Consider the following 461,373-nt stretch of genomic DNA (forward strand, 5'->3'; position numbering starts at 1 on the left):
ATTACCGGAAGTTGGCGACACAGTAACAGCAGGTGAAGATTGCGCTGTAGCTGAGTCAGTTAAAGCAGCATCAGACATTTACGCGCCTATTTCTGGTGAAGTTGTTGCCGTAAACGAAGCATTAGAAGATTCACCTGAGCTCGTTAACAGCGAAGCATTTGGTGAAGGTTGGTTCTTCCGTGTTAAGGCATCTGACGAAGCTGAATTAGCTAACTTGTTAGACGCTGACGGTTACCAAGAAGTGATCGACGAAGAATAATCGTCGACGCTAACGAGAAGCTCCCTTGGGAGCTTCTTTTTGTTTTGCCTTTTAACTTTTTTAAAGGTTTTAGCGATCCTTCCGCTCACCTTTAAAGTATTGCACAACAACATTTTTCCCTAGACCAGTTTAATGCCCTACAGCTTGATTCTGGCAGATTTGGAACACGACTTCTCATGACAAAGCAAACCCTAACTCAATTAGAGCAACACGAATTATTTTTAAGCCGACACATTGGCCCTAACGAAACTCAACAACAAGAAATGTTGAACTACGTTGGCGCTGAGTCGCTTGAAGACTTAACCGCACAAACTGTGCCTGGGTCAATTCGTTTACCGCAAGAGTTAACCATTGGTGATTCATGTGGCGAAGCGGAAGGCACAGCCTACATCCGCACCATTGCTGATAAAAACAAAGTATTCAAAAGCTACATCGGTATGGGCTACTACGGTACTGAAGTACCAAACGTCATTTTACGTAACGTGTTTGAAAATCCGGGTTGGTACACTGCCTATACCCCTTACCAGCCAGAAATCGCTCAAGGCCGTTTAGAAGCAATTTTAAACTTCCAACAAGTGTCGATGGACCTAACCGGTCTTGACCTTGCATCAGCGTCACTGCTTGATGAAGCGACCGCAGCCGCTGAAGCTATGGCCATGGCCAAGCGTGTCTCTAAAGCCAAAAAAGCGAATATCTTCTTTGTGGCAGATGATGTGTTCCCACAAACATTAGATGTTGTGCAAACCCGTGCCGAATGTTTCGGTTTTGAAGTGATTGTAGGGCCAGCTGAAGAAGCCGCTAACTACGAACTATTTGGCGCATTATTCCAATACACCAACCGCCATGGTGAAATCACCGACAACACAGAACTGTTTGCCAAGCTTGCTGAAAAGAAAGCCATTGTCACCGTTGCTGCTGACATCATGTCGTTAGTACTGCTTAAGTCGCCAGGCTCAATGGGCGCAGACATCGTATTTGGTAGCGCACAGCGTTTTGGTGTACCAATGGGCTACGGCGGGCCACACGCAGCCTTCTTTGTGGCTCGTGACGCCCATAAGCGTTCAATGCCAGGTCGTATTATTGGTGTATCTAAAGACACCCGTGGCAACAAAGCACTGCGCATGGCAATGCAAACGCGTGAGCAGCACATTCGCCGCGAAAAAGCCAACTCAAACATTTGTACCGCACAAATTTTACTGGCAAACATGGCGTCGTTTTACGCTGTATTCCATGGCGCAGTTGGCCTTAAAAATATCGCCAGCCGCATTAATCGTTTAACTGACATTTTAGCCGTGGGTCTTAAAACCAAAGGTGTTGAGCTGGTTAACAACACATGGTTTGACACGGTTTCATTAAAAGGACTTGATGTTGATGCCGTTAATGCACGTGCATTAGCCGCTGAAATGAACCTACGTATCGATGCTGACGGCATTGTGGGTATCAGCTTAGATGAAACCACCACCCGCGAAGATATTGCACAGTTATTTGATGTCATTTTAGGTGAAGGGCACAAGCTTGATGTGACAGTCATCGACACCGACATCATTAATGGCGCTGCATTTGGCGAAGGCAAAGGTTCAATCCCTGCTGAGCTTATCCGTCACGACAAAATCTTATCTCACCCAACATTCAGCAGCTACCAAAGCGAAACTGAAATGATGCGCTACATCAAGCGTCTTGAGAACAAAGATTTAGCCCTTAACCATTCAATGATTTCGTTAGGCTCATGTACGATGAAGCTGAACGCGGCTGTTGAAATGCTACCGGTAAGCTGGCCAGAATTTGCGAACATGCACCCATTCTGCCCACTTGACCAAGCTGAAGGTTACACTCAGCTTATCAACGAATTATCTGACTTCTTAGTCAACATCACAGGTTACGATGCCGTTTGTATCCAGCCTAACTCAGGCGCACAAGGCGAATACGCAGGTCTGCTTGCGATTAAGAAATACCACGAGTCACGTGGCGACGGACACAGAGACATCTGTTTAATCCCACAATCTGCTCACGGTACTAACCCAGCGTCAGCCCAGCTTGCAGGCATGAAAGTGGTTGTGACAGCGTGTGATAAAGACGGCAACGTTGATTTAGAAGACTTACGTTCAAAAGCCGCTGAGCTTGCTGACAGCTTATCGTGCATCATGATCACTTACCCATCGACTCACGGTGTGTATGAAGAATCAATTGCTGAAATCTGTGAAATCGTGCATCAACATGGCGGTCAAGTGTATCTTGACGGCGCCAACATGAACGCACAGGTTGGCTTAACGTCACCAGGCTTTATCGGCGCAGACGTATCGCACCTTAACCTACACAAAACCTTCGCGATTCCACATGGCGGCGGCGGACCAGGTATGGGCCCAATCGGTATCAAAAAGCATTTAGCGCCATTTGTTGCAGGTCATCAAATCGTTAAACCAGGCCGTGAAAGCGACAACAACGGCGCAGTCTCTGCCGCGCCATACGGCAGTGCTAGCATCCTCCCAATCAGCTGGATGTACATTAAGCTGCTTGGTACTAAAGGCGTGAAACAGTCTACGCAAATGGCACTATTAAATGCCAACTACGTGATGAAAAAGCTATCAGGCCATTACCCAGTATTATTCACTGGCCGTAACGACCGTGTTGCTCACGAATGTATTATCGACCTGCGCCCGCTTAAAGAAACATCTGGCGTGACCGAAATGGACATCGCTAAGCGTCTTAATGACTATGGCTTCCATGCACCAACCATGAGCTTCCCAGTAGCGGGCACACTGATGATTGAGCCAACAGAATCAGAGTCAAAAGTTGAACTAGACCGTTTCGTTGAAGCAATGATCTCAATTCGCGGCGAAATCGCTAAAGTTGAAGCAGGCGAGTGGCCAAGCGACAACAACCCACTGCACAATGCACCGCATACCCTAGCTGATATTATGGACAGCGAGTTTGACTCACGCCCATACAGCCGTGAAGAAGCCGTGTTCCCAAGTGCAGCGGTTAAGGCGAATAAGTTCTGGCCGACGGTGAATCGTATTGATGATGTTTATGGAGACCGCAACTTAATGTGTTCTTGCGTCCCTCTATCTGACTACGAATAATAATGGCTACTTAACCTCAGCTATGCTGCGTTAGTTGACACTTTTGGCTACTCATTGACACCAGTCAACTCCGTGGCCAAAAGCAACGGCTTTTTTGTCTTACTTTCGGCAGTGACGCTATTTGGTTGTATATGTTGTTAGAAGAACTGCTTGAGTGCTCATCGACACTAGTCAACTACTCGATGAAAACCTTATGTTTCATTGTCCTTTCATCTCCAGCGACGAAATTATGATGCTGTTGGCCAAATGTCATTCCAGCAGCGTATTTGCGTAGGAATCTTAGTATAGGAACGCCTGGAAGGGAGCTGAGTCAAATCCACCTGCTATGTAGGTGGGTTTTTACATGTGGAATATTAGACAGAAATTAATGCTTCAAAAGATGTGATGAAATAAAAAAGCTAATTTTCATTTACAGCAATAATTGATTTAGTAAGTGTAAACGAATCAGATATGTTCTCTACTTGTGAGTTAAGGTTTGGCATATTTAAGTTACTTGAAGCTATTAATAATTCCCGCCCAACTTTTGCTTTATTCATAACGTAGCTTAACTCTATAACATTAATGCCTGACTTTGCATATAACTCATGAACTAAGGGAGCATCATCATAAGAAATTAGCCAAGGGTTCTTTTGATGTTTAATGGCATTGGCAAACGTAGTATGTTGATGATCATTAAAGCAATATTTTTTGTAGATGTTCTTCCCTTCTTTGACGTAAGGCGGATCAGCATATATGAAGCAGTTGCTTTGTTTTAGCTTAAAAACCAAGGAAGACGCGTCTTCATTTGTTACTATGGTTTTTCTTTTAAATTTTGCAATATTTTCAACCCTTTCAATAAGGTTATCTTTATTAAAGCGGCAATCTATTAGATATTCTCCATTTTGTGCTTGGCCTCCAATAGGACCAGCATGAAGTATTCCAGATCTGTTAGTTCTATTTAGAAAGAAAACACTAAGGGCTTTTTCTATATCAGAAGCATCAACGCTACCTTCAAAAATAGCTTTATATTTGTGCCAAGTTTCGAGGTTAACATTTACTTTTCGAATTTCTTTACTTAATACTTTAGTGTTGTTTATCGCAGCATGCCAAAATTCAGCAATAAACGGGTTTGCATCATTCAAAACCAACTTGCTAATTACGCCAGCCTCAAGTAAAGGCAAGGAGCCACCTGCACCACCACAAAAAGGTTCAACAAATTTAGTTCCTTTTAGATCATTTGATGCTAAAAATACCGCCAAAAATTTAGACAGTTTGCCTTTCCCCCCTGGATAACGAAAAGGAGAAAGGTTTGATTTCAATTTTGGCAGTTCGAAAGATTTTATGACGCGTTGAGACTTCAAGCTGTCTATAGCATCTTTAGTATATCTTGGTTCATTCACAATTATTATTTCTTAACATTCAAGCCGTTTCTAGAAACTAACTCCAATACCTTGCCACCAGGCATTAAGCTGATTGAAGCATGTCTATGTGCTAGAGCAATCGGAACGACGGCATTTTCGTATAATTCGAGTTCAAAGAGCTTAATTATACCGAGTGTTCTTTCCAAAGTATCCTGATATTTAGTTATTTCACTTTTAGTGAATTGAAAAACCTTTCTTTCCCCTTTTCTTTCATGAGGATAGGGTATGCAAAACGTAAACATTCTTCCACTGTCAGTTTTATACAAAAAGTCTTGCCCGTAGTATGTTTCATAGCCTATACACCCATTTGGGTCATACTTCCCTCTTATCCAGCGTCCCTTGTATTTATCAGTTAATAACTTGATTGTGTTTTTCTTTATATGTTTATTTAACGCACTAGCATGCTCTGCAACCTGACCTGTTTTAATTAACCCTAAGATTATTGGAGCTTTATAACCTCGGCTTTTCATATTTTCCGATATATCAAAGTAAAATTTCATTAGCCTTCGGTGAATATCAGCAGGCTCGCCAAATACAGCTAACGGTCCATCTATAAAAAACGCCATTTCACTTAGGCTTTCAGGCTGATAGTGGTGGAGCATCCTAATCAAGTTTGCAATGTTTAAGTGTTCAACTACATTCATAAAGCGAGTAATTGCAGAAGCATTATCACCAAACTCTGTAATTGGTTCATGTAAGCGCAATGAGTCAGTTAGATATACTTCTTCTCCACAGCTATCACACGTATGTATCGTATTAGCGTCACTAAAAATAAAAGGAGTCGGTGGCTTACTCTTACAAGATGGGCATTTATTAAGAATAATAGTGTTTTCTTTTTCTATAGCCAATAATGTGCCAACCACATTGAAATCACCACTTTGAGCCATTTTAGTTCTATCATCTGAAAGCTGCTCCCACACAGCTCGCCTAAAGCCATCAGCAACCGTTGTTGCGCCTTTGTATCTGATGTTACTTCCGGGCAAGGTAAACGAAATAGCATCTGCATTACGGTGCAGTTCGGCAACTTTGAAGGGATCTATATATCGACTATCTGGTGAAGATAACCCCTCATAATTATTAACATTGATTAAAACAATGCTGTTTTTTACGTAACCAATTTGTGTACTCGGAAACATACCATTAATAGGCTCCGAATAAGGACTAGCATCTGAAGCAAAAACCGTAGAGGGTAAAGTATCACTTGGACTAATCTCCACGAAGTCTTTTACAATTTCCTTCGCTTCTTCTTCAGTTGGCTGCTTTATGAAGTCACACTCATTTAAAAACGCAGCAACATCTGGATTTCGGACTAAATCTGAATGACCACCCTTGGACGCTCGTTCTCGACTATATGGCATTCTGCTCTCCAAACTTATAAGTTGCTAATTCGGATTTCAGCTCTTCAGGCGTAAAACGGTTTATTTGAGTAGGTATAACAAAAGGAGAAGACAGCGTCTTTATCCTAGCGAATCCGACATCCTGAGCTGTTTTCAATGATGCGTGGAAATCTGCAAAGTCATAGAATTTTCCTAATGCTCTTAATTCGTCTTCGTTATTCAAATGAGTAACGAACCAATTTTCAGTGTTTGCAAGTATATTTGGGTGTATTGAAGATGGCTCTTGGGTAGCATAAACAAATGCTATTTTAGCCTTTGCTCCTTCTTTTGCGATTCGAGGCCAAGTTGTCGACAAATCTTCCTTTTTACCAATTAAGTTATGAGCTTCTTCAACATACATTACAATATTAGTATTCTTTTCGCCGCGATGAAAAGTTGCCATAGAGTGTTCTAGAATATAATGAGCTATCCTTACAGCCATTGATTTTCGGACTTCCTCCGTACCAACAGATAAATCTAGAATTACAACTTTACCATCGAGCAATAAGTTATAAATCTCAGCTTCCACTTCTCCTTGTCTGTTAGCACTATGATAATTAGCAATAGGCCCCAATAAGCTTTTAACTCTTATCGGCATATCTGATTCAGATTTTCCAACAATCAAGTTACACATTGCTTTTAAATTATCATCAAGCCAATCATCTTTTGATTTACCACTGCGCAAAGACGGCCAAAGGCCTGTAGGAATCTTGGTGCCATCCTTTTTGTATGCTTTCACTGCATCAGCATGATCTTTTCGAATAGCTCTGTCAGCTTCCCTCGCATACTTGAAAAAGTCAGCAAGTTCTCGCAATGAAACACCATTGTTATAATCTGGGAAGTAATTTAGAGCCTTTTGTTCTAAATCTGTTTGACTAGGTTTCTTTCCCAATTCATCTTCAAATTCAGATACAATTTCTGGAAACACATTCTCTAGTATTTGTCGTTTAACTGCTTTAGAAACAGCAAGTTTAACTTTCATTCCTGTTGATGGTGTAAAACCTCGAACAAATAGTAGCGATTTAAAAGCAGCCAAATTTCTTTCATGTCGATATTTCTCGCTATCAGTTGCGTCATCTGGAAGTTCATCTAATGAGAATGAAGATACTAGTATTTTCATATCATTTGCTAGCTGCTCTTCTTTCAATAAACTCTGAATTATTGTCAAACCAACATGAGGTTTTTCATAAAAGTTATTTCGCAAATCCCGGAAGGTAGGATCATTTGTTTTTATGCCCCTATAACACACAACATCATCTGCAAAAACGTCAGCAATAGAGCTTCCATCATCTTGATGATTCGCATTTGCATATTCGCCATTAATGTCAAAAATGATCTGACCAACATTGTTATTATCTTTCACCGCAGCAAGAGCCACAGCAGAAACAGTAGTCTTCAAAGTATTAGATTTACCCGTCCGTGTCATGCCCAGAATCGCAGTTCTTCTAGCTAAAAAATCCGTAGGTTGGATCTGAACAGGAACTTTTGGTTCTGTCTGTCCGCGATGCAGGCGATCAGAAGAAGTGTAACGGATGGTACCTATTTCGATTGGAGTGGGCATTCCACTAAAACCTGATTTTTGTGCTTCCTCTAATGCCTTGGACATCACTTCAGGGTTCATATGATTAACTATCATATTTAGCGATTCATCACGCGGCTTGAAAACTCGTAACTTTGTTGAAGACATGTAGTTTTCTATATCACTACCCAGCCTCAGTTCACCATCTCTAATATAAAAGGTTCCCAAAATTCTGCATTTCAATGCGCCGTATTGAAGTTCAGATTGAGTTATGGCATCCAGTCCATCGTGAACATCCTTGGTAAATATTTCATCTTCAGTTCTTCGCTGATTATGCTCAATTCTTGTGCGTAACAAGTCCACATCTGTTGGCAACCCTGAAGGACCTAACACTCTCAATAACACAACTTCTCTATCTAACTCATGGGCTTCATTTAACCTGTCAGGGTCAAAGCCAGATGCTATAAGAAAACTGTTGTGAGGTATGCCTGACACTTTTTCTTTCCAAGCATCATTGGTCAGTACTAACGCTTCGCTAAAATTCATTGAATACACATAACCCACATGATTTTCTTTTGCTGCATCCACCAGCTTTGCAAGTTTGCTCTCTTTAGCGATCTCATTAAAAATCTTCATAAAATTCCTTATTATACAAAGCTAAAAGGCTCTAAAACCCTTTACGCTTAACTACCTCATCGTAAATTGATTTAAATTTTTCTATATAATTTTCTTTTTCTTTAGGGTGCTCTTTGAAATAGCGCTTATAAAGCTCCGAAGCACCATTTCCCCAAACACCAGTGGCTTTTTGATCGTTGTACCATTTCTTAGCTTTGGTTCTATCAGATTGAATATCTTCAAATGTGTAATCTCTAAAGCAAATTTGCTTGCTGTAAGCAGGATTTTTCACAGTCCAAAAGCTATCAGCATCATTTAGTCCACTTAAAAATGTAGAAAGTACTTTCTCAGGAGAGTCAAGGCCGGGCAGTGTAATGTAATTTTTAAAATTCGCTATTTTATTGGGGGCAACATCACCATCAACTACAACAACTGAGTTGGGATACAAGAATGTTGGAATTTTTTGTTTTGCTAGCTGAATTAGGTTTTCACAACCTAAAGAGCAGTTTACATAATTTAATCCTTTAAATTTTCTACCTAAACAGGCTCTAGAGAAATCGCGGCACTCCTCATCTTCAGCAAATACATCAATTGATAATTTAATAACCTTCCCTAAAGATACATCTAAATGATTCTTTATTTTTTCCGCGTTTAAATCCTTTTCTAAAGTGACTACACCATCGGACTTTTTCAGATAGATAACCTTCGTTGATTTCTCTCTACCTTTCGCTTTACTTGTTTCAATCGCCTTCTCAATCATGGGCATTGAATGTGTTGTTGCTATTATTTGAATGTTAAGCTTTGAAGAAAAGTTCATTAATGCTTCAAGTAATTTTAGTTGCGCTCCCGAATACAATGCCGCATCGATCTCATCAATTGCTAAAATTCCGCCTTTATATTCATCAAGAAAAGAGTCCTTCAACCGTTTAAACGATATGATAGCCAGAAGAATTTTTCCTACATTATCTTGTCCAGCAGAATTAGAACGCCAGTCATAATGATCCGATGTAACTCCAGCAGTCTCCTTATTCTTACTTTTTAGGTAGTCGATTTTCTCTAATTTATCATCAGAAATTAAAATGCTCTGGTACCATTTTTTATAAAAAACGATTTCATCATCACTAAGGGTTGTCGAAGGGTCTTCGTCAAAACCTGACTCTTCTGCATTTGGTAATAACCGTTTAAGACTTAGAAAAATTACTGGTAACTGGATGTAGCCTGAGCCTACTTTACGGTTGCCTTTTCGCCAAAACCTTAAATGGCTTGTGGCATTTGTTCTAGGTATACTTTCAATTGTAAATTTGTCATTTGAACCAGATAATGTGAGCGTCCACTCATGCTCTCTTGGCTCATCAAATTTAGGAGATAACCTAAATTTGTCGCTGAAACTTGAACGAAAACTACCTCCAGACAGTGGGGATTGTCCATGAAATGAGTGTGTTTTACCGATAGAAAATGTTTGAGTTAGCATACCCAACAAAGTGCTTTTTTGTGTTCCATTCTGACCAGCAATTAAAGTTACCTGCTTACCTAAATCAAATTCGATGTTCTGAAAACCTCGAAATTTTTCTACATGCATAGAATCAATTATCACTCTAACTCCTTTTTAATTCTTATATCTGGGCGCCGTTGCTAAGCTGCTATGAATATTAAGTGGCTCAGATCAAACTTTTCACTTGGTGCTCGTGTGGTTCAAATGAACTGACTTTTACAAGCGAATGATTGGCTTCTTCTTCCCTGAAAGGCGTTCTCTTATTGGATTAAGAGCTTGGCCTGCGTTAGTTTTTTGTTGGTTCTACAATACGCCAATTTTTTAACCAATTGCAATGGGTTAGCGCACTGTTTTGTCCGAAAGTTTGAAATTAAATCATATAAAAAGCAGAGTGTTACAATATGTATCGTCAGTTTGTGTTTTGGTGTTACCACTTGCTAAAGGCTACCTTTGATTTCAGGCGTTACGGACTGCTCTATGACTTGTTTTATTTCTTGGACTGAATATCTCGCTTTGGCTGGAAATCGTATGAGTGGCAGTTGGGCGCTTTTACAAGCATAGTTAATGAGTGCATCACGTTTTTGAGCCCGTTTGCTGTTGTGGCTTTTGTCGTCTAGCTCTATGGCTGCAACAAATTCCATGGTGTCGGGTTTACACAATATATAGTCGAAGTGCTTGGTTGAAATTCGATTGAATGCGGTTTGCCAGTTGCTACGGTTTAAGCCTTTTTCAGGGGTAAGCACATCGGCAACACGTACTTTGGCAAATACACGATATTGAGCTGTACAGGCGGTATCAAGTACGCCTAAAAATGAGCGTTCTGCAGGGGAGAATAATTTACTTTTTTGACGATAGCTTAACTGCTGGGGACGGTTAATAAGGGCGATAAATAGCCTAATAAGTACGATAAACACTAAAGCTAAAACGAGGTAGGTGAAATCCATTACTCATCCTTGAATTGACAATAGGTGATCAGTGTAACAAGAGTGAGCAGAGTAAACTTAATTTTTATCTTTAAAAGGGGCGTATTACTGAGCAATCACGCAGTAATGAACAAGCTCACTACTATCAAAAAAGCATCACGACTTTTTATTTTTTGCGCTTAGAGTTCCTAATGTTTGACTGCGAGAGTAAGCAAAGCATTCTGATAACGTAAGTCATTAGCCTGCCGTATAACTACGGGCTCAATTAACTTTCAATTTGTGTTGTTTGATTTTTGTTCAATATGTTGTGTCGTAAAGGTTTTCGTGTAAAATCTGTTTAGAAATTATGGATAGCTCAATTAGAAAGGAATTCTAATGCCTCAAGAATATGATCTGTGTTTTAGCACACAAAGCCGCGCCTCTTTACCTATCGATGCTAATGATCTTGAACAAGTAAAAGCATTTCGAACAAATAACCCGCATATATTAGGTAACTTTCTACCCGCTGGGACTCCGTTTGTATTGCCTACAGATAAGACGCAAGCAGTTCAGCAATCTCGCCCTGATCTCGCCTGTGCTTTGTCAGAAGTGTATAACTGGCCTTCGCAATCCCAACGTAAAGTTGCTCAAATGAATAACTTTTTTGGTGATGAACAACTCCAAGCAATTGCTGCAGTATATGAAAAAGAGATAAAGCCTTACGTTGCGACAGCAAGGGAGATGACTGAAGGGAATGTTGATTCATTAACGGGTTTAGGCGCGGGCGCGACTGCAATCGCTGCTAAAGAAGGGCGCCTAAGTAGTTTTGGTAAAGCGATATTCAAATATCAAACAGCTTTAATCGATATTCATCATGCTTCTAAAAATAAAGCGAACAAAACGACGTTAATTAAATTAGGCCAAATTGCGAAAGCGGCTCATTTAGACCTCAACGAAAAATTTGCTCGAGAAGTTAAACATTTCAGTGGTGTGGTTAAGGCAAATAAACGTGGCAATATCTGGTCAAGTGCTGAACGAGGAAGCAACATCGCTAGAAGTAGTCGTAATATCTCACGATTAAGACTGACCTCTTTATCAGGTATACGCAGTATTCGTGGTTTAGAAATGGCGTCTGACATAGCAGGTAAAGGGATTATCGCATTAGATGCTGGTATTCGAGCTGATAGTGTTTATAACGATTATAAAGCAGGTAAAGATTGGCAGCGCCGAGCTGTTGTTGAGACGACTGGTTTTGGATTTGGGACAGCAGCTGGGCTTTATGTTGGTGCGAAAACTGTAGCTCTAGGTGCTGGAATCGCATTAGCTCTAGGGCCTGTTGGTTGGGTCATTCTAATTGGTGTGGGAATTGGTGCTGGTTATGGTGCAGGTAAACTTGGTGATGCTTTTGGAAAGTTTGCAGCAGGTAGCGCATATGACCTAAGCTCATCAGTACATAAGTGATTTAAGGAATATGGACTCTTTAATTATAGAAATCTTTCAGTATCTTTCCGTAATTGGATGTGTTGTATGGCTATTTAGTACTTTACTATTTACTCGCACGACAATGAAAACAATAGAGCGAAAAATGTTGGCTGAGGGTATTGATATTCCTTGGTGGGATGAAAAAGGGTGGGGATTTAGAATTTCCATTTTCACCTCAATCTTGGCTCGTGGTAAGCCTTCAAAATACCCTGTATTAGCTGATGAAGCAATTCTACGGCATTCTCGCACTTACGATAGAGTACTCGCAATAATCGTAGAAATATCCTTTGTATTTTGTATGCTTTTGGGAGGAATTATTTACTTTTTTTTCGACAATTAAATTGCCTTTCTCAAAAGGGGTATTGCTACAGCGCAAACCAAGCAGTTATAGCGATTATATAGCAGATAAAGGATGACTGGGTACTTCCGTTATGCAGACTGCTGGTTTTTGGTGAAGGTACAACTGCTGGATTTGCTGTCGGTGCAAAGGCTGTAGCACTAGGTTCAGGAATAGCTTTGGGATTTATCCTTAATGATTAGGTAATTCTAATTTGAGTAAGTATTCACTATTGTCCGCACCTTCAAATACTATCTATTGAACCGTTACTTTTATCGTTATGTATTCTTTTTGAACATAAAAAACTCCAAGCCTTTTAAAAGGCTAATTGCCCAATATTGCGTTTGCTCTTGTTTTAACGATTTGTTGTGAGACTTGGCTTTGACGAAGGTAATGATATGTTGTAACATTGCGTTTTTTTAATCAGCCCTCATCGAGAAAAGCACGTGAAAAAGCATTTTCTATACTCAATACTTATCATTTCTAATGGTGCAATTGCACAAGATAATATAACCCCAACGTCAGAAAACCAAGATGACATTGAGCGTATTGAGGTGAACAGATTATGGCAGCCTTACCGAGGTAATGTGCCATTGATTGAAACGCCGCAAGCCGTAGATAGAATTAATGCAGAAACCTTACAAAACGAGGGAATTACTCGTTTTATGGATGCCTTAGATTACTCGCCTAGTGTGGTAAGACAAAATAATTCTGGCGGTATGTTTGATAGTTTTGCTATCCGTGGTTTCTCTGGCGACGAGAATAACCCAACGGGTTATTTAGTGAATGGCTTTAATTCACGTGGCTACAACGGTAATCGAAACACGGCTAACATCGAAACTATTGAAGTGATGAAAGGGCCAGGGTCAGCGTTATATGGTCAAGGTGAGCCAGGTGGTACTGTCAATATTATTACCAAAAAGCCTCAGTTTGTTGAGCAGGGCTATATTCAAGGTACTTTAGGTAATTACAATACCAAGCAAGTTGAGTTCGACCATACGAAAGGGATAAGCGATGATGTTGCTTACCGTATTAATGGTTTCTATGAAGATTCAGAGACATTCCGTGACCATGTTGATGTTGAAAGCTTAAACTTAAGCCCATCTTTATTGTGGAATATTTCTGATGCGACAAGCCTAAGCTACGAAATGGAAATCTTAGATCAAAGCAAACCATTAGATCGCGGCGTGTATGTACTAGATAACGACTTTGATTCTGTTGATACATCGGCTTTTTATGGCGACACGCGTGACGGCGCTCATGAAGTGAAAGCCTTAGGTCATCAGTTATTGTTAAACCATCAATTCAATAACCAGTGGCATTTATTAACGGGCTTAGCGTACAGAGATTCATCTTTTAAAGGCCAATCGTCTGATACAGAGCTATCTGACGGCCGACAGCTGATTTATACCAACCCAGACCTGTTATCAAGACAGCGACGAGAGCGAGATTATCAAGCGCAGGATTTTTCAGCTCGCTTTGAAGTTAGCGGCGACGTTACATTAGGCGGCGTTAAGAATAATCTATTAATCGGGTTAGATTACTATAATTTCCAACTTGATACTGATTACCGAGTGTGGAGAACGGCTTGGGGATCGGGTGATACGACTTATGCCATCGATCCGAATAATCCTGATTACACAATGGATCAACCTGAAACCTCACCAACTACATTGACCTCTGAAGAGCAAAAAGGCTTGGGCTTTTATGCACAAGATTTAATTGAGTTAACTGACAGAGCCAAACTGTTACTTGGCTTTAGGGTAGATAAATTTAACCAACATATTTTGAATAAGATTGATAACGAATCACAAGAACAAGATCAAACGGAAGTGTCTTCTCGTTTTGGCTTTGTCTATGAGTTAGATAACAATATCAACCTATATACAAGCTATGCAGAAGGTTTCAGACCCAATCCAGGTTTAGATTCAGACAGAAACCCATTTGAGCCAGAGCAAACCAAATCGTTTGAAGTGGGCCTTAAGTGGCAAGATGTGGCGGACAGGTTTTCAGGTAGCTTAGCACTGTATGATGCGAGTAAAACCAACATGCTAACAGCTGAGCCAGACACTGGTTTATCTGCAACGCTAGGTGAAGTAGAAAGTCAGGGCGTTGAGTTTCAATTAACCACGGCACTCACCGCCGATACCAGCATTGAACTCGCCTATGCTTATACGGATGCAAGAACTGCCAAAGACTTAATTGATAACGATTGGGGCGTGCCTATTCCTAAAGGTTCTCGCTTAATTAACGTTGCAGAGCATGTCGGTCACGTTGCATTAAGACATTACACAGACATCATGGGTAAAGAAGCTTACTTTGGTGCGACGGTAAACTATGTTGGCGATCGTTTGGGTGAGACCACTGATCCAGACTACATTTTGCCTGCATACACATTAGTGAACTTGTCAGCAGCAGTCGATCTAACGAGCCGATTTAGTCTAATGATCGATGTGAACAACTTATTTAATGAGCAGTATTTTGAAAGCTCGTATTATAAGTTGTGGACTATGCCAGGTGAGCCGATTAACTTTACGGCGAGTGTCAAATACCAGTTCTAACTTATAGGGTAAGTAGCTACTTAACCTCAGTAAGACTGCATCAGCCGCTACTTTTTGCTACTCATTGACACCAGTCAACTCCGTGGCCAAAAGCAGCGGCTTTTTTGTCTTACTATCGGCAGTAACGCTACTCGGGTTAATTGGATAGGCACCAGAGACGCAATTTCAGGTGTTTAGTTAGTCATACTGTATCAGCTGCAGTTTTTCGATACTCATTGACAGCAGTCAATATCGTGTCGAAAAACAGCGGCTTTTTTGTTTTACTTTCGGCATTAGCACTGCTTAGGGTTGGGTTTACCAGCGAAGCAATCAATGTAAAGTTATTAATAAGCGACTGTCGAGTCGCTTTTTCTTGGCTGGAATTTTATAAAGCTTGAGTGAGTTTATTCGGTGATTATGTGGGTGAAATTACTGCTGACATAGTGGAATGCGAATAGTGACGGCTAGGCCGCCGAGGTCACTTTTGGAGGCGAAGATAGTGCCTTCGTGAGCTTCGATGATGTTTTGGCTGATAGACAAGCCAAGGCCTGAGCCGCCTGTGCGTCTATTGCGAGACTTCTCCACTCGGTAGAGTCGTTCAAATATCTTTTCGAGTTCTTCATCTGGTACGCCAGGAGAACTGTCTTTTAATACTAGTATTAAGTTGTTTGAATTAACCGCTAGACTCAATGAAATTTGACCGGGTGCATCCGTGTATTTAATGCTGTTAGTGAGCAAGTTAGATAGCACTTGTTTGATGCGGTCTGTGTCGATATTCACCAGCGCTGTATTGGCGTTAATAGCCAGATGCCACTCAAAACCTTTGGCGCTAGCGTAGTGTTCAAATTCTTCGCCCCAGTTCATTAAGATAGGGACAAAGTCGACTTGGCTTGCTTCAAACGATAAACCATTGACATCAGACAAGGCGAGCTCGTATATATCGCTGATCAGGTGGTTTAAATCATCGATTTTAGTACCGAGTTTTTGATAACTTAAGTCAACATCATCAACCAGTTGATATTTTAGTGCATCTACCTGTAATTTGAGTGCGGTTAACGGGGTACGCAGCTCGTGAGAAACATCCGCTAGAATCTGATTTTTTTGATTTAAGGCATCTTGGTAAAGATTGGCTTTTAATATTGCCAATTTACGGCGTTGATAGAAAAAGTAAATCAGAACCGTAAACAAAAAAAAGCAACACTAAGGCGATAAATATCACGCCTTGAGAGATGGTTTTATGGACCTCAGCTTCCGCTTCAACCGCTTTATTTTCTTCCTGTAATTTAGCGACTTTAATCTGTTCTTCGAGCAGGTCAATATCACGCTTATGTTTCTCGATTTCTCTAATTCTTTGCTCCGAATGAAGCTGGAGTTTTATCTTAAACGCTGACTCTAGATGCTGGTGGGCATCATCGTATTCACCTAGTTCGTGGTGAATATTACTGAGTAATTCATTGTCACTGAGTTGATGATCTAGCAGGCCAAGTTTATTTGAGATAACGAGTGATTTTTCTAGATATTGTTTTGCTCTAGGGTAATCAAAGTTTTCTAAATAATAAGCGCCTAAGTCATGCCAGACCTGCCTTAATTGATGATCTGTTGGCGCCAGTTGGGCTGTATCTACCGCTATGGTTAAATGTTTAAATCGTTGAATATTGTCGTTAAGTTTGTTGTAGATTTTAGCCATTTGCAGGTGAGAGCGAGACAGCAATTGATTGGCAGACTCGCTTGTAAAAATAGCGATGGCTTTATAGGTGTAGTCAATTGCTTTATCAAAGTCATTGGTTTCAAGATAGATGCTGCCGATTCGGTGGTAATCAAATCCCATATCTTGAATGCTATTAAGTTGTTTATCGTAATCCAGCGCTTTGAGGTAAAAGCTCAGTGACTTGGTGTAGTCGTGAGCGCGGTAATATAATTCACCTAGGTTAAAATAGTTGCCAGCGAGTTCTTCAATGTCGTTTGTTCTTTCAAAATAGCGCATGGCTTTAATTTGATATTCTGCGGCTAACACTAAATCACCTTCTGATTCGTACAACACGCCTAGTTGGCTGAATATCTGGGCTTCACTGTTGTAGTCTTCGTTTTGCTGAAAAATCTCTAGTGCAATTAAGTGGTATTCTTTCGCTTCTTTAAGTTTCATTTGCAATCGAAGAAATACGCCAGCGAGTTGATATAAACGCCCTAGTTCTATGGCCTCAGGTAACGCGATAGGCAAGGCCTGATTGACGATGATATCAGCGGCTTTGGCATAGTTATTTTTGCGCCTTTCAAAAAATGCTGCGCTGATCAGTACTTTGATTTTAAGTTCATCGTGATAAGTGGGAAGCGCTGTAACTAACTCATTTAGTAACTGTTCCGATTTGGCTTGTTGGCCGCTTTTACGATAAATAGAGACCAATTTTAATTGAGCGCGCACAAGATCATCGCCTGTCGCGGTTTTGATGATTTCTTTAACTTGCCACTCTGCCTTTTTAGATGATGACGTAATGTCATTTAGTTGAGCTTCGATATCAGAGGTGGAGATAGGCTGACCTTGTGCTTGCACAATACTGATACTGTAAATACAGCCAACAACCAGCAGCACTTTAATGAATAAACTTAAAGTGCTGCTGATGAGTTGGACTGTGCTTGTTTTAGCGAAGACAGAAGCGATAGCCTGCTCCATAAACCGACTCTATAGGGTTTTCAGTAATGCCAGCCTCTTTAAACTTATTGCGAATTTTTTTTACGTGACTGTCGATCGTTCTATCAGTGATATGACGATATTGAGGGTAGGCCAGATCTAATATTTCATCGCGTGAATAGATCCTGTCAGGTTTGTTATACAGCAGTGAAAATAAGCTTGCCTCAAGAGTAGATAGCTCGACCTTTTTGTCTTGATAAACCACTTTGCCTTTTTCTGGGTCGACGGTGAGCTTTGAAAAGCTAACCGTTCCGTGAGTGCGGGCTAACAGTGATTTTGAGCGGAGGATAAGTTCCATCGTGTCAAAAGGTTTGCACAGATAGTCATCAGCACCCGTGCTAAGGCCAATATTTTTATCAGATTGATTGACCTTGGCGGTGAGCATGATGATGGGTACATTGCTAAATTGCCTTATTTCTTCACAGCATTCTATCCCTGTTTTATTGGGTAGCATGATATCTAAGACGATAAGGTCAGGTTGGTATGTTGAAACCGCTTGAATCACATTAGCACCATCATCAATATGAAGCGTTTCTAAGTTATGGTGGTGATAAAATAATGCCAAGCTTTCGGCAATATCAAGATCATCTTCAACAATTAAAATTTTATGTTTTTCTTGTGTTTCGTTCATGTGGTATACCGCAGCTGGTCGTTCCTTGTTCCAGCACTACCCCTTTTAGTTATTACAAAACAGCTAAGTATTGTAAAACGTCCATGGCTATTACAAGTTTAGATTTTATTCTCCCATAGTAAATAACTTATTGCTATCTTGTTGATTTGTTGTGCCGCCATCTTCTTTTGCGGTAATAAAGAAGATGGCGACGTTGTTAAGGCGATCCGCTAGGTTTTATGCAGTACTGTCGGCTTGTCTACGCTTATTTGTACCTTCTGCGACTGAAGCTGATTAGCATCAATAACATGAACCAAATACCAATGGCACCACCACTGCTCGAGTTTGACTCTGGCTCAGGCTCGGGCTGCGTAGGTTCTTCAGTTTCTACCTCAGTTTTATTGGTAACGGTTAAACTGGTTGTTACTGAATAACTGAGTTCGCCATCAGATACCGTGACTTGAACCTCAATCACTTCATCAGTGCTGACTTCTGGTGTTGTCAGAGTCAGTTGATTGGTTGTTTGATTTTCAAGTATCACAGCTGGGCCTGATAACTGCTGCCATTGATAACTCAGTGAGTCATCCTCTGCATCACTACCGACAGCTATCAGGGTAATACTGCTGTTTTCTTCAACTTCACTGTTGTGGCTCTCAAGCACTAGTGATGGCGCAGTATTCACAGGAGGTGTACCTGTTTGCACGGTAACCACACCAGGATCTTCAATTGAGCCATTGGCGAGACCGTCGATATCGTTAGGACCACCGTCTTCAATGAGTAATCGAATACAGTTGTTACCTTCGACTAATCCTTGCGCTGAGGCCTGAGCATAAGTTGCATCATTAACAAGTGGGCAGTTACCGTTTTCATCCGCCAATGCAGAGCTGATGTTGTTATTGGCATCAACAACAAAGCTATACCAGCCTAGTGATGGGTTGTACTTACGGTATATAGCATCAGCTGGTAATGTTTGACCTTCTGCTAATGGAATCACCACTGCAACAGATTCACCTTGCTCACTTAATCCATTAACGATGAAGTTATAAACAGGCGTGATAGTCTCAAAATACGCATCTTGAGGATCGGCATCGCCAGCTTGTAATAACGCGATTAAGTCTTCAATTGAAAAGCTTGCTGAATCTGCGGTAATACCAAGTCGAGACACAAACAATCCAAGCGTCATTGATAAGCCGTCTTCGGTGTGAGCTGGCTCTGCATCGTTCTGCGTCGGTAAGCGGGTGTCGTTAGCATCATTATCTAAATAATCAGCAATACCGTCACCGTCACTATCAGCATATCCTTCATCGCTATCTGGGATACCATCATTATCTGAGTCAACATCACTGCCTAACGCTGGCAAGTCGGCAATCACCAATTGCGCCGTGCGAGAGACAGAGAAGACATCAGAAGTATTGGTTTCAGTAGCAATAGCATTAACTTGATAAACACCAGACTGCAATAAGCTTGGGTCTATTTCGAATGTCATTAGGTTTTCGTCAATGGCTGCATCAACGAGTCCATCAATACTTGACCAGGTGAGGTTGTGAGTATCGTTTTGGTTAATATCACGCACATTAGCAGTGATGGTAACCATGCCATTATTGGCATCGATAACACTAATTACTCGGCCATTTTGACGCATTGTGAGGTTCATTCTAGGCGCAACATTTCGTTCTATCTGGGTTAATTCAGTTATGTTGGCATCACCAATAAATGCATTTACACCATAATCTAACTGAAGCTGTAATTGATCTTCGTTAGTCACGCTTTCAGGAATCGCTATGTCGAGCTGCCCAACTTGACCTGCTTCAATATTTGCAACCAGTTGATTATTAACAAACCCATTAACGAGTAAGCTATATGAAATCTGCACTGGGTAGTTCGCCGCTTCACCATTTAAGTAAGCATTAATAGTGTATTCGCCGCTAGCTTCAACAGGGCGCTGAGAAGGCAAGGTTAGCATTGGCACAATGTCGAGATTAAATGACGATACAGCCATATTACCAAGGGCATCAGTTGCTTCTACTTCAACAATATGACTTCCTGAAGTCAGTAAAGTGTCACCCATAATATTTACACTTATGTCACCGTCGACCAAGTCAGTTGCAGATAGCGACACTAAGTTAGCAATATTAGTTAAACGCCCCTGAGCATTAATTGACATATCGATTAAATCGTCAAAGCTTGGCGCTGTAGTATCGACAATGGTGATAACTTGTTCAGCACTTGAATGGTTGCCTGACATATCAGTCGCAGTCCAAGTGATGACATGCTCACCTAAGCTAAAGGTGAAGTTATCCGTATCCACTGTTAGTTCAGGTGAAGCATCGTTATCATCCATCACAGATGGCTGAGGTACTTGCACTTGAGTTAACTCACCTGTTGCTTCAAATGTCATACTTTCAACATGACTGATCACAGGTGCTTGTGTGTCTGAGTCATTAGGATCGAGCGGGTTAGGGTCATTCGCATCGATGACACCATCACCATCATCGTCATTATCAGCATTGTTACCAATACCGTCGTTATCCGTATCTAACGTTTCAGTTGGATCCGTTGGGAACGCATCCGCGTTATCACCGACGCCGTCGTTATCCGTATCTAATGTTTCAGATGCGTCATTCGGGAAAGCATCCGCGTTATCACCCACGCCGTCGTTATCTGAATCTAATGTTTCAGATGCATCATTCGGGAATGCGTCTGCATTGTCACCGACACCGTCGTTGTCAGTATCTAAGGTTTCAGTTGCGTCATCCGGGAAAGCATCTGCATTATTACCAACACCGTCGTTATCTGAATCTACCGTTTCAGAGGCGTCATTTGGGAAAGCATCCGTGTTATCACCGACACCGTCGTTATCAGTATCTAAGGTTTCAGATGCGTCGTTCGGGAAAGCATCCGCGTTATCACCGACACCGTCGTTATCAGTATCTACCGTTTCAGAGGCGTCATTCGGGAAAGCATCAGTGTTGTCACCGGCACCGTCATTATCAGAATCTAATGTTTCAGTTGGATCCGTTGGGAAAGCATCCGCGTTGTCACCGACACCGTCGTTATCAGTATCTAAGGTTTCAGATGCGTCATTTGGGAAAGCATCCGTGTTATCACCGACACCGTCGTTATCAGTATCTACCGTTTCAGATGCGTCATTCGGGAATGCGTCTGCATTATCACCGACACCGTCGTTATCAGTATCTACCGTTTCAGATGCGTCATTCGGGAATGTGTCTGCATTGTCACCGACACCGTCGTTATCAGTATCTAAGGTTTCAGTTGCGTCATTTGGGAAGGCGTCTGCATTGTCACCAACGCCGTCGTTATCTGAATCTAACGTTTCAGTTGGGTCAAGAGGGAAGGCATCGCTGGTGTCTTCAACGCCATCAGCGTCATCATCGAGATCATTAGCGTTGGTTAAGCCATCGCCGTCTAGGTCAAAGTCATTAAGCATGTTGACTAGGTGAATGCCAAAACCATTCCAGTCAGAACCGGCGATTAACAAGTTACCATCGTCTTGAAGGATTAATTTGATTGGGTCGTAATCTTGTACATCTAAGCGAACATAGCCTACGGTATTGAATTGACTATCTAATTCACCATTTTCAGTAAAGCGAACAACGTGGGCATAATCAGCCGTTACACCACTCAATACGAGTATACGGCCGTCACGTTGAATCTGAATATCTTGAACATTCCAGACGCTAACATCTTCGTCAAAATCGTTGGCCGAATAACCATTGTCTGCAAATGTGCTGTCAAGTTGGCCATCAACAATTTTCAGCACACTGAGTCGTTTAGCAACGTTTGATGTTGTACCCGCAGCGTAAACATTGCCTTCTGCGTCTTTAGCTAATTTAATAGAACGGGCAAACATATCGCTATCAAGTGCGAGCTCGCCATCCGTACCAAAGCTAGTATCAATGTTGCCATCAACGTCAATTTTGGTCAGATAGAAAGTGCGATCTTGTTTCTGCATTGCTAACACTTGGCTATCATCATCAAGCACTAACGCATCTATGAAAAAGACGTAACTACCAAGTTCAGTAGCACCAATAGATAAACTACCCGCATCACCAAAGCTGGTATCAAAAGTGCCGTCACTGCTGAGCTTATGTGCGAAGTTTTGGTAGGTGTACTTACCGTAAATTACCGTGCTGCCATCAGATAAAGTTGAGGCAACATCAACACCACGAGTAATGAAGCCATCTTCATTATCGTAAATACCCGTTTCATTGAAGCTAGTATCTAAAGCACCAGTTGCATCATACTGAGCGATAAATACTTGATTGTCTTTATCACCTGCGACTTTAATACCGCTTTCATTTGTTAGTGCTAGTTTAAAGTGAGTTGCTAGACCTTGATTTAATGCATAAAGAACGCCGCTTTCAGCAAAGTCTGTGTTAATGCCACCTGAATTATCCATATCAATGATTACACCGCTATCATCAGTATGGGCGTCGTAATATGCACTACCGACAAGGTACAGACCATTATCGTGAGCAATGGCGTCAGTAATATAAATTTCTCTATCGCCGTTATGCACATAAGCTGAAGCAATACCGTTTAAGCCATAAGTAGTGACTAAGTCACCGGCATCATCGTTATCAGCATTGTTACCAACACCATCAGCATCGGTATCGTATTGTTCATTACGATCATTAGGGAAGGCGTCTGCGTTATCACCTACGCCATCGTTATCAGTATCTAGCCATTCATTACTGTCATAAGGGAAGGCATCTGATTGGTCACCATAGCCGTCGTTGTCTGAGTCAACACTTTCGTTTGCATCTTCAGGGAAGGCATCTTCACTATCTGGCACACCATCAAAGTCATGATCGTAAGGATTCGCCATGGCTATCGTGGCGACAAGATGGTCAGTCTCATCATCGTCACCTGCAAAAATCACGCTATGGTTGTCTAGCTTGGTTGCAAAATCGATGGAAATATCTTCGCTATAAACGGCTCTTGCATAACCTGCGCTATAAAAGCGTGTATCAAGTTGACCATCATTGGTTACCTGTACAAGTTGTGTACCATAATTATTGCCCCTGTAATTAAATTTACTGGCAATTAATAATGTGCCATTAGCTTGTTCAAATACGTTAAGCGCTTCAAAGCTTGATAACTCTTCAGTGAAGCTAAAGTAGCCATTAAGACCAAAACTGGTATCTATTTCACCTTCTGGCGTATACATAACCAAATGAAGACCAGCTTCATCATTATAATTGCCGTCGAATAGGATGATATAGCGGCCATCGGCTAACTGGATAACGTCGTTATAGCTTACCTCTGGGTTTAATAAACCATCTTCGCCAAAGTCAGTATTCAATTCACCTGATGGGCTAATTTCAATGAAACGTAAATTACTATTTATGGAAAAAGCAATCAGAATATTACCATTGGCTTGTTCGAAAAAATGCCTAACGGATTCAACGTTATAATTGCCAGCATAGTTGAAGGTGAGCTTACCATTGATACCAAAAGTCTCATCTAAGATGGCATCAGCGGTTAATTTTTCGATGTAAAACTTAGTGTTTGAACCGTCGCTCTGGCTACCAATGTAGAATTCATTTTGACTTGTTTGGTATACAATCGGGGCATGTCTTTTGCTGCCGGTTGCATAATAAAACCCAGGGTTAGCTTCAGTAGAGAAAACGCTAGTATCGAGCTGACCGTCAGAGGTGATAGCCGCGATGGTCGCATTGCTTCCGTAGTAGCTTACACCTGCTAAATAACCACCGTTGCTGATCTTAATGATATTTTCTATGTAGGTGCCAATGTCATCTTCACTACCGGAATAAATACCATCATCACTAAAGCTGTTATCTAGCTCACTGGTGGCGTTAATTCGGCCAATTGCGCCATAATCTTCATCTGAGTATTCATCATAATAATAACCTGTCAGTAAAAACTGATTACCGTCTTGAGCAATACCATGTAGTTCAAAGTCATCAGTTGAACCATCATTTAAGTCATAGTAGGACACTTCACCATGATTAAAGTTTTCATCTAAGACGTTAACATAATCGTCTGCATCATTAAGTTCGGTACCTTGTTGTAATTCATCAATATTGATAATACCGTCCCCATCAAGATCAGCGAAAGCGTCGCTGTCATCTAGAGGATCTAATCCATAAAGAAGCTCATCGCTATCAGAAATGCCGTCGCCATCATCATCAAGGTCGCTGTTGTTACCAACACCATCAGCATCGGTATCGTATTGTTCATTACGATCATTAGGGAAGGCGTCTGCGTTATCACCCACGCCATCGTTATCAGTATCTAGGTATTCACTCGCATCGTCATCAAATGCATCTTCAAACGCCCAATAGCCATCTGCATCAGCATCGCGGTATAAATTGCCACTTAATAATAATGCTGGATATTGCTCGGACGTGCCGAAATCCCAGTTGGCTGAAGACCAGTCATTTGTATAAGCGGTACTGTTACAATTAACATCAACAGGTGTTGTAGGGCATTGCAGTTCTTCAGATGTATAACCCGCGCCTGAACTGTTGAATGTGCTCGATATGCCAGTTGCTTCGGTATCCCAAAGGGCATACACAACAGATAATGTATTTGATGAGCTGTAACCTAAAAGGCCACCTGTATCAATATTTTGATCATCATTGGTGTTAATAGCACCATATGCCAAGACACGCTCAAATGTTGAATCTGCATTTAAGTCACCTGCGATACCACCAATAATCGAGTCACCTAACAGGGAAACATCAGCGTATGAGTCAACCACCTCTGTCGCACCATCAATATCACCAATTAAACCACCTAGAATCTTGGGTGCAGTAATGCTGCCTTGGGCAAACACTCGGGTTAACACGCTTGTGCCTTCAATTTTACCGATAAGACCGCCTGCGACTTCAATATCTGTCTCAATGCCGGCTTCATCAATCAGGGTAATATCTACAATCGCGTAACTATCGTTAATAGTGACACTTTCAGCATCACCAATTAAGCCGCCTGCAGACGTCACGGCCTGAATATCGCCTTCAAAACTCACGTTATCTAATGTGTTGGTCCCTGATAATTGACCAAACAAACCACCGGTATCAGAACCTGCATCACCAGTAATAGAAATCGACGTGATATTACCTTGTGCATGAACTTGATCCGCATCTAAGTTATAAAGTCGACCTGCAACTAAACCGCTGTCATCATTACCAAGGATGGTACCTTGCACGTTAATATTGCTCAGCACCGCTGAATCAGCGCTGCTGTTTCGGGCAATTAAGAATGCTGAGTTATTCAAGCCTGTGACGCTAGTTAAATCACCGTCGATATTAATATTCGTGACACTAACCGTGGCTACATAACCAAATAGCGCTTGATAGTCTTCATCTGGGCGATTGATAAATAGGTTATGAATGGTGAAGCCATTACCGTTAAAGTTGGCGGCAAAGCGGTCATCGGAAGTACCAATAGGCTGCCAACCTTCACCTGCGTTGTAGTAGGTTTCATCTGACAGATCGCCGTCAGAATCAGTATCGAAGTCTAAATCTGTGGTTAATTCGTAACCTATGCAACCTGTACCGTCAGTTAAACCGGCACAACCTGCGGTAACACCACTTAAGCTATTACCGGCTAAGTCATCACGCATCGCGTGTAACTGGGCCAATGTTGAGATTTCAATTAAGCCATCATCGTCAATATCAACATCGTGCGCAGCAGTTGATCCTGTCGCATCAAATGGGTATAGATCTGATTCATTGGCAACGCCATCGTTGTCGGCGTCAGGATCTGAATTATCACCAATTAAATCGCCGTCAGTATCTGACCATTCTGTTGGATCATTAGGAAAAGCATCAGCATTGTCACCGACATTATCGTTATCAGTATCTGCCCATTCTGCGGCGTCATCAGGGAAAGCGTCTAATGAATCTGGAACGCCATCATTATCTCTATCGTGAAAAGCAACACCGTTGATAATAGGTGAAGGGTACTGACTAGATGTACCAAAATCCCAATAGGCTTCATCCCAATTGGCATAGATACCAGCGTTAGTAACCGGCGCTTGTAACTCAGTTGTGGTATAGCCAGTACCTGAGCCACTTGACGCGTTGCCACTGGCTTGGGTATCCCAGTATGAATCTGTCACAGTCCCAAGTGCAGAGCCTGTTAGTCCGCCTTTATTAAATGCTTGCTTAGCAGAACCTGTTGAGAAGCTATTTGTGATGGTTGACGATGAAGAAGCAACGCTGCCAATTAAGCCGCCCACTGCATTATTCGCCTCGGCTTTAGCATGAGAGGCGACATTAGTGACGTCTGCACTTGAAAGGTTACCAATAAAACCGCCGCCGACAGTGCCAGAGGTAATGACAGAGCCATTGACTAGACAGTTTTCAACGCTACCATTTACGAGCTCTCCTGCAAATGCACCAGCATCACCTTGTCCTGTTACATCAACAGTGGCTAAACATTGCTTAACCGTTGCTTGGCTCGCTCGAGCAGCAATACCGCCGGCATAAGCCCCAGATTGATTGCTTTGTACTGTTCCGGTAAATGAGATGTTGGTCATGACACTCGGGGTACTACCATAGATGTAACCAACTAGGCCGGCAACGTAATAACCGCTAGCTGTTACCTGACCATTAACATGAAGGTTTTCGATAGTGGTATTTTCAGCATGACCGAATAAGCCAAGACTGTCGTCATCGCCTGTTAAAGACGTATTGTTGATGTACAGGTTTGCAATCGTGAAATGATTACCGTCAAACGTACCAGTAAACGGTGCAGCGAGGGTGCCAATAGGTGTCCAACCTTCACCTGTATTGTAGGTGTCGTTCTTAACATCATCATCATTTTCATCAAAATCTAAGTTAGTGGTTAACTCATAACCAAAACAAGCAATAATGTCGTCGTTATTACCACAACCTGTTGTGCTCTCACTAATACCGTTGTCATAAGCTGTGCCCGCTAAGTTATTACGGATATTGTTGAATTGCTCAAGGCTATTGATTTCGATTAAACCATTGCCATCAATGTCCACATCAACTGCGTCGGCTACACCATCATCGTCAGAGTCGATTCCACTGGCTTTTACTGGTGAGGTTAAACTAATAACACCAAAGAAAGTGGTTAACAGAAGGGATAATTTGAACTGCATATTAGACACCAAGGTTATAATTATTTTGAAAAAATGTTGGGTTATTTTGATTGTATTTAACAAATAAGGAAGAAATAAGGAACAAATATGCAAGTTGGTTGTATTTTAACTTTTTAACACCACATGAATCTGTGTTGTCCATGGGAGCAAGCGCGTTTTTATAGGGAAGAGCAATTGTGACAGGAGTCGATGAACAGGAAAATATGAACGATGTTAAAGGGCAAAATCAGTTAAATAGAGGGGCAATTAAGTCAACGAAAGAAGGGGGATTTAGCTAGGCTTGGGTAAGCTCTAGTTACTTTTTTGTTTAGAAATTGCCAGCTTAAGGCTTGATTAGCTTAGATGTTTGTTTAATTTGGACGTTGACACAAGCGTTAAGCAATCGTTGGGCTCACGAGGTAAAAGCCTCGTTAACCCTTATACAGTTATTATCAATGTAACGAGGTCATCACTGTTTTTTAGTATGACTGGCAGAATGCTACCTTGTGAAGAATTAGCCTTTCTCGCTTGGATTAGCACAGTCATTACAGAGGCACTGTAATTCTATTTGAGAGTTAAGAAGCTGAAAGTCGGCTTGGTTAATACTTTCTTTTAATGCTTCGATTACACTGGTTTGAATGCCTTTTTCTGCAACTTTGCCACAGCTTTTGCAGATTAAAAACTGCGGGACTTGATGCTCATGAGTACAAGTGATGTGTGAGCAAGCAAGGTATTTGTTTTCTGATGATAGTTTATGAACAAATGCCAATTCACTCAATATATCCAGCATTCGGTAAACAGACATTGGCGCTAATGATTCATTATGAGTCGTGCGATATATATCGACAATTTCATAAGCAGATAATGGCTTACTAGAATCAAGTAACACACCTAATACATTTTTTCTTTTCGCTGTAAGTTTAACGCCTTTGTTGTGACATATTTGTTCTGCCTTAGCAAAAATTTCAGCGTTATTAGTAGTAGACATAGTTCAGCTCAAGAGAAATCATAATTGGCGTTATTATTTATTGTCGTGATGACATTGTAAATGATAAAGAATGAAACATTGCTTCTAAAGCACAACCAGAATCGAAATTGTGTGAGCAGATTAACTGATATCGACTTAATCGGCGTAAGATCAATGTTCAAAACAGAGGCTAAAAATACGAAAGGCTTAAGGATATGCAAAGTGAAAAATGGCAAATGAAAAATGACAAGTGCGCTAGCCTGTATGTAACTCTTGTTAGCAAAACAGGCTAGCGTGTTCTTTTTTTAAATCAACTCTAGCAGTTAGGTTAATTTACAAAGCCAATAAACAGATAGGTTGCAAGAATAACAGCAACCCAAAGCACCATGTTGCCAGACGGATAGTCGCTTGAGATAAAGCTACCACCTTCTTTGTATTGGCGGGCTAAAAATGCCTGACATTGACTTAGTTTGCCACGAACTGACTGACGTACATCAGCATCGACTTTCCAAATAACCGCAAACATACGTTGCAATATATTAGGGACTAAACGTCTATACACCCAATCGACATCAAGGTGAGTTGAGCGCAATTCTGGCGGATATTTACCTTTAAGATTTAACCACACAAAGGCCAGCGCCGAGAACAATAACAGCTGTGTTTGTGCGAGTACGTGGGTCGCATCATAAGGGTTATAACCCGTATCATATGGCAATAATGAGTAAAGCGCCGCTGGGTAAATACCAATCCCAATACACAGGCAGGCAGCAATGAACATTGCCAGTAGCATGTTGTTTGGCGGATCGTTTGCTCTAATGCCTGAATCATGGGCGAAGAAGGCAAAGTAAGGAATTTTAATACCAGCATGATGGAACACACCTGCAGAGGCGAACAATAGCATTAACCAAACCCAATCATGGCCTGTTTCCATTGCTGCCGTCATCACCATCGATTTACTGACAAAGCCGCTAAACAGAGGGAATGCTGAAATAGAGGCCGCACCCACAATACACAGTATGGTGGTCTTAGGCATGGTTTTATATAGACCACCAAGATCAGAGCCGTTTATTCGCCCTGTCATATGCAGCACTGCGCCCATGCTCATAAACAGTAAGCCTTTGAATATCACATCATTAAAGGCATGTGATACCGCGCCATTTAGTGCAAGCGAGGTGCCGATACCAATACCGACCACCATAAAGCCCACTTGGTTAATCAAGCTATAAGCCAGTACGCGACGTAGGTCGTTTTCAATGACGGCAAAGAAAATTGGGAAGCAGGTCATCGCAGCGCCAATATATACAAGTAGCTCTGTGCCAGGATAGGCTCGAGCCAGTGCATAAACGGCTACCTTAGTGGTAAACGCACTAAGCAGTACAGTGCCTGTTGGTGTCGCTTCTGGATAAGCATCGGTAAGCCAAGTATGAGCAAAAGGAAAAGCACACTTGATGCCAAAAGCGATAAAGATAAGCCAGCCCGCTATGCTGTCTAAGCCGATAAAGTCAAAGGCGATACTGCCAGTCTCACTGATATAAAACAGTGCGCCAGCCAGTAAAATGACGCCCGAGAGAACTTGCATAATGAGGTAACGCATCCCAGCGCTATAGGCAGCAGGGGTTCTACGGGCCCAAATCAAAAAGACTGAGGTAAAGGCTAATAACTCCCAAAACACAAATAGGGTTAGCAAGTCACCGGCGAACACCGCGCCGATGGCGCTACCCGCATAAAGCATGGCGGCAACTTGCTGCACTGTGTCTTTAACGTGCAATGAGTAAACTATGCCAATAAATGCGGCGATATGGAAAATATAGCCAAACATCAGGCTTAATTTATCCGCTCGATAGGGGATGAGTTCATAGTCTAAAAACGTTAATTGCAGGTGGATGCCTTCTGGCACTGTCCATAAATGCAATCCACTGATGATTGGAATCGCAATCATCAATGCGCCACGAAGCTTTCCTCGCGTCGTTGCAGCGATTAATCCGCCAATCAAAAAGAGTACAAACGGCGGTAACTCAAGCATCCACATTGCGATCACCTTCATTGTTATTGTTAGCTTCTTTGGCATGGCCATCGCTGACATCGATAATTTCTATCTTGCTGTTATCAGGCGCTTCAACGGGGCCATAATAGTCTTCAGGTCGCATCAAAAAGGTACGCATCCAGCTGGCGATTAATACCAAAATGACACAGCCGACAAAGCCATAAATAGGATAGAAAATGGGGAGGTTTTCCCAGCTATGATAAACGTGGCGATGGATCACAAAATCAAGCACCACAAGCACACCGCAGCATGCGTATAGCAGATATAAAATAAGCTGAATGTTTTTGGGTTTATCGAAAAAATACTGCTTCTCATTGTCCATGGCTAACTCCAGATACAGTCAAGATAGCTTTCGCCAATTCATAAAAGGGCTGAGGATGGATAAACATAATCAAGCAGCCTAACGTAGTAATAGTTAATGCGATCAAAGAAGGTAAAGGCGCTTCTTTTATGCCGCGATGTTCAGGTGCCTCACCTTTACCAGGGAAAAATGCGTGATAAGGGATAGGCAGTAAATACGCGATATTGAGTAGAGAACTGAGCATTAAGGTTACCATCACGAACCAGTAACCTGTTTCGATGGTGCCCATTAGCAAGAACCATTTACTCCAGGTCCCTCCAGCTGGTGGCACACCAATAATACTCAAGCTAGCAATGAAAAAAGCGGCCATAGTGACAGGCATGGTAAAACCTAGCCCACGCATTTCACTGACTTTAGATTTATGACTGGCCACCAAAATGGCGCCAGCACAGAAGAACAAGGTGATTTTGCCAAAAGCGTGAGAGGCAATATGCATTGAGCTGCCGATCACTCCCGACTGTGTGGCAAGGAGTGCTCCTATGGTGATATAACCGAGTTGGCTCACCGTAGAGTAAGCTAGTCTGGCTTTTAAGTTGTCCTGCCTCATTGCTACGATTGAGGCTAACAATACTGAAATAGCCGCTAGATAAAGTAAAAATTCAGTGGTTGGCAATGTCGGTAGTAGGTCGAGACCAAAAATAAAGATACAAACTTTAAGTACAGTAAATACCCCTGCTTTTACCACAGCAACCGCATGGAGTAGTGCACTGACTGGGGTCGGAGCAACCATCGCTGCAGGTAACCAGCGATGAAACGGCATCATTGCAGCCTTACCAATTCCGAAAATAAACAACACTAAGATGGCGCCAGCAATTGTGGTATCTACATTGGCATCAAATACGCCGCCAGCAGTAAATTCAAGTGTGCCGCTGATTAACCAAGTTAATACAATAGCGAGCAAGAAGAAGGCGATAGAGGTACTGAGTAAGATCCCTAAATAAACACGACCACCTTGTTTAGCCTTATCTGTGCCAGCATGGGTCACTAACGGATAAGTTGATAGGGTTAACACTTCGTAGAAGATAAATAGAGTAAATAAGTTCGCAGAAAAAGCGAGCCCCATTACTGCGCTAATCGCCAAAGCAAAGCAGATATAAAAGCGGGTTTGGTTATCTTCATTATGACCACGCATATAACCAATGGCATAAATGGTGGTAATTAACCAAAGGAAGCTGGCAATCAGAGCGAATAGCATGCCAAGCGGCTCAATCACAAAGCTGACTTCTAAGCCAGGCATGAGCTCCCACCATGACACCTCAATGTTCGCACCAGCTTTAAGTGCTTGATAGAGGTTAACAACGCAGTAAAGCACCACAAGGCTGATACTGATGGTAACAGCCTCTCGAAGATTAGGTTTACTGCCTGTTGCTGCAATAGCAAGTGTTGCCAGCAGAGGCAATAATATAGTTAGCTGTAACATCAGCGCCAAAGATGGATTCATGGGTTTATTCCAAACAAGCTTTGAGAAGCCGCCTGTGCAACTTGCACACTCAGGCGAGTATCGATACCGAAATAGATATTAGCGATGACAAGAGCCCAAATAGGACCAAGGAAAGTCCAAGGAGCTTCTTTAACCGTTTCACGTCCAGCTAATGGCGGCTTAAAGTAGGCCATTTCTACAATGCGCCAGATATACACAATGGCCAATAACGAACCTAAGAGGATCAGGGCGGCAACTGGCCACATACCTGCTTCAACACTGGCGATGAGCAAATACCACTTACTGACAAAACCGACCGTCAATGGCACACCAATAAGGCTTAATCCACCAATGACAATTGCAGACATGGTTAATGGCATTTGTCGGCCTAGCCCCTGAAATTGGCTTAGTTGAACACTACCAATGCGGTACATGACGGCGCCTAATGCTAAAAATAATGCACTTTTCATCAACGCATGGTTAAACAGGTGCAGTAAGCTTGCCATGACACCCGTGCTGGTATTGATGGAGTAACCGATAATCATATAACCGACTTGAGCAACACTTGAGTAAGCTAAGATGTGTTTGACGTTTTGCTGATAAATCGCAGTGATAGAAGCAACAAAAACACCTACGAGTCCAAGTACCATTAGAATGTCTTGTAAAGGCAAACTGGTAAATGAGAAGCTGATGCCAAATACGGTAAAGGTAAACCGAATTAATAAATACACTGCCACTTTGGTTGAGGTTGCTGCTAAAAAGGCGGTTACAATTGAAGGTGCATAGGCATATGCGTTTGGTAACCAAAGATGAAGCGGAAAAAGCGCCAGTTTTAAGCAGATGCCAACAATCAAGAAGGCAAAGGCGGCAAACACAGTACGGGTATGGCCAACATCAACTAAGCGAACTGCAAGGTCACTCATGTTTAAAGTGCCAGTCATTTGGTACAACATACCAATGCCAATCAAGATAAACGTGGCACCAATCGTCCCCATAATCAGGTATTGAAATGCAGCCCACAGTGCGCGTCTGTCTTTACCTAAAGCAATTAACGCATAGGCAGAGAGTGAAGAAATTTCTAAAAAGACAAAGACATTAAAAGCATCGCCGGTTGCAACAATCCCGAACATACCTGTTAGTGATAATAGGTAGAGGCTATAAAACAGGGTGTGGCGATCTTCGCTCAATTCTTTTTGTATGCTGGTATTAGCGGCAAACAGGACGACAGTGCCAATGGTTGAGATAATGAGCAACAATAAGGCATTCAGCTTATCTATGCGGTATTCAATCCCCCAAGGGGCTTCCCAACCTCCGAGTTCATATATGATGGTCCCTGATTTCATCACTTCTATCAGCAATAGTATGCTGTTGACACAAGTTGCAGCACAGACCAATAAGGCAAATATCCACACCAGTTTTGAACGGTTTAAAAACCAACATAGTGGGGCCGCCATTAGCGGCAGCACGACTTGTAAAATAGGCAGGTGAGCTAGCACTATGATTTTTCCTCGTTTAGCTGATCTTGTTTTTGGATCTCATCTTCTTCAATACAGCCATACGACTCTTTGATTCTGATGACCAGCGCAAGCCCAAGTGCTGTGGTTGCAATACCAACCACAATCGCGGTTAGGATCAGAACATGGGGCAAAGGATTAGAGTAATCACTGATCCCTTCAGCTAGGATGGGGGCACTGCCTCGTTCGACAACGCCGACACTGATATAAAAGATAAACACCGAGGTTTGGAAAATAGTGAGTCCGACTAACTTCTTCACTAAGTTACCGTGGGCGATGACGATATAAAAACCAATCATCATCAACAGGACTACAATCCAGTAGTTATAGAGTCCGAGAAACATCTTGCTCCCCTTTTTGCTTGTTATTGTTTTGCTGGGCTTGTCTGCGGGCATCAAAATTAAAAAAGATACTCAGCATGACCGATGCAACCGTGATACCGACTCCTAGTTCAATCAATAGGATCCCGATATGTTGACCATCGAGTGGATTTTCGGCTAAAACGTTATAATCTAAGAAGTTTGCGCCATTAATCATTGAAACAACTCCAACGGAGGCGTAAAGCAATAGTCCAACAGCGGCAAGAAGTTGAATGAGGGCTGGATTAAATACCTTTTGAGCGGTTTCTAAGCCAAATAACATGGTGTATAGAATAATCGCAGCAGCAAAAATCACCCCTGCTTGGAAACCACCACCAGGGCCGAAATCACCATGGAACTGCACATAGAGTGCAAACAATAAGATGAAAGGAATGAGGGCTTTACTGACAATACGCACGACCATATGACGTTCGTGCATTTGCTCTTCAGTCGCTTCATCTGATTGAGGATTTTTACGACGACGTGGTAATCTGAGTAATGACAGCACACCAATACCAGCGGTAAAAATAACCGCAACTTCGCCTAACGTATCAAAGGCACGGTAACTGCCTAACACTGAGGTCACAATATTAGGAACGCCGACTTCTTCCATAGAGTCATGGATATAGCGAGGGGCGACATGCTGGTGAACTGGAGCATCAACGGCGCCAAAGTAAGGCATATCCATTGTGCCGTATATCAACATGCCACCTGTAACCAGTACGACAAATAATGATAAAAGAGGCTTATGACGCCTTGGCGCTTCTTTTCGGCCTGTCATTGTAATGGCCGCTAACATGAGTAAACCCGATATTCCCGCACCAACAGATGCTTCGGTAAAGGCCACATCTACTGCATCGAGTACAACAAAGAAACAGGCAGATAATAAGCCATAAATACCGCTTAACATGACAACGGCTAATAGGTCAGTCATGCGCACGATTGCAATGGCAATCACCACTAAAAATACTAATAGTATGATATCAACTAAAGCTTCGATGACTTGTTCCCTCCTAGATTTGCACGCTTAGCTTCTTTTGGTATTAAGCCATTATGTAGTGCCGCTTTTGCTAATGCATGACTGGCAGATGGGTTAATGAACAGCGTACAAATTAAAATCAATATCAGTTTAATTAGGACCATACCATTGGGGCTTTGCAGCATAAGGCCAATGAGAATTAAGCCTGCGCCTAATGTGTCGGTAACACTTGCAGCATGCATGCGGGTGTAAAAGTCTGGGAAACGTATAATTCCTATCCCACCCGAAAAGCATAAAAAACTCCCTATTAGCAGGCATATACCGCTGCAGATTTCGAGTAACAAGCTCATTCTTTAGTCTCCTTGGTTGGATGAGATTTATAAGGAGCGACTTTAAATTCGGCAGAATCTGAGTAACGTAATACTCCGATAACACTGATAAAGTTAATGAGGGCGTAGACGAGGGCGATGTCGAGAAACTCTGGGCGACCCATTAAAAAACCTAAAACGGAAATCAACAAAATGGCTTTAGTGCCAAAAAAGTTGAACGCTAATATTCGATCGTAAAGGGTGGGACCAACGATACAGCGAATGATCGCAAGTAACATAACAACTAGAATGGCGATTGTGGCAGCGGCTAACATTAGTTTTCAAGCTCCCTTACCCGGCGATCCATCTCTCCGGTTTTAAGTGTGTCGATATCAGCATTATCTAAAGCATGAACGGTGAGTTGGTCATCAATTAAGTCTATCGCTACGGTTCCTGGGGTTAAGGTGATGGAGTTAGCGTAGATCACTTTATTAATATCCGAGCATTGTTGCGTGTCTATGGTGGTCAGTACGGGGGTAATACTTTTATTACCCATCCAAATATGTTTAACCACACTGATATTCGACAAAATGACCTGTTTAACTAGCCATAGTGCGTAACTGGGCATGTGGGCATTAAGGCGAATAGGATGAGTTTCTTGATCGATTACATCCATTTTTTGCGCAATATAGAGCACCAGCATGATTGAACCAGCCCCTAAAGATAATAATAAAGGGTTGCTGTAATTGGAGTTAATCCACCAAAATAGCGCCAGTGTTAATATCAAGCTAAGCCTATGGCTTGGCACGACGCTGCGTTTAATTTCTTGTGTCATATTAATCAATACTTAGTGTGAGTTATTGCTAGCTAAAACTTAGCCTGCCTGTAAAAGTTATTTTTTAATTTCTGTTGCCGTTAATCTTGCTGCTCGCACGACGATTCGTTGGCGATTGCTTGATAAATCTGACTGTGCAGCCCTTGTAATGAGTCTGTAGTCGGTGACAATTGCTCAATTGTTCTATCGACGATACGCCCAACTAACTGCTCTTTGGTTTCATTTGCAGGTATGCACACCTCAGTTGGAAGTATTTTTGATGTCTGTTTACCGACTCGGGTGCGATAGGCTCTATCGGTGAATCCGCCCGATGTGTTCTTTAGTTCATACTGTTGGCTGGTGTTGAATGAGCCAGCAAGAAAGCCTTGAATATAGTAGGAACATGCTTGAGTCGACATCTCAGATGCGGTTTTATTAACTGATAAACAAGATGAAAGAACGAGCTGCTCTTCATTTTTAGCGTTACTCGAAACTGCTGATAGTGAAAAAGTGAGTGTGAACGTTAATAGCGCTAAGAGTTGGATGATCCTCATATGAACCCCTTTTTTATAATTCTATTGATTGCACATTCATAAATTGAACGGTATCAGCGCAATACGCTTTAGGTACCTTTGGTTTACTTTATATGGTTATTCTTTGCTCGTTTTAAGGCGATATATGCCGACACTATTCAAGCAAACCATAAAAGTTTGTGATTAACATTGATTTAACACAAAGATTTTTTAAATTAACATCGAATTGTTTTTTATTTAACCCTGTTATTCGTTTATAACACAGTTTGTTTTAATTTAAATACTAAGTAAGTGTAAATAGACTGTTTTTTTATAATGTCGAATATTTTTCAAGTTGGTGAGTAAGCTCGATAAGCTGGGGGATTGGCGGTTATTGTTAATATTTGGATCTACAAAAGCAGTTTGGCGGCTTTATTCACAGAGGCTTGTAGGTTCAAGCCTCTGTCTATTTATTGCTCAGTTATGTCATTGGCGCTCAGCTAACTTGAATTTTTGGCGAATGAACCGTTAGTTTAATCCTGAAATGATGGCTGGAATACCTGGTAGTAAGCCAACTAATGCCATCACCCCTGTAAGAATGATAAACATAACGCTAGGGGCTATCCAGCGGTTCATTTTGGTGAGTTTAGCACTGCGATCTTTACAGCCTATTAAACCTAAATTATCCAATAACATTGTCAGTGACCAACCAAAAGCAGGGTTAACTAATACAGACGAAAACACCACAATCGCAGCTGATTGAGTGGTTTTTCCTTCTCGGGTCATTTCCATACCAGCCTCAAGAAGTGGGATAAATACCCCAACGACTAAGGCGACACACAATACGGGTTCCCAAATGGCTAAATCCATTGGATAACCCCAAAGTGCGGCAATAACACAGAACAAGGCTGTCAGTAGCGCACCTGCAGGAATGGGGCGTTTAGCAATTGCCGCAGGGACTATGTATGTGCCCCAAGATGAAGTGAAGTTGGCCCCCCCAAGCATTGAACCAAAGGTTTGACGAATTGAAGCGCTGGTCATCGTGTCATCTATATTCATATGCACTTTTTCAGTGCGCTGCGGGTAGTTAATCTTTTGAAATACTTGATGGCCTAAAAAGTCTGGCGACCACATCGCGACAGCGAGCACTGCGAAGGGCAAAACCACGATAAAGCTTTCAAGAGTCGGTAAGCCAAGCATCCAACCTGAGCTTTCTCCCCACCAGTACATTGGGCTCATATTCGGTAGACCTGGCGCAGTTTGAAACTCAAATGGCGCGCCGAGGGCAAAGGCTAACGTACCACCGAGTAAGCAACTTAATGGCACGGCTAGCCAACGTTTTCGCCAATGCTCTAGTAAGGCATATAAAATAATGGTGCAGAAAATCACGATAAATGCGATGTGTTCCATACCGATACTGTTGGCCCAGGCATACAGCTTTTTTACTTGTGATGCAGTACCAACAAACCCCAGATACAGTAAGAGTCCGCCACAAACCCCTTTACTGGTGAGGTTGGCGAGCATACTCCCGCCTTTACTGATGGCAAGAATTAAGCCTAAGGCACCAATGAGTAGTCCAAATGCCATTGGGTGGCCGCCTGCTGCAACCACAATTGGAATAATGGGAATAAGCGGTCCGTGGGTGCCAGCTAAGTTTGCTGTAGGCAATAAAAAACCTGAGAAAATGACAATGAAGAAAGCGGCAATAATGAGTTCGTAACGGACATTTTCCAGAATAAAGCTTTCTTCAAGGCCAAGTGAGGTTGCAAATGTGGTGGCAATGGCGCCGACCATGACCACTTTACCTATGGTTGCAGCCATTGCTGGAATGGTGTCTTCCAGTTCAAAGCGATAGTCTTTGCCTGGTAGATTAGGGCGCCAGCGCTTTGGATCCATAATCGTTAATTCATGCTCTAAATACTCATCTCGAGAGTTAAAGGCAGAACTGGGTTTATGTTGCTGTTGATATTGTTTGTTGGATGGATTCGTTTGCGATTGACTGGGGGGAGATTCACTTTTCTGTTCATGTATGGATTTTGAATTACTGCTCATATCATTCCTATTGCTCACTCACTAAAAGTGCTACTGCTTTAAATTAGAAGCACCTTATCTGAACCCTATAGCCATAGCGAGTAATAATCGGCGTTTTAACCTCAGACATTAGTCGTAGGTAAATATTTGTTTACATTAGTAAAATAGGTTTCGGTGAAGTCAGTGTCGCTAGCGTTGTGAGGTAAAAAAGCGATATATAGGGGAGTTTGATGCTTTGTTAGCAAGAAGCCTGTTAATAAAGGTGTTAGCTAGATGAAACTTAAAGGAGTCTCTATGGCGCATCAGCACCATAGAGAATGATAGTTTTTGTGTGATCACTTATTCAGCACAAATTGATCAATTTGATTTAGTGCTAAGGCTTGATCCATGGTGCCTTTCAGTAATTTATACATCAAAATAGATGCATCAATTTCAGTCTTGCGATTAGTTAAACTTTCAATGTTTAACCCTAACGGGATATTTAGCTGAATCACCGCATCTAAAATTTGCAGTAGATTACTGTGGTTTATTTTAATCGACTCATATAATGGATCGGCTGCAGATAGAATACGCTCACTGGTTTCTTCTGGTACTGAGACCCCTAACCAGTTGATAAATTCTAGGGTTTTGGCGCTGCCACAAGGTGAGAAAGTTAAGATAACTCGATTGGGTTTAATGTTGTTTAACTCACATTCTTGAGCATAGCTGGTTAGCATATCAATTGTCGCTTGGGCGTTATATACCGCTTAAGTAATGTAGTACTCGCAGCCTTGAGTCGACTTACCTAATAAACGAATGTGTTCATTCTTTTTGCTTAAGTGGCGCTCTGCAATGGCAACACCACCAAGATAGAAGTCCTGAGAGTGCGAAGCTAAGACCTTATAAGCATCATTAAGTGGTAATGAACTTTTTACCTGAGTAGAGGGGGAGCCCACCAAGACGAGATCTCTGACATTGTTTTGATACCAAGCGCGAGATAACCATTCATTAAACCCTCGCTCATCCAGCCCTGCAACACTCTTATAGGCTATAACAGGCTTACCTGACTTTTGGTTGATTAATTGTGCATAGGTGCCAGAGTCATGGGTGGCTTTGAATGGAAAAGGTCTAGGGGTGTCAGTACGACTGGTTTCATCTTGAATGTCATAAATGATCAAACCGTCAAAACTTATCTCATCAAGGCGAGCGAGTAACTTATCGGCAATAATGCTGACCGACTCAAAATCAGTATCGATTTTCGGTGGGGTAGTACCAATAAAGTATATTCCACGGTGATGATCGGACGATCGCTGTTTTAATGATTTTCTCATGTTTAGCCGTCTAGATGGATGTTATCTACATTGTGTCTTAAATCAGGGCGGTTGTTAAGGCTCAATAAGATAATTTTTAGATATAACTAAGGTCATCGTCATTCAGCGGCTAAATGATAAAAGCCTAATCGTTTTGTGTTGCCAAACACTGACTGATATTACTGTCGACTCTGATACTAAATCAGTGTGTTGAATGGCGGCAGTTGGAATACACAGCAACATAATAATAGCGAATAGGATAAGGTTAATGTAACTTTTGGTGCATATAGAGTCCTTATTTGTTTTGGTTGCATAAATACTGTGTTAGCTATTTTATTAATTACTAAATTTTGGTTTTAAATCTTTCAACCATATAGCTGTAGGTGCTTGTATAAATTTTCACTGTAAAAGTATTAGAAAATATAATGATAAAATTAGAAATTATATCTGTATTTTTAGCGGGGATGAGCGCAATATTTGCTTCCTTTTTTATTTGTTAGTGCGTGTTATGTTAGAAGTTAAAGTGATCAGTGCCTTATGGCTAGTTGGTATCCTAGCTGAAGCGATGACAGGCGCGTTGGCCGCAGGTAAAAAACAAATGGATTTGTTTGGTGTCGTTATCATTGGCTGTGTTACTGCCATTGGTGGTGGCACATTACGAGACATGTTACTGGGAAATTATCCCATTATATGGATTGAAAACGTGCACTACTTGTTAGCCATCGCTACCGCATCTTTACTGACGGTGATGATAGCACCGTTAATGCGTTACCTTTCGCGCCTATTCTTGGCAATTGATGCTGTCGGGCTAGCGGTATTTTCTATTGTGGGTGCACAAAAAACCTTGATGCTTGGTTATGGTCCTGAAATTGCGATCGTTATGGGAGTTGTGACGGGTGTTTTTGGTGGCGTCATTCGAGATATTTTATGTAATCAGGTGCCGCTTATCTTTAAAAAAGAGCTCTATGCACTTGTTGCTCTCGCAACTGCTGCCTTGTATGTGGTGATGAAATTCAGCGGTGTTGTTGAATGGATAAGCTTATCAATTGCTGTGATGTTTGGCTTTAGTTTCAGAATGCTGGCGATTCGATATGAGTGGTCAATGCCCAAGTTTGATTACCAGACTCCTTCAGATAGCCTTCATTAGCAAGAGCTGTTATTTACAAGAGCCGTTATTTATAAGAGCCGTTATTAACAAGAGTTGTCATTGACAAGAGCCGTAATTGACAAGAGGTGTCATTAACAAGAGCTGCCATCTATAAGGGCCGTCATTTGCACGAACTGTCATTTACAAGGCCTATTATTTACAAGAGCTGTCATTTATAAGATTTGCCATCAACGAGAACAGTCATTCGTCATCAGTGGGGTGTATTTCACCCCATTCTGGTTTTTCTATTTCTTTTCAAACTACATCTCTGTTTGTGATTAAGCCAACGTTGTCTTGGTTGAGTGCTAACCAAATACGGTTATTTGTAGGGTTCGCTCCTTCATATAAGATTCGCACTAATCCTTATTATCGATGACGATAGCATTAATCACTGGCGTTAGTGCTGAATTGAGCAAAGACAAAACCTACTGAGATATCAAACCTATGCCACATGCTTTTTCAAATCGTCGCCGTATCTTAAATTTAACCGCGGATAAAAAAGCCTTAAGATCTCAGTTTCGCTGGGAAACGATCAATGCTATTGCCTATAAATTAGGTGGCATTTTATTTGTTATTGGCAGTTTCTTCTTTTTTCCTAGCCGAGCTGAATACGCTTATATTGGTGGGTGGATCTTTCTAGCTGCATCGTTAACTTATTTAGTGGTTAATATTCACGATATGGCTGAGATCCGGCGTTATTGGAAAAGTCATACATCCCACCAAGTTGACGAGGTTGTTGAGTATTTTGCTGGGGCGACATACTTGTTTGGCACCTTATGTTTTGTATTTGGTCGGTTAGCGAGTTTTCCTCAAGTGGATTGGCCGTTAATCAGTACCTGGTTGTTTATTATTGGTAGCACGTTATTTGTTGTTGGCGCAGCGGCTAACGTATTTTTGATCGTCAAAGCAGACTCAGTGCAGTTACTTCAGTTGATGAACCTTACTTCGATTTGCTTCATCGTTGGTTCAGTTCTTTATGGCTTGGCTTCCGTGCCATATTTATGGGCTTTTGAGTCACCAAATGATCACTTACTTATTCTTAACTTTCTTGCTTGGCAGTACATGATTGGCAGCTTGTTATTCTTATTGGGTGGTGTATTTAACTACTGGCGAGCATATTTGTTGGTAGAAGGTGAAATAGCGAAAAAGCAGCTATAGTCATCATTGATATTTGGCTGATTTGCTTGTTAATTACTCGCTATTCATGACGGGTTTGATTAGAATTTATACATAATCTGTATAAGGAATAATACGATGAAAGTAAGCGATATCATGACCCCTAATCCTATTTGTATTAGTAATGAGGCCAGCATGAAAGACGCTCACCAATTAATGCAAAGCCGTAATGTGCGTCATCTTCCTGTTATTTCTGAATCCGATGGCAAATTTGTTGGCATGTTGACCCATAAAAAAATGATTGCAACTGTGCTAAGTGTGCTCAATAAGTACGGCCAAGGAGCGTTAGATAGAAAAGAGCGCTATACCCCTATCGCCGATATTATGGATACCCAAGTCGATAAATTAGGATTAGATGAGCCGCTTCCTGTTGTCGTGCAATATTTTATCGACAATAAACTAGGTTGTTTACCTGTTTTAGACAGAGATAACAGAGTGTTAGGGATTGTCACATCATCTGATTTTATTAAACTCTGTCAGCGTTTATTAGTCACTCAGCAGTTATCATGAGCGTTGAAAACCTTTGCTAAACGCTGCTTAATCAACTTATGTGAACACATTAATTTTCAAGGATGGAACAACAATGAAACGTTATCAAATCATAGGGCTGGTTGGCTTGTTCTGCATGATGTCTGCTTGCAGTGACAATAAACAAAGTCAGGTTGAATCAAGCCAGCAAAAACTTGCCAATCCTGCCGCTGTATTTTGTGCAGAGCGGGGTAAGTATGATATTTCTTCTGGGCAATGTATGCTTGAAGACAATACTCAAGTGGATGCTTGGGATTTTTATAGAAAATATCATGCAGATCAATCTGTAGGGCTAGAAAATCCTGCTGCGGCCTATTGCATATCATCCCAAGGAGAATACGATATCAACACTAGCGAATGTAAGTTCGCTGATGGCCGTATTGTTAACGCTTGGGATTACTTTAAGCAGCAAAGCAGTAAATAAATAGCCGATGACAGATTAATCATGGTGAGTATAAAGCCTATTTATATTCGCCAACTTTACTTGCTTATTGACTCGCCATGTTTTACATCATTTTTTGTTGATTTCTAAGCGCTTTATTTTGGCTGGTCATCTCCCTTCCTATATTGCTTTGTTTACCCTCTATAACGTTATTTATTTCAACTTCTTAAGTTAATTTTGACGAGTGTTTGTCGCCTCGTTATTAACACAGCTTTAGCCGCCTACACCTAGCCAGTTGTATTCATACTTTTGATGTATATTCGCCATTACTTATGTTGACATGACTTATAGTCATATGTACTAATAGGTCGTCGAGTAATGAAGCAGGTCTATTTTGTTGTCTTAATTAAGTAAATAAATTCATTGGCGATAATCATCAATTTTTAGGTGGGCAAGGTAATGTAATTTTGCTTTTTAACAGACGAGATTAATACAATCTAGGTTGGCGTCATAGGTAAACCCTGTTTTCTGTTTGTAGAACACGGTGTCGTTATTAAGCATTGATTTATGAGGATAAATAACCTCATGCGGTACTTGAGATAACACCACCTTTTAATATATTTAGATATATAAATGGGGAAACTATGAACTCACATACAAATAGAAATACATATATAAGGGCATTGTTGGTTGCCGCTGCCTTTTGTGTCACCTCTGGGAGTATACAGGCCGCTGAAACGTTTCAAACTTCCGAAGCCAGATTTCCAAATACTGAGCAAGGGTACTTCACCAGCCACTATGAATTGAACAACGATCCAAATACTTATCTTTACACCACTAGCTATACCGCAAGTTATATAAAAATGTCTGGAAACTCGCAAAACGTGGTGTCAGGTCGAGGTTGGCAAACAGGGCATCAATGGCGAAAAGTCAACTTTAGTATTGAAAATTACTATCCTGATAACAGCAGCCAAAAGTCAGTTTTTGCTTTGTATGGTTGGACTAAAAGCAATAACACCAATTACGACGGTATGGCCGAATACTACATTATTGATAAGCACAATGGTTGGTATCCCGAGCATCAAAATGATGATGGCAAAGACAATGGTGCACGTTGGTTAGGAACTAAAAATGTAGATGGTGCTAAGTACGACTACTATGTTTCAACACGCACCGATAAGCCCCATGCCTATGGGCCTGGGCTAACAACATTTAAACAATACTGGGCAATTCGTGACTATTACAATCAGCGTGATAACGGTGAGATTAATGTCGGTCAGCATTTTCAAATGTGGATAAACCCGCAAGAATATAAGCATGAAAAATACCCGTATATTGGTAATTGGGGTTATCAAATTTTTGCGATTGAGCTGATTGGTGGCGGAGGTTCTGTCAATTTAAATGCTTGGTCAAATAACTAGGCCCTTTACATTAACAGGTTTGATAGCACTCGTTAGGTTAATCTGAATCCTTTTTGTGTGGTGAGTGATACTCAGCATAATAAGCAATTGATAGGTAGATAAATCAAGCGTTGTGCAACAAAAAAGCCAAACAATGTGTTCGGCTTTTTTATTTTGCTTACTGTTAAATGGTGGCGAAGTTAGGTTAATTTAAATCGTCCCACAAGTCCGTCTAAATCATTTGCCATTGATTTTAGCTCATTGCTTGAGCTTTCAATGCTGGCTGAAGCTTGGGCGCTGCTTTGGCTGCTGTCACCAATGTTGACCACATGCTGATTAATTTCGTTAATCACCACAGATTGCTCTTCAGTCGCAGTGGCTATTTGGGTATTGAGATCTGAGATATGCTGAACATTACCTGCAATCTCTTCCAGCGCCTGATGCGTTCGCATTGACGCTTTAACGCCTAATTTTGCATGCTCACGGCCTTCGTGGACTGATGCTACGGCAGCTTTGGCGCCGTTTTGTAGCTCAGAAATCATAGCGTGAATTTCATCAGTTGATTCACTGGTGCGCTGGGCTAAGTTCCTCACTTCATCTGCAACAACGGCAAAACCACGGCCTTGTTCACCAGCGCGAGCAGCTTCAATAGCGGCGTTTAATGCTAGCAAGTTGGTTTGTTCTGAAATCCCACGAATCACATCTAACACGCTCGATATTGAGTCACTTTTTTCTGCTAAAGTGACAATATTTTCTGAGACGTTTTCCATATTAGACGCCATGTCTGTGATGGTCGTGTTTGACTCTTCAACCACGGTTTGCGCCCGTTGCGCTTTTATGGTCGCATCATTAGTGGCTTGAGCTGCAATGGAGGCATTGTTTGCTATTTCTGCAATTGTGCTGCCCATTTCGTTAATGGCTACAGAAACTTGATGCGCTCCATCACTTTGGATATCCGCAGATTTTTTAGAATGTTGGGCATCGCTATAGACATGTTGAGAAGCGTCATTCACCTTGTTTGAGGTTGCAGCTAGCTCTTGAACTACAGAGTGCAATTTACTAATAAAGGCATTAAACCCTTGAGCTAAACGGCGCATTTCTTCATTGCCATTTTCGTTAATACGCTGAGTTAAATCACCTTCACCCTCGCCGAGCTCTTTAAAGGTATCAGCTAATTGATTTAGTGGACGCACTAAGCTGTTGCCAAGGTAAATACTGATCGCAATAAAGAGGACGGCAATGATAAAGAACGTAATTAAGATATTATTACGTGAAGTATCTAAGCCAGCGTATAGCTCCTCTTGAGGGACTTCAGCGATGACATACCAGCCTAAACTTGATATATAACTTGAAGCAATGAGTTGCTCATCAGCCATTGCAAAAGCATAGTTGTTTTGGTTTAACAATTGACGACTGTTAATGCTCGGATAAATATCAGCTAATGTTTTACCCGATTTATAATCGATACTGCGGTGAACTTTAATGACACCGTCGCCATCAACGAGGTAAACAAAACCCGTTTGTTCGATTTGAAAACTGTTGAGGTAATCAACCATTTCATCAAAAGATTTAGACACACCGCTTAGGCCTTGGCCATTTTCTTGCTGGTAATTGATGAAAATATCAGTTTGGCCAACACTGTCATGGTAAATACTCGTCGACTCGTTTTTGCCGCTTTCAGTGAAGCGAAAAAACCACTTATCATGGCCGGGATCCAGTACGCGTAAAAAGCCATTTTGATTCCAATATTTATGACTGTTTTTATCGACAAATGAGGCATTACTAAAGCCGTTATCACTGGCTGTTTTTGCTAAGTAATCGATTAAGTACTGCTCACCTTCAACACTTTCACCTTGGTCTATCCAAAGTTGGATCATGCTGTTATTTGCGATTGCCCGAGTGACGACTTTCATCTGGTTAATTTCGCCATCGATAGCATTACGAATACGCTGGACTAGGTTAGGCATATCCGACTGTTCTAATCGCTCTGATAATAAGGTTTTAGCGCTATTTTGGCCTACATAAGCAACGACGCTGGTGGACACAATGACAGCAAATAACATCGCAGTTATTAACTTATTCCGAATGGATAATGTAGATAAAAAGCTCATTAATATAACTCCTACACACCGATTAACTGGGTGTGTTGATACATCTAGGCTGCCTTTGGCTAACCTAATCAAGGGTGCTGACTATAACGGCATTTATACTAAAAACATGAGGAAGTTTCACAATTAAATATAATAATCTAACAACGTGCGGTGTTTTTGTGCGCTGATTGGTTAGACTTTGTTCAGTTGGTGGCCGTGATACGATTTTTTAACGGTTACTTTTTGTTGAATAAAAAGCCGTTTTGTACGTTTCGTGACAATCATTTTATTGGCAAAAATAATAATTTGAATAAGTGTAAGATGATTTAAACAAAGTTCGTTGAGCAGGGGCAGTTGAGCAGAGCCCGTTGAGCAGAGTCAGTTGAACAGAGTCCGTTGAACAGAGTTCGTTGAAAAGAGTCCGTTGAACATAGTCAGTTGAACAGAGTAAAGCAGAAGGCGTTGAGCGGAGAAAGTCATCAAAGCCTTACGATAGTCAGATGTATATGTAAGGCTTTTAAAAAGTATCTACAGTCAAAATGTAAACCGCTAATTAATCGTTAATTAGCGGTATCAGATATGCCTAATGGTGAGCGTGTTCAGTTTTTTCGGCGCTCATTGGCATTAGTTTCATGCCGCATTTAGGGCAGCTATCACCTTCAACACCTGTAATACTGGCATTCATTGGGCAAGCATGAGTATGTTGCTTGGTCTTATGATCTTTGTGTGCATGTTTTGCTGAACAGCATTTGCAGTTAGCTTTATCAGCACACTTTTTACAGTTATCACAGTTGGCTTTACCGTTACAGCCTTTGCAGTTTTCGCATTTCTTGCAGTTTTTGCATTTAGCTTTACCGTCACAGCCTTTGCAGTTTTCACATTGCTTGCAGTTTTCACACTTTTTACAGTTTTCGCATTTGGTTTTACTGTCACAGCCTTTGCAGTTTTCGCACTTTTTACAGTTTTCGCATTTAGCTTTACCGTCACAACCTTTACAGTTTTCACACTTTTTACAGTTTTCGCATTTAGCTTTACCGTCACAGCCTTTACAGTTTTCACACTTTTTACAGTTTTCGCATTTGGCTTTACCGTCACAGCCTTTGCAGTTTTCACACTTTTTACAGTTTTCGCATTTGGCTTTACCGTCACAACCTTTGCAGTGGCCTTTATTAGGGCAGTGATCACCGTCGGTTTTATGGGTCTGCTCTAAGTTCATTCCACATTTAGGACAAGTATCTCCAGCGTTACCTGTGACTTCGGGATGCATAGGGCAAACATGTGATTGATGCTGCTCGCTAACGTGATGTGCGGCTGTGGCGACTTGCACAGTAGAGCTAATTAAAAAGAGGCTCAGTACGATATAGATAATATTTTTCATTGCTTAACTCCATGAAATAGTCGGACGATAACCTGCGTCGTTTCGTCCGTAAATTGTCGTTTGTGTAGATATAAAAGTGTTATTAGTCGTTGTTACTAAAACGGTTTTATAACATTAACTGATAGGCGGCTTAAATGCTTGCGACGCATCGATTGATTGAAAGTAAGGCTGGGGAGTGACAATGACATGCCCCAGATTTTGATTGAAATGCCAAGGCGTTTGAATGGATAAGGTATCTGCTAGGCTGATATATAAGCAATTTTCACAATTTAATTGACAAGTATTATTGCTTTGGCAACTAACTGTTTGTTGGTTTTTTTCATGTTCATGCTGACAGTTTGAACAAGCTTGGCATGATGTGTCGCTTGCCTCTTGATGATGGCTAGACGTTATTACTGAAGTTGAAATTGATGTTTGAGTTGATGGGGTATTGCCCTTAGGTGTCATTGTTGTTGGATTAGCAAATACCAGCTGACTGAAGAGCGTCAGTAAAGTAACAAGGTATATCAACGGATGACGTAAAAGGGTATGCATATCAATTCCATAAAAAAGATGTTTGGAGCTTATCACCATTTTTTTACGTGGAATCTGACCCAATTCACAGTTACAAACACTGTGACAGTGAAGGTATAAACATCGATTCAATTTGTTACCTTGATCACTCTTATCGACGAATTCATCGCAAAAATCGTCACAAAAAAAGCCGTAGCAACACGCTACGGCTATAAATGCCTAATGCCTTTGTATGGGGGTTGGTATCAGGCTGGGCGACGATTATTCTTCGGCTGTAATTAGCTCGAACTCATTACTCGCCTTAGCCCCATGAATCAAAATGGCCACTTTATATTGCTCGACAGCGCCTGCAGCAGCTTTACTATCAAGGTCTAAGTCAGTGGCATTAAAGGTATATTGCCCAGCAATATCTGTTTCGGTTAATACCCCATTACATGCATCTTCAGTACTCGTATCACAGCTATAATTTTGACTCACATGCCAACGCTTCCATGCTTTAGCATTATTAGACCCAGAAATAGGATAACCAAAATACATAATCTGATAACTAGAGGCATCGGTTATTGCTTTGTCTTCATCATTTGTCAAAGTAAAAGTGAGTGTGCCAGAGTCGGTGTCGAATGTTTCTAATGTTAACGTTACCGCTTCTGCTTCATCAATGGCTACAGATTCACTGACGGGTGGATCAACAGGATCAGTTACCGGTGGTTCAACTACAGGCGGATCGACAGGTTCAGTTGTATTGTCATCATCACTACAACCTATGAGTAGCAGTGAGCTCGTTAATAAGGCGCTCAAAAGTTTGCGTTTCATGATGGGCTCCTTAATTGAAATGTCCGGTATGACAAGTTTCACACTCTAAATCGCCTTTAACACTCGCTGCTGAGCCCATAGTGTCACTTGTGCCGTGGCAAGATTGACAACTTGCTGTTGCTTCTGATGCCATAGATTCTGGTAATACGCCAATATCTTCTCCAGCGTATGCACGATTGAGCAAATCGACGATGTAGTAGGCCATGCTCGCTGATAGACGTTTACAACGTTCGCCTTTTTCAACAAAAGGTTTGCCGCCATTGATTGCTGACCAGTTACTGATTGATGAGTGACATAATGGACTGTTGGCGATAGAAGTAAGGCCGACTAACAGGCTTTTTTCCGCAGTTGATCCAATACCAGCAACAAACTCATCAGAAGAAAGTGGAAGATCTTCTCTTTCGTAATATCTAAATGATGCGCTGATGACCGCTGAATTTTGATCGTTAATATCATCAAGGATATTAATCAGCATCCCTGCGGCATTTAAGTTGCCGCAAATGGTGCCTTGACCAACAATACCTGCCCAGCCGTAACCAGCTAATGCTGTAGGGATTGAGGCAAAGTTAGCCGCATCTGCACTTGATGACTCTGCAAGTTTAGTAATAATGGCGTGAAAAACTTGATGCATACAGCCCCCACCTGTTTCGTAGGCGAGTTTTGCTGTGGCCATGGCATCTAATGGTACATACTTTAATTTATCACCGAGTTCTAAACGGAAATTTCCATCGGCATCAGTGGCAGCAAATGCTGAAGTACCCACTAAAGTAGCACCTGCTGCGACACTACTGATTCCAATAATTTGGGTTAAGGCTTGACGTCTAGTTATGCTCATAATAATCACCCTATTTGCTGTTTTCTTATTGATTAAGTTCAAGCTTGTCATGCTTGTTTTGTTGTTAATTGTTCATCTCTTCGAGTCAGTGCCTTACTGGCTTTTATCATCTTGGTAGGCGTTGCTCGATAGAGTTAATGTAAGCAATGTGCAGATAAATTTTGTGATGATTAGCCAATTAATGTGGAGGTAAGAAAAACGGCTTTTGGGAGCGTTAACTCCGTTACTCACTGATGATTTTTTGAGGCAACTTGCTACTTTTCGTGAGGGGGATCACGCTATTAATGAGATTAATCAAGATTAACGGCACTATTAACGGTTAATTGGTTTTATTTACATTATGAATTTAAGTGACTTGCCTCTCACTTTGTTGTGCAAAGGTAAATAAAAGCCCTTTAGCTTGTTACAAAAAGGCCACTAAATTAATCAGGATCACAGAAAAATTTATACTTTCTTTTTACACTGTATTTATAGAAGTGTGGTTGGGAAAAGATGAATGCATTTAGGGCATTGCCGGTTTAATAAAGCTAAGGGTGAGCTAACTAACCAACAGACAGGAGATGTGTGGCATCTTCCTCGAGCTGAACGACAAGTGTTGAGCTTATTGATTGATTATCAAGGGCAAGTTGTGGCTAAACCTTTGCTGAAAAAAGGGGACGAACAAGCGCCACCGTTAAGCGATGCGTCAGTCACTCATGCGATTTTCACGCTTAGAGCATTTTTAGGCCCGCAATATGAAACGCTAATAGAGACAGTCAAAGGGCAAGGGTATCTATTAAAACCTCACCGAAGTCGCAAACATCAATCTCAGCGCTTACCCACTAATGTGATCATCTTGGCGACATGCATTGGCATCTTTGTCATCGTCTCCATAATGACAACGATCATATTATGGGGACAGTTTTCGCAAACAGCGACATCGCCAGCGCAGCCGTTTAGTGAATCTACGGTGACATTGGCCTCAGGCAAAACTGTTGATGTGATTTTGTACTCATCATCGAAAACAAATAATGCCTTACTAAAAGAGCAGGGCGCCCAATTAGAGCAAAGTTTAGCTGAGTGTAAGCGGTCTTCATTGCAAAGTGTTTATTTGTCACTGTCACACGATGAGCAAGTACTTAATATTACGTTACGTGGTGAGCTTATTGGTCAATCTGTTATTCGTAACCTCAAAATAAGCGACCTGAGACAACCCAAAAAGTTTGTCAGCCAACAATGGCTAAAAGGGGTTGAGATTTGTGATTAACGTAATTGCCATGACTGACATTTATCGATTCATGGCTTGGCTTCAAGAGCAGGAGGGACACCAATGAGTTTTTCATGGCGTTGGTTATTAGGCTTGGTGGCAATATTACTCTTCACAACGGGGATCGCTGGCGGGTATCAATTGAATACAACTAGCCCAAGTTTTATGTTGAGTTGCAGTTCTGAGTTATACAATCGCAATAATGAAACACAAGACAGCAATCATTATCTTTTGGTGGATTTATTGTCAAAAGATGGTCAAGTACAAGTGCATTATCGCTATTTTAATATCGATGGCACCACTGCGGGCACTGTCTCTATGCAAGGCCAAGTAAATCATATAGATAATCAAAATCGGATTTATGATATTTCGGTGAATACTAAGCAAGAAAGCCCACTGGCTGAAGATCAGCAACCGCCAGAGCATTATCGTTATCTTTCCTACGTTAGTAACTTAAATTTAAGCCGAGACGGTATGCATAATCTGAGCTTACAAGTTCTTGAACAAGATGATGCCAAAGACTTTGCTGTAGTCTTATTTCAGCCAAGTAATACCGTCTGTGGTTGCCGCTTAGTCAATTAGCCAACAATACAGCACTGTCGTTGCTATTCCCTAGTGGGTTAGTCATTACTTACCTGTAAACGCCGGCTTGGCAATAATTGTGTTGTCGAATAGCAGAATGATACTTGAATATGGCGTTGTTAATGTCTCATTAACCGCAAATTGCGATACACCAAAAGATATATTCATTGAGCAAAGAGTTGGTATTGCCTACAATAGCACTAGATCTTATTACTACAGAGCATGACCATGAACGATACAACTTCACAACCCGCTTTACCTGATCGCTTATCTGTTAATCCACGCAGCCCACATCATGTTGAGGCGATTTTTCAATTTGATATTGGCATTAAGGTTAATGGCAAAGAACGTTTTGATGTTGAAGAATACTGTATCAGCGAAGGTTGGGTTAAAGTACCAGCTGGTAAAGCATTGGACCGTCGTGGCCAACCTTTACTTATGACTGTTAAAGGTACTGTGGAAGCGTTCTACCGTTAAATACCTTGGTATAACTTGCTTAAAAAAGGCTTAGTGATAATCACTAAGCCTTTTTTGGTTTACTAGGGGGTGTCTATGTTGAGTGTCACTTTGTAATGAGCACGTAGTTGGCGTAAACAAACTTTGCCGACCATAGCTCACATTTAAAAACAACATGACTTTTATTCATGTTGGATAGCTGTAAAATCCGCGCCTTGTTTAATTACTTATCTAATCAATCATGATCGACTTGGCTTTACTCCCTGTTTATTTAACCACTGTGGTCGCTTTATTGTTGATCCCTGGGCCTGACATGCTGCTGATTGCCAGCTCAAGTCTGAGTTATGGCCGAAAAGTTGGCGTATATGCAAGCTTTGGTAATGCAACTTCAGGGTTAATTTTAACCTTACTTGCAGCTATGGGTGTATCAGCATTAGTGGCGATGAACCCAATAGCGTTAGAAGTATTAAGAGTTCTGGGCGGCGCTTACTTATTAAAGATGGGGTGGGACTGCATGCGCAGCAGTGCAGCGGATGCACCTGAAATTGAGCAGCAAAATAACTTAGCCAAGTTACTATATCGCCGTGCGGTTTTTAGTAATCTACTTAATCCAAAAGCGCTGATCTTCTTTGTGCTGTTTTTACCTCAGTTTGTGTCTACTCAGCTTACAGCTAGCTCTGGCGAACAAATGCTAGTACTGGGGTTATTGCTTAATGTGATGGGGCTGTTGTTCAACTTACTGCTGGTGGCACTCGTTGGCAGCTTAGGTAAGCCATTACTTAAAAATGAAAAGTTTCGCACTTACCAAAACAAGTTTATGGGGTTAATATTTTTCGCGTTAGCGATTTGGCTGCTGGCTTCACAAGTGCAAAGCCTTAGCTAAACGATTTGGCTTGTCAATTAGTCGCTCCCAAGTTAACTAGAGACCGAGTTAAATAGAGCTCAAGTTAAGTCAGTTGAGTGAATTCAAGTAAAGCGGTTATTGCTGATAAGTCATCATAGAGGTTCAATAATAAAGCGAAATAAGGACTATCTTATTTCGCTTTATTTATGGGAAAGTCAGCAGCCAAGGTGATTTTACGCCGCTACCTTGTTGTTAGAAATGTATTTCATTAGGTAATCAGCATCCTTGTATACACCGCCAAGCGTAGCTGAACCTCGGGTGTAAAGCCAAGGTAGGCCGATGAAATATAAGCCCTCAACATCATTGCTGACGCCGCGATAATTACTGGGGTAATTCATTTCATCAAATGAGATACCATCAATCCAAAAGAAGTTAGGTTTAAAACCTGTAGCCCAGATAATGTTTTTAATCGTGCTGATGCTGCCTTTTTGAAACGTTATTGTCTCTTTTTCTGCTGATAAGGTTCGCCCCATGTGAATGACATTCTCTTTAGCGAGTAGGGACTTAACATCTGTACCAATAACGGGCTGAACCCCTTTACTTAACCATTGGCCAATTTTACTGTAGCGATTGACTGATAAAAATCCGATTTTAGTAAACCACCACCATAAGGTTTTACCCAAAAAAGTTTGCGGTATTGCCTTAATTTGATCGGTACCTGAAAAATATGCCGTTCGGCCGGTATCTGCAATTTCCGATAAAATTTGCACACCAGAATCACCCGCACCAACAACTAAACAATCACCGTCTTGAAGCTGTGAAGGATTTTTATAATTCTCGCTATGCAGTTGAGTTACCCCTTCAGCGATATCGACATGACATGGTGGCGTATAGGGCGTGTGAAAAGGCCCCGTGGCAATAATCACTTGTTTAGCTTTATATTTTGTAGTGGCACTGGTGATTTCAAAAATCCCATTTACTTTAGTGACGGCAGTGATTTTTTGATTAAACTCGATAGGGATAGTGTAGTGTTCTACATAGCTTTTCAAGTAGTCAGCGACTTCATATTTATTGGGGTAATAGCCCTTAGGGAAGGGGAATTTCATGCCGGGCAAATGGTTATATTCAGTAGGGGTAAACAGGGTTAACGAATCCCAACGTTTTAACCAAGGGGCACCAATACAATCATTAGCATCAAGAATCAGATAATCTTTATTTTGTTGGCTTAAATTGTAAGCCATAGATAGCCCAGATTGGCCAGCGCCAATGATGATAAATTCTTTCATGAAATCCAATCTACTGCGTTTTGATATTATTATGGGCGACATTCTAACAGAACCAGCCAGCGGTAATTGATTATTGGCTAAATCAATTGCCTCAGGCTGTGTAAACCTGTGCAGAAAGCCGGTGTTATCGGCATAAAAAAAACACGGTATAAACCGTGTTTTTTTTAATTGATATTGGCGTTATTTAAAAGCTGCAATTTCTTTTTTAACGGCATCAACAACGGCAAGTGGCGTGCTGATATATTTTGAGTGGTCAATGAAAATCGCGTTGTCACCAACTGTCATCACTAACGCAGGAAAGTTTGCAGTGCCTAACATCTGCTGAATTTCTGCAATCGCTTCAAGTACACATTCAGCATCGACACTTAGCTCATCTCTAAATATTTTGTTTGATGGAGACAGCTTATATTCGGCGACAATGTCCATAAAATCATGTTTGGTACCCAGTGGATTACCTTCAATAAAATGGGCTCTTTGCAATGCATTAAGTACAGGTAATTGCTTGTCGGCTTGTTTGCTTTGCAGCCAGCCCATTAAGTTTGCTGTTTTGACAGAATTTTTGGGACTATTCACATAACGAATGTGCTCACGACCAAATTTAAGGCCACTGGCTCTGGCTGCCGCTTCCATTTGCTCTTCGCCTGCACTGTCTTTGCCCATGTAATGTGCTGTGTGCAGCAGGTGTACCTTCATTTTAGGGTAGGCATCTTGTAAGGCATTCACAATCGGATTGGTAGCATAGCTCCAAGGGCAGTGTGAGTCGTAGATAAAATAAAGCTCGGTGGTCATGAGTTACTTCTTAAATGAATGTTGATAGCAAGATCCTAAATAGTTTGAAGTCATTATTCAATCCTTGTCGTGTGTTACTTAGAACTTATCGACGTTAACCCTGCCTTAACCCACACTTCATTATGCTTATCCCAATATTAGTGGGAGAGCATCAATGACGTTTCGACATTCCATCATTGCAATCGTGTTAACAAGCCTAGTCGGCTGCGCTGCCAATGACAGTGCAAACTTTGCGACTCAAGCATCAGACAATCGTACTCAAACTATTGAAAAGTTGATTAAAACAGTCAATGAAAGTACGGGGAGTCATGCGGGTGTGCAACATACAACTAACGCCAATGTGTTATTGACTGATTTAGTCTGTGTACCCGCATTGAATACCTACCTTGAGGCGGCGTTAAACCATAGTCCAAGCTTACAACAAAGCATCATTGCCCTTAAGATTGCTTATGCACAACAAGGGGTGACTTCTGCTAGTCGCTTGCCAAGCGTGAGTGCTGGATTTGATGCCCAAAACGCCGAAGACAGCGATGAATCTTATAGCGCTGATGTCACCGTCAGTTGGGAATTGGATATCTGGCAAAAGTTGGCTGATAGCTCCGCAGCAGCCACAAAAGATATTGCTGCGACTCAAGCCAGTTTAGATGCGGCTAAAAATCTGCTTGCAGCTAATATCATGCGAGGTTGGCTTGAGATCAGTGTTAACCAACAATTATTAGATATTGAACAGCGCCGTTTAGCCATCCTTGCGCAAAATGAAACCTTAGTGCTTGAACGTTACCAAGCTGGCCTAGGCTCATTAGAAGAGTTGGATAATGCTAAAACGAGTACAGCTTCAACTCGCGCTACAGTGGTTCAATACCAAGAGAGTGTCGCCCAAAGCAAGCGAAGCTTGATGTTACTCACTGGTCAGTGGCAGCCAGAAAGTGAGATGCCAGCGCTTGATGTTGTCAGTGAGTTTCCCCATGTCATTAACCCGCTCGATGCTGTGCCTGTGCAAAATATGGCAGGCCGCCCCGATTTACAACAAGCCTTCTTTAATATTGAAGCTGAAGCATTGCGCACTGACGCAGCTTATAAAGCAATGTTGCCTTCATTTAGCTTGTCGGCAAGTTTAACTGATATTGCTCAAACCCCAAGTGAAGCATTACTGACTAACCCACTTTGGAGTGTGTTAGGGCAAATGTCGGCACCGTTATTTCAAGGTGGTGAACTTAAATCACAAGCTGAAATAGCGCAACTGACGACAGAGCAAAGCTTTTGGGCTTATCAAGAAACCCTGTTGACTGCAGTTAACGAAGTTGAGAATACGATTGGCCAAGAAAGCGCTTTAACCTTGCAGCAAAGCCATCTTGACGATGCGTTTTTAAGTGCACAGCGCAGCATCGTCAGTTACCAGCAAAAGTATCGCCAAGGTTTAGTCGACATATTGGATTTATTGACTGTTCAGCAACAGGCATTCGATGTCGAAGCGCAATTAACTAACACCACTTATCAAAGATTATTAAACCGAATTGAATTAGGTCTAGCACTAGGTTTAGGAGTATCAGCATGAAGCAAATCATTACCCGTAAATTAAAAAAGAATGCCTTAACGATTGCGATCACTTTAGCTGCTGCTGGTTCAATATTTGTCGTCGCGGCTTATAACGGCAGTCAAATGGGACCGGGACCTGGTGAGAAAGGGAAGGGGCCAGCGGCATCGACTCAAGCGCACCAACCTGAGCGCCCTGAAGGTAAACCCGCTTCATCGTCGAATACCACCTTGTTATCGCAAGTGGCGGTACAGCTGACGGCTGTGGAGTCTTATCAGGCGCAAGTCACCGGATATGGCGAAACCAAACCACGCTTTGAGCTGACCTATACCAGTGAAATCAGTGGTCGAATTACATGGTTAGCTGACAGCTTTGAGTCTGGTCGAGTTGTCAAAAAAGGCGAACTGTTAGCAAGATTAGATGACACCAGCTTTCAGCAAGCTGTGTCACAGGCTAAAGCCGATGTCGCAACAGCAAGACTTGCACTTCTAGAAGAGCAACGTGAAGGCGAACAGGCAAGAAGTGAGTGGCAACGCTCAGGGTTAAGTGGAGAACCTAGTTCACCGTTAGTGCTTAGAGAGCCGCAACTGGCAAGCGCTGAAGCTGCGTTAGAGAATGCGCAAAAATCGTTAGAAAAAGCTGAGCGTGATCTTCACTATACAGAAATAAAAGCCCCGTTTGATGGGGTGATTGTCAGCCGTAATGTGCAATTAGGCAGCTTTATTAATGTCGGTGGTGAAGTCGCAATGTTGTATAGCGTTGACCGCATAGAGATTGAGATCCCGTTATCCGAAAAGCAATGGGCTAACTTACCGCAAGCTGTAATGAATGCGGGTAATGGCACTGATGCTGCCACTGCTAATACTGATAGTGCGCAGCAATGGCACGCAACAATAAAAGCAACAGGCAGCGACACCACACAAGGGCAACAGTGGTCTGCCTATGTTGAACGTACTCATCAATATGTTGCCAAGGACACACGTCAACGTTCATTAGTGTTAGTGGTCGAAAAACCACTTGAGCAAGGTGCGCCGCTTTATCCTGGCACCTTTGTTGAAGCAACCATTGAAGGGATGACACTAGATTATCTATGGGAGCTGCCTTCATCAGCTCGTTCACAGCAAGGAGAAATTTGGACGGTTGATGCCCAAGGATTATTGCAAAAATCAACAGCACATACCTTGTTCGAGCGCCAGAATAAAATCTATGTCACTCCAACAGAAGAGGCCGAATTAGCCCAAGTGGTTAAGCGTCCACTAAGCAACTTTAAAGCGGGTATGAAAGTTGTACCAACAACTGAGGAGCTATAATGAGTCAGCATGTAAATGCCAAAGCGTCATTGCCATCAGGCATTATTTCTTGGTTCGCTCAAAACTCAGTAGCGGCAAACTTATTAATGATGGGCGTGATCATTGTCGGCCTGTTTTCATTCAATGATATTCGCAAAGAAGCTTTTCCAAGCCTTGAACCAGACTTAGTCACAGTATCGGTGAGTTACGACAGTGGTGACCCTATTCGTGCTGAAGAAAGTATCGCGATGAAGATTGAAGAAGCGCTTGAAACCGTTTCAGGTGTTAAGCGTATTACTTCAACTTCTAATGCATCAGGCAGTAATGTTTCAATCGAAAAAGAAACTAACTATGACCTAGATACGTTGCTAACTGACGTGAAAACCAAAGTTGATGCGATCAATAACTTACCAACCGATGCTGACAATCCGGTTATTGATAAAGCCCGTCGCCAAGAGCATGCCATATGGGTGCAACTATACGGTGATGCTGACCGCAAAACCCTACAAGATTTAGCAGAGCAGCTTAAATCAGATTTGTTAAGTCAAAGTGCTATTCGTGACTTATCGATTAGCGCCAAACTTGATCCAATGATTTCAGTTGAGGTTAATGAGGTCAAACTACAGGCATATGGCCTGACTTTGACCGATGTCTCTAATGCTATTAATGCTGAGTCATCAAGCAGTATCGTGACCAGTTTACGTAATGCCGATAAAACCGTGCGCCTAAAAGTGTCTGAGCAAGCTTATGAAGTTGAAGACTTTAAAAATATCTCAGTATTAACCTATGCCGATGGCAGTCATATTCTACTGTCTGACATTGCCGTGGTTACCGATACGTTTGAAGAAGATACATTCAGTTTATCTCGTTATAACCAACAAAACGCGATGGGTATTCAGGTCGTCATGGATGAATACAGTGATGTGGTTGATATCGTTGCACAAGCAAAACAGGTTATCGAAACATGGCGTAGCAGCAACCTATTACCTGAAAATGTTGAGATTGAAAGTTGGTATGACAAGAGTGATCTGATCACTGAACGGTTATCGCTGTTAGCGAAAAATGCATTAAGTGGTATTGCGTTAGTCTTTATCATTTTGGCGTTATTCTTAAATATCCGTGTCGCATTTTGGGTGGCAGCCAGCTTACCGTTTGTCTTCAGCGGCACGTTATTTTTTATGACGGACACCTTTGCTGGGTTTACCTTAAATGAAATGACTACCTTTGGTTTTATCATGGCCCTTGGGATCGTGGTTGATGATGCGGTAGTGATTGGTGAAAGTATCTATACCACACGTAAGCAACAAGGCGACTCAATCCGAAGCACTATTATCGGTACCCATAAAGTTGCCGCACCGACGATTTTTGGGGTACTCACAACGGTTGTGGCCTTTATGTCGATAGCCGCAATTGAAGGTAAGCTAGGGGAAATTTACGCACAGTTTGGCACGATTGTGACCATCTGTTTGTTGCTGTCTTTGGTGGAATCTAAATTGATTTTGCCTGCCCATTTAGCGCATGTGAATACACAGCGCAGTGATAAAAAAACGTTTTGGAATACGATTCAACAAGGCGCTGATAATAGCCTAGATTGGTTTAACAACCATGTTTATAAAAAGGTCATTAGCCAAGCCCTTAAGTTGCGTTATGCGGTTGTGATGGTATTTATCGCACTGTTTTTGTTAGTGATTGGTATGCCATTTACCGGTGGCGTTCGCGTGGCCTTTTTCCCTGAAATTGCAGGCGATACAGTGCGAGCTGAAATACGCATGGTTAACGACAGTAGCTACGGCCAAACTCAAACCAATTTGATGACACTGGAAGCCAATGCCATTGAGCTTGATAAAACCTTGCGTTTAGCCGCAGGCGAGACGGAGTTTTCAAGTGATTTTGGTGCTGATTCACACTCTGATATTAGCAGCATTCAGGTTACCGCTAGCGCCGATAAGTCAGGTTCGGTGATCATCGAATTAGACAGTGATGCCGCTTATACCGCGCGTGATTTTGCCAATGCATGGTCAGATATGTCATCGCAAATGGAAGGGGTAAGTAAGCTTAAAGTATTGTCGATGAAGGAAATGGTCGATAACTTTAAAGTTGAGCTTAAAGCCAATGATGATGGCTTATTAACTGAAGCGGCCAATAAACTTAAGCAAAAACTGCAAACCATAGACGGCGTGAGTGGCATCGATGATAACCTTGACTTAGGTGAGCCGCAGTACCGTTTTGAGTTAACACCTCAAGGGCGCGCTTTAGGGATGGATACCGCTGACTTAGCCAAGCAAGTATTGCAAGCGTTTGGTGGTGATATTGTCCAGCGTTTTCAACGTGGTAAAGATGAAGTGAAAGTGCGTGTTCGTTACCCTGAGGAAAATCGTCAGACGTTTGCTGATGTCACGACAGCCAATGTCAGAACCGCTGATGGTACTGTTGTGCCGCTAATTTCGGTCGCCAACGTTTACTCTGATTATCAGCAGTCAGAAATCACCCGTATTGATAATCAGCGCGCGGTATACATTACCGCTGTGGTTGATAAAGAAGTGATTGCGTCCAATGAGTTGGTCACGCAATTGCAGCAAAGCATGGTGCCACAATTAAACGCTGACTACCCAACGGTAAAAATTGACTTTACAGGTGAAGCTGAGCAGCAAAAAGAGTCCACAGACTCAATGCAAGCGACCTTTGTATTAGCGCTAATATTAATTTTTGCGCTGTTGGCGATACCGCTTAAATCGTACGTGCAGCCAATGATCATTATGATAGCGATTCCATTTGGTATTGTGGGGGCGATTTTAGGGCACTGGTGGAATGATTTAACTATCAGTATCTTATCGCTAAATGGTATTTTGGCGTTAAGTGGCGTGGTGGTGAATGACAGTCTACTACTAGTATCACGTTTTAATGAGTTAGTACGTGAGAAGTCGATGCCGATTGGCGATGCTATTGAGCAAGCTTGTACAGGACGTTTACGTGCTGTGTTACTGACCTCGATTACCACATTTGCAGGTCTTGCTCCGCTATTAAGTGAAACCTCAATGCAAGCGCAGTTCTTAATTCCTGCAGCAGCGGCATTAGGTTACGGTATCCTATTTGCTACAGTGATAACCTTAGTATTAACACCGTCGTTGCTGATGATTCAAGCCGATGCTGAAAGCGGCATTAAAAGGTTAAAGCAACGTTTGTTTGGCTCAGCTAACACTTTGCAAACGCAATGATAGCAGAATGAAATGTAACGCATCGTTCGATTCAGTTAGACTGAGTATATGATCTTATTGCTCAGTGAATGATGCTCGTTTTGTGCAGCGTAACGGCTATTGAATACACAATTATACGCGGGCGATAAAGCTTCGCACTGATATGGAATCTAAGAGGGAAAACAATGTCTGATCATTTGCAGTTACTTCTGGTTGAAGATGATATTGACCTAGCAACAGCGATTATTGATTACCTTGAACTGGAAGATATTCAGTGCGATCACGCAGCCAATGGCGCTGTCGGCGTTAATTTAATTGAAACCAATCAATATGATGTTGTGGTGTTGGATTTAAACCTGCCGAAAATGAATGGCCTTGAAGTGTGTGAACGTATACGCGCTCAAGGCATTGATGTACCAGTGCTAATGCTTACCGCCCGAGATACCTTAGATGATAAGTTAGTTGGCTTTTCAAAAGGGGCAGATGATTACCTCATTAAACCCTTTGCGATGGAAGAGTTAATTGTACGATCGCAAGTGCTATCACGCAGACGCAGCGGCGAGGTAAGTAAACTTATGGTAGCGGATTTAGCATTAGATCTGCACAGCAAAACGGCTACACGAAAACAGCAGCCGCTTAAATTGTCACCCACAGCGACTAAAATACTTGAGTGTTTATTACGAGAAAGTCCTAAAGTTGTTTCACGAGAAAAGCTCATGCAAAGTGTGTGGGGAGATGAGCAGCCAGACAGTAATAGTCTTAAAGTGCACATGTTTAACTTACGTAAAGCCGTAGATGGAAACTGCGAAGAAGCGCATAAGTTAATTCATACGATAACAGGCCAAGGCTTTGTTCTTAAAGTTGAATCTGAAAAGAGTGTGCCCACATCATGAAGATAAGACCCAGCATAAAAATATACTTTTTACTTGCCATGTTACTCACTGGCACTGTTATCGTTGTCGGCATGTCAGCTGTTGCGGTCAGTTATTTTTTTTCTGGGTTAGATGTTGCGATGACGAACTTTGTTCGCTCTCAAGCGAATGAAATAACATTAGAGGGCGACAAGCCCTTAACGATAGGGGAACTTACCGTCGCGACTCGTTGGGAGTCATTGCCCCAAGTGATCCAAGATAACATTGATGTTAATGACCTAGAGCCTAATCAGTTAACCAAAAAAATCGATGGGTTACCGATAATCGATCAACCCAAAAGAGCCTTGTTTGCAATGAAGGTTATATCTGGCGATACAGTGCGTTATGCCTCTGTCATGCTAGATAAGAAAGACAAACAAAAGCGCAGTAATAAACCACCGCAATTTATCTATATTTTACTTGTCGGACTGATTGCGATTATGTTGTTTTCATTAGTGCTTTTTTTAGTACTGCGCAAAGTCGCCAATCCCGTTGAACAGTTAAAAGAGTGGGCTAAATCGCTTGATAAAGACAAGCTAACTCAGCCTCGTCCTAATTTTCATTACAGTGAACTAAACACGTTAGCTGATATAGTACAGTCAAGTTTAAGCTCTGTGCAGGAAACCTTAGGCAGAGAAAAACGCTTTTTAGGCTATGCAAGCCATGAGCTGCGCACTCCTATTGCCGTTTCTCGTACCAATGCTGAGCTATTACGTAAAATGATAACGAAGCAATTGCCCGCAGAAAAACAGCTGGCTGTGCTTGATAGAATAGAGCGAGCAGGGCTAACAATGACTGATTTAACTGAAACCTTATTGTGGTTAAACCGTCAAGAAGGCAAGTCATTACCGACCAGTGATGTGGCCGTTGGCGCGTTAGTCGAAGCGATTACAGCAGAGTTACATTATCTTTTACAAGGTAAAACGGTAGAAGTCACTTTGAGTACAGACGATACTGAATTAACCATGTCTGAAGGCTTATATCGGATCATTATTACTAACCTTATTCGTAATGCATTTCAGCATACTTTTAACGGCAAGGTGGTGATTGAGCAGTTAAACGATCACTTATCGATTACCAATTATAACCTTGACCCTGATGATCAAAATCAAGCGGATGATTTGGGCTTTGGATTAGGGTTAGAGTTAACTGAAAAATTAGTGAATCAATATGGATGGCATTATCAAGTGACAGAAGTCGAAGGCGGCCGCAAGGTTGAACTTAACTGTAAGTGATTGATAAAAAATGCCTGCCAGAGGGGAGCTGGCAGGCATAAGAAAGATATAGTGCTACAGCAACATAGGCGCTATAACTTGCCCATTACGGACAGGGTCGAGTTATTGAAAACTTAATTCCCAAGCGTTTATTGTTCCAGTATCTCGTCGTGCACTATCAACCGCTTTTAGCGTCCAATTTCCAGATGACTCAACACCTGACATATCAACCGTATAGGTGTTAACAATGTCATTGGCACTGCCGCCACTGTTGTCATGCAATACAGCAACTTGACCAGTAGGGCTATATAGCTCGACTTTTAAATCACCGATGTAAGTATGACTAATATTGACGCTGACGGTGATTTCACCTGAGTCACCCGTGCGTGTTGCAGATAAGGTGCTACTAGCGCCTACACTGCTGTTATCAGGAATGTTATAGCTAGTATTGTTTGAGTAAGTTGCAGCGCCGCCGGTGCCGCCACTGCCACCGCCAGTCGAATCAGTGTAGTTAGCCACTAAACTCACGCCACTAAATGCACTATAACCTCGCACCATGACATGGTATGTACCCGTTTGCGCTGAAGCGATAGGACAAGATTCAGCATTTCCGCCTTTCCAAGGACGACAGTCATAGCTGCTGGTGGTTGGTGCTGCGCCATATTGCACGTATAAATCAGCGTCACCGCTACCGCCGCTCATAGTAAAGCTTAAGTCTGTAGCACCTGCTGGTACATCAATTGTGTAAAATAACTCATCACCTGTCGCGCCACTTAAATTAGATTTAGCCACACCATTGACCAGCTCATTATCACCGACACCTGTGCCAGGATCTGTTGGTCCATTACAAGAAGCATCCAAATAAGCTTTAGCTGCTTGGGCATCAACCAAACCATAACCGGTTCGGTTATCACGACCTGCAACATCTAAGTCTTCAGCTGTTGCATTAAGCGCAGCACGTACTTGGGCCGCACTACATTCTGGGTGATGACTCCAAACTAAAGTAGCGACACCTGATACATGTGGTGTGGCCATAGATGTACCATTGTAGTACTCGTAATCTTCATTATCGGTATTGCTGACAGTTGCAGTCGCGCCGATTTGATTTCGCAGTGCCAGACCTGTAGCGCGATCGACTGAGACAGATACAATAGGGGCTTCATTATTACTGTCGACTAAAAATGGGTTTTGTAGTCCTGGTAAGGCGGTATTACTGTAGACAATTGACGCGCTAGCACCTGCGGCTTCACAAGCTTTAACAGCGTTAATATCAGGGTAACTTGTCCCTTGGTTGCCAATACGTTCAACTAAACAAATTTTATTGTTCATGTTGCCACAGTTAAAACTACTGCCGTTAACGGTACATTCTGCCAACTCACCCGTTGCAGAGCCGATAAAAGGAGTACTGACATGGTTTGAACCAGAAAGTACATAGCGATTATGCGGCACAACGCCATTATCAAAATACGATTGACCGTTAATAGTAATATCGGCTAAACGACCTTCGCCTCGGGTCACCGTTGATAAAATTGCTTCACCAGGACCTGAGATTTCGACTTGCGCAGTGAACTGCGAAAATGCCGCATGGTCTTTATTGCTATCGACCGCCGCTACTGACATGACAGAGTCATAAGATGCTGGGTAGCTCAGAGTTGAATTACCATCATTACCTGCAGCTGCAATCAATAACACACCGTTATTTTCATGGGCAGCGAGCGCATTTCTCTCTGTGTTACTAGAGCCTGAACCACCTAAACTCATGGTGACAACATCAGCGTTGTTATTCACACAAGTATCGACAGCTGCGACTAGATCGGATGAATAACCCCAACCAGAAGCATTAAACACTTTAATCACATGGATGTTCGCGTTTTGATTTGGCATAACACCAACAACACCTTCATTGTTAGCGATAGCTGCAATGGTACCTGCAACGTGAGTACCGTGGGCATTTCCAGCTCCTGGCTCATACCAATTGTTAGTGCCAGAGTTATTGGTGCCAGTGACATTGTTGGCGTTTAAGTCGTTATGACCCAAGTCGTATCCAGAATCAATAATACAGATTGTACGATTGCCCGCTTGGCTATCACTGACAGCTGTTGCGCCGACATAAGTCTGACCCCAAGGAGTGCTTTCACTTAATAATCGACGTGGTACATCTTCTTCAACGTAATCAACATCGGCACGATATCTCAGTGCTTGTAGGTTTTTACTATCGAGCTTAACGCTATAGCTATTACTGCGCCCAATTCGCTTCATTTCTTTCGCTGAAACACTGTTCATGGCGCGAAAATGAGAAAAGACTTCATTGCTTCTAGGTTCGTATTGGGCATCACTTATGGCATCGGAGGATGCAGATGTTGAAAAGCCAGCTGCTGCAGCATTGGCATTTTTAAATTTAACGATATAACGCTTTGGCAGTGGGTTTTGTTGGTCGAGCTGAGGTGAATTACTATTCACATTTGGTGTAAAAACAGGTGCTGCGTTGATGCTGGCAGAGATCGAAAGTGCCAACACAGACAGTCCTAGCACTGTTGTGGCTTTATTTTTTGTCATAACTATCTTCCATGTTATTCAGAGTAAAAAATTGTTTATTATAATTTTTACAGCGAAAAAATCTGTTTTAGCTCGCTGCGACGATCAATGTATCTTTAGTTGTTACAGTTGTAAAATAAATGTAAATAAAGTTGAGTGAAGGAGTCGTGCTCGATGAAATGAATTTTTGATGAATAAATATTCAAATTGAGATGAGGTTTATTGTTCTGTTTTGCGAAGTGTGTGATTTAATATTCAGTGATATGCAGTTTTTATTTGAAAAAGGGGAGCGGGTTTAGATATTGAGTTAAAGTCAATATAACTGTCTAACCATATGATTTATTTAGTTTATATTTTTTGTAAATTATTTTTGTAAATTATTTTTAAATTGGCCGTCGCAATAGCGTTATTTTGCTTAGGTAATCAAGAGGGCATTCAACTTTGGCGTATATCGGTTTTGCTCAACATCCGCTCCGGCAAATACATGGCAGAGCGGCGCTGTTGAGTTAACGTGATGAAGCTAATACGAGTAATAATTTACTCATCCAATGCTTCATTTTGATCGGGAGCGCGCATGCGATCCCACCAGTCATCATCAGCACTGATTTGTCCTAATTCATCTATCGCTGGGTAAGGAATATTCTTTCTTCGACAGGCTTTAGCGTAAACAGGGTGACCTTGCTCAAATAACTTAGTTTGGCAATATTCATGGTCTAATTGCCTGTTATTATACAGTCCAGCCTCTTGGCGTTGACGCTGCGCCTCATACATGATCAAAGCACCAGCAACAGAGACATTCAGTGATTGCACCATGCCTACCATAGGAATAATGATATGCTGATCGGCGGAGTCAATTGCTTCTTGGCTAACACCATCTCGTTCGTTACCCAGTACAATTACCGTCGGTTTAGTGTAATCAATCTCACGAAAATCCACGGCAGTGTCTGAAAATGTCGTCGCTAATACCTGCATTCCCTGTGCTCTAAACTGCTGATACGCATCTTGATAAGTTACATGCTTAATCGTGTTAACCCAGCGGTGACTACCTGAGGATGTATTACCCGACACCCATAATGAATCTTCTGGCATGACAGCATGAATTTGATGAATACCTACGCTATCGGCAGTGCGGACTGTAGCAGCGATATTATTGGTTTTATGAACCTTATCGAGACACACAGTGAGGTCGACTTGGCGGTTATCAAGCATTTCATTGATGCGGGCTAAACGTTCTGGCGTCATGGGGTTATTTCTACTTCTTTGAATAATAGGATGAATCGTTATCACGATTTTTTGCGCAGGGATTATAACGTTAAAACGGCGATAAACTCGACTGAAATGTGCTTTAAGCGAAGGATTGAGGCTCAAGGGGTAACAATAGCAAGTTATGATAAATAGAAAACGAGCAAGGCTATAGGCGCTTGCTCGTTAATGATAATCGCTAATTGACTATTTTTCTTTCTCAATAATGACTTTTCTGTGTGGGAAAGGAATTTCGATTCCCGCTTCATCGAGGGCTTTTTTAACCTGCTCAGGGATCGAGTACAAGATGTCAAAGTAGTGTTCACCATGACAAAATGGCCTTACGAGAAAATCCACTGAACTGTTATTGAGGGTTTCAACTTCAACAAAAGGAGCTGGGTCTTGTAACACATGAGGATGAGCGGCAAGCACTGTATCAATCACTTTTCTTACTTCATCGGTATTCTCTTTGTAAGCCACGCCAAAATGCATATCAACACCACGAATATCATGGAAGGAATGATTAACAATTTGCGCGCCCCAAATTTGGCTGTTAGGAACAATAATATGCTGATTATCGAAGGTTTTAAGAATGGTTGTGAATAAATCAATTTCTTGAACATTACCGAATCGATCGGCTGCACTAATAAAGTCGCCCACTTTATAAGGGCGGAATAATAACAGCATAACGCCGGCAGCTAAGTTAGACAGCGTCCCTTGCAGTGCTAAGCCAACTGCTAAGCCTGCTGCACCTAATAAAGCAACAATGGATGCGGTTTGTACCCCAAAGCGGTTTAATACGGCAATGGCCACAAATGCAAGAATGACATACTTAGCGACACTGCCTAAAAAACGAAATAGGGTGTTGTCGAGTTTATCGTAGCTCTCACCAATTTTATTAATAATTGCGCTTGCTTTGTTAGCGACATATAGGCCAACGATGAGTATAAGCGCAGCGAGTAATACATTGATCCCGCCATCGATGATGATGGGCAAATATTGATTAATATCGATTTGACTCACATAGTCTTGCATTTAATGCCTCCTGCATAAAAGGGATACTTACCTTAGATTCAACAAATATGCGGTATTGGATTGAACATAACTGAGCTGCTAGTTAGGCAAGTTATTTCAAGCTAATGACTTGATATTATTGATATCAAATGAAGCTTAGCACAACCCTGTGCTATATGTGATGACAAGCGCTTTACGCTAATACTTTTGCTTTAGACAATCAGTAGAAATCATTGATTATGACTTTTAGACTTTTTTGAAAAACGAAACACCATGGCAGCAGTAGCTGATAGCATTAAGCTCATACTCACCACTAAAAATGCTTTATTTAAGGTTTCTTGATAGTCACTTAACAGGGGGTTATTCATTACCCATTGACCGATAAATAACAGGGTTGTGGTCCATATCAGTGCACTGGTAACGCTCATTAATACAGTGCGCTTAACGCCAAGCTTTCTGATCCCCATTAGCATTGGAGTGAGTACCCGCACAAAAGGTATAAACCGTGAAAAAAACAGTGCGAGGAAGCCATACTTCTCGAGTAAATCAGATGCCCGCTGTAAGGTATTGTCTGGTAGTCCTTTCTCGATTTTGTTGACCATAGGGTGGTGTGACAGCCATCGTCCTTGCATATAGGCAATAAAGGAGCCTAGACCCGCAGCAACGGTCAGTAATGCGATGGCCAATTGCAGCTCAACAACACCTAAACCGACTAAGCCGCCAACAAATAGCACTAGACCATCACCGGGAAGGGGTAAGAATACAAAGCTTGATTCTAGAAATAAGATTAACGCTAATATCAACATTAAGTGATATATCGAAACAGTTTCCATTAGAGCATCAAAATCTTGATGCCAAATTGAAAGCAGTACATCAAACATTAACTATCCTTAAATTATATTTAAGCCAAGCAAATAAATAGTGAAGATATTGGCATATTAGGGAAAATATTAATTGTCTAGGGTATCACTCAATATCGTTTTTTTTATATTAAATAACGGTCATCTTTATACAGCGTAACCATTAACGAATGTGTCATTTTGTTATTGTTTACTGATACTAAATTAGGCTCTTTTATTATATTTTTTGCTAAATTTGCTGTTAATAATATAAGCTGAAATGATAATTAATTTATATTTAAGGTTAAATTAAGCTTAGTGATATAGTCATTCTATTTTCTGAAAATAATGCAAGTTAGATAGGTTGTTTAACTTGATCTTGATTATATTTAAATGATTTTTGTGAGGTAAAAATGTGCTAACTGTTACCCATTTAAGATTCGAGTGAATTTTAATTACATTATTTTAAATAAATTTAAGTTTCTGTTTTTTAATGTCTTTTCATTTTGTTTTATTTTGTTTTCTGCTTCATCTAAACGTTATTGCTGTTTTTTTACCTTAATAGGTTGAAAGTTAGGCACGGCCATTTTGAATTTATTAGTAAGCCTTACCCCTAAAGGGGTATCTCTTTTAGAGGTAAAAATTTGAACTGAGACAAGTAAATAGCGTTGGTTTGTAGGGGGTCACATTAATATAGCAAAGCCCTGTTTCACCTAGCTCATTATGATAATAATTGTTTTAAATATTTTAGATTTTTAAATTTTTAAATTTTAAAAAATCTCCAAGAGCACTAATTGCTTTAACGAGAGTATTTAAAATGTGTTTGGTAATTGTAGGGGATAACAATGCCAGCATAAATATAATAATCCTAATGAGGAATGATGATGAAATTAAGAAAACTAGCTGTTGCAGTAATGCTTACTACCGCATTTACTGGCTATAGTGTTGCTGGCGAAGTTGATTTATATAAAAGTGAAAACTGGCAAAAAACTTTCCCAGAACAATATAAAACTTGGGCTGAAACAGAAGAAAGCACGCCAGCATCAGGCAAACTTGACGACTTACTTGCCAGTAATCCAAATCTCGTGAGTGCTTGGGCTGGGTATGGTTTCGCTAAAGACTACAACCGTGCACGTGGTCATCACTTTGCACTAACAGATATCATTAAAACCTTACGTGTAGGCCATCCAATGGTCGGCCATGATGGAAAAATGGTCGGTGAAGCAATGGCTGCAAGTTGTTGGTCATGTAAAACCCCTGATGTAGCTCGCATGTATGATGAAGTGGGTGAAGGCAAGTTTTCAGACAATGCATGGTCTACTTGGGGCCACGAAATGTCGAACACCATTGGTTGTGCGGATTGTCATGAGTTAGGTAAAGAAGACTTACGTCTTAGCCGTCCTTATGCTGACCGTGCAATGAAAGCCATTGGTAAAGAGTTTTCTAAGCAAGATGCAACGATGCAAGCAAGCCAAACTTGTGCCCAGTGTCATGTTGAGTACTACTTCGATGGTACTGATGAAAAGAAAGTGAAATACCCAATGGATTACTGGGTGCCAGGTGAGAAAACAGACTACAAACAGTTTGTTGGTTACACAGGTACAGACGGTTTATATGAAGGTTTTGCAGCTGAAGCGCAACTCGCTTACTTTGATAACCGTGGCTTTAAAGATTGGACTAACGCCGTATCTGGTGCCCCAATGCTTAAAGCACAACATCCAGAATATGAGAACATGATGGATCGTACCGAACACGCTATGGATAACCATTTAGAGTTTGGTTGTACGACGTGTCATATGCCAAAAGCAACAAACGACAAAGGGACTAAGTACTCGAACCATAAAGTGACATTTGAAGCAGATACATTACCGAAAAGCTGTATCGGCTGTCATGATGGTGCTGACTTCAAAGAAATCTTTGCTGAGCGTAAAGCTGAAATCAACAAGCTACGTTTTGAAGCTGACGGTACCGACCCTCGTTTGACTGAAGTTCACTTCAAAGCACAAGCTATTTGGGCTGCCAATGGCGTCGAAGGTTTAGAAGCGAATAAAGGTATTGCTGAAGCTAAAGCGAACTATGAAGCTGCGCTAAAAGCGAAAACCCCACTAGCAGGTGAAATGAATAGCTTACTGATTAAAGTCAGAAATGCGCAATGGTTCTGGGATAGCGCAACAGCCTCTCATGGTATCCATGCTCATAACCCTGAAGAAGCAATTCGCCTACTTGAGAAGTCTAATGCCATCCTAGATGCAGCATTAACTGAAGCAAATGCGTTATTGAAGAAGTATGCGCCTGAGTACAAGTACGATGCGACTAAATACGACACTAAAGAGAAGGTTCAACCTCTTGTCGGTTTAGACTTAGAAGCAATGAAAGCGTCAAAAGCATTGTTCTTAGAAAAACGCGTTGAGAAAGAATGGCCAGCTGAACTTAAGTAATTAAGTTTAGACAGTGTGATTTGAATACATAGACACTCCACTATCACCGTTCAAATCAAATACTGTTACAGCCTAATGCCAGTCGATGTAAATTGACTGGCATTTTTTTATCTTCAAAACACGATTCTATTATCTTAAAAAGTTTAGGCATGTCGCTAAATTCACACAAACTGAAAGCATCTCAACCCATTCCCAAGTATTATCTTTGAAAGTGATGAAAGGTAAATAATTGACTGACGAAGGATTAACATGAGCGAGTTTGAAAAAATGACATCGGGTCAGGCATTTAATGGTGGCGATAGAGAATTAAATGCCATGCGTGATGATGCAACCTTGATGTTAGTAGAGCTTAATCAGACCGTTGATGACGCAAGTCGTCTTGGGCTATTTAAGCGCTTATTTGCTCACTTTGGTGAAGGCAGTGTCATTCGTTCACCTTTTTCATGTGAGTTTGGTAAAACGATTTCAATAGGTGATAACAGCTTTATTAATCTTAATGTCACCATGCTTGATGGCAGTTTTATTACGCTGGGGAATAATGTCCTTGTGGGGCCGAATACTCAGTTTTACTCGGCAAGCCATGATTTAGATTATCGTCAGCGCCAGCAATGGCAGACCCATTGTTTACCTATTGTGGTTGAAGATGATGTATGGATTGGTGGTAATGCAATTATCAATCAAGGGGTGACAATTGGCGCTCGCTCAGTGATTGCTGCAAACTCTGTGGTGACAAAAGATGTGCCTGCGGATTGCCTCTACGGTGGCACCCCTGCTAAGTTAATTCGACATTTATCTGAAAATAACACCTAAGAATAAAATCTAAATCCTATGCATAAAGACGCTATCACTATTTCACTGCCTTCGCTTATTCATCGCATCGGCAGAGAGAGTGTTAATCAAGCAAAAGTGATAGCTGTTGAGCATCATTGTGAGCTTAAGCGCGTGCGCCGTTCAAGAAACTGGACTCTAGTAGGAGAGGCGATTAAGGTTCAACCTTTTAATAGTCAACTTAACTCAGTAAGCCAAGAATCCTTTGCCTACCTGAGTAAGAAAATATCAGCGGCGTTAATTGTGCATGCCGATAAACTGGAACCTTTAGAAGCTAAACTGATCCGATTAATCACCGAAAATCCTAGTATTACGCTTGCAGAGCTTATCCAGCAAACGCAATGTACCGAAGTGCAAGCTAGAACTGCCAGATTTGAAGCGGATACTTGGTAACTACGCAAAACGTTTTGACAGCTTTTTTCATTGTTAATTCGACTTGCTTTATGGTTTGCTATAGCAATCTTCTATTAATTTTTATCAAACAGTAACCACCTTCTTGTGATTCCCCTCTACACTTATAAAACTGAAGTTTAACCTAGCTTTGAGCCTTGCTAGTACCTTGCTTTATGTCCAATTAAAAGAGAGTCGTTATGCGGTATTTTTCTGTTGTTATTATTTTGATGCTACTTATGGCGAGCTCAAATATTCAGGCACGCTTTAATCCTTGGGAGCATACTAAAAAACCTTTTGAAGGGCCCGCTGCAGCTATTGGCGAGTATGCAAATGGCTGTTTATCTGGCGCAGAAGCTTTGCCCTTATCAGGCAAAGGGTTTCAAGTGATTAGGCCGCAACGAGATCGATATTATGGTCATCCGAATTTGGTGAACTTTGTGCAGCAATATGCTGTTCAATTGCAAGCTGAAGGGATTGAGCAAATTCTAGTGGGGGATATGTCGATGCCCCGTGGTGGCCAGTTTGATTATGGCCATAACAGTCATCAGATTGGTTTAGATGTTGATATCTGGCTGAGACTAACTGAGAAGCCGCTTAGTAAAGCTGAGCTTAAATCGCCGCGTGCGCTGACTGTGGTAGATAACCAAGAGTTCGCAATCGATACCGCTGCTTGGAACCCACAACATAAACTGATGATAAAAGTTGCTGCTCAAGATCCGCAAGTTGCACGAATATTTGTTAATGGTGCAATCAAACAGCAGCTGTGTAATGAGCGCACACAAGCTGATGATGCTTGGCTTAATAAAGTCCGCCCTTGGTGGGGGCATAGTGCACATATGCATGTTCGCCTTAACTGCCCAAAGATAATCCAGACTGTAAGGCGCAAAAGCCGATAAACCCAGGTCATGGGTGTGAAGATATCGCTTGGTGGAAACAACAATTTTACACCGCTAAATCAGCGCCTAAAAAGGAGCTTGATAAACCTACACCACGCAAACCCAAACCACTACAAGTTAAACCCCAGCAGTGTGAACCATTAACATGGGCTGCGCCGTAATAAAGAGTCTTAGCAATGTATGATGGCGCGTTATGCCTTGTTGGCCATTTGAACAAGTCAACGTCGTAGTGCTTCGCCCCCTCTTGTGTTAAGTGTACGTCGAAGAGTGACCCAGCTTCCCCCTTTTTGTATCAGCCATGTCGCTTCGGATTTTCACTCTTTATTGATAGAACCGCGAAAGTGACAACACTCGAAATAGACAAGAAGAAATAGACAAGACTAAATAGACAAGACGAAATGAACAAGATGGCGAAAGAGTTCCAGTGAGGGTGGGTTTAGCTTTGCTCTTCGTTTGCTGTTCTAATTCTGTTTTTGCCTCAATCAGTTTCTACTTCAATCTGTGAAAGCGTTGCTATTCACTCCTGCGATGATGCTTGGTTTATTGCCGAACAAAAGCAAAGTCGGCTAAAACAAAGTCGGCTAAAGCCAAGTCGACAAAAGCAAAGTCGACACAAGCAAAGTCGACACAAGCAAAGTCGACACAAGCAAAGTCGATAGTACATGGACGGTTATCTATTTTGTCGATAAAATACACTCTCGCGGCTGCACATAAATTTCAGTCAACGATAGAGAAACCATAATGATTGTAGAAAATGTGCTTCCCGAAAATTACGCAGAAATGCTTAATGTTTGGGAAAACTCAGTCCGAGCTACGTATGACTTCATAACAGAAGCAGACATTGAATTTTTTAAACCTATTATCATTGAGCAGGCTTTTCCTGCTGTCACGTTAAGATGTGTTAAAAATGAAACGGGTTCAATACAAGGTTTTGTGGGTATCCACGACTCAAAGATTGAAATGCTTTTCATCTTAAACGAGGCAAGAGGGCAAGGCGTTGGTAAAGTGCTACTGCAATACGCAATAGAGCAGTTAGGCGCAACCAAGGTCGATGTTAATGAACAAAACCCACAGGCAGTAGGCTTCTACGAGCATATAGGGTTTAAAGTCGTTTCTCGTTCGCCACTCGATGATATGGGAAAACCTTTTCCAATTCTGCATATGACACTTTAAAGCTCGGTTTGTTGTAACCAAATTTGTAAGAAGAAACGCCCAAAGCTAATAACTTTGGGCGTTTCCGTATACACGAGCGTTGTTATGATTTGACTGACAATTGCCCTAAGGTTTGTATGCTATTTTGAACAAAAAAATCAACGTCATGGCACTTAGTTAATATCAGTTTTAGACATATGGATTTCACACTGGATTTCCAAACTCCGTTTGGATTAACGTCGTGGTGTTCTCTTTATTTTCAAACTCAGTTTGGAAATAGAAGATGAGTTAGCAAGAGAAACTCATGTGACGGAGAGCGAAAATATCACCTTAAATTTTCTAATCAATTGCACACTATATCTGACTTTAAAATACTAAATAGATATACAGTTATAATTTTACACGAATGATTCTTGAGTAAAGAGAGTAAAAATTGGCTGATTTACGCTCGATAAACTTCTAGTTATTTGATAAGTTGTTGAATCTAAAGTTATTGATAAAAGGTTGTAGAGACCTCTACATCAAAGCGCTCACTTTTGCGGGCTTTATATTAATAAAACAGATCTTAAATTTTCGCTTTATCTATATTAAACAGACGGTTGGCTTGGCATTGTTGCTGCTAAGCTGAATTTTAGCCGGAAGATTATCGAGCAGCTATATAATAAGCTGTTAGTATGCCAGGAGGTAGTATGAGAATTCTCATATTAGTGTTTATTGCATGGTCGAGTATTGCATATGCTGATGACTGCCGTTTTGAGTCGGAGCAAGCTAGATATGATGTAAACAATGCTTCCGAAGATGCTGACTTAGCCTTCGATAAGTCAGGAGTTTCATTTATATCTGTAGCTAATGGCATTGCTCCTGCACGTCCTGCATTTGACGATATTGAGATGACTGTTTGCGTAGTATTGGAAACTAAGTGGGAAACTTTGTGGGTTGGTGCTGATAGTTCAGTTTGTGGGTCCTCAAATGATTTAATAACCAAGGCGTTTTCCTATGCAGAGGCATTCAACAAGAGAATGCTTGAGCTTGCTTCAACTAGTGAGTCATATAAGTGTGCCGATGAGCGGGGCGTTATGCGTAAAGGTATATATGAGTAATTACGTTAAAATTGAAAGAATTCCATATGAAGAGCCATACCATATTCAACTTGTTTGGAATATTTCTAATGGGAATACATCGTCTTGCTTTGAATTTTACGATAACGCAGATTCACTAATTAAAATAGCTGAGCGCTTGGAGTGTTTCCCTAGGCATTCTAGTGATGTATTTTTATATGAAATTGGCTCTGAGAAATCTGAAGATCGATTTGCATATTATTTTAGGTTCCGAGTATTTACTACAGATTCGCGTGGCAGCTCAGCAATTCAAATCAGGTTTTGTAATAATAATGAATTACCTCATCGTGAAATTGTGGAGTTGTGCATCCAAACAGAACCGGCTGCAATTAATAGGTTAGGTAAGCTGTTTCGTGAATTCAGTAAACTAGATACAGAGTATATGGCTTGGTCAGAAATCGAGTCATTCATTGGCAGTAAAAGTGAATACGCATAACAAGAGACTATGGCGTCAATAGCTAATTTCAAGCTTTTGGCGCTTCCCACATCACACCATCTCTTAGCATTGAATTAAGCGTCACGACCATCTTTCTAATACAGGCAATAATAGCTACTTTCTTTGGTTTTCCGGCTGCGACTAAACGTTGGTAAGTTTCTTTAAAAACAGGGTTTGATTGTATAGCTGACATCATTGCCATATACAAAACTGTTCTGACCTGATGCCGCCCACCTTGAATTTTTCGTTGGCCTTTGAAGCGACCACTTTCTCTATTCATTGGTGCAACACCAACTAATGAACACGCTTCTTTATTATTAATATATCCAAGTTCAGGCAGGTTACTGATGATTGAAGCAGCGGCGATTTTACCTATTCCTTTCATGCTTTGTAGAATGATATTTTTGGCTTGGCTGATTTATTACGAGAAGCAGGGTTGGACTCGATGAGTTTAACTATTTTTGCTTCTATCTTTTCTATCTGATTTTTAAATACAGTTAAGATAGGTTTGATGGTCATCGCAAGCTCTTTCGGCAGAATTTGCAGCCTGTTCTTCTCCATCGTTTGCATTGCCATAATTTGATTGCGTCTTGAGACTAAATCGCTCATAGCCTGCATGATGTCAGGCTTTAAAGTAGATAACTTAGGCTTAATCGCATCTCCATAATGAGCGATGAGCTGCGCATCTAGCCTGTCTGTTTTAGCTTTTTGACCAATGGCACCAGCAAATCGTTTTATGTGTATTGGGTTCGCAATAACGAAGGGCAGATTTGCTTCAGCGCAGGCCATGATAAATGGCATTTCTAAGCGACCTGTTGCTTCAATAACGATACATTCAGGATGGTGTTTCTTGATGAGGTTAACAGCTTCTTTAATGCCTTTCTCATCGTTTTTGACGGTGAAAAAGATATTGAGTGGTCGGATATAAATATCGAGCTGAAACTTACCCGTATCGACACCGATGTTAATGTTTTGATAAGTTTTTGAATTCATAATAAGCTAACTATTGCTTGCAAATGCGGGTTCGAGACCCAGTAGACTATTCGAGTGTTTTGCTTGGAGTCCTTTGTCGCGTTCTTTCTTGTTATCGGTCTCTCAATAGAGGAGCCAGCAATCAATCGAACTACGACAAGGAAAGCTTTAGTTGCAGCTAAAGCCTGGGTCTCACATTACCCGAAACAGGGAAGTATTTGTAAATTAGGTGGGTTTATTATCCATACAAGGCATTTAAACGGAACAAAAAAAAACAGTGGGTTACGTTTCGCTTCACTACACATTTTAACCCACTATTTTTGTCCGCTTAATGCGGCGTTAGCAGTACAAGGAGGTCAACCACATGCGTAAGCTCATATTCTTTTTATTAGTCATTTCTCAAAGCTCTTTTGCTGTTAATTCCGATCAAGCAAAACAGGCTGCCAAAAGCATATTTGAAAAATCTTCTTCCGCTTATACAAAGGAATCGCTAACCAAAGTGTTTACTTCTGGCGGTTATACAGAGAAAGAATCGAGTGAATATGCTACCAAATTATTAAAGCTTTTTAATTCAGATGAATTTATAGGTAAGATTCAAGATATATACATTAAGCATTTTACTGCAGACGAATTAGTGCAAATTGCTGAAATATTAGACCACCCAGCTTACGCTAAGTTCTTAAAGTTAAGGCCAGTAATACAGCAAGAAATGTCTGCCGAGATAAATAAAATAACTAGCAATATCAAGTAAGTACAGCTAACAAGTCATTAAAGTAGGACAAAAAACAGTTGGTTTTTGCTCCTTCGTCGCTTATTTTAACCAACTATTTTTAGCCTCTTAATGAGGCGTTATGTTTAAGGGCTAGTTTAGGTGAAATTAATCGGCAGTAAAGCAGAGCGAGAGTTTAGAGAAGAACTAATAAACTCAAACGTTTCCTTAAATACTGATGGTAAGCGTTTAAATTACATACTGAAAAATGCTGGTTACGATGTATCAAATAGTTACGTGTTAAATTACATTCCTGAGCAATGTGAAGATATATATGTTTTACTAATTTCTGGCTCATATGTATTACACGTAGAAGTTGATAAATTTGATTCTCAAGTAGAACCAGCTTTTGAACGTGTTGAGCTTAATGACTATTTGCACAGTTTAAGTAAAATACATCAAATACAAATGGCTGTAGCAATGGACTTGGTAAAAACTTAAACATAACACATATGAGCCTTCCGCCAGTCAATAGGCGAGCCTAACTTATTTGACTGCTTTTGCAGTCAAATTAAAATCAATCAACAAATTCATCTACTTCGTCTGTCATTTAGCTGTCAAATCATCGTTTACAGCAAACACATATAGAGGCTCTCTTAGTGCGATCTTATCGCTGCCTGACGCTTTTCAATCCTTTGAAATATCAGGGGCACTAGACATTTATCGGTTAACCCTAAGATGGCACTATTCAAGTCAGAGGTGCTTTGTGCACAGTTAGTTTCAGGCTCATTTAAGGTGTAAACGACTTTGGTGATTGTACTCATTAATGCGCGCCAATAAGGTGTCTAATCAAGTCGATGTAGCTTAAATCGCATTTGGCATAGTGATGATGGTGAGAAGTCATTGCTTCATTAGTCACATCATTCACAGTCATGCTCGCTTCTCTTTTTCAAGAGTATCTAGTTAGGTGTTCAGCTCACCTTATTGCGCGACTTATCCTTTTAAGAATCGTTGTTCATCAAACACCGTTTTGTTCTTCAACATGAAATAAACACAGCGGCCAAGCTTATGAGCCAGTGCTGATAATGCCTTAGCCTTACTCATTCTCTTTTGTAATCGATTAAGATAATGACGGGCTTTATCATTGCCTCGCAGGTAGAGCACAGCAGCTTCAGAGAATGCCCACTTTAAATGAGCATTACCGATTTTATTGCCATTAGTGCCATAGGTTTTGCCCGCAGACTCAGCTTTGCATTTGACTAAACGAGAGTATGAGGCAAATTTTTGTACCGATTCAAATCGGGCTACATCACCGATTTCATACAAAATTGTTAGCGATAAAATCTTACCAATACCTGGTACGGTTTTAAGCAATTCTAGATACACTGGGTTATGGTTTTTAGCCTGCTTTTCAATGAACCATTCAACTTGAGCGAGTTCCTTGGCATAGCAATCAAGGAGAACCATGTCTAAATCGATATTACGCTGCACGATAGGGTTTTGATATTGCTCGCGTAGCTTTTGTCTAGCAGAGATGTTTTTAAGGTTTAGGTCAGTGGCTGGCAAGTTGTATTGGCTGTTGGTGTTAACCACATGACCTTTGAGCATGGCGCCGTGACGGACAATCTTCATTCGTCGACGCAACAGATCTCGGGCAGCACGCATTTCACTTGGATAATCGTAGGCAATTGGAAAGTTGCCACCACGTAGTAGTGTGGCAATTTTAAAAGAATCGATTTTATCGTTCTTGGTTTTACCACCGTGAATGGCCTTCATATAAAGGGCATGGCCTAGAACAAAGTCGATGCCGAGTTCAGCACACCAATCAGATACCCAGTACCAACAATGCATGCACTCAACCCCGACAATGACATTGCCGATATAGGGTTCGAGTATGAGTAGTAAGTCATCTTTGTTAGCCCCAATCTTTTTGTGAGCGACAACTTCCCCTTTAGAATCAATGATGCAGACATAAAGTAAACGTGCATGTAAATCAATACCACAGTAGTATGGATGTGAGTTATTATAAAATCTCATTGAGCTTTCTCCTGTTGGTTTGGTCACCTTAAGCATACCGCTGATGCGGCTTGCTAGGGAGGAGGCTCAATGATTATCAAACGCGTCAATAAGGACGCTCGCAAGCTCGCGCCTATTACGCGGGCGTTATATTTTTTAGGTACATGATGCGATGACGGATAGAGTCTTGCCAACACCAGATAAGTACGCATCTTGTTCTTACGATGAGAAGATTGTGTCTTTTTATGAGGGGCAGTTTGAGTGCGTATACATTCTTCTGCATCCATTTTTTAAACCAACGGCTATTGATATCGAACGCTTCTGTCCTTCGGCGTGGCCTGACAAGCATGAAATCATTAATGGCTGTGATTCTATTAGCTGGCGAGAAATCATTGAGCTGTCAGGGCTAAACAGCTTATCTGATATTGATGTAGGTTTGAGAACCAGTATTGGTGGTTTAAAAAAGGAGTTTTCAAACGAACAGTTTTCAAACAAACTTGCTGAACTGGAACAGGAAAATATCATTCATCCACAGGAAGGCGATATCCCTCCATTACTTGAAAATCGTCTTCTCAGAACAATCAAAGAACTTGGTCATAATTGGCTTTGGGTGGGTGACGAGTTCGGCACCGAAAGAAAATCGCACAGGATTGATGATTTACTAGAAAAAGATGAGATTCCGTCTCATGGCTGTGTATTTACTCACGATCATAGTTTGCTGGTAACAACACATTGGGATAGTCACTGTTCGTTTCTATGCTCTTCAAAAGAGGTTATTGAAAAAATACTATCACTAGACCCATTTGAAGGGTTTTATTGCACTCCAAACACAGAAGTATACTGGGGGACATATGAAATATAACAAGCGCATTTTGTCGGACTGGTTTTCCGCTACGCTCCAAACCACCCGCAAATTCGGGCGTTATAAGGTTTAAGGGGGTTTGCGCAAATCTGACAAATGGGCATTATCATTAGGTTTTTTATTTCCTGTATTAATAATAAGTTTCCCATTTACATTTTTAGGTGCAGGCTACTTATTATGGCCTTTCCGTTTTTTCCTAATGGTTCTAGGTGGGAAAATTCAAGGGTTCGGTGACTACGTATTTATTGGCGTTCTAATAATGTTAAATATGCTGCTTTATTTTTTATCGTTTAGGCTATTTAACTTTATTTATCATAAAATAAGCCAGTAGTACAAACCTTATAACACATATGAGCCTTCCGCCAGTCAATAGGCGAGCCTAACTTATTTGACTGCTTTTGCAGTCAAATTAAAATCAATCAACAAATTCATCTACTTCGTCTGTCATTTAGCTGTCAAATCATCGTTTACAGCAAACACATATAGAGGCTCTCTTAGTGCGATCTTATCGCTGCCTGACGCTTTTCAATCCTTTGAAATATCAGGGGCACTAGACATTTATCGGTTAACCCTAAGATGGCACTATTCAAGTCAGAGGTGCTTTGTGCACAGTTAGTTTCAGGCTCATTTAAGGTGTAAACGACTTTGGTGATTGTACTCATTAATGCGCGCCAATAAGGTGTCACTCTTTTTAAAATCAAGTGGAGTCGATGTAGCTTAAATCGCATTTGGCATAGTGATGATGGTGAGAAGTCATTGCTTCATTAGTCACATCATTCACAGTCATGCTCGCTTCTCTTTTTCAAGAGTATCTAGTTAGGTGTTCAGCTCACCTTATTGCGCGACTTATCCTTTTAAGAATCGTTGTTCATCAAACACCGTTTTGTTCTTCAACATGAAATAAACACAGCGGCCAAGCTTATGAGCCAGTGCTGATAATGCTTTAGCCTTACTCATTCTCTTTTGTAATCGATTAAGATAATGACGGGCTTTATCATTGCCTCGCAGGTAGAGCACAGCAGCTTCAGAGAATGCCCACTTTAAATGAGCATTACCGATTTTATTGCCATTAGTGCCATAGGTTTTGCCCGCAGACTCAGCTTTGCATTTGACTAAACGAGAGTATGAGGCAAATTTTTGTACCGATTCAAATCGGGCTACATCACCGATTTCATACAAAATTGTTAGCGATAAAATCTTACCAATACCTGGTACGGTTTTAAGCAATTCTAGATACACTGGGTTATGGTTTTTAGCCTGCTTTTCAATGAACCATTCAACTTGAGCTAGTTCCTTGGCATAGCAATCAAGGAGAGCCATGTCTAAATCGATATTACGCTGCACGATAGGGTTTTGATATTGCTCGCGTAGCTTTTGTCTAGCAGAGATATTTTTAAGGTTTAGGTCAGTGGCTGGCAAGTTGTATTGGCTGTTGGTGTTAACCACATGACCTTTGAGCATGGCGCCGTGACGGACAATCTTCATTCGTCGACGCAACAGATCTCGGGCAGCACGCATTTCACGTGGATAATCGTAGGCAATTGGAAAGTTGCCACCACGTAGTAGTGTGGCAATTTTAAAAGAATCGATTTTATCGTTCTTGGTTTTACCACCGTGAATGGCCTTCATATAAAGGGCATGGCCTAGAACAAAGTCGATGCCGAGTTCAGCACACCAATCAGATACCCAGTACCAACAATGCATGCACTCAACCCCGACAATGACATTGCCGATATAGGGTTCGAGTATGAGTAGTAAGTCATCTTTGTTAGCCCCAATCTTTTTGTGAGCGACAACTTCCCCTTTAGAATCAATGATGCAGACATAAAGTAAACGTGCATGTAAATCAATACCACAGTAGTATGGATGTGAGTTATTATAAAATCTCATTGAGCTTTCTCCTGTTGGTTTGGTCACCTTAAGCATACCGCTGATGCGGCTTGCTAGGGAGGAGGCTCAATGATTATCAAGCTGTTTAACAAGGACAAAATACAATTGGCTTTGCTCCTTCGTCGCTAATTTTAGCCAACTAAATTTTGCCCACTAACAGGGCGTTATACGCTTGAAGGGAGATCAGCGTGAAGTCAAAATATGGAGTGACTCTTTTATTGTTAACTGCGATTCTTGCTTTTAGCACTGCACTCGCACATTTTTCCTGTATATTCTTTGGTCCTGAATGTTATTCGATTCAAATGGCTCCTGAATTTATTGTTGAGTCAGCAAAGCAAGGAACAATCGTTGCGCCTATTGGTGCTATTCTCGCTGCAATTCTTTTCATTATTCCTGGCTGCTATGCATTATCAGGAGCACATATAATTCGCAAACTCCCGCTGTTAACCTTAGGTATATATACTATTGCTACTCTTTGCATTATCCGTGGCCTGCTACCGATCCAACTGTGGTTAAGAAAGCCAGACAAAGTAACAGATGTAGTGCTGTATGTTGGTATAGTTTGGCTTATAGCTGGACTATTTTACTTATTTGGCTATAAGTCTGCGAGTAAAGTAAACGTATAACAAGAGACTATGGCGTCAATAGCTAATTTTGAGCTTTTGGTACTTCCCACATTACACCATCTCTTAGCATGGAATTCTGTGTTACTACCCTCTTTCTAATACAGGCAATTATGGCTACTTTCTTTGGCTTTCCAGCAGCGACTAGTCGCTGATAAGTTTCTTTGAAAACAGGGGTAGACTGAATAAGTGGGGCAGAGTAAACATAATTATTTTTCTATTAAATGCTCATTAGCTAAGACTTAATTCCTAACCCATTTCTGTCCAAGAGTGAGTTGATAACTGTTCTGCCTTTATTTTGGTCACCCAATTATCGTGGCCATAAATACACCAACAATATTCTGCATGATAGTGTCTTTCAATTTACATTTTGCTTATGGGACACTAAGCCGATAGCTAACCAAAACTGCGAATATGTCCCTTACTTCCCAGTCCATGCTTCAAGCTCCTATTAACACGTGGCTATCTATAAGTTCTTATTAATAAGTTCTTATCAACAAGTTCTTATTAACAAATACCTATTAACAAATATCTATTAACAATACCTATTAAACTCATCTTTCGGGTATCTAATACACAGTAGAGTCTGTATACTGCCGCGCTGCTTTTAAGCTCACTTTTTCTACTATTTATCCCGAGGGTTACCACTATCATTAGTACAAACAACATCACCATGCAGTTTGGCGCAGAGCCATTGTTTGAAAATATCTCCGCTAAATTTGGCCACGGTAACCGTTATGGTCTAATTGGTGCTAATGGTTGTGGTAAATCAACATTCATGAAAATTCTTAGCGGCGCGTTAGCACCGAGTTCTGGTAATGTTTCGATTACTCCCGGTTTGAAAGTCGGTACATTGAGCCAAGATCAGTTCGCATTCGAGCAATACAGTGTGGTTGATACTGTGATCATGGGTGATGCAAAACTATGGGAAGTGAAGCAAGAGCGTGACCGTATTTACTCGTTACCAGAAATGAGCGAAGAAGACGGCATGAAAGTCGCTGAACTTGAAAGTGAATTTGCTGAAATGGATGGCTACAGCGCAGAATCTCGTGCCGGTGAAATTCTATTAGAAGCAGGTATTGAAGAACATTATCATTTTGGTTTAATGCAACAAGTTGCACCGGGCTGGAAACTACGGGTTTTACTGGCACAGGCGCTATTTTCAAACCCAGATATTTTGTTACTTGATGAACCGACCAACAACTTGGATATTCATACTATTTCTTGGTTGGCAAGTGAACTTAATCAACGTAAGTGCACCATGATTATCATTTCACATGATAGACATTTCTTGAACTCCGTTTGTACTCACATGGCCGATATTGATTACGGTGAGCTGCGAATTTATCCTGGTAACTACGAATACTTCCTTGAAGCTTCTGGGTTAATTCAAGAACAATTATTAGCAGGTAATGCTAAAAAGAGTGCCGAAATGGCAGAGCTGCAAGACTTCGTTAACCGTTTCGGCGCCAATGCCTCGAAAGCAAAACAAGCAAGCTCTCGCGCTAAAAAACTTGAGAAAATCAGTTTAGATGAAGTGAAGTCATCGAGCCGAATGACGCCATCACTTCGATTTGATGAAAGTAAAAAAATGCACCGTCAAGCATTAGTGCTTGAAGAATTAGGTCATGGCTTTGACGGTGAAAGCTTATTTGCAGGTGGCGATTTAATATTAGAAGCGGGCGCAAAGCTTGCGGTTATTGGCGAAAACGGTGTCGGTAAAACCACCTTGCTACGTTGTTTAGTCAAGGAATTAGCGAATAACCATGGCACCATCAAATGGTCTGAAAACGCAGCGATTGGTTACTGCCCACAGGACAGCAGCAAAGACTTTGATAATGACTTGTCTTTGTTTGATTGGATGTCGCAGTGGCGTACTCCTAAACATAACGACTTAATGGTTCGCGGTATGTTAGGGCGTTTGTTATTCACTGAAGACGATGCCAACAAGAAAGCCAAAAACTGTTCAGGTGGTGAGAAAAACCGTCTGTTATACGGCAAGTTAATGATGCAAGACGTTAACGTGTTAGTGATGGATGAACCAACCAACCACATGGATATGGAAGCGATTGAAGCGTTAAACAATGCCCTTAAACTGTTTGAAGGCACGTTGATTTTTGTTAGCCATGACCGCGAGTTCGTATCGTCATTGGCAACTCATATCATTGATGTGAAAGACAAGCAGTTAGTGAGCTTCCACGGTACGTTTGATGAATACTTAGCAAGCCAGGCAGAAGCTGCCAGTAAAGCGGCATAGTGCCTCAAATACAGTTTAACTGAACGAGTAAAAGTAATGCCGCTAACCTCAATGACGTTAGCGGCATTTTTATGGATGATATTTAGGGGTCATTGATATCACTTTGAATCCAAATAGCAGTTAATGACCAATACTGCCTCAATGACGTTAGCGGCATTTTTAAGGATGATATTGTGAATTCAGTGATACCCCTTTGAATCCAAATAGCTGTTAGTGACCAATACTGCCTCAGTGACGTTAGCATCATTTTTAAGGATGATATTGTGGATTCATTGATATCACTTTGAATCTAACAAATAGCTGTTAATGACCAATGCTGCCTCAATGACGTTAGCGTCATATTTATGGATGATATTGTGGATTCAGTGATATCACTTTAAATCCAACAAATAGCAGTTAATGACCAATACTGCCTAAATGTTGTATTAACATCATTCTTATTTCTGTTGGAGTTTCGCCATGCCAAAAACCACCAACATATGCCCAAAGTGGGATCATAAATAGCAATGACAGCAGTAATATTGTTAAGCCTCTGGCAGACATTTTAGTTCCCCAACGAGTGCTAAAATGCAGCGCCTCTTGTTTAGGGCAGGCGGAGATGCACTTCATGCAGGCTTGGCATTCGTCGCTACGAATTGTCGTTTGAGTGTGAATGATAATGTTAGCTGGACAAGCGCGAGTACATTTATCGCACTTCATCCCTTTGCCTTCAATTAAACATTGTTCAGTGGTGCGGCGTATTTTGAACGGACTTAAAAAACTGAGTAGCCCTAAAAATGCACCATAAGGGCAAATATATCGGCAAAACCCTTGTTTCTTCCAAGCGGCAATACCAAGAATAATACTGAAACAGATAAGGCTTATGATGGTAGGTTTTAAGAAAAACAGCGCCATCTTTAAGTCCGCGACTTTGTGATAGTAACCATCAAGATAATGAGGAATACTGGCTAGCGGCATTGTGAAGACTAATAAAATCAGCGCTGCCATTAGCAAGTATTTAAGCATGCGCAATATCCAGTCTAACCAAGCTGGTGGAGCAAACTCTTGTTTGATGAACTTCTTTCTAAGGGCGTAAAGGTAATCGCCAGCTAATCCAAGTGGGCATGCCCAGCCACAAAAGGCGCGCTTACATAATAAGCCTGTGAGTAAAACCACCACTAACATGACGGCTGCAGAAGGGTGATTTTTATCCCATAACCCTAGCCCTAAAATGGCTTTTAGTTCTATTCCGCCTGCAATCGGTAAAAAGGCATCGCCAATATCTGGACGAACCAATATGGGGTCGACTCCTGCTTTAAGCATGGCGGAATTGATGGCAAATTGTACCCCAACAAGCAGCATAGATAACGCCAGTAAGTGCCTTATCATTTCTCGTAATTGGTTGGCTTTGTTATTGCCTCTTGAGCTTTCGCCAGCAGCAGCGCCGCCTTGAGCCAGTGCAGGTTGAAACTTATTTAACATTGTCACCGCAACCAGTGCCACGACTAGGCCGACAAATAACGGCCAATGGAGAGTCATTAACAGCGCAGAGCCAAGTAATACACCGCTAATAGCCGCGCCCCATTTTTGTTTACTCCAGTAAAGTAAACTGATGCTATAGACTAGCGCTAGCATTAAGGTGATTGATTCGATAGTACTCATAAGATGACTTATTTATTGTGTAAGTGCTTATGAGAGCCAAGCTCGCTAATCTAAGTTCGTTATCCTATTTCAGATTGTGAATGAGTTCGTAAATTTAATATAAAAATCACAAATAAAATGCGCAATATCACTAACCTGAAATTAACATTGTTAACGGGGGTAGTATTTTCAAATTGATTTGATAGGAGGGAGAAACTTAGCTAAATAGGCTGACCGTATGATGAAGCACAATGTTCAACACGCTTGGGCTTTAGTGATTAATTTGGTTGAGTTTTATGGTTGCCAAAGCGAGCGAGCGAGTGAGTAAGTAAGTTGTTTCACTCGCTGGTAGATACGGTTTACATTCAGGTTTCGCTTAACAATCTTCATTAGCATCAATAATGCGTTGCAGTCTTTCTTGTTCTTCTTCCCGTGCTGCGTTGATTTCTTCAAGCACAGAGTCAACATCAGCGATGTGTTCGCTTTCTGCAAATTTACCAGTAAGTTCAGTGTCTGGCGTTAGTTCTCCTGCTTCAAATAATGCCCACATTTCTTTGGCATATTGGGTGTTAGCAAGCTCTGGGGCAAACTGGCTGTAGTAGTTTGTCATGTTGTTTACATCACGGGCGAACATCCACACAGCATTATTGTTGGCTGCGGCATCAACCGCTTGTGGCAAGTCGATAATCACCGGGCCTTTGTCATCAACCAGCACGTTAAACTCTGATAAGTCTCCGTGAATAAGCCCAGCACATAACATTAATTTAGTGTATTCAATCATACTGGCGTGATCGCGTATGGCATCTTCTTTTGAAAAGACAACATCATTAAGTCGAGGGGCGACAACGCCCTCACTGTCAGTGACGAGCTCCATTAGTAACACACCAGAAAAACAACCATAAGGCTCAGGCACGCGAACACCCGCAGCGGCTAATTTATATAGCGCATCAACTTCGGCGTTTTGCCAAGCTTCTTCTTGCTGATCTCGGCCGAACTTAGAGCCTTTCTCCATCGCTCGGGCGCGACGACTATTACGAACTTTTCGTCCCTCTTGGTATTGAACGGCTTGTTTAAAGCTGCGCTTATCAACATCTTTATAGACTTTGGCGCAGCGAATATCATCGCCGCAGCGCACAACATAAACACTGGCTTCCTTGCCGCTCATTAATTGGCGCAGGACGTCGTCGACTAAGCCTTCTTCAACCAGAGGTTGGATTCGTTTTGGGATTTTCATTGCGCCGTTATACCGAGTTTATTAGAACAAGGAAAGACCAATTATCGCCATCAGAGTAAAAAGTATCGTAGTGAACAGAAAAAGCTTTTGGGATAAACACCCAGCGAGATAGCTAAGCGTGTAGATTGCTTGCTATTATGAGGTTTATATTTCGCTCATCGGCATTTTTGGGATCTCTTATGGTTGAACTACAACGAAACAATCCACTGCATGGTTTAAAATCAGAAACAATGGTCGCTGAGCTAGTCGATTTTTATGACTGGAAGATTTTATACGCAGCCCTGCGCTTAGAGTGTTTCAATAATAATCCCAGTTTAGAGTCATGCCTTAAGTTTTTAAAGAAAACCGAATGGGCGCGAGAACGCGTTGAAAGCTTTTATCTGTATCGTTTTAAAAGCATGCCAAAAGGCAGTGCTGCCCAGTTTGAGCTAAAACCCCGTGAACGTGGCTTTGCTGGTGGCATCGTGCCACGTAAGCCGCAAGAGCTGACAGTTGAGTTAATTGCAGAAATGCGTGAAAAAGCCACAGCTGATTACGAAGAAATGAAACGTAATAACAGTCGCCCTAACAAGTACGGTAAAGATAAACCCAGAGCGCAAGATAACTATGCTCAAAATAATCATGCTCAAAATAAATCTCGTAATAAAAACCGCCCAGCGCCATCACAAGACCCGAGTAACCCCTGGGGTAAATAGGTTGGTTACTTAAGCACTAAGCGTTTTGCTAGACGATATAAGTTACCGTTTAAAAAACTTAGGCTAAGGATAAATTGCTTAATTTGAATGGGTAGATCAAGCGTCTCATGTTTACCTAGAATAAGGATGTAGAGCACCTAAATAGCGATATACGCTCGATTCGAGATATAACTTGCTCAGATTTATTATCAAGGACGTGAACCATGATAAAAAGCTCAACGTTAATAGTGATACTTAGAGCTTGTATTCGTTGTGGCATTTGTCTGATTTTACTTGGTATTTATCTACATAACTTTAACCACACTGTTGAAGTGATGGGCGTGAAGGGGATTATTCTCAGCGCCATGTGTGTGGCATTTGGGATGGTGTTGTCATTGCCGACGAAAATGTATTTAACCCTAGTGCTGGTTAATCATGAAAACCATCAACGTGAACTTGAGCAGCAACAAAATGCCAGTCGCAAGTCTCGCACCAAAGGGCAGCCAAACGATCCCTAACATCTCCTTTAGCTGTGAATCAAAAGCCATAGCAGAGCGACTTAAACCATAGCTGAGCGACATAAACCATAGCAAAGCTGCATAAACCATAGCAGAGCGACTTAAGTCTTAGCAGAGCGACATAAACCATAGCGGAGCGACTTAAGCCTTAGCAAAGCGCTATAAACCATAGCAAAGCGGCATAAACTTTAGCAAAGCGGTATAGCCTATTTGCTATTGTTCAGTACAGATCTTCCCACCTCTCACTTAGCTGTTCACTTTTCTAGTAAACCTTTCTGGTGTGCGCTTCGTATCAATAGCATGTTTGAATAATCTCTAGGGTGTGTTTTGTCAGACAATCGCTGCTTATTTGTGTTTACTCAAGACCTTCGCTTACACGACAACGTGGCGCTGAATTCGTTATTGCGTCACGCGCAATCGGTGCAGGATGGTGGTCGCTCAAACCAGCAAACGCCAAGTTTGGCTTTTGCCTATGTGTTTGATGAGCAATGGTTTACACCAAGATGTTACCAGCAGCAATCAATGGGACCACACAAACTTAGTTTTTTACTGCAATCCTTGGCAGATCTTCAACAACAGCTCAGTGTATTAGGGCACTCATTGCAGTTATATTTTGGTAATCCTGTTGCAGTGGTTACTCAGTTGGCCGAACAAAACCGCATAAATGCGCTAGGTTACAGTAAATCAGTGGGCTGGGATGAAAGGCAATCTTGGCAGCAAATAGGTAAAAACCTGCCAGATGTCACTCTACTTGCACAGTGGAATAATGGTTTGTTCAATCAACAGCAAATGACGCCTTATATTGATGCAATGAACAGCTTCTCGCAGTTTCGCCGTAAAGTTGAAAAGGCGAAGCTAGCGGTGGAGTTACCTTGCGATACCTTCAATGGTATTTCGCCACAACCAATCACCTTAGTCAGCCAATATGAAACCGACTTCAGTCAGTTTCAAGCGCCATCTTCCGTTATATTTTCTGGCGGTGAAAAGGCGGCTAATAAGCATATTGAGCATTATTTTTCGAGTCATTATGCCAGCGACTATAAACAAACTCGTAATGCACTCGATGGCTTTGAACATTCGACTAAATTCAGTCCATTTCTCGCTTTCGGTAATGTGTCGGCAAGGGCGTTATGGTCACAGCTAAAGCAATATGAGCGCATACATGGCGCGAATGACTCTACATACTGGATAGGCTTTGAACTGCTTTGGCGGGAGTATTTTCATTGGCTTGCTTGGCAACATGGCCCGCAGTTATTTCATTTCAAAGGCCAAGCAACAGTCATGCCTCTGACAAGTTTTTTCCCTGAGCGATTTAAAAAATGGTGCTTAGGTAATACTCCTTATCCTTTGGTCAACGCTTGCATGAAACAGCTTAATACGACGGGTTACATGTCTAACCGTGGGCGACAGATTGTAGCCAGTTGTTTAGTGAATGAATTAGGCCTTGATTGGCGCTATGGCGCTGCCTATTTTGAGCAACAACTGATTGATTATGATGTGGCATCTAACTGGGGAAACTGGCAGTACATTGCTGGCGTTGGTGTCGATCCACGTGGTGGTCGCCATTTCAATATCGAAAAACAAACAGCCATGTACGACCCTCAGCATGTTTTTATTCGCCATTGGTTGGGCGAGCAATGGCAGCAAGAGCTAGCGTTAAACTTAGATAGCCTTGATGCTGCCGATTGGCCACAAGAACATCAGGAGGCTGGCTAATGCCTATAGCGGTTGTGTGGCTTAAACGAGACTTACGCTTGTCTGATCACGCGCCTTTATTGGAGGCAATTAATTCGGGTTTGCCTGTATTACTTTTATATTGTTTTGAGCCCATAGTCGTTAACGACAAACACACTTCCGCTCGCCACTTACAGTTTATTAAGCAATCCTTGCAGGATATCGAGCACCGAGTCCCTCAAGGTGCGTTACGTTGCAGCCTTGATAACGTGACAGAAACCTTAACAGACTTACATCAGCAATTTGGTATATCGGCGTTATATTCACATCAAGAGGTGGGGCTTAATAGTACCTTTGAACGTGACATCGAAGTAGGGCAGTGGTGTGAGATTCAAGGCATTGATTGGCATGAAACACCCTATGCGGCAGTGATACGAGGTTTATCTGATAGGCAAAATTGGGACAAGCACTGGCAAAAGGTCATGCGTGCGCCCTTGGTAAATATTGATTTATCGGTAATTGATTGGCTGATTGATGATGAAGCGAAAGGTTCATTGAGTCGATGTGCTGCCTCGCTGCCCAACGCTATAGGCACATTTCAATATGGTGGCGAACAATCAGCTTGGCAAACGCTAACGTCGTTTTTTGAAGGGCGTGGCCAATCTTATGCGTACTCATTATCGAGCCCACTGTTAAGCCAAACCCACTGTTCACGCCTGTCGGCATATTTGGCGTGGGGCAATATAAGTTTGCGTCAGGTATACCAGCAACTTTTACAACACTGGAACACCAAAGGCTGGCGGCGCAGTCTGGCGGCGTTAAGCTCAAGGCTGCACTGGCATTGCCATTTTATCCAAAAGTTTGAAAGTGAATCAGCAATGGAGTTTAGACCAGTTAATCGTGGCTACATTGATTTACCACGAGCCGAAGGGGTCGCTGCTATGCTCAAGTTAGAGGCATGGAAAACCGGTAAAACAGGTATTCCTATGGTGGATGCGTGTATGCGATGTTTAATTCACACGGGCTACATCAACTTTAGAATGCGTGCCATGTTAGTGAGTTTTCTGACCCATCATTTACAGCTTGATTGGCGTTTAGGTGTGCAGCATCTTGCCCAGCTGTTTTTAGACTTTGAGCCAGGGATCCATTACAGCCAATTCCAAATGCAAGCTGGGGTTACTGGCATCAATACCATTCGGATTTATAACCCTGTAAAGCAAGGTATCGAAAAAGATTCTGATGGCGAGTTTGTCAAAAAATGGTTACCTGAACTGGAAGATATTCCAGCTCCTTTAGTGCATTCACCTTGGATGTTGTCACCAATGGAGCAAATGATGCATCAAGTCCAACTCGGTATTGAATACCCTGAGCCAATCGTCGACCTAAGCCAAAGCTATAAAGCGGCGCAAAGCCTATTGTGGCAGTGGCGCAGCCGACCTCAAGTCAAGCAAGAGGCCCAACGCTTGTTGCTGCGACATGTTAGGCAGGGTTGATGAGAAAATCACAAGGGATAAAAAGCAATTTGCCAGACAAAATATGTCTAGTGTGTCAGCGACCATTTAGCTGGCGTAAAAAATGGCAGCGGGATTGGCCTAATGTGAAGTACTGCTCTAAGCGCTGTGCGGGTGAAAGACGATCAGTCATTGCAAGCTTAGCGAAAACCTTACCCGCAAATACCTTACTCGTGAATACAAAACTGACTAAGGCTGAATTAGCTAATAAGCCATTAGTTAAAAAGGAAACGTCATGAAAACAGCCAATCGATTACGACTGATTTTAGGCGATCAACTTAATGCGTCACACTCTTGGTTTCGCCAGACCTGTCCAGAGACTTTATATGTTATTGCTGAGCTAAAACAAGAAACAAACTACACCCGTCATCATGGGCAAAAGGTGTGTGCTTTTTTTGCGGCAATGGACGCCTTTGCTAAGGCACTGCAGCAAGCTGGGCATCGTGTGTGCTATTTAACGTTAGATGACACTGCGTCATTTACAGATTTACCTGAATTATTTCATAGCCTGATTGAGCAATACCAAGTTACGCAGTTTGAGTATCAGTTGCCTGATGAGTATCGCCTGCGAGAGCAGTTAGCGAATGACATGAATTTCAACACAGGCGTTACGACTCAAGCCTACGAAACTGAACACTTTTATTTGTCTGATTCAGAGCTCAATGAGTACTTCAAAGCGGGTAAGAAACACCGTTTAGAGCACTTTTATCGCAAGATGCGTAAACGCGTTAATTTACTGATGGATGGAGACAATCCAGAAGGTGGGCAATGGAATTATGATGCTGAAAACAGGAAAAAGTTAACCCCTGCCGACTTTGAACATGTACCCGAAGCGTTAGTCTTTAGTCATGATGTTAGCGAAATAATTGCACGGCTAAAACGCCATGACATTCACACCATAGGTAACATGTCACAGACCTTGCTTTGGCCAGTAACACGTCAGGAGGCACAGGATTTATTAGTGTATTTTTGTCGCGTTTGTTTAGTGCGTTTTGGCCAATTTCAAGATGCGATGACAGGCCAACTTGATACCTTGCTTTCTCAGCGACAATGGAGCTTATACCACTCTCGGCTATCCTTTGCCATTAATAGCAAAATGCTCAGTCCACAACATGTGGTCGATACCGCGATTGCATCTTATCGCCAAGCAGAGGGTGCCATCTCAATAGCTCAAATTGAAGGGTTTGTTCGTCAAATTTTAGGTTGGCGTGAATTTGTCCGTGGCGTGTATTGGGCCAATATGCCCGAGTATCAACAGTTAAACCATTTAGATGCAACCCAAGCTTTGCCCAATTGGTTTTGGGATGCTAATACCAAGATGAATTGTCAACATCATGCCATTAAACAATCCCTCGATTATGCCTATGCTCATCATATTCAGCGTTTAATGGTCACGGGTAACTTTTGCCTGATTGCTGGCATTCACCCTGATGAAGTAGACCAGTGGTATTTAGGTATTTATATCGATGCGATTGAGTGGGTTGAAATGCCCAACACCCGAGGGATGAGCCAGTTTGCTGATGGTGGCATTGTAGGTTCAAAAGCCTATGCCGCTAGCGGTAACTATATTAAAAAAATGAGCGACTATTGCACTGACTGCCACTACAAGGTGAATCAAATTGACACAGAGGATGCGTGCCCGCTGAACTCGATGTACTGGCACTTTATGGATAAGCATCAACACCGTTTTAATGCCAACCCTCGCACTAGAATGGTGTACGCCAATTGGCTTAAAAAACCAGAGGCTGACAGGGCTCGTATACTTAAGCATGCCCACGGGTTATTAGCCAATTTAGATAATATCTAATGCTCAGTCTAATGCTCAGTCTCAATCTCAATCTCAATCTCAGTCTCAACGCATTGGCACCGAGAACTTTTACTTTAAATCAGGGCTAAGTCTCGCTTGGGTTTATTTTCAACTTATAGGAAACGTCATCATATTATGGCAATTAAGCATTTCAGTTCAGCAGATATTAATGGCTTTGCAGATCGTCAACGAGCTAGGTTTATCAATAGCTTATCAGGGTTTAAAAGTGCCAATTTAGTGGCAACAATTGACGAGCAAGGCATCACTAATTTGGCGATGATAAGCTCGGTGTTTCACATTGGCGCATCGCCTGCGTTAGTCGGTATGATCATTCGCCCAACCGCTGTGCAGCCTCCAGCAAAAAACACCCTCAAAAAAGCGAACATCAACGACGCTGATAATAAAGCTGTTCCCCGAAATACCTTAGCCAATATCAAACGCACTGGGATTTACACCATTAACCACGTATCGGCAGATATTTATCAGCAGGCACACCAAACTTCGGCTAGGTACGATGATGCTATTTCAGAGTTTGATGCAGTAGGGCTTACAGAAACCTATATTGATGGAGTTGCTGCGCCATTTGTTCAACAAAGCCAGCTAAAGTTTTCGCTGTCAGTGCGGGAGATTACGCCATTAACTATCAACAATACGATATTGGTGATTGGCGAAGTCAGCCATGTATTAGTGGATAACATCGCGGTGAAAGATGATGGTTATATTGATATCGAGTCGATAAATACCGCAGCTGTGTCGGGGCTTGATAGTTATCATACGACGACCAGATTATCACGCTTGAGCTATGCCAAAGTCGATAGGCCAGTACAAGCATTGGATATTTGATTGTAGCTGATGGCGGAAAATAGCGGATAATCAGCCACAATCGAGTTTTATTTTAATTAATCCAAGACTAATGGAGCAAAAACACCGATAATTCACCCCATTCGATAGATAGGCGCGATCGTTAGCGCTGATTTAAACATATTAGCTAAGCAAGTTGTGGGTGTATTCAATGGAAATCAAAGTTAACTTTCTCGATAACTTAAGGCTCGAAGCCAAGTTTGACGATTTTACGGTTACGGCCGATCAGCCTATTCGCTATAAAGGTGATGGTTCAGCGCCAAGTCCGTTTGATTACTTCCTTGCATCATCTGCGTTATGTGCGGCTTACTTCATCAAGGTTTATTGTAAAGCCCGCGATATTCCGACCGATAATATTCGCCTATCGCAAAACAACATTGTTGACCCTGAAGATCGTTACAACCAGATTTTTCAAATTCAAGTTGAACTGCCTGATGATATCTCAGAGAAAGATCGTACCGGCATATTGCGTTCCATTGACCGCTGTACGGTAAAAAAGGTCGTGCAAACAGGCCCTGAATTTAAAATAGAAACGGTTGAAAACCTCGATAGTGATGCGAACGCCATGCTAATGGGACAACCTGATGACGATGAGACTACCTACATTTTAGGTAAAGACTTACCGCTTGAAGAAACCATTAAAAATATGACCGGGATGTTGGCTGATCTTGGGATGAAAATTGAAATCTCATCGTGGCGCAACATCGTCCCTAACGTGTGGTCATTACATATTCGTGATGCTGCATCGCCAATGTGTTTTACCAATGGTAAAGGTGCAACCAAAGAAAGTGCATTATGCTCAGCGTTAGGCGAGTTCATTGAACGTTTAAACAATAACTTCTTCTATAACGATCAGTTTTTTGGCAACGAGATCGCCAACAGCGAGTTTGTTCACTACCCCAATGAAAAGTGGTTTGAACTTGAAGAAGACGATGCTTTACCACAAGGCATTTTAGACGAGTACACCCTTGAAATTTATAACCCAGATGAAGAGTTAAATGGCTCGCATTTGATTGATACTAACTCAGGCAATATTGAGCGCGGTATTTGCACGATTCCTTACACACGTCACAGCGATGGTGAAACGGTCTATTTCCCATCAAACCTGATTGAAAACTTATTTTTAAGTAACGGCATGAGCGCGGGTAACAACCTGCAAGAAGCCCAAGTGCAGTGCTTGTCTGAAATCTTTGAAAGAGCCATTAAACGCCAAATCATTGAGCAAGAAATTGTTCTTCCTGATGTGCCAATGGCCGTATTAGAAAAGTATCCAAGCATTCTTGCAGGGATTAACGGTTTAGAAGAGCAAGGTTTCCCTGTCGTGGTAAAAGATGCCTCACTTGGCGGTGAATTCCCAGTGATGTGCGTGACCTTAATGAACCCTAAAACGGGCGGCGTTTTTGCTTCATTTGGCGCACACCCAAGCTTTGAAGTGGCATTAGAGCGCAGCCTTACTGAGTTACTGCAAGGCCGCAGCTTTGAAGGCTTAAATGACGTGCCAAAGCCGACATTTAACAGCATGGCAGTGAGTGAGCCAGAGAACTTTGTTGAGCACTTTATTGATTCAACGGGTGTGGTTTCATGGCGATTCTTTAGCAGCAATTCAGAATATGAATTCTGTGAATGGGACTTCTCAGGTACATCTGAAGAAGAAGCAAACGGCTTATTCGGCATCTTAGAAGCCTTAGGTAAAGAGGTGTATACCGCTGAGTTTAACCAGTTAGGTGCATCAGCTTGTCGTATGTTGGTCCCTGATTTTTCTGAAGTTTACCCTGTGGAAGACCTGATTTGGGATAACACCAATAAAGCCTTAGATTATCGTGAAGATATTTTAAATCTGCATCGTTTATCTGATGAAGAGCTGGTGGATTTGGTTAACCGTTTAGATGAAAGTCAGCAAGATAACTACACTGACATTCGCACCATGATTGGTATTGTGTTTGATGAAAATACCGTCTGGGGACAGTTAACGATTATTGAGTTAAAAATCTTAATTTACCTTGCATTAGGTGCTCTTGAAGAAGCCCTTGAGTTAGTCGAAGACTTCCTGCAATTTAACGATAATACGGTTGAGCGTGGCTTATTCTATCAAGCTGTTAATGCTGTATTAGAAGTTGAGTTAGATGAAGAGCTGGAACTTGAGCACTTTATCCATAACTTTACCCGTATGTTCGGCGAAGAAGTGATGCAAAATGTGGTTGGTAGCGTAACAGGTGAAGTGAGATTCTATGGCCTAACTGAAACCAGCATCAACCTTGAAGGCATTGAGCCTCATTTACGCTTGATTGAAAGCTATAAGAAACTGCATCAAGCGCGTAAATTGGCTGCTCAATAGATTGCATCAAAAATGAATGGCAATACATTGCTCATTCATAATATGAAACTGGGTGGTCAGTTACTATCAGTAGTGCTGACCATCGGTTTAACGAGGAATTTTAAAAGGATACTAAAGCCGTTAGCCGTTAGCGATTAGCCAGTATCCAGCTAACTCTATACCACACTCTCACACGCCTGTGATTTCGTCGCACCATTATCTATTTGTTATTTCTAATTCTCTTAAATTATCATTATTTACATTGTCAGTTATAGAGTTACCTATAGCGGATGAAATACACTGACTAAATAATGGCTTTTATTTAACCAGTGATTATGGATATAACGTGACGATACTTATCATTGAAGATGACCAAGAATTAAACAATCAACTGGCAGAGCTTCTTTGCCAAAAAGGATATGAAGTTGAGCAATGTTTTGATGGTGAAACAGGATTAATTAAAGCATCGTCAGATCATTATCAGCTTATTTTATTAGATGTCATGCTCCCTAAAAGAGATGGTTTTTCATTACTTAATATTTTACGAAAATCCTCTCAAACTCCAGTGATCATGGTTACGGCAAAGGGGGCTGAGCAAGAGCGGATTCAAGGCTTTAGTCAAGGCGCTGACGATTATGTGGCTAAACCTTTTAGCACCACAGAATTACTCTTTCGCATAGAGGCGTTATTAAGACGCAGCTCACCCGAAGACAGGGTTGTGCTATTGCAGCAAATGACCCTTGAAAACTTATTAGTTGATGCCAAATCGCAACAGGTTGCAGTAGATGGCCTGATCCTCGATTTTACCCCGATTCAATTTAAGCTCTTATGGGAATTGATGCTGAATCAAGGTGAAGTGCTCAGTAAAGCTTACCTGTATCAAAAAGTGCTAAATCGCAGTATTAGCGCTTATGACCGCAGTTTAGACATGCATTTAAGCCGTGTGCGAAAAAAAATTAATCAAGCTCAAGGCCCCGGCCAGCGTATTACCACCTGTCATGGAAAAGGATACTGCTGCATATGAATCGTCGATTATTTTGAAAGCTTTGCTTAGTCATTGCCACGGGCGTTGTTGCGCTATTTTACTTAATTAACCATCTCACTACTCGAACAGAAGAAGGGATGAGTTTACTGGCGCTGCAAGATCGCCAGCAATTAACCCAGTGGGGAGAAAAAGCTGAACAGCTTTATCAAGCGGGTGATTTAGACAAATTAGACGCTTGGTTAAATGAGCTACAAACTCAAGAAAATACTTGGGTTACCATTGCCAGCTATGACATCGAGCATATCGCCGGAGATAAGTTAAAAGAGCGTTTTTATACCGGGTATAACTTAGGGCGCAGCGTGGATTGGAAAATCCATTTATATTTTGAACAAAACCCAGTAATGGAGTTGCCATTTAGCCAAGGTCAAACGAGTTTACTGATCCAACTCCCTAATAGAATGCGACCCGGTACCTATTGGCAATATACAGAGGCTACAATGCAAATCATTGTGCCGACGATTTTATTAGCCTTATTGTCGTATTTTCTTTATCGCTACATCATGCGGCCGTTACAACAAATGCAATTAGCCACTCGTCATTTTAGTGCAGGTGATTATGATGTTAGAGCTGCGACCTTGATGGGAAACCGAAATGACGAGTTTGCTGATTTAGCCCTCGCGTTTGATCAAATGGCCATTCGCATCGGGGAGCAATTAATTAGCCAGCGGCAACTTATTGCTGATTTATCCCATGAATTGCGCACCCCATTAACACGCTTAGATATTGCGCTAGCATCGGCCGAAACCTCAGCACCTTCGGCGCATTTTGATCGCATTAGCCGAGAATCGAAACATATTCGTAAGCTAGTAGAAGACACCTTAACCCTTGCATGGCTTGAGAATGAGCAGCCCAAACTTCAAAGTGAATCACTGGAGTTAACTGACTTACTTGATGTGGTCATTGATGATGCTAAGTTTGAATTCCCGAAAGTGGACATTCAATGTGAACTCCCCGCAAGCGCACTGATTGAGCACTCAAGTCACCGCGCGGCAGGTCAGGCAATCGAGAATATTCTTCGTAATGCACTGCGTTATACACCCAATGGAAAAAGTGTGATGGTGAAGCTTAAAGATGATGGATATCAATATCTAATCACTATTGAAGATCAAGGACCTGGGGTTCCACATCATCTATTGAACACCATTTTTAATCCTTTTTTCAGAGTAGATAAATCACGAGAGCGTGATGGTAGCTCATTCGGGTTAGGTTTAGCCTTGGCTAAAAGGCAGCTATTGGCAATCAGAGGTCAAGTCACAGCAGATAATCGTATCGATGGTGGGCTTTGTATGACAGTTGTCTTACCTAAAGTGTAAAGCTTAAGCGCTAACGCTTTATGCATGCATTGTTAGGAGCTAACGGCTCAGTTGTGGCTCAGTTATAACGAAGTGGATATTGTGCAAATGTAACAATTGTAAAAGTACTATCGTAAATATTAGTAAATGATAATAATTCGCATTAACTTTTGGATGTAGATAAAGGCGAATTATGAAAAACACTAGAGCACCAATGACGCTTAAACCATTGGTAGTAGCCGTTGCGCTAGCCACATTTGGCTCCCAAGCCATTGCGGTTGAATCTGAAGAGGAGCAAAGCTTAGCCTCGATAGAGAAAATGACAGTGGTAGGACAAACCACTAACACCGTCATTACACCGCAAGAACTAGAAAAGTTTCAAGCAAATGATCTTGCAGATATTTTTAGGCTTGTGCCTTCTGTATCTGTCGGTGGCTCAGTTGGGATTGCGCAAAAAATCTATATCCGTGGTCTTGAAGATACCTTACTCAATATTACCGTCGATGGTGCTCCTCAAACGGGAACACTATTTCATCACATAGGCCGTGTGGCTATTTCCCCTGAATTATTAAAAGAAGTCGATGTGCAAGCGGGCGCTGGTGAAGCGACCAGTGGTGCAGGAGCGATAGGTGGTGCCATTCGCTTTAAAACCAAAAATGTTGATGATCTACTTGCAGCTGATGAACGCTTTGGTGGCACAGTTAAAGGGGGTTATTTCACCAATGATGGTTATCAAGCCAGCGGGACTTTATTTGGCAGATTGACGGATAACTGGGGCGCTATGGGCTCTTATGTTTATGTTGATCGAGAAAACATGGAAGACGGTGCTGGTAACGAGTTGTTTGGCACGGCAGCTGAGCAGCAATTAGGTTTTTTCAAACTGAATGGTGAGTTAACTGAAAATCAGCAACTGAGCATCAGTGTTGAGCAGCGTAATGAACAAGGTGACTTTGGCGCACGTCCAAACTGGCCGACATTAGAGGGCGACACTTTATTTCCTATCGAAGGTGATCGAACCACCTTTGTGCTGAACCATCAATTTAACCTTAACCGATATGTGAACCTTGAAACCAGCTTATACCATACCAGTGCTAGCGTTGAGCAAGACAGGTACGATCGCTGGGGGAAATACGGTGGAGACATGACGACCTATGGTTTTGATATTCGCAATGTATCGCTAGTTGGCAGTCATACCTTGACCTATGGATTTGAGCTGCGCCAAGACGAAGTCTCAAGTGAATACTTAGCAGAGGATGCGATCTGGCAAGATTGGGCATGGGATGCCAGTGTCGGTAAATTCGAAGAAGAAGGCCAAGTACTGGGTATTTACATCCAAGACCATTGGCAAATCACCGATGCTTTATTGTTGAGTGTGGGTGTACGTTACGATCAATATGACTTAGAGCAAACCACTTATCAAAATGAAACCGACAGTGACGGTGTTAGCCCAAATATTGGTTTGAATTATCAGTTCAATGATAATTGGTTATTAACTGTAGGTTATGCAGAAGCCATGCGCGGCAAAGAAGTCGGCGATGCCTTTACCTTAGAGCAAGCGCCAGATTGGGTATCAATAGATCCTGATTTAAAAGCGGAAGAAGTGGACAATACTGAAATAGGCTTAACCTACAGCGACAACCATTGGCAGGTCACAGCATCGGTTTATCAAAGTAATATTGATAATGTGATATTAGATCAAATTGGCCGTGGTGTATTTTATGAAAATGTCGGCGAACTTGAAATGCAGGGTTTTGAGCTGAAGGCAAACTATTGGTATGACGGCCTGAATGTTGTTGCTAGTTACAGTAACAATGATTCAGAGCTTAATGGCAATACCGTAGAAGGCTATGAGCATATTGGTCTTGCTAATGCCCGTGGTGATACATGGGGATTAAATGTCAGCTACCTATTATCTGATAGCTGGGAGCTAGGCTGGAACTTCATGTATGTTGATGATCTGAACAATATCGAAGTGTTGCAACGAGGTGTTGAAATTGGCTGGATCGATCAAACACAGTTTATCGATAAACCAAGCTATGACGTCCATGATATTTATGTGCAATGGCTACCACTAGACAGTGATCAACTTAAAGTAAACCTTGCGGTTCAAAACTTATTTGATGAGCACTATCGTGACCATTCTAGTGTCGGCGATTATAACGATATTCCTGGCTGGGAAGGCGTAGCGGGTTTGTATGAAGCTGGTCGTGACATCAGAGTGTCGCTAAGTTATCAATTTTAATTTTGTTTAAATGACTGTCGCGGTTATGGCGTTTGCCATAACCGTTTTTTAGTTTGATAGGTGACAAGAATGAAAGCAAAAACACGATTGTTATGGATGAAGTTACACGGTTATATAGCGTGTTTTTTTCTGCCCATTACCCTGATTTATATCATCACAGGTATGTTGTATTTTTTTGATATTAAAGGTGAAGTCAGCAAAGATATCGAATACTTTGTGCCAACAACTGAAGGCTGGCCTGATAACGAGCAAAGTGCTAAAAAGTTTGTGGTTAACTTCTTAGAAGGGAAGTCACATTTACCGCTGCCAGAAGACTATTATTGGGAAGGCGTGCACGATTGGTATGGGCATCGACAAGAGGTAATTTTAACCAAGACTGATGATCCGAATACTTTAGAAATTCACATCAAAGAACATGACTTTTTGATGCAATTATTAATTATTCATAAAGGGTTTGCAGGGTCTTTTTTCAAAGTATTTTCTATCTTGTTTGGGATAAGTTTAGCATTTAGCATTATTAGTGGGGTAGTGATTACACTGCAGTTACCGCAATTAAAAGTCCCATCACTCATTAGTATTGCAGCAGGAGCATTAGCTCTTTCTGTTGGGTTTATATTGTGACGAATCAACTTAATGAAACTGGCACTGTAGTGAATGTTTAAACGGTTAAGCGGGATCTATTGATCGGTATTAGATTATGGTTAAACAGGATAACGGTTAATACTATCTGCGCGAGAATACTAGCTTTACGAAAATACTATCCTTTCGAGAATACTAGCTTTACTGAATACTATCTTTACGAAAATACTGTCCTTACAAGAATAGAATCCGCGCGAGCATAAGGGGGCTCGCGCGGGTAGCTCAATCCAATAAATTATAAATCAAATCTATCGGCATTCATCACTTTGACCCATGCGGCAACAAAGTCATTCACGAACTTGGCTTTATTATCATCTTGCGCATAATGCTCACAATAAGCACGTAAGATGGAATTAGATCCAAAGACTAAGTCAACACGTGTCGCAGTCCACTTCTGAACCCCACTTTCTCGTTCAACAATATGATAGAGGTTGTTAGCAACAGGCTTCCAAGCGTAGTTCATATCAGTGAGATTAACGAAAAAGTCGTTAGTTAGCTTACCGACATTATCAGTGAACACGCCATGAGTTTCACCGCCATAGTTGGTGCCTAATACTCGCATGCCACCAATTAAGACCGTCATTTCTGCTGCTGTAAGCCCCATGAGTTGACTGCGCTCTAACAATAGCTCTTCAGCAGTCACAACATAGTCAGACTTTAACCAGTTTCTAAAGCCATCATGAATGGGCTCAAGAACATCGAATGACTCAGCGTCTGTCATTTCAGCGGTTGCATCACCTCGACCTTGGCTAAATGGCACTGACACATTAACGCCTGTTTGAGCGGCTGCGTGTTCAACAGCGCAGCTACCGGCTAACACAATTAAATCAGCCATCGAAATGGATGAATTCTTTTGTGCTTTAATCGCTGCTAATGCCGCGAGAACTTTATTAAGCCGTTCAGGTTCATTGCCTTGCCATTGGTTTTGCGGCGCAAGTTGAATACGAGCGCCATTTGCACCACCACGTCTATCAGAACCACGATAGGTTCTGGCGCTATCCCATGCGGTAGTAATGAGTTCAGCCGCCGTTAACTCGCTTTGTAAAATAGCCGCTTTAAGTTCATTGATGTCAGTATCACTGAGAGTGTGAGGGTTATTAGGGATTGGGTCTTGCCAAATTAAATCTTCATTCGGCACATCACTACCTAAATAACGAGCTTTAGGGCCAAGATCTCTGTGGGTGAGTTTAAACCAAGCTCGGGTGAACACTTTGGCAAAGTAGTCTGGGTCGTTATAAAAGCGCTCGGCAATTTTTCGATATTCCGGATCAAATTTTAATGCCATATCGGCATCGGTCATGATCGGGTTATGGCGCTTAGTTGGGTCTTCAACGTCAACTGGCATATCTTCAGGTTTGATATTGACCGGTTCCCATTGCCATGCACCAGCAGGGCTCTTGGTTGTCCACCAATCGTAGTTTAATAACAGGTGAAAGTATCCGTTATCCCACTGGGTAGGATTTGTTGTCCAAGCGCCTTCAATACCACTGGTGACAGTGTCACTGCCGATCCCACGGTTTTGTTTATTGAGCCAACCAAAACCTTGATCTTCGATTTCAGCCGCTTCTGGCTCAGGGCCTAATTGCGCTGCATCGCCATTACCGTGACATTTACCCACAGTATGACCGCCAGCCGCTAAAGCGACGGTTTCTTCATCATTCATGGCCATACGCGCAAAGGTGATGCGAACATCATGGGCGGTTTTAATTGGATCTGGCTTACCGTCGACGCCTTCTGGGTTAACGTAAATCAGCCCCATCATGACCGCTGCTAATGGATTATCTAAATCTCGCTCGCCAGAATAACGGCTATTTTCGTTATCACTGGAGGCGAGCCATTCTTTTTCAGCGCCCCAGAAAATATCTTTCTCTGGACTCCAGATATCTTCCCGTCCGCCAGCAAAACCGTACATCTTAAGGCCCATTGACTCATAAGCCATGTTACCTGCAAGAATCATCAAATCTGCCCAAGATAAACTGTCGCCATACTTCTTTTTAATTGGCCAAAGTAAGCGGCGGGCTTTATCTAAATTGCCGTTATCAGGCCAGCTGTTCAAAGGAGCAAAGCGCTGGTTACCACGGCTTGCACCACCGCGCCCATCGGCAATACGGTATGTCCCAGCTGAGTGCCACGCCATGCGGATCATCAAGCCACCATAATGTCCCCAGTCGGCAGGCCACCAGGATTGTGAGCTGGTCATTAGCTCAATTAAATCTTGCTTAACTGCATCTAAATCTAATGCATTAAACGCATCGGCATAACTAAAACTGTTGGGCATAGGATCGGTTTTAGTATCGTGTTGATGCAAAATATCGAGGTTAAGCGACTTGGGCCACCATAGCTGATCTTGGCTTTGTTGATTGGTGTTGCCCCCATGCATGACAGGGCATTTTCCGGCTGACTTTGAGCTATCCATTACGCTATTTCCTTGCTGAGTGATGTGATAAACATAATCAAGAACTCCCACTAAATTGGGTGACTTCTTGATTGAACGTACTTAAATCGTTGTTACCATTAAAAAAGACAGAGAAATTAAACGGTTATACAGGCTCGGCTAGTTAACAGATGGCTGAGCCTACATGTTAAAGCTGACTTTGAAGCCGTACTTGTGTTTTACCTTTTAGCATGGGGTAAACACAGTAAGAAATATTTCAAAGCGGAATTATTGTATACGGCTGTTTTGGCGTTTTATAAATCTAGATCAATATTTGGCCAATATCCTGTTGTTCTTTGCTGTAATTTACATTGGCAAGTCTTTAATATCTAAAAACAGTCAGTTAACGGTTTGGTGATGTATTTAGAGAACAGCTCAAGTTCCAAGGTAAACGAGATTAATCGCTAGTTTTTTCGTTGCTATGTTTCAGCTGTTGCTTATTAGTCGATATGAAGAGTTTGAGTCGATATGAAGATTTTGTCTTCTAATGCTGACAGTAAAGTTAACGCTTCGAGCCAATTGCAGTAATATTTGTAAAGTAAATTTGAAGGATACTGTTCACCTAGCCTAAATGATTAAGTAAGCTTGGTGGTATTAGTATGACTTTTTATAGGAACTTATAATGTCGACACATCCGTTTGATGCATTAACTTTGGATAACGGTGCTCAGCTGATTTTTACACCTTGCCCTGGTACCAAAGAGGCGTCGTTGACTGACTCTGTTGCCACATTAAAGCAAGCCGGCACAGATATGTTACTGACACTGATGTTCGATAAAGAAATGGCTGTTAATAACGCTGAATCTTTACCGACTGTGTGCAGCGATAATAATATCGTTTGGGCGCAACTTCCGATCCTTGATGATGCAGCACCGAGTGATGATTTTGAAACTGCATGGGCAGCATATCGATCGCAAATTTTGGCGCTGATTGGCAATAAAGGCAAAATCGCTGTGCACTGTAAAGGCGGAACTGGCCGAACAGGTTTAGTCATTGGATTGATTTTATTAGCTCAAGGCTGGCCAGTAGATAAAGTGGTTGCTGAAGTGCAAAATATCAGACCGAAAGCCCTTAGAAATCCTGTCCAATTGGCTTATTTGCATGCTTATGCATAGCTGATTTATTCAAGCTTGCCCTTGGGCGATATGAGCGAATATTTAAGTAAAAAAGCGAACCCAATGGTTCGCTTTTTTTGCGTGTAATATTCAGTGGCCAGTTCAAATAAGTCAATTTACCGAGTGGTTAAAAACCCTACATAAATGTCGAGCTGACAAATAATTAAACGTAATTAGCTCAATAGCGAACAGTAATCCAACAACGCTAGCGCATTAAAAAATCAGGTGACCGACCATCCTAATTAAATGGCTGAAACCTAGCACTGGTAAGGGTTTGTGGCATAGTTTGTTATCTGAGCAATGAAGAGGGCACAGGCGAAATCAAGATAGATTAATGATTAATCTGTTGTAGCAAACCAAGATAAAGAATTACTTAATGCGGCTGACAGTTAGCTGATTGCCTTTGGCGTTCTCATGAAAGATATCCGCTAAATACTTATCCAGTTCAGATTCTGCTAAATCGGCGGGGATAACCACATCATAAATCCTAGATCGCAATCCCGTTCCTGAATCTAAAAATAATTGCCATTCTTCGTTTTTACGCAATACCGCCATGGGTTTGCCAAACACATCAAACGTTAAAAACATAAACCACTCCGATCTAAACCTTAGCTACAGTGTAGTGAAATGATCCCATGGGATCCATTGATATCGCAGGCACAATTTAAGTGATTCTTCCTGCTATTGAATGTCTCGTTTGATAACAAAAAATTATGATTATAAGAATAAATGCTAATTATATTTTTATATTTGATAGGCGTAAAATGATGTTATTCCCATTGAGGCACACTCAAGCAACAAGCTTAATGACTTTTGTTTGAGGCCAACTTTGTAAGGCAAATTATGAAATTTTTACACACAATGTTACGCGTCGCTGATCTTGATGCCTCTATCGAATTTTACACGAATGTGTTGGGTATGAAGGTACTTGAGCGCCACGAGAATAAAGACTATCGCTACACCTTAGTGTTTGTCGGTTATGAGCAAGGTGGCACCACAATCGAGTTAACCCATAATTGGGACACCAATGAGTATGAAATGGGTAATGCTTTTGGTCATTTAGCCTTAGGTGTTGATGATATTTATGCCGCTTGCGACAAGATTAAAACATTGGGCGGAAATGTCACTCGTGAGCCAGGCCCAGTTAAAGGCGGCGAAACTCATATCGCCTTTATTACAGATCCTGACAAATATCAGATTGAATTAATCCAATTAGATTAACGTCATCATATTTGCTTTCAGATTATTTTTGCCGTTTTCGATTTTAAGGAATTCCCATGAAAGACTCACTATTTCAAACGATACAGTTAGGTGAACATGCCCTAAATAATCGTATCGTCATGCCACCAATGACACGTTCACGTGCATCACAGCCAGGCAATGTCGCCAATGACATGATGGCGCAGTACTATGCTCAACGTGCGCAAGCAGGTTTGATCGTCGCCGAAGGCACGCAAATTTCAGCAATGGGCCAAGGTTATGCGTGGACGCCGGGGATTTACTCAGCTGAGCAAATTGCTGGTTGGAAGAAAACCACTGACGCAGTACATGCTAAAGGCGGAGTGATATTCGCTCAGTTATGGCATGTAGGCCGTGTGACGCATCCTGAAAATATTGGTGGTCAGCAACCGATTTCATCGTCAGCGCTGAAAGCTGAAAATGTGAAAGTATTTATTGATGATGGCACTAATGCACCAGGTTTTGTTGATGTGGTTGAGCCGCGTGCAATGACAAAAGCTGATATTGAAGCTGTTATTGCTGAGTACCGTCAAGCGGCGCTGAATGCGATTGAAGCAGGCTTTGATGGTATTGAACTGCATGCGGCGAATGGTTATTTGATTAATCAATTTATCGATTCAGAAGCCAACAACCGCACTGATGAATATGGTGGCTCGATTGAAAACCGCCTGCGCTTTTTAAGTGAAGTGGTTGCTGCCATGGTTGATGCTATCGGGGCTGATAAAGTAGGCGTGCGTTTAGCGCCGTTTACCTCGCTTAATGGCACCGTTGACGCAACACCTGTCGAGACTTACACCGCAGCTGCAGCATTATTAGAGACTCACAAGATTGTATATCTGCATATTGCCGAAGTTGACTGGGATGATGCGCCTGAAACGCCAATCGAATTTAGAATCGCGGTTCGTGAAGCTTATAAAGGGGTATTAATTTATGCGGGTAAGTATGATGCTGAAAAGGGCGGAGACGCCATTGATGATGGCTTAGCTGACATGATTGGCTTTGGTCGTCCGTTTGTCTCAAACCCAGATTTACCGAATAGAATTAAGCATGGCTATCCGTTAGCGGCACACGACCCTGCTACCTTATTTGGCGGCGATGAAAAAGGCCTAACAGATTACCCTGAATACAGCCCATCATGAAAATTACTGGTTAGTTAACCCAGCCGTATTTAGGCTAACATAGACTAATAAATAGCAACCTTGCAGATGCAAGGTTGCTTTTTTATGTTTAATACGCCACACAATTACTGACAAATGAATTAACACAAACTCGATATAATTGTTGATTTCACAGTTTATTGATTCATTGTTCGTCAGCTGAGTCTTTATCGTTTATAACAACCTCAGTTTATTATTCGTCACTAGGGCCTGTTGAACTTTGCTGGTTAAGTTTTGTTCGAATTAAAAGTGTTTTAATTGAGATGGATGCATTGATGCATTGATGCATTGATGCTTAAACGCCTAGTCATCTAAGCACCTTTTATTCACAAAGATGCATCCAAAACTTGCGACAAAACAACCTTGAAAGATCAACCGCCCAGCCAATAAGAGTCTTTTTATGCGCGGAGCATTGTTTTTATTTATCGCCACCTTGTTGGCAGCATTTGGCTGGATTGCCTCGAAAATTGTGGTCGCTGAAATGCCCGGTGAAAGCTTTATTGCGAGTCGTTTTTTGCTGGCAAGTCTAGTGCTGCTGCCGTTTTGTTATAAAAGTCTATGGCGACTTAGAGCCAAGCAAATCTTACTTGCTTGCGGTGTCGGCGTCTTTTTGGGGTTAGCTCTGCTGGTATGGGTACACGCGGTATCTGTGACTGCAAGTTTATCGGAAGGGGCATTTATCATGAGCCTAGCGATGATCATCGCACCGATGACAGCATGGCTATTGTTTAAGATTAAGCCCAACAAAGCCTTTTGGTACGCACTGCCACTCAGCGTAGTGGGGATGATGTTGATGACCTTGACCAATGGTTGGCAGGTGGATGAATCTCAGTGGTACTTTTTATTTGCATCAGTACTTTTATCGGTGCATTTTGTATTAAACAAAAAAATCAGTAGTCGTATAAAACCATTAGATTCCATTTGTTTACAGCTCTTTACCGTTGGTCTCGTGGGCGGTATTTATGTGCTCTTTACACAACCCGCCGCTTTTGAGCTAAACAGCACCTTACTGGCGTGGTTTGTTATATCGACAGTCTTTGCCACATCGATGCGTTATTTGCTGCAAACTCTAGGACAATACTCGGTGAACATGGAAACAGCGGCACTCATCATGATCCTAGAGCCGATATGGACACTCATGCTGAGTGTAATGGTGCTTGGTGAAGCGATAGAAATTCAAAAACTGGCAGGTGGTTTGGTCATCTTTTTATCTTTGTTTATGTATATTAAGTTATCTAAACGACCCAATTGATACCCGCTTAAAGAGTAAGTTTCAAGTTTGTTGGCACACTTTCGCTACTTTGAAATTGCACCCACAGCTCACTCATAAGCGAGTAGTGGGTGAGGTAGAAGGGGGATATTACGAGCATTGCTAACAGACTTTTGGCATAAATGAGCTAGGTAAGTTCTAAATAGTGGCCAGTTTTCATTAGCCATTACAGATAACTAATGATTAATGAAGTTATAGCCCAAGGTTTAAATCAAGGGGCTTTGTTACTATTTCGACTTATTTCTCTTTATCATTTTTAAGTGTTAATAGCATTAGGAATATAATGCCGAGGGGTGGGAATATTCCGCTAAGAGCCCCCAAAATAGCCGTAATCACAGGTGTGGTTGTTTTTCTTTTACCTAGATAGTACGCCAACACGCCAAATAACATCATGAATGGCAGTAAAACTGTAGCAAGTAATTCTACGCTTATCGTCATAATAAATACCTCTTATTTAATGCTAATTAAAGTGGATTTCTGCACACTGTTTCAGTGCTGTTTGAGCAATCAATAATTGTAACTGTTCCTTTAGGGACCGTGGATGTATTTGCTACATTTACGGCTAGGCCATAAGCTTTAAATGCAGTTACAAGCGATTGCCATGAAGTGAGCGACATTCCTGAAACGTCATAAGTTTTATTGAATGGATTATCTTTTGTTAAGTCAATTTCTATTCCATCAACTATAATTTTTGTGAACTTGAAATGTGCAACAAGATCAGAATCAACAAAATCAAAAATTGCATAAGCCTCAGAATCATCAGAGAAAGTAAATTTCAAAGCAGGCGCTTTGATAGTTACGCCCAAAGAAATCGCTTTAGTAAATGCCTCAGCTACAACGAAGTATTTACTAATAATTGAAATGTCAGTGAAATCCAGTGAATTGTAGTGGCTTATAAGGATCTTTCCTTTGTTTGAACCTATAACATCTACTCCGCTAGGTAATACTTCTTTAGGTATTTCGATTGATCTCTGTGAAATTGCTTGGTTGAGATCATTATACCCATCGGCTAAATCTGTAAATAAGTTCAACTCAGTATTTGTTAAATTTACTTTATCTGCCGTCAAAGTTTTCTCAAGCCAACAGTCATAAATAAAACCACCTTCACCATCTGGTTCTCTTCCATTTGGATCGCATACTGTTTTAGAGTTTTTAAAGACTTTATATTTCCTAATTTCATAATTTTCAAAGTTCGTAACGCTCAAATAGATATTTTCTCTAAATATTGCGTTATCTTTTGCTACTTGCGTAAATTGCGCCTCGGTAACACAGGTTTTGCAGTCTTCATGGTATGAGTCAAGTGCTGATGCAGAAAACGGAACTGCGGCCATAAATAACATTGTTGATAGTAACTTCATAATAAAAATCCTTTTTTAGTAAATACTGATTTAACACATCCTAATGTGTAAACTTATTTATACTTCAAAGTCTTACATTTGATATACATCGACGTAATCATCTAATGTGTATCAATATGTACAAGGGGTATTTCGTGCGGGATATTCAGTTGTAGCATGAGTTGTCGGCTTATAAATTATTTTGAATATATTTTAAATTTATTTTTGTAAGCCCTAAGTATTATCAACAAAGGGCTATAATTATTTAATATTTTGGTTGGCCATTGTTGTCAAAATAGGTAGTTTTAAATTTTGGGCAGTCGGTGCAGCCTTACCAAACATTCTTTTTAGCTCTTCTAGTGACAATGGAATACTAATCACTACATTAGAGTCTGTCTAACCCATTTCGGGGCAGAAACGAGTTACGACCACCAATTTGATACTTATCTTATATTGGGTCTTTTTCAGTTGCCCATTAATTTAATATAACTCATTGCCTGCCGCTGGAATGTTCAGGATGAACGGAATGTCGCAATCACATGGTCAATGATGTTCCATACATCATACTGACATTTACCATATCCATATGGTTCAGATGTGAAAGAGCGACCTTCTATGCAGATACATCTAAGACACGCCGTAAACACATGCATGTGGCTCAGCGAAAACAAATAACAACCATGTTAAACGGCCAGTTCGGCATCTATGCCTCTCGCTCAGAGCGTTTCACACTGTGAAACTTCGCCTTGTTTTCGAAGGTCTTCAACGCATCTACACTGGGATTATTGTCTCTTCGATTTAACTTCATCTGTGTATCCAGTAGGCTTGAGAACATCAAGAAAATCGCGTGCCTCAATTCAAATTGAGCATTCAAAGATAATTAAAAAATCGATAGTACTCGAACTACTCATTCTTAACTCGATTTTAGTATTGTGTGCAAGTTATACTTGCAGTTTAAAATAACAAATAAATCAATAGATCAAGCGTACGACAGTGTTTAAACTCTATTCGCTGCTTAAAAAATAGTCAATTAACCATTAAACAATAATAAGTGATACAATTGATATCGTGATCTATCAGTTTTAGTGAATAATTTTAGTAATTTACAAAATTTTTGTTTATCAATGCCATCTATTTGTTCAGGACTTTTCTTGGTATACAATACCCACATTTGATTGGACTCTTCATAAAAATAAAGTCCAGTTACTTTTTCATTACTCATTTATAAATAACTCATTACTAACCTCAAAACAGTATAAAATTAAACTAATCCTTAGCATCTTCACATAGCAGATAAATTATTTCAGAAATAATGCTGCTAACTTTTTATGTTCTAGACCTCTTATACTGATTGGCATTACTAATAGGAAAGAAAATATTTCCTATGTTTGCAAATCTATCGTGACAGAAATTGAGCAAGTAATCGCTTTTAGCAAAAATTACGGTTATAGAGAGCATACATAAGCGGAAAAAGTCACAAAAAATAAAATATTGTGGCTAGGTTGGAAAAATTAAGAAATTAAATTTAGGGCTTGAGGCTTTAAAGTAAAACTTAAAAACTCCCACTTTGATTATTTTAGAGACAAATCTTTAAACACATTTTTCATTTGAGGTAATAGTGATGTGGTCAAGTAAATCACAAACTTTGGGCAGTAATGCGTTAGAACTACAAACGAAGTTCAAAGCTGGATGATTCTCCGTTGGAAATTTTGCTGTTTAAATTTCGCCGGAGCTGCTGGGACTATGGTTTATAAAGAATCAAGAGGGGTGAGCAGTTTCACCCTTCTTGCTCTGGTGTGGGCGAAGCGCCACGACGTTAATCCAAACGAAGTTTGGAAACAGAGATAACCCCAAGAAGTTAATTTACCCTCTATCGCAAACAAGCTTTTAAGCAAAATATGTTTCAAGTTGGCTTAGTGAATATCCCAAATGGCACAGAATGGCCCGTTTTAGTAACTAAACCGCTACAAGGTTCTCCCCTGATAGTGATAAAATCTTAGTATCAGAATTAACGAGACACTCTATGTTTATCCATCATGTTAACGGCATCGACTGGCTGGTGATTACCGCTTTTGAAGAACTGAAAACGATGTTTATTGAAGAAGCAGGCGCTATTCCATCTTGTTTCTCAAGCGCCAGCGAATTGAGCCTGATTGATCAAGCGAAGCGCAGTTATGGATATTTGCCTACATTCAGCGGCGTAATCACTGACACGGGAACCTTTCAAAGTCAGAATAACGAAGAAGATTTGAACCCTCAGCTTGCCTGCATAGTTGAAGGGCGTGGTCGGGTGTTTATCTATCACGGCGGCTTTGTTGCTTTTGTGGATGACGAACACACGCTTATTACCCGAATGGACTAACCATGTGATGCAAATTCAGGGGTAAAGTACTTTTGTTGTAGTTGCTCTACGGTCAGCGGCTTATCGAAGTAATACCCTTGAATGAGGTCACAACGGTATGATTTTAACGTTAAGAACTGCCTTTTTTCTTCAACACCTTCAGCGACAACACTGATGTTGTAAGCTTCACTTATGGCAAAAATTGCTTTTACGAGTGCATTACTTTGCTTACTGCTATTAATATTATTAATAAAGCATCGATCAATTTTGATTTCAGTAATCGGTAACTCGTTTAAATAACTCAATGAAGAGTAGCCAGTGCCAAAGTCATCAAGGGAAATACCAAATTTTAGTGCCTTTAATTCATTTAAAATTATGGCGGTCATTTTTAAATCTTGAAGCACTAAGTTTTCAGTAATTTCTAAGGTAATACGATGAATATCAATACCCACTTCACTGACGATTTGGGTCACTGATTCTACGAAGTTGATATCCACTAATTGCTTAGGTGAGATATTGATTGAGACATTGATTGCACCGTGCCCATTGGGCGATGTTGCTAAGATATCTTCACAGGCTTTACGGAAAATAAATAAGCCAATATCAATAATCAGTCCGGTTCGTTCTGCAAGGTTAATGAATACGTCGGGTGAAATTGAACCAAGCTTTGGGTTATTCCAACGAGCAAGCGCTTCAACGCTTTGTATTTTCACATTGCGGGTATTGATTTGAGGTTGATACAAGACGCTAATTTCATTGTTGTCTAATGCCTCCCTTAGTTGCTCTTCAAGTTGATACTCATAACTGACCTGAGCATCGACTTCTGCATTAAAGAATGTGACTGAGCCGTTTAAATTGGTTTTAGATTTATAAAGTACGATGTCAGCTTTTCGGATTAAGCCTTCAGGATCTTGGCTGTCTGAGGGATACATACTAATACCAATACTGCACTTAATCATATGTTCAGTGTTATTTACCGTATAGGCTTTATTTAAGATCGTTTGTATTAGCGCAATTTTTTGATGCACTTGTTGGTTGTTATCTAAGTTAGGAAAGCAAAATGCAAACTCATCGCCACCAAAGCGTGCCAAGGTATCGATAGGTTCAATTGATTGCGCTAGGGCTTGGCTTAATTTTTTAAGTAATTCATCTCCTGATGATTGGCCATAAATATCATTAACCTTTTTGAAGTTATCAATATCAATCAGCACCAGCGCGAGCTTTTTATGGTGTTTTTTAGCTGATTTAAGATCTTGGTTAATCTGGTCTAATAAACACATTCGATTAGGAAGCCCAGTTAATGCATCATGCATTGCCATATGTTTCATGGTGGCTTTTGAGTTGGCTAACTTAGTAAAATCCTTTTCGATACGGTGTTTAAACTTCTTGAATCGATTCGCAATAAGGTTACTTGCAAATAAACAGCCTCCCACCATAAGAAAAGTGGAGATGATACTTAATGTCAGTACCTTCATTAATTTCTCGTGGTTATTGAGCAGCAAGGCTTCTTGCTTGCTCATAAGGTAAGCTTCAAAATCATGGGAATTGAAGTGAGAGCCAACAATCCAGCCCCATGGTTCAAACAGTTTGGCATAAGTGATTTCTACAGGGGTTAATGCAAACTCTGTTTGGCTCGATAAATCAAACTCCACCAAGTTACCTTCAGTGGTTACTTGGGAAAGTAGCTGTTTCACCATTTGTTGCGTTGTATCTTCATGGCGCTCAATAAAAGCATGCTCGTTATGCGTGATAGGGTTAGCGAGTGAGTGACCTTTTTTGTCAATGACAAACAGGCGTTGATGATTACCGTAGTCGTATTCAGAAATCCAATTCAGTAAGGTTGCCTTCACATCATTTTCAACATCGGCGACATACTCTCCAGTCCCGATAAACCAATTAAATGGGGTAAATTGTTTACCAAAGCCGACTTTTTCGAATTCTTGTGTGGCTGGGTACCCTGGTTTTTGGTACCACCAATGATAAAAGGCTTCACCTTGTTGGCGTTTTATTTTATTGATGTGCTCTTGCAGGATGAAGGTACCGCGTAAATCTTGGGCATCCCATACTGAGGTGCCTTCCAGATGGGGCTTTAATCCATGCAGGATATTATTGCCCTGCATGTCAAAAATGAAAAAATACCCTCTGCCATCATTAAAGCGTATCGGCCTTAACGCATTGATAATCATTTTTATGACGTCTGATTTCGGCTTGTCAGGGTTATTGACGAATATACTTTGCGCGATTGAGTGGGCTTCATCGACCCGTGATTTGGACAGCTGTTTTAGCTGTGATAACACCAGGTTGTTTTTGAATTGAATGACATTGATGATTTGATTTACTTGTTGATTAATCTCTTTTTTCTGACGAGAAATAACGTCTTCTCGAAGGGATAGGATGCTTTCATTTTCTTTTTGTTGGTTGTCATGAATGATGACCGCATTGATCACTATCATAAAAAAGCATACCGTTAGCGCTGGGGCATACTTGATTAAGTTAATCAGTTTTTGGTCATTCCATAGCAGCATAATCTTCCTTGAATATCCTTGTATTTCTGTTTTAGCTTAGACTAATCATAGAACAAAACTCAACGCCCCTTATTAAGATAAATAATATCGATATCAATTACTTTAGATTATGTGAGAATCATCAAGCTATTGATGGTATTTAATGAGGCTTGGTTGCTTTTTCATCAAGGTTAAGTGCTGAGTTAACATGTCCCATGATATTTCGATAAGTGTCGACCCACAGGATGTCTTGATTGTCTGCTAAGTATTGTAATACCTCTTTATGGGCTTGATTGCTGACACCTCGTTACTAACGATTGTTGCGATGAGGAGCACCAAATAAAATATCATTATCCGATATCATTCAACTTAAGCTCTACTATATTTCTTGGTCGCTTTTTCAAGTTGGTTACGTAGCCATTTATGGCTTGGGTCATTGGTTCTTGATGAATGCCAGTACATGGCGACTTCCACTGGATCTTGTAAAAAACTGGCGTCGAGCTGTTTGAGGTTGAATACATCAACGTATTTATCGACTAATCGCTGCGGTAAAATGGAGATGTAATCACATTGCTCAATCACTGGAAGCATTTCAATAATACTGCTAGCTTGCCATGCGATTTGTCGTTTCCCTAAAGTGCTTTCATCTTTTAATCCACGTCCCATCAAATAACCGTCTTGTTGATCTAATTGAGAATGAATCACATGTTTTTCTGCGAGGAAAGATTCAATGGTGATTTTATTATCTTTGAACCTTGGATGCTCCTTACGACACATCACACACAGGTTGTCTTTCATAATGACTTTAGAGCGTAAATCACTGTGTTGATTCGAGTGCGCCTCAATGACTAAGTCGCATTGTTGTGAACGCAGGATATTGGTGAGGTCATGGTTAAATAGTGGTTCGACTTTGACACTGGCTAATGGTGCTTCATGGCTCATTAAGGCTGCAAGCTCAGGGAGCAGGGTATAACCGAATACACTTAATGACGAAATAACAAATTGTTTGTCACATTTTAGCGGATCAAACTTTTTAAATTCGGGCATGGTATAGGCGATATTTTCCACCGCGCTTGCCAATGTTGGATAGATATCAAAAGCAAACTGAGTGGGTTCAACACCATGGCTGCTTCGAATAAAAAGCGGGTCTTTAAAAACGTCTTTAAGCCTTGTCACACCTTGGCTGACAGCCGATTGACTAATGCCTAAACGCTTAGCTGCTTTGGTGTAACTTTTCTCTTCGACTATGGCTACAAAGGTCGGAATAAGACTGTAATCTGAATGCTTCATTTCTTAACTTAAGTGTCATTATTGCTCTTGATATAAGTTAACTTATATCATATATCAGCTAACTTCTGCAGTATTTATATACGATACCTCCATCAAATATTGATAATTATGAAACGAGGTTTATATGAAACGATCTGTCATTACGTTATCTGTTCTTTTAGCTACTTCTTTTTCAAGCACAACACTTGCAGCTTATGCACATCAACATAGGTTTGATGGTGTGAGTGTCGATATTCCAACGCTTTCTCATGATTATTACTTGGGAGAAAACTCAGGTGCCACTCATTTTTGGCACGGTGATACCCAAGATATGACTTTCATTCCGACTGGCGGCAATGACGCCTTTGACGCTGAATCTGACAAGGTTCACCCACAGTTAACTGCTCACTCAAAGAAAATGGACAAAGGCTTATTTGTTTATAAAGACAAATTTTATCAAGTCTATGGTTATGGCTTAACGTCGCCGATGATTGTTGATGGTGACAAGGGGTTATTGATTTTTGACCCTGTTGAGTCAGTGGACAAAATGCAAGCTGTAATGGCTGATTTTCGTAAAGTGACAGGCAACGAAAAGCCTGTTGCAGCTGTGATGTATTCTCACTGGCATCCAGATCACCACGCTGGTGTTCGCGGTATTGAAGGTGTAGAAAACGCTAAAATTATTGCCCACGATACCTTTATGAAAAACGTGGTTAAAGGCTCTATGGGCGGCACCGGCCCAGCACTTGGTTTCCGCGTTGATTATTCATTAGGCACGTTACTTAATGTTGAAGAAGGCGGCCGTATTAATGGCGGCTTAGGCCCTGACTTTGAAATCCGTGAGCACAGCTTAATTAAGCCAAATACCTTAGTTGAAGGAATGTTTGGTAAGTTAGAAATGGAGATTGAAGGGGTAAAAGTAGAATTTAAGCACGTACCTTCAGAAGCTTCTGATGAAATCACCGCTTACTTCCCTGAATTTGACATGCTGTTTGGCTCTGAAGTCATCCAAGGTGAGAGTTTCCCGAACTTACACACTATTCGTGGCACCCAGTATCGCGACCCAAGTGTGTGGTTCCCAGGTGTTGATATGCTACGTGAATATAAAGCGAACACCATGATGTTATCTCACGGCCGCCCAGTTAATGGTGCTGCCCATGTAGATGACACTTTAACGTCTTATCGTGACGCGATTCAATTTACCTATGACCAATCTATCAAAGCCATTAACGATGGTGCGACACAGGAAGATTTAATCCGTCAAATCACCTTACCTGAGCACTTAGTTAACCATCCTTGGTTAGGTGACTTCTACGGATCTATTCGTCACGCAGCAAAACAAATCTTTGTTGGTGAAATGGGCTGGTTTGATGGTGACCCAACAACACTTAACCCAACTTACTCAGTTGAAGCATCTCAGCGTTATGTTGCGATGGTTGGCGGCAAAGACAAGATGATGGATTTTGCGGTTGATGCTTGTGATAACGGTGACTTCCAATGGTGTGCTGAATTAGCAACCCACGCCATTCGAATCGATTTGAACGATATGGAGCCTCGTGAGCTAAAAGCGATGGCGCTAAGAGAGTTAGGTTACAGAGAAACCAACAATAACTGGCGCAACTGGTACTTAACCTCAGCGCAAGAGTTGGATGGCACAATTGATTACTCGAAGAAGATTAACCTTCAAGCACCTGACTTAATGGCAGAGTTTGAGCCATCGCAGCTAGTGAATGCATTACGTTTCAGCTTGAACGCTGAGCGTAGCCAAGACAAACACTTTACGGTTGCATTTGAATTTGGCGATACCAATGAAACCCATGCTCTTGAAGTGCGTCGCAGTGTGGCTCAGTTCCACAAAGACTATCAAGGTGAGCCAAAGGCCACAGTTAAGTTAACTAAAACGGTGTTCTTAGGATTACTGGTCGGTAAGGTCGATTTTGTTAATGCGGTTCAACAAGGATATATCCAAGTGAGCGGCGATGCGACTGCGGTACCTGAGTTCTTCGGTTTATTTGATAAGCCTTTAGAATCACCAAAAATCACCCTTCGTTAGTCCTCGTTAAGGTTCATTAAGCTGAGTATGCCAGCAAACAGGTTGGCATACTCAAGCCCTAACGCTTATCAATGCACACTTAATTTGAGTCACAAGTAAGGAGCTAGATGATGAAAAACAGTTTATTGACCACGTCATTTTTGTTCGTTATCGGTGTATCTGCAATGCCATTGACTGTGAGCGCATGCGGTGGCGATGTTGATATGACTGTCCCGCATATTCATGACGAAAATGGCTTTATGATTGCGATTAAACAGGCTAATAACCAATCGTTAAAGCACATTGATATTAATCAGATTTTTGCTGGTGAGTTAGCCAATCATGATAGCCACGATAGCCATCAGCACCATGATCATAATCTCCACCATGAGCATAATCATCACCATGACGAACAACAGGTTAATCATCTACACGCACCTGAGTAATACCAAAGCAATTAGCTGAGTCATTACATTAGTCAATGAAATCAGAAGGCATTTTTCAATGTCGTCACATGGAAGTTCACTGATCTTCGCGACGTTATTAACACTTTCAGCCAACGAGCGTGAGTTGTTATTGACCTAACTTTTCAACATGTTTGCACCATGGTGAATGTTAAAGAGGAAAGGATATGAACGTTTTAAAAAGTATTTTCCGAGTAATATTTATTATATGTAAAGTATTACTGAAGTTTATGAGCTTTATGGCAGTTATGATTGCCGGCGCTTATCTGCTTGCCCCAATGGGCACAATCAATTCTAAAGATATCGATTTAACCCAATTCAGTAACACCCCTAATGACGCCATGATGATGATTTTTAACTCTGAGTATTTCAGTGGTTATCTGTTTTCGGTCACTATCGCGCTCGCCTTATTTGTTGCTTACTTATTGTGGGATCTTCATGAAGTCGCGGTACATAAAGCCGAAGAAAAGAAGAGTTCGCATATTCAATTAGTGTTTGCCTTGTCTCTTTGTGGCTTATTTGTCCATAAAGCTTGGTGGGTACTTGCCATCATTATCGCTTTTGCCAATTGGGAACAATTAGGCAAGTCACTCAGTAATATTATCCGTAATAGCCGCTTCGAAAAGGAGCGACAAGATGTTGTCGGTAATGCTGACAATGCAGCACCGGCACTTAATCAGTCTGAAACAAAAGTTGAGGTGAAGTCATGAAAGAAGTGATGATCCCGTACATTTTATTAATGTGGATTTTAGTCTCTACCGGTGCAATCAAATGGACATTGAAAAGTGCATTTTGGATAGTCTCTGGCGGGGTATTAATTCTGGTGTTATTAGGTGTGTTATCACGCTTATGGGCACCTGTGGATTTAACCTATTCATCGACCATTAAAGCTCCGCATTCTGTGCTTTCAACCGTACTTCGAGAGCAAATTGATGAGATCCATGTTGAGCATAACCAGTACGTCGAAAAAGGTGATGTGATTTATACCTTAATCGATACTAGCTCAAATGCTGACTTGGAAAACATCAATGCATCCATCGTGACTCAAGAAGAGTCTATCGCGCAGATGCTACGTGATATTAGGCGTGCTGAGATTTCTCCTGAAATCTTTACAGAACGCGATATCGAGAGCTACCGATCGCAATTACGTATTGCTCGCTCAAGTTTAGTATCGCTGCATGCCGATTATAAGCGTGTTGAGTTTGAGCAAAACAGAAAGACGGTTCGTGCGCCTTTTGACGGTCAAGTTGCAGTGGTGAATGTCGCTGATGGCAGTCGCATGGGTAATATGCATTTATATGATACCTCACGTAAATTTTTAGAGATGCGCATACCAGATCAAACCTTTAGATATGTTGAAAAAGGTCAATTTGCTGAGTTTTATGTCGATGCATACCCTGGCGAAGTATTCCGCGCCAAAGTACATAGCTTTACAGCGGGGACTGGTGAGTCATCTATCTCGCCACTTCAAGGCCCTCAAAGCGTCCGTCAACATGTAGGGGCAAACACTAGCTCTCATGGCCGCACTGTCATTTTAGAAATCTTTGAGCCTGAAGGTAAGGTTATTCCAATTGGGGCGACAGGTTCTGCGTGGATTGCAGCGAAAAAGCCACATGCTTTCTTTGGCTTTATTGATGTGATTGGCGCAGCCACGGTCAGGCTGCATTCTTATAAATCTTATCTCAACGCAATGTAATTGTGCTGGCTAGGTCTTCACTGGCATTAACTGAAACCTAGCCTACTCATCCATCAAAGATGACTCATTTGGAATAACCATGAAACAACATACTATTTCGATTATTGCGCTATCAATGTTAGTCGCAACCAACGCCAATGCTGGTGCTTATATGTTCCCAGAATTAGGAATGATGAGTAACAGCACCGCTGGAGCAGGAGCACAAGCAATTGCAGAAGGCGCAGAAACAGCTTTTGCTAACCCCGCAGCTATGTCTGAGTTTGATACGCCAGTGATGGCATTTAATATTCAAGGCATGGTATCGAGTATTGATTATACCGATAGCGGTTCAACGGGGGTTTTTGCTGGTGGCGATGATCAAACTGCCGCTGGTACTAGCATGCCTGTAGGTTCTTTTTATTATATTCAACCTATTAATGACAAATGGACTGCTGGTGTCGCTTTGGCTTCAAGTGGCGGTTCGCTGATTGACTACGGCCCTGATTATGCAGGCGCTTTATTACTACAAGATGCGCAGTTGCTGACTGTGCAACTTAACCCAAGTGTGTCATATAAAGTGAATGAACAGCTGTCATTTGGCGTTGGGTTAGTGTCTGAATTGGGTGTGTTAGAGCAGAATTTGGCTGGCAGCACCGATGGTATTATTCCGAAAATTGAAGTCACTGGTGACAGTCTAGATTTTGGTTATACCTTGAGTAGTTTTTATAAAATCGATGCTAATAACCAAATCGGTTTTACATATCGCTCGGAAATCGATCATGAATTAGATGGCGAAGTCACTGCCTTAGGTGCAAGTAACGACTCATCAATTAATGTGGTTATGCCGGCGATGGCATTATTAAGTGGTCATCATCAATTGACCGCAGACACAGCAATGATGTGGAGTCTAGGCTGGACTGATTTCAGTAAAATTGCTGAAACACCTGTGACACTAACCAATGCAAGCGGCGGCATTGCTCGCGATTGGAAAGATACCGTTTCAGCCAGTGTTGGGGTGCATTACCAGCTTAACAGTAAGTGGCGTTTAGAAAGTGGTGTTTATTATGAGACATCACCTCAAGATGATCCGACTTATCAGTACCCTGATGTACCAACAGGTGAAATTTGGAAGTTGGGTATGGGCGCAAGTTATGAGCTGAACTCACAATGGCGCTTACAGATGTATTATGAGTATTTATATGCAGGTCAATCGAGTATTGAATATACCTTGTTAGAAGGTTCGCCATTGGAGAGTACGCTACAAGGCGATTACGATATCGATTTACACTTTTTTGGCTTGTTGATGAATTATCGTTTCTAGTCATTTATGTTTTATCGCTAATTAGCGCTTAAAACAGAGTAGATACAGCCAGAGTAGAAAACGACTAGCCGCTATTTAAATAGCGGCTTTTTTATTTCTTGTATCGGTTATTTAATGGTTAATTTCGAGCAGATATTAATTGGCAATTACTGTGCCGGGGCAGTGGTACGCTGCTTTACATGCTGCATAATATTTAAATAGGTATCGACCCACAGTAAGTCTCGGTTATCGCTCAAATACTGCAGTAATTCATTGTGAGCTTGATTGCTGACGCTTAAGTAATCTTCTTCAATGCCGTGAAATAATATGTTGGCAATGCCCCCTTGTTGCTGGGCTTGCTTGACAAAATTAATCAAGGTTTCGCCATCTACATTTTCAGGCATTAATAGCAAATCGAACTTTGGAGCCAGTTGTGGGTTGTAACCTTTTATAGCGACAAAGTTTTCACGTATGGCATCAATATAATTACCATCTGCGGCATAAAAATCACCGCATGGCGGCGTAAAAGTACGCTCAGTTTGTTGGTCTATGGCTTGGAGGAAGGTATTGGCGGTTTCGATTTCTTGCTGCATTTGCGCCACGGTTTTAGTATCAATATTATTGTGAGGCTCGACCCACTCACGTCCTTCAATACTTTTACTGCAGGCATGGAATAAGGTGTGGTTGCCCAGTTCGTGGCCATCAGCGGCAATATCACGCCATCGCGCTAGCGCTGTTTGGGTACCAGAATTAGATAGCGTGAGATAAAAAGAGGCTTTAAAACCATGCTTATTTAGCGCTGGAATCGCGTAGTTTAATTGGCTGAGTAGTGCATCATCATAAGATAAACTCACCGCAGCTTGATAGTTGTTTGGCCATTTTAGATCTGCTTGGTTTGTTGTAGCTAGGTTTGTTGCAGCATATGCAGTGCTAGTGACTTGAAAGCTCGATAAGGCCAAAAGGGTGATGGCTGATGCAAGATTTTGGCGCAACATAACTAATCCTTGTACTTGTAATGCTGTATTGAATTGTAATGGTGTATTGAATTGCTTTTTTAGCTTATAGCCATCAAGTTTCAACATCACTGACTGAAGCGGCTCATTAAGAAAAAAGCTGGTTTCGTCTTAGTCGTCAGCGTGAACGTGTTTATAAAGTAACAATGCCAGCCATGAAAGCAATCAAATTTATGGCATGTGGCTATTCATGTAATGAATGGGGCAAAGGGATATAAATAAATAGTGCTTAGAGATATAAATAAATGATGCGCAGTGAACACTGTAAAAAGAGGCGTTAATGCAATCATTAACGCCCCTATACGTTTTGTTGAGAACAATAAAACGCTTAGTTTCTTACCGCTTGACCTGGGTAGATATCTTTTAATACCACAGAGTCATTAACAATGACGGTACCGTTAATCAATACATAGGGAATCCCCGTTGTTGGTAAACCTGCATCGGTTAACGTGGCGTTATCTGTTACGGTTGTAGGGTCAAAAATAGTAATGTCTGCATCTTTGTTCACTTGAATACGGCCTTTATTTTCCATCGCATGCACACCGTTTTCTTGTAAGTATTTAGCAGGCTTGTAGCTCATTTTAGAGATAGCAGTCATGAGTGGCATGATGTTTTGCTCACGCACTAAACGTAATACTTTGCCATGAGTCCCCGCAGCTCTAGGGTGACCTTGTAAGCCTTCATAAGGGGTATCAAACTCAACAGCCATTTGCCCAGTAGCAGGGATTGTTAACGGCATCGCGTCACTACCAACATGAACATTTGGATCCACTAACGCTTCCAGCATACCTTGCTTAGAAATACCTGCAAAAATTACTGATGCACTTGGGTTGTTTGCCACTAACTCATCGTAACGTTCTTTAGTTAACGGCTTCATGGTTGCCACTTCAATGATGTCTTTATACGTTCTACCCATGTTTGGACCATAGTTATCAGGGACGAGGTAATCTGCGCCAGCAATAGTTGCACCTTGATAGTATGGGTAAACCTCTGCTGAAACCTTTAGTCCAGCTTTACGCGCATCAGCAATCATTTTTAATGCTTCAGGTGTTTTCTCTAATGATTGTTGGTGGATATGTTGGATCAGTAAGCCGCCGCCATAAATACCTACATTTGAGATCATTTCTTGGAAGCCTAAAATGCCAGTTGTTGCCGGTTTTTGGCTTGAGAATCGGCCATGTAAATAAGTTGATGAACCATATTTAGCTGCGGTTTCTTGCCATGAAATGGTTTCTTCTGATGTCGTACCAACTGACATATAACCTACAGGAACACCAATACCGATTGCGCCTTGCTTCATTTCTTCATCAACCATTTGGTTGATCTGGCCAATTTGCTCTTTGTTAGGTAAGAAGGTGGCTACTGCCATGCTGGCATGAGAATGCTCATGTTCATGCTGCTCAAATAAGTCAGTAACAATTGATGCTGTATTTGAGTGATATTCTGGGTTAATAATCGATTCACGTATGCCAGCGGGTGATACCGATGTGCCGTAGTTGGTCATCGACTTGCCTTCTAGTCGGTCGTAGAAAGTATTAACAGGGTAAGAGCCAATCTCTAAATCTAATGGGGTCGTTACACCGTCACGTAAGTGCAACTTTTGCCCAAATGGAATGTTTGATACATGAGAGTGAGTGTCAATAAACCCAGGTGCAACCACTAACCCCTTGGCGTTGATTGATTGCTTTCCTTCGATGATGTCTTTGGTAATGCTTAAAATTTTACCATCTTTAATACCAATATTGGCGACTTGATCAAAACCTGTTTCAGGATCCATCACACGTCCTTCGTTGATGACAATATCAAAGTCTTGTGCTTGAACTTGACCACCAATGAGTGCCATTGCGATAACCAATGGAGTGATTTTGCTGACTAATTTCATGATTATTCCTCGAGTTAGAAAGATGAACATTAAATCCATCGTATTCAGGCAGCGTGTTTGCCTGTTGAATGACGAGTAATTTACTGGCTAACTGCAAAAAAGTGATATCTCTTAGGGAGGGTTTAATCATCACCTTTGAGGGGGACTGCCCCTTTTGTGTACCTTTTGTGTACCTTTTGTGTAAAAGAAAGGCTTTTATTCCCAAGAGGCGGGTTTTATTGTGGATTTTTTATCTGCATTGAAGCGTGTGATGATGAAATTGTCATCGCTTGGCGATTATCTGGACTTAAGAAGTGGTTTTACTATCTCGGTTTGCATCAATACCGGAGATAGCACTAATGAAACGATCGACCTTAGCAACACTTTTATTGAGCTCACTAATGTTTACTGGCACTTATTCCTCGGCAATCGTTGCCGAAGAAAAGCCTGAACATGACCCTTCTGATTTAACCAAAGCAACGACATCTGGCTACGCCGCGATGAGCAATAAAGGGGACTTGAAGGTGTCTATTTCAGGTTCGTTTAGTGTCAGTCCCACCCAAGAAGGAATGCTGACGCTTGAAGGGACGATGAACAATGAAGGTGAGTATAGCGACAGTCGTTTACAATACTTTCATGTGTTTGATTTAGAAAGTACAGCCGTACCTAAGGTCGCGATGTCATTGGATATGATTAACAATGATGCTTTTACCACGGCGGCTATTGGCGGAATTGCATCGATTACGTTACCGAGTGACAAGGTTAATTTATTCGTAAGAGCGGGCGTGCTAGGTGGTGAATACAGTGATGATTTTGTCGAGATGATGGGGGAGTCAGACACGGCAACTTATGGGGCAACAGGCGATATATTCTTGATTTTGAAAACGGGCAATGATGGCACCTATTTTATGATTAACCCTGAATATACCTACATGACAGGCAGTATTGAAACATCGGTGCTAAAAACCACATTAGAAGTCGCAACACCATTAAGCCAAGACAAAACTCGTTGGGGTCAGATTAAGATTGAAAATACACTAGCAAGCACGTCATCAACTCATTTTGATTACTCAGCTGATGAGACGGTAGTTTGGGCGCTATACAAGGCTTATTTTTAATCGAGTGCCAATCTTATCTGGCGGTTATTCACGATGTAGTGCGGCTTTTTCCGTGTTGATTGTCGTGTTGATTACCGTGTTAATTGTCATGTAACTGATGTAAAAAAGCGACGTTGAGTCGCTTTTTTATTGCGTGTTTTTTATGACGAGTATGTTTTCAGTAAAGGATTGCTATTGAACCTGCTGGCCTAATGATATGTATCGATCAAACGCCGCTTTTATCGACTTTTTCACTTCAATGATGGGTTTTGTTTTTAAACTCCACAAAGCCAGTGGAACGTAATAGTCATCGCTAATTTGCGGACATTGTATTTGCTGTAGCTCATTGGTGGCGTTGGCATGATCTTGATGTTTTGGGAGTAAGGTCCAGCCTAAATTATCGTTGACTAATTTGATGGCGAGCGACAATTGATCCACAACATCATAATGGGGTGACAAGGTGATTTTTTTTGCCATATTTTCATCTAAAAAAGATTTTAGAATAATTTGTCTTGATGATTGCAGCGCGGTAAACACTTCATTGCTATCGAGTTTGGCGATATCACTATTGCGATTAACGTACGGAGCAAAAGGCATTTGGCCGAGTAAGACATAATCTAAATTACTCATGGCGCTGGCATTCGTGATATTCACAATACCAAAATGAATAGACTCATCTTCAATTCCCGCTCGGATCTCTTGCTGAGTCCGCACTAATAGACGCACCCGCATATTAGGAAAGTCAGAGGTGAGCTGCGCTCTAATCAATGACAAGGCTGTGTGTGGAATAAAGCTGTTATAAGCGATTGTAATTGAATCAAGTTCGCCGTAAGAAAGGCTAAGCGCGACTTTATCGAAAGTTTTGACTTGTTCTAAGGCTTGCTTAGCGTAATGGTACAGTAAACTGCCTTCGTGGGTTGGGGTGACATTTCGAGCGCCTCGTTCAAACAAGGTCACTGCTACTTGGTCTTCTAAATTGCTGATCACTTGTCCAACAGTCGTGCGGTGTTTATTGAGTTTGATTGCGGCTTTACTGATTGATTGTTCCTCATAAACAATCACGAAAGCTTGTAGCTGCTCTAGACTAAAATTCATTCACCGCTCCGAGGTTGGTTGCATCAGGCTCTAAATTATTAACATAACTGAAGACTGGATATTATTAGCATAACTGAACTCAAGTGATGTTGCTGTTTGATTTACGCTATTTTCAATAAAAATGGCTGAAGAGCGTAATGAACTGCGTTAGCTTTAAAACGTCGTTGTATTTGATGGGGCAAATAAAAATAGGGCATAACATGGAAATGTTATGCCCTAAAATCGTGAACGGTAAAGATGCATTGCAGTATCAAGTTATAACTCTGACTCACCATCCATTTTTCTAAACAGCCAGTCGGGTAATTTATGCCAGCTTCCATAATTAGGATTGCTATTGAGTACCTTATCTTGACTTCGCCACTGGATATCCCCGTTTTCTTGTTGGGTTACATGCCAAAAAAGCGTGGCTTTTTGTTGTAAAAGATACTGGTGTAGATGCTCGGCAAACTCGGTGCAGTGAACGAACAAGCCAAACTCTATGTTTAAGAAATCTGAGCGTGGGTCAAAATTTGATGAGCCCACATAAGAGACATGATTATCTAGAATAATGGTCTTGTTATGGTAGTAAGTATCACCATGGTAAAAATGATCGTCATTTTTGGCCGTGTCTTTATATTCATATATATCGACTCCCATATCCAATAAGGTTTGACGGTGCTTTTCATAATATGCCGGGATAAATAGCGAATCATTTGACGCTGACGAGTTGGTCACTAACGTGACTTTAGATGCTTGGGTTGTCAGGTTTGCAATGACCGTAAACTCGTTATCTGTCGGCACAATGTAAGGGGTTGAAATAACGACATCCTTGGCTTGCTTTAACTCTTCACTGACCGTCATTTCAGCTCGTGTTCTGAAGTAAGGTAAACGGTCATGCATTTTTTGCAGAGAATCGAAAACAGGTGACACTGTCACATCAATAAACGCTGGGTTTGTCATATTATTGATTGTTAATTCAATATTTTGTGTTATTTCTGGGTGCTTTTTTTGGGTTTTAGCTAAGGCTTTAGAAAAGTGGCGTGTGTCGCTAATATCCGCATTCACCTTAATTAATTCACTCACAGGGACAACAAAGTCACTTTGCCATTGCTGTTCATAATTGGTTGCAAATGGCGCAATAATATCGCCAGTGAACAGCACATCTAAGTCGAAAAAGTTAGCCTCTTTACTGTAACCAAAATACTCGTCGCCAATGTTTCTACCGCCGAGGATCATTTGCTGATGATCGACGTTAAAGTACTTTTCATGCAAACGATTATCTAGCACTTCTTGATGGATTTGGAAATCAAAAGCACGGCCAACCCAGCCCATTTTGCGCGAGTTAAATGGGTTGAAAATTTTGATTTGGACATTAGGGTGTTTGTCGACATCCGCCAGCCATTTTTCATTAAAAACCAGTAGGTCATCTAAGGTTAGCCTGACCTTCACGCCACGGTCAGCTGCGAGTTTGAGCTCATTAAGTAAGGTGAGGCCTAAGGTATCGCCATTCCACGAAAAATAGGTCATATCGATGCTTGATTGTGCTTTTCTGACCAAATCAATTCGACGGGCAAAGGCTTCATTTGCCGCTGGAATTAAGTAAGCCTGTGCTTGATAGTCACGTTTTACAAACTGGCTTTCAAATCCTTCAGGGACACTTGGGTTAGGTGTGGCGCAGCCTGTCAGTAACAATATGCCGCAAAGCAATGTCAGCAGTGACATATGTTTAATAGGGGTAATTGACTTAATAGGGTTAAACAGCTTCATGAGGTATCCGTTAATCGTCAAAAAACGTCATAAAAAAGGCCAGCGAACTGGCCTATTTTTTGGGGGAGTTGTTAGGTATGACTAACAAAGAGTGAAATCTTGTGCTTTGATCGCGCTAAGTCACTGCTTATAGGTAACCTAAGATCAGGTTTAAATCTTCAAGTCCTTGTAAGCGACCTTGTCTAAGTGCCGGATCCGTACCTGGCTGTTTGCTATCCCAATCTGACTCGAATGTATGAATTCCGTCTTCGTCGATTAACAACACGCTGTCGTTGTTGTATTGGTAGTTTTCAAATAATGCATCGCTAAACCACAGGCGAGACATTTTATCCATTAACGCTTGATCTTTACTGCTAACAGAGACTGGTGAACCATCCAGTTTCAGTGCTTTGTTAAATACAAATGGCAGTTCAGAGCCATTACACGCACCACTTATACAGCTGATCGTTTTAATCACATCGCCGATATCAAGATTGCCATCTTCACCTTCTGTGTTGTATGTCCATACGTTGAAACTTGCATGGTAACCAAACTGATAAAAGGTGGCGTCTACGTTATTTTCTTGGGTTTCTCGTGCTTGTTTACGTGAAGGTCCAGCAAATAACATGTCATTTAGCATCATTTTAAATTGCTTCATGTTGGTTAAAGCGCCCGATAATTCACTTTCATTGTTTGGATAAAAGTCTGCTAAATCGAGTAATGCATTGGTGGTGTCACCGTTACCAAGACCAAAGTAAAACTTAACAATGGCTTCATAGGCACTGCTCGGTAAGATATCACCTAGCTCCACTTGCGCTTTAATATCATCAGTGGTTAGTTGAGCAATTTCTTGTTCAACTAAAGCCATGTTTTTCTCGTCAGCAAGCCAAGTTAGCATGGCTTGATTGATGTCACCTTGTTCGATTAACTCTGGATCGAGATTATTTATTAAGTTAATAATCGTTGGGATCAAGAAGGTTAAGCTTGGCAACATCGCGAAAGTATTGGCTTCTTCCGTATTCGAACCTACAACTGTCGGTACGGTAAAATGATCCAATGAAGGCTGAGTCGTTAAGTGGTAGCCTTTAATGGTTGAACCAAATGTTGGCTTGTAATATTCAACGTATGGTGCAAATGGCATTAGATTAGCCATTGGACTTGCTTCACCTGATATTTTGCTGGTTAAGCATATTCCGCTACCCACAAGGTTATCCAGATCAACACAGCTAAGCCCAGTCCAATCACCGATGCGACCAATTGGCGAGTTCACTTTAGCCTGAAGTGTCATCAGCTGTTCTAAAGGCATCTCCGCTAAACTTAACTCACTGAGTTCTGGCATTTCAGCGCGGGTGTCTTCAATTCTAGTGGCAAAGCTTTTAGCCTGATTGTACGTGCGATAATCAAATCCAGCAGGGTTACTTTGCATAATAGCGCGAGTAAAATACTCACCTGCCATCGGCTCTTCAGTTGCTTCTTGTTGTAAAATGCCTACCGACATTGCGCCAGCGCCTTGACCGATTAGGGTGATGTTTTCAATATCACCGCCAAAGTCAGCAATATGGTTATTGACCCACTCTAAAGCGCGCTTTTGATCGCCAAGCCCATAGTTGCCGCCTTGATTGTCTTTAAGCCAGTGGCTGCCTAACATGCCAAGGCGATAGTTAAGTGTCACGGCAATAAATGGGTTACCTTCAGCTGCGCCTTGCGCAACAACCGTATCGCCATGAATCAATGGCTCAGAGCCTGCGCCGTATTCAAAATCACCACCATGGATAAATACATAAACCGGTAGTACCACATCCGTTGACAGATCCGCTGGACGCCAAATATTCAAATTTAAACAATCTTCAGATTGAGGTTGTGATGTTGTTTTAAGCTGTGGACATGCAAAGCCAAATTCTGTCGCATTGACCGTTTCGTCCATATCAAGTTGCGCACTATGGCTAAAACGCTCTGCTGTTGCGTAAGTAATGCCCTTGAATGTTTCGATACTGGCAAGTGATTTCTCACCTGTCACTGAGGTCACAACATGAGACTCTTTTAGGGCTTCAACCTGACTTTGGCCAATGGTTAACGTCACCTCTTCAGTCGGAAGTGGCGTGACTTCTGGTGGTGGCGGTGGCGTCGGTGTTGTTTCGTTATTATCATCGCTGCCAGAACAAGCTGCTAATGTGAATGCGATTGAAACAGCAAGTATGGTTTTATTGAATATTGTCATTTTCGTGTCCTGTAATGGCCTAATCGTCCAAACGTAACCTGTTATTTGCTAATGAGGCTGATTGATTATTGTTAAGGCCTGATAGCTAGGTTGTCTGTAAATGTGGCTGTATATTAATTGTTCAGTGCCTACATGCGTAATCGGTTATGTAGGATGAAACCCTCATGAAAATTCAGCCCTGAATGTCAGCCTTACCCGTTGAGGTGCGTGCAAGGAGAAATGACTCACTCAACTTGATAGAGTGAGGTCATTGGTTTTCTCAGGTAATGTTTTGGGTTACATCAAGTCAATTTAGAAGTGGTAACCGAAATTCAGTGTGACTGCATTACGGGTTTCGCCTTTGTTATACAGCACGGTTAAGTTGTAGTGCTTACCAAATTGTTTGTTAAAGCCAACAAGGTAAGCCCACTTATCTAGGTCAACTCCCACGTTGTAGAAGAACTCTTCACCGCCAAGTTCGACGCCTTGGATAGACCCTTCCATGTTAGGTTTTAGGCCTTGATATTCAGCACCAACAAAGATTTGTGCGCGGTAATCTGCTAACTGGTACCCCAGCATTGGTTGAACGGTTAAGATGCCGTCGCCCCACTTATCTGTTCCGACCATTCTTGTTCTTGAGTAGCTACCTGTAACAGAAGCAAAGAACTGTTTGTAACCAACCGATAAGGTTGTTCCAACCCCCATTAGGTCGTATTCAAGATGCAGGGGTACGTTTAAGGTGCCAGAGTTACATAGTGCTGATAGCTCATTACAGAATGCATTACCTAAACCAGGTAACTTGTTGTTTAACTTATCTTGTAACTGACGACCAATTTCACCTGTGTATTCAGCATCAACTTTGGCATCAACATTAATTTTTCCGACGTAACCAAATACATTCCAAAAAGGCAAAATATTCACATCACCACGTAAACTTAAGCTTTCCGCATTCACTTGAGCTACCGATTTAAATGGGTCAAAGAACTCATTTAAATTGGCGCCCATAATGTCAAAGTCACTAAAGCCAAAATTCATATCTTGATTACGGTAAGCAACAGACACACCGAACGGTAAAGGCACATCGATACCTTGACGGCGGACTAAATCCCCCATTAATGGGAATACGCGGTCTAGCTTCACGCTTTCTTCTTTGTAGCGAGGATCTGATACTTGGGACAGGCGTTCTTGGTTAACAACGGTTGCTTCCATGTCACCATCGTAAAAGGCCACAGGTTCAACGATGGTTGCGATGCTAACGGCTGTGCCTTTTGAGTTTTCACCATTGGCTTCGATGCGCTTGTTTTTAACGCCAACGTTACCATTGTCATAGGTTTCAAAATTGACCACTTGATGATAGTCATTAATGCGGTAATTTTGATATGCAAAGTCACGGGTATTCTTAATAATCATTTTTACAGGTTGGTTATTCTCAACCGTGATTTTGACTCGCATAAAACGAAAGTAAGCAATATCTTGCGGTAAGCCAAACTTAGAGTAATTGAATGCGATTTCTACTTGGCCATTACCTAGCTCTGTTGCGGTAACAGAGTTCGGATCATAACTTTGCGCATAATTACGTAAGCGATACTCAATTTTAGTATTCGCTTCGATTTCTTTAATAATGTCTTCGTTTTCATCAAGCTTTGCTGGGTCATATTTGATACGAAGGTCAATGTTGCCTTTCTCGTCAGTATTTTGAATTAAAAACACTTCGGATTTACGCTCTTCATCGCCGACTTTGGTTGAGCGTTTGACGTGCTCAACCAAGTGCTCACCTTGTACTAATGAATTCAACCCAAGCTTAGGTAAGTCATCTGCAATGCCGTATTTTTTGAAGATGGCTTTACCTGTCAAAATTTGCTGTTGCTCGCTCTCTTCAACAGATTGAAATTCTTCAGCTAATGCATTCACTGGAAAGTTGAGTGCCATTACGCTGATGCCTATGGATAAAGCTTGCTTCGGGAAAGAGGTTATCCAATTTTTAGTAAAGGTCATGCTGTATTTGCTCCTACTGAACCGCAAACCTATGCGTATTCAATCGTTATTGATGTCAACTAACCGTTCATTTGTTAGTCGTGAATCTCATACAAACCTCGCTAAAAAGGCTGCAGTCTTTTTTGTGCCGCTAGCGCTTTTTGCATTGATGAAACTGTGTTGGCGAGCATTCTAGGGAGAAAGATTAAATTTAGTTAATCGCGTTTGTAGGACGAAACCCTCGGTTTGTTTTTTATACAAACTGATTAATAAATGACGAAACACAAACTGTTGAATGGGTTACTTGAGAGAAGGAATTAATTCCGTTTGCAGTTAGGAGTTAAGTGCTGAGGAAATGGCGTTGAGAATGAAATTAGGGAAGTGATGCATTTTCCATTGAGTCATTGGGGCTGTAACACGAAACGCTAGAGACTTGGTCAATACTGGATGAGGGTTTGATCCTTCATATGTGATTCTGCTTAGGTCATTTCAGTCTCTATAATGCGTCAAATCAACCTGCTAACCTTAGGTGTTTCACTATAAAGTTACTGATTTAAAAGCTTTTTATAATAAGTGGTGTGTAGGTGTGACAAAGTGGATTTACCCCATTAAGCGTTATTTTCTGTGTTGTAGCCACAAACGGCGGACCAACAGAAGAGAAGGCTTGTTGCAATAAACAGAACATATAGAGAGAAGCAATGAATCACGTTAAACAGATAGCAGCCATTTTATTATTGATGCTTATCGCTGGCTGTAGCACCACACATACTTTGGATCTTCGAGTTCCTGAACAGGGTTATGAGCAAGCGACCGTTGGCGGTGAAGCAAAATCACCTAATGCTGAGCCGCTGCGCTTTTGGGCTGGGGAACCATCCACTTTTTTATATTCTGATTTAACAAAATCCACCCCGTTAACTGTTCAGGGCGATGCGTTAAACATTTTAGTGTTATCAGGTGGCGGGGCTAAAGGTGCGTTTGGTGCAGGTGTCGTTAATGGCTTATACGATCATGACCAACTTGAACAATACACAATAGTGACAGGCGTTAGTGCGGGGGCATTAATCGCACCATTTGCATTTTTAGGCGGAGATGAAGTGCCTAGATTAAAGCAGGTGATGCTAGGCATTAATGACAAAGAAATCATGGGCAAACGTAACTTTTTAAATACGCTTTTTAAAGATGCTTTTACCAACGGTGACAATATGCTGGAGTTCATTGCTAGCGTGTACACCCCAGAAATGATAGCTGATATCGCTAAGCAACATAATGCAGGGCGTCGATTATTTATCGGCACAACACAGTTTGATTCTGGCCGTTTATCAATATGGAATATTGGTGCGATTGCTAACAGTAATATCGACAATAAAGCTGGCTTTATTCATCAAATTTTAGCGGCGAGTGCATCGATCCCTGGTGTGTTCCCTCCGCAGTTTATCAAGGTCGATTATCAGGGTGAAGCGTATGAGGAATTGCACGTCGATGGTGGTTTATCTGCACAAATGTTCTTTGAGCCAGTAACAACTGATTATGGAAAACTATCAAAGGCACTTGGGCTAACTCAACAGCCATATATTCATGTTATCCGTAATGGCATGTTAACTATGCCTTATGAAGTGATACCAGATAAGGGCATGGCATTGCTGACTCGAAGTTTAAAAAGTTTAACAGTGCTGCAAAGCAGAGGTGACTTATACAAAATGCTTTATGACAGCCAATTACAACAAATCGATTTGAGCTTCACTTATGTGGATAACGAATTTGATGCACCAGTAGAAACTAAGGCAATGTTTGATTTTGAATACATGCAAGCACTTTACAATTACGGCTATGACAAAGCAGTGAAGGGGCAAGTGTGGTCTAAGCAATTACCTTAATAGCAAAGGGTTTTAAGCCAATTAACAATACTCAGTTTAACCATAAAAATACCAGATAAATCGACTTTTATTACCAACCCTAATCGTTGATTACAGCTTTACCTGTCCATGTGTTGTGGCACAAGGTGTAGCAAATTTGCGTAAAAGCACTTTTGGTAATCAATGCACGGAAGCAGCTTGTTAGCCGGACATCTTGTCCGGCTTTTTTTTAACTAAAACAGGGCTTCGCAAGTAAGGTATCTGCAGCTGTGATTCCCATTTGATATCCTGCCTCTAAAACCGCTTTATCAGTGGTTAATCTACCGACGTTAAAATCATCTGGCGGGGCGATAATATGGATTTTGCAGTCTGCTGGTGGCTGCATGATAAAGTCGATGGCTTGGTTATAATTGGTTGCACGGTTCACCATGGCTTCTGCAAGTTTAGGGTGTCGTTTGAGAGTTTTAGTGATTAGCCAAGGTATTTTGGGCGCCTTTTTGCGATAACCTAATGGTCTAGATAATACTACTGTGATCTCTTTGGCGCCCATTTCGTAGGCTTTAATAACAGGTATTGAATCGGCAATGCCGCCATCTGTCATAGGAGCACCTTGATAAGTAGGAAAGTCTCGATAAGCGATAGGCACTGAACAGGATGCTTTTAAAATCTGTTCGAGATTGTCTTCAGTGCTTTTTATATAAACCGCTTCACCTGTATTGATGTTGGTTGTGACCACAAACAAAGGGATCGGCTGTTGCACAAACGCTGCCATATCGTAATAGCATTCTTTTGCCAAAATATCCCATAACCAGTCAAGCTCAAGCCAATGACCGCCACGAATAAAACGGCCAAAATCAATAAATTCAGGCAGGCATGAATAATGGGTAATGATACGGTAATTGCGCTGCTTTTGATGAGATAACCAAGAGGCTAAATTTGTTGAACCGGCTGACACGCCGATACAAAAGTCGAAAGGACGATATTGTTGTTCAATAAATCTGTCTAACACGCCAGAGGCAAAGATCCCTCTCATTGCGCCGCCTTCTACTACAAGGGCGTGTTGATTTTTCGTTGTGGTATATGCATCCATTGCGGTTTCTTTATCGCTCAATGCGATTATCTGATTCGAGTGTTGTCATTATCTTAATGTTGATAGAGTAAAGACTCAATATTTGTCATGGGATCCGCCAATGATATCGTCAATTATTATGGATTAATAAGTCCATAATGTTTGGTGCTGGTGGCTATGTCGAAATTAGCCATTTTTAACTAGTATTACTGCAACAAGATTTTAAGCGACTTTATTCATGGGAATGGTAATAACATTCTCTTGATTCATTTTTGTCTCTTGATTCATTTTTTGACATTGCTTATTGAGGAAATACTTTATGTCTCATCAAATTATTACAGATCTTAACAGCCGCTATACAGCTAAAAAATATGATGCTTCTAAACGGATTTCTGCAGAAAATATGTCAGTACTTAAAGAGGCGATGCGTTTATCTGCTTCTTCGATTAATTCGCAGCCTTGGAAATTTATTGTGCTTGAAACGGATGCTGCCAAACAACGTTTCCACGATACTTTTGCAAACATGCATCAGTTTAATCAGCCTCATGCGACTGAAGCATCACACATTATTTTATTTGCTCACAACCCTTATTACACCAAAGATGACTACCGTAAAGTGGTTGACGCAGAAGTGGCATCAGGCCATTTACCGGCAGAAATGTACGACAACATGTTAAATGGTGCTTATGCCTTTGCTGATTTAAATACTGATGAAAATGGGTTTAACGGCAACTGGACTAAAGCGCAAACATACATTGCGATTGGTAATACGCTGCACGTTCTAGCGCGTTTAGGTATTGACTCAACGCCAATGGAAGGGGTCGATCCTGACTTAATTGGCGAGATTTTCAAAGAAGAGCTAGCAGGTTATGTGTGTCAATTTGCATTAGCGATTGGTTACCATAAAGGTGGTGAAGATTATAACCACGGTAAACCTAAAGCTCGTTTACCTGAAGCTGATGTGATTACTGTTTTATAATCGCATTGGTTTACTAAAAAAGCTCAAGCAATTGCTTGAGCTTTTTTGTTTTCGTCACTATTTTATGCTGTCACTTATCGGGCTGAAAACAGGGCAGAACCTTTTCATAAAAAAAGTCATAAAAACAGTCATAAAAACTGACAGAGTTACTTGTCAGCATTGGTTGAGCCAATTTTGTGAATGGCTAAATCAGCGCCTATATATTCATCTTCTTGGCTTAAGCGTAAGCTAGCTATTTTATGAACAATACCGTAAACAATCACGCCGCCTACGATGGCAAAAGCAACACCAACAAGTGTGCCAACCAGTTGCGACATAATGCTTACACCACCAAGACCGCCTAAGCTCTGTTGTCCAAAAATACCAGCAGCAACACCGCCCCAAACACCGCATAATCCATGCAAAGGCCAAACACCTAGTACATCATCAATTATGGTGCTGCGTTGAAGTTTTGTGAATACAAAAACAAATAAGCCACCGGCAACACCGCCGACGACAAAAGCGCCAACTGGATGCATTAAATCAGAACCCGCACAAACAGCAACTAACCCAGCTAGTGGACCATTATGGATAAACCCTGGATCATTTTTACCAACAACTAACGCGATAATCGTGCCGCCCACCATGGCCATTAAACTGTTTAGGGCCACAAGGCCACTTATGCCATCTAAGGTTTGTGCTGACATGACATTAAAACCAAACCAGCCGACAATTAATATCCACGACCCTAATGCCAGAAAGGGAATGTTAGATGGAGCAAAGGCAACTCCCGGCTTACGGCCACCACGAACACCTAAAAAGTACACAGCAACTAATGCTAACCAACCGCCCATACCATGTACGACAACAGAGCCTGCAAAGTCATGAAACTCTGCGCCAAAGGTGTTGCCTAACCATGCTTGAAATCCATAGTTACCATTCCAAATCATGCCTTCAAACAGTGGGTATACAAACGCCACAATCAATGCAGAGGCAAACAAGAAGGGGCGAAAGCTACCACGCTCAGCAATACCGCCAGAAACAATGGCGGGAATAGCGGCGGCAAAGGTGAGTAAGAAAAAGAACTTCACTAAGTCATAGCCATTATTAGCAGCTAATGTCTCTGCACTGACAAAAAAGTGGCTGCCGTAAGCGATTTGATAGCCAATGACAAAATAGGCTACAGCTGAAAAAGCAAAGTCGGTTAAAATCTTAACTAATGCATTTACTTGGTTTTTATGTCTGACAGTCCCCACTTCTAAAAATGCAAAGCCTGCGTGCATCGCTAGCACCATAATTGCACCAAGAAGGATAAAAACGGTATCCGCACTTTGTGCAATTACCCCGATCGCGTCACTGATATTGTCCATTTATGCTCCCCAAAGCTATTCTCTTATTTATAATTCAGTCACTTAGTGAAGCAAGAATTATTCCTATGTTGGGATAATGTTAAATTCAGGAGGGGCTAAAATGGTGCGACTAGATAAAAATTCCATCATAACAATAAGTTCTATGATCGATATCGGTGCGATTTTTCTGCAGCTTTAGGTTGAGTGATTAAGTTCTGTTCAGTAAATGCGTGCATTTTGTTTCATAATGGTGCGATGGCTGAGTCACCACAGTGCAGCGCGTTATCAAACAGTGCAGCGTTATCAAATAGTGTGGAGCGGTTTATTAAGGCCATTTAATTTGATGTGTTCTAATGCGCTAATCGCTTTTAAGATGCCATCTGAATTATCAACAGCGTTGAGATCAACATGGGTTTGTTGGCGGACTTGTTCTAGGATTACAGATCGCTTAACTCGATATTTTTCAGATACGCAAACGGCACAAGAGCGTGCACTCGATGCTCGATAAGCAATAGGGCGGCTTGTATCTAATGCACGTTTACGGCTAGAGCTAAATGACATTGTTAACGGTATTTCATCGGCTTAGGTATGCCACTCATGGCTGAAGGCTCATCGCTGAAGGTTCATCGCTAATGGCACTTTACTAAGAGTGCCAAGTTAGCTTGATGATAAATCGTTTATTGCTTTGTTTTACAGCAGTATTAATAACATTTACAAATGGCTTTTAGCCGTTTTTTCATCGAGGTCTAACAATCGTCAGTATATAAAGTGGTTTTAGCGGGATAAGTTGCTCCACGAGCATCAGTCCACTGGTGGCTGTATTGTACGAAGCAGTTGCCAGCCCCATCACCAATGGTAGGGTGGTCAGCAGGATGAATTCTCATGTTTACTTCATTGGTTTTTTCCATTTCCCATGCACTTGGGTCATCAATACCTTCGACAAACATCACTAAGCTTGTTTCATCAGACTGCATGCTGCCATATATGAGCGTTGCACCTGCATATTCATCGCCAATTGCAGCAGCATCTATCGACGCTTCTTTTTCAACACCATTAATCGCAGACTTCGAGTAAACCAAGCTGTTTGCGCTATCAATGGCTCCTGCCATCGCTTCAACGGTAGCAGTATGGGCATCGCCTTTAAGATCGATAAATTTTGGCGCTGCGACCACAGATAAAATACCCAAAATAATAATCACGACCACTAATTCAATTAGCGTAAAACCATTACTGCGCTGCATTATAAAACCTCAAATAGTGAATTTGTGGCTATTATTCCTCAATGAAAACTTAAAAAGTTACCACTTGGTGCCAGATAGAAGATTTATGGCATAACGCAAGGAATCATAGTGAGAGCAACTAAACAAAAAAGGCAAAGGATCTGAAATAACATTGCATTTTAATAGACGATCGGTCTAATATCATTTTATGACAGAATCAATTGTAGAAAACATCACTAAACCACGACGAGGTAGGCCGCCCAAGCAGGCGAGAGACAGTCAAGATACTCGGGCGGAACTAATTCGCAGTGGTCTTGAGCAACTGACTGAGAATGGCTTTGCCTCTTCTGGAATCGATCAAATTCTTAAAAAGGTCGGTGTGCCCAAAGGTTCGTTTTACTATTACTTTGCGAGTAAGGAAGCATTTGGTCAGGCTGTGATTGAAAACTACGCCACGTATTTTGCTTACAAACTTGATAAGTGCTTGCTAAACGAAGCTTACTCAGCGCTTGAACGTATTGGCCTTTTTGTTGAAAGTGCGATGGATGGTATGGAGCGCTATCAATTTAAGCGTGGTTGTTTGGTTGGTAATTTAGGCCAAGAAGTGGATTTATTGCCTGAAAGCTACAGACAGCAATTGATTGATATATTTTTAGATTGGCAGCAAAGATTAACGGCTTGTCTAGAGGCTGCCAAAGTTGAGGGCGAATTATCCCCAACGGCTAATTGTGCATTATTAGCTGAGCATTTTTGGGTTGGCTGGGAAGGGGCGGTAAGCCGCGCAAAGTTAGTTAAAAGCACTCAGCCACTGCAAAATTACCTTGAATGTTTTATCGCAGGATTACCGCGATAAAATTTTTTAACTATTTATAGACGAGCGGTCTATATTGAGGAGTGACCATGTTTAACGGCTTATTAATTGAAAAAGATGACCAAGGATATCGCGCGGCAGTTAAGGAAATTGATGAGAGTGTTTTACCCGATGGCGATGTAAGCGTAAAAGTGATTTATAGCACGATAAACTATAAAGATGCATTGGCAATTACCGGTAAAGGTCCTGTGGTCAGGCAGTTTCCTATGGTGCCTGGTATTGATTTAGTGGGGCTTGTTGAAGCGTCCGACACTGATAAATTCAAAGTTGGCGATTACGTGTTACTCAATGGCTTTGGTGTTGGTGAAGTACATTGCGGTGGTCTTGCTGAGCGGGCGCGTTTAAAAAGTGAATGGTTGATCCCATTGCCTAATGCCTTTACACCAAAGCAAGCTATGGCGATTGGCACAGCAGGTTATACCGCAATGTTGAGTGTGATTGCGCTGGAGAAAAATGGCGTCACTCCTGAAAAAGGTGAAATTCTGGTGACAGGCGCTAATGGCGGTGTCGGCAGCTTTGCTATCGCCATTTTAGCCAAACTTGGCTATCAGGTTGTGGCATCAACAGGGCGAGCAGATCAAGCCGCTTATCTTGAAAAGCTTGGCGCTGCAGAAGTGGTTGACCGTAACACCCTATCGGAGCCAGGTAGACCATTAGCCAGAGAGCGCTGGGCTGGGGCGATTGATTCTGTTGGTAGTCACACCTTAGCCAATATCTGCGCCAGTACAAAATATGGCGGCACAGTAGCGGCTTGTGGCTTGGCCCAAGGGATGGACTTTCCTTCTTCTGTCATGCCATTTATTTTACGTGGTGTGACGCTAGCGGGTATCGACAGTGTTATGCGTCCTCTTGAAGACAGACTTGAGGCATGGCAACGCTTAACTGAGATTATTGAACCACAAATGTTTGATGATATTTCAGCAGATATTGGCTTAGATGAAGTGATAAGCACGGCAGAAGCGTTAATGGCAGGTCAAGTTCGTGGTCGCGTTGTGGTCGATTTAACTAAGTAGCAAAAGTACACTTTCATCGACTCATAAAAAAGCCAGTCAATTGACTGGCTTTTTATTTATCGGGTGATTGACCGATTACCAAATACGAACGCGTTGGTCTTCTGGTAAGTAAAGCTTGTCACCTGGTTTCACGTCAAACGCTTTGTACCATGCATCATGGTTACGTGGCGCAAGTGCGCGGTAACGGCCTGGTGCGTGAGTACCTGCACGCAGCTGACTTAACATGCTTTGCTCGGTGCGTTTTTCTTTCCACACTTGTGCCCATGCTAAGAAGAAACGTTGATCGCCCGTCAGGCCATCAATAATCGGTGCTTCTTTACCATTTAAGCTCAGTTGATATGCATGATAGGCCATGGCTAAACCACCTACATCACCAATATTTTCGCCTAAGCTGTTACGGCCATTTACGAAGTTGTCCGGTAGTGGCTCGTATTGACTGTATTGATCTGCAAGCATATCGGCTTTCGCCTCAAATGCGGCTCGGTCACTGTCAGTCCACCAGTTACGTTGAATACCGTTAGCATCAGATTTAGAGCCTTGGTCATCAAAGCCATGGCCCATTTCATGACCAATCACAGCGCCAATGCCGCCATAGTTCACAGCTGGGTCGGCATTTGGATCGAAAAACGGAGGCTGTAAAATCGCAGCTGGGAACACAATCTCGTTAAATGAGCTGTTGTAGTAGGCATTAACAAATTGAGGCGTCATGCCCCAACGGTTACGGTCAGTCTTTTTCAATTCTTTAGCAACGCTATCGGCATGGAAGTATTGGCGTAAGTTTTGGATATTAGTGATTAAGTCTTTGTTGGTTAATGTTAGGCCATCGAATTCTTGCCATACATCTGGGTAACCAATCTTAGGTTTGAATGCTGCAAGTTTAGCGTGGGCGTTTACCTTAGTTTCATCACCCATCCAATCAAGACCATCAATACGTTGACCTAACGCAGTGCGAAGGTTTTCAACCAATTCAGCCATTTGCTGTTTTGATGACTCAGGGAAGTAACGCGCCACATACACTTTACCAATAGCAAAACCTAACGATTGGGTGCCAGACATTTCGGCTACGGCACGTTTCCAGCGCGGTTTAGGCTCTTCTTGTCCGCTCAGTTCTTTGCCATAAAAAGCAAAGCTTGCGTTGTAGATATCTTCAGATAGTAAGCCTGCATTGTTACTGACAGTGTGGAAGGTCAGGTAGTCTTGCCATACATTTAACGGCTCGTTATTGATTAGCTCAATCATCGCTTTGATCGGCTCAGGCTGAGACACGTTAAGTTGTGGGATTTGGTAACCTGATTGCTCAAAGAATAAGTCCCAGTTGAAGTTAGGGTACTCATTATTTAAGTCTGCACGTTTAACCTGATTTAAGGTTAAGTCACGGTTACGGCGTTTCTCTCGTGGCCATTGACCTTCAGCAATTTTAGTTTCTAATGCAAGAATAGCTTCTGCGCGAGCTTGGCCATCTTTAATGCCAGCAAAAGCTAGCATTTCAGCAATGTGGCTCACATAAGCGGTGCGAATTTTTACAAAACGCTCGCTGTCTTCTAGGTAGTAAGAGCGATCAGGTAAGCCTAAACCGCCAGCGCCAATAGACAGTTCATATTGGTTTGGATCTAAACGGTTGAACCACATGCCGCCATAAATTGGCGATTCAGCATCGGTGAGCCACGCGTTACCAAATACCTTGGTTAAGTCATCAGTGTTTTTAACTGCGGTAATAGTATCTAATGTGCCTTGAATAGGGGTGATACCCAATTTATTGATGGTATCAGTGTCCATGTAAGACTGATAAAAATCTGCAATTAACTGCTCTTCAGCATTTAAATCACTACGACTAGCGATATCATCAATGATTTCTTTAACTTGTTTCTCGCTGCGCTCACCTAATGCAGTGAAAGCGCCATAACGAGTTTTATCCGCAGGCATTTCAAAGTTGTCATACCAAGTGCCACTGGCATACATAAAGAAGTCGTTACCCGGTTTTACCGCTTCATTTCGGGCGGTTAAATCAATCCCGAAATCGCCTAACTCAGCGTGGGTGTTGGTGGCTTTTGTTACTGTAGCTTCTGCCTTATTCGTGTCATTGACTTTGACATCTGAACTGCCGCAAGCACTCAAAAAGGTTGAGGCTAGTGCAATTGCAATTAGCGTTTTTTTCATTGTGGTCTGCTTCCTTACAAAAAATGGGGTTCATTTTTGTTTTTTATTGGTTTTATTTTGATTTTTATTCGGGCGATCTTTTTACAACGACAATTTTTTACTGCAATTATCTATAGGATCCATATCTAATAATCGCCACCATATTCTAAGACTGAGCCAAAAAGTCAATCTTATAATTGTTAGCAAATCTTGTTACGTATATAGCCAGCTTGAGCTTAATACTTAGGTATGAATCTAAACTGAAACAATGAGGTGAGCATTTGGGAGATAAGTGTTAAATATTAATGCGAAACAATAATGTTATTTTGAAAGCGCTTTCTGTGTTTATTTTTTGTTAATTAATTGTTTTGCTTTATGTGTGGTTCTGGTTGTTTTGGCTAAATGTAACAAAATATTTGGTAAGTGCGTTAATTGACGACTACAGGTTAAAAGGCAGCTTAATTGTTTGTATTAATTCTACATTACACAAGGAATGTCTATGACCTCAGATCAAACTGCTTTTCAAAATAGTTCAGATTTTTACTCAAACTCTGTGAATTTTTTCCATTATATTACCTCATCTCGCATAGTGAGCCATGTGAGTATTTTACTCGTTGGTGGGGCTATCACGCTTGCCTTGTTTGTATTCATGGCCCAGTTGATAAAAAGCGATGATGTTTATGTCGAAGAAGTGCAACCGAGCCCAATCATTGATTATTTTGAGAGGCCAGCAGAGCCGTCAAAGCCGATAAAAAAAATTAGATTGGAAAAGAAATCAATACCGCCCTTAGTTAAACGCGATACGGTTGCGACAACCAGCTCGGATACGAATAATACTTTTGATGACATCTCGCCAGAAATGACGACGCCGATTCAAGAAACGTTTACTCCGGGATTTAATGAAGGGGACGCAATGCCTGTAGTACAAGTCTCACCTCAGTATCCTATGGATGCTGCTCGTGACGGGAAAGAAGGTTATGTGATAGTGATGTTTGATATCAGTAGCAGTGGGGCGGTTATCAATGCACAAGTGCTGGAGGCTGAACCTAAAAGAACCTTTAACCATGCAGCTTTGCAGGCGATTAATAATTGGAAGTACAAACCAAAAACGGTCAAAGGTCAGGGCGTGATCCAACATAATCAGCAAGTAAGATTAGACTTTACGCTCGATCATTCTCAGTAATAATACTCAGTAATAGCGCTCAGTAATAGCGCTCAGTTATTGCACTCAGTAATCGCACGTAGCCGTATTGGCGGTTTTATTCGGGTTAACCTAGCTCATTAAGCTGCAGAGTTAGGTTAATCTGCTAAACCACTATTGTCGCTGTGATGGCGGCAGGTGACGACTTATCCAGTCTGACGTAAAGGTAATAAAACTCGCTAATCTTGCTGATTGATGTATCAGTTGTGGATGAACAAGGTAAGTAGAAGAGGCCTGTGTGGGCTCATTGACGAGTAAAGGCATTAAGTTGCCAACTTCAAGTTCTCTATCAACCAAATACTCAGGCACAAAAATGATCCCTTGGGCATCAAGTGCTAACGCTTTTAGCATGTGATTATCATTAATGCTTAAATGACTTTTCACCATCATCGGTTCTTGCCCTATATGCCACAGGCTTTGTTCTTCAGCGGTTAAGCAATGATGTTGTGTCAGCTCTTCAATTGTACTTGGAGCACCGTGTTGTTCAATATAAGCGGGTGCCGCGCAGCATACATACTGGTAAGAAAATAACTTTTTAGCCACCATATTTTGAGGTGGTGTTTTGGTTGCTCTAATGGCTAAATCAAAGTCATTTTGGGTTAAATCGTAGGTGGTGTAACTACTGTCGAGCGTAAACTCAATGAGTGGATTTTGCTTTTGAAAATCACGGCAAATAGTCAATAGGTAACGTTGGGTAAACTGGCTGGGTGCTGTAATACGAATTCGACCCGCAATACTGTCATTGTCATGGCGTATCTGCCTATCTAACTCCAATAACGATTGTTTTACCTGTCCCATCTTCGCCAATATTAATTCACCTTGAGGTGTGAGTTTTACACTGCGCGTACTGCGGATCAGCAAAGGTCTGCCAAACTCCTTTTCTAATTGGCGGATCTGTTCCGAAAGATAGCCTCTGGAAATGCCTAAAGTCGCCGCTGCTTCGGTAAAGCTGAGCTGTTTTGCGACTTCATTAAATAGAAATAGTCGCTCAAATTTCTTGTGCTCTCGGCTCATTAGCTTAGTCCTTCATAAAATACGGATGATAGTTTTTGTTCTTTAAAGTGAATTGTATTTTGTTATTGGTAGTTATATCAAATAATGATTTTGGAGAATACGGTTCCACTGATGGGCTTAATGTTGAGAATATGCATCATCTTAATACTTAACATCAGTGATTAAACCATGAAGTCTGTCGTTAAACCTTTGGCAAATGTTAGCCCTAGTCCTTTACCTCTTAATCAGCACTTACCTCACGCAAGCCCTTTAGTGTATGGCTGTATGGGGTTGGGAGGGGGCTGGAATAATAATGGCATAAATGCAAAAGACTTAGCGCAGGCACATGATGTGGTGAATACCGCTTTAGACCAAGGGATAAACTATTTTGACCATGCGGATATTTATACTTTTGGTAAAGCGGAACAAGTATTTGGTCAAGTTTTATCGTCTCGACCTGAGCTAAGAGAGCATATGTTGATTCAAACTAAATGCGGTATTCGATTTGCTGATGATAAGGGGCCTAAACGCTATGATTTATCAGCACAATGGATAGGCCACAGTGTGAATCAAAGTCTAAAACACCTGCAAACTGACTACCTAGATGTACTGGTATTACACCGACCCGATCCGCTAATGGATGCAGAAGATGTTGCCAAAACCTATCATCGACTTCGTGACGAAGGCAAAGTGAGATTTCTAGGTGTCTCGAATATGCAACACCATCAAATGCGTATGCTGCAACAGCATTTAGATACGCCTTTGGTCGTGAATCAGTTAGAGCTGAGTTTACACAAACAGCATTGGATAGATGAAACCGTTTATGCCGGAAATCAGCTTGGGGCTGATATTAATTTTACCCCTGGCACATTGGAATATTGCCAACAGCAACACATTCAAGTGCAGTCGTGGGGAAGCTTATGCCAAGGACGATACAGCGGCGCAGATCTCAGTGATGAGCCAATGCGGGTTAAACAAACCTACGCATTAGTTTGTCAGCTTGCCGCTGAATACAGTGTCAGTAAAGAGGCCATCATTCTTGCTTGGTTAATGCAGCATCCGGCTCGAGTTCAGCCAGTGGTTGGAACAACCGACTTACAACGTATTGCAGCATGTCAGCAAGCAGTGGGGTTACAGCTAACTCGTGAGCATTGGTATGCCTTATATGTCAGTGCAAAGGGGCATGAACTGCCTTAATTTCAGCACGTTATTGGGCTGATTTGGATTATTCATTAATGGATTAAGAAGGTGTTATGAAACAAATATTTTACACGAGTTTGGCTTTACTGTTATTGGCCTTCCACATACACGCTGCGCCTAAGGTAAACGATGCGAAAGCAACGGACGACAAAGTGATATATCAGGATTATCTTCATCGTGATATTCGAGATGACATTTTTTATTTTGTTTTACCAGATCGTTTTAACAATGGTAATCAAGCCAATGACAATGGAGCCGTATCTGGTGTATCTCATGGCGGGTTTGCTCCCCTTACTGAGCGCGGTTTTCATGGCGGTGATATTAACGGTATTGAACAGAAACTTGCGTATCTTGAATCGCTTGGTATTACAGCAATATGGATGACACCACTGCTAAGAAATAATGCGATTCAAAAAGACGGCATTGCTCACCATGGATACTGGATTGTCGATTTTACTGAAATCGATCCGCACTTTGGTACAAACGATGACCTGAAACAATTGATTGATGCGGCGCACCGACGTGGCATGAAAGTATTTTTTGACATTATCACTAATCACACTGCAGATATCATTCGTTATAAAGAGTGCCATCAACTTGATGGTCGATTTATTGAAGGGCTAACGCGTTGTGAATATAAGCCAGTAAACACAGCAATGAGTGAGCAGTATTCGCCATTTCTATTGGATGATGAAGCCAATATCAAAACACCATCTTGGCTAAATGACCCACAGTATTATCATAATCAAGGCGACAGTAATTTTGAGGGAGAAAGTTCATTAAACGGTGATTTTAATGGTCTAGACGATCTGAATACTTTGCATCCTAAAGTGCTGTCTGGGATGGTTGAGATATACCAAAACCTCATTGCTGAATTTAAACCTGATGGATTCAGAATCGATACCGTGCGTCATGTTGATTTATCATTTTGGCAAACCTTCAGCCCTGCTATTGTTGAGTTTGCCAAGCAGCAGGGGATCCCTCAGTTTCATGTATTCGGTGAAGTCTATGATACCAACCCTGTTAATTTGAGCTTATACACCACAGATGGAAAACTGCCGTCGGTATTGGATTTTGCTTTTCAAGATGTGGCTGCAAAAATCTTTTATCAAGGGCAAAGTCCGCTGCTTGCTAAGCAATTATTTGAGCAAGATGATTTGTATAAAGATGAAGATAGCCAAGCAGATTTACTGATGACTTTTTTAAGTAATCACGACATGGGACGAGCAGGTTACTTTATCAATGAATCTGGCATTGCCAGCACAGAAGCAGAAAAATTACAGCGCAGTATTTTATCCCATGCCTTTATGTTTTTATCTCGAGGGATTCCGGTGGTGTATTACGGTGATGAGCAAGGGTTTACTGGCGATGGTAATGATATTGATGCCCGAGAAGACATGTTTGCCTCACGTGTCGCAAGCTATAACGACAATTCGTTATTGGGCACTTTAGCAACAACGGCTGATGACAACTTCGATAAAGCGCATCCTTTGTATAGGGCAATTGCCGCACTGAGTGAGTTACGCAAGACTGAGCGGCTTTTACGCCGTGGCGAGTATCAAGCTCGATTTTATGCTGATAAAGAGAACGCAAGTCATGCCGCTATGTTTGCTTTTTCAAGAATAGATAACAGCACTGGTGAGGAGTTATTGATGGTATTTAATACTGGTACCAGCTTGGCTTCGGCAACGATTCCTATGCTGGTTACTGAAGTGGATTCACTCCTTAATACGCAGGCTTTAAAAGAAGCGGCAACATCATCAAAGACTGCTATATCAACGAGTCAAGTCAGGGTTAATGAGCATGATATTAAGGTCTCACTCGCAGGTTTAAGTTTTGAGGTGTATCGAGTGACTCATCGCAACGACTATTAGCAATGCAACGACTAATAGCAAGGAGTCAATATAGACTCAGATTGACGATAAAACCTCACTAAGGAGCTTTCCCCTTTTTACTCCTGACCAATGTAGGCATGAGTTTACAGTGGTTTTTTTATTGGATAAACGTGATGCAACGATTGCGCAATGATTAATGAAACTAAGTGGGGATTATTGGATAATTCATTAAGCTCAGAAACCAATGAGCTTAATGAATAACAAAGCGTGGTGGGAGATGAACGCCTGTATTGGAAAATGAAATCGTTAGTTAAGAATGCTAGGGATTACGCAAAAAAATCATCCTCACCCATTGCACGTTTGAGTTGTTGTGCTTCGAGGTAGTCTTCAAGACGTCTTTTTACTTCACGTCTGTGTTGTATATCTTCTTTTGCTTTTGGATTAGATGGTTTTTCAAACCCATCTATTTCTGTGTTACTTGGAACAAATTCAATAATTTCAGCCATAAAATATCCTCATTATCGAGTCGAATTTTCTTGGTGTTTCATGGGCCAAATGGCGCTGATGGTATTCAAGAAAACCTGTCGATATCAAACATAGAGACCAAACTACAAGCATTTAGTATTGGTAAAAATAAACACTACATTAGTGTATGCTTAAGCTGGAATTTATCAGGAGTTTCAAAATAAAAATGCGATCCGGATAACAATTTTATTTTAAAGTTTCAAAAGGAGATATTCGTCATATTTTAAGGGGATAGGCGAATTATTTTGCTAACTATCTAGGGTATGTTGCTCTTTCAAGGTTATTTTTGTTCTAAACAAAACATAACCAGCAAAGATCAACAGGCCCTAGTCACTATATTCATTTATTCAATACAAGATTAAGGTCATTAAGGCACGCATAACTAACAGAGGTGGCAAAGGGTCAAGTGAGTCACTTCATCATTCATCATCTGCGTTTTTTAAGCTCAATACGCAGTAATTCTCATTGTGTGCCACTTATGTCAAAGCTTAAAAGACTGTAAAGCTGCTAGTGATTAGTGCCTTGCTAGGGTTAAATAACCTTATTCAATATTTTTATGAATAGCCTATTATTAACCAACACACTTATTTGATTGACTGAAGGGCCTATGAAAAACGAATTGTTTAAAAACATCCTATTTTCAATTGGCGGTATTGTCATGATAGGAAGTACAGCGATGAGCTGTGCTTCTGATGATATTCAAATGCACCATGATGACTATCTCGGCTCAGGGAGTATTACCCAAGGCGCTGCGACTACCGTCGTCAGTAATTTGTTTACGTGTCAAAATGGTCGCAGTCGCGTTGCTGGTATAGGTGAGATTACTGATGCGCAGGGCACAGTATGGACTGTACCAGGCAGCAATCAATTTAGCAGTGCACCCAAAGCAATGGATTTATATGAACAATGCGCTGGTATTACCCCTAGAAATTTAGCCGAAGTTAATCAAGATGATGTGCCTGTGGTGACAGTTGACCCGCAAGGTGAGGTGATTACTGGGTATATTTTTGCAGATAATTACTTTGAACTTTATATCAATGGCAAATTAATCGCTGTTGATAGCGTGCCATTTACGCCATTTAATTCAAGTATTGTAAAATTCAAGGTCAGTAAACCTTATACCATTGCCGTTAAAGTCATTGATTGGGAAGAAAACCTAGGTTTAGGTTCTGAGAATAATAGAGGTAATGCATACCATGCTGGTGATGGGGGCTTTATTGCCAGCTTTAGTGATGGCACTGTGACAAATCGTGATTGGCAAGCGCAAACTTTTTATACCTCTCCAATTTTAGATTTAAGCTGCTTATCTGAAAAAGACGGCGCGAGATTATCTACTGATTGTGGTGTTACGGATGAGAAAAATGGACAACAAGCGTATGCAGTACATTGGACGATGGCTGATAATTGGATGAATGAAGATTTTGATTCAAGTACTTGGCCGCAAGCAAGCTTATACTCAGATGATGAAATAGGAGTGAATAATAAAAAAGCCTACATGAATTTTATCGAAAAATTCAGTGGGGCGGGAGCCAGCTTTATTTGGTCTACTAATGTGGTGTTAGATAATGAGGTATTGCTACGGTATACCGTGAACTAATGCGTGGTTGATAAGACATTCAGTAAAGTAAAAACAGTGGCTTAAATAATGGCAAAGTGTTGAGGGTGAATCCCAACACTTTGCAAGGTAATAGTTGTTAAATTAGCATGTTAGCCTACCAAGAAAACGTTTGAATGATGTCTTGTTTTGTCACTGGATTGGTTGCTATTTCATGCTCAATTCTATCTTTAAATGGCACTCTAGCTTGAGGTAACATGCCACGCATTGGCGAGATATTATTACCGTGATCGCCCCAGTAATAGCAATCAAAATCCGCTAAATTTTCCAGTAAGTACTTCTCTTCTTCCAGCACTTGTAATGGACTTGGCATAACAAATTCACCACGCACTACTTGCTGTTCGAGTTCAGTCCCTGGCTGAATTGCAATGGCCATTGGCGCAATTTCTTCCGGCTGCATAATGTTTAAAATATCTGTAGTCGCTTTAATGTGCTCTTTTGAGCGATGACGGCCACCTAGTCCAAATATAAATGAAGCCAGCACTTTAATCCCTGCCTCTTTTGCCATCGCCATGCCTTCAATGGCATGTTCAGGTTTCATCGCCTTTTTGATGTTATCGAGGACAATAGGATCGCCTGACTCTAAACCTGCGTATGCCATTGTCAAACCCGCTGCCCGCATTTGTTTAAGTTCTGCCACTGTTTTACGGCGAAAATCATTAAAGCCTGCATATAAAGCAATATTTTGAATTTCAGGGAAAGTCTCAGTAATTTTATTGAGAATTGCCAATAAAAATTCGGTTCTTACAGCCATGACATTGCCATCAATCAAAAAGATAGATTCAACGTGAGCGTGGATTTTTCTGGCCTGTTCAATATCACTAAAAATATCTTCTAGTTCACGAATTTTAAATCGTTTATCGCTGAACATATTGCAGAAAGTACATTGGTTGTTACTGCAACCTAATGTGGTCTGAATGAGGATGCTGTCAGCCTCGGGCCATGGACGATAAACTTTGCCTTCATAACGCATAACGTTTCCTTAAGACTGTCGTCTTATTGAGAATACATCACCTAGAAGTGGAGACACTCTAGGTCAATGCTAGATGAAAAGACACCTAGCAATACAATGAGGGCGATCTTAGCAGTAGATTTTTAGCTTGATAATTAAGCACTATATTGAATCAGTTTATCGATTTTGTTGATAATCGCTTTGTTGCTAAGTCACAGGACTGTTATGCAACTCAGGGTTTTGCCGTGATGAAAAGGCGTTGTGCTTATGCTGAAGATGACAGGTTTTATCAAAAGAATGAGTCATCGCAGGGCGATAAAAAAGCTAAAGGCACGGGCCATTAGCTTTTTAATATTAAGGTTTTTGTAATTGAAGCTGAGCTTAATTATTAGCTTAGCTCTGTAAGAACTCGCTCAAGCACTGCAACCACTTTTGCGGTTTTAGCTACATCAAGTGCATCAGGGTGAGGTGATGCAAATTGGCCTCTGTCATTATCAAAATATTGCCCAGTTGCTTGAGCAAATTCTTCTGATAATGCCGCTCTGGTTAGAATGTCCGCACCAATTGATAAATCTCCGCCAGCCACACCGTATGCTTGTTTAACCATTTTACTGCCTAACATCGAAGCAGGATTGACCGAGACAATCATAGGTCCATGACCTTGAACTGATAAGGCGAGATCTCGTGACCACATGGTCAGAGCCAGTTTACTTTGGGCATAGACAGTACTATCAGATAACTGACTTGGCTGTGCCATGTCGCTTGCTAAAAAAGCGGCTTGTGCAGCTGAAGATAAATTCACAATGCGGCCGCTATTATCCATGATCGGCATTAACAACTTACTAAGCAAATAAGGCGCAAAAGTGTTTACTGCATAGCGTGAATCTAAGCCGTCTGAGGTGATTAACGTCGTAGGGTTATAAACCCCAGCATTGTTAATTAATACATCCAGCTTACTGTGTTTTTCTTTAATGTTTGCTGCTAACTTTTTGACATCACTCATGCTAGATAAATCGGCAACATACGTTTCGATTTGTGCAGCAGAGGAGCTGTTAATAAGCAGCGTTTCCACATCGGCAAGTTTGTTAGGGTTACGTCCATGAAGTAATACTTTATGGCCTTCAGCGAGTAACATTTTTGCAGTTTCTAATCCAATTCCATCTGTTGAACCAGTAACAAGAATGATTTTTTGCATGGTGTATTCCTAATGATATTAATCGCCGCTGGGGCGCTGTCCACTGTTTTGATTAATTAATATTAGCACTTATTGAGTGTTTGATAATGGCACTAAATGCAGAATCACTTTATAGATTCGCTTGATAATAGAGCACTGTAAATAGCAGCAATAGATTGGTTAAAAATTAACTTTATTTTATTTGCACAATCACAAAATTGAGTCCAAGTTCAATTTAGAGTCTTTGCTCTATTGGTTTTGTGGTTGACACGTTTCTCGTTTCAATTAAGTCGTTTCAATTAAGATAAAATAGAGTGATGGTTATAAGGTGGATTAACTCCAACGCTAGGATGGCATTCGAGGTTTAAGATGACTTAAGCCTTCATCAGAGAGACGAAAATGTCTCTATAGCGAGGTATCACTATGAAATTATCAATGGTTACAAAACCGAATTTTTCAATGTCGACAACTAAAGCGCAAGGCGGCTTCACTTTAGTCGAATTAGTGGTTGTCATCATTATTCTTGGCATTTTAGCTGTCGTGGCCGCGCCCAAGTTCATTAATTTGCAGGGCGATGCTCGCGTGAGTTCGCTTGCTGGAATGAAAGCGGCGATTCAAAGTGCTAATACATTGGTGTATTCAAAAGCCAGTCTTGCTGGAGTGGAGAAAGAAGCAGATGTGACGGATTTAGATATCGGTACAGGTAATGATTTGTTCACAGCCTACGGTTATGTGGTTGCTTCTGAACTAGATTTAGATAATTTGCTACAAAATGACTTTAACTCAGCCGTTTCTGAGACCGATCCAACCATGGCTGTTGATAGAGGTGCTGAATGGACAATGTATGAAGGCAATGGGCAAGCGACTATTTGGCAAGTCGGTGCGCCTGCAGAATGTAAGTTAATCTATAAGGAGGCAAAAAGTACAACAGAATTACCAGAGTACATAATAGAAACTGATCCAAACAAGTGTTAAGGAGGCTAAGATTTATAGATTGAAATATAAAGCAGTCTCATGTGTTGAGGTTGCTTTTAGTTTTAGCTAAATCCTATGTTTTTTCGAACTGATTTAGCTTAGTAGCGATTGCTTTTCACTATTAACCGCTTATGCTAATGCCATGTCTATTTTTCGCTAAATTATTATGCCTACAGCTAAAAACGCTAACCTTGTATCTGTCGTCGTTATCATCGGCTTGCTAATTGCTGTTATCACATCAGTTGTGATGATCAATCAGTCTAATCAACATAAAGGCCCTGAAGTTTGGAGCTCATTTGTGTATAAAAATGGTTATGATTCTGCCGCTTATGAAATGGATACAGATTTTGTAGATTACCCTTCTTGTAAAGCTCATGCACAGACAGTATCTGCAGAATATAACAATGCACCATGGCAGTGTGGTTTATACTGTCGATTCGATTCTATGAGACAAGGCTTCGAATGTGAGTCGATGTTAAATGACTAACCCATATCATTGCTTCTCTTTTTTGTTGATATATTTTCTATTTACCTTGCTGACTGCTGGCATCATATGAGACCACAGTGGCGTAAAGTGGTAACTAGGTATCAATAATTCTTCATATCATAGCCACATCAAGCATAACTTTAATGGTTGAGGCGCTAATACACCTTAATAAACCAATGATGAACAATGTTTCACATTAACAATCGGTCATCTTAGACTTTAACACTTAGTAATCGCGTATTATTCCGCCAACAACAAAAGGTGTTAACCAATGTTTCAGCTTGTGCAAAAAGAGCGTGTTTGTCGCAAACCTTAATCTATTAGCCAATGATGTTAATGAGGATAGAAATGAAAAAATTATTAGTATGCAGTGTGTTATTTATGTCATCAGCAGCAATGGCAAATCAGTCTGAAGGTTATTCTGATAATGCTGCCGTAACGACACCAGCGTTAAAGCAAGCTGGTGGATTCAGTGGACCAGTTGCTGGCTCTGCTCATACGGTTGCTTCTGCATTAGAGGCAAAAGACGATGCTCCAGCCATACTAACAGGGTTTATCGTCGAGTCTTTAGGTGATGAAGAGTATCGGTTTAAAGATGACAGTGGCGAAATTATTGTCGAAATTGATGATGATAAATGGAGTGGTATTCTTGCGACTCCAGAAACCAAGCTGACTTTACAAGGTGAAGTGGATAGTGAGTGGACTACTACGTCTTTAGATGTCGATGTTGTTCGTTTAGCTGACTAATACAGGTTAACCGAGTTTAATAACTAAGATTATTAACGAGGTTATTCATTAAGAAAATAAGAGGCGAATCATCCTAGTGATGGTTCGCCTTTTTGTTTTGAAAAATTAGTCTGCAGAGGCATTAAGTAAGGTTTTAGACGACTGATCTTTATCGATAGTAAAGGTCTGTTTTTGCTTATCATGTTGGCGGGTAATCGTCATATCCATTTGTTTCTCAGACAAGTGACGACCAAATAAGCGATTGGTAAACGTTAATTCGCTATTGGTGTTATCTAGGGGATATTTACCCATTACAATTAAGTGTGATGACGGCTTTTTGGGATTGCCATGAGATGCTAATGAAATGATTAACCCTTGCAATGGTAGCTTGGCTTTTGAGTCACTAAGCTGCACATTTTCATGTATTAATTCAGTTGCTTGGTTTTTGTATCGCGTAAGTTCGGCAGAGGATGCTTTGCTATCATTGTCCATATCTAAACCTTCAAAGGCAGATACGGGTAAGGACAGCACCATAAAGGCGCCTTTATCAACAATATTGATGGTGCCGTGCTGCGCAACCATCATATGTGCGAGTGCGTTGGCACACATTAGAATACAGATTATTAATATCGTGATAATTTTTAATAACATCATCTTGGGTATACTCTTAATTGATGTAAGTGTAATCGTGTTATTGGCTTCAACCAGATAAATAGAGACTAAACCTCGCCTTTGACACAACGCTGAAAGTACGGGTAACTGTCGGTGGCGTAATAGTGGTAAATGCCATTAGGGAATTCAGGTGTGACTCCAACTCGTCCATTGCATTCATCTAAGTCACCGAAACCTGCTATATATTCCCAATCTTGAGCAAAGGTCCCGAGTGGATAAATCTCGGTCGAAGGCCTGCTTTCACTCACCGTGGTGACTAGCTGATAACTCCCTTGTATGGCTTTGAGCTCTGAACTGGCGTCATTGGCATCGCTGTAACCATATCGAGCATATATAGGAAACCCATCAGCAGCCCAGCCTATGAGAGTCATTTTGTCATTACCGCCTTGCTGAAGTTCGATAAAGCCTTCTGGCATTCCGTGATAATGGTATTCGCCTCCGGGTTGAACGTGGGCGTTATTATCATCGGTACCAAAGTTAAAGTTGCTTTGGCCTAATGCCTCAATATTCCAATTACCCTCGTTGCCTACTAAGCTGCAGTTATTTCCAGAATCATCACAAGTCCCCGCTGTACTGGCATCAATTTTTACTCCATTGAGTACATAACCTAGGGTGCCTCTTGGGCCGCCTAGAACGGTGGCAGTGTTAGTTTCGACAGGTGTTAAGCTGAAATTAGCTGAGATATCTTGCTCGAAAATCATATTTGGGTTGTTGGCATTGGGGAAAGTGCCGACATCATGGTCAGGGATCCCGTTTGCTTCTAATAAGCGTTCACCTCCCTCGCATGACCATTCGGCGTTACTGGTGTTATAAACTGATTCAGATTCGTTATAGGTGCTATTTACATAGTCGCAAAGCACCCCATCAGTTGAACCTGCACCTTCATCATCAGCACCTGAGTCGTCAGAGTCATCACCAGAGTCACCACCAGTGTTATCATCACCTGAATTGTCATTGGGGGTTGTGACCGTTTCTTGGGTTTCATCTGCAATTTCTGCATCACTATTACTGTCACTACCGCCACAAGCAGTTAATGTGCAGATAAGTAATAAAGATAGCCAGTGCAGTATTAGGTTGGCATTTATATTATTTGAATTAACTGTCAGTTTCATCGCAACGATTTCCTATGTAATGCAAAGGGTAAGTTAGCGTTTGCTCATGTAGTAAGGTCTATCGTAGCGATGAAATGTGCAGCAAATGTGTAGAAACGAAGGAGAAAGTGGATAAATGTTAGTTTTTTGTTGTTAAGTGGTCATCGCCATCAAAGTCATGGCGATGACACTAAGCAACTCATTGGCCGAAGAGCATTAACTTACTGGGTTTAAAATCTTGCATTTAAATCTAGGCCAAATAGCAAGGAGTCTTGGTTATCGTCATTGTCATTAAATAGCTTACTTGCACTGAATTTGGCAGAAAAATGGGGGGATATCTGCCACCAGTAAGCCGTGTTAAGACCGTAATTATTGACACTGTCAGAGACTTCAGTTGTATCCCCCTCAGGGGTGAAGCTGCTGCTATTAAATTGCTTGATATCAATATCTTGCCAATCGTATTGCGCGCCTATTGACCACGACTTATTGATGTAAAAATCAGCGGCTAGAAAAATGTGGTTGAAGGTATTATCAATGTCAGTGGTGAAGTAGCGTTCTGGCAAAAAACCATCTTGCGCGAGTCGATAATAGTAATATTGACTCGCATCGGTGTACTGCCAGCGTGCAAACAAATTCACCCCATTAATTGATTCCATTGGGATATAACTTTGAGTCTCTATACCGAAGGTATCGGATTGGTTATCAAAATTAGCTGCTAATAAGCCGATTTGGAAATTCTGACCACTGCCACTTGTGTGTTGATAACTATCTGATCCACTTTGGTTTTGGTAAAAAAGGGAGATTTGCGAGCTTTCGTTAAAGTAATAACCTAGCTTAAGACCATAAAGTGACTCGTCGTAATTATATGGCCAAGCAAAGGAGTCATCGTCATCATTGATTTGCTGATAATTTGCGCCTATGAACCAGTTTGATTCAAAAACATAAGTGCCATCGACTTGATAACTGCTGGTCTCGGCTAGATCTGATTTAAGGTAGTTTACGCCGAAGTTTGAAGATTGAGCCAAAAAGGTATTTAGGGCCCAAGGACCTAAATCAGTGCTCACGGCATCAAAATAATAACGATAACTGGCAAATAGATAAGCGTTGTCGCTGTTGTCTGTATCAGTGATATATGAAGCACTAGTATCGTGATGAAAACTGTTGTTAGCTGATGCTAGCGTATCATTAGCTTGAGCAGAAAAAGCCACAAAGCTAATAGCAATCGCTGCGGTCAGTTTGAGTGGCTGAGAGTGACATCGTTTCATATCTTACATCCTTGTTTGTTTACTGATTTAAATAACAAGATTGACTATTACTATTTGGTAACACTCGTGTGTAATTGTATCAATTGTTGTTATTTATCAATGTTTTATGTTTCATTTAATTTATATAAAAGTGTGAGCGGCGTAAAGAGTGAAGTGGTGAGGCTTGAATTGTGTGGTTTCGTTTCTTAGCGCATTTAAGCTATTTATTGGGCTTGAATGGCTGTGAGATTACGTAAGTCAATTAGCCGTTATAATCGAGACAAAATGAGCTTATATAGACGTTGATATGCAATTAAAACCGCTTGCGAATGTTGCGAATGTGGGTGACTTCGACTGCATTGTCTAAGAAGGTTTAGGCAAAATTACCCAGTTTGCCATTGATGTGTGCAGTCATCATATTTCCCCTTTTTTTAATTTACTCGATAATAAGTAGCGAGAACTTAAGCTGTGAGGACAAAAGTCCGCATAGGTTGAAAGAGCTGCAAAAACTATCAGTGGATCACAAAATTGGCGTATGATGCGCCTTTTCAACTATTGTGATTCTCGTTACTTGCTTATGCGCCATTTAAAAACCACTCATCATCCAGATACCCCCATTGAATTTGTGAACGATACAAATAACGTCATGCTAACTCGACGAGCGGCTAGAGCGATTGTGCTACAAGGTCAGAAAATACTGATGTTGTATACCGCCCGATATCATGATTACTCATTGCCAGGCGGTGGTGTTGATGATCACGAAGATATTGAGCAAGGCTTAGTCCGTGAGTTGAGTGAGGAAACGGGCGCGCGTGATATTCGAAATATTAACGAGTTTGGTTTATATGAAGAGTACCGACCATGGGCTAGGAATGGGGCAAACCTCATGCATATGCTGTCTTATTGTTATACCTGCGAAATAGATCAAGAGTTAGGTGATACCCAATTTGAGCAGCATGAAATTAATAATGGCATGAAGCCTGTCTGGATGGACATTGATCAAGCCATTCAACATAACCTTGATACGATGGCCAATAGTGACAAGAAAGGCTTATCCATTGAGCGTGAAACCTTTTTGCTGAAGTTAATTAAACAAGAGCTACTGTAATACGCTGGATGTTTGATGGCTTAAAAGTACGACTTGCGTAACAAAAGTGTAATTTTACCAACAATTTAAAACCTTTTTGTTACGTATGTAGTGGCTGAGTGTAAGGACTTCATATATGCTGCGGCTATTATTAATCTTATTGATTTTGATAGGGTTTGGCTTGTTTTAAACCTATTGAAATATCATGTTATTTGAGAAGTATTATGAGAAGCAGTTATTCACAACGTGGCTTTACGTTAATAGAACTTGTGGTCGTCATTATTATTTTAGGTGTGTTAGCCGTTGTGGCTGCACCTAAGTTTTTAAATCTGAAAACAGACGCAGTGACTGCCAACTTACAAAGCTTACAAGCGAGTTTACAATCGGCGAATTCACTGGTTTATTCAAAAGCGGCTATCGACTCGCAAACAAGTCTGGAGTCAGGTGAAGTTGAGGTTAACGGCATAAAAATCGCAACGACAGTTGGCTACATTACTGCATCTAAAGTGAATATTCCTAAAGCTGTAGAAGGGGACTTTGCTGAGTTAGCCAGTCCAGCGGAAGCATTTACTCAAGATTGGGGGATCTATGATGTACCCAACTCTGGTGTGTACATTTTCCCACAAGGATACGATATCAGCAGCAATTGTAACTTACGCTATAGCGTGACAGCGAACGTTGCAGAGCCAGCGTTTTATGATTTAACTGTTACGGGTTGTTAATTTCATCGAAAATGATAAAGCCTGAAATTTTTATTTCAGGCTTTTTTTTGGCTGTTTATATGCGGATTACATATTTTGTTAGCATAAAACTAAAATCGATATTGGTTATTTAGCAAATTATATATGAGGCATTACTGAAAATACCTATTTCGAGGTATGCTAAATTAGTATTAGTTAATGATCTTGCTCACAATTACTGATACGTAATTGTAGTCTTTTTGTAACATTGTTTTAGATCAATATTTATAGTTTATTTCACCTATATAACATCACTCGAGATGATGAAATATAAGGATTACAATAAATGAAATTAACTACCCTCACATTAGCTGTTCTTGCCGGATTAGCGACATCTGCAGCTTACGCTGAATCAGAAAGCGTCGATCCATTAAAAAAAGCGTTTATCGATGACTCTTCAGTGAATGTGCAGTTTAGACTTCGCTATGAAGATGTCGATGTGGCGAATGTTGACCAGCAAAATCAAACCACATTACGTACTCGTTTAACTTATCAAACCGGTGATATTTATAATCTATTTGCTTTAGCAGAAGTTGATGATGTGCGTTCAACCGATAATGAACCTTTAATTGGTGATTACAAATATACTCAAATAAACCAAGGCTTTATTGGTTATAAAGGGCCTGCTGAAACCTTAGCTAAATTAGGCCGTCAACGCATTTTATTAGATAATCAGCGTTTTGTTGGTGGGGTTGGCTTCCGTCAAAATGAACAAACTTACGATGCGGTATCTGTTAAAAATACGGCGATTGAAAACCTCACTGCCTATTATGCGTATGTGGCCAATGTGAATCGTATTTTCCCAGAAGGCTCAGGTAAAGAAGAACACGAGAACGAAACCAGCTTAATCAATATCAATTACAAAGGACTCGAGTTTGTTAATTTAAGTGGTTACGGCTATTTGATTGATAATACAGATGTTGCTGCATTCTCAACTGATACCTTTGGTGTTCGTGCAACGGGTAATATTAAGTTAGATGCACTGAAAGTGAGCTATGAAGCTGAATATGCTCAGCAGTCTGAAGGTGGTGATAACCCAGTCAGTTACAGTGCAGATTATTACAAATTAGGTGCCGGTATTGATTTTGATGCTTTTGGCGCAAAAATTGGCTACGAAGTACTTGGTTCTGACAGCGGCAAAGCTGGCTTTATTACACCATTAGCAACATTACATGCCTTTAACGGTTGGACTGATAAGTTTTTATTTGGCGGTAAAGGTAACTGGGATAATGGTTTAGTTGATACCCATGTGATTGTAACGGGTAAAATTGCTGGCCTTAAACTTTTGGCTAAATACCACCAGTTTGAGTCAGATTATGGTGATATCGATATGGGTACTGAGTGGGGCGTTGCTGCTACATACCCATTTGCGAAGCATTATAGCCTAGGCGTTAAATATGCAAGTTTCAGTGGTGCTGACGAAGGTTATGATTTCTCAAATGATACCGATAAATTATGGCTGACATTCCAAGCTAACTACTAAGTTGTAAACATCTAACCAACGGCAGTTTAGGTGAGCTGTCGTTGTTGACGCTCCCCCACCTAGTTTGCAGGAATCGATTAGATTCCTGCTTTTTTATGCCATTACTTATACCGCTTTAGCGCGAAACTTCTCGCTCGGATTAACTAATTCATTTTGCGCAGCAATGGTTTGCAGTTCCCATTCTTGTCTTTGGTGAGTCTCTTTTAATACGCCGTAACAGGCATTAGTTGCATGCTCAAATGCATCGACTTCGCTCATGCCATTTAATAATCCACCAGTGAATAAAGCGGAGATTAAGTCACCGACACCAACAGGTTGTTTATCAAATTCAAGTTGTGGGCGCTGGGTAATATAACAACCTGATTCAGTGGCGAGCATCATGGTAAAAGTGTCATCAGCAACAGAGTGCAGGTGTTTTACCAACACCATTTTAGGCCCCATCGATAACGCTTTTTGACAAGCCGCTTTGGCTTGCTCAAGGTTGTTGATTTCCATTTTGGTAAACTGAGTTAACTCAAATTGATTCGGCACAATCACATCTGCAATCGGCATCACTTCATTTATCAATTGCTCGGTAATACCATCTGCGAGAATGCAGCCCTTTTCAGGATCGCCCATCACAGGATCGCACACATAAAGTGCAGTAGGATTTTGCTGTTTGACAGTATTGACCGTGTTAATAATAGCTTGGCATTGTTCTGCGCTACCTTGGTAGCCTGATAATGCCGCCTGACAGTCTGCTATTTTGCCTATATTGTCGATACCAGTGACTAGCTGATTGATATCATCTGCTGAAAAAGCGCGGCCTTTCCATCCTTGTGAGTACTGGGTGTGATTCGAAAATTGTACGGTATGAATAGGCCAGACTTCCATTCCCATGCGTTGCAGCGGAAATACTGCAGAGCTATTGCCAGCATGGCCAAATACCACATGAGATTGAATTGAAATAATGCCTTTCATTTATGACCTACTTTTATTGAGTTGTTTGATGCAGTTATCGCTTGAATCGAGCTTAATACAAAGCCTGATGTGCTGACTGAGCTATGAGCTTTTTACGTGTTCTAAGTTTTAGCTTTTAAGATGCTAATTCATGGTTAGCTTATAGTCGCTTAGTATGGATATATCAATATTAGTATGGATATATCAATAATAGAGATAGTAGTCTGTGATCTTGAAGTGTTTAAGCTACACATAAACCACAACTTAAGCGCTGAGCGCATGGCAAAACCTGCATGAATAAACGTAATAAAACGCCAATCTTATGATTGGCGTTTTATCGTCATGCTAATAGATTAACTTATTAAATCAATTAAGCTTGAGCGGCTTGGTATTCAGTGAAGTAGTCATCTAATACTGAGCGAGTTTCACGGCCAATTAACTCATATTCATAGTGAGTTAAATTAGCTAGAGAAACACGTACAGATGGATGAACAACATCAAACCCTTTACCTGGTAATAAAATCACGCCAGTTTTATGGGCTAAACGGAATAGGAAGTCTTTACCTTTACCGTTGTCTTTAAACCATGTAACAAACGCGTCACCATAAAGCTTGCCGCCTAGTGTATCGAGCTCAAGTAGTGTGTAGTAATCAACACGATCTTCGTTGTCTTCAACTTCAACACCCATGTTTTTATAGAGTGTGATGTAACGTTCACGAATAATACGTTTACAAGCCGCTTTGTAGTTATCTTCTAAGTCCATTAAACAGTTTAGAGAGAATAACGCCATTTGCACTTGCTGCGGTAATGCTAAACCCGCAGTGTGGTTTAGTGCTACCGCGCGGCTATCTGCAACGATACGGTCGATAAATTTAATGCTACGTGGATCGGGCGTGATTGTTTTGTAACGGTTATCCAACTCTAGTTGATGTGCTTCAGGTAAGGCGCGCATAGCATCATCAAAGACATTGCTGTGATGAATACCAATGGTGCCTAAGCGCCAGCCGGTTGCACCAAAGTATTTTGAGAATGAGTAAACACATAAAGTGTTGTATGGCAGTTTGGCAAACAAAGACACAAAGTTGTCGGCAAAAGTGCTATATACGTCATCAGTAATGATGAATAAGTCGCTACGTTGGGTGTTTACAAAGTCAGTTAAACGGTTAAGTGTATCGTTTGAAAACTTAACTGATGCTGGGTTAGCTGGGTTAACAACACATAATAGCTTGATGTCAGTATCCGCTAATTTTTCAATTTCTGACTGTGGTAACTGCCAAGTGGTTTCGTCTAGACGGATCTCAACAATTTCGAGGTCGTACTCAGCTAGCTCTGGGATCTCTAAGTAAGGCGTAAAGATAGGCGTGATTAACGCGATTTTATCGCCTTTCTTAAGTAAGCCATTGTTAGCCATTGTCGCAAAAGTATAAGTCATTGATGCTGTGCCACCTTCGGTAGCAAACAGGTCAAAGTTAGTGGTCATTGGCATATCGCCATACATTTCTTCACCGATGTACTGTTTTACGACTTTCTCGATGTTGGTTAGCATGCGTGAAGGGACAGGGTAGTTACAGGCTAAAAATGCGTTTACAAATTCGTGTAAGAAAGACTGCTTTTCAATGCCTAAACGATCTTTTGCGTAGCTGATGGCTTTTTGTAAAAACTCAACGCCTTCTTTGCCTTGATTCGCTTTCGCAAACGTATCGAAACGTTCAACAACGCCTTCGCCATCAGGGATACCACCAAAGCCTTCATTTAAGTAAGAATAGCTGCGCTCTGATTCTTCTAATGCAAAGTCACCTAAGCGTAAAAATGCTTTACGTGGCAGGGTTGCTAGGAAGTTTGGGTTACCACGACCTGCATCTAATAAGGTGCGATCAGGTACTGTTTGTGCCACTTCAATTAACTTATCTTTTAGTTCAAATGGGCTTAAGTTAGCGAATTGGGTGAAGTCGATAGCCATTGCTGTATCAGTGTGTTGGTTATTCATAATGTTTACCTGTTTATATTTAATAAAATTAATCTGTTGGCGAGTAAGTTGAGTTGAACTCACTCGCCGAATTCATGCTATTGAGTAGAAATTAATGAGTAGAAACTATTGAGTTGAAATGATGCCGACAATGATTGGGCCCCAAAGGGTGAGCAATACATTGGCAATGGCATAAGTCACGGTGAAAGCAAAAACCGGTGTTGCGTTACCTGCTTTTTCAAGTAAGGCTGCGAATGCTGGGTTTGCGCTTCTGCCACCAGATACACAAGCTAATGCTTCAATTGGGTTCTTAATTTTCAATACGTAGTAAGAAATAAAGAATGAAATGATTTGCGGAATAATGGTTACCGCCATACCCAAGAACAATAAAGTTAATCCATGTTCTTTAATGGTATTAATGGCTTCTGGCCCCGCTTGTAGGCCGACAATACCGACAAAGACTGCTAAACCAAAATCACGTAAGAAGTTAGACGCACCTAAAGGCAGAGAGCCTATTGCTGGTTTACGACTACGTAACCAACCCACGAATAAACCTGAGATTAAACAACCTGCACCAGAACCGATGGTGACCGGAATGCCAGCAATTTCGAAGCTGATTAGGCCAATTAACAGACCTGCAACCATACCTAGACCAAAGAAAATAAAGTCTGTAGCAAAGGCTGAACCCAAACGTTTACCGATAGATTTTTCAACACGGTTAATGTCTTTTGCGTTACCAGTTAGTTGGATGATGTCGTCTTTCGCTACGACGAAATCAGCACTGATAACTTGTGAATGACCACCACGGATAATATCGGTGATATACACACCACGGTATGTATCGATATTGGCTTGTGCTTTTATTTGCGCAATTGTTTTACCGACCAATTTGGCATCTTTAGCAATCAGTTGACGATTTTCTTCGATTAACACTGTGCCTGTCGGAATAGCGACTTCACTAGTGGCTGCACCCATATGACCCGCAATCGCTTCACGGCGACCCGTAACAATCACTATGTCACCGGCCTTGATTGAAACCGCTTTGTCGAGCTCTATGTCGCTGCCATCTCGAGCAATCATTTCGATAGCAATAGCAAGCATGTCTTTATTGATTTGCTGAATCGTTCTGCCAATAAATGGATTATTCTCATCAACTTTATAAGCACGTGAAACTAAATCAGTGATGGCGTTAAACTCACCAGGTGCCAGTTCAGGTTTACCCCCTGACATTGATTCAGCTAGTTTGATTGCTTCACCACGGATATCCCATTTCATAAAGGTAGGAATTAACCATGACACCATCAAAATTGGACCTAAAGAACCAAAAATGTAGGTAACGGCATAACCTACAGCCACATTGGTCTGCATCATTTGTTTGGCTTCTTCAGTGACATTACCTAACTGAGATATTGCATCACCAGCGGTACCAATGATGGCTGATTGAGTGAGACCACCTGCAGCAAGACCTGCGGCGGTGCCACTATCAAGATCAAACATCATTGCTGCAGCAAGTACACACAATAAGCCTGTTACAGTCATGACAACTGCTGATAGGAGGATATTAATGGTTCTAAAGTTGAGCGCACTGAAAAATTGTGGCCCGCCTTGATAACCGACGGCGTAGATAAATAACGCGAAAAAGATGGTTTTTACACCAGGATCTATTTGAACTCCGAATTGGCCAATTAGTACACCCATGATCAAGGTTCCTGCCACACCACCTAGCACAAAGCGGCCGATAGTGATTTTACCAATGAGGTAACCTAGAGCGAGTGTTATAAATAAAGCGATATAAGGAGATATGGCAAATAGTTGTTCGATAATGCTCATAGTATTTGCTGCCTTAAAAATTAATAGTTCTTTAGTGAATGTTCACTGATTTAGTTGAAACTCAAACCAATTCACCGAAGAACTGAACTTGTAAGTGAGGGGCGTGGTTTCGGCAGCAATGTTAGGGGGATAAATTAAACATGTTTAATCTGATATGAAGGATCAAATCCTCTATAAATTATTGGTAAATTTGATGAACAACTGGAAGTGATTTTTAAGCTAATGATTATAAGAGATAAAGTCTCTAACCTTGGTAAGGTCGCCGAAAATACATATTTAGAGTTTTTACTCAAATATATCCATTAAGAGATATAAAAAAAGCCAGATAAATATTGAAGATGACGAAAATAGAGTGGATTTAGATAAAAAAAGACTGCAGCTTATCCGAAAATAAGCTGGTGCTAGAAATGGTGCTGAAAAGCTTAACCTTGGTAATTGGCGAATACCTTAACGATATTCTTTTTAATCGGTGCCACTTGTTTTGAGGGGGGGGACCACATTGCAATCGGGACGTTCAAATGGTCTTGTATTTCATCGCATTCAAAGGTTACGAGGTTCTCTTTAAAAAGTTGAGAGTTGATGACTGAACTCGGTAACACTGCCCAGCCAATATTCTGCTGCACAAATTTTATTACCAATGCCATTTGATCAATGGCTTCATAATCGGCTGATAAAACCACTTTTTCTTTCATGTCGTCATCAATCATCGACTTGAGCACGAGCTGTCGTGATGATCTCATCACAGATAAGGCTTTATTCTTTGGGGTTGTTGCTAGTGGATGTTCTTTACCAGCATAGAGAAGAAACTGTAAATTTTTTAAAAACGTAAAGTCGATGCTATTAACGATTTTACTGCTATAAACGTTGACTATCGCAACATGGATAGTCCCATTTTCAATGCCTTTCTTAATTTCCGGTTTGGTTCGAACAACAAAGTGGACTTTCATATTTGGAAATTCGATATCAAGACTTTTACGTATTTCAGCTAATATCCCTTGGGGTAAAAAACTGCAATACGCAATAGTGATAGATTCAAGCCCACCATAAGATAAACTTAAGGCGACTTTATCAAAGGTCAGTGCTTGTTGAACTGTGGTTTTAGCGTATTGATAAAGTAACTCACCATCTTCAGTGGCTTCAACACTTCTACCAATTCGATGAAATAATTCTACTGCAACCTGATCTTCAAGATTAGTAATGACTTGTCCAATGGTGGTTCGATGTTTTTCAAGTTTGGCAGCTGCTTTGCTAAAGGAGCGCTGCTCATATACTGCAACGAAAGCGCGTAACTGCTCTAAGCTAAAATTCATTGGTTATTGGCTCCTTTATCAATTAAGTACACAAGTTAATGCTGTGCTATTTTTTACGAGATTAAACACAAAGTTAATTAAGTTTTTACTCATCGTTTTAGTGTAATCAAGCTTGAGACTAAATGATACTGTTTGGCTACCACTATGCCGTGAACGGACTATTCTTTATCGGTTTGTGAACTAGGTGAGTGCGGTGTTAAGCAGCTTGTTTAGAGACTGGTTACATCAGGTTACACATCCCTCACTAAAAAGCTTCAGAAGGTCATCGTTTAGCTTGAAGGGTCAAGTCCTCCCAAAGCGATTACGGCAATGTCCCATACTCCCATAAAATAATGCCATTAATGAGTGAAATGACATTGTGTCCTCTGTTTTTGCTCTTTCGTATATAACCTTATTGGTGACCCAGATGCCTCATGAATTTGCTATTGGAGAAGTGTATTTTCCGCCCCTGCTCATTACTGTGATGTTGGCTTATTTTATAACCGTCGCGTTGGTGTTTATTGCAAACAAACTCGGTTGGCAAAGAGTGATCGTTATGCCTGCTTTAGTCGAGCTTTGTCTGGTGGCGATTATCACCGTGTTATTAAGCAGATTTATTGCATTTACCTAATTCATCAGATTTTTGGAGTTTGTTATGTTTCGTATAATTACTACGCTGGTGATGGTTGCGATTGCTGCCGTTGCAGTGTTAAGCCAATACCAAGATTACAGTGCTAATCCGTGGACTCGAGATGGTCAGGTAAGAGCTCATATTATTCAGATAACCCCGAGAGTGACGGGACCTGTGACTCAGGTATTAGTGGAAGATAATAGCCAAGTAAAGAAAGGGCAATTGCTGTTTGAGATTGATCCTAGCCTTTACCGTGCAGAGTTAAGCAATGCTAAAGCAAAACAGTTGCAGGCTATGGCTTTATTAGATAAAGCTAAAAATGAGAATCACCGGGCTATGGCGCTTGAAAGTCGTAAGCACGGAACAGTTTCAGAACTTGATTTAAATAACTTTCAAAATGCTGTGCAAACTGCACAGGCTAATTTGGCCGCTGCAGATGCTGTTGTAGAGCAGGCTGAACTCAATATGGCCTATACCCATGTCACAGCACCTACCGATGGCTTTATTACTAATCTGAATTTAAGACAGGGGGCCCAGGTTGTGGCAAATAATCCTGTTGTAGCCTTGATTGATCAAAATAGTTTTTGGATTGAAGGCTTCTTTAAAGAAACGGACTTACAAGGCGTCAATATTGGAGACAAGGCTCAAGTCACCTTAATGATGAATCCAAATAGCCCTATTAATGCTCAAGTAGAAAGTATTGGTTACGGTATCGCTAAATCAGATGGCAGCACGGGTAATACATTATTACCAAACGTGAACCCTAACTTTCAGTGGATCCGTCTCGCACAGCGCATTCCTGTCAAAGTGCATCTAGAGCAAGTGCCTGAGAGTGTGCAACTGCGAGTGGGGACAACGGCATCTGTACAAATATATACCGGCGTTTAATTTCAGGTTAACCGAACCGTTTATATCGATGAATTGAGCTGCATGAGTGGGTTGTGATACTCACTGAAATTGGGGATGAAAAAATGTTAAGTCGCGCAATGAAAGAAGCGATTAAGGTTTCGTTAGCCTTTACCAGCGCAATTGTACTGGCAATATTTTTTGGCTGGGACAAACCCTATTGGGCGGCCATCACAGTCGTGACCTTAGCGTCAAATGAATCATTTAGCCACTCCATTAAAGCTGCACATAACCGTATTTTAGGTACGTTTGTTGGCGCCAGTATGGCGATTGGTTTGGTTGCTTTTTTTGCTCAAGATCGATTCCTGTTTATTAGCAGTTTTATACTGCTGGCTGGCATATTTACTGCGATGTCTTATGACCGTAAGAATGGTTATTTTTTCAGAATCGCATTTATTGTCTGTGCACTAATAAGCTTTATGGGCAGCTTTGATGATGCAATATCAGTCAAGATTATTTTTTTAAGGCTACAAGAAACCATACTAGGGGTTGTTGTATTTTCATTGGTATATCAATTTTTATGGCCAATGAATTCAGAGGTAGAGTTTTACGAGCAGCAAAAAAGCACATCAAAGGGCCTACATGATTTGGTGGTGGAGTTGACCGAATGTGTCAGTGGTAAAAAAGCCTACACCCAAGAGACATTAGCTGACTATCAAGCAAGATTATTAGCAATGTCGAATAATATTAAGTCTCACAGCTTAATTTTAGATTTACCTGCTGCAGGTAGCTATCAGCTGTCACAACAGCGTAAGCACTGGAGAAAACTGACTCTTGCTAGCGATGAAGCCATCGTTAAATTACAAGCTTGGTTAGACAAAGCGGCGCCATTAGTGAATAACACAGCACTTCCATCTGACTCTGAACATCAACAGGGGAGCACTCTACTTAGTGAACTTGCAAATGAAGCCGTGATTATTGAATTGAATGAACAGCTAATTGAAATCAGTGACACGGTTAGTTTAATTCAAGAGGCAAGGCGTGAGCTACACAAGTCAGCAGGTCAACTGAATCATTCTTTTGATGCAGTCGAAAAGATTAAAGTTACGAGTCATTGGCAACATGTTATTAAGCAATGGAATAATCCAACACCGTTATCAATACGGCTTAAAGACTCGGCGATTGTGATGGTGTCGCTAATGGCCAGTTTTGCTTTATGGATATATTTGCCGCTGCCAAATGGTTATATGTTCCCCATGTTAGCGGCGGTATTCGCCATAAACCTTGTTGCGATGCCAAAGTTCATTGTTAATCAAGCCTTGGTAGGGATGTGTGTATCAGGCGCGTTAGTGCTACTACAATATACGTTCATCATGCCTGCACTGACTGAAATCTGGCAGCTTGCAGCATTCTATTTTATAAATTTACTGATTATTTGGCGGGTATGTTCAACGCCTGAATTAGCGGTTCAAAAAGTGATTGGAGCGAATTTATTAGTTGTATTAACCATGAGTGCATTGTATCTCACCCCGAGCTTCGATATTACCGCCTCACTTAATATGTTCGTACAGGTATTTTTAGCCTTAGGCGTTATTCGCTTTTTTATTGCTTGGTGCAAAGAAGGTTAAACAATTTGATGAGTCTAGCGACTTAATAATCGCTAGGCTTATTTCGTCATTGGGCTAGAAAATCCCATAAAATCTGACTTTTAAATGTTAATTTCAATTAATTGCTTGCGTCATTAAGCTTACGAGGATGTGATTGTTTATTGAGCTTAACTTTGCAAGGCTTAACAAAAAATCGTTTTACCTACGCTGCTTTTTTACACAGTTTACCCTCGGTTAACATTAAAGGTAATTACACTTTTATTCTCAAATTACTCTTGTAGCATGCCAACTAATTATATTGTTCCTTCGTTTTTTTCGTAAAGATGATGTGTGCTGAGTTGGGAATAACACCATGCTTATTGAGCATCAAACTGTTCGTTTACAAGTTGATAATGTACTAGTGCAGTATCATATTTTTGATACGAATGAACCCGTGATGGTGACTTTCCCACCTAACTGCCAAGCTTTAACACAAGATCAAGTTGATGCCGATAACCAGGCTTGGAGCTTTCAATTTTTTAGCAAGCGGAAAATGAATATTATCGCCTTTAATCATATTGGTGGGGACGATCATTATTTTGATTCTTTTATTTTCGCGCAATTTCTTCAAAAATTGTCACTCGCGCTGCAGCAATTCCCGAAAAGAATAGGCTATGGCGTGAGTAAAGGTGGTTTTGCTACCGCCTTTCATGCCGGCACGCTAAAGTTGGATAAAGCGTTATTGTTAATGCCGGTGAGTACCTATTGGCAGCCTGCAGCGCCTTGGGATCCTAAACTTGAGAAGCATTTTCAACTGCAAAAAGGCAATATGTCCCATCTCAACGCAAGTGAATGCAAAACGCCTTTGACCATCATTTATGATCCTTTATACAAACCTGATGCTAATCATAAAGCCTGCTTTAAAAGCTGTAATGCTAGCTATCGTTTACCTGGTGTAGGACACCGAATAGCAAGAGCATTGGTTGATATAGGCTTATTAAAAGACATTATTCTAGCGTTCAGGGAAGGTGATATTGATTCTGCTCGTTTTTACCAAGCGGCACGCAAGAGAAGGTATTTATCTTATTACTTTCGTTCTCTTGATAAAGTGCATGTCGGAACCGTTTCCAAAAAACGTTTAGCAATAATCTACTTACACAAGTTTTACCGATATAAAGAACAAAGTATTGATCTTGATAAAATCAAAGCTAGATTACAAGAAAGTGTGTGTAAACGCCTAGATTATGTATGTTGCCTTGTACACGGGAAAAAAATACTTGCCATAAGAAATGTTGCAGCGGGGTCGGCATTGGTTTTCTGTTAACGGGTGTAATTATGAAAGGATGAAGTTGAAAACGAACTACGATTCGTTTTTTTATGTCTGTCTTTTCTTGTATTTAAATTTATTTTCTTCCTCTTTCGCTGATTCTGATTCTGTTCCTTTATTGATTATTGAGATAGTTATTGCTCATCTGGCGTAAATTGATAACTATTGCAGTGATAAATAGGTGATTATTTGTTCATCAAATACGTCGCAAAAAGGAAATAAGATGCCTATTACTTACAAAAAGTCGCTGACTACACTTGCTGGAATATTGTCGACTTTTGCGTTTGCCACCGCGATTAACTTATCAACGGTAAATCACAGTATGGCCGCCCAATATGTATTTCCTCAGCAAAACCAAAGCACCGAACAGCAAGCGGCGGATGAATCCAGCTGTGATACATGGGCGACGATTCAAACAGGCTTTGAGCCAAATGCAGCCGCCTCGACGACACAAGCGGCTCAAGCTGTTGAACCAACAGCTGAGCGAGGGTCGGGTATGCGTGGTGCGATAGCTGGGGCAGCAACAGGGGCGATGATTGCTGAACTAGGAGACGATGACCGCAGCAATGCCGCACAAAACGGTGCTGCAATAGGCGCAGTGGCGGCAAGAAGACAAAGCCGCCGCGCATCAATCCAACAAGCCGAACAACAGCAAGCTGCTGAGCAGCAAGCACAAGCAGCTAGTACTGTTGGAGAAGATAACTTTTATCAAGCACGAGCGGCGTGTTTAGAAGGCAAAGGTTACAGTGTCAATTAACGGCATTAACTCGATTACGTATCAATGCCGTTTCGTTGAAGCTCATCTTCAAGTAATTGTTTGCCGTTGGTTTGCACATGATTTAAGAATTGATCCGCGATTAAGGTTTGTCTTTTTGATTTAGACCAAACAAAAAACCATTTTGCATTAATGGGTAAAGCGCTGACAGGAAGACGAACCAAGCCATGTTGTCCGCCGTATGTCAGGGTATGGGCAGACAATATAGAAATACCTAGCTTTGCCATCACACAATGTTTAATTGCTTCATTACTTTCAATGGTCATCTTTACATTGGGAGTCACATCATGCTCCTTAAAGAACCCTTCAATAGCATGACGCGTACCCGAACCTGTTTCTCGAATTAAAAAGGGGGCTTGGCATAATTGCGTTAAGCTAACGTGTGGCTGTTTTGCTAATGGATGATCTTGATGTGCAATGGCGACCAGTGGATTTTGTAATAACTCAATACTGTTAAAGTCTGCATCGATTGGTGGGTGACTGAATACGTAAAAGTCATCAATACCTTGCTTTAAACGCTCAATGGTTTGTTCACGGTTACCCACATTTAATTGAATATCAATTTCAGGAAACTGCTCGCAAAAAGGGCCCAACAAATGCGGAATAAAATATTTGGATGTCGTGACAACGGCAATACGTAGCGTCCCCGTTTTACATTCACGTAAATTACCTAACGACATATCGAGTCTGGCAAAACTGTCTAATACTTCTACCGCTGTTTTGACCATTTCTAGGCCAACATCGGTAAAGACAAGCTTTCTATTTGATAAGCGGTAAATGGGTTCACCGACAGCATCAGCAAGCTTTTTCATTTGAATTGAGACGGTTGGCTGAGTCAGAAATAATGCTTTAGCGGCTTCGTTTATGCCACCTTTATCATGAACAGCTAACAGAATTTCTAATTGCCTGATGGTGCCAATGTGGGCATGTAATCTTGATTGCATGTTAACGACTCTTAGATGTGAACGATTACTTTTCGATTCAATTTGCTTTGTGAGCTTACTTTAAAATCTAATATAGATAATAGTCTATTTAACCTATAGGTAATATCAATTTTTATCTATTTGTGTCTGTTGTCATAATGCCGTCATAAATATCATTGAGCAGAGGTGGACATGATGGATAGGCAATGGGTGTTTTGTATGGTGGTGGCAGTGTTAATGATGTTGCTTGGTGCTTGGGTCGCAAAAACAGACGCTGCTGGTCTAGGGTTAATGGCTGCTGGATTTGGCTTGTTTCTATTGAGTTTTTTTACTGCATATTTAGACCGAGATAAGCTAAAAACACCTGATGTAGCTCAGTCCGTTATAAAGGATAAAAACGAATTATGTTAATTAACATTGGTTTTTTTCTGTTGGGTGTTTTTGCAGTTTTGTCAGGAACCAAAATTGCTTTCCCTAAAAGTTTCTATCAAGCCTTAATGCTGTTTTTAATGATTGCCATTGGGTTAAAAGGGGGCGTGGCATTGGCTGAGCATGCGTCATGGACATTATTTACTCAGTCTTTATACATATTAGCTTTTGGCTTGATACTACCGTTTATTGCCTTTGCTATTTTGTATTATATCGGTTTGTTTGAACGTCATGACGCCGCATCAATCGCTGCACATTATGGCTCGGTGAGTGTTGGCACATATGCTGTTGCCGTGGCGTATTTAGAAAGTCAGCAAATACGCTATGAAGCTTACATCCCGTTATTTGTCGTCCTACTTGAAATGCCTGCAATTGTGGTAGGTATTATGCTGGCCAAACCGAGTTTGTTTAGGCAGAAAAAATCAATAGTCCAAGAGGAAAATGATAAACACGCTAGTAAAGCCTTATTACATGAAATGTTTTTCAATCAAGGGATAGTATTGATGGTGGGCAGTTTAGTGATTGGGTTTGTGGCTGCCGATGAGATTAAATCAATTACACCAGTATTTTTTAGTTTATTTAATGGTGTGTTGGCATTGTTTTTACTGGAAATGGGCATGGTTGCAGCAAGTCGTTTAGAAGATATTAAGCGAGCTGGAAGCTTTATTTTAGCCTATAGCATGGCAATGCCGCTCATTGGTGGTGTGTTAGGTTGTGGTTTAGGTGTGTTGATGGGGCTTTCAAGTGGCGGGGCGATTTTAATTGCAGTCTTGGGGGCAAGCGCGTCATATATTGCCGTACCCGCGGCGATGCGAGTCGCATTGCCACAAGCAAATCATAGTTTATCCATTAGTGCCTCTTTGGGGATTACGTTTCCGTTTAATGTGATGATTGGGATCCCTGTGTATACCGTGATGACACTGTGGTTTGTCAATTAACGTCCCCATTACTGCGATGGCAAGGAAGCTATTTAATGGGATGAAAGGTTATTGCTAGTTGAAGCGATATCTTCACTGCCTTTTACATAGAGTCGGTAAAACTCTGCTTTAGTGAGCGGTTTTGAAAACATAAACCCTTGTAGATAATCACATGACAGCTGTTTTAATAACTGTTGCTGAGCAGGTGTTTCAATGCCCTCGGCGACGACTTTAACACCTATGTTATGTGCCATTGTCGTGATTGCTCTGACTAGGGCTGCACTGCTCTCATTGGTGGTGATGTTGGTGATAAATGAACGATCAATTTTAATGATGTCGATATCGAGTTCTTGTAAATAGGCTAACGACGAATAACCTATGCCAAAATCGTCAATAGCGACTTTGATGCCGTTGTTATTGAGCAGTTTTAATTGCTGCTTTATTGATGAGTCCGGTGTCATTAAGGTATTTTCAGTGACTTCAATGAGAAATGAGCCATGGGGAAGCTTGGACTTGTTACAGTCTAAAATCCATTGGTCAATCCATGTGCCAGAACGATCTATTTCAATAGGGGATGTATTGACACTAATTTGAATGACGTTACCACTGGTTTGATAAAACTCAATTGCATCGGCAATGACTTGCTTACGCACCCAATTGCCTATGTCGACAATTAAGCCGTTCTCTTCAGCTAGAGGAATAAAATCATCGGGTTCTATTATGCCGAGTTCAGGGTGCTGCCAGCGAATTAAGGCTTCGACTTTTTTGACTACAGAGCCATTAATATCAAGAATAGGCTGATACATTAATAGGAATTGCTCTTCTTTTACAGCTTGCCTTAACTCCTCAGTTAATCGTCTTTTACCAAGAGCTTGTTCTTCCATGGCGAATGAGAAAAACTCATAACGATTACGGCCTTTATTTTTTGATAAATACATGGCTTGATCGGCATGTTTGACCACATCTTCTATGGTTTCCCCATCGCTTGGATAGAAGGTCAATCCGATACTGCTGGTAATATAAACCTGCTCATCTTTAATGGTGATTGGCTGCACTAAGCTGTTTTTGATGACTTCTGCAATTTCGCTAGCGCGGCGCTGATCATTGATGCCTTCAACAATTAATGTGAATTCATCGCCACCTAGGCGAGCGACAGTGTCATGGCCTCTTACACAGTTTTTCAAGCGCTTAGCGACTTGCTGTAATAGTAAGTCGCCATAGTCATGACCAAGGGTATCGTTAATCTCTTTAAAGCCATCAAGGTCAATAAAGATTAATGCGAAAATCATATTGTCAGTGTCAATTAAGGACTGAAGTTTCTCATAAAAATAACGGCGATTAGGTAGGTCTGTTAAGCCATCTTGATAAGCATATTGGTGTAACTTTTCATTGGCGCTTTCAAGCTCTTCAGTGCGACTTTTTACTTGGCTTTCTAGGCGTTTGTCCCGTTGTTCAATGGTTTCAAGCATGTCGTTAAAGTGCGAGGTTAATTTTCCGACCTCGTCATCGGATAGCTCCTTCGCGCGTAAGCTATAGTCGTTTGAGTCAGACACTCGCTCTGCAATGGTGGCTAGATGTAAAATAGGGCTTAAAAAGCGTCGACGTAAAATTAACGATATTGAAAAACTGATCCCGAGTGCGAATATCAATAAAATAATAATAAATTGACCGTAAAACTTCACTCGGGTGTTGATGTAGCTGTCATCGGCTAATATTTGAATTTGGCCATATTCTTGTCCATCTAAGGTCAGCGCATTACTAATTTGTGTCACATTTAGCGCAGTGCTGAGTATGCTATTGGAGTCATCGGTTTCTTGGCTGACAAAAGCAATGACGTTGCCTTGGTTATCCGTCACTGTCACTGAAACAATGTCACCACGAAGCAAAATAGGGGTAATTAATTCATTGATGGCATCTTGATCATCAAATAATACCGCCGCAGTAATATTAGGAGACATCATCTTAGCTAATGTACTTAGCCCATCAATTTGTTCTCGTTTTGCGGTTGTTAATTCGTAAGCACTGAACACAAAAGTGACTGTGATAATGGAGGCGAAAGACACCCCCATTAAAATCATGAGTAACTTTTTGCTGATGGTGTTCATTGAGAATAATTTAGTCATCACATCACCTTTCCAGCACGCGACCAAGTCGCAGTACTTTAGAACTCATAGTGATGCCGGATTGCTGTAATTGCTGCGGGGAGACTTCAAACCTGACTTTACCGCTAGCAATGAAAAAGCGAATATGTCCGCCAGCCTCAATTAACCCCTTTGATTCGCCCACAACCATTGTGTTTTCAGCAATATAGTCTTGCTGTTTTTGCCAGCTTAACCAATCAGAAAGCGACGCAGATGAAATGAAAAGTAATTGGCATTGATTCACTTGCTCTAATTCAAATTGAATATGTCGAATAGTAATCGGGCGTTTATCGACTGAGCGTTGGTTTAATACTGACTTGGCGGTTTCTGTAAATGATGCATCAGGGCTACATATGACAAATTTATCAGGACTTAATGCGCTGTCATGCCATTCACCGTAACGGGCAAAATTATATAAAAAGCCCGCTTTAAGTGCGTATTCTTGCTCAGCAGCAGCTGCACTTTGGCTAGTGAATAGCAAAAATGAGAATAGTAATACATGCAGAAGCTGAGTGATTTTATGCATTAATTCATTTAAAAATTAGCTGTGACTTTGAACAGCACGCTTTCATCTATGTAGTTGGGGATTGTGTAGGTTTCTTGTCGGTTTGCATATTCAAGATGACTACCAGCAAATAAATTCTTCCCAGTGACTGATACTCCCCAATGCTGACTTACTGCCCAATTCCAAGTTAAATCTAACAAGGTGTAGTTTTCCGTAAGGTATGCATCGCTATTTTCTACTCTGACAGTGGCAAAGATATTATGGCTGTCAAATAGATGGACATCGGCTTTAGCAAAAATCTGTCGAGTCGTAGAGTCTCTGCCAATGGCCGGAAACGTATTTTCAGGAAGGTCGTACTCAAAGGTGTTATAGCTATAACCAAGTTCAGCGTTAAACATATCTGCAGGTACCCAAGATAAAACGATATCACCACCTTGGGTAGTTAGATCGGCAGTCGACACAATATCAAATTGAATTGTCGTTTGCGTTAAGGCTTGTAATGCTTGCTGTAGCTGGCCCGATTGAAATAGGGCAAGGGCCGGGTAAAACTGTTCAACATTAGGGTTGATATCTATAACGGCAACATCTTCAGTCTCGGTATGATACAGCGAGACATCAAGGTTCCATGATTGCTGTGATAATCGATAACCTAACTCGTAGGATAACGATGTTTCAGCTTCAACGTCATCGTTACCGTTTAAATAGGTTTTAATATGGTATTCATCAATCGCTTCTATGCCTGTAGAAAAAGGTAAAACCTCACTGACTTTTTGACCATTAATCGCGTAATTGTCATTAAATTCAATTAAAGATGGAATACGAACGCTTTGAGATACTGCGCTCCATAACACTTGGTTGTCCTGCGGTTTCCATAATAACCTTGCTAATGGTTGGTATTCCCAATCAGTTAAGTCATTGTGCTCGGCTCTTGTGCCGAGAACAAGGTCAAGCTCCTCTGGAATAAGAGCAAACTGAGCTTGTATAAAGCCACCATATTGCTGCAGGTTATCGAACTCTTTGTCGCTATGCAGGAATAAACTGTCTTCAAAAGAAATGGTACTGTAGCGGTAATTTAAACCCCAATCGAGTTGTAATGCTTGATAAATAAAGTTCATCTGATAGTCGACATCAAATGATTCGAACTCTTCTTGTAGGTAGGTTTGCGAGCCAGATTGATTAAGCCAGGATACTTGTAGCATTTGATTCGCTGAGTCCGACATTCTGTTTTCAAGTCGCGCCATGACCCGTGAGTCTGTTCGCTCTAGTTTGTCGGTAAAAGTGATGTTTCGGTTAGTGTCATCAATCACACCACGATAATTTTGCCCCAATTTTGATTCAGTTATATCGCCTTGCACGAAACCTGACCAATGGTCGCTGGTTGAAAAATCCATCCTCCCACCAAACGAGTACTGCTGAGTGACATCATTAGGCTCTAGTACCAAGCCTTTTTCAGATGCGTCACCATCTTTTACATGACCATAAACCCGATAGCTGCCTATATCACTGATGTCATTGCCATAACGGATATTTGCATCAATATTAACTTGGCTGCCACTGGCGGCATCAGCATATAAGCCTCGTGTATCTAAACTGTTTTTGGTAATGATATTAATCACACCATTGTTGGCGTTACTGCTCCAAAGCTGTCCACCTTGGCCACGAATGACTTCAATGCGTTCAATATCATAAAGCGGTACGTTTAGTGTTTCCCAGTACACCGCGGAAAACTGTGGCGTGTAAAGGCTTTGACCATCAATCATCACTAACATTTTACTGGAGAATCTTGATGCAACTCCGCGCGCTGATATTGCCCACTGATTGTTATCAAGTTGACGTACAACTAGGCCGGGTACCATTTTTAATGCTTCTGGAATAGAGGTTGCGCCAGAGTGGGTAATTCGTTCTTTACTGAGGACATAAATTGAGGTGGCAGTGTCAAATGCGGATTGAGATCGTTTCATTGCCGATGTCACTTGAATGTCCATCGCCATCAGTGACTCTAAATCTAAATCATCGAGGGAGCCTGCGGCATAAGTCATTGGTGACAAAATCACTAGAGGCATTAAAAAAGGTAAATGTGTTCTCAATATTTCATCTCCGACAGTCTATATATGCACGAATTACTTCATGGCGCATTGTGTGCGGCTGTTACATTTTACTTTATCATGTTGAGAAAATGTTAGTAATCTCGCCTGGTGAAATTATTTCCTTTTGCGATGTGGATCGGCTAAAACGTTGACCAAGCTGAACGTTTGAGTATTGTTGATGCTGACACCAATGTTGATGTTATCAATAAGTGTATATCAAACATCGTCTTTTTGCGTTTTCTTGAGGCGTGAATGTAATAAAAGCCAACAAAAGATTTTTGTTGGCTTTTAAGTCAGATACAACGTAGACCGCTGGACTCAATAAAATCAATAGTAAAACAATCAACCTAAGTCAGGCAGAGCAGACCGTTTGAATTGTTTAAATGAGTTTCCTCTTGCTTATATGCTAATGAGTCAGCTTTCAATCTGTTATTGATTAATAGGCATATCCATCATGCTTATTGCTCAAACTATAAAATGTCGCTTGAACATAATCATCTGCGTCACCAGTATTGTTTTGGTTATAAACACCCGCTTTGAAGTACATGTATTGATTGCCAGCATCGTAAGAGCTAGCACTCATATCGACTTCTTCAACAACATCAGCTTTACCTTCGCGCATAATTGTTACGGTTAAGATATTACCCACCACTTTGACTCGGTAACTGAACTTTTCATCAAGGCTGATACCATCAGCTGGGTTTGAAGCTGAGCTGCTACGAGAACCAATCATTTCGTAGTATTGCTCAGATCCAGTAATGGGTTCATGGGCAATGTAAATTGAGCCTTTGCTATTCGATGGCAACTTACGGTAATAAAGGCGAAGAGGTTCGTCATTGTTAGCATGGATCTGCCCAACAATCACACGTCCCACTTGGCTACTATCTCCGGTGGTGGCGACATGGTTGACGGCAAGCGTTGCTTCTAATGTACCGTCGACACCACCTGCTTCGCTTTGATCTGATGAAGGAGCGCTGCTGAACACCCAGTTATTGCCTCCGACACCTTGAGTGCTATAACTGGTATCTCCGCGGCGTAGCATTTCACGTAACTCAGTACGAGCATAACTGGTGTTAGTAGAGGTTTTTGGTGCATCAATAGGGCATCTGAACACCATGCCGCCATCTGCTGCGGTGTAAAAGTATGGGCTTCGAGTATATCCACTGGATAATTCAATTTCTTTAATGGTGTCTGACTTACCATCGTTGTTTTCATCAACAGGCACACCCAATGTCCAATCCACTAACTCGAAGTTACCTGACGGTGGTAAGTCAGGGTCTAAATTTCCTACAGGGTTGCTGGGTTCTGTAGGCTCAGTTGGCGCACTGCCATCAGAACAACCATTGATTTTGGTTTCAACAATGCTGTTCCATGTATTTGAAGAGTTGCCATAGCCTATGATTTGGACATACTGCGCGCTTGTATCAGTAACATCATATTCTTCAAGGCCAGAATTACTTCCGCTAGACTCCCCTGAAGCTAAGACGGAAATCCAGTTATTGCCATCTGATGATGTTTCAATATCAAAGTAAGATGAGCGTTCATTACCTTTAAACCATGCTACAGAGACAGATTTAACTTCTGATTGGACACCTAAATCATAAATAATGGTTTTGCCCTCACCATTGGATGACCAGCGTGATTCGGTGCCAAAATTATTGTCGATGGTATTCGCAGGTCCATGGCCATCGTTGCTACCATTATCGGTTGCTGAGGCAATGGTTAACGCACTGCTACCTGTGCAGGTGACTGGTGTGATTGGCTCTGTGGGTTCTGTAGGCTCTGTGCTGTTTGATGTTTTTTCTAATCCAAATGAGTTAAAGCGACCTTCACTACCAAAATACTCTCCATAAATAGTGATAGTATTTGCTGGGCCACTATTAAATGACACACTGACTTGTTGCCATTCACTTGTGCTTACCGTAGTTGATTCACTGACACCGCTGCCTGAAACCCCTAGCTTTCCGCCACCAGACACGTACGCTGTAAGGGTATAGTTACTATTAGCATCGACAGTGACGTTTTGTTCAACCCTGCCGTTATTTCCAGACATTTTTGCTGATTTACTGCCTTGATAAGCCACACCAGAGACGGATGAAGGATCGATATCGGTCCAGCCATCAAAGCTATTTTCAAAGCTAGGGTTGTTAATGTTGATGGTTTCAGTGTGAACAAAACCGCAGCTGAAAGTGCAAGTAAGTGCTGTCGCCAGGGTAATGGCAAGTTTATGCTTTTTATGATGTTTTATCATTTTTGTACCTTAGGTCGTTTCCCCATTTGAGTTAACAACTTATTCAGTAAAATCTCTTACTTTATCTCAGCATTTAGATCAGATCATTGTATGAAAAGCGAATACAACTGAATAAGTTGTTGCTACCTAATACATAAAATGACCTCAGTAATGTAATACACTATTTGAAGCATTAGGTATTACTGGTTATATGATCTTGTTACCAATTTGTAAAACTTATTTGTATCTAAATAACGCAAATTGGTTATAATTCAAAGTGGATTGAATAGGTTTTATATTGTTGTCATGTGCTAGGTTTCTGATTTTAAAGGGTGTGTATATTTTTATAGCCTTGTTATTTACATAGCTGGTTCTTATATCATTTTAGAATAACTATATAAGCGATTGCTTGTTTTTTACTTTATAAGTCAAATTGGTAAGGTAGGTTTATGCTTTTGAACGATTCTTTAACTGTTAATCAGGAAAGTCTCTGCATATTCACAATCTGGTAAGGTTTAGAGTGACAATGTTGAGCTTGATAGTGTGGAAGAAAGCGTTAAGCGAAAATCACTCAACTTTGATTAAGCGTCAAATCGCTAGTGTATCCAGTCTGCTGGTATCACTGACGAGGTAATCGTTTAGCGGGTGAGTTAGTTCATTTTGCAGTAATACGGCGCTGGATTAATCATTTTTTATTAGAGCTTGATCTAATTTTTGGACATTAGTTGTACGTATTTTCGCCCTAACCGAGTGTGACAGAATTAACTGTTTTGAAAGAAAATTTAATTAACATTTTTGGCACTTGCAATCGTGCAAGACGAGGTGGGTATGGCACTTTTGCTAGTAAAAGCCTTGTGGCTAGTGCATGTGCCTAGCATTGGCTTGTTTGGTAATATATTGAAGGTTTGCTGAATTTACAATTAACTAACATTCCCCTTCGGATAAGGCATATAGCCTGACAACCCCTACTTTAGTATAAGGTCTAGCTACTTGACCAATGGCACGTAGTGCATGACACTCAAAGCTATTCTAATACCCTACACAGTTACGGATGGCTCAATAAAATGCTAATTTTCCTCCTTTGTATTGCGTTATTGATCCTCGCTTACAAGTTTTACAGCCCTTTTGTAGAACGCCAAGCAGGCATTAATCCCAACGCAAAAACCCCACAACAACGTTTTGAAGATGGTGTCGACTATGTTGAAGTTCACCCTGTTAAAGCGTACTTAATTCAATTCTTGAACGTTGCAGGTGTTGGTCCAATCTTTGGTCCCATCTTAGGTGCCTTATATGGCCCAATTGCACTTGTTTGGATTGTACTGGGTAATATCATTGGTGGGGCGGTTCATGACTACTTCTCTGGTGTATTAAGTATCAAAGAAGATGGTAAGAGTTTACCTGAAATTGCTGGACATTATTTTAATGTTTACTTTAAAGGTGTCATGCTGATATTCACGGCAATGTTATTGTTCTTCGTGGGTGTCGTATTTATTATGAGCCCAGCAGGATTATTAAGTAACCTTGACTATTTTGAAGGCACTATTTTAGCCAATAACGTCTTTTGGGTATTAGTGATTTTAGGTTACTACTTCTTAGCGACCTTACTGCCTATCGATAAAATCATTACTAAACTTTACCCGTTATTTGGTTTATTAATGATTGTAATGACGACATCTATTGCGGTGGCGTTATTAATTAGTGCTCCTCAGTTACCTGAAATGGCCGATATTTTCGCTTACTTTGACCATAGCCATTACAACAATGATTTATTAGAGCCAAACCCAGATGGGCTACCTGTATGGCCATTGCTGTTTGTGACCATTACTTGTGGTGCAATTAGTGGTTTCCACTCGACTCAAGCCCCTATCATGGCGCGTTGTTTAACCAACGAAAAATACGTGCGCCCAGTTTACTACGGTGCAATGATGTCAGAAGGCATTGTTGCTTGTGTATGGGCAACTGCTGGTATTGCGGCATTCCCTGGTGGTTATGCAGAGCTTAAGAGTATTCTTGATGCTGGTGGTCCTGGACTTGTTGTTAATCAAGTTGCAACCAGCTACTTAGGTGTTGCGGGTGGTATTATGGCAATTATTGCTGTTGCTATTTTCCCTATCACGTCTGGTGATACAGCATTCCGTTCATTACGATTAACCATTATTGATGCATTTAAAATTCCGCAAAGTATACGTAACCGTTTACTTGTGGCATTGCCAATTTTAGTGATTGCTTACTTCATGACTAAGATTGACTTCTCGCTGATCTGGCGTTATTTCGCCTTCTCAAATATGCTGCTTTCTACCAGTGTTTTATGGTTGGCGACTAAGTACTTATTTGACCGTGGAACTTTCCACTGGATTGTGAGCTTGCCTGCGATTGTCGGTACTTGTGTCACCGTATCTTATATTATGACTGCGGGTATTGGTTTTGGTTTACCACAATCATTAAGTCAACCTGTCGGGATTGCCACTGGTATCGTTTGTTTAATTGGGTTAATCATTGCCCATAATAAACGCAAACCTGTGACTGAATAACCTCGGTAAGAAAAACAAAAAGGACTGCAATTGCAGTCCTTTTTTGTATTTGTTCGCACTAGAAGTCATTTTACGTTTTATTGCTGATGAACGCTTTGAGACGTTCGCTCATATCAGAAAATATGCTAAATAATCTGACGAATCCGTAATAAAGGTATCTAAGCTGAAAGTCTCCCAAATAATACAAAAACACGTCATCAGCTTGTTTTCGAGTAATCGGAATCTCATGCCGGTACTGGCACAAAACGTCATGAACCATCGAAGCGTAATAGGTGATAGGTTTACCTGTATTAACCAGTTTTCGACCATCTGGTACACCCAGTAAGCATAAATCAAAGCAATTCACTTTTGGTGTGCAACCATCCCAAGCATAACCCTTTTCACGGCTTCCCTTTACAGTGATATCGCCAGCGGTATTGATCTCTAAAAACGTATCTTCTTGGCTGAATGCTTGCTTAATTGTGGTTGCGTGGAATACCACATCTTCATGGACCACAAATTTATAAATGCCTTTTCTTTTTTTAGCGGGGCTGGCTGTAAGACTCATGGTTCCTCTCCTCCTTGAAGATGGATTTATGGTGCATCGTTGTTGTGCTAGTGATTAATCTAGCAGACTTGGTCAGTAAAAAAATCAGTAGAGAGGATGTTTTAAAGCGCTAGTGAAGTGTTAAAGCAAGTTACCACAGCCTCAAGTAAGGCTGTGGGACGATAAAGTGAGTTTAGGTTGTTGTGCAGGCATTACTAAATAAATTGGCTTAGGCCGCTTCTGTAGGTGATTTAGGAGTACAAACTCCAGTTCCTGTGAGCGCAATATGATTTAAATTATTGCGAATCACCTTGGAGCCGACATTGTAAGAGGATTCAGGTCGGCTAATTAAAAATCCTTGCACGCAATGAATACCTAGATTTTTAACTAGTTCAAATTGCGATGCGACCTCGACACCTTCTGCAACTATTTTTAAATCTAATTGCTTGCCTAAGTCACTAATGGAATTAAGAATTTTTTCATATTTTGGGTTGATAGTCGCTTGATCGATAAATAGTTTATCAATCTTAATAATATCTACGGGGAGATTACCTAACGCAGATAATGAGCTAAAGCCGGTACCGAAGTCATCAATGGCTATCTGCACGCCTTGTTGGCGAAGGCGCTCTAAATCATCAATGATTTTTTCTGAAGCATGGATCAAGCAAGACTCAGTGATTTCCAATAGAAGAGCGGTTGGAGGTAAGCCTGTTTTCGCTAACGTGTCCGTCACCCACTCGTAAACGGGTAAATGTTTTAATTGAATCCCAGAAATGTTGACAGACATTTTGACTTTATTCATGCCTGCATTATGCCACGCGGACATTTGGCGGCAGGCTTCAAACAAGATCCAATTACCTAACTCAATAATGAGGTTAGAGTCTTCAGCGATAGGAATGAATTCGGCAGGTGAGATCGGGCCTTCAACAGGATGATTCCAACGAGCTAGTGACTCGAAGTAATCAATGCTGAAATCATCCACATTCACAATCGGTTGGAACGACAAAGTAAAACTTTGACTGGCAATAGCAAGGCGCAGCTCTTCAATCAAGTAATGGTAACGTCTAATTTTATTACCCATTTCTGGCGAGTAAACTCTAAAAATACCTCGGCCATCCGTTTTAGCACGGTACATGGCAACATCAGCCATTTGTAATAGGGTGTTAGGGCTAGAAGCACTATCAGGGTATGTGGCAATACCAATACTGGCGCCAATTTTAATCACCTTATTACCGAGTACAAAGTCACGTTCAATCTCATGTAGTACATTTTGGGCAACATCAATGGCACGATTTTCATCTTCAAAGTCTTCGATAAAAATGGAAAACTCATCACCGCCAAGTCGTGATAAATTGAGCTCGAGTTTTACGGTTTCGCTAATTTGACTTAAGCCTTGATTGCGAACAACCGTGGCTAAACGCTGAGCGACCTGAATTAAGATTTCATCACCAAAGCTGTGACCAAAAGAGTCATTAACCTGTTTAAAACCATCAAGATCGATAAATAGTAGGGCTTGTTTCTTCTGCTTTTTTTCTGCCAGTGCTAATTGCTTCTCAAGGTGTTCTAGATAGGCGTGACGGTCTATTAGCCCTGTTAATTTATCTTGGTATATTCCTAATAAATTCTGAGTGGTTTGCTGTTTAACGTGCTTGTTTAATTCATTAAGAGCCACACTGATATGCGAGAGGGTATTTTGTCCGTCATTTTCAGGCGGAGCGATATTATAACTTTTGAGTAATTTATTGGTTTCGTTGTTAATAAAACTCAATGATGCACTGTTTTTACGATCGGAACGTGATTTTATATAAAAGGGAATCAAATAAGCTAAAAAAGCCAATAGCAATAATGGAATATTGCTGAACATCATCATCTCACTCAGTACATCTTTAATTTTGACGACTTCTAGTACATCTGATTTTTTAGATAATACGGCGTAGTAATACTGGCCTGATTGAACCAAATTGTTATCAATAAATAATAATTTTTGCCAATGAGTGGGTAGGTTACTGGCTTCACTCAATGTGATTTGAGTAATTTTATGATGGAAAATATTACTATGAATACCTTGCAATCCATGATTAAAACTTAGCACCAATAATACGTACAGCATGCAAATAAAGCTGACGATGGTAAAGGTAAACTTAGATAATTTAGTCATAAACAAATTTCATATTCTTGATGGATTGCATTGCCATGTAAGTGACATGTTGCGCAAAGTTAATTGCGTTATTATATAGTTTAAGCATTGTGAGTACAATTGTTTGTGACATGTTAAGCGACTAAAAGCCTAATAAAATTAGTTATTTATCTTGTTTTTACTTGTGAGTGGGCTTTAGCAGGGGAGCTAATTGTAAAAACGTGAAGAGCGGTGTTTAGCATGCAATATTTGCAAGTTTGTTTCGAGGTAAAGAAACATTAAGCTTTTATCGACTGCGTAAAAATTACCTTGAGAAAGAATTGATAAAAATCGATTCTGATAATTGGTTTTTAACGCTTAGTATTGGTTTTTATTATAAAAATTGATTAAAAAACATTCTTTGATTTCGGTCAGTTTAATTATTTCTCTTGCCTCTGTATGTTATGTAAATTACATATTTGTTGTTTTTGTGGTGTTAGGTAACGATTTTTTAAATTGATGAGGCATAAAAGTCGACTGAGTAGCGTTTTTATTTTTGGGTTCGTGATTAAATCTTTGGTACTTATCTATGCTATTCAAAGGTATCGAAGTATTCATGTTTGAAAAAACAAGTGGCTTTGAAAGGAACAAAGAGCAACTCGCACTACTTAGACTCATTAATTGGTTATTGAAATTAGGGCTGATTTTTTTCGGCACAGAGTTATTCGATTTAACTTGGCCGCCCAAAGAGTTGAGCTATGTACTTTTAGCCGAGTTCATTTATGTCGTTGCCTGCTTCCGATATCGATTCCAATGTATTAATACACCTTCCATTTTATTTAGTACCTTACTGTTAGATACATTGTTCTGGGCTATCTGGCTGTTTTATACAGGTGGTGCCACGAATGCGTTTGTATCATTATTGCTATTACCCATTGCTATAGGTGCTGTCACTCTTTCTCGCTGGGCCCCGTGGGTACTGACGTTCCTCTCTACTGGGTTATATACCTTGATGATGTTTACTATGCCTGAAAACCGTATCCGTCATCATGGTATGGACATGAGTTCACATTACCTTGGAATGTGGTTTAATTTTGTTATTTCAGCCTTGGTGCTCACAATTACTGTCGGTTTTATCGCTAAGCGAGTCAGGCAAAAAAATGCCCAGCTCAGCTACTTGCGAGAGGCGCAGCTTAGACAAGAAAAGTTGCTTGCACTCGGTACTGCCTCTGCCCAAATAGCACATCAAGTGGCTACGCCTCTGGCTACGTTACGCTTACTTGTTGATGAATTAGCTGAAGAAGGTGTCGCAACTGATATCGAACCTGATATGCAACAAGCCTTACTTCGATGTGAGGCGACATTGGCTGATTTGCGTCATGCAACAGAATCGATAAGAGAGCAAAAACGTGTTGCCACACCTATTCATCATTTTGTTGAAGATTTACGCGATAGAGTGCAATTACTGATGCCAGAAACGCAATTGGTGATTGAGCAAAGTGAATTGCTCCATTCAGCCACAATCAATACTGATGCCAGTGTACTGCCTGCTTTTTTAGCCTTAATCGACAACGCAGCTCGTGCGAGTGTTGAAAATATCAATCTTGCTAAAGTGATGCTGACTGTTGTGAGCTCTTCTCCACAAGAGGTGTGCGTTAATATTCGCGACTTTGGCAAAGGAATGGGGGCACAGCAGTTGGCTGAACTAGGACAGAATGTCGTAAGCGATCCAAAAGGAATGGGAATAGGGGTGTTATTGAGCCATGCCAGTTTTGAGCGTTTGGGCGGTCAGTTTAGTTTGTGTCAGCATCAAGAGGGCGGAACGATTGCATCAGTGACCTTGCCTGTGACCAATAATAATTTATAAGGTGGTGTGCAGTATGAACAAATTACTGATTATTGAAGATGACCAAGCATTATCATCAACTTTGGCAAGGCGATTAACTAAACAGGGATTTGAATGCGTTCAATGTCATGATGCAAGTAATGGGTTACTCATGGCGAGGCAGTTTATGCCGAGCCATATTTTACTTGATATGAAAATTGCTGATCACAATGGCTTAACCCTGATTAAACCGTTACGTCAGTACTTGCCAAAGGTCAAAATGGTACTTCTTACTGGATATGCCAGTATTGCCACAGCGGTTGAGGCAATAAGGTTAGGGGCGGATAATTACTTAGCTAAACCCGTAGATACGCAAACCTTGCTAAATGCGCTTGCAGCAGAAGTCGAACCAGAGGTTCAAGCTGAATTTACAGATCAACCATTAAGTCCGAAGCGATTAGAGTGGGAGCATATTCAGCAAGTGCTGGCGAATAATAATGGTAATGTGTCAGAAACTGCCAGAGTATTGGGGATGCATCGCCGTACATTGCAGCGTAAGTTACTTAAAAAGCCGGTAGCGGATAATCGATGTGCCTAATACGATTCTCCTTGTATTGTTTATTTAGTTAGTGGTTAATTTGGAAGTTATTGTGTAAGATTTGCTGGTTCATATAGTCCTTAATCAGCACCATAGCACGTTCATAAACTGGGCCTAATGGATGGCGGCGACTAGACAAGCAATCGACAGTGTTTATCCAGCCGTTGGGTTCGTAATCAATATCGAGTTTGATAAGCCTTCCTTGTTCAATGGCGCTTTGCACCATCTCCTCAGGCAATATCGACCAACCAATGCCTTGCTGAGTTAATTCATTAATGATGTTGTGATTGCTGGCATACCAATGTTGCGAGCTAATACCATTGCTAAACCAAAGCTCTTGCCCTTGAGTAGCACGAAGGACTACCTGACGATGATGGCGAAGGTCTATATCTTTAATGCCGTGCATGTTTGATAACGGATGCTCAGGCGCCGCCACCGTGATAAAACGTGTATAACCCACCGTAGTAAAGTCAGCTTGATGGTGGATTTTCCCATCCGCGTAAACAATGCCGATATGAGCGCTACCTTCTTCAATGAGTTTGCCGATATCTAGTGTCGATTCAGCAATGATTTCAATATTGGTGATAGGAAACTCATCAGCAAGCAATGCCAGTTGCCCCAGCAGTGCAGGGCTAATTAGACTTTCTTCAATGGCGATGACTAGCTCATGTTCATGTTGCTGCTCAAGCGAGGCAATTTTTTGCTCTAAATGGAGTTGTTGCAGCATCAATGCCTTTACTACAGGTAAAAGGGCTTCACCTTCAGATGTCAGCTCTGGAATATTTCCACTTCGGTCAAATAAGGTTTGATTGATACTAATTTCTAAATTGGCGATCGCTTGGCTAATGCCTGATTGAGCTCGGTTGAGTTTTCTTGCAGCAGCTGAAAATGACCCTGTTTCACATACTGTAATAAATATTCTTAGTTGCTCGAAACTATACATTGTCCGCTCTCAATCTTTATCTCAATCCTGTTAAGGTATCACTATTCGTGATGGCTGTTAACTTTTGTTGATGGATTAAGCTTGCCATAATCTCGCTTGTTTTCAGCTATAGAGTTGAATCTATAGCATCAGCAGAGGTTAATATGTCTACGTTAGAGCGTGTGTTTCATGCGGTGTTGTTTGAGTTTTTGGCCATTATTGGTTCCGTGATTGGATTGATGTTGTTTACTGAACATGAATTGGCTTCCCTTTCAGGAACCATGATAGCTATTGCGACTATCGCCATGGGCTGGAATTTTGTATTTAATCTTGGATTTGACCGTTTCTTTACTGGAGCTCGTGAAAAGAGAACCGTAAAACAGCGAATAATACAAATTGCCTTGTTTGAAAGTGGCTTATTAATACTGACCATTCCTGTGATGGCCTATATTTTAGAAATTAGCCTGATAGAGGCTTTTTGGCTAGATATCAGTGTGACCTTGTTCATCACAGTCTATGCCTATGTTTACAATTATGCTTATGATCATATTCGCGCCAGCATCATCAGTAAACGGCAAACTCATGAGCCCTTAGAGCTATCATGATATTGCCGCTTACTAAGCGCATGTGCATATTGTCGTTAGTCGTATGCGCTAAAGGTGTTACTTTGGCGCATCGGCTTTTTTACTTGCGACCACTTCAGAAGCCAGCTTAACAATAGGAACTAATGCGGCGATTCCTCCTTCACTAAAGGCTTTAATATCTTTGCCAATGCGCTGCATTCGCTCGACCGTAATGGTGACATCTTCAGCAGTGTTCGTGAGTTCTGTTTTGAGGCTGTCAGCAAGTGCATCCCTAATTTCCATAGCAGCGGCATCAGGTTGATGATTTGAATGGGAAAGAAGCAATAATCCAGGAATAAGTGTAAATGTGCCGTTCAAGGCCACTAACCACCATGCTTTTTGTGCATATATGCCTAGGTCAGCAATGCTTAGATAAATAGCGACATTTAGTGCTAATACGGTTAAGGCAAAAAAAGACATGGCAATGGCCAGTAAAAAAGCGGCTTTGCGTTGATGTTTAAGCTCAGTTTTTAATAAGCTTTTTTCAAGGCTATACAGCATTTGAATTTTTTCAAAATCCATCTTCATGTTGAGTCCTTTTGGAAAATTCTGTTGCAAAAACTAAATAAAAATATTTAGTGAATTTAATTTGTTATGGCAATCAACTATAGCTGAGTATGGGGGAAATGTAACTTTGCTCGCTGATATGAGTCATTTAACGATAAAACATTCAACGCATTACCAGTGTTTGTCATCAAGTTGTATTACTGCCTCAATAACCTTATGCCAAGGTGACAAAAGTAAGTTAATTAGGCATAGAACATGGGAACGTTTTCGTTTGAGCATTCTTTTGAAATAGACACTTTGCAGCGGCTGATTGCTAAACACCAAGGGCTATTTCGTCACCAATCATTATTTGATACCCATTATCGAGGAAAGCCGCTTTCAATTACCGCAATTGAGCTTGGACATCAAGAGTCACCTTGCCCGACAGTGTTGTTTGTTGGTGGTATTCATGGGGTAGAGCGCATTGGCGCCCAAGTCGTATTGTCATTTTTAGACAGTTTATTGAATCGATTAGCGTGGGATAAGCACTTACAAATCTTGTTAAAGCAAGTGCGGTTAGCTTTTGTACCAGTGGCTAACCCTGTGGGCTTTTTACAAGGCTCACGCAGTAATGGTAATCATGTTGACTTGATGCGTAATGCTCCCATCGATGCTGAAGAAAAAGTTACCTTCCTAGTCGGCGGACACCGCATCAGTAGCAAGTTGCCTTGGTATCGTGGTCAAAATGGCATGGAGGCAGAAACTCAAGTATTAGTCGATTATGTGCGCGAGTTACAGAGCACCAGTACCAGTGTCATCGCGCTAGATGCGCACTCTGGTTTTGGCTTAGCAGATCATATTTGGTTCCCTTATGCTCATACTCGCAAGCCCTTTGAAGGTATGGGCTATATCTACCATTTAAAGCAATTGTTCGACCGTGGTTATCCGCATCATGGGCATTATAAAATTGCACCGCAAAGTCACTATTATCAAACCCACGGTGACATTTGGGATTATCTAGCCAAGGCCAACCCAAGTGACAGACCGTTCATTCCATTGACGTTAGAAATGGGTTCTTGGGCGTGGGTGAAGAAAAACCCAAAGCAAATTTTTAACTTTTCTGGTTATTTTAATCCGCAGAAACCCCACCGTCACCACAGGATATTGCGCCGTCATGTTGTATTGATGCAATTTTTGATTGAAGCGGCTTTTTCCCAGACCCTCGAAGGAATCAGCGCCGAGCAATATTTAGGTTTACAAACTGATGCACAAAGGCATTGGTCTAAAAAACGTTAAGCGATATATTAGTGTCACTATAGTTTGTCGGTAGGTTAAATTTCACACTGAGGTAGTCGATGGCAACGTGGGTTTTACTGCGAGGGTTAATGCGAGATAGTCGTCATTGGTATGGCTTTGATACGCAATTACGTCAAGCGGGCATTAATTTGCTGACACCTGATGCCACTGGCAATGGGGAACTTGCTGATAGAAATAGTCCGTTAAATATCCGAGATTATTGCGATGATATCTGGCACCAAATAGATAAAGGCTTAGCTAAGAACCCAGAATATAGTCGAGAGTTAGTGGTCGTTGGCGTGTCGATGGGGGGCATGATCGCATTAGAAATGGCAAGACAACGTCACAAACAAGTACGTCATGCTGTATTGATTAATTCAAGTGCAGCTAACTTATCTCCTTGGTTTCAGCGCTTTCAGTTAATGCCATTAGTGAATGCTATTTGGCATCGCCATAAAGCAAAAGAGTTAAGTTTTGTAGAATCCTGCGTGCTTAACTACACCACAGTCACTAAAGCCCATGATGAAAAAGTCATTAAAGATTGGGGAAACATGCGTAGTCAATTACATACCCGTATACTTAATGGCGCAAGGCAGATATATGCAGCTGCTCGTTACCAGTGTTCTTGGTTTGGTCACTGTAAAGTGAGTATTATTGTGGCGAATCAAGATAAGTTAGCTAACCCTAAATGTAGTGAAGCATTAGCCAAATTTTATCACACTGAATTGTTGCGTGTAGATCACTGCGGCCATGACGCAAGCCTAGATCAGCCTGAACAAATACAACAGCTTATTGAAATGGCGTTATCAAGGTCTTGATTTATGCTTTAGCGTTAATTGAGTCAACCTTGCTTGAGGTCACTGCTTTTGCTTATTACTGATTGCTGTGTGCTAGATAACGTTAAATTAATCAAAACACAGTATAATCAAAGCTAGGTTATGTTGATTGGAAGATGATGTGCTGACAAAAATACTAGTCACGTTATTAGTTATAGCGGGGGCTTTTGCCTATATTCGCAGTGGTCGAGGCACTAAAGTGAGCAACAATGATAAGTTGCTGGCAGGTGAAAATTCACCTTTTTTCAGCCGTGTTGTTATTTACGCCATGATTGCGGTATCCATGTTGGCCTCTGCTGGATATTGGGGCTGGACCTGGTATGACGATAACACTATCGTTGAAGTCACGATTTCCTCTCCAGTTGAAGCCATGTCTGCTAGCTATCAAGTTCGCAAAAAAGACATTGAAGCCCAGCGCATCACCACAGTCGATGGTATTCAAATTCGATTATCAAACCAAGAACGGTTAACGGTAAAAGCAACAGAGAGTCAGTAATAGCCGGTAAACTATTGGTCTAAAAACTTATGCTGTAACGCAGCTGTTGGTACCATACACGCCTGTTTTTTACCAAATAGACAGTATCGATTTTTGGCAACTAAACGATAGGCGTAATCCCGAATTCTCTTGGGTAACACGCTAAACCCCCTACATAAATACCAAAATCCAGATATATCTTTTGTTATCTCTAACGCTGCATCACTGCGTAAAAAAAACTTATCACCTTTGATTAGAATAAATGAATCATTACTGACTCCCTCCAACTGATGTTTGGCGATTAGCGATTGTGCTGTTTGGCTTTGCATCGGGGTGAACAAAAACACATCTTTATGGTCACGTTGAATGATAAAGCTAACCGCACCATTGCAAAGATTGCACACGCCATCGAAGATAATAATATGCTTTGGGATAACCTATTCCTTATGGAGTTAGAGATGGTGATTAAGAAAGGAGGAGTTTGTTAATGCTCAAATATTATCATATCCGGGCTTTTAGATTTTATTGGTTTAGATAAATGGAAACTTGTTAGTATTCCCCCAATTAAAGCACCAGCCGACAAAGTGTTGAGGCTTTTAATTTGCGTTGAACTGGGGAGTTGGATTTAAGCTTTTTCAGCTATAACTTCTATTTGAGATAAGCCTTTAACTAAAATATGGGTTTGATAATAATACTTATCGGTTCTTTTCCCTTTAGAGTAAAACTCTATTTTTTGCCTTTTAGCTTGGCCTTTTATCATGATTTATTTCGTTAATTCAATCTCTTAACTTTATTGTTGATTTAATTTAAATCAGATTATTAGCTAATAATCATTCTTTTCCAATCCACAAAAATCTCGTAAATGTCTTCAGCAAAGGGGGTATTTATATTTGTGGATCAATACCTAACACTTTCTTGGTATTTCAATCGGGACGTTTATCTTACTGACACTTTGGCTTTCTAATGTGAATTTAACCGTAATAGTAAATAAGCTGCCAACCCCTAATCCTTCTGAGACTGAGCTAATTCACACCTTTGTCTGTTTAATACTGTTATACCAGTGCGAAATTATGAGGTGATAAGTTGCCATAAAGCAGTCTCGTGAGGCAGAGTCTTGTTCTCGTTCGCTAAATTTTTACGCTGATTTGCATTGCTAAAAGGCGAGACTAGGCATTAAAGTGAGCAACATTGATAAGTTGCTGATAGGTGAAAATTCACCTTTTTTTAGCCGTGTTGTTAGTTAACCTTGTACAGCTCATTTTTTCTGAAATTGTATGAAAATGATGTAAAAATAGCATTCCCCTACTTATAAACCATATAAAGGAAGCGTTTAAAATGATGAAGTACCTTCTTACTATGCTGTTTGCTTTTTCTGTGTCTTTACAGGCATATGCCGCCACTCAAGTTACATATAACAAAGAGCTTGATGGGTTCGAGTATCCATTTCAAGTCAATACTTTTGATTTCAACTCTCAGAATCAAGATTTACAAATGCGCTATATGGATACAGGTAATAAGAGTGCAAAGAAAGTTGCTGTGTTATTACATGGCAAAAACTTTTCTGGTTATTACTGGGAAAAAGTAGCTAAAGATCTATTAGAGAAGGGCTATAGAGTCGTGATACCAGACCAAATTGGATTTGGTAAATCAACTAAACCAGCGTTTTATCAGTATAGTTTTGGTCAGCTTGCCTTAAATACGAAGTTAATATTGGATCATTTAGGGGTTGAAGAAATAACGCTTGTAGGCCATTCCATGGGAGGGATGTTGGCGACAACGTTTGCCGTTAATTACCCTACATTGGTGAAAAAGCTTATCTTGATAAACCCAATTGGTTTAGAGGATTATGGTCAGTATGCGCAATTTAAAGACGTAAACTTTTTTTATAAAAGAGAACTCGCAAAGACGTTAGACAAGGCTAGAAACTACCAGAAAAAAAATTATTATGATGGTAAGTGGTCTAGTGAATACGAACAACTTTTAGTGCCTTTAAAAGGAATGCTAGCTGGGGCAGATTGGGAAGCGGTTGCTTGGAATAACGCATTAACTTACGGGCCGATTTTTTCAGAAAATATTGTGGATAGGCTTTCACAAGTGACCAGTCAAACATTTTTGATTATTGGTACTAGAGATACCACAGGCCCTGGTAGAGGTTGGCTTAAAGATGGGGTAACAAAGACGTTGGGTGATTATAAAACGCTGGGTAAACAGGCTAACAGCCTAGTTAAAGGTTCAGTATTGTTTGAGCTTGAAGGGTTAGGTCATATGCCGCAATATGAAGATTATGATGTTTTTATAAAAGCTTTTAATAAAGCACTTGAGCACTAGTCTTTAATCTAACAAGGTGAAATAGCTTATGGGCAATAAATAACGTCATACCTATTTCATCTTGCATAAGATTAACGGTTTTTACACTAAGGCGTTTTCATTTTAAATGAGTTTGTAGCGTGTATTAAAACATGGATGTAGCTCATACAGCGACAAATTAAGCATAGTAGTCAGTTAAAGGGAGTTTAACGATGGCACTTTTTCTATTTCAATTGGGGCAATAATATTCTTAGTATCATTAATTTGGATGATGTTATATACCCAATTATCTTCGAGTGATAATGCATTATTTGTGGCTATGGTGGGAATGCTACCGATTATATTCGGTTTATTTATTGTGATTCCAAGTACCTTATACCGCACCATTTTTGTATTAATAAATAAACCTAAGCAATCATTGATAGAGAATCATTTTAACGATGGCTTAGCAATGACACTGCTGTTTGGGGCTGCCTTAGTGGATATTATTTTTCGATAACTTACTGAAAATAGCAGTTCTATTCTTGACTTTCTACCGCTATCACCATTCGCCTAAAACCATACTTTTCAGCCTATTTCATAGAGGGGAAAGCCTTATATCAATGACTCTATTTTTGTTGTTACTTGCCCCAATTGACGCAATATTCAATAAAACGTTTGAGTGGCGGGCTCTGATATTTGTCTTTGTGAAGTAATACCCAAAACTCTCTTGGCATTTCAATCGGGACATTCACCTTGCTGACGCGTTGGCTTTTTAATGCATGCTGGGCTGCGATATTCGATAAGCAGCCAAACCCAAGTCCTGCAGCCACGGAATTGATCAGTGCCTCTGTGGTATTAAGTTCAATACTTTGATGCCATTGTTTAATGTGTGGGGCTAAGTTTTGAATAAAACTGTCCCTAGAGCCTGAGCCTTGCTCTCTGAGTACCCACTCACTGTTTTCAAGTTCTGATAATGCAACATGTTCTTTTGCTGCTAATGGGTGCGATGGAGCACAAATAATACACATGGCATCGCCACTAAAAGGCACCGCAATGATATCAGGGTGATGTGGCTTACCTTCGATAAGACCAATATCGAGTTCATATTCAATGAGTTTTTGGCAAATATGTGCAGAGTTTGAGACAAATAAACTTTGGGTTTGCTGGGGGGTTATTTGCTTAAATTCGCTTAATATACTCGGCGATAAATGATTACCTATGGTATCACTACTTCCGACCCGTAAAACGCCTGATAAGCCTTGGTCTTGGTCAAACACATGATTGATGTGTTGTAGGCGGTTAATTAACTCATCGGCCAAGGGGAGTAATTTTTTGCCTTCTTGATTCAAGATTAAGCGATTATTTACTCGGTCAAATAATGGGTGGCCGAGTTGTTTTTCTAGTTCAGCTAACGACAAACTGACAGCCGCTTTTGAGACAAATAATGTTTCAGCAGCAGCGGTGAGCGTTTTGTGCTGAGTAATCGCATTGAAAACATTGAGCTGTTTAAACGAGATATGTGCTGACATAACGTGAGCCTTAGTGGTTTATAAACCTTATTATAAACGGTTACCCTAATTGTTAAGTAAATCTTAACCTAGGTTTTAAAATGTTAGATATAAATAAACGTTTAGCAAGCGTAAGATCAACTTAATTGAAAAAGACAGCTCGTTTGCTCCAATGGTTTTTGAGCAAGTAGCTCAACGACATTGAGGTGATTATGTTACAAACCGCCAAAGTTAAATTGCTTGCAGCACCAACACCTATGGCTGGTCTTGCACTTGGCATTGCGAGTTTAGGTTGGTGCTGGGAAAATTTTGCAGACATTCAAGGATATGGTCAGTTACTTGGTGCCTTGCTAGCCAGTGTGTTGCTGCTGGTGTTGACCGTAAAATATTTAATTCATTCTGACACCCTTAAAGCTGATTTAGCTCATCCTGTGGTCGGCAGCGTTGTGCCAACTTTTGCGATGGCCTTGATGGTCGTATCAAATGCGTTGGGGCATTACTCACTGATTTTAGGTGATAGTTTATGGCTTGTGGGTCTTGGGTTACATGTCGTCTTTTTAGTCACCTTTATCTATCATCGCGCAAAGGATTTTGAGCTCCACCACATGGTACCAAGTTGGTTTGTGCCACCCGTTGGAATTATCGTTGCTGACGTATCGTTTTCAGGTACAGGGGCGCTTAGTTTATTGGCAAATTCGGCATTAATATTTGGTATGTTGGCTTATGCAGTAATGCTGCCGATGATGATTTATCGCTTAATGTTCACCCATGAAGTCCCAGATGCCGCGAAACCAACAATTGCCATTTTGGCCGCGCCTGCCAGTTTGTCGTTAGCGGGATATTTAACGGTAACAGCGTCACCATCACCACTTATTGTTGCTTTACTATTTGGTATTGGCGTGTTGATGACAGCGATTATTTACTTAGCTTTTTTCAAATTACTGCAGCTCCCATTTAGCCCAGGTTATGCGGCTTTTACCTTCCCGATGGTGATTGGTGCGACAGCGTTATTTAAGATGATTGAATGGATGCAAAGCATTGGCATGGCCAGTCAATATATTCAGCAAGTACAGTTACTGGCAACGATTGAGCTAACCATTGCTACGCTAGCGGTGAGTTATGTGGCAATCAGATATGCGTACTTTTTTAACAGCCAGCGTCATTTAACGGTTTAATCTGCCGTTGACTTAACGGCTTCACTATTTTGGGTATCTGATTGAGCCTCAGTTATATCGGTTTCAGTTAATGAACCATGATTATCTTTTAATGGCTCAATCATCAAGGTGTGCTCAATCTCAGTAGGTAATAATGGTGTATTTTGATGTGTCACATATTGCTGATAACCACTTCGGTAGTAAGGTGACAAAGGATGACCCGATTGCCCCCCAGGTATGGTCATAATTGCATCTTGCTCAGCACCTGGCTGCACAATAAAGCGCTGTGAAGCACCAAACGATTTACCTTGAACTGCAGGCATAAAGCTATCACCAAAACCATCAACACTTGGCATATCTAACCAACGACTGAGTTGAGGGATCTGTTTTGAAAAAGGGTGTTGGATTAGTAGTTGGTTGACCTTTCCCCAGCGTAGATCTGATAGCTTTTGATGCTTACTATACTTGGCGAATAAAGCCTGTTTGGCATCGTTATATACGCTTAGTGCAAAGGCCTGCCAATGAGGTTGAGCTTTAGGTAGCCAACTGGCTGGTTGCTGCTCGATGATTTGCCACATTGGGGTTTCAAGGTATCGTTTTATCACTGACAAGCCGCTTTCTCTTTCTTTGAGCTCTGTTTCGATAGGGGCAAATGTTTGATCTATTAGCGCCGTTCTAAAGTGTCTGACTAATGTGTAGCCCACTGAATCAGCACAAGCGCAGTGGCCCCAATTGGCAATCAGTTTTATGTCTTCGGCATATTCAACAGGGTATTCACTCAATATTTGCAGTAAATATTGCTGCCAAGGTGCTAAAAAAAGTGCTTCATTATCGAGCTGTAACTGATAAAAATCGGCTTCGCTAAAGTTGGAACTTGCTAATAAGCGATCACGTATCTGTACGCCGCGAGCGCCAAGCGCATAACCGCCATCTCCAAAGCGTAATTGCTCTTCGCTAGATAAAACGCGAGAGTTTGCTGTCCATATACGTTGGTTATCAGGATTTATCACCTCAGGCATAACGGCTTGTTGCAGTTGCCATTTTGAAGATTGAAAATTGCTTGGTGACTGGGCTGTATTCGAAGGGTTGTCACGAGCGGGAACTGCCCCTGCGATTGTCCAGCCTGCATTACCTTGATTATCTGCCAGCAACATATTTTGTGCTGGGATCCCAATTTCTGTTGCAAGTGCGCTGGCTTGCTCAACAGTCTCTGCGGTTTCTAATGACAATAACGCCATGTTAACCGCGTAATCAGCATGCCCCACCCAAGATAGTGCATAATTAACACCGGCTACTGTTTTTACTGGACCAAATTCACTAACTTGAATCGTATAGTTCACTTGATCGTTAGGCAGTTCGATAGGCTCATATTCAATATCGATTGCTGTATCAGGGCTAATTTCAATCCAGTCAGCCGTGTCGATGTAACTGTTGGTAAAGCCCCAAGCGAGTTTGCCATTAGAACCAACGACTATCGCAGGTGCGCCCGGAAGGCTTACTCCTGTGATTTGGTGTGATGATTTATCTGAAACAGGTGGATTAGATTTTGCTGAATCTTGAGCTGCACTTGTTTGGTAATTGAGTTGTGCACGATACCAAATAATGGGTACCGCAAAGGATAAATGCATGTCATCGGACAACATTGCGCGGCCGGAATCGGTTAATTGCCCCGTTACTGCCCAATTGTTACTGCCTACTTCTACTGGTTCTTCAATCGCCTGAGTTATCGCACTCAGTAAAATATCGTCCTCGAGAGCGGGAATATCTCCTTGATACAGCGGTATTTGGCTTTCATCTAAGGCGGCTTGGTGATGACTTGGCTGGATTAAAAAATCGACCATTTCGTTGCCAAAGGCTTGCTGCAATTGGGTTAACGCCATATCACGTTTAATTGTATTACCTTGTAAATCTAAGTACATACTATAAATCACTAACAAGCTGTCAGTTTCATGCCATTCTCGTGGGCTAGACTGTGTCAGCAAGTACTCAAATGAGCGCACAGTTTGTTCTGCTAATGCATGATTTACCCCTTGGGTATATGCACTAAGCATGGCTTTATCTTGCTGTGGTAGTTGCTCAAAAATGTTTTGTGCTCGCATTCTTAATTGATGAAAACGTTTGTTTTTATCCAATTTAAGTGCGGCTTTGCCAAATATTTCAGCCAATTCGCCAGCGGCATTTCGGCGCAATAAGTCCATTTGAAAAAATCGATCTTGGCTATGTGCATACCCCAAAGCATAGGCTGCATCTTTGCGGTTACTGGCGGTAATGATTGCGGTGCCTAATGTGTCTCGTTCAATGGTTAGTGGAGCTGAAATGTCGTCACTCACTACCGTGGCTGATAACGAGGGCATGCTTAAACGCAGGGTGCTATAAATAGCCAGAATGATAATACCGACTAGCAATAACACTATGGCTAGTGAATATTTGGTGAACTTAGATTGTAAAACCCGGTTAAGGCTAAAAGACATGATTTCTTACCCAGTAAAGTGAACCTGTCTATCATAACCAAGGTTATCGAATTGTTAAAAGTGATTTTTGAATATAGTGTGTAAAAAAGCAAAGTAGAAAGAATCAGTTAGCCTCACTTTTGGGTAAAGCTAACGGTTTCGAAGAAGGCGGGTTGCGTTACTGACTTATTTTGGCTTTAAACTTCGCTTTGGTTTCTGCATTGGCTTTGTTGTACCAGTAATCCAGCATTTCACTGATTTCAGCTTGGTCTTCAGCAATTGATTTTGGGGTAATCACCTGTGGTTGAGCAGGCGCAACTGTACTGGCTGACGCTACGTTAGTCGGTACTGTGTTCGTTGATACTGTATTAGTTGATACTGTGTTAGTCGGTACTGTGTTCGTTGGTGCAAATGCAGCAACCGAGGCAAGCTGTTGCGTTTGATTGTAGGTGAGTAATTCTTCTTGATAATCTCGACCTAGCTGTAATCCATCCTTACGTAAAATGTCGGCTTGATATGCCACTGAATTACTTTGATTACTGCTCAGAGTGACTGATGGGGTTTTATTGAATTTATTCGCTGCATTTTTATTGCGAATGCTAGGTAGCGATAATTCATATTCAGCGTTATTGGCATCAAAGGTTAAAATGACAGGGTCTGAGTTAAACTGGGTTTGCATGCCACTATCGCGGTAATTGATGACGTAGCGAAACACGATTTGGTTAGTGCCTTCTACTAAAGTGACTTCACGGCCGCCATCAAACGTCTGGCCATTCAATACTTTGACTTCGGCACTGCTAGGCAATTTCAATATGCTGGCAGCAAAAGACATAGGGCTGACCAGTGATAAAAATAGTGTGATAACGAGTGTAGTGAAAAGTGGCTTAGAGGTCATAGTATTCTCATTTAGGCAAGGGGAGCTAACGCAGCTTGTACCTTGTATTAATGTATAAAAGCTCTGGTTAAGTTATAGCAAATCTTGCGATAGTTACATAATGACAAAATTGTTATTTAGCGATTAATGACTCAAGCCTAGCTTTTTATAATCAAAGAACTTTCTATGTTCTGGACCTGCCAAATTAGTATTAACCTTATTAGGGTGCTTATGCTCGCCCCAACTAGCCACATGCGTGCCGACATTTAACACAGGAAAACTGTGGTTAAGGCTGGCATTAATACGATTTTCGCTTACTCCAATAAAACGCAGTAGTTGCGTTAGGCTGTCTGGTTCGCTTAGTGTAATTGTGAGTAAATCATCACGCTGCGCAAAATAATTGAATACACCTTGCTGATGCCTTAGATAGCATGCTTTAAGCCGCGCTTCATCGAGTAAGTTGTCAGCGTTAATATCCCCAAAAGTTTGTTTAAAGCTACGTTTTAATATTGGATGAAACGTGCCAGTTTTTTCTAGCAAGTTAGGTTTCATTTTAGTGAGTAACATTTGAATTGAGGATACCCACTTATCAAGCGGCCTATCGATATAAACAAATTTGGCATCAGGAAACAGCTTGTCTAATTGGGGATAATCACAAAAGCAAGGTACATCGGATACCACATCAGCAACTTCAAAGGCACGTTTAGTGAGCCCAATATGGGCGACTTTAAACCCGTAATCTAATAATGCAACACTGACGCTGGTGGTGCCAGTACGTGGCAAACCAATAATAAAAACTTTACTCATAAATGCACTCAGGTTGGCAAAGGGCGATATAGGGAAGGTGGGCAAGTACCATAATGACTGTCACTTCTTATGCTTGTATTTGAGGTCACTGCTTGCAGCATTAGGCATTGCAACTATCAATAAGTAGCCAGCCGAACTTTAACTTAGGTTCTGTACAGCACTTTTATGACATGCCAACCAAATTTGGTTTTAACAAGGTGAGGTGTGATGAGTTCACCTGTAAAGCACACTTTATCAAACTGAGGTACCATTTGACCTTTTTTGAACTCACCTAAGTTACCGCCATTTTTACCCGATGGACACGAAGAGTGTTTCTTGGCGAGCACATCAAACTTGGCGCCTTTCTCGAGTTGTTTGATTAAATCTTCTGCTTGTTGCTTATGTTTAACGAGAATGTGCAAAGCAGCCGCTGTTCTGGCCATGATAAATACTCATTTTGACGGGTTGGAGATGAATGACGGGATTATAGCGTGATTTGCCTATGAGCGGCTACAAATGGCGTTACACTTTAACCTTGTCCGTTATGTTGTAGATAGAGCAAGGATATTTTAAGCTCGAGAACTATCCCTTATAAACTGATAATTAAGCGTATTTTATGACTTCTGATACCACAAAACTTAAATATGTGTACGACCCTATGTGTAGTTGGTGCTGGGGGTATCGACCCGCTTGGATAGCACTCAAACAGTTAATCGCAGAGCATGATAACGATATCGAAATTGAGTATTGTCTAGGGGGATTAGCAGCAGATTCTGACGTACCCATGCCTGATGAGATGCAGGGCTTTTTGAGCCAAACTTGGCATAAAATTGCAGCGCAATTAGGCACTGAGTTCAATCACGATTTTTGGCAAGTGTGTCGCCCTAGACGTTCAACCTATCCTGCATGTCGCGCCTGTATCGTTGCCAGAGACCATGGCCTTGAGCAGCAAATGATACTGGCAATTCAAACTGCCTATTATTTAGAAGCAAAAAATCCATCAGATATTGATACTTTAGTGGAGGCAGCAGACAGTATTGGCATTGAAAGTGCTGCTTTTAGTAAAGCAATCATGTCAGATGAAGTCAATCAAAGATTGATGGCAGAGCTCACCGCAGTGCATCAACTGCCAATAAGAGGCTTTCCATCATTAGTGCTCGAATATAAAGGGCGAAATTACCCTATTGCGCTCGATTATCGGGAAGCGCAAGTGACCTTTAATGAAATTAAGGCATCGATGGCCTAGAAAGGGGGGGGAGCTTGATGTGCTGGTTAAGGCCAGCTTAAATTGGGATATAAAAAAACCAGCTGAGCAATCAACTGGTTTTTATTCTCTTACAGAGATAACACTTGATTTAGTGAACGAGCAACGTCAAATCTGGTAAAAGACAGTTGCTGTAAATCAAGGTTTATACGAGATTAAAGCTCGTGACAATCAGCACATTCAGTGATTGTTAGGTCAGGAGTGTGCAAGTCTGCATCTAACTCATGAGCGTCAGCAAAGCTGTGACAATCATTACAAGTTTCGATGTTTGCTTCCATCTCAGCATGCTCTTCAACGTTGATTTTCTCGTGACAATCTACACAATCAACAGCAAAAGCAGAACTAGCGAAAACTAGTGTAGCGATCATAGCTAAATATTTCATAGTAACTCCATCATCAGTTAAGGGGCTTTATCGCCCGTGCTAAGTGCCAAATTCGGCCTTAACAAATCGCGCATAATCAATGTACAACTATCTTAATGAAAATAAATCCGTTACTTCAAAACTAAGAACACTGAAAATTGGTTAGCACATTTTAATTTATTGTTTAAAGCAATCTAATAAAATGAAAAAAGGCTGATTTCTGTCTAGAATCTTAAGCGCTTTCTTAAATTCCAAGTACTTTACTCAGCTACCATCTTATTGATTTAACTTAATTGAAACTTAAAATGGCCTGCAAAGCCAGTATTTTGCATTTTCTAGCATACTTATTTCTCAAGGTTGTGATCTGCTTAATAAAATTCTACATTTTTTAAATGTGTTTTGAGTAATGGTTGGACTTCAAATTTGTGTTGAATCAGTGATTTTAATCCAATGTTCAGGCAATGGATTGATGAGTTCAGACAGATTGTCGGCTGGCTGAGTTAGCCAATGATTTATCTGAGTTGAGGCGATAAATAAGGGCATTCTGTGGTGATACTGAGCACACTTAGTATTGGGTTTAATCGTTAACGTCACGACTTGTTGCCGATCGGGATACATCACGCCAGCCATGAATAATGGCTTATTTCCCGCATGAGAAAAGCGGTATTTGTGCTTTTGTTGCTGACTTGAAATAGGGCGAGTATCAGCGCCGTTTACCAGTTCTTGGTCAAGACTCAATATGTCTGTTGTCGGTTCTTGTCGCCATTCAAACCAACCACTACAAGGAATAATGCAGCGATGCTGAGCAAATGCGCTAGAAAACGTTGGCTTTTGTGAAACGGTTTCAGCCTGAGCATTGATAATCAGTTTTTTCGACCAGTCAGGCTGTATTCCCCATCGCTGCTGGCTAGAAATGATTTTACCTTGTCGGTGACTAAGCGTCGTAATGGGATCGGTGGGACGTAAATCAAGGTTATCTTGAATCGTCAGCGGCTGCTCGAATAGATTGTCTAAGGTTGACTGCATTCCACTTAGTAACACCTCAATTCTACCGCACATTGGTTGTCTCCTTAGTCCCCATACTTTGGCACGTTATCACTGTAAGCTGCTGTTGGTTATTTTTCCAATCATTTTCGGCGATGTATGTAAGGTTTGCGTTAATCTCATCGACAGGGCTTATTGCGTATTGTTCAAATTTAATCGCGTCATTGAGTCAATAATCTCTTCCTATTTTTGACTCGCTATTTTGAAATGTCTCAGCCTAAATAGCATCGTTTTTGCTTAAAAAATGCAAAAATTCAAACGAGCGTATAAATTTTTTAATTTTTTTTCATTTCAGCGTACATGTGTAAGTCTATGAAAAGTTGGTAATTATTTTTGTTAGCTGCTTTGTTACTGTAAATAAAGGCTTTATTTTTGAATTAGAATATTTGATCTAATTTGTTTTTTGTGACGTAATGCACACTATTATTCTGGTCTGATGAGTATGAACTATGAGCATAAGAACAACATTTAAAAAAGTACTGCCGAGTATTTCAACGACTGAACAAGAAGCGTTAGATGCTGGTGACGTGTGGCTTGAAGGCTCTATCTATCAAGGTATTCCTGATTTTGCTGCATTGCGTGACATTCCTAATGCGACCCTGTCGGCGGAAGAGCAAGCTTTCTTAGATGGCCCTGTGCAAACTTTAATTGAAATGGTCGATGATTTCGATATTCAAAACGGGAAGCATTTGCCTGAAGACGTACTCACTTTCCTAAAAGAAAATAAATTCTTCTCTCTGATTATTCCAAAATCATATGGCGGACTCGAGTTTAGTCCATATGCTAACTCAACCATTGTTGCGACAATAGCGGCGAAAAGCTCGGCTGTTGCAGTAACAGTAATGGTACCTAACTCCCTAGGCCCAGGTGAGTTGTTAATGCATTACGGTTTAGATAGCCAACGTGACTTTTGGTTACCTCGTTTAGCTAACGGGCAAGAAATCCCTTGTTTTGCATTAACAAGTCCAGAAGCAGGTTCTGATGCCGGTGGTATACCAGATATAGGTACTGTCACTATGGGCGAGTACGAAGGTAAAGAAGTACTTGGCTTATCGGTAACTTGGGACAAACGTTATATTACCCTAGCACCTATTGCGACAGTATTAGGCTTAGCATTTAAAGTTGAAGATCCTCAAGGTCTATTAGGCGGTAAAGAGCAACTTGGTATTACTTGTGCGTTGATCCCAAAGGCACATCCAGGTGTGCAATTAGGTAATCGTCACGATCCAATGGGTTGTCGTTTTTATAACGGTACGACACGTGGTGAAAATGTATTCATTCCAATGGACTTTATTATTGGCGGCCAAGACAATATTGGTCGTGGTTGGCAGATGCTTGTGAGCTGTTTAGGTGCGGGCCGTGGTATTTCGTTGCCTGCATTAGGTGTATCAGTGAGCCAATGTTCATTTAAATCGTCTGCTGAATATGCTGCGGTACGTGAACAATTCGGTTTATCAATCGGTAAGTTTGAAGGTATTCAAGAAAAGCTTGCTGATATTGCTGGTAAAACATACTTGCAAGAAGCGATGCGAGTGCTGACAACGGAAGGCTTAGGCCTTGGATTAAAGCCATCAGTAGTCACCGCGATTGCGAAATACCATATGACTGAGTTAGGCCGTGATATTTTAGATTCAGCGATGGACATTCAAGCGGGTAAAGCGATTCAACGTGGTCCTCAAAATACGCTAGCATCTGGTTATGTTGCACAACCAATTGCGATTACGGTCGAAGGCGCTAACATCCTAACCCGTAATTTGATGATTTTTGGTCAAGGTGTGATGCGTTGTCATCCTCATTTACAAAGCATGGTTGAGTCTATTCACAGTGATGCAAGCGATGCGGATAAAACCTTTAATCGTATCTTCAGACAAACCATTGGTTACAGTGTTGGAAACAGCCTACGTGCATTTAAATTAGGTTTATTACCATTTACTGCGCCAGCTCAATCAACGCTTCCTGAGGTTGTTGGTTACGAAAAGTCGGTGCATAAGCTGGCATCTAAACTCGCTGTATATGCCGATTTCTCGTTACTTGTATTAGGCGGTAAGCTGAAACAAGCTGAAATGCTGTCAGCACGCTTAGGCGATGTGATGAGTTATTTATACGCTGCAATGGCATCAATTCGTTTTTACGAGCAAAAAGTGACAACTGATGAGCGTAACGAAGCAAAGCCTTATTTTGAATACGCAACGCGTTGGGCATTATGCAAAGCGGAAGAAGCATTATTGTCTTTCCTTGAGAATTTCCCATCGAAGCCAACACGCCAGTTTATGCGTTTAATTACCATGACTTACTCAGGCAAAATGGTCAAAGTGAACGATGATTTAGTACGCGAATTAGCTGAACAAGCGCAACTAGATACTGCTTTCAAAAAGCAGCTGACACATCTTGTTAAACCAGTAGCTGGTGATGGTAATTATATTAATGAGCAAGCTTACCTTGCTAAAATGACCTGTTTACCATTGCTTGCTAAAGTCAAAAAAGCACTTAAACAACGTGTATTTAAAGCGGGTGTTCGTTTTTCAATTACCCTTGATAATGCATTAGATGCCAAAGTCATTAGTGCAGACGAGCATAAGTTGCTTCAAGATTACAACTTAAAACGTGAACGTGCGATCCGTGTTGACGAGTTTGATTTTGATTTAAATCTTATCTCTGATAAAGCGGATTTAAAAATCGCTAATTAATTGTTCGTTTCATTACGTTGAAATAAAAAGCCGCTAATTAGCGGCTTTTTTGTTGGCTCAAACTGTGCGCTGAATGAGTTTGTTGTCGATATTTCTTTGTTTGTTTTTTAACCTGATCACAGTTTGGTTATCTAGTTTCTCTATTTTAAAAACAAGCTTACAAAGTTTGATCTAGCTTACGTTCCCATTACCAATAATAAGTGATGATTAATTAAGGTATCACTGAAATGGGAGGGCGTATGGCGGCAAAACAGCTCATTAAAAGTCTGGCTATATTGTCTTTATTCCCGCAGTTTTCTTATGGTGCTGATAAGATTATTGGTGGGGTTGTCGGTTATCATTATGCAGAGTTGTCAACATTTTCAGCCTTGCCGTCTAATGTAAATGACATCCAATTAGGTGGGATTAACTACCAGTTACGAAACGGTGTCGCCTTTGACCAAGCGAGTCGGCTATACGGCACTTACTCATTTAGTTCTGATGATTTAAGTCATCATCAAGGGGTTTTAGTTTCCTATGATTGGTTATTTCCCTTTGATAATGCCGGACTGGTTAGTTTATTTGTTGGAGCTTCTGCAGGGTTAAGTAGTCAAGAGACCCAATACACAGATAGTGAACAAAGCTATTTTGATACTCGTAGTAGCTATGTTTTTGGCGGACAAACTGGTGTTGTCTTTGAGCTGAGTGATCAGTTTACATCAGAGGTGGGTTTTAGGTATTTGATGCATAACTTTACTTCGTCAGGGGACAATGTGTCATCTCTGTCGGTAAATGATGCTGAACAAGTTTATTTGGGCATTGATTATATGTTCTAACGCGTAAAAGCGAGTTTCAATATCGTTTCGTTCATAAAAAAAGCCACGTTAATTAACGTGGCTTTTGAGTCTTTACGGATAAAACAAGATTAGCTTGCTTTAATCGCACGACCTTGTGAGTCTTTAAAGTTACCAACTGCAATAATAATGAAGTCGATTAACGTCCAAATACCTAAACCGCCAAGGGTTAACAGCATCAAGATCCCAGTACCAATTTTACCTGTGTAAAAACGGTGCACACCTAGAGAGCCTAGGAAAAAACACAAAAGAAGAGTAGGTACAAAACCTTTCTCACTTAGTTCTACTGGTGTTTCAGCTGTTTGTGCTTCTGACATAATTAAAATCCCTTAGTTATAATTTTTGTCCCGGATAGGTGATTAACTTACCTTGTCCGTCTCTGTAGCTTCCAACTAGAAGCATAAATGTCACTACGACTGTATGAATGACATCAATAAAAATAAGACCTGCACCGATCAGGGTGAGCGTAACGTCTTCAAACTGCAATAACGTAATGCCAACAATGGCTAGTGTTAAATCAAAAAAACCATGCAAAACTCGGCCACAATAGAAATGGTGAACTCCAAAAATCCCGAAAATTCCCGATAAAATAACTGCAGTCGCATAATTTTTGTCAGATTTGACAGATTCAGTCACTTTCAACCTCCCTGATGAAAATCTTAAATCTTTTATATAGCAAAGGCTTAGGTTAATCAAATACAAATGTTAAATTTACCTATGTAATGTGCTCGAGATCTAGCGAATTGGGTTAACTTGGTTTGCAATTGAGTAAGGTTTGGTCGATGCGTTAGTGCTGGGTTAGTTTGAGGTTATAGCTTGTTGCGGAGCTTAATGGTAAATAAAAGTTGTTAAGCAAGATTGTAAAGCGCCCTTAAGTTAGGCATGTTAATAGCTTAGGACAATGAAACACATTCAGGGATTAATATGCCTCAAACAACGCGTAACGCTTCTATTTTAACGAGCTTGAAATCAACGCTTAAGGGTTATAAAAAAGCGACTAGCAAGGCAACTATGTTGCTATTGACCATAGGGATGTCTTCAGCAGCTTTTGCTGCCGACTACAAAGTGATTCATGCCGGTGAACTATTAACTGTAGCTGGTAAATCCACACTGAAAGCACATTCGGTTGTGGTTAAAGATGGCAAAATCTCTACCGTCGAAAAAGGCTTTATACAAATAAACGACAATGAATTAACAGCAGCTGACACGATTGAGTATGTCGATTTAAAGCAGCAATTTGTAATGGCTGGCTTGATGGATATGCATGTGCATCTTCAAGGTGAACTTGGACCCAATAATGACAGTGAATCTTTAAGGATGTCTGATGCCGACGTGGCGATGAGAAGTGCTTATTTTGCTAATAAAACCTTGATGGCTGGATTTACCACCGTACGAGATTTAGGTGCAAAACCTGAACAGATTTATGCGCTTAGAGATGCCATTAATAAAGGATGGTTAGCAGGACCTCGTATTATTGCTTCTGGTGGTGTTTCGGTGACTGGCGGCCATGGTGATGTAGATGGTAAAAGTCCTGATCTGTTGGATATGCTGACATCTAAAACCATTTGTGATGGCCCATTTGATTGTCGCCGAGCAACTCGTCGGGCAATTAAATATGGCGCAGATGTCATTAAAATCACCTCTACTGGCGGTGTTCTTTCCGATACCAATACAGGTACAGGTCAGCAGATGGCAAATGATGAACTAAAAGAAGTCATCGATGCGGCTCATGCTCTGGGAAGAAAGGTTGCCAGCCACGCCCATGCTGCAGAAGGGATTAATGCTGCTCTACGTGCTGGTGTAGACAGTATTGAACACGGCAGTTACGCCAATAAAGAATCAATTAAGCTGTTTAAGAAGTCTGGTGCATATTTGGTTCCCACTTTATTAGCTGGTGATACGGTCGTACAAATGGCTAACTCCAGCGGTAACTTTATGTCGGAAGCAATTAAAGCCAAAGCTATTCGTGTGGGCAATGACATGCAAAACAACTTCGGAAATGCTTACAAAGCGGGTGTTAATATCGCTTTTGGTACTGATAGTGGCGTATCAAAGCATGGCCAGAATGCCAAAGAAGCCATACTGATGCATCAAGCTGGCATGTCTAATCAAGATATTCTTATTTCAGCCACGATTAATGCGGCTGACCTTTTGGGAATGTCAGATGATATAGGCACGCTAGAGCCTGGTAAACAAGCAGATATTATTGCACTTAACACCAGTCCAGTAGAGCAAATAGACGCCTTACTGGATGTACCTTTTGTGATGAAGTCTGGAGTCATTCATAAACGCTAACCCCCGTTGATACAGATAAACGAATGGCTAACGCTGTAATGAGAGTTAGCCATTTTTATTCTGAGCTGTTGTTTATGTTTTGGCTCAGCTTAATGGCTTAGATTAAAGGCTTAGAGCAGGTAAAGATAAAGTCGCAATGCAGCCTCTTGGGTGGTTTGATTTTAGGGTAAATTGCCAGTTATATCGATGGCATAAAGTATCAATAATCACTAAACCTAAACCGTGGCCTGACATATCGCTTTGTTGCTGACCTTTCTCAATATTAGATAAACCCTGTCCGTTATCTTCTACCACTATTTGATTGTCTAAAATGGTAATCTTAATCCAGCTCGTTTCATCGTCAGGCAAATTATCACCGCGAGCATTAATTGCGTTATTCAGCAAATTACTAAGTAACATTTTAATCACGGCTGTATTGGGCTGCACATATGGGTTACCTTGCCAGTTAACCGTCACTTCAATGTGCTGTTTTTTAGCTAAGTTCACTGCTGTTTCAATGGTTTGGTTGAGCTCTTGTTCAGTCAATTGACGTGGTGGATTACTATTGTCAGACTTTTCCTGCTTAACAATATTCAATAAGGCGTCTACTGTATTTTGCATGTCTTGGGCTGCACGAGTGATGCGCTCTTGCTGGCGCAACTGAAAATCAGCATCGGGCTTTTTAGAAAGCAATTTAGCCGCGCCAACAACGATACTCAATGGGGTACGTAACTCATGACTGGCATACCTGGCAAAGGCTTGTTCTTGTTTGATTAAGGTTTCATTTTGCTGACGATAACTATTTAAGCTATCGGTTAGAATACCAAACTCTTTGGCTGCACTCGTATTGACGCTAAATGTGGTTGGCAAAGGTTGCTTCGCAAGCTGTTTGCTTAAGTCATTGATGGGTTCAATTAAGCGTTTTGATAATTTGATCAGCGCATAGCCAAGTAAAATTAATAGCCCTAATGTGAATAGCAATGAGAAGGTACTAATACTTTTCCATTGGGCGTTAGAAAGTTCAACATTGTCAGCTGGCATAGTCAGGTATAACTGAACGACTTCTCCATCCAGTAAAAACTCATCTCGATGCAAAAACAGCTCATGAGAATCATCATTAATTTCACCATTAAAGCCAAGTGGATAGTTTTGAAGCTGACCATACTTTTTCGGAATAAAATTGGTACTGTAAAAGGCGGTAATATTAGGCGGCAATACCAAAGGTTCTGGGGTACCTGATTGAAATTGCTTTACCACATAAGGGGCGCTTTCTCTGAGGTTATTTAAGCTTACTTCATCCTCAACCCATTGCAGTATGAAAATCATCGTGACATAAATGATCCCAGCAGCCAAAACACCAATGAATGCAAAGTAGACGCTTAGCCTACCAACAAAAGATCGCGCAGTGGTATTACTTGTGCTGGTACGACTTACTTTGGGTTGATTTAGCATACTTGTATTCACTCGGTTAAATTCGTATCAGTAGAACCTTGGTCGAGGCGTAGACCGACTTTGGGGACTGTCACTAGCATAGGTTGACCAAACGGCTTATCGAGTTGATTACGAAGCTGATATACATGACTGCGCAAAATATCTTTTCCTGGTGGGTGTTGGCCCCAAAGCTCGTCGATAAGTTGCTCCCTTGTGACAACATTTGGTGCATTCTTAATGAGCAAACGCAGTATTTGATAGGTGGTGGGAGTGAGTGGCAATATCATACCTTGGCGTGTGACTTGGTGACGTGCCGTGTCGACTTCAAGATCGCCAAAGCGCAGCTTAGCTTGAGCTACATTTCCACGGTGGCGTTTAATCAACGCCTTGATTCGTACATCCAGCTCATCTAAATCAAAGGGTTTACCTAAGTAGTCGTCAGCACCACTGTCAAATCCGGTCATTAAATCCGCTTTATTGTCTAAGGCTGTTAGCATCAGTACTGGTGTAGAGCACCCTTGTTCTCGCAGGGCTTTACACAGAGTGAGTCCATCCATTTTAGGCAGCATTAAATCTAAAATAATAGCGTCAAAATCGTCAGCGAGAGCCAGAGATAGCCCAAGCTCACCATTCGTTGCAAAGTCAATTTCAGCATCTTGAGCTTCAAAGAAATCGCCTAAGATCCCTGCCACATCGTGGTTGTCTTCAATGATAAGTAGTTTCATTTGTTGCTCGTTGCCTTCGAAATGGAGGCTTATTATCAGTCATTTTTTGTCGAAGAAATGTCAATGACATTTCTTACACTCGCTATCATTCAAGATGTTGGCATATTTTGATTCACAGGAATAGTCCATGCGTCATCAATCCTCAGCCAGCCAGCAATCCGAAGTCTGCTTATCGATCATTATCCCAATGTTTAATGAGGCGCAAAGCCTTGATGTGTTGATGCAGCGCCTTGACCGAGTGCTCTCAACCATGCCCGAGCATTGCGAGTTAGTGTTTATTGATGACGGAAGTACCGACAACACTTGGGCGCTATTACAGCAATTACGCATGAGTCATGGTGAGCATCAATGCATTAAACTCAGCAGAAACTTTGGTAAAGAGGCTGCGCTTTCTGCGGGCCTTGCTCAAGCAAGAGGCCTTGCGGTTATTTTGCTTGATGCAGATTTGCAAGACCCACCAGAGCTTATTCCACAGATGTTAGCCACTTGGCGTGAAGGCTATGAAGTGGTGAATATGCGCCGAAAAAAACGGTTGGGCGAAACCTGGTTTAAGCGCTTTTCAGCAGGCTGTTTTTATCGATTAATGAATGTGATGTCAGACTCTCCTGTGCCTGAAAATGTTGGCGATTTTAGGTTGCTAAGTCGTCAGGTGGTTGATCATATTAATGCAATGCCAGAACGTAATCGTTTTATGAAAGGCATTTTAAGCTGGCCAGGCTTTACCCAAACTACGATTGAGTTTGATCGAGATCCTCGCAGTGTAGGGGAAACCAAATGGAATTACGGCAAGCTGATTGGTTTAGCGATGGATGGAATTACCTCGTTTAGTTTTAAGCCCCTTCGTTTAGCCACCTGGTTTGGTGTCACCATTGGTTTGAGTTCGTTGATTTATGGTGTGTGGGTGGTATTGAAAACCTTGGTATTTGGTGAAGCTGTCGCGGGATATGCATCAATGATGGTGGTGCAATTATTTTTAGCGGGAATTCAGTTACTGGCGATTGGTTTAATTGGCGAGTATCTGGGACGGGTGTTTATGGAGGTGAAGCAGCGCCCAGTATTTATTGTAGAAGAAGTATATCACCAACAAAGTATTCCTAATACGGTTGTGAGTTTTAAAAAGCCGCTCACGTCAATGACCAAAGCAACGACTCATAGCAAGCAAGCGCTAAAGCGTGCTAAGTCGACATCTATAAACCATGTAAATCAATTCAGTAACGGTGATTTGCAAGCGAGTGTTCTGCAAGGGAGCCATTTGCAACAAGCATTTTTTGTACAACCAACAAGTTACAAGCAAACCTACAACTATGGTGGAAAAGTCTAAATGAATGCGCTGCAATCACCTTCACATAAATCTAACCCATTGGGAACGAACCTAATATGGCTTTTAATGGGTGTGTTATTAGTGCGATTAGTGTCATTAGCCTTATACCCGTTAATGGATACGACAGAGGCTCGCTATGGTGAAATGGCAAGGCTTATGGCAGAAACTGGAAATTGGCTCACACCTCAATTTGATTATGGTGTTCCATTTTGGGGAAAACCGCCTTTGCAAAATTGGATGAGTGCCAGCTTTATCGAGCTGTTCGCCAATAATGAGTTCTTTTTACGTTTACCGCATTTCATTGTCGGTGTGCTGAGCCTAGCCTTGGTGGTTAAATTTGCGAAACGATTTTCAATCAATGGCTTAACCGTTGCCATCATCTATGCGACCACAACCGTTTTTTATGTGTGCTTAGGCACAGTTATGACGGATATGGGCTTATTACTCGGGTTAACGTTAGCATTTATTGGTTTTTATTTAGCATGGCAAGGTGAGTATTTTTGGGGATACGCAGGCTTCGCTGGATTGGCCATAGGCCTAATGGCCAAGGGCCCTGTTGTGATTGCGATATTTGGCATCGGTGTTTCTTTGTGGATGCTTTGGGCAGTAGGCCCTATCAACATGTGGCGCGAGTTATGGCAAAAAGTCCCCTTGTTATCAGGCCTGACTTTGATGCTGAGCTTAGTGTTACCTTGGTACGTGATGGCCGAGCAGGCTACCCCTGGCTTTATTCAATACTTTATTGTTGGCGAGCATTGGTCAAGGTTTGTTGATAGCGGCTGGAAAGGCGATTTATACGGCACTGCCCATGATGAAGCACGTGGTACGATTTGGATGTATTTTGCCGTAGCGTGTTTACCTTGGTCATTTTTCTTGCCACGTGGCCTCTATCGATTATATCAAAATAACAGTGGGGCAAATACTGAGGTTAGCCAGCAAAATAAAGGGTTTGATTCTTTCACTAAATTTCTGATCTGCTGGATGATATCGCCTATGGTGTTATTCACTTTAGCGGGAAACATTCTACCTGCTTATGTGTTACCCGCAGCGCCAGCGTTGGCATTACTTATTGCTTATGCTTGGAAAGGTGATGTGATTAGACGGTTTGTGACCATAGCAACTTCTATTCCCTTATTGCTTATGGTTGTCGTTGGGGTACTTAATACTGGTGTCAGTAAAGAAAAAAGTGATAAGTGGTTGTTAGAACAACGTTTATATGACTTACCAGTGTATTACTGGCTACAGCAACCATTTTCGTCTCGTTATTACAGTGAGGGTAAAGCGGTGGTGGTCAATGATGAAGAACAGCTAATTCGTCTGCAAAATACTCCTTATTATATTGTTGTGACTCAAACACAACTGACAAAATACGATAGTTTTGCCACCTGTAAGTTAGAAGTCGAAACTAAGAAAAAAGTGCTAATGTTGTGTGGTGAAAGCTAATGCCGCGCGCACTGATGTTATCCCAACCAGCCCAAGCTATGCCTGTGTTTAATCGGCAAAAACTTAAAACCGTGAGCTGCTTTTTACTGGTAGGTGGTGGGAGTTTTTTAGTCGACTTAATGCTCTTTTTAAGCCTATTACATTTAGCTAAATGGCCTGTTTTATTGGCGAGGTTTGCCGGATTTAGTATTGGATTAGGGCTAACTTGGTGGGGGCATAGGTGTGTGACATTTAGCCACCGCAAGCAGCTACAAACCCGTGCACAAATGAAATGGGTGGTTGCGGTAGCGATAGTCGCAGGAATGGCTAATTTACTGAGTTTTAGTCTCATCAGAACTTGGTTACCAACTTCGATTAGTTTTGAGGTATTTAGTGTTGCATTTGGGGTGCTGATTGGACTGATTGTTAATGGGGTAGGGGCTAATTATCTGACATATCGTTCACAATCCGATGGAGACTAATATGATTTATATTCAATATCGGCTTTATCTGGTTCAAGTGATCTTAAATACCGCGCTCTGGCAGTATTATGTCACTCATCGCTCGTGAGTACCGTTACTCGTGAGTATCTTGACTCTTGAATAAAATATAAAGCCTTAACTATTACAATAAGGCTTTATGTTTAACTCGCTATTTTCCACACTAGTCGACCCAATGTAATACATCCTTTATGACTGACCATCTTGGCTGCTTAGGCTGAGCGTTTTCTCCTAAAATCCAGTAACTATAAAGTGTGTCTACATAACCGGATGATTGCTGAATTGCCAACCAGCTATTTAAAAAGGTGTGCAATGAGGTATTTCCTTTTGCAACAGCGTAGGATGCTGGGAAAGATTTAATTTCTTCACGGTTATATAGGGTCGTGTATTCAGGGTATAAAATGGTCCAAGTTTGACCAGCTTCAAGGCTAATAAGCAGTCCGTCCCAGGTTTTGCCATCATCTTCAAAAAAGAGTTTGTCAGAGTCGATTGAAGTAAATTCAATGTTATCGAACTTCTCTTTTAGGTAAGGGATAATTGAATATTCTCCCACAGACGCAACTCTGATTTTATCGGCTTGATGTATAAGTTCATCAGTTTTAAATTCATCAGCACGGTAATCTTTAACAACAAAAGAATAGTGAAGATCGAGCACTGGGTTAGTGAAGTCGACTAAACCGATTCGAGTCGTGGTCATTTGTAAGCCTGAGACTGTGATATCAAACAAGCCACTGTTGATTGACTCTAAGGCATTTTCGCTTGAGTAAGGGATAAATGCGATTTGTAAATCAAGTTCAGCAGCCAGCTTTTTCATCAATTCGATATCAAACCCGACAAGTTCATGCTCGGCATTAAAAAATGAAAAGGGGACTTGAACAGGATTATATCCGACTCTTAACGTCCCGCTTTGCTTAATTTGTTCCACAGAGCGGGGGCCATTAACAACTAATTCTTCTGACCAATTAAAGGTTGTCACATCTTCAGGTACTTCTGCAGCAGAGCTCATTTGTGCTACCACTTCATCCATATTGTATTCAGTATCAACAATACTATTAAGCAGCCAGCTGGTTCCCAGTAAAGTGATGCCAAAAACAATCGGTGTCAGGGCGCTGCACATTATCAGTTTTTTCATGCTGACTTTTGCGATACCAGCCAGCATCGCTGTACCGCCAATCGCTAAAATAAAGATATTCATTGCAGCGAGTAATGAGGTAAAACGGCTAGTGAATAAACTCGACACCATATACAGCTGGAATAAATCCGAAGACAGCTCTAACGAATCCAATAGCATAGGAATGGTTAAATACACGCTGCCAAATAAACTGATTAAGCCATTAACAGACATCGGAAAATAACTAATAAAATCGAGCTCTTTGCCTGAAAACCAAGCGGCAAATAACACAAAAACGATGGTTAACAACTTGCCCAAATTAGGAAAGCTAAACGCCACAGGAATAATAATATTCGCGTAATCATCGGTTTGCGCATTACCAATCTTGTATTTGTGGAATAGCTCCTTGGTGCGTTGAATAAGCAATGGCAAGATTATAAAAATATTACCGGCTGCAAATGCTGTAATCATGGCATCTTTCGCGATACCAGTAATGTCACGATAGGAGAATGGTGTGAGCACCATAATGATGGCGGGTAAAACCCAGTATGTGAGCAATATTGTCATCACCACATGAGCGATAAAATAAACCTGTAATTTTTGAAACTCATCAAAATCTATCGTGCCAGCTGTCGCCGCTGTCATGGCAAAAATACCAATTGGCATCAGCATGACAATACTTTGTGTGACCTTATTAAAGGAGGCGCCAAGTAACTGCAATGGGCGCATTAATGACTCTTTATCGTCAATGGATATCAGCGCAATGCCCGTGGCAACACAAAAAAGTACAATTGCAGGAATATAACTATTAGACAGTGAGAAAAACGGGTTAGAAGGGATGTATAAATCCAAAAGGTTGACCGAATTAGGATCTTGTAATGCCGTTAAACTAAAGAATTCACCTGCTTGCCACTCAGGGAAGGTGTACTTGATCAAGTACATACTTAACAGACCGAAAAGCCATATCACTAGCATCAATTTACCGACTTTTACACCTAATGACTTGGCTTGTTCTAAGGTTAAACTGCCTAAACTAGAGATTAACGATACGATAATGTAAGGAATGATGGTCATCTGTAATAACTTGATGAACGCATCGCCGATGACCGACATCCACGCCAGCATTTCACCGAAAAACAATCCTGCAATAATACCGCCTGCAAATGACAGTAATACCCAACTCGACATACTGATTTTTTTATCTTTCTTAACCGGTGCTGATTGAATTTGTTGTTCGGTGTCCGTTTGCGTGCTGGCATTAGCCATATGATTCCCTTTTACTTATTGTTTTTGTCGACTTTCATGGACGTTGCTGACATGAGTTAACATGCCAGCATTACTGCTATAGCAATAACAAGCGTTAAATCGCTTAACTTGCGACAGCTGAGCGGCTAAATCTAGCTAAGGTCTGGCGGTAACAGTCAACGTATTGTTTGATTTTATTGTCGCAATTAAAGTGCGTTATGGCTCGCTCACGCCCAGCTTGACCGAGTCGTTGCTGTATTGAACTATCCGAGAGAATATGGCTAATTGCAGCTGCCATACTAGTTGAATTTTCAGGGGGAAATGAGTAACCCGTTACGCCTTCATCAACGACTTCGGGAATACCATCAACATTACTGCTAACCGTCGGAACCGCGCACGACATGGCTTCTAAAATCACCATGCAGAATGATTCCCTAAAGCTAGGTTGGATAAGGCAGTCAGCATTGGCAATATAACGTTCAACCTTATTAACTGAACCGGTAAAAGTGACACGGTCGAGTATGTTTAATTGCTGGCATTGCTGTTTAATCTTTCCAATATCAGGGCCATCGCCCACTAATACTAACCTTACAGGCTCACTGCAGGTTAGTTGGCTAAAGGCATCAACGACTGTTGACGTGTTTTTAAGGGGTCTAAAATTAGAGACATGCATTAAGATTTTTTCGTCATCTTGAGCTAACGTCGCTCTTAACGTTTCATCTTGAAGTGCTGGGGTGAAATCGTCTGCATCAATAAAGTTATGCACTACGTTAATCGGTTGCTGAATATCGAACTCTTGCAGCATGTATTGACGCTGAAATTCAGAAACTGTCGTTAATAAGGCACTTTGATTCATGCTAAATGTATTTAAGCGCTTAATCGCATCGTCTTGGCCAACGATAGTGACATCCGTGCCATGAATTGTAGTGACAATTGGGAAGGGATAACGAGCAATATTACTGGCTAAATGGGCGCAAAGTGAGTGTGGAATAGCATAGTGAGCATGCACAATATCTAACTGGTATTCTTCCGCAACTTCAACAATTTTTGCCGTTAACGAATAGGTGTGTAGCGGGCCTTCAAATAAGGGATAGTTCACTTCATCTACGCAATGAAAGACAACATTCTCTATGTCTTCAGGTAATTTAAACGGGCGCTTGTGTGCAATGATATGCACTTCATGGCCAAATTTTGCCAAGCCTAATCCCAATTGGGTGGCAACCAAGCCTGAACCGCCAATACTGGGGTGACAGACAATACCTATACGTAACTTATTCATCATTCTTCACTAGTATCCTTACTAATTGGAGCGCTAAATATCAACGAGGTGTTTAACAAAAATGCTACAGTTATTTTTAGGTTAACTTTACAAGGTTTGCAATATTTTTAATCGTTTTCAATCTATTGATTGTCAACTGATAGAAGGCAATAAATTCACAATTTATTGCAATCAGCATAGCGTTATACTGTAGTCGGTGAATATGACAGTTTTAGGTAGGCTTAATTGCCGTAAACCTAGTGACAAAATGAAGTGAATATAAACATAAAGCCTAACAAGCAGATTTGTTAGGCTTTATGTTTTTGGGATTGAGGCATATTATTCAAACTAAATAATATTCAAACTAAATAATACTCAAACTAAATAGTGTTAAATCACCAGCTTTGAGGTACTAAACGGGTTAATCAACCCAATGCAGTACATCACGAATGATTGACCATCGAGGCTGCGGTGTCGTGGCGCCTTTACCTAGCATCCAGTAATCATAAAACTCCTGTTGGTGACCATCGACTTTGCGAAGCTTTTGCCAGTTATTTATGTAATTCAATAATGATTGATTAGTTTGAGCAACAGCATAAGCAACTGGGTATCGATTTTTACCTTCTAAAATAGCGATACCGTAGCCAGGGAAGAACAATGTCCAAGCCGACCCCGCTTCAGCACTAATGACCACCGCATCATACTTATCGCCTTTCTGTCTAAAGAAGTCTTTGTAGCCATCGATTTTTACAAAGGTTAAGTGCGGTAACACCCGCTTTGCTTCTTTAATTTTGTCATCATGTTCGACGTAAGCAATGGTGGTATTTTCCATTTCTAAAATCGATTGATTTGTTTTAAAGCTATTAACTCTATGGTCTTTGGTGGCAATCGCAACGTTTAGCTCAAGTACAGGATCGCTATAGCTCAAGCTGTCCATTTGCTTAATATCCATTGCGAGTCCCGACATAGCAACATCAAAAAAGCCTGCATCTAGCGAGGCAGATAAGGTCTTTTTACGAAAAGGAATAAACTCTACTTCGACATTTAAATCTTCAGCCAGCTTCGTTGCCATAGCAGAGTCAAAGCCGACTAATTGGCCTGCGTTATTATAATAACTGAATGGCACACTGCTTGGAATGTAACCAACTCGAAGTACGCCACGCTTAATAATGTCTTGTACGCCAGCGATAGGTTGTGAAGGGGTTTTGCCGACTTCAGGAAACTGTCGTTTAACTTTTGTAGGAACCTTATCAGCCACTTGCATATTGGCAATCACGCCGCTGGTAATTTCAGGACTATGAATAAATAAGCCCATGCCGACTCGACATATCAATATCGTCACGACAGTGCTAATCAATAAACCCGCGGACATTTTAATTAATTGAGGGGGACGCAGTTTAAGACTGCCTTGGAATAAGCAAACGGTGAGCAAGGTTAAGGCAAATAGATTCATTACCGCAGCGATTGAGTTAAATTTACCGGTTATAAACCCAGACATCACAAACAGTTGAAATAGATCTGAAGGTAAATGAACCAACTCAAGCATAAACGGAATCGCCACATAAACACTGCCAAATAAAGACAATAAGCCACTGATAGATAATGACGGCATTGCACTCACTTCAACAGGCGTTCCATTAAACCAGCCTGCAAAATAAACAAATAAAATGACGGTAAGTTTGCCAATATTGGGGAAGGTGAAGGCGATTGGTACGAGGATTTCAATTAGAGTTAACCCATCTTCGCTTAGGTTATTATGCTCACGCATGATTTGCTTACATTCTTCAATGATCACAGGGATCACAATAAAGATGTTACCTGTGGCAAATGCAGTGACTAAGCTGGCTTTTGTTATACGCACTGTTTGGGCGTAAGTAATAGGCGTTAATGAGCACACAATCCAAGGTAAAATGACAAACGTGAGCAATAAACACAGTACAAAATAACTGATTAAGTACACCTGCATACTGGCAAATTCATCAACCCCCATCGTGCCTGCTGCTGCCGCTGACATAGCAAAAATACCAATAGGTAAAACTTTGACTAAACCTTGAGTAATACGAGAAAAGGTTTCTGTAATGGTATGCATGAATGACAACACTTGGGTCTTGTTGTCGCCTTCCATACCGATAAGCGCCAGCCCCATTGCAATACTGAACACCACCATTGCTGGTACATAGCCTGCAGCCATTGATTCGAATGGGTTTGAAGGAATATAGAGTTTGAAGTAGTTAATTGGCTCGACAGGTTCAACAATACTGGTACTAAAAAAGGAGGCCGATTCAATAAAGGGAAATGACAGTGGCATTAAAGCGGTAAGCACGATTCCGACGAGCCAAAGCAGCAGCATAATTAAGCCTGCTCGACTAAAAATAAGAATGGCCGTGCTTTTTTGGAGCTTACCTATACCGCCGATAAGTGAGACAACAATGTAAGGTAAGACGGTCATTTGCATTAACAAAATAACGCCATTGCCAATGGTGCTTAACCAGCCAACAGATTCACCAAAGAAAATCCCTACAGCAAAACCCACAAACATAGCGACCAGCATTTGGGTAGAACTGGTCATCGCAAGTAATTTTTTAAACACAATTAATATCCATTTATTCGATTATGCCTGCGGCGATTGAGTGCTATGACTCTGTATGATCCTTCAGCCACTTTTGATGAGGTTGCTAAAAGTTTGCTAACCATTAATTGTTAAGTGGTGAAACTGTTAATTTTTATCAATATTAACAGTGTTATTATCGAATAGTCAGGTTTTATGGAATAAAATTATCGTGAACTGTAAGTTAGCAATTGCTAATTAAAAGGCGGGTTGATTGGGGATATGTTAACAAGCAATAGCCAGAACAAAGGCGAACTGGCTATTGCAAAAAATGCACGTTTAAGTCTAATACGACCAACTAAAGCGGTTTTAATTTTCCTTTCGCATCTGCAATGCATTGGTAGTTTTTCGACTTCATAAACTCAGCAAGCTCTGTTTCAATTCGTTCAAAACAGGTCTCGCCTTCTTTTTCAAAACAAGTGGCTATTTGCACCGCATCAGCACCAGCTAATAAGTATTCAAACGCATCAATCCCCGTTTTTATGCCGCCTACGCCAATGATTTGCACATTGTCATCAAGCAGTTCTCGAAAAGCTCTCACATTTGCAAGACCAACAGGTTTGATATAGTCACCGCATAAGCCGCCGAATCCGCCTTTAGGTTTGATTATTGGCTGCTCTGTATAAGGATCAATGATTAAAGTGTTACCGATTGAGTTGATGCAGGTAATAAATTTAACGGGGTATTTTTTAATAACATTTGCGGCGGCGACAAAGTGGGACATATCAAAATAGGGAGCTAACTTAATCCCTATAGGCTTATTTCCTAATGCGGTAATCGCTGCTAATGCCTTATCTGTTTGTTCAAAGTCATAGGCAACTTGAGCTTTTCCCGGGATATTAGGGCAGGAAAAGTTCACTTCAATTAAATCAACATCACTTTGCTGAAAAGCCGTCACCATTTCGATGTTATCTTCAACACTAAAACCCGATACGCTTACAATCACAGGTTTTCCTAAGGCTTTCAGTGCTGGGATCATTTCTAGATAAGCTTTATAGCCTAAGTTTGGTAAACCCATTGACTGAATTGAGCCAAGTGGCAAGTCTTGGTAACGAGGCTCTGGGTTGCCCTCTCTAGGGGCGATGGTACAAGATTTGGTGACCACAGCCGATGAATGAGATTGCGCTATGGTGTGTAATTCTTCCCAAGTGGTGCATTTAGGACCAGAGGCATTCATCAAATAACTTTCTAGCTTAACGCCTGCAACGTGAGTGGATAAATCGATTTTCATTAATGCGTCCTCTTGACTAAATGAGTATGGATAAACATGACGACCGATTTGAGGAAATAACTGTAGGCTGCATTGTTGCGGTGTAGTGCGCATCTGGCTAGCTGTGAAATTAATCTCCGACAAATTGCGCCATAGTTTATGGAGCAAAACAATGGGGATATTGATTAGAAACAAGAAAACAGCAAAATAATGGTTAAATTGTCAATAGTGTTAAGCTGAGCAGACAAAAAGCGATCATGCTTAAGATGATCGCTGTTTAATATCACAGTGAACTGGCTAGTATTATTTTAAGCGATAAACCACTTCCACACGTTCTTCCACATTAACCTCCCCATATTGATAGCTTTCCATTGTGTCACTTTGCACAGCAGACATTCGCATCATTACAGGTTGTACAGGGTGTTGGGTTAAGTAACGGATCTCCCAAACACCATCTAGCTTACGGTCAAAACCCTGTGCCAAGGATTGGGCTTTTTGTTTAGCATCGTTAATTGCAGCTTGTCTTGCTTGTTCAATTGCTTTGGTTTCATCCGATGATTTAAGGGCAATATTTTGTACACGGTTTATGCCTTCTTCTAACGCAGAGTCGAGAATGTCGTTGAGCTGGTTAAGCTTCATTACTGTCACTGTTAACTGACGGCTTGCATGATATCCGGTTAACTCTCTAGGCTGCTTTGAAGGATAATGATATTGCGGCTGAATTTGTAAATTAGCGCTTTGTATATCATCGGTGCTTACGCCAGCTTCTTTTAAGCGAGCAATAAATTTAACCACGGCTTCATCAACCGCCAACTTTGCCTCTTTCGCTGTTGTTTTAGTAAGGCTCACTTGCACAGAGATTTCAGCCATGTCTGGCGCAACCTGAACTTGGCTTATGCCGACAGTTTCAAGGTGAGGGAAATCATAATTTGCTGCTATAGCTGATTGACTACCGATACCAAATAATAAGGCTGCACATAATGCTGAGCCAAGAACTTGAGTATTGAATAAAGGTTTTTTAACAGAATAAGTCATGGTGTTCTCCAACAATAAAACAGAAAAATCAATCGGTGTTATTGCTATAAACGAGAACAAATTTGAAAAGGGTTATTTTTTTATTTTTCTTTTATTTTTCTTATTTTTTTCTTATTTTCTGTTACTTATTCTTCCTTGTTTAATGCACTTGTCTAAAGCACTTATTTAATGCACTTATTTAACATGGCGCTAGTTAACATACCTGATGGTTAACCAAACACTGGCTACGAAGATTTTATGGGCTTACTAAAAAAGCCCTTCAATGCTTAAACCTGCTGAAGGGCTCTTCTTAGTATGTGTAAACTTAGTATGTGTAATCTTGATTGATTAATTAATGAACTCGCTTGCCATTGACCCAAGTTTCGTTGACTGTGACTTTCCACATATCTTCATATGGGGTGGTAAAAATATCATCCTCAATCAAAATAAAGTCAGCCTTCATTCCAGGGCGTAGCTCACCAATCATTGATTCTTGATGCGCCGCATAGGCTGCATTAGAAGTAAAACTGGCTAAGGCTTCTGTTAGGTTCATTTTTTCCTTTCGATACCATCCATTAAACGGCTGGTTTTGATGATCTTGTCTGGTGACCGATGCATGTAAACCATAAAATGGATTTGGTGACTCAATAGGAAAGTCAGAACCTGCTGCAATAATCGCACCCGAAGTCATCAACTTTCGCCAAGCATAAGCACCTTGAATACGGGTGTTACCAATTCTATCGACAGCCATGTTTTTGTCGCTGGTGGCGTGGGTCGCTTGCATCGATGCAATCACATTAAGTTCTGCAAATCGAGGAATATCACTTAGCTGCAGTACCTGCGCATGCTCAATGCGGTGACGTAAATGACGTGACTGAGTTGTTGCTATGAGGCGCTGGTATTCATTTAATACAATGTGATTAGCAAGATCGCCAATGGCATGAGTATTGACCTGAAACCCAGATTTCATTGCAATTTCGATAGTATCGATTAAGGCGTCATTAGAATACAGCAGTAACCCTTTATGACCTTTTAAGTCGCTGTAATCTTCAATTAACGCTGCACCTCGGCTACCTAATGCGCCATCGGCTGAAATTTTAACACTATTGATTTGCAGCTTATCTGAACCAGCAGCGATGGGGCCAGCCGTCATTAACTGAGCAAAATTCGGATCTTCGGCATCAATCATCGCATTCACGCGGATAGGTAACTTATTAAAGTTTTCTAGTGTTTGGTATGCCTTGATTGTGTCGGAGCCAACGCCTGCATCATGCACGCTAGTTAATCCCATTGCAGCTAACGCATTTAGTGCTGTCAGCAATACTGTTTGTTGCTCATCAACCGACAAGCTTGGAATATTGTTGGTGATTAAGCTCATGGCATTATCAACAAACACCCCTGTAGGGCGTCCGTCACTGTGGCGTAAAATCTCTCCCCCTTCAGGGCTTATTGTCTTGGCATCTACCCCAGCAATTTGCATGGCTGCCGAGTTGGCCCATCCAGCATGTCCATCGACTCGTACAAGCCATACTGGTGTGTCAGGAAAGGCTTTATCTAACGATGCTGCAGTAGGGAAGGTGTTACTTGGCCATAAGACTTGATTCCAGCCTCTGCCTTGAATCCACTGCATATTGCTGTGTTGTTGACGAAATGCTTTGACCATATTCACCGCATCATTTTCTGATTGGCTAGTACGAAGTTGGGCACGCATTAAACTTAACCCATAGCTCAATACATGCCCATGCGCATCAATTAAACCAGGTAGTAGTGTTTGGCCTTTACCGTCTATTCGAACAATATTAGCTTGGGTGCTGTAAGGTAAAATGTCATGTTCGGTATACACTTCTTCAATGGTGTCGCCGTTAAATTGTAGCGCTTTAAATTGAACAAGTTGTCCATCTTTAATGGTATAGCCGTGGATATTACTTATTAACTGACTTTGTGCAAACAGCGAAAAGCTGCAAAAGCACAAACAAGTAATAACAATCTTTTTGCTGATATTAATCATGTTATTAATCGATCCGTGTTCTTATTATTTATTGTTTGATACTCAAAATGGGTATTAGGTAAATCAACATCTTCCTGATTGATGTTGACATAATGTTAACTGCTTTTTAGGTGAAACACGAATTGGCTGATTTAAAGGCGAAAAAGTCGCTGACAGCCGCAAGTTAATGGATAACTGCTACACTAAGTATGGAGGATTAATGGCACCTTTTTTCGATTTTTCCACTTTACTGTCTGGCACTTAGCTTTGTATTCAGTCAAAACGGCTAAGCATAAAACAAACAGCACTGATACCCACAGGAGTCCACATGGATTTTTTTGCACTTACAATGGTATTACTTGGACTTGTTGGTCTAGCACTGTCTTTACGACCCGCTTACGACATCTGTGCTTACTCGCAATTTAGTAGTAAAGGTTGGTTGGCTTTACTGATGATGATTGTGCTGTTTGTGATTGGTTATTTCAGTTATTTATCTTTATTGCTGCAACATCAAGACCGCGTTAATTTTATTGAAGTGATTGTGGCAGGTATTTTTTTAGCTGGTGGATGGTTTGTGTTTTTAGTGACCAATTTAAGCAAGCAGACTATTGAGAATTTGGATGATATTTTGCAACAAAAAGCCCATCAAGCGAGCCATGATATATTAACTGGGCTCCCTAATCGGCAGCAGTTTTATCAGCAACTCGATAGTGCCATTGCACGAAAGCCAGACTCGTTTTATTGCATGATGTTAGATATTGATAACTTCAAAATGATCAATAACACATTTGGCCATGTCGAAGGTGATAAAGTGCTACAAGTGGTAGCAGACAGGATAAACCAAACCGTCCCTAGTGATGGCGTTATAGCCCGCATTGGTGGCGACCAGTTTGCCCTTATCGTACCTGATATTGAAGCGCGAAATATCACTGTCGTTGCCAAAGAAATAGAGCAAGCACTATTGGTCGATATTCCTTGTTCAGGTCATATGATAGTGGTTGGCGTCAGTATCGGTATTTCAAAATACCCCGACAATGCTCAAGATAGAAAAACGCTCATGAAAACCGCAGATAATGCGATGTATCATGCTAAAGAGCATGACATTGCCCATCATTATTATCAGGCCGAATTACAATCCTCTCAATATGCGAGTTTTACCGCAGATCCCCATGGCCGTCGCTTTTAATCTTTGTTATGTATGTGACAGAGAGAGCTAATCGTATATCATGCCGTAACCTACTTAAATTACCGCTTTTATTGCCCTCACATTGTATTTTTTGAGTGACTGCGTACATTTGCTATACAAGTGTTAACTCAGCTGTTATACAATGTGGCCAAAATTAATGATATGGGGGTATCATGACAACAGAACAACGTTTATTAAATGCAGCAAAAGACCTTATTCAAGAACATGGATTAATCAATTTTTCTATGTCTGACGTACCTAGAGCATGTGGGTTATCTCGCGCATGTTGTTATCAAAATTTTAGAGATAAAAATGAAATCCTTGCAGCGCTTTGTATCGAAGAAGTTCAAGCCAATATTAAAGCGATTCAAGAGCAACGATTTTCTGATTTAATTGGCACATTTAGTATGGTGCTTCGCCCGCTTATTTTTAATCATTTAAAAGACAAAGATCGCTTAGCATTAGATCACGTTTTTGCAGAGCTGCTCGCGCTTATCCATGGGCTCCCAGAAAAAAATGAATTCCTCTTTTTAAAGCGTGGTTTCGAGTTCATTGAATTAGAAAGAACTCAAATTAAAGCCAATATCGCTTAACCTTTCATTTTATCTATTGATTCATAACGTTAATGTTGTAAAGAACCTTTAGGTTTTTACAACATTAACTGTTTGCCTATTTTCTACTCCCACTCCAACTCCAACTCCCACTTTAGCCAAGCTTTAATACATCAGCCCTATATAGCCTTAGACTCGCTTTTCTCATCGGTTAAGGTGTCATTATGTTCATATTTGATGACAACTCTTAATGAGCTAAGTGTATTAAAAATAACCTAATAACCATCTAATGAGTGACAAAGGTCATCATGTTAATTTAAAGTAACGGTTCAAGGAGTCAGAAAGGCTCTTTTTAGATAATCTCTGTAAATTACCGAAAATCAGTAAAATACAAGCGATAGCATATTGAATAGTATCAATAGCAAGGAAGCAACACCTGCATGAGCAAGCAAGATCACAGCGATACTGAGACTTTAGATGAAGCAACAGTTGCATTAGAACAAGCAATAAACCAACAAGCAGCGCAACAAGCCTCTGATGATGATCATCATCAACACCTACTAGGCCATTGCCATCATCATAATCAAATGCAGCAACATTTAGATGATCAAGCTAATCCTGAAAATGTTGATGATTATTGCTCTGAAAAACCATCTACAGCCAAGTTCACTGCCCAATCAATACAGCCTAGAACCGTAAAATTACCCCTAGTCAATGTGTATGCCAAAGGTGGTTACTGCGTACAAATGCGCCTTGGCAGTGAAGGTAGCTTGGCTAATTTAATTGTTGATACCGGTAGCAGTACGCTTGTTGTAAAAAAGCAGGTGTATCAGCCCCATGAAGACCAATATCTACAATCTAGTCCTTTTGCACAACAGGTCATATATGGCGCGGGTGGCTGGGATGGCCCATTAGTGCATACCAAGGTGAGTGTGAGTGAAGATGGTCTCAAGCACGACCCATTAGCTCAAGATTCTTTGGATGAAAATACCTCAACCCACGTCCCACATTTAAACTTAGCGCATCAGCCTTTATCACTTAACGATTGTCCTGTCGCGATTGTACCTTCATTACAGCAACAAAAAACGTTCGCCGATGCAGACGGTATTTTAGGGCTGGCGTATTATGGGCTTAATAAAAGCTATGATTTAACAGCCTACATCGAAAAACATAAAATTAAACCCGCCTCGACCTTTCCATGGCCTTTTTCAGAGCCAAACTCTGTGTGCCCAGCCCATTGCGAGAATGATGAAAAGAGCTGTGATGAAGCAGACGAGTCAGAGCGTTTTAGTGGCGAGGATTTAAAGCGTTTCAGAAAATTCTTGAAAAAACAGCCACAGCAGACCGTCGTACCCTATTTTACTCGCCTTAACAAAAATGGCTTAACGCACAATAAATTTGGCTTTTATTCAAAACGCTCGAGCATCCATATTGCTAAACAAGAGTATACCCAAGAGCAAATCGCAGCAGATCCACTTAACAAAGGCTGGTTGATTCTAGGCGGTGGCAAAGAGCATACCGAGTTGTATCAGGGAAAGTTCAAAACCATTGATGTGATTCATAATCGCTATTACAACGTCAAATTGTATTCAATGCGAGTGGGTGAACAAGCAGAAGTAGAGGCTCCAGCATTACAAAGTCAGTATGTCGCATCCCATAAAAGTAATGCCATTATCGATACGGGCGTATCAGGTATTTTACTGACAGACTTGTTATACAAAGCCATGATGACTGGATTTAACAATGTTTCTAGTGACTTTGTAACGTTAGTCGAGCCATTCAAAGATATCAGTTATCAAGAGAAAGGCATTGATATGGGCGAGTTATTTAAAGGCCGTGACATGACTGGCCATCACCCAGATGATTTAAGCCATTGGCCGACACTGCATTTTACTTTTGATGGTGAAATCACCAACGAATGCCCTGATTCAGAAAATGAAGTTATCGATAAAGCGATTACTATCAGTTGTAAACCAGAACATTATTGGCAACTCAATTCGCCAAGCCCAGGTAAAGCGTGTTTTAAAATAGTTAGTCAACTTCCACGTTGGCCAAACCAATGTTTATTAGGTTTACCGTTACTTAATGATTATTACGTGATATTTGACCGTTCAGCCCATGAAACTGGCGTAATTCGATTTGCTGAGCAAAAAGATTACTAATTCAATATTGGAGGTGATTTTCAAATGCATGAATTTGAGACTGAAAGATTGTCTATGAGGTTGCTAAAAGCTGAAGATAAAGAGTTTTTTACAGGACTATATTGTGATCCTAAAATAATGAAACTTATAGCTAAACCTTTAACAGAAGAGCAATCTAATGTGATGTTTGAGAGGTCACTTACACATATTGAAGGCGCGAACCCAAAAGAGTTAATTTGGGTAATAAGGGTGAAAGCAACGCAAGAGGTCATTGGAATTCAAAATCTGTTTATTTTTGGTAATACCTCAGAAGATGCTGATGCAGGCTTAATTTTAACAAGAACCGCTCATGGAAAAGGTTATCCAAATGAGGCTACTGCAGCGGTTATGGATTATGGCTTAAAAAAATTAGGAATAAGAATTTTTCATACTAATTGTTCTGCTAGAAACTATGCGATCCAAAGAGTGATACGAGCTATGGGATTTGTTGAGAGCACTAAGTCATCAGATGAACAAGTACATTATTTCAAAAACGTACTATAGAATTTTTTGTAATTGATTCACTTTATGATACTTAGTCAAAGAATTAGCTGGTTTACAATTCTAAAACGAAACTATAACTGTTATCTTACAGTTGGTTTGGGATATTAAATTAAATAGGGGACTTATGGCTGGAAGTTTGGCCTGTGTTGGTATTGGAATGACGCTAGGTGCGCATATTTGTCCGTTAAGTAAAAGCTACATAGAACAAGCTGATGTCGTCTTTTCTGCCGTCTCCCATGGTATTACTGAGCTGTGGTTGCAAGAAATGCACTCAGATGTTCGTTCTTTACAAGAGTATTACCAAGAGGGTAAGTCGCGCCTAATCACCTACAACGAAATGGTTGATGCGATGATGACTGAAGTGAGGGCGGGTAAAAAAGTGGTCGGTGCTTTTTATGGTCATCCAGGGGTATTCGCCCAAGCGCCCCATAAGTCAATTGCAATGGCAAAAGCAGAAGGATTTGCCGCAAAGATGATTCCGGGTATTTCAGCAGAAGATTGCTTAATCGCAGATTTAGGTATTGATCCTGGACGCTTTGGTTGCCAACAATTTGAAGCAAGTCAGTTTATGTTTTATAAACGCCAATATGATCCATCTTGTTATCTTATTTTGTGGCAAATAGGACTTGCTGGAGATCGCTCGTTGGCTAAGTTTTCAACGGGTGCAGCGCATCGACAAGTGTTAATTGAGTTGCTTAGTGAAGTTTATCCACTGGATCACCAAGTGATTTTATACGAGGCTGCCGTACTTCCAATTGATAACATTCGTATTGAAACTTTGTCACTTTCTGAGTTGGTCACTGCTGAGATTCATATGCACACGACTTTAGTGATCCCACCTAGTGAAAAAATGCAGCCAAATGAAAAGCTTGTAGCACGTTTGGCTGAAATTGAGCAAGAATTAGCGCAGTAGGATATCGCGCAATTAAATAGTGTATTAGCATAAGTTGAATTGCTGCATTATAACTAAAAACGTCGTTAAATCGGCACTTTAGCAATCTTAAGGAGATAAGATGTCAAGTATTATTAAGTTATTAGAACGTATGGGCCAAGAGTCAGGTTTAACCGAATCTGCAATCGAGTTTGAAACAGCTATTACTGAATCAAACTTAAATGAAGAACTAAAAAAATCGATGTTAAGCCGTGATATTGTTGCTTTAGAAAAATCATTAGATATTTGCCCTGATGTTGTTTGTGTATTATTTCCTGCTGAAGAAGAAGAGACAAAAGAAGAAGATAAAAAACCTAGTGAAGATAAAACTGAAATTGCTGCGATTATTTAAAGATAAATGCCTAAATTTATAGTCGCTTTAATTATTTTCATTTCTTTCATCACTCCATCTTGGGGTGATGAAATTCGCAGTATAGATTTTTTGTTAGAAAAAGCTTCAGAAAACAGAAGTAGCGATGCCGACGAATTCAATAAATTGATGGAAGAATTGAAAACATTTGAAAGTAATTTATCTCGTATTCAAAACGATGAATATAGTTATCTTCTTGCTTATCAAATGGCCTTTAGAGGTGACTTTGTTGGAGCTCAAACTATCTGGGAGCAGTTAAGTGTTTCGGGACAAACAATAAATATACAATTTAAAGCAAATATATCCTTGATAAATACCATGGCATTATCCAAGGAGTGGAACAAAGGGTTAGGTTATTTAGAAAAGAATATTGAGTTAATGCACTTAATTACAGACTCCGAACTAAGCCAATTAGGAGTATCTGTCACTTCTTATTTCTATAATAAAATTGGTCAATATGAACTAGGGTTGGATTATGCAACTAAGTTAGACAATCTTTTTTTAAATGGGAGAAACCTTTGTGTTGCTAAACACCAAATAGTTGAATCAAAATTTTACCTTAAAAAATTACAATTAAACTCGGCTGACTTCAAAACTGCAATTGATGCATGTTCAATTGGTGACGAACCTGTTTGGCTTAGCGCAATTCAAATATACAAAGCTAGATTGATGCTTGAAAATAATGATTTTAAATCAGCACTAAATGTCCTGAATAGTAATGTTGAAGAGATTGAAAGAATTCACTATATTCCTATTCAATCACTTTTTTATGCATTATTGGCTAAAACATATCAAGCTGAAAATGATGATGAGAAAGCAAGAGAATTTGCTCTTCAAGCTATTGAATTAACAAAAGGTATGTCAAATACTGATTCTGAGGTCATTGCTTACAATGTATTGTTCCAGTCATCGGTGAATGACAGTGATTATGAGTCTGCATTACGTTATTACATCAAATTTGCAGAAGCTGAAAAGTCCTACTTTGACGATTTAAAAACCAAATATCTCGCTTTCCAACTTGCCCAGCACAAAGCGGTTGAGCAAAAAGTCCAAATTGAATTGCTTAACAAACAGAACAAGCTATTACAAGCTAGCCAGCGCCTTGCTGAAAGTGAAACTGAAAATAATCGCTTGTTTATGGCCTTATTGATCATGGTTATAAGCTTATTAAGTTTAGCCTCGATTCGTGCCAAACAAACCCAGAAACGTTTAAAGCGTTTAGCGCAATATGATTCGCTGACTCAGATATTCAACCGTGGTCATTTTACCTCTGCTGCGCAAGAGGCGATTACGGCCTGTCAAAAGAATCAAGATACAATCAGCTGTATTCTATTTGATTTAGATAATTTTAAAGGTATTAACGATAAACATGGTCATGGTTGCGGTGACTGGGTGCTTAAACATGTTGCTAGTACTTGTGATGACTTAAAGCGTAAGCAAGATATATTTGCGCGCATAGGCGGCGAAGAGTTCTGTGTTGTTTTATCGAACTGTAATGCTGAAATGGCGATGAATATCGCCGAAGATTACCGTAAAGCGATAGCAGCATTAGACAGCTCGCCAAGCGGGTATGAGTTCCCAATTAGTGCAAGTTTTGGTGTTACAGATAGTCAGCAGTCTGATTACAGCCTAGAGGCGTTAACTAGCAATGCTGATAGTGCCATGTACCTTGCCAAGCATACTGGCCGTAACCGAGTTTGTAATTATGCCGATGTTGAGTCCGCAAAAGATGCTGACGGTGTGATGATATAAGGGGTTATCATTATAAGTTGGCAGAAATTTAAAACTAATCATTGTTTATAGATAAAGCGATTGTGCTGAAAAGCATTAATCGCTTTATTTTTGGTTAACAAATTGATTAATGAACTGCTATTCTAGTCACTTATCAAGTTGTTTCGTTATCTCAACCTTTATGTCGTCTTTCGCTTAGGGAGTACTCTTTTGGAAAAATCAGCTTATTTAGATGCAATGGGGGTAACTCGTTGGCGCAGTGCTGATGCGAAAGGAAAACCATATTTAATCATTTATGACAGCGAGGCTGATAATAATGGGGCTGATATTAGCCAGCACCCGTTAGTTACAGAGGTGCTATCTTTATTGAATATCGCACTTGCTGATTGTGATTTTGATACCGAAATGGTCAAGGGGATGCAGGTTGTCTGGGATATGCGTAAGTTAAAAGTGCGCCCCCGAGTGGCTTGGTTAGTGTCGTCCCCTTTAGATGAACTGCAGCAAGGGCATCAAGCCAAACGTGAACTGTGGCAGCAGATTTATCAACATTTATCAAAAGCAGCTTAGGTTTTAGCGGTTTTTAATACCTAAAGTAAGTCATTCTATTCTCATCATTACCATATGAATCCAACATCTTATGTCTGATAACTCATCGCTACCTGAATATCAAAAAATACCTTCTTCTTTAACGGTAACAATACGTCTACTGGAGGTTGAGAACGCTCCTGAGATGTTTAATATTGAACAGCAGGCTCACAGTCACCCTTGGAGCCTTACAAACTTAGCAGACTGTTTTGGGCGTTTATATCGCGTTTATGGCGCTTATGACGGGCAGATATTAGTTGGTTTTGCCATAGTGCAGCAAATGGTTGATGAACTAACCTTGCTGGATATTTGTATTGTGCCAAATTATCAAGGATTAGGGTTAGGTAAGCAATTACTTGACCATCTTATGATTGATGCAAGGCAGTATGACGCGGTAGTTGTGATGCTAGAAGTTCGACAATCAAATCAAGCTGCGATCGGCTTGTATCATAAATTAGGATTCAGTGAGTCTGGTAGGCGTAAGGGCTATTATCCGTGTGATACTGGCCGAGAAGATGCCATATTAATGGATTACTCGATTGAAGCTGCCTGATATGACCTATCATGTTAGGTTGATTTAACTAAGCATTATTGACGTCATTATATAAGAGTAAGAAGTCGCTAGGCTTTTTGAAACACGCAACGGCGATGGCTGTAAGCATTAACTGAGTATGAGAATTAAGTGGATATGAGAGCATCACTAAGAGCCAAAATCATTGAAGTGTGTGATAAAAAAATTGCGGTGAAAGGGGATAATGTTGGCGTGTCATTTTATGCGTTTTTTGCTAATAAAAATGATGACCCTGAGTTGTTGATGGAAGCCGCAACTTGGTGGATTCAAACACATAAGCTCGACCATTTTGTTAAAGCCAAGATAATCAAAAACATGGTTCAACAAGGGCGATAAAATCAGCTAATGCAATTGAGCTGCGGTTTGCGGGTAAACTTGTCATTTGCCAGTTAGGTTAACTTATGGCTCATAAAAAACGGCGCGATGCGCCGTTTTTTGTTTAAATCGACCAGCTTTAACTACTTACTTCACTTCTTTACCTTGAGCTTGTAAATCTGCATGGTAGCTTGAGCGTACTAACGGACCACAGGCTGCATGAGTAAAGCCAAGTTCGTCTGCTAACTCTTTTAATGCATCAAATTCAGCTGGCGGTACATAACGTTCAACAGGTAAATGGAACTTAGAAGGCTGTAAATATTGACCTAATGTTAGCATTTCAACGTCATGAGCACGCAAGTCGCGCAGCACTTGAGCGATTTCTTCGTTAGTTTCACCGAGTCCCATCATTAAACCCGATTTAGTCGGTACATTAGGGTGGCGCTCTTTAAAACGTTTCAATAAATCGAGTGACCATTGATAGTTCGCACCAGGACGCGCTTTACGGTAATGCTTAGGTGCTGTTTCTAAGTTGTGGTTAAACACATCAGGTGGCTCAGTGGCAATGATGTCTAATGCTGCATCAATACGACCACGGAAATCAGGCACTAAAATCTCGATTTTGATATGCGGATTTAAAATTCGGATTTCACGGATACAATCAGCAAAGTGCTGTGCGCCGCCATCACGCAAATCATCACGGTCAACAGAGGTAATAACCACATACTTAAGTTTCATATCCTTGATGGTTTGCGCTAACTTTTTAGGCTCTTCTGCATCAGGTTTTAGCGGACGCCCATGGGCAACGTCACAGAAAGGGCAGCGACGAGTACAAATGGCACCTAAGATCATGAATGTAGCTGTACCATGGTTAAAACATTCAGCAAGGTTTGGGCATGATGCCTCTTCACAGACTGAATGTAAGCCATTTTTACGCAGTGCTGATTTAATTTCAGTAATACGTTGGTTCGATGCAGGTAGCTTCACGCGTAACCAATTAGGTTTGCGCAACATGGTTTCTTTTTCAGAAGGAACCACTTTTACTGGAATACGTGCGACTTTTTCGGCATCACGCAGTTTTACACCAGGTTGTAATCTTTCAGGCCTATTCATATTATTCTGCTAATCCTTGATGATGTACAAGTTCTTGGTAGCCCAATACTTTGCTTAATGTTTGAATCAGTTTTTCGCCAGCTTCAGTTACGGTTTGAGGGCCGCCTAATGCTTTGCATTGCACCATTTCAAGCCCAGCATAACCACACGGGTTGATGCGTTGAAACGGCGCTAAATCCATATCGACATTGAGGGCAAGGCCATGAAAAGAGCAGCCTTTACGAATTCTAAGCCCTAAAGAAGCCACTTTGCGTTCGTCAACGTAAACACCTGGAGCATCAGCTTTAGCGTATGCATTGACATCATACATAGCCAACATATCGACAATGCTTTGTTCGATGTTATTGACCAGTTGTCGTACGCCTAGTTTACTGCGCTTGATGTCGATAAGAGGGTATACAACCAGTTGACCTGGACCGTGATAAGTCACTTGACCGCCGCGGTCGACTTGTATGACGGGAATGTCACCAGGGTTGAGGATGTGCTCGCTTTTGCCTGCTTGGCCTTGGGTGAATACGGGCGAGTGTTCAACAATCCATAATTCGTCATTGCTGTCGCTGTCACGATTATCGGTATAGGCTTGCATTGCATGCCACACTGATTCGTAATCTTGGCGTCCAAGATGTCTGATATGTAACGCTTGAGTTTGCAAGGGCAACCTCTCCCCTCAAAAAAGATGGCTTATTATACGCACCTAACACTAAAAAGACATTAAAGTGTTAGGTTGATCACGTTTTAAACGCAATTAAAGTACGCGGTTAACGCCTTCAATTGCTGCAAGATCTGTATAAACTTTTTCGATGTGCTCTTTGCTCGTTACAGTAATACGAATAGAAATAGCGTAGTACGTACCTTTGCTTGACGATTTTACTGTTGGGGCGTAATCGCCTGGAGCAAGCTGTTGTGCAACGGCAACAACACGATCGGCTAGCGTATCATCTGCTGCGCCAATGACTTTGAATGGGCAAGAATTCGGGAATTCCATTAATTCGCCAAAGTTTGTATCTATCATGTGTGTGCTCTCTGCGGTTGTGTTTTGTGCTTTGTGTTCTATATGGGGTAATTATACTGTAATACAAGGCTAATGCGGTTAAATAAAGCGGTAAAAAATAAAGTCACCCTAAGGTGACTTTATTTATATGAAGCGAGGTTATGGTTTTTAGCTAGGTTTAGCCAAACCAACCTTCAAACATTTGCTTGAAGTAATCCATAAGTTTACTAAACCAGCTGCCTTCGTTCACTTCATTAAGAGTAACAAGTGGGAACTCAGCAATATCTTTTCCGTTAAGTTGGAAGAAGATACGGCCAACCGTCTCACCTTTAGCTAAAGGCGCAGATAAAGGCTTAGTTAACTCGAAGTTAGCTTGTAAGTTTTTAGCTTGGCCACGATTAATGGTAATTGGGGTGTCAGTGACCACACCTAAATCTACCGTTTCACGATCGCCATACCAGATTTTTTGAGTTACAAAGGTGTCACCCGCTTTATAAGGGGTAATCGTTTCAAAGAAACGGAAACCATAATTAAGTAACTTTTTGCTTTCCGCTTTACGAGCTGACTCACTGCCCGTACCCATCACAACAGTGATTAAACGCATGCCGTCATTGGTTGCAGAAGAGACTAGGTTATATCCAGCGCCAGAAGTGTGGCCTGTTTTAATACCATCAACATTTAAGCTGTTGTCCCATAGCAAGCCATTACGGTTGTACTGTTTAATACCGTTAAAGGTAAATGACTTTTCAGAGTAAACACGGTATTCATCTGGTACATCACGAATTAATGCAGCACCTAATAATGCCATGTCGTATGCAGTTGTTTTGTGGTTGTCAGAATCAAGACCGTGTGAGTTTTCAAAGTAACTTTGGGTCATACCTAGCTGTTTTGACCAAGAGTTCATTAAATCGACAAAGCCGTCTTCTGTTCCGGCAATATGCTCAGCCATGGCGACACAAGCATCGTTACCCGATTGAATAATAATGCCTCGGTTTAGGTCTTCAACAGTGACTTTTTTACCTACTTCGATAAACATTTTCGACGAATCTGGGAAGTTTTTAGACCATGCTTTTTTACTGATGGTTACTTCGTCATCCAGCGAAATGTTGCCAACTTTAACTTCATGACCAATAACGTAGCTGGTCATCATTTTGGTTAAGCTAGCAGGGTTAAGTGACTCATAGGCATTATTTTCAGCAATAATGCGGCCAGAGTTGTAATCCATTAATACGTAAGCTTTAGCGGCTACCGTTGGCGCATTTGGCATAACCATAGGTGCGTTGGCTGCTTGAGAAGAAAAAGATACAGCGGAAAGCAGCAGCAAAGATTTAAGCGGTGTGTTTACAATTTTCATCATTGAGTTTGCACATCTCTGGTTAGTCATGAAAGAAGTCGAGTCGTTAATCAATATTTAATGATATTACAGCGAGTTAAACATAAAGTAGCTAACTACTTCAGTTGATTTACACACTAAAACGACACAATTAAAATAATTATATCATTAGTCGACCATAAATTGGCATTTAGGTTCATTAACAAGGGTTAATTTACAGTCGGTAATGACAGGTTATTATCGATTTATTTTTTTGTCGGTGTTCTCAGGTAACTTTGTGGGTAACCGTCTTGTTTTATCTGGGTTAATAACTTATTGGCTAGGTAGGTTTGCGCTATCGGTCCTAGCAGTAAGCGGTAAAAGCCATTTGCACTTTCTACTATTGCAGGCACCTTGTATTTGCGCTCAAACTCTTTCGCTAATACGTTAATTCTTACTTGGTCTTTAGAGGCCACAACTTGAATGATATGTACGCTGTCATCTTTTAGTTCATCTAGGGCCATAGATTCAGGTGACTCAATATGAATGGTTTCAATACTTACTTTGGCAGTACCGCTACCTAGCATGTCGAGTTTATAGGCCGCAGCATATGACAAATCAATAATACGCCCTTCGTGAAATGGGCCGCGATCATTGACTCGAACGATAACCTGTTTGTTATTGGCTTCATTAGTCACTTTAACATAGCTAGGTAAAGGCAAAGTCTTGTGCGCCGCAGACATTGAGTACATGTCATAGGTTTCGCCATTTGAGGTTAAATGACCATGAAACTTAGAGCCGTACCAAGAGGCATAGCCACTTTGTCTAAAGTCTTTTGCTGTCGGTAATACAGTATATGACTTACCACGCACGGTATACGTTCGCTTATTGCCTTGTCGGCTGTAGGGCTCATATTTGGGATGGGCATCTTCAACTTTACTGACATCCGGTGCACTTTTCGGAGCCCGGTCATTTTTCATTTGATAACGATCATCTTGGCTTGAACCTGAGCTTGAACACGCACTGAGCAAAGCACATAAACTGACGATGACAAGGCTTAAACGAGTGTTATTTTGCATGATAAGCTGCTTCTAACTGTTGGCTAAACTGGTAAACGGCCATAGCATAAAGCGGGCTACGATTATAACGAGTGATGACGTAAAAATTATTTAAACCTAACCAATACTCGTTCATCTCAGGTTGTTCAAGCTTAATTAATAATGCAGCTTGTGATGCATCGATGTCTTTAGATTCTGCCAGACTTAAACTTGGCGCTAAAATGTCTGCAACGGTTTGTGTTGGCTTACCCTTAACCCAAACACTTGCAGCAGGCGCAGTGTCACTGGTGTGGTTTAATTTGAGTGTAACAGGAGCACCTTTTTTCCATCCGTGTTGATGAAAGTAGTTAGCAACACTGCCAATGGCGTCTTCTTTACTATTGAGTAAATCTCGACGTCCATCGCCACTGAAGTCAACAGAGTAATGGCGATAACTTGAAGGAATAAATTGACCATAACCCATTGCGCCAGCGTAAGAGCCTTTTAGATTATCGTTATCTAATTGTTCTTCTTTGATCAGTGACATCAAGTTGCCAAACTCGCTGCGGAAAAAGGTCGCTCTTGGCGGGTAATAAAATCCTAAGGTATATAAAGCATCTTGAACCTTATAGTTACCCATGTAACCGCCGTAGAAAGTTTCAATACCAATAATGGCCACGATAATTTGTGGGTCGACTTGAAACTTTTCAGCTGCCTTTTGAATGGTCTCAGCATTTTCTTGCCAAAATGCGAGGCCTTTTTCTAATCGCTTATCAGTTAAGAAAATGGGGTAATATTGATGCCAAGGTTTGGCTTCCCAAGGTTTTGAAATGGCATCTAATACAGCTTGATTATGGTTAGCACTGGAAAGAAATTGCTGCACTTCTTGTTCAGTAAACCCTTTACTGACTTGGGTGGCGATAAATTCTTGTTTTAGGGCGAGGACTTCTGCGCTATCTGTCATTTTAGCGCTATCAGTCACTTGCGTATTTACCGTATCTTCAGCTTGAAGGCTGGTGCAGCTCAGTAGCAATGCTAATCCAGCTGCGAGTCTTGTTTTAAAGTGCATTAACAATCCTATTGTTTAATGTTTATTAGCGACTTATTGTAATGCGAGCCGTTGTGATACGACTCGAGGCATAATATACAGCGCAATACTTAACGGTCTATGAATCGTCGATGAGTATGAATACTCATTAAGATGCCAAATCCTATCATCAATGTCATCATCGATGTTCCGCCATAGCTGACTAACGGCAGTGGTACGCCCACTACAGGTAAAATGCCGGAAACCATGCCAATATTCACGAAAATATAAACGAAGAAGGTCAGGGTAATACTGCCCGCGAGCAAGCGGGCAAAACTGGTTTGTGCTCGTGAGGCGATAACAAGGCCTCGGCCAATGATATACAAGTACAAGCCTAATAAAATTAAACTACCTATCAAACCAAACTCTTCGCCTATCACGGCAAAAATGAAATCAGTGTGGCGCTCAGGTAAGAATTCTAATTGTGATTGTGAGCCCTGTAGCCAGCCTTTACCCCATAGACCACCAGAACCAATGGCAATTTTGGATTGGATAATATGATAGCCTGCACCTAGAGGATCACGTTCAGGATCGAATAGGGTCATCACACGTGTGCGTTGATAATCGTGCATTAAAAAGAACCACAGTATTGGCAGAAGCGCCAAAATTGCTGCGACACAACTGCCGACAATAACCCAGCTCATGCCTGATAAAAACAGGACAAATACACCTGATGCGGCAACAAGAATCGACGTTCCTAAATCCGGTTGTTTGGCAATTAATAAGGTTGGGATTAACAGTATGACTAAACCGCCCGCTAAGTGGCGCTTTTTAGGCGGCAATGGAAACTTACTGATATACCAAGCCATCGTAATTGGGAAGGCTAATTTGATGAGTTCAGAGGGCTGAAACTCCATAAAACCGAGGTTTAACCAACGTTGTGCGCCTTTATTGATGGTGCCAAAAAAGTGCACTCCCAAGAGCAGTATTATGCCTGCAACGTAGATGGGCAGAGCCCACCGCCTGAGGATTTCAGGGTTAATTTGTGCAAATACAAACATTACGCCTAGCGACAGTGTTAAGCGAACTAACTGACGCTCCATCATGGCTGCATCTTCGCCACTGGCTGAATAAATCACAAATAAGCCAAATAGCATTAATGCTAATAGGCCCAGTAATAGTGGCAAATCTATGTGAAGTTTTTGCCAGATATTTTTTTTATGTGGGTGGTGAGAAGCATTCATTCTTCTACCTTCCATTCGTCACGTAACATATATTCATCCAATAGAGCACGGGCAACTGGCCCTGCATTAACACCACCCCAGCCAGCATTTTCAAGTACAACTGCTAAGACTATTTTCGGGTTTTCATAAGGGGCATAGGCAATGATTAATGCGTTATCTCGTAAATGCTCTGCAACGGTTTCAGAATCGTATTTGGCATCTTGTGCGACACTGAATACTTGCGCCGTACCGGTTTTCATTGCTGCGGTATAAGTAGCATCGGTAAAGCGAGATTTGTGAGCTGTGCGGCGCATTGCTTCATTGATGATTTCCCAGTTGTTGTCATTATCGAGCACAATTGGGGCTTGCTCATCTATCGGTGTATCAATTTTTGATGTTTCATCTTTAAATGATTTTAACAAATGAGGTGTGAAGCGCTGTCCATGATTGGCTAATATGGTGGCAGCATTCGTTAACTGTAATGGCGTGGTTGTCCAGTAGCCTTGGCCAATTCCCACCGAAATAGTGTCACCAATATACCAAGGTTGGTTATAGCGCATGCGCTTCCAATCTTTTGAAGGCATGATGCCGTTGGCCTCTTCGTAAATATCGATGCCAGTGGATTCGCCAAAACCAAATTGGGACATAAACTGGGCAATTTTATCGACACCGACTTTATAGGCGAGATCATAGAAAAACGTGTCGCAGGAATCCATGATTGAACTATACACATCTACCCAACCGTGACCCCAACGTTTCCAATCTCGGTACTTACGCTCAACATTTGGAATTTGCCAAAAACCAGGATCCCAAATACGGGTTTTCTCGGTAATGGTTTTTTCTTCTAGCCCAAGCAGTGCGACATGGGGTTTAATCGTCGATGCAGGTGAATATTGACCTTGTGTTGCACGGTTAATCAAAGGCCTAGATTTATCATTAAGTAATGCGCTATAGGCTTTAGAACTAATGCCATGTACGAATAAATTAGGGTCGTAAGTTGGGCTAGAAACCATGGCGAGAACACCACCATCTTGCGGGTCAATAGCGACAACAGAGCCACGGCGACCATCGAGTAACTCCATGGCTTTTTGCTGCAGTTTTAAATCTAATGTTAAGTAGATATCTTGACCCGGTGTCGGCGGGGTGACTTTTAAGGTACGGATCACTCGACCACGGTTATTCACTTCTTCTTCTAAGTGGCCAGGTTTACCTAATAATAAGCTTTCGTAGAATTTTTCGATGCCTTGTTTGCCAATGTCATTGGTTGCGGCATAGTTTTTCCATTGTCCTGAGCTTTCAAGTGAAGCACGGTCACGAGCATTAATTTTTCCAACATAACCCAATACATGGGTCATTAAGCCTTCATATGGGTAATGACGTTTAAGGCCTGCCTCTACTCTAAAGCCAGGAAATTGGTGTTGGTTAACACTAAATGTGGCAACTTGTTCTTCAGTGAGACGGGATTTAATTGTAAGTGGCTTAAAGCGGCGATGGTAACGCAATCTTTCAGTGATGCTTTCTCGTTCATCTGGGGTGAGCGCAATGATCTCATTGAGTTTATCCAGCGACTCAGTTATTCCTTGGGCTTTTTCTGGGATCAGTTCTAACGTATAAAAAGGTTGGTTTTCAGCCAGTAACTGTCCGTGTCTGTCATAAATAAGACCACGACTAGGTGCAACAGGCACCACACGAATACGGTTATCATTGGAGCGTGTTTCGTAATCTTGGAAAGAGACAACCTGCAATTGGTATAGATTAGACAGCAGGATACTGATTAGGACAAATACGCACAGGAAGGTAAACAAAGCACGACGTTTGAATAGCGACGCCTCGGCAGCGTGGTCGTGCATGGCAATGCGCTTTTTTGGCGACACTTAAGCTATCTCCGATAGGGGTAAGGCAGAAAAAATTCAGAATAGCTATATTAGCTGAATTAACTTCACTTTTACCAGCGCTTTACCAATTAGGTTTATTCTCTGTGGTAGGGGTGGTTGTTATTTATGCTCCATGCTCGATAAAGGCTTTCTGCCACCAAAACTCGAACTAATGGATGGGGTAAAGTCAGTGCAGATAAACACCAACTTTGGCTTGCTGCTGCTTTACAGTCAGGAGCAAGACCTTCAGGACCGCCAATCAATAAGCTGACATCGCGGCCATCAAGTTGCCATTTACTGAGTTGCTGAGCAAGTTGAGGCGTTTCCCAATTCTTGCCTGGCAAATCTAGGCTTACAATGTGATTGCCTTTGGGCACTGCTGCTAGCATAAGTTCGCCTTCTTTTTGAAGAATGCGTGCTATATCAGCATTTTTACCGCGCTTTCCTGCGGGGATTTCAATCAGTTCTAACGCCATATCGCGAGGAAAGCGACGTTGGTACTCTTCAAATCCGCGGGTGACCCAATCTGGCATCTTAGTGCCAACAGCAATCAGTTGTAACTTCATTATGCGTCGCTATCAGTCCATAGTTTTTCTAGGTCGTAGAATTCGCGTGTTGCTTGCTGCATCACGTGTAAAATTACGCCACCTAAATCAACCAGTACCCATTCGCTGCTGTCACGACCTTCAACACCTAATGGTTGCATGCCTGCAGTTTTAGCTTCGACGATCATATTCTCTGCGATTGCACGAACATGTGTTTTTGATGTACCAGAACAAATTACCATAAAATCAGTAATGTGCGATTGGTTTGCCACGTCTAATACCACAACGTCTTTGGCTTTTAGGTCATCGATCTTATCGACAACAAAATCTTTTAATTCCGTGCTCTGCACGTCACTTACCTCGATCTGTTAAAACAACGGGGCATTATACGCAAAATACCCCTGTTAGCGCAATTGAACTGGCGTGCAAATGAACAGCTTAATTAGCTTGATACAGACTATGTTGGCAAATGTATTGCTGAATGACCCCAGGGAGTAATGCATTTAGCTGTGCATTGTTTGAGTCTTGGCGTTCTTCGACTGTTAAATTGCTCAGCAATTGGCGTATTTGTGTCGAGGAGATATCTTGCGGCTGTACTTCGATAGGGTAGATTTTTCCTGTCAATGCACTGGTACTGACGAGTTGGTTATCTGCTAATACGCTTGCCATTGGATGTTCAGCTGTTAACTGCCAGCCTGGTCGCTGACATACGACGATATGGCATAAGTCGAATAATGATTGCCAGCGATACCAAGTGGGTAATTGGATAAACGAGTCGGTTCCCATAATGAAGTAAAACTGATGCTGGGGATATTGCTGTTTAAGTAATGCTAACGTTGCTACCGAATATGATGGCGTGTCACGATTAATTTCAATATCACAAAGTGCAAACTCATCATATAGCTCACAGACAGCTTGAGTCATTGCAAGACGATGTTGACTGTTGACTGTCGTTGATTGTTTGTGGGGCGGTATATGATTTGGCATTAACCAAATTTTATCGAGATTTAGCTGATGCAAGACTTCCAATGCGGGCTTGATGTGACCTAAATGAATTGGGTCAAAAGTGCCGCCTAGTAATCCTATTTTCATGTCTGTAGCTCAATATGGGCAAGGCGGCGATGTGCATTTGGATCAAATAGCAAACATAAATGACTCATAGCGGTCCAATCTTCAATACCCTGTTGTTTGAGATTCATTTCCATTTTTGAAGCAAAGGCAAGCATGTGTTCGATTTGGCTTAGGGTTAAGCGAGTTAATGCTGCTTGATAAAGCGGTTTGCGTTTATCCCATATACGGTGCTGCTGCCAAAGACTATTAAGCTGTGCGCCTTCTTCGACCGCCGTTTTTAAACTAAGCAGTACATTAAGTTCTTTAAACAGTGCCCACATTAAAATTGGCATGGCGGTGCCTTCACCATTTAATTGCACCAGCATGTGCTGTGCGTGCTTTTGATGGTTACCTAATAGGGCATCCGTAAGCTGAAATACGGTAAAGCGAGATTGATCTTCAAAATAATCAGTTAAATGATCACTATGAATCGGTTGTTCCGGACTGAGTAATTGCAGTAGCTGTAGTGCTTGCTCTGCTGCTAATAAGTTACCTTCAAACAAATTAAACAGCATGGCTTTGGCATCCATTTGCACTTGCAAATGATAATGATGGATTCGGTTATCTAGCCAGCGCTGAAATTGCTTCCCTTCTGGGGTGGTACAAGGTAAATAAATGCCAGATGCATCGAGGGTCTTAAACCATTTACTTTTAGTTTCAGCGGACAGCTTTGGTCCGTGAATAAGTAAAATAATGTCTGGATTAGGGCTTTGCATCATTGAAATTAATGCAGCAGAGCCTTCTGTGCCGGGTTTAGCTTGTGGCAGGGTTAATTCAATGATCCGTCGACTGGCAAATAAACTCATGGATTGCCATTCCTGAATCAAATCATTCCAGCTGAAACCTGTTTCTTGAGTTAAGTGAACACGTTCATCAAAGCCATGCTTTTTCGCTGCTGCTAAAATCTGTCCTTTGCAATTTTCGATGAGCCATGGGTCATCGCCAAATAACAGGTAGCAACCTTGCGGATTTTTTAAATGCTGGCTTATTTGATCTGGGTAAACCCGCATCAATTCACCTCGATTGAGGCCAACGTTTGAATAATGTTGTCAGCTGCTTGAATACGCATTTCTTTGACCAACATATCCATCTCGCGACTTTTAGCGAGAGCTGTACGAGGATCGTCTTGGTAATCGCGTCGTACTTCAGCATGGAAAATTTGTGGTTCAGATTGTGGCAAAGTGACGGAATAATTCACTAAATAAATCAATTCGTATTCGGCAACGTTACCTGTTGGGTATAACGATAATGTCGCTCGCTCTAATGAGTCGTTAATTAACCTTAGTGTTGGCGTTGTATCTGATGCAGGTACTGTTGAGACTGCATGAATACGTAATCTGTCGCTTACCAGTCTTGATAGCTCACTGTATTGATCGCTGGTGCTTAAATGTAATTCTTCAAGCTCAGCTGGAATAGAATAACTGCGTTGTAATTTAAAGCCGCAACCTGCAGTGGTTAAGATAACCAGTGCGATTATTGCCAAGCTAATGCGTTGTATTAGCATCACTGTTATTGGCATCCTTTTAAACGTTGGAGTGGATATTTTGCTAAAGCAAAGTTGAATAATAGATTACAGGGAAATAAGTAAGGTTGCTAATCAATAGCAACCTTACTGTCAGAAAATGCATTATTTCACTGTAGTGAACAGCGTTAATTGTTGAAAATGATTATTTTGCAACAATGTTCAGCAGTTTACCTGGTACGTAAATCACTTTACGCACGGTGACACCGTCAGTGAACTTTTGTACGTTTTCATCCGCTAAGCCTAACGCTTCAACTTCTTCTTTTGATGCATCTGCAGCAACGGTGATTTTAGCGCGCAGTTTACCATTCACTTGAACGATAATAAGTTTGCTGTCTTCAACCAGTGCTGACTCATCAACTGTTGGCCATAAGCTATCTTCAATATCAGTTTGGTTACCTAATGCAGTCCATAAGCTAAAGCTTGTATGTGGAATGATAGGGTAAAGCAAACGCGTTACTGCAGTTAATGCTTCTTGCATAAGTGCACGGTCTTGCTCGTTGGCAGACGGTGCTTTTTGCAATTTGTTCATTAGCTCCATGATAGCGGCAATAGCAGTGTTGAACATTTGACGACGCTCGATGTCATCACTGACTTTGGCGATGGTCTTATGCAGTTCACGACGAAGTGCTTTTTGATTGTTATCAAGCGCTTTAGGGTCAAGAACAACAACGTCACCTTGAGCAACATGATCGTGTGCCGTTTTCCATAAACGCTTAATAAAGCGATGTGCACCTTCAACACTTGATTCTTGCCATTCAAGCGTTAGCTCAGGTGGTGCAGCAAACATCATGAATAAACGTACGGTGTCAGCACCGTATTTATCAACCATTTCTTGTGGGTCAATACCGTTATTCTTAGACTTCGACATTTTGCTCATACCGGTGTAAACCAGCTCATGGCCTTCTTTGTCGACAGCCTTAACTACACGGCCTTTATCGTCAGTTTCTTGAACTGTTACATCAGCTGGTGAAACCCAAACTCGAGCGCCTTTCTCATTGGTGTAGTAGTACGCATCAGCAAGTACCATACCTTGAGTTAATAGACGTTTTGCTGGCTCGTTCGAATCCACTAATCCGATATCGCGAAGTAATTTGTGGAAGAAACGGAAGTAAAGTAAGTGCATACACGCATGTTCGATACCACCAATGTATTGATCCACTGGTAACCAGTAGTTCGCTTTAGCAGGGTCAAGCATTTGATCGGCATGCGGGCTACAGTAACGTGCGTAGTACCAAGATGATTCCATAAAGGTATCGAAGGTATCTGTTTCACGTAGTGCTGGCTGGCCGTTAACTTCTGTCTTAGCCCATTCTTTGTCTGCTTTAATTGGGCTTTGAATACCATCCATTACCACATCTTCAGGTAAGACAACGGGGAGTTGCTCTTCTGGCGTTGGCATGACAGTACCGTCTTCAAGGGTCACCATTGGAATTGGTGCGCCCCAGTAGCGTTGACGAGAAACACCCCAGTCACGTAGACGGAAGTTGACTTGACGCTTACCTTTACCTTCTGCGGCAAGTTTTGCATCAATCGCATCAAAAGCGGCTTGGAATTCAAGACCGTCGAACTCAGCTGAATTAAATAGTACGCCTTTTTCAGTGAAGGCTTCTTCACTAATATCTAGCTCACCATCAACTGGCTTTATTACAGCTTCAATGGCTAAACCATACTTTTTAGCAAATTCGTAATCACGTTGATCATGAGCAGGAACAGACATAACAGCGCCTGTACCATAGTTCATTAATACAAAGTTTCCGACCCAAATTGGGACTTCTTTACCCGTTAATGGGTGAATGGCATTAAGACCCGTTGCAACGCCTTTTTTCTCCATTGCAGCCATAGCAGCTTCAGTGGTATCAACGTTTTTACATTCTTCAATGAATGCAGCTAACTCTGGGTTATTCAGCGCGGCTTTTTCTGCTAGCGGGTGACCGCTTGCAATCGCAACATACGTCACACCCATAACGGTATCAGGACGCGTTGTGTAGATATCGAACGTCTCGTCACTGTTAGCAACATTAAAGGTCATTTCGATACCTTCACTGCGGCCAATCCAGTTACGCTGCATTGACTTAACCTGTTCAGGCCATTCGTCTAGCTGATCAATATCATTTAATAGCTCTTCAGCGTAATCGGTAATTTTGATGAACCACTGAGGGATTTCTTTTTGAACCACTTCAGTGTCACAGCGCCAGCAGCAGCCGTCTTGTACTTGTTCATTGGCGAGTACGGTTTCATCGTTTGGACACCAGTTTACTGACGCAGTCTTTTTATAGACTAAGCCTTTTTCGTATAGCTTGGTGAAGAACCATTGCTCCCACTGGTAGTACTCAGGAGTACAAGTCGCAATTTCACGACTCCAATCATAACCAAAACCCAATAATTTAAGCTGGTTTTTCATGTAGTCGATATTTTCGTATGTCCACGGTGCTGGGGCAGTCTTGTTGTTGATTGCCGCATTTTCAGCAGGTAGGCCGAATGAGTCCCAACCGATAGGTTGTAATACATTTTTACCTTGCAAACGATGGTAACGAGCAACAACATCACCTATGGTGTAGTTACGGACGTGTCCCATGTGAAGTCGACCAGATGGATAAGGGAACATTGAGAGACAGTAAAATTTCTCTTTGTTTTCATCTTCTGTAACTTCGAAGGTTTTTTTGTCTTCCCAGTGCTTTTGCACTAGGGCTTCAATTTCTGAGGGATTATATTGCTCTTGCATCAATCTATTCCGGCCTATGCCGCCCATTGTTTGATCTAACGCTAAAAAGCGCGAGTGAGATCTGCATAGAATAAACTAGAAGTGATGCATTAAAAAGGTTCAGATGAAGGAGTATTTTTTATGAGTGGAAGAAGTTCAGCATTATTAGGGCTTTATCAGACGCTTTTTGAGCAAGTGAAACAGCGCTATGAAGAAGATAACTCATTGACTGCAAAGAGCCTTTTTGCATCAGTAACCCAGTGTAAAGATTGTTTGCAATTGAAGTCAGAAGCTCAAGCAGAGGAACTCGCTTTAGTAGAAGAATTTTTAAAGCGTGACATCGCAAGCTATGTAAAAGAGGAAAATGCTGAAAATCTCAGTTTTAGTCCTACAGTTATCACTTTAGAAAACACCCTTTGGCATTGGCTAGGTGAAATTACGGATAGAAGCCAAGTTGAATGGCATGAGATTGCCCAAGACTTCAAACACAAGGGCTTTTATATGTCGGGTGAGGTGATAAACCAAGGAAAGGTCATTTGTACTGAATGTAACCATGAAATGAGCATTGAGTTTCCAAGCTTAATTCCTGACTGCCCTCAGTGTGATAATGAAATGTTCACCCGAGAATCATTAGCACCTTAATGTTTTAACTAAGGTTAATTGGCTCAGCTGAGCCAATTAACGGTTTAACACCCAGATACCTCGTTAACATAGCCTGGTGGGCTGGTTGCATTAGCAGCTTGGGTATAGAGAAAATAACATTGGTCATCTTGGACTTTGCCGTCTTGGTTTAGATCGTAACCGATAAAGGTATTTGCAATACCTTGGTACTCAATCACAAAACCATCATCAAGAATGAGCCATTTTTCGATATCAGTATTGTCTAGGTAACCCCATTTTAGGCGGGTATTAAAGCTGTCATCACCTTCTAAATCAATATCTAACAAATCATCACGGCTTCCTACAGCTTGAGTAGAAAAGCTACTCATCTGCGAGCGGGCATAAACAAGATTATTTGCTGTTTTAGCACTGGCATTGAGCTGTGCAAGGCCACTGACTCTCGCTTCAGTAGAGACAGTGATAAATTTAGGTGCTGCCACGATGGCTAAAATAGCCAAAATGATAATGACAACAACGAGCTCAATTAAGGTAAACCCTGTTTGCTTTTGTTTTTGGTTCAATCAGTTTTGCTCTGTTTCCAGATCGACACTTGAATAGCGATGCCAACGAGTAATAGTAACCAGCACAATATCAATAATGGGGTCTGACCTAGATGTTTAAACCAAGTTTCACCGTCATATAAAGCGACATCGGCCACTAATACGCCTTCTTTAAATTGTGGTATTTGGTGGGTAATACGCCCGTGGACATCAACCACTGCTGTCACGCCATTATTGGTTGCTCGAACCAGTGGTCTACCAAGTTCAATTGAGCGCATTTGGGCAATTTCCATGTGCTGTAGAGGGCCAATTGAGTCACCAAACCATGCATCATTTGACACAGTAAGCAGTAAATCAGTATCAGCATGAGTATTGGCGCGAAGCTGTTCTGGAAATACGATTTCATAGCAAAGTGCTGGAGCAATTTGATACCCCATAGTGTTAAGGTTTTGCTGTTGAAAATTTCCCCTAGCAAATGATGACATTGGCAGATTAAAAAACGGTGCCAATGGTCTTAGCAGACTCTCAAACGGGACGAATTCACCGATAGGCAGTAAGTGGTGTTTTTTATAATCATTAGTGCCATTGCCTTGATAATCGCCCATAGGTTGAACGGCTTTATTAGCGTTACCTAGGACAATAAGAGAATTATAAAAATCATTCTTTTGCAGACTGATGATGCCAGTAATAATGGCACTGTCATTCATATTGGCGACTTTATCTGTGTTTCTTAAAAAATCACCCACCATTGATTCTGGTGCTGGAACAGCAGCCTCTGGCCATATGACAATATCAGCATCAAAATTTGGACGGCTTAAGTCCATGTATTTTAGCAGTGTAGGCCATAGTGCATCAGGCTCCCATTTCATGCTTTGTGCAATATTACCTTGCACCAAGGCAACTTTTACAGTCTCATTGCGAGGGGTAATGTCCGATATCATTGGTGCTGCGATTGTGGACGCCAATAGCACTGCAGAAATAATGATGGCACTCATAAAGCGCTTTTTCATGACCAATGCAATAGAGCCACAGAATAGGGCAATGATGTAACTTAATCCAAGTGCGCCAACAATGCTGGCTAACTCAGAAAGTGGCCCTTGGGTTTGGCTGTAGCCAGCCCATAACCACGGGAACCCAGTTAATACCCAGCCTCGCATCCACTCTGTAATAACCCAAAGAGCTGGAAACAAACCTAGATATTGGAAATAACAATGCCAATGCTTAAAGCGTGGGTGTTGACTAAGCTTAGCGGTGAGGTAGCCTGCCAGTGCAGGATAAAGTGCTAGGTAAAGAGCTAATAACCCCATTAATGTCATCGATACAAATAAGGGTAATCCCCCAAAGGTGTCGATGCTGACATGTACCCAGCTTATACCAAAGGCAAAACAGCCAAAGCCGAAACTTAACCAGTGAAAGAAGTTTTCTTTTGGGGTTAATTTACGGCTTTGCCAGAGGACAAATAACATCGCCGCTGGATAGAAGGCCCAAATGGAGTAGGGCGCAAAAGCGAGTGTGGTTGAAGCACCCGCAATAAAAGCGGTCATCATCTTAACTAAAGATGATGCAGAGATATTATTTTTTTTAAACACAGTGTTAGTCGTCGTTGTCTTCTTGAAGTTTAGGATCAGGTAACTTCACACTAAGCTGAATGAGTCGTCGAGTATCAGCGTTAGTGACTTTGAATTCAATGCCTTCGATTAACACGCTTTCATTACGCTCTGGTAAATGACCAAAGGCATGAGACACTAAACCACCGACAGTATCGAACTCTTCGTCGCTGAATTGGGTACCACAAGCTTCATTGAATTCATCAATGGGCGTGCGGGCTTTAACCATAAACGCTGTGTTACTGATCTTCTTGATTTCCGTATCTTCCACTGAGCTATGGTCAAATTCGTCTTCAATTTCGCCGACGATTTCTTCCAAGATATCTTCAATGGTGACTAGACCGGATACGCCACCGTACTCATCAACCACAATGGCCATATGATAACGTTGGGAGCGGAATTCTTTTAGCAGCACATCGACTCGTTTACTTTCTGGGACAACTACAGCAGGTCGAATGACTTGGTGTAATGAGAAAGGTTGGTCGGATTGCTTAAAACCATATTTGAGTAGATCTTTTGCTAACAAAATACCTTCAATATGATCTTTATCTTCGTTTACTACGGGAAAACGAGAGTGCGCTGATTCGATGACTGTTTCAAGTAACTCTTCAACAGTACTATCGATTTGTAATGTGACTATTTGGCTTCGAGGGATCATAATATCGCGAACGCGAAGACCCGATACTTCTAAAACACCATTCATCATTTCGCGAGTATCTTCGGTAATGAGATCACGCTCTTCAGCGCCTGCAATCACATCAACAAGATCTTCACGATTTTGAGGTTCGCCCTGAAACAACTGACCTATTTTGTCAATCCAGTTTTTTTTACGGGCGCTGGTACTCGGTGGGATGTCGTCACTCATAATATTTTACTAAATCGCTGGAGGGCACTTTCATGCAATCCTTTGACTTATTTATGCTTCCTTATACGGATTTGAAAAACCTAAACCTTCAATGAGTTGAGTCTCTAATGACTCCATTTCTTCGGCTTCACTGTCGATAATATGGTCATAACCTAGCAAATGCAAGCAGCCATGAATAACCATATGAGCCCAATGTGCAACAAGGGGCTTATTTTGTTGTTTTGCTTCGAGTTCTACGACCTCAGCAGCAATGATTAAATCACCTAAAAGTGGCAATTCTACCCCTGGTGGGGCATCGAAGGGAAACGATAAAACATTTGTTGGTTTATCCTTGCCTCGATAAGTATGGTTGAGCTGCTGACTTTCAGTATTTTCGACAATACGAATCGTCAATTCAGCTTGTGCCATTGTGTTACCAATTGCGGTGCGAACCCATAATTCAAACTCTTCTTGTGTCGGAATAGCTTGTGGGTCATTTACCGCAATCTGTAAGTCTACATCTAGCTCCAGTTTCGTGCTTTTCTCAGAGCTCATTTTTAACGACCTCAGTAGCATGATTTTCTTGCGTCATTTGTTCGTTAAATGCTTCTTGTCGCTTTTTGTACTGGCGCTCTTTTTCTGCTTTTATTGCTAGCTCTTTACTGTCGAAGGCATCATAGGCTTCAACAATTCTAGCAACAATTGGGTGACGCACAACATCGTGTGACATGAAAAAGTTAAAGCTGATGTCATTCACTTCGCTGAGCACTTCGATAGCTTGGCGTAGACCAGACTTTTGGCTACGAGGCAAATCTATTTGAGTAATATCACCTGTGATAACAGCGCGAGAATTAAAGCCGATACGGGTTAGGAACATTTTCATTTGTTCAACCGTTGTATTTTGGCTTTCATCCAAAATAACAAACGCATCATTTAAGGTACGGCCTCGCATATAAGCAAGTGGCGCGATTTCAATAATGTTGCGCTCAATCAGTTTTTCAACTTTTTCAAATCCGAGCATTTCAAATAATGCATCATAAAGCGGGCGTAAGTAAGGGTCGACTTTCTGGCTTAAATCACCAGGCAAGAAACCTAACTTTTCACCTGCTTCAACCGCTGGTCGAGTTAGCAAAATACGGCGGACTTCTTGGCGCTCAAGGGCATCAACGGCTGCAGCCACGGCTAAGAAGGTTTTACCCGTACCAGCAGGACCAATACCAAAAGTAATATCATGCTTGGCAATATTGGCCACATAATTGGCTTGGTTTGGATTTCTTGGCTTGATAACACCGCGTTTAGTTTTGATGTGCAGGGCACTGTCTTCACCTGAGCTTTCAGCTTCAAGGTTGATGACTTCTTGTATGGCTAAATGCACGCGCTCAGGTTCAAGATCAGGGGTGCTGCCTTTAACCGTTTGCGTTTCAATATATAACTGCTTGAGCAAATTATTCGCATTAAATGCGTTGCGTGGTAGGCCTACAATCTTGAAATGATTGTTTTTGTGGGCAATTTCAACCCCTAAACGGCGCTCAAGTTGTTTAATGTTGTCATCATAAGGACCACATAATGAGGCCAACCTTCGAGTCTCTGAGGGCTCAAGGTACAAATTCATGGTTGTTACTTTAGTGGACAAAAATATTGCTCCAAAACGAGAGTTTATTAACAATCAATCTACGAGTGTAAACGCTAAAATACCACGCTATGATGGTAAAAGCATAATAAAGGCGGCTCAAGGCCGCCTTTATTAACAAAACATAATCTGATTAATGATTAGTTTGGAGTGAACTGAGTCACACCTAAATCATCATCGGTTTTATGTTTAGCCAAAATATCTGACGGGCGTAAACTACGACGTAAATCCATTTCGTCTTCACCACGGACAAATACGCCACGTAATGAATTCGTGTAAACGTCAACGATTTCAACATCAACAAAGCCACCAATGCACTTTGGATCGCCTTCAAAGTTAACGACACGATTATTTTCAGTACGACCACGAAGCTCCATTGGATTCTTTACAGATGGACCTTCTACCATAATACGTTGCACTGTACCTAGCATTTGACGGCTGTAACGCATCGCTTGTTGAGTAATACGGTCTTGTAAAATCGCTAGGCGCTGTTTTTTCTCTTCCATGGATACATCATCAGGCAAGTCCGCTGCTGGAGTACCAGGACGTGCACTGTAGATAAAGCTGAAGCTGTGATCAAAGCTCACATCTTCAATTAACTTCATGGTGTCTTCAAAGTCTGCTTGAGTTTCACCTGGGAAACCAATAATAAAGTCAGAACTGATGTGAATATCAGGACGGGCTTTACGTAAGCGACGGATGATTGACTTGTATTCAATCGCCATATGGCCACGTTTCATGTTAGTTAAGATGCGATCTGAACCTGACTGAACAGGTAAGTGCAAGAAGCTCACTAATTCAGGTGTATCTTCATAGACATCAATAATGTCTTGTGAAAACTCGATAGGGTGACTTGTGGTAAAGCGAATACGATCGATGCCATCAATAGATGCTACTAAGCGAATGAGCTCTGCAAAGGTGCAGATTTCATCATCGTGAGTTGGACCACGGAATGCATTAACGTTTTGGCCAAGTAGGTTTACTTCACGTACACCTTGCTCCGCGAGTTGTGCAACTTCTAGAATCACATCATCGACAGGGCGGCTGACTTCTTCACCACGTGTGTATGGCACAACACAGAAAGAACAATATTTACTGCAACCTTCCATAATGGACACGAACGCCGTTGGACCATCAGCTTTAGGCTCAGGTAAACGGTCAAACTTTTCGATTTCAGGGAAGCTCACATCAATAACGGCTTTATCACCGTTATTGATTTGGGTAATCATTTCAGGAAGACGGTGCAAGGTTTGTGGGCCAAAAATAATATCAACACACTGAGCACGTTCTTTAATTGCTTTACCTTCTTGCGACGCAACACAGCCGCCAACACCGATAATTAAATCAGGTTTTTTATCTTTTAAGGTTTTCCAGCGACCAAGCTGATGAAACACTTTTTCCTGTGCTTTTTCACGAATTGAACATGTGTTTAGTAGCAGTACGTCTGCTTCTTCAGCATCCTCAGTCAAGGTATAACCTTGATAATCGTCCAGCAAATCAGCCATTTTAGATGAATCGTACTCGTTCATCTGACAGCCCCAGGTTTTTATGTGCAGTTTTTTACTCATCAGTTACGCCGTTCTATTACCACAGAAAAATAGCCGAGTATTTTAACTGCACAAAGGCTCGCTGGCTAGCCTTTGTGCACATCTTGTTAGCATTATTCTGAAATGGCGAATACCCCTATTTTTTCAGGGTATTTATCTTGCTGTGCTAACTCATTTGATTGATTAGCAAAAAAGCCAAAATCTTCGGCCATCGCTAAATTATCTAAACGTGCTTGAAGCATGACCTTTTGATTTAAATCAGCATGCAATCTTGATGAATGGGTAAACTCTGCTGCTAAATTGACGAATTCTTGTTCGTCATCAGCAAAAAAACCGTATCTTTTTGCCAAGGTGACATTGTCTTGGCGAGCTTGGGCAATAATTTTCTGGCCTAGCTCTCGATTAAAGCCAGTGAGCATTTCCGTGGTTTGCTGATATAAGGCATAATCAAATGGCGTGCGATAGATGACAGTGACGGTTTCCATTGGTTGTATTTGCGCATGAGATGCAGCAGAAAATAACCCAGTGACGGCCAATATAGCGCTCACTAAAACGCGGGTTATTTTTTTTACATTAAACGCCAATGACGTTGTCGAAAGTTTGGTGCTAATTTTTGTAGAATGTACGTACGTGCTGTTAGTAGACATAGTATCCTCTCTTACCTTGGCATGACAGAAGTGGTGCAAGGTGTTTTCATTAGACAGTTTGAGTATAAGAAGAGGTTTACTGGTTAATATGTCACCATTGTAAGCAGGTGTTGCTCAAAGATTGTCTAGCAACATATCGACACGATTAAGCGATTTTAGACACGTTTGCACATATTTAACTAAAACAAGTGTGACGTGCGATGAGAAGGGTTTAGTAATGCAAGATGCAGTTCAAGATACGGTTGAAGGCAGTGACCAAAGTCAAGAGATTCAACATGATGTAGTGATTGTTGGTGGCGGCATGGTTGGGGCTGCTGTTGCTGTTGGCTTAGGGCAGTTAGGCTTAAATGTTGCAATGATTGAAGCTTATCAACCCAAGGCCTATGAACCAGAACAAGCGCTGGACCTTCGAGTGTCAGCAATTAGTGTCGCCTCTGAGCAATTGCTCGACCGTCTTGGTGTGATGGACACCTTATTATCATTACGTCATGTGGCATACAAAGGCTTAGAAACTTGGGAGATGGATGATTGCATCACTCAGTTTCATGCGGACCAAATAGATGAACCGCATTTAGGTTACTTTTTTGAAAATCGCTTAATTCAACTGTGTCTATGGCAACAAATTGAGACGATGGACAATATCACCTTATATTGCCCCAACAGTGTAAGTCGATTTGAACGAATTAGCTCAAGTGAAGCAACACAAGTTAAAGTCAGTCTTGATTCTGGTGCTGAGCTGATGGCAACATTGGTTGTGGGGGCCGATGGGGCTAACTCACAAGTCCGTCAGTGGGCAGGTATTGGCATTACAGGTTGGGATTATGCACAATCAGCCATGTTGATTAATGTTGCCACAGCGACTGAGCAACAAGATGTCACATGGCAACAATTTACACCTCATGGCCCACGTTCGCTTTTACCTTTACCAGGTAAAAATGCGTCATTAGTTTGGTATGACAGTCGCAGCCGAATTAAGCAATTAATGCAACTCAACCCTGTGCAACTTGCCGAACAAATCAGACAGCATTTCCCTGAGCGGTTAGATAGTGACTTTACCGTTATCGACAGAGGCAGTTTTCCATTAACACGTAGACATGCACAATCATATTATCAAGACAATGTGGTCATATTAGGTGATGCAGCACATACCATTAACCCACTTGCGGGGCAGGGGGTGAATATTGGTTTTAAAGATGTTGATGTATTGATTGCGACGATTGCTGATGCAATTGGCAACGATAAACCTTGGTGGACTGGAAGCGTGTTACAGCAATATCAGTGCAAACGTTATAACGACAATTTACTGATGATGTCTGCGATGGATGCATTTTATGCTGGTTTTAGTAATAATTTATTGCCGCTCAAATTATTAAGAAATGGCATGTTAAAGCTAGCAAACCATGACAACCCAATCAAAAAGAAAGTCCTTAAATATGCATTAGGCTTAGCATGACCGATATTGTGACTAGCCATACCCACAGATCTGAATCATTAATTAAATAATGTTGTCGAATGAAGTGCCTGAAAAGTTCAGGCACTTCTAATTTTAAACATCTATCTTCTCGTTTTCTCCTGCTGTTTTTCTTCTTACTAGGCACAGCCTTTGCGCCAATAGCCAGTTTGTGGCAATAAAATTAAACGCGCTCGTCAGTAAAAGCAGCCGCTTAAAGCCAAGTTATTATCTTGAGTTTAGGTTAATTAGCACAGGGTATTTGTTGAGTTCTGTTTTGAGTGTTAAAATGCCGCGCTTTAGCGCAATCAGATCATTGTCAGTGTGTTTTTGTACTTTGATTTGTTGTTCGCGCGGTATTATTTTCGCTAAAAAATGAGTACTAATGAGTCAAATTAAACTAATTGTCGGCCTTGCAAATCCGGGCGCTGAATACGCGCAAACTCGTCATAATGCAGGTGCATGGTATGTGCAGGAACTCGCACGTTTATGTGGCGCTACTTTAGTACCTGATAGCAAATATTTTGGTTTAACCGCGAGAGTGACCATTGACGGTAAAGATGTCAGGTTATTAATTCCGACAACGTTTATGAATTTAAGCGGTAAGTCAGTGAGTGCATTAGCTAACTTTTTTAGAATTACCCCAGAGCAAATTTTAGTTGCACATGATGAGCTGGATATGGAGCCGGGAGTCGCTAAGTTCAAACTTGGTGGCGGTCACGGTGGCCATAACGGTCTAAAAGACATCATTGCGAAAATGGGCAACGATAAAGGCTTCCATCGTCTTCGTATCGGTATCGGCCATCCTGGTGATAAAAATCGTGTCAGTGGTTATGTGTTGGGTAAAGCGCCCGCAGTAGATCAAGAAAAAATGAACGCAGTAATAGATGAAGCAGTGCGTTCAACAGAGATTTTATTTAAGCAAGATATGGCGAAAGCCATGAACAGATTACATACTTTTAAAGCTGAGTAAGGATTAATACCGTATCAACGGGCTAATCGTCATCGGTTTTAAGATGATTATTGATATTCACTGCATCAGTGTTGATGCAGTTCAACATAGATAAAGGTAACAAATATGGGTTTTAAATGCGGCATTGTTGGTTTGCCAAACGTTGGTAAGTCAACACTATTTAATGCGTTAACTAAAGCAGGAATTGAAGCAGCTAACTTCCCGTTTTGTACCATTGAGCCTAACACTGGTGTTGTACCAGTACCGGATTCTCGTTTAGATAAGCTTGCTGCTATTGTTAGCCCTGAGCGTATTTTACCAACGACAATGGAATTTGTTGATATTGCAGGTTTGGTTGCTGGTGCATCTAAAGGTGAAGGCTTAGGAAATAAATTCCTAGCTAACATTCGTGAAACTGATGCGATTGGTCATGTGGTTCGTTGTTTTGAAGACCCAAACATTGTTCACGTTGCTAATAAAGTTGATCCAGCTGGCGATATCGAAGTGATTAACACTGAATTAGCCTTAGCTGACTTAGACAGTTTAGAGCGTGCTATTACACGTCAACAAAAGCGTGCTAAAGGTGGCGATAAAGAGGCTAAGTTTGAAGTTGAAGTGCTTGAGAAAATGCGCCCAACGCTAGATGAAGGCCAAATGCTGCGTTCACTTGAGCTAAGTAAAGAAGAGCTAGCATCTATTGCTTACCTTAACTTCTTAACACTTAAGCCTACTATGTATATTGCTAACGTGTCTGAAGATGGTTTTGAAAACAACCCACATTTAGATGCAGTAAAAGCGATTGCAGAAACAGAGAATGCTGTTGTTGTTGCTGTTTGTGCGGCGATTGAATCTGAGCTTGCAGAAATGGACGCTGAAGAGCGTGATGAGTTTATGGCAGATCTCGGTTTAGACGAGCCAGGCCTTGATCGTGTTATTCGTGCAGGTTACCAATTACTGGATTTGCAAACTTACTTTACCGCTGGTGTAAAAGAAGTGCGTGCTTGGACTGTGCCAGTTGGCGCAAGTGCTCCACAGGCTGCTGGTGTTATTCATACTGACTTTGAGCGTGGCTTTATTCGTGCACAAGTGATGAGTTATGATGACTTCATTGAGTATAAAGGTGAAGCTGGTGCCAAAGATGCGGGTAAATTACGTGTCGAAGGTAAAGGTTATATCGTTAAAGATGGCGATGTAATGCATTTCTTATTCAACGTATAAAAGCGATTTTCAAACTATAATAGTGTGAAGATTGTTTAAAAAAGGGATTGAGGTTAACTTTACTAAGATATTTTGTCGATTTGACGCTCAGTTTGGTGAACTTATAGCCGAACAACAACAATTGATGAAAATAGCTAAAAAAAGCAGTTGACCTCGATACCCTGAATAAGCATAATACGCCCCGTCCTCACGACGAGGGCAAGTAAGAATAAAGTGGCAATGTAGCTCAGCTGGTTAGAGCACAGCACTCATAATGCTGGGGTCGCAGGTTCAAGTCCCGCCATTGCTACCATCTTCTCTAGATGTAAATTAAGAGATTGCTGGTTAGTTAAAGTATGACTTTAGAAATATGACCAGCTACCTTCTCAAGGTTAAATGAGCATCGTGTTCTGGATGATAAACAGAGTCTGTGCGGGAGTGGTGGAATTGGTAGACACGCCAGATTTAGGTTCTGGTGCCGCAAGGTGTGAGAGTTCAAGTCTCTCCTCCCGTACCATTATTAAGAAAATTGGCTTATAGCGAGTTTTCAAAAAAGCTTTAGATTGGGATATCGCCAAGTGGTAAGGCACCGGGTTTTGATCTCGGCATTCCCAGGTTCGAATCCTGGTATCCCAGCCATTTTAAAGTAAGTAGTAAAGATTATTGGGATATCGCCAAGTGGTAAGGCACCGGGTTTTGATCTCGGCATTCCCAGGTTCGAATCCTGGTATCCCAGCCATCTTTGGCAATGTAGCTCAGCTGGTTAGAGCACAGCACTCATAATGCTGGGGTCGCAGGTTCAAGTCCCGCCATTGCTACCATATTTAAAAGGTAGAGTAGAGGGAAACCCTAAACTACTTAGTTAGAAAAGCAAGAAACAGCGTTTACTCATGATTTAAATGAGTTTACTCTGGTAAAAATTTGATGCGGGAGTGGTGGAATTGGTAGACACGCCAGATTTAGGTTCTGGTGCCGCAAGGTGTGAGAGTTCAAGTCTCTCCTCCCGTACCATCAAATTTTCTTCAATATGTACATCTTCCTAGTTTAAGAGTGACATATCCAAGTTTTTGGGATATCGCCAAGTGGTAAGGCACCGGGTTTTGATCTCGGCATCCCCAGGTTCGAATCCTGGTATCCCAGCCATATTTAACCTTACGGTTAGAGCAAAAGCCCGTCTTATGACGGGCTTTTTGTTGCCTGAAATTTAATATCAGCGTTATGCTTGAAGCACTCTAGTGCTTAACAATGGCGCTTTGATTATTCAGAACCCTAACGGCGTTTGTTATTAGCGAGCTATCTTTAGAGAATGTGATGCAGATAAACAAGATTGAACCATCAATGTGGCAAGCGATTTTTGAGTTACAGTGTCAGGTCTATACTGAGATTGAGCCAGAAAGTTTGCAGGTGTTAAGAGGCAAGTGGCTACATTCGCCTCACTGCTGTTTTGTGCTGCAAGATAAAGCGGATAACATCATTGCTTACTTGCTCGCTCACGAATGGCACGATGAAACGCCTCCTAAGCTTTATCAGCCTCTTTTAAATGAAAATAAAGGGGATAGACTGTTCTTACATGATTTAGCAGTTTCTAAAGCACTTAAAGGCAAAGGCGTTGGTAAAAAAATGGTAACCCAGTTAATTGATATTGCTAAAGCTGGTCATTACCAACACATTCAATTAGTCGCGATTCAACATTCAGTGTCATTTTGGCAGAAAATGGGCTTTAGCATTGATGTAAATAATGTCGCCAGTGAGACTTATGGCAACAATGCGCAAGTGATGGTGCTAACCCTATAAAAAAATACGGCCTATTGGCCGTATTTTTGTTTGTCGTTAATGCGATTAACTAGCTGGGTAAGAAGTCGATGGCCCAAATTGTCGTCATGGTCGCTACATCCTCAGCAGAAAAGCTGATTGAACGTAAAACAACCTTTAATTGGCGTTCTAATTTCGGGTTATTTAATTGGCTCGATTGAATATCGACACGACTAATGCTGCCGTTTGGTTGAATTTCAATTTCGAACATGACTTTACCTTTAAGAAAAGGATCTTTTCTCAAAGCGCGGTTATACAGTGCATACAATCGTGCTTTGTTGGCCTCAAGGGTACGCCTTAACGCCGCTTCAGAACGCTGACCTGCAGAACTTGCTTCACGATCAATTTCTGCATTCGCCCCTGCAACTGCTAATACCTCTTCTTCAGCTAACCGTATTTGCTGGGTATTTTTAGTGCTAATCGCATCAGATACCACGGTTTGCTGCACGGTCGAAGTCGATAAGCTTTCACTTTGTGTATTAGCCGCTGCGGCAAGTAATTTGCGTTTTACTTTCACTTCTTGGGCTTGGTTTTGCTCAAGGTTACTTTGCGCTGCAGGTTTAACATCAAAAGCTTCACGCATCGAAAAAAGCTCATCTTTCATGGCTGCAAGGCCTGACTTTTGTGCTTTTTCTTTTGCTGCCTCTCGAGTTGTTGGTTTCACCTTTGGTGGTTCTTCCACTTTCTCGACAGGTTTTTCTTCGAGTTTTTCTGGTTCGGGTTCTGGGATAGGTTCCTCTTTTGGCTTTTCAGGTACTGGAAGTTGTTTTTCTTTCAGCATGATTTTGGCCAGTTGAGGTGGCAATTGCTCTTTGACTTCCCTTGGCACTTCCACTTGCTCTAAAAAAGGGACACCAATACCAAAGATGACATAAACCACCAGTAACAAAATTAAGATTTGTTTAAATAATCTATCTTGTCTACTTGGTTTAAACATATCACCGATATCAGAAAAGCTATTATCACTGCTATGAGTAAGGCTTGCTGTGGTCATATTAGCCCTCACTCTGTGTTTTACTGGCTTGTCGCTCAACAGCGAGTGACATATTGCGATAGCCTGTTTCAGCACATGCAGCCATAATTTGTTTCAACACTAGGTAAGGCGTGTCAGAGCCTCCTATGATGGTGACCGCTCGTCCTTTTTCCTTTTCGGACTCTGTTAATTCAACACGCTTGCTGGCTTGATAGGTCAGCTCTGTGGTGATAGCGGCAATAAATTGCGCATTTTCTTGTTCGCTAAAATTGGGTTTATCGTCAGAGTTTTGCCACACTGCACGCTCTTGAATGAGCACAGTGTCTGGCAATACAGTGATAACCAGGTTCTCAACAGGCAGTTCTTCGGCAATCGATACTGGCAATTTTATCTTTTCGATATTTTGCAATACCCGCACTTCTGATTGGTTCACAATCAAAAAGAAAACCAAGATTGTGAAAATATCCATTAATGCGACAAGATTAAGTTTACCGCCAGCTTTAAAGCGCTTGTGGTGCTTTGCAAGACGCTTAGCTCTTGAAGATTGCTTCATGGCTGGCCTCCTGCGGTTGTACTGCTTGCACTTTGCTCAAGGCTATTTTCTGGGGCGTCGCCTAATGAAATAAGCGGAAATAACTCAGCATCCACTAAATTGGCGGCAACCACAGCTTTATAAGATCTAACGGTATCCATTGTCGTGACGATGGTTTGGTAATCCACATTGGGCTCAAGCAACAACACGATATCTCTTTTCTCAATGGCTTGTTGTTGAAATGTCAGCTTCAAATCTTGTAAATATACAGATAATGCCTTGAAGTCATAGCCTTCGTCAGTTATTTCAAAACGTTTAAGTAAAATACCCGCAGGGTAGTTAAGGGTTAAGTGATTCGAGGTGATCACCAGCTCAAGTACCTTAGGTTCTTGATCTTCATCAGCTTGCTGAGATTCTGCAGACACAGGTAGTTGCAGATTTAAAATCCGCACTTGTGAAAACACTAAACTAAGCAGCAATACTGGCACTAACACGATCATCAAGTTCATAAACGAAGTGATATCGAGTTCAGCGTCTTCGGTATTGGGGCGACGACGGCGTCTCATAGTATTAGCCTCGATCAGAATCCGTATGCTTATTAAATGACAAAGAGTTAAGTAACTTAATGCCTGCCATTTCAATTGAATCTACAATCGTTGCTGTTTTCGTTTGCAGGGTTGAGTGGAATAAAATCAATGGGATAGCTGTGATCAAGCCAAATGCTGTGGTGTTCATTGCAACTGAGATACTTGATGATAGTAGATTGGCTTTTTCTGCTGGATCGGCACTTGCCACGGCAGAGAATGCCGCGATTAGGCCCATAATGGTACCGAGAAGACCGAGTAAGGTGGCGATATTGGCTAACGTTGCAATGAATGGTGTGCGCTTTTCTAGCCTCAGCATGTATTCCATGATGGTTTCTTCCATCGCATATTCCACATCTTCACGACGATCAGCTTGAGAGATACGAACAATCCCTGATTGGAGGACGTCAAATACTGGCGCTTTATTGTTTTGTGCATGTTGGCTGATGGTTGCAACGTCGCCTTTTTTTAATGCCTCTTTAATCAGTGCAAAGGCTTTTTGATTTGTGCGATGTGCTGAACTTAAATATAACCAGCGTTCAATCGTGATCGCTAAACCTACCACGAGCACTAATGCGATAGGGTAAATGAATGGGCCGCCATTTTGTAAAAATGCAATGATATGGTCGGTAAAACTCATGATATTTTCCTTTTTATTGAGTTGAACGAATAGTTCTTATTAACTCGTCCTAATTGTTTTGAATCGTTAGTTACGTGTTTTCGGGTAAATTTTTATTATTGATTAATCGTTATTGGTCTTACTCTTGTTAAGGCTGAACTCTCTTACTTGTTGCTGAAACTGCTTCGGATGTATCGGGTTAAATTCAGGTAAGGTGACTTGCATGTCAGTATCCTGAATCGCAACTGGATTTGTAATCCCTTGCCAAGGCATGATGTAGAGAACTTTGGGTTGCTCTTGCGTGCCGGTCACCTTGGTTTCAATCAGTACGGGGTTATTGGGCGAGCTAGCAGGTTCGGCCGCATGTGTTTGAATTGCTGATAGGCAAAAAATACAAAACAATCCACCATTACGCAGCATTGAGCTGATAAAACGCTTGAGTGTTGCTGAAGGAATAAATGCCGACATATTAACTTTCTCCTTCAGGCAAGGTTAAGCCTGCACGCTGAATTTTAATTTCTAAGCCTGCCAACCAACGTTGAGCAAGTTGATCATCTGGTTTTAAGCGTAAATAAGATTGGTAATAGTGGCGAGCATCTAGCAATTTGCCTCTATAAAGCTCCAGTAAAACCGCAAGGTTAACTTGCGCTTCTGGGTAATTAGGCCAAATTTCAAGTGCCGTTAAGTAACCTTGTTCAGCTTGTTCAAACTTGCCTTGGGTTTTGGCTATGTTGGCTTTGATTTGATGGGCATAAGGGTTAGTTGGGTTGGCACTAATGGCATTGGCTAAATGTCCGTTAGCTTTATCTAACTGGTTTTGATTGAGGGCAATAATAGCTTGGTTAACATAGGCACCTGACAGTTGTGGTTCTGCGTTAATGATTACAGAAAACATCGCATCCGCTTGTTGCCATTCCTGTTGCTTCATTAACGCTATCGCCTGCTGATATTGCTCTAATACAGAGGTTGGAACGTTTGCTAGCTTTTGCTTAGCCTCTGCTTCATAAGCATTCACTTGGCTTGTTGCTGAGCTTGTTTGTAATGATGACTCTATCGATGCTTGGGCACCATTTGTGGTGTCTACCAGCTCAACTAATGCTGCCGAATCACTTTCTAACTCAGTGATGTTGTCGTTTTGGCTTTCTGCAACTTGAGTGTTGCTACATCCTTGTATTAAAGCAAAAAAGCTTAACCATAGACTTTTTCTAGTCATACAAATAAGCGGCGCTTTAATGAATCGCTTCAATAACATCATGAGTTACCTCCGGTTTGTTATATAAGGCGGGGGATAATTCAGTGAGTGTGGCAAAGCTTTTACCTACCCATTGGTCGTATATATTTTGCCAAGCACGTTGCGAGTTACTGATGTGGATCTCAATCGCTTTTTCTTCAAATGGGTAGGCCAATTCTTCTAACAAGATTTCATATTCTTCTAGTGCCAGTTCATCTAAATCTGATGGGCGCTCAGAGTCCATAACATCGGCCGCCAGTTGACGATACATCTCTGCAAGTTCATAAGTGGCTTGGGGCACATATTGTGCTTGCTGGAAATCTAATACTTGCTGGTAATAGTTAATTGCAAGTTTCATTTCATCTTGTTTACGTTTTAACGTCTTGTTGAGCGGCGCTGTTAGCTTAATGGTTTTAAATGTTTGCTGATGAGCTTTGGCAAGCGAAATTGCAGCAATGGAAGCGATAACGACCTCACGATTGCCAATAGCTAAAGCTTGATGGCGCTGTTTTTTGTCGGCGCTGAGAATTTGGCGATACCAATAGTATTCTTTGTTCGGTTCATTGGATACTTGGTAAAAGCCACTCATTTTTAGGCGTACTTCTTGGGCTAAATCAAACGGCTCAGGGTAAGTTCTAGCGTAGGTTCTGAAGGTTAAACGGGCTTTTTCGGTATTGCCTGCCTTTAGGTAATACTCTGCAGCTGTGTACTGGGCTTCACGTTTTAATTCAGTTGAGGGCTGATTAGCAACGATAATCAGCAACTGCTCTGCGGCAAGCTCCCATTCTTCTAATGCTTCGTAAGATTGCGCTAATTTAGCGGGGATCGTGGCGCTAAATTCATGGTTTGGATATCGCTGCTGAAAGGGCACTAAGACCTCAATAGCTTGTTGCCATTTTTGTTGGGAAAGCAAAATATTGGCAGCCTCAAACTGGCCGTTTATCGCATATGGTGACTCTGGCACTCTGGTACTGATCCGTTTCAAATCCTTAACGGCTAAAGCTGGGTTTTCCGCCTTATTGGCTTGGGCTTGAAAGTAGATACTGGATGCCAATAAATTGCGTATTTCTGTTTTGGCTTTATGCTGCTGTGGCTTTAGATTTGTGCTGGCATTGAGGTAATTCAGGGCGATGTCGTAAGCCGATTCAGCCTGAATATAGTGTGATTGTTGGTACAAACTATGGGCGTACAGTTGGCTGACAACTTGTACTTGTGTTAATGCAACACTTGATAAGGCTTGCCCGTGACGCAAGTGATTACTGACTTGCGAGTTATCGTAACGAATAAGCCTGCTCTCTGGCTCGTTTCCAGCTTGTTGATTTACCACTAGCGCAGCATGCGCATTTTCTTCGCTGTCATTTTTGTTGCCGATATTACTATTGCTATTTGCCTGATTAATCACTTTGTGGCGCAGTAATACAAATTGACTGAACTGGATTAAATCATCAAATTGCTTGGCGTTAAATGCATACTGTGCGCCATCGGTAGCAAGCTCTAACGCGCGTTTATCAAGTGGGTGGTTGGCAATAAATAGCTTATCTAAGCGGGTTCGCTCCGAGATGATGGATTGTCTTTTTGACTGACTTATTGGTGTTATTTCAGCGCCTTTTACCACTGACTCATCATGTTGTGACAATATGGCTCGGATGGTCAACGTGGTCGCGAATGCCGCTTTTTGCTGTAAGGCAAGTTGCTCTGCAGGTAGGGCGAGCGCATCTTTTTGTGCATAAGCGATAGCCTCATAACTGATTAATGCTTGTTTAAATTGCTGCGCTTCATAGTTTGCATCAGCAAATAGATACTCGTCACCGTGAATAGGTTTTGTCAGTAAAGATTTAGCTTGTGGCAACTTAGCAAGTTGTAAGTAAACACTTAAAGCACTTGCAGCGGTTTTAAATCCATCTATGCGAGCTTGCCCAGGTGGAAGTTGTTGTGCACTGGCATACAGGCGACGACTGTGCTCGTCACTGAAGGCTAATAAATGCGGTAACACTTCTTGCTGCTGTGCGGTATTAGCGTGAGTCCAAAATTGGCTAGATAAGCCATATTGTTCAACGTACTGATTTTTAAGACGGTGCATCGAGGCGAACTTGCCTTGCTGTTGATATAAATCCAGCAAAGCTAATGAGTAACGCGCAGCCCAAATGTTATTTTTGTCAAATTCAATATAAGTTTGATAAGTCAGCTCTGCGTCATGCTGTAGCTCTTTTTTAAGTAAAAATTTGGCCAAATTATCAAACAGTACATGTTGATATATCGTCAGGTAAGGGGATGACTTTTGTTGGTTTACCAAGTTAAGCAGTGAGCGAGATTGCTCTTGTTGAGACAATGAAATACTCAGTACGCGTTGCGCATCGATAGCCAGATTTTGGTAGCGGCTTGCTAACTTGTTAAATTCAAAACTGGTTTGGGTTAACTGTTCATTATCAGTACTAATTAATTCTTCGTTTGCCGCAATGATGTTATCAAACACCTGCAAGAATTTTGCATCCGCTTCGGGTAATCGATTGAGCTTAAATAGCGCCCAACCCGACATGTAAATACTATTGATGAGATATTTATCATTGTCGTTTGCCGACTCTACTTGCTGATAAGCTTGAATCGCAGCAGGGTAATCTTGCAAGTTGTAATAAATCTCACCACGGCGGAAGTTGAGTTCTGCCCGATATTGAGTATTAGGGTAGCGAGTCAGTAATGACTCCATTTCGATCAAGCTTGCATCTATCTCACCCTGCACATCGAGTGCTTTCGTAAGTTGGTACTGCAAGTGTTCATTCTCGGCTCTATCTGGGTAACGGTTCAGTAATACTTGGTATTCTGCAATAAGCTTATCGAGCTGTTGATCATTGTGTTTTAGCTGAGTTAACGCCAGCTGCTCAGCTTCTTGCGCCGACACGTCAGTCTGTTGACTGACAACTTCATCAAAGGCTTCGCCAAACATTTGTTCTTCTAAATGTTCTGATTTGATTTGAACTAAGCGATATTCAACATGAGTTCGCACTTCTGGATCTGGCTCTAACGTCAGTAGTTGCTGGTAAATTAATGCTAACTTCGCTTTTCGCTGAGCTTGGCTTAATTGCTGTTTTTCATAGTTTACTTGAGGCTGGCTATTGGCTAAATCTGTCAATGTTGGTCGCTGTTGTTTGCTTGACGTTGGCGACTCATCGGTTAGCTGGCAACCCGCTAGACTGATTAACACTAAGCAACTTACCAATCGAGATACACCAAAGCGTTTAGGAAGAGTTAAGGCCATATTGCTACCAAGGCTTGAAACATTGCTAGTGTCAGAGTTGTTGGCTTGCAAAGCGAGTGGGTTAGTGCGCTGCATAATGCTTCTCCACTTGCTCGAAATGAGCAGTCAATGAACTCAATGGAGAATGCTCCTGTTGGTGCATGAGCTTAGTTGTGTTCAAGTTATCAGAGGTAATCGCTTTGCTCGGTGTTATATCTTGCTGGCTCATTCTTTCCAGCACCGCTGCCATTTCATGGCGTGAAGTCAGCAGTAACTGCGTTAGCTGTTGACGTTGATTTTGGGTAAATAGGCGCAGTTTTTGTTGAATTGTTAGCTGTGTTTTGTGACTTGCTTGCTTGATGTTACGCGTAATATCTTCGATTTGTTTGGCTAAATTCTGCTGACGGATAGCATACTCAGTGGCGCCTTGTTGAGATTGCGAGACTGATTTAAAACGAACATATTGAGCGTTTAATGCTTGTAATTGGGTGTCGATGTCTTTTAATAGCTTTTTGTGTTGCCATAAACGTGGAATAAAAGATTGTTGCAGCTGCCAATTCAGCGCACCTTCTACTCGTGTTAGTCGGAGTAAATCATCTTCTGTGTCACGTGTTGAGGCAATGTTAGCAAGTGCTTGTTTGCTTGATTCAATCCGCTGTAACCATGCTTGTTCGGTACTATTGGCAAACAGTTGCATTTGCTGGAAGGTAATTTCATCGACAGGAACATCGACAGCTTGGATTTGTTTGCTAAGTTGCTGCTTGCGTTCGGTTAGTTGGCTAATTAGGTTTTCATAATCGCTTAATTGCTGTTGAGCTAACCTTTTTTCTCTACGCTGCTTATTTAAATCGATAGTCTCAGCGAGCCAGTCACTTTTACGTTGTTGCTGAGTAAGGTTCTGTTCCAATAGGGATAAACTGGCTAATGTCGTAAAGTCATTTTTCAATGCATTGTCTGTTAGCGCTTTTTCAAGCCAAGGCTGCTTTTCGAGTGCTTCAGGGCTTAACCCTTGCGGGGTTAATGCGCTTTGCATTATTTGGCTTGTGTTAAAGCGAGTTTCTAGTGCTGCTTCAAAAGCGTCTAATTGTGCTAATTGTTCAAGATAAAGTGTTTCTGCTTCTTGGTAGCTTGTTAGACTTTGTTCAAGGCTTTGTTGCTCTCGAACCTGAGCGGCCAGTAATATTGCCGATTGCCAACCCATTAAAGAATAAGGATATTGGCGTTTTAGGAGATCCAATAGCGCTAATGAAATGGGATATTGCTGCAATTGCTGTGCTGAAAATGCATATAAAAATAACGCTGATTCGGTATAAGGACCCTGTTGGGGAAAGTCTTTTAATTGTGTAAATGCTGCTTGATATTGACCTTGTTTGACATACGTCTGCGCTAATAACAGTTGCGCATAATCATTGATCGCTTGTTGCTGTACTTGCTGATCAGATTCTTGGTCTGTAACGCTTTTGGGGCTGATTTCGTTATTTTCAGCTGTCATTGGAGCGGTAAGTTCTGAAGGCGTTTTTTCAGTGAACAAGCTTTGCCAAAAGCCCGTTTCAGTTTCAGCCAAAGGCATATTTTTTATTGTAATGAGCAGGGTTTCAGCTTGTTGAAACTGCTTTTGTTCAATGAAATGCAGCGCTTGGTTTAGCATAACGTAAGCCGATAACGATGAAGAAGCTGACTGGTTATCAGTTGGGTTATCGTGATTGATAGAATCAGACGCATTAACACCACCCGCAACCTTTGCCATTATGGCAGGCTCGTTAGGCCAATAAGCCAGTTGGTTAAGAATATGGTATTGCTCAATATAGCTGTGAGGGACTTGGCTAATACGCTGCAACGTTTGCTGCGCTTGGTATGGCTGACCTTGCTCTATTTGCTGCTCTGATAATTGCAATAATGCAACTAACTTGAGTTCAGCGGGTGAAGTATTTTTTTGAGACTGAGAAGACGTTTGATTGGCTTGGTTTTTGTTGCCAGTTAACGCTTGCTCAATTGCCAATGTTTGCTCAAATGAAGATAAGGTGCGAGTCGCTTTTTGATGAAGACCAACTGATACTTGTAGCCCAGCTTCGAACAATTGACTTTTAGCAGTATCGGCATCAAATCGTTGTCGGTTAATGCTGACTTGCCTTAACGCTGCTTGATAATCGCCTTCAAAGTAGTAATACAAGGCTTGGCGATAAAGTTTATTGCGCAGTACTTGGTTTGCTTGAGTCGTGACTTCAGTATTAGCAGTGGTCACCGTGCTTACTTCAGTTGCTGAAACACTGTTGCTGCAGCCAATAGCGAATGTCATCAGACACAGTAGCGACAAAAACTTCGTTTTAGCTGGTTTATTTCGCTCTGGATGACGATATTGTTTACTAATATCGGCGGCTTGGGTTCGTTGAAGCACTGGTATCATCTGTTATAAAACCCATTCTTCAACGCTAATATCAGCTCGGTAACTTGATTCGCTGTCTTCAAGCTTTAATTCAACCATGATGGTTTCATCTGTCTTTTCAAAAGGGTGGTTGACTGCTCTTTGTATCGTGCGTCCTTCTGCATCAATGCCGGTGAATATTGCTGTTAATTGATGCTGGCCAGTTTTTAAATTGCCCATATATAATTTTTGAATGCCGCCTTTTTCAAGGGCGCGGCGCTGACGCTGGGTATATAAAAATCCAGCCACATCTTGGTTATTTATTTTTAGCTCGACGCTATCTAAGGTAAAAAAACGTCCAACATCCACGGAGACAAAGACTGCTATTTGCGTGCTGGCAGGGAAAAGTAAATCTTCTTCTAAAATAAACAAATCACGATTGAGTTGAATGACCTGGCTTTTAATATCTTCAAGTTCGCTACCAATACTGCTTTGCGCTTGTGAGGCATCAGCCGCGACGACTGGCGATACTGAGATACATAAGCTCAAAAAGAGCGCGTACAGTGCTCGTTGAGATAAGCTGAAAAATTGTTGTGTTCGTTTCATATTATTGCCTTGGACGCAGTGTTGAGTTGCGTACTACTAAAAATAAATACTGTAAAAAGCACGAATGACATTGGCTGAAAAGCTATAGAATGGCTCATTACCGACACCACCTTCAGCGGTAGGATCTCTGAAGTTGCTATAGTCAAAGGTAATGTAATCCCATTGCAGGCTGGCCTCTGAGCGGTTATCTCCAAAGGACAGGCTTTCAGGCATTAAATAAGTCACGCCTAAACCTAAGGTTAAGTCATTAAAATTACTAAGCTCTTTATCTCGAGCGAGATAATTCTGGGCATCTTGATAAGGGAACAGATCACTATAAAACTCAGCTTGAGTTTGTTGGTAATAGCGCACTTTAAACTCCAGCTCTAAGTAGTCACCAATCGGGTGACGATAGCCAAGCTCCACATCATTGGCATTGATTTCCCAGCTATCATTAAAGTATCGGTAGTGAAAAAATAGCGCTGCACGATAGGGAAGAAAGTAACTGGCTGACAATTTACTCGAAAAGGAGTTACGGGTTTCAGGGTACACTTCGGATTGATAGCCTACCCCTGAAGGGCTGGTAGTATCGATAAAACGTACTGTTCTATATGGGTTATTAAGGTAGCCTTCATCGGCAATTGCTTCAAAATTAAGTTGTGCAGTTAAGTTACGGGTTAAAATCTGACTTATGCCCGCACGAATTCGATATTGTTGGCTTTGCTCTTCAAATAGGTCATCACCGTTTCGGCGAATTTCATTGTCACCGTAAGACACTCCGAGACTAAGATTGGTTAAGTCGCCAAAGGTATCTTGCGAAACGTTAATACTAAAAGACTGGGCAAGGTAATCGTCTTCGTCACTTTGCCTAGCATTAAACGTCATTAGGGTTTTGTCATTTAGGTATTCAACACCAATTTGACCTTCATGACGTTTTTCAGTGTAAGGGCTGGCAGTACTGAGTACATCCACTGACGCAGAAGAAATACTGTCTAGATAATAATAACCTGTGAAAGCTAATGACTCGGAGGCCTTCTTTCGCAGCAGCACAGAAGGACCGTCAATTTTCATCCCGCCGCCTTCGTAACTATGATAAAGCGCATCGGCTCTATCTGGCTCTAAAACAGCCGCCCATGATAAAGGGACATTTATGCTAACGAGCAGCAATGTGATTAGCTTACATACTGTAAGGTTCATTATTCTAGTTACAGCCACAACCACCGCCTCCCGTACCTTCAGCGCCTCTTGCTGATTCACGCGCTTCAAGCACATGAGCTACATGCATATTGGCAATTGGGTGGCGACCAAAACGCATAATAGGGTCGGCTAAGTTTTGGCGCTCGTAAGGTTTTACCCAAGGCTCTATATCAAGACTAGAGCAAGCTGAGAGCGTTAATAATGAGCTTAATCCCGCACTTAACATGATGAGCTTTGTCATAGAAGACTTCATAGCGTTACTCTCTGATTAGTTTCTTAATAGCTGCGGCGTACTTTTTCTCATAGCCGTCTTGATAACCTAAGAAAACGTATCGTACGACACCATCACGATCGACCATCACAGTGGTTGGCATAGCTTTCACGTCATAGGTTTCTGAAAGGGAGTTAGTTTCATCAAAAAAGATAGCAAAGCTTAAATCTAAGTCTGCTAGGAAGTCTTTACCGGCTTGGTTTTCTTGCTCGACATTAATCCCCCAAACTGCGACACCTAAGTCTTGGTACTTATCTTGTAATTTTTGCAGTACGGGCATTTCTTTACGGCAAGGTCCACACCAAGAAGCCCAGAAATTAATTAAGATAATATTGCCACGCTGCTCAGACAGCTTTTGGTTCTCGCCTTGCATATTTTTAAGGGTGAAATCTGGTGCAACTTGCCCCGTTGTCACCGCATTTGCTTGCGCGGTAAGTCCCAGCGTCGCAGCCAATACTAAGCTTTTAAGGCTTTGATTTAATTTAAACATTAATAATCCTTTATTGTTTTTATTCTGTCTTTCACTGCCTGTTATTGTTCGTTACTCAGTTGCTTATTGCGCTATGTAAACAATAACCTCAGGTTAAAAGTAAACGGCTATGCCGGTTGCAAAGGTCAAGTTATGAGTCGTTTTACTTGAGCCAGTGATTTGGGTGTCAAAAATGTAGTCACTCATGGCCAGATCCCAAGCAACCCAATCAGTTAAAAATACTCGATAGTTAGCAGTTAAGTTGACAGTAAACTGTTCATCACCAGCAAACTCAGTGCTGCCGCCACCTAATTCAAATGAAAAGACACTGTTGAACACTAAGTCTTCACTGAAAAAGATTTCGCCAGGTAGAAAGTTATACCCAATATTCAGCCCGTAATAGCGCATTTCACGTTCTTCATCTGTCAACAGTGGGGCTGTATTAGCTAGCTTTTCAAAACTGGTATCACCGCCTTCAGCTATGGCGTAACGGGCTTTGACATAAAAGTGTTCACTGATGTGGTAGCCTAAATGTGCACTAATCCAAGGGCTATTTTCGAAGTCTTCAATCGACATTAAGCCGCCTTGTAAACCGATCTCGAAATTTTCGGTATCTAATACATCGTCCAACACTTCACGACGCTCAATATCGGCTTTAACACCAACACTGTTTGGGTTTTCTTGAGCTAAGGCTCCAGCGCTGAAACTGAGCCCTAGTGCCAGCAAGCAATAAGTGAATCGGCTTTTCAAAGCGGTTTTAGCACGGCTTGTTATTGTTGTTTTCATTGCTACCTTCATGACGACTTTGATGTTAATTAATATGTTTAGAAAAATACGCTAAAACCGAGTTGCCAAGATTGCAGTTGCTCATTTTCATCTCGGTCGGTTAATGCCAGAGAAAACTTATATTCAGCCCGTAAAATAAAGTTACGGCCTAAGTGATATTTAAGGCCTGCTGCCGCACTCATTAAGGTGTTTTCACGTGATTGTGAATCTGCAATAACACTGTGAGGGCTAGTTTTAATAATGCCACCGCCAACACCAATATATGGACTAACTACCCATTCAGGAAAAGGATGGCTAATTAACATGGCTTCGAATAAATCACTGTCAGATATACTGCCAAGTGCTTTACCAGCTGATATTTCAGCGCTAAATACAGGGGTAAATACATAGCCGATTTGGATGGTGTAAAGGTTTGCACCTTCAAAATCGCCGTACATTACCCCGGCTTCCCAATCTCGACTAAGGTATGCATCAATCCCGAGCTGTGTTTGTTCAACGGCTTGTCCATGTTGACTAAAACCGAACAAATCATCTTCGTGAAACCAACCTTCAACCCCACGTTTGTCACGCACTTTTATCCAAGCCGTTCGCTTGACTAACACGGTCACTTCTTCACTTTGTTCTACCACATGCACTACAGGGTAGCCTGCGCTTGGGCCTGAATGTAGCTCGATAAAAGGCACGTCTATGGTCAATGTTGCTGCTGTATTTGTGTCTTGGTATGAATCGACTGTGGTGTCACGTTCAGGAATGGAAGTAGGCTCAGCCGCAAGGGCATAGCAAGGAAGCATCATTGCCATAGACAATAATATTGGGCTTAACCACTTCATGGTAAATGGATAATTAAACATGGTTTCCTTGTTGTAACATCATCATTCCTTTATGTGCTGTTGTCAGTGTTTACTACTCTTGTGTATAAAAAGGGGTGTTGTAATATTGCGCCCCAATATCTATCCACTCAGCGATTAATTTGAGTTCGTCGGCAGACAGCATGTTTTGATGAGTGACATCATTCATGGTGTCAAAAAAGTTGCTGCTAGCGCTTGCGCCGTTAGTTGACATGATGGCTGGCACATTTACTGTCGTCATAACCGGAATTGGGTTACCTTCAGCATCAAGAATAAGCTCACCTTCGCTATCAACTTGATAGACAATATTGCCATCAGCGTCGAGAGCCACGACTAAGCGATCGACGATAATGCCATCAATGTCTTCTTGTTCGACATCATTGAAAAACAATTCTCGATAGCTAGTAAAGTGTGCAGGTTGGTCAGTGGACGGCGTTGCTACTAATTCAAGCTGCCCAGCTGGTACTTGGGCAAGGTTATTGTCATCAACAATGCTATGGCAGCTAGTGCAGGTGTTATCAGCAAGAACTGCTAAAGTCGTTTCATCTATTGCAAGACGCTGCAAATCCCACAATGGCTGTATATGTTCTTCATAGTTAATCTGAATTCGGCAATAAGCATTCCAATTGTTAAAGCATTCACTACCATTTGGCGCTGGTGTAGCAAGGTTTTGGTAGGAATAATCTGTACTGGGATTAACCGTAGATAATGCGGGGTTGGTCCAACGATCTTCGTAGGTTAAGTTAGCCGATAACTCGGCGATACCATTAACCATAGCATCAGCTTGAGCCATGGTTTGCCCTTGAGTGGGAATGATGTTTTGTGTGGCGTTTGTAAAAGCTGCACCGCCCGTTGCTCCGGGGTTAATTGATTCAGCTTGCGCATCATAACGGCCGTGGGGTAATTGACTGTTTGCAGTATGACAGCCTTTACATTGCAGTGTTTCACCCGGCTTTAAACTAATCCATTGGCTATGACGGCCACCAATACGTTGACCAGATGCATCCAATACGCTGATAGCCAAAGGAACATTAGCTGGGACTTTAATTTTTACAGAGCCATCAGGTTGTATTGGCGTGTAACCAATAATTTCACGCATTAGCTGATTGCGACTACGACCAAAATCTGTATTAGGAATATCTCTGACTTCATCTGATGGCATAGGCACGCCACGAACTACTTTCAAAAAACGTGCAGGTAGCTCAGTTGCACGTGTTTGGGTTGGATCGCTGAGTTGGCTAACCCCGCCTAAATTGGCACTACTGTCTTGACCGTCAAAGTCATACACACTGCGAATATCAATGGCTGCTGCCAGCTCTTCGTGTAGTTGCGCATCAAGTTCATTGCCGATCACTTTATTGGCTATAAATGTTTTTGGCTGTGAACTCGGTTGCATGACTAAGGCTTCAGTAATCACTTTTCCTTCTTCACTATCAGCGACTAATTGCTGAGTTCCATCGGCATCGTTTAATAGCCAAAGCTCGTACAAGGGATCGGCAAGTTCTAGTGCGGGATCCAATAACTGTTCATCAGTTAGCTGCCCGCAAGCACGAATTTGCTCTTCAATCACGACACGGCATAAATCCCAACTTAATAAATAGCGCTGACTATTATCAGGTAGTGGCGTTAAATGGGTTAATCGTCCAGAAGGAGAAAGGTTATCTGAGAAGTTAAAGTTAAACTCGAAACTGAATGCTAAATCGTTAATGGCACTATCGTTAGCACCAGACGCAAAGGTTGGCTGTTGGTTATCAGTAAACTCTTCGATATTAATCACCACAGGGCGCTTTTGGTAGCTGGTTTCGTCTTGTGAAGAGAGTAAAAGTAAGATCTCACCATTCGGCAGCTGTTGTGGTTTAACAAATTCGATGAGTTCATCTTGCTGATCGAAGGCTACTTGATGTGAATGCCAGCCAAACATCAACTGATTATCGGTGCCATCAGGGTTCATTTCATACAGGTTTATGCCCTTATTGCCGCCCATATTATCCCAGCGGCTGTACAAAATTTTACCGCTTTGCAGCACTAATGGGTGTGTGTCGTGGCTTAAATTAAAACTCAATTGCTCTATACCGCTACCATCGGCATTCATCACATGAATATTGAAGGTTTCATTATCTCGGCTTTCATCTAGGGCGGTGTACTGGGGCTTACCTTCATCTAATAAAATCGCTCTAGATAAACGCTGGCGAGTCGAAGCAAAAATGATGCGGCCGTCAGGTAAAAACGATGCCATGAGATCGTCACCTTGCTCAGCAGTGGTATCGCTGACAATCACTCGTTCAAGAGTTTGTGTTGCAAGTTGATAACGCCAAATATTCCAACTCGGTTGGTCCATTTCATCCGCATCTTCAATTTCAGGCGCTCTAATTGACACTAAAAATTGTTGGCCATCATCTGAAACTGACAAATCTCGAATATCAATAGCCTGAATGGTGTCAGCAGGTGCATCTTCTGGCAGTAAATCAGCAAATAACTGGGCTGATATGTTAGTAGTAGGGGAGTCGCTAAAGGCATTTCGTTTGACGAAAAGCTGCGCGCCGGGATTAAACTGAGCGGGGTGGCGAGAATCAAAACTGGCAGGTTGAGCACCTTCATCGCCATCTAAAGCGGCAAGATCACGCTGAATATAAATAACAGGGTATTCAACTAAAACAGGATCAGCTTGCTCGTCCTTAATGGCTGTATCGGTATTACATCCTGTAAGATAAAAGAAGGCCAGAATGATATAGACGCACTTCCCTGCATAGCCCCAAATTGGCCTCATTTATTACCCTTAATACGCAATTGTTATTATTGTTATTGTTACATAGTAAAAATGTAATAATTCTTGACATTATTGCCGCCTAGTCTCAGTGTTTCAATACTTTTTAGCAAAAATTATTTTGCCAAGTAAAAAATAAAGTTAACAAAATAAAAACAACAAGCTTTATGATTTTAGAATACTCGATCATTGTCTGCGTTTTTATCTTATTGCTACTAAAGCAATTGTTAGCTAAGAACAATGACAAGGAGACAGTATGAAGTTGCAACTTTATACGCTTAAAAGTCGGCATTTTTTGAATGGAATTGATGTATCCCAGCTTAAAGTTCAACAAGGTATTACTCTGCTTTTGTTGTCATGCTTGACTATTTTTTCAGCAAACACCTCTGCTGGTACATTAGAGCAAGCCAAACAGTTACATGACAGAATCGCTGGTGTCCCAGCATCAGAGCAAACACTCAATGAGATGTCTGTATTGCTCAGTGACAGTAAGCCAATTGAAGCGGCTTATTTAGCAATGGAAAACCCCGCTTTTTATTCGACTACGCTTAAATTATTTGCTACTCCATGGACCAATATTGATCAAGATAGCTTTGCACCATTAAATGATTACAGCGCTACTGTGATTGGTGCGGTTCGAGATGATGTGGATTTTAGGCAGTTACTTCAAGCTGATATGGTTTATGTAGGCGATAACAGTCTAAACCTTCCCGCTTATAGCACCCGTGATAATGCTCATTATCAGGCACTTGAAGATCAATTTATTGATTTAAAGTCAGGCTTAGAGCGAACCACTCAATCCAGTGTTAACGGCTTACCTAGCGATGCAACAGCTGGAGTGCTTACAAGTCGCGCCGCGGCAAAAGCATTTTTCTATTTAGGCACTAACAGAGCGATGGTGCGCTTTACCTTGATGAATCATCTTTGTACTGATTTAGAGCCTTTAAAAGATAATACTCGCTCACCTGACAGAATTCGCCAAGATGTGAGCCGCAGCCCTGGTGGTGATAGCCGGTTATTTATCAATAACTGTTTGGCTTGCCATAGTGGAATGGACCCCCTTGCTCAAGGGTTCGCATATTATCAATATGACTTTGATGTTGAGAGCGACCCTGATGGTGATAGTGGGGCAATTACCTATAACCAAAGTGGTCAAATAGATCCTGACACTGGCACCAGAGTACAGGGGAAATACCATATTAACTCCACCAGTTTCCCTTATGGTTACGTGACAGAAGACGATGAATGGCAAAATTATTGGCGTGAAGGTGTTAACCAAAAGCTTGGGTGGGACGAATCACTCAATGGTAAAGGTTTTGGGGCTAAATCATTAGGCCAAGAGTTTGCTAACAGCCAAGCATTTGCCCAATGCCAAGTTAAAAAAGTATTTAAAACCGTATGTTTAAGAGATGCAGAGTCAACTGAAGACATTAATCAGATTGCTGCTACAACTGCATCTTTTCAACAAAACTCATATCAACTCAAGCGTGTGTTTGCTGAAGTTGGCAATTATTGTATGGGAGAATAACGGTGATATTACCTCATAAAAACCTAACCTTACTCTCTGCTATTTGTTTGCTATTAACTTTATCCGCTTGTGGTGGGGGAGATGTCGAAAGCAATCCACCTCAACAGCAAGATCCTGGCTCTGATGTCTACACAGGTCCTGCGCCCGCAACAGAAGACATTCAAAAATATAAAGTGTCGCTGTGGGATAATATTTCAGGGCAAAATCGATGCGGAGCATGTCATACCGAAGGTAATCAAGCGCCGTATTTCGCTAGTCGAGAAAACGTCAATGACGCGTACGCTGCGACTAACCCATTAGTAGACTTAACAGATCCTGCGGCATCTCGTTTAGTTGAAAAAGTCGCTGGTGGCCATAATTGCTGGTTAGACAGTGATAGTGCCTGTGGTGAAACCATGACTTCATGGATCAAGCTGTGGGCTGATGAGCGAGTCAGCAGCGCTAATACCATCGAGCTGACATCACCAGTCATACGAGAACCAGGAGCCAGTAAAAGCTTTCCCGATGATAGCGGCTTATTTAGTCAGCATGTCTATCCTATCGTAAGCCAGTATTGCAGTGACTGTCATAATGAATCAGCAACGTTTGCCCAGTCGCCATTTTTTGCCAGCAATGACATTAATCAAGCTTATGAATCAGCCAAAAATGTCATCAATATTGATGAGCCAACCCAATCACGTTTAGTGGTTCGTTTGGGTAGCGAGTTTCATAATTGCTGGACTAACTGTCAGGAAAACAGCAATGAAATGCTTGCTGGGATTACTGCAATGAGTGATGCCATTGAAGTCGATGAAATTTCACCAGATATGGTGGTATCAAAGTCATTACGTTTAACCGACGGTATTACCGCATCCAGTGGTGGCCGTTTTGAAACTGATGTGATTGCGCTTTATCAATTTAAGACGGGTGAAGGTGCCATTGCTTATGACACATCAGGCATAGCACCAGAAGCCAATTTATCACTAACAGGTGATGTTGAGTGGCTAGGTAGCTGGGGATTATCTTTTACTAATGGCAAAGCGCAAGCCAGTACCGCTAATAGTAAGAAGCTGCATGACCTTATTACCTCAACGGGTGAGTTTTCTATCGAGGCTTGGGTGACTCCAAACAATGTTACCCAAGAAGGCCCAGCAAGAATCGTCAGCTATTCTGCAGGTGATGATGCGCGTAACTTCACGTTAGGTCAGACACAATATAACTATGACTTTATGTTGCGCACAGAAAGCTCAACAGTAAACGGTGAGCCTGCGTTAAGTACGCCTGATGCTGATGAAGTGCTACAAGCAACATTGCAGCATGTGGTACTGACCTACAATGCAACTCAAGGGCGACGTATTTATGTTAATGGCAACCTTATTGACGCCGTTGACGAAGATATTGCGCCGCTTGCATCATGGGATGACAGCTTTGCATTAATACTAGGTCGCGAAGCCTCAAACCAGCATGTATGGCAAGGGGATATTCGTTTATTAGCGATTTATAACCGTGTACTCGAGCAAGAACAAATTAGCCAAAACTACGATGTTGGAGTTGGTGAGAAATTTTTCTTACTGTTTTCAGTCAGTCATTTAATTGATTTACCCGAAACCTACGTCATGTTCGAAGTCAGTCAGTTTGATAATTATAGCTACTTATTTACTGGCGCATCACTGGTGAATATTAATGGCACGCCTGTGGCGGACAACTTTGATATGCGCGGGATCCGTCTTGGTATTAACGGCAAAGAAAGCGCTCAGGGCCAGGCATACTCCAATGTTGATTTAACCATAGACAGTGGTCAAGAAATTGCTGAACCAATGCCAATTTCGGCACTCGGCACGATTATTGGCCTTGAAAAAGGTGCCAGCCAAGGTGAGTTTTTCTTAACTTTCGAGCAAATAGGTGAGCACGAAAATGTTCGCGTACCGGGTGTTGTCATTACACCAGAAGAACTCCCAGCCAGCACAGAAACATCGCATATTGGTCTACGTAATTTTGCCGAAATTAACCATACCATGAGCGAATTAACCGGTGTGGCACAACAAAATACAAAAGTCTTTGATACCTATGAGTTAGTGAAGCGGCAACTGCCCAGTGTTGAAAATATTGATACCTTTATTTCAGCGCAGCAAATGGGGGTAACGCAACTGGCCATTGCCTATTGTGATGTTGCTATTGACGACAACACGATTCGCACGGCTTGGTTTCCTGATGTCGACTTTAGCCTTGCACCTGCTGACGCATTAAATGCAGCGCAACGCCCAGCATTGCTTAATCCGCTCATTAATCAATTAATGCCGTTGAGTCTTGCAACCCAGCCAGATGCAACTGCTGTGTATGATGAACTGGACTCTTTGGTAAGCCACTTATCAGTTTGTGGTACAAACTGTAATGCAGAACGCACCCAAACGATTGCTAAAGCCTCTTGTGCTGCAGTGCTCGCTAGTGCTGTTATGTTGATTCAATAGGAGAGTAATAATGATAAAACAGCAACTGAATATTACTTCTCATTCAAGATTGAAACTGGTCAATGTGGCAAGTGTATTAGCCTGTTCAAAAGGATTTCAACATGACTAAACCAAAGCATCTTCATCCGGACACGCCATTATTGTTTTCTGATCATCGCAAGCCGATGACTCGACGTGAGTTTATCTCAACAGGCTTAGCAAAAGGTGGCCAAGCGATAGCAGGCTTATCGTTAATGAGTATGTTTGCTAACCCAAACCAAGCTAATGCAGCATTGTCTTCTGACTTAGAAGCACTGCGGGACTCTTGCGGTATTAGTGTTCAAGGCGCAGGCAAAATTCCTTTTATTAGTTTTGACTTGGCTGGCGGCGCAAATATCGCAGGTTCAAATGTATTGGTGGGCGGTGCAGGCGGCCAGCAAGATTTCTTATCAACCGCTGGCTATAACAAACTGGGATTACCTGGTGATATGGCGCCATCAATTGCTAACCCTGATGTTGGCATGTCTGATTTTATCAATACAGACTTAGGCTTAGCATTTCATTCTGATTCTGCTTTTTTACGTGGCATTCTAGAAAAAGTCTCAGCAGATACGGCATCACGTATAAATGGTGCCGTTATCCCATGTCGCTCTGACAATGACACCGGTAATAACCCGCATAACCCAATGTATGCCATTGCTGCAGCTGGTGCGAATGGTTCACTGATGCCGTTGGTTGGCTCTCGCAGCACAGATTCTGGTGGCAACTCTATGGCGCCGAATAACTTTATTGATTTAAGTATGCGCCCGACTAAGATTGATCGTCCATCAGATGTGACGGGCTTAGTCGATGTGGGGGACTTATTTAGCTTATTGTCGCAGCGCGATGCCGTCACTGTGATGGAAAGTATTCAGCGTATCAGTGCTCAGAAAATGGCTTCAGTGAATACTCAAGTCACCCGTGACGATGTGATTAAAGATTTAGTCAATTGTGGTTATGTAAAAAGTGCGGATTTAGCAGATAGATTTGGCGATCCTTCAACCTTAAACCCGGTACTCGATCCGGATATTGTTGGCCCTGCGGGCATATTCACGATTAACGAATTTGATTCTGAATCAGAGTTTCAAAAAACCGCATCGATTATGAAACTAGTCGTAAATGGTTTCTCTGGAGCGGGTACCGTCACCATGGGCGGCTTTGACTATCACACCGGTGAGCGTGGCACAGGTGAGTTACGAGATTTACGAGCGGGTCGTTGTATGGGGGCATGTTTAGAGTACGCAGCCAGGCGCAACCAACCATTAATGATGTATGTGTTCAGTGATGGCTCAGTTGCCAGTAACGGCCGCATTGATGAATCAATGGAAGGGCGAGGTAAAGGTGAATGGACTGGTGATAACTCATCAACTGGCGCTTCGTTTTTCTTAGTCTATAACCCAACGGGCAAGCCACAATTGATGGGCGCAAATGCCGATCAAATGGCGCAAAACCAACAGATTGGTTTTATGCGCTCAGATGCCTCAGTGGATACCGCATCAGCACCATCGGCCAATAACGTTAACTTATTGGTTGATACTGTATTGCTTAACTACATGGCACTGCATGGTGAACAAGGACAGTTTAATACAGTAGCCCCAAGACAAGGTTTGGGGAACAGCACAATGCTGGATTCGCTGACAGCGTTTCAACCGATTGTTTGATTGAAATGTAGGTTTATTTTGCTGATCAAATTGAAAAGCTTAGAGGTTTTCCTCTGAGCTTTTTTGTTTTGGGGTTTGGTTTTAATCTTATGGCAAAGCTAAGGTCAAAAACAAAATCAAAAGACAAGTCGTGGCGCTTCGCCCACACCAGACTAAAAGGGAGTGAACTGCGACTCCCTCTTAGAACACCCCGCAGCTCCGGCGATATTTAAAAAGCAAAATTTCCAACGGTGAATCATCCAGCTTCAAACTTCATTTTATGCCCGCTTCAGCAAGCTACAAAAATCACTAACGCTTACGATGGGGCGTCCCTTCCCCTCGAAAGCTAGCCAGACATCCATGTCTGGACTCACGCGGTTTTTTACTTACTTTAATTTAATTGCAGTATTCATAGAAAATCAAAATCAGTTTAAAGCTTTAAATAATGGGTTATGCAACACCAAATGAACTTGCAGGCTCAATAATCTCCGTTGGAAGTGTCCGAATGCGTTGAGCTAATTTGCGTGATGGAGGCAGGACGCCGACATAGCCTCAGTTGAGCCATGGATGGCGAGTCTGAGGCGGTAGTTAATTCGCTCTATAGCATGAGGAGTAACACTTCGTCGGAGCGGCAAGGGATATCGAAAAGGGAAATGCTGTTGTTTCCCTTTCGTCTGGTGTGGGCGAAGCGCCACGACGTTGATCTTAATCCAAACGATGTCTGGAAATAAAGCAATCAAATAGCGCGTCATCGGAATCGAATGATTCCAATTATAGATGCTCGTTTATCCAACTCAATTCTGATAGAGTTCATATTAATCAATAGCTTTGCATTAGTCAGGCTTAAATATTTGGTTTATTGAAGGTGCACGAGCACTATAAAATTTAGTAATACAAGGATGTGTATGAAGTTAATCGACTATTCTCAATATTCAATTGATGAGTTAATAGAGGTAAAAGGTAACATCGACCCTAAAAGTGAAAATTATGAGTCTTTGTTGAAGGAGTTGGCTAACAGAAAGGAAGAAGTTACAACTCATCAAGTTAAAGAAAAAGAGAAAGAGCTAAATATAGCTGAAAAAAGAGTGCAAATTATTGGCTACTTTCAAGTGATAGCAGCAGTTGCAATTACTGCAATCTATTTTTTGTCAGTATTTGATGGAACAGCTTCCCTGTTAAGCACTCTGGTTACGTTAGTTTTAGTTGCGCTAAATATTGTGGCGGGTATAACGGCAATCAAAGAAAAGTATAAGTACTATTGGCTTTCCATTTTCAATCAAGCTCTACAAATTCCTAATATTGCTATTGGAACCATTTCTGCTAAATACTCAGGTATTGGTGGAGCATATGTTTCAATCAATTTAGCACCTCAAATTTCCCTTGGTGTTGATGCATCATTGAGTCCAGGCTTTGCTCTTTATCAATATACAGCCCCTATGCAATCACAATTTATCGCTATAGATATTCTGGCAATTATCTTTCTTGGTGCATTGATAACCGTTAGCGAAGTCAAAGGTACTACTGACACTAATGAGCCTCCAACTGAATAATAGTTGAGCTTGATTTATTTGGCTGCGGGAGCAGCCAAATCCAAATCAATTAATAATTGCTTTTATTTGCGTCATAAATACATCTTTCAAATTTTACAAATGTGTGGGAGACACAGTCCAAACTGCTCCCAACTTACCCTTTAATCTAATTCTCCTGTAACCCTCTTGATACATGTAAGGTCTGCTGATTATCAATAATAATCGCTTCGTATTCTGGCAGCTTGTTAATCAGCGCCATGCCTTCTTGTAAGCCTTTAACAAACACTGCGGTAGATAGGGCATCTACATAAGTTGAGTTTTTGCCAATGATAGATACGCTAACCACTTTTCTGGCTGAATCACCTGTTTTGGGGTTAATGATGTGATGGTAACGTACGCCATCTTCAATAAAGTAACGCTCATAATCCCCTGATGTTGAGATTGATTCATCACTCAAAGGTAATTGCACTGCTGTTTTTTCAGCAGCGCGAGGATGTTTTATGCCAACAAACCAAGGGCGGCCGCGTCTGTCACCTAACAAACCTGTGTCACCACCTGCGCTAACGAGTCCATGTTTTATACCTGCTGCTTTAAGTATGGCTAGGCACTGCTTTACTGCATGGCCTTTGGCAATGCCACCTAAATCAATACGTACATCTTGATTTTTAAACCGCACACTCGATTGTTGCTTATCTAACATGACTGCTCGGTAATCAATGGCATCAAGCGCTTGGTTGATGTCGGACTTAGCTGGTTTTTGACCTTGACGATAATCATATTGGTAACCGATAGAAGCGTAGGTGATATCAAATGTACCTTGGGTTAACTCGGCGATTTGGCGTGAATCAAGCAGTAAATTAAACAGTTCTTGGTTTACCTTAACTGGGGCTATTCCAGCTTGTTGATTAATATGACTCAGTTGACTATTTGGCTTGTAAGGACTCATTAACCTGTCGATGCGGTGCATCTCTTGTTCGACCTTTTCAATAAGCTGGGCTGGCGAGTCTGAGATGCTCGAGTGTTCATTTTGTTCAAGCCAAAACTCGACATGCGCTTGAGTTCCCATGACTTGAAAACTTTTTTGATGCCATTGCGCAGTTGCATGGCCTGATAAGCTGGCTGCAAAAAAACAAAGAACAAGAATGAGATAGTTAGGTTTAAACATGACGTGCAGCTCATTTATTTTTATTAGTCACTGTGAGTGCAAGTAGGTTACTGAGTTATACAAGATTTGGCTAGCTGAGATGAAAAATGGTGCAGCAGCAAAGTGTAAAGCAATAAAAAAACGCACTCAATTGAGTGCGTTTAATCTATTCTGTTTCGCTATGTAGCATGTCAGAATATTAGTGGCGGAACATCGCAGAGATAGACTCTTCGTTGCTAACACGGCGAATTGCTTCAGCCAGTACCGCTGACATAGTCAGTTGGGTGACTTTTTCCACTTTTAACATTTCTGGGCTTAATGGCACAGTATCAGTCACAATCACTTCATCGATAACTGAGTTAGCAATGTTGCTTGCTGCGTTACCTGAAAATACTGGGTGAGTTGCGTAAGCAAATACACGGTTTGCGCCATGTTCTTTTAATGCTTCAGCAGCTTTACATAAAGTACCGCCAGTATCGATCATGTCATCAACGATGATACAGTCACGGCCTTGTACGTCACCAATGATGTGCATGACTTGTGCAACGTTCGCTTGTGGGCGACGCTTATCAATAATGGCTAAGTCAGAGTCATCAAGCAGTTTAGCAACTGCACGAGCACGAACAACACCACCAATGTCAGGTGAAACCACTACAGGGTTATCAAGTTCTTTACCTAACATATCTTCTAGTAACACAGGGCTACCAAATACGTTATCAACAGGCACATCAAAGAAACCTTGAATTTGCTCTGCGTGTAAATCACAAGTTAATACGCGGTCAACACCAACACTTGATAAGAAGTCAGCAACAACTTTCGCGGTAATTGGTACACGTGCGCTACGTACGCGACGATCTTGGCGAGCATAACCAAAGTATGGAATAACGGCAGTAATACGACCTGCAGATGCGCGACGTAGTGCGTCAACCATAACGATAAGTTCCATTAGGTTGTCGTTAGTCGGTGCACAAGTAGACTGAATGATAAATACATCAGCACCACGTACGTTTTCATTGATTTGAACACTGATTTCACCGTCGCTGAAACGGCCTACTACTGCATCGCCAAGTTTGCAAAATAAACGGTCGGCTATTTTTTTGGCTAGTTTAGGGGTAGCGTTACCAGCAAAGAGCTTGATATCGGGCACTTTATGAACCTCAGGTGTTGGCTTTAATGTTAGTGGCTAAAGATGAACTAAATCGACCGAAATCGTCGGTTAAGTTTAGTCAATATCATCTTTAGAAGATAAATTTTAGCTTTGGCTTAAACGGGTCACTAAAGGTGATTGATTTAAGCCTTTTGCAACAAAACCTTGCATAGAATCAGGCAGTTGTGCCAATGCATCTAGTGCTGTTTGTTGCTGTTTGAACTCTCCGAAGACGCATGCGCCAGTTCCGGTCATTCTTGACGGCGCATATTCTACCAGCCAGCTTAATGCATTGGCAACTTGAGGGTGCTTTTCTGCGACCAACTTCTGACAATCATTTGTCCAACTTTTCTGCATTAAAGTAGTTAGCTCTAATTTAGGGGTGTTACGTGGTAAGTGCGGATTTTGAAAGATAGCTTGCGTCGATACATGTACATCAGGGACGATAACTAAATAATAGTATTCAGTGGGTTCAACTGGTAATAGTTGCTCGCCAACACCTTCTGCGAAAGCTGAAAAACCATTAATAAAAACAGGGACATCCGCTCCAAGTTTTAAACCGATTTCAGCTAGCTTTTCCAGTGGTAAATCGAGTTTCCAGAGCTTGTTTAACGCGATTAACGTGGTCGCAGCATCAGAAGAGCCGCCGCCTAAACCGCCTCCCATTGGTAAGTTTTTCTGCAACCAAATTTCAGCGCCGCCATCATAATTGGCATATTCTTGTAATGATTTTGCGGCCTTTAGAATTAAGTTATCTTTTTCAGCGACAACTTTTGATAATTCAGAGTGTATCTTGATGCTGCTATTTTCTGTTGGTAAAAAGTCCAGATAGTCACAGCGATCGATAAATTGAAATAAAGTTTGGAGTTCGTGATATCCATCGGCACGTTGCCCGGTGATATGCAAAAATAAATTCAGTTTTGCCGGAGCTGGCCAATGGGTGGAGATGGCTGAGTTTTGGCTATTGGTTGTCATAAAGCGCTTCTTTATTATTCTGTTATAAAGGGATATCAATAGGCGCAAGCGCTTGCCATTGATTAATTTGAATCTTAATACGTACATCTGCACGAGTTATTTGCAACAACTTTGGTACCATTGCACCGCTTTGTTGTTGGTAGCTTATATATTCTACTTGCCAACTTTCACCCAGCTCTGGACTGGTAAAAGCGCTAATACTACCGTCATCATTATAACTGTCGACGATGTCATCGTTTGTGACTTGACCTGTTATCCAAAGCGGCAGTTTATTCAATGGAATTTGCATACCACTGACTTGGCCAATTAGGCGCTGTGGATCTGTATCTGTATAGGTTTTACCTTGAACAGTAATGGTGGCTAGTCCTTGTTTAGAGGTTAATGACAAGGCAGTCGTGCCAATCATCGTCGTTAAAGACAGCTCATCGTGCGGTTGAGATAAAAGATTGTCATGAAACCAAAAAAGGTTTGTACTGAATTTATCGGTTGATGAACGAAAGGCCAGTTTACCTTGTATTTCCCATGCCTTGGCTTCATTGGCTTGGGTAACATCAATATTTGACAGCGTATGAGGCGGCTTTACCGAACAGGCACTGAGGAATAAACAGCACAGTAATAGTATGCGATGGGGAGTAAATGTTAAATATTGCAAGTGACTATGCGCCCTAAATAGAGTGTTGCTTTATAATACTGACCATAGTCTGCATTGTAAAAACTGCTTTGCGCTTTTTGCATTTTTATTAGCCAATAGAAGTAAATATCGAAAGATTACTATGCATGTTAGGGATTTACCTGCATCATAAACATTAATGAAATTGGTCTAATTTCCTATGGTTTTGTTAACAAGATAGAATAAATAGAAAAAATATAGACAATTATTCGGTTTTGTTAAGCCAATTGTGTTTTTCATTTTTGCAATTCAGTAGAATAGCCTAATTAATGATCCCGCGAAGAACTTAAAACGAGTCACATGAGCCTAGTAGCAATCGGAATAAATCATAAAACCGCCACGGTAGACCTTCGTGAGAAAGTCGCATTTTCACCAGATAAAATTCATGATGCCATGAAGAGTCTGGCGAGTCGCACAAGCTCAGGCGAAGCCGTGATTGTGTCGACATGTAATCGCACCGAGCTTTATTGTAATAATGGCTCGAAAGAAGACATTATTGAGTGGCTTGAAGATTATCATAACCTCACGCACGAAGAGCTCATGCCGTGTGTATATAGTTATGAAAACCATGAATGTGTTAAACATTTGATGCGTGTATCTTCTGGTCTTGATTCATTAGTCTTGGGTGAACCGCAAATTTTAGGTCAAGTGAAACAAGCTTTTGTGAAAGCAAAAGAGGCAGGTACGACTGCGGTAACGATTGACCGTTTGTTTCAAAACACCTTCTCTGTGGCGAAAAAAGTCCGCACCGAAACTGAAATTGGCGCTGCAGCTGTATCAGTGGCCTTTGCCGCTGTTAGTATGGCTAAACACATTTTCTCTTCGCTTAGTACCACCAATGTCCTGTTAATTGGTGCCGGTGAAACCATTGAGCTTGTCGCAAAACATTTAAAAGATAATGAAGTTGCCGGTATTGTTGTAGCAAACCGGACAGTTGAACGTGCACAGGCTATGTGTGAAGAGTTCAATGCAACAGCAATTACACTACAAGAAATTCCAGACTATCTACCTAAAGCCGATATCGTGATATCCTCTACCGCCAGCCCGTTACCTATATTAGGTAAAGGCATGGTAGAAAAGGCGCTAAAACAACGTCGACATCAGCCAATGCTGCTAGTTGATATTGCAGTTCCTAGAGATATAGAAGCAGAAGTTGGCGAATTAGACGATGCTTTCCTTTATACTGTGGACGATTTACACAGTATCATTGAACAGAACATGGCTTCACGTAAAGAAGCCGCCGAGCAAGCAGAGATAATTGCTGATGAGCAAGCCCATGTATTTATGGAGTGGGTACGTTCATTAGAGTCTGTAGATAGTATTCGAGAATACCGAAGCCAGAGTTTGGCAATAAAAGATGAATTAGTAGAGCGCGCCTTGAACAAATTGACTCAAGGTGGTGACAATGAACAGGTGATTTTAGAGCTGGCAAACCGGCTAACCAATCGCTTAATCCATGCACCAACACAAGCGTTAACTTCTGCTAGCCGTCAAGGAGACTTGAATACCTTAGGCCAATTACGCGTCACGCTTGGTTTAGATAAAAATTAAGGTAACAAAGCTAAAATGAAAGAGTCGGTTATTCGCAAGCTGGAAGGCTTGCTTGAACGTAATGAAGAAGTGTTGGCATTACTCAGTGATGCAGAAGTTATTGCGGATCAAGACCGCTTTCGTGCTTTATCAAAAGAATTTTCTCAATTAGAAGATATCGTTAAAAGCTTCACTGCATTCCAAGAGGCGCAAGAGAATCTTGAGTCAGCTAATGAAATGTTAGCTGAGGACGATGCAGAAATGCGCGAAATGGCGCAAGAAGAAATCAAAGAAGCAAAATCAGAAATTGCACGTCTTGAAGACGAATTGCAAATTTTACTGCTGCCTAAAGATCCTAATGATGATCGTAACGCCTTTATTGAAATCCGTGCAGGTGCCGGTGGCGATGAGGCCGCGATTTTTGCTGGCGATTTATTCCGTATGTACTCTCGTTACTGCGAATCTAATAAATGGCAAATGGAAATCATGAACGCTAATGAAGGCGAACATGGTGGATTTAAAGAATTAATCGTACAAGTTACTGGTGAAGGCGTTTACGGTAAGCTTAAATTTGAATCAGGCGGACACCGTGTTCAACGTGTACCTGAAACTGAATCACAAGGCCGTGTTCATACCTCTGCTGTTACTGTTGTGGTACTGCCAGAAATTCCAGAAGCTGAACAAATTTCGATTAACCCTGCTGATTTAAAAGTGGACACGTTCCGTGCATCAGGTGCGGGTGGTCAGCACGTTAACAAAACCGATTCTGCAATTCGTATTACTCACGTTCCTTCAGGGATTGTGGTTGAATGTCAGGATCAGCGCTCGCAACATAAAAACCGTGCACAAGCGATGAGCGTACTTTCTGCTCGCTTACAAGCGGTTGAAGATGAAAAGCGTCGCAGCGAAGAAGAGTCTACTCGTCGTAACTTAGTGGCCAGTGGTGATCGTTCTGAACGTATTCGTACTTATAACTTCCCACAGGGGCGTATGAGTGAGCATCGCATTAATTTAACCTTATATCGTTTAAATGAAATTATGGAAGGTGATTTGAATTCAATCATCGAGCCATTGATGCAAGAAGAACAAGCTGATTTGCTTGCTGCGTTAGCAGACGACTAATTCCAATGATTGATTCCATTGAATAAGGAGTGACGTTGTCACATTCTTCTTTTTCTACCATTGCGGAATCTTTGCAATGGGCCTATAGCCAATTAGTCGACTCGTCAGAGTCGGCTCATATCGATGCAGAAGCTTTGCTTCTGCATTGTCTTAATAAACAACGTAGTTATCTTTACACTTGGCCAGAAAAAGTGCTGACTGCGGATCAATTTAAAGCTTACCAAACGATGATTGAAAAGCGTCAACAAGGGGTTCCTGTTGCGCATATCATTGGTGAACGTGAGTTTTGGTCATTGCCGTTTATTGTAAATGCCACAACGTTAATCCCAAGACCGGATACCGAGATCTTAGTTGAAACGGCATTAAACTTACCTTTAGCTGGCAATGCTAAAGTGCTTGATTTAGGGACAGGCACTGGAGCAATTGCTTTATCGTTAGCATCAGAGCGCCCACAGTGGCACATGACTGCAATCGATAAAATTGAGGATGCGGTAGCGCTTGCAAAAGCCAATCGTGACAACCTTAATTTACCGCATGTTGAGATATTACAATCGGATTGGTTTAGTGCTGTTGAGCATCAAGACTTTAATTTGATTGTGTCTAATCCTCCTTATATTGATGAAACCGATGTGCATCTTGATTTAGGCGATGTGCGTTTTGAACCATCGAGTGCGCTAACTGCGGCAGAACAGGGCTTTGCTGATTTATTTCATATCGCCCAGCACGCGACGAAACACTTATCTAACGGTGGATATCTATTGTTAGAACATGGTTTTGAACAAGCACTCACGGTTAGACAAAAGCTGATTGATTTAGGTTATGTCAACGTTGCTACAGTACGTGATTTTGGTAGCAATGACCGTTGTACCCTTGGTCAGTGGCGCGGGGAATAAACCTCAGTAAGCTCTGCGCTTCGAATATATAAGCTATTAGTATGCTAATACGATTAGCGTACTGTCATAGGCTGTTTTTCCTAACATTGCTATCAGGCTGCTTGATGAAGTAAACTAGCGGCCATTTTATCTGTAGAGCAAAGAGAAAAACAATAATGGAAACCTTTTACAGTTTATATCCTGCTGTTAAGCATACGCACTTAACGTTCATCTTTTTAAGTGTGGTATTCTTTATTACTCGCTTTGTACTGCACATGCGTCAATCGCCTGTTATGGACAAGAAGTTTGTCAAAGTTGCACCACACGTAATTGATACCTTCTTATTATTGTCAGGACTGACATTATGCTTCATGATCAAGCAGTATCCATTTGTAGATGAATGGATGACAGAGAAGTTAATTGCCGTACTTGCCTACATTGGTCTAGGTGTAATGGCATTAAAAGGTAACCGCAATAAATTCTTTAAAATCTTTGCCTTTTTAGGCGCTATTGGATGGCTCGTATTGGCTGCCAGGCTGGCTCATTTTAAACAAGTTGTATTAATGGGTTAATAGAGTTTCATGGCTAAACATCAAATGAATGATGCAGTTAAGATCCCCGAAACTGCATTCGAAATAACGCAACATCTCGGTTTTTCACAAGAAAAAAAAGCACTCTGGGCTTGGTATGAAATTGCAGGTTCAGTGATGAGTTTGCATGTGGAAGATCCGCAGCAACGTTTTGACGGTTTATTACGCTGGTTTTATAACGATCTTGGCTTTTGTGCCCGTGAAGATTATTTCAGTGTCGAAGCGGCAGATTTAGGCAGTTGTATTATGAGCCGTCAAGGTAATAGTACTACTCTTGCAACTGTTTTAGTGTTGCTGGCTAAGCAGTTGGACATCACCTTAGATGCTGTTTTGTTGCCGGGGCAAACCGTTGTTCGTTCTCGTATCAATGACGAAATGAAGTACTTTGACCCGCTAACGGGTGAGACATTAACACGTAACCAACTGCATTTATTAGTGCGTGGTGAGTTAGGTAATGCTGCCCAGATGAAGCCTAAGTACCTTAAAACGGCAACACTTAAGCGTCTGATTTCTCGCATGATACATGAGCTTAAAGCAGGCTGTATTGTGACGCATCAATTTGAGCAAGCAATGGAGTGCTGTAATTTATTATTACAATGGCACCCAGATGATGTGAACTTGAATCGTGAAAGAGCCTTCATTGCACAGCAACTCGGTTGTATTAAAGTGGCAATGTCAGATCTACAGCACTTTGTAGACAGTAGCCCGCACGATCCTGTGACTGAAATTGTTAAAATGCAATTAAAAGAGCTCAGTCAACAGCCGCAAACGTACCATTAACCGACTGACTGCACATCGATATTCAGGCTCATTTTATGAGCCTGAATTTTTTTGTTTCAAATGAGAACCTTGTTAACTAGGACGTGATCAATGTTATCGAGTGAGGTAGTTCAAGCAAACACCATGTAACTGCTGCTCAAAACAAGATTATCGATTACAGTACCAAGCTCATTAGCGATAAAGGCTAATGTAGCAGATATAACAATAATACGATTGACAAAAATAAGTACGATTAAACGTATATAACAATAAAAATATTTCACTATGACATGCATTCGCAAGGGAGATTGTTCATGACAACCAGTCCTATGGTTACTAATGACGCAACAGCATTAGGCCTGTTAGCCGTTATTCTCGGCTTTGTTTTTTATACCAGCTCATCATCAAGTCCATTCTGGCAAAAGTTTTATAAATTCATTCCAGCCTTATTACTGTGTTACTTCTTGCCTTCATTATTAAATACGTTTGGCATTGTCGATGGTGATACCTCAAAGCTTTACTATGTCGCATCCCGTTATTTATTGCCTGCTTGTTTAGTGTTACTGATTTTAAGTGTCGATTTAAAAGCAATTCTCAGTTTAGGCCCTAAAGCCATTGTGATGTTTTTAACAGGCACAGTAGGCATTGTTATCGGTGGCCCCATTGCACTATTAATCATTTCAGCGATAAACCCTGACGTATTAGGTGGTAACGGTCCAGATGCGGTTTGGCGCGGTATGACGACGCTTGCGGGCAGCTGGATTGGTGGTGGTGCAAACCAAGCATCGATGAAAGAGATATATGAAGCGGGTGGTAATATCTTTTCGGTGATGGTCACGGTTGATGTGATTGTGGCTAATATTTGGATGGCTGTTTTATTACTCATGGCCTCAAGAGCTAAACAGATTGATGCTAGAACGGGGGCTGACACCACAGCACTTGAAGCATTAAAAGAAAAAGTAGAAAAGTATCATGCTGAAAATGCCCGTATACCGTCATTACGTGATTTAATGCTGATAGTGGCAATAGGCTTTGGGGTAACAGGGTTAGCTCATTTTGCCGCAGACTTTTTAGGGCCATTTTTTGAAACCAACTATCCTTGGACTCGAGATTACAGCTTAACCTCGAAGTTCTTCTGGTTAGTGGTATTAGTGACATCAATTGGTTTGGCTTTATCATTTAGCCCAGTTAAGCATTTAGAAGCCGCTGGCGCATCTAAAGTCGCGTCGGCGTTTTTATATATTTTGGTGGCGACCATTGGTTTGCACATGGATGTATCAAAACTCGCAGACGAGCAAAACTTGTGGTATTTCGCCATCGGAATTATATGGATGATTGTGCATGCTAGTTTTATGTTACTAGTGGCCAAATTAATCAAAGCCCCATTGTTTTATATGGCAGTGGGAAGTCAGGCAAACGTTGGCGGCGCAGCATCAGCGCCAGTGGTTGCCGCCGCCTTCCATCCAGCTTTAGCGCCTGTGGGCGTATTGTTAGCGGTATTGGGCTATGCTGTAGGAACGTATATGGCATGGTTATGCGGACAGCTATTACAAATTATTGCTGTTTAGCCTTATTATATGGCGCTGGATAACCAGCGCATTGAATGTTGAAAAAGAGAAGTGACTATGGAACAAAAAATCATTGGTTTGAATGAACTTGAAATCGCAAATGACAAACCGTTTGTATTATTTGGCGGCATGAACGTGCTTGAGTCTCGTGATCTTGCTATGTCGATTGCTGAGCATTATGTAGAAGTAACACAAAAGCTAGGCATTCCGTATGTATTTAAAGCCTCTTTTGATAAAGCAAACCGTTCATCGGTCAATTCATACCGTGGTCCAGGTATGGAAGAAGGGTTAAAGATTTTCGAAGAAATTAAATCAACCTTTAACGTACCTATCATCACAGATGTGCATGAAATTCATCAGTGTCAGCCTGTTGCAGATGTGGTTGATATTATTCAATTGCCAGCGTTTTTAGCCCGTCAAACAGACTTAGTGGTTGCAATGGCTAACACTGGTTCAATCATTAATGTGAAAAAGCCACAGTTTTTAGCGCCACATGAAATGCGTCATATTATTAAGAAGTTTAACGAAGCGGGTAATGACAACATCATCTTATGTGAGCGTGGCTCAAGCTTTGGTTACAACAACTTAGTTGTGGATATGCTAGGCATGGATGAAATGAAGCAATCAGGTTACCCAGTGATTTTTGATGCGACTCATGCATTGCAGCGTCCTGGTGGACGAGAAGATAGCGCTGGCGGACGCCGTGCTCAAGCAACAGAGCTTGCTCGCAGTGGTATGGCGTTAGGTTTAGCAGGTCTGTTTATTGAAGCGCATCCAGATCCCGATAATGCCAAATGTGATGGCCCATGTGCATTACCATTGCATCAGCTTGAAAACTACTTGACCCAAATGAAAGCGGTTGATGATTTGGTTAAGTCGTTTGAGCCGATTGATACCAGTAAGTAGATAAGAGATGTTTAAAAAGCCCTGAACTTATTGCTAAGTTCAGGGCTTTTTTGTGGCTTAATATTTAAATTTTATTACTTTAAGTTAACGGCTTTAATTAAGAGTAATTGATGATTATTAGTGTTTTAGTTTGAAATAAGATCAAGGTGGTGGCGCCCCGCCGACACCAGAGCAAGAAGGGGGAAACAGCTCACCCCTGTTGCTTTTCGCTAAGAGCTACGCCCCAGTAGCTCAGGCGAAATTTAAACAGCAAAATTTCCAACAGAGAATCATCTAGCTTTAAACTTCGTTTGTAGTTCTTACGCGTTTTTGCTTCAAACCTTGTTTACTATTTTGAAAACTCTACGTCATGGCACTTTGTTAATATCAGTTTTAGTCATATGGATTTCACACAGGAATTCCAAATGAAGGTTGGAAATAAAAGATGAGCTAGCAAGAGAAACTCATGTGGCAAAGAGCGCAAATATCACCTTATATTTCTAAAATATTGCGCACTATATCTGACCTTAAAGTGCTAGATAGATATACAGTTATCATTTTACACGAATGATTCTTGAGTAAAGTGAGCAAAAGTCGGATTATTTTCGCTCGATAAACTGCTAGATATTTGATAAGTTGTTGAATCTAAAGTTATTGGTAAAAGGTTGTAGAGACCTCTACATCAAAGCGCTCACTTTTGCGGGCTTGATATTAATAAAATGGGTGTTGAATTTTCGTTTTATTCATACTAAACAGTCGGTTGGCTTAGCATGGTTGCTACTAAGCTGAATTTTAGCCGGAAGATTATCGAGCAGCTATATAATAAGCTGTTATAAGTTTCGAGAGTTCTGTGTATAAAATTAGTCAAAGTGTAATAAATAAAAGAAAAAGAAGCCCCTTTTTTGTTGCGTTGTACGTGATTGGACTAGCTACTTTATTTTCCTTGCCATCAAAAGGAGCAGGTTTTGATTGGGTTAGGTTCACCTTTATTTTTGGCATTACAGGTGTTCTTGCTGTTGGCTCAAACATACTTGGTACTAGAAGATTTTTGGCGTTTACTAAAAACCATGAGATTCACCTTCTCAAAGAGGGCTTAAAGTCTATTGAGCAAGATGGATATAATGTACTTCCTTGGGAAAACGTAACTGAAGTAAAACAAAAAATAAAAGGTGGCAAAGTCATTAAGTTAGTTTTAAAAGCTTCTTCTGGTTCTATTGACCTAAGTAGCTACGGAAAACTTGATGAGTTATCTTCTGCTTTAAAACAATATGTAAAAACAGAATTGTGGAAATAAACTTATAACAAGCCAATTAAGCGGGACTAAAAACAGTTTGCTCGGTTTCGCTTCGCTACACATTTTAGCAAACAATTTTTAGCCCCTTATTGGGGCGTTGAGGCTGTAGAATTTCTCTCCAAATGACGTTTTCAACGTCTTTTACAAATAAACTTATCTGGTTGTTTTTTAACCTTGCGGCGTATCAATGTCTGTGATCTAATAGATATTATTCACCTACAGTAAATTGTTATGGCCAACTACAAGCCTGACTTATCCTGTCAAAGTAAATTCATTCCCATCAATTTTTCAGAGCAAATTCTGCCTGGTACGTTTGAGTATGCGCTTTGTTATATTATCGAGAATAAACTTGATTTATCGACATTTGATACCTGGTATAACAATGATAAAACGGGGGCAGCGGCGTATTCTCCCGCTGTGATGTTGAAGGTTATTTTACTCGGTTACGCTCATGGTTTAATCAGTAGCCGACGCATTGCCAAAGCTTGCGAAAACAATATTTTGTTCATGAGTGTGTCCGGTGACGTTCAGCCACATTACACTTCTATAGCGGGGTTTGTGGCTAAAATGCATGAGCAAATAGAACCCCTTTTTACCCAAGTGCTGATGATATGTGACGAAGAAGGATTAATCGGTCGTAATATGTTCGCTATTGATGGTTGTAAGATGAAGTCAAATGCGAGTAAAGAATGGAGCGGCACATTCGATGAACTTGGTCGTAAAAGAGTTAAGCTACAGCGTGCAAGTCAGCGCATTATTGAGCGTCATCAAGCGCAAGATGGGCTAAGTGAAGAGCTCGCCACACAAGATTTAAAGCAAAAAGAAAAGCTGGATAAAAGTGCGGATAAAATTACGACATTCCTTGCGACACACAAAGAGAAGTTAGGCAGTCAAGGCAAGCCTGTAAAAAGTAATATCACCGATCCTGACAGCGCCAAGATGACGACATCTAAAGGCACCATACAAGGTTATAACGGGATTGCGATAAATGATGATAAACATCAAATCATCCTACAAGCAAAAGCGTGGGGCTCGGTCGGTGAACAACAAACGCTCAAGCCTGCAGTCACGCAATTAAAACAACAGCTCGATAAACTCCATGTCGATATGCCCTCAAACGAACACACCATTAAATTCACCGCAGACAGCGGGTTCAATAGTGAAGCTAATTTGGCATTTATGGCGCAAAGTGGCTTTGATGTTTACATTGCCGATAACCAATTTAGAAAACGAAACCCGCTGTTTAAAGACAGTGAAACTTACGAAACAGAACAAGAAAAACGCAGATTTAAACGACGTCAGGGCAAGCCGCGCTTATTTACCTCTAGTGACTTTCATTATGATGAAACCACTCAGACCTGCCGCTGTCCTGCGGGCAATGACATGTGGCGAAGTGGTATCAATGTTAAAAGTTATAACCAAGAGTACACCCGATTCTGTGGTTACTTAAAAGACTGTAAAAACTGCCCGCTACAACAGCAATGCATGCGCAAACCGCCGATAAAAACGGGTCGGCAAGTACAGTTTAAGAATGATGAATCACGCAAAAAGCTCAGTTACATTGATAAGATGAAAGTGAAGATAGACAGCCCGATGGGACGACGACAATACAGCAAACGGCTCGGTTGTATTGAGCCAGTATTTGGCAATATTACGGTCAATAAAGGCATGAACAAACTGACCTTACGAGGCCAAGAAAAAGTAAACGCCCAATGGCAACTGTATTGTCTTGTTCATAATATCGAGAAACTGCAACATAGTATGCATTAAGAGGGGAAGCCCTTTTTACCTTTAAAAGTGACGTCTAAAGCTTCACTTAAACCGCAATTATCCCCACTTAAAATCAATGCTTGAAATCATAATGAAACCTAGGCTAAATGCTTGAATCAAAATAGGAACTCATATACTGTTTATTGATTGAACAATTAATTTTAAACGAGTAATTCTACAAGCTCGTTATATGCACTAAGGTCACGGATGAAGCAGTATTCAGTTGTTAGAATTAAAAAGTTGAACCGAGAGTTCACATTTGATGAAAATCATATGGATACGCGTTCTCCCCAAGTTGGTGATGTAGCGACTATTGTAGATGTCTATGATGGAGCTTTTGACCTTGAGTGTTGCGACAAAGATGGCTGTACAATTTGGTTGGAAATCTTTGATTCTAAGGACGCTGAATTTGAAATTTTAGATGATTTACCTTCCATTAAATTATCCCAAAATGAGTTCATAGAATTATTTAAATTCATGGAAAAGGCTAACGAATTATTTCATCAACCAATGAGGTATTCTGAGCCTGGTAAAGTAAAAGAATTTGCTCTGGCTAATTACCCGCTAATTAAAAAGTTTTACTATGAAACTCTGTGGGATAAGTTGCCAGAAGCAGAAAAAGAGCGACGACTTGATGAGTAACGTGCATATAACAAGTTGCTCAAGTTCGTTCGTAAACTCACTGGGACAATTAACAGTTGGCTTGCCGCTTCGTGCAAGTATACCCAACAGCTAATTGCCCCTTAGCAAAGCGTTATATGCCCTACACGAACTTGGAGAACCCTTGAATAAATTCGATTTCAGGTTTGATTCTGCTCCGAATCCAAAAGCAAAGGTTGTTCGTTACTTCGTTTATACACTTCTAGTGTCTATTTCCACGTTCTTGTTTGTGTATTTTGTTCACTACATGGGCAGTATATTAAACATAGATGTAAACCAGCCTTTGAGAGAGTTACCCATGAACGTTGTGTTTTGGGGGTTGTTAGGCATGTTTGTTACATTAGCTCTTATTTTTACAGTTTTACTAATGTTAGCTAGGGTGATATTTATAAATCTCAAGGTGTAATTGGGCATATAACAAAGCAAATTAAAAAGTGCGGACAAAAAACAGTTGGCTTTGTTCGTGCCTCACAAATTATAGCCAACTATTTTTAGCAGTTTATTTGCGGCGTTATACACATATAAAGGATTGGTGTGAATTTCAAAAAAGTGCTCTCAATTATAGCTTTCGTCATTGTCACCCTTAACTTGGGAAGGATGATTTTTGCTGACTTCGCTCAAACAAAACGTGAAGATGAGTTAAAAGCAACTTTTGAAAAGTATTTCACCGAGGACGATGAGCGGATAAAATTAGTTTGGTTTTCTGCACAAGGAAAAACTATTTCATTAGCTCTTGAGTTAGGTGGGCTCGGCGAAAACCCTAAAAAATTGGATTTGATAAAACAAAACTCTAGGGCCTATGTCAAAGATAAAGTCTGCTCTAGTCAACAACTTAGGCAGTTCGTAGAAGAAGGTAACTACATCTCTGTAGATATAAGAAATGGAGATGCAACTTACAGCAACGTAGAAAATATTATGAATATAACTATGTCAGCTAATAAATGCGTATAACAAGCTGTTTAATCAGGACAAAATACAGTTGGCTGTGTTTCGTTCCTCAACATTTTAGCCAACAATATTTTGCCCATTAACTAGGGCGTTAGGTTTTCAAAATGGAATTGGAGCAAATGAACAATTATCTTTCCAAACTCGAGGGTCCTGCTGATGTAGAAAATATATCAGTAGAGAAATCCGATGTTGCAGGATCATTGTTAATTAAATTTAATGGAGATACCGGAACCAAAGATGATGGTGAAATTGAACTAGAGTTTTATGGCATTGATTCAATGTGTCTTTCATTCCGTCTATTAGCCCCTGTAAAGTTAGAACTATTAAACGAATTAGCGGTTCAGGTATTAGACTCTAATTATCTGGAAAACGACCTTAATTTCTACCAATTTACTGACGACGTTGGTGCTAAGTGGTGGATTTATGCTAAAGGGTTTAAGGCAAGGTTATTACCTGTATACTATGGGTAAAGAAACCTAACAAGAGACTATGGCGTCAATAGCTAATTTCAAGCTTTTGGCGCTTCCCGCATCACACCATCTCTTAGCATTGAATTAAGCGTCACGACCATCTTTCTAATACAGGCAATAATAGCTACTTTCTTTGGTTTTCCGGCTTCGACTAAACGTTGGTAAGTTTCTTTAAAAACAGGGTTTGATTGTATGGCTGACATCATTGCCATATACAAAACAGTCCTGACCTGATGCCGTCCACCTTGAATTTTTCGTTGGCCTTTGAAGCGACCACTTTCTTTATTCATTGGTGCAACACCAACTAATGAACTCGCTTCTTTATTATTAATATATCCAAGTTCAGGCAGGTTACTGATGATTGAAGCAGCGGCGATTTTACCTATTCCTTTCATGCTTTGTAGAATGATATTTTTGGCTTGGCTGATTTATTACGAGAAGCAGGGTTGGACTCAATGAGTTTAACTATTTTTGCTTCTATCTTTTCTATCTGATTTTTAAATACAGTTAAGATAGGTTTGATGGTCATCGCAACCTCTTTCGGCAGAATTTGCAGCCTGTTCTTCTCCATCGTTTGCATTGCCATAATTTGATTGCGTCTTGAGACTAAATCGCTCATAGCCTGCATGATGTCAGGCTTTAAAGTAGATAGCTTAGGCTTAATCGCATCTCCATAATGAGCGATGAGCTGCGCATCTAGCCTGTCTGTTTTAGCTTTTTGACCAATGGCACCAGCAAATCGTTTTATGTGTATTGGGTTCGCAATAACGAAGGGCAGATTTGCTTCAGCGCAGGCCATGATAAATGGCATTTCTAAGCGACCTGTTGCTTCAATAACGATACGTTCAGGATGGTGTTTCTTGATGAGGTTAACAGCTTCTTTAATGCCTTTCTCATCGTTTTTGACGTTGAAAAAGATATCGAGTGGTCGGATATAAATATCGAGCTGAAACTTACCCGTATCGACACCGATGTTAATGTTTTGATTAGTTTTTGAATTCATAATAAGCTAACTCTTGCTTGCAAATGCGGGTTCGAGACCCAGTAGACTATTCGAGTGTTTTGCTTGGAGTCCTTTGTCGCGTTCTTTCTTGTTATCGGTCTCTCAATAGAGGAGCCAGCAATCAATCGAACTACGACAAGGAAAGCTTTAGTTGCAGCTAAAGCCTGGGTCTCACATTACCCGAAACAGGGAAGTATTTGTAAATTAGGTGGGTTTATTATCCATACAAGCTAATTAATAAGGACAAAAAACAGTTGGCTGTTTTCGTTCCTCAACATTTTAGCCAACAATTTTTTGCCCATTATTAGGGCGTTAGTTTGCAAGGAGGTATCGTGCACATCGAATACATGAGAGATAAAAGCAAGGAAATGCCAATCATAGAGAATCCACTGGAGATCACGTCTATGACGATATGGCATTGCAATTATTTATCATTTTCCCAAATATCAGAATGCACAAACCTTGAACAACTCAATGTGGCTACATTGCCTGAAGGTGATTTTAATTTTCTGTTAAAGTGCACTAGTTTAAAGTTTCTTTCAATTACGCACTTACCAAACATATCAAACCTAGACTCACTTTCAGGTTTGCTCGAGCTAGAAACACTCTCATTATCAACTTTGCCAAGTTGGGATGCTTCGGGTAAAAAAACTATCGTTCATTCTCTTGAACCATTAGCTAAGTTACCAAATCTAAAATTTCTTGAATTGTTTGGTGTGGTTCCTGAAGCAGTTTCACTGGAATCGTTAAGTATTTTTCAACATTTGGAAAGTGCACGCTTTTCAAAGTACCCTAAGAAAATACTTAATCAGTTTTACAAACAATTTGAAGTCAGTGATAACTGGGCACCTGAATTTGAAATTGCAAACTAACAAGTTACTCAAAAGGACGCAAAACGCTTGGCTTGCGCGCCTTCGTCGCTAATTTTAGCCAAGCATTTATGCGCCCATTAGCAGGGCGTTAGGTGTTTTTCGAGCATGGAAGTTATCGAACGAGTTGAGATACTCGAAAATAATCAATTAATCGTTGTCTTAGCTAGTGGTGGCAATCCAAGATATCAGCATATTTATCGTGAAGGTGCTGAAGTGTATTGGGATAATGGTTTAAAAGCATTCACATCACCTCCACCTCGAAGCTGGAGTCATTCCGACTGGCTTCATCAAATTATAAACGTCACTAAAAATTGTAATATTAATTTAAGTTTTAATGATGAAACACTTTGGGTTAATATCCCAAACAACGTTAAAGAACAAATGGTTGTAGGTATAAACACCTAACAAGAGACTATGGCGTCAATAGCTAATTTTGAGCTTTTGAGGCTTCCCATATTACATCATCTCTTAGCATGCAATTCAGTGTTACAATCATCTTGCTAATACAGGCAATTATTGCCACTTTCTTTGGTCTTTGAAGCGACTAATATGTGGGTAAGTAATATGTGGGTCAGTGTAAATTTTAATTTATTACCTTTCCTTTCCTTTCCTTTCCTTTCCTAATCCCACGAGCGATTCTATACCCTTTGCGCTTACAAGCTTCTGTCCAGAACCATACTCGCTCTAAACCATTTATCTCCTCCACATGACTATATGCGAACAAAAAAGTATGTTCGACACAGGTCGAACGCTACTTCTAAGCTAGAACAAATTACCAGTAATCTATTGCTGAGTTTGTGATATTTTACAGTAATAAAAGACTGTTCAATTAAGTCATTAAAATAAACCTCAACGCTATGAATTATTGGGTATAAATGTATGTGGATAGCACTGACGATACTTGCGGCTTTTATGCAATCTTGGCGTAATGCATTTCAAAGCGAGCTGAGCCAGCAAGTGAAAGTCAGTGGTGTCACCTTGGCGCGCTTTATTTGGGCAGGTCCAATTGCTGCTTTATACCTTTTCAGCCTTTATCAATTTCAACCCAGTGAGCTTCCCAGTTTTAGTTATCAACTTTATGCTTTTGTCATTGGGGCATCTTTGATGCAAATTTTGGCTACGGGATTGATGGTTAAACTATTTCAGTTAAAGAACTTTGCTGTTGGTGCAGGGCTTGCGAAAAGTGAGGCCTTGGTCGCAGCGATATTAGGTGTGCTTTTTTTTGGTACGAGTCTGAGTTTGTTAGGCTGGATTGGTGTGATAATTGGTGCGGTTGCTGTAATGCTGTTAAGCACTCAACGGGGTGTTAAGCGATTATCGCTTAATACCATAGTGCTTGGTATTGGCAGTGGGGTTGCGTTTGCGTTCACATCACTTTGGGTACGAGAGGCAAGCTTGCTGCTCATGACTGACTCAGCGATGTATGACCCTATTCCATTTACCCATAGAGCTGCTTGGGTGTTGTTATCTGTTATTGGTCTACAGACATTGATACTGGTCAGTTACCTTGGGATTAAAGACCGAGCGACATTACTGGCGCTTTGGCATAGACCAAGGTTAACGCTTTCAATCAGTGTGTGTAGCTGTATCGCTTCTATTGGTTGGTTTAGTGCAATGTCGTTGCAAGCTGTGCCTTATGTGAAAACCTTAGGTCAAATTGAAGTGTTTTTTACTATGCTCATTAGCGTATTTTGGTTAAAACAAAAAGTGAAGGTTAACGAAATATTGGGTTTAGTCTTAATAGCACTAGCTGCAATTTTGGTGATGTGGACTTAACAATTAGCTGCAGCTGACGGGGTAACCCCATTTGGAGTTTTATGCCTTATATTGATTTTAATTTGTTGTTTTTTCGTACTATACTAGCCTGAGTAAAACCAAGAAGTCTTATTCAGGGAGTGTTTTATGAATCACCTTGCTCGACAACTGAGTGTTGCCATAGGCTGCACTAGCCTCTTATTTACATTAAGTTCTAATGTTCACAGTGCCACTCTTTCGACAGAAAGTTTAGCGCCTGAAGGTAGTCAATTATCCGGTGCCGCAACTTTTACTCCCGAACAAGTTACCCCGCCTCAAGACAGTGAGTTTGATTGGCTACAGTTAACTTCGATGGAGCTGTTAAAAGGGGAAATAAAAAACCTGTATGATGATCAGCTTGAGTTTGAAAGCGATGAACTCGACACTCTTTTTATTGATTGGGATGACGTTAAAGTACTGCAAAGTGCTGGCACGGTCAGTATTGGCTTTTTAGATTTAAGCACCCAAAGCGGACAGTTATTGGTGCGTGACGGTAAAATGTTTATTGATGGTAAAGAGTTTCAGCGAGAGCAAATTCTGACCATTATCGCAGGCGAGCAAACTGAATCTAATTACTGGTCGAGTAAAATTAGTTTAGGTGCCAACTTTAGATCGGGTAACACTGAGCAAATTGATTACAGTGCTATCGCGAAAACTAAACGCAGAACCACTGAGTCTCGATTTAATATTGACTATATCGGTAACTATTCTAAATCAGACAGTGAAGAGAAAATTAATAACAACCGTATTAATACCAACTTCGATTGGTTTTTATCTAAGCAGTTTTATTTGCGCCCTGTGTTTGCTGAGATTTATACCGACAAGTTTTTAAACATTGAATACAAGCTAACTTTAGGTTCGGGTTTAGGTTATAACATCATTGATACTTCGAAAACCGAGTGGAGTATTTCAGGTGGTCCAGCATATACCTATACTAAGTTTAATAATGTCGAAGCGGGAGAAAGCACAGACAGTAGCTCCGCAACTGTGGTAGTTGAGACGGTTTACGATACCGAAATAACCAGCGATATCGATTTTATCACTTCTTATCGGGTGCAATACGGTGATGATGATTCTGGTGGTTATACTCATCATGCTTTAGCGACACTTGAGATTGAGTTAACGGATATCTTCGATTTAGATTTATCGTTTGTCTGGGATCACACTGCGAGCCCTCAACCTGATTCTGACGGCAATACGCCAAAAGAAAATGATTACCAGTTTATCGTGGGTTTTGGTATCGATATCTAACCGTTTAATCGCTCTCGGTTAAAGTCAACGAATCATCAAATTAGGACCTATTGAAAGGTCCTTTTTTATGTCTGAAATTCTTGTTGTGACAATAATAATTAATACTCAGTTGGCTTACGAGTAAACCAAGCGTTGCGCCCGCGAGAATATCGCCCAAATAATGATAATTTTGCAGTAATTGCCCTAGAACTACCGCCAACATCGCAAATATCCATATCAACTTAAAACGAGGGAAACACTGCCAAAACAACGATGCGAATGTAAACGTCAGTAGGGTATGTCCTGACGGGAAAGAATGAAAGCCTGCCGATAAAGAAAACGGATAAAATGCCTCTACGCCATGGGATATCCAAGAGAGGTTATTGTTAGTCCAAGTTTCTGGCCAAGTGCGGCCAAACACTATCTTGGCGCTGACTCTGATAATTGTGGCGTTGATTGCAACCAATAAGATGATATTTCTTAGATGATAAAGGCGCAGTTGATAGGGCTTAATTAGGCTAAGCATAACGATGATGAAGGCCAATATTTCCAGCACCAAAGGACTTTTGGATAATGACTCTAGCACAGCATGTGTTTGGCTTGAGTAGGCAAAGCTGGCTATTTTTACATGCATTACATGATGTATATATTCAGCTAGTGGGCGGTCAAAGTAGGTTATACAAAATAAAACCCCAAGCAGCATACTGATATACCCTGCAACAATGGCGGGCTTGAAAGGTTGGTAAGTGGGCGTAAAAGTCGGTTTGGTCATAAGACTAAGGCAGCTTTTTCATTAGTGAGTACAAGGCTGTTTGTATTGGCTCAAGGTTGTTATTTTAAGGCTCAGGGCTGTTATCTTAAAGCTCAGGACTGTTATCTTAAGGTTCAGGACTGTTATCTTAAAGCTCAAGGCTGCTATCTTAAAGCTCAAGGCTGTTTATATAAGCTCAAGGCTGTTATCAATAAGTCTAGCGCCAATCCTATAGTGAGCTGACATCATCCACGAGTTGGTCATTCACAGGGGTAGCAATATGATGATATTTCGCCCGTGACGTGACATAGCCATTAATTTGATGTATTTCAGTTTGACGTTGGTGCGCAATATCTTGATGCATTGAGGAGTAGTTATTCGCCGTCAGTGCGATAACCTGATAGACGTTTTCAACCATTACTTGTTTGGATAGCATTACGCCGTCTGCATTAGCCACCATGATACATTCGTCGATAATATTATCTATGCGCGCTTGGTATTGCGGTTTAGCGAGTTGACCGTTACGGCACTGTTCTATGGCCGTAAGTGGATTAATCGCACAGTTGATGACCAGTTTTTGCCAAAGGGCTAAACGAATGTCCTCGCTGACGTGACAATCAGGTATTGCTTGGGTTAACAGTGCTAATTGCTTCTCTGTTAATTTTTTGCCTTTAAAATGGCCCAACATTGTCTTACCTGTACCGGTTTGACGCACATGAAGCTTGTTGCATTTTAATGCCGCTTGCGATGTTGTGCCAAGATAAAGGTTAATGTCGTCTCTTTGATGTTGCGCCAATAAAGTGAGGGTATCTAAATGCGGTCCCATGCCATTATGCAACAACAGCAATGTGCATTGCTGCGGCAAGTTATCGATGAGTGGCCTGATGGCATGCGTCACTTGATAAGACTTTACACAAACGATGATTAACGAAACTGAGGCAAGTTGAGTGTGAGTTATCGTGTTTACATCGCACATCATCCCTTCAATGATCTGTGTCTCGCTGGTGGCTTCCTTTGAAAAAGGTTCAAATGTCAGTGCGTGTTCTTTGATTAAATCCCTACCGAGTAATATCGGCTGAGTGAACTCAGATAACTGCTTGTAAACCAACATGCCGATGGCGCCAGCACCAAGAATGGCAACCGTAGGTTTAGTGGCGGCAACCGTTTTGGTTGTGTGAGGCTGAAGCATAATGGGCTCGCTTATTATACTTTTGAAGCACGTTTAGGGAGTAATTTAGCCGCTTGGTACTTTCTAAATACAAACAAAAATAGATAGAACAATGCAATCCCCAGTACGTCAGCGACCACATCGGCAACCGAGGCGCTTCGGTAAGGTATTTGGGATTGGATAACTTCAATTAAAATCGCATAAGCAGTGAGGACAGAGCACATCCAATACCATTTAGGTTTAAACGCAAAGTAGGCGAGAAACGCCAACCCTAAAAAGCTGACCGTATGGCCGACTTTATCCATATTTGAGAAGGTAACTGGGTAATTAGGTTTGGAAAAGACTAAGTAACTCACCACAAGTACTGCGACTACAAATGCGCCTGTAAAAAAAGTTTTAATTTCATGCTGTGGTTAACTTAGCCTGATGCAATATCGTTTCGATGCAGCAATGATAGAAAATACCACGATTAATGTCATTAACTTCCAGATAATTATTGTTTTCTATTTTATGGAGGGTTTGCCCAGTGGCGGAAAATGCTAGAATAGTGGCATCGTAAATAGGGGAGAATTCCAATGCCATCTATGGATATTGTGTCAGAAGTTGATGAAGTCGAACTACGTAATGCTGTCGAAAACTCACGTCGTGAGCTTGCTGGGCGTTTTGACTTTCGTGGTAAAGAAGCTGAAATCGAACATAAAGATAATGTGGTTACACTGAAAGCTGAAGATGATTTTCAGTGTCGTCAATTGGTGGATATTTTACGTATACAATTAAGTAAACGTAACGTTGAACCATCAGCGATGGAAGTGGATGAAAAGTCAGTTCATAGCGGTAAAACCTTCAGTTTAAAAGTAAAGTTTAAGCAAGGGATTGATAGTTTAATTGCCAAAAAGTTGGTTAAACAAATCAAAGACAGCAAATTGAAAGTACAATCGGCGATTCAAGGCGACTCTGTTCGTGTGACGGGTAAAAAGCGTGATGATTTGCAAGCGGTCATGCGCTTAGCAAAAGAGTCCGAACTAGGGCAGCCTTTTCAGTTTAATAATTTTCGTGACTGATTAGTTTCAATTCGCTTATTTGAATGATGCAAGCGCCGTAGCCGTTAAAGGTTACGGCGTTTTTTATTATCTAAATCATTAATCGATAAAATTCATTTTTTATTTAAGTTGTGAGCGTTTGTGGTCGCCTTGTTGCTGCACACCTTTCATTAAGACATTTTAAGATTCGCGTTATGAGCACTGCAAAAATGAAATTTGCCATCGATGATGGTTCTACCAATGTCAAAATCAGCTGGATTGAAAATGACAAAGTACATTGTGTGACTTCTCCTAATTCGTTTAGGAAAGATTGGAAAAGTGCTGCATTAATCAATGGAAAGAAGATATTTAATTATCAAATAGGTTCGACCAAATACACCTTTGATGCCACATCGGACAGAGCGTTATCAACCACTCATGTGGCATATCAGTACGATGATTTAAACCTATTATCAGTGCATCATGCCTTGCTCCAAACGGGGGTATCGCCATGCCCTGTGAGCATTTTGGTCACCTTACCAATTACTGAATATTACAATGCGGATGATTGCCAGAAGAATGAAGCCAACATCGCCCGTAAAAAAGAAAACTTATTGCGTGAAATTTCGCTCAATAAAGGTGAGTTATTCGAGATAGTGGATGTTGAAGTGCTGCCTGAAAGCTTGCCTGCGGTGTTAACAACGTTAGTGGATTCTGGTATCAATGCCTTTACTAAATCGTTAGTCATTGATGTTGGTGGCACAACATTGGATATGGGCGTGATCGTTGGTGAATTTGATGACGTGTCGAGTGTATACGGCAATGCCACTATCGGCGTGTCTATGGTGACAGACGCCGCGAGAAAAGCCTTGGCAGCAGCTGATAGTGACGCAAGTTACTTGGTGGCAAATGAGCTAATTAAGCACCGTCATGACCGTGAGTTTGCTTGTGAAGTTATTAATGATTTAAGCAAAGTTGATTGGGTGCTTGAATGTATTGAGAACAAAATTCAAGAACTCGGTAATGCAATTGCTTATGAAGCCAAAACCTTTATGCGTAACCCTAACCGCGTTTATCTTGTGGGCGGCGGCGCTATGCTGATTGAAGAAGCTGTGCATGCCGTTTACCCAAGCTTAGGTGAAAAAATCGTGTTACTTGAACAGCCTCAAGAAGCCTTATCTCGTGAGATCTGTTGTTATCACGCAGCTTAATAGGTAACTTTTATGCGAATTCAGTGCACGTTTAATTTAGCGCCAGAGCTACATAAGCAACATAGCTTTGCTATTGATAATTTAAGAGCTTGGCAAGAAACGGAAAAAAGCCGTGGTGATGATAAAGATATTGCCCTTCAGCGGCGCAGTCACTTTCATCGAGACATCTACCTCAGCGGCCTTTATTTGCACCAAGTCTCGGCTGATTTACCTAGGCTTATTAGTGAGCAATATCATGTGGATAGCGTCAGTGCTGCTCGATTAATGAAGCAAATAAGCTTATTTGATGACACTGAAAGTGATCCAGCAATAGAGCCTAGCCTTGCCACATCGCATCAAGGTCTAGAGGAAGCTCAATGGCAACAGTTAGAAGCTATATTGGCAAGTCATCGAGAGGAAGTCTTAAAGCAGCAGGAGGCGAGTGCACAGCAAGAGCTTCAAGCGCAGCAAAGCTTGTATCAAAGCCATTTTGAAAAAATGCAGCTCAATACAACAGAAGCCGTTGGCGGATTAGAAGCGTCGTTGTGTGGCAAGCTTACCACTGAACTGCAAGAGACAATTAACAGTGCTGATATTAATCGTGTTGATATTAATTGTGTTGAAATTAGTAGTGCGCTAACGACATTAAGCGAGCAAGTAGCAACGGTTGAACACAATAACCAAAAAATGCTATCTGTTCTGACACAACAAATTGAATCAATGTCGGCAAGCTTGCCAGATAATGTGCTTTCAGCTCAAGATAATCTTGTGCCATTCACTGATATTCAAACCTCCATTGAGACTAATCAAAAAGCGATTCAGCAGTCTATTTTGCTATTACAACAACAGTTAACCAGCCAATTTCAAGTGGTAGCAGATAAGCTTAATCAAGGATTATCGGTCAGTGGATCTCAAATGGGTGCTACAGAGCTGGCCGAGTCTCAGCTAACGTCTCAATTGGCTCGAGCCAGCAAAGTTAAGTCAAAAGGCTTGTGGTAACTGCAGTGCTGTATATGTAATGCGTACAAAAAGCCCAACGTTAAGTTGGGCTTTTTGTTGTGACTAACTGTATTCGATGACGTGTGAATGCTGCTGCGCAGTATACGTGTTAAGTCTGTTAACTCTGCTAAGTGAGTTTATTGGCGTCACTGTTTACGTCAGCGCTTTTTTCGTTAGCGCTATTTGCATCAGGGTTTGCTGATGTTGTTTGCTTATCAACCTGTTGGCAGGGGGGAGGGTAGCGCTGTAATAAGCTAATCATCAATAAAACAGGGAAGCCAATTAAACTGGCAGCAATAAAGAAGTTAACGTAGCCAAATGCGTTTACATATACCCCAGAAAACCCTGCAATAAACTTAGGGAATAGCAGCATAATTGACGACAGTAATGCATATTGGCTGGCACTGTATCCGCTGCTAGTTAAGCTGGATAGGTAAGCAATAAAGGCGGCAGTTGCAATCCCTGCACTAAAGTTGTCTACCGAAATGGCAAAGGTTAAAAATGGCACGTTGTAACCAATGTATGCCTGCCAAGCAAACAGTAGGTTGGTGACTGCAACAAGTAAAGCACCGACAAATAAAATCTTCATCGTGCCATAACGCATAATTAAAATGCCGCCCGCACCAGCACCGAGTAAAGTCATGATTAATCCATAAACTTTACTTAAAAACGCAATTTCTTCTTTGCTAAAGCCCATATCGACGTAAAACACATTTGCCATAATTCCCATCACAATATCTGAGATCCGATAACAAGAAATCAGTAATAAAATCAGGATGGCACTTTTACCGTAGCGTTTGAAAAAGTCGACAAATGGCAACACGCTTGCACTGTATAACCAGGCCATAGCACTTGCCATTTTAGTCGGGTATTTTTGAGCAAACTTTTGCTTTAATTGGCGTTCGTTCTCATCAGCATCTTTAGTATCAACTTGGGGCTCCTTACAGAATAAGGTGGTAATGAGCCCCACTGACATGAGCATTGCCATGACAAAGTAAGCGGTTTGCCATGCCTCTAAATTATAGTCAGTGTTACCTGGGTCAACCCAGGCGGCTATAGTTAATGCGCCTGCTGTTGCCACTATCATAGCGCCGCGATAACCCACTTGGTACGCAGCAGCTAATGCCGCTTGCATGTCTTGAGGTGCAGATTCTATTCGAAAGGCATCAATCACAATATCTTGAGTGGCAGAGGCAAAAGCCAGAATGAGAGCAAAAATGGCTAGCTGTTCTAAATCAACGAGGGGATCGCTTTGCGCCATACCTAATATCGCAGCTACAAGACCAAGTTGGGCAAAGATCATCCAACCTCGTCGTCGCCCAAATAACCGTGTAAATACCGGCAGTGCCATTCGGTCAACCAATGGTGACCAAGCCCACTTAAAGGCATAGGTGAGGGCTATCCAGCTAAAATAACCGATAGCCGCACGGTCAACACCGGCTTCTCTAAGCCAAAAGCTAAGAGTGGAAAACACCAGCATGAGAGGCAAGCCTGCAGAAAACCCAAGCAATAACATTGCAAGGACACGTTTGTGATAATAAACAGATAAGGCTTCACGGGTACGAGATAACAGTTCTGACATTAAGGCAACTGATTGAAGGAGAATGGCTCTAGCTTATGCTGCGCTGCTCATTGGTTCAAGCCATTCTGATTGGAAATTTAACCTATTATAAAAACAGGGATAACAAAGGGAAACTTTTGGTTAATTTGTCGGCCGTAAACCGATACAACCTGATGGCATTGTGCCACCTATATTAATGTAATCGCAGCAATCATCGACTTGTTGACGTAAGAATTGATTACCTCTAATTACAATCGCGGGCCATTGGTCAAAACAATGGAGAAGATGCCAAAATACTTTTTCTGTGTCGGTAGGAGTTTGGGGTTCGAAAGTCGGGCTATCGGCAATAGATTGCCACTCTTCGAGTACGTCCCACATGTAGAGCTTAATTTCGCTGTGCTCTAATTGGTTATTTAAAAATGCTTTCCCATAATAGGCAAGCTGCGGCGCCTTTGTTTCTATGAAGTCATTTGGGGTCATTGATGACATCCTTTTTTAAATACAATCCATGAACAAAATCTGATAAATGAATACAAGAGTGTGAGCTTGTGTTGTCACACGGAAATCAAAACACGGGAGTAAAACAGTGAATAGGTTAGGTAAGTATAGTCAGGATTGTTGAATATTTACTCGAATTTACATTGTCATCGAAAATTCAGCGTTTTGTTCTGGAATAATTTGTAAACCAAAGATAACAGGCTAAAAAAACTGGAGTAAAATCAATGTTTCACTCCAGCTGTTGTTGAAAAAATGATTTAATAAAAAGTGGTAATTATGGCCCTTTTTTATTTTTTCAGTAGTGTCGCTTTATTCAGTTTGATTTCTTTGATAGGAAAATCAGGCCAGTTCAATTCATCGTTATGGCCAGTCGGCACATAAGACATAGCTTCTAAAACTGCCATTCCTTCAATGACTTCGCCAAATACCGCATATCCCCATCGTCGTTTTGAAGGGTTAAGGTTTTTATTGTCACCTACATTAAAGTAAAACTGACGGGTCGCAGAATGCGGATCATTATCACGAGCCATGGCAATCGTGCCCATACTGTTTGATAACCCGTTTCCTGATTCGTTAAATAGCGGGTCCATAGATTCACGTTCTTCAAGCTCAGGGCTCAGACCGCCACCTTGAACAACAAAATCAGCGATAATACGGTGAAAAATCGTATTGTCGTATTCACCTTTAACGACATAAGTAAGGAAGTTGTCGACAGTTAGCGGGGCACGGGTGCGATCCAATTCAACGACGATTTTACCCATAGTGGTATCAAACTCGACTTGTGGGTAAAGCGTGTTAGGTTGAATATCAATGGCGGCTTGGCTCACCATGGATGTCAGTAACAAAATGCTGGCAGCAATCCACTTTAGCATGAGATCTTCCTTATTCGGGGTGAGTGTTATTGTTGTAAAAACTGATGCAGTTCTGCATCGTTTATGATTTTAGTGGTTAACTCATCAATGAGTTTGTTCATGTCTAATTCAAGAGTGGCAAAGTCAGGGCTAAATGGGCCTTTTAACATGCCTCTTGCATTGTAAATCTTAGTGAATTCTTGGTTCTCGTTTTTTGCGACAACATTGATAGTTAATGCTGTTTTTGCTTCAAAACCGAATGTTGACTCTGTGACATCTGTAAGTAGATAGTCTAATTGGAATTGTGCGGTGTGGCTGGCCGCTGGGTCGACTTGATAACCAGCATTTCTCATTGCCTTTTTAAATACGTCATCAAGCTGTTGCCTAATAGGTTCACTTGGGCTGACTAATTTTGCAGCTTCGCCTTCTTTGTTAAATCTCGCAATAAAGTTAGCTTTCCGAACGTCAATGGTGCTGACTGCAACAGAATCAAAGCGATCAATTTTATACTCTGATACAGGCACATTGGGGTTTAGTGCAATATGAGTGGGTGTATGACTGGCGCAAGCGGTTAAAAATAGGGCGGAGCAAAGCACTAATGACAATGATTTCATAACTAAAAATAATAAAAAATGGTGGGCTCAGAATAACAGATTTTAAGCACCAATCCAGCCTAATTAGTGCAGTTAATTAGCGTAACCTGATATCCATATTGAGGATTTGAACAGTAAGAATCTTATTCGCAAATTCACGCTATTTGACTTCAACTGTTAATTTGTTCACGTTAGAGTAATTAGTGCGCAAGCGTAATAAACTACATACAGAGATAACACACGGAATAAGTATGTCAATGAATCACTTACAACTTGCACCTGACAAGCTAATGAATGCTGAAGGACAACCTATATTTGGTCATTTTGATGGTGCGGTATCAGATCTAAGCATTAAACAGTTTCACTATTTCAATGAAATGGATAAGCCTTGCTCTTGGTGGGCAAAGTACTTTGATTATAAACAGTTTCAATTTATCAATATCACCACGCCTAGGTATATCATTGGTGTTGCTATAGCTGATATCCGCTATGTTGGTAGTAGTTTTTGTTATTTGTATGATATTGAAAAAAACCGCTTAACTGAAACTCAAGCCTTAAAACCACTGTCATGGGGAATGTCGGTTTCGCGCTCTCCTTTGCAAGGAAAAGCCCGTATTAAGCACAAACAAGGTCCTATTGTTTTTTCCATCAAAGAAGGTGTATGGCAACTCAGTATTCAAACTGACGATATTCAGGCCGAGTTAACGCTAGAGCCGCCTGTGCTGAGTTTACCTATGAGCTTATGTACCCCAACGGGGTATAACGGCTGGACGTACACCCAAAAACACAATGGCTTAAAAGTTAAAGGCAGCTTAACCATTAAGCATGAGCCACAGCCTTTACAATACGCACTTGGCGGCTATGACTTCTCTGCGGGGTATATGCGCCGTGAAACGAGCTGGCGCTGGGCGTCAATCAATGCGCAGGTTGAGCACGGTGTGCTTGGACTTAATCTTGCTGCTGGCGTAAATGAAACAGGTGCAACGGAAAATGTGCTTTGGATAAATGGCGAGCGACATTTATTGCCTGCGGTTAAGTTTGATTTTAATCGACATGTAAGTGACGATTATTGGCAGCTTAGCACCGCTGATAACCAAGTGGATTTGACCTTTAGGGCGTTAAATTGTCGTAGTGAAAAACGTAATTTTGGCTTTTTGAAAAGTAACTTCAGACAGTACATTGGTTATTTTAGTGGCCATATTATTGATAATAATAACCGTAAACATGTTTTACGAAACCAGCTTGGGCTGACAGAAGATCATTTTGCTAAATGGTAGGCCTTGTTTAATAACGACATGCACGGTTCAGAAACTAATATCAAGAAACTAACATCAAGAAACTAACATCAAAAAATAAGTTCAAAATAATAATAACTAGGATGGACATTCAATGGATTTGAGTTCAATTATCGATCACCCCGAAGCACTACTTTTAGTGCTTGCGCCTGTGTTCTTTATTTGCATTTTATTGGAGTGGTTTTTAGGGGATTTACGCCACAAATTACCGCTTTCTGCTCGTTATCAAAAAGCGGAGGTCTGGTGTAATGTTTGTTTAGCTGGCATGCATCAATTGACTGACATTCTTGCTGGCCTGTTAATCGCGAAAGTGTATTTATACTTTTTTGGCTGGAAGTTATTTGATATTGAGATGGGGGTACTCAGTTTCCTCTTATTGATGGTGTTACAAGACTTCTTTTATTACTGGTTTCATCGTGCAAGTCATCGGATCCGTTGGATGTGGGCCGCACATGTGGTGCATCACAGCTCTGAAAATATGAATTTTAGTATAGCCTTCAGGCAGAGCTTAATGTATCCATTGGCTGGAATGTGGTTATTCTGGCTACCCTTGATAGTGATTGGTTTTGAACCTAATTGGGTGGTGTTTGTGGTGTTACTGAACTTAGGGTTACAGTTTTTTGTGCACACTCAAGCGGTGAAGACGCTTGGACCAATTGAGTGGTTTTTTAACACGCCTTCCCATCACAGAGTTCACCATGGTCAAAACCCAGAGTATATCGATAAGAACTATGCTGGGGTGTTGATCATATGGGATAAGTTATTTGGTACCTTTGAGCCTGAAAAAGCGACGGTTATTTATGGGATTACAAAACCGGTAAACAGCATGAATCCGATAGTGGTTAGCTTTGCTGAATGGCGAGATATGTTCAAAGATGTCAGTCAGCCTGACTTATCGATTAAGCAGCGCTTGTCGGTGTTATTCTCGCCGCCACAACAAGAAACGTCTACAAAGAAGTAAGCACATTAGCTGCTAATTCTTGTCGCTAGATACTCTTTCAATGATATGCACTTCTTAGATTGGGGATTTGGGTGATTGTGGCAACTGAAGCTTTATTGATGAGGTTAGGGGCGAGATAGGAAATGGCCTAACCTACATTATTGATACCTGAAAGGGAGTGGATACCAATAAAGTAGGTTGAGCCAAATAAAAAAGGGCTCTTTGGGTACAGCCCCAGCTTAAATTATCTTTAGCTAATTCATTAGCCTGCATTAATTGAACCGCTGAGCAATGAGTAGTTAATCGGCGACTCATCAACACGAGGACAAATGTTTTTACGATAGAGATAATGTCTTGCTAAACTGATTAAACTCGACCTTGTCTACGATTGCGCCTTTATGCTGAATAACAAATGCAGCCGATTTAGAGGCGAGGTCAATGGCATCTAATACTGCAATACCATTCATTCTTGCCCCTAAATGCACACCGTTAAACGAGTCACCAGCAGAGGTGGTATCCACCACATTCGTGACAGGTTTTACCTTAAATTCAACTGGCTCAGATTGGTTAAATAATGCAACGACAGATTCAGGGCCATTTTTAATGATGAGCTCGCCAATGCCGAATGGGGCTAAAAAACCTATCATGTCAGCAGCGTTATTTATGGCGTAAAGTTGTTCAAAATCGTCAATACCCGGTAGCAGAGTATCGGCGGCATGAAATGCCAGCTCAAATTGCGCTTTGGCTTCGTTCGGGCTTTGCCATAATCGAGGTCGATAATTTGGATCAAACACGATTTGCACACCGGATGCTTTTAATTGTTTCACCATAGACCAGAAATCATTTCTGGCCTGAGGCTCTACAACAGCTAATGAAATGCCTGAAAAGAAAAACATGTCACCAGCAGACAATTGCGCTATTTGCTCAGACTGAATGTGCTGCATAACTTGACGGGCTGCAGCATTTTCACGCCAATAGGTAAAGCTACGCTCACCATGTTCATCCAACTGTATCGAATATAAACCAGGGATCTTTGTGTCCGATGTAAACACTAAATCCGTACCAATGTTCTCATCTTTAAAATACTGAATCATATTAAGGCTGAATGGGTCTTTACCTACCGCTGTGACCAATTGCACGTTCACATCTGCAAACGTGCGCTTTAGGTAAACAGCCGTGTTAAAAACATCACCAGCGAATGATTGCTTCATGGTGTTTGATGAGGTTGTCATCAACTCAATCATACATTCGCCAAGTAAAAACATGTTTTTCATTTACGGAGCCTTATTCACAAGGATTAAAAAATATTGCTAAGTTATTGAGGCTTTTTGACAGGCTCAATTTTAGGAATCAACACCCAAACAGCAACAATGGCAATAACAGCTAATGACGCGCCAATAACAAACGCTGGTGTGTAGTTACCGTCTGCAGTGAGGTAAGGCACTAAAGCTGTTAAACCTAATGCACCTAATTTAGCAGCCATGCCAGAGAAACCTGCTAGTGAACCAACGGCTTTTTTACCGAATAAGTCACTAGGTAGCGTTTGCACATTACCAATAGCTGTTTGGAAGCCAAATAAGATCACCGCCATAATGATTACCGCAGTTGTTGGGCCACCAGGACTCGCCATGCTAATGAGTGCTGGGAGCATGATTAAACAACCTAAAGTGATCGTCAGTTTACGGGTCTTGTTAATATTCCAACCCGCTTTTATGCGATTTTGCGCTAGCAAACCACCAAACCAAGCTCCCAGCATGGCACCTACATATGGAACCCAACCGTAAATACCGATAGATTTAACATCCATACCGTAAACTTCGTTGAGGTAAATCGGGATCCAGAATACAAATAACCACCAAATAGGATCGATTGCAGCAGAGGCAATGATCACCCCCCAGCTTTGTTTGTGCTTTAACAGTTGACCTGTTGTTGGGTTATATTCTTCTTGGTCGCATTCACCTGAATCGTCAGTTACTTTTTGACCTGTAAGAATATATTCACGTTCTGCTTCGGTGATCCAAGGGTGAGACTTAGGTGGTGCTTTTACCAAGATAATCCATGGAATAAGCCACAACAGACCGACTAGACCGATAACCACAAAAATCATTTGCCAGCTAAAATAAACTGTCATGTAAGCAATGAGTGGAATAGAAATAATACCGCCAATTGCTGCACCAGAATTGAAGATACCTTGTGCTAAGGCACGTTCTTTAGCTGGGAACCAATCTGCGTTACTTTTAGCCGCTCCAGGCCAGTTACCTGCTTCTGCTACACCGAGTATGGCGCGGAAAAAACTGAAACTTAATGCGCCTTGAGCGAATGCATGTAACGCAGTCGCAATCGACCAAACACCAATTGATAGAACAAACCCGAGGCGTGTACCGACCCAGTCAAAAATTTTGCCAAATATGGCTTGACCAAAGGCATAAGATAAAATGAACACAATAGAGATATTGGCGTAAATCTGTTTACGTTCTAGGGCAGACTCATCAGGGAAGATGTCTTCCACAATATCAGGCCACAGTACGCTAAGTGCAGAACGGTCAATGTAGTTAATAATTGTCGCAATGGCGATCAATAAAATTACCCACCAACGAAGGTTGTTGATTTTCATGCTAATCCCTCTACAAAATCTTCTCGAGCAGGACTGAAAGTATCAATTAAAATACCGCCAGTTGGGCAGGTTGCCCCATGGTCTGCATGGGGCGGAATGAAACAACTGTCTCCAGCTCTTAGGATTTTAGTGACACCATCGATATTGAAGTGAAATTCCCCTTCAACAACATAAGTCACTTGAGAATGACGATGGGCGTGGTTATAACCAATAGCACCTTTCTCGAACCAAATTTTGACGGCCATTAACTCATGGTTAAAGCCAAGCATTTGGCGTTTAAGACCGCCACCGATATCTTCGATTTCCGTTTCATTGCCAAATGAAAAGTGTTCACTCTGTTTCATTGTTAACTCCTACTGCGAAATTTGTATTAACTGGTATCTAGTGTCAAAACTGTATGTTTTGCCTAGATAAGAAAAGCGCTGGGTTGTGTTGTTATCTTTGTTGTTGTCCAAGCTATTCTTGGTTTGGTGGTTTATGGCAAGTACAAAAGTTGTACTACCTTGATTACTGAGAACGCTAAACCCGACAATGCTGAGATCACCTTGACGTTCATAAGTTAGGGTCTCTAAATTGCTGGTGGCATTTAGGGTGTATTCAGCCGATGGGTTATATTCGCCATGGGGCTCCAGTACGCTCACAAAACGATGTTGCTTGCTATTGGTACGTTGAATAAAGCTATGCTCATTACGTAGGTTAAAGTCAGGGTCATTGGCACCTAGCTGAGTAAATAACACGTCAGTATTGCCATCAACGATACTGCTATGGGTATAAAACAGACCGTTGTCGTTTAACCAAGTGACTTTTGCTAACCCTTTTTTAGGCGTCGCATTCGCTTTAAGCCACAGGTGTTGATAACCCGCTTGTTTACCCAGTGGGGTTAACTTTTCCGTTGCAGCTTGACGAGCAAAGTTGCTGTCGATTAGTTGCCCTTGGTAGTGTAATGGCAGGTCATATTGATGTGAGTTGTCGCTATTAACCTCGACGATATCAAACACAAGTGGCGTGTCTTTGTCATCAACTTTGACAGAAACCAATGCCATGGTTCGGCTTATATTGACGTCATCATAAGCGGTATCGATATGAGCAGATGCTAGCGTTAATTTGTCATCATGATGATAGAAGTCGACGATAGGGTGATTTTTATTACCCACTTTTACATCACCTTTAAAATGACTGGTCTCGTCGACAACTAAAGTGTTGTGCGCAACGGTTTGTTTTGCCCATGTCTTATTTTCAGGTAGGTAACGTCCACCGGCTTTGGCTTCAATATTTAAGAATCTAGCAGCGCCATAATCTGAGACAATTTCTTCGCCTGCATCATAAAATTGCCATGTAAGCTTATCAAAATGACCGTGACCTAAGCCTTGAGCTGTTGCTTTGAATACGATTGCCTGATCAGTCGGGGTGTGCTGACGCATTACAATTAATGCACCTTCATCACCATTTTTACCATCAAGGAATTCACGTGAAATAAAAGGATAGTGGCTTGGCTTATTCGCATCGATTGCTTGCGCTAATTTAAGGCCATCTCCAGTGAGTAAGATTCTGTTTTGTTGTTTTGCAATATCAACTAAATCATTATTAGCTGTTAAGCCATAAGCAATGCTGACCGCAATCACAAGTTCAGTGGTATCTATGCCTTTACTCTTAATTGCATCATTTAACGGAAAGAATAAACGGTTGTAGCTTAATTCAACTGTGCTGTAGATAGCTTTGAGTAAAATATTATTGCGGTACTCAAAAATCTTGCGTTCAGGTTGATTTTGCTCGATGGCTTTTGCAAAGGTAACGAAAGGTAGTAAGGCATAGCGTTGATAATATGGCCCTTCATTGTAATAACCATCTGGTGAGAACAACTCATCTAGTTGACGTAAAAAACCGCCTTTGCCAGATTTTTCAAGATCAAGCAGTGCTGTTTCTACTAACTCAGGCTTATCTAACACAAAGCCTGTCATCCCCACAGCAGCAGTCGCCCAAGTACCATGATTATGAACCTTATTGAAGGTATGGGGTGATTGCACTGACAAGAAGTCTGCCACTGGAAGAAGAATGCCAGTTTCAATGGTTTTTCGCTGAGTGTCATCAAGCGAACTTACGATAAAGTCATACGCTTGGATGGTATAAACAAGCCATACCGCTTCATTCAACCCTTGCCAAAATAACTTACCTTCGTTGCGTGACTTACGCTTTGGATGTAAAGGAAGGCTTGGGTATAGTTTGGCATACTCAAGTAACATATCACGCACATAATCAGCGTATTTTTGTTGTTGAGTCAGCTGATACATCATGCCAGCGTCGTACATTTGTTGATAGTTTTTCTTGTGGCGTTCGTGCGTATAACCCCCGCCTGCATCGACAGGAACAGGCACCAAAATCGGTTGTGTTAATAAGCTATCGACTTGAGCTTTTTGCGCTTCAAATGCTTGTTTAAATGAACCTGGTTGTTTAATTGCAGCACGCATAGTTAACACATCTTGCTGGTTTACAACTAAGTTTGGATGTGTCGATTGTGATGCATGCACTGGTGATAATAAGGCGCTCACAGACACTAACAAAGTGACTGAGAAAGCAAATACACCAGAACGTCGTATGCTTTTTACTAAAGCTGATTGTTTGATTAAGGCTATCGATAAAGAAATCATAATTACTGCGCTTTATTGTTAGTGTGGTTAACCGTGTTATCAGCGATTAATGCAGTGGTTTTACCAATTGCATATAACTCTGTGACTTTAGGCTTGGCGGTATTGGTAAACTGATTGTGAGTGACCTTAGTAATGGGCTCACCAGTGGTGTGTTCAATGTTGACGTACGCACTATCTACAAATTGATTTTTATTGATGTCAGCAACTTGAGCGCCATGGAGGAACAAACTTGCATGGGTTTTATTGCGTTTGCCATTGCCGACTTGTTTAACGTCGTTATTTTTAAAGCTTAGGTGTGGGCCAAAGGTGCTTTCATCGGTGCCACCTCGATACAACTTCACAATAGCGCCTTCAATTTGGTTGAAGTGATTGTTATTGATAGTCAGATATTCAGCGTTATAAATACCTAAGTCGTCAGTTTCTTTATTGAGTCTAAAAATATCACCTGTAATGAGATTAAAGTTGTTGTTGATTATCTCGATGTTATTTGCAAACGCGCGTGCTCCAGAGTCAAAAAAGTGGAACGAATGGTTAATATTAAGCTGCTCGATATCGCTGTTAAACATACTGAAGCGGTAGTTGGTTAACATGCCCCATTTGCTGGTTCTAACAACGGTGTTGCCTGCAGAGTCTAAGCTGTTGGCACCACTAATTTTTACACTATCAAGCTTTAAGCTACCGCCATTTTGAATTTCAAATAAAGTTGGGCGACTAAAGGTGATCGTGGGCTTTTCTGTTTGCGCTGATTTAATGGTGAGTGTTTTATCAAGTTCAAGAATTTTCTCAACATGATACTGACCTGCTTTTAATAAAATGACATCACCATCTGCTGCTGACTTCACTTGATTAATAAAGGCTTCTGCATTAGCAACAGTATGCGTTTTTCCTGAATCAAATGCGGTTTCTGGCTCTGTTTTTGGGTACCAGTTAACGCCTGTTTGCGACTTTAATGTTGGAGAAAGGCTTTTAGGTGCGCCAATGTTGTCATTACCTGATGTTGGGTAAAGTAAGCCATTTTTCTCACGGGTTAATTTAATTTCAGTTTGCTTAATCCCTTGTTCAATCTCGTTATTCGATAGTTCATTAGAGATATTGTTTGAAAATGAAATCCCCGAAATATCGTCAAAAATAGAGAAGGGAGCTTGTTGATTATTATTAACAAATAAATTTTCAGAGACAGAAGAATCTTTTGGTACTGCAGAGCGTTCTTGATCGCTACCTGCAGCTAAATGAATGTGGTCGACATCGATAAAACTATTATGGTGAACGTTAGCATTAACGACTTGATGATAACGATTAATGGGTGAGTTAGGTACACCATTCATAATCGTAAAGCCGCTTCCGAATCGGTAACCTTTAAGACCTTCTAAATAGTTATTAGTAATGGTTTGGTCACGGTTAATAATACGAATGCCGCCTGTGTGGTCTACGCCATTACCCAAAAACACATTACTGTCGATGAGGTTACCATTGCCATGTCGTAAGGTAAGGGTTCCGCGCGATTCAAAAAATGTATTATTGCTAACTTTATTATTAGCAGACTTAATTGAGATGATTTCTACTTCACCATCACAACGGTCGAAATAGTTATTTTCAACAACGGTAAAAGAATCGCTCATCGAATAATGGCTGGTGCCAATGCGCAATGTTTCTCCGCCATTTGACCCAAGAATCGGTCTTGGACCAAAGTAGTTGTGATCAATTTTATGGTGATTTTCTTGGCTGGCTTCAGTATTTAATCTGACGGCTAATGTCACACCTTTATTGCGCTTTCCAACTAAATGGTTGTGGTCAAAACGGTTGTTTTTACCATATAAAGACACCCAGTAATCAGACTCATGTCTATCTGGGTTGCTGTAATTATCAATCACGACTTCAGAAACGCGGGAGTTATTTGCGAGATCGTTTTTACTGGTTCTAAATGCAATGACTTCATTGCTTGGGGTGAAACCTGATTTAAAAACTAAGCCAGATACATGTAAATATTCACCTGACATTTTTAAGTTTGATTGACCAGAAAGGATAACTTTCCCTTTAGTCTCTGCCGTTAGTGAAATAGGGGCTTCTTTTGTACCTTGGCCTTTAAACTTAATTTCAAAATCCTGCCAAGTACCGTTAGCAAGAATAATGTTATCTCCAGCGACCAGCTTTTTTACTGTGTCTTTAAATTCATCAGGCGTGCTTACGGTATAGGAAGCGGCTTGAATATAGCTTGAAGAAAACACTAAACTCAGCATAAACGCGGACTTTAACGAAAGTGAGAACAACTTGTCATTGTTTATTGGGTTATTTGTCGACTTGCTTTGAAAACTCATAATGACTCTCTTTTTATATTTATTAGCGCTAGGTCGTTTGATTACTTTGTTCAATCTTTACCTTGGAAATAAACTCCTATCTCAATCATCGAGATAGGAGCTGTACGACTAAGTTTTACTTGAGGTTAAAACTTAACTTTTGCACCAAGGAAATACTTAGAGCCTGAGCGAGAATAATCAGCAACTGTGGTGTCATTACCACGTGTTATGATTTTCGGCTCATTGTGCCGCGAAGTCCGCTTACTTTAATGACGTCAATATCAGGGCTGTCATTTTTATTATCTGCTTCTTGTTCTGATACTTGCGCATTTGGCGTTGTGACTTTAACAGCGTCAACTTCATCTTGTGCGAAAGCAGGTGATGCGATAAAGGCTAATAGTGCTGAACTGTAGAGTGCAGATTTTGGCTGAAAATGCCTTCTGCTTAATCTCAGTGCATTATTGATTTTATTGAGTTTCACGTTAATCTCCCCAGATTACATATTGTTTAATCAAAATGTGAACACAATCCTTTAAACACGATCTTTAAATACCACTCTATTTTAAATACAACTTTGTGTCTGAGTAGAAACTAACCAATGGTAAGGTGTTTTGTCAACCACTTTGTGTTACCAATTGTGCAAATTGTTTTTATTTTTGTTATTGCCAATAACAAATTATTAACTAGACTTAAGCTAGTGCGAAAATCGTTCAAGTACAATAAAAATTTCAAATAGGATTTGCGTTGACTTAGTAAATAGATATGATGGTAAGTAATAACTAAATCTAATTGGTTTTAACTATTGAAGGACCAGACATGAAGAATAGGCGTATGTTTTGGCGCATCGTTGAAGAGATTGAAGCGTCTATTGCTAACGGCGAATATGCACCAGGTAGTCGCTTACCGCCAGAAAGAGAGTTAGCTGAAAAGTTTGATGTCAGCAGACCCACCATTCGTGAAGCAATTATTGCACTGGAAGTGCGCGAAAAAATTGAAGTTAAAACAGGCTCGGGTGTGTATGTATTACAATCTGTTGCGACCAATAACCCTGCAAACAAGATTAATGCATTTGAATTAACTCAAGCTCGCGCCTTAGTAGAAGGTGAAATTGCTGCGTTAGCTGCCAATACTATCACTGAAGAAGAATTGGTTGAGTTAAATAAAACATTGATAATGATGGAAAATAAGTCTTATGTCGAAGAGGCTGATGAAATGTTCCATCAAATAATTGCCAATGCGACTCGTAACGGCGCATTGATTAAGTCATTTCAAAACCTATGGGCATTGCGTGCATCAAGCCAAAAAATAATTACTGATTACGACAGTGTTTGTAGTAAAGATAATAAGAAAACACTTGATGAGCATACTTCCATTTATAAAGCGTTAGCTGCAAACGATGCATCAGAAGCACGTTTAGCAATGCATAAGCACTTTAATAGATTAATCAATGTGTTATTCGATACTGTTGAAGCTCAAGCGCTTGAAGAAGTCCGTCGTAAGAACAGCGAAAAACGTGATTTATACTCGATTGATAATTTGGTTAACCGATTGGGTTAATTAGTCCCTGGTGAGTAAAAGCGCAGTCGCTTTCACTAACAGATTAAAAGCCTTCTTTAACGAGAAGGCTTTTTATTTTATAAACAGTATTTTATAAACAGTATATTATTTGTATTGAACTAAGATGATTCTGCCAATATTAGTAAAAAGGCCTCTCGATATGAGAGGTCTTTTTTTCGCTCCAAACGAGGGGGGGATCTGGAGCGCACAACCTGGTTAAACTAATAAAATAGATGTTTTAAACAATTAACATAGGCGTTGTTGAACCAGTTTTTATTCCTTAAAGGCATACTTTTTATGCTTAAAGGCTTAGTTGGTAAAGCTTTAACAGCTGTTTTATCTGCGTTTAAGTTCATTGAATTATATAAATGTTCTAAATTTGTAAACGCTGGAGCCCCTTGCAAGTGTGACTTGGAGCACGCTTTAAAACCAATAATATCTTTTAATAAAATCAATTGTCAACCAATTTGTTCTGCTTGTTATTACCAATTAATTGTTGTGGTGAATATTGACAGATTACGGGTTGATAGTTCGTTGAGTTTCGCGGCCATTTGAGGGAGAGTCATCATTGGTTTGTGCTACTAATGGTTGTTTATGGTTGTTTATGGCTGGTTTTGATGTGATGTGATCTAGCGAGGGCGTTAATAGTTAAAGCACTAGATTTTATGTCAGCATGAATAAGACAAGCTTTAGCAGTTAGTCTATTTAGGCATGTTTACTCTTCACTAATTCGTAGCGAGAAAACTGACATCTCGCTACGAGAATATCCCATTACCAAATCCATTGGACCCTGTTTTGAACAACTCGAATGCCCATTAAACTTGCCAGTTAGTCTGTTAATCTTGGAAAAGTATCGTGGAGATAGCCATGTTGACGACAGTTAATCGATGAGATTAACTTTCGTCTATTTAGTGGCTTGTAAAATGACAAACTTGCCATTTGATGCAATGGTAGTGCAATTTTTAAAAATACGTTTTAGTTTAATGTGGTAGGACAAATGACGGTTGCCAACAACATGTAAAATACCGCCTGTCGCTAATCGTCTTTTGGCATCAAGAAACATTTGCCAAGCAATATGATCGGTAATTGCTTCTCCTTGGTGAAAAGGCGGATTACATAAGACTAAGTCGGCACTGACGTTTTCATCTAAGTGGGTTAAACAGTCATCCCAATGAAAATGTCCTTGATCATGATTGAGTCCGTTTGCTTCCCAGTTGTACTGACTTGATGCAATAGCCATTTCAGAATCATCGACAAAATGGATATGCGCTTGTGGGTACAGTTGTGCGGCACGTAAACCTAAAATGCCATTTCCACATCCTAAATCGATGATGGTTTTAAAGGCGCCTTCTGGCATATTATCTAGCATAATACGTGCGCCGATATCGAGTTTGTTGGCAGCAAATACATTACTGAAGTTATTGATGGTTAAATTAAACTCTTTAACTGGCCAAGAGACTTCTTTAAGTAATGATCGCTTTATCCCGTCAGCAGTACAGGTAATGATACGTGTTTTTTTCCACGTTAAACTTGCAGAAGCAGGGCCTAAATTTTGTTCAATGAGGCCAAGTAATGATTTATTAATATTCTTTGCTTTAGCACTAATTAGAATTTGAGTGCCCTCAGCTAATACTTGCGATAAACGTTGTAATTGCTGAGTAAAATAAGTCAGATTTTTAGGCAGTTTAACAATGACCAATTTAATGTCATTAGGCAGTTGCTCTCGGCTATTAAGGCGGCTGATGTTTGTTGGGGCCAACTCATTAGCGCTAAGGTTGTACTCTGCGCCAAGTAAACTGGTTTTAGCATCAGTTTCAATCCACAACGGCCAAGTGTTGTCTAAACGAGTGAGGCCGCATTGAAGTGCGCCGAAATTGTCATTCAAAATAGCAGTATTAGCTGGAATATGTGCGGTTTCAACAAGGTGTTTTATTAAGTGCTCATCTGCGGCATCCCAAGCTTGCAGATTTGACTCTTGCTGCTTAGGGTAGCGAAATAACGCTAATTCAATACCTGCACAAGAAAACTCACTAACCGTCATTATTTTTTACCTAAAGCAACCATCATGAAATAGCCGGCAATTATCGCAGATAAGCTGACAATGTGCGAGGGTAGAGTGTGAGGCAAGTCTGCAAAGGATGCCGTTGCACTAAATATTGAATGTATTGAAAAATGCGCCATCGATTACAGATGAAACAATATTGCTATTGTAGATCGCTGACAGTAACATCGAACACAAGATTACGTTTTTCTACAAAGGAGTTGTATGAACGGTGCAGGTGGTACATCAGGTGGAATTGGTTCGTTTTTTATCGGCTTAATCATGATGTGTGGCGGCTTTTACATGTTGCTAAAAGCAATAAAAGTTACCAGTTCTTTTGGTTTTAGTCATAGCTTATACAGTGTTGGTGGCATGAATCTAACGAGCGGGATGATTATGATCCCCTTCATGTTTGGTATTGGGCTAATATTTTATAATGCGAAGAATATATTGGGTTGGATCTTAACCTTTGGTTCATTAGTCGGTTTAATATTTGGTGTGATAAGTTCGATTAACTTCCGCTTTAGCCATATGAGTGCATTCGATTTAATTGTGATTCTGGTATTAAGTGTGGGTGGTTTAGGGATCTTTTTGCGCTCGCTAAAGTCGATTGATACCAATATAAAAGAGTAAGTCGGCGCTTAACTCATTCTTTGTTCAATGTGGTTACTCGTATTCCTGTAACCACTTTTTTGACCTTACAGCCAAACTGACTTCATGTATTAACTTGTTATTGTTATTCCTTCATTTTATTCGTTGTTTGTTGATACTATTGATGCCCTTATGTGTTTATGGGTATTTATTTTGAACTCTACCTCAGCAAGTGATATCACCAACATCAAACCTGAACCCGCCACTCAATATGCCGTTTTTCCTTGGATTATGGGATTTTTAAAGCCCCATAAACTAAAAGTGGTTGCCGCTATTACTTTTCTTTTTATTGGCTCTTTTGCTTGGTTGTCTCTTGGCCAAGGGGTCAAAATGATGGTCGATGAAGGCTTTGTTGCAGATAATGCTGAGCGACTCAACGAGATTGTTTTGTTTATTTTGGGCATCACAGCTATCAGCGGCACAGCGGTATTTTGTCGTTTTTATTTGATGACTTGGCTCGGCGAGCGTGTGATTGCGGATATTCGTCTCAAGGTCTATAACCATTTACTTAATCTATCCCCTGCTTTTTTTGCGGAGCAAAGAACGGGTGAAGTAATCTCTCGTTTTACCGCTGACAGTACCTTATTGCAAAGCGTGGTTGGTAGTAGTTTATCGATGGCATTTCGCTCATCAGTTACGGTTACTGGTGCCTTAGTGATGATGGCAATTACCAGCTTAAAGCTGACTGGCCTTGTACTGCTTGCTGTACCTTTAGTGTTTGTACCTGTGATATTACTGGGTAAAAAAGTGCGTGAGTACTCGCGTAAGAGCCAAGATAAAGTTGGCGATTTAGGCGCTAATATTGATGAGACCTTGCATGAGATACACACAGTGCAAGCTTATGGTCACGAGCAACAAGACCGCAATGTATTTAATCAACAGGTTGAAGCGGTGATGTCTGTTGCTCAAACTCGTATTTTATATCGTTCGATATTAATTTCGTCGGTGATGTTTTTAAGTATTGCTGCAATTGCTGTCGTGCTTTGGGTGGGCGCTCAAGATGTCATGTTGCAAAATATTACCGCTGGAGAACTATCCGCATTTATGTTTTACGCTGTTATGGCGGCGGGCTCTGTGGCCACCATTAGTGAAGTTTTTAGTGAAATACAACGAGCTTCAGGTGCAGCTGAACGACTAATTGAGCTGGTCAATACCCCTATTGATATCCCTGAGGTTAAAGCGCCTAAGTCTTTGCCTGCTGCAATCAATGGCAGTTTGTCACTTGAGTCGTTAAGGTTTGCTTACCCAAGTAGTAATGAAGATGTGATTAAGGGAATTAATCTTGAGATCAAAGCGGGTGAAAGAGTGGCATTAGTTGGTGAGAGTGGCGCAGGTAAAAGCACCTTATTTGAACTATTACTGCGATTTTATCAACCTAAATCAGGCAAAGTGCTTTTAGACGGAGTGGATGTGGCTGAAGTCACTTTACAGCAGCTAAGGGAGCAATATGCCTTAGTGCCGCAAGAGTCAGTTATTTTTGCCACTAATGTCTTTGAAAATGTCCGCTACGGGCGAGCTGATGCAACAAAAGAAGAGGTGATAAACGCCTGTATAACAGCAAAAGCCCATGAGTTCATTCAAGAGTTGTCGGATGGATATGATACGTATTTAGGGGAACGTGGGGTTAAGTTGTCTGGCGGACAAAAGCAGCGTATTGCCATTGCTAGAGCTATTCTTGCTGACAGACCAATCCTATTACTTGATGAAGCCACGAGTGCGCTTGATGCTGTTAGCGAAGTAAAAGTTAAGCAAGGCTTAGATAATTTGATGCAAGGTAGAACGACGTTAATTATTGCCCATCGATTAGCGACAGTGATCAATGCTGATAGGATTATTGTGTTAGAAAAGGGTCAAGTGGTGGCGATTGGTTCACATCAAGAGCTTATGCAATCGAGTGAGACCTATAAAGAGTTTGCTAGTTTGCAGTTACTGACTGACACATCAATATAAGGATTTGGTGAAAGCGCTAGGTTTAAAGAGCGAGATATGAGTGACCAGCTATTTCAAACCATGTTTTGAATATTAGTAGGCTAATTATTTAAACCTTGAGTGCTTAAACCTTGGGTATGCATGCCTTGAGTGTTGATGGCCTAACGAACAGATAAGCAGCCCACTTTATTCATTGTCGTGGGCTGTTTATCAAAAAGTGTTATTTTCTGAGTTCTCGTCTAAGAATTTTACCAACGGTACTTTTAGGTAGTTGCTCGGTAAATTCAATTAACCTTGGAATTTTATAGGCGGTTAATTGGCTGCGACAATAGTCTGAAATGAGCTGTTTTGTGGCTGCATCATCAGATGTTGGCTCTTTTAAAACGATTACCGCTTTAACTGCCTCACCAGATTTATCATCACTGACCCCAACGACAGCACATTCAAGGATTAATTCGTGCTGCGATAATACATCCTCAACTTCGTTAGGATAAACATTAAACCCTGATACAATGATCATATCTTTTTTGCGATCGACAATTTTATGAAAACCATCAGGTGTTGCAACTGCAATGTCACCGGTTTTGAAATATCCATCTTCGGTCATGACATTGGCCGTTTCTTGCGGTTTATTCCAGTAGCCTTGCATGACTTGCGGGCCTTTTACTGCAAGCTCTCCTGCTTCACCTAGCGGGACTTCATTATCATTGATATCGAGAATTTTTACCTGCGTTTCGAGAACGGGTTTACCAATCGTGCCTAATTGTTGATAACCAGGAGCATTTAAACTCACGACAGGTGAAGTCTCTGATAAACCATAACCTTCTGAAATCATACAACCTGTGGTTTTTTGCCATATGTTTGCTGCAGCACTTGTAAGCGCCGTTCCGCCAGAGATGGTAATGGTGAGTCGGCTAAAGTCTAGTGCTTGAAAATCTGGTTGGTGGCATAAACCAACAAATAACGTGTTAAGTCCTGCAAAGCCAGTGAAAGGGTAGCTACTCATGGTCTTAATTAACCCTGGGATATCTCTTGGGTTTGGGATTAAAACCGAGCAACTTCCTGATTCGAAATAGAGTACTAGATTCACCATAAAGGCATAGATGTGATATATCGGCAATGGCGCAACGAAAACGTCTTTACCTGGTGTCATCGTGCTGGCAATTCTAGATTTTACTTGAGCCGAGTTAGCTAGCATATTGCGATGACTTAACATGGCTCCTTTTGATAAGCCAGTGGTGCCACCTGTGTATTGCAGTGCGGCTAGATCTGTTTGTTTTGGGTAAACAGCAGTGAAAGTGGATTGCTCACCCTCAAGTAGCATTTGATTAAATTCAATTTTATTGAATGGGGTATCTATTTGCGGTTGAGGCGAAATTAAATCCAAGGCGTGGGTACTAATGACTAATGAAATACCTGTATTTGAGACGACATTATTGAGCGTGGGTAGCAAATCAGAAAGTACAACCAAGGCTTTAGTGCCTGAATCATTAAATTGGTGGATCAGTTCACGTTCAGTATAAAGTGGGTTTGTATTGACGATAACCAACCCTGCTCGCATGGCTCCGTATGCGGCAATGACAAACTGAGTAATATTGGGCAATTGAATAGCAATGCTGTCCCCAGCAGTTAAATCAGTGTGATTTTGTAGATACGCAGCAAAATGTCGTGAGGCGGACTCGATTTCTTTAAATGTGGTGTTCTTTCCTAAACACGCATAAGCAATGTTATTTCCGTACTGCTGACAGGTCTTTTCGATTAAATCGACTAGAGAGTGGTATTGATCTAAGTTGAGCTGTGATTCTGCGTCATACGCCATGAGACTGTCCCTTTTATTCATGATTTATTGTTATTCGAGAAAATCAAACACTTGTTTAGATTGGTTGAATTACATTAAAAGGTCTACTGAAAATAGTCAATCTTCATCTATCTTATTAATTAATCTAGAGTTTGTACTCTATTAACTTGTTGGTTGATCCAGCTTTTAAATTTGCGGGTTGTTGGTTTTTTGAACTAGCTACAATGATAGCATTAGCGGATTCTTTTTTAGTAAAAGCTTAAATCTAGTTAATATAACTAAAATTGTGGGCTATTTTCATAAGGTTAAGTTATTTATCCTGATTTAGCCTGCTTATGGCGATTATTATTTTGAGTGGGAGTAGAAATAGTTAGCAATTACGTTTTATTTGTTATAGAAATGTAAATGAAAGTGAAAGAATTTCATTTTGGGAGAGACGATTATTTAATTGTAAACACCTGATTAAATTACCCGTCACAAGCATAAATATAATAATTTGAGACAAAAAATGATGACTAATCTAAAGAAAAGGAAGTTTGGCTTAAATTCGTTAAGTCTTGCTGTAACGGTAGCTTTAGCAGGCTCAGTTATGTCTACAGCAGCAATGGCTGAGGATGAAGAAGTCGCCGAAAATGTTGAAAAAATTGCCGTAGTAGGTAGCCGAGCGGCGCCTCGCTCTGTTGGTGAATCACCCGTGCCAGTAGATATTATCAGTAGTGATGACCTGAGAAAAAATGGCTCAACTGATATGATTGATATGCTGGTGACATCAGTGCCTTCTTTTAACTCGCGTGCCCAACCTATTAGTGATGCCGCCACACTTGTTCGCCCAGTCAATTTACGTGGTCTTCCTTCTGACAGTACCCTGATCCTTGTTAATGGTAAGCGTCGTCACCGTGCTTCTGTTATTGCTTTCCAAGGTGGTGGTATTAACGATGGTGCTCAAGGACCGGATATTTCTGTCATCCCAAGTATTGCGCTTAAGCAAGTTGAAGTATTACGTGATGGTGCTGCGGCACAATACGGTTCTGACGCTATTGCTGGTGTGATGAACTTCCAACTAAAAGATAGTGCTGAAGGGGGGTCAATCAGTATCAGTCAAGGCGAGTACTATGAAGGTGATGGCGCGACAACGACTATCGATGGCAACATTGGGTTACCTTTGACCGATGCTGGCTTTGTTAATATTAGTGCGCAGTATAAAACCGCAGATGCCACCAGTCGCAGTGTGCAGCGTCCTGATGCTGGCAATTTAATCGCACAAGGCAATACTTACGTTAATGATCCTGCTCAAGTTTGGGGTAACCCAGAAATTAATGATGATTACACCGTTTTTGTTAATGCGGGTTTTGACTTAAATGATAATCATCGTATTTATGCATTTGGTAATGTGTCTTCTCGTGAAGCAATTGGTGGATTTTATTATCGTAACCCACATAACCGTGGCAACGTTTACTCAGTTGATGGCGGTGAAAACTTATTAGTAGGGGCTGTTAACGGCGATCAATCAACCTGTGCTCCAGTGCCAATCCCGAAAAATGCTGATGGTTCAGATGGCAACGTTTTAGACACTGCGGCATATCAAGCAATGGTTGCTGATGCTAATTGTTTCTCTATGAACCAAGTGCGTCCAGGTGGTTATACTCCGCAATTTGCTGGAACCATTGAGGATATGTCTTTCTTTGCTGGTATTGAAGGTGAGTTAGGTGAGTGGATGTATGATGCCAGTGCGGGCACAGGCTCAAACAAATCAAGCTTTAGCCTTTATAATTCATTAAACCCATCACTCGGTCTTGCTGTGAATCCTGAGGACACACAAACCGATTTTGATACTGGTGCTTATGAGCAAGTTGAAACAACGGTAAATCTCGATTTTTCACGTTACTTTACACTTGGCTCAATTGAAGATATTAGTTTTGCAACGGGTTTTGAGTGGCGAGAAGAGTCTTTTGAAATTACTCAAGGCGAAGAAGCATCTTGGATAGCAGGCCCTTATGCTGATCAAGGCTTCAATATTGGTTCTCATGGCTTTAAAGGGTTTGGACCAGGAGCTGCAGGTAAAAATGACCGTAGTAATATTGGTATTTACGCTGATGTTGAAGCGTATTTAACGGATGACTGGTTGTTAGGGGTTGCACTTCGTTACGAAGATTTCTCAACCTTTGGCGATACACTAAACTATAAAATTTCGACCCAGTACTCTTTCACAGATTACTGGTCAATGCGTGCATCGCACAGCACAGGCTTTAGAGCACCAACTGTTGGTCAAGAAAATGTCGTGAATACTCAGACATCTATTGTTAACGGTGATTTAATTCAAACCTTTATCGCGCCTCCAACCGATCCGTTAGCTGCATTTTATGGCGGTGAAGTATTAGAGCCTGAAGAGTCAATTAACTATGCCATTGGTACTGTATTTGAGTATGACGACTTCTTCTTAACTGTTGATTACTACAATATTGAGGTGACAGGTCGTATTGCTCAGTCAAGTCAAATTGCAGTAGAACCAGAAGATTATGATGATTTAAGAGATGCTGGTGTTGAGTTCCCAGAGCTCATCTCTGCGGTGACTTATTATACCAATGACTTTGATACCACGACGCAAGGTATCGATATTGTCGGCTCTTACGAAACTGAGTTAATGTCAGGTGATACGATGTTCAGCTTAGCGTATGGCTGGACTGACACGAGTGTTGATAAGTTCGATCCTGAGACGACTGATGAAGGTAAAGTTCGCCGCTTAGAAGATGGCATTCCGGCTCACCGTGCGACATTGACTTGGGGGCAAACCTGGGATGATATCAGTGTGTCATTGCGTGGTAATTACTTTGGTGAATACTACGCAACCCATGCGGATGATACCTCAGATTGGGGCCCTGAAACGGCAGACTCAGCTGTTACTGTTGACTTAGAAGTCAGTTACACCATGTTTGATCAATTAACGCTTTCTGTTGGAGCAAACAACTTGTTTGACCAAGAAGCGCAAGAGTTAAAAGATGGTACTCAAGGCGTGCTAGGTGCAGTGTATTATGAAAGTGGTCCATTTGATTACAATGGTGGCTTTTACTACGGTAAGTTAAGCTATATTTTCTAAATTACGTTAACGTCGTACATAAAAGACTGCCTAGGCAGTCTTTTTTTTGCGTGGAGATTATTTAGCTGCTTCTAACGCCTGAAACACGGCGTTTATGGTTAACTCTACAGGTAATAAGATACCTTGAGGGTGTGATGGTCCATAGACTTTGTTAAAAGGCGTTCCTATTCCACCTTCTTTACCAACGTAATCCTCAATCATTTTATTAGGTTGACTCCAGTTACCTTTCATCAAAATAAGGTTATCTGCCTCAAGTGCGTTTACCACGATTTCACGATGGGTCACATTGGCCTTATTGGTGCGGCAAGGAAGACACCAGTCTGCATCGACATCGACAAATACGGTGTAGCCTTGCTCAACCAATGGCATAATTTGAGCGGGGTTAAGGGGTTGCCACTGCAATCGCTTATAGGCATTGTAGTCTTCGGTTTTTTCCAAAAAAGCATAAACCCCAGTAAAACAGATTGTCATAAAACCCAATATTACGATTACGATACCAGGAATGTTTTTTCCTTTAATTTTAAAAAATATGAGTAGAGCAATTCCGGCAAGTAATAATCCAAGTAAAATCGGTAGCATTAATGACATTGTGGTTTCTCGAGTAAAAAGCATGTTAATACAGTGTACTATATCAAGGTTTGCTTAAATTGAGGTTAAATGAATGTTGTAAAGGCTCATTCATGATAACGTACGTTTTTTTGCGGCATGATTTCAGTATTTTTATCTATTCTGCGCGGAAATATAACGCTGAACTCATTAATAGGGCCTCAGAAATGCTCAAGCATAGTGAGCATGAATAATCACGGTAGAATGAAGGATTTATAAGTAATGGCATTAAGTACATGGCTTGGATTACTCGCCATCTGTTGTTTAGGAGCGATGTCTCCCGGTCCGAGTTTAGCTATGGTGCTAAGACATACGTTATCAGGAGGGAGATTACACGGCGTTGTGTGTGCTTGGGCTCACTCAATTGGCATTGGTGTGTACGCATTAGTAACGCTATTGGGCTTGGCCGTTGTGCTTGAAAAATCACCTTTAGTGTTTAATGGTATTGCTCTTATTGGAGCGTGCTATTTAGCGTGGATGGGATTTCAAGCCTTGCAATCTAAAGGGGGGATGGAGCAGAAATTACAGTCAGGTGAGTCAACTTCATTACTTCAAGCAGCTCGCGATGGTTTAGCTATTTCGTTATTTAACCCTAAAATTTTGTTGTTCTTTTTAGCGCTGTTTAGTCAGTTTGTATTGGCAGCAGAATCGCTAACGGGACAAACATTAATTGTATTAACCCCACTGGTTGTAGATGGACTCTGGTATACCATCATTGCTGTCGTATTATCTCATGGGCCGATATTGTCTCGCTTACGTGACAAGGCTGCGCTTATCGATAAGCTGTCAGGCGTGGTGCTTATTCTACTGGCCTTAAGGGTCATTATAGATATTATTTAGTGATAAATTCTCCAACAAAAAAGCCATCGTAATGATGGCTTTTTTACATGCTTAATATCGGCATGCTTAATTTTTGAAGACCTGCACAGAATCGTCAGCTTTTTCTTCTTTGGCTTCTTGTTGACCACCTGGTGGGTTTTTAATGTGGTCATTTAAGTTTTCGTTCAACATGCCTTTGTATTCTTCAGTGAACCAGCTCAATGCATTTTCTTTTTCTGCTTCTAGATTGGCTGATTTAATCGCAGCTTCAAACGCATTGTAGCGCGCTGCAGCAAAACGCAAAGCAGTACCGACTTTACCGATATCATTTTCTGTTTGACCTAGTTGATTGGCTAGCGCAATAAATTGATCAGCTAGTTGGTACATGGTTGTTTCAGTTTTTTGTTCTGACATGAGTTCTACTCGTAATAGTGACTTAATTTAGCAATGAGTGTACCGATTTTATTGACAGAATAAAGTCTCAATTCGCTATCAGGGGCGGAATCTGTGATCACCTGTCTATTACGTGGATCATAATATATTGATAATGGCGTGAGAGGATTGTAGAGGTAGAGGCATTGAACAGGGTTATTGTTAGTTACTAGATATAACGAATCGTTGCGATGCTTCAAAAGGAGCCCAGTTTTGTGCAGGGTAACCCCATTGATTGATAATGAGCTGGTCATCGGTACTTGGATTAGTGAAAATATGAACGTTATCAGCGGGGCCTGAATCACTTCACTCGGTCATTTTACTCGAGCATTTTATTCGATCATTTCATATTAGCTAAAGCGACGACGGCTAATTGGCCGAGTATAATGATAACCATCACTAATGGATAAGTTTGAAACTTGGATGTTGATAGGTGTTCAGTGATTCATAGTATGATTGAGCATCTTCTTAATTATTTGCTTCGACTCAACCTTTGTCTTAGTAAGTGTAATTGAAAGGCTGTATTTCGCGAATTAACACCATAATGAGATTGACTATTTTACAAGGTAGCCCCCTAGATGAACGATTGGCAAACATTGATTAAAACGCAGCAAGCGGAGCCGTATTTTTGTGAATTAAATGAGTTTGTTGCTCATCAAAGACAGCTAGGGAAAACGGTTTACCCTGCCGATGAAGATGTATACCGCGCATTCGAATTGACTCCTTTTAGTGATGTGAAAGTGGTGATTTTAGGGCAAGACCCTTATCACGGGGCAGGTCAAGCTCATGGGTTATGTTTTTCTGTACAAGAAGGAGTAAAAACACCGCCTTCTTTAGTGAATATTTATAAAGAACTCCAACAAGACATTAATGGCTTTGTCATTCCTGACCATGGTGATTTGACTAAGTGGGCTAAACAAGGTGTGTTAATGCTTAATACAGTGCTAACGGTTGAAGAGGGGAAAGCGCATTCCCACTCAAAAGCCGGCTGGGAGACTTTTACAGATAAAGTGATGCAAACCCTTAACGATAAAGGTGAGCCTATTGTATTCATTTTGTGGGGCGCTCATGCCATTAAAAAAGGTAAGTTGATTAATGCGAAGCAACATCGAGTTATAACAGGGCCACATCCTTCTCCACTGTCTGCTTATCGAGGCTTTTTTGGTAGTGGTCACTTCTCTAAAACAAATCAACTGTTAACAGAGTTAGGGCAAACACCTATAGATTGGCAAGTTTAACAATTTAAATTGTATTGATAGCAATAAAAATGCCCGCTACTAAGTTGTAGTGGGCATTTTATGATGGTTGGCTTAATTACGCTCAGATACCAGAGCGTAGATAGTTAACCAAATACAGATTAGTTATTTCGTTGAACTGAAATTTTCGCTAACGAGATTAATGCTGTCTTATATTCACTATCGGCAATTGGGGTCAGTGCAGCAATCGCTTTGTCAGCTTCTTGGTTCGCTTTTTGTTTAGTGTATTCAAGGGCGCCTGAATCATTTAAGGCTGCAACAATTTCATCAATTGCTTTCGTACCATCGCCTTTTTCAATCGCTTCTTTAATCAACGCTTTTGCAGTATCGCTACCGTGAGCCATAGCATAAATTAATGGCAGTGTAGGCTTACCTTCGGCTAAGTCATCACCAATGTTTTTGCCAAGTTCATCAGCATCGGCCGTGTAATCAAGTAAATCGTCGGTTAATTGGAAAGCGGTGCCTAAAAATTTACCGTATTCACCAAGAGCATGTTGTTGCTCTTCGCTTACGTCAGCAATAACACCTGTGAGCAAGGTTGCAGCTTCGAATAATTTTGCTGTTTTACAGTAAATCACCCGCATATAATTCTCTTCGGTGGTTTCTGGATCATTACAATTCATTAATTGTAAGACTTCACCTTCAGCAAGAATATTAGTGGTGTCGGCAAGGACTCTTAACACTTTCATGCTATCGAGTTCGGTCATCATTTGAAAAGAGCGGGTATATAAAAAATCACCGACTAAAACACTTGCGCTGTTTCCAAATAAAGCATTGGCTGTTTTACGACCACGACGCAATGTTGATTCATCGACAACGTCATCGTGTAATAAAGAAGCAGTATGAATAAATTCAATAATAGCTGCTAACTTAAGATGCTCTTCACCTTTATAGTCGATAGCACGAGCAGATAGTACCGAAAGTAATGGGCGTAATCTTTTACCGCCACCATTGATAATGTAAAAACCGAGTTGGTTTATTAGTGCAACATCAGACTCAAGTTGTTTGTAAATTAACTGATTTACGGCTTGCATGTCGTTATCAGCTAGTTGACGAATGGCGTTTAAATCCATAATGGTCTCTAGTTATTAGGCTATCAGGCAAATTATATTGCCCACTATATAAGGTTCAAATTGTATATTAACAAATTTTAACTAAAATTCATGCCTTAGACAGCTTTTGTTCTTAGATTGTGGGAGTTAAACCGAGCTTTTTTTATTGATTCACATTTAACACTTGCCAGATGGTAAATCTTAGCGTAGACTCCGCGCCCATTGTCATTAAAAGTTTTTAGCACCCGGTATCTACATATAATGAACCGGAGTGTTAGTCCATTTGGAGTGAAATAGCTATGTACGCTGTTTTTCAAAGTGGCGGAAAGCAACACCGTGTTGCTGAAGGTCATACAGTTCGTTTAGAAAAAATTGAAGTTGCTACTGGTGAAACTATTGAGTTTGACCAAGTGTTATTGGTTGCTGACGGTGAAAACGTTCACGTTGGTGCTCCATTAGTAGCTGGTGGTAAAGTTGTTGCTGAAGTGGTTAGCCACGGTCGCGGTGAGAAAGTAACTATTCAAAAGTTCAATCGTCGTAAGCATCACGAAAAGAAAATGGGCCATCGTCAATGGTTCACTGAAGTTAAAATCACTGCGATTAGCGCATAATATTAGGAGTCTAACTCATGGCACATAAAAAAGCTGGCGGTTCTACTCGTAACGGCCGCGATTCAGAAAGTAAACGTCTTGGTGTTAAGCGTTTTGGTGGTGAATCAGTTGTTGCTGGTAACATCATCGTTCGTCAACGTGGTACTAAATTCCACGCTGGTGTAAACGTAGGTATTGGTCGTGACCATACTTTGTTTGCATTAACAGACGGTAAAGTTAAGTTTCAAGTAAAAGGTCCTAATAACCGTAAGTTTATTAGCATCGAAGCTTAATTCTAGACTTTAATCAGTCTTTGAAAGCCCCGCCTTCTGGCGGGGCTTTTGTGTTTTTTACTTCATTGTTGGAGTTAGTTAACTAAACTTCATTGGAGTATTTTCGGTGTGTTACATCGATGGTTATTTATTTTGCAGTAAGCGATTTATGGTGATTGAATCTTCTACGCTTCCCTGCACATCTCAGTCTTTTGAGGTTATAATTGGCACATTAAGTGGTGTCAGGAGTATGTATGAAGTTTATTGATGAGGCTAAAATCAGAGTTGAAGCGGGTGACGGTGGCAGTGGCTGCGTTAGCTTCAGACGTGAGAAATATGTGCCAGATGGCGGTCCTGATGGTGGTGACGGCGGTGACGGCGGTAGCGTATTTTTAGTCGCAGACGAAAACATGAACACGCTTATTGATTTTCGATTTGTACGTTCTTACATCGCTGAGCGCGGTAAGAATGGTCGTGGTCGTGATTGTACAGGTCATGGCGGCGAAGATATGTTATTAAAAGTACCAGTGGGTACTCGCGCTGTTGATTTTGAAACAGAAGAGTTACTAGGTGACTTAACCACTCATGGTCAAAAACTGTTAGTGGCTAAAGGTGGTTTCCACGGTTTAGGTAACACTCGTTTTAAAAGTAGTACCAACCGAGCGCCTAGACAAAAGACATTAGGTACACCAGGCGAAGTACGCATGCTGAAGCTGGAACTATTGTTACTAGCCGATGTTGGCTTGTTAGGTTTACCGAATGCGGGTAAGTCAACTTTTATTCGTTCAGTTTCTCGTGCTACACCAAAAGTCGCCGATTACCCATTTACCACTTTGGTGCCTAATTTAGGTGTTGTCAGCCCTCGTCCTGGTCAGAGTTTTGTTATTGCTGATATTCCTGGCTTGATCGAAGGCGCGTCAGATGGCGCGGGTTTAGGCATTCGTTTCTTAAAGCATTTAGAGCGTTGTCGTGTGTTATTACACATTATTGATATCGACCCTATTGATGGTAGCGATCCGGTTGAGTCTGCGCGTTCAATTGTGGCTGAACTTGAGAAATATTCTCCTAAATTGGCTGCTAAGCCGCGTTGGTTAGTATTTAACAAGATTGATTTACTACAAGAAGATGAGCTTGCTGAGAAAATGGAGCACATCGTTAAGGAAATCGATTGGAAAGGTGACATATACACTATGTCAGCATTTAATCGAACCAATACTGAAGAGTTAAGTTTAAAACTTCTCGACTTTATTTCTGCATTGCCTGACGAAGATGAATCAATCAGCCCTGACGATGAAGTCGAGTTTAAATGGGATAATTACCATCAAGCTAATGTTGAATCTGTTAACGAAGACTACGATGATGACTTCGATGACGATTTCGACGATGATGACTATGATGTGGAAATTATCTATCAACGTTAAATTGAGTTAAATAAGAGAAAAATTGTGTACGCCGACACTCAAAATGATATCACTCGTCTTGTAGTACGAAGTGCACAACTTCTCTTAGCTTATGGCGCTGAATCTGATCTTGTTGAAGAGATCAGCCAGCGCCTAGGCAAAGCCCTTGGCCTAGCCAGTGTCGAACTGTCGATTTCTTCAAATTCCCTTGTCTTGACCAGCCTTGTCCATGGCCGTTGTATTACCACGACGCGCCGTTTACGTGAGCACGGCATTAACATGATGATTGTATGTGAAGTGCAACGCATCTGTATCTTGGCCGAAAAAGGTATTTACAATGACAAGCAAGTTAAACGCCGTCTAGAAAAAATCGAACCCAAAACGTATCCAGCCAAATATGTCATCGCGATGATTGGCTTGTCTTGTGCGAGTTTCTGTCATTTATTCGGTGGTGATTTAGCGGCATGCTTTATTACGTTTATCGCTTCAGCTATCGGCATGTCGGTTCGTTTATCCTTAGTGAAAAAACATTTCAATCTGTTGATAATTTTTGCTATCACCGCCTTTATTACCACCTTGGTGGCGCAACTTGGTCACCTTTTGGAATTGACCTCAACACCTAAAATTCCAATGGCTGCAAGTGTGTTAATGCTTGTGCCGGGTTTCCCACTGATAAATGCTATTTCTGATATGGTCAAAGGCCATATGAATGTCGGTATATCTCGCTGGGGACATGCCACTTTACTCACTCTGGCAACGGTTATCGGTATTACGCTAGCGATGGCATTTGGAGGGACGTTGATCACATGAATCTTGTGCTGACTTTACTTAATGATGCATTCTTTTCTGCAATTCCAGCAATGGGGTTTGCGATGGTATTTAATGTCCCAAGACGATTTTTACCTTATTGCGCTCTTGCTGGTGCAATTGGTCATAGTTTTAGAACCTTGTTATTGCACCTAGATATGCCAATTGAATGGGCGACATTTGCTGCTGCCGCGCTCGTTGGAGTGATAACCATCCGTTTTGCTAAAAGACATCTTGCTCCACCGCTGATGTATGCAGTGGCAGCAATCATTCCCATGGTACCAGGGACTTATGCGTATAATACGTTAATTGCAATTGTTCAGCTAAGTGTGCAAGAGCAGGTGAGTTCTGATCTCACCACTATGGTTATTCAAAATGGGTTAAAAACAGTTTTCATTCTGGGGGCGCTGTCAGTAGGCCTGGCTATGCCGGCTTTGGTTTACTATCGCACTCGACCAATTATTTAATTTCTCCAGCATCAAATAAGGATTTTACATGCGCATCGCTATGATCGCCGCTATGGCCAATAATCGTGTAATCGGTAAAGACAACAAAATGCCATGGCACCTGCCTGAAGATTTAAAACATTTTAAAGCTATGACACTCGGCAAGCCTGTAGTGATGGGGCGTAAAACCTTCGAATCAATTGGTAGACCATTACCGGGTCGCCACAATATCGTCATTACCCGTCAAAGCGACTATCAACCAGAAGGCGTTTCTTGCGTCAATTCTTTTGAGGCTGCAAAAGCCCTTGTGACAGGTTGTGAAGAATTAGTTGTTATTGGTGGTGGACAACTCTATAAAGAAATTTTACCTTTGGCCGATACCCTATATCTAACCTTTATCGACTTAACGGTTGATGGTGATACTTTTTTCCCTGAATGGGATGACGGTAGCTGGACGTTAAAAGATAAGGTAGTTGAGATAAATGAATCACAATTGCAATATAGCTTTAACACTTTGGTGAAATAATGTTAAATTGTGGCCTGTGTTACCCTGAATAGATACTTGCCCTTGATGGCAGGTACAAAAATAAAAATACCTAAAAAGGAGTGTCAGATGCGTTTAATGCCTGTGGCCTTAGCAGCCCTAATCGCAGCATCTTTTGTGTCAACCCCTGCCGAAGCGAATACTGATCAACTTGTCGCGAACATTTGTGATTATGTAAAATCTAATGACAAAAACCGTTTACGTAAAAAGTTGAAGGAAAGCCGCGTAAAATTACGCAATATTTACACTGGTGTTTCTTGCGACGGTAATAGCTTATTAAGAACTGCATACAACTCTAACGCCTTAGAAGTGGGTGAGTACATTGCAAAACGTCTTCCTGCTGGAGATTTAAATACTCCTGAAGCAGACGGACAAAGCATTCTTGATTGGGCAAATGCAAATGGTCATAGCGGTAGTGCAATCACTGCTGCAGTACAACAACGAATCAGTAGTGGCGAATAAGCCATCTCGTTGGAATGACTTGCTTTAGCATTATGTAACTGTTGTGAGTATTTGTATTCATAACGTGTAAAGCAAACTCAGATACATCTGATTAAAAACCGCCTTTGGGCGGTTTTTTTATGGCTAAGCTATATCGTCTCGCTCATTTTACTAGCAAGAGTTCGCAAGAGCAGCATAGAAACCTAAATTTAAATAAAAGAAACATATAAAAAGGCTTGAATAGAAACCGATAATAGTTAGCTATCATAAACAGTTATCACAGGCTGCTATCCAAGACTGTCACCCTAGATAGTCAACATAAATAGTCACCCTAGATACTTGTCACTGACACTGTTAAAACTTTATCGAAATCTAACTTAATGAGTGAGATGGATTATTGGGGAAGAGTGGTTGAGTGAAATAATAACTTAGCTGATACGGTTCGGCATATTGGGTAATATGATTTTTATTCTGACAAGTTGAGTAAACTATATAAACTCAGGTAGAACTGAGTTTATATTATTAAGTTTAAGCCACTAAAAAAGGCTCCTAAGAGCCTTTTTAGTAAAAGATGAATATCTATAGCAGTTAGACCTTAAATTCACCTACAGAGCCTTGTAGCTCTTCAGATAACATTGCAACTTGATGGCTTGATTGTGCAGTTTGATCAGCACCCGTCGCCGTTTCCTCTGATATTGCAGCAATATGTTCTAGCATCTCAGAAACCTGTTGGCTCACTAAGTTTTGCTCTTGAGCAGCTTGAGCAATGTGGTTACCTGAATCATAAGCTTTGTGCACTGACTGGCTAATCGTTTCTAGTGCTAAATTCGCTTGCTCTGTCTTATCAACACAACTTGTAGCTTGGCTGCGTCCTAGCTCCATCACTGATACAGCTTGTTGCGCGCCTTGTTGCAGCATTTCAATCATTTGCTGAATTTCGCTGGTTGATTCTTGTGTTCTAGAAGCAAGGCTTCGAACTTCATCAGCAACAACAGCAAAGCCACGACCTTGCTCACCTGCACGTGCAGCTTCAATTGCCGCATTAAGTGCAAGTAGGTTGGTTTGTTCTGCAATTCCTCTAATAACATCCAAAATAGAACCAATTGAAGCGCTGTCAGAATGAACTTTGTTAATCACTTGTCCTGCTTTGGCGACTTCATCTGCAAGTGCGAGAATAGTGACTTTGTTTTCTTCTGCAAGTTTACGCATGTGCTGAGTTTCTTCGTCAGCTTGCTTAATTTGCTCTAAGGCTTGGTCAGCACTCATTGAAACCTGCTGAGCACTTGAACTTAATTCAGTTGTTGCTGTTGCCACTTGGTCGACTTGGCTCTTCTGTTCTTGAATGCCACTGGTCGTTTGCGTGGTAATTGCTGATGTTTCTTCAGCTGCTGCTGCAAGTTGATTAGAGCGATCTAAGATACCTACAATCAGGTTTCGTAAGCTATCAACTAAGCTATTACAGTTCTTCGCTAACTCGGCAAACTCATCGTGACCTGAGTCGTCGAGTTTATGGGTTAAGTCACCTGAAGCAAGAATGTTAAGTGCTTGATTAACCTTGGCAAGTGAGCGAGTTAGTGGTTTTACTACTGCAATACTGACGATAATAGAAACCAAAATCGCTAAGACAACAACAAACATAGTTTTGAGGCTGGCTGAATCAATATTTTCAATAGCACTATTACCAATGTGACTAGTGAAGTTTTCGATATTATCGGCGAGACTAAACATTTTAGCGTTGACTTCTAAACGATCTTTGTCTGTTGCAGCTAATAGGTTGGCAGCTTGTTTATTGTGTTTAAGTTGTTGTCCTTTTAGGGCAACGATTGAGTTATTACCATTAATCAAAGCAAATACTGCGTTACTTTCAGTATTTAAATCGTCTAATGTACTGTCGCTGATAATGCCACGACCTTGAAGATTAATATGTTCAATCTTTCTTCTCGTGTCACTCACCATGTACTCAAGCTCTTTAACGATAACATTGTATTTACTGTCATCAGTAGCAGCAACTAAGTCATAAATGGTGGTGATAATATTAATAAAAGTACTGTCAACAACCCCTGCTGTTGCTGCAATGCTTTGTTCGGTCGTATCGTCGCTCATTTCTAAATCGATCAGATCAAGTAAGATAGACGAGGCTTCGTCAGCACTGTCTTCAAGATCATCACGTAAAGATAATAATTGTTCATTCTTAATTAATGCATTTTCATGCTCTTTAAGCATTAATTTACCGTTCTTTTCAAAACCAGCGTAGCTAGATTTTAATTGCGATAAATTACTTGAGAATTCTTGTCTATCTGAAATCAGTGCAGTCAATCTGTTAAGCGTTTTATGAAACTCACTCGACTCTATTTGGATTTTTTTCTCAACAGCGGGGATTTTATTTGATTCATTAGTGTAATAACCAAATAGAATTTGGATTTGCTGGGCACTTAAATTTTTTGTTAATTCACCTGTTGCAGTCAGCGCGGGTAAGCTAACTTCTTGCAAAGTTGTTGTACTATCTTTAATGGTATTATTGGTCAGTAAAGATACGCCACCTAATACAATTAAAAGCAGTGTCACAACAGTAAAACCGCCAATAACTCTGGTGGCAACATTAATTTTCATAGCATACTCCGGCTGTTATTATTTTATCCCGAATTTGTCTCAAGATCGCTCAGGGTTATGTGATCATATGAGATCTAATAGCTTTATCGGCTAAGTTTATTATTAGTTTAACAATTTATTAATTATTTTAGTTTTGCTTGAGTGAGTTGTTCATTCGTTTCAGCATGCCAAAGTGTCATATATTCACCCCAGCAGCATCCAGTATCTAGTGCCTTTACATTTTCTTGGTGAGTGATTCCCATTAAAGCAGCCCAATGGCCAAATACGAGTGTATGGCTAGATTTAAGGACTGAGTCGAATTCAAACCAAGGAGTTAATTCAGAAGGTTTATCACTGATTGGCGTTTTGCAGGCAAAATCCAAGCTGCCATCAGGAAATAAATAGCGCATGCGCGTGAGTGCGTTGATGCAATATCTCAATCTGGGTAAACCTTTTGCCTTACTATCCCATAAATCAGGCGCTTCAGTGTACATTTTCGAGATAAGTGTTTTTAAATAATCATCTCGTTTTAGCGCGTCGCTGACTGCTTTTGCTTCAGCTAACAAGGTTGTTAAATCCCATTGAGGCGGCACGCCTGCGTGAGTCATGATGATGTTATGAGAAGGCAAGGTGTGAACTAAAGGTTGTTCACGCAGCCAATCAATTAACTGGCTTAAATCATCGGCATTTAGGAGTTCAGTGAGATTATCTTTGGGGTTTGCTCTTTTGATTTTACCGTGTAGCGCCAGTAAGTGAAGATCGTGATTGCCTAAGGTGATTTTAGCGCTATTATCTAATGACTTTAAATACCTGAGCGTTGCAAGTGAGTCAGGTCCTCGAGCAACGAGATCCCCAACAGCCCAGATTTCGTCTTTTGACGGGTTAAAATCGACCGCAGCAAGTAAGCGTTGAAGTTCTTTAAAGCAGCCCTGAATATCACCAACAAAATAATGTGCCATAGGATTACTGAAATATTCCTGGGACAGCGAGTCTGAATGTTGGGATCTGCGCACTAAAGCTTTCGCCTTGGTCTGTCACCATGCCATAGCTTCCTTCCATAAAACCGACAGGCGTTTCCATTACAGTACCGCTTGAATATTGATAAGCAGTATCAGGATCTATGGTTGGGGTTTCACCTACTACGCCAGGTCCTTTCACTTCGCTTGTCTCACCGTTGGCATTAGTAATGATCCAGTGGCGATCTTTTAGTGTAACGGCAATTTCACTGAGGTTGATAATAGTGATGGTATAGCTGAATAAGTACTTTTCATCTTCTGCTGAAGATTGATCTTCGAGGTATTTTGTTTCAACTTTAATTTTGACGTTTGAGGCTACAGAGGTCATTCAACATCCTAAAAAGCAGAAGGGCATTTAACGATATAAATGCCCTTGAGGTGACTAACTTTTATCGCAAACTAAATTAGCGAGCGCAACGTATTGCTCGACGCTGATTTGTTCTGGTCGTAACGACGAGTCTATATTGAGTTGTGTAAACTCTTCGTCAGTGACCATTTGCTTTAAGTTGTTTCTTAATGTTTTACGGCGCATGTTAAACGCTGTGGTACAAACATGTCTTAATACATCAACATCTTTGCATGGGAATGGTTTTTCATCAAAAGGCAATAAACGTACTACCGCAGAATCTACTTTTGGAGCCGGTTTAAAGCTTTCAGGTGGTACTTCTAATACTGGAACGACTTTACAGAAGTACTGAGCCATAACAGTTAATCGTCCATAGGCTTTGGTGCCTGGACTGGCTGATAAACGAAGTACGACTTCTTTTTGCAGCATAAAGTGCATTGTTTCGATAATTTCAGCGAATTCGAAAAGATGAAACATCAGTGGCGTTGATATGTTGTATGGCAAGTTACCAAACACCTTGAGCTTTTTATCACCTTGCTGCAGTTGGCTAAAGTCAAAATTAAGCGCATCACCTTGATTGATGGTTAACTTATCTTTTAATACAGGGTGGTTTTCTAAACGCTCAACGAGGTCTTTATCTAACTCAACCACGGTTAAGTTATCAACGGCTTCAGCCACAGGCTCAGTTAATGCACCTAGACCAGGGCCAATTTCGACCATGACATGATCATTATCAGGAGAAATTGCGCCCACAATTCTACTGATGACGCTTTCATCAGTTAAGAAGTTCTGTCCGAAACGTTTTCTGGCCGTGTGGCCTAAATGTACTTTATTGCTCATTGGAAAATTATTTACTTACTTTTGAGGCCAATTCAATGGCTTTATTTAATGCGCAGGTAAAACTACCGCAATCTGCTTCACCTGTACCTGCAAGTTCTAATGCAGTGCCATGATCGACAGAGGTTCTGATATACGGAAGACCTAAGGTAATGTTAACCGATTTTCCAAAACCTAATGATTTAAGTACTGGAAGTCCTTGGTCGTGATACATAGCAAGAACCACATCTGCTTCTTGTAAGTATTTAGGTTGGAATAAGGTATCCGCTGGTAACGGTCCTACAATATCAATATTTTGCTCTCTCAGCTCATCTAAAGCCGGGATCATTATATCAATTTCTTCTCTACCTAAGTGTCCATCTTCACCTGCATGTGGATTTAGTCCACAAACATATATTTTAGGTGAAGCAATACCAAATTTCTGCACTAATTCGCGGTGCAAAATTTGAATAATATGATGTAAACGATCGCGCGTAATCGCTTTAGCAACATAAGCTAAAGGAATATGCGTAGTCATCAATGCCACTTGTAAGCCTGGTGCTGCAAGCATCATGACCACATCTTGGCAATTTGCTTGTAATGCAAAGAACTCTGTGTGACCACTAAACGGAATACCCGCTTGGTTAATAATGCCTTTATGTACAGGGCCTGTTACAACAGCGGCAAATTCATTACTCATGTTTTTTTCACCAGCGTAACGCAAGGTGTCAACGACATAAGCACTATTTGCTTCGTCCAACTGACCACATTTAACCTCAGCAGCCAGTGTGAAAGGTGCAATGGTTAATGTGCCCGCTTCTTGAGGTTTTGGCTCAAGCGTTGGCTGATAAGGACGAAGTTTAAGCGGCAAGCCTAACATCTTAGCTCGGCTGATTAATAAATCAGGATCTGCACAAACAACTAACTCAGCAGGCCAAGCCTGCTGAGCAAGTTTTATAACGAGATCGGGGCCGATACTTGCCGGTTCACCCGGTGTTATCGCAATTCGTTGTGTCATTAAGTTAGCTTAACCTCGAATAATCTCTGGTTCAAAAACTTCAATGTAAGCTTCAGAACGCATTTCGTCTAACCAGTTCTGCAGTTCTTCGTTGAACTTACGACGATAAATCAATTGGTGAGCACGATTACTATTAAACTGATCCGTTGCATCCGTTGTACGTTTTTCTTCTAACTGAGCAATGTGCCAGCCATGAGTTGTACGGAATGGTTCACTAATTTCGTTAATTTCTAAGCTATTTAATGTCTGTGCAAACTCAGGTACGTAGACAGTTGGTTCAGCCCAACCTAATTCGCCGCCTTTTGCTCCTGAACCCGGATCTTCAGAGTATTGACGAGCAAGGTCAGCAAAGTCTGCTTCACCAGAACGAATTTGAGTTAGGAAGTTTTCTAACATCGCCTTAGCACGTTCTTCTGACAAAATTGGCGAAGGCTTTAGTAGGATATGGCGAGAGCGAACTTCATTAATTTCTTGAGTTTGTAAGCCTCGAGCATCCATGATTTTAATAATATGAAAGCCTGATGCACTTTTAATTGGCCCAATAACATCACCGGTTTTTGCATCAGTGACGACTTCTGCAAATAATGTCGGCATTTCATTAATGCTCATGTAGTCCCAGATACCGCCTTCAAGTGCTTTAGGACCAGACGATGATGCAATTGCTGTGCGGCGGAAGTCTTCACCATCATTTAGACGTTTTAACACGATGTTGGCACGTTTACTTGAGGCTTCAAGTTGCTCACTTGTTGGATTGCTTGGTACTTCAATAAGAATATGACCCATTTGGAACTCAACGTCTTTAAGACCTTGTTCTTGGATCATTTTTACTAGGTTATTGATTTCTTGCGGTGATACTTGAATACGGCGTTGAACCTGAATACGTTGAATTTCACCTAGGGTGATTTCTTCACGTAGTTGCTCGCGGTATTGAGCAAAGCTCATACCTTCGCTTTCAATCTGTTGTTTCATTTGGCTAACAGATAAACCTTGTTCTTTTGCGATGTTTTCAATGGTTTGGTCTAACTGTAAATCACCAATAGATAGACCGATTCGCTCAGCCATTTGTAGTTGTAAATGCGTTAGAATAAGTCGCTCGATAACCTGTGTACGCAGTGCGTTGTCAGAAGGAAGACCTTGACCGGCTTTTTGCGCATTGGCTTTAACCGAGGTAACCATGTGACTGATTTCGCTTTCGAGTATAATGCCTTCATTAATCTGCACAGCAACTCTGTCCAACTGAACAGGCGCCGCAACTGATACTTGGCTAACCGCCAGAGTAAATAAAGCAAAAATCATTTTCTTACAGTGTTTCATCCACAGAATCCTTGGCACTTAAATTTCTAATTATTGTTGGCGTTTCGCCAAAATAGTGTTGTTAACTTTTATTAGGACTATTTGTTTTCCACTAGGTTCAGCAATCTATCACAATTGATGGATAAATGATGGCTAATTCCTTAAGTAAAGCGGTTTACGGTAGTTAAATAACCCTTCGTTAAGCATATCTTCAACCCCTAATGGACCTGAACCGCCTAAGCCTTTAATAATAAAGTTTAGATAAACACCACTTTCAAATTCTTCACGAGCATCAACACTCGGGTTTAAATCATCATCGTAGTTGGTTTTAATACGGTAATGATAACTTAGGCGCATTGCCCAGCAACAAGATTCGTATTGCACCCCAGTATAAGTTTCAATACTACGAGATTCGTTCAAGTCGTAGTAAAAATTACCAACAAAGTAAAAGTCATCATTGATAGGCCAGGTCGTACGCATACCAAGCTGAGAAATATTCACTCTATCGTTGGTATTGGTATTTAATAAATCTGGCACGTAACGATAACTGAACTGAAGTAATTTATCATTACTTGGGCGAAAATCGAGTGTCATTTCGCTCTTCTTGGTATCACCGTTTTCAGTATCAAATTGAACTGCGCCACTAACAAACCAATCGTTATAAAGGTTGGCATCAAGCTCGGCTGCTAATACTGAGGTTGAAGGCGCTGCCTCAATATTTTCATCGGTGTAATTAATCTTACTGTCTTGGAAGAAGATAATTTGGCCTAGGCTAAACTTTAACTTCTCGATGTTAGCGTCATCAAATAGGCGTGTTGTTAATCCTAAAGTCATTTGGTTAGCATCAGCAATTCTATCTAACCCTGAATAACGTCTATCACGGAATAATCCGAAGTAATCTTCCTGGAGTTGTGCAGAATCATAGATACCAATGCCATCTTGGTTTTCATATCCTACATATAAGTATTGGAACTGAGGTTCCAGTGTTTGTTTATAATCCATTTCAAACATTTGAGTTTGACGCTCAAAGTTAACTTGGCCATGTACCCGGACTTGAGGGATAGTACGGCTAACGGAGTCATCTAGGTCACTATCATCGGCAATATCTTGCCAATATTGTGTCTGCATTAGTTTAACTTCACTGGTTAAAGAGCCTGCTGGTCCTTGAATAGGTAAGCTAATGCTTGGTTCCATATGGAAGCGGGTTGCAGTTGAATATTCGTTTTCTTTATGCTGGAAATTGGTCAATTCTGAATTAAATTTAAAGTCCAAACTGTTCCAAAAGTCATTGGTTTGGTAATTAAAATTAAGTTGTGGCATGACTTGATAAGGCACTTCATCTTCGCCCAAAACTTTAATGTCTTGGACTTTCATGCCGAAATCCCAATCTCGCTCAAAATAGCTTATTTCACCCACTCGAGATAATTGGTTGTCAGTTGAGCGGTTGACGTCAGAATTCAAATCATTGAAATAGTTGTTATCTGATACATCAGTGAAGTTAGCTTGAACACGCCAGTTGTCATTGATGGCACCTTGATGACGCCAATGGTAAAGGTAACGGTCTGGGCTGTTATCTAATTTATCGTCATTAGCTAAGTATTCGAAGTTTAATTGACCATCTTGATTCTCACCCGCTAAATAACGGAACTCGGTTTTTGAATAAAAGCCGCGAGCTGACATATAGGTTGGGGTGAAAGTAAGGTCAAACTCAGGTGAGATATTCCAGTAATAAGGGGTACTGACTTCAACACCGTTAGTTGTACTGGTACTAAAATCTGGAAATAAAAAACCAGATTTACGCTTATCAGAAACGGGAACTGTCATGTAAGGAATATACATCACAGGCACACCGCCAATACGCATTTTAGCTTCCCAAATTTCTCCCCACTCTTCAGTGCTATCAATGCGAATTTCTTTGGCTTCTAATAGCCAAGATTCATCGCCAACAGGGCAGGTAGTGAAATTGGTATTGGTTAACTCTAAGTTATTTTGCTCGGTAATGTTGAGTTGCTCTGCATCACCGTGAATTTGTTGGCCGTGCAACCAATATTTAGCGCCTTTCAAGGTTGCGCTATTGGTAACCATTTGGGCATTTAATGAATCAGCGGTAACGGTAAACAGTTCGTCCGAAAAAATGAGATTGCCGTTGGCATCTAATTTTTCGTTTCGTTGATCAAGAACTGCTTCGTCTGCACTGATGTGTCTTGAACCTTGACTAAAGCTCACATTACCGGAGAAGTGGGCTTTGTCACCCATAGCAGCTTCAGAGCGATCAGAAATGATAACAATATCTTCAGGAGATAAATTAGTCAGTTGTTGACGGTCATCAACAGAGCTAGAAACAGGCGGTTGAATCACACATTGAAGTTGAACCGTTTCTGTTTCAGAAGGTTCTTGCGCCGAGACTAGGTTTGGTAACAGGCTTAGTGCCAGAAAATAGCGGATCTGCATTTTAATTAATGATTATGAATTCTTAGTCTAGACAAAATGAATCGAAAAAAAGCCGCAGCTAAACAAGTTATCTTTAGCTGTTTCCAAGTGTTATGTTGGCTATAATAAAGCAATTTTCCCATAAGAGCCATTGAGATGACTTTATCTGATACAAGATTTATTTTACTTAGGAAGTGGTTAAGTCAATATTTTAAGACAGAAGTCGAGATAGAACTAATCTGTGGAGACGCAAGTTTTCGCCGTTATTTTAGAGTTAAACATTTAGCAAAGTCTTATATAGTCTCAGATTCACCGATCGAGCTTGTGCCAATACAACCTTTTATTGATATGGCAATTTCGTATCAAAAAGTCGGATTAGTTGTACCTGAAATTATTGCTCAAGATAATGTGTCAGGATTTGTTTTGCAGTCTGATTTAGGTGATGAGCAGCTAATTAATCAGTTAAACCTGCAAACAGTTAAGCCGCTTTATACTCAAGCACTCGGATTACTACCTAAAATTGCGCAAGTCAAAGCCACCGCCTCTGGTGAGCTGCCTTTATATGATCGTCAATTTGTTGAACGTGAATTAGCGATTTTTAGTGAATGGCTGTTAGGAACACATCTGAAATTAACTTTATCAGACCATGATAAGCAAATTATCTCACACGCATTTAGTGTGCTGATAGAAAATGCTATCGCTCAGCCACATGTCGGCATGCATCGAGATTATCATAGCCGCAATATTTTACTGGTGGATAAGCAACTCGGTGTGATTGATTTTCAAGATGCAGTGATAGGCCCTGTGACTTATGATGCCGTGTCTCTTTTACGAGATTGCTATATCAAATGGCCAAAAGACATCGTTGATGAGTTAAAGCAATCTCATTTTCGTCTTTGTCAGCAGCATCAGTTCATTGATGAGTCTGTGTCATTTGAGCAGTATGAGTCTTGGTTTGATTTAATGGGATTACAACGCCATATCAAAGCCGCAGGTATTTTTGCAAGGTTACATCACCGAGATGCAAAACCAGGTTATTTAAAAGATATTCCGTTAACACTCACTTATATCGTCGAGGTCTCGGCGCTTTATCCTCAGCTAGAAGAGTTTGGCTTATGGGTTAAAGAGCGAGTGATCCCTCTGATATCAAAGTAAAGAAATCAGTAGCGAATTAATAAGTTATCTATTTTGTTGGAGATAGAATGAAAGCAATGATTTTAGCTGCTGGCCGTGGTGAGAGATTACGACCTTTAACTGACACATTACCTAAACCAATGGTAAAGGCGGCTGGAAAAGCATTAATTGAGTACCATTTAGACAAATTAGCTCAAGCAGGGTTTCAAGACGTTATTATTAATCATGCCTGGCTTGGGCATAAGCTTGTCGACAGTTTAGGCGACGGAAGTCGATGGGGCATAACAATTAAATACAGTGCCGAGCAAACAGCTCTGGAAACGGCAGGTGGTATTAAGCAGGCATTGCCTCTTATCGGTCATGAGCCGTTTTTTGTTATTAATGGTGATATTTATATCGATAAGTTACCTGATATAACGCAGGCAAAAGATGTGATGGCGTCAAATTCAGCATTAGATGCTTTTTTGTGGTTAGTGGATAATCCTACGCATAATCCTAGCGGGGATTTTGCTATAATAGACAATATGCTAGCTGAAAGTGAACAGGACAAATTAACCTATTCAGGTATGGGAATTTATCACCCTAAGATGTTCACAGAACTAACAGCGGGTAAAAGTGGTTTAGGACCATTGTTAAGGCAAAAACTAGCGAGTGAAACATTGGCGGCGAGCCACTTTCAATCCTATTGGTGTGATGTCGGTACAATCGAGCGATTAACACAGTTAACACATTATATTGAGAATCAATAAATTCATTACATGGTGAGCTCATGTTTACCATGATTAATTAGCAGGAAATTCAATGCGCATTTGGGGTAAGTTTTTTGGGTTTGTCATTGGATTTATGGCGGGCAAATTTTTTGGCGCTTTAATCGGTTTATGGCTGGGGCATGCTTTTGATAAACGGGCAGGGTTGGCCGATTTAGTGCGCAAAGGTCATGAGAGGCAAGCTCAATTTTTTAACACTACATTTATGGTGATGGGTCATGTTGCTAAAGCATCTGGACACGTAACCGATGTGGATATTCGCATTGCTACTATGTTGATGGATCAAATGAAGCTCACCGGTGATGCGAGGCGTGATGCACAAGCGGCCTTCAGAGCTGGTCGAGATGCACAATTTGATTTGGTTAAAACCTTGCAAGAATTTCGAGCTATGGCGCAAGGCCGTCGTGAAATTCTACAAATGTTTTTAGAAATACAAATTCAAACAGCGCTTTCAGATGGTGAATTACACAGTAAAGAAAAACAAATTTTATCCACAGTTGCCAAAGAGTTAGGTTTGGGGCAAGCTCACTTAGACGCACTACTTAGTCGTTGGTAAGCTGAGTTTCATCATCACCAATCAGGCAAAGGCAACAATATGCAGTTGGATGATGCGTATTCTTTACTGGGTAAGCAGGAGTCCTCCAGTGACCAAGAGATTAAGCGTGCTTATCGTAAATTAATGAATGAACATCACCCTGATAAGTTACTTGCAAAAGGCTTACCTGAAGAAATGATGGAGCTTGCTAAATCTAAAGCCCAAGATATTCAATCTGCGTATGAAACGGTTAAAGCGTCAAGAGGGATGCGTTAGTATTCGATTAATGCGGTATTTACCGTGTTTTGCTTATGACATTGGTTGTTGTACATGGAGTTACACATGAAATTACGTTCTTTTATTTGCGCGCTATCTTTATCCGCTGCGGCTTTGCCTGCAAGTGCCGAGATATATGTATCACCTTTTGGCGGCTACAGTTTTGGTACATCTGAATTTGATATTTCAGAAGTGAGTACCGATGAAACTGGCAAACTAAAAATATCAGAATCAGAGCACTATGGTGTCATGATAGGTACAACCACAAAAGATCCTGGCAATATCTACTTCCTTTATAGTACACAAGCGACAGATGTTAGAAGTGGCGCATTTAGTGATGAAATTTTTAATGAACTGGATGTCGATTATTTCCATTTAGGTGGCAGTCTATATTTCCCTAATGGCAAATTTAAACCTTATGTCACTGCCACTGTCGGTGCAACTCATCTTAGACCAAGCGGTAACTACTCATCTGAAACGCGATTTTCAATGGGATTTGGTGGCGGTGCAGCATTTGAAATAACTCCACAAGTTGCTTTATTTGCTGATGTGAGAGGTTATGCCACCTTTATAAATTCCGATAACACCTTCCTTTGTGGTCCTAATGAATGTCTTTGGCATATTTCGGGAGATGTTATGTGGCAAGGGCAAGCGAATGTGGGTTTAGAGGTTAGATTCTAAAAACGCTTTTTAGCACGGTTAAATTCAAGCACTGTAAAATTATAGGTGGGTGAGCGAGTATGAAAATTGTAGTGCTTGATGGTTATACGCTTAACCCAGGCGACCTAAGTTGGGATGCGCTTTCACAGTTCGGGGATATAGAGGTGTTTGAGCACACTGAACATGATCAAATCATTTCTCGAAGTCGTGATGCCGATATAATACTAACCAATAAAGCCGTTATAACGAACAAGGTTATTGAGCATTGCCCAAAGCTTAAATATATCGGTGTGACGGCAACAGGAACCAATGTCGTTGATATGACTGCGGCCAGTTCCCGTAATATCGTTGTGACGAATGTGCCAGCATACGGTCCTGATGCAGTTGCGCAAATGGTGTTTGCTCTTATTTTGCAGCATAGCCAGCAAGTGTCTTTGCATGATGAGGCGGTTAAGCAAGGTCAATGGTCGAATGCGAGAGATTTTTGTTTTACCTTATCGCCATTAATGTCACTAAAAGGCAAAACCATTGGCATTGTGGGTTATGGGGATATTGGTCAACAGGTTGCTACATTGGCCTTAGCATTCAATATGAACGTCATTATTACTAGTGGCTCAAAGAAAACCAATTTACCTCTTAATGTAAGTTGGCAGCCCTTAGAGTTATTACTGACTCAAGCTGATATTGTTTCATTGCATTGCCCGCTAAATGAGACGACAGATAAACTCATTAACAGTCAGAGTTTAGGTTTGTTAAAACCTGGTGCGTTATTAGTCAACACAGCTAGAGGCGGTTTGATTGATGAGGATGCACTGGCATTAGCGCTAAATCAGCGTAAGTTATTTGCCGCTGTGGATGTGCTTTCGACTGAACCCCCGGCAAAAGATAACCCCTTATTATCAGCTAACAATATTGTCATTACTCCGCATATTGCTTGGGCGACGATAGAAGCTAGACAAAACCTGTTAACAATAGCGGCTAATAACATAGAGCGATTTTTACAGGGCAAGCCTTGTCATCAAGTTAACTAGACTTTGCAGGATAAATTAACACAGTCTGCAAAATGTAGTGATAAGCAACAATCATAAAAAAGCCTAACAACAGATGTTAGGCTTTTTTAATTTTAAAGCTACCGTCATTTAGCTAATGTCACTTAGTTAATGCCAGTAAGCTCAATGTCGGCAAGAGAGAGGCCATAAATCGTCAAGCCCTAGGTAATCACGTTTACTTTTGCAGCTGCTCGTTTAGCTTTAGCTATTGCTAAATCAATCTCGGTATCTCTAGCTAATGCAACGCCTAATCTTCTGCGGCCGTCGATATCTGGCTTACCAAATAACTTAACTTGAGTATCTGGCTCAACTAATGCGTTGGCAACGCCTTGGTAGCGAATATTATCTGAGCTACCTTCAGCTAAAATGACTGCAGAAGCACTCGAACCATGTTGCTTAATTTGCGTAATAGGTAAGCCCAAAATCGCACGTACATGTAGCGCAAATTCTGATTCATCTTGGCTAATTAACGTCACCAGTCCGGTATCGTGTGGACGAGGAGATACTTCTGAAAAATACACATCATCGCCTTTAATGAATAATTCAACGCCAAATAAGCCGAAGCCGCCTAATGCCTTGACTACCGCTTGGCCGATTTCTTGCGATTTTGCTAATGCAATGGCTGACATGGCTTGCGGTTGCCATGATTCACGGTAATCACCGTCTTCTTGACGATGACCAATTGGGGCACAATAATGAATACCGTTGACTGCACTGATGGTGAGTAAGGTAATTTCATAGTCAAAATCCACAAAGCCCTCGACAATGACGCGCCCACCGCCTGCACGGCCGCCTTCTTGAGCATATTGCCAAGCTTGTTCAATTTGCTGTGCTGATTTGATCACACTTTGGCCTTTGCCTGATGAACTCATGACGGGTTTTACCACACAAGGCAAGCCAATATCTTCAATTGCTTTAGTAAATTCAGCTAAGGTATCGCAAAAATAATAAGGTGAAGTCGGGATACCTAAGATTTCAGCTGCTAAACGTCTGATCCCTTCTCGATCCATCGTCAGCTGCGTTGCTTTGGCTGTAGGGATGATATTAATACCAGTGGCTTCAAGTTCCGCTAAAGCTTGAGTAGCAATAGCTTCAATTTCTGGAATGACTAGATGAGGCTTTTCTAGCTCAATGACAGCTTTTAACGCCGCTTCATCCAACATATTTACCACATGACTTCGGTGTGCCACTTGCATGGCTGGTGCGTTAGGGTAACGGTCTACACCAATCACTTCTATTCCGTATCGTTGTAGCTCAATTGCTACCTCTTTGCCTAGTTCACCACATCCTAGCAGCATAGCTTTAATCGCACCTTCAGTACCGGCAGTACCAAAATCTAATGGGGTCTTCGCGTTCATTGTTTTACCTTCTAGGAAGCCTGTAGGGAGTTTGCTGCAGAATGTTAACTTGTATTCAAACTTGATTGATTAGCAAAGCCTATAAATGTGTAAAAGATCACGTGAAAAGAGTTATTTTTTTAACGAATAAACAGTGTTTTATAGTTATTTTATTGATATTCATGTGTTATCTTGAGGTTGTGTTTGTGTTGCGCTAATTAGTTGCGAATTGGTGAGGTTAACTTAAAACAATACTGGTTGGTTTTCTGGCTATGAGTCGATAGGAGAGTCATATGTTTTTGGATTATTTTGCATTAGGGCTGCTGTTTTTTGTAGCGCTAGTGATTTTTTACGGTGTGATTGCAATTCATGATATTCCCTATGAAATTGCCAAGAAACGTAATCACCCTCAGCAGGATGCATTGCATATAGCGGGTTGGGTGAGTCTTTTTACCATGCATGCTATTTGGCCATTTTTATGGATTTGGGCAACCTTGTATCGTGAAGATAGAGGCTGGGGGTTTAGTAATGGTAAAAAGCGAGAGTTAATTCTTGAAGGTGAGGTACGCGAGTTAATGGAAAAGGTTGAAGATTTAAATCAGCGCTTAGCCTCTATTGAGACGCCAAAAACTGACAAGGTTTCAGAAAACACGACAGAACAACAACCTAAGCAAGAGGTGTAATCATGGATCTACTACTGATTTTAACTTACACCGCGTTTTGTGTAGCAATATTCAAGATATTTAAGATTCCATTAACCAAATGGACAGTACCGACAGCAGTATTAGGCGGTATTGTGTTAATTGGTACACTGCTTATCTTAATGAACTACAACCACCCTTATACTCGTTTTGCACGTGAGTACTTTGTATCTATTCCAATCAACCCTGCTGTGCGTGGATTAGTGGTTGAAGTGAATGTGAAGCCTAATATTCCAGTGAAGAAAGGCGATGTTTTATTTAAAATAGACCCGACACCATTTATTGCTGCGGTTAAACAAAAGCAAGCTGCACTAGAAGATGCTAAGCAAGCAGTACCGCAACTAAAAGCATCTTGGGATAGTGCTATTGCTCGTGTAACTCAAGCAGAAGCTAATCGCGATAGAGCGAAATCAGCTTTTGAACGTTATGATGAAGGTAAGCGAAAAGGTGGTAAAAACTCGCCATTCTCAGAAATTGAACTCGATAACAAACGTCAGTCATATTTATCTGCTGAAGCACAGTTTAAAGCCGCTGAAGCAGAAGAAATTCGCTATCGATTGGCTTATCAATCCAATATTGATGGGGTGAATACCGATGTTGCGGTTATTCAAGCGCAACTAGAAGAGGCGCAATTTAATTTAGACAGTACAGAGGTACGTGCACCCGTTGACGGTGTTGTGACGCAAATGGCTCTTCGTCCTGGTGTAATGGCAGTGCCTATTCCCCTTAGACCTGCGATGACGTTTATACCTGATGAAGATAGATACTTTGCTGGTGCGTTTTGGCAAAACTCATTATTACGTCTCAAAGAGGGTGATGAAGCTGAAATTATTTTAGATGCAATGCCAGGGGTTGTTCATAAAGGCCGAGTAGCTAAGGTGTTACCAGCAATGGCTGAAGGTGAGTTACAGTTTGGCGGGGCACTTAGGTCTTCTAATCAATTGTTCCAGCGTGGTCGTGCTCTGGTATTGATTGAGCTTGACGATGAAAATGAATTGCTTAGAACATTACCTGCGGGTGTCGCTGGGCAATCGGCCATTTATACAGAGCATTTCACTCATGTATCGATTATTCGTAAAGTATTACTGCGTATGCAAGGTTGGTTGAACTACTTGTTTGCTGAAGGTCATTAACCGCTATTTTTCTGATACTGACGATAGTAGTCAATCATGGCAATAGTAAATAGTGACGATAATGAAACCAGCGCCATAATGAATAAGCACAATAATGGATAGTCACGAGATAACCTTATAGCAGTAAAATAAAAGTCCGCGCTATGCGGACTTTTTGTTTTTGATTAAGTACCTTGAAGTTGTTTTAACACTTTGGCTGCTTAGTTAACCTTTGGGCTAGGGGGAATAAGGCAAGTATATTGGTGATGGTTTTACTGGTTTCTACGACTTTCTCGTCGCCGCCAGATTCAAAATCAAACTCATCTGTTCCACGCCAGATAAGGCGGTTCTCTTTTGTATCGATGATATCTACTTGAATAACTTGGATTTTCGCACTGTCACTACCGATTGGGATCCCCATACTGGTGCCCACACCGACACCACCGTGGCTCCCACTGGTGCCAGTACCTAAACCAATCGATAACCCAGAGCTTTTAGGTTTATCTTTGGTTAAAAAGCCATAACTAACAGTAAAATCGCTGTTTTCTTGTTGTTCAACAAACCCCTTAGCTGTGAGAGTAGAAAGAATATTTGCACGAATGCGTTCAGCGCTTAGTGGATCGCCTTGATCTGGCGTATCAATGAAATGGAACGTTTTTAGATCAGAGAAATCATACTTGGTATCATAATCAGACTGAACATTGGTGCTTTGGCAAGCCCCAAGACACAGTAGCATGGTAAATAACATCATATATCGATAAAACATAGACTCTCCATTAATTCGAACGTTTCAGACTGCAACTCATGCTTTAATGAAATGTTTTAAGCACAATGTAGTTATTAATTTAACGGCAGTTTGTTCATAAACTTACTGTTAGCTTAATGCAAATTCAGTGCTTTAACCAATGTTAGCGATGGCATGCTACTGATTAATTGATGAATAATTGTTTAGTTATATGGCAATCTGCTTATTTAATGCTAAGTTAGAATGATTATTGTGCAATACGAAAGAGGTTATGGAGCAACTCAGTTTTCTGTCGGTACCCAGTCCGTGTATAGGTGTGTGTCAAACAGATGCGCGCGGATATTGTGTGGGCTGCTTAAGAAACCGAGATGAACGTTTTAACTGGCTTCATTTTAGTGACGCGCAAAAGCACAATATTATTCGCTTATGTATACAGCGTAAACGTCGTAGGCAATATGCAAAATATAAAGCGCATCAAATAGCGGTAAAACAGCAGCAAGCCGAAGTTAACCCTCAATTTGATTTTGATGAAAAGCCAGATGATGACCTTGATTTTGGGGATTTTTCGTTAGATTAAACTCGTTGAGGTGTTTGATTTACCTTGGCCATATTAACGTAAAAGTCGTGGCCTTGTGGTCACTTTCTAACTTCACTTGTCCTTTATGGCGCTGCATTATTCGTTTAATAATCGCTAAGCCTAATCCGTGTCCTTTATTGCCTTTATGTTGAGATTTACTGCGATAAAATGGCTCAAAAAGTTTAGGCTGATCTTCTTCTGGGATAGCTTCACCATCATTAACTACCGCTAAATAGACTTGCCTTTCATCATAACTTAGATAGATATGAATATCGGTGTTGGCGTATCGTTGTGCGTTTGTCACTAGGTTCTGAATCGCTCGCTCGACAAGCGATGTTTCCGCCATAATACCCATGTTATTCATAGAGTGATGAAAGTGAGTAGGTTTCTCATTCAATGGCTGCAGGCGGCTGACGAGATCCTCTGTAAGACTCACTAGCTCGCATTTTTCTAATGTCGGCTCTAGTTGAACCTCAAGACTTGCATAGGTTAATAGCTCTTGCAGTAAGGTTTCCATTTCTTTTATGTCTAACTGCATTTCATCTAGAAAAGCTTGTCTGCGCTCTGCATCACTTTTAGGAAGGCAGTATTGAGGTAGAAGGGCTAAAGCAAACTTTAATCTCGCTAAAGGGGTTCTTATCTCGTGTGATACTGCATTGGATAGGTGTTTCTGGTTCTCAATTAAGTCACTGATATGTTTTGCCATATCATTGAATGTATTGGCCAGTGGTGCAACCTGTGAACCTGCATTAAGTTCAATGCGAGTGTTCCACTTGGCCTCACCAAAGTTTTGGGTCGCTTTTTTTAATGTTTTAAGGTCTTTTGATAAAGGCCAAACCCAAATTAGCGCAACAAATGCGAGTAATAAATAAAAGAAAATGGTGAACAAGTTTCTAAGCTGCCCCCTAGGGTCAACATCCACAGGGCCAGCCATCAGGACTTGATCGCCTACAGCAATGAATTGCAGTTCATGATCTTTATCTGCTGTGGTGGTAATGATCTGATTGTCAGAGAACACCACTTCAGCACTGAGTGCTATTTCATGTTTTTCAAATAGTTGTAAGGGGTATGGGTATTTTTCGATGATCGCTTCTAGCTGCTGTTGTCGATCAGCTTTAGGTTGTTGCGCCAATAGAAGGGCAAAAGCGATTAAAGGCGAGTCTATGTTGTCGTGTTCGTCGACTTGTTGTTGCCAGAGGCTATCTAAAGTCCAGCCTATACCTAAAAAGCTTAAGCTTAATAATAGGTATAGGCTGATGAAGAGTCTTTTCAAAGTCTTCTATAACTCGATTAGTTATTCCACGCTTCCGGCGCGAATAAATAACCTTGTCCCCAAACAGTTTTAATTCTGAATGGTGTCTCAATACTGTCGCCTAGCTTTTTACGCAAACGCGAAATACGGACATCGATTTTTCTATCTTTACCATCAAAGTCAATATTAAGCAGGTATTGGTAAATATATTGACGACTCAACACTTGGCCCGCTTGTGAGGCTAATAACCATAATAACTCAAACTCATGGCTAGTTAGATCTACTTCCGTATTCCCCAAGCGAATAGCTTGAGTATGAGGATCAATACTTAATTTACCAAAACTTAAACAGTGTGACTCAGGTTTTGAAGGTTGTGCCTGACGGCGAAGTAAGTTATTGATTCTAGCTACTAATAAACTAGGGTCAACAGGCTTAACTACGTAGTCGTCAGCACCCAATTCTAATCCTTTGATTTGATCTTCAGGTGAGCCTAATGCGCTCATTAATAAAATTGGACCTGCAAAATAGTCAGGTAATTTTTCACAAAGGCTTAATCCATCAAGTCCAGGTAGCATGATATCCAGTAAAATAATATCAGGCTTGTAACTAATTAATCGTGTTAGAACGGTATCGCCACGTCGCTCAACTTCAACGTGCATATCGTGTGACTTTAAATAGTCCACAATCAAATTGGCAAGACGAATATCATCTTCAACCAATAAAACTCTATGAGTTGATGGGGGGTTGCCATTAAAATAAACTCCAAGGGTTTCGGTAACGTCGTCGAATTTTGGGTTCAGACGTTTTTGTGACTTTTAGGATTACTTCCGCCAGTTTATTATTATTGCTTTTATTTATTAAGACAAAATGAATATCTTCATTTGTACTTACTGATATTTGCAACGAGTGTTCATCAGTTGAATCACTACACCAGCGAGCAATAGGTTGGTAATTTGACTGGATACAAACCAATTGTTCGTTTTCGACCTGCCAATTTAGCTCAATGTCAATTTCACAAAGACTATCATTTGCATCAATAAGACATAAACGAGGCGTAGCCGAAAGCTGTGCTTGCCCGATAAGCGTATCAGCTTTGGCAAAGAAAGCACTAATAATCAGTATTAATATACCGAAAAGGTGATAGACCTTATGTTCTTTGAGGAACAAGGTTAGAACCTATATGCAGCTCCTGCAAAATAGGAGTTGGAGTAATCTTCATTTATTATTGGGCTGTCTATAATTTCATCTGCAAGTAGAGCATGGCGCAAAGCTAATAATAAGTCCCAACGCTCTGATATACGGTATCGCGTTGTTAATTCTATTGCTTTATTCCAGCCTGAACTTGGTTGGTATTGTTCACTCCAGTATGCATTTTCACTGGGGCGAATACCATAGTAATAATCAATGACTTCAGCGCTTTTCCATTCAGTTTCTAGAGTGAGATCAAAACGCCAATCACTCACAGCTAAAGAATAGTTCCAGCTAATATTTACTTCTTGCCCGTTATGGACATTCAGTAAGTCATGAGCGGCTGCGATTTTCAGCACGCCAAACTGGCCATACCAAAATAATTCAGCACCACCATATACGGTGAAGTTTCGACTTTCAAGTTCATTTAAAACAACGGGTTGCTCAACACTCTGTACTCCAAACCCTCCAATATTAGGTAGAGAAGAAACTGGGTCAGTATTAGCAGATTGAGGAAGAAAGATATTAGAAGGATCCCAGCGATAAAAAAAGCGCGTTCATCGCTATAGCTTGTTGCTAAGTTGATGGTAAAGGTTTCTTGTTCTGTAAGGGTATAGCCAAAATTAAAGTTGTCAAAAAACCAGCTTTCACCATAGTAAGCTATTGATGGTATTACATATAATGGAATATCGTCGTAATTGGCAATAGGATTAGTTTTATTGCCATAGCCAACTGCAACACTAATATCCCATTCACCTACAACAACGCAATCACCGTCAAGTTGACAAGGTTCATCCGCAATGGCAGGAAAAAGAATAAATTGTGATACAAATAAGGCAAAAAATAATCGATACATCAAAAACAAACAACCTATATTTATCAATTAAACCGATGAATAGGTGCCACTTTAACACCTATTTAATCAATGAAAAATTTGTTTAATTGATTTGATACAAACTGATACTTATGTTTGCTTGGTGTTGTTTAGGTTGTGAGTTGGTTTGTTTTTGGCTATATCAATGTTTTTACAGGTTAAATGTTTTCTTTTGTCTCATCTGTTTTTGCTAGCTGACGTTGGCGTTGATAGCCCATTTCAATCAGTTGAGCATTGATGCAATCAGATACAAACTGTTGCCTTTCGTTTTTATCCACTTGTTCTTCTGTTGCTGTTGTTTCACAGGCGACAGTAAGTGAATTAACAATATCAATTGGCGCTTGCGTATTATTGGCTAAACTGGCTGAACTCACTATGAGTGATAATGAAATGAATGTATAAAAAGCTGGCTTTTTCATGTGTTGTCCTTTGAGAACTTATTATTGGTTTAAGGCCACAGTGACATCTTTTTTCATTGTTAACTCATTAAAATGTGGACAAATAATGTGAAGTATTTATCCACTTAAATTTACTAATGACTTAACCTCGTTACGCTCATAGGTAGCCTTGTACGTTATTTAGTCAGCTTAAAATGGTTTTAGTTCAGTTTTAGATTAATAAACGCTATGGCAGCATCATTTAAGCAACGCTTAGAAATGTAATGCTTTAATGATTGAGTGGTTAATAAGAAGCCTTCATCGGTCTCTTTAGCACGACAGATATCTGTCCAAGGAAGAAGGTGATCAATATAGCTAGATTTAGAATGTATTCCCTGCTCATTAATCGTAATAGTAACGGGGTTGTTGGCCGACTTACTGATCATTTGTCTCATTAGCCACCATGCGCGATTAAAGCGAACCTGTAATGCTTCAACGCCACCTAAACCAATAAAAAAGTAGGCAAGATAAGGTGTCACATCGGTGAATGTCATTAAAAATCCTGCAACAGTAAAAGCGATCGCTTTGAGATACCGTTTGGGACTTAAATTAACTTCGACAGATTGGTCGTAGGTTTCTTCAAAATGAGATTTATCAAGGATATATTCTTTAATGTAACTGAAACCGACGGTATTGGTGTCATCGGTTTCAGCAACATTATTAATAGTACTGGCTTCAGTTTGATTATGACTTTCAGACATATAAGGCTCTAATACAACAAAGATAGGGCAATTATAATGTTGAAGTGATCGATTTGACTAATTTTTCCTGCAGTTCAGCTTGCTCCAATTCAGTTAACTGTGCGCCATGTTGATTAGATAATGCAAATACATTATCAGCACGTTCGCCCACAGTACTAATTGCAGCTGAATGAATGTTGAGATCGAGTGCTCTAAAGGCACTGGCAATTTGCCCCATAAATTCATGGGTTTCTAATGCCAGTACATGCACTAGTGTGCGGTCGGCCTTCTTAGAGTGAATAAACTCAATCGTAGGTTTATTATCAAAGTTTTTGGTATGGCGAGAAGGTCGAGTTTTAGGCGGTGACATATTGTCATCGAGTACCTGACGTAATTTTTTAATGACTTGTTTACGGCGTTGGGCACTAAAAATAGGTTTGCCATCAAAATCGAGCACTTTAAATGCTTCAACAACATATCCGTCTTTGGTTTTAGATATTTGAGCTTGGTTAACGGAAATTTTTAGTGTCGACAGTGTGTTAAATAATGAAATAAATAATCCAGGTCTGTCTTTGGTGTAAACAAACACATCACTACAGCCTTTAACGCTACTGTCATCAAGTATGATGAGTGAGTGATCATCAGGATGATTTTCTTGTTCGTGGCTTAGAATACCTAGGCTGTATTTAGCAATTTCACTTGGAATTGCATTACTAAAGAATGATAACGGTAACCGTTTCCACAAGGTATTTATTTCAGTAAGTTGAGCTTCACTAGGACTAATAATGCCTAAAGCATCTTGTTTGTGCTCTCTGACGAGGGTTCTTAATTGCAACACATTTTCTAAACCATTTCTGAGCGCTTTTCGCGTTGCAAAATAGAGGTCGGTAAGTAAGCTTGCTTTCCAGTCATTCCATAAATCGTCATTGGTTGCTTGGATATCTGCAACTGTGAGGCAATATAGTGCATCAAGTTTTGTAATACTACCAACTGATTTTGCAAAGGTTTTAACCACTTCTGGGTCGTGTATATCCATTCGTTGAGACGTAATAGACATTAATAAATGTTGCTCAACTAACCAGCTGATTAATTGCTGTTGTGAGGTTTTTAACCCGTGAAACTTTGCGAATAGTTTGGCATCTACTGCGCCAAGCTCACTATGATCACCGCCACGACCTTTTGCTAAGTCATGGAATAACGCTGCAAATAATATGGATTCTTTTGCTTGAAAACGTTCAAAAATATCAGCAGCCAGTTTTTGATCTGCTGGCACTTCATCTTGAGTTAAGCCATATATTTTTTTCAGTAGCTTATGAGTATGCTCATCTACTGTATATGCATGGAATAAATCAAACTGCATTTGACCTACGACTTCACGCCATTGAGGTAAGTAGGAGGCTAAAATACCGTGCTGATGCATTAAGGTTATTGCCAGACCCATTCCATGAGGGTGCTTAAATAAGCTAACAAATAACTCTCGGCAAACCTGATAATCTTGCAAGTCACCCATTAATCTTCGTCGCACTTGGCGCAATAGTCGTAATGTTTCTGGGGTGATACCCGTTACTTGCTCATGATAAATGGCAATAAAGGTAAACATCGACATGATTTGGGTACGATCAATAAAAACGTCTTGGTTTTGAGCGTGAATTTGCCCATTATAAATTTGGAAGTTTTCATTAATCTCAATTATCACAGGTGTTTTTTGTGGCACAATTTCACGTTCGAAATAAGCCATTAACATTAGATTTAGCTCACGAATACGTTTCATGGCTCTAAATAATTGGCGCATCATTTTTTCAATGGCGATATTACCGCTATCGCCAAAACCTTGCAGACGTGCAACTTCAGCTTGGTGCTGGAGTAATAATCGATTTTCAGAGCGGTTAGAGGCCTGATGCAAAGCAAAACGGACACGCCAGATGAAGTTTTGACACTCCATAAACTCAGCGTATTCATCGTCAGTTAAAAATTTAAGTCGGCGTAGATCTTTTAAACCATCAATAGAGAAATGCTTACGAGCAATCCAGGTAATGGTTTGAATATCCCTCATACCACCGGGACTGTTCTTTAAATTGGGCTCAATATTAAATGCGGTGCCTTGCGCCTTATTGTGACGCACTTTTTGTTCGTTATATTTAGCATCAAAAAATGCTTCACTTGACCAAATCGTTTCGCCATAAAGCTTACTCAGAACTTGGTGTTGGTGATTCTCGTGGCCACAGATATGTCTAATTTCTAGCAGTGTTGTCGCAATAGTGACATCTTCTGCGCAGGCTTTAAAAGTATCATCAAGTCGTCTTACTGCATGGCCCAAATCTAACCCTAAATCCCATAATTGAGTTAAAAAATGGCTTAAGGAGTTTGCGTCATGTGTTGATAAGTCACTGTCATGGATAATGCAAATATCAATATCAGAAAAAGGGTGAAGTGTTTTACGCCCATAACCACCCACTGCATTTAAGGAAATGGTGCTGGTTTCAAACGGGGTAGCTTGCCAAAGGTGATTTAGTAAAATGTCGAAAAACTGCGCTCGATGCTGCAGTATTTCTGCGATAGAACAACTATTTATTTGTTGTTCTAACCAGGTATCAAACTCAGTAATGGATTGTTTTAGGTCTACAATGCTCATTTCTGGCTGTAAAATCGGATAAGCTGGTTGCAAAGACATGTTACTCCTTTATTGTTTTGCCTTTAAACAGGGTATTCGATTTGGTTTGTTAACTCAAACGAAGTAACTAAATGAATCGGAATAAGTTAATTCTTTTAATTAGTTAATTGAGAATAAATTATAAAATGCGAAGTAAGCGAAGTCGGTTAGATCAATTTTTTGCTCAAAAGCTGCAAATTTCTAAGAAAGCTGTCAGGCAATTATTGCTTGATAATCGCATTGAAGTGGATGGTGAAATTTGTAAGTCTGTCGATTTACAAATTGATGAATTTACTCATATACGCTTTGATGGTGAGTGGTTGCAACATCATACTCGGCAATACTATATGTTAAATAAGCCTGATGGTGTAGTCAGCGCAACTAAAGACCGTATCCATCCCACTGCTTTGTCATTACTTGACAATATCGATCTGGATTTGATGCATATTGCAGGTCGCCTAGATTTACATTCGACTGGATTACTATTAATTACCAACGACAGCCGTTGGTCTGAAATGCTGATGGCACCTGATACTAAGGTTAATAAGCAATACTTGGTGACGTTAGCAAACCCACTCGATGAAAGTTATATTGCTGGTTTTTTACAGGGGATGCATTTTGGATATGAAGATATAGTCACCAAGCCAGCAAAATTAGAAATCCTATCGACTTTTCAAGCTAGGGTGATTTTACAAGAAGGTAAGTATCATCAAATAAAGCGTATGTTTGGGCGCTTTAGAAATCCGGTTTTGGCATTACATCGTGAGTCGATAGGTAGTATCAAATTAGATACTCAACTCGAGTGTGGAAAATTTCGCCATTTAACTGAGGAAGAGATTTTAATGAAATAATTTAGATAGATATGAGCAGATTCAAGATTAATAAGTCTGCACTGGATCAATATACTTTGTAAATATTAGTGCTAATGTTTTGGCTGGATGAAATTTAAACAGGCAATAACATGGATATAAAAGCACTAAAAAAAATTAGCGAACTTGATGTATTCAGTTTATTGGTTTTCAAAATTATCTATGAAACGGGGTTTGCCAATCTTGCTGCAAAAGAGCTTGGCGTTTCAGCGCCTAAAATTAGCCGCTGCCTCACAGCACTTAGGCTGACCTTTGACGACGAGTTGTTTTATCGTCGCCAGCAAGGTTTAAAACCTACCGCGTTAGCTGAACACCTTTATCAACCCATCTGCGAATTTTGTGAATCTGCCTCAAATATAGAAAGAATTGTTTGTGCAGGGAATAAAACCAATTCTTCTAAAGTCCTCAATATTGCTGTCACTCCTATCATTATTAATTCGCTGGCATTGTCTTTAGGCCGTGAAGAGGTAATGGATAAATTGGGTAAAGTGAGGCTTCATTTATGGAACGAATACTCAGAAGAGAAAATTCATCAAGGTGATATCGATCTCGGGATTAATTTTGGCGGGGCATGTGTGACTGAATTAGAGTCTCAAGTTATTGGTATTTCTACTTCTACTTCTATTGCTGCTCGGCGAAATCACCCTATTTGGAACAGCGGTTATATTGATTTAGAAGAAATTAGCAACTATCCGTTTTTGATACTTGAAGGAAAGGGGTTTAATGACAAATTAGATCCGTTTGAAATCTATTGTCGTCAATCGGGTATCGAACCCCCAAGCATCAGTCGGGTGACTTCAGTTTCAGAGTGGTTTTGTCATCTATTGACGATGAGAAGCTTCAGTTTTATGTCGACTGCTGAATCCAAAGTGTTGGGTAGCTTAGACGATATACGTGTAGAAAAGCTCCCCGCTTTTGAAAGACAAAAATTGGTGGGTAAATGTTTATCCCCTGAGTACAACATTATTGAACGTTCATCGCCTTATAGACGTTACTGTGAAAATAGCAGAGAAATTATATTGGACTCAGTGAAGTATTTGATCAGTTTGTAACGCATAGTTTCTCGAAATAAACGCCTCAAATGAAGCCGAAAGGCTTCTTTTTTTAACCTTCAAATTAAGTCTGGTTTTTGAGTTTGTTTACCGTGTTTAAATGAGTTTATTTCTACTCAGAAGATAGTACCTATTACCCATCATTTTGTTACTTTGTTTTCCTCCCAGTTTTGCTGATTATAAAATTGTAAATATTATAAATTGAACTCAAACTATCAAATAAAAGCAATAAGTTATGTGAGTTTTACATAGCGAAATTGCTAAGCTCGAATTGTGCAATTTTTAGCTAAGAATCTTTAAATTTCAATCACAATTACCACACAAGTTTAATACATATTACAGGCTGTCTTTTATATTGGAATCACTGCCACGGCAGAATCAAATACCTAAAATAAAGGGATACGATAATGAGAACTTATAAGAGAACAATACTCGCAACAGCGTTGATGGCTGTTATCGGGTTAGTGGGATGCAGTGATGGTGAAGATGGCCAAGATGGGGCTCCGGGTGAGCCAGGGGCACCTGGTGAACCGGGTACACCTGCGGGTAATGTTGTTTCAACAGTAGAATCTGCAGCAGACTTTATATTAACGGTTGCACCAGAAGATATCGTTGTAGTGGGGAGCGAAGAATTTTCTGTTAAATTTACTGCCACAGGTAAAAATTCAGCAGGTGAATCTTTACCTTTTACTGGTTTAGAGCAAGTGGCTATTTATGTGGCTAACCAAACGGAAAATATGGCTGATACCGGTGCACCTCTCGTTTGGGAAAGTAATGGTTTAGCAAATGATTTTAGCTACAGCATGTATTGTACGCCTACGGGCAAAGCAGATTCATGGGGAACAGAGGTAGATGCCTGTACTCTGGTTGAAGATGAAGCCAATCCTGGTACATATACCGGGACTTGGGAGCATGATGGTAATGCGCCTATTGTCTTAGAAAATGGGGATGCTAATAGTCTTCATCGTGTCATGGTTCGAACTTATAATATTGTCGATAGTTCTGGCACATCGGTTTCAGATAAACTGCTTTCTACCCCAATTGACTTTATTCCTGCGACTAATGAAATCGCAATTTCAGAGAAAGACTCCGTTTCAAATGCGGCATGTATTAAATGTCACGGCCAGTTAGATGGTTATGAAGATACTGATTCACGTATCGCTGATCTTAGCGCGCACCATAATTATCAAAAAGTAGAAAACTGTGTGTCTTGTCATAACCCTTCTTATCCAGTGACGGATGAAGAAGCGGAAGCCTTAGGTTATAACCTTAACTTTAATGCCATGATCCACACCATTCACGCTGGTCATCATATTGATAATCTAGAAGGTGCAGCTAAAGAGATGTTCTCTGAAATTGCCTTCCCTGCAGAGTTGAATGAATGTACAACATGTCACGACAACGGTACTCAGTGGAATGACAATGTTTATGCAGAAGCCTGTGTGTCTTGCCATACCAATGTTGATTTTGAAACTGGTGAAGGTCACTTAGGAATTGTGCCTGAAAGTGATGCTTCATGTTCAGGTTGTCATGGTGCGGGCAGTTTAAGTCCTATGCAAGCACATGGTGTTGGCGGCAGAGATGAGTTAGCTGATAAGTTTATTATTGATATTCAATCAGTAGAAGTAGAAGCTTCAGCAACTGCTGGGATGTCTACGTTAGTCGTTACGTCAGAAGTGAGCATGAATGGCTCCTTACTTGATGCTGCAACCTATGCGTCAATCACAGATTATATGACTAATGCAGGTCGTGGTTTATTAATCGGCACGTTAGATGCAGATACAGGCGCTGTGTCACATGGCTACGGTGCCGATGGTGGATTTAAAATGGACTTCGTTGGTGGCGTGATGAGTTCTGATGGCGTAGTCGTTAACGAAGCTGAATTTGCGACTGATTTATTAGTGGGTCCAATTTACGCAACGGCTGAAGTGCAATTATGCGGCTCAGGAAGTGAAATTGTCGAGTGTACCCAAGATGATGATGGCAATATTCTTGAAATGGGCGTGGCGAATCTGGCTGAGACTAAGTACTTTAACCTAACGCCTGATGCAGATATTGTTGAGATGCGTATCGCTGATGCAGATCGTACTTCAATTAGTGAAGCTAAGTGTAATGATTGTCATGGTAACTTAACGCATATAAAAAGCACTCACGGTGTCACTGAGTTCACACAATGTGCTTATTGTCATAGCGAAAACTTAGGTGGTTCTCCTACTTATCACCCTACAGTATCGTATAAAACTGACGAAGTAGATGCTGATGGCAATGCAATATGGGATGTCGTTGAAGGTTTATCTTTTGCTAACCGAGACCTCGTTACTGTTGCTCATAGATTCCATGCTGGCTACTGGGATGGCGAACCAGCTGTATACCGTGATGCTGAAGGCAATCTTAATGGGTACTCTGCAATGTTAAATAATTGTCAGGCTTGCCATAAAGAAGATAGCACCGTATTTGCTGCAGATGGTGGATTAACATCAGGTAAACGCTCTGTCGAAACTGATGCTGGTTTCATCTCGCCAATCTCTGAAGCTTGTCGTAGTTGTCACGTGAGTGCCTCTGCATTAGCTCACTTCAAGAGTAATGGCGCTTATGTACAGGATGAACCTGGTTCAGTGGTTGATTTACCGATTGAGTCTTGTTCAACGTGTCATGCCGAAGGTAAAACCTATGGTGTTGACGTGATGCATAGTGGAACAAGTCATTAAAGATTTTTCGGTTTATTAGCATGCTAAAAAGGTTACGATAACTTTTTGTGATTAGCATAATGATTAAAGGAGCCTTAGGGCTCCTTTTTATGTTTTATTGCTTAGAAAAGGGTTAACAATGCAATCGCGAATTCAAATAGTTCAGAGTGAAGAGTTTAACGTGTAGCGTCATGAAGTATGACCTTGAATTTTTACACTACTTTAATAACACTTGCTCAATAAAAAAGCTGACATCATAGTCAGCTTTTTACTATTTACATACTGAGTTTGGTATTAGCTTTGTTGTAATTTGTACAACCATTTACCGTAAAGGAAAATACCTACTGCTGAAATAGTGCCGATGGCAGCGATGATATACCACGCCATACCAATGTTATGGGTGTTATACAGCAAGGTAGTGAGTTCTTGAGCCGGTTCACCTGTGAAAGTCACTAATGTACTAAAGGCTTCACCTTGCGGAATAGCGCCAATTGTAGCAGCATCCATGCCTCGCTCAGCAAGGAGTTGTAGTGAGAATACTTCTTTTGATGCGTACATTTCATATAACTTAGGGCCAAAGTAGCCTTCAAGAGTCCAGCCAATCCCTTGCGGTAACATCACAAAACCTAAGTACATCGCTTTTTTGCCTTCAGGGGCAATATTACCCATGAACTCGTTTTTCTTCGGGCTAATCATCATTTCACCGAAAGAGAACATAGCAATGGCTAGTACAATCATCCATGCCGCATTAGTTGCACCTATAAATACAAATGCGAGGATACTCAGCAAACAACCACCTAGCATTGCTGTGGTAATACGGTATTTAGCAGTAAGCGCAGCCACCAAAAAACAACTGGTCATAATCATACCAGCATTGAGGTTAAGCATGCCTTCTGGCATGACCTTAGTACCTGTGTTATCTAGGCCTAACCAGAATTGGAAAAAGCCATTAGATGTGCCGTCGGGGCCAAATAGCGAGGTCACAATCACACTGGTATCGACCCACTCTGCAATATGAATAGGCAATACATCAAATAAGGCATTGAACAAGAACCAGAAACCAGCAAACACTAGCATGTAGTAAATCACCACTGGTTTTTTAAGCTCGTTTAAGGCATCACGCCATAGGGCTTCTTGTTTAATTTCGCCAGATTTAATTTTACGATTTCGCTCAAGACGTTCTTCTTTTCCTGGCTCTTTATAAGCTAATAGAAATAAAAAGTTTAACGAGATAATGGCTGCACAGGCATAAAACACATTATCCCAAGATAATTGGCGCATATGCACAGCAACTAGCGGACCTAAGAACCCACCAATATTAACAACTTGGTAGAATATACCCCAAGCCATTGAGGTGTTTTGTCTGCCAGTGGATAGCACTAAGGTACCTTGAATACCCGGTTTAAAAATACCTGTACCCGCCGCCAGCAAAATGGCGCCAAAGAGGAAACCATAAAAGCTTGGGAAGAAAGCCATGACAAGATAGCCAGCGATTTTAATTATCGTAGAGGCAAAAATGGTTTCTTTGTAACCAACGCGATCTGATATGCCGCCCGTAAAGACAGGTATGAAGGTTTGCATGAAGGCCCAAATTGCGATGATCACACCATAATCGCTAAGGCTAATACCTAAGCCACCTTCAGAGGTGGGGGCTTTTGCATAAAGACCAGCACTGGCCTTTACACCGTAGTATGCGATACGTTCAACCAGCTCCATGCCGCCGACGATCCAAAAAATATAACTCAGGCTGGCAATCGATGCCCACATCCCAAGTTGTTTTACTTCACTGAGGTCGTTACCTGAGTGTGAATTTTCACTCATATCTCACCTTTTATTATGATTATTATTAACATTAAGCTGGCAGACACTTTACCTAATTTGAAACAAAATACAAAAGAACTGTGATAAAAATTGCGCTTTATATTGAATGTTAAATCTTTGAGGGGCAGATTGGCGTCATGCGAGGGCTACACAATTGAAATATGGACTGATTATTGCGCAGGTTGCTGCTTTTTTAATTATGGATAACCGTTCTTCAAATTATTTTTTAACCACTTAGGCACGATTTGTTATGAAGTAAAAAAGCGGTAACAACCAATCCATGGCTAATGAAGCGGCAACTGGGTGTTAGAAATACCATCTAGTGGCTAATTGCCACTGCTGCTCTAGCATCTCTTTGGGTAAACCTTGTTCAACTCTGGCATCACGAGTCGCGTCTATACGGTTATATTCAGTTTGGATAAACCAGCTTTTTTGTAAACGATATTGATACGACAAGGTGAGGGCATTGCCTTGTTCATTATTGTTATCGTCGAACGTGGCATCATTGTCTGATACCTCAAAATCTTCTGCTCGAATAGTTAGGCGATGTTTATCCCAACGTTTAGTTAATAAAACAAAGGCGGCTTGATAGTCATTATTAACCACATCTAAAGCTTCTGGTGACTGCATCAACGTGCTGCCATACATGATTTGGCTGATGAGTTCGATTTGGTAGGGTAAACGCCATTTGACACCAGCATGAGTAAACTTTGTCAGCCAAGCATATTGGCCATTCTTAAAGACGAGAGTATTGGCATTGTTATCATAATAACCTAATGACACTTCGCCATTTCCTTTAAATCGCCATTGACCATGTACGTGATAACCAAAACGATCATCTAGTTCGATAAAAGGATCTGATTCATCGGCCTGATCATCTAAACTGCCTCCTGCTAAGCTGGGCATATTACTTAACGGCAAGGATTCATGGAGTAAGGTTTGACGGGAGCTGAGTGTCCAACCATGCCAAGCGAGCATGGCGCCAGCGGTATCATTATATTGGAATAAAGCTGCAGATAAGGCTAAGTCATGTTTTGAGTTATGGAATTTTCCTAAGCGCTCAAGGGTGAGTTCTGCACCAAGATGGCGAAACTCCTCACCTAACCAGCTGTTTATCGCCGAATAGCTTAATGTATAAGGGGACGACCAAGCTGTGGCGATATTTTCCAGAGAAATATCAGGGTACATTAAGCCTAATCGACCTTTTAACCTAAGGCCATTTTGCCAGGGCAAACTGCGATAATTTAAAAATGCTTCGGTAATACCAATATCATTACGGGTATTATCAAGATAACCATTGGCTGTCACATGCGCTGAAAATGCGTTTTCCCAATCCACTTTATAGGTCAGGCCAACTTGGGAAAGTGATAATTGAGTGCCGTCATCAAAGCGAAATTTTCCTAAGCCACCATCGACATAAGATTCAGTGCCATCTGTGTAACTGGCTCTTACATCAATCAGGCCTGAAAAGTGATGTTCTGCAGCAGTGGCTGAATGACAAGCTAAACATAAAATACAAATCCATTTTCCTGTTCTTTTCCAATATTTCATCCGCGTACCTTATTGATTTATTTATTACGGATTAGTGACGTGTTAACGGTATTTTGATTGTGCTAACCATTGGGTTAACTTTTCGGCATCAACGGGTTTTGACAAGTAAAAGCCTTGGCCCATTTCACAGCCTCGCTGGGTTAACCATTTGAGAGAACCTTCATCTTCAATGCCTTCAGCCACCACTTTTAAGCCTAAGTTATGGGCAAGCTGCAAGGTTGAACTGACAATAATTTTATCATCTTCACTGCTCATCAAGTTTTGCACAAATGACTTGTCAATTTTTAGCTCATCCACGGGAAGTTGTTTTAGCTGGGCTAAAGAGGAGTAGCCAGTACCATAATCATCAATTGATAGCTTAAGCCCATGCTGTTTGAGCTCTGTAAGTTGCTTGATGGCATGTTCAGGGTCGGCAACAACGGCATCCTCGGTGATCTCTAGCGTTAATGCTTCGATAGGCACTTTCTTATCTTTAATCATTTGCAAAATATGCTGGCAAAATTGATCATCCTTTAAATTCTCAGCTGAAATATTGATTGCTATGGACAACTCAACTCCTTGTTGTTGCCATAGTAGGTATTGGTCTAGCGCTTGATTGATTACCCAGTTCGTTAGAGCATTCATTTGTCCCATTTTTTCAGCGATAGGAATAAAGCTATCTGGCGGGATCATGCCTCTTATCGGATGTTGCCAACGAACCAATGCCTCTACATGGGTTACTTTATTGAGCTTGAGGTTCAGCTTAGGTTGGTAAAATAACACTAGCTCATCTTGCTCAATTGCCGGTTTTAGGTCGTTGACTAATTGCAGTCTGTCTACGGTATTAACATCAATTTGCTGGTGGTAAATCTGTAAATGTTGATGATGTTTCTTCGCATACTGTAAGGCGGTGTCGGCTTGGCGTAATAGTGTTTCGAGATCACTTGGGTAATAAACAAAACTGATGCCGATAGTGGTTTGTAAATGCAACGAAATGTCTTGATAGCAGTAATTGGCTTCAACAGTTTGTTGGACATGATTAATTAATGCGGTAAGTGATATTTGCTCTGTGTGCTCAATAGCAAGGACAAATTCATCGCCGTTAATACGGCAGACGAGATCTATTTCATCAAAGCTTGCTAATCGACGGCCAACTTCTGTGATCACCATATCGCCAACAACATGACCTAAGGTACCGTTGATTTCAGTCATACGACGAATATTAATCAGGCATATTGCTAATGGAGATTTGCTTTCGAACCAGCTCGAGGTGATGCGGATTAACTCGTTTTTATTACCTAGATTGGTCAGTGGGTCATGGTAGGCTTGAAAGGCGATTTTGTTTTCACGGCTTAATATGGCTTGTTGCATGGCAGTGATTTCTTCAGCGAGTTCTTTCATCTCTGCACTGTTGCCAACTTCTACCTTTGAATTGTAATTACCTTTTGCAATAAATCGAGCTTGTTTTATCAATAATGTAAGTGGCTTAGTGACACCTCGAGCAATAATGTAGGCCACAAATAGTGACATCGGCAACATTAATAAAATCAATAATAATTGTTGAAACCAATGATCTTGTGCTGATTCAAGCGCAGCATTGCGACTCAAATACATAAAGGCATGTAGTTGAACATTGTCTTGGCTATCACGCTTAACCTCACCTAAATCTGATTGCCATAAAATGTATTCATCATTGGTTTGATCGTGTTCAATAAAGTCACTGATGACTTGATGGTCTTCGTGGGTGAATCTGGTATTGGAGAGGCTAATTAATTGGTTACTTTTTTCAGATGTGAGCAAAAATCCAGTGTTCAAGCCGGTTTGCTCCGATAACGAATGCGTTAACTCGTCGCCAATAATAAAGCCAAAGCCCACCCAGCCAATAATGTTTGCTGCGCCACTGGTTAATGGTGAAAACCTTAACTGATAAACATGCTCGCCAAGAGGGTATATGGGGCTATTGGTTTCAAATTCTGTTGCGAGCGGGAATCTAAATGGCTGACCTTGCTCTGGTCCAACATTAACTTTGCCTTTGTTAGGTCCTTTTGCTGTCGTTAACAGCTCGCCAATCACATTCCCTTGATGATCAACTGCAATAGCTAAATCTGCATTGATGCGTTTTCGATGATTATTTAATGCCACCAAAAAACTGCGGCTGTCGCCATCAATAAAAATATCTTTAAGGCCAAAGTCTTTTGCAGCCGTTTCGGCAAAAGCGGATAAATAGTAATTTCGGTTGTCATATTCTGACTTAAATACCAACTCAGCTACTGATAGTTGGTTTTCTAACTGCTGTTTTTCTAAACGTTTATTCGAATAGTAATTAATGGCAAAAGAAATAGCTTGAACAGCTATTAATAACACCATGAAAAAGGTGAATATACGAGTTTGAATACTATTGAACGTATTTCGCATTAATATCCATCCAGAAAGTCAAAGTCATCCAAACTTTGTTGAGTTGGGATGTCGTCCATTGATGCAGTTATTTGTATGGTTAATGCCTCTGCTAAAGGCGTTGTTATCGTCTGGCTAAATTGATTGTTATCTGCCCGTAATTGCGGGTGCCAGACAACGAGTTGATATTCAGAATCAGGTAGCTCATCGAATGTGACGTTACCATTTGAATCAGTCACGCCGTAATAAGGAGTATCGACCACCAACACATGTCCGCTCATCCAGTCATGGATGTTACACCCCATTGAAATGTGGCCTGCTTGATCAAATAACATATCTTGTTGAGTGCTATCTTTGCGTAGTTTAAACGAAAAGCGTTTGGGGCCTGATGCCGAATAAATGTGGTGAGTAATATCATCATCATTAACAAATTTGAGTTGGTAACCTTGTTGAATAACCGTGATATATGGGCTGAACTGTTTGTTTTCTTGATGTATTTCAATTGGAGGCTGAGTTGATTCAGGGGCTATCTTTTTTGCTGAAGAGGGAGAGGTAGGAGTGAGATATACTACCATATTTGCCATAGGAGTATGGTTACTGTTGACGAGACTAAATTGTTGACTCATGACGGGCCAACTTAGGGTAGCGCAGCACAAGATGCCCGCCGTTATCAAGGACTTTACTGCTATGACTGTGTTCACTCTGACCTCTAGTATCACGTTGGTTGATTAATTAACCTGTTGATAAAAGTGTTGCCTTTTATTAAGCACACTATGACTGAGTATAATAAGAACGAAGTTAAGCTTATAATATTTCACAAAATAAAGATATTTTCATAACAAAAAATGGAATCAAAAACATGTTTTGATTCCATTTTTATTGTTCAAGCTAAAGTGGTGCTTAGTGTGTCGCTTTAAGCTGTCCTAATGAATTACTTAAGCCAAGACATGATTAACCACAGCACTTTTTGTATTTTTTTCCACTGCCACAGCTGCAAGGATCGTTGCGGTTAATTTTTGCTTCGGCTGTTACTGCGGTAGGCTTATTGATAATGCCCTCTAGCTCAATAATATTTTCAGCGTTATTTTCATCAACAGTCATGTTCGCAAACAGGTTTTTGTCATCTAGTATTTGCTGTACTTGCGCAGCTCTTTCTGCGGTTTGAACTGACAAGGTTAGTGGCTTAACTTTAGTACCAAGCTTAGCCTGACGTTTAGTATTGTAACCACTTTCGCCATAGGCAGGTTTAGGCGTTTGACGGCCTTTGAAGAAAAATTTGTCTGACATAATCGTACCTGCCCATCTTATAAATATGAAAAATTGAATCTTTATATTGATTGACTTTTATAACGTGCAAGCTTGTTGGCTTTGATATTTGCAAACAAAGTGCTTGGTTAAGAAAGTTGAAAAATATTCTAGAGGCGATGCTTATACAGGAAATCAGAGCAATTGACTAGAAACACTTGCCAATATGCGAGTATTGTTTAGCACTTACAAATAAAGAGCTGTGAAATAAAGAGTCATTGCGTTGTTTTGTCGGTTAGTGATAATTCACTTCAATGGTGTATGACAATTGCTGTTGCCCAACATTTTCAACGTTAAGCACATCCACTTTGCCACCGACATTGATAATTGTTGCTGTTTCAGATAAAGCAAATGATTGCTGCTGATTGCCATTGGGCAGAATAGGGGTAAATAATACGTTGGACGTGGAAGTTGGGTATACCCTCACGTTAATGGAAGACTCGCCATTACCTTGAATTTTAAATTGACCGAGTTGATTATCGGAAGTGAGGCAGCCGTTACCTTGACGGTTAAATTGATCTAACTGGCAATTAACGTTGGCTTGGTTGTATATCATTCCAAGATCCATTGGTCGAATTTGCTCAATAGACACAGGGGTCACTAAGTTAAAATGGGCTTGTGAAACGGCAACCACCAACATAAAGAGTGACATGCTTTATTTGTTTCCACATCAATAAATCCATAATTTATTCTAGTTGTTGCTGAATAAATGCGCACTTATTTATCTTGTTTTGGTTTAACGAGAAATGGTTTGTGTGGCGAGGGTCACATATTCACCTGGCTTCAGTTCGATTGGTGTGGCTTGGCGTTGTTTATTGATTTCAATTTGATAGCGACCGGGTACCAGTTGCTCAAAGATAAACACTCCATCGTACTCTACTCGGGCATGATATTGATTATCAGCGTCATCAATTAACGTCACCAGCACACCTTTTGCCGCAACCCCATCATCATAAAATATCTCGCCATCTAGCTCTGCAGTAAATAACACAGGAAATAGCACTTCGGCTACATTCCCTGGATGAGCGTTTACTAATAAAATGCTGTTTTGAGGCAGTAAAAATGGGTCAGGTAGTGATTGCTCATTTAGCACAAGGCGATGTGGTCTTGAAGTTTGTATGTGGGTAATTAATAACTGGCCGCGCTCATCCGTTGCGCTATCAGCTTGACTATGGCCTGAAAAACGTAGACCACTGAGTGGTAATTCATCTTCATCATATAGGCCGTTGTTGTTGTCATCTTGAAAAGCGATAATTTTTACACTTCCAGTATTTAAATGGCTAACTCTGTCGAGTAACCAAGTGTTATCGGGTGCAATTAATAGCGCAGAACTACTCCACTTAAATTGTGCAAACCAATCACCTTCAGAGTCATTTTCTAATGTCAGCCTTAAGGTAGTGGTATCTAAAAAATAAGATAAAGAGTTTCTCACCGTAACTTCTGCTAATGCCATTGGTTGGTAACGAACTTCAAACTGATAGTTACTTTGCTCGCTTAAAGACGTACTGGCATTAGACACTAACTGGGTGAGTTCTGTTGTGGGCAGCAGTGCAATATCTGCATAGCTACGTAAGTACCAGTCGGAGACTCGACCTGAAAGGGCTAATCGATTGGCCCAACGTTGTGTATCGGCGATGTTTTGCCAACTTAACTCGTTACTCAATGCTAGGTGCTGAAACTGGCCTGCTACAGTTGCTCCAAGGTAAATACTGTCTGTACCAAAGTTTTGTTCTTGCCATGAGCCATTGAGCCCCCAGCTCATATTCGTGTGGTCTAGGTTGCCATTCACATTAATATTGGCCAGTTGTTTTACTTGGTTATTTGGATTCTCCCATGATTCAAAGTCTTGGTAGTGTGCCCATTCTGCTTGCCAGTCAATTAGGCTATTACTCCCTTGGGCAATAATGTTAGCTGCTGTTCCAGTTTCATTTCCTGTGAGATTAAGTTGCCAGACACTGTTGTCGGTTAACATACTTAAAGTCAAAGAAGGGTTAAACAGCCATTTGTTATCACTAACCTGTTGCTCAATTAAGGCAATACCAGCCGAGAAGTTATCAGATACCGCCCAGTTTGCACTCGCATAAACTTGTTTTAAATCATCTTGCTCTCGTTGCATCACGCCAAAGTTCATTCCGAAGCTGTCGGCTTGCATTAAAGAAGGGTCGAGCAGTTTACTAAAGGACTCTGTTCGTGTTTCACCATTTGGCCCAAATAAACGTAATTGGTATTGGTTAGTTCCAATATAATAGGGGACTTGTTCAAAGCGATATTGTCCATTGTCACCAACACGTTGGACACTGATTAAACCGCCATTTCGGTATAATTCAACATCCCACCCTGGCTCTAACTCACCTTCAACGACAATGTATCTAATGTCATCTGAAAATGCGTCACCAGCATTAAGAATGAGACCTTCACCAGAGCTGGCGCCTGAAACCAACGCCAAGTTATGGGAGTCGATACTGCCAAGTCGATAGTATTTAACCCAAGTGTCGGCCATTGCTTTTTCTATATAGGCGTTAAATGTTTCGCCGTATTCCGACCAAGAGTAACCAGCATAGGCACTATGTCCGAGTAAATCAGTCCTTGCTTGGATAAAACCATCAACTTTCGGTTGTTGGGTTTCTATTTGTTTACGCTGCGAGACGCCGACATCTGCATGTAACGCCAAATCGCCAATCGTGGCATATTCGCTAGTTACTTGACGCATTCTTTGTTGGTCATTGGCATTTTTTTGATGATTAAATTGCTGGTGGCGCTTTTGCCTCTCAAGCAGCTGACTAAGTGGAACTAAGGTATTTTCATTCACCGCAAGTAACTGACGAGCATGATCAAAGTGAATTTCTAATCCCAGTATTTGCTCTACCACCTCAATATCGACATAGATGTCCCAATCATCAAAATAGACGTCAGTTGGGTTTTGATTACAATCACTATTTTGCGCAGTAAATTGCATGAGGTGTTGGCTTATATCGACAGTGTTTTCCGTGGTCAAATACCAGCCGCTCACGCTTAATGGTTGCATGTTAACTTGTAACGGTAGCATCAAATTATCGGCTAAAAATTGTATTGGCAGGTATAGGGTTGCTTTATCTTGATAGATAAAAATCTCATCGCTTAGCTGCTCAGAACCATAATTAAACTGCCCGACAAGAAATTGCTCTTCATTTGCTGCAGAGCTTGTGTAACTTCGAGTCAGTCGTCGAGAACAATTCGCTAATGCTATTTCAGGATCATTTGCTGTTGAGGCTACAGTCACTGGGGAGATAGCCTGAATGAGCTTTGGCGCGTCAGATAGTGTCACTTGTTGGCTAGTTTTTTGACTAGATTGTTGACTAAATTCTTGATTAGTTGGCAGGTTGCTAAGGCCATTAATAGGGGCTGAGTCAATTGTTGGTGCTCTCTTGGAAGAGACTGTTTCGGGCTGAATGTTAACTTTTTTCTTGCTCTCAGAATTCACTATGATGGGTTTGACTAACGCTGAAGTAGAAGCAACAGTTAATACTGTTGATGTAAGTGCTATCGGCTTTGATGTGATAGTTAACTCAGGTTCTGGCTTAGTTGTTATTGATTCTGACGCCATTGTCTTTGATTTGGTTTGACGTTGAAATGAAGTGCTTTGCTGTAATGATGAGGTCGTTTTCGTTAACGAGTCATTGACGGTAGCTTCTTTGTCAGGGATTTCCCTTTCTTTATGTTGGGATTGGTTGTTTGAGGCGGCGAGATTGAGATTGGCAATAAAATCAATTGAATCGGTTCTCCAGGGCGTTGATGATTCAAGCCCTGGATTGATTGTTTCTATGTATAGCAATAATAAACAAATACAAAAAGTATATTTTGCTATACGGTTGATATGCCGAAAAAGCATAATCTGCCGAGATAAAGTAGGTGTTTTTCAGTCACACTGTCCTTATAATTTGATCACAGATTCGATTGTTTTAGCCTCGAATAAAGTGTCATTTTCAACATATCTAATCAGTAGATCCGTCCCAGGTTTTACTGCTTGGTTAAGTGTTATTGCAAATCGACGTTGATCGTTTTCAGTATAGATGGATGCATTTTTTAAACTGCCAACTAATTGATTAGATGCACTGTCATACACTTCAATATCACCGTAACTGCTACGTTGACCGCTACGGCTTATATCAACAATTAGTTGTTGCTGATTATCTGGGCTTGCTAGCAATTCTCCGTTCACTGTTAATTCTGCGATTAAATCACCGACTCTCATGATCACCGGAATGGCAATACGTAAATAGGCTGTGACTGATAAGTTCATCGTGTCATTGGATTCAGTGGTGTCTGAAACTGTGGTCGGGGCTAAAGGGATTTGATGAAAAACGATGTAGCTTCGGTATTCACCAGCTTTGATGTCTTTTGGCGGACGCACAGCAAGCCTTACTCTTGCACCTTGCTCAGGGGATAAACTGACTCGTCGAGGAGAGTAACGGGTGAAACTGGTAAGTGAAGTAGGACTTGTTTTAGGCTCTAAAGTTAAAAATTCGTCATTGGAGAGTAACTGTTTGTCTTCTAAGTAAATTTCGTAGCGAGCGGTGTCGCTGCTTTTATTAACTAATGAAAAAACGGCGCTTTTGTTGCGCTGGTTATCAAGTTCGACACGGGTTGGTGTCACGAGTAAGTTTGCACTCACACTTGGTATAAGACTTAACACCAAAGTGGCTATAAGTAGTAAATTTTTCATATTGTTGCCCAGCTAAATTTTGATGCATTAGATGCAAATTTATTAATTATTATTGCTAGCTTACTTCGAGCTTATTTTAATTTTGTTTGTTAGTGGGGTGAATATAATCCCGCAAACTCGTTGCGGGATTCATCAATGTTACTGGTGATGTAAGCAATATAGGTTAGGGTAAATTGCTTACATCAGATAACACAGGTTTAGTAAACCACTGAAAGAGTGTACGACAGTGCGTGAGTCCCTTCAGTTGCTGAAGCTGCAACGATATCAAGTGTTCCAGCAACGTCAACGTCTAACGTATTACCAGAGACAGTACCCGTTAGACTAGCAAGAGTTGGGGTAAACGTAACGCCAGAAACAGACGTATCAGGACCAGATACTGAAAGGTTTACTGTTCCGTCAGCGGCAGCCACATTGAAAACACCAGTACGTGCAGCATTACCACCAGCAACACATGCAGCTCCAGAAGTTGTATCTGAGTAATCAAGAGCACACTGGCCATCAGCAGCGATTGATACATCACCAAATTCCATTTGGGTCGTTTCAGATACAGTGATTGGGTAGATTAAGTTGAAGTTAGCAGTACCTGTTTCGTCAGCGGCACCCACTTGAGTAGAAAGAAATAGTGTAGAGGCGATAACAGATGATAATAGTATTTTTTTAGTCATTTTATTGTTCCCAGGTGTAATATTATAATTTTAATAGCCCATAATTTTTATGTGGATATTTGTCGCTTTTAAACAAGGACTTAATCAATGGGCAAAGTCAAAATAGCAGTATTGAAATAATTTGCAACACTTTGGTTACAATTGTGTCTTGCATTTCTTTATATAGCGAAGAGTTATAAGTTATTGCTAAAGTTTAATTTAAAATGCTAGCTACAAAGTATTAGATTTCAAACTAGCGTTTAACTCTATGAAAATTAGAATAATATCGGCTATGAAAGATCTTATTTATTAGTTGAGTAGTTTAGTTGGTTTTTTGATGCTGTTGATATAACGGTATTTTTTGTTTAATTTGTGGTCAGTCAACAAGGTTTCATATAGACGATCTTTTGATTTAAAAATGTACAACATTGATCTTATGCTGGGAATTTTACAGAATTCAACGAAAAATTGAGTAGACTGAACTCGTCAACATTGTCTGGCTTTCTTAAATGAGTTTGTTGATTTTTTGTAACGTTATTGAGATGATGCGAGAAAATATTGATAAGACTACTTGATACAAAATGTTTTTATAGACTTAATTTAGCTTTTGTTTGCTTAAGATTTAATAATTACATTTTTGTTTTTAAAATATCGTAAAATCAATGACTAATAAAAATAATAATAAAATTGGGTGTCAGCGGTATGCCGACTTGTATTGACTCTTCCAGATATCTCAAGCTCATAAAGTTAACCTTGCTTGCTACGTTAAGTGTGCTGTGTTGTTCTTCAGCCTTCGCACAAATTGTTATTACAGAAATTCAGCCTATTAAATTTCCTACGGTGTTACAAAATAGTGGAACAAGTTCTACTGTGGTAGTGAACTGGAAAGGCGGGATTGGTAATTCAACCAATGCGACTTTGCTTGATGATGATTATTATCAAGGGCGCTATTTTATTACTTCTGATACTAGCGATCCCATAACGATTAATTTTATTAGTTTGAATAATGAGCCGCTAATCCAAATAAAAAACATTAAAATTCGCTATAAAAATACCACTTATAAAACGTTTCCTGCAATGGGGTTAGACAATCCTGGTGTCGATGGAGAGTACATCGAAATAGGCGCTAAGGTTGTGGCGAATAAAAAATCTAGCCAAGGGGCTAAATATCCGCAATATACCTTAAGCGTCAATGAGCAATAAGTTTCCCCATCTAGCATCTAAGATCGGGAGCCGTTCACAAACAGGGCTTTGACTGTGCAAGTCAATTTAGACATAGAAGAAATAAAAAAGGCCATCAACTTTTGTTGATGGCCTTTTTCGTATTACTGAGGTTAACTTTCTAGTTTAGCCAGTTCAGCTTTTTGTTCGGTTAGCTTTTCAATATCTCGTTGGTATTCCGCTTGTTTAGCACGCTCTTTTTCAATCACGGCTGCAGGTGCTTTAGCGACAAACCCTTGATTCGATAACTTGCCTTCAATACGTTTGAACTCGCCAGCTGCTTTTTCAAGTAGCTTGTCGATACGAGCCACTTCTTTAGCAACATCAATTAATCCAGCCATTGGAATTAACAACTCCATATCGCCTACAAGCTGTGTTGTAGACATTGGCGCTGTTTCACCGTCGGCAAGAATGGTCATAGATTCAAGCTTAGCTAGGGTCTTGAAGAAGGTTTGGTTTGCTTCTAGACGTGCTTTGTCTTGTTCACTCACGCCGCGTAGTAGGGCGTTAAGTGGCTTAGAAGGAGCAATGTTAAGTTCTGCACGAATATTACGTACAGCCGTAATCACTTGCTTAACCCACTCAAGATCTTCCATCGCTTGAGAGTCTACTTTAGTGGCATCAAATTCAGGGAATTCAGCCAACATTAACGTCTCTCCGTCAACTCCTGCTAGCGGTTTAATGCGCTGCCAGATAGTTTCGGTGAGATAAGGCATCATTGGGTGCATTAAACGCTGCATTTGTTCTAGTACAGTGACTAGAGTATGACGTGTGCCACGAAGCTGTGCTTCGCTGCCGCTTTGCATTACAGGCTTCGTTAGCTCTAAGTACCAGTCACAGAACTGATTCCAAGTGAACTCATAAATAGTGTTAGCGGCTAAGTCAAAGCGGTAGTTTGCCATATGCTCGTCATAAGCTTTTACCGTTTGATTGAACAAACCGATAATCCAGCGATCAGCAAGTGACAGTTCCATTTCACCAGGCTTGCCGTCAACAAGTAATTGACCACAATCTAGGGCTTCGCCAACCGCATCTTCATCAGCGCCTTCAGCTTGTACTTCGGTGTTCATTAGTACGTAGCGTGAAGCATTCCAGATTTTGTTACAGAAACTGCGGTAACCGTCTAGGCGTTTCATGTCCCAGTTGATGTCACGTCCTGTTGAAGCCATTGACGCTAAAGTGAAACGTAGCGCATCAGTACCATGTGCTTCGATACCGTCAGCAAACTCTTTACGTGTGCTTTTTTCAATTTTAGCTGCAAGTTTAGGCTGCATCATGTTGCCAGTACGCTTAGTCACAAGTGACTCAAGGTCAATACCGTCAATCATGTCTAATGGGTCAAGTACGTTACCTTTAGACTTCGACATTTTGTTACCCGCTTCATCACGGATAAGACCTGTCACATAAACAGTCTTGAACGGGACTTGTGGTTTGCCATTTTCATCTTTAATGAAATGCATGGTCATCATGATCATACGGGCAACCCAGAAGAAAATAATATCAAAGCCTGTAACCAACACATCTGTTGGGTGGAAAGCTTTTAATTCTTCGGTGTTTTTTGGCCAACCTAATGTTGAGAATGTCCATAACGCAGAGCTAAACCATGTGTCTAATACATCATTATCTTGGCGTAAGACAATAGACTCATCTAAGTTATGCTTTGCACGAACTTCAGCTTCGTCACGACCCACATAGACTTTACCTGCTTCGTCGTACCAAGCTGGGATACGATGTCCCCACCAAAGTTGGCGAGAGATACACCAGTCTTGAATATCGCGCATCCAAGAGTTGTACATGTTCTCGTATTGTTGTGGTACGAACTTGATGTCGCCATTATCAACAGCTTCCATCGCAGTTTTAGCCATTGGTGCAACAGAGACATACCACTGATCTGTCAGTAAAGGTTCAATGACAACACCTGAACGATCGCCATAAGGCACTTTCAATCCGTGAGGGTCGATTTTTCCAAGTAAACCTAATGTTTCGAACTCTTCAACAATGGCTTTACGGGCGGCAAAACGTTCAAGACCGGCATAGCGCTCAGGCAAGCTGTTATCAAGTTCATTATTTGCTGTACCATCTGTATTGACGACTTCTGCAGCACTGCGGATTTCTGCATTAATCGTTAAGATGTTGAACATAGGTAGGGCGTGACGCTTACCGACTTCATAATCGTTAAAGTCATGTGCAGGTGTGATTTTTACACAACCTGTACCAAATTCCATGTCGACATAATCGTCAGCTACGATAGGAATAAGACGGTTTACGATTGGCAATAAAATGAACTTACCAATCAGTGATTGATAACGTTCATCGTCAGGGTGAACTGCAACAGCACTATCACCTAACATGGTTTCAGGACGTGTAGTGGCGACTTCTAAATAGTCTTTACCATCAGCAGTTAATGCACCCTCAGCAAGCGGATAGCGGAAATGCCACATGCTGCCTTGCTTTTCTTTGTTTTCAACTTCAAGATCAGAAATTGCAGTGTGCAGTTTTGGATCCCAGTTTACTAAGCGTTTACCACGGTAAATCAACTCATCATCGTATAGACGTACAAACACTTCTTGTACGGCTTCAGACATGCCTTCATCCATGGTAAAACGTTCACGGTCCCAATCAACTGATGCGCCTAAACGACGTAGCTGTTTAGTAATAGTACCGCCAGATTCATTTTTCCAATCCCAAATGCGTTCAATAAAGTTATCGCGGCCTAAGTCGTGGCGGCCTAATCCTTCTTCTGCAAAGACTTTACGTTCAACCAGCATTTGAGTTGCAATACCCGCATGGTCAGTACCCACTTGCCAAAGGGTATTTTTACCCTTCATGCGTTGGTAACGAGTCAAGGTATCCATGATGGTATCTTGGAATGCATGGCCCATGTGCAAACTACCCGTCACATTCGGTGGCGGGATCATGATGCAATAGTTACCTTTTGACTCATCGCCATGTGGTTTGAAGTAGCCTTGCTCTTCCCAGTTTTGGTAAAGAGATTGCTCAATTGACTGTGGATTATATGTTTTTTCCATGGGATTTTTGTTTTCTCAATCTAAATTAATAGTTGGTATTGTTAACGAATCAACTGACTTAAACGCCAGTGAACTCAGTTGTTGTGAGTTCAATGCCTAATTGCTTATATTCGCGATAGCGAGCACGTGCAATTTGTTTAAGCGCATCATCATTAGCAACAAAATCGATAATATGCGGAAAGTTAACCGCAAATGATGGCACTTGATCTGCGAGGTTAATGAGTAAATGGCGGCTTTTATTCGCGCCTAATTTATCAAAACCAATTTCCACAGGTGAACCGGTTACCGGTCCTTCCCCTTTTAAATTGTGGGGAACAAATGCCGTTGGCTCAAATTGCCAAAGTAATTCGTCAATTGCGTATGCCTGCTGCTTGTCTTGGCAATGAATATAAATTAATTGCTGCTGACGATAATGCTTTTCTGCTAATTGGCAGGCGCTTAAAAATACACTTTCGATTGCACTTGGCTGCGTATTGATGGCGGGCATTAAGTAAAACAGAGTCTTTGGCATGCTTTTACTGTATTTGACGAAGTAAAGACGGATTTTACACTAAAAGCAACTCATGGGGCTAGGGCGGACAGCGGTTAAATTAACATTTAGATGTGATTAGTTTTAAATCATTTATAAATAAAAAAGGTGAAGAATGATTTCTTCACCTTTTTTTATAAAACGCATTGTCTAACTTGGATAATAAGGCTTATTCGCCTTGATCAACACCAGCTCTGTTAATTAAGAACTGACTTAATAATGGCACAGGGCGACCTGTAGAACCTTTATTTGCGCCGCTGTTCCAAGCTGTACCTGCCACATCGATATGTGCCCAGTTATATTTCTTAGTGAAACGAGATAAGAAACATGCAGCTGTGATAGAACCTGCTGGACGACCGCCTAAGTTAGTCATGTCAGCAAATGGGCTCTCAAGCATTTCTTGATACTCATCCCAAATCGGCATACGCCATGCTCGGTCACCTGATTGCTCACCCGCATTTAATAGTTCGTGAGCTAGCGGGTTATGTGAAGAGAATAAACCAGAGGCATGTTTACCTAAGGCAATCACACAAGCGCCAGTTAATGTTGCGGTATCGATAACCAATTCAGGGTCGTAACGTTCAACATAAGTCAGTACATCACAAAGCACTAAGCGTCCTTCTGCATCAGTATTTAATACTTCGACAGTTTGGCCTGACATAGTGGTTAAAATGTCACCTGGACGGTAAGCATCACCTGATGGCATGTTTTCACAGCCAGCAAGAATACCAATAACGTTTATAGGTAAATTCATTTCACATAAGGCTTTCATTGCGCCAATAACACCTGCTGCGCCGCCCATGTCATATTTCATCTCATCCATGCCATCACCTGGTTTTAATGAGATGCCGCCTGAGTCAAACGTCAGGCCTTTACCAATGAGGACAATTGGCTTTTCTGTTTCATCAACAGCGCCTTTGTACTCCATGATTGTCATAATGGATTCATTGGCACTGGCACGGCCAACTGCTAGGTATGAGTTCATGCCTAGCTTAGCCATTTGTTCTTCACCGACAGTCGTTACTGTCAGGTTTTGGTGAACTTCACCAATCTGACGTGCTTGAGATGCAAGGTAAGCAGGATTACAGATATTAGGTGGCATATTGGCAACGTCACGACATAAATCCATACCTGATGCGACAGCCATTCCATGATCGATTGCACGTTCACCAATCGTTAGTTCACGACGTGTCGGTACATTAAACACCATTTTACGTAATGGACGACGAGTTTCGCCTTTACGTGTTTTTAAGGTGTCAAAACTGTATAAGCTGTTATAAGTCGTCTCAACGGCTTGGCGAACTTTCCAGTACGTATCGCGACCTTTAACGTGCAATTCAGTCAAGAAGCAAACCGCTTCCATCGAACCTGTTTCGTTTAAAGTATTGATGGTTTTGGTGATGATTTGTTTGTATTGGCGTTCATCAAGTTCACGCTCTTTACCACAACCAACCAATAAAACGCGCTCACTTAGCACATTCGGAACATGATGTAATAACAACATCTGTCCTGGCTTGCCTTCTAAATCACCGCGTCGAAGTAGGTTACTGATGTAACCTTCACTGATTTTATCCAATTGCTCCGCGATACCAGATAAACGACGTGGTTCGTATACACCGACAACGATACAAGCTGAACGTTGCTTCTCGGGGCTGCCGCTCTTTACGCTAAACTCCATGAGCACTCCTAGATTATTAAAGACAAATTTTTATATTTATTAGATAATGTTTTAATTAGGCCTGTTAGGCCATATTTACAACCCTTTAAGGAAATAAATCCTTGGTAATTTTCTGCTATAGCTGCTAAATGAATTACACTAAAGGAAGCTCACGAGCTGGTCAGAAAACTATCAATAACTGCTAAAAGCAGACATTTTATAGTGAACTTACTCTGATACCAGCAAAAAGACAAGTTTAGACAGTGGATCCTACCTGTGATTGTATTTAGATACTTGATCGTTGAAGTTTTAAAAGCGCAATTTGCGATACTTTTGGTGCTATTAACTATTTTTATTAGCCAGCAATTTGTGCGTGTATTAGGGGATGCCTCAAATGGCGAATTTCCCGCCACATTAGTATTGACCTTATTAGGTCTAAATTTACCGCAATTGACGGTATTGGTGCTGCCATTAAGTTTTTTCTTGGGCATTTTACTTGCTCACGGGCGAATGTATGCCGAAAACGAAATGGTGGTGCTTCATGGCGTTGGGATCAGTGAGTGGTATGTTACTCGCGTTACCTTACTTATTGCCGTGGCCAATTTAATATTCACAGGTATTTTATCTGTGTATGTTGGACCGTGGGCGGAAGAGAGGCAAAATCAAGTATTAGAGCAGGCCCAGTCAGAAGCAGGCCTTGCTGCGATTGTTCAAGGCCGTTTTCAGGCAAGTCCTAATGGTAGGGCGGTTCTTTTTGTAGAAAAAATATCTAAGTCCAATGAACTTGAAAAAGTATTTGTTGCGCAACTTCCCGATCCAGAAGACGAAGAAGGCCTAACTAATATTGTTGTTTCTGAGCAAGGTCGTGTGGTTGAAGACAGCTTTGGCAGTCAACAATTACAGTTAGATAATGGTATTCGTTATCAAGGTAGCGCTCAAAACCTCGACTATCAAATGATTGAGTTTGGTGGTTATCGGATGGAAATTAAAGAGCAAGAAGTGGATGAAAGGCGGCGTAAAATGTCTGCTCTGCCAGTGGGTGAGCTACTTGATACACCTGGGCCAGAGGCAGTTGCAGAGTTCCAGTGGCGATTAGCGTTACCACTTGCTATTCCACTGATGACGTTAATTGCTGTGCCATTAGCTCGTGTCAATGTAAGGCAAGGTAAGTTTGCTAAAATGTTCCCTGCTATTTTGCTCTATTTGGGTTATTTCGGATTAATGGTTGCAGGTCGAAAAGCCTTGGAAGATGAAGTTATACCACTTGCTTTAGGCATGTGGTGGATCCATGGGTCTGCATTAGTGATAGGATTATTTTTGTTAGGTAAGGAACGTCCAAGTGGCGCCAAATTACTGCAAAGCTTTAAGCGCAAGCAGGTGGCATCATGAAAATATTAGACCTCTACATTGCTCGCGTTATTATTAGTACATCTGCCTTATGTCTACTTATCTTGACAGGTTTGTCAGGAATTATTAAATGGGTTGATCAACTGCGAGTTGTGGGGCGTGGTGCTTATACCATGTTAGATGCAGTGATTTATGTGCTGTATTTAATTCCACGTGACATTGAGTTGTTTTTCCCTATCGCGGTATTACTGGGTGCGTTAATTGGTATGGGGATGCTCGCCTCTAATTCAGAATTAGTTGTGATGCAGGCTTCAGGGATGTCTCGGTTACAAATCACTGTTTCTGCGATGAAAACAGCTATTCCCCTCATGATTATTGTTATGGCATTAGGCGAGTGGGGCGCTCCAGTTGCTGAACGAAGTGCTAAAGAGCTACAAGCAACTAAGGTATCTGGTGGTAGTTTGATTAAGTCTCATCGTGGTGTATGGGCGAGAGACGGTGATTTATTTGTCAATATTGGCGAGGTAGAGTCCATTAACACCCTCAACAATATCACTTTTTATGAATTTGATGATGACCTTAAATTAAAAACCATGACCCAAGCGATGCGAGCGAATTTCGCTAATGGTGTATGGCGATTAATGGATGTGAAAAATACGCACATCACAGAAGAAAAGATTACCCTAGAGTACCAAGAAGAAAGAGTGTGGAACTCAACACTCACCCCAGATAAGCTAAGTGTCGTATCGGTAAAACCTGAAGCCTTGAGTATTCAAGGACTCATTGGCTATTTGGACTACTTGAAAGTAAATCAACAAGATCCTAGTCGTTATGAATTAGCGCTTTGGCGTAAAATTATGCAACCAGTGACGGTCGCAGTGATGATTTTGGTTGCCTTATCTTTCGTATTTGGGCCTTTACGAACGGTAACAATGGGCGCACGAGTGTTATTAGGCGTGGTGGCTGGGTTTAGTTTTTATATCTGTAGCGAAATCTTTGGACCATTGAGTATTGTTTATGGTCTGCCAGCATACATCAGTGCTGGGATGCCGCCGTTATTATTTAGTTTAGGTGCGCTTTACTATATTCGTAAGTAACTCAATCGCGCCAAATACAAACGACATCTTATTTAAAAAATAGTCCTAAAAGCCAGCCGTTGCTGGCTTTTTTATTTATGGAATATCAACAAAGAACGTTAATGATGGGAATAGAAATGTAAATGGCTAGGCTATTTTGTCCACTTTGGGATAGACACTATCACGTCCTTCTTCTTTAGCTTGATATAAATGTTCATCGGCTTGAGATATTGCCGAGTCAACAGAATGATGGATATCAGCTTTACCTATACCGATACTGACCGTTATCTCAATCGTTTTATCATCAAATGTTATAGGATTTTGTTGGATAGTTTTCCTGATTTTTTCTGCCACTTCAAATGCGTCATTAAACCCCGTGTGAGGCAATAAAATCAGAAATTCTTCGCCACCCCAACGTGAAATCATATCTTGCTTACGTAAAGTGGCAGTAAAGGATTTTGCCAACTTAATAAGCACTTCATCACCACATTGATGACCGTATTTGTCGTTAATCTTCTTGAAAAAATCCACATCAATAAGCAGTATGCTCATATCATAATTATTTCTAACGACTCTGGCATACTCGTAATTAAGTTGCTCCATCATGGCTCGTCGATTAGGAATATCGGTTAAGTGATCCCGTAAAGCTTGTTGTTCAAATTTGGCGCTCAATTGCTTTACATGCTGAAATGATTGATGGCGAGAGTATTCGTAATAACCAGATAAGAAAGTCAGTGTAATTAATGAGTACAGCACACGGGTTTTAAACTCGTGTGTGTAACTCGCTTCAAGTAATTGATTTTCTGGATAAAACATGATGATGCAGTAACACGTGATAAACACACTGGTATTGCGTAAACCACCTTTAAGCCCGCCAAAGAACATCATGACAGGAGGGACTAAAAAAACCCATAATGGCCCAGTGTTATTGGCCCCACCGCTATAAACTAAATACAGCATTAAGGCGAGCAAACTAAGCTGGATGAGTGTGGCAGAGGTTTCAAACCGATACTGTTTTAAAAACTTCCAGTGATTCAATAAAGATAAGAAAAAAAGAACGCAAGATAGCAGCAGAACAATGGCAAGATGGTCGTTATTTTGAAAGTAAGCGTTGATACCTAAAATAAATGTAATCGAAAACCCAACCATCCCGAACCAATTGATAATGAGTATTCTATGACGCTTTTCTGGATCGTCATAAAGCTCAGTACCTCGGTTAAGATAATTGACAAGCAATGTTTTAATCGCTGGTAAAAATTTCAACTGTTAATCAGCTTCCTTTTGAGAACTTAATATTCCTTTATTAAGATGTCACTTCACAGAGTCACTTAGACTACTCAACACCTTGTCCCCTAAGATAGCGTAGTATTTAACCAACGCCAAGTTAGATTGAACTTGCTGTGCAGGAATTGTTGGTCAAATAGAGTATTTTCGACTTCTTTTGAGAGGACAACACCTGTCACAAAGGCTTTTTTATCGGATAAGGCAGTAATTCCATTAAAAAAGCCAACTGAAAATTCAGTTGGCTTATGAAGATTAAGCAGGTTTTCTCGTTAGCTAATATTGCGGTTAAGCACCATGCCAGTTGCGCATTTGATTAGCCTCAACCGATAGCACTACAACTTCGGAGCGTGTCATTTTATCTTGCAGGGCAAGCTTGTCAGGATTAATTAAAATAAACAGGTTACTAACCCCTGCAAATGACCATACAACCCGAGCTACGGCTGTGATGAAACTTAAATTTTGTCCGTTAGGGTGCTGAACTTTCAAGCGCCACGCTCGCATGCCGAGAGTTTGGCCACCACGACTCCAAAATAGCGCATAAAAAGCCACAACACACATCACCAACCAAAGCTGGTAAATTCCTTGATAAAGCGGTGTTTGATTTAGTAGGTCTGATACATGCTCGTGACCATTCATGCCGATAACACCTGTGCTGGTTAGGCCTAAAAATATACCAAAGCCGACAGCTCCTGCCACCATATAAACGGCAACGGCTAATAGGCCGTCATAAATCATTGCACCGCAACGTCTCGTGAAGCTGGCTCGAGGAAAGTTTGCGTGTTCTGTATTGATCATGTGATTTCCTATCGATTAGCTATTTGATGTTTCTTCGTCGTCTTCGCGCACAAACTTAATGCTTGAAAAGCCAAAGCGAGCAAACTCAGTTTTACGGAAATCCTTCTCGGCGCGAGCCCCTTTTTTAGAAGTGAGCGCTATTTGCTGTTCCATCGCTAAAAAGCGGCTTAAGTCGATACCTTCAGCTTCTGCAGCAGCTTCGTAAAGATCATGATGTTTGTCGTAACTGAATGCGATAGTTTTGGTTTGACCTTTAAAGGTATAAATGACTTGGCGAGCCATGGGAACTCCTGAAACAAATGCTGTAGGTATAAGGTTTATGGCTTATACAAAAATAGTGTATGACAAAGTAAGTTCACAATAACTACTGTCAACAGGCGCCATTATAACCAAACTGATCTGTGCAAGATAGTTTTGTTATTGCTCAGCTATACGCATACGCTCGGCAAATACCGACAGCTTATCTATTGCTTGTTAAATCAACATTAACTGATTAGAGTTTGAAAGGTTTATTACGCATCTTCATAAATCGTATTATCACAAGGAAGCAGATTAAATGGTTAACTATTATCAGCAGGTTTTCAATGTCAGCACAGTGCTATTTATTGGAGCGCTTATGCTGATGTCACCGTCAGCCATTGCTGGCAAAGAGGCTTTTAAATCCGGCACGACCATAAAAGAATACGGTAAGATTGCGCCAGTGACGTCGAGCTTAGTGATCCCAAAAGGTATGGTATTTAAAGTGGCCTTTGATATGAGCAAAGCTGCTAAGCCCAGCGAAGTTAATCGTAGCCTAAATACCTTAGCACGGTTTATTAATATGCATGTTGAGGCAGACGTTAAGCCACAAGATATTCAATTAGCTATGGTCGTTCATGGATCGTCGATAACTGACTTGGCTAATGATGCTTTTTACCAACAGGTTCATGGCAAAGATGTTAGTGAGGGAAATCCTAATAAAGAGTTAGTGCAGCAGCTGATAAATCATGGCGTTAAAATTTATATTTGCGGCCAAAGCGCTGCTTATTATGGTTTAGAACACACGGCATTATTACCAGGTGTCGATATGGCTTTGTCGGCAATGACAGCTCATGCCGTATTAGCCCAAGAAGGTTATAGTCTTAACCCATTTTAGCCAAGGTGTCTGGCTACCTTAATTTAGAAAATAAATAGTAAAGCCCTCGAAAGGGCTTTATTTTTATCCAAATACCGTTGATTTAACGACAATGACGTCAATGTGATCACTATTTATTGACTGGTGATATTACTAATCTCGAACTTGACCATCACCTGAAACTAAAAATTTTTCAGCCGTTAACGATTCCAGTCCCATTGGACCATAGGCGTGTAATTTTGTCGTAGCAATACCTATTTCAGCGCCTAAGCCTAATTGGCTACCGTCAGAAAATCGCGATGAGGCATTCACCATCACGACTGAAGCATCAACACTGCGCTGAAATAACTCACCACGCTGTTTGTCTTCAGTGCAAATAACCTCGGTATGATTACTGCCAAACTGATGGATATGATCCAGTGCTCCATTCAAACTATTGACAGTTTTAACCGCTATTTCAAGGTCGAGATATTCTGTACCAAATTGGTCATCTTGCAATAATTGAGCTTGGTTAAAAAATGGGAGGCTGGTTTGGCAGGCGTTAATCAAGACATTTTGCTCTGCCATATGTTTAGCAACTAACGGCATAAAGTCATTTAAAATGGCTTTATGAACGATTAATCCTTCTAGCGCATTACACACGCCTGTTCGTTGTGTCTTACCGTTTAACAGTAATTTAATGGCTTTGTCGAAGTCAGCATATTTGTCTATATACAAATGGCAGACTCCTTTAAAGTGCTGAATCACAGGCACTTTACTGTTATCTGTGACAAAGTTAATTAACCCTTCACCGCCTCGAGGAATAATGACATCAATATATTCACGTTGTTGCATTAAATCCATTAATAAGGCTCTGTCAGCGTTGGGCACGACGCTAATGAGTGCTTCAGGTAAATCAAATTTGACTAAGGTTTTTTGTAGTATTGAGGCAATGGCTTTGCTTGAATGCAATGCTTCTTTACCGCCACGTAAAATAATGGCATTGCCTGATTTAAAGCATAATGCGCCAGCATCAGCGGTGACATTGGGTCTTGCTTCATAGATCATGCAGACAACGCCAAGTGGGATGCGCATTTTACTGATCTTGATGCCATTAGGCTGCTCACCTAAGTCGCGGATTTTACCAACAGGATCGGGGAGTAGTGCTACCTCTTCTAGTCCTTTTGCCATTAGTTCAATTCGTTGTTCGTTTAATAGCAATCTGTCTTGCATGGCACTGGCTAAGTTATTTTGTTTTGCATTGTCCATATCCAGTTGATTCGCTTCGAGGATCGTGGTCACCGCATTGCGCAATTCTGCTGCCATAACGTTTAGAATATGGTTTTTAGTTTCGGTGTCTAAGTTAACTAAAGAGCGTGAGGCCTGTGAGGCCTGCTTTGCAATATCTGTAATTAAATTCATTCGTTCTCCAATACGGTTAAGTGCTCTTTCGAAATAATAGAATCGTTTTGCGCAAAATAGCTTTGGCTTGTATTCTCGTCATCCTGTTCTTGAGCGATATAATTAAGTAAACAGCTACTGTAATTGGTTTTAGCTTTAGCCACTTTGGTGCCATCATCGGTCGATACTAAGATGGTATCTCCTGCCGAAAACTGCCCCTTCACCTCAAGGATATTGCCACTTGTGAGCATATCTTCATCACTTGCAAAGTGGGTGGTTGTGGTGTCATTAATGATGACTTCACCACGCTCTTTGACAGTGTGCGTCATCCAATGAATCGCGGGTGAGAGTGGCTCGATATTAGCTAGGAAGTGGGTGCCAGGGTTTTTACCTGCCAGTAGTTGTTCGAAAGAGGCATTCTCAAACCCATTAATAATTAAGGTATCAATACCCTGTGCAGTGGCTTTTTCTGCCGCTTGGATTTTAGTTAACATCCCTCCTGTGCCAGTTGCGCTTACCGCGCCTCCCGCCATTGAATATATTTTGGAGGTTATCTCATTCACTTGCTGAATAAGTTGGGCGTTGTCGTATTGATGTGGGTTTTTATCATAAAGGCCGTTAACGTCTGTGCACATGATAAGGGTATCAGCATCAATTGCCGCCGCTGCCATCGCTGCTAGGTTGTCGTTATCACCCACTTTAAGTTCTTCAGACGTCATGGTGTCATTTTCATTAATTACAGGCAGTACATTGTGCTCTAACAATGACTCAATGGTGTCTTTGATACTGACGTAGCGTTCTCTATTACATAAATCTGCATGAGTTAACAGGATTTGGGCTAATGGCATATCGAGTAACTTAGCCCATATTGCCATCATGTCATTTTGACCTGCCGCTGCCATGGCTTTCTTTAACGCTTTAGTTGGCGAATCAACATCAAACCATTGTCGCCCAGCAGCAACAGAGCCAGATGAAACAAGTATTACTTGTTGTCCTTGCTGGCGACAGTTTTGAATAAACTGAGCAATATTTTTAAGGTATTTAGCGCTACAGCCATCGTTTCCTGGTGCAATAAGGGCACTGCCAACTTTGACTACGATGCGCGTGTTGTGACGTAAAGACATAGTTCCTCTTGTGATGTGCTTTTGACAAGCTTTCGATTAACTAATTTAAATTTAAGGGTTATTTGTTGAGGTAGTAGACGGCTAAAGAAGAAAGCGACTTTTGTGGCTAGTGCGTTAATGCTTAATTTAAGTCGTAAAAGAATGGCAAACCGAATAACTGAAAAACTACCTTGTAGCACTGTAAAGCAGAACCAGTTAATCAAAACACTGATACTGATAAATGTGTTTTTGAATGAAGTGGAATATGAATAATATCGTTGGGATAAATTGAAAGTAGGGCCTGAAAGCTCGGCAACGAAAGCTGTAAAAACTAAGCTAAAGTAAAATTGTGGTGTGAACTTGAAACCAAACACAGCAAAAGAGCTGATAAATAACCCAACAGCAGTATTGGTTTTCTTAGAGCTAAAAAAATACTCATACAGTCTACTACACGCCTGTAAACAAGAGTGTATAGGCCTTTGGGCACAGCAAAGACGATTCAGCTTGTTGTGTTTACGCTGAATGAGGGATTTGCTTGTACTGGGGTAATTGATCGTATTGCCAGTTAACATCAATATCAAAAAATAATTTAATGCGAATGTTAAATACGAATTTTTCATCACTTTATATTTTTATCGTTTGAGTACGATTTATATATTGTATACAAAGGGCTAAATATATAACTTGCGAGGATTAACCAAAAACAAACGAATTCCAGTGAATTTCTTGCTGTTAGTCTAGATTTTGAGATTGAAAACAGTGACGACTTTAAAACGCGTGGTTGCAACATGTGTTTACTACTAATAATTAGAATACAAACTATTATGATACGGAGTTGTTAAATAAGATCAACCTATGTTGCATGAAAAGTTTACAGGTTCGTGCTTTATTAAGACTAAAGGCGGTATTTAGGATTGATTACGCATTTGATAGAATTGAAATCATTAGTATTGAACTGAGTTTGTCTTATGAAAAAGTATGAAGAGTTACTCGTCTCTTTGCGGCAAGTGATTCGAGCCATTGATTTATATTCAAAAAAGCTGAGTAAAGAAACTGGATTGACTAGCCCACAATTATTAGTGCTCCAAGCAATTGCAGATCATGATAATGCGATGGTAAAAGAGGTCGCACTGACAATTAATCTCAGCTCTGCCACGATTACGAGTATTTTAGATAGATTAGAAAAACGTGAACTGGTGACGCGCACAAGGTCATTAACGGACAAGCGTAAAGTGGGGATTAGTTTAACGGAAAAAGGCAAAGACATCATAAAAGACTCGCCAACACCGCTACAAGAGCACTTTATTACCCGTTTTGAATCAATGGAAGAATGGGAACAGTCGCAAATGCTGGCCACTATGCAGCGTATTTCAAGTATGATGGATGCTGAAGATTTAGATGCATCACCTGTCTTAGAGGTGGGTCAGTTACATACCCACGAGCATCAATAAATCCAATCTCAATAGGGCGCTAAAAGTTTGTCTAAAGCGCCCATATCTTCATGGCTATTTCGTTGTTACTCATCGCTTTGTTTAGCGTTAAGGCGTTATCTTATTGAGGTGACGACTAAATAGAGACAAGTAAGCAAAGCTCACCTAATTGATTGTTTGGTGCAATTAAATAAGTTTTATGGTGCTTAATCATACTGGTTTTTTTATTTCCAGGGCTGACTAATAAGCCTTTATCTAACGCCTTTTGTGCAAAATGCTTTTCGTCACCTCGAACATAAATTGGCAATGCTTTAGTGAGTTTATCACCTTCAAAGTGCTGCGCTAGTTGATCTTCACATACCACCAAACTTGATTGACCATTTCCTGCAAGCTTTAGTTTAGTTTTAGGATCATTTGAAAAAGCGCTATCTGCGATAACAAACCAGTCGTCCGTTTCCAGTTCTGCAAGTAACTCCTGTACTGCTTGATGTTGGGATATGGCAGGTTTTTCAACTTGGCGGTATTGAGTCGCAATAGCATCAAACAGCTGCGGAAGCATGGCGCCGGCGCCTTTACTACGAGCTAACGTAATCCAGCCAGAAATATCATTGGCAACGATTTTAGGGAAACGTTTAACTTTAAACATTTCGACTAACCAAGCACACAAGAAGTGGCTTTCTTGGGCGGATGTTCTTTTGGCTTTTTGTTTTGCTGCAGACTCTGCTAATGCGATTTGAGCGGCTTCTGCCACAGCTAAAATGGCTTGGTTATAGGTTTGGGTTTGCACTTTGTTTACACCGTTAGGTTGAATTGCCGTATCAGATAAATCGTTCAGTGATAGGGCGTTGTCATCAGACGAATAATATAAGATGTATTGTAGCAGAGGAGCTTGAATTGCTGCTACCAACTTGGCTTCAGCGATTAAATAATTGTTATGTCAAAACCTTTTGATAAGGTGATAATGATTGTGTTTAAAAGAAAAGAAAACGGCTAAACCAGACTGATTAAAGAAGAGGGGAGTAGGCGACAACAATAAGTTATCGCCAAGGTTGACGCTAAGATTCAGGTTACTGATTTTGCAGTAATTCTGCAGCAGTCAAAATTAACTCTGGCGCCGGACGGACTTTGTAATTCGGATTAATATATTGAAAATGCACTAATCCACTTTTATCTGCAACATAAACCGCAGGAACAGGGAGAACTAGGCGTTTGTCACCTTCAGGTGTCGTCCATAAGGTATTGTCCACATTAAGTTTAGCTTGATACATGCTGGTGACTTTTTCGCTAGTATAGAATGCAATACCAAATGCTTGTGATGCTGCCATTTTTTCATCAGAAAGCAGCAAGTAATCTAATTCATTATCAGTCATTGATGCTTTTAATTTAGCGGGTGAGTCAGGTGAAATCCCCACTAATTGAAAGCCCATTTCAATTAGCTTAGGCTCAATCGCTTTTAGCTGACCCATTTGGATATTACAGAATGGACACCAGCCACCACGGTAGAAAAAGAAAATGGTTGGCTTTTGCGCTGTTAGCTCAGCTAAATCTACTTTGTTGCCTTTCACATCTTGTAAAACAACACTTGGGATCTGCTGACCATTCATTAATGGCATGACGTGGTATTCATCACTGGCTATTGGTTTAGCCAGCGAAGGCAAACTAAACAAGGTGATTGCTGCGGCTAACATAAGTTTTTTTAACATGCTGAAATCCATATTCAAATAAAAAGGGTTAGTCTTATTGAATGCCAAACAAGGCATTACTTCATTGTTGTCTCAATTTAAAGTGTGCATAGCAGTGACTTTACTTTCACAATCTACTAGACCCGAGCATAACAGTTTTTATTTCATGATATAGGCTTAAAAGTGAATTTAAATTTACATCTTAGGTGTGTAGCGATAAAAATGACAGCAATTGAACTTTGAGGGGCAATAAAAAAGGCGCTTGTAGCGCCTTAATTTAGATAAGCTTTGATATTAAGTTAATGAACTATTTTAGTTTTTTATACTTAACTGTGCTGGTTGATTTACCAACAGTGACACGGCGTCCTTGCATGTTTCGCTCTGCAACAACTTGTGCACCCGCATTGTCAACTCGTTGCTGTTTTTTGGCAAAGCTACGACGTTTTTGAATTTGTTTTAGCAATAACTCTCTGCTGCCGACTTCGTAACCTGGCATGGTAATTCTGCGAATAGGCTGATCGATTAACTTTTTAATATCCGCAAGAGTTCGCTCTTCTTCACGGCTAACAAATGAAATTGCAGTGCCAGATTTACCAGCTCGACCTGTGCGACCAATACGGTGAACATAATCTTCAGCAAGGAAAGGTAAATCATAGTTAACAACATAACCTAGGTTTTGAATATCTAAACCACGGGCTGCCACTTCTGTTGCAACTAGCACACGAACTTTACCTTCAACAAATTCACGTAATGCACGGCGACGGCTGCCTTGGCCTTTTTCACCATGAACAACTGCAGATGGAATCCCATCTAAATTCAGTTCTTTAACCAATACATCGGCGGCATCACGTGTTGCGGTAAACACTAATACTTGTTGCCAATTCTTGGTACCGATGAGCTCTGACAATAACTCACGCTTACGGCGCTGCTCTACGGGGTAAACTACTTGGCTTACTGTTGCTGCTGTGGTGTTTTGCTTATCAGCGGTAATCACTTTTGGCTTATTAAGCATTTCATTGGCTAACTTTTTCACTGATGTTGAAAAAGTAGCTGAGAAGAGTAAGTTTTGACGTTGCTTGTTAACGGCTTGCAGTATTTTTTGAATATCAGTGCTAAAGCCCATATCTAACATACGATCGGCTTCATCAAGCACTAAAAATTCCACGTTTGATAAACTTAAATTACAGGCTAATAAGTGTTCTAAAAGGCGACCAGGGGTGGCAACAATAATATCTGCGCCTCGCTTTAGTTTTTGCGCTTGGGTTGCCACTTTTACACCACCATAGATGGTCAGCACTTCAATGTTAATATTTTTACTGTAATCGGTGATGTTTTCAGCAACTTGTGCAGCAAGCTCACGTGTCGGCGTTAAAATAAGCGCGCGGGTGTTTGAGTGTTGCACTTCACGTGGGTTCTCAACCATTTTTTGTAGTAAAGGCAGTGCAAAAGCAGCTGTTTTACCTGTGCCCGTTTGCGCACTTGCAAGTACATCTTCACCACGGCGGATAGCTGGAATAGCTTGTTGCTGAACGGGTGTCATAGTTTTATAACCGCAATCAGCGATCGCACTTAATATTTCAGGGGCGAAGCTAAAAGATTCAAATTTCATCGGTATATGTTCCTATCATTATCACGTCGTTCAACGGGTTATTTACAAGCTCAGTATAACTGCTATAAGAAGCGGCGGCGGAGTATAACAAATATAATTGATTAATTCTTAACTTAATCTAATGACATTTTGAAGAAACAGGCAAAAACACAAAAAAATACCAAGTTTTTGTTCAAAACTTGGTATTCAGTGCTCGTTAGCGTTGACTTATGGCGTTGTTATAACTCACTAGTCACTTGAGTAAGCCAAGTTAAATCTTCGCCCTGCATGAGTGGCGATAACGTGTTAAATACTTTGGCATGGTATTGATTGAACCAATTGATTTCGGCTTTAGTTAACAGTGATTTATCAATTAGGCGTTTATCCATCGGAATTAAGGTGAGTGCATCAAATTCCATCATCTCACGTTCAGCATTAACCAGTGTCGGTGAAGGGATAACTGCCACCAAGTTTTCAATTCGAATACCAAATTCATCAGCACGGTAATAACCTGGCTCATTAGAAAGCACCATTCCTGGTAATAATGCTACGCCATTAACATTTTTACCTATGCGTTGTGGGCCTTCATGAACACTTAAAAAATGTCCCACGCCATGACCCGTGCCATGATCATAATCAAACCCATGTTGCCATAAATACTGGCGAGCAAATCCATCAAGTTGTTGGCCTGATGTGCCTTTCGGGAACTTAGCTTGATCAAGAGCAATATGGCCTTTAAGCACTAAGGTGAACATTTTTTGTTGTTCAGCAGTGACATGACCAATTGCGATGGTGCGAGTGACATCAGTCGTACCGTCAATGTATTGAGCGCCAGAGTCAACAAGGTAAATGCTGTTCATGGTCATTTGGCTTGGCGTGCCATCAAGGTGATTGTAATGGCACATCGCGCCGTTACCACCCGTTGCGGAAATGGTGTCAAAGCTAGGCTCACGGTAAAGTGGATCCGTTAAACGAAATGATTCAAGCTTATCAGCGAGCTGTGCTTCATCGTGCATCACATTAGCGGCCACCTCACGGTCAAGCCATGCAAGGAAACGACTAACGGCTACGCCATCTCTAACATGGCTTGCGCGCATTCCGTTAAGTTCTGCTGCATTTTTTTGTGCTTTTGGTAAAGCGACAGGGTCGCTACCTGCAACTAATACTGCACCCGCTTGTTGGGCCGAGAGTTGGCTCCACGCATTGGCAGTATTTGGGTCAGCTAATAGTTTTACACCGTTAAGTTGCGATAAAGAATCAGCTAGAAGTGACTCATCTTTGAAATCAACACCAGCGCCAACATGTTCAATGAATCCAGCTGGCATTTTGGCAATATCAGCAAATAAGGTCATATCACCATTGGTTGATAATAATGCACAGCCCAATGTGACAGGTAGACGTGGAACGTCATTGCCACGGATGTTAAGTAGCCAGCAGAAAGAATCTAACGCAGCAATCAATGCCATATCTGCGCCTTCTTTAGCGACTAGTGCACCAATCTGTTGACGTTTTTCAAGGCTATTTCGCCCGGCGCCTTCATGGCTAAATAGGGTAATAGGTTCACTAGGTAATACTGGGCGGTCATGCCAATGAATATCAATTGGGTTTTCTGCAACACTGATTAGCTCAAGTCCCGCTTTGGTAAGTTTATGCTCAGCTTGTTGGTACCAAGCTAATGTATGCAGTCGAGTGTCGATTCCAACACGTTTACCTGAGCCTAATTGATCAATGAGCCATTCAACTTGCGGGGTATCGTATAAGCTTTCGTAACTAAATAGTTCGCCATTAACCTGTTGCTTAACTTGTACGGTATAGCGACCATCAACAAAAATTGCCGCAGCATCTTTTAAGACAATTGCCATCCCAGCAGATCCAGTAAATTCCGTTGCCCATAGTAGGCGCTCATTTCGCTCAGGGACATATTCTCCGAGGTATTCATCAGCTCTAGGAATAATAAACGCATCGAGATTATGTTTAGTTAGTTCTTCACGAATGGCCTGTAGGCGCTGATTAATAATGTCTGACATGATAACTCCGTTGGAGAGGGCTGATTGATTCAGTCTTATTGATGAAAGGCGATTATCGCAATTGCCCGAGGCGCTTTGCAAGTTAAAGACTATATTGGGCAAATGTTACATGAGCGATAAGCCAGTAAATACTGATATGAATTTATATTGTATACATTTTCAAATTGCAGTTTACACTAAGACAAAAATCTCATCACCCTTAACTTTTTTTGGAGTCATTTATGACGATTGGAGTTGGTACTCAAACTCAAGAGCAAGCGCTGGCAAGTTTATCGGACATGACAGAGGATGTAGTTAGTATTGCACTTGTGGAATTTGAACAACGTATTGCTAAAGCGCAACAGTTAATGCAGCAGCAGGGTATCGAAGCCATTTATGTTAATGCTGGTACCAATTTATACTATTTTACTGGGACTAAATGGTACGCCAGTGAGCGCATGGTTGGGGCCATCATCCCAGCAACAGGTGACGTTGAATATATTGCACCTGCGTTTGAGCTAGATACTTTAGAAGGCTTCATGGCGATTAAAGGTAAGGTAAATACGTGGCATGAAGATGAAAGCCCTTACGCACTTTTTGCCAACACAGTCAGCCAGATGGGTATATCTTCCGGTAAAATTGGCATCGATGAGTCAACTGCATTTTTCATTTTTGATGGCATGCGTTTAGCGAACTCTGAGCTTGAGTATGTCAATGCTAAAAGCATTACAGCTGGCTGCCGGATGATTAAGTCAGCATCAGAGCTTGCTTTATTACAACGTGCCAAAGACATGACTTTGGCTGTACATATTGCAGCAGCTAGCATATTACGTGAAGGGATCACGACTGCTGAAGTGGAGCAATTCATTCATGAAGCGCATAAAAAGGTTGGCGCCTCTGCTGGTTCTTATTTCTGTATTGTGTTGTTTGGTGAAGATACTGCTTATCCTCACGGGGTTAAGTCGCCTAAATCTCTTGATGTAAATGATACGGTACTTATTGATACTGGCTGTCAGCTACAAGGCTACAATTCTGATATCACTCGTACTTATGTTTTTGGTGAGCCTAATGAGCGCCAACGGGAACTATGGCAGCTAGAGCAACAAGCTCAGTTAGCTGCTTTTGAGGCTGCTCAAATTGGTAAAACCTGTGCGAGTGTCGATAAAGCCGCGCGTGAGGTTATTGTAAATGCGGGGTTTGGCCCTGGTTACGATGTACCAGGTTTACCCCATAGAACTGGTCATGGTGTTGGACTAGACATCCATGAGTGGCCTTATTTGGTATTAAATGATCATACTGAACTGACTGCTGGAATGTGCTTTAGTAATGAGCCTATGTTATGTGTGCCGGGAGAGTTTGGCGTGCGCCATGAGGACCATTTTTACATGACCGAAAAGGGAGCGGTTTGGTTCACTGAACCCGCTAAATCAATCGATGATCCTTTTGGCCTAGCGTAGATTTAGTTATCGTTTTGATTAAATAGACATCAGGCAGTAAACGTTTATATTTACCTAATGCTGAAACGCCCATTAGCAATGACTAATGGGCGTTTTTGTTAAGTATTAGAGTGATAATTGAGTTAATACTTTGATTTAGTTGAACGCTTGATTTAGTTGATCGCGAGTAATTCAACTTCAAAAATTAACACTGAACCGCCTTCAATTTTACCTGCCGCGCGGTTACCGTAAGCCAAGGTGCTTGGTACAAAAAATTTAAATTTATCACCAACTGTCATTAGCTGAACACCTTCAGTCCAACCTGGAATTACACGATTAAGTGGGAAATCGATACTTTGACCACGCTCCACTGAGCTATCAAACACTGTGTCATCAATCAAAGTGCCATGATAATGCACAGTAACTGTGTCCGTTGCTTTAGGATGCTCAGTTCCTTCACCTTTATGCATGACTAAATATTGAAGCCCTGATAGTGTTGTTACAACCCCTTCTTTTTTCTGATTTTCTAGTAAGAACGCATCACCTTTAATAATGTTTTCTTGAGCTGCTTTTTTATTATTTGATTGAGTAAAAAAGTAAAAGATGAGTCCAGTGATGACGCAAATAGCCAATAAGACTTTCATAGTAAGTTCTCGTGTGTATTCTGGTGGATTGTCGTTTTACGCATGTTACTGATTGATAGTGCTGGGGTAAAGTCTCACGCTTGCTTAAGGTGATTTTGCGTTAATTTATGTCTGTGTGTCTTAACTGCAAGTAACACATGCTTATAACTAATAAAATATTTAAAACAATCATCACCCAATAAATCCACTTAAAGGGCGTTTTTTGCGTTTTATGGCGGAAATATTGCTGCGCAAGAACGCCCGCTGGCCAGGCGCCAATGAAGGCTAAAATATATAAGGTACGCTCTTTTACTCGCCATGTTTGCTTACTGGCAGCACGTTTATCATGCCAAGTCACGGCGGCACAAATCAGGTTTATGAACAGCACGTAATAACCCAAATAGCTAGATAGGCTAAAGCTTGCAATGATGAGTGCTAGGCAAGATATCAATCTAAATAGTTTCATTGGTGCTCGTTTGGTTAAATGTTCAAGGCGATGTTAATAAGGGGTACTTTACATAAGGGATGCCATAAAAGGGCTATTTTAAACAAGAGCCGCTTTAAGCAAGAACTATTTTAAAAATTCAGCATAAATTTCTAAATCTATTTCATCACCGACAATCGGTATATAACTGCTCATGTTAAAGTCAGAACGCTTAATGCGACCTATGGCACTAAACCCTACAGTGTACTTACCTGTCATCCAATTATCTGCGCCGCCATGAAAAGTTGCTTTGAATGTGACGGGTTGAGTGACCCCTTTAAGCGTTAAGTTACCTGTAAAATTAAATTGGCTCTCAGATATTGGGGTGACTGTATGGCTTGCAAATACCGCTTGAGGAAATGTTTTAGAATCAAACCAAGTGGATTCTTGTAGGGTCTCAGCTAAGTCTGGATTGTTGATATCAACAGATTGTATATCGACTACGGCGGTTAAGCTCGCTGCGGCCATATTGTCTGGGTCAAAAGTCAGTTCAGCATCAAACTGATTAAAACGCCCCACATAAGTCGATAAACCAAGATGCTGAATTTTAAATAGCAACGCGGCATGATTCTTATCGAGTTGATATTCACCGCGCTGCAGTGCAACCAGTTCAGATTTAACATTGGGAGCCACCCAGCTGACGCAGCTTGATAACATCAATATTGCGCCGATTGAGCACACAAGCGACTTGTTAATAATCCATTTATTCATAAGGTAGCTCACTGTGAGGTCATCTTGTTTTGACTATGGCGAACTCGATTTCGCCATAATGCTTCTAATGGCCCTTGCTTGAAGAACCGCAAATACAATGGGCCAAACACTAGCTGTAATCCAATGATTATCCCAGCAATAAAGACGTAATCAATTCTATTCATTATCAAATGTAATTCAGGTGCATAGTATTGAATAATATAGCGAAATAATATCACGCCAATAACGGATTGGATAATGTAACAACTCAAGGCTAGTTTACCGACATCTTGCAAACGACTTAATGCATGTGGACTGTTTTTGCACAGGTTAACGATCAAATGGATATAAATCATCGCCATGGGAATGGCACTTATTATCACTGTGGCTGCGGAGAGCTCTTTTGGCACCGGATTAGATGAAAAACCCAATAAAGTATCAATAACAGAGAATATAATGGTCCACGTAATGCATTTTAGTAACGTGACTCTATCTAACCCGTGTTCAAATATTCCTTGCCTGTAAAGTGCCATTCCCCACATCATCAAGCCGCCAATAAACCAAACGAGTGTAAAGGGCGTTATGATAAGCATGAATCCCACTTGAATAAGCTGCAATATTACGGTGTTGAGATAGCCAGCTGACCATTCTTGTAATTGCTCAAGGTGCAGTTCGGAGCCCCGAAAGTAAAGATCATCTTCAATTGTTAAACTAAACAAAGCGACTAAAATGAGTGAAAGAGCAACAAATTGAGTTGCGCGCTTTTTGAGTATTTCGAGATCGCTATTGATATATTTAAGCGCTAAAAAAGCGCTGATACCGTAAGTTAATAATATATCGCCAGCCCAAATAAATACGCCGTGCATTAGCCCAATTAACATAAGCCATGAGAGGCGTTTTTTCATTAATGGGTAAGCAGGTAGACTTTGCGATTCATAGCGCTGAAATTGCACCAATAAACCTGCACCAAATAAGATGGAAAGAAGGCTTAAAAATCGGCCTTCCAGAAATACATTACTAACTACCTCTATGAATATATCCATCTTTGGCTGTATTAAATGCGGGGCATAACCGTAAAAACTATCATTCATAAAAAATATATTCATGAATAAGATGCCAAGAATAGCTAATCCCCTTAAGGCGTCTATATTATGGTTACGGTTTCCATGGCTTTCGTTGATGGTATTGACTTGATTTGGGCCAGTATTGGTGACGCTGGTAGGCGTACTAATATGAGCTGCAGAATCCATTTCGCTATTCATATTGTTTTTGTGTGGTGATCGATGATTAAAAGCCTAACAGTCACTGAATCAAAAAGATAGCAACAGCTAGGCTGTAATAGAAAGGCTTATTTTTGTGGTTTTTCAGAGATCCACAATTTAATTGTGCCGCGAACAACCACATTAGCATCGGTGTCATAGGCATTGACAGGAACCAGTAAGTCACCAACTTGCCATTGTTCGGGTGTGACTTCTGCAACACATAAAATATCACTGCCTGCCTTGGCGGTATAATCGACTGTCATTCCTTTTGGGATCCAGCGTAGGTGCTTAGGTATCGATGCTTCGGCCATCACACCCATTGCCATTTCTAAGCCATTACAAATAGCAATCACATGTACAGTTTTAATATGATTGTGCACCGCTTTGCGCTTTTTGATTAAACAAGCACAGCGATTGACTTTTAGTTCAGTAACGAGAGGCTTTACCGTGGCAAAATAGGGAGCCATACGTGACACCATAATCGAGAAAATTTTATTCCCGAATGGGTATTTGGTTACTTTGTTATATAAAGCTAATACATGGTTAGGCTTGTTGCTCATATCGATCCTTCTCTTATTAGAATTATTTTAACATCTGGTCTGATGAGTTGGTTTGGGTTAGTTTAACATCCTTGTAACGCCTTGCACATATGCCAATGAAATTGAAAAAAGATTAATGACAGAGATTAGAGAATATCGAGGTATAATTTATTTAAATTAATGATGAGGTTTGAGAGCTTTACTCATAGGCCTAGGTCATAGGACGCATCAAGAACATCATACAAGGTACCACTGAGTCAAAGCGCATGTTTTGACAAGGTAATGCAATTTTAAATAATTAAATTCAGCGTTTTATTAAGGATTAGCTTTGCAGCAACTATTAAACTTTTTCAAAGGAATGGCGATGGGCGCCGCGGATGTTGTACCGGGCGTATCAGGCGGCACGATTGCGTTTATCACAGGGATTTTAGATCCACTTTTAGACGGTATTCGAAAGATCAATCCGTCTTTGTTTGGAGTGATAAAACAACAAGGTATCAAAGCGGCTTTTTTACATATTAACGGTCCATTTCTAGTCGCTGTTTTTGGCGGTATTCTGACCAGTATTTTTACACTGGCTAAGCTCATCTCATGGTTACTGACAAATCATCCAATCCCTGTGTGGTCGTTCTTTTTTGGGCTTATTCTCTTTTCCGTTGTGCATATGCTCAAACAGGTGAGCAGGATTAATTTGATACGTTGTATTTTGTTTGTACTCGGTGTGGCGTTCGCCTGGTTTATCACCGTACTTAACCCTATTGAACTTGATGTCAGTTACCTTACCTTTTTCTTTGCAGGCTGCATTGCCATTTGCGCCATGATTTTACCTGGGATCTCAGGTAGTTTTATTTTATTACTTCTAGGACTTTATCCTGCGGTATTAGCGGCAGCTAAAAGCTTTGATGTGCTTATGCTTGCGTGTTTTGCATTAGGCTGTGTGGCAGGTTTATTGAGCTTTAGCCACGTATTGTCTGCCATGTTACGTAAGTTTCATGATGAGACATTGCTATTTTTAACTGGATTGATGCTGGGCACCTTAGGGAAAATCTGGCCATGGAAAGAAGTACTAACTTGGCGTGAAAATTCGAAAGGTGAGCAAGTCCCTCTAACTGAGCAAAATTTATCACCAATGCAGTTTGAGCTGTTAACTGGGGAGTCGTCACAACTGCTTGCCGCTATTGCCTGTTTATTGGTCGGTATTGGACTGGTGTGGGGCTTGGAAAAATTTGGTAAGCATTCTGCTAAGTAGGCAGACTAATATTGAGAATTGGCCGTAATGGGCTAATTCTCGCTAATGTTACTTTGAGAATAAATTAATTTTACTTTTTATTATAATTTAATGAGTTAAAGACTAATATTTAAAGACACAAGTGATCTCAATAGCATGACATGACGTAATGCTTATTAAGCCACAAGGAGTTGTATCGTGAACAAAGAAATCTTTAACCCTGAAAAAATTCAAATTGGTATTAGCAGCTGCCTATTAGGTCAAAAAGTGCGTTTTGATGGCGGCCATAAAAATTCTAACTATTGTAATATCGATCTAGCCCCATTTTTTGACTACATCAGTGTATGTCCTGAAATGGCGATTGGAATGGGGGCTCCACGAAAAAGTATACGTCAAGAGCGTGATGGCGATAAAATCTTCGTCAAAAGTGCAGACGGTTCAATTGATGTTACTGATAAATTAAACGAATACAGCGAAAAACGAGTTGGCGAGCTCGATTTTATTGGCGGATATATTCTCTGCGCTAAATCACCGACTTGCGGTATGGAACGTGTTATCGAATATAAATACGGCACCAATAACGGGACTAAAAGTGGCGTGGGTGTTTTTGCCAAAAAGCTGATGGACAAATATCCTCATCTTCCAGTCGAAGAAGAAGGGCGTTTACATGACCCTTTACTCAAAGAAAACTTCATTACTCGTGTTTATGCATATCATGAATGGCATTGTTTACAGGCTGAAGGTTGGACAAAGCACAAACTGATGCAGTTTCATGCTCGTTACAAGTATTTACTCATGGCGCATAGCCCACAATGGTATCGAGATTTAGGTCCAATATTAGCCAACATAGAAGATCTAAATGAGTCAGCTCAAACTTATTTTGAAGGGTTTATGACGGCGCTGAAACTTATCGCGTCACGAAAAAATCACACCAGCACACTGCAGCATATTCAAGGATACTTTAAAAAACATCTGTCAAAAGAGCAAAAGCAAGAGTTGAGCGAATCAATTATGAAGTACCGTGAAGGTGTGTTGCCTTTGTTGGTACCAATAACCCTGATTAACCATTACTTACGTGAGTACCCAACGCCATACATTGAAGGCCAGGTGTACCTAAATCCTCATCCTGAGGCATTACGACTACGTTACGCCTACTAAATTTATCTCACTGATAATATTAATAATTGTTCCTATTGAGATAGAGGCTTAATGATGAAAACACTCATTTGGTTTAGGCAAGACTTGCGTCTTGCTGACAACCTAGCGCTTTGTGAAGCATTTGCTTACGCGAAATCTGCGTTGTCAAGTCCAATAAAAGCGAACAACGAACAAGTCGAAGCCTTGTACGTTGTCAGCACAGAGCAGTGGCGCCGCCATGATGTTGCTCCTATTCAAATTGATTTTATTGAACGACATGTCAATATTTTAGCCAAAGGGTTAGCAACACTTGGGGTTAAACTTCACGTAGTGCACCTTCCTTTATTTGATGATGTTGTTGAGTGGATGCCATCGTTTTTGGCGCAACATCAAATAGAAAAAGTGTTTGCGACTCAAGAACCCGAAATTAATGAACGTCAACGTGATGAGAAGCTGCTTAAATTAAGACTTCCAATTGATTTTGTGGCTCAAGATTGCATTGTTAACGCTGGTTGCGTGAACAACCTATCAGGGCAAATGTATAAAGTTTTTACTCCCTTTTCTAAAAAGTGGCGTGAGATTACTGCAAGTATGGCTATAGCACCGCTTGCTGTTCCGAAACCAATTGCTGCGGCCTTACCCGAGCCAAGTGCAATTGTCTTTGATGCAGAAAAAAAGTCGAGTCATCTTTGGCGTGCTGGAGAAGGAGAGGCGAAACGCATTTTAGAGCAATTTTGCTCGCAGAGTATTCAAGATTACCAATTAGAGCGAGATTTCCCTGCTTTAGACAGTACCAGTAAATTATCCCCCTATTTAGCGATTGGAGTGATTAGTGCTAAGCAGTGTTTAGCCTCTGCCCTTAATCGATTTCCTGAAGCGCTGGTGGACGACACCAGTCCTGCGAAAACTTGGATTAATGAACTGGCATGGCGTGAGTTTTATCGTCATTTATTAGTGGCTTTTCCAAGGCTATCAAAAGAAAAAAGCTTTAATGAGAAAGGAGATTCCGTTCAATGGCGGAATAACATTGAAGAGTTTTCTGCTTGGTGTGAAGGACGAACAGGTTACCCGATTGTTGATGCTGCCATGAGGCAACTTAATCAAACTGGTTGGATGCATAATCGATTAAGAATGGTGGTAGCAAGTTTTTTAACCAAGCACTTACTTGTAGATTGGCGGTGGGGAGAGCGCTATTTTAGACAACATTTAATTGATGGTGATTTAGCCGCGAATAATGGTGGTTGGCAATGGTCGGCAGGAACAGGTTGCGATGCACAACCTTATTTTAGAGTGTTTAACCCGATGAATCAAAGCAGTAAGTTCGATCCCGATGCGAGTTTTATTAAACACTATGTACCTGAATTGAAAGATGCGCTGCTAAAAACAATTCACCAACCTACCTTTACTAAAGACACTCAAATGTTTGATGATTTGTTTAGTGATAAGCAAGCCAAGTCAGTGAACTATCCTTCGCCTATTGTTGAGCACAGCTTTGCACGCAAGCGAGCTATAGAAGTATTAAGTTCGCTAAAGCGTTAATGCCTTATCTAATTTTGATCAATACAAGCCACTTTTAAGTGGCTTTTTTTGTTAACACTGCCTTTTCAAATCTAACTTAAACCGAAGTCATCAAGATAGTTCATTGCCTTTATTTGCGAGAGATCACAGTTTCAACTAGGTTAGTAACACTGACCATTTTTAATGATTGCTGGAATAGAATTAACAACATACAATAAACATATATTTTAAATGCATCTTTAAAGTGGTTCCTCACGTTAAGTTCAAAGGTTTGAATATCATGCTAAATATTGACGATCCGGCAGAAACTGAAAAAACCGCAGCAATATGGCGATTAGCATTTAGGCCTTTTTTCTTAGGCGGTGCGGCGTTAGCTATGCTTTATATTCCATTGTGGTTAATGGGTTGGTACATTCCCGAATACAGTTTGTTTAATAGTCAATTTTGGTCAAATGTATTGCCTTTATGGTGGCATCCACATGAACTGTTATTTGGCTTTGCAATGGCTATCGTGTGCGGTTTTTTACTGACGGCAGTACAAACTTGGACTAATCAACCTAGCTTGAAAGGGCCTATGTTGGCTTTAACATTTACCAGTTGGTTTTTAGCCAGACTATTGTTGTTATTGCCTTTTGATATTCCACTATTTTTACCTGCTTTTTTTGATAGCGTGTTTTTAGGCATTGCTGCCTTCACCATGTGGCGGAATGTTTATCGTGTGAAGCAATGGCAAAATATTGGTTTTTCTATCATGCTTACAGTGGCGCTTGTGGTTAATCTTGTGAGTTATTACGCATTACAAGAACGTAATTTCATTTTAGCTAATCAAATTTGGCAAGGAATGTTATTTTGGCTGGCTTTGTTGATTACGATAGTAGGTGGTCGAGTCATTCCTTTTTTCACGGCGATGAGAGTAAAGCTGCCAAAAGCTGAACCAATTTTTGCCATTGAGAAAAGCTTACTTGTGTTAATGATTGCGCTTGTTATACAAGCCATTTTTAAAATCTTTCCAATAGCGGTTGAGCAAGTGCTATTGCTAAGTGCTGGCGTATTGCACTTAGTGAGAATCAGCCGCTGGTTACCGCACAAAACAGTGAAAGAGCCAATGCTATGGTCGTTACATCTATCGTATCTATCCTTGCCTATTTCATTGTTGGGTTTAGGTTGGTTTATCAATGATGAATTTGCCTATCGGAGTTTATTGCACCTTTTTGCCATTGGCTGTTTAGCTTCATTGTGTTTATCAATGATTTCAAGGGTGTCACTTGGACATACCAGCAGAAATATTTATCAAGGTCCAAACATGGTATTAGCATTTGCGTGCCTACCTATTGCAGCTTTATTTCGAGCGGTGATGCCGTTACTTATGCCGGCTAATACACAGGTTTGGTTATGGATTGCGGGTGGCTTTTGGTTTACGGCCTTTGCGCTATTCGTTTGGCATTATAGTCCTATTTTATCTCGTCCAAGAATTGATGGACGACCTGGTTAATAGCCTGATGAGCTATGACATTTTATTACGTTGGAAGGAAAAACTGTGAATAAGCAATTAGCTTTGTTTAAACAAAATAACAGCAAGGTGTTGGGGATGACTAAAAAGTGTGTAGCGAGTTTTGTTGCTGTATTGGGCTTAGCTTCATGCTTCGCAGCAAGCGCCAAAACAGATATCAATCAAACTAAGTTTCCTGACCAATATAAAACTTGGGCCGAAACAGAAGAGCAAACAGAGCGAGAAGATATGTTAGCAAGTTACCCTGCTAACATTATCTTATGGGCAGGCTCTTCATTTGCCAAAGAGTATCACAGTCCCCGTGGGCACCAATTTGCGGTTGCAGATGTCACCCACACATTACGCACTGGCGTGCCACCTAAGGAAGGTGAAAAAGGCACGTCAGCAAGCTGTTGGACATGTAAAACACCTGATGCACCTCGTTTAATTAAAGAGATGGGGTTTGAAGGGTATTCAGCGTCTAACTTTACTGACTTAGGTACGGAGATTAATAGTGTTGTTTACTGTACTGATTGTCATGTAGATGGCAGTGCTGAACTCGCACTACCTCGTCCGCATGCTCAAAACGCAATGAGCAAAACAGGTATTCCTTTTGAAAAACAAGATGCATCAATGCAAGGGGCACAAGTATGTGGTCAATGTCATGTGACTTACTACTTCCAACCTGAAAAAAGTAACGTCGTTAACATGCCATGGATTTTTGGCAGTGATACTGACAACATTTTAAAATACTACGACACTCGCCGATTTTATGAGTGGATCCATCCTATTTCTAAAACGCCGATACTCAAGGCGCGTCACCCTGAGTTTGAACACTGGAGCCGCAGTAAACATGCAGAGGCGAATGTGACTTGTATTACTTGCCACATGCCAGTTGAAGAAAATGCAAAAGGTGAAGAGTTTACCAACCATAAAGTTGATAAAGCATTACCGCACTTTGATAAGACATGTATAGCGTGCCATGAAAGCAAAGAAGCGATCACAGCCCAACTTGATGCTGATAAGCATGAAATTGAAGCTATGGCTCGTGAGGTTGAAGGCTTGTTAGTGAAAGCCCATTATGAAGCGAAAGCAGCTTGGGATGCTGGTGCTAATTGGGAGCAAATGAATAGTGCGATTATGTCTATTAGGCATGGTCAATGGCACTGGGACTTTGCGATGGCTTCACACGGTTTATATGCCCATAACCCAGACGAAGGCCGTATGCTACTGAGCCGAGCAACATCTCAAGCTAAAATGGCAAGAGCGGTACTTGCACAAGTATTAGCAGGTCTTAAAGTGGACAAGGTTGAGTATCCGGATATTAGCTCGAAAGAGTCAGCACATGCCGCTGTGGGAATTAATGAAGCTAAACTAAGTGAAGCTAAACAAATGTTTATTAAAGATGAAGTTGAAAAGCATTGGAACCCAATCGCGGTAAGAGGCTATCAATAAGCTGTTCAGTCAATTTTGGCAAGCTGGTGAATCAATACTAAGTTGATCATTTAGCTGAATAGCATTAGTAAAAAGCACCTAGGGTAACCTAGGTGCTTTTTTTTGATCTTTAGAAGCTAATCCAACGTACTTAAGGGTATATAAAATATTTAGGTTTTGTTTGATTATTTTTAAGACAAATCCAGTAACTAAGCTTATTATCAATAGATAACTATTCGTTTTAATTGCTTTTTGTTTACTGTACTTCAGCTTTTAAAAATTAAACATGATGTTTAGTGAAATGGTTCAAGGAGAGTTAAATGCACAGTAGCACTAATACCGTTAGTGAGTTACCTGAGCCGATGAATTTCGATACGCCTGTTCAGGCGCAAATTGTTGATGACTTCATTAACATGTATCAACAGCTCAATAAGAATACTTTGCACCTTCTGAATCAGGTCTACAGTGAGAATATCGTGTTTCAAGATCCACTACATAAAGTAGAAGGATTAGCTGATCTGACCCAATACTTTGCGAACATGTATGCCAATGTTGAGGCTATCAACTTTGATATACAGCAAGTAAGTGCCTCTGCAAGCCAAGCTTCAGTTTTTTGGATCATGACTTACCAGCATTCTAAGCTGAATCATGGCCAGCCTATTAATGTTGAAGGCATGAGCCATCTGCAATTCACAGATAAAATCTATTCTCACCGTGATTACTTCGATCTTGGCCAGATGCTATATGAACCCATTCCACTATTGGGAAAATTGATTCGGATGGTTAAGTCTAGGGCATCGTCATGAAAACCAATACAGCTAAACAGGAAGCGATTTTAATCACAGGTGCAAGTTCTGGTATTGGGCTTGCGTTAGCACGTCATTATATTGAGCTGGGATACCATGTGTTTGCGTGTGGTAGAAATGAGCAATCGCTCAACACCATTGGCGGTGCATATCCGTTAGTGTTTGATATCAATGATAAATATCAAATAGAACAAGCATCAATGCAACTTAGCACTATGCTGAATAATAAAGGATTAACGCTAACAACCGTTGTTCTCAATGCGGGGAGTTGTGAGTATATCGATAATCCGCTTCAATTTGATGGCGCTTTATTTGAAAGAGTGATTAACACTAATCTGATTGCAATGGGGTATTGTTTACAGTTTTTTTTACCACTTATTGCTGCTCATGGCCGTATCGGTTTAATGAGCTCAAGTGCGACCTATTTACCTTTCCCTCGTGCGGAAGCTTACGGCGCGTCAAAAGCCGCTGTCAATTACCTTGCAAGTAGCTTGCGGTTAGATTTAACGCAACACGATATTGGAGTCAGTGTGATATGCCCAGGCTTTGTATCAACGCCACTAACAGATAAAAACGATTTTTCGATGCCGATGAAAATCTCTGCGCAACAAGCGGCTATTGATATTTTTAGTGGGTTGAAAAAAGGTCGTGATGAGATTCATTTCCCTAAACGTTTTACCTATATATTGAAATGTTTAGCTTGTTTACCTTCGGGATTGATTAACAATTTACTTGCGCCTAAAGCGCAGAAGCACTCTTAAAATGGTTAAAACTGAGATTTTGACCTCTAGAACAGTATAAATGGTCTAAAACAATAATAATCATAAAGGATTAATATGAAAAAAATTGCAGTGGTTGGATCAGGTATTTCAGGGTTAACATGTGCTCATTTACTCAGTCAATTACATGAAGTGACTGTATTTGAAGCGAATGACTATATCGGTGGGCACACGGCAACAATTGATGTCGAGGTGGGAGGGAAACCTTACGCTATTGATAGTGGTTTTATTGTATTTAATGACCGTACTTATCCAAGATTTCAGAAATTAATGGCACGATTAGATGTAAAGTCTTTGCCTACAGAAATGAGTTTCAGCGTTCAAAACACCCAAACAGGTTTAGAGTACAATGGCCACACGCTTTGGAGCATGTTTGCTCAGCGTCGTAACTTATTAAAACCTGATTTTTATCGATTTCTAGCTGAAATCGTTAAGTTTAATAATCAATGTAAAGCCATTTATGATGCAGAAGACTATCAAATTGACACGTTAGGCGAGTTTTTAGATAGCCAAGGGTTTTCTGATTTTTTCAGTGAACACTACATTTTACCAATGGGCGCCGCCATTTGGTCTGCCAGCATTAACGATATGCGTGCCTTTTCGTTACGATTTTTCATTCGATTCTTCCATCACCACGGATTGTTGAATATCAGCGATCGTCCGCAGTGGTATGTACTTGAAGGTGGCTCTCGTAGTTATATTCCTGCACTTATTGAACCATTCAAACAGCGCTTGTTTCTCAATTCTCCGGTAACGTCAATTGAGCGTAAGCATGATGGGGTCAATATAAAAATTAACGATGGAGAAGTGCAGTACTTCGATGAAGTCATATTGGCTTGTCACAGTGACCAAGCGCTAGCTATGCTAACTGACGCTTCTGAAGATGAGCGTCAAGTTCTGGGGGCGATGGCTTATCAAGATAATGAAGTTGTATTACACACCGATGTTAACCTATTGCCAAAGCGAAAAGCAGCATGGGCAAGCTGGAATTATCGTTTACAAGGGGTTGATGCGAGTGATATTGCGAATAAACCCGCCAGTGTGACTTACAATATGAACATATTGCAGCGTCTTCCTAAAGATGCCCCCACCTTTTGTGTCACCTTAAATCAAACTCATTTGATTGATGAGAGTAAAATTCTTCGCAAATTTAACTATGCTCATCCGGTATTTAATGAAGCGAGTATGGCAGCTCAAAAAGAGCGAAGCCGAATTTGTGGCGTGCGTCATACTCATTTTGCTGGTGCATATTGGTATAACGGCTTTCACGAAGATGGTGTGCGCAGTGGCTTAGATGTATGTAATAACTTCGGTATTAGCCTATGACATCAGTGGTAGAGTCTGACAAATTCCATAGTGGTATTTACCAAGGCGAGGTAAGCCACAGACGGTTTACGCCTAAATCTCATTCTTTTGAATATGAGATGGCTTTGATGGCAATAGATTTAGATGAGGTTAACCAACTAGAAAAAGTCAGTAAAATTTTTGGTTTATCGAAATGGAGTTTGCTGAAGTTTAATCCAAGTGATTATTTAAACAATCTTACTAGCCAATTTTCTAATGAAGCAGTGATTGAATTAATGGTAGATTGTGATGTTATGTCTCCTGAGGCCGGCTTAAAGCATCGAGTGCTTTGGACCATTACACAGTTGGGGGCAAGCACTCAATGTGACTCGGTTATCTTTGCTGGGCAAATCAGGCATTTTGGCTTTTACTTCAGTCCTGTTAACTTTTACTTTTGCTATCAAGACGGCAAACCTATCTATATGCTCGCAGAGGTGAGTAATACACCATGGGATGAGCGACATTGTTATTTAGTGGACCTGCAGGATACACAACACACTGATAAAGTGTTCCATGTTTCGCCTTTTCTTGATCTTGATATGCATTATCAATGGAAAATTACCCCACCCAGTAAGCGACTTAACGTCACGATTCAAAACCGAGATGACGCTAATAACAAACTATTTGATGCGAGTCTTTACTTAAAGCGTCGAACATTTACTGCCGCAAACATTCGCAAGATGTTGATAGGGTTTCCTATTATGACAGTGAAAATAATGTGGGGTATTTATTGGCAAGCTTTAAAACTGTTTGTAAAGCGGATCCCGTTTGTGGTTCACCCGCAAACTTAAATTAAACCAAATGACAACTTGTTACGTATATCAACATCATAATGATAAACAGATTAACGTAGGACGCGGAGAGTGATATGGAAAATACAGCAACAGGTGCCAACTTAGCTCAAGCAACTATTTCCGAAGGTTTTGCCAAGAAAATTTTATTAAAAGCATTAACGCACCTTTCTGATGGCTATCTAACGATTGTGAGCTCCGATGATCAAGCTAGCGCAGAACAAAGTGTGAGTTTTGGCAATTTTGATTCAGATTTACATGCCACTATCCAAGTCTCTCATCCTAGTTTTTACAAGCAAATTATTTGGGGTGGTTCAATTGGCGCTGGTGAAGCCTACATCCAAGGGCATTGGTCTAGTCCAGACTTGACTAAAGTGGTTCAATTGTTTGCTCGAAACCTTGCACTTTTAGACAATATTGAGCGCTACTTTTCATGGTTTAGTGTTGGTGTTAATCGCATCAAACACGTATTCAACCGTAACTCTACATCAGGCTCTAAGCGTAATATTCTAGCGCATTATGACCTAGGTAATGCAATGTATGAGCAATTTCTGGATAAAGAAATGCTCTATTCAAGTGCGTTATATCCGCATAACAGCGCCAGCCTAGAAGAAGCGCAACTACACAAATTGCACACCATTTGTGAGCGATTGGATTTAAAATCTGGCCAAACATTGCTTGAAGTGGGAACGGGTTGGGGAGCGTTAGCGATTTACGCAGCGAAACACTTTGATGTCAATGTCACCACAACCACAATTTCAGACGCTCAGTATGAATACGCAGCTAACAGAGTCGAGCAAGAAGGCTTGAGTGATCGTATTACGTTACTTAAACAAGATTATCGATTATTGACAGGTGAATATGACCGGGTTGTATCGATAGAAATGATTGAAGCTGTGGGTCATGAGTATTTACCGAGCTTCTTTAAGAAGCTTGAAACCTTATTAAAGCCTGAAGGAAGAATGCTTATTCAGGCTATTACTATTGCCGATCAGCGCTATGACAGCTACCGAAAAGGTGTTGATTTTATTCAACGTTACATATTCCCTGGTGGCTGTTTACCATCAGTAAGTGAAATGGACAAACATGTTGCAAAACAAACCGATATGGTTGTTTGGTCAATTGATGACATGGGGAAAGATTACGCACAAACATTACTTCACTGGCATCAACGTTTTGATCACGCGCAGCAAAAAGTTAAACAGCTTGGATACGGTGAAGACTTTATTCGTATGTGGAAGTTTTATCTAAGTTATTGCGAAGGTGGCTTTTTAGAGCGCACGACTAGTGCGGTGCATTTGGTGGCTGTTCGTCCCAAGTATCGTACTGCTTTAGCAAGCGGTGCTTAACAATGAAAAGCCATACTAACATTATTAATGCTTGTGCATTTCAGGTTATTTGGTGGGCCGGTGTATTAGCCGGAAACCAATTAATTGTCATACCCGCATTGTTAATCGTATGGCATTTTGTGGTGAGTCAGCAAAAGAAGTGGGACCTTAAGGTTATGCTGGTAAGCGCCTTAGCGGGCTGTTTAGTCGACTCATTGCTGACGGTATTTGGAATATTTGAGTTCGCTTCATTCCCTATTTGGTTAGGGCTACTTTGGGCATATTTTGCTATCTCATTAAATTACAGTCTGGCACTGTTTAACCATTTGCCCGTTGCTATTCAAGCACTGCTAGGTGGCGTGTTTGGCAGCTTAAGTTATATCGGTGGTGCTAACCTTGGGGCAGTGACCCTACCTCAAGGAACTGCTACAACGGCGATTGTATTGTTTGTAATTTGGTTTGTGTTGTTTCCATCTTTTTTGCATCTAGCAAAATCTATCGGTCTAAAGCAAGCCAAACACTATTCAAATAACGTCTTTAATCAGCTGTCATAAAGGAGGAAGGAGCATGAAACTATATAGTAGAACGGCAATGTTAACGTCATCAATAACGACAAAAAAACGTTGGTTAGCCAGTTTTAATATTAAACATGATACTAAGAGTTCTTTGCGAACAATCGCTGCTATTTTATGCCTGACTCTGAGCCCATTTTCTTCAGCAGCAGTTACCGCTGACTTTGAAGCTGCAACGACAGCTATAACAGTTCAAGAATCAATGCCTGCGACTAAACAAGATACTAATGAATCAAGTGTGTTGAAAATGGTAGGGCAGGCAGATATGGACTTACTGTGGTTTTCTATTTATAGCGCAAAATTGATGTCTGTAGATGGAGAATACCAACAAGACCAATTTCCGCTAAAGCTTGAGATTGAATATCACCGCGATATTGATGCTGAAGATTTAATTGAAGCGACGGTCGACCAATGGCTGCACATAGGTATCGACAGTGAAGAAATTGTGCGATTGCAACAGCAGATCGAACAAGCATGGCCAGATGTTAAGGAAGGCGATAGATTAAGTTTTATGATGCACAGCCAAGATAGAGGCCAGTTTTACTTCAATGAGCAAGCATTACCAATTATTCAAGAACCGGGTTTTGCTGCCGCATTTTTGGATATTTGGCTTTCGGAGCAAACCAGTAGACCAGAACTTAGACAGCAATTAATTGGAGCCAATAAATAATGACTCAACTAAATAGAATAAAGTCATTTTGCATAGCAACCTTGGCAGTTTTATCTTTAATGTCTTGCTCATCGGCTTCAATCGAGGATTACGATAAAACTACTCCTGTATTGGACTTGCAGCAGTTTTTTGCTGGTAAATTGACAGCTGCCGGCATTGTTCAGGATTTTTCAGGCACTGTGACCCGTAAATTTGCAGTCTCGATGGATGCTAGCTGGCAAGATAATCAAGGTATTATTGACGAGCGATTTATTTATGATGATGGGGAAAAACAAACCCGAATTTGGCATATTACCGATTTAGGTAATGGCCAATATGAAGGAAAGGCTAACGATATTTTAGGTATTGCTACAGGTGAAGCGAAGGGCAGTGCGTTACGTTGGGCTTATGACATGAATTTGATTGTAGATGAGTCAGAATATGAAGTGCACTTTGATGACTGGATGTTCTTAGTGGATGAAAATACTATTATTAACAAAAGCGATATTATTAAGTTTGGGGTAACAGTTGCCCAAGTGACTTTGGTTATTCAAAAGCAACCATAGTTATTAAAAGAGTTATTTAAAAGAGTTATTAAAAAGCTAGCTAACAGTCTAAAATATCTATAGTAGATTGAGCAAAACTAAGGTTATTAAGAAGACAATAACCTTAGCAGTATCGCAATTAGCCTTTTAATTTTGAATTATCAGGCTGTTTTTTATCGTAATATTCAAATGGAAACACATTTCTAATTCGTTGGGTTGACTTATCTGATACGTTGGCAGATACGTGTAATCTGACATCACCTTGCTTTTCAGCACGTACTGTACAAGTTAACTTTTCAGCTTTTGCTATGGCTTTACATTCTCTTGAGAAACGTTCAGGTATTTTGCCCGAATGTTTATTCAGTTTCCCTTCTTTGAAATGCATTTCAAATATTGTTAGTCCACGAGAACCTGAAAAAATAAGTTTGTAAGCAATGACAAAAAAAACTAATACAAAGAGGACTTTAAAACCCGTTTCAAGCATATATCGATCCTTTTAATTTCAATCCTTTAAAGACACACTATCAATAATAAAGATACTCCGCTGATATAAGATTGCAATCCATTTAGGGCATTAATACGTTGGATGACGGTTAGATCACATCGCTGAAGCACGACATTTTAAGCATCACTGAATACACAATTGATCTTGGGTCGTTATGTCTATGAAACTTAGTTACTATTAACTTATTCGAGTAAGCCATCCCAATTATTGATGAGTCAGTTTTTGAGTGTTGGTTAGGTACTTATTTTCGTTAAAAGGTCATGCTATGCACCGAGTTCAAGATGCCTCTCTTTTTCGTCAACAAGCTTATGTTAATGGTCAATGGATTGATGGGGATTTAGGTTTCACTCAAGATGTAATCAATCCCGCTACCAATGAGCTTGTTGCCTGTGTGCCACAACTTAGTGAATCACAAGTTCATTCTGCGATTAGCGCAGCGCAGCAGGCATTAGCCCCTTGGCAAGCGTTAACGGCTAAAGCACGCCAACAAATACTGCTCAAGTGGCATCAGCTTATACTGCAGCATAGTGACGACCTTGCCAGGATTATGACGTTAGAGCAGGGAAAACCCCTCGCGGAAGCTCAAGCTGAAGTGAATTATGGCGCATCATTTATTGAGTGGTTTGCTGAGGAAGCAAAGCGAGTCTATGGAGAGACAATTCCGGGGCACCAAGCAGACAAACGCATAACCGTCATAAAGCAAGCCGTAGGTGTGACCGCGGCTATTACGCCATGGAACTTCCCCTTAGCAATGATTACTCGCAAAGCTGCACCTGCATTAGCCGCAGGCTGCAGCATGATTGTCAAACCTGCACCACAAACGCCATTAACTGCGCTTGCCCTAGCCGAGCTTGCTCATAGGGCAGGAATTCCTAACGGGGTGTTTAATGTGGTTATCGGAGAGGCAAAGAAAGTAGGTCAAATCTTGTGTGAAAGCCATCAGGTAAGAAAGTTATCTTTTACTGGCTCAACAGCCGTGGGGGTTAAATTAATGCAACAATGTGCTCCCACAGTAAAAAAGTTATCACTAGAGCTTGGCGGCAATGCGCCTTTTATTGTGTTCAATGATGCAGATATTGAAGCTGCTGTAACTGGGGCGATTCAAGCTAAGTTTAGAAATGCTGGGCAAACATGCGTTTGTGCAAACCGTATCTATGTGCAATCAGGGATCATAAAACAGTTTACTTCGAAGTTCGTCAAAGCGGTTACAGCGCTTAATGTAGGCGATGGCTTTGATGTAGAGACTGATATTGGACCGCTGATAAACCAAGATGCCGTTGATAAAGCCAAATCGCACATTGCTAATGCCTTATCATTTAATGGCAAAGTTTTAGTTGGTGGTCAGCCACTTACAGACTCTGGTCACTTTTTTGCTCCCACAGTGATAAGCAATTGCCAGCAAAACATGTTAGTAGCAAAAGAAGAAACCTTTGGACCCATCGCCCCTATTTTTGAGTTTGATGATGAAGCACAAGTGATAGAAATGGCTAATGATACAGATTTTGGTTTAGCTGCATATTTTTATGCAAACGATATTAGTTTAGTTTATCGGGTTTCAGAGGCGTTAGAGTTTGGCATGGTTGGGGTTAATACAGGGCTTATTTCAACTGAAGTTGCTCCGTTTGGTGGGATTAAGTCTTCTGGTATTGGTCGAGAGGGATCCAGACACGGTTTGGACGAGTACCTTGAAATGAAGTATGTTTGCGTTTCAATATAAAGCGTTTCTCTTTTTATCGAGCGTTTAGCGTTACATGCAGTCGCGCGTTTACAGCAAATAGATTGAATACGTAACACTAACCGCTCAATTAACCGAATAATGTTTTATTAATAAAGCGGTTTAAGCGTTAGAGAATGTGATGCATAATTAAACACATCACCAATAACCAATTGAGAGCGATGCTTTTTTCTTTATTCGATATTTTAGCGCTTGTCTGTTTCTTCCTTTGTTGGGTGGGATACACCATTTTTGCTCGAAAAAAAGCAAAAAATACTAACTGTATTGCTCGATGCTTACACCAACACCGAATTCATTGGATGGCAGAGGTTATGACCAAGGAGATCCGCGTAGGTGAAGCGTCTTTATTGGCCAATTTAGAACGAAATATCGCATTTTTTGCCTCGACAACCTTACTGGTCTTAGCAGGTGTGTTAACGCTGTTTGCGCAAGTAGAGCGACTTGAAGACGTCATTAGCTCGATACCATTTGCTGCAGAGCCCAATCATGCATTAGTGCAAGTTAAGCTCGCTTTGCTTGCGGGTATTTTTGTATTAGCTTTTTTTCAATTTACTTGGTCAATGCGTCAATATGGCTTTTTGAATGTGATGATAGGCGCAGCACCTATAGACCCAACAGGTCAAAATAAAAATTTAGCAGCCTATTCCCGACAAATGGCCACTGTAGGTGATCAGGCTGCTCATTCCTATAATTATGGTCTACGCTCTTATTATTTCTCAATGGCGGCGCTGTGTTGGTTCTGGAACCCTATGCTATTGATTGTGGCGAGCTTGCTGGTGGTATATACCCTTTATCAACGAGAGTTTAAGTCTAGAGCGGTCAGAGCCATTACCGCAGCGCAAACACATCTAGAGGTGGCTAAATCATTGAAAGAAAAACAGCGCCAAACTAAGTTAACAGGCTAATCTTGATAATGCTTAATATTCTTTATAGCCATTGTTTTGCGACGGTTTGTACCTAAATAAAATTACGAGTTAAATTGAGGAACAGGCTACTGGAAATTAATTCTTGTCTATTCAGTTTATAGGAAACAAAGCTGCGGCGTTTTCCTTGATACTTTGCGCCTTGCATTTTTTCTGTCAAGGTTTCACCTAAAGAAACAACTTCACCGCTTAAAAAGTCCATTAACTTAACGCCGATATCAGAGCGAGCTTTGTAGCCAAAAGCAATGTTGGTTTCAGTCTTTGCCAATGTAACGAGTAATTGTGAAAGAAAATCTTCAGTAACGTGCTTACCTCCTAAATAAGTACTTAACATATAAAGGCAGCCTGGCAGCTCTTTATCGACTAAGTGTTCGGGTGTTAACTGATTATCTTTAAGAGAGTTATCGGATAGTTTTGCAAAGGTATTTTCACTGACTTTTACGATAAAGATATGCCCAGCAAGTATTCCATTAACTAAATAAAAAGACACTTCGGTTGAATCTTTTTCGGCCAAAGCTTTTATAAAGTCTTGAGTCCAGAACTCGCGACCTTTGGTCAAGTTAGAGTGATAGTTGGCTATCCAGCCATACATTTGTTCAGCCTCATCAGCTTGCTTACAAAGCTTGTCGAAACTGACTGTGTCTTGTGAGATATAAGGGTGGGCTCCCATTACATGGTTATAATGGAATTGCTGTTCGATCATTTTATTAAAGCTATCTAAAGAAGGAAGTTGTTTTAACTCAAAAGCTGCGTCGCACAATAAATGCTGAGGTTGATCGTTAAAATACTCTATTAGTGCCACTTGTCTTCTAAGGTTAGGGCTTATCTTGGCTCGTTCCCAACGGCTGATTGTGAGCGCATCGACATTCTCAAACAAAGAGTCGTACTCTGCTAGTTTTAAAGCAAGAGACTCCTGTGAATCTCCAGCCTCGTTGCGTCGCTGCAAGATATATTCTGCAATATCGCTAAAACTCTGAACAGTCATCGCATTCCTCAAATTAGCTGATAGCCTTGTGAAATAGCCCTTCGAATACTACTCATTAAATTATCATCGACAATAGTTCATTATCTAGGCATTAGGTAAATTTTTTTTCCGCATCATGCCCTCATTTAATCATGTTGTATTTGCTCTAATGACAAACATTAAACAAGCAGCAACATATTTGAGGTAAAACTATGAACAAATCGGTAAAAGTTTTAGTGTTAGTGGCAAGTGTGTCATTACTGAGTGCTTGCGCAAATACTGGTGCAGTAAATGAAGATGGCACTGACAGCAATCGCGGATTAAAAACAGGAGCAGCGGGTGGCGCTATTTTAGGACTTGCTATGGGCGCTGCTGCAGGTGATGCGAGCTTAGCGTTAAAAGGGGCAGCTATTGGAGGTGCAGCAGGTGGTTTGGCTGGGGCAAGTGCTGATTATGCTAATGATAGAGAAGATTACCGCAATGAAAATGGTAATAAAAATATCAATATTAATGGACTCTCTCAAAACAAGGTGAGTGATGCTCAAACTGTTGTTAATCCTACACCGCAATCTTGGGACAAACTTGATCACTTTAGCGGACAGTGGCAAGTCAATATTTGGGCGCTAAATGATCAAGGAAACAGAGTCGAAGCTTCAGCGCGTGCGAATGGGTCACTATTAAAAACAACCCAAACGCAATTGAGTGTCGATAATGTCGAAATGAACGGAGAAGTACAGTCGTTAAGTGGCAAAGTCGATTTAGCGTATAGTCCAGAAGACGGTTATCAGATAATGACAGAGTTTAACGGTAACGAAAATATGCGGTTTGTCGGTGAAGCCGATGAGCAAGGCCGTTATAGCTATTACCCTGTTGGGGTAAACGGCTCTACCTATTCAGGTAATGAACGTTCAACAATGAGACTTGAGCTAAGATTTGTTGGAAAAGATGTTTTTTTAGTAGACAGTTTTATTCAATCGAAAGGCGAAGAGGTTCAAATCCAGTCATATCGTTTTACCCGCCAAAGCTAATTTAGCCGAACTAAACATTGAAGCATTAAAGCCAAATTATAGATATGAAAAAGCCGCTTAAATTTCTTTAAGCGGCTTATCAAAATTGGTGGCCCCTCCCAGACTCGAACTGGGGACCTGACGATTATGAGTCGTATGCTCTAACCAACTGAGCTAAGGGGCCGACTTAAGTTAGTCGTCACTACCAAAAGCGGAGGGAAGTATACGAAGTTTATTGTTACTTGTCACCACTGAATTTGCCAGAAATTGACTTCTGAGTATCGTTTGGTTATCTGTTAAGCAATATAGGAAGGCTATTGAATAGATATTGCTGATTTATAACAACAAAAAAGCCCGCTTTATGCGGGCTTTTTAATCTTTCGATTATCTTAGTTCTATTAAGACTTACTCGTCTAAGAACGACTTTAAGATTTCTGAACGAGAAGGGTGGCGTAGTTTACGCAATGCTTTCGCTTCAATCTGACGAATACGTTCACGTGTTACGTCAAACTGTTTACCGACTTCTTCAAGCGTATGGTCGGTGTTCATATCGATACCAAAACGCATACGTAATACTTTAGCTTCACGGGCTGTTAGACCAGCTAATACTTCGTGAGTCGCATTCTTTAAACTTTCGCTTGTCGCTGAGTCTAAAGGAAGCTCTAAGGTATTATCCTCAATAAAGTCACCTAAGTGCGAATCTTCATCGTCACCAATTGGTGTTTCCATTGAAATCGGTTCTTTAGCGATTTTTAACACTTTAAGAATCTTATCTTCAGGCATTAGCATACGCTCAGATAATTCTTCAGGTGTTGGCTCGCGACCCATTTCTTGTAACATTTGACGTGAAATACGATTTAATTTGTTAATCGTTTCAATCATATGTACTGGAATACGAATAGTACGCGCTTGATCAGCAATAGAACGAGTAATTGCCTGACGGATCCACCATGTTGCATAAGTCGAGAACTTATAACCACGACGGTATTCAAACTTATCTACAGCTTTCATCAAACCAATGTTACCTTCCTGAATCAAATCCAAGAACTGTAAACCACGGTTGGTGTATTTTTTAGCGATAGAAATTACAAGACGTAAGTTTGCTTCAACCATTTCTTTCTTCGCACGACGAGCTCTAGCTTCACCGATTGACATGCGACGGTTGATGTCTTTAATAGCACGGATGATTAAGCCGGTTTCTTCTTCGATTGCAGCGAGTTTAGTGCTACAACGAACAACGTCTTCTTCAACCATTCTTAAGCCTTCAGCGTAAGGCTTATTACTGTCTTTTTCAGCGTGGAACCAAGCTAAATCAGTTTCATTGCCTGTGAAGAACTTAACAAAGTTTTTCTTTGGCATTTTAGCTTGTTCAACACAAAGCTTAAGGATTAAACGCTCTTGAACACGAACACGATCCATCATGGTGCGCATGCTTTTAACTAAGCGATCAAACTGTTTTGGGATTAAACGGAATTCTTTGAAAAGCTCGCCAATCACGAATAAAGCGCCAATGGCTTCAGGGTGATCACGACCTTTCTTTTCGATTACCAATAAGCCTTTTTCGTAAGCTTCACGTAATTGGGTGAATTTTTCTTTGGCTTCTTCAGGATCAGGACCTTTTGGACCTTCTTCTTCATCGTCCTCGTCATCACCGTCATCATCTTCGTCTTCTAGTTCTTCTTCTGATAACTCAGAGCCTACGTGTGTTGCTGTTGGCGCAACATCGTCATCATCTGGGTTAACAAAGCCTGAAATAATATCAGTTAGACGAAGTTCATCAGCTTCATACTTATCAAATTGCTCAAGAATCATCGCAATGGCTTGCGGGTATTCAGATACAGAGCTTTGAACCGTATTAATGCCTTCTTCAATACGTTTTGCGATGACAATTTCGCCTTCGCGGGTCAATAGCTCAACCGTTCCCATTTCACGCATGTACATACGGACTGGATCGGTTGTGCGACCTAATTCGCTCTCTACCGTTGCAAGTGCAGCTGCTGCTTCTTCTGCTGCATCTTCATCGGTGTTGTCCTCAGACATCATCATTTCATCGGCATCTGGCGCTTGTTCATAAACGCGGATACCCATGTCATTGATCATCTGGACAATATCTTCAATCTGATCTGAATCGACCATGTCAGCTGGCAAGTGGTCATTGACTTCAGCATAGGTTAAATAACCTTGCTCTTTACCTTTAGCAAGCAACAATTTAAGTTGCGACTGCGGAGTATGCTCCATAGATATCATCCAAGTTGGGTAACTGAAATAACGACTGGACACTAGCCGAAGCATAAGTGCCAAGCAAATCGTCAATTATAGCTGTATGAACTAAAGTACGCTAGTCCATGACATTGCTTTACTGAACATTTTTGAAATAAAAAATGTGCTTACGCAATGCCTTTCATGATAGAAATCAGCTTCGTTAGCTGAATTTTTTCAGCTTTTGTTAGAGTTTGTTTAAGACTCAGTTCTTGATAGCGCTGTTCAATATATTGATTGTTCAGCCAGATCAAGGTTTGCTTAAACTCCTGAACTAAGTTTTCATCCGCCACTTGGTGGTCCCATTGGGCCAATTTTATCAAGGCACTTTTTTGTTCGTGCTCTCGATACATCTCAAGTAGTTGTGCGCTGTTAAACTGTTGTTCACGAGTTAAGTTTAGCAAATCAATGAGCAATGCAATGCCAGGGATTTGCAAATGGGCTAATGCGGGTTGAGCAGCTAGGCCAAACCCTAATTCAGGACGTTGCACTAATAATGCAATTGCTAATCGCAATGGCGTACCACGACCTTGTAAGCCCTTTTTATTCATAGGCTGCTGTTGTTTAACAGCAAAACCCAATTTTTTCTTTAAATCATCTGCGCTATTCATACCAATTTTATGCGCAAGATTCTCTAAGAGTAAATTCTGTAGAACGGTATCTTGTACTCGTTCAATGAGTGTAATGGCTTGTTTGGCCAGTGCACTTTTATCTGTGCCATATTGGGCTGTTAATGTCTCAAATAAGAATGCGGGCAAGTCGAGCGCATCGAGCATTAATTTTTCAAAACCGTCTTTACCAACTTGACGAACCATCGTATCTGGATCTTCGCCTTGGGGTAAAAACATAAACCGAACCACATCACCTGGCTTTAATAAGGGCAGTGCAGTTTCAAGTGCACGCCAAGCAGCGGCTTTACCTGCTTTATCACCGTCGTAGCAACAAATGACTTCTTTAGCACTACGTACAAGTAACTGAAATTGTTCAGCTGTTGTCGCAGTACCTAATGAAGCAACAGCATAATCTACATCAAATTGGGCTAATGCAACAACGTCCATATATCCTTCAACAATCAACACTTGTTGTGGATCTCGATGACGCTGTTTTAACTCATAAAGGCCGTAAAGCTCGTTGCCCTTATGAAATATGGGCGTTTCTGGCGAATTCAAGTACTTTGGTGTTCCATCGCCTAAAACTCGACCACCAAAGCCAACTACACGACCTCTGCGGTCGCGAATTGGAAACATTAACCGATCTCTAAACCGGTCATAGCGCTTACCGTTATCATTGGCGATTAGCATGCCAGCAGTTAGCAACTTGTCTTGTGCAGCTTGGTTTTGACGGTATCTACCTAAAAGGCCATCCCAGCCATCTGGCGCAAAGCCTATTCCAAATTGTTCTACTACTTTTGAAGACAGTCCGCGAAAATCTAAATAGTCGATGACTTTTTGTTTGTCTGAGTGCTGGCGCAATTGACTTTGATAGTAAAGATTGGCTTCTTCCATCAATTGATATAAATCGCGACTCAAACCTTGATCTTTTTTGGGACCCGTACCTTGTTCTCTTGGTACATCTAATCCCAATTTACCAGCGAGTTCCTCAATGGCATCAACAAACTCCAATCGATCATATTCCATAATAAAATCGATGGCATTGCCATGGGCACCACAGCCAAAACAGTGATAAAACTGCTTATCTTGACTCACGGTAAATGAAGGTGATTTTTCGCTATGAAAAGGACAACACGCAGAGTGATTTTTCCCTGCTTTTTTCAAAGGAACACGATGATCAATCAGATCAACAATGTCTGTGCGAGCTATGAGCTCATTGATAAAGTCACGAGGTATCGCCATAAATGCTATAGGTCTCGCATTACCATGTAGATAAAACAAACAAGCCGCGCAATAATGCACGGCTTATTCAACATTAAAATTTAACTAGTTTAATTTAGCACGAATTTGGCTGCCAATGGCACCCATATCTGCACGGCCTTGAACTTTAGATTTTAATGCTCCCATTACTTTGCCCATATCCGCCATGGATGATGCACCTACCTGAGCGATAGCTTCATCAATAATTGCCGCAACTTCTTCTTCTGTTAAAGGAGAAGGCAAGAAAGTTTCAATAACTTGAATCTCTTCTGCTTCAGATGCTGCTAACTCCGGGCGACCTGCTGACTCATATTGAGCAATAGAATCGCGACGTTGTTTTACCATTTTGGTTAAAACGGCTATTGTTTGTTCGTCAGTCAGAGTTTCGCGGGTATCCACTTCAATCTGTTTAACGGCAGACAATGCCATACGAATAGTCCCCAAACGTGCCTTATCTTTGGCACGCATGGCTTCTTTCATTTGGTCTTTTAGCTGTTCAACTAGGCTCATAATGAGATTAGTATAAACGTACGCGACGTGCGTTTTCGCGAGAAAGCTTCTTAGCTAGACGCTTAACAGCGGCAGCTTTTGCGCGCTTACGTGCAGAAGTTGGCTTCTCGTAGAATTCACGAGCGCGAACATCAGCTAAGATACCTGCTTTTTCACAAGAGCGCTTGAAACGACGAAGAGCTACGTCGAATGGTTCGTTTTCACGTACTTTAATAATTGGCATACGCCATCACCCCTTAGGTGTAGTTAATTTGGCACTACCATCAAAGGTAGATTAACCAAGGCTATTTAAAATGGTGCGAAATTTTACACCGATAATGATGCTTTTGTAAACCCCCTTTATGGGCGACTTTGTGTAATTGGCTTGTCATATTTTGCAGTTAGTCCCTTGATGACTGGAATAACCTCTCATCAAGAGGTAGAATTGCCGCCCTTACATTTTTAGGAAGATGAGCTGCTATGCGGGTTTTAGGTATTGAAACATCTTGTGATGAAACAGGAATTGCTGTGTTTGATGACGAGCAAGGATTGTTATCACATGCTTTATATAGTCAAGTAAAGTTACATGCTGATTATGGCGGCGTTGTACCTGAGTTAGCCTCACGAGATCATGTTCGTAAAATTGTCCCATTAATTAAGCAAGCGTTAAAAGAGGCCAATTCAACGGTCGATGACATTGATGGTATTGCCTTTACCAAAGGCCCTGGCTTAATTGGTGCTTTATTAGTGGGGGCATGTGTAGGTCGCTCTTTAGCCTATTCATGGGATAAACCTGCGATTGGTGTACATCACATGGAAGGGCATTTACTTGCGCCGATGCTTGAAGATGATGCGCCAGAGTTTCCTTTTCTTGCTTTATTGGTATCTGGCGGACACTCGATGCTTGTTAAGGTCGATGGTATCGGCCAATACGAAGTGTTAGGCGAATCAGTGGATGATGCGGCAGGTGAAGCGTTCGATAAAACCGCTAAATTAATGGGGCTAGATTATCCTGGCGGACCTCGCTTAGCTAAGCTTGCATCAAAAGGTGTCGAAGCGGGTTACAAGTTCCCAAGACCAATGACAGACAAACCAGGCTTAAATTTCAGTTTTTCAGGTTTGAAAACATTTACTGCCAATACAATTGCTGCAGAGCCTGATGATGAACAAACACGTGCTAATATTGCGCGTGCGTTTGAAGAAGCGGTAGTGGATACGCTTGCGATAAAATGTCAACGAGCCCTTAAATTAACCGGTTATAACCGACTTGTCGTCGCAGGTGGAGTCAGCGCCAATACTCGTTTAAGAGAAAATCTCGCGACTATGATGGCAAAGCTCAATGGTGAGGTATTTTATCCGCGTGGTGAATTTTGTACCGATAATGGCGCTATGATTGCTTTCGCTGGTTTACAGCGCCTAAAAGCAGGACAAACCGAAGATTTAGAAGTGAAAGGTCAGCCTCGCTGGCCTTTAGATACGTTAGATGCCATTTAATATTTATAACGTGTAATAGGCTTGGTGCTTTAAATGTAAGCGGCTAAAGTACCCGTAAAAAAACCTAAGCTACGGCTTAGGTTTTTTTATTTGATTTTTTATCTATCCAGTGTGAAGGGGATTAAATCAATTGTGTTCAGTTGATGCTTTCTTTTTTCTCGATAACTTACTTTCTTCACCAATACGTAAGCGCTTTATGTTGTCTTTATGCCTAATTACAATTAGCAGTGACAGCATAGCAACAGGAATGGTAAACCTGTCATCAAGCCACCAAGTATAAACGGGAGCGAGTATGGCGGTTAAGATAGCTGCAAGAGATGAATAACGAGTCAAAAAGACAAAGACTATCCATGTGGCAATTAAACATAATGCTAAATCCCCGCCAATCGGTGCCATAGCACCAAATGCTGTAGCAACACCTTTACCGCCTTGGAAATTAAAAAATATCGGGTAGATATGGCCTAAACAGGCTGCAATAGCGATTAAGCCTAACGAAACGGCATCTTGTCCTAGCACATAGCTAAAATAACTTGGGGCTGCTCCTTTGAGCATGTCAAAAAATAACACTAATGCCGCTGAACTGGCACCACCAATCCTGAGCACATTTGTTGCGCCTGGATTCCCCGAGCCTTCCGTGCGGGGATCTGGCAAACCACGTAATTTACATACGAGAATTGCACTTGAGATAGAACCGGCTAAGTAGGCGGTTATAATCATCAAAATAGTGATTGTAACTGCGCTCAAATTGGTTTCCTTTCACTTCTTAGGGTATCATCGCCCATTAATTTATTTCACTTGAGACGTAACCTGATAATTGGGTTAATACGCTCTGTTACATCGTGACACGTTCAAAGATTACAGCCGTTATCCTACTGCGTAAATCGCTTAGGAAAAAGACGAGATCTATAATAACTGCTATTTGAGTTAATTTTCAGCCTTTTCAGCTGAAATATTTATGAAAAGACGTGTAAACCGTGGAGTTCACATGGATAAAGTATTAATACGCGAACTAAAAGTTGAAACTGTTATCGGTATTTATGAGTGGGAAAAGAAAATACACCAAACATTACTGATAGATTTAGATATGGCTTGGGATAACAAACTGGCTGCCGCTTCAGACGATTATCAACATGCTCTGTGTTATGAAACTGTCTCTAATCGTTTAACTGCGCTAATTACTGAAAAGCCGATAGAGTTGATTGAAACCGTTGCTGAAATGGTCGCTAATTGTTTAATCAATGAATTTAATGTTTTGTGGGTAAAGGTCGCTGTTATGAAACCGGGTGCAGTACCAACGGCAAAATCAGTCGGCGTAGTCATTGAACGTGGTCATATATGATGTCCATCGTTAATGGACTTTATTTAAGTGGTAATCACATTTAATTGACAGTTAACATGTTTCAATTAATCAATATTCATAATCGCTCTGTATAATTTCGGATGAGTTAATGGCACGTATTTATATCAGCTTGGGCACCAACATTGATCCTGTTGAGCACATGCAGTCGGGACTAATTGACCTACACGAACAATTTGGTCAATTAACCCTATCAAGAATGTTTGAAAGTGAAGCTGTGGGCTTTAATGGCACTAACTTTTTAAATATGGTTGCTGCAGCAGATACTGAAATGAGTATTGCGGATGTGGTTGCCACTTTTAAACGTATTGAAAAACAAAATGGACGTATTCGTGGCGAGAAAAAATTTAGTCCGCGAAGTTTAGATATCGATTTACTGCTTTATGACAACGAGGTTTGCCAATTTCCAATTGAGCTTCCCCGTGGTGAAATTCTTTATAATGCCTTTGTATTATGGCCGCTTGCAGAAGTTGCGCCGAGTTTACAGCATCCAAAAAACACTAAAACATACCAGTCATTGTGGGAAGAGTACGATAAAACGAGTCAGAATATCTGGCCTGTAGAATTTGACTTTCCAGCAATACTGACTCGTTAATTATATTTAAAGGAACAACATGGAAACGCTTCAGGTTATCTTTTTAGCGCTTATTCAAGGGCTAACAGAGTTCTTACCCATTTCAAGTTCAGCTCATCTTATTTTACCTTCGCAGATTTTAGGCTGGGAAGATCAAGGTTTAGCCTTTGATGTTGCAGTGCATATAGGTTCATTGTTGGCTGTTGTGATTTACTTTAGAACAGAAATTTGGGCCATGTTGAAAGCCTGGATTGCCAGTATAACGAAAGGTGTTCACACCGATGACAGTAAATTAGCTTGGTGGATTATTCTAGCGACACTTCCAGCGGTATTTTTTGGCTTCATGGCAAAAGACTTAATTGAGACTTACTTACGTGGCCCTGGTGTGATTGCTATTACGACGGTTATTTTTGGTCTGCTTTTATGGGTAGGTGATAAAATGGCTCGTAATGAACTCACTGAATATCAAACGGGTTGGCGTAAAGCGTTATTAATAGGCTTCGCGCAAGCTATGGCAATTATTCCGGGTACTTCACGTTCTGGTATCACCATTACCGCAGCATTGATGCTAGGTCTTAATCGCGACGCAGCGGCTCGCTTTTCATTTTTAATGTCTATTCCTGTCATTTTAGGTGCGGCTATTTTAATGAGTAAAGACGTGATTTCTGGCGATCTCACCATGGATTACACTGAATTACTATTAGGCGTTGCCGTTTCTTTTGTTGCTGCATATACCTGTATTTTCTTCTTCCTAAAAATCATTAGTAAGATTGGTATGACACCATTTGTGTTGTATCGATTAATGCTAGGCGCCGTATTATGTGGCTTTATTTTCCTGTAAAATAAGCTATCTTGAAAAACGGGTGCTAGCACCCGTTTTTTGTTTCCTACACTTTTTCTTCGAAAAACTCATACCCAATACTGCCACTGTAAGGATGTTTTCTCGTTATGGATTCAATATTAGTTTGCCCGATTTGTGCTGAATCGCTGCAGTTACATGAGCAATCTCAAGGTTATTATTGCAATAACAAACATCACATTGATAAAAATGCTCAAGGCTATTGGTCGTTTGTCACATCGCCTAAATTTAAAGGCAGTTCCGAGAGTAGGCAGCAGCTTAGAGCAAAACGTTTTTTGAAGGCATCAGGTATTTTATCGCCGTTAGTTAAACAAGTATCGAACGTATTTTCTGACGTAGCGGAAGGCAAAGACGAAGTTAATCATCTGAATTATCAGTGTAATGATGGTTTTTATATTCGATCATTATCAACACTATCAACACTATCAACACTATCAGCACAAGCTGAAGATAATGTTACACATTGGGGCGTATCTGAGGCGGACAATGCCTTATTTGCAGCGAGTAAAGATACCACTCCAGCAAATTTATTGTTAACACCGTTTAAAAAGCTTCCTTTTAAATCTGACGCAATAGATATTGTGACTGTTTTTGAGGCGCAGCTAAAAGGTAAAGAATGTTTACGAGTGTTAAAGCCAGATGGCGCTTTATTGTTACTTGTACCAGGCGCGAGACATTTATGGCAGCTGAAGCAAAAAATCTATCAAAATTTGCTTGAAAAACCGCAGCAACTCAATCTACCGAAAGATGTTGAAATAATTAACACAACCGAGATTAAGTTTAATGCAGATGTATCGGGTGAACAGGCAATAACTTTATTAGATATGAATAACCTTAGCTGGCGAGTAAACGACGAGTTGGCGCATCAAATTAAACAAACAAGCTTTGAACAACTAGAGTTTGATTATGTGTTACTGCACCTAAAGAAGCGCTGATAGGGTTATGTTGTTACTATTGAATTACTGCTAGTGAAGATGAATGAAATAGCAAAAAAGATGTCGCACTAGAAACAATTAAGGCTTGAAATATTCAATGACGGTTAAGTCAAATCAGTATTATCAAGCCTTAATAATCAACCTAAATAAATAAGCTAATTTTCATGTATTCTTACTTTTTGTAAGAAGAAGCCATGTTGTCGATACGGTCGTTAGCACGCTTAGCTTCTGCTTGTGCGTCCATTGATGCAGCTTTTGCATCTTTAACATCAGCAGCGATTTTGCTTTGATCAGATTTTAAAGAGCTAACTTCAGCAGATAGTTGATCTACTTTGTTACCTAGGTTAGCAACACTTTCTTCAAGAGCAGTAGTGTTAGCACAGCCACCTAAAAGAGCAGTCATAGCAACACCAGCAATCATTAATACTTTCTTGTTCATGGAAAATCCCTTCATTATAGGTTGTATAAATTGCTGAGGTACAATACCCAGCAGCCGTTTAATTATGTCACAGCTTTTAAATTTTGCTATACCAAATAACAATAAAAGTGACAAAAAACATCGTAAATCTAATGGATTGAAGCATATTTACTTATCATTTAGGCTAAAACTGCTTAAAACGGCACCAGATTCAGATTTTAATGGCTTCAACATTTAGCTGATTAGTTTAGGTATTGAATTCATTGAAAGAATACATCAAGGCGCCATTGGTACTAAGTTTGGGCTTGCAAAGTTTGCTTAAATTGCTTTATTGCCTCAATTCTTCGAACCGATAATTGTTGTTTGATCTCTTTACCTTGAAAGCCTGCTTTAATCACCTCTTGTACATTGACTTCTTGTGCAAGAATGAAACACTTTTTCAGGTAATCACTTTGAGGGTAATCAGCATTTTCAAACCCCGTTCTGCCTTGAATATCCGCTTGGCAGCAAATTAATAAGTCATCTAAGCGATGTGGTTTACGCCAAAAATCTGCTTTATCAAAAATTTTGATAATGGTTTCAGGCCTTAGCTCATCAGCATTGTGTATATTTTGATGTTGGTCACTACACAATAGTGCAAGCTCTTTGAATTCATTGGGTGTTTTAAGGCGCTGACATAGCTTTTTGATAATAGGTAAGCCTTTTTGACCATGACCATGATGCTTAGGCCATAACTCTTTTGGTGTGATGCCTTTACCTAAGTCATGAACCAAGGCTGCAAAACGTATTGCTTTATTAGTGCTCAGTTTCGTCGCTGCCTGCAATACCATCATAGTATGAATACCACTGTCGATTTCAGGGTGCCATTTTTCAGGTTGTGGAACGCCAAATAAGCAATCGATTTCCGGGAATAAAACCGCTAAAGCGCCACACTTTCTAAGTTGTTGGAAAAACACTTCAGGTCGTTCGGTTGATAACGCTTTATCTACCTCTTGCCATACTCTTTCAGGGGTGAGAAATTCAAGCTCTCCAGACTCGGTGATCTGAGTCATCAATGCCATTGTTTCACTCGCAATGTCAAAATCTAAATGAGCAAATCTAGCGGCAAAACGGGCAACCCTTAATACCCTTAACGGATCTTCAATAAATGCACTTGATACATGCCTAAGGACACGCGCTTCAATATCTTTTTGGCCACCATAAGGGTCGGTAATGTTACCTGACTCATCCTGAGCCATCGCATTAATCGTTAAATCTCGTCTGAGTAAGTCTTCTTCTAATGTCACGTTTTGGTTGGCATCACAACTAAAGCCTGCATAACCTTGTCCGTTTTTTCGCTCAGTTCGTGCTAACGCATATTCTTGTTGAGTCTTAGGATGTAAAAAAACAGGAAAGTCTTTGCCTACTTGGCTATAGCCTAAGTCAAACATTTGCTCTACGGTACTGCCTACAACGACAAAATCTTTATCTTTGATAGGAAGTGATAAAAGTGAGTCACGTACCGCGCCGCCCACAAGATAGGTTTTCATAAAGTGACATATCCAAAGTATGATAATGAAACAGATAAATAGAAGCAGGTTGTGTTACTGGCTTCGTCATTATAATTTTATACCTAAAGCTTATCACGAGTAACATTTCTACGGCTAAATTTTGACAAGTATCAGCGCAAGCTATAACGTGAGCCGTCAGTTTTAAATAAGGATTTTTGGCCAGATGTATAAAGCATTTTATGGATTAAATGATAATCCATTTTCAATCGCACCCAACCCGCATTATTTGTTTCTCAGTGATCGTCACAGAGAGGCCTTAGCGCACCTGACCTATGGACTAGGTGAGACTGGTGGCTTTGTATTATTAACGGGTGAGGTTGGAACAGGGAAAACGACAGTATCACGTTGTTTGCTGAAACAGCTTCCTGAAAATACCGATACAGCCTTTATTCTTAACCCATCGCTGACTGAACAAGAATTGTTGGCAACCTTATGTGATGAGCTAGGTATTAGCTATGGTGAGAACCCATCCATTAAGCAGTTAACAGATTTAATCAGTCAGTATTTGCTAAATAATCATCAAAATAATCGCAACACAGTGTTGATTATTGATGAAGCACAACATCTTCGTGCTGAGGTACTTGAGCAACTGCGCCTGTTAACAAATTTAGAAACGGACACCAAAAAATTATTGCAGGTCATATTAATTGGTCAGCCTGAGTTGCAGCAATTATTAAAACGACAAGAACTCCGTCAATTAGCACAGCGTATTACAGCGCGTTATCATTTATTACCCTTAACAGTTGAAGAAATTCAATTGTATGTTCAGCACCGATTACAAGTAGCGGGACGTTTTGAGCCGTTATTTACTAAAAAAGCGTGTAAAGCATTGCATAAATTCAGTGGCGGGATCCCTAGATTAACCAATCTGTTATGTGAAAGAGCTTTAATGGCGGGTTATGGCCAATCTAAAGTGCCGATTGATCACCATATGGTTAAGCTAGCTGCTGCCGAAGTTTTAGGTGATTTACCCACTGAAAGTTCAAATAAATGGCCGATGATTATTGCTGCTTCTTTAGTGTTAGCTTTTGGCTCATCTTTATACTTCTTTATTGGCAATTCATCAGATATGTCTTCGAGTGGTGAAAGGGCTAAACAGTCAATTCCTCAAACTCAATCAAGCGAGTCATCTCGACAGCCAAGCGGTAATCAAACCATATTACGAGCAGCTATGTCTCAAAGCCGCAGTATTGATAACGCCTTCGCGGGTTTATTTGCCTTGTGGGAAAAACAACCCATTATCGGGCTAACCGCTTGTCAGGCTGCGCAGCAACAAGGCTTAATGTGTCATCAGCAGCAAGGCAATTGGAATAGTATTTCAAGGTTAAATTACCCAGCAGTGGTATATCTTCAAGATCAACAAGCACAGCCTTTTTACGGAGTTGTGGTTGCAAGAGAAGGTGAACAAATTTTACTGCAACTCAGTGAACAACAATTGTGGGTGAGTAAAGACTGGTTTAATCGATACTTCAGTGGCACCTTTGAACTGTTATGGCACTCAGACAGCACGTTGCCTCGAGAAATAAGCCGCACATCGAGCTTGTCTCAAATACAATGGTTAGAGAACAGTTTGGCATTGATAGAGCATAGAACGGCAAGATTAGTGAATGATTTTGATTCTACTCTAGAGCAAGCCTTGATGGATTTTCAAAGATTGCATGGTCTAAAGGCTGATGGTATTGCAGGGAATCAAACATTAGTGCAACTTAACCTGTATCTGAGCCAGAAAGGGCCAAGGTTAACTCAAAGATCAGGACGTAGTTAATGTCTATTTTATTAGATGCTGTGACGAAAGAAAAACAGCAACAAATGGGTGAGCTTCCTGATGCAGTATTAACTCCAAGGGCAAATTACCAGCAAGTTGGCGCTGCTAAATCTTGGGTTAAATATTTACTATTAATTGCGGTCATTATAATAGGTATTTTGGCAGCGTGGGGACTGGCAAAATTATTAAAGCCTGATGTGTCCGGCACGCCTGCTGTTACAAGCTCGCAAGTTAACGTTAATTCAGCTGAAGAAAAGCAAGCTGAAATTAGAATCGCTAATAAAGTGGCTTTACCAGTTGCAAAGCCGCTAAACCAACCTGAATATCGTTCAAGACAGGCGGTAAATCAAAGAGAAGAACAGTCTGTGACTGATGTGGTCTATGATTATCGGTTGAGTGATAATCGAGGCGTTGTGACGGCGAGTCAAGCAGAGCCAAGTTTATCTGCGCCAGCAAAATCTCGAGCTGAACCAAGAGATACCACATCTAACTCATCAACAGAAACGCTTGCAGCATCGGTATCAAGAGCTGCTCAAGCGGAAACTCGTCTTAATGAATCACCTAGCGCTAATGCTGCCAACAATGACATTCCGTTAACGGCTGCTGAGCTGCAAGCACTGTATGGTGAAGATGCAATTATTCTTGGTGCAAACTCAAATTACAAAACTGCCTCAGACTTAGATGCCCTGAAATTAAAAGTGAGTGCTGCGGCAAGTGATGTCAATTTTGAGCAACAAGCTCAAGCGCCACAACAGGCGTCAATCAACCCAGATGAAAATGCCAATGTTGTAGATAATTCCAATAACTTAATGGCAGCGTTTGAAGCTGCTTTAAAAGAAGTTGAATATGAGCAATCAGCGAATGCACCTGTGACAGAACAAAAGCTTGACCCGATCCCAGAACCGAAAAAAGATGAAATCCCTCGCTATGGTCAATTACCTGCCAGTGTGCAACTACAAGTTCCAGAGTTTTCTATTCAGGCCCATGTGTATTCTTCTACAGCAGAAAATCGTTGGTTGAATGTTGACGGTAAAGAGCTTCAAGAAGGTGACAGTATTAAAGGCAAGTTAAAGGTCATCGAAATTAGACCAAGAGATGTTGTACTTGAGATTGATGGTGAGCAGTTCAAGGTGCCAGCGATATAATCATTTAACTGAATGGCTTGTGAATCAGCAAGATTTAGCAAAATAAAAAAGGCGCATAATGCGCCTTTTTTCTATTTTAACTCATCGCTCAAGCAAAGGGTTATAACGCCTTTAATGCAGCAAATGCTTTATCTGCAGCAGCAAGTGTTAATTCAAGCTCTTCTTCACCATGAGCCATAGATAAGAAGCCAGCTTCATAAGCACTTGGTGCTAAGTAAACGCCTTCATCAAGCATTAAGTGATAGAAATGACGGAAATGATCCATGTTACATTGAGTCACTTGGTCAAAGCTGGTGATTGGGTTTGTGTCTTCAGTAAAGAAGAAACCAAACATACCGCCCACTTGGTTAATGCTTAATGGAATACCATGCTTATCAGCAGCCGCTTTAAAGCCTTCAGCAATGCGCTTGGTCTTAGCGGTTAATTCTTCGTAAAGGCCAGGCTGACATAATGCGTCCATTTGCGCTAGACCCGTAGTCATGGCAATAGGGTTACCTGATAACGTACCAGCTTGATACACAGGGCCCGTAGGAGCAATGTACTGCATCACATCTTTACGGCCACCAAAAGCACCGACTGGCATGCCGCCGCCAATCACTTTACCTAGCGTCGTAAGATCTGGCTTCACATTGTAGTGGCCTTGTGCACCGCTTTTAGATACACGGAAACCCGTCATGACTTCGTCAATGATCATTAATGCACCGAACTCATCACAAATTGCACGTAAGCCTTCAAGGAAGCCCTCAACAGGAGGGATGCAGTTCATGTTGCCAGCAACAGGCTCAAGAATGATACAAGAGATAGCCTCAGGATGTTCATTGAAGATAGCTCTAACTGAGTCTAAGTCATTATAAACTGCTGTTAGTGTGTGCTTAGCAAAGTCTTCAGGAATACCAGGAGAGCTTGGTTGACCAAGGGTTAAAGCACCAGAGCCAGCTTTAACTAATAAGCAATCAGCATGACCATGGTAACAACCTTCGAACTTTAAGATTTTGTCACGGTTGGTGAAACCACGTGCTAAGCGAATCGCACTCATTGTGGCTTCAGTACCAGAACTGACCATACGAACTTGTTCGATTGATGGCACCATTTCAATAACTTTTTCAGCCATTTTTACTTCAAGTTCAGTTGGCGCACCAAATGATAAACCGTTCTCCACCGCTTCTAATACTGCTTGGCGGATTTGCGGGTTGTTGTGGCCTAAAATCATCGGGCCCCAAGAACCAACATAGTCGATATATTTTTTGCCATCAGCATCGTAAATATAAGCACCATCAGCTTTTTCGATGAAAAGTGGCGAGCCACCAACACCATTAAAGGCACGGACTGGTGAGTTTACGCCACCAGGGATGGTTTGTTTTGCTTGTTCAAAAAGCGCTTCTGAGCGGGTCATGTGAAATCCTTCTAATTTCTTCAGCTGACTATCTATCAGCTTTTCGTGAATACCAATTAACTGGGCACTCGTGTTGTTTTAACTCGTTTTCAACACCAAGCGTTAACGCAAAAAGTGCCATTCGAATAAGTAGCCCATTGTCCGCTTGTCTGAATATGGCCAGACTTGGGTGGCTATTTAAATCATTATCTAATTCATTTGCTGCCGCGCGTGAGTCACGAGGTAATGGATGCATAATCACAGTATTGGATTTACAGTGTTGCGTGTAAATACTGTGGTTTAATCTAAACTTACCGCGATATTTGTCCGCTTCATCTTGTGATGGGAAGCGTTCTTCCTGAATACGAGTCAGATAGAGTATATCAGCTTGATGTAAATTACCTTCTAACTGATCTGTTATTGTGATCTTATGACCAGCATTTTCAATGTCACTGATCACATAGTCAGGCATTGCTAGGTCAGTTGGGGAAATTAATGTGAATTGAATGTCTTTATACATGCAAAGTAAGCGTGATAAAGAATGCACAGTTCGCCCATGTTTTAAGTCACCAACCATCGCGATATGCATTCCGCTGATATCTTGTCCATGATGGCTTAATTCTTTTTGGATGGTAAATAAATCCAGTAGTGCTTGAGTTGGGTGCTCGTTTGAGCCGTCACCACCATTAATGACCGGTACTCGACTGCCTTCGGCAAACTCTTTTACTGAAAAAGGTTCAGGGTGACGCATTGCAATCACATCGGAGTATGTCGATAACACTCTTGCGGTATCGTATAACGACTCACCTTTAGATAAAGATGATGAGCCCATCCCGACTGTTTCTCTAACATGACCGCCAAGTAAGTTAAATGCACAACCAAAACTGACTCGGGTACGTGTGCTAGGTTCAAAAAACAAATTACCTAAAATTGCACCGTCTAACACCTTAGTGCGCTTTTCTCGTAAAGCGTAAGGCGTCATGTCTTCAGCGACATTAAAAATAGTATTGATTGCATCAAGATCCAGTTGATTAACTGAAAGAATGTGAGAACCGCTAAACTGTGTCATCAGCCTGATTTCCAATTATTAGGAGAATAAATAGGGCTATTTATTCTGTGGTTATGTAGGGTGGCTGAGGCGAGATTTTAACAGAGAGTGAATGAATATCAAATCTCGCTAATGATTATTTATCACTTTTTAGACATAACACAGATTAGCGATACGAGAACAATAGGTAATGACGATGAACTAAGAGCAATTCAGTGTTTTGATATACTGATTACACCTGACCTGAGCGGATTTCTTGCCATAGGTTTGCCCAGCTAATAACCCCCACAATATGCTGATTATTGTCTCGGTAAATATACACTTCACCACGACGCTTAATCGACAGCAACTCATATACTTCATTGAGAGTGGCAGTATCTGGAAATCCTTGCATAACATGGCGTGACAAGGTGGTTGAATCTTCAAAGGATTGCATTTCAAGGCTCAACATTTGAATTTGAGATTCTGCATTTCTGACTAATACCGGTCTGCCTTCTGCCCGTTTCATGACTTCTAGCAATAGATCGTCATTATCATTGACGATAACAAAACGTCTATCCATTAAAGCACGCACGCCTTTTTTCTGTAATCCTTGATTCACCGGTGGGACTTTATATCCAAGCCCCATAATATCCAGCTGTTTTAAAAAGACCGAGCTGGTATTAAAGCCCTGATAGGCAATCAAAAATGCAGGAATGGTCACAAACATTGCAGGAAGGATGATTGAGGCGTCGTTGGTCAATTCTAATAGTGCAACTAAAGCTGCTAAAGGCGCACTGAGACATACGCCCATCATGGCAGTCATGCCAATGACGGTATATAGGCCCACATATGGTGCAATAGATGGAAAAAATATCGCACTTACTAGTGCGAGTATTGCCCCAATAAGCGCGCCAATCCCGTAAAGCGGGCCGATTAAACCACCTGGAATACCAAAGCCTATTGCTGCAATAGTGGCAATAATTTTACCCACTAATAGTGCGAGTAAAAACAGTAAACTCGGATTATCAATAATGGTTGCCTGAATCGCTAAATCACCAGAGCCTAACGCTTGAGGCAAGAACAGTCCAATAAGCGTTGTGACACTTGCTGCTATCATTAAGCGATAAATAAGTGGCCAATGTTGGCCAATTGCCGTCATCTTTAATAATGAATGATTAAACCCTGCGGCTGCGCAGCCAAGTACGATGCCCCCAAGCGCTAGGATGGGGTAATGATCAAGCGGGATACGAGTCACCGTAATGAGATCGTATTCGTGGATGTTACCAAAAACCAGTTGGCTTGAAAGTGCTCCGCAAATTGCTGATAGCATAATGGGGAAAAAATAATGGATTTTGTATTCACGGACTATGACTTCAAATACAAATAACACGGCAGCCAGTGGAGCATTGAAAGTGGCGGCGATACCAGCAGCAATACCGCTAGCGCACATAATACGTACACTGTTATCAGGAAGCTTGAATTTTTCAGCAAGGTAACTCGCGCTGGTCGCTCCTAGGTGAATCGCTGGGCCTTCTTTACCCACTGAGAAGTTGGCGATTAAAGCAATGAGCGCTTGAAAAAACTGTCCAGGAGCCGATTGAAGCGGCACTTTGCCATAATGTAGCTTGAAACGATGCAGTACATAAGCAATGCCCATTCGACGGTACCGCTTTGAACCAATGCCTGCCACAACCCATATGAGTAAGGCGCCAACAATAGGCAAATAAGTTCGCCAATCACTTACAGCGCTTGAAAAATCTGTTGCTTCAGGAATGGTATGTTCTTGAGCCCAACCCAGCGCAAGCCGAAATAGGATAATGACCCCAGATGCAATAATGGCAAATAGCAGCGCTATGACGCAAAGTTGCGCACTAATCTTCGCTTGAGAAAGCTTATCTCTCAAATCATTACGAAGATATTTGCGTGTCGCAGCTTTGGCGTGAATAATAGCGGCTTTATTTATCTTAATTTGCACTGTATTGCCTAAGATCCATTTAAGGGCGAATTGTTGTCATTGTATTTTATTAAGGGCTTGTTACCTAATGCTAAATTATCATCGCTTGCTTGACCGCTTGCAAGTTCAAGAACGTAAATTTCGTTCGTCTGGCTTATATCTAACTGCACTCATTGCCGTGAGCTTTCTTATTGGTGTGTTAAGCCACACGGTGTTTATAGCTGAGGTGGTGGAACCAGAGCAAACATCGGCAGAAATCACTAGCCTAAATACTGAACTTAAACGTCAATCCCATGTGGTTTCTCGTCTTGAAATGGCATTAGCGATTGAAAAAGAAGCCAATGCAAATATGAAGCAAATGTTCAGTAAACAAATTCAGAAACAGAAAAACCTAGAGCAAGAGTTGGCATTTTATCGCAGCTTGATGTCGCCGGAGAAAGAAGTCGATGGCATTGCCATTCATGGTCTTGAACTTTCTAAAGGTTTATTGCCAAACCGTTATCAATTACGCTTGATTTTAACTCAGCTACAAAAACGTAAAAATAGCGTGAAGGGTGTAGCTGATGTGGTTCTTGTTGGCGTTCAAGATAATGAACAAATTGAAATTTCATTAAATGATCTCGACATTGAAAAGTTTAATTTTGGTTTTCGTTACTTCCAAATGTTTGATGCAGAGATTAGCTTACCTCAAGGGTTTGATTTACAGAGAATTAAAGCTGTCGTTCAAGTCAATGCAACCCGAGGAGTGAAAGGGGGTCGTATTGAGCAAACGTTTGAGATCGCAGAGTTACTAGAAAGCTAAAAAAGAACTAAGAGTAATACTTGAACAAATTAGTCAGGTAATAGATAATTCCGACCTGAAACTGAAGTAAGAGGTAGTAATGACTGAACAAACAGATGCAGCAATGCCAATTCAATTTACAGACGCTGCGGCAACGAAAGTGAAGGGACTGTTAGAAGAAGAGCAGAACCCTGAATTAAAGCTTCGTGTATATGTAACAGGTGGCGGTTGTTCAGGTTTTCAATACGGTTTTACTTTCGATGAAAAAGTGAACGAAGGTGACTTCACGATTGAAAAGCAAGGAGTTCAACTGGTTGTCGACCCTATGAGTCTTCAATACTTGGTTGGGGGCGAAGTTGATTACACTTCTGGCCTTGAGGGTTCACGCTTTTTTGTTAAAAATCCTAATGCAACAACCACCTGTGGTTGTGGTGCGAGCTTCTCGGTTTAAGCTTTTAACAGTTTACGAGTCATAAAAAAGCCGTCTAAAGACGGCTTTTTTCATATCTGAATGGCAGGGTTTAGCTGTTATTAGCTGATAATATTAAAGTTCATTCTAGGTTTGAACCACTTTAAAACTGCTTTATCAAAACTTATCCATACCTGTATTAATGCAAGTACGATTAAAACTGTAAAGATGACCCAGTCAGATAACACCATTTGCATAAATCCAAAATCAACAGTCGTGGGGCCTGCAACGATATTATCGGGATCATACATGATGGCTGGTAAAGCGCTGTATAACGCGAGTTGTAATATGGCATAGGCTCGCAGCATATAAAGTGCAGCTTTTTGTCTACCAGCAACACCTAGCACCATCATCAAGGTCAATATGCATAATAAAACCCCTTGTTGAGCCATCAAACCGCTGACAGAGGTAATAACATACACACACATTAACGCGATGAGTCGCTTAGGAAAGAGAGGTTTGTCTTGCTCTTGAGGTGCTGGTGCGCTGTCTGTCACTTCTGAAAGTTGATCAGACGTACGGTTGTCAGTGTTAAGTTCAGTTTCTTGTTGAGGGTTGTTTTTATTATCAGTCATAACGCCTTAACTTTATTGTTTATTATTCTTTTGTTTATTACTTCGACAGTTACGCCTTGTTTTACTTCATCATTTGCGCTGCAACGGCTGAGGGCATTAAAAACTAAGCTTATTAAGCACGCTTCATAAATGCTCATTATAAGTGCTCTGATTGAGCATTTAGCCAGCTACAGCGTAAATGATAAAACTCGATTAGTGTTTAGCTTGCTTCTTTGGCGTTAAACGTTGATCAAGTTCATAAGGTGGGATAACAACCCCCAGATCTTCTTGAACGGGGAAAACGGCAACAAATAGGTCATCTTCTTCCATACCAGACACCCAACGTTGTTGGAATTCACTTAATGGAATTGATAGTGGTTCACAATCTTTCCACTCTTCAACAGCCCAAAGTTTTGCCGCTTCTTCAGATGGCCACATCGGGATACAATCTTCATCTTCTGTTGTTAGCATGACACAGCCATCTTGATCTTGCAGGCTCCAGATTTGTTGTTCTTGTTTAACTTGCTCAACTAAATAGTCATAGCGTGCTTCAGGGGTCATATTAAGTTGGTCGGCAATTGATTTCATTTTGCTGCTCATGGTTGGCTCTCATAACAAGGTGTCGCAAATGTGGCGTACAGTAACGCAATTGGGTCATGATAACATTGACTGTTAAATTGAAAAAGAAAAGAGCACACTCGGTGCTCTTTGATAGATATAGCCTCACTCAATATATTAATGCTCGGCGGGTTGCTCAAAAAAGCGGAAGATCATACCTGCGAGAATCGCCCCAGCGATTGGCGCAACCCAGAATAACCATAACTGCGACAATGCCCAGTCTCCAACAAAAAGCGCAGGACCAGTACTTCTAGCTGGATTTACAGATGTGTTAGAAACAGGAATACTGATTAAATGGATTAAAGTTAAGCCTAAACCTATGGCAATGGGAGCAAAGCCAGCTGGAGCACGTGCGTCTGTCGCGCCAAGTATGATTAATAAAAAGAATAAGGTCATGACCACTTCTGTGATCAGCACGGATGTCATGCTATAACCGCCTGGTGAATGTTCGCCAAATCCATTTGATGCAAACCCACCTGCAAGACTAAAACCATCTTGACCACTCGCGATTAAAAACAACACCCCTGCACCTGCAATCCCCCCCGCGACTTGGGCAAGGATATATGGCGCTAGTTCCGCTGTCGGGAAACGACCGCCAGCCCATAATCCAAAAGATACAGCTGGGTTTAAGTGGCACCCTGAAATATGACCAATTGCGAAGGCCATCGTAAGAACGGTTAACCCAAATGCCAAGGCAACACCTAATAACCCAATGCCGACATCCGGAAATGCCGCAGCGATAACGGCACTACCACAACCTCCTAATACGAGCCACAAAGTACCAATGAACTCTGCTAACATTTTTTGCTGAATACTCATTTAAATGTCCTTATAAAAATTGAATACTGCTGTTTAAAACACAATTAACGTCCACAAAGAGTTAAGCAGTAAAACTTTATAAATTCAATTGAACATCATTGATAAATTGATGGGAGCTTGAGTGATGAAAATGGGAAGGCTGCTGCGATGTATTTTCATTCGTCGCTGCATCATGTTATTGAGTGAAGGTAATGGTTAATAAGCGCTGTAAAAATTACCTAAAATAGCGGCTCGTTTTGCCCCTGTCACAGCGGGTAAGCTTCCTGTTTTTCCTAAAGCATGGCGCATTGCAAGCCATGCAAAAGCGATTCCTTCAACCCATTTAGGGTCGATACCAATGTCACTGGTGGTAGAAAGTGACAATTGAGGCAGTAATTGCTTAAGTCGCTTCATTAACTCTGAATTTAAAGCGCCACCACCGCAGACAAACACTTCTCCATTTTTAGCAATGGCTTGAATGTCGTTAGCAATAGAGTGACAGGTTAAGTCAAGTAGCGTGGACTGAATATCAGCAGGTTGTAGATGAGAGAAGTTAGCCAATTGCTGTTCAAGCCACGCTTGGTTGAATAACTCTCGGCCCGTACTTTTAGGGTAATCCAATGCGAAGTAGGGGTGAGATAAAAGTTGCTTCAGAAATGCTGGGTCGGTGTTACCAGAGGCTGCCCATTGTCCTGATTCATCAAAAGGGCGTTGTAACTCTTGATTAATATACGCATCCATCAAGGTATTACCTGGACCTGTGTCAAACCCAATGACTGCTTCACTGTCTCCATTGAGGTAAGTAATGTTCGCTATGCCTCCAATATTGAGAATAAAGCGGTGACAATCTTTCTGAGCAAAGCTGGCATGATGAAATGCTGGAACAAGCGGTGCGCCTTGTCCACCTAAAGCAATATCTTTACGACGAAAATCGGCAATAACATTAATATCGGTTTCAACGGCGATGGTTTCAGGATCGCCAATTTGCAGCGTAAAGCCTTGCTCTAAATTAGGCATATGCCTAATTGTTTGCCCGTGACTGCCAATGGCAATAACTGCTGACTTATCAATTCCCGCACGGTCGACTAGCTCATTAACTGCTTGGGCAAATAACAGCCCCATTGCGCGATCTGTTCTTCCCATAATATTAATTTCATCAGAATTTGGGGAACATAAACGATGTAGGTTATTTAATATATGAGCAGGAATTTCAAGGGTATGAGTTGCTATTAGCTCGATTTGATTATTTGAGAAGTCAACCAATACAGCATCAATGCCATCCATGCTAGTGCCAGACATTAACCCTATGAAGTAACCTGACGACTGCTTGTTGTTGCCGTCAGTTTGAGTTGTGTGAGTTTGTTTCTGAGATATAGCGTTCGTTGCATTCATGGTAATGCTCATTATCTGTGTAGTCATAAAAAAGGCAGCCAATACTCATGGTAAATACTCGCCGTAAATATTAACTTCTAGTATTACGATAAGAGGTGGATTCAAGGCTGCGCATTGAATGCTAGTTTGTCGAGTTACTGGCGTAATGCAATTGCTTGTTTTGCTCGATTTTAGCCATTAATTGCTTACTTAACGCATCAAACTGTGACTTCTCTTTTTTATCAATAGGCTGTGATTTTGGCAGCTTTATTGTGCGGGGATTACGGTGCACACCATTAACGATAAATTCATAATGCAAGTGTGCGCCAGTCATGCGGCCCGTTTTACCTAAGGTACCAATAATTTGACCTTGTTTTACGGTATCGCCACGTTTTACTTTTCTTTTGGTTAAGTGCAAATACTTGGTTGTGTAAGTATCGTTATGCTTAATGAAAACATAATTACCGTTGTACTTGTTGTAGCTAGCCTCAACCACTTTACCACGACCTGCAGCTTTAATTGGGGTACCAATAGCGGCAACATAGTCGACACCTCGGTGCGCTTTCACTTGCCCTGTCACAGGGTGTAGTCGGCGTGGATTAAAGTTAGAGCTGACGTACTTAAAATCAACTGGAGAGCGTAAGAATGCTTTACGCATGCTATCACCTGATTCTGAATAATATTCTCCGTCAGTGTATCTAACTGCGGTATATCGTTCGCCTTGGTTGTAAAACTCAGCAGCAAGAATATTCCCTGTGCCGATAAATTGACCATCAACGTATTCTTCTTCAAACATCAGCGCAAAATGATCGTCCTTACGGATATCCAGTGCAAAATCGATATCCCATCCAAAAATGTTTGCCAGTTGCATAATGTGATTTGCTGATAACCCAGCAGTGGCGGCAGCATTCCAAAAGTTACTGCTTATATTGGCTGTGATAAATTTAGTTTCTAAGGTGATGGTTTTAACCGTTACCTTTTCTTCGAATTTATCTTGGTTCTTCGTTATCACCAGGGTGGAAATCTTATCCATCTGATAACTCAGTTGCGTCACTTCGCCTTGAGCATCCTTTGTCACAGTGAGCTCTTCACCGGGCATAATTTTTAATAAATTCTTCTTCGACTTTGGCAAGCGAGTGATTTGATAAACATCTCGCGGTGTTAATCCCGCTCGGTTTGCTAGTCCGCCAAAGGTATCTCCTTTGGCCACTTTATAGCTTTTATGGGACAGTAAGTCAGCTTCTCGGTACGGGACTGCGTTTTCTTGGTCTTTTGGGGTTGATAGTAGGGTATTATCCGAAACCGCTAATGGGTCAAGGTTGGCAATAGGATTACTGTCTTTAGATGGCGTTAAGGTATCCGTCTCTTGTCGTGTCATTTCAGACGTAGTGGATTGACGAGATTGGCCTGGCGGAGTGGGCGTTCTAAATGCAAGTGGCACAGAATATTCAGACTGTTTATTTGGTGATGATGACTGAGTATTATCTTGATTAGTGTGTTGTGCATTAATGCGAGCAGAGATATCAACACTACCAGAAGTGACTTGTTTTGACGCTTGGACATCATCAGAGGGGAATAGCACGATAATCATCGTGAAAATTACTAATAAACTGAGTGCAATTTGATGCGCTTTTGGCAGTAATTTGAATAAAGTGATTAACTTTGCCATTGACCTGAGTACCAATTTCTCTTTTTCGTTGTAATCCCCTTAGTGTACACACTTTCAATTAATGTGGCTAACAAGTAACATAGGCCTCTTATTTTTTTAAAGCTGCAGGAGTAGGTGCCGAAATGGCTGATTTAGACCAAGTGTTAGCAGAACTTAAACGTGGTACCGACGAAATATTAGTCGAGTCTGAGCTGCTAGAAAAACTTAAAGAAGGGCGTCCTTTAAGAATTAAGCTAGGTGCAGATCCTACCGCTCCAGATATTCACCTAGGCCACACTGTTATTTTGAATAAGTTACGTGCTTTTCAAGAGCTAGGTCATGAGGTTATTTTCTTGATTGGTGACTTCACCGGAATGGTAGGTGACCCAAGTGGTAAGAATAATACTCGTCCTCCGTT

General features: G+C 41.0%; 400 protein-coding genes, 8 tRNA genes and 8 pseudogenes (2 of these 416 only partly in view). 198 read left to right on the forward strand and 218 right to left on the reverse strand.

Going from position 1 to position 461,373, the window contains the following annotated elements:
* Both gcvH and gcvP read left to right on the forward strand, forming a co-directional pair.
* Positions 1-259, forward strand: partial view of a glycine cleavage system protein GcvH gene (gcvH, locus tag SJ2017_RS04115; RefSeq protein ID WP_080914948.1) — the 3' portion only. 131 nt of this gene lie to the left of the window's left edge; 259 of the gene's 390 nt are visible here — the last part of the coding sequence; the start codon falls outside the window, past its left edge; the stop codon is at positions 257-259.
* A 176-nt stretch (positions 260-435) separates the two neighbouring features.
* Complete coding sequence (gcvP, locus tag SJ2017_RS04120) at positions 436-3,339, forward strand: aminomethyl-transferring glycine dehydrogenase (RefSeq protein ID WP_080914949.1); 2,904 nt, start codon at positions 436-438, stop codon at positions 3,337-3,339.
* A gap of 398 nt (positions 3,340-3,737) precedes the next feature.
* On the opposite strand, the gene SJ2017_RS04125 is transcribed toward gcvP, so the two are convergent.
* The 5 genes from SJ2017_RS04125 to SJ2017_RS04145 form a co-directional block, all read right to left on the reverse strand.
* The gene (locus SJ2017_RS04125; RefSeq protein WP_167692886.1) at positions 3,738-4,718 is read right to left on the reverse strand and encodes a DNA adenine methylase; all 981 of its coding nucleotides are present in this window, start codon (positions 4,716-4,718) and stop codon (positions 3,738-3,740) included.
* 5 nt (positions 4,719-4,723) lie between these two features.
* The gene (locus tag SJ2017_RS04130) at positions 4,724-6,097 is read right to left on the reverse strand and encodes a DNA double-strand break repair nuclease NurA (RefSeq protein ID WP_080914951.1); all 1,374 of its coding nucleotides are present in this window, start codon (positions 6,095-6,097) and stop codon (positions 4,724-4,726) included.
* Positions 6,087-8,270 (reverse strand): helicase HerA domain-containing protein, encoded by a 2,184-nt coding sequence (locus tag SJ2017_RS04135; protein WP_080914952.1) that lies wholly within the window; start codon positions 8,268-8,270, stop codon positions 6,087-6,089. Before SJ2017_RS04135 ends, SJ2017_RS04130 begins: the two co-directional genes overlap by 11 nt.
* A gap of 31 nt (positions 8,271-8,301) precedes the next feature.
* Positions 8,302-9,843, reverse strand: coding sequence for an AAA family ATPase (locus SJ2017_RS04140; RefSeq protein WP_080914953.1), 1,542 nt, complete (start codon positions 9,841-9,843; stop codon positions 8,302-8,304).
* Positions 9,844-10,178: 335 nt separating this feature from the next.
* Entirely contained in the window at positions 10,179-10,685 is a 507-nt protein-coding gene (locus SJ2017_RS04145; protein WP_080914954.1) for a DUF2726 domain-containing protein, read from the reverse strand.
* 354 nt (positions 10,686-11,039) lie between these two features.
* Here SJ2017_RS04145 and SJ2017_RS04150 point away from each other — a divergent pair, with 354 nt between their 5' ends.
* The 3 genes from SJ2017_RS04150 to SJ2017_RS04160 all read left to right on the forward strand — a co-directional run bounded on the left by SJ2017_RS04150 (position 11,040) and on the right by SJ2017_RS04160 (position 15,023).
* The gene (locus SJ2017_RS04150; protein WP_080914955.1) at positions 11,040-12,104 is read left to right on the forward strand and encodes a hypothetical protein; all 1,065 of its coding nucleotides are present in this window, start codon (positions 11,040-11,042) and stop codon (positions 12,102-12,104) included.
* Between the two features lie 103 nt (positions 12,105-12,207).
* Positions 12,208-12,465, forward strand: coding sequence for a hypothetical protein (locus SJ2017_RS04155; RefSeq protein ID WP_167692887.1), 258 nt, complete (start codon positions 12,208-12,210; stop codon positions 12,463-12,465).
* Between the two features lie 443 nt (positions 12,466-12,908).
* Positions 12,909-15,023 carry a TonB-dependent siderophore receptor gene (locus SJ2017_RS04160; RefSeq protein WP_080914957.1) on the forward strand — a complete coding sequence of 705 codons (2,115 nt, stop codon included), beginning with the start codon at positions 12,909-12,911 and terminating at the stop codon, positions 15,021-15,023.
* Between the two features lie 408 nt (positions 15,024-15,431).
* Here the strand turns inward: SJ2017_RS04160 and SJ2017_RS04165 are convergent, their stop codons facing one another.
* The 17 genes and pseudogenes from SJ2017_RS04165 to SJ2017_RS04245 all read right to left on the reverse strand — a co-directional run bounded on the left by SJ2017_RS04165 (position 15,432) and on the right by SJ2017_RS04245 (position 40,014).
* Positions 15,432-16,190 (reverse strand): sensor histidine kinase, encoded by a 759-nt coding sequence (locus SJ2017_RS04165; protein WP_080914958.1) that lies wholly within the window; start codon positions 16,188-16,190, stop codon positions 15,432-15,434.
* Positions 16,150-17,670 (reverse strand): tetratricopeptide repeat protein, encoded by a 1,521-nt coding sequence (locus SJ2017_RS04170; protein ID WP_080914959.1) that lies wholly within the window; start codon positions 17,668-17,670, stop codon positions 16,150-16,152. The genes SJ2017_RS04165 and SJ2017_RS04170 overlap by 41 nt, the downstream gene beginning before the upstream one ends.
* Positions 17,639-18,319 (reverse strand): response regulator, encoded by a 681-nt coding sequence (locus SJ2017_RS04175; protein WP_080914960.1) that lies wholly within the window; start codon positions 18,317-18,319, stop codon positions 17,639-17,641. Before SJ2017_RS04175 ends, SJ2017_RS04170 begins: the two co-directional genes overlap by 32 nt.
* 244 nt (positions 18,320-18,563) lie before the next feature.
* Entirely contained in the window at positions 18,564-27,416 is an 8,853-nt protein-coding gene (locus tag SJ2017_RS04180; protein WP_080914961.1) for a choice-of-anchor U domain-containing protein, read from the reverse strand.
* 493 nt (positions 27,417-27,909) lie between these two features.
* Positions 27,910-28,383 carry a Fur family transcriptional regulator gene (locus SJ2017_RS04185; RefSeq protein ID WP_080914962.1) on the reverse strand — a complete coding sequence of 158 codons (474 nt, stop codon included), beginning with the start codon at positions 28,381-28,383 and terminating at the stop codon, positions 27,910-27,912.
* A gap of 307 nt (positions 28,384-28,690) precedes the next feature.
* A complete protein-coding gene (locus SJ2017_RS04190; protein ID WP_080914963.1) occupies positions 28,691-30,391 on the reverse strand; it encodes a Na(+)/H(+) antiporter subunit D in 1,701 nt (566 codons plus the stop codon).
* Positions 30,378-30,728, reverse strand: a complete 351-nt coding sequence (locus SJ2017_RS04195) for a hypothetical protein (protein WP_055022571.1) — start codon at positions 30,726-30,728, stop codon at positions 30,378-30,380. Before SJ2017_RS04195 ends, SJ2017_RS04190 begins: the two co-directional genes overlap by 14 nt.
* Positions 30,718-32,208, reverse strand: a complete 1,491-nt coding sequence (locus SJ2017_RS04200; protein ID WP_055022570.1) for a monovalent cation/H+ antiporter subunit D family protein — start codon at positions 32,206-32,208, stop codon at positions 30,718-30,720. Before SJ2017_RS04200 ends, SJ2017_RS04195 begins: the two co-directional genes overlap by 11 nt.
* Positions 32,205-33,683: a monovalent cation/H+ antiporter subunit D family protein gene (locus SJ2017_RS04205; protein WP_080914964.1), complete on the reverse strand. Its 1,479-nt coding sequence runs from the start codon at positions 33,681-33,683 to the stop codon at positions 32,205-32,207. Before SJ2017_RS04205 ends, SJ2017_RS04200 begins: the two co-directional genes overlap by 4 nt.
* Entirely contained in the window at positions 33,683-34,045 is a 363-nt protein-coding gene (locus tag SJ2017_RS04210; RefSeq protein WP_055022568.1) for a cation:proton antiporter subunit C, read from the reverse strand. The genes SJ2017_RS04205 and SJ2017_RS04210 overlap by 1 nt, the downstream gene beginning before the upstream one ends.
* The gene (locus SJ2017_RS04215; protein WP_269454733.1) at positions 34,026-35,021 is read right to left on the reverse strand and encodes a Na(+)/H(+) antiporter subunit B; all 996 of its coding nucleotides are present in this window, start codon (positions 35,019-35,021) and stop codon (positions 34,026-34,028) included. Before SJ2017_RS04215 ends, SJ2017_RS04210 begins: the two co-directional genes overlap by 20 nt.
* Positions 35,022-35,047: 26 nt before the next feature.
* The gene (mnhG, locus tag SJ2017_RS04220; protein WP_065109879.1) at positions 35,048-35,389 is read right to left on the reverse strand and encodes a monovalent cation/H(+) antiporter subunit G; all 342 of its coding nucleotides are present in this window, start codon (positions 35,387-35,389) and stop codon (positions 35,048-35,050) included.
* Positions 35,386-35,682 carry an MrpF/PhaF family protein gene (locus tag SJ2017_RS04225; RefSeq protein WP_055022566.1) on the reverse strand — a complete coding sequence of 99 codons (297 nt, stop codon included), beginning with the start codon at positions 35,680-35,682 and terminating at the stop codon, positions 35,386-35,388. Before SJ2017_RS04225 ends, mnhG begins: the two co-directional genes overlap by 4 nt.
* Positions 35,682-36,182 (reverse strand): Na+/H+ antiporter subunit E, encoded by a 501-nt coding sequence (locus SJ2017_RS04230; RefSeq protein WP_055022565.1) that lies wholly within the window; start codon positions 36,180-36,182, stop codon positions 35,682-35,684. Before SJ2017_RS04230 ends, SJ2017_RS04225 begins: the two co-directional genes overlap by 1 nt.
* Before the next feature lie 80 nt (positions 36,183-36,262).
* A complete protein-coding gene (locus SJ2017_RS04235) occupies positions 36,263-36,715 on the reverse strand; it encodes a hypothetical protein (protein ID WP_055022564.1) in 453 nt (150 codons plus the stop codon).
* Positions 36,716-37,201: 486 nt separating this feature from the next.
* Complete coding sequence (locus SJ2017_RS04240) at positions 37,202-38,725, reverse strand: DUF3360 family protein (RefSeq protein WP_055022563.1); 1,524 nt, start codon at positions 38,723-38,725, stop codon at positions 37,202-37,204.
* Between the two features lie 314 nt (positions 38,726-39,039).
* Positions 39,040-40,014 (reverse strand): annotated as a pseudogene (locus tag SJ2017_RS04245) (methylenetetrahydrofolate reductase).
* Between the two features lie 487 nt (positions 40,015-40,501).
* On the opposite strand from SJ2017_RS04245, the gene SJ2017_RS04250 reads away from it, so the two are divergent.
* From SJ2017_RS04250 to SJ2017_RS04270, 5 genes are all read left to right on the forward strand, one after another.
* Positions 40,502-41,140 carry a trimeric intracellular cation channel family protein gene (locus SJ2017_RS04250; protein WP_055022561.1) on the forward strand — a complete coding sequence of 213 codons (639 nt, stop codon included), beginning with the start codon at positions 40,502-40,504 and terminating at the stop codon, positions 41,138-41,140.
* Between the two features lie 444 nt (positions 41,141-41,584).
* The gene (locus SJ2017_RS04255; RefSeq protein WP_055022560.1) at positions 41,585-42,298 is read left to right on the forward strand and encodes a YrhK family protein; all 714 of its coding nucleotides are present in this window, start codon (positions 41,585-41,587) and stop codon (positions 42,296-42,298) included.
* A gap of 96 nt (positions 42,299-42,394) precedes the next feature.
* Positions 42,395-42,826 carry a CBS domain-containing protein gene (locus SJ2017_RS04260; protein WP_080914966.1) on the forward strand — a complete coding sequence of 144 codons (432 nt, stop codon included), beginning with the start codon at positions 42,395-42,397 and terminating at the stop codon, positions 42,824-42,826.
* 73 nt (positions 42,827-42,899) lie between these two features.
* Positions 42,900-43,268, forward strand: coding sequence for a DUF333 domain-containing protein (locus SJ2017_RS04265; RefSeq protein ID WP_080914967.1), 369 nt, complete (start codon positions 42,900-42,902; stop codon positions 43,266-43,268).
* Positions 43,269-43,870: 602 nt separating this feature from the next.
* On the forward strand, positions 43,871-44,647 hold the full coding sequence (locus tag SJ2017_RS04270) for a glycoside hydrolase family 11 protein (RefSeq protein ID WP_080914968.1): 777 nt from the start codon (positions 43,871-43,873) through the stop codon (positions 44,645-44,647).
* A gap of 179 nt (positions 44,648-44,826) precedes the next feature.
* Here SJ2017_RS04270 and SJ2017_RS04275 read toward each other — a convergent pair whose 3' ends face one another.
* The 5 genes from SJ2017_RS04275 to SJ2017_RS04295 form a co-directional block, all read right to left on the reverse strand.
* Positions 44,827-46,737, reverse strand: coding sequence for a methyl-accepting chemotaxis protein (locus tag SJ2017_RS04275; RefSeq protein ID WP_080914969.1), 1,911 nt, complete (start codon positions 46,735-46,737; stop codon positions 44,827-44,829).
* A 562-nt stretch (positions 46,738-47,299) separates the two neighbouring features.
* The gene (locus SJ2017_RS21670; protein WP_244899770.1) at positions 47,300-48,094 is read right to left on the reverse strand and encodes a heavy metal-binding domain-containing protein; all 795 of its coding nucleotides are present in this window, start codon (positions 48,092-48,094) and stop codon (positions 47,300-47,302) included.
* 114 nt (positions 48,095-48,208) lie between these two features.
* Positions 48,209-48,628 (reverse strand): hypothetical protein, encoded by a 420-nt coding sequence (locus SJ2017_RS04285; RefSeq protein WP_080914970.1) that lies wholly within the window; start codon positions 48,626-48,628, stop codon positions 48,209-48,211.
* A gap of 240 nt (positions 48,629-48,868) precedes the next feature.
* Positions 48,869-49,420: a hypothetical protein gene (locus SJ2017_RS04290; protein ID WP_080914971.1), complete on the reverse strand. Its 552-nt coding sequence runs from the start codon at positions 49,418-49,420 to the stop codon at positions 48,869-48,871.
* Between the two features lie 10 nt (positions 49,421-49,430).
* Positions 49,431-50,255: a cytochrome c3 family protein gene (locus SJ2017_RS04295; protein ID WP_055022551.1), complete on the reverse strand. Its 825-nt coding sequence runs from the start codon at positions 50,253-50,255 to the stop codon at positions 49,431-49,433.
* 496 nt (positions 50,256-50,751) lie between these two features.
* On the opposite strand from SJ2017_RS04295, the gene SJ2017_RS04300 reads away from it, so the two are divergent.
* The 4 genes from SJ2017_RS04300 (at position 50,752) to SJ2017_RS04315 (ending at position 53,422) form a co-directional block, all read left to right on the forward strand.
* The gene (locus tag SJ2017_RS04300; RefSeq protein WP_080914972.1) at positions 50,752-51,501 is read left to right on the forward strand and encodes a winged helix-turn-helix domain-containing protein; all 750 of its coding nucleotides are present in this window, start codon (positions 50,752-50,754) and stop codon (positions 51,499-51,501) included.
* 63 nt (positions 51,502-51,564) lie between these two features.
* Positions 51,565-52,083, forward strand: coding sequence for a hypothetical protein (locus tag SJ2017_RS04305; protein WP_055022549.1), 519 nt, complete (start codon positions 51,565-51,567; stop codon positions 52,081-52,083).
* Between the two features lie 228 nt (positions 52,084-52,311).
* Positions 52,312-52,560, forward strand: a complete 249-nt coding sequence (locus SJ2017_RS04310; protein WP_055022548.1) for a DUF3297 family protein — start codon at positions 52,312-52,314, stop codon at positions 52,558-52,560.
* 220 nt (positions 52,561-52,780) lie between these two features.
* Positions 52,781-53,422: a LysE family translocator gene (locus SJ2017_RS04315; RefSeq protein ID WP_174567603.1), complete on the forward strand. Its 642-nt coding sequence runs from the start codon at positions 52,781-52,783 to the stop codon at positions 53,420-53,422.
* Positions 53,423-53,616: 194 nt separating this feature from the next.
* Here SJ2017_RS04315 and SJ2017_RS04320 read toward each other — a convergent pair whose 3' ends face one another.
* Positions 53,617-54,669, reverse strand: a complete 1,053-nt coding sequence (locus tag SJ2017_RS04320; RefSeq protein WP_055022546.1) for a flavin-containing monooxygenase — start codon at positions 54,667-54,669, stop codon at positions 53,617-53,619.
* A 180-nt stretch (positions 54,670-54,849) separates the two neighbouring features.
* Positions 54,850-55,458, reverse strand: a complete 609-nt coding sequence (locus SJ2017_RS04325; protein WP_080914974.1) for a protein-disulfide isomerase — start codon at positions 55,456-55,458, stop codon at positions 54,850-54,852.
* Between the two features lie 154 nt (positions 55,459-55,612).
* Here SJ2017_RS04325 and SJ2017_RS04330 point away from each other — a divergent pair, with 154 nt between their 5' ends.
* The 5 genes from SJ2017_RS04330 (at position 55,613) to SJ2017_RS04350 (ending at position 63,621) form a co-directional block, all read left to right on the forward strand.
* Complete coding sequence (locus SJ2017_RS04330; RefSeq protein WP_080914975.1) at positions 55,613-57,013, forward strand: TolC family protein; 1,401 nt, start codon at positions 55,613-55,615, stop codon at positions 57,011-57,013.
* On the forward strand, positions 57,010-58,302 hold the full coding sequence (locus SJ2017_RS04335; RefSeq protein ID WP_080914976.1) for an efflux RND transporter periplasmic adaptor subunit: 1,293 nt from the start codon (positions 57,010-57,012) through the stop codon (positions 58,300-58,302). Before SJ2017_RS04330 ends, SJ2017_RS04335 begins: the two co-directional genes overlap by 4 nt.
* Positions 58,302-61,496: an efflux RND transporter permease subunit gene (locus tag SJ2017_RS04340; protein ID WP_080914977.1), complete on the forward strand. Its 3,195-nt coding sequence runs from the start codon at positions 58,302-58,304 to the stop codon at positions 61,494-61,496. The genes SJ2017_RS04335 and SJ2017_RS04340 overlap by 1 nt, the downstream gene beginning before the upstream one ends.
* Before the next feature lie 164 nt (positions 61,497-61,660).
* Positions 61,661-62,368: a response regulator transcription factor gene (locus SJ2017_RS04345; RefSeq protein ID WP_055022541.1), complete on the forward strand. Its 708-nt coding sequence runs from the start codon at positions 61,661-61,663 to the stop codon at positions 62,366-62,368.
* On the forward strand, positions 62,365-63,621 hold the full coding sequence (locus tag SJ2017_RS04350; RefSeq protein ID WP_080914978.1) for a sensor histidine kinase: 1,257 nt from the start codon (positions 62,365-62,367) through the stop codon (positions 63,619-63,621). Before SJ2017_RS04345 ends, SJ2017_RS04350 begins: the two co-directional genes overlap by 4 nt.
* 102 nt (positions 63,622-63,723) lie before the next feature.
* On the opposite strand, the gene SJ2017_RS04355 is transcribed toward SJ2017_RS04350, so the two are convergent.
* The 4 genes from SJ2017_RS04355 to SJ2017_RS04370 form a co-directional block, all read right to left on the reverse strand.
* On the reverse strand, positions 63,724-66,156 hold the full coding sequence (locus SJ2017_RS04355) for a S8 family serine peptidase (protein ID WP_080914979.1): 2,433 nt from the start codon (positions 66,154-66,156) through the stop codon (positions 63,724-63,726).
* A gap of 516 nt (positions 66,157-66,672) precedes the next feature.
* Complete coding sequence (trmH, locus tag SJ2017_RS04360; RefSeq protein ID WP_080914980.1) at positions 66,673-67,377, reverse strand: tRNA (guanosine(18)-2'-O)-methyltransferase TrmH; 705 nt, start codon at positions 67,375-67,377, stop codon at positions 66,673-66,675.
* Positions 67,378-67,584: 207 nt separating this feature from the next.
* On the reverse strand, positions 67,585-68,412 hold the full coding sequence (locus SJ2017_RS04365) for a mechanosensitive ion channel family protein (protein ID WP_080914981.1): 828 nt from the start codon (positions 68,410-68,412) through the stop codon (positions 67,585-67,587).
* 209 nt (positions 68,413-68,621) lie between these two features.
* A complete protein-coding gene (locus tag SJ2017_RS04370; protein ID WP_055022534.1) occupies positions 68,622-69,272 on the reverse strand; it encodes a DedA family protein in 651 nt (216 codons plus the stop codon).
* Between the two features lie 842 nt (positions 69,273-70,114).
* On the opposite strand from SJ2017_RS04370, the gene SJ2017_RS04375 reads away from it, so the two are divergent.
* The 4 genes and pseudogenes from SJ2017_RS04375 to mepA all read left to right on the forward strand — a co-directional run bounded on the left by SJ2017_RS04375 (position 70,115) and on the right by mepA (position 73,946).
* Positions 70,115-71,668 (forward strand): ammonia-forming cytochrome c nitrite reductase subunit c552, encoded by a 1,554-nt coding sequence (locus SJ2017_RS04375; RefSeq protein ID WP_080914982.1) that lies wholly within the window; start codon positions 70,115-70,117, stop codon positions 71,666-71,668.
* A gap of 249 nt (positions 71,669-71,917) precedes the next feature.
* Complete coding sequence (locus SJ2017_RS04380) at positions 71,918-72,478, forward strand: sugar O-acetyltransferase (protein ID WP_080914983.1); 561 nt, start codon at positions 71,918-71,920, stop codon at positions 72,476-72,478.
* A gap of 18 nt (positions 72,479-72,496) precedes the next feature.
* Positions 72,497-72,889: a ribosome recycling factor family protein gene (locus SJ2017_RS04385; protein ID WP_080914984.1), complete on the forward strand. Its 393-nt coding sequence runs from the start codon at positions 72,497-72,499 to the stop codon at positions 72,887-72,889.
* Positions 72,890-73,125: 236 nt separating this feature from the next.
* Positions 73,126-73,946, forward strand: a pseudogene (mepA, locus tag SJ2017_RS04390) (penicillin-insensitive murein endopeptidase).
* A gap of 379 nt (positions 73,947-74,325) precedes the next feature.
* On the opposite strand, the gene SJ2017_RS21405 reads toward mepA, so the two are convergent.
* On the reverse strand, positions 74,326-74,481 hold the full coding sequence (locus tag SJ2017_RS21405; RefSeq protein WP_156003147.1) for a hypothetical protein: 156 nt from the start codon (positions 74,479-74,481) through the stop codon (positions 74,326-74,328).
* A gap of 45 nt (positions 74,482-74,526) precedes the next feature.
* On the opposite strand from SJ2017_RS21405, the gene SJ2017_RS04395 reads away from it, so the two are divergent.
* From SJ2017_RS04395 to SJ2017_RS04405, 3 genes are all read left to right on the forward strand, one after another.
* Positions 74,527-74,958, forward strand: a complete 432-nt coding sequence (locus SJ2017_RS04395) for a GNAT family N-acetyltransferase (protein WP_080914985.1) — start codon at positions 74,527-74,529, stop codon at positions 74,956-74,958.
* 668 nt (positions 74,959-75,626) lie between these two features.
* A complete protein-coding gene (locus SJ2017_RS04400) occupies positions 75,627-76,037 on the forward strand; it encodes a hypothetical protein (protein ID WP_080914986.1) in 411 nt (136 codons plus the stop codon).
* Entirely contained in the window at positions 76,030-76,491 is a 462-nt protein-coding gene (locus SJ2017_RS04405) for a hypothetical protein (protein WP_080914987.1), read from the forward strand. The genes SJ2017_RS04400 and SJ2017_RS04405 overlap by 8 nt, the downstream gene beginning before the upstream one ends.
* Before the next feature lie 28 nt (positions 76,492-76,519).
* Here SJ2017_RS04405 and SJ2017_RS04410 read toward each other — a convergent pair.
* Positions 76,520-77,484: pseudogene (locus tag SJ2017_RS04410) on the reverse strand (IS110 family RNA-guided transposase).
* 343 nt (positions 77,485-77,827) lie between these two features.
* Here SJ2017_RS04410 and SJ2017_RS04415 point away from each other — a divergent pair.
* Both SJ2017_RS04415 and SJ2017_RS04420 read left to right on the forward strand, forming a co-directional pair.
* Positions 77,828-78,214, forward strand: a complete 387-nt coding sequence (locus SJ2017_RS04415; protein ID WP_080914988.1) for a DUF2059 domain-containing protein — start codon at positions 77,828-77,830, stop codon at positions 78,212-78,214.
* A 120-nt stretch (positions 78,215-78,334) separates the two neighbouring features.
* Positions 78,335-78,673 (forward strand): hypothetical protein, encoded by a 339-nt coding sequence (locus SJ2017_RS04420; RefSeq protein WP_080914989.1) that lies wholly within the window; start codon positions 78,335-78,337, stop codon positions 78,671-78,673.
* Between the two features lie 492 nt (positions 78,674-79,165).
* On the opposite strand, the gene SJ2017_RS04425 is transcribed toward SJ2017_RS04420, so the two are convergent.
* Positions 79,166-80,209, reverse strand: a complete 1,044-nt coding sequence (locus SJ2017_RS04425) for an IS110 family RNA-guided transposase (protein ID WP_080914990.1) — start codon at positions 80,207-80,209, stop codon at positions 79,166-79,168.
* Positions 80,210-80,360: 151 nt separating this feature from the next.
* Between SJ2017_RS04425 and SJ2017_RS04430 the strand changes: the two genes are divergently transcribed.
* Positions 80,361-81,050 carry a DUF2711 family protein gene (locus SJ2017_RS04430; protein WP_080914991.1) on the forward strand — a complete coding sequence of 230 codons (690 nt, stop codon included), beginning with the start codon at positions 80,361-80,363 and terminating at the stop codon, positions 81,048-81,050.
* Between the two features lie 846 nt (positions 81,051-81,896).
* Here the strand turns inward: SJ2017_RS04430 and SJ2017_RS04435 are convergent.
* On the reverse strand, positions 81,897-82,940 hold the full coding sequence (locus SJ2017_RS04435) for an IS110 family RNA-guided transposase (RefSeq protein WP_080914992.1): 1,044 nt from the start codon (positions 82,938-82,940) through the stop codon (positions 81,897-81,899).
* A gap of 188 nt (positions 82,941-83,128) precedes the next feature.
* On the opposite strand from SJ2017_RS04435, the gene SJ2017_RS04440 reads away from it, so the two are divergent.
* Positions 83,129-83,566 (forward strand): hypothetical protein, encoded by a 438-nt coding sequence (locus SJ2017_RS04440; protein ID WP_080914993.1) that lies wholly within the window; start codon positions 83,129-83,131, stop codon positions 83,564-83,566.
* Between the two features lie 22 nt (positions 83,567-83,588).
* On the opposite strand, the pseudogene SJ2017_RS21410 reads toward SJ2017_RS04440, so the two are convergent.
* Positions 83,589-83,753, reverse strand: a pseudogene (locus SJ2017_RS21410) (IS110 family transposase); the annotation flags it as partial.
* A gap of 459 nt (positions 83,754-84,212) precedes the next feature.
* Between SJ2017_RS21410 and SJ2017_RS04445 the strand changes: the two are divergent.
* Positions 84,213-85,820 (forward strand): ABC-F family ATPase, encoded by a 1,608-nt coding sequence (locus SJ2017_RS04445; protein ID WP_080914994.1) that lies wholly within the window; start codon positions 84,213-84,215, stop codon positions 85,818-85,820.
* 396 nt (positions 85,821-86,216) lie between these two features.
* Here SJ2017_RS04445 and SJ2017_RS04450 read toward each other — a convergent pair whose 3' ends face one another.
* Both SJ2017_RS04450 and SJ2017_RS04455 read right to left on the reverse strand, forming a co-directional pair.
* Positions 86,217-87,461 carry a 4Fe-4S binding protein gene (locus SJ2017_RS04450; RefSeq protein ID WP_080914995.1) on the reverse strand — a complete coding sequence of 415 codons (1,245 nt, stop codon included), beginning with the start codon at positions 87,459-87,461 and terminating at the stop codon, positions 86,217-86,219.
* A gap of 355 nt (positions 87,462-87,816) precedes the next feature.
* On the reverse strand, positions 87,817-88,674 hold the full coding sequence (locus SJ2017_RS04455) for a PA4780 family RIO1-like protein kinase (protein ID WP_080914996.1): 858 nt from the start codon (positions 88,672-88,674) through the stop codon (positions 87,817-87,819).
* A gap of 179 nt (positions 88,675-88,853) precedes the next feature.
* Between SJ2017_RS04455 and SJ2017_RS04460 the strand changes: the two genes are divergently transcribed.
* The 12 genes and pseudogenes from SJ2017_RS04460 (at position 88,854) to SJ2017_RS04515 (ending at position 103,233) form a co-directional block, all read left to right on the forward strand.
* Entirely contained in the window at positions 88,854-89,369 is a 516-nt protein-coding gene (locus SJ2017_RS04460; RefSeq protein ID WP_080914997.1) for a VF530 family protein, read from the forward strand.
* 206 nt (positions 89,370-89,575) lie between these two features.
* Entirely contained in the window at positions 89,576-89,866 is a 291-nt protein-coding gene (locus tag SJ2017_RS04465; protein ID WP_420876302.1) for a hypothetical protein, read from the forward strand.
* Between the two features lie 327 nt (positions 89,867-90,193).
* On the forward strand, positions 90,194-91,582 hold the full coding sequence (locus SJ2017_RS04470) for a DASH family cryptochrome (RefSeq protein ID WP_080914999.1): 1,389 nt from the start codon (positions 90,194-90,196) through the stop codon (positions 91,580-91,582).
* Positions 91,582-93,033 carry an FAD-binding domain-containing protein gene (locus SJ2017_RS04475; protein WP_080915000.1) on the forward strand — a complete coding sequence of 484 codons (1,452 nt, stop codon included), beginning with the start codon at positions 91,582-91,584 and terminating at the stop codon, positions 93,031-93,033. The genes SJ2017_RS04470 and SJ2017_RS04475 overlap by 1 nt, the downstream gene beginning before the upstream one ends.
* Positions 93,033-93,179 (forward strand): annotated as a pseudogene (locus SJ2017_RS21675) (DUF2256 domain-containing protein); the annotation flags it as partial. The gene SJ2017_RS04475 and the pseudogene SJ2017_RS21675, both read left to right, overlap by 1 nt.
* 107 nt (positions 93,180-93,286) lie before the next feature.
* Complete coding sequence (locus SJ2017_RS04485) at positions 93,287-94,858, forward strand: cryptochrome/photolyase family protein (protein WP_080915002.1); 1,572 nt, start codon at positions 93,287-93,289, stop codon at positions 94,856-94,858.
* Between the two features lie 135 nt (positions 94,859-94,993).
* The gene (locus tag SJ2017_RS04490; RefSeq protein ID WP_080915003.1) at positions 94,994-95,701 is read left to right on the forward strand and encodes a flavin reductase family protein; all 708 of its coding nucleotides are present in this window, start codon (positions 94,994-94,996) and stop codon (positions 95,699-95,701) included.
* 169 nt (positions 95,702-95,870) lie between these two features.
* Positions 95,871-98,054: an OsmC domain/YcaO domain-containing protein gene (locus tag SJ2017_RS04495; RefSeq protein ID WP_080915004.1), complete on the forward strand. Its 2,184-nt coding sequence runs from the start codon at positions 95,871-95,873 to the stop codon at positions 98,052-98,054.
* 325 nt (positions 98,055-98,379) lie between these two features.
* The gene (locus SJ2017_RS04500) at positions 98,380-99,057 is read left to right on the forward strand and encodes a response regulator transcription factor (protein ID WP_080915005.1); all 678 of its coding nucleotides are present in this window, start codon (positions 98,380-98,382) and stop codon (positions 99,055-99,057) included.
* Positions 99,058-99,155: 98 nt separating this feature from the next.
* Entirely contained in the window at positions 99,156-100,391 is a 1,236-nt protein-coding gene (locus SJ2017_RS04505) for a sensor histidine kinase (RefSeq protein ID WP_244899771.1), read from the forward strand.
* Between the two features lie 172 nt (positions 100,392-100,563).
* The gene (locus SJ2017_RS04510) at positions 100,564-102,612 is read left to right on the forward strand and encodes a TonB-dependent receptor (RefSeq protein WP_080915006.1); all 2,049 of its coding nucleotides are present in this window, start codon (positions 100,564-100,566) and stop codon (positions 102,610-102,612) included.
* A 69-nt stretch (positions 102,613-102,681) separates the two neighbouring features.
* Complete coding sequence (locus SJ2017_RS04515; RefSeq protein ID WP_080915007.1) at positions 102,682-103,233, forward strand: PepSY domain-containing protein; 552 nt, start codon at positions 102,682-102,684, stop codon at positions 103,231-103,233.
* 253 nt (positions 103,234-103,486) lie between these two features.
* Here the strand turns inward: SJ2017_RS04515 and katG are convergent, their stop codons facing one another.
* The gene (gene katG / locus SJ2017_RS04520; protein WP_080915008.1) at positions 103,487-105,667 is read right to left on the reverse strand and encodes a catalase/peroxidase HPI; all 2,181 of its coding nucleotides are present in this window, start codon (positions 105,665-105,667) and stop codon (positions 103,487-103,489) included.
* A gap of 640 nt (positions 105,668-106,307) precedes the next feature.
* On the opposite strand from katG, the gene SJ2017_RS04525 reads away from it, so the two are divergent.
* Positions 106,308-106,799, forward strand: a complete 492-nt coding sequence (locus SJ2017_RS04525; protein WP_080915009.1) for a phosphatase domain-containing putative toxin — start codon at positions 106,308-106,310, stop codon at positions 106,797-106,799.
* 369 nt (positions 106,800-107,168) lie between these two features.
* Here the strand turns inward: SJ2017_RS04525 and SJ2017_RS04530 are convergent, their stop codons facing one another.
* Positions 107,169-107,387, reverse strand: coding sequence for a DUF7661 family protein (locus tag SJ2017_RS04530; protein WP_065109928.1), 219 nt, complete (start codon positions 107,385-107,387; stop codon positions 107,169-107,171).
* A 255-nt stretch (positions 107,388-107,642) separates the two neighbouring features.
* Between SJ2017_RS04530 and gloA the strand changes: the two genes are divergently transcribed.
* From gloA to SJ2017_RS04545, 3 genes are all read left to right on the forward strand, one after another.
* A complete protein-coding gene (gene gloA / locus SJ2017_RS04535; protein ID WP_080915010.1) occupies positions 107,643-108,020 on the forward strand; it encodes a lactoylglutathione lyase in 378 nt (125 codons plus the stop codon).
* A gap of 56 nt (positions 108,021-108,076) precedes the next feature.
* The gene (locus tag SJ2017_RS04540) at positions 108,077-109,177 is read left to right on the forward strand and encodes an alkene reductase (protein WP_055024830.1); all 1,101 of its coding nucleotides are present in this window, start codon (positions 108,077-108,079) and stop codon (positions 109,175-109,177) included.
* Positions 109,178-109,595: 418 nt separating this feature from the next.
* Positions 109,596-110,447, forward strand: a complete 852-nt coding sequence (locus SJ2017_RS04545; protein WP_080915011.1) for a DMT family transporter — start codon at positions 109,596-109,598, stop codon at positions 110,445-110,447.
* A 255-nt stretch (positions 110,448-110,702) separates the two neighbouring features.
* Here the strand turns inward: SJ2017_RS04545 and SJ2017_RS04550 are convergent, their stop codons facing one another.
* Together SJ2017_RS04550 and SJ2017_RS04555 are read right to left on the reverse strand one after the other, a co-directional pair.
* Positions 110,703-110,903, reverse strand: coding sequence for a hypothetical protein (locus tag SJ2017_RS04550; protein WP_080915012.1), 201 nt, complete (start codon positions 110,901-110,903; stop codon positions 110,703-110,705).
* Positions 110,904-110,929: 26 nt separating this feature from the next.
* Positions 110,930-111,823 carry a hypothetical protein gene (locus SJ2017_RS04555; RefSeq protein WP_080915013.1) on the reverse strand — a complete coding sequence of 298 codons (894 nt, stop codon included), beginning with the start codon at positions 111,821-111,823 and terminating at the stop codon, positions 110,930-110,932.
* 2,002 nt (positions 111,824-113,825) lie between these two features.
* Between SJ2017_RS04555 and SJ2017_RS04565 the strand changes: the two genes are divergently transcribed.
* Positions 113,826-114,164: a cytosolic protein gene (locus SJ2017_RS04565; RefSeq protein ID WP_080915015.1), complete on the forward strand. Its 339-nt coding sequence runs from the start codon at positions 113,826-113,828 to the stop codon at positions 114,162-114,164.
* On the opposite strand, the gene SJ2017_RS04570 is transcribed toward SJ2017_RS04565, so the two are convergent.
* Positions 114,161-116,668 (reverse strand): bifunctional diguanylate cyclase/phosphodiesterase, encoded by a 2,508-nt coding sequence (locus SJ2017_RS04570; protein ID WP_080915016.1) that lies wholly within the window; start codon positions 116,666-116,668, stop codon positions 114,161-114,163. The genes SJ2017_RS04565 and SJ2017_RS04570 overlap by 4 nt on opposite strands.
* Before the next feature lie 348 nt (positions 116,669-117,016).
* Complete coding sequence (locus SJ2017_RS04575; RefSeq protein ID WP_080915017.1) at positions 117,017-117,937, reverse strand: LysR family transcriptional regulator; 921 nt, start codon at positions 117,935-117,937, stop codon at positions 117,017-117,019.
* A gap of 124 nt (positions 117,938-118,061) precedes the next feature.
* On the opposite strand from SJ2017_RS04575, the gene SJ2017_RS04580 reads away from it, so the two are divergent.
* The 5 genes from SJ2017_RS04580 (at position 118,062) to SJ2017_RS04600 (ending at position 123,408) form a co-directional block, all read left to right on the forward strand.
* Positions 118,062-119,969: an alkyl/aryl-sulfatase gene (locus SJ2017_RS04580; protein ID WP_080915018.1), complete on the forward strand. Its 1,908-nt coding sequence runs from the start codon at positions 118,062-118,064 to the stop codon at positions 119,967-119,969.
* A gap of 107 nt (positions 119,970-120,076) precedes the next feature.
* A complete protein-coding gene (locus SJ2017_RS04585; RefSeq protein ID WP_167692888.1) occupies positions 120,077-120,394 on the forward strand; it encodes a hypothetical protein in 318 nt (105 codons plus the stop codon).
* 185 nt (positions 120,395-120,579) lie between these two features.
* On the forward strand, positions 120,580-121,122 hold the full coding sequence (locus SJ2017_RS04590; RefSeq protein ID WP_225442179.1) for a magnesium transporter: 543 nt from the start codon (positions 120,580-120,582) through the stop codon (positions 121,120-121,122).
* Positions 121,119-122,108, forward strand: coding sequence for an efflux RND transporter periplasmic adaptor subunit (locus tag SJ2017_RS04595; protein ID WP_080915019.1), 990 nt, complete (start codon positions 121,119-121,121; stop codon positions 122,106-122,108). The genes SJ2017_RS04590 and SJ2017_RS04595 overlap by 4 nt, the downstream gene beginning before the upstream one ends.
* 79 nt (positions 122,109-122,187) lie before the next feature.
* Positions 122,188-123,408 carry an OmpP1/FadL family transporter gene (locus SJ2017_RS04600; RefSeq protein WP_080915020.1) on the forward strand — a complete coding sequence of 407 codons (1,221 nt, stop codon included), beginning with the start codon at positions 122,188-122,190 and terminating at the stop codon, positions 123,406-123,408.
* Between the two features lie 146 nt (positions 123,409-123,554).
* Here SJ2017_RS04600 and SJ2017_RS04605 read toward each other — a convergent pair whose 3' ends face one another.
* Complete coding sequence (locus SJ2017_RS04605) at positions 123,555-124,382, reverse strand: polysaccharide deacetylase family protein (RefSeq protein ID WP_167692889.1); 828 nt, start codon at positions 124,380-124,382, stop codon at positions 123,555-123,557.
* 346 nt (positions 124,383-124,728) lie between these two features.
* Positions 124,729-126,282, reverse strand: a complete 1,554-nt coding sequence (locus tag SJ2017_RS04610) for an amidohydrolase family protein (protein WP_167692890.1) — start codon at positions 126,280-126,282, stop codon at positions 124,729-124,731.
* A 338-nt stretch (positions 126,283-126,620) separates the two neighbouring features.
* Between SJ2017_RS04610 and SJ2017_RS04615 the strand changes: the two genes are divergently transcribed.
* A complete protein-coding gene (locus SJ2017_RS04615; protein ID WP_055024821.1) occupies positions 126,621-127,379 on the forward strand; it encodes a hypothetical protein in 759 nt (252 codons plus the stop codon).
* 171 nt (positions 127,380-127,550) lie between these two features.
* Here the strand turns inward: SJ2017_RS04615 and SJ2017_RS04620 are convergent, their stop codons facing one another.
* The 4 genes from SJ2017_RS04620 to SJ2017_RS04635 form a co-directional block, all read right to left on the reverse strand.
* Positions 127,551-128,453, reverse strand: coding sequence for a LysR family transcriptional regulator (locus tag SJ2017_RS04620; RefSeq protein WP_080915023.1), 903 nt, complete (start codon positions 128,451-128,453; stop codon positions 127,551-127,553).
* 255 nt (positions 128,454-128,708) lie between these two features.
* Positions 128,709-130,199 carry a phospholipase D family protein gene (locus SJ2017_RS04625; RefSeq protein WP_218919242.1) on the reverse strand — a complete coding sequence of 497 codons (1,491 nt, stop codon included), beginning with the start codon at positions 130,197-130,199 and terminating at the stop codon, positions 128,709-128,711.
* Between the two features lie 127 nt (positions 130,200-130,326).
* On the reverse strand, positions 130,327-132,396 hold the full coding sequence (locus SJ2017_RS04630) for a carboxylesterase family protein (protein ID WP_080915024.1): 2,070 nt from the start codon (positions 132,394-132,396) through the stop codon (positions 130,327-130,329).
* Between the two features lie 291 nt (positions 132,397-132,687).
* On the reverse strand, positions 132,688-134,370 hold the full coding sequence (locus tag SJ2017_RS04635; RefSeq protein ID WP_080915025.1) for a hypothetical protein: 1,683 nt from the start codon (positions 134,368-134,370) through the stop codon (positions 132,688-132,690).
* Between SJ2017_RS04635 and SJ2017_RS21575 the strand changes: the two genes are divergently transcribed.
* Both SJ2017_RS21575 and SJ2017_RS04640 read left to right on the forward strand, forming a co-directional pair.
* Entirely contained in the window at positions 134,369-134,545 is a 177-nt protein-coding gene (locus tag SJ2017_RS21575) for a hypothetical protein (protein ID WP_167692891.1), read from the forward strand. The two genes, SJ2017_RS04635 and SJ2017_RS21575, sit on opposite strands and share 2 nt — an antisense overlap.
* Before the next feature lie 502 nt (positions 134,546-135,047).
* Complete coding sequence (locus SJ2017_RS04640) at positions 135,048-136,223, forward strand: patatin-like phospholipase family protein (RefSeq protein ID WP_065109943.1); 1,176 nt, start codon at positions 135,048-135,050, stop codon at positions 136,221-136,223.
* 208 nt (positions 136,224-136,431) lie between these two features.
* Here the strand turns inward: SJ2017_RS04640 and SJ2017_RS04645 are convergent, their stop codons facing one another.
* Positions 136,432-137,292 (reverse strand): patatin-like phospholipase family protein, encoded by an 861-nt coding sequence (locus SJ2017_RS04645; protein ID WP_065109944.1) that lies wholly within the window; start codon positions 137,290-137,292, stop codon positions 136,432-136,434.
* Positions 137,293-137,590: 298 nt separating this feature from the next.
* On the opposite strand from SJ2017_RS04645, the gene SJ2017_RS04650 reads away from it, so the two are divergent.
* Complete coding sequence (locus SJ2017_RS04650) at positions 137,591-138,250, forward strand: nitroreductase family protein (protein WP_055024816.1); 660 nt, start codon at positions 137,591-137,593, stop codon at positions 138,248-138,250.
* Positions 138,251-138,396: 146 nt separating this feature from the next.
* Here the strand turns inward: SJ2017_RS04650 and SJ2017_RS04655 are convergent, their stop codons facing one another.
* The 3 genes from SJ2017_RS04655 to SJ2017_RS21840 all read right to left on the reverse strand — a co-directional run bounded on the left by SJ2017_RS04655 (position 138,397) and on the right by SJ2017_RS21840 (position 140,819).
* Positions 138,397-139,599: an ammonium transporter gene (locus tag SJ2017_RS04655; RefSeq protein WP_080915026.1), complete on the reverse strand. Its 1,203-nt coding sequence runs from the start codon at positions 139,597-139,599 to the stop codon at positions 138,397-138,399.
* Between the two features lie 282 nt (positions 139,600-139,881).
* Positions 139,882-140,139, reverse strand: a complete 258-nt coding sequence (locus SJ2017_RS04660) for a hypothetical protein (RefSeq protein WP_055024814.1) — start codon at positions 140,137-140,139, stop codon at positions 139,882-139,884.
* Positions 140,140-140,324: 185 nt separating this feature from the next.
* Complete coding sequence (locus SJ2017_RS21840) at positions 140,325-140,819, reverse strand: type II secretion system protein (protein ID WP_080915027.1); 495 nt, start codon at positions 140,817-140,819, stop codon at positions 140,325-140,327.
* Positions 140,820-141,006: 187 nt separating this feature from the next.
* On the opposite strand from SJ2017_RS21840, the gene acuR reads away from it, so the two are divergent.
* On the forward strand, positions 141,007-141,651 hold the full coding sequence (acuR, locus tag SJ2017_RS04670; protein WP_080915028.1) for an acrylate utilization transcriptional regulator AcuR: 645 nt from the start codon (positions 141,007-141,009) through the stop codon (positions 141,649-141,651).
* A gap of 47 nt (positions 141,652-141,698) precedes the next feature.
* Positions 141,699-142,682 carry an acrylyl-CoA reductase (NADPH) gene (acuI, locus tag SJ2017_RS04675; protein ID WP_080915029.1) on the forward strand — a complete coding sequence of 328 codons (984 nt, stop codon included), beginning with the start codon at positions 141,699-141,701 and terminating at the stop codon, positions 142,680-142,682.
* 75 nt (positions 142,683-142,757) lie between these two features.
* Here acuI and SJ2017_RS04680 read toward each other — a convergent pair whose 3' ends face one another.
* Positions 142,758-144,839, reverse strand: coding sequence for a M13 family metallopeptidase (locus SJ2017_RS04680; RefSeq protein ID WP_080915030.1), 2,082 nt, complete (start codon positions 144,837-144,839; stop codon positions 142,758-142,760).
* Positions 144,840-145,317: 478 nt separating this feature from the next.
* Here SJ2017_RS04680 and SJ2017_RS04685 point away from each other — a divergent pair, with 478 nt between their 5' ends.
* A complete protein-coding gene (locus tag SJ2017_RS04685; RefSeq protein WP_167692892.1) occupies positions 145,318-146,001 on the forward strand; it encodes an energy transducer TonB in 684 nt (227 codons plus the stop codon).
* Positions 146,002-146,133: 132 nt separating this feature from the next.
* Here SJ2017_RS04685 and SJ2017_RS04690 read toward each other — a convergent pair whose 3' ends face one another.
* Complete coding sequence (locus SJ2017_RS04690; protein WP_080915032.1) at positions 146,134-147,033, reverse strand: LysR family transcriptional regulator; 900 nt, start codon at positions 147,031-147,033, stop codon at positions 146,134-146,136.
* Between the two features lie 168 nt (positions 147,034-147,201).
* Here SJ2017_RS04690 and SJ2017_RS04695 point away from each other — a divergent pair, with 168 nt between their 5' ends.
* Positions 147,202-148,209 (forward strand): aldo/keto reductase, encoded by a 1,008-nt coding sequence (locus tag SJ2017_RS04695; RefSeq protein ID WP_244899772.1) that lies wholly within the window; start codon positions 147,202-147,204, stop codon positions 148,207-148,209.
* Positions 148,210-148,265: 56 nt separating this feature from the next.
* Positions 148,266-150,086, forward strand: a complete 1,821-nt coding sequence (locus tag SJ2017_RS04700; protein WP_080915033.1) for an alpha-amylase family glycosyl hydrolase — start codon at positions 148,266-148,268, stop codon at positions 150,084-150,086.
* A gap of 287 nt (positions 150,087-150,373) precedes the next feature.
* Here SJ2017_RS04700 and SJ2017_RS04705 read toward each other — a convergent pair whose 3' ends face one another.
* Positions 150,374-150,553: a PA3496 family putative envelope integrity protein gene (locus SJ2017_RS04705; protein WP_055024806.1), complete on the reverse strand. Its 180-nt coding sequence runs from the start codon at positions 150,551-150,553 to the stop codon at positions 150,374-150,376.
* A 626-nt stretch (positions 150,554-151,179) separates the two neighbouring features.
* Here SJ2017_RS04705 and SJ2017_RS04710 point away from each other — a divergent pair.
* Complete coding sequence (locus SJ2017_RS04710) at positions 151,180-152,169, forward strand: hypothetical protein (RefSeq protein WP_080915034.1); 990 nt, start codon at positions 151,180-151,182, stop codon at positions 152,167-152,169.
* Positions 152,170-152,284: 115 nt separating this feature from the next.
* Here SJ2017_RS04710 and SJ2017_RS04715 read toward each other — a convergent pair whose 3' ends face one another.
* Positions 152,285-153,160, reverse strand: coding sequence for a radical SAM protein (locus tag SJ2017_RS04715; RefSeq protein ID WP_080915035.1), 876 nt, complete (start codon positions 153,158-153,160; stop codon positions 152,285-152,287).
* A gap of 146 nt (positions 153,161-153,306) precedes the next feature.
* Here SJ2017_RS04715 and SJ2017_RS21415 point away from each other — a divergent pair, with 146 nt between their 5' ends.
* A complete protein-coding gene (locus SJ2017_RS21415) occupies positions 153,307-153,483 on the forward strand; it encodes a hypothetical protein (RefSeq protein WP_156003155.1) in 177 nt (58 codons plus the stop codon).
* A 44-nt stretch (positions 153,484-153,527) separates the two neighbouring features.
* Here SJ2017_RS21415 and SJ2017_RS04720 read toward each other — a convergent pair whose 3' ends face one another.
* Positions 153,528-154,334: an SDR family NAD(P)-dependent oxidoreductase gene (locus SJ2017_RS04720; RefSeq protein ID WP_055024803.1), complete on the reverse strand. Its 807-nt coding sequence runs from the start codon at positions 154,332-154,334 to the stop codon at positions 153,528-153,530.
* Positions 154,335-154,736: 402 nt separating this feature from the next.
* Between SJ2017_RS04720 and SJ2017_RS04725 the strand changes: the two genes are divergently transcribed.
* The 3 genes from SJ2017_RS04725 to SJ2017_RS04735 all read left to right on the forward strand — a co-directional run bounded on the left by SJ2017_RS04725 (position 154,737) and on the right by SJ2017_RS04735 (position 156,522).
* Positions 154,737-155,288 (forward strand): prepilin-type N-terminal cleavage/methylation domain-containing protein, encoded by a 552-nt coding sequence (locus SJ2017_RS04725; protein ID WP_276328889.1) that lies wholly within the window; start codon positions 154,737-154,739, stop codon positions 155,286-155,288.
* A gap of 166 nt (positions 155,289-155,454) precedes the next feature.
* Positions 155,455-155,775 (forward strand): hypothetical protein, encoded by a 321-nt coding sequence (locus SJ2017_RS04730; RefSeq protein ID WP_055024791.1) that lies wholly within the window; start codon positions 155,455-155,457, stop codon positions 155,773-155,775.
* 348 nt (positions 155,776-156,123) lie between these two features.
* A complete protein-coding gene (locus SJ2017_RS04735; protein WP_080915036.1) occupies positions 156,124-156,522 on the forward strand; it encodes a YgiW/YdeI family stress tolerance OB fold protein in 399 nt (132 codons plus the stop codon).
* A gap of 105 nt (positions 156,523-156,627) precedes the next feature.
* Here the strand turns inward: SJ2017_RS04735 and SJ2017_RS04740 are convergent, their stop codons facing one another.
* The 3 genes from SJ2017_RS04740 to SJ2017_RS04750 form a co-directional block, all read right to left on the reverse strand.
* Positions 156,628-157,155: a hypothetical protein gene (locus SJ2017_RS04740; protein WP_080915037.1), complete on the reverse strand. Its 528-nt coding sequence runs from the start codon at positions 157,153-157,155 to the stop codon at positions 156,628-156,630.
* 65 nt (positions 157,156-157,220) lie between these two features.
* Positions 157,221-158,285, reverse strand: coding sequence for a YHYH protein (locus tag SJ2017_RS04745; RefSeq protein ID WP_080915038.1), 1,065 nt, complete (start codon positions 158,283-158,285; stop codon positions 157,221-157,223).
* 209 nt (positions 158,286-158,494) lie between these two features.
* On the reverse strand, positions 158,495-159,529 hold the full coding sequence (locus tag SJ2017_RS04750; protein WP_080915039.1) for a putative porin: 1,035 nt from the start codon (positions 159,527-159,529) through the stop codon (positions 158,495-158,497).
* Between the two features lie 556 nt (positions 159,530-160,085).
* On the opposite strand from SJ2017_RS04750, the gene SJ2017_RS04755 reads away from it, so the two are divergent.
* The 3 genes from SJ2017_RS04755 to SJ2017_RS04765 all read left to right on the forward strand — a co-directional run bounded on the left by SJ2017_RS04755 (position 160,086) and on the right by SJ2017_RS04765 (position 162,818).
* On the forward strand, positions 160,086-160,616 hold the full coding sequence (locus tag SJ2017_RS04755) for an NUDIX hydrolase (protein WP_080917398.1): 531 nt from the start codon (positions 160,086-160,088) through the stop codon (positions 160,614-160,616).
* Between the two features lie 203 nt (positions 160,617-160,819).
* Positions 160,820-161,317 carry a type II secretion system protein gene (locus tag SJ2017_RS04760; RefSeq protein ID WP_080915040.1) on the forward strand — a complete coding sequence of 166 codons (498 nt, stop codon included), beginning with the start codon at positions 160,820-160,822 and terminating at the stop codon, positions 161,315-161,317.
* A 304-nt stretch (positions 161,318-161,621) separates the two neighbouring features.
* Positions 161,622-162,818, forward strand: coding sequence for an alginate export family protein (locus SJ2017_RS04765; protein ID WP_055024782.1), 1,197 nt, complete (start codon positions 161,622-161,624; stop codon positions 162,816-162,818).
* Between the two features lie 105 nt (positions 162,819-162,923).
* Here SJ2017_RS04765 and pdxY read toward each other — a convergent pair whose 3' ends face one another.
* The 4 genes from pdxY to SJ2017_RS04785 form a co-directional block, all read right to left on the reverse strand.
* Positions 162,924-163,778 carry a pyridoxal kinase PdxY gene (gene pdxY, locus SJ2017_RS04770; RefSeq protein ID WP_080915041.1) on the reverse strand — a complete coding sequence of 285 codons (855 nt, stop codon included), beginning with the start codon at positions 163,776-163,778 and terminating at the stop codon, positions 162,924-162,926.
* A gap of 349 nt (positions 163,779-164,127) precedes the next feature.
* Positions 164,128-165,744: a bifunctional aspartate transaminase/aspartate 4-decarboxylase gene (locus SJ2017_RS04775; RefSeq protein WP_080915042.1), complete on the reverse strand. Its 1,617-nt coding sequence runs from the start codon at positions 165,742-165,744 to the stop codon at positions 164,128-164,130.
* A gap of 105 nt (positions 165,745-165,849) precedes the next feature.
* Positions 165,850-167,553, reverse strand: a complete 1,704-nt coding sequence (gene aspT, locus SJ2017_RS04780) for an aspartate-alanine antiporter (protein WP_055024779.1) — start codon at positions 167,551-167,553, stop codon at positions 165,850-165,852.
* 422 nt (positions 167,554-167,975) lie between these two features.
* Entirely contained in the window at positions 167,976-168,863 is an 888-nt protein-coding gene (locus SJ2017_RS04785; RefSeq protein ID WP_080915043.1) for a LysR family transcriptional regulator, read from the reverse strand.
* Positions 168,864-169,269: 406 nt separating this feature from the next.
* Between SJ2017_RS04785 and SJ2017_RS04790 the strand changes: the two genes are divergently transcribed.
* The 5 genes from SJ2017_RS04790 (at position 169,270) to SJ2017_RS04810 (ending at position 173,989) form a co-directional block, all read left to right on the forward strand.
* Entirely contained in the window at positions 169,270-169,473 is a 204-nt protein-coding gene (locus tag SJ2017_RS04790) for a DUF1656 domain-containing protein (protein ID WP_055024777.1), read from the forward strand.
* A 24-nt stretch (positions 169,474-169,497) separates the two neighbouring features.
* The gene (locus SJ2017_RS04795) at positions 169,498-170,361 is read left to right on the forward strand and encodes an efflux RND transporter periplasmic adaptor subunit (protein ID WP_055024776.1); all 864 of its coding nucleotides are present in this window, start codon (positions 169,498-169,500) and stop codon (positions 170,359-170,361) included.
* 83 nt (positions 170,362-170,444) lie between these two features.
* Positions 170,445-171,947 (forward strand): FUSC family protein, encoded by a 1,503-nt coding sequence (locus SJ2017_RS04800; RefSeq protein ID WP_080915044.1) that lies wholly within the window; start codon positions 170,445-170,447, stop codon positions 171,945-171,947.
* Between the two features lie 331 nt (positions 171,948-172,278).
* Positions 172,279-173,229 carry a hypothetical protein gene (locus SJ2017_RS04805; protein ID WP_080915045.1) on the forward strand — a complete coding sequence of 317 codons (951 nt, stop codon included), beginning with the start codon at positions 172,279-172,281 and terminating at the stop codon, positions 173,227-173,229.
* Positions 173,230-173,455: 226 nt separating this feature from the next.
* Positions 173,456-173,989: a hypothetical protein gene (locus SJ2017_RS04810; RefSeq protein ID WP_080915046.1), complete on the forward strand. Its 534-nt coding sequence runs from the start codon at positions 173,456-173,458 to the stop codon at positions 173,987-173,989.
* A gap of 14 nt (positions 173,990-174,003) precedes the next feature.
* Here SJ2017_RS04810 and SJ2017_RS04815 read toward each other — a convergent pair whose 3' ends face one another.
* Positions 174,004-174,951, reverse strand: a complete 948-nt coding sequence (locus SJ2017_RS04815) for a LysR family transcriptional regulator (protein WP_055024772.1) — start codon at positions 174,949-174,951, stop codon at positions 174,004-174,006.
* 174 nt (positions 174,952-175,125) lie between these two features.
* Between SJ2017_RS04815 and SJ2017_RS04820 the strand changes: the two genes are divergently transcribed.
* Both SJ2017_RS04820 and SJ2017_RS04825 read left to right on the forward strand, forming a co-directional pair.
* Positions 175,126-175,341, forward strand: coding sequence for a hypothetical protein (locus SJ2017_RS04820; RefSeq protein WP_055024771.1), 216 nt, complete (start codon positions 175,126-175,128; stop codon positions 175,339-175,341).
* Positions 175,335-176,297 (forward strand): sodium-dependent bicarbonate transport family permease, encoded by a 963-nt coding sequence (locus SJ2017_RS04825; protein ID WP_080915047.1) that lies wholly within the window; start codon positions 175,335-175,337, stop codon positions 176,295-176,297. The genes SJ2017_RS04820 and SJ2017_RS04825 overlap by 7 nt, the downstream gene beginning before the upstream one ends.
* Before the next feature lie 32 nt (positions 176,298-176,329).
* Here the strand turns inward: SJ2017_RS04825 and SJ2017_RS04830 are convergent, their stop codons facing one another.
* The 4 genes from SJ2017_RS04830 to SJ2017_RS04845 form a co-directional block, all read right to left on the reverse strand.
* Positions 176,330-178,399, reverse strand: coding sequence for a putative bifunctional diguanylate cyclase/phosphodiesterase (locus tag SJ2017_RS04830; RefSeq protein ID WP_080915048.1), 2,070 nt, complete (start codon positions 178,397-178,399; stop codon positions 176,330-176,332).
* A 4-nt stretch (positions 178,400-178,403) separates the two neighbouring features.
* A complete protein-coding gene (locus SJ2017_RS04835) occupies positions 178,404-178,943 on the reverse strand; it encodes a YfiR family protein (protein ID WP_080915049.1) in 540 nt (179 codons plus the stop codon).
* 8 nt (positions 178,944-178,951) lie between these two features.
* Positions 178,952-180,985 carry a TonB-dependent receptor plug domain-containing protein gene (locus SJ2017_RS04840; RefSeq protein WP_080915050.1) on the reverse strand — a complete coding sequence of 678 codons (2,034 nt, stop codon included), beginning with the start codon at positions 180,983-180,985 and terminating at the stop codon, positions 178,952-178,954.
* 460 nt (positions 180,986-181,445) lie between these two features.
* Entirely contained in the window at positions 181,446-183,260 is a 1,815-nt protein-coding gene (locus SJ2017_RS04845) for a polysaccharide lyase family 7 protein (RefSeq protein ID WP_080915051.1), read from the reverse strand.
* Between the two features lie 1,043 nt (positions 183,261-184,303).
* On the opposite strand from SJ2017_RS04845, the gene SJ2017_RS04850 reads away from it, so the two are divergent.
* A complete protein-coding gene (locus SJ2017_RS04850) occupies positions 184,304-185,770 on the forward strand; it encodes a carbon starvation CstA family protein (RefSeq protein WP_080915052.1) in 1,467 nt (488 codons plus the stop codon).
* A gap of 70 nt (positions 185,771-185,840) precedes the next feature.
* Here the strand turns inward: SJ2017_RS04850 and SJ2017_RS04855 are convergent, their stop codons facing one another.
* Positions 185,841-186,317: a hypothetical protein gene (locus SJ2017_RS04855; protein WP_080915053.1), complete on the reverse strand. Its 477-nt coding sequence runs from the start codon at positions 186,315-186,317 to the stop codon at positions 185,841-185,843.
* A 208-nt stretch (positions 186,318-186,525) separates the two neighbouring features.
* The gene (locus tag SJ2017_RS04860; protein WP_080915054.1) at positions 186,526-188,454 is read right to left on the reverse strand and encodes a putative bifunctional diguanylate cyclase/phosphodiesterase; all 1,929 of its coding nucleotides are present in this window, start codon (positions 188,452-188,454) and stop codon (positions 186,526-186,528) included.
* 574 nt (positions 188,455-189,028) lie between these two features.
* On the opposite strand from SJ2017_RS04860, the gene SJ2017_RS04865 reads away from it, so the two are divergent.
* Together SJ2017_RS04865 and SJ2017_RS04870 are read left to right on the forward strand one after the other, a co-directional pair.
* Positions 189,029-190,279 carry a sensor histidine kinase gene (locus SJ2017_RS04865; protein ID WP_080917400.1) on the forward strand — a complete coding sequence of 417 codons (1,251 nt, stop codon included), beginning with the start codon at positions 189,029-189,031 and terminating at the stop codon, positions 190,277-190,279.
* A 13-nt stretch (positions 190,280-190,292) separates the two neighbouring features.
* A complete protein-coding gene (locus SJ2017_RS04870) occupies positions 190,293-190,835 on the forward strand; it encodes a response regulator transcription factor (RefSeq protein WP_055024762.1) in 543 nt (180 codons plus the stop codon).
* A gap of 28 nt (positions 190,836-190,863) precedes the next feature.
* Here SJ2017_RS04870 and SJ2017_RS04875 read toward each other — a convergent pair whose 3' ends face one another.
* Positions 190,864-191,778 (reverse strand): LysR family transcriptional regulator, encoded by a 915-nt coding sequence (locus SJ2017_RS04875; protein ID WP_080915055.1) that lies wholly within the window; start codon positions 191,776-191,778, stop codon positions 190,864-190,866.
* Positions 191,779-191,921: 143 nt separating this feature from the next.
* Between SJ2017_RS04875 and SJ2017_RS04880 the strand changes: the two genes are divergently transcribed.
* Entirely contained in the window at positions 191,922-192,362 is a 441-nt protein-coding gene (locus tag SJ2017_RS04880) for a PACE efflux transporter (protein WP_080915056.1), read from the forward strand.
* A gap of 57 nt (positions 192,363-192,419) precedes the next feature.
* Here the strand turns inward: SJ2017_RS04880 and SJ2017_RS04885 are convergent, their stop codons facing one another.
* Positions 192,420-192,908 carry a hypothetical protein gene (locus SJ2017_RS04885; protein WP_080915057.1) on the reverse strand — a complete coding sequence of 163 codons (489 nt, stop codon included), beginning with the start codon at positions 192,906-192,908 and terminating at the stop codon, positions 192,420-192,422.
* 234 nt (positions 192,909-193,142) lie between these two features.
* Between SJ2017_RS04885 and SJ2017_RS04890 the strand changes: the two genes are divergently transcribed.
* From SJ2017_RS04890 to SJ2017_RS04900, 3 genes are all read left to right on the forward strand, one after another.
* On the forward strand, positions 193,143-194,162 hold the full coding sequence (locus SJ2017_RS04890; protein ID WP_080915058.1) for a M14 family zinc carboxypeptidase: 1,020 nt from the start codon (positions 193,143-193,145) through the stop codon (positions 194,160-194,162).
* Between the two features lie 59 nt (positions 194,163-194,221).
* Positions 194,222-194,980: an alpha/beta fold hydrolase gene (locus tag SJ2017_RS04895; RefSeq protein ID WP_080915059.1), complete on the forward strand. Its 759-nt coding sequence runs from the start codon at positions 194,222-194,224 to the stop codon at positions 194,978-194,980.
* Between the two features lie 139 nt (positions 194,981-195,119).
* Complete coding sequence (locus tag SJ2017_RS04900) at positions 195,120-195,494, forward strand: hypothetical protein (protein WP_055024855.1); 375 nt, start codon at positions 195,120-195,122, stop codon at positions 195,492-195,494.
* Between the two features lie 11 nt (positions 195,495-195,505).
* Here SJ2017_RS04900 and SJ2017_RS04905 read toward each other — a convergent pair whose 3' ends face one another.
* Positions 195,506-195,877, reverse strand: coding sequence for a thiol-disulfide oxidoreductase DCC family protein (locus SJ2017_RS04905; RefSeq protein WP_244899773.1), 372 nt, complete (start codon positions 195,875-195,877; stop codon positions 195,506-195,508).
* On the opposite strand from SJ2017_RS04905, the gene SJ2017_RS21845 reads away from it, so the two are divergent.
* Positions 195,827-195,961: a hypothetical protein gene (locus SJ2017_RS21845; protein ID WP_276328898.1), complete on the forward strand. Its 135-nt coding sequence runs from the start codon at positions 195,827-195,829 to the stop codon at positions 195,959-195,961. The genes SJ2017_RS04905 and SJ2017_RS21845 overlap by 51 nt on opposite strands.
* A 137-nt stretch (positions 195,962-196,098) precedes the next feature.
* Here SJ2017_RS21845 and SJ2017_RS21850 read toward each other — a convergent pair whose 3' ends face one another.
* Complete coding sequence (locus tag SJ2017_RS21850) at positions 196,099-196,233, reverse strand: hypothetical protein (RefSeq protein ID WP_276328890.1); 135 nt, start codon at positions 196,231-196,233, stop codon at positions 196,099-196,101.
* 575 nt (positions 196,234-196,808) lie between these two features.
* Between SJ2017_RS21850 and SJ2017_RS04910 the strand changes: the two genes are divergently transcribed.
* Positions 196,809-197,801 (forward strand): alpha/beta fold hydrolase, encoded by a 993-nt coding sequence (locus tag SJ2017_RS04910; RefSeq protein ID WP_080915061.1) that lies wholly within the window; start codon positions 196,809-196,811, stop codon positions 197,799-197,801.
* A gap of 247 nt (positions 197,802-198,048) precedes the next feature.
* Positions 198,049-198,279, forward strand: coding sequence for a hypothetical protein (locus tag SJ2017_RS04915; RefSeq protein WP_156003158.1), 231 nt, complete (start codon positions 198,049-198,051; stop codon positions 198,277-198,279).
* Positions 198,280-198,400: 121 nt separating this feature from the next.
* Here the strand turns inward: SJ2017_RS04915 and SJ2017_RS04920 are convergent, their stop codons facing one another.
* Positions 198,401-199,291, reverse strand: a complete 891-nt coding sequence (locus SJ2017_RS04920) for a LysR substrate-binding domain-containing protein (RefSeq protein ID WP_080915063.1) — start codon at positions 199,289-199,291, stop codon at positions 198,401-198,403.
* Positions 199,292-199,482: 191 nt separating this feature from the next.
* Here SJ2017_RS04920 and SJ2017_RS04925 point away from each other — a divergent pair, with 191 nt between their 5' ends.
* Positions 199,483-200,445 carry a TDT family transporter gene (locus SJ2017_RS04925; RefSeq protein ID WP_080915064.1) on the forward strand — a complete coding sequence of 321 codons (963 nt, stop codon included), beginning with the start codon at positions 199,483-199,485 and terminating at the stop codon, positions 200,443-200,445.
* On the opposite strand, the gene SJ2017_RS04930 is transcribed toward SJ2017_RS04925, so the two are convergent.
* The 4 genes from SJ2017_RS04930 to ppiC all read right to left on the reverse strand — a co-directional run bounded on the left by SJ2017_RS04930 (position 200,442) and on the right by ppiC (position 204,977).
* On the reverse strand, positions 200,442-202,895 hold the full coding sequence (locus SJ2017_RS04930; protein WP_080915065.1) for a penicillin acylase family protein: 2,454 nt from the start codon (positions 202,893-202,895) through the stop codon (positions 200,442-200,444). The genes SJ2017_RS04925 and SJ2017_RS04930 overlap by 4 nt on opposite strands.
* Positions 202,896-203,052: 157 nt before the next feature.
* Positions 203,053-203,769 (reverse strand): YccT family protein, encoded by a 717-nt coding sequence (locus SJ2017_RS04935; protein WP_080915066.1) that lies wholly within the window; start codon positions 203,767-203,769, stop codon positions 203,053-203,055.
* A gap of 123 nt (positions 203,770-203,892) precedes the next feature.
* Positions 203,893-204,555 (reverse strand): sulfotransferase family protein, encoded by a 663-nt coding sequence (locus SJ2017_RS04940; RefSeq protein ID WP_080915067.1) that lies wholly within the window; start codon positions 204,553-204,555, stop codon positions 203,893-203,895.
* Positions 204,556-204,698: 143 nt separating this feature from the next.
* Positions 204,699-204,977 carry a peptidylprolyl isomerase PpiC gene (ppiC, locus tag SJ2017_RS04945; RefSeq protein ID WP_065109995.1) on the reverse strand — a complete coding sequence of 93 codons (279 nt, stop codon included), beginning with the start codon at positions 204,975-204,977 and terminating at the stop codon, positions 204,699-204,701.
* A gap of 173 nt (positions 204,978-205,150) precedes the next feature.
* On the opposite strand from ppiC, the gene SJ2017_RS04950 reads away from it, so the two are divergent.
* Positions 205,151-205,780, forward strand: a complete 630-nt coding sequence (locus SJ2017_RS04950; RefSeq protein ID WP_080915068.1) for a DsbA family protein — start codon at positions 205,151-205,153, stop codon at positions 205,778-205,780.
* A gap of 173 nt (positions 205,781-205,953) precedes the next feature.
* Here the strand turns inward: SJ2017_RS04950 and SJ2017_RS04955 are convergent, their stop codons facing one another.
* Both SJ2017_RS04955 and SJ2017_RS04960 read right to left on the reverse strand, forming a co-directional pair.
* Entirely contained in the window at positions 205,954-206,181 is a 228-nt protein-coding gene (locus tag SJ2017_RS04955) for a cytochrome c3 family protein (RefSeq protein WP_055025796.1), read from the reverse strand.
* Between the two features lie 396 nt (positions 206,182-206,577).
* The gene (locus tag SJ2017_RS04960; protein WP_080915069.1) at positions 206,578-207,219 is read right to left on the reverse strand and encodes an SOS response-associated peptidase; all 642 of its coding nucleotides are present in this window, start codon (positions 207,217-207,219) and stop codon (positions 206,578-206,580) included.
* 434 nt (positions 207,220-207,653) lie between these two features.
* Between SJ2017_RS04960 and SJ2017_RS04965 the strand changes: the two genes are divergently transcribed.
* A complete protein-coding gene (locus tag SJ2017_RS04965; protein ID WP_055025794.1) occupies positions 207,654-209,891 on the forward strand; it encodes an acyl-CoA dehydrogenase in 2,238 nt (745 codons plus the stop codon).
* A 239-nt stretch (positions 209,892-210,130) separates the two neighbouring features.
* The gene (locus SJ2017_RS04970; protein WP_080915070.1) at positions 210,131-210,706 is read left to right on the forward strand and encodes a hypothetical protein; all 576 of its coding nucleotides are present in this window, start codon (positions 210,131-210,133) and stop codon (positions 210,704-210,706) included.
* Positions 210,707-210,795: 89 nt separating this feature from the next.
* Here SJ2017_RS04970 and SJ2017_RS04975 read toward each other — a convergent pair whose 3' ends face one another.
* Together SJ2017_RS04975 and SJ2017_RS04980 are read right to left on the reverse strand one after the other, a co-directional pair.
* Complete coding sequence (locus SJ2017_RS04975; protein ID WP_080915071.1) at positions 210,796-211,041, reverse strand: NINE protein; 246 nt, start codon at positions 211,039-211,041, stop codon at positions 210,796-210,798.
* A gap of 16 nt (positions 211,042-211,057) precedes the next feature.
* Positions 211,058-211,360, reverse strand: coding sequence for an NINE protein (locus tag SJ2017_RS04980; protein WP_055025791.1), 303 nt, complete (start codon positions 211,358-211,360; stop codon positions 211,058-211,060).
* 375 nt (positions 211,361-211,735) lie between these two features.
* On the opposite strand from SJ2017_RS04980, the gene SJ2017_RS04985 reads away from it, so the two are divergent.
* Positions 211,736-213,019: a metal-dependent hydrolase family protein gene (locus tag SJ2017_RS04985; RefSeq protein WP_055025810.1), complete on the forward strand. Its 1,284-nt coding sequence runs from the start codon at positions 211,736-211,738 to the stop codon at positions 213,017-213,019.
* 102 nt (positions 213,020-213,121) lie between these two features.
* Here the strand turns inward: SJ2017_RS04985 and SJ2017_RS04990 are convergent, their stop codons facing one another.
* Complete coding sequence (locus SJ2017_RS04990) at positions 213,122-214,450, reverse strand: sensor histidine kinase (protein ID WP_080915073.1); 1,329 nt, start codon at positions 214,448-214,450, stop codon at positions 213,122-213,124.
* 8 nt (positions 214,451-214,458) lie between these two features.
* Entirely contained in the window at positions 214,459-215,154 is a 696-nt protein-coding gene (locus tag SJ2017_RS04995; RefSeq protein WP_055025789.1) for a response regulator transcription factor, read from the reverse strand.
* A gap of 127 nt (positions 215,155-215,281) precedes the next feature.
* On the opposite strand from SJ2017_RS04995, the gene SJ2017_RS05000 reads away from it, so the two are divergent.
* Genes SJ2017_RS05000 through SJ2017_RS05010 form a run of 3 tightly spaced genes read left to right on the forward strand, consistent with a single transcriptional unit; the run spans position 215,282 to position 218,379 of the window.
* Positions 215,282-216,475: a glycosyltransferase family 2 protein gene (locus SJ2017_RS05000; protein WP_080915074.1), complete on the forward strand. Its 1,194-nt coding sequence runs from the start codon at positions 215,282-215,284 to the stop codon at positions 216,473-216,475.
* Positions 216,476-217,918, forward strand: coding sequence for an ArnT family glycosyltransferase (locus tag SJ2017_RS05005; RefSeq protein ID WP_080915075.1), 1,443 nt, complete (start codon positions 216,476-216,478; stop codon positions 217,916-217,918).
* Positions 217,918-218,379 (forward strand): GtrA family protein, encoded by a 462-nt coding sequence (locus SJ2017_RS05010; RefSeq protein WP_080915076.1) that lies wholly within the window; start codon positions 217,918-217,920, stop codon positions 218,377-218,379. Before SJ2017_RS05005 ends, SJ2017_RS05010 begins: the two co-directional genes overlap by 1 nt.
* A gap of 181 nt (positions 218,380-218,560) precedes the next feature.
* On the opposite strand, the gene SJ2017_RS05015 is transcribed toward SJ2017_RS05010, so the two are convergent.
* The 6 genes from SJ2017_RS05015 to SJ2017_RS05040 form a co-directional block, all read right to left on the reverse strand.
* On the reverse strand, positions 218,561-220,774 hold the full coding sequence (locus SJ2017_RS05015) for a cation:dicarboxylate symporter family transporter (RefSeq protein ID WP_080915077.1): 2,214 nt from the start codon (positions 220,772-220,774) through the stop codon (positions 218,561-218,563).
* Positions 220,775-220,877: 103 nt separating this feature from the next.
* Positions 220,878-222,035, reverse strand: a complete 1,158-nt coding sequence (gene bshA / locus SJ2017_RS05020; protein WP_235530971.1) for an N-acetyl-alpha-D-glucosaminyl L-malate synthase BshA — start codon at positions 222,033-222,035, stop codon at positions 220,878-220,880.
* Positions 222,036-222,432: 397 nt separating this feature from the next.
* Entirely contained in the window at positions 222,433-224,601 is a 2,169-nt protein-coding gene (locus tag SJ2017_RS05025) for a cation:dicarboxylate symporter family transporter (protein ID WP_080915078.1), read from the reverse strand.
* Between the two features lie 316 nt (positions 224,602-224,917).
* Positions 224,918-225,943: a dihydroorotate oxidase gene (locus SJ2017_RS05030; protein ID WP_244899774.1), complete on the reverse strand. Its 1,026-nt coding sequence runs from the start codon at positions 225,941-225,943 to the stop codon at positions 224,918-224,920.
* Positions 225,944-226,132: 189 nt separating this feature from the next.
* Entirely contained in the window at positions 226,133-226,864 is a 732-nt protein-coding gene (locus tag SJ2017_RS05035; RefSeq protein WP_080915079.1) for an oxidative stress defense protein, read from the reverse strand.
* A 331-nt stretch (positions 226,865-227,195) separates the two neighbouring features.
* Positions 227,196-228,851, reverse strand: coding sequence for an amidohydrolase (locus SJ2017_RS05040; RefSeq protein WP_080915080.1), 1,656 nt, complete (start codon positions 228,849-228,851; stop codon positions 227,196-227,198).
* Positions 228,852-229,158: 307 nt separating this feature from the next.
* Between SJ2017_RS05040 and SJ2017_RS05045 the strand changes: the two genes are divergently transcribed.
* The 10 genes from SJ2017_RS05045 to SJ2017_RS05090 all read left to right on the forward strand — a co-directional run bounded on the left by SJ2017_RS05045 (position 229,159) and on the right by SJ2017_RS05090 (position 237,775).
* Positions 229,159-230,016, forward strand: a complete 858-nt coding sequence (locus SJ2017_RS05045; protein ID WP_080915081.1) for a GGDEF domain-containing protein — start codon at positions 229,159-229,161, stop codon at positions 230,014-230,016.
* 173 nt (positions 230,017-230,189) lie between these two features.
* Positions 230,190-230,609, forward strand: a complete 420-nt coding sequence (locus tag SJ2017_RS05050; protein ID WP_055025782.1) for a TetR/AcrR family transcriptional regulator — start codon at positions 230,190-230,192, stop codon at positions 230,607-230,609.
* A 398-nt stretch (positions 230,610-231,007) separates the two neighbouring features.
* A complete protein-coding gene (locus tag SJ2017_RS05055; RefSeq protein ID WP_080915082.1) occupies positions 231,008-232,729 on the forward strand; it encodes a pepsin-like aspartyl protease in 1,722 nt (573 codons plus the stop codon).
* Between the two features lie 24 nt (positions 232,730-232,753).
* Positions 232,754-233,251: a GNAT family N-acetyltransferase gene (locus SJ2017_RS05060; protein WP_080915083.1), complete on the forward strand. Its 498-nt coding sequence runs from the start codon at positions 232,754-232,756 to the stop codon at positions 233,249-233,251.
* Between the two features lie 124 nt (positions 233,252-233,375).
* Complete coding sequence (locus SJ2017_RS05065) at positions 233,376-234,164, forward strand: SAM-dependent methyltransferase (RefSeq protein WP_080915084.1); 789 nt, start codon at positions 233,376-233,378, stop codon at positions 234,162-234,164.
* Between the two features lie 100 nt (positions 234,165-234,264).
* Positions 234,265-234,534 carry a hypothetical protein gene (locus SJ2017_RS05070; RefSeq protein ID WP_080915085.1) on the forward strand — a complete coding sequence of 90 codons (270 nt, stop codon included), beginning with the start codon at positions 234,265-234,267 and terminating at the stop codon, positions 234,532-234,534.
* Between the two features lie 6 nt (positions 234,535-234,540).
* A complete protein-coding gene (locus SJ2017_RS05075; RefSeq protein WP_080915086.1) occupies positions 234,541-236,304 on the forward strand; it encodes a tetratricopeptide repeat-containing diguanylate cyclase in 1,764 nt (587 codons plus the stop codon).
* A gap of 189 nt (positions 236,305-236,493) precedes the next feature.
* Positions 236,494-236,850, forward strand: a complete 357-nt coding sequence (locus tag SJ2017_RS05080) for a DNA polymerase III subunit psi (protein ID WP_080915087.1) — start codon at positions 236,494-236,496, stop codon at positions 236,848-236,850.
* Positions 236,851-236,920: 70 nt separating this feature from the next.
* Positions 236,921-237,421, forward strand: coding sequence for a ribosomal protein S18-alanine N-acetyltransferase (gene rimI, locus SJ2017_RS05085; protein WP_080915088.1), 501 nt, complete (start codon positions 236,921-236,923; stop codon positions 237,419-237,421).
* Between the two features lie 135 nt (positions 237,422-237,556).
* A complete protein-coding gene (locus SJ2017_RS05090) occupies positions 237,557-237,775 on the forward strand; it encodes a DUF6500 family protein (protein WP_080917403.1) in 219 nt (72 codons plus the stop codon).
* Between the two features lie 126 nt (positions 237,776-237,901).
* On the opposite strand, the gene lipA is transcribed toward SJ2017_RS05090, so the two are convergent.
* From lipA to leuS, 14 genes are all read right to left on the reverse strand, one after another.
* Positions 237,902-238,867 (reverse strand): lipoyl synthase, encoded by a 966-nt coding sequence (gene lipA, locus SJ2017_RS05095; protein ID WP_080915089.1) that lies wholly within the window; start codon positions 238,865-238,867, stop codon positions 237,902-237,904.
* Between the two features lies 1 nt (position 238,868).
* Complete coding sequence (gene lipB / locus SJ2017_RS05100; RefSeq protein WP_065110013.1) at positions 238,869-239,519, reverse strand: lipoyl(octanoyl) transferase LipB; 651 nt, start codon at positions 239,517-239,519, stop codon at positions 238,869-238,871.
* A 93-nt stretch (positions 239,520-239,612) separates the two neighbouring features.
* The gene (gene ybeD, locus SJ2017_RS05105; RefSeq protein ID WP_055025773.1) at positions 239,613-239,879 is read right to left on the reverse strand and encodes a DUF493 family protein YbeD; all 267 of its coding nucleotides are present in this window, start codon (positions 239,877-239,879) and stop codon (positions 239,613-239,615) included.
* A 157-nt stretch (positions 239,880-240,036) separates the two neighbouring features.
* On the reverse strand, positions 240,037-241,212 hold the full coding sequence (locus SJ2017_RS05110; RefSeq protein ID WP_080917405.1) for a serine hydrolase: 1,176 nt from the start codon (positions 241,210-241,212) through the stop codon (positions 240,037-240,039).
* Between the two features lie 224 nt (positions 241,213-241,436).
* A complete protein-coding gene (locus SJ2017_RS05115) occupies positions 241,437-242,249 on the reverse strand; it encodes a septal ring lytic transglycosylase RlpA family protein (RefSeq protein WP_174567604.1) in 813 nt (270 codons plus the stop codon).
* Positions 242,239-243,276, reverse strand: coding sequence for a lytic murein transglycosylase B (gene mltB, locus SJ2017_RS05120; RefSeq protein WP_065110015.1), 1,038 nt, complete (start codon positions 243,274-243,276; stop codon positions 242,239-242,241). Before mltB ends, SJ2017_RS05115 begins: the two co-directional genes overlap by 11 nt.
* 89 nt (positions 243,277-243,365) lie before the next feature.
* Entirely contained in the window at positions 243,366-244,478 is a 1,113-nt protein-coding gene (rodA, locus tag SJ2017_RS05125) for a rod shape-determining protein RodA (protein WP_055025769.1), read from the reverse strand.
* Complete coding sequence (mrdA, locus tag SJ2017_RS05130; protein ID WP_055025768.1) at positions 244,475-246,331, reverse strand: penicillin-binding protein 2; 1,857 nt, start codon at positions 246,329-246,331, stop codon at positions 244,475-244,477. The genes rodA and mrdA overlap by 4 nt, the downstream gene beginning before the upstream one ends.
* 95 nt (positions 246,332-246,426) lie before the next feature.
* Complete coding sequence (gene rlmH, locus SJ2017_RS05135; RefSeq protein ID WP_055025767.1) at positions 246,427-246,897, reverse strand: 23S rRNA (pseudouridine(1915)-N(3))-methyltransferase RlmH; 471 nt, start codon at positions 246,895-246,897, stop codon at positions 246,427-246,429.
* Positions 246,897-247,226: a ribosome silencing factor gene (rsfS, locus tag SJ2017_RS05140; RefSeq protein ID WP_055025766.1), complete on the reverse strand. Its 330-nt coding sequence runs from the start codon at positions 247,224-247,226 to the stop codon at positions 246,897-246,899. Before rsfS ends, rlmH begins: the two co-directional genes overlap by 1 nt.
* 88 nt (positions 247,227-247,314) lie before the next feature.
* Positions 247,315-247,968 carry a nicotinate-nucleotide adenylyltransferase gene (gene nadD / locus SJ2017_RS05145; RefSeq protein WP_080915091.1) on the reverse strand — a complete coding sequence of 218 codons (654 nt, stop codon included), beginning with the start codon at positions 247,966-247,968 and terminating at the stop codon, positions 247,315-247,317.
* Positions 247,965-248,996 (reverse strand): DNA polymerase III subunit delta, encoded by a 1,032-nt coding sequence (gene holA / locus SJ2017_RS05150; protein WP_080915092.1) that lies wholly within the window; start codon positions 248,994-248,996, stop codon positions 247,965-247,967. The genes nadD and holA overlap by 4 nt, the downstream gene beginning before the upstream one ends.
* Positions 248,996-249,490: an LPS-assembly lipoprotein LptE gene (locus SJ2017_RS05155; RefSeq protein ID WP_055025763.1), complete on the reverse strand. Its 495-nt coding sequence runs from the start codon at positions 249,488-249,490 to the stop codon at positions 248,996-248,998. Before SJ2017_RS05155 ends, holA begins: the two co-directional genes overlap by 1 nt.
* Before the next feature lie 163 nt (positions 249,491-249,653).
* The gene (gene leuS / locus SJ2017_RS05160) at positions 249,654-252,233 is read right to left on the reverse strand and encodes a leucine--tRNA ligase (protein WP_080915093.1); all 2,580 of its coding nucleotides are present in this window, start codon (positions 252,231-252,233) and stop codon (positions 249,654-249,656) included.
* A 120-nt stretch (positions 252,234-252,353) separates the two neighbouring features.
* Here leuS and SJ2017_RS05165 point away from each other — a divergent pair, with 120 nt between their 5' ends.
* The gene (locus SJ2017_RS05165; protein WP_080915094.1) at positions 252,354-252,854 is read left to right on the forward strand and encodes a zinc ribbon-containing protein; all 501 of its coding nucleotides are present in this window, start codon (positions 252,354-252,356) and stop codon (positions 252,852-252,854) included.
* 44 nt (positions 252,855-252,898) lie between these two features.
* On the opposite strand, the gene SJ2017_RS05170 is transcribed toward SJ2017_RS05165, so the two are convergent.
* The 7 genes from SJ2017_RS05170 to SJ2017_RS05200 all read right to left on the reverse strand — a co-directional run bounded on the left by SJ2017_RS05170 (position 252,899) and on the right by SJ2017_RS05200 (position 259,647).
* Positions 252,899-253,393, reverse strand: coding sequence for a prepilin-type N-terminal cleavage/methylation domain-containing protein (locus tag SJ2017_RS05170; RefSeq protein ID WP_080915095.1), 495 nt, complete (start codon positions 253,391-253,393; stop codon positions 252,899-252,901).
* A complete protein-coding gene (gene lnt / locus SJ2017_RS05175; RefSeq protein ID WP_080917406.1) occupies positions 253,390-254,919 on the reverse strand; it encodes an apolipoprotein N-acyltransferase in 1,530 nt (509 codons plus the stop codon). Before lnt ends, SJ2017_RS05170 begins: the two co-directional genes overlap by 4 nt.
* A 46-nt stretch (positions 254,920-254,965) precedes the next feature.
* Complete coding sequence (gene corC, locus SJ2017_RS05180) at positions 254,966-255,844, reverse strand: CNNM family magnesium/cobalt transport protein CorC (protein WP_080915096.1); 879 nt, start codon at positions 255,842-255,844, stop codon at positions 254,966-254,968.
* A 51-nt stretch (positions 255,845-255,895) separates the two neighbouring features.
* Positions 255,896-256,378 (reverse strand): rRNA maturation RNase YbeY, encoded by a 483-nt coding sequence (gene ybeY / locus SJ2017_RS05185; RefSeq protein ID WP_055025758.1) that lies wholly within the window; start codon positions 256,376-256,378, stop codon positions 255,896-255,898.
* Positions 256,368-257,456, reverse strand: coding sequence for a PhoH family protein (locus SJ2017_RS05190; RefSeq protein WP_055025757.1), 1,089 nt, complete (start codon positions 257,454-257,456; stop codon positions 256,368-256,370). Before SJ2017_RS05190 ends, ybeY begins: the two co-directional genes overlap by 11 nt.
* A gap of 137 nt (positions 257,457-257,593) precedes the next feature.
* Positions 257,594-259,021 (reverse strand): tRNA (N6-isopentenyl adenosine(37)-C2)-methylthiotransferase MiaB, encoded by a 1,428-nt coding sequence (gene miaB, locus SJ2017_RS05195; protein WP_055025756.1) that lies wholly within the window; start codon positions 259,019-259,021, stop codon positions 257,594-257,596.
* Between the two features lie 92 nt (positions 259,022-259,113).
* Positions 259,114-259,647: a hypothetical protein gene (locus tag SJ2017_RS05200; RefSeq protein WP_055025755.1), complete on the reverse strand. Its 534-nt coding sequence runs from the start codon at positions 259,645-259,647 to the stop codon at positions 259,114-259,116.
* A gap of 217 nt (positions 259,648-259,864) precedes the next feature.
* Here SJ2017_RS05200 and SJ2017_RS05205 point away from each other — a divergent pair, with 217 nt between their 5' ends.
* The 11 genes from SJ2017_RS05205 to SJ2017_RS05255 all read left to right on the forward strand — a co-directional run bounded on the left by SJ2017_RS05205 (position 259,865) and on the right by SJ2017_RS05255 (position 265,040).
* Entirely contained in the window at positions 259,865-261,100 is a 1,236-nt protein-coding gene (locus SJ2017_RS05205) for an FAD-dependent monooxygenase (RefSeq protein WP_080915097.1), read from the forward strand.
* A 382-nt stretch (positions 261,101-261,482) separates the two neighbouring features.
* Positions 261,483-262,070: an aminoacyl-tRNA hydrolase gene (pth, locus tag SJ2017_RS05210; RefSeq protein WP_055025753.1), complete on the forward strand. Its 588-nt coding sequence runs from the start codon at positions 261,483-261,485 to the stop codon at positions 262,068-262,070.
* A gap of 105 nt (positions 262,071-262,175) precedes the next feature.
* Entirely contained in the window at positions 262,176-263,267 is a 1,092-nt protein-coding gene (gene ychF, locus SJ2017_RS05215; RefSeq protein ID WP_080915098.1) for a redox-regulated ATPase YchF, read from the forward strand.
* A gap of 215 nt (positions 263,268-263,482) precedes the next feature.
* Positions 263,483-263,559: transfer RNA gene (locus SJ2017_RS05220), tRNA-Met, on the forward strand.
* A gap of 119 nt (positions 263,560-263,678) precedes the next feature.
* Positions 263,679-263,763, forward strand: a tRNA-Leu gene (locus tag SJ2017_RS05225).
* A gap of 47 nt (positions 263,764-263,810) precedes the next feature.
* Positions 263,811-263,885: transfer RNA gene (locus tag SJ2017_RS05230), tRNA-Gln, on the forward strand.
* A gap of 25 nt (positions 263,886-263,910) precedes the next feature.
* Positions 263,911-263,985, forward strand: a tRNA-Gln gene (locus SJ2017_RS05235).
* Positions 263,986-263,990: 5 nt separating this feature from the next.
* Positions 263,991-264,067 (forward strand) — tRNA-Met (locus SJ2017_RS05240).
* 105 nt (positions 264,068-264,172) lie between these two features.
* A tRNA-Leu gene (locus tag SJ2017_RS05245) sits at positions 264,173-264,257 on the forward strand.
* Positions 264,258-264,314: 57 nt separating this feature from the next.
* Positions 264,315-264,389, forward strand: a tRNA-Gln gene (locus SJ2017_RS05250).
* A 168-nt stretch (positions 264,390-264,557) separates the two neighbouring features.
* Entirely contained in the window at positions 264,558-265,040 is a 483-nt protein-coding gene (locus tag SJ2017_RS05255; protein ID WP_080915099.1) for a GNAT family N-acetyltransferase, read from the forward strand.
* Between the two features lie 49 nt (positions 265,041-265,089).
* On the opposite strand, the gene SJ2017_RS05260 is transcribed toward SJ2017_RS05255, so the two are convergent.
* From SJ2017_RS05260 to SJ2017_RS05330, 15 genes are all read right to left on the reverse strand, one after another.
* On the reverse strand, positions 265,090-266,052 hold the full coding sequence (locus SJ2017_RS05260) for an AgmX/PglI C-terminal domain-containing protein (protein ID WP_080915100.1): 963 nt from the start codon (positions 266,050-266,052) through the stop codon (positions 265,090-265,092).
* A gap of 1 nt (position 266,053) precedes the next feature.
* Positions 266,054-266,584 (reverse strand): ExbD/TolR family protein, encoded by a 531-nt coding sequence (locus SJ2017_RS05265; protein WP_080915101.1) that lies wholly within the window; start codon positions 266,582-266,584, stop codon positions 266,054-266,056.
* Complete coding sequence (locus tag SJ2017_RS05270; protein ID WP_055025748.1) at positions 266,581-267,129, reverse strand: biopolymer transporter ExbD; 549 nt, start codon at positions 267,127-267,129, stop codon at positions 266,581-266,583. Before SJ2017_RS05270 ends, SJ2017_RS05265 begins: the two co-directional genes overlap by 4 nt.
* A 4-nt stretch (positions 267,130-267,133) precedes the next feature.
* Positions 267,134-267,787, reverse strand: a complete 654-nt coding sequence (locus SJ2017_RS05275) for a MotA/TolQ/ExbB proton channel family protein (RefSeq protein ID WP_055025747.1) — start codon at positions 267,785-267,787, stop codon at positions 267,134-267,136.
* A gap of 102 nt (positions 267,788-267,889) precedes the next feature.
* Positions 267,890-268,234, reverse strand: coding sequence for a hypothetical protein (locus SJ2017_RS05280; protein WP_080915102.1), 345 nt, complete (start codon positions 268,232-268,234; stop codon positions 267,890-267,892).
* Between the two features lies 1 nt (position 268,235).
* Positions 268,236-269,021: a tetratricopeptide repeat protein gene (locus tag SJ2017_RS05285; RefSeq protein WP_080915103.1), complete on the reverse strand. Its 786-nt coding sequence runs from the start codon at positions 269,019-269,021 to the stop codon at positions 268,236-268,238.
* A complete protein-coding gene (locus tag SJ2017_RS05290) occupies positions 268,996-272,325 on the reverse strand; it encodes a tetratricopeptide repeat protein (RefSeq protein WP_080915104.1) in 3,330 nt (1,109 codons plus the stop codon). Before SJ2017_RS05290 ends, SJ2017_RS05285 begins: the two co-directional genes overlap by 26 nt.
* A complete protein-coding gene (locus tag SJ2017_RS05295; protein WP_167692893.1) occupies positions 272,312-274,624 on the reverse strand; it encodes a tetratricopeptide repeat protein in 2,313 nt (770 codons plus the stop codon). Before SJ2017_RS05295 ends, SJ2017_RS05290 begins: the two co-directional genes overlap by 14 nt.
* 12 nt (positions 274,625-274,636) lie before the next feature.
* Entirely contained in the window at positions 274,637-275,197 is a 561-nt protein-coding gene (locus tag SJ2017_RS05300; RefSeq protein WP_174567605.1) for an AraC family transcriptional regulator, read from the reverse strand.
* 36 nt (positions 275,198-275,233) lie between these two features.
* Positions 275,234-276,391 (reverse strand): DUF3570 domain-containing protein, encoded by a 1,158-nt coding sequence (locus SJ2017_RS05305; protein WP_240433824.1) that lies wholly within the window; start codon positions 276,389-276,391, stop codon positions 275,234-275,236.
* Complete coding sequence (locus SJ2017_RS05310; protein WP_055025741.1) at positions 276,378-276,626, reverse strand: DUF4266 domain-containing protein; 249 nt, start codon at positions 276,624-276,626, stop codon at positions 276,378-276,380. Before SJ2017_RS05310 ends, SJ2017_RS05305 begins: the two co-directional genes overlap by 14 nt.
* A 4-nt stretch (positions 276,627-276,630) precedes the next feature.
* The gene (locus tag SJ2017_RS05315) at positions 276,631-277,134 is read right to left on the reverse strand and encodes a TlpA family protein disulfide reductase (protein ID WP_055025740.1); all 504 of its coding nucleotides are present in this window, start codon (positions 277,132-277,134) and stop codon (positions 276,631-276,633) included.
* Positions 277,135-277,227: 93 nt separating this feature from the next.
* Positions 277,228-277,899 carry an outer membrane beta-barrel domain-containing protein gene (locus SJ2017_RS05320; RefSeq protein ID WP_080915107.1) on the reverse strand — a complete coding sequence of 224 codons (672 nt, stop codon included), beginning with the start codon at positions 277,897-277,899 and terminating at the stop codon, positions 277,228-277,230.
* A 38-nt stretch (positions 277,900-277,937) separates the two neighbouring features.
* Positions 277,938-278,750, reverse strand: coding sequence for an SH3 domain-containing protein (locus tag SJ2017_RS05325; RefSeq protein WP_080915108.1), 813 nt, complete (start codon positions 278,748-278,750; stop codon positions 277,938-277,940).
* 52 nt (positions 278,751-278,802) lie between these two features.
* Complete coding sequence (locus tag SJ2017_RS05330) at positions 278,803-281,514, reverse strand: HzsA-related protein (RefSeq protein ID WP_080915109.1); 2,712 nt, start codon at positions 281,512-281,514, stop codon at positions 278,803-278,805.
* 253 nt (positions 281,515-281,767) lie between these two features.
* Here SJ2017_RS05330 and SJ2017_RS05335 point away from each other — a divergent pair, with 253 nt between their 5' ends.
* The 4 genes from SJ2017_RS05335 to SJ2017_RS05350 all read left to right on the forward strand — a co-directional run bounded on the left by SJ2017_RS05335 (position 281,768) and on the right by SJ2017_RS05350 (position 288,694).
* Entirely contained in the window at positions 281,768-283,039 is a 1,272-nt protein-coding gene (locus tag SJ2017_RS05335; protein ID WP_055025736.1) for a hypothetical protein, read from the forward strand.
* 2 nt (positions 283,040-283,041) lie between these two features.
* A complete protein-coding gene (locus SJ2017_RS05340) occupies positions 283,042-285,486 on the forward strand; it encodes a LamG domain-containing protein (RefSeq protein WP_244899775.1) in 2,445 nt (814 codons plus the stop codon).
* A gap of 101 nt (positions 285,487-285,587) precedes the next feature.
* On the forward strand, positions 285,588-287,165 hold the full coding sequence (locus SJ2017_RS05345; protein ID WP_055025735.1) for a hypothetical protein: 1,578 nt from the start codon (positions 285,588-285,590) through the stop codon (positions 287,163-287,165).
* Positions 287,166-288,049: 884 nt separating this feature from the next.
* On the forward strand, positions 288,050-288,694 hold the full coding sequence (locus SJ2017_RS05350; protein ID WP_055026473.1) for a hypothetical protein: 645 nt from the start codon (positions 288,050-288,052) through the stop codon (positions 288,692-288,694).
* Between the two features lie 145 nt (positions 288,695-288,839).
* Here SJ2017_RS05350 and SJ2017_RS05355 read toward each other — a convergent pair whose 3' ends face one another.
* The 4 genes from SJ2017_RS05355 to lolB all read right to left on the reverse strand — a co-directional run bounded on the left by SJ2017_RS05355 (position 288,840) and on the right by lolB (position 292,591).
* Positions 288,840-289,838 (reverse strand): FAD:protein FMN transferase, encoded by a 999-nt coding sequence (locus SJ2017_RS05355; protein WP_156003161.1) that lies wholly within the window; start codon positions 289,836-289,838, stop codon positions 288,840-288,842.
* A gap of 178 nt (positions 289,839-290,016) precedes the next feature.
* Positions 290,017-290,964 (reverse strand): ribose-phosphate pyrophosphokinase, encoded by a 948-nt coding sequence (locus SJ2017_RS05360; protein WP_055026471.1) that lies wholly within the window; start codon positions 290,962-290,964, stop codon positions 290,017-290,019.
* Positions 290,965-291,069: 105 nt separating this feature from the next.
* A complete protein-coding gene (ispE, locus tag SJ2017_RS05365; RefSeq protein ID WP_080915111.1) occupies positions 291,070-291,939 on the reverse strand; it encodes a 4-(cytidine 5'-diphospho)-2-C-methyl-D-erythritol kinase in 870 nt (289 codons plus the stop codon).
* 22 nt (positions 291,940-291,961) lie between these two features.
* The gene (gene lolB, locus SJ2017_RS05370) at positions 291,962-292,591 is read right to left on the reverse strand and encodes a lipoprotein insertase outer membrane protein LolB (RefSeq protein WP_080915112.1); all 630 of its coding nucleotides are present in this window, start codon (positions 292,589-292,591) and stop codon (positions 291,962-291,964) included.
* A gap of 318 nt (positions 292,592-292,909) precedes the next feature.
* Here lolB and hemA point away from each other — a divergent pair, with 318 nt between their 5' ends.
* The 12 genes from hemA (at position 292,910) to SJ2017_RS05435 (ending at position 305,077) form a co-directional block, all read left to right on the forward strand.
* The gene (gene hemA / locus SJ2017_RS05375; RefSeq protein ID WP_055026468.1) at positions 292,910-294,160 is read left to right on the forward strand and encodes a glutamyl-tRNA reductase; all 1,251 of its coding nucleotides are present in this window, start codon (positions 292,910-292,912) and stop codon (positions 294,158-294,160) included.
* Positions 294,161-294,175: 15 nt separating this feature from the next.
* Complete coding sequence (gene prfA, locus SJ2017_RS05380; RefSeq protein WP_055026467.1) at positions 294,176-295,261, forward strand: peptide chain release factor 1; 1,086 nt, start codon at positions 294,176-294,178, stop codon at positions 295,259-295,261.
* A 35-nt stretch (positions 295,262-295,296) separates the two neighbouring features.
* Entirely contained in the window at positions 295,297-296,154 is an 858-nt protein-coding gene (gene prmC / locus SJ2017_RS05385; RefSeq protein ID WP_080915113.1) for a peptide chain release factor N(5)-glutamine methyltransferase, read from the forward strand.
* A 155-nt stretch (positions 296,155-296,309) separates the two neighbouring features.
* Complete coding sequence (locus tag SJ2017_RS05390) at positions 296,310-296,705, forward strand: SirB2 family protein (protein WP_055026465.1); 396 nt, start codon at positions 296,310-296,312, stop codon at positions 296,703-296,705.
* 9 nt (positions 296,706-296,714) lie between these two features.
* Complete coding sequence (locus tag SJ2017_RS05395; RefSeq protein ID WP_065108920.1) at positions 296,715-297,503, forward strand: SirB1 family protein; 789 nt, start codon at positions 296,715-296,717, stop codon at positions 297,501-297,503.
* 293 nt (positions 297,504-297,796) lie between these two features.
* Positions 297,797-299,050, forward strand: a complete 1,254-nt coding sequence (locus tag SJ2017_RS05400) for a DUF819 family protein (protein WP_055026463.1) — start codon at positions 297,797-297,799, stop codon at positions 299,048-299,050.
* A gap of 57 nt (positions 299,051-299,107) precedes the next feature.
* Positions 299,108-299,956 carry a 3-deoxy-8-phosphooctulonate synthase gene (gene kdsA, locus SJ2017_RS05405; protein WP_055026462.1) on the forward strand — a complete coding sequence of 283 codons (849 nt, stop codon included), beginning with the start codon at positions 299,108-299,110 and terminating at the stop codon, positions 299,954-299,956.
* Between the two features lie 829 nt (positions 299,957-300,785).
* On the forward strand, positions 300,786-301,229 hold the full coding sequence (locus SJ2017_RS05410; RefSeq protein ID WP_080915114.1) for a hypothetical protein: 444 nt from the start codon (positions 300,786-300,788) through the stop codon (positions 301,227-301,229).
* 231 nt (positions 301,230-301,460) lie between these two features.
* Positions 301,461-302,999, forward strand: a complete 1,539-nt coding sequence (locus SJ2017_RS05415) for a transposase (RefSeq protein ID WP_080915115.1) — start codon at positions 301,461-301,463, stop codon at positions 302,997-302,999.
* 207 nt (positions 303,000-303,206) lie between these two features.
* Positions 303,207-303,641 carry a hypothetical protein gene (locus SJ2017_RS21685; RefSeq protein ID WP_244899776.1) on the forward strand — a complete coding sequence of 145 codons (435 nt, stop codon included), beginning with the start codon at positions 303,207-303,209 and terminating at the stop codon, positions 303,639-303,641.
* Positions 303,642-304,193: 552 nt separating this feature from the next.
* On the forward strand, positions 304,194-304,610 hold the full coding sequence (locus SJ2017_RS05430) for a hypothetical protein (RefSeq protein WP_080915117.1): 417 nt from the start codon (positions 304,194-304,196) through the stop codon (positions 304,608-304,610).
* Between the two features lie 101 nt (positions 304,611-304,711).
* Positions 304,712-305,077, forward strand: coding sequence for a hypothetical protein (locus SJ2017_RS05435; RefSeq protein ID WP_080915118.1), 366 nt, complete (start codon positions 304,712-304,714; stop codon positions 305,075-305,077).
* A 38-nt stretch (positions 305,078-305,115) separates the two neighbouring features.
* Here the strand turns inward: SJ2017_RS05435 and SJ2017_RS05440 are convergent.
* Positions 305,116-306,080 (reverse strand): annotated as a pseudogene (locus SJ2017_RS05440) (IS110 family RNA-guided transposase).
* A gap of 332 nt (positions 306,081-306,412) precedes the next feature.
* On the opposite strand from SJ2017_RS05440, the gene SJ2017_RS05445 reads away from it, so the two are divergent.
* Entirely contained in the window at positions 306,413-306,952 is a 540-nt protein-coding gene (locus SJ2017_RS05445; protein WP_156003164.1) for a hypothetical protein, read from the forward strand.
* Positions 306,953-307,057: 105 nt separating this feature from the next.
* On the forward strand, positions 307,058-307,357 hold the full coding sequence (locus SJ2017_RS05450) for a hypothetical protein (RefSeq protein WP_080915120.1): 300 nt from the start codon (positions 307,058-307,060) through the stop codon (positions 307,355-307,357).
* A 22-nt stretch (positions 307,358-307,379) separates the two neighbouring features.
* On the opposite strand, the pseudogene SJ2017_RS21420 reads toward SJ2017_RS05450, so the two are convergent.
* A pseudogene (locus SJ2017_RS21420) lies at positions 307,380-307,487 on the reverse strand (IS110 family transposase); the annotation flags it as partial.
* Positions 307,488-307,831: 344 nt separating this feature from the next.
* Here SJ2017_RS21420 and SJ2017_RS05455 point away from each other — a divergent pair.
* Positions 307,832-308,728 carry a DMT family transporter gene (locus tag SJ2017_RS05455; RefSeq protein ID WP_080915121.1) on the forward strand — a complete coding sequence of 299 codons (897 nt, stop codon included), beginning with the start codon at positions 307,832-307,834 and terminating at the stop codon, positions 308,726-308,728.
* 126 nt (positions 308,729-308,854) lie between these two features.
* Positions 308,855-309,997: a DUF481 domain-containing protein gene (locus SJ2017_RS05460; RefSeq protein ID WP_055024357.1), complete on the forward strand. Its 1,143-nt coding sequence runs from the start codon at positions 308,855-308,857 to the stop codon at positions 309,995-309,997.
* A gap of 40 nt (positions 309,998-310,037) precedes the next feature.
* On the opposite strand, the gene SJ2017_RS05465 is transcribed toward SJ2017_RS05460, so the two are convergent.
* From SJ2017_RS05465 to SJ2017_RS21580, 4 genes are all read right to left on the reverse strand, one after another.
* On the reverse strand, positions 310,038-310,748 hold the full coding sequence (locus SJ2017_RS05465) for a phosphatase PAP2 family protein (protein ID WP_080915122.1): 711 nt from the start codon (positions 310,746-310,748) through the stop codon (positions 310,038-310,040).
* 208 nt (positions 310,749-310,956) lie between these two features.
* Entirely contained in the window at positions 310,957-311,916 is a 960-nt protein-coding gene (locus SJ2017_RS05470; RefSeq protein ID WP_080915123.1) for a ketopantoate reductase family protein, read from the reverse strand.
* A 14-nt stretch (positions 311,917-311,930) separates the two neighbouring features.
* Entirely contained in the window at positions 311,931-312,251 is a 321-nt protein-coding gene (locus SJ2017_RS05475; protein ID WP_244899777.1) for a VanZ family protein, read from the reverse strand.
* A gap of 46 nt (positions 312,252-312,297) precedes the next feature.
* The gene (locus SJ2017_RS21580) at positions 312,298-312,477 is read right to left on the reverse strand and encodes a hypothetical protein (RefSeq protein ID WP_167692894.1); all 180 of its coding nucleotides are present in this window, start codon (positions 312,475-312,477) and stop codon (positions 312,298-312,300) included.
* On the opposite strand from SJ2017_RS21580, the gene SJ2017_RS05480 reads away from it, so the two are divergent.
* The 3 genes from SJ2017_RS05480 to SJ2017_RS05490 all read left to right on the forward strand — a co-directional run bounded on the left by SJ2017_RS05480 (position 312,471) and on the right by SJ2017_RS05490 (position 315,103).
* Positions 312,471-312,956, forward strand: coding sequence for a YajQ family cyclic di-GMP-binding protein (locus SJ2017_RS05480; protein WP_055024353.1), 486 nt, complete (start codon positions 312,471-312,473; stop codon positions 312,954-312,956). The genes SJ2017_RS21580 and SJ2017_RS05480 overlap by 7 nt on opposite strands.
* 173 nt (positions 312,957-313,129) lie before the next feature.
* Positions 313,130-314,125, forward strand: a complete 996-nt coding sequence (gene parM / locus SJ2017_RS05485) for a plasmid segregation protein ParM domain-containing protein (protein ID WP_080915124.1) — start codon at positions 313,130-313,132, stop codon at positions 314,123-314,125.
* 12 nt (positions 314,126-314,137) lie between these two features.
* A complete protein-coding gene (locus SJ2017_RS05490; protein WP_080915125.1) occupies positions 314,138-315,103 on the forward strand; it encodes a hypothetical protein in 966 nt (321 codons plus the stop codon).
* Between the two features lie 127 nt (positions 315,104-315,230).
* Here SJ2017_RS05490 and SJ2017_RS05495 read toward each other — a convergent pair whose 3' ends face one another.
* The 4 genes from SJ2017_RS05495 to SJ2017_RS05510 all read right to left on the reverse strand — a co-directional run bounded on the left by SJ2017_RS05495 (position 315,231) and on the right by SJ2017_RS05510 (position 318,627).
* Positions 315,231-316,685, reverse strand: coding sequence for an AmpG family muropeptide MFS transporter (locus tag SJ2017_RS05495; protein WP_080915126.1), 1,455 nt, complete (start codon positions 316,683-316,685; stop codon positions 315,231-315,233).
* 120 nt (positions 316,686-316,805) lie between these two features.
* Positions 316,806-317,144, reverse strand: a complete 339-nt coding sequence (locus SJ2017_RS05500; RefSeq protein ID WP_055024350.1) for a hypothetical protein — start codon at positions 317,142-317,144, stop codon at positions 316,806-316,808.
* 305 nt (positions 317,145-317,449) lie between these two features.
* Positions 317,450-318,034 (reverse strand): peptidylprolyl isomerase, encoded by a 585-nt coding sequence (locus SJ2017_RS05505; RefSeq protein ID WP_055024349.1) that lies wholly within the window; start codon positions 318,032-318,034, stop codon positions 317,450-317,452.
* 26 nt (positions 318,035-318,060) lie between these two features.
* Positions 318,061-318,627 carry a YajG family lipoprotein gene (locus SJ2017_RS05510; RefSeq protein WP_080915127.1) on the reverse strand — a complete coding sequence of 189 codons (567 nt, stop codon included), beginning with the start codon at positions 318,625-318,627 and terminating at the stop codon, positions 318,061-318,063.
* Between the two features lie 230 nt (positions 318,628-318,857).
* Between SJ2017_RS05510 and SJ2017_RS05515 the strand changes: the two genes are divergently transcribed.
* Positions 318,858-319,883 carry a DUF2804 domain-containing protein gene (locus tag SJ2017_RS05515; RefSeq protein WP_055024347.1) on the forward strand — a complete coding sequence of 342 codons (1,026 nt, stop codon included), beginning with the start codon at positions 318,858-318,860 and terminating at the stop codon, positions 319,881-319,883.
* Between the two features lie 112 nt (positions 319,884-319,995).
* Positions 319,996-320,862, forward strand: coding sequence for a sterol desaturase family protein (locus SJ2017_RS05520; RefSeq protein ID WP_080915128.1), 867 nt, complete (start codon positions 319,996-319,998; stop codon positions 320,860-320,862).
* 314 nt (positions 320,863-321,176) lie between these two features.
* Here SJ2017_RS05520 and SJ2017_RS05525 read toward each other — a convergent pair whose 3' ends face one another.
* The 6 genes from SJ2017_RS05525 to SJ2017_RS05550 all read right to left on the reverse strand — a co-directional run bounded on the left by SJ2017_RS05525 (position 321,177) and on the right by SJ2017_RS05550 (position 328,875).
* Positions 321,177-322,115, reverse strand: a complete 939-nt coding sequence (locus SJ2017_RS05525; RefSeq protein ID WP_080915129.1) for a sugar kinase — start codon at positions 322,113-322,115, stop codon at positions 321,177-321,179.
* A 41-nt stretch (positions 322,116-322,156) separates the two neighbouring features.
* Positions 322,157-323,455: an MFS transporter gene (locus SJ2017_RS05530; RefSeq protein WP_055024344.1), complete on the reverse strand. Its 1,299-nt coding sequence runs from the start codon at positions 323,453-323,455 to the stop codon at positions 322,157-322,159.
* Entirely contained in the window at positions 323,452-323,799 is a 348-nt protein-coding gene (locus SJ2017_RS05535; RefSeq protein ID WP_055024343.1) for a cupin domain-containing protein, read from the reverse strand. Before SJ2017_RS05535 ends, SJ2017_RS05530 begins: the two co-directional genes overlap by 4 nt.
* Positions 323,800-323,808: 9 nt before the next feature.
* Positions 323,809-326,100 carry a heparinase II/III domain-containing protein gene (locus SJ2017_RS05540; protein ID WP_080915130.1) on the reverse strand — a complete coding sequence of 764 codons (2,292 nt, stop codon included), beginning with the start codon at positions 326,098-326,100 and terminating at the stop codon, positions 323,809-323,811.
* Between the two features lie 2 nt (positions 326,101-326,102).
* Positions 326,103-328,415 carry a polysaccharide lyase 6 family protein gene (locus SJ2017_RS05545; RefSeq protein ID WP_080915131.1) on the reverse strand — a complete coding sequence of 771 codons (2,313 nt, stop codon included), beginning with the start codon at positions 328,413-328,415 and terminating at the stop codon, positions 326,103-326,105.
* A 205-nt stretch (positions 328,416-328,620) separates the two neighbouring features.
* Positions 328,621-328,875 (reverse strand): hypothetical protein, encoded by a 255-nt coding sequence (locus SJ2017_RS05550; RefSeq protein ID WP_080915132.1) that lies wholly within the window; start codon positions 328,873-328,875, stop codon positions 328,621-328,623.
* A 335-nt stretch (positions 328,876-329,210) separates the two neighbouring features.
* Between SJ2017_RS05550 and SJ2017_RS05555 the strand changes: the two genes are divergently transcribed.
* Positions 329,211-329,951 carry a FadR/GntR family transcriptional regulator gene (locus SJ2017_RS05555; RefSeq protein WP_055024341.1) on the forward strand — a complete coding sequence of 247 codons (741 nt, stop codon included), beginning with the start codon at positions 329,211-329,213 and terminating at the stop codon, positions 329,949-329,951.
* 904 nt (positions 329,952-330,855) lie between these two features.
* On the opposite strand, the gene SJ2017_RS05565 is transcribed toward SJ2017_RS05555, so the two are convergent.
* Complete coding sequence (locus SJ2017_RS05565) at positions 330,856-331,992, reverse strand: methyltransferase (protein ID WP_080915134.1); 1,137 nt, start codon at positions 331,990-331,992, stop codon at positions 330,856-330,858.
* 225 nt (positions 331,993-332,217) lie between these two features.
* Between SJ2017_RS05565 and SJ2017_RS05570 the strand changes: the two genes are divergently transcribed.
* Together SJ2017_RS05570 and SJ2017_RS05575 are read left to right on the forward strand one after the other, a co-directional pair.
* Positions 332,218-332,625, forward strand: a complete 408-nt coding sequence (locus SJ2017_RS05570; RefSeq protein WP_080915135.1) for a hypothetical protein — start codon at positions 332,218-332,220, stop codon at positions 332,623-332,625.
* Between the two features lie 171 nt (positions 332,626-332,796).
* Positions 332,797-334,593: an ABC transporter transmembrane domain-containing protein gene (locus tag SJ2017_RS05575; protein WP_420876296.1), complete on the forward strand. Its 1,797-nt coding sequence runs from the start codon at positions 332,797-332,799 to the stop codon at positions 334,591-334,593.
* Positions 334,594-334,792: 199 nt separating this feature from the next.
* Here SJ2017_RS05575 and SJ2017_RS05580 read toward each other — a convergent pair whose 3' ends face one another.
* A complete protein-coding gene (locus tag SJ2017_RS05580; RefSeq protein ID WP_080915137.1) occupies positions 334,793-336,391 on the reverse strand; it encodes an AMP-binding protein in 1,599 nt (532 codons plus the stop codon).
* A gap of 487 nt (positions 336,392-336,878) precedes the next feature.
* On the opposite strand from SJ2017_RS05580, the gene SJ2017_RS05585 reads away from it, so the two are divergent.
* Complete coding sequence (locus SJ2017_RS05585) at positions 336,879-339,464, forward strand: TonB-dependent receptor plug domain-containing protein (protein WP_080915138.1); 2,586 nt, start codon at positions 336,879-336,881, stop codon at positions 339,462-339,464.
* Between the two features lie 57 nt (positions 339,465-339,521).
* On the opposite strand, the gene SJ2017_RS05590 is transcribed toward SJ2017_RS05585, so the two are convergent.
* Positions 339,522-340,076, reverse strand: coding sequence for a thioredoxin family protein (locus tag SJ2017_RS05590; RefSeq protein ID WP_055024334.1), 555 nt, complete (start codon positions 340,074-340,076; stop codon positions 339,522-339,524).
* Between the two features lie 216 nt (positions 340,077-340,292).
* Between SJ2017_RS05590 and SJ2017_RS05595 the strand changes: the two genes are divergently transcribed.
* Complete coding sequence (locus tag SJ2017_RS05595) at positions 340,293-340,910, forward strand: LysE family translocator (protein WP_055024333.1); 618 nt, start codon at positions 340,293-340,295, stop codon at positions 340,908-340,910.
* A 66-nt stretch (positions 340,911-340,976) separates the two neighbouring features.
* Here the strand turns inward: SJ2017_RS05595 and SJ2017_RS05600 are convergent, their stop codons facing one another.
* Positions 340,977-341,303, reverse strand: a complete 327-nt coding sequence (locus tag SJ2017_RS05600; protein WP_055024332.1) for a DUF3144 domain-containing protein — start codon at positions 341,301-341,303, stop codon at positions 340,977-340,979.
* A gap of 596 nt (positions 341,304-341,899) precedes the next feature.
* Here SJ2017_RS05600 and ung point away from each other — a divergent pair.
* On the forward strand, positions 341,900-342,559 hold the full coding sequence (ung, locus tag SJ2017_RS05605; RefSeq protein ID WP_080915140.1) for a uracil-DNA glycosylase: 660 nt from the start codon (positions 341,900-341,902) through the stop codon (positions 342,557-342,559).
* 119 nt (positions 342,560-342,678) lie between these two features.
* Here ung and ispB read toward each other — a convergent pair whose 3' ends face one another.
* Positions 342,679-343,650 (reverse strand): octaprenyl diphosphate synthase, encoded by a 972-nt coding sequence (ispB, locus tag SJ2017_RS05610; protein WP_080915141.1) that lies wholly within the window; start codon positions 343,648-343,650, stop codon positions 342,679-342,681.
* A gap of 278 nt (positions 343,651-343,928) precedes the next feature.
* Here ispB and rplU point away from each other — a divergent pair, with 278 nt between their 5' ends.
* The 7 genes from rplU to SJ2017_RS05645 all read left to right on the forward strand — a co-directional run bounded on the left by rplU (position 343,929) and on the right by SJ2017_RS05645 (position 348,150).
* Positions 343,929-344,240: a 50S ribosomal protein L21 gene (gene rplU / locus SJ2017_RS05615; protein ID WP_055024329.1), complete on the forward strand. Its 312-nt coding sequence runs from the start codon at positions 343,929-343,931 to the stop codon at positions 344,238-344,240.
* Positions 344,241-344,257: 17 nt separating this feature from the next.
* Positions 344,258-344,512 carry a 50S ribosomal protein L27 gene (gene rpmA, locus SJ2017_RS05620; RefSeq protein ID WP_055024328.1) on the forward strand — a complete coding sequence of 85 codons (255 nt, stop codon included), beginning with the start codon at positions 344,258-344,260 and terminating at the stop codon, positions 344,510-344,512.
* A gap of 233 nt (positions 344,513-344,745) precedes the next feature.
* The gene (gene cgtA / locus SJ2017_RS05625; protein WP_055024327.1) at positions 344,746-345,912 is read left to right on the forward strand and encodes an Obg family GTPase CgtA; all 1,167 of its coding nucleotides are present in this window, start codon (positions 344,746-344,748) and stop codon (positions 345,910-345,912) included.
* A 24-nt stretch (positions 345,913-345,936) separates the two neighbouring features.
* Positions 345,937-346,701 carry a threonine/serine exporter family protein gene (locus tag SJ2017_RS05630; protein ID WP_080915142.1) on the forward strand — a complete coding sequence of 255 codons (765 nt, stop codon included), beginning with the start codon at positions 345,937-345,939 and terminating at the stop codon, positions 346,699-346,701.
* Positions 346,698-347,165, forward strand: a complete 468-nt coding sequence (locus SJ2017_RS05635; protein ID WP_055024325.1) for a threonine/serine exporter family protein — start codon at positions 346,698-346,700, stop codon at positions 347,163-347,165. Before SJ2017_RS05630 ends, SJ2017_RS05635 begins: the two co-directional genes overlap by 4 nt.
* Before the next feature lie 28 nt (positions 347,166-347,193).
* Entirely contained in the window at positions 347,194-347,670 is a 477-nt protein-coding gene (locus SJ2017_RS05640; RefSeq protein WP_055024324.1) for a dihydrofolate reductase, read from the forward strand.
* An 87-nt stretch (positions 347,671-347,757) separates the two neighbouring features.
* Entirely contained in the window at positions 347,758-348,150 is a 393-nt protein-coding gene (locus SJ2017_RS05645) for a DUF3718 domain-containing protein (protein WP_055024323.1), read from the forward strand.
* A 567-nt stretch (positions 348,151-348,717) separates the two neighbouring features.
* On the opposite strand, the gene SJ2017_RS05650 is transcribed toward SJ2017_RS05645, so the two are convergent.
* The 7 genes from SJ2017_RS05650 to lptD all read right to left on the reverse strand — a co-directional run bounded on the left by SJ2017_RS05650 (position 348,718) and on the right by lptD (position 357,658).
* Positions 348,718-350,739 carry a HAMP domain-containing methyl-accepting chemotaxis protein gene (locus SJ2017_RS05650; RefSeq protein ID WP_080915143.1) on the reverse strand — a complete coding sequence of 674 codons (2,022 nt, stop codon included), beginning with the start codon at positions 350,737-350,739 and terminating at the stop codon, positions 348,718-348,720.
* Positions 350,740-350,861: 122 nt separating this feature from the next.
* Entirely contained in the window at positions 350,862-351,677 is an 816-nt protein-coding gene (locus SJ2017_RS05655; RefSeq protein ID WP_080915144.1) for a symmetrical bis(5'-nucleosyl)-tetraphosphatase, read from the reverse strand.
* A gap of 4 nt (positions 351,678-351,681) precedes the next feature.
* Positions 351,682-352,062 carry a Co2+/Mg2+ efflux protein ApaG gene (gene apaG, locus SJ2017_RS05660; RefSeq protein ID WP_065108972.1) on the reverse strand — a complete coding sequence of 127 codons (381 nt, stop codon included), beginning with the start codon at positions 352,060-352,062 and terminating at the stop codon, positions 351,682-351,684.
* Positions 352,063-352,116: 54 nt separating this feature from the next.
* Positions 352,117-352,920, reverse strand: coding sequence for a 16S rRNA (adenine(1518)-N(6)/adenine(1519)-N(6))-dimethyltransferase RsmA (gene rsmA / locus SJ2017_RS05665; protein ID WP_055024319.1), 804 nt, complete (start codon positions 352,918-352,920; stop codon positions 352,117-352,119).
* A 7-nt stretch (positions 352,921-352,927) separates the two neighbouring features.
* On the reverse strand, positions 352,928-353,914 hold the full coding sequence (gene pdxA / locus SJ2017_RS05670; protein ID WP_080915145.1) for a 4-hydroxythreonine-4-phosphate dehydrogenase PdxA: 987 nt from the start codon (positions 353,912-353,914) through the stop codon (positions 352,928-352,930).
* A 9-nt stretch (positions 353,915-353,923) separates the two neighbouring features.
* On the reverse strand, positions 353,924-355,228 hold the full coding sequence (surA, locus tag SJ2017_RS05675) for a peptidylprolyl isomerase SurA (RefSeq protein ID WP_055024317.1): 1,305 nt from the start codon (positions 355,226-355,228) through the stop codon (positions 353,924-353,926).
* A 132-nt stretch (positions 355,229-355,360) separates the two neighbouring features.
* Entirely contained in the window at positions 355,361-357,658 is a 2,298-nt protein-coding gene (gene lptD / locus SJ2017_RS05680) for an LPS assembly protein LptD (protein WP_080915146.1), read from the reverse strand.
* Positions 357,659-357,793: 135 nt separating this feature from the next.
* On the opposite strand from lptD, the gene SJ2017_RS05685 reads away from it, so the two are divergent.
* The 5 genes and pseudogenes from SJ2017_RS05685 to SJ2017_RS05705 all read left to right on the forward strand — a co-directional run bounded on the left by SJ2017_RS05685 (position 357,794) and on the right by SJ2017_RS05705 (position 362,040).
* A complete protein-coding gene (locus tag SJ2017_RS05685) occupies positions 357,794-358,792 on the forward strand; it encodes an aminoglycoside phosphotransferase family protein (RefSeq protein ID WP_080915147.1) in 999 nt (332 codons plus the stop codon).
* 47 nt (positions 358,793-358,839) lie between these two features.
* Positions 358,840-359,520, forward strand: coding sequence for an N-acetylmuramate alpha-1-phosphate uridylyltransferase MurU (gene murU, locus SJ2017_RS05690; protein WP_080915148.1), 681 nt, complete (start codon positions 358,840-358,842; stop codon positions 359,518-359,520).
* 52 nt (positions 359,521-359,572) lie between these two features.
* Positions 359,573-360,349, forward strand: a pseudogene (djlA, locus tag SJ2017_RS05695) (co-chaperone DjlA).
* A 66-nt stretch (positions 360,350-360,415) separates the two neighbouring features.
* Positions 360,416-361,030 carry an outer membrane beta-barrel protein gene (locus SJ2017_RS05700; protein ID WP_055024312.1) on the forward strand — a complete coding sequence of 205 codons (615 nt, stop codon included), beginning with the start codon at positions 360,416-360,418 and terminating at the stop codon, positions 361,028-361,030.
* A 59-nt stretch (positions 361,031-361,089) separates the two neighbouring features.
* Entirely contained in the window at positions 361,090-362,040 is a 951-nt protein-coding gene (locus SJ2017_RS05705) for a D-2-hydroxyacid dehydrogenase (RefSeq protein ID WP_080915149.1), read from the forward strand.
* A 179-nt stretch (positions 362,041-362,219) separates the two neighbouring features.
* On the opposite strand, the gene purT is transcribed toward SJ2017_RS05705, so the two are convergent.
* Complete coding sequence (gene purT / locus SJ2017_RS05710) at positions 362,220-363,416, reverse strand: formate-dependent phosphoribosylglycinamide formyltransferase (RefSeq protein WP_080915150.1); 1,197 nt, start codon at positions 363,414-363,416, stop codon at positions 362,220-362,222.
* A 272-nt stretch (positions 363,417-363,688) separates the two neighbouring features.
* Here purT and SJ2017_RS05715 point away from each other — a divergent pair, with 272 nt between their 5' ends.
* Positions 363,689-364,078, forward strand: a complete 390-nt coding sequence (locus tag SJ2017_RS05715; protein ID WP_080915151.1) for a DUF3302 domain-containing protein — start codon at positions 363,689-363,691, stop codon at positions 364,076-364,078.
* 2 nt (positions 364,079-364,080) lie between these two features.
* Positions 364,081-365,229: an HlyD family secretion protein gene (locus SJ2017_RS05720; RefSeq protein ID WP_055024308.1), complete on the forward strand. Its 1,149-nt coding sequence runs from the start codon at positions 364,081-364,083 to the stop codon at positions 365,227-365,229.
* Between the two features lie 184 nt (positions 365,230-365,413).
* Here SJ2017_RS05720 and SJ2017_RS05725 read toward each other — a convergent pair whose 3' ends face one another.
* The gene (locus tag SJ2017_RS05725; protein ID WP_080915152.1) at positions 365,414-365,974 is read right to left on the reverse strand and encodes a DUF4136 domain-containing protein; all 561 of its coding nucleotides are present in this window, start codon (positions 365,972-365,974) and stop codon (positions 365,414-365,416) included.
* A gap of 250 nt (positions 365,975-366,224) precedes the next feature.
* Between SJ2017_RS05725 and SJ2017_RS05730 the strand changes: the two genes are divergently transcribed.
* Positions 366,225-366,530: a DUF1289 domain-containing protein gene (locus SJ2017_RS05730; RefSeq protein WP_065108980.1), complete on the forward strand. Its 306-nt coding sequence runs from the start codon at positions 366,225-366,227 to the stop codon at positions 366,528-366,530.
* Between the two features lie 19 nt (positions 366,531-366,549).
* Here SJ2017_RS05730 and SJ2017_RS05735 read toward each other — a convergent pair whose 3' ends face one another.
* The 8 genes from SJ2017_RS05735 to glnD form a co-directional block, all read right to left on the reverse strand.
* The gene (locus SJ2017_RS05735; protein ID WP_080915153.1) at positions 366,550-367,803 is read right to left on the reverse strand and encodes an ATP-binding protein; all 1,254 of its coding nucleotides are present in this window, start codon (positions 367,801-367,803) and stop codon (positions 366,550-366,552) included.
* Positions 367,804-367,820: 17 nt separating this feature from the next.
* On the reverse strand, positions 367,821-368,501 hold the full coding sequence (locus tag SJ2017_RS05740) for a winged helix-turn-helix domain-containing protein (RefSeq protein WP_080915154.1): 681 nt from the start codon (positions 368,499-368,501) through the stop codon (positions 367,821-367,823).
* 31 nt (positions 368,502-368,532) lie between these two features.
* Entirely contained in the window at positions 368,533-368,949 is a 417-nt protein-coding gene (locus SJ2017_RS05745) for a DUF3019 domain-containing protein (protein ID WP_080915155.1), read from the reverse strand.
* Positions 368,950-368,951: 2 nt separating this feature from the next.
* Positions 368,952-369,494 (reverse strand): MipA/OmpV family protein, encoded by a 543-nt coding sequence (locus tag SJ2017_RS21855; protein ID WP_338057699.1) that lies wholly within the window; start codon positions 369,492-369,494, stop codon positions 368,952-368,954.
* Positions 369,398-369,826, reverse strand: coding sequence for a MipA/OmpV family protein (locus SJ2017_RS21860; RefSeq protein WP_276328891.1), 429 nt, complete (start codon positions 369,824-369,826; stop codon positions 369,398-369,400). Before SJ2017_RS21860 ends, SJ2017_RS21855 begins: the two co-directional genes overlap by 97 nt.
* 176 nt (positions 369,827-370,002) lie before the next feature.
* Entirely contained in the window at positions 370,003-370,263 is a 261-nt protein-coding gene (locus SJ2017_RS05755; protein WP_065108984.1) for a hypothetical protein, read from the reverse strand.
* A gap of 179 nt (positions 370,264-370,442) precedes the next feature.
* Positions 370,443-370,982, reverse strand: a complete 540-nt coding sequence (locus tag SJ2017_RS05760) for a YcxB family protein (protein WP_080915156.1) — start codon at positions 370,980-370,982, stop codon at positions 370,443-370,445.
* 31 nt (positions 370,983-371,013) lie between these two features.
* Positions 371,014-373,632, reverse strand: a complete 2,619-nt coding sequence (gene glnD / locus SJ2017_RS05765; protein ID WP_080915157.1) for a [protein-PII] uridylyltransferase — start codon at positions 373,630-373,632, stop codon at positions 371,014-371,016.
* Between the two features lie 125 nt (positions 373,633-373,757).
* Here glnD and SJ2017_RS05770 point away from each other — a divergent pair, with 125 nt between their 5' ends.
* The 3 genes from SJ2017_RS05770 (at position 373,758) to SJ2017_RS05780 (ending at position 378,240) form a co-directional block, all read left to right on the forward strand.
* Positions 373,758-374,462 (forward strand): 16S rRNA pseudouridine(516) synthase, encoded by a 705-nt coding sequence (locus tag SJ2017_RS05770; protein WP_080915158.1) that lies wholly within the window; start codon positions 373,758-373,760, stop codon positions 374,460-374,462.
* Positions 374,463-374,572: 110 nt separating this feature from the next.
* Positions 374,573-375,532 (forward strand): LysR family transcriptional regulator, encoded by a 960-nt coding sequence (locus tag SJ2017_RS05775; RefSeq protein WP_080915159.1) that lies wholly within the window; start codon positions 374,573-374,575, stop codon positions 375,530-375,532.
* A gap of 407 nt (positions 375,533-375,939) precedes the next feature.
* Positions 375,940-378,240 (forward strand): OmcA/MtrC family decaheme c-type cytochrome, encoded by a 2,301-nt coding sequence (locus SJ2017_RS05780; RefSeq protein WP_080915160.1) that lies wholly within the window; start codon positions 375,940-375,942, stop codon positions 378,238-378,240.
* 273 nt (positions 378,241-378,513) lie between these two features.
* Here SJ2017_RS05780 and SJ2017_RS05785 read toward each other — a convergent pair whose 3' ends face one another.
* From SJ2017_RS05785 to SJ2017_RS05825, 9 genes are all read right to left on the reverse strand, one after another.
* Positions 378,514-380,040: an MFS transporter gene (locus SJ2017_RS05785; RefSeq protein ID WP_055024296.1), complete on the reverse strand. Its 1,527-nt coding sequence runs from the start codon at positions 380,038-380,040 to the stop codon at positions 378,514-378,516.
* Between the two features lie 306 nt (positions 380,041-380,346).
* Positions 380,347-381,591, reverse strand: a complete 1,245-nt coding sequence (locus tag SJ2017_RS05790; protein WP_080915161.1) for a hypothetical protein — start codon at positions 381,589-381,591, stop codon at positions 380,347-380,349.
* 42 nt (positions 381,592-381,633) lie between these two features.
* A complete protein-coding gene (locus SJ2017_RS05795; RefSeq protein ID WP_080915162.1) occupies positions 381,634-383,985 on the reverse strand; it encodes an EAL domain-containing protein in 2,352 nt (783 codons plus the stop codon).
* On the reverse strand, positions 383,985-384,590 hold the full coding sequence (locus tag SJ2017_RS05800; protein WP_156003167.1) for a cupredoxin domain-containing protein: 606 nt from the start codon (positions 384,588-384,590) through the stop codon (positions 383,985-383,987). The genes SJ2017_RS05795 and SJ2017_RS05800 overlap by 1 nt, the downstream gene beginning before the upstream one ends.
* 325 nt (positions 384,591-384,915) lie before the next feature.
* Positions 384,916-385,251 carry a PBPRA1643 family SWIM/SEC-C metal-binding motif protein gene (locus tag SJ2017_RS05805; protein WP_080915163.1) on the reverse strand — a complete coding sequence of 112 codons (336 nt, stop codon included), beginning with the start codon at positions 385,249-385,251 and terminating at the stop codon, positions 384,916-384,918.
* Positions 385,252-385,504: 253 nt separating this feature from the next.
* Positions 385,505-385,921: a hypothetical protein gene (locus SJ2017_RS05810; protein ID WP_080915164.1), complete on the reverse strand. Its 417-nt coding sequence runs from the start codon at positions 385,919-385,921 to the stop codon at positions 385,505-385,507.
* Positions 385,922-386,005: 84 nt separating this feature from the next.
* On the reverse strand, positions 386,006-389,137 hold the full coding sequence (locus SJ2017_RS05815; protein ID WP_156003170.1) for a carboxypeptidase-like regulatory domain-containing protein: 3,132 nt from the start codon (positions 389,135-389,137) through the stop codon (positions 386,006-386,008).
* 42 nt (positions 389,138-389,179) lie between these two features.
* On the reverse strand, positions 389,180-389,971 hold the full coding sequence (locus SJ2017_RS05820; protein WP_080915165.1) for a fimbrial biogenesis chaperone: 792 nt from the start codon (positions 389,969-389,971) through the stop codon (positions 389,180-389,182).
* 197 nt (positions 389,972-390,168) lie between these two features.
* Positions 390,169-390,636, reverse strand: coding sequence for a hypothetical protein (locus SJ2017_RS05825; protein ID WP_080915166.1), 468 nt, complete (start codon positions 390,634-390,636; stop codon positions 390,169-390,171).
* A 681-nt stretch (positions 390,637-391,317) separates the two neighbouring features.
* On the opposite strand from SJ2017_RS05825, the gene SJ2017_RS05830 reads away from it, so the two are divergent.
* Positions 391,318-391,818: a hypothetical protein gene (locus SJ2017_RS05830; protein ID WP_080915167.1), complete on the forward strand. Its 501-nt coding sequence runs from the start codon at positions 391,318-391,320 to the stop codon at positions 391,816-391,818.
* 131 nt (positions 391,819-391,949) lie between these two features.
* Here SJ2017_RS05830 and SJ2017_RS05835 read toward each other — a convergent pair whose 3' ends face one another.
* The 3 genes from SJ2017_RS05835 to pepA all read right to left on the reverse strand — a co-directional run bounded on the left by SJ2017_RS05835 (position 391,950) and on the right by pepA (position 397,072).
* Positions 391,950-394,865 (reverse strand): valine--tRNA ligase, encoded by a 2,916-nt coding sequence (locus tag SJ2017_RS05835; RefSeq protein WP_080915168.1) that lies wholly within the window; start codon positions 394,863-394,865, stop codon positions 391,950-391,952.
* 58 nt (positions 394,866-394,923) lie between these two features.
* The gene (locus SJ2017_RS05840) at positions 394,924-395,376 is read right to left on the reverse strand and encodes a DNA polymerase III subunit chi (protein WP_055024286.1); all 453 of its coding nucleotides are present in this window, start codon (positions 395,374-395,376) and stop codon (positions 394,924-394,926) included.
* A gap of 187 nt (positions 395,377-395,563) precedes the next feature.
* Positions 395,564-397,072, reverse strand: a complete 1,509-nt coding sequence (pepA, locus tag SJ2017_RS05845) for a leucyl aminopeptidase (protein WP_055024285.1) — start codon at positions 397,070-397,072, stop codon at positions 395,564-395,566.
* 255 nt (positions 397,073-397,327) lie between these two features.
* Here pepA and lptF point away from each other — a divergent pair, with 255 nt between their 5' ends.
* Positions 397,328-398,440, forward strand: a complete 1,113-nt coding sequence (gene lptF / locus SJ2017_RS05850) for an LPS export ABC transporter permease LptF (protein WP_055024284.1) — start codon at positions 397,328-397,330, stop codon at positions 398,438-398,440.
* Positions 398,437-399,495 (forward strand): LPS export ABC transporter permease LptG, encoded by a 1,059-nt coding sequence (gene lptG / locus SJ2017_RS05855; RefSeq protein WP_055024283.1) that lies wholly within the window; start codon positions 398,437-398,439, stop codon positions 399,493-399,495. Before lptF ends, lptG begins: the two co-directional genes overlap by 4 nt.
* A 126-nt stretch (positions 399,496-399,621) precedes the next feature.
* Here the strand turns inward: lptG and SJ2017_RS05860 are convergent, their stop codons facing one another.
* The 3 genes from SJ2017_RS05860 to SJ2017_RS05870 form a co-directional block, all read right to left on the reverse strand.
* Positions 399,622-400,737 (reverse strand): GGDEF domain-containing protein, encoded by a 1,116-nt coding sequence (locus SJ2017_RS05860; RefSeq protein ID WP_080915169.1) that lies wholly within the window; start codon positions 400,735-400,737, stop codon positions 399,622-399,624.
* A gap of 306 nt (positions 400,738-401,043) precedes the next feature.
* Entirely contained in the window at positions 401,044-401,553 is a 510-nt protein-coding gene (locus SJ2017_RS05865; RefSeq protein WP_080915170.1) for an RDD family protein, read from the reverse strand.
* Between the two features lie 15 nt (positions 401,554-401,568).
* On the reverse strand, positions 401,569-401,835 hold the full coding sequence (locus SJ2017_RS05870) for a DUF2960 domain-containing protein (protein ID WP_055024280.1): 267 nt from the start codon (positions 401,833-401,835) through the stop codon (positions 401,569-401,571).
* A gap of 274 nt (positions 401,836-402,109) precedes the next feature.
* Between SJ2017_RS05870 and SJ2017_RS05875 the strand changes: the two genes are divergently transcribed.
* The gene (locus SJ2017_RS05875) at positions 402,110-402,688 is read left to right on the forward strand and encodes a DsrE family protein (RefSeq protein WP_080915171.1); all 579 of its coding nucleotides are present in this window, start codon (positions 402,110-402,112) and stop codon (positions 402,686-402,688) included.
* 132 nt (positions 402,689-402,820) lie between these two features.
* Here SJ2017_RS05875 and SJ2017_RS05880 read toward each other — a convergent pair whose 3' ends face one another.
* Complete coding sequence (locus SJ2017_RS05880) at positions 402,821-404,068, reverse strand: glutamate-5-semialdehyde dehydrogenase (protein ID WP_080915172.1); 1,248 nt, start codon at positions 404,066-404,068, stop codon at positions 402,821-402,823.
* Complete coding sequence (gene proB / locus SJ2017_RS05885; protein ID WP_055024277.1) at positions 404,065-405,171, reverse strand: glutamate 5-kinase; 1,107 nt, start codon at positions 405,169-405,171, stop codon at positions 404,065-404,067. Before proB ends, SJ2017_RS05880 begins: the two co-directional genes overlap by 4 nt.
* 947 nt (positions 405,172-406,118) lie before the next feature.
* On the opposite strand from proB, the gene SJ2017_RS05890 reads away from it, so the two are divergent.
* Positions 406,119-406,601 (forward strand): MarR family winged helix-turn-helix transcriptional regulator, encoded by a 483-nt coding sequence (locus SJ2017_RS05890; RefSeq protein ID WP_055024276.1) that lies wholly within the window; start codon positions 406,119-406,121, stop codon positions 406,599-406,601.
* 115 nt (positions 406,602-406,716) lie between these two features.
* Here SJ2017_RS05890 and SJ2017_RS05895 read toward each other — a convergent pair whose 3' ends face one another.
* From SJ2017_RS05895 to SJ2017_RS05910, 4 genes are all read right to left on the reverse strand, one after another.
* Entirely contained in the window at positions 406,717-407,487 is a 771-nt protein-coding gene (locus tag SJ2017_RS05895; protein WP_244899778.1) for a DUF2913 family protein, read from the reverse strand.
* Positions 407,488-407,647: 160 nt separating this feature from the next.
* Complete coding sequence (locus SJ2017_RS05900; protein WP_080915173.1) at positions 407,648-408,283, reverse strand: peroxiredoxin-like family protein; 636 nt, start codon at positions 408,281-408,283, stop codon at positions 407,648-407,650.
* Between the two features lie 286 nt (positions 408,284-408,569).
* Positions 408,570-409,871: a DEAD/DEAH box helicase gene (locus tag SJ2017_RS05905; RefSeq protein ID WP_080915174.1), complete on the reverse strand. Its 1,302-nt coding sequence runs from the start codon at positions 409,869-409,871 to the stop codon at positions 408,570-408,572.
* A gap of 218 nt (positions 409,872-410,089) precedes the next feature.
* Positions 410,090-411,877: an aminopeptidase P family protein gene (locus tag SJ2017_RS05910; RefSeq protein WP_080915175.1), complete on the reverse strand. Its 1,788-nt coding sequence runs from the start codon at positions 411,875-411,877 to the stop codon at positions 410,090-410,092.
* A gap of 221 nt (positions 411,878-412,098) precedes the next feature.
* Here SJ2017_RS05910 and SJ2017_RS05915 point away from each other — a divergent pair, with 221 nt between their 5' ends.
* On the forward strand, positions 412,099-413,313 hold the full coding sequence (locus SJ2017_RS05915) for a M24 family metallopeptidase (protein WP_080915176.1): 1,215 nt from the start codon (positions 412,099-412,101) through the stop codon (positions 413,311-413,313).
* 152 nt (positions 413,314-413,465) lie between these two features.
* On the opposite strand, the gene SJ2017_RS05920 is transcribed toward SJ2017_RS05915, so the two are convergent.
* The 5 genes from SJ2017_RS05920 to SJ2017_RS05940 all read right to left on the reverse strand — a co-directional run bounded on the left by SJ2017_RS05920 (position 413,466) and on the right by SJ2017_RS05940 (position 416,911).
* Complete coding sequence (locus SJ2017_RS05920) at positions 413,466-413,936, reverse strand: BamJ family beta-barrel-assembly machinery protein (RefSeq protein ID WP_080915177.1); 471 nt, start codon at positions 413,934-413,936, stop codon at positions 413,466-413,468.
* 100 nt (positions 413,937-414,036) lie between these two features.
* Positions 414,037-414,381 carry a DUF1294 domain-containing protein gene (locus SJ2017_RS05925; RefSeq protein ID WP_080915178.1) on the reverse strand — a complete coding sequence of 115 codons (345 nt, stop codon included), beginning with the start codon at positions 414,379-414,381 and terminating at the stop codon, positions 414,037-414,039.
* Between the two features lie 105 nt (positions 414,382-414,486).
* On the reverse strand, positions 414,487-415,110 hold the full coding sequence (locus SJ2017_RS05930; protein WP_080915179.1) for a YceI family protein: 624 nt from the start codon (positions 415,108-415,110) through the stop codon (positions 414,487-414,489).
* Between the two features lie 8 nt (positions 415,111-415,118).
* Positions 415,119-416,351 (reverse strand): DUF418 domain-containing protein, encoded by a 1,233-nt coding sequence (locus SJ2017_RS05935; protein WP_080915180.1) that lies wholly within the window; start codon positions 416,349-416,351, stop codon positions 415,119-415,121.
* Between the two features lie 86 nt (positions 416,352-416,437).
* Positions 416,438-416,911 (reverse strand): hotdog fold domain-containing protein, encoded by a 474-nt coding sequence (locus tag SJ2017_RS05940; RefSeq protein WP_080915181.1) that lies wholly within the window; start codon positions 416,909-416,911, stop codon positions 416,438-416,440.
* A 307-nt stretch (positions 416,912-417,218) separates the two neighbouring features.
* On the opposite strand from SJ2017_RS05940, the gene SJ2017_RS05945 reads away from it, so the two are divergent.
* The 13 genes from SJ2017_RS05945 (at position 417,219) to SJ2017_RS06005 (ending at position 430,531) form a co-directional block, all read left to right on the forward strand.
* On the forward strand, positions 417,219-418,139 hold the full coding sequence (locus tag SJ2017_RS05945; protein WP_080915182.1) for a polyprenyl-phosphate transporter: 921 nt from the start codon (positions 417,219-417,221) through the stop codon (positions 418,137-418,139).
* A 177-nt stretch (positions 418,140-418,316) separates the two neighbouring features.
* Complete coding sequence (locus tag SJ2017_RS05950) at positions 418,317-419,276, forward strand: YbgA family protein (RefSeq protein WP_372037444.1); 960 nt, start codon at positions 418,317-418,319, stop codon at positions 419,274-419,276.
* 51 nt (positions 419,277-419,327) lie between these two features.
* Positions 419,328-420,794, forward strand: coding sequence for a deoxyribodipyrimidine photo-lyase (phrB, locus tag SJ2017_RS05955; RefSeq protein WP_080915184.1), 1,467 nt, complete (start codon positions 419,328-419,330; stop codon positions 420,792-420,794).
* A 259-nt stretch (positions 420,795-421,053) separates the two neighbouring features.
* Positions 421,054-422,265: an NnrS family protein gene (locus SJ2017_RS05960; RefSeq protein WP_065109009.1), complete on the forward strand. Its 1,212-nt coding sequence runs from the start codon at positions 421,054-421,056 to the stop codon at positions 422,263-422,265.
* A gap of 96 nt (positions 422,266-422,361) precedes the next feature.
* On the forward strand, positions 422,362-423,717 hold the full coding sequence (locus SJ2017_RS05965) for an ammonia-forming cytochrome c nitrite reductase subunit c552 (protein WP_080917413.1): 1,356 nt from the start codon (positions 422,362-422,364) through the stop codon (positions 423,715-423,717).
* A gap of 341 nt (positions 423,718-424,058) precedes the next feature.
* A complete protein-coding gene (locus tag SJ2017_RS05970; protein WP_055024364.1) occupies positions 424,059-424,502 on the forward strand; it encodes a nuclear transport factor 2 family protein in 444 nt (147 codons plus the stop codon).
* Positions 424,499-425,263, forward strand: a complete 765-nt coding sequence (locus SJ2017_RS05975; protein WP_080915185.1) for an SDR family NAD(P)-dependent oxidoreductase — start codon at positions 424,499-424,501, stop codon at positions 425,261-425,263. Before SJ2017_RS05970 ends, SJ2017_RS05975 begins: the two co-directional genes overlap by 4 nt.
* 75 nt (positions 425,264-425,338) lie before the next feature.
* Complete coding sequence (locus SJ2017_RS05980) at positions 425,339-426,607, forward strand: NAD(P)/FAD-dependent oxidoreductase (RefSeq protein ID WP_055024264.1); 1,269 nt, start codon at positions 425,339-425,341, stop codon at positions 426,605-426,607.
* Positions 426,604-427,416, forward strand: a complete 813-nt coding sequence (locus SJ2017_RS05985) for a DUF1365 domain-containing protein (RefSeq protein ID WP_080915186.1) — start codon at positions 426,604-426,606, stop codon at positions 427,414-427,416. Before SJ2017_RS05980 ends, SJ2017_RS05985 begins: the two co-directional genes overlap by 4 nt.
* A gap of 77 nt (positions 427,417-427,493) precedes the next feature.
* Positions 427,494-428,765: an SAM-dependent methyltransferase gene (locus tag SJ2017_RS05990; RefSeq protein WP_080915187.1), complete on the forward strand. Its 1,272-nt coding sequence runs from the start codon at positions 427,494-427,496 to the stop codon at positions 428,763-428,765.
* Between the two features lie 2 nt (positions 428,766-428,767).
* On the forward strand, positions 428,768-429,298 hold the full coding sequence (locus SJ2017_RS05995; RefSeq protein WP_080915188.1) for a DUF2878 domain-containing protein: 531 nt from the start codon (positions 428,768-428,770) through the stop codon (positions 429,296-429,298).
* A 13-nt stretch (positions 429,299-429,311) separates the two neighbouring features.
* The gene (locus tag SJ2017_RS06000) at positions 429,312-429,986 is read left to right on the forward strand and encodes a chalcone isomerase family protein (protein ID WP_080915189.1); all 675 of its coding nucleotides are present in this window, start codon (positions 429,312-429,314) and stop codon (positions 429,984-429,986) included.
* A complete protein-coding gene (locus SJ2017_RS06005; protein WP_080915190.1) occupies positions 429,986-430,531 on the forward strand; it encodes a DUF3833 domain-containing protein in 546 nt (181 codons plus the stop codon). The genes SJ2017_RS06000 and SJ2017_RS06005 overlap by 1 nt, the downstream gene beginning before the upstream one ends.
* Positions 430,532-430,649: 118 nt before the next feature.
* Here SJ2017_RS06005 and SJ2017_RS06010 read toward each other — a convergent pair whose 3' ends face one another.
* Entirely contained in the window at positions 430,650-430,994 is a 345-nt protein-coding gene (locus SJ2017_RS06010; protein WP_080915191.1) for a DUF3634 family protein, read from the reverse strand.
* Positions 430,995-431,280: 286 nt separating this feature from the next.
* Between SJ2017_RS06010 and SJ2017_RS06015 the strand changes: the two genes are divergently transcribed.
* On the forward strand, positions 431,281-432,732 hold the full coding sequence (locus SJ2017_RS06015; RefSeq protein ID WP_080915192.1) for an NAD-dependent succinate-semialdehyde dehydrogenase: 1,452 nt from the start codon (positions 431,281-431,283) through the stop codon (positions 432,730-432,732).
* A gap of 179 nt (positions 432,733-432,911) precedes the next feature.
* Positions 432,912-433,655 (forward strand): DUF599 domain-containing protein, encoded by a 744-nt coding sequence (locus tag SJ2017_RS06020; protein WP_080915193.1) that lies wholly within the window; start codon positions 432,912-432,914, stop codon positions 433,653-433,655.
* 52 nt (positions 433,656-433,707) lie between these two features.
* Here the strand turns inward: SJ2017_RS06020 and SJ2017_RS06025 are convergent, their stop codons facing one another.
* A complete protein-coding gene (locus SJ2017_RS06025) occupies positions 433,708-434,658 on the reverse strand; it encodes a helix-turn-helix domain-containing protein (RefSeq protein ID WP_080915194.1) in 951 nt (316 codons plus the stop codon).
* A gap of 191 nt (positions 434,659-434,849) precedes the next feature.
* Here SJ2017_RS06025 and SJ2017_RS06030 point away from each other — a divergent pair, with 191 nt between their 5' ends.
* Complete coding sequence (locus SJ2017_RS06030) at positions 434,850-435,665, forward strand: hypothetical protein (protein ID WP_080915195.1); 816 nt, start codon at positions 434,850-434,852, stop codon at positions 435,663-435,665.
* Positions 435,666-435,751: 86 nt separating this feature from the next.
* Here SJ2017_RS06030 and SJ2017_RS06035 read toward each other — a convergent pair.
* The 5 genes from SJ2017_RS06035 to rpsU all read right to left on the reverse strand — a co-directional run bounded on the left by SJ2017_RS06035 (position 435,752) and on the right by rpsU (position 440,507).
* Positions 435,752-435,828, reverse strand: a tRNA-Ile gene (locus SJ2017_RS06035).
* A gap of 221 nt (positions 435,829-436,049) precedes the next feature.
* Positions 436,050-437,882 (reverse strand): RNA polymerase sigma factor RpoD, encoded by a 1,833-nt coding sequence (gene rpoD / locus SJ2017_RS06040; protein WP_055024255.1) that lies wholly within the window; start codon positions 437,880-437,882, stop codon positions 436,050-436,052.
* Positions 437,883-438,031: 149 nt separating this feature from the next.
* Positions 438,032-439,756, reverse strand: a complete 1,725-nt coding sequence (gene dnaG / locus SJ2017_RS06045) for a DNA primase (RefSeq protein WP_065109017.1) — start codon at positions 439,754-439,756, stop codon at positions 438,032-438,034.
* 84 nt (positions 439,757-439,840) lie between these two features.
* Positions 439,841-440,284, reverse strand: coding sequence for a GatB/YqeY domain-containing protein (locus SJ2017_RS06050; protein WP_055024253.1), 444 nt, complete (start codon positions 440,282-440,284; stop codon positions 439,841-439,843).
* Positions 440,285-440,291: 7 nt separating this feature from the next.
* On the reverse strand, positions 440,292-440,507 hold the full coding sequence (rpsU, locus tag SJ2017_RS06055) for a 30S ribosomal protein S21 (protein WP_055024252.1): 216 nt from the start codon (positions 440,505-440,507) through the stop codon (positions 440,292-440,294).
* A 236-nt stretch (positions 440,508-440,743) separates the two neighbouring features.
* Here rpsU and tsaD point away from each other — a divergent pair, with 236 nt between their 5' ends.
* Positions 440,744-441,757 carry a tRNA (adenosine(37)-N6)-threonylcarbamoyltransferase complex transferase subunit TsaD gene (gene tsaD / locus SJ2017_RS06060; RefSeq protein WP_055024251.1) on the forward strand — a complete coding sequence of 338 codons (1,014 nt, stop codon included), beginning with the start codon at positions 440,744-440,746 and terminating at the stop codon, positions 441,755-441,757.
* Between the two features lie 126 nt (positions 441,758-441,883).
* On the opposite strand, the gene plsY is transcribed toward tsaD, so the two are convergent.
* Complete coding sequence (gene plsY / locus SJ2017_RS06065; protein WP_055024250.1) at positions 441,884-442,501, reverse strand: glycerol-3-phosphate 1-O-acyltransferase PlsY; 618 nt, start codon at positions 442,499-442,501, stop codon at positions 441,884-441,886.
* Positions 442,502-442,742: 241 nt separating this feature from the next.
* On the opposite strand from plsY, the gene folB reads away from it, so the two are divergent.
* The 4 genes from folB to SJ2017_RS06085 all read left to right on the forward strand — a co-directional run bounded on the left by folB (position 442,743) and on the right by SJ2017_RS06085 (position 445,482).
* Positions 442,743-443,096: a dihydroneopterin aldolase gene (gene folB, locus SJ2017_RS06070; RefSeq protein ID WP_055024249.1), complete on the forward strand. Its 354-nt coding sequence runs from the start codon at positions 442,743-442,745 to the stop codon at positions 443,094-443,096.
* 109 nt (positions 443,097-443,205) lie between these two features.
* A complete protein-coding gene (folK, locus tag SJ2017_RS06075) occupies positions 443,206-443,709 on the forward strand; it encodes a 2-amino-4-hydroxy-6-hydroxymethyldihydropteridine diphosphokinase (RefSeq protein ID WP_055024248.1) in 504 nt (167 codons plus the stop codon).
* Between the two features lie 19 nt (positions 443,710-443,728).
* Positions 443,729-444,529 carry an undecaprenyl-diphosphate phosphatase gene (locus tag SJ2017_RS06080; protein ID WP_055024247.1) on the forward strand — a complete coding sequence of 267 codons (801 nt, stop codon included), beginning with the start codon at positions 443,729-443,731 and terminating at the stop codon, positions 444,527-444,529.
* Positions 444,530-444,636: 107 nt separating this feature from the next.
* On the forward strand, positions 444,637-445,482 hold the full coding sequence (locus tag SJ2017_RS06085) for a class I SAM-dependent methyltransferase (protein WP_080915196.1): 846 nt from the start codon (positions 444,637-444,639) through the stop codon (positions 445,480-445,482).
* Between the two features lie 172 nt (positions 445,483-445,654).
* Here SJ2017_RS06085 and SJ2017_RS06090 read toward each other — a convergent pair whose 3' ends face one another.
* Together SJ2017_RS06090 and SJ2017_RS06095 are read right to left on the reverse strand one after the other, a co-directional pair.
* On the reverse strand, positions 445,655-445,921 hold the full coding sequence (locus SJ2017_RS06090; protein ID WP_055024245.1) for an Lpp/OprI family alanine-zipper lipoprotein: 267 nt from the start codon (positions 445,919-445,921) through the stop codon (positions 445,655-445,657).
* A gap of 272 nt (positions 445,922-446,193) precedes the next feature.
* On the reverse strand, positions 446,194-447,429 hold the full coding sequence (locus tag SJ2017_RS06095) for a multifunctional CCA addition/repair protein (protein ID WP_055024244.1): 1,236 nt from the start codon (positions 447,427-447,429) through the stop codon (positions 446,194-446,196).
* Positions 447,430-447,613: 184 nt separating this feature from the next.
* On the opposite strand from SJ2017_RS06095, the gene SJ2017_RS06100 reads away from it, so the two are divergent.
* Positions 447,614-449,215, forward strand: coding sequence for an ExeA family protein (locus SJ2017_RS06100; protein WP_055024243.1), 1,602 nt, complete (start codon positions 447,614-447,616; stop codon positions 449,213-449,215).
* On the forward strand, positions 449,215-450,360 hold the full coding sequence (locus tag SJ2017_RS06105; protein ID WP_080915197.1) for a general secretion pathway protein GspB: 1,146 nt from the start codon (positions 449,215-449,217) through the stop codon (positions 450,358-450,360). Before SJ2017_RS06100 ends, SJ2017_RS06105 begins: the two co-directional genes overlap by 1 nt.
* 100 nt (positions 450,361-450,460) lie before the next feature.
* Here SJ2017_RS06105 and hemL read toward each other — a convergent pair whose 3' ends face one another.
* The 3 genes from hemL to SJ2017_RS06120 all read right to left on the reverse strand — a co-directional run bounded on the left by hemL (position 450,461) and on the right by SJ2017_RS06120 (position 454,737).
* Positions 450,461-451,753, reverse strand: coding sequence for a glutamate-1-semialdehyde 2,1-aminomutase (gene hemL / locus SJ2017_RS06110; RefSeq protein WP_080915198.1), 1,293 nt, complete (start codon positions 451,751-451,753; stop codon positions 450,461-450,463).
* Positions 451,754-451,781: 28 nt separating this feature from the next.
* Entirely contained in the window at positions 451,782-452,801 is a 1,020-nt protein-coding gene (locus SJ2017_RS06115) for an aspartate carbamoyltransferase (protein WP_055024240.1), read from the reverse strand.
* Positions 452,802-453,012: 211 nt separating this feature from the next.
* The gene (locus SJ2017_RS06120) at positions 453,013-454,737 is read right to left on the reverse strand and encodes a chloride channel protein (RefSeq protein WP_080915199.1); all 1,725 of its coding nucleotides are present in this window, start codon (positions 454,735-454,737) and stop codon (positions 453,013-453,015) included.
* 67 nt (positions 454,738-454,804) lie between these two features.
* Between SJ2017_RS06120 and SJ2017_RS06125 the strand changes: the two genes are divergently transcribed.
* Positions 454,805-455,518, forward strand: coding sequence for a DUF6776 family protein (locus SJ2017_RS06125; RefSeq protein ID WP_055024238.1), 714 nt, complete (start codon positions 454,805-454,807; stop codon positions 455,516-455,518).
* Positions 455,519-455,597: 79 nt separating this feature from the next.
* A complete protein-coding gene (gene erpA, locus SJ2017_RS06130) occupies positions 455,598-455,948 on the forward strand; it encodes an iron-sulfur cluster insertion protein ErpA (protein ID WP_055024237.1) in 351 nt (116 codons plus the stop codon).
* Between the two features lie 80 nt (positions 455,949-456,028).
* Here the strand turns inward: erpA and SJ2017_RS06135 are convergent, their stop codons facing one another.
* The 5 genes from SJ2017_RS06135 to SJ2017_RS06155 all read right to left on the reverse strand — a co-directional run bounded on the left by SJ2017_RS06135 (position 456,029) and on the right by SJ2017_RS06155 (position 460,976).
* Positions 456,029-456,541 carry a hypothetical protein gene (locus tag SJ2017_RS06135; RefSeq protein WP_225442193.1) on the reverse strand — a complete coding sequence of 171 codons (513 nt, stop codon included), beginning with the start codon at positions 456,539-456,541 and terminating at the stop codon, positions 456,029-456,031.
* 192 nt (positions 456,542-456,733) lie between these two features.
* Positions 456,734-457,120, reverse strand: coding sequence for a DUF2750 domain-containing protein (locus SJ2017_RS06140; protein ID WP_055024236.1), 387 nt, complete (start codon positions 457,118-457,120; stop codon positions 456,734-456,736).
* 135 nt (positions 457,121-457,255) lie between these two features.
* Entirely contained in the window at positions 457,256-457,957 is a 702-nt protein-coding gene (gene aqpZ / locus SJ2017_RS06145) for an aquaporin Z (RefSeq protein ID WP_055024235.1), read from the reverse strand.
* A gap of 195 nt (positions 457,958-458,152) precedes the next feature.
* Positions 458,153-459,355: an anhydro-N-acetylmuramic acid kinase gene (locus SJ2017_RS06150; RefSeq protein ID WP_276328892.1), complete on the reverse strand. Its 1,203-nt coding sequence runs from the start codon at positions 459,353-459,355 to the stop codon at positions 458,153-458,155.
* A gap of 94 nt (positions 459,356-459,449) precedes the next feature.
* A complete protein-coding gene (locus SJ2017_RS06155) occupies positions 459,450-460,976 on the reverse strand; it encodes a peptidoglycan DD-metalloendopeptidase family protein (protein ID WP_080915201.1) in 1,527 nt (508 codons plus the stop codon).
* Between the two features lie 122 nt (positions 460,977-461,098).
* On the opposite strand from SJ2017_RS06155, the gene tyrS reads away from it, so the two are divergent.
* Positions 461,099-461,373: the 5' end (the start) of a tyrosine--tRNA ligase gene (gene tyrS / locus SJ2017_RS06160; RefSeq protein WP_055024233.1), read on the forward strand. 922 nt of this gene lie beyond the right edge of the window; only the first 275 of its 1,197 coding nucleotides appear in the window; its start codon is at positions 461,099-461,101; its stop codon lies beyond the right edge, outside the window.

It is taken from the genome of Shewanella japonica, from assembly GCF_002075795.1.
In the GTDB taxonomy this organism is placed as follows: Bacteria; Pseudomonadota; Gammaproteobacteria; order Enterobacterales; family Shewanellaceae; genus Shewanella; species Shewanella japonica.

What these genes read in the sequence shown, in the direction of transcription:
- gcvP (WP_080914949.1), top strand. Translation starts at nt 436, where the DNA reads ATGACAAAGCAAACCCTAACTCAATTAGAGCAACACGAATTATTTTTA.
- SJ2017_RS04130 (WP_080914951.1), bottom strand. Translation starts at nt 6,097, where the DNA reads ATGCCATATAGTCGAGAACGAGCGTCCAAGGGTGGTCATTCAGATTTA.
- SJ2017_RS04135 (WP_080914952.1), bottom strand. Translation starts at nt 8,270, where the DNA reads ATGAAGATTTTTAATGAGATCGCTAAAGAGAGCAAACTTGCAAAGCTG.
- SJ2017_RS04145 (WP_080914954.1), bottom strand. Translation starts at nt 10,685, where the DNA reads ATGGATTTCACCTACCTCGTTTTAGCTTTAGTGTTTATCGTACTTATT.
- SJ2017_RS04150 (WP_080914955.1), top strand. Translation starts at nt 11,040, where the DNA reads ATGCCTCAAGAATATGATCTGTGTTTTAGCACACAAAGCCGCGCCTCT.
- SJ2017_RS04155 (WP_167692887.1), top strand. Translation starts at nt 12,208, where the DNA reads ATGAAAACAATAGAGCGAAAAATGTTGGCTGAGGGTATTGATATTCCT.
- SJ2017_RS04170 (WP_080914959.1), bottom strand. Translation starts at nt 17,670, where the DNA reads ATGGAGCAGGCTATCGCTTCTGTCTTCGCTAAAACAAGCACAGTCCAA.
- SJ2017_RS04175 (WP_080914960.1), bottom strand. Translation starts at nt 18,319, where the DNA reads ATGAACGAAACACAAGAAAAACATAAAATTTTAATTGTTGAAGATGAT.
- SJ2017_RS04180 (WP_080914961.1), bottom strand. Translation starts at nt 27,416, where the DNA reads ATGCAGTTCAAATTATCCCTTCTGTTAACCACTTTCTTTGGTGTTATT.
- SJ2017_RS04185 (WP_080914962.1), bottom strand. Translation starts at nt 28,383, where the DNA reads ATGTCTACTACTAATAACGCTGAAATTTTTGCTAAGGCAGAACAAATA.
- SJ2017_RS04190 (WP_080914963.1), bottom strand. Translation starts at nt 30,391, where the DNA reads ATGTGGATGCTTGAGTTACCGCCGTTTGTACTCTTTTTGATTGGCGGA.
- SJ2017_RS04195 (WP_055022571.1), bottom strand. Translation starts at nt 30,728, where the DNA reads ATGGACAATGAGAAGCAGTATTTTTTCGATAAACCCAAAAACATTCAG.
- SJ2017_RS04200 (WP_055022570.1), bottom strand. Translation starts at nt 32,208, where the DNA reads ATGAATCCATCTTTGGCGCTGATGTTACAGCTAACTATATTATTGCCT.
- SJ2017_RS04210 (WP_055022568.1), bottom strand. Translation starts at nt 34,045, where the DNA reads ATGTTTCTCGGACTCTATAACTACTGGATTGTAGTCCTGTTGATGATG.
- mnhG (WP_065109879.1), bottom strand. Translation starts at nt 35,389, where the DNA reads ATGAGCTTGTTACTCGAAATCTGCAGCGGTATATGCCTGCTAATAGGG.
- SJ2017_RS04225 (WP_055022566.1), bottom strand. Translation starts at nt 35,682, where the DNA reads ATGTTAGCCGCTGCCACAATCGCCATTCTAGTTGTTATGTTACTTGCG.
- SJ2017_RS04230 (WP_055022565.1), bottom strand. Translation starts at nt 36,182, where the DNA reads ATGACACAAGAAATTAAACGCAGCGTCGTGCCAAGCCATAGGCTTAGC.
- SJ2017_RS04235 (WP_055022564.1), bottom strand. Translation starts at nt 36,715, where the DNA reads ATGAGGATCATCCAACTCTTAGCGCTATTAACGTTCACACTCACTTTT.
- SJ2017_RS04240 (WP_055022563.1), bottom strand. Translation starts at nt 38,725, where the DNA reads ATGAGCAGTAATTCAAAATCCATACATGAACAGAAAAGTGAATCTCCC.
- SJ2017_RS04250 (WP_055022561.1), top strand. Translation starts at nt 40,502, where the DNA reads ATGTTAGAAGTTAAAGTGATCAGTGCCTTATGGCTAGTTGGTATCCTA.
- SJ2017_RS04255 (WP_055022560.1), top strand. Translation starts at nt 41,585, where the DNA reads ATGCCACATGCTTTTTCAAATCGTCGCCGTATCTTAAATTTAACCGCG.
- SJ2017_RS04260 (WP_080914966.1), top strand. Translation starts at nt 42,395, where the DNA reads ATGAAAGTAAGCGATATCATGACCCCTAATCCTATTTGTATTAGTAAT.
- SJ2017_RS04265 (WP_080914967.1), top strand. Translation starts at nt 42,900, where the DNA reads ATGAAACGTTATCAAATCATAGGGCTGGTTGGCTTGTTCTGCATGATG.
- SJ2017_RS04270 (WP_080914968.1), top strand. Translation starts at nt 43,871, where the DNA reads ATGAACTCACATACAAATAGAAATACATATATAAGGGCATTGTTGGTT.
- SJ2017_RS04275 (WP_080914969.1), bottom strand. Translation starts at nt 46,737, where the DNA reads ATGAGCTTTTTATCTACATTATCCATTCGGAATAAGTTAATAACTGCG.
- SJ2017_RS21670 (WP_244899770.1), bottom strand. Translation starts at nt 48,094, where the DNA reads ATGAAAAATATTATCTATATCGTACTGAGCCTCTTTTTAATTAGCTCT.
- SJ2017_RS04285 (WP_080914970.1), bottom strand. Translation starts at nt 48,628, where the DNA reads ATGCATACCCTTTTACGTCATCCGTTGATATACCTTGTTACTTTACTG.
- SJ2017_RS04290 (WP_080914971.1), bottom strand. Translation starts at nt 49,420, where the DNA reads ATGAAACGCAAACTTTTGAGCGCCTTATTAACGAGCTCACTGCTACTC.
- SJ2017_RS04295 (WP_055022551.1), bottom strand. Translation starts at nt 50,255, where the DNA reads ATGAGCATAACTAGACGTCAAGCCTTAACCCAAATTATTGGAATCAGT.
- SJ2017_RS04300 (WP_080914972.1), top strand. Translation starts at nt 50,752, where the DNA reads ATGCATTTAGGGCATTGCCGGTTTAATAAAGCTAAGGGTGAGCTAACT.
- SJ2017_RS04305 (WP_055022549.1), top strand. Translation starts at nt 51,565, where the DNA reads ATGAGTTTTTCATGGCGTTGGTTATTAGGCTTGGTGGCAATATTACTC.
- SJ2017_RS04310 (WP_055022548.1), top strand. Translation starts at nt 52,312, where the DNA reads ATGAACGATACAACTTCACAACCCGCTTTACCTGATCGCTTATCTGTT.
- SJ2017_RS04315 (WP_174567603.1), top strand. Translation starts at nt 52,781, where the DNA reads ATGATCGACTTGGCTTTACTCCCTGTTTATTTAACCACTGTGGTCGCT.
- SJ2017_RS04320 (WP_055022546.1), bottom strand. Translation starts at nt 54,669, where the DNA reads ATGAAAGAATTTATCATCATTGGCGCTGGCCAATCTGGGCTATCTATG.
- SJ2017_RS04325 (WP_080914974.1), bottom strand. Translation starts at nt 55,458, where the DNA reads ATGACCACCGAGCTTTATTTTATCTACGACTCACACTGCCCTTGGAGC.
- SJ2017_RS04330 (WP_080914975.1), top strand. Translation starts at nt 55,613, where the DNA reads ATGACGTTTCGACATTCCATCATTGCAATCGTGTTAACAAGCCTAGTC.
- SJ2017_RS04335 (WP_080914976.1), top strand. Translation starts at nt 57,010, where the DNA reads ATGAAGCAAATCATTACCCGTAAATTAAAAAAGAATGCCTTAACGATT.
- SJ2017_RS04340 (WP_080914977.1), top strand. Translation starts at nt 58,302, where the DNA reads ATGAGTCAGCATGTAAATGCCAAAGCGTCATTGCCATCAGGCATTATT.
- SJ2017_RS04345 (WP_055022541.1), top strand. Translation starts at nt 61,661, where the DNA reads ATGTCTGATCATTTGCAGTTACTTCTGGTTGAAGATGATATTGACCTA.
- SJ2017_RS04350 (WP_080914978.1), top strand. Translation starts at nt 62,365, where the DNA reads ATGAAGATAAGACCCAGCATAAAAATATACTTTTTACTTGCCATGTTA.
- SJ2017_RS04355 (WP_080914979.1), bottom strand. Translation starts at nt 66,156, where the DNA reads ATGACAAAAAATAAAGCCACAACAGTGCTAGGACTGTCTGTGTTGGCA.
- trmH (WP_080914980.1), bottom strand. Translation starts at nt 67,377, where the DNA reads ATGACGCCAGAACGTTTAGCCCGCATCAATGAAATGCTTGATAACCGC.
- SJ2017_RS04365 (WP_080914981.1), bottom strand. Translation starts at nt 68,412, where the DNA reads ATGCAAGACTATGTGAGTCAAATCGATATTAATCAATATTTGCCCATC.
- SJ2017_RS04370 (WP_055022534.1), bottom strand. Translation starts at nt 69,272, where the DNA reads ATGTTTGATGTACTGCTTTCAATTTGGCATCAAGATTTTGATGCTCTA.
- SJ2017_RS04375 (WP_080914982.1), top strand. Translation starts at nt 70,115, where the DNA reads ATGAAATTAAGAAAACTAGCTGTTGCAGTAATGCTTACTACCGCATTT.
- SJ2017_RS04380 (WP_080914983.1), top strand. Translation starts at nt 71,918, where the DNA reads ATGAGCGAGTTTGAAAAAATGACATCGGGTCAGGCATTTAATGGTGGC.
- SJ2017_RS04385 (WP_080914984.1), top strand. Translation starts at nt 72,497, where the DNA reads ATGCATAAAGACGCTATCACTATTTCACTGCCTTCGCTTATTCATCGC.
- SJ2017_RS04395 (WP_080914985.1), top strand. Translation starts at nt 74,527, where the DNA reads ATGATTGTAGAAAATGTGCTTCCCGAAAATTACGCAGAAATGCTTAAT.
- SJ2017_RS04400 (WP_080914986.1), top strand. Translation starts at nt 75,627, where the DNA reads ATGAGAATTCTCATATTAGTGTTTATTGCATGGTCGAGTATTGCATAT.
- SJ2017_RS04405 (WP_080914987.1), top strand. Translation starts at nt 76,030, where the DNA reads ATGAGTAATTACGTTAAAATTGAAAGAATTCCATATGAAGAGCCATAC.
- SJ2017_RS04415 (WP_080914988.1), top strand. Translation starts at nt 77,828, where the DNA reads ATGCGTAAGCTCATATTCTTTTTATTAGTCATTTCTCAAAGCTCTTTT.
- SJ2017_RS04425 (WP_080914990.1), bottom strand. Translation starts at nt 80,209, where the DNA reads ATGAGATTTTATAATAACTCACATCCATACTACTGTGGTATTGATTTA.
- SJ2017_RS04430 (WP_080914991.1), top strand. Translation starts at nt 80,361, where the DNA reads ATGACGGATAGAGTCTTGCCAACACCAGATAAGTACGCATCTTGTTCT.
- SJ2017_RS04435 (WP_080914992.1), bottom strand. Translation starts at nt 82,940, where the DNA reads ATGAGATTTTATAATAACTCACATCCATACTACTGTGGTATTGATTTA.
- SJ2017_RS04450 (WP_080914995.1), bottom strand. Translation starts at nt 87,461, where the DNA reads ATGAGTACTATCGAATCAATCACCTTAATGCTAGCGCTAGTCTATAGC.
- SJ2017_RS04455 (WP_080914996.1), bottom strand. Translation starts at nt 88,674, where the DNA reads ATGAAAATCCCAAAACGAATCCAACCTCTGGTTGAAGAAGGCTTAGTC.
- SJ2017_RS04460 (WP_080914997.1), top strand. Translation starts at nt 88,854, where the DNA reads ATGGTTGAACTACAACGAAACAATCCACTGCATGGTTTAAAATCAGAA.
- SJ2017_RS04475 (WP_080915000.1), top strand. Translation starts at nt 91,582, where the DNA reads ATGCCTATAGCGGTTGTGTGGCTTAAACGAGACTTACGCTTGTCTGAT.
- SJ2017_RS04485 (WP_080915002.1), top strand. Translation starts at nt 93,287, where the DNA reads ATGAAAACAGCCAATCGATTACGACTGATTTTAGGCGATCAACTTAAT.
- SJ2017_RS04490 (WP_080915003.1), top strand. Translation starts at nt 94,994, where the DNA reads ATGGCAATTAAGCATTTCAGTTCAGCAGATATTAATGGCTTTGCAGAT.
- SJ2017_RS04495 (WP_080915004.1), top strand. Translation starts at nt 95,871, where the DNA reads ATGGAAATCAAAGTTAACTTTCTCGATAACTTAAGGCTCGAAGCCAAG.
- SJ2017_RS04505 (WP_244899771.1), top strand. Translation starts at nt 99,156, where the DNA reads ATGAGTTTACTGGCGCTGCAAGATCGCCAGCAATTAACCCAGTGGGGA.
- SJ2017_RS04510 (WP_080915006.1), top strand. Translation starts at nt 100,564, where the DNA reads ATGAAAAACACTAGAGCACCAATGACGCTTAAACCATTGGTAGTAGCC.
- SJ2017_RS04515 (WP_080915007.1), top strand. Translation starts at nt 102,682, where the DNA reads ATGAAAGCAAAAACACGATTGTTATGGATGAAGTTACACGGTTATATA.
- katG (WP_080915008.1), bottom strand. Translation starts at nt 105,667, where the DNA reads ATGGATAGCTCAAAGTCAGCCGGAAAATGCCCTGTCATGCATGGGGGC.
- SJ2017_RS04525 (WP_080915009.1), top strand. Translation starts at nt 106,308, where the DNA reads ATGTCGACACATCCGTTTGATGCATTAACTTTGGATAACGGTGCTCAG.
- SJ2017_RS04530 (WP_065109928.1), bottom strand. Translation starts at nt 107,387, where the DNA reads ATGTTTTTAACGTTTGATGTGTTTGGCAAACCCATGGCGGTATTGCGT.
- gloA (WP_080915010.1), top strand. Translation starts at nt 107,643, where the DNA reads ATGAAATTTTTACACACAATGTTACGCGTCGCTGATCTTGATGCCTCT.
- SJ2017_RS04540 (WP_055024830.1), top strand. Translation starts at nt 108,077, where the DNA reads ATGAAAGACTCACTATTTCAAACGATACAGTTAGGTGAACATGCCCTA.
- SJ2017_RS04545 (WP_080915011.1), top strand. Translation starts at nt 109,596, where the DNA reads ATGCGCGGAGCATTGTTTTTATTTATCGCCACCTTGTTGGCAGCATTT.
- SJ2017_RS04550 (WP_080915012.1), bottom strand. Translation starts at nt 110,903, where the DNA reads ATGACGATAAGCGTAGAATTACTTGCTACAGTTTTACTGCCATTCATG.
- SJ2017_RS04555 (WP_080915013.1), bottom strand. Translation starts at nt 111,823, where the DNA reads ATGAAGTTACTATCAACAATGTTATTTATGGCCGCAGTTCCGTTTTCT.
- SJ2017_RS04565 (WP_080915015.1), top strand. Translation starts at nt 113,826, where the DNA reads ATGTTTATCCATCATGTTAACGGCATCGACTGGCTGGTGATTACCGCT.
- SJ2017_RS04570 (WP_080915016.1), bottom strand. Translation starts at nt 116,668, where the DNA reads ATGCTGCTATGGAATGACCAAAAACTGATTAACTTAATCAAGTATGCC.
- SJ2017_RS04575 (WP_080915017.1), bottom strand. Translation starts at nt 117,937, where the DNA reads ATGAAGCATTCAGATTACAGTCTTATTCCGACCTTTGTAGCCATAGTC.
- SJ2017_RS04580 (WP_080915018.1), top strand. Translation starts at nt 118,062, where the DNA reads ATGAAACGATCTGTCATTACGTTATCTGTTCTTTTAGCTACTTCTTTT.
- SJ2017_RS04585 (WP_167692888.1), top strand. Translation starts at nt 120,077, where the DNA reads ATGATGAAAAACAGTTTATTGACCACGTCATTTTTGTTCGTTATCGGT.
- SJ2017_RS04590 (WP_225442179.1), top strand. Translation starts at nt 120,580, where the DNA reads ATGAACGTTTTAAAAAGTATTTTCCGAGTAATATTTATTATATGTAAA.
- SJ2017_RS04595 (WP_080915019.1), top strand. Translation starts at nt 121,119, where the DNA reads ATGAAAGAAGTGATGATCCCGTACATTTTATTAATGTGGATTTTAGTC.
- SJ2017_RS04600 (WP_080915020.1), top strand. Translation starts at nt 122,188, where the DNA reads ATGAAACAACATACTATTTCGATTATTGCGCTATCAATGTTAGTCGCA.
- SJ2017_RS04605 (WP_167692889.1), bottom strand. Translation starts at nt 124,382, where the DNA reads ATGTTGCGCCAAAATCTTGCATCAGCCATCACCCTTTTGGCCTTATCG.
- SJ2017_RS04610 (WP_167692890.1), bottom strand. Translation starts at nt 126,282, where the DNA reads ATGAAATTAGTCAGCAAAATCACTCCATTGGTTATCGCAATGGCACTC.
- SJ2017_RS04615 (WP_055024821.1), top strand. Translation starts at nt 126,621, where the DNA reads ATGAAACGATCGACCTTAGCAACACTTTTATTGAGCTCACTAATGTTT.
- SJ2017_RS04620 (WP_080915023.1), bottom strand. Translation starts at nt 128,453, where the DNA reads ATGAATTTTAGTCTAGAGCAGCTACAAGCTTTCGTGATTGTTTATGAG.
- SJ2017_RS04625 (WP_218919242.1), bottom strand. Translation starts at nt 130,199, where the DNA reads ATGAAGCTGTTTAACCCTATTAAGTCAATTACCCCTATTAAACATATG.
- SJ2017_RS04630 (WP_080915024.1), bottom strand. Translation starts at nt 132,396, where the DNA reads ATGACAATATTCAATAAAACCATACTTGCTGTTTCAATCGCATTCACA.
- SJ2017_RS21575 (WP_167692891.1), top strand. Translation starts at nt 134,369, where the DNA reads ATGCTGTATTTGCTCCTACTGAACCGCAAACCTATGCGTATTCAATCG.
- SJ2017_RS04635 (WP_080915025.1), bottom strand. Translation starts at nt 134,370, where the DNA reads ATGACCTTTACTAAAAATTGGATAACCTCTTTCCCGAAGCAAGCTTTA.
- SJ2017_RS04640 (WP_065109943.1), top strand. Translation starts at nt 135,048, where the DNA reads ATGAATCACGTTAAACAGATAGCAGCCATTTTATTATTGATGCTTATC.
- SJ2017_RS04645 (WP_065109944.1), bottom strand. Translation starts at nt 137,292, where the DNA reads ATGGATGCATATACCACAACGAAAAATCAACACGCCCTTGTAGTAGAA.
- SJ2017_RS04650 (WP_055024816.1), top strand. Translation starts at nt 137,591, where the DNA reads ATGTCTCATCAAATTATTACAGATCTTAACAGCCGCTATACAGCTAAA.
- SJ2017_RS04655 (WP_080915026.1), bottom strand. Translation starts at nt 139,599, where the DNA reads ATGGACAATATCAGTGACGCGATCGGGGTAATTGCACAAAGTGCGGAT.
- SJ2017_RS04660 (WP_055024814.1), bottom strand. Translation starts at nt 140,139, where the DNA reads ATGTCATTTAGCTCTAGCCGTAAACGTGCATTAGATACAAGCCGCCCT.
- SJ2017_RS21840 (WP_080915027.1), bottom strand. Translation starts at nt 140,819, where the DNA reads ATGCAGCGCAGTAATGGTTTTACGCTAATTGAATTAGTGGTCGTGATT.
- acuR (WP_080915028.1), top strand. Translation starts at nt 141,007, where the DNA reads ATGACAGAATCAATTGTAGAAAACATCACTAAACCACGACGAGGTAGG.
- acuI (WP_080915029.1), top strand. Translation starts at nt 141,699, where the DNA reads ATGTTTAACGGCTTATTAATTGAAAAAGATGACCAAGGATATCGCGCG.
- SJ2017_RS04680 (WP_080915030.1), bottom strand. Translation starts at nt 144,839, where the DNA reads ATGAAAAAAACGCTAATTGCAATTGCACTAGCCTCAACCTTTTTGAGT.
- SJ2017_RS04685 (WP_167692892.1), top strand. Translation starts at nt 145,318, where the DNA reads ATGACCTCAGATCAAACTGCTTTTCAAAATAGTTCAGATTTTTACTCA.
- SJ2017_RS04690 (WP_080915032.1), bottom strand. Translation starts at nt 147,033, where the DNA reads ATGAGCCGAGAGCACAAGAAATTTGAGCGACTATTTCTATTTAATGAA.
- SJ2017_RS04695 (WP_244899772.1), top strand. Translation starts at nt 147,202, where the DNA reads ATGAAGTCTGTCGTTAAACCTTTGGCAAATGTTAGCCCTAGTCCTTTA.
- SJ2017_RS04700 (WP_080915033.1), top strand. Translation starts at nt 148,266, where the DNA reads ATGAAACAAATATTTTACACGAGTTTGGCTTTACTGTTATTGGCCTTC.
- SJ2017_RS04705 (WP_055024806.1), bottom strand. Translation starts at nt 150,553, where the DNA reads ATGGCTGAAATTATTGAATTTGTTCCAAGTAACACAGAAATAGATGGG.
- SJ2017_RS04710 (WP_080915034.1), top strand. Translation starts at nt 151,180, where the DNA reads ATGAAAAACGAATTGTTTAAAAACATCCTATTTTCAATTGGCGGTATT.
- SJ2017_RS04715 (WP_080915035.1), bottom strand. Translation starts at nt 153,160, where the DNA reads ATGCGTTATGAAGGCAAAGTTTATCGTCCATGGCCCGAGGCTGACAGC.
- SJ2017_RS04720 (WP_055024803.1), bottom strand. Translation starts at nt 154,334, where the DNA reads ATGCAAAAAATCATTCTTGTTACTGGTTCAACAGATGGAATTGGATTA.
- SJ2017_RS04725 (WP_276328889.1), top strand. Translation starts at nt 154,737, where the DNA reads ATGAAATTATCAATGGTTACAAAACCGAATTTTTCAATGTCGACAACT.
- SJ2017_RS04730 (WP_055024791.1), top strand. Translation starts at nt 155,455, where the DNA reads ATGCCTACAGCTAAAAACGCTAACCTTGTATCTGTCGTCGTTATCATC.
- SJ2017_RS04735 (WP_080915036.1), top strand. Translation starts at nt 156,124, where the DNA reads ATGAAAAAATTATTAGTATGCAGTGTGTTATTTATGTCATCAGCAGCA.
- SJ2017_RS04740 (WP_080915037.1), bottom strand. Translation starts at nt 157,155, where the DNA reads ATGATGTTATTAAAAATTATCACGATATTAATAATCTGTATTCTAATG.
- SJ2017_RS04745 (WP_080915038.1), bottom strand. Translation starts at nt 158,285, where the DNA reads ATGAAACTGACAGTTAATTCAAATAATATAAATGCCAACCTAATACTG.
- SJ2017_RS04750 (WP_080915039.1), bottom strand. Translation starts at nt 159,529, where the DNA reads ATGAAACGATGTCACTCTCAGCCACTCAAACTGACCGCAGCGATTGCT.
- SJ2017_RS04755 (WP_080917398.1), top strand. Translation starts at nt 160,086, where the DNA reads ATGCGCCATTTAAAAACCACTCATCATCCAGATACCCCCATTGAATTT.
- SJ2017_RS04760 (WP_080915040.1), top strand. Translation starts at nt 160,820, where the DNA reads ATGAGAAGCAGTTATTCACAACGTGGCTTTACGTTAATAGAACTTGTG.
- SJ2017_RS04765 (WP_055024782.1), top strand. Translation starts at nt 161,622, where the DNA reads ATGAAATTAACTACCCTCACATTAGCTGTTCTTGCCGGATTAGCGACA.
- pdxY (WP_080915041.1), bottom strand. Translation starts at nt 163,778, where the DNA reads ATGAAAGGCATTATTTCAATTCAATCTCATGTGGTATTTGGCCATGCT.
- SJ2017_RS04775 (WP_080915042.1), bottom strand. Translation starts at nt 165,744, where the DNA reads ATGAATAACCAACACACTGATACAGCAATGGCTATCGACTTCACCCAA.
- aspT (WP_055024779.1), bottom strand. Translation starts at nt 167,553, where the DNA reads ATGAGCATTATCGAACAACTATTTGCCATATCTCCTTATATCGCTTTA.
- SJ2017_RS04785 (WP_080915043.1), bottom strand. Translation starts at nt 168,863, where the DNA reads ATGAATTTTAGCTTAGAGCAGTTACGCGCTTTCGTTGCAGTATATGAG.
- SJ2017_RS04790 (WP_055024777.1), top strand. Translation starts at nt 169,270, where the DNA reads ATGCCTCATGAATTTGCTATTGGAGAAGTGTATTTTCCGCCCCTGCTC.
- SJ2017_RS04795 (WP_055024776.1), top strand. Translation starts at nt 169,498, where the DNA reads ATGTTTCGTATAATTACTACGCTGGTGATGGTTGCGATTGCTGCCGTT.
- SJ2017_RS04800 (WP_080915044.1), top strand. Translation starts at nt 170,445, where the DNA reads ATGTTAAGTCGCGCAATGAAAGAAGCGATTAAGGTTTCGTTAGCCTTT.
- SJ2017_RS04805 (WP_080915045.1), top strand. Translation starts at nt 172,279, where the DNA reads ATGCTTATTGAGCATCAAACTGTTCGTTTACAAGTTGATAATGTACTA.
- SJ2017_RS04810 (WP_080915046.1), top strand. Translation starts at nt 173,456, where the DNA reads ATGCCTATTACTTACAAAAAGTCGCTGACTACACTTGCTGGAATATTG.
- SJ2017_RS04815 (WP_055024772.1), bottom strand. Translation starts at nt 174,951, where the DNA reads ATGCAATCAAGATTACATGCCCACATTGGCACCATCAGGCAATTAGAA.
- SJ2017_RS04820 (WP_055024771.1), top strand. Translation starts at nt 175,126, where the DNA reads ATGGATAGGCAATGGGTGTTTTGTATGGTGGTGGCAGTGTTAATGATG.
- SJ2017_RS04825 (WP_080915047.1), top strand. Translation starts at nt 175,335, where the DNA reads ATGTTAATTAACATTGGTTTTTTTCTGTTGGGTGTTTTTGCAGTTTTG.
- SJ2017_RS04830 (WP_080915048.1), bottom strand. Translation starts at nt 178,399, where the DNA reads ATGACTAAATTATTCTCAATGAACACCATCAGCAAAAAGTTACTCATG.
- SJ2017_RS04835 (WP_080915049.1), bottom strand. Translation starts at nt 178,943, where the DNA reads ATGCATAAAATCACTCAGCTTCTGCATGTATTACTATTCTCATTTTTG.
- SJ2017_RS04840 (WP_080915050.1), bottom strand. Translation starts at nt 180,985, where the DNA reads ATGCCTCTAGTGATTTTGTCACCAATGACTTATGCCGCAGGCTCCCTC.
- SJ2017_RS04845 (WP_080915051.1), bottom strand. Translation starts at nt 183,260, where the DNA reads ATGATAAAACATCATAAAAAGCATAAACTTGCCATTACCCTGGCGACA.
- SJ2017_RS04850 (WP_080915052.1), top strand. Translation starts at nt 184,304, where the DNA reads ATGCTAATTTTCCTCCTTTGTATTGCGTTATTGATCCTCGCTTACAAG.
- SJ2017_RS04855 (WP_080915053.1), bottom strand. Translation starts at nt 186,317, where the DNA reads ATGAGTCTTACAGCCAGCCCCGCTAAAAAAAGAAAAGGCATTTATAAA.
- SJ2017_RS04860 (WP_080915054.1), bottom strand. Translation starts at nt 188,454, where the DNA reads ATGACTAAATTATCTAAGTTTACCTTTACCATCGTCAGCTTTATTTGC.
- SJ2017_RS04865 (WP_080917400.1), top strand. Translation starts at nt 189,029, where the DNA reads ATGTTTGAAAAAACAAGTGGCTTTGAAAGGAACAAAGAGCAACTCGCA.
- SJ2017_RS04870 (WP_055024762.1), top strand. Translation starts at nt 190,293, where the DNA reads ATGAACAAATTACTGATTATTGAAGATGACCAAGCATTATCATCAACT.
- SJ2017_RS04875 (WP_080915055.1), bottom strand. Translation starts at nt 191,778, where the DNA reads ATGTATAGTTTCGAGCAACTAAGAATATTTATTACAGTATGTGAAACA.
- SJ2017_RS04880 (WP_080915056.1), top strand. Translation starts at nt 191,922, where the DNA reads ATGTCTACGTTAGAGCGTGTGTTTCATGCGGTGTTGTTTGAGTTTTTG.
- SJ2017_RS04885 (WP_080915057.1), bottom strand. Translation starts at nt 192,908, where the DNA reads ATGAAGATGGATTTTGAAAAAATTCAAATGCTGTATAGCCTTGAAAAA.
- SJ2017_RS04890 (WP_080915058.1), top strand. Translation starts at nt 193,143, where the DNA reads ATGGGAACGTTTTCGTTTGAGCATTCTTTTGAAATAGACACTTTGCAG.
- SJ2017_RS04895 (WP_080915059.1), top strand. Translation starts at nt 194,222, where the DNA reads ATGGCAACGTGGGTTTTACTGCGAGGGTTAATGCGAGATAGTCGTCAT.
- SJ2017_RS21845 (WP_276328898.1), top strand. Translation starts at nt 195,827, where the DNA reads ATGGTCACGTTGAATGATAAAGCTAACCGCACCATTGCAAAGATTGCA.
- SJ2017_RS21850 (WP_276328890.1), bottom strand. Translation starts at nt 196,233, where the DNA reads ATGATAAAAGGCCAAGCTAAAAGGCAAAAAATAGAGTTTTACTCTAAA.
- SJ2017_RS04910 (WP_080915061.1), top strand. Translation starts at nt 196,809, where the DNA reads ATGATGAAGTACCTTCTTACTATGCTGTTTGCTTTTTCTGTGTCTTTA.
- SJ2017_RS04915 (WP_156003158.1), top strand. Translation starts at nt 198,049, where the DNA reads ATGATGTTATATACCCAATTATCTTCGAGTGATAATGCATTATTTGTG.
- SJ2017_RS04920 (WP_080915063.1), bottom strand. Translation starts at nt 199,291, where the DNA reads ATGTCAGCACATATCTCGTTTAAACAGCTCAATGTTTTCAATGCGATT.
- SJ2017_RS04925 (WP_080915064.1), top strand. Translation starts at nt 199,483, where the DNA reads ATGTTACAAACCGCCAAAGTTAAATTGCTTGCAGCACCAACACCTATG.
- SJ2017_RS04930 (WP_080915065.1), bottom strand. Translation starts at nt 202,895, where the DNA reads ATGTCTTTTAGCCTTAACCGGGTTTTACAATCTAAGTTCACCAAATAT.
- SJ2017_RS04935 (WP_080915066.1), bottom strand. Translation starts at nt 203,769, where the DNA reads ATGACCTCTAAGCCACTTTTCACTACACTCGTTATCACACTATTTTTA.
- SJ2017_RS04940 (WP_080915067.1), bottom strand. Translation starts at nt 204,555, where the DNA reads ATGAGTAAAGTTTTTATTATTGGTTTGCCACGTACTGGCACCACCAGC.
- ppiC (WP_065109995.1), bottom strand. Translation starts at nt 204,977, where the DNA reads ATGGCCAGAACAGCGGCTGCTTTGCACATTCTCGTTAAACATAAGCAA.
- SJ2017_RS04950 (WP_080915068.1), top strand. Translation starts at nt 205,151, where the DNA reads ATGACTTCTGATACCACAAAACTTAAATATGTGTACGACCCTATGTGT.
- SJ2017_RS04955 (WP_055025796.1), bottom strand. Translation starts at nt 206,181, where the DNA reads ATGAAATATTTAGCTATGATCGCTACACTAGTTTTCGCTAGTTCTGCT.
- SJ2017_RS04960 (WP_080915069.1), bottom strand. Translation starts at nt 207,219, where the DNA reads ATGTGCGGTAGAATTGAGGTGTTACTAAGTGGAATGCAGTCAACCTTA.
- SJ2017_RS04965 (WP_055025794.1), top strand. Translation starts at nt 207,654, where the DNA reads ATGAGCATAAGAACAACATTTAAAAAAGTACTGCCGAGTATTTCAACG.
- SJ2017_RS04970 (WP_080915070.1), top strand. Translation starts at nt 210,131, where the DNA reads ATGGCGGCAAAACAGCTCATTAAAAGTCTGGCTATATTGTCTTTATTC.
- SJ2017_RS04975 (WP_080915071.1), bottom strand. Translation starts at nt 211,041, where the DNA reads ATGTCAGAAGCACAAACAGCTGAAACACCAGTAGAACTAAGTGAGAAA.
- SJ2017_RS04985 (WP_055025810.1), top strand. Translation starts at nt 211,736, where the DNA reads ATGTTGCTATTGACCATAGGGATGTCTTCAGCAGCTTTTGCTGCCGAC.
- SJ2017_RS04990 (WP_080915073.1), bottom strand. Translation starts at nt 214,450, where the DNA reads ATGCTAAATCAACCCAAAGTAAGTCGTACCAGCACAAGTAATACCACT.
- SJ2017_RS04995 (WP_055025789.1), bottom strand. Translation starts at nt 215,154, where the DNA reads ATGAAACTACTTATCATTGAAGACAACCACGATGTGGCAGGGATCTTA.
- SJ2017_RS05000 (WP_080915074.1), top strand. Translation starts at nt 215,282, where the DNA reads ATGCGTCATCAATCCTCAGCCAGCCAGCAATCCGAAGTCTGCTTATCG.
- SJ2017_RS05005 (WP_080915075.1), top strand. Translation starts at nt 216,476, where the DNA reads ATGAATGCGCTGCAATCACCTTCACATAAATCTAACCCATTGGGAACG.
- SJ2017_RS05010 (WP_080915076.1), top strand. Translation starts at nt 217,918, where the DNA reads ATGCCGCGCGCACTGATGTTATCCCAACCAGCCCAAGCTATGCCTGTG.
- SJ2017_RS05015 (WP_080915077.1), bottom strand. Translation starts at nt 220,774, where the DNA reads ATGGCTAATGCCAGCACGCAAACGGACACCGAACAACAAATTCAATCA.
- bshA (WP_235530971.1), bottom strand. Translation starts at nt 222,035, where the DNA reads ATGATGAATAAGTTACGTATAGGTATTGTCTGTCACCCCAGTATTGGC.
- SJ2017_RS05030 (WP_244899774.1), bottom strand. Translation starts at nt 225,943, where the DNA reads ATGCGCACTACACCGCAACAATGCAGCCTACAGTTATTTCCTCAAATC.
- SJ2017_RS05035 (WP_080915079.1), bottom strand. Translation starts at nt 226,864, where the DNA reads ATGACTTATTCTGTTAAAAAACCTTTATTCAATACTCAAGTTCTTGGC.
- SJ2017_RS05040 (WP_080915080.1), bottom strand. Translation starts at nt 228,851, where the DNA reads ATGATTAATATCAGCAAAAAGATTGTTATTACTTGTTTGTGCTTTTGC.
- SJ2017_RS05045 (WP_080915081.1), top strand. Translation starts at nt 229,159, where the DNA reads ATGGATTTTTTTGCACTTACAATGGTATTACTTGGACTTGTTGGTCTA.
- SJ2017_RS05050 (WP_055025782.1), top strand. Translation starts at nt 230,190, where the DNA reads ATGACAACAGAACAACGTTTATTAAATGCAGCAAAAGACCTTATTCAA.
- SJ2017_RS05055 (WP_080915082.1), top strand. Translation starts at nt 231,008, where the DNA reads ATGAGCAAGCAAGATCACAGCGATACTGAGACTTTAGATGAAGCAACA.
- SJ2017_RS05060 (WP_080915083.1), top strand. Translation starts at nt 232,754, where the DNA reads ATGCATGAATTTGAGACTGAAAGATTGTCTATGAGGTTGCTAAAAGCT.
- SJ2017_RS05065 (WP_080915084.1), top strand. Translation starts at nt 233,376, where the DNA reads ATGGCTGGAAGTTTGGCCTGTGTTGGTATTGGAATGACGCTAGGTGCG.
- SJ2017_RS05070 (WP_080915085.1), top strand. Translation starts at nt 234,265, where the DNA reads ATGTCAAGTATTATTAAGTTATTAGAACGTATGGGCCAAGAGTCAGGT.
- SJ2017_RS05075 (WP_080915086.1), top strand. Translation starts at nt 234,541, where the DNA reads ATGCCTAAATTTATAGTCGCTTTAATTATTTTCATTTCTTTCATCACT.
- rimI (WP_080915088.1), top strand. Translation starts at nt 236,921, where the DNA reads ATGTCTGATAACTCATCGCTACCTGAATATCAAAAAATACCTTCTTCT.
- SJ2017_RS05090 (WP_080917403.1), top strand. Translation starts at nt 237,557, where the DNA reads ATGAGAGCATCACTAAGAGCCAAAATCATTGAAGTGTGTGATAAAAAA.
- lipA (WP_080915089.1), bottom strand. Translation starts at nt 238,867, where the DNA reads ATGAATAGGCCTGAAAGATTACAACCTGGTGTAAAACTGCGTGATGCC.
- ybeD (WP_055025773.1), bottom strand. Translation starts at nt 239,879, where the DNA reads ATGATAGATACAAACTTTGGCGAATTAATGGAATTCCCGAATTCTTGC.
- SJ2017_RS05110 (WP_080917405.1), bottom strand. Translation starts at nt 241,212, where the DNA reads ATGAAAATTGTAAACACACCGCTTAAATCTTTGCTGCTGCTTTCCGCT.
- SJ2017_RS05115 (WP_174567604.1), bottom strand. Translation starts at nt 242,249, where the DNA reads ATGCAAAATAACACTCGTTTAAGCCTTGTCATCGTCAGTTTATGTGCT.
- mltB (WP_065110015.1), bottom strand. Translation starts at nt 243,276, where the DNA reads ATGCACTTTAAAACAAGACTCGCAGCTGGATTAGCATTGCTACTGAGC.
- rodA (WP_055025769.1), bottom strand. Translation starts at nt 244,478, where the DNA reads ATGAATGCTTCTCACCACCCACATAAAAAAAATATCTGGCAAAAACTT.
- rlmH (WP_055025767.1), bottom strand. Translation starts at nt 246,897, where the DNA reads ATGAAGTTACAACTGATTGCTGTTGGCACTAAGATGCCAGATTGGGTC.
- nadD (WP_080915091.1), bottom strand. Translation starts at nt 247,968, where the DNA reads ATGAAAATAGGATTACTAGGCGGCACTTTTGACCCAATTCATTTAGGT.
- holA (WP_080915092.1), bottom strand. Translation starts at nt 248,996, where the DNA reads ATGCGGGTTTACCCAGATCAAATAAGCCAGCATTTAAAAAATCCGCAA.
- SJ2017_RS05155 (WP_055025763.1), bottom strand. Translation starts at nt 249,490, where the DNA reads ATGCTAATACAACGCATTAGCTTGGCAATAATCGCACTGGTTATCTTA.
- leuS (WP_080915093.1), bottom strand. Translation starts at nt 252,233, where the DNA reads ATGCAAGAGCAATATAATCCCTCAGAAATTGAAGCCCTAGTGCAAAAG.
- SJ2017_RS05165 (WP_080915094.1), top strand. Translation starts at nt 252,354, where the DNA reads ATGAGTGGAAGAAGTTCAGCATTATTAGGGCTTTATCAGACGCTTTTT.
- lnt (WP_080917406.1), bottom strand. Translation starts at nt 254,919, where the DNA reads ATGATGACCGCTTTTATTGCGGGTGCTTCAACCACACTCGCTTTTGCG.
- corC (WP_080915096.1), bottom strand. Translation starts at nt 255,844, where the DNA reads ATGAGTGACGACATCCCACCGAGTACCAGCGCCCGTAAAAAAAACTGG.
- ybeY (WP_055025758.1), bottom strand. Translation starts at nt 256,378, where the DNA reads ATGAGCTCTGAGAAAAGCACGAAACTGGAGCTAGATGTAGACTTACAG.
- miaB (WP_055025756.1), bottom strand. Translation starts at nt 259,021, where the DNA reads ATGAGTAAAAAACTGCACATAAAAACCTGGGGCTGTCAGATGAACGAG.
- SJ2017_RS05200 (WP_055025755.1), bottom strand. Translation starts at nt 259,647, where the DNA reads ATGTCTACTAACAGCACGTACGTACATTCTACAAAAATTAGCACCAAA.
- SJ2017_RS05205 (WP_080915097.1), top strand. Translation starts at nt 259,865, where the DNA reads ATGCAAGATGCAGTTCAAGATACGGTTGAAGGCAGTGACCAAAGTCAA.
- pth (WP_055025753.1), top strand. Translation starts at nt 261,483, where the DNA reads ATGAGTCAAATTAAACTAATTGTCGGCCTTGCAAATCCGGGCGCTGAA.
- ychF (WP_080915098.1), top strand. Translation starts at nt 262,176, where the DNA reads ATGGGTTTTAAATGCGGCATTGTTGGTTTGCCAAACGTTGGTAAGTCA.
- SJ2017_RS05255 (WP_080915099.1), top strand. Translation starts at nt 264,558, where the DNA reads ATGCAGATAAACAAGATTGAACCATCAATGTGGCAAGCGATTTTTGAG.
- SJ2017_RS05260 (WP_080915100.1), bottom strand. Translation starts at nt 266,052, where the DNA reads ATGACCACAGCAAGCCTTACTCATAGCAGTGATAATAGCTTTTCTGAT.
- SJ2017_RS05265 (WP_080915101.1), bottom strand. Translation starts at nt 266,584, where the DNA reads ATGAAGCAATCTTCAAGAGCTAAGCGTCTTGCAAAGCACCACAAGCGC.
- SJ2017_RS05270 (WP_055025748.1), bottom strand. Translation starts at nt 267,129, where the DNA reads ATGAGACGCCGTCGTCGCCCCAATACCGAAGACGCTGAACTCGATATC.
- SJ2017_RS05275 (WP_055025747.1), bottom strand. Translation starts at nt 267,787, where the DNA reads ATGAGTTTTACCGACCATATCATTGCATTTTTACAAAATGGCGGCCCA.
- SJ2017_RS05280 (WP_080915102.1), bottom strand. Translation starts at nt 268,234, where the DNA reads ATGTCGGCATTTATTCCTTCAGCAACACTCAAGCGTTTTATCAGCTCA.
- SJ2017_RS05285 (WP_080915103.1), bottom strand. Translation starts at nt 269,021, where the DNA reads ATGATGTTATTGAAGCGATTCATTAAAGCGCCGCTTATTTGTATGACT.
- SJ2017_RS05290 (WP_080915104.1), bottom strand. Translation starts at nt 272,325, where the DNA reads ATGCAGCGCACTAACCCACTCGCTTTGCAAGCCAACAACTCTGACACT.
- SJ2017_RS05300 (WP_174567605.1), bottom strand. Translation starts at nt 275,197, where the DNA reads ATGAAACGAACACAACAATTTTTCAGCTTATCTCAACGAGCACTGTAC.
- SJ2017_RS05310 (WP_055025741.1), bottom strand. Translation starts at nt 276,626, where the DNA reads ATGAAGTCTTCTATGACAAAGCTCATCATGTTAAGTGCGGGATTAAGC.
- SJ2017_RS05315 (WP_055025740.1), bottom strand. Translation starts at nt 277,134, where the DNA reads ATGTTTAAATTAAATCAAAGCCTTAAAAGCTTAGTATTGGCTGCGACG.
- SJ2017_RS05320 (WP_080915107.1), bottom strand. Translation starts at nt 277,899, where the DNA reads ATGAAAACAACAATAACAAGCCGTGCTAAAACCGCTTTGAAAAGCCGA.
- SJ2017_RS05325 (WP_080915108.1), bottom strand. Translation starts at nt 278,750, where the DNA reads ATGTTTAATTATCCATTTACCATGAAGTGGTTAAGCCCAATATTATTG.
- SJ2017_RS05330 (WP_080915109.1), bottom strand. Translation starts at nt 281,514, where the DNA reads ATGAGGCCAATTTGGGGCTATGCAGGGAAGTGCGTCTATATCATTCTG.
- SJ2017_RS05335 (WP_055025736.1), top strand. Translation starts at nt 281,768, where the DNA reads ATGAAGTTGCAACTTTATACGCTTAAAAGTCGGCATTTTTTGAATGGA.
- SJ2017_RS05345 (WP_055025735.1), top strand. Translation starts at nt 285,588, where the DNA reads ATGACTAAACCAAAGCATCTTCATCCGGACACGCCATTATTGTTTTCT.
- SJ2017_RS05350 (WP_055026473.1), top strand. Translation starts at nt 288,050, where the DNA reads ATGAAGTTAATCGACTATTCTCAATATTCAATTGATGAGTTAATAGAG.
- SJ2017_RS05355 (WP_156003161.1), bottom strand. Translation starts at nt 289,838, where the DNA reads ATGTTTAAACCTAACTATCTCATTCTTGTTCTTTGTTTTTTTGCAGCC.
- ispE (WP_080915111.1), bottom strand. Translation starts at nt 291,939, where the DNA reads ATGACAACCAATAGCCAAAACTCAGCCATCTCCACCCATTGGCCAGCT.
- hemA (WP_055026468.1), top strand. Translation starts at nt 292,910, where the DNA reads ATGAGCCTAGTAGCAATCGGAATAAATCATAAAACCGCCACGGTAGAC.
- prfA (WP_055026467.1), top strand. Translation starts at nt 294,176, where the DNA reads ATGAAAGAGTCGGTTATTCGCAAGCTGGAAGGCTTGCTTGAACGTAAT.
- SJ2017_RS05390 (WP_055026465.1), top strand. Translation starts at nt 296,310, where the DNA reads ATGGAAACCTTTTACAGTTTATATCCTGCTGTTAAGCATACGCACTTA.
- SJ2017_RS05395 (WP_065108920.1), top strand. Translation starts at nt 296,715, where the DNA reads ATGGCTAAACATCAAATGAATGATGCAGTTAAGATCCCCGAAACTGCA.
- SJ2017_RS05400 (WP_055026463.1), top strand. Translation starts at nt 297,797, where the DNA reads ATGACAACCAGTCCTATGGTTACTAATGACGCAACAGCATTAGGCCTG.
- kdsA (WP_055026462.1), top strand. Translation starts at nt 299,108, where the DNA reads ATGGAACAAAAAATCATTGGTTTGAATGAACTTGAAATCGCAAATGAC.
- SJ2017_RS05415 (WP_080915115.1), top strand. Translation starts at nt 301,461, where the DNA reads ATGGCCAACTACAAGCCTGACTTATCCTGTCAAAGTAAATTCATTCCC.
- SJ2017_RS21685 (WP_244899776.1), top strand. Translation starts at nt 303,207, where the DNA reads ATGAAGCAGTATTCAGTTGTTAGAATTAAAAAGTTGAACCGAGAGTTC.
- SJ2017_RS05435 (WP_080915118.1), top strand. Translation starts at nt 304,712, where the DNA reads ATGGAATTGGAGCAAATGAACAATTATCTTTCCAAACTCGAGGGTCCT.
- SJ2017_RS05450 (WP_080915120.1), top strand. Translation starts at nt 307,058, where the DNA reads ATGGAAGTTATCGAACGAGTTGAGATACTCGAAAATAATCAATTAATC.
- SJ2017_RS05455 (WP_080915121.1), top strand. Translation starts at nt 307,832, where the DNA reads ATGTGGATAGCACTGACGATACTTGCGGCTTTTATGCAATCTTGGCGT.
- SJ2017_RS05460 (WP_055024357.1), top strand. Translation starts at nt 308,855, where the DNA reads ATGAATCACCTTGCTCGACAACTGAGTGTTGCCATAGGCTGCACTAGC.
- SJ2017_RS05465 (WP_080915122.1), bottom strand. Translation starts at nt 310,748, where the DNA reads ATGACCAAACCGACTTTTACGCCCACTTACCAACCTTTCAAGCCCGCC.
- SJ2017_RS05470 (WP_080915123.1), bottom strand. Translation starts at nt 311,916, where the DNA reads ATGCTTCAGCCTCACACAACCAAAACGGTTGCCGCCACTAAACCTACG.
- SJ2017_RS05480 (WP_055024353.1), top strand. Translation starts at nt 312,471, where the DNA reads ATGCCATCTATGGATATTGTGTCAGAAGTTGATGAAGTCGAACTACGT.
- SJ2017_RS21580 (WP_167692894.1), bottom strand. Translation starts at nt 312,477, where the DNA reads ATGGCATTGGAATTCTCCCCTATTTACGATGCCACTATTCTAGCATTT.
- parM (WP_080915124.1), top strand. Translation starts at nt 313,130, where the DNA reads ATGAGCACTGCAAAAATGAAATTTGCCATCGATGATGGTTCTACCAAT.
- SJ2017_RS05490 (WP_080915125.1), top strand. Translation starts at nt 314,138, where the DNA reads ATGCGAATTCAGTGCACGTTTAATTTAGCGCCAGAGCTACATAAGCAA.
- SJ2017_RS05495 (WP_080915126.1), bottom strand. Translation starts at nt 316,685, where the DNA reads ATGTCAGAACTGTTATCTCGTACCCGTGAAGCCTTATCTGTTTATTAT.
- SJ2017_RS05500 (WP_055024350.1), bottom strand. Translation starts at nt 317,144, where the DNA reads ATGACCCCAAATGACTTCATAGAAACAAAGGCGCCGCAGCTTGCCTAT.
- SJ2017_RS05505 (WP_055024349.1), bottom strand. Translation starts at nt 318,034, where the DNA reads ATGCTAAAGTGGATTGCTGCCAGCATTTTGTTACTGACATCCATGGTG.
- SJ2017_RS05510 (WP_080915127.1), bottom strand. Translation starts at nt 318,627, where the DNA reads ATGAAATCATTGTCATTAGTGCTTTGCTCCGCCCTATTTTTAACCGCT.
- SJ2017_RS05515 (WP_055024347.1), top strand. Translation starts at nt 318,858, where the DNA reads ATGTCAATGAATCACTTACAACTTGCACCTGACAAGCTAATGAATGCT.
- SJ2017_RS05520 (WP_080915128.1), top strand. Translation starts at nt 319,996, where the DNA reads ATGGATTTGAGTTCAATTATCGATCACCCCGAAGCACTACTTTTAGTG.
- SJ2017_RS05525 (WP_080915129.1), bottom strand. Translation starts at nt 322,115, where the DNA reads ATGAAAAACATGTTTTTACTTGGCGAATGTATGATTGAGTTGATGACA.
- SJ2017_RS05530 (WP_055024344.1), bottom strand. Translation starts at nt 323,455, where the DNA reads ATGAAAATCAACAACCTTCGTTGGTGGGTAATTTTATTGATCGCCATT.
- SJ2017_RS05535 (WP_055024343.1), bottom strand. Translation starts at nt 323,799, where the DNA reads ATGAAACAGAGTGAACACTTTTCATTTGGCAATGAAACGGAAATCGAA.
- SJ2017_RS05540 (WP_080915130.1), bottom strand. Translation starts at nt 326,100, where the DNA reads ATGATTTCTTTATCGATAGCCTTAATCAAACAATCAGCTTTAGTAAAA.
- SJ2017_RS05545 (WP_080915131.1), bottom strand. Translation starts at nt 328,415, where the DNA reads ATGAGTTTTCAAAGCAAGTCGACAAATAACCCAATAAACAATGACAAG.
- SJ2017_RS05555 (WP_055024341.1), top strand. Translation starts at nt 329,211, where the DNA reads ATGAAGAATAGGCGTATGTTTTGGCGCATCGTTGAAGAGATTGAAGCG.
- SJ2017_RS05565 (WP_080915134.1), bottom strand. Translation starts at nt 331,992, where the DNA reads ATGACGGTTAGTGAGTTTTCTTGTGCAGGTATTGAATTAGCGTTATTT.
- SJ2017_RS05570 (WP_080915135.1), top strand. Translation starts at nt 332,218, where the DNA reads ATGAACGGTGCAGGTGGTACATCAGGTGGAATTGGTTCGTTTTTTATC.
- SJ2017_RS05580 (WP_080915137.1), bottom strand. Translation starts at nt 336,391, where the DNA reads ATGGCGTATGACGCAGAATCACAGCTCAACTTAGATCAATACCACTCT.
- SJ2017_RS05585 (WP_080915138.1), top strand. Translation starts at nt 336,879, where the DNA reads ATGATGACTAATCTAAAGAAAAGGAAGTTTGGCTTAAATTCGTTAAGT.
- SJ2017_RS05590 (WP_055024334.1), bottom strand. Translation starts at nt 340,076, where the DNA reads ATGCTTTTTACTCGAGAAACCACAATGTCATTAATGCTACCGATTTTA.
- SJ2017_RS05595 (WP_055024333.1), top strand. Translation starts at nt 340,293, where the DNA reads ATGGCATTAAGTACATGGCTTGGATTACTCGCCATCTGTTGTTTAGGA.
- SJ2017_RS05600 (WP_055024332.1), bottom strand. Translation starts at nt 341,303, where the DNA reads ATGTCAGAACAAAAAACTGAAACAACCATGTACCAACTAGCTGATCAA.
- ung (WP_080915140.1), top strand. Translation starts at nt 341,900, where the DNA reads ATGAACGATTGGCAAACATTGATTAAAACGCAGCAAGCGGAGCCGTAT.
- ispB (WP_080915141.1), bottom strand. Translation starts at nt 343,650, where the DNA reads ATGGATTTAAACGCCATTCGTCAACTAGCTGATAACGACATGCAAGCC.
- rplU (WP_055024329.1), top strand. Translation starts at nt 343,929, where the DNA reads ATGTACGCTGTTTTTCAAAGTGGCGGAAAGCAACACCGTGTTGCTGAA.
- rpmA (WP_055024328.1), top strand. Translation starts at nt 344,258, where the DNA reads ATGGCACATAAAAAAGCTGGCGGTTCTACTCGTAACGGCCGCGATTCA.
- cgtA (WP_055024327.1), top strand. Translation starts at nt 344,746, where the DNA reads ATGAAGTTTATTGATGAGGCTAAAATCAGAGTTGAAGCGGGTGACGGT.
- SJ2017_RS05635 (WP_055024325.1), top strand. Translation starts at nt 346,698, where the DNA reads ATGAATCTTGTGCTGACTTTACTTAATGATGCATTCTTTTCTGCAATT.
- SJ2017_RS05640 (WP_055024324.1), top strand. Translation starts at nt 347,194, where the DNA reads ATGCGCATCGCTATGATCGCCGCTATGGCCAATAATCGTGTAATCGGT.
- SJ2017_RS05645 (WP_055024323.1), top strand. Translation starts at nt 347,758, where the DNA reads ATGCGTTTAATGCCTGTGGCCTTAGCAGCCCTAATCGCAGCATCTTTT.
- SJ2017_RS05650 (WP_080915143.1), bottom strand. Translation starts at nt 350,739, where the DNA reads ATGAAAATTAATGTTGCCACCAGAGTTATTGGCGGTTTTACTGTTGTG.
- SJ2017_RS05655 (WP_080915144.1), bottom strand. Translation starts at nt 351,677, where the DNA reads ATGGCACATTATTTTGTTGGTGATATTCAGGGCTGCTTTAAAGAACTT.
- apaG (WP_065108972.1), bottom strand. Translation starts at nt 352,062, where the DNA reads ATGACCTCTGTAGCCTCAAACGTCAAAATTAAAGTTGAAACAAAATAC.
- rsmA (WP_055024319.1), bottom strand. Translation starts at nt 352,920, where the DNA reads ATGAGCAATAAAGTACATTTAGGCCACACGGCCAGAAAACGTTTCGGA.
- pdxA (WP_080915145.1), bottom strand. Translation starts at nt 353,914, where the DNA reads ATGACACAACGAATTGCGATAACACCGGGTGAACCGGCAAGTATCGGC.
- surA (WP_055024317.1), bottom strand. Translation starts at nt 355,228, where the DNA reads ATGAAACACTGTAAGAAAATGATTTTTGCTTTATTTACTCTGGCGGTT.
- lptD (WP_080915146.1), bottom strand. Translation starts at nt 357,658, where the DNA reads ATGCAGATCCGCTATTTTCTGGCACTAAGCCTGTTACCAAACCTAGTC.
- SJ2017_RS05685 (WP_080915147.1), top strand. Translation starts at nt 357,794, where the DNA reads ATGACTTTATCTGATACAAGATTTATTTTACTTAGGAAGTGGTTAAGT.
- murU (WP_080915148.1), top strand. Translation starts at nt 358,840, where the DNA reads ATGAAAGCAATGATTTTAGCTGCTGGCCGTGGTGAGAGATTACGACCT.
- SJ2017_RS05700 (WP_055024312.1), top strand. Translation starts at nt 360,416, where the DNA reads ATGAAATTACGTTCTTTTATTTGCGCGCTATCTTTATCCGCTGCGGCT.
- SJ2017_RS05705 (WP_080915149.1), top strand. Translation starts at nt 361,090, where the DNA reads ATGAAAATTGTAGTGCTTGATGGTTATACGCTTAACCCAGGCGACCTA.
- purT (WP_080915150.1), bottom strand. Translation starts at nt 363,416, where the DNA reads ATGAACGCGAAGACCCCATTAGATTTTGGTACTGCCGGTACTGAAGGT.
- SJ2017_RS05715 (WP_080915151.1), top strand. Translation starts at nt 363,689, where the DNA reads ATGTTTTTGGATTATTTTGCATTAGGGCTGCTGTTTTTTGTAGCGCTA.
- SJ2017_RS05720 (WP_055024308.1), top strand. Translation starts at nt 364,081, where the DNA reads ATGGATCTACTACTGATTTTAACTTACACCGCGTTTTGTGTAGCAATA.
- SJ2017_RS05725 (WP_080915152.1), bottom strand. Translation starts at nt 365,974, where the DNA reads ATGTTTTATCGATATATGATGTTATTTACCATGCTACTGTGTCTTGGG.
- SJ2017_RS05730 (WP_065108980.1), top strand. Translation starts at nt 366,225, where the DNA reads ATGGAGCAACTCAGTTTTCTGTCGGTACCCAGTCCGTGTATAGGTGTG.
- SJ2017_RS21860 (WP_276328891.1), bottom strand. Translation starts at nt 369,826, where the DNA reads ATGTATCGATTATTTTTTGCCTTATTTGTATCACAATTTATTCTTTTT.
- SJ2017_RS05755 (WP_065108984.1), bottom strand. Translation starts at nt 370,263, where the DNA reads ATGAAAAAGCCAGCTTTTTATACATTCATTTCATTATCACTCATAGTG.
- SJ2017_RS05760 (WP_080915156.1), bottom strand. Translation starts at nt 370,982, where the DNA reads ATGTCTGAAAGTCATAATCAAACTGAAGCCAGTACTATTAATAATGTT.
- glnD (WP_080915157.1), bottom strand. Translation starts at nt 373,632, where the DNA reads ATGTCTTTGCAACCAGCTTATCCGATTTTACAGCCAGAAATGAGCATT.
- SJ2017_RS05770 (WP_080915158.1), top strand. Translation starts at nt 373,758, where the DNA reads ATGCGAAGTAAGCGAAGTCGGTTAGATCAATTTTTTGCTCAAAAGCTG.
- SJ2017_RS05775 (WP_080915159.1), top strand. Translation starts at nt 374,573, where the DNA reads ATGGATATAAAAGCACTAAAAAAAATTAGCGAACTTGATGTATTCAGT.
- SJ2017_RS05780 (WP_080915160.1), top strand. Translation starts at nt 375,940, where the DNA reads ATGAGAACTTATAAGAGAACAATACTCGCAACAGCGTTGATGGCTGTT.
- SJ2017_RS05785 (WP_055024296.1), bottom strand. Translation starts at nt 380,040, where the DNA reads ATGAGTGAAAATTCACACTCAGGTAACGACCTCAGTGAAGTAAAACAA.
- SJ2017_RS05790 (WP_080915161.1), bottom strand. Translation starts at nt 381,591, where the DNA reads ATGAAATATTGGAAAAGAACAGGAAAATGGATTTGTATTTTATGTTTA.
- SJ2017_RS05795 (WP_080915162.1), bottom strand. Translation starts at nt 383,985, where the DNA reads ATGCGAAATACGTTCAATAGTATTCAAACTCGTATATTCACCTTTTTC.
- SJ2017_RS05800 (WP_156003167.1), bottom strand. Translation starts at nt 384,590, where the DNA reads ATGAGTCAACAATTTAGTCTCGTCAACAGTAACCATACTCCTATGGCA.
- SJ2017_RS05805 (WP_080915163.1), bottom strand. Translation starts at nt 385,251, where the DNA reads ATGTCAGACAAATTTTTCTTCAAAGGCCGTCAAACGCCTAAACCTGCC.
- SJ2017_RS05810 (WP_080915164.1), bottom strand. Translation starts at nt 385,921, where the DNA reads ATGTCACTCTTTATGTTGGTGGTTGCCGTTTCACAAGCCCATTTTAAC.
- SJ2017_RS05815 (WP_156003170.1), bottom strand. Translation starts at nt 389,137, where the DNA reads ATGCTTTTTCGGCATATCAACCGTATAGCAAAATATACTTTTTGTATT.
- SJ2017_RS05820 (WP_080915165.1), bottom strand. Translation starts at nt 389,971, where the DNA reads ATGAAAAATTTACTACTTATAGCCACTTTGGTGTTAAGTCTTATACCA.
- SJ2017_RS05825 (WP_080915166.1), bottom strand. Translation starts at nt 390,636, where the DNA reads ATGACTAAAAAAATACTATTATCATCTGTTATCGCCTCTACACTATTT.
- SJ2017_RS05830 (WP_080915167.1), top strand. Translation starts at nt 391,318, where the DNA reads ATGCCGACTTGTATTGACTCTTCCAGATATCTCAAGCTCATAAAGTTA.
- SJ2017_RS05835 (WP_080915168.1), bottom strand. Translation starts at nt 394,865, where the DNA reads ATGGAAAAAACATATAATCCACAGTCAATTGAGCAATCTCTTTACCAA.
- SJ2017_RS05840 (WP_055024286.1), bottom strand. Translation starts at nt 395,376, where the DNA reads ATGCCAAAGACTCTGTTTTACTTAATGCCCGCCATCAATACGCAGCCA.
- pepA (WP_055024285.1), bottom strand. Translation starts at nt 397,072, where the DNA reads ATGGAGTTTAGCGTAAAGAGCGGCAGCCCCGAGAAGCAACGTTCAGCT.
- lptG (WP_055024283.1), top strand. Translation starts at nt 398,437, where the DNA reads ATGAAAATATTAGACCTCTACATTGCTCGCGTTATTATTAGTACATCT.
- SJ2017_RS05865 (WP_080915170.1), bottom strand. Translation starts at nt 401,553, where the DNA reads ATGATCAATACAGAACACGCAAACTTTCCTCGAGCCAGCTTCACGAGA.
- SJ2017_RS05870 (WP_055024280.1), bottom strand. Translation starts at nt 401,835, where the DNA reads ATGGCTCGCCAAGTCATTTATACCTTTAAAGGTCAAACCAAAACTATC.
- SJ2017_RS05875 (WP_080915171.1), top strand. Translation starts at nt 402,110, where the DNA reads ATGGTTAACTATTATCAGCAGGTTTTCAATGTCAGCACAGTGCTATTT.
- SJ2017_RS05880 (WP_080915172.1), bottom strand. Translation starts at nt 404,068, where the DNA reads ATGAATTTAATTACAGATATTGCAAAGCAGGCCTCACAGGCCTCACGC.
- proB (WP_055024277.1), bottom strand. Translation starts at nt 405,171, where the DNA reads ATGTCTTTACGTCACAACACGCGCATCGTAGTCAAAGTTGGCAGTGCC.
- SJ2017_RS05890 (WP_055024276.1), top strand. Translation starts at nt 406,119, where the DNA reads ATGAAAAAGTATGAAGAGTTACTCGTCTCTTTGCGGCAAGTGATTCGA.
- SJ2017_RS05900 (WP_080915173.1), bottom strand. Translation starts at nt 408,283, where the DNA reads ATGTTAAAAAAACTTATGTTAGCCGCAGCAATCACCTTGTTTAGTTTG.
- SJ2017_RS05905 (WP_080915174.1), bottom strand. Translation starts at nt 409,871, where the DNA reads ATGAAATTTGAATCTTTTAGCTTCGCCCCTGAAATATTAAGTGCGATC.
- SJ2017_RS05910 (WP_080915175.1), bottom strand. Translation starts at nt 411,877, where the DNA reads ATGTCAGACATTATTAATCAGCGCCTACAGGCCATTCGTGAAGAACTA.
- SJ2017_RS05915 (WP_080915176.1), top strand. Translation starts at nt 412,099, where the DNA reads ATGACGATTGGAGTTGGTACTCAAACTCAAGAGCAAGCGCTGGCAAGT.
- SJ2017_RS05920 (WP_080915177.1), bottom strand. Translation starts at nt 413,936, where the DNA reads ATGAAAGTCTTATTGGCTATTTGCGTCATCACTGGACTCATCTTTTAC.
- SJ2017_RS05925 (WP_080915178.1), bottom strand. Translation starts at nt 414,381, where the DNA reads ATGAAACTATTTAGATTGATATCTTGCCTAGCACTCATCATTGCAAGC.
- SJ2017_RS05930 (WP_080915179.1), bottom strand. Translation starts at nt 415,110, where the DNA reads ATGAATAAATGGATTATTAACAAGTCGCTTGTGTGCTCAATCGGCGCA.
- SJ2017_RS05935 (WP_080915180.1), bottom strand. Translation starts at nt 416,351, where the DNA reads ATGAATAGCGAAATGGATTCTGCAGCTCATATTAGTACGCCTACCAGC.
- SJ2017_RS05940 (WP_080915181.1), bottom strand. Translation starts at nt 416,911, where the DNA reads ATGAGCAACAAGCCTAACCATGTATTAGCTTTATATAACAAAGTAACC.
- phrB (WP_080915184.1), top strand. Translation starts at nt 419,328, where the DNA reads ATGATGAAAACACTCATTTGGTTTAGGCAAGACTTGCGTCTTGCTGAC.
- SJ2017_RS05960 (WP_065109009.1), top strand. Translation starts at nt 421,054, where the DNA reads ATGCTAAATATTGACGATCCGGCAGAAACTGAAAAAACCGCAGCAATA.
- SJ2017_RS05965 (WP_080917413.1), top strand. Translation starts at nt 422,362, where the DNA reads ATGACTAAAAAGTGTGTAGCGAGTTTTGTTGCTGTATTGGGCTTAGCT.
- SJ2017_RS05970 (WP_055024364.1), top strand. Translation starts at nt 424,059, where the DNA reads ATGAATTTCGATACGCCTGTTCAGGCGCAAATTGTTGATGACTTCATT.
- SJ2017_RS05975 (WP_080915185.1), top strand. Translation starts at nt 424,499, where the DNA reads ATGAAAACCAATACAGCTAAACAGGAAGCGATTTTAATCACAGGTGCA.
- SJ2017_RS05980 (WP_055024264.1), top strand. Translation starts at nt 425,339, where the DNA reads ATGAAAAAAATTGCAGTGGTTGGATCAGGTATTTCAGGGTTAACATGT.
- SJ2017_RS05985 (WP_080915186.1), top strand. Translation starts at nt 426,604, where the DNA reads ATGACATCAGTGGTAGAGTCTGACAAATTCCATAGTGGTATTTACCAA.
- SJ2017_RS05990 (WP_080915187.1), top strand. Translation starts at nt 427,494, where the DNA reads ATGGAAAATACAGCAACAGGTGCCAACTTAGCTCAAGCAACTATTTCC.
- SJ2017_RS05995 (WP_080915188.1), top strand. Translation starts at nt 428,768, where the DNA reads ATGAAAAGCCATACTAACATTATTAATGCTTGTGCATTTCAGGTTATT.
- SJ2017_RS06000 (WP_080915189.1), top strand. Translation starts at nt 429,312, where the DNA reads ATGAAACTATATAGTAGAACGGCAATGTTAACGTCATCAATAACGACA.
- SJ2017_RS06005 (WP_080915190.1), top strand. Translation starts at nt 429,986, where the DNA reads ATGACTCAACTAAATAGAATAAAGTCATTTTGCATAGCAACCTTGGCA.
- SJ2017_RS06010 (WP_080915191.1), bottom strand. Translation starts at nt 430,994, where the DNA reads ATGCTTGAAACGGGTTTTAAAGTCCTCTTTGTATTAGTTTTTTTTGTC.
- SJ2017_RS06015 (WP_080915192.1), top strand. Translation starts at nt 431,281, where the DNA reads ATGCACCGAGTTCAAGATGCCTCTCTTTTTCGTCAACAAGCTTATGTT.
- SJ2017_RS06020 (WP_080915193.1), top strand. Translation starts at nt 432,912, where the DNA reads ATGCTTTTTTCTTTATTCGATATTTTAGCGCTTGTCTGTTTCTTCCTT.
- SJ2017_RS06025 (WP_080915194.1), bottom strand. Translation starts at nt 434,658, where the DNA reads ATGACTGTTCAGAGTTTTAGCGATATTGCAGAATATATCTTGCAGCGA.
- SJ2017_RS06030 (WP_080915195.1), top strand. Translation starts at nt 434,850, where the DNA reads ATGAACAAATCGGTAAAAGTTTTAGTGTTAGTGGCAAGTGTGTCATTA.
- rpoD (WP_055024255.1), bottom strand. Translation starts at nt 437,882, where the DNA reads ATGGAGCATACTCCGCAGTCGCAACTTAAATTGTTGCTTGCTAAAGGT.
- dnaG (WP_065109017.1), bottom strand. Translation starts at nt 439,756, where the DNA reads ATGGCGATACCTCGTGACTTTATCAATGAGCTCATAGCTCGCACAGAC.
- SJ2017_RS06050 (WP_055024253.1), bottom strand. Translation starts at nt 440,284, where the DNA reads ATGAGCCTAGTTGAACAGCTAAAAGACCAAATGAAAGAAGCCATGCGT.
- rpsU (WP_055024252.1), bottom strand. Translation starts at nt 440,507, where the DNA reads ATGCCAATTATTAAAGTACGTGAAAACGAACCATTCGACGTAGCTCTT.
- tsaD (WP_055024251.1), top strand. Translation starts at nt 440,744, where the DNA reads ATGCGGGTTTTAGGTATTGAAACATCTTGTGATGAAACAGGAATTGCT.
- folB (WP_055024249.1), top strand. Translation starts at nt 442,743, where the DNA reads ATGGATAAAGTATTAATACGCGAACTAAAAGTTGAAACTGTTATCGGT.
- folK (WP_055024248.1), top strand. Translation starts at nt 443,206, where the DNA reads ATGGCACGTATTTATATCAGCTTGGGCACCAACATTGATCCTGTTGAG.
- SJ2017_RS06080 (WP_055024247.1), top strand. Translation starts at nt 443,729, where the DNA reads ATGGAAACGCTTCAGGTTATCTTTTTAGCGCTTATTCAAGGGCTAACA.
- SJ2017_RS06085 (WP_080915196.1), top strand. Translation starts at nt 444,637, where the DNA reads ATGGATTCAATATTAGTTTGCCCGATTTGTGCTGAATCGCTGCAGTTA.
- SJ2017_RS06090 (WP_055024245.1), bottom strand. Translation starts at nt 445,921, where the DNA reads ATGAACAAGAAAGTATTAATGATTGCTGGTGTTGCTATGACTGCTCTT.
- SJ2017_RS06095 (WP_055024244.1), bottom strand. Translation starts at nt 447,429, where the DNA reads ATGAAAACCTATCTTGTGGGCGGCGCGGTACGTGACTCACTTTTATCA.
- SJ2017_RS06100 (WP_055024243.1), top strand. Translation starts at nt 447,614, where the DNA reads ATGTATAAAGCATTTTATGGATTAAATGATAATCCATTTTCAATCGCA.
- SJ2017_RS06105 (WP_080915197.1), top strand. Translation starts at nt 449,215, where the DNA reads ATGTCTATTTTATTAGATGCTGTGACGAAAGAAAAACAGCAACAAATG.
- hemL (WP_080915198.1), bottom strand. Translation starts at nt 451,753, where the DNA reads ATGACCCGCTCAGAAGCGCTTTTTGAACAAGCAAAACAAACCATCCCT.
- SJ2017_RS06115 (WP_055024240.1), bottom strand. Translation starts at nt 452,801, where the DNA reads ATGACACAGTTTAGCGGTTCTCACATTCTTTCAGTTAATCAACTGGAT.
- SJ2017_RS06125 (WP_055024238.1), top strand. Translation starts at nt 454,805, where the DNA reads ATGCTAAATTATCATCGCTTGCTTGACCGCTTGCAAGTTCAAGAACGT.
- erpA (WP_055024237.1), top strand. Translation starts at nt 455,598, where the DNA reads ATGACTGAACAAACAGATGCAGCAATGCCAATTCAATTTACAGACGCT.
- SJ2017_RS06135 (WP_225442193.1), bottom strand. Translation starts at nt 456,541, where the DNA reads ATGACTGATAATAAAAACAACCCTCAACAAGAAACTGAACTTAACACT.
- SJ2017_RS06140 (WP_055024236.1), bottom strand. Translation starts at nt 457,120, where the DNA reads ATGAGCAGCAAAATGAAATCAATTGCCGACCAACTTAATATGACCCCT.
- aqpZ (WP_055024235.1), bottom strand. Translation starts at nt 457,957, where the DNA reads ATGAGTATTCAGCAAAAAATGTTAGCAGAGTTCATTGGTACTTTGTGG.
- SJ2017_RS06150 (WP_276328892.1), bottom strand. Translation starts at nt 459,355, where the DNA reads ATGACTACACAGATAATGAGCATTACCATGAATGCAACGAACGCTATA.
- SJ2017_RS06155 (WP_080915201.1), bottom strand. Translation starts at nt 460,976, where the DNA reads ATGGCAAAGTTAATCACTTTATTCAAATTACTGCCAAAAGCGCATCAA.